The organism is Amycolatopsis sp. lyj-84 (genome assembly GCF_046549075.1).
Lineage (GTDB): Bacteria > Actinomycetota > Actinomycetes > Mycobacteriales > Pseudonocardiaceae > Amycolatopsis.
Genome location: NZ_JAJPWO010000007.1, coordinates 1 through 454,835, shown reverse-complemented (window position 1 = coordinate 454,835; position 454,835 = coordinate 1). Strand labels below are relative to the sequence as shown.

417 protein-coding genes, 2 tRNA genes, 1 pseudogene and 1 riboswitch (1 of these 421 running past the window's edge) are annotated in these 454,835 nt (G+C 69.2%); of the genes and pseudogenes, 159 read left to right on the top strand and 261 right to left on the bottom strand.

Annotated elements, in window-relative coordinates; all coding sequences use genetic code 11:
• Together metH and ACLJRM_RS23650 are read left to right on the top strand one after the other, a co-directional pair.
• Nucleotides 1-221, top strand: the end of a protein-coding gene (gene metH, locus ACLJRM_RS23655) for a methionine synthase (protein WP_410664316.1). Its footprint begins 3,388 nt before the window's first position; 221 of the gene's 3,609 nt are visible here — the last part of the coding sequence; the start codon falls outside the window, past its left edge; it ends in the stop codon at nucleotides 219-221.
• A gap of 12 nt (nucleotides 222-233) precedes the next feature.
• Entirely contained in the window at nucleotides 234-1,715 is a 1,482-nt protein-coding gene (locus ACLJRM_RS23650) for a PLP-dependent aminotransferase family protein (RefSeq protein ID WP_101609611.1), read from the top strand.
• On the opposite strand, the gene ACLJRM_RS23645 is transcribed toward ACLJRM_RS23650, so the two are convergent.
• Nucleotides 1,712-2,440 (bottom strand): alpha/beta fold hydrolase, encoded by a 729-nt coding sequence (locus ACLJRM_RS23645; protein ID WP_410664315.1) that lies wholly within the window; start codon nucleotides 2,438-2,440, stop codon nucleotides 1,712-1,714. The genes ACLJRM_RS23650 and ACLJRM_RS23645 overlap by 4 nt on opposite strands.
• A gap of 211 nt (nucleotides 2,441-2,651) precedes the next feature.
• Between ACLJRM_RS23645 and ACLJRM_RS23640 the strand changes: the two genes are divergently transcribed.
• Nucleotides 2,652-3,902 (top strand): cytochrome P450, encoded by a 1,251-nt coding sequence (locus ACLJRM_RS23640; RefSeq protein ID WP_410664314.1) that lies wholly within the window; start codon nucleotides 2,652-2,654, stop codon nucleotides 3,900-3,902.
• Nucleotides 3,903-3,953: 51 nt separating this feature from the next.
• Here the strand turns inward: ACLJRM_RS23640 and ACLJRM_RS23635 are convergent, their stop codons facing one another.
• On the bottom strand, nucleotides 3,954-5,411 hold the full coding sequence (locus tag ACLJRM_RS23635) for an MFS transporter (protein ID WP_101609613.1): 1,458 nt from the start codon (nucleotides 5,409-5,411) through the stop codon (nucleotides 3,954-3,956).
• An 86-nt stretch (nucleotides 5,412-5,497) separates the two neighbouring features.
• On the opposite strand from ACLJRM_RS23635, the gene ACLJRM_RS23630 reads away from it, so the two are divergent.
• A complete protein-coding gene (locus ACLJRM_RS23630; RefSeq protein ID WP_101609614.1) occupies nucleotides 5,498-5,884 on the top strand; it encodes a MarR family winged helix-turn-helix transcriptional regulator in 387 nt (128 codons plus the stop codon).
• Between the two features lies 1 nt (nucleotide 5,885).
• Here ACLJRM_RS23630 and ACLJRM_RS23625 read toward each other — a convergent pair whose 3' ends face one another.
• Entirely contained in the window at nucleotides 5,886-6,281 is a 396-nt protein-coding gene (locus tag ACLJRM_RS23625) for a PASTA domain-containing protein (protein WP_410664313.1), read from the bottom strand.
• Nucleotides 6,282-6,412: 131 nt separating this feature from the next.
• Between ACLJRM_RS23625 and ACLJRM_RS23620 the strand changes: the two genes are divergently transcribed.
• The 5 genes from ACLJRM_RS23620 to ACLJRM_RS23600 all read left to right on the top strand — a co-directional run bounded on the left by ACLJRM_RS23620 (nucleotide 6,413) and on the right by ACLJRM_RS23600 (nucleotide 10,154).
• Nucleotides 6,413-6,841 carry a hypothetical protein gene (locus tag ACLJRM_RS23620; protein ID WP_101613411.1) on the top strand — a complete coding sequence of 143 codons (429 nt, stop codon included), beginning with the start codon at nucleotides 6,413-6,415 and terminating at the stop codon, nucleotides 6,839-6,841.
• Complete coding sequence (locus tag ACLJRM_RS23615) at nucleotides 6,835-7,050, top strand: helix-turn-helix transcriptional regulator (protein ID WP_101609616.1); 216 nt, start codon at nucleotides 6,835-6,837, stop codon at nucleotides 7,048-7,050. The genes ACLJRM_RS23620 and ACLJRM_RS23615 overlap by 7 nt, the downstream gene beginning before the upstream one ends.
• A 13-nt stretch (nucleotides 7,051-7,063) precedes the next feature.
• Nucleotides 7,064-8,026 (top strand): NAD(P)-dependent alcohol dehydrogenase, encoded by a 963-nt coding sequence (locus ACLJRM_RS23610; protein WP_410664312.1) that lies wholly within the window; start codon nucleotides 7,064-7,066, stop codon nucleotides 8,024-8,026.
• An 83-nt stretch (nucleotides 8,027-8,109) separates the two neighbouring features.
• Complete coding sequence (locus ACLJRM_RS23605; protein WP_101609618.1) at nucleotides 8,110-9,648, top strand: alkaline phosphatase D family protein; 1,539 nt, start codon at nucleotides 8,110-8,112, stop codon at nucleotides 9,646-9,648.
• A gap of 164 nt (nucleotides 9,649-9,812) precedes the next feature.
• A complete protein-coding gene (locus ACLJRM_RS23600) occupies nucleotides 9,813-10,154 on the top strand; it encodes a hypothetical protein (protein WP_101609619.1) in 342 nt (113 codons plus the stop codon).
• Nucleotides 10,155-10,161: 7 nt separating this feature from the next.
• Here ACLJRM_RS23600 and ACLJRM_RS23595 read toward each other — a convergent pair whose 3' ends face one another.
• Entirely contained in the window at nucleotides 10,162-11,031 is an 870-nt protein-coding gene (locus tag ACLJRM_RS23595; protein ID WP_410664311.1) for an alpha/beta fold hydrolase, read from the bottom strand.
• A gap of 28 nt (nucleotides 11,032-11,059) precedes the next feature.
• Nucleotides 11,060-11,884, bottom strand: coding sequence for a GAF and ANTAR domain-containing protein (locus ACLJRM_RS23590; protein ID WP_369862235.1), 825 nt, complete (start codon nucleotides 11,882-11,884; stop codon nucleotides 11,060-11,062).
• Nucleotides 11,885-12,255: 371 nt separating this feature from the next.
• On the opposite strand from ACLJRM_RS23590, the gene ACLJRM_RS23585 reads away from it, so the two are divergent.
• On the top strand, nucleotides 12,256-13,683 hold the full coding sequence (locus tag ACLJRM_RS23585; protein WP_233223016.1) for a PP2C family protein-serine/threonine phosphatase: 1,428 nt from the start codon (nucleotides 12,256-12,258) through the stop codon (nucleotides 13,681-13,683).
• Between the two features lie 6 nt (nucleotides 13,684-13,689).
• On the opposite strand, the gene ACLJRM_RS23580 is transcribed toward ACLJRM_RS23585, so the two are convergent.
• The 5 genes from ACLJRM_RS23580 to ACLJRM_RS23560 form a co-directional block, all read right to left on the bottom strand.
• A complete protein-coding gene (locus ACLJRM_RS23580; RefSeq protein WP_101609623.1) occupies nucleotides 13,690-14,244 on the bottom strand; it encodes an isochorismatase family protein in 555 nt (184 codons plus the stop codon).
• A gap of 69 nt (nucleotides 14,245-14,313) precedes the next feature.
• Nucleotides 14,314-15,141: a chlorophyllase/cutinase-like alpha/beta fold protein gene (locus ACLJRM_RS23575; protein WP_410664310.1), complete on the bottom strand. Its 828-nt coding sequence runs from the start codon at nucleotides 15,139-15,141 to the stop codon at nucleotides 14,314-14,316.
• 342 nt (nucleotides 15,142-15,483) lie between these two features.
• On the bottom strand, nucleotides 15,484-16,665 hold the full coding sequence (locus tag ACLJRM_RS23570) for a cysteine desulfurase-like protein (RefSeq protein ID WP_101609626.1): 1,182 nt from the start codon (nucleotides 16,663-16,665) through the stop codon (nucleotides 15,484-15,486).
• Nucleotides 16,666-16,746: 81 nt separating this feature from the next.
• Entirely contained in the window at nucleotides 16,747-18,732 is a 1,986-nt protein-coding gene (locus tag ACLJRM_RS23565) for a WD40/YVTN/BNR-like repeat-containing protein (protein WP_101609627.1), read from the bottom strand.
• A 144-nt stretch (nucleotides 18,733-18,876) separates the two neighbouring features.
• The gene (locus tag ACLJRM_RS23560; protein WP_410664309.1) at nucleotides 18,877-19,680 is read right to left on the bottom strand and encodes a sulfite exporter TauE/SafE family protein; all 804 of its coding nucleotides are present in this window, start codon (nucleotides 19,678-19,680) and stop codon (nucleotides 18,877-18,879) included.
• A gap of 93 nt (nucleotides 19,681-19,773) precedes the next feature.
• On the opposite strand from ACLJRM_RS23560, the gene ACLJRM_RS23555 reads away from it, so the two are divergent.
• On the top strand, nucleotides 19,774-20,547 hold the full coding sequence (locus tag ACLJRM_RS23555) for an AraC family transcriptional regulator (RefSeq protein ID WP_101609629.1): 774 nt from the start codon (nucleotides 19,774-19,776) through the stop codon (nucleotides 20,545-20,547).
• A gap of 107 nt (nucleotides 20,548-20,654) precedes the next feature.
• Entirely contained in the window at nucleotides 20,655-20,978 is a 324-nt protein-coding gene (locus ACLJRM_RS23550) for a putative quinol monooxygenase (RefSeq protein WP_101609630.1), read from the top strand.
• 43 nt (nucleotides 20,979-21,021) lie between these two features.
• Here the strand turns inward: ACLJRM_RS23550 and ACLJRM_RS23545 are convergent, their stop codons facing one another.
• Both ACLJRM_RS23545 and ACLJRM_RS23540 read right to left on the bottom strand, forming a co-directional pair.
• Nucleotides 21,022-21,837 carry a DUF1206 domain-containing protein gene (locus ACLJRM_RS23545; protein WP_101609631.1) on the bottom strand — a complete coding sequence of 272 codons (816 nt, stop codon included), beginning with the start codon at nucleotides 21,835-21,837 and terminating at the stop codon, nucleotides 21,022-21,024.
• A 442-nt stretch (nucleotides 21,838-22,279) separates the two neighbouring features.
• The gene (locus tag ACLJRM_RS23540; RefSeq protein ID WP_410664308.1) at nucleotides 22,280-22,423 is read right to left on the bottom strand and encodes a hypothetical protein; all 144 of its coding nucleotides are present in this window, start codon (nucleotides 22,421-22,423) and stop codon (nucleotides 22,280-22,282) included.
• A gap of 90 nt (nucleotides 22,424-22,513) precedes the next feature.
• Here ACLJRM_RS23540 and ACLJRM_RS23535 point away from each other — a divergent pair, with 90 nt between their 5' ends.
• The 3 genes from ACLJRM_RS23535 (at nucleotide 22,514) to ACLJRM_RS23525 (ending at nucleotide 24,439) form a co-directional block, all read left to right on the top strand.
• Nucleotides 22,514-22,993, top strand: a complete 480-nt coding sequence (locus ACLJRM_RS23535; protein ID WP_410664307.1) for an SRPBCC domain-containing protein — start codon at nucleotides 22,514-22,516, stop codon at nucleotides 22,991-22,993.
• On the top strand, nucleotides 22,990-23,571 hold the full coding sequence (locus ACLJRM_RS23530) for a dihydrofolate reductase family protein (RefSeq protein ID WP_410664306.1): 582 nt from the start codon (nucleotides 22,990-22,992) through the stop codon (nucleotides 23,569-23,571). The genes ACLJRM_RS23535 and ACLJRM_RS23530 overlap by 4 nt, the downstream gene beginning before the upstream one ends.
• A 94-nt stretch (nucleotides 23,572-23,665) precedes the next feature.
• A complete protein-coding gene (locus tag ACLJRM_RS23525) occupies nucleotides 23,666-24,439 on the top strand; it encodes a BPL-N domain-containing protein (RefSeq protein WP_410664305.1) in 774 nt (257 codons plus the stop codon).
• On the opposite strand, the gene ACLJRM_RS23520 is transcribed toward ACLJRM_RS23525, so the two are convergent.
• Together ACLJRM_RS23520 and rlmN are read right to left on the bottom strand one after the other, a co-directional pair.
• Nucleotides 24,403-24,708: a hypothetical protein gene (locus ACLJRM_RS23520; RefSeq protein WP_410664304.1), complete on the bottom strand. Its 306-nt coding sequence runs from the start codon at nucleotides 24,706-24,708 to the stop codon at nucleotides 24,403-24,405. The two genes, ACLJRM_RS23525 and ACLJRM_RS23520, sit on opposite strands and share 37 nt — an antisense overlap.
• Before the next feature lie 32 nt (nucleotides 24,709-24,740).
• Nucleotides 24,741-25,847 carry a 23S rRNA (adenine(2503)-C(2))-methyltransferase RlmN gene (gene rlmN / locus ACLJRM_RS23515; RefSeq protein WP_101609635.1) on the bottom strand — a complete coding sequence of 369 codons (1,107 nt, stop codon included), beginning with the start codon at nucleotides 25,845-25,847 and terminating at the stop codon, nucleotides 24,741-24,743.
• Between the two features lie 169 nt (nucleotides 25,848-26,016).
• On the opposite strand from rlmN, the gene ACLJRM_RS23510 reads away from it, so the two are divergent.
• Nucleotides 26,017-26,655, top strand: coding sequence for a PadR family transcriptional regulator (locus ACLJRM_RS23510; protein WP_101609636.1), 639 nt, complete (start codon nucleotides 26,017-26,019; stop codon nucleotides 26,653-26,655).
• Here ACLJRM_RS23510 and ACLJRM_RS23505 read toward each other — a convergent pair.
• Complete coding sequence (locus ACLJRM_RS23505; RefSeq protein WP_101609637.1) at nucleotides 26,622-27,440, bottom strand: class I SAM-dependent methyltransferase; 819 nt, start codon at nucleotides 27,438-27,440, stop codon at nucleotides 26,622-26,624. The genes ACLJRM_RS23510 and ACLJRM_RS23505 overlap by 34 nt on opposite strands.
• Before the next feature lie 115 nt (nucleotides 27,441-27,555).
• Here ACLJRM_RS23505 and ACLJRM_RS23500 point away from each other — a divergent pair, with 115 nt between their 5' ends.
• Entirely contained in the window at nucleotides 27,556-28,401 is an 846-nt protein-coding gene (locus tag ACLJRM_RS23500; protein ID WP_101609638.1) for a VOC family protein, read from the top strand.
• A gap of 38 nt (nucleotides 28,402-28,439) precedes the next feature.
• On the opposite strand, the gene ACLJRM_RS23495 is transcribed toward ACLJRM_RS23500, so the two are convergent.
• The 6 genes from ACLJRM_RS23495 to rpsB form a co-directional block, all read right to left on the bottom strand.
• On the bottom strand, nucleotides 28,440-29,972 hold the full coding sequence (locus ACLJRM_RS23495; RefSeq protein WP_410664303.1) for a carboxylesterase/lipase family protein: 1,533 nt from the start codon (nucleotides 29,970-29,972) through the stop codon (nucleotides 28,440-28,442).
• Nucleotides 29,973-30,032: 60 nt separating this feature from the next.
• The gene (locus ACLJRM_RS23490; RefSeq protein WP_410664302.1) at nucleotides 30,033-30,947 is read right to left on the bottom strand and encodes a phosphatidate cytidylyltransferase; all 915 of its coding nucleotides are present in this window, start codon (nucleotides 30,945-30,947) and stop codon (nucleotides 30,033-30,035) included.
• Nucleotides 30,947-31,504 (bottom strand): ribosome recycling factor, encoded by a 558-nt coding sequence (gene frr, locus ACLJRM_RS23485; RefSeq protein ID WP_101609641.1) that lies wholly within the window; start codon nucleotides 31,502-31,504, stop codon nucleotides 30,947-30,949. The genes ACLJRM_RS23490 and frr overlap by 1 nt, the downstream gene beginning before the upstream one ends.
• 51 nt (nucleotides 31,505-31,555) lie before the next feature.
• Entirely contained in the window at nucleotides 31,556-32,299 is a 744-nt protein-coding gene (gene pyrH / locus ACLJRM_RS23480; protein WP_005154669.1) for a UMP kinase, read from the bottom strand.
• 92 nt (nucleotides 32,300-32,391) lie between these two features.
• Entirely contained in the window at nucleotides 32,392-33,216 is an 825-nt protein-coding gene (tsf, locus tag ACLJRM_RS23475) for a translation elongation factor Ts (RefSeq protein ID WP_101609642.1), read from the bottom strand.
• Nucleotides 33,217-33,308: 92 nt separating this feature from the next.
• The gene (gene rpsB, locus ACLJRM_RS23470; protein ID WP_101609643.1) at nucleotides 33,309-34,208 is read right to left on the bottom strand and encodes a 30S ribosomal protein S2; all 900 of its coding nucleotides are present in this window, start codon (nucleotides 34,206-34,208) and stop codon (nucleotides 33,309-33,311) included.
• 382 nt (nucleotides 34,209-34,590) lie between these two features.
• Here rpsB and ACLJRM_RS23465 point away from each other — a divergent pair, with 382 nt between their 5' ends.
• Nucleotides 34,591-35,196: a M23 family metallopeptidase gene (locus ACLJRM_RS23465; RefSeq protein ID WP_101609644.1), complete on the top strand. Its 606-nt coding sequence runs from the start codon at nucleotides 34,591-34,593 to the stop codon at nucleotides 35,194-35,196.
• A gap of 198 nt (nucleotides 35,197-35,394) precedes the next feature.
• On the opposite strand, the gene ACLJRM_RS23460 is transcribed toward ACLJRM_RS23465, so the two are convergent.
• From ACLJRM_RS23460 to ACLJRM_RS23350, 23 genes are all read right to left on the bottom strand, one after another.
• A complete protein-coding gene (locus ACLJRM_RS23460; RefSeq protein WP_101613412.1) occupies nucleotides 35,395-36,243 on the bottom strand; it encodes a FliA/WhiG family RNA polymerase sigma factor in 849 nt (282 codons plus the stop codon).
• 113 nt (nucleotides 36,244-36,356) lie between these two features.
• A complete protein-coding gene (locus ACLJRM_RS23455; protein WP_410664301.1) occupies nucleotides 36,357-37,352 on the bottom strand; it encodes a tyrosine recombinase XerC in 996 nt (331 codons plus the stop codon).
• A gap of 105 nt (nucleotides 37,353-37,457) precedes the next feature.
• Nucleotides 37,458-38,597 carry a DNA-processing protein DprA gene (gene dprA, locus ACLJRM_RS23450; RefSeq protein ID WP_410664300.1) on the bottom strand — a complete coding sequence of 380 codons (1,140 nt, stop codon included), beginning with the start codon at nucleotides 38,595-38,597 and terminating at the stop codon, nucleotides 37,458-37,460.
• A complete protein-coding gene (locus ACLJRM_RS23445) occupies nucleotides 38,594-40,105 on the bottom strand; it encodes a YifB family Mg chelatase-like AAA ATPase (RefSeq protein ID WP_101609646.1) in 1,512 nt (503 codons plus the stop codon). The genes dprA and ACLJRM_RS23445 overlap by 4 nt, the downstream gene beginning before the upstream one ends.
• Entirely contained in the window at nucleotides 40,106-40,492 is a 387-nt protein-coding gene (locus ACLJRM_RS23440) for a YraN family protein (protein ID WP_101609647.1), read from the bottom strand. It lies immediately after the preceding gene.
• 241 nt (nucleotides 40,493-40,733) lie between these two features.
• Entirely contained in the window at nucleotides 40,734-41,057 is a 324-nt protein-coding gene (locus ACLJRM_RS23435) for a DUF2469 domain-containing protein (protein ID WP_003096226.1), read from the bottom strand.
• Complete coding sequence (locus ACLJRM_RS23430) at nucleotides 41,054-41,833, bottom strand: ribonuclease HII (RefSeq protein WP_101609648.1); 780 nt, start codon at nucleotides 41,831-41,833, stop codon at nucleotides 41,054-41,056. Before ACLJRM_RS23430 ends, ACLJRM_RS23435 begins: the two co-directional genes overlap by 4 nt.
• 58 nt (nucleotides 41,834-41,891) lie before the next feature.
• Complete coding sequence (gene lepB / locus ACLJRM_RS23425) at nucleotides 41,892-42,821, bottom strand: signal peptidase I (RefSeq protein WP_101609649.1); 930 nt, start codon at nucleotides 42,819-42,821, stop codon at nucleotides 41,892-41,894.
• A 31-nt stretch (nucleotides 42,822-42,852) separates the two neighbouring features.
• Nucleotides 42,853-43,221, bottom strand: a complete 369-nt coding sequence (gene rplS / locus ACLJRM_RS23420; RefSeq protein ID WP_005154717.1) for a 50S ribosomal protein L19 — start codon at nucleotides 43,219-43,221, stop codon at nucleotides 42,853-42,855.
• 182 nt (nucleotides 43,222-43,403) lie between these two features.
• Entirely contained in the window at nucleotides 43,404-44,168 is a 765-nt protein-coding gene (gene trmD / locus ACLJRM_RS23415) for a tRNA (guanosine(37)-N1)-methyltransferase TrmD (RefSeq protein ID WP_101609650.1), read from the bottom strand.
• A complete protein-coding gene (gene rimM / locus ACLJRM_RS23410; RefSeq protein WP_101609651.1) occupies nucleotides 44,168-44,680 on the bottom strand; it encodes a ribosome maturation factor RimM in 513 nt (170 codons plus the stop codon). Before rimM ends, trmD begins: the two co-directional genes overlap by 1 nt.
• 32 nt (nucleotides 44,681-44,712) lie before the next feature.
• Nucleotides 44,713-44,952, bottom strand: a complete 240-nt coding sequence (locus tag ACLJRM_RS23405; protein WP_003103110.1) for an RNA-binding protein — start codon at nucleotides 44,950-44,952, stop codon at nucleotides 44,713-44,715.
• The gene (gene rpsP, locus ACLJRM_RS23400; RefSeq protein WP_005154724.1) at nucleotides 44,949-45,395 is read right to left on the bottom strand and encodes a 30S ribosomal protein S16; all 447 of its coding nucleotides are present in this window, start codon (nucleotides 45,393-45,395) and stop codon (nucleotides 44,949-44,951) included. The genes ACLJRM_RS23405 and rpsP overlap by 4 nt, the downstream gene beginning before the upstream one ends.
• A gap of 158 nt (nucleotides 45,396-45,553) precedes the next feature.
• A complete protein-coding gene (locus tag ACLJRM_RS23395; RefSeq protein ID WP_101609652.1) occupies nucleotides 45,554-46,360 on the bottom strand; it encodes a CPBP family intramembrane glutamic endopeptidase in 807 nt (268 codons plus the stop codon).
• Nucleotides 46,361-46,417: 57 nt separating this feature from the next.
• Nucleotides 46,418-47,167 (bottom strand): CPBP family intramembrane glutamic endopeptidase, encoded by a 750-nt coding sequence (locus ACLJRM_RS23390; protein ID WP_101609653.1) that lies wholly within the window; start codon nucleotides 47,165-47,167, stop codon nucleotides 46,418-46,420.
• Between the two features lie 45 nt (nucleotides 47,168-47,212).
• Nucleotides 47,213-48,286 carry an amidohydrolase family protein gene (locus ACLJRM_RS23385; RefSeq protein ID WP_410664299.1) on the bottom strand — a complete coding sequence of 358 codons (1,074 nt, stop codon included), beginning with the start codon at nucleotides 48,284-48,286 and terminating at the stop codon, nucleotides 47,213-47,215.
• A gap of 2 nt (nucleotides 48,287-48,288) precedes the next feature.
• Nucleotides 48,289-49,833, bottom strand: coding sequence for a signal recognition particle protein (ffh, locus tag ACLJRM_RS23380; RefSeq protein WP_410664298.1), 1,545 nt, complete (start codon nucleotides 49,831-49,833; stop codon nucleotides 48,289-48,291).
• A gap of 78 nt (nucleotides 49,834-49,911) precedes the next feature.
• Nucleotides 49,912-51,621 carry a pentapeptide repeat-containing protein gene (locus ACLJRM_RS23375; RefSeq protein ID WP_410664297.1) on the bottom strand — a complete coding sequence of 570 codons (1,710 nt, stop codon included), beginning with the start codon at nucleotides 51,619-51,621 and terminating at the stop codon, nucleotides 49,912-49,914.
• A 208-nt stretch (nucleotides 51,622-51,829) separates the two neighbouring features.
• Nucleotides 51,830-52,696, bottom strand: coding sequence for a Ku protein (locus ACLJRM_RS23370; RefSeq protein ID WP_410664296.1), 867 nt, complete (start codon nucleotides 52,694-52,696; stop codon nucleotides 51,830-51,832).
• A gap of 50 nt (nucleotides 52,697-52,746) precedes the next feature.
• On the bottom strand, nucleotides 52,747-53,139 hold the full coding sequence (locus tag ACLJRM_RS23365; RefSeq protein ID WP_410664329.1) for a hypothetical protein: 393 nt from the start codon (nucleotides 53,137-53,139) through the stop codon (nucleotides 52,747-52,749).
• 218 nt (nucleotides 53,140-53,357) lie between these two features.
• On the bottom strand, nucleotides 53,358-55,667 hold the full coding sequence (locus ACLJRM_RS23360) for a [protein-PII] uridylyltransferase (RefSeq protein ID WP_410664295.1): 2,310 nt from the start codon (nucleotides 55,665-55,667) through the stop codon (nucleotides 53,358-53,360).
• A gap of 9 nt (nucleotides 55,668-55,676) precedes the next feature.
• Nucleotides 55,677-56,015 (bottom strand): P-II family nitrogen regulator, encoded by a 339-nt coding sequence (locus ACLJRM_RS23355; protein ID WP_020630602.1) that lies wholly within the window; start codon nucleotides 56,013-56,015, stop codon nucleotides 55,677-55,679.
• Entirely contained in the window at nucleotides 56,012-57,406 is a 1,395-nt protein-coding gene (locus ACLJRM_RS23350; RefSeq protein WP_168214376.1) for an ammonium transporter, read from the bottom strand. The genes ACLJRM_RS23355 and ACLJRM_RS23350 overlap by 4 nt, the downstream gene beginning before the upstream one ends.
• Before the next feature lie 175 nt (nucleotides 57,407-57,581).
• Here ACLJRM_RS23350 and ACLJRM_RS23345 point away from each other — a divergent pair, with 175 nt between their 5' ends.
• Both ACLJRM_RS23345 and ACLJRM_RS23340 read left to right on the top strand, forming a co-directional pair.
• Nucleotides 57,582-58,442 carry a putative RNA methyltransferase gene (locus tag ACLJRM_RS23345; RefSeq protein ID WP_410664294.1) on the top strand — a complete coding sequence of 287 codons (861 nt, stop codon included), beginning with the start codon at nucleotides 57,582-57,584 and terminating at the stop codon, nucleotides 58,440-58,442.
• The gene (locus ACLJRM_RS23340; RefSeq protein WP_410664293.1) at nucleotides 58,442-59,056 is read left to right on the top strand and encodes a (2Fe-2S)-binding protein; all 615 of its coding nucleotides are present in this window, start codon (nucleotides 58,442-58,444) and stop codon (nucleotides 59,054-59,056) included. Before ACLJRM_RS23345 ends, ACLJRM_RS23340 begins: the two co-directional genes overlap by 1 nt.
• Before the next feature lie 587 nt (nucleotides 59,057-59,643).
• Here the strand turns inward: ACLJRM_RS23340 and ACLJRM_RS23335 are convergent.
• Nucleotides 59,644-59,943 (bottom strand): helix-turn-helix domain-containing protein, encoded by a 300-nt coding sequence (locus ACLJRM_RS23335; protein WP_101609661.1) that lies wholly within the window; start codon nucleotides 59,941-59,943, stop codon nucleotides 59,644-59,646.
• Between the two features lie 348 nt (nucleotides 59,944-60,291).
• On the opposite strand from ACLJRM_RS23335, the gene ACLJRM_RS23330 reads away from it, so the two are divergent.
• From ACLJRM_RS23330 to ACLJRM_RS23300, 7 genes are read left to right on the top strand one after another with little or no spacing between them, the layout of a single operon-like run.
• Nucleotides 60,292-61,101: a hypothetical protein gene (locus ACLJRM_RS23330; RefSeq protein WP_101609662.1), complete on the top strand. Its 810-nt coding sequence runs from the start codon at nucleotides 60,292-60,294 to the stop codon at nucleotides 61,099-61,101.
• Nucleotides 61,085-62,425, top strand: coding sequence for a hypothetical protein (locus tag ACLJRM_RS23325; protein WP_410664292.1), 1,341 nt, complete (start codon nucleotides 61,085-61,087; stop codon nucleotides 62,423-62,425). Before ACLJRM_RS23330 ends, ACLJRM_RS23325 begins: the two co-directional genes overlap by 17 nt.
• Entirely contained in the window at nucleotides 62,422-62,886 is a 465-nt protein-coding gene (locus tag ACLJRM_RS23320; RefSeq protein WP_410664291.1) for a hypothetical protein, read from the top strand. Before ACLJRM_RS23325 ends, ACLJRM_RS23320 begins: the two co-directional genes overlap by 4 nt.
• Entirely contained in the window at nucleotides 62,883-64,235 is a 1,353-nt protein-coding gene (locus tag ACLJRM_RS23315; RefSeq protein ID WP_410664290.1) for a hypothetical protein, read from the top strand. Before ACLJRM_RS23320 ends, ACLJRM_RS23315 begins: the two co-directional genes overlap by 4 nt.
• A 24-nt stretch (nucleotides 64,236-64,259) precedes the next feature.
• Nucleotides 64,260-65,444, top strand: a complete 1,185-nt coding sequence (locus ACLJRM_RS23310; protein WP_101609664.1) for a hypothetical protein — start codon at nucleotides 64,260-64,262, stop codon at nucleotides 65,442-65,444.
• A 54-nt stretch (nucleotides 65,445-65,498) separates the two neighbouring features.
• Entirely contained in the window at nucleotides 65,499-66,788 is a 1,290-nt protein-coding gene (locus ACLJRM_RS23305; protein ID WP_410664289.1) for an O-acetylhomoserine aminocarboxypropyltransferase/cysteine synthase family protein, read from the top strand.
• The gene (locus ACLJRM_RS23300) at nucleotides 66,785-67,261 is read left to right on the top strand and encodes a CoA-binding protein (RefSeq protein WP_101609665.1); all 477 of its coding nucleotides are present in this window, start codon (nucleotides 66,785-66,787) and stop codon (nucleotides 67,259-67,261) included. Before ACLJRM_RS23305 ends, ACLJRM_RS23300 begins: the two co-directional genes overlap by 4 nt.
• A gap of 3 nt (nucleotides 67,262-67,264) precedes the next feature.
• On the opposite strand, the gene ACLJRM_RS23295 is transcribed toward ACLJRM_RS23300, so the two are convergent.
• Nucleotides 67,265-69,382: an RICIN domain-containing protein gene (locus tag ACLJRM_RS23295; protein WP_410664288.1), complete on the bottom strand. Its 2,118-nt coding sequence runs from the start codon at nucleotides 69,380-69,382 to the stop codon at nucleotides 67,265-67,267.
• A 107-nt stretch (nucleotides 69,383-69,489) separates the two neighbouring features.
• Here ACLJRM_RS23295 and ACLJRM_RS23290 point away from each other — a divergent pair, with 107 nt between their 5' ends.
• Nucleotides 69,490-69,666 (top strand): hypothetical protein, encoded by a 177-nt coding sequence (locus ACLJRM_RS23290; RefSeq protein WP_168214377.1) that lies wholly within the window; start codon nucleotides 69,490-69,492, stop codon nucleotides 69,664-69,666.
• Here ACLJRM_RS23290 and alc read toward each other — a convergent pair.
• A complete protein-coding gene (alc, locus tag ACLJRM_RS23285) occupies nucleotides 69,657-70,673 on the bottom strand; it encodes an allantoicase (RefSeq protein WP_410664287.1) in 1,017 nt (338 codons plus the stop codon). The genes ACLJRM_RS23290 and alc overlap by 10 nt on opposite strands.
• The gene (allB, locus tag ACLJRM_RS23280) at nucleotides 70,658-72,004 is read right to left on the bottom strand and encodes an allantoinase AllB (protein ID WP_410664286.1); all 1,347 of its coding nucleotides are present in this window, start codon (nucleotides 72,002-72,004) and stop codon (nucleotides 70,658-70,660) included. Before allB ends, alc begins: the two co-directional genes overlap by 16 nt.
• A 103-nt stretch (nucleotides 72,005-72,107) precedes the next feature.
• Here allB and ACLJRM_RS23275 point away from each other — a divergent pair, with 103 nt between their 5' ends.
• From ACLJRM_RS23275 to pucL, 4 genes are read left to right on the top strand one after another with little or no spacing between them, the layout of a single operon-like run.
• On the top strand, nucleotides 72,108-72,584 hold the full coding sequence (locus tag ACLJRM_RS23275; protein ID WP_101609669.1) for a helix-turn-helix domain-containing protein: 477 nt from the start codon (nucleotides 72,108-72,110) through the stop codon (nucleotides 72,582-72,584).
• 58 nt (nucleotides 72,585-72,642) lie between these two features.
• Nucleotides 72,643-73,134 carry a 2-oxo-4-hydroxy-4-carboxy-5-ureidoimidazoline decarboxylase gene (gene uraD / locus ACLJRM_RS23270; protein ID WP_410664285.1) on the top strand — a complete coding sequence of 164 codons (492 nt, stop codon included), beginning with the start codon at nucleotides 72,643-72,645 and terminating at the stop codon, nucleotides 73,132-73,134.
• Nucleotides 73,131-73,448 (top strand): hydroxyisourate hydrolase, encoded by a 318-nt coding sequence (gene uraH, locus ACLJRM_RS23265; protein ID WP_101609671.1) that lies wholly within the window; start codon nucleotides 73,131-73,133, stop codon nucleotides 73,446-73,448. The genes uraD and uraH overlap by 4 nt, the downstream gene beginning before the upstream one ends.
• A gap of 6 nt (nucleotides 73,449-73,454) precedes the next feature.
• A complete protein-coding gene (gene pucL, locus ACLJRM_RS23260; RefSeq protein ID WP_410664284.1) occupies nucleotides 73,455-74,333 on the top strand; it encodes a factor-independent urate hydroxylase in 879 nt (292 codons plus the stop codon).
• Between the two features lie 433 nt (nucleotides 74,334-74,766).
• Here the strand turns inward: pucL and ACLJRM_RS23255 are convergent, their stop codons facing one another.
• A complete protein-coding gene (locus ACLJRM_RS23255) occupies nucleotides 74,767-76,293 on the bottom strand; it encodes an alpha/beta hydrolase (RefSeq protein ID WP_410664283.1) in 1,527 nt (508 codons plus the stop codon).
• Between the two features lie 115 nt (nucleotides 76,294-76,408).
• Nucleotides 76,409-77,407, bottom strand: coding sequence for an SGNH/GDSL hydrolase family protein (locus ACLJRM_RS23250; protein WP_410664282.1), 999 nt, complete (start codon nucleotides 77,405-77,407; stop codon nucleotides 76,409-76,411).
• A 157-nt stretch (nucleotides 77,408-77,564) separates the two neighbouring features.
• Here ACLJRM_RS23250 and ACLJRM_RS23245 point away from each other — a divergent pair, with 157 nt between their 5' ends.
• The gene (locus ACLJRM_RS23245) at nucleotides 77,565-78,116 is read left to right on the top strand and encodes a TetR/AcrR family transcriptional regulator (RefSeq protein WP_101609675.1); all 552 of its coding nucleotides are present in this window, start codon (nucleotides 77,565-77,567) and stop codon (nucleotides 78,114-78,116) included.
• Nucleotides 78,117-78,218: 102 nt separating this feature from the next.
• A complete protein-coding gene (locus ACLJRM_RS23240; RefSeq protein ID WP_101609676.1) occupies nucleotides 78,219-78,908 on the top strand; it encodes a hypothetical protein in 690 nt (229 codons plus the stop codon).
• A 61-nt stretch (nucleotides 78,909-78,969) separates the two neighbouring features.
• On the opposite strand, the gene ACLJRM_RS23235 is transcribed toward ACLJRM_RS23240, so the two are convergent.
• The 7 genes from ACLJRM_RS23235 to ACLJRM_RS23205 are packed head-to-tail and all read right to left on the bottom strand — an operon-like array spanning nucleotide 78,970 to nucleotide 86,314.
• Entirely contained in the window at nucleotides 78,970-79,341 is a 372-nt protein-coding gene (locus tag ACLJRM_RS23235) for a gamma-glutamylcyclotransferase (RefSeq protein ID WP_410664281.1), read from the bottom strand.
• Nucleotides 79,332-80,774 (bottom strand): NCS2 family permease, encoded by a 1,443-nt coding sequence (locus tag ACLJRM_RS23230; protein ID WP_410664280.1) that lies wholly within the window; start codon nucleotides 80,772-80,774, stop codon nucleotides 79,332-79,334. The genes ACLJRM_RS23235 and ACLJRM_RS23230 overlap by 10 nt, the downstream gene beginning before the upstream one ends.
• A gap of 34 nt (nucleotides 80,775-80,808) precedes the next feature.
• Complete coding sequence (locus ACLJRM_RS23225) at nucleotides 80,809-81,303, bottom strand: nucleoside deaminase (protein WP_020630619.1); 495 nt, start codon at nucleotides 81,301-81,303, stop codon at nucleotides 80,809-80,811.
• A gap of 34 nt (nucleotides 81,304-81,337) precedes the next feature.
• A complete protein-coding gene (gene pucD / locus ACLJRM_RS23220; RefSeq protein ID WP_410664279.1) occupies nucleotides 81,338-83,641 on the bottom strand; it encodes a xanthine dehydrogenase subunit D in 2,304 nt (767 codons plus the stop codon).
• The gene (locus ACLJRM_RS23215) at nucleotides 83,638-84,987 is read right to left on the bottom strand and encodes an 8-oxoguanine deaminase (RefSeq protein ID WP_410664278.1); all 1,350 of its coding nucleotides are present in this window, start codon (nucleotides 84,985-84,987) and stop codon (nucleotides 83,638-83,640) included. Before ACLJRM_RS23215 ends, pucD begins: the two co-directional genes overlap by 4 nt.
• Nucleotides 84,984-85,454, bottom strand: coding sequence for a (2Fe-2S)-binding protein (locus ACLJRM_RS23210; RefSeq protein WP_410605670.1), 471 nt, complete (start codon nucleotides 85,452-85,454; stop codon nucleotides 84,984-84,986). Before ACLJRM_RS23210 ends, ACLJRM_RS23215 begins: the two co-directional genes overlap by 4 nt.
• The gene (locus ACLJRM_RS23205; RefSeq protein ID WP_410605671.1) at nucleotides 85,445-86,314 is read right to left on the bottom strand and encodes an FAD binding domain-containing protein; all 870 of its coding nucleotides are present in this window, start codon (nucleotides 86,312-86,314) and stop codon (nucleotides 85,445-85,447) included. Before ACLJRM_RS23205 ends, ACLJRM_RS23210 begins: the two co-directional genes overlap by 10 nt.
• A 136-nt stretch (nucleotides 86,315-86,450) precedes the next feature.
• Between ACLJRM_RS23205 and ACLJRM_RS23200 the strand changes: the two genes are divergently transcribed.
• Genes ACLJRM_RS23200 through ACLJRM_RS23185 form a run of 4 tightly spaced genes read left to right on the top strand, consistent with a single transcriptional unit; the run spans nucleotide 86,451 to nucleotide 89,485 of the window.
• Nucleotides 86,451-87,872 (top strand): PucR family transcriptional regulator, encoded by a 1,422-nt coding sequence (locus ACLJRM_RS23200; protein ID WP_410664277.1) that lies wholly within the window; start codon nucleotides 86,451-86,453, stop codon nucleotides 87,870-87,872.
• Nucleotide 87,873: 1 nt separating this feature from the next.
• The gene (locus ACLJRM_RS23195; protein WP_410664276.1) at nucleotides 87,874-88,356 is read left to right on the top strand and encodes a MarR family winged helix-turn-helix transcriptional regulator; all 483 of its coding nucleotides are present in this window, start codon (nucleotides 87,874-87,876) and stop codon (nucleotides 88,354-88,356) included.
• Nucleotides 88,357-88,392: 36 nt separating this feature from the next.
• Nucleotides 88,393-88,995: a DsbA family protein gene (locus ACLJRM_RS23190; protein ID WP_410605674.1), complete on the top strand. Its 603-nt coding sequence runs from the start codon at nucleotides 88,393-88,395 to the stop codon at nucleotides 88,993-88,995.
• Nucleotides 88,996-89,005: 10 nt separating this feature from the next.
• Nucleotides 89,006-89,485 carry a GNAT family N-acetyltransferase gene (locus ACLJRM_RS23185; RefSeq protein ID WP_410664275.1) on the top strand — a complete coding sequence of 160 codons (480 nt, stop codon included), beginning with the start codon at nucleotides 89,006-89,008 and terminating at the stop codon, nucleotides 89,483-89,485.
• Nucleotides 89,486-89,489: 4 nt separating this feature from the next.
• On the opposite strand, the gene ACLJRM_RS23180 is transcribed toward ACLJRM_RS23185, so the two are convergent.
• Complete coding sequence (locus tag ACLJRM_RS23180; RefSeq protein WP_410664274.1) at nucleotides 89,490-90,656, bottom strand: epoxide hydrolase family protein; 1,167 nt, start codon at nucleotides 90,654-90,656, stop codon at nucleotides 89,490-89,492.
• An 82-nt stretch (nucleotides 90,657-90,738) separates the two neighbouring features.
• Between ACLJRM_RS23180 and ACLJRM_RS23175 the strand changes: the two genes are divergently transcribed.
• The 3 genes from ACLJRM_RS23175 to ACLJRM_RS23165 all read left to right on the top strand — a co-directional run bounded on the left by ACLJRM_RS23175 (nucleotide 90,739) and on the right by ACLJRM_RS23165 (nucleotide 94,260).
• A complete protein-coding gene (locus ACLJRM_RS23175; RefSeq protein WP_410664273.1) occupies nucleotides 90,739-91,305 on the top strand; it encodes a CGNR zinc finger domain-containing protein in 567 nt (188 codons plus the stop codon).
• A gap of 287 nt (nucleotides 91,306-91,592) precedes the next feature.
• Nucleotides 91,593-92,747 carry a DUF222 domain-containing protein gene (locus ACLJRM_RS23170; RefSeq protein WP_410664272.1) on the top strand — a complete coding sequence of 385 codons (1,155 nt, stop codon included), beginning with the start codon at nucleotides 91,593-91,595 and terminating at the stop codon, nucleotides 92,745-92,747.
• A gap of 4 nt (nucleotides 92,748-92,751) precedes the next feature.
• Complete coding sequence (locus ACLJRM_RS23165; RefSeq protein WP_410664271.1) at nucleotides 92,752-94,260, top strand: recombinase family protein; 1,509 nt, start codon at nucleotides 92,752-92,754, stop codon at nucleotides 94,258-94,260.
• A gap of 79 nt (nucleotides 94,261-94,339) precedes the next feature.
• Here the strand turns inward: ACLJRM_RS23165 and ACLJRM_RS23160 are convergent, their stop codons facing one another.
• The 5 genes from ACLJRM_RS23160 to ACLJRM_RS23140 all read right to left on the bottom strand — a co-directional run bounded on the left by ACLJRM_RS23160 (nucleotide 94,340) and on the right by ACLJRM_RS23140 (nucleotide 100,283).
• Nucleotides 94,340-97,030 (bottom strand): hypothetical protein, encoded by a 2,691-nt coding sequence (locus tag ACLJRM_RS23160; protein ID WP_410664270.1) that lies wholly within the window; start codon nucleotides 97,028-97,030, stop codon nucleotides 94,340-94,342.
• On the bottom strand, nucleotides 97,020-97,781 hold the full coding sequence (locus ACLJRM_RS23155) for a hypothetical protein (protein ID WP_410664269.1): 762 nt from the start codon (nucleotides 97,779-97,781) through the stop codon (nucleotides 97,020-97,022). Before ACLJRM_RS23155 ends, ACLJRM_RS23160 begins: the two co-directional genes overlap by 11 nt.
• A complete protein-coding gene (locus ACLJRM_RS23150) occupies nucleotides 97,778-98,116 on the bottom strand; it encodes a hypothetical protein (RefSeq protein ID WP_410664268.1) in 339 nt (112 codons plus the stop codon). The genes ACLJRM_RS23155 and ACLJRM_RS23150 overlap by 4 nt, the downstream gene beginning before the upstream one ends.
• Nucleotides 98,113-98,445 carry a WhiB family transcriptional regulator gene (locus ACLJRM_RS23145; protein WP_410664267.1) on the bottom strand — a complete coding sequence of 111 codons (333 nt, stop codon included), beginning with the start codon at nucleotides 98,443-98,445 and terminating at the stop codon, nucleotides 98,113-98,115. The genes ACLJRM_RS23150 and ACLJRM_RS23145 overlap by 4 nt, the downstream gene beginning before the upstream one ends.
• Before the next feature lie 371 nt (nucleotides 98,446-98,816).
• Entirely contained in the window at nucleotides 98,817-100,283 is a 1,467-nt protein-coding gene (locus ACLJRM_RS23140; RefSeq protein WP_410664266.1) for a hypothetical protein, read from the bottom strand.
• Between the two features lie 261 nt (nucleotides 100,284-100,544).
• Here ACLJRM_RS23140 and ACLJRM_RS23135 point away from each other — a divergent pair, with 261 nt between their 5' ends.
• The 3 genes and pseudogenes from ACLJRM_RS23135 to ACLJRM_RS23125 form a co-directional block, all read left to right on the top strand.
• A complete protein-coding gene (locus tag ACLJRM_RS23135; protein WP_410664265.1) occupies nucleotides 100,545-100,997 on the top strand; it encodes an Imm1 family immunity protein in 453 nt (150 codons plus the stop codon).
• A gap of 581 nt (nucleotides 100,998-101,578) precedes the next feature.
• Nucleotides 101,579-102,172, top strand: coding sequence for a hypothetical protein (locus ACLJRM_RS23130; protein ID WP_410664264.1), 594 nt, complete (start codon nucleotides 101,579-101,581; stop codon nucleotides 102,170-102,172).
• A 694-nt stretch (nucleotides 102,173-102,866) separates the two neighbouring features.
• A pseudogene (locus tag ACLJRM_RS23125) lies at nucleotides 102,867-103,123 on the top strand (ABC transporter ATP-binding protein); the annotation flags it as partial.
• 38 nt (nucleotides 103,124-103,161) lie between these two features.
• On the opposite strand, the gene ACLJRM_RS23120 reads toward ACLJRM_RS23125, so the two are convergent.
• Nucleotides 103,162-103,407, bottom strand: coding sequence for a hypothetical protein (locus tag ACLJRM_RS23120; protein ID WP_101609689.1), 246 nt, complete (start codon nucleotides 103,405-103,407; stop codon nucleotides 103,162-103,164).
• Nucleotides 103,408-103,757: 350 nt separating this feature from the next.
• On the opposite strand from ACLJRM_RS23120, the gene ACLJRM_RS23115 reads away from it, so the two are divergent.
• Nucleotides 103,758-104,102, top strand: coding sequence for a hypothetical protein (locus ACLJRM_RS23115; protein ID WP_101613419.1), 345 nt, complete (start codon nucleotides 103,758-103,760; stop codon nucleotides 104,100-104,102).
• A gap of 64 nt (nucleotides 104,103-104,166) precedes the next feature.
• Here ACLJRM_RS23115 and ACLJRM_RS23110 read toward each other — a convergent pair whose 3' ends face one another.
• Together ACLJRM_RS23110 and aceB are read right to left on the bottom strand one after the other, a co-directional pair.
• The gene (locus tag ACLJRM_RS23110; protein WP_410664263.1) at nucleotides 104,167-105,363 is read right to left on the bottom strand and encodes a DUF6986 family protein; all 1,197 of its coding nucleotides are present in this window, start codon (nucleotides 105,361-105,363) and stop codon (nucleotides 104,167-104,169) included.
• 4 nt (nucleotides 105,364-105,367) lie between these two features.
• A complete protein-coding gene (gene aceB / locus ACLJRM_RS23105; protein WP_101609691.1) occupies nucleotides 105,368-106,945 on the bottom strand; it encodes a malate synthase A in 1,578 nt (525 codons plus the stop codon).
• A gap of 123 nt (nucleotides 106,946-107,068) precedes the next feature.
• Here aceB and ACLJRM_RS23100 point away from each other — a divergent pair, with 123 nt between their 5' ends.
• A complete protein-coding gene (locus tag ACLJRM_RS23100; RefSeq protein WP_410664262.1) occupies nucleotides 107,069-107,845 on the top strand; it encodes an IclR family transcriptional regulator in 777 nt (258 codons plus the stop codon).
• On the opposite strand, the gene ACLJRM_RS23095 is transcribed toward ACLJRM_RS23100, so the two are convergent.
• Nucleotides 107,835-108,566 carry a TetR/AcrR family transcriptional regulator C-terminal domain-containing protein gene (locus ACLJRM_RS23095; protein WP_410664261.1) on the bottom strand — a complete coding sequence of 244 codons (732 nt, stop codon included), beginning with the start codon at nucleotides 108,564-108,566 and terminating at the stop codon, nucleotides 107,835-107,837. The genes ACLJRM_RS23100 and ACLJRM_RS23095 overlap by 11 nt on opposite strands.
• Nucleotides 108,567-108,672: 106 nt before the next feature.
• Between ACLJRM_RS23095 and ACLJRM_RS23090 the strand changes: the two genes are divergently transcribed.
• Nucleotides 108,673-110,172 (top strand): MFS transporter, encoded by a 1,500-nt coding sequence (locus ACLJRM_RS23090; RefSeq protein WP_410664260.1) that lies wholly within the window; start codon nucleotides 108,673-108,675, stop codon nucleotides 110,170-110,172.
• A 64-nt stretch (nucleotides 110,173-110,236) separates the two neighbouring features.
• Here the strand turns inward: ACLJRM_RS23090 and ftsY are convergent, their stop codons facing one another.
• On the bottom strand, nucleotides 110,237-111,550 hold the full coding sequence (gene ftsY / locus ACLJRM_RS23085; RefSeq protein ID WP_410664259.1) for a signal recognition particle-docking protein FtsY: 1,314 nt from the start codon (nucleotides 111,548-111,550) through the stop codon (nucleotides 110,237-110,239).
• A 153-nt stretch (nucleotides 111,551-111,703) separates the two neighbouring features.
• Between ftsY and ACLJRM_RS23080 the strand changes: the two genes are divergently transcribed.
• On the top strand, nucleotides 111,704-112,930 hold the full coding sequence (locus ACLJRM_RS23080) for an anhydro-N-acetylmuramic acid kinase (protein ID WP_410664258.1): 1,227 nt from the start codon (nucleotides 111,704-111,706) through the stop codon (nucleotides 112,928-112,930).
• A gap of 9 nt (nucleotides 112,931-112,939) precedes the next feature.
• Nucleotides 112,940-114,520 (top strand): sodium:solute symporter, encoded by a 1,581-nt coding sequence (locus ACLJRM_RS23075; RefSeq protein WP_410664257.1) that lies wholly within the window; start codon nucleotides 112,940-112,942, stop codon nucleotides 114,518-114,520.
• Nucleotides 114,521-114,588: 68 nt separating this feature from the next.
• Here ACLJRM_RS23075 and smc read toward each other — a convergent pair whose 3' ends face one another.
• A complete protein-coding gene (smc, locus tag ACLJRM_RS23070) occupies nucleotides 114,589-118,188 on the bottom strand; it encodes a chromosome segregation protein SMC (RefSeq protein WP_410664256.1) in 3,600 nt (1,199 codons plus the stop codon).
• A 90-nt stretch (nucleotides 118,189-118,278) separates the two neighbouring features.
• Nucleotides 118,279-118,566, bottom strand: coding sequence for an acylphosphatase (locus ACLJRM_RS23065; protein WP_101609697.1), 288 nt, complete (start codon nucleotides 118,564-118,566; stop codon nucleotides 118,279-118,281).
• Between the two features lie 201 nt (nucleotides 118,567-118,767).
• Between ACLJRM_RS23065 and ACLJRM_RS23060 the strand changes: the two genes are divergently transcribed.
• Nucleotides 118,768-119,412 carry a hypothetical protein gene (locus ACLJRM_RS23060; protein WP_410664255.1) on the top strand — a complete coding sequence of 215 codons (645 nt, stop codon included), beginning with the start codon at nucleotides 118,768-118,770 and terminating at the stop codon, nucleotides 119,410-119,412.
• Between the two features lie 90 nt (nucleotides 119,413-119,502).
• On the opposite strand, the gene ACLJRM_RS23055 is transcribed toward ACLJRM_RS23060, so the two are convergent.
• From ACLJRM_RS23055 to kdpF, 6 genes are read right to left on the bottom strand one after another with little or no spacing between them, the layout of a single operon-like run.
• Nucleotides 119,503-120,204, bottom strand: a complete 702-nt coding sequence (locus ACLJRM_RS23055) for a response regulator (RefSeq protein WP_101609698.1) — start codon at nucleotides 120,202-120,204, stop codon at nucleotides 119,503-119,505.
• Nucleotides 120,201-122,786, bottom strand: coding sequence for a sensor histidine kinase (locus ACLJRM_RS23050; RefSeq protein WP_101609699.1), 2,586 nt, complete (start codon nucleotides 122,784-122,786; stop codon nucleotides 120,201-120,203). The genes ACLJRM_RS23055 and ACLJRM_RS23050 overlap by 4 nt, the downstream gene beginning before the upstream one ends.
• Before the next feature lie 5 nt (nucleotides 122,787-122,791).
• Nucleotides 122,792-123,403 (bottom strand): potassium-transporting ATPase subunit C, encoded by a 612-nt coding sequence (locus ACLJRM_RS23045; protein ID WP_410664254.1) that lies wholly within the window; start codon nucleotides 123,401-123,403, stop codon nucleotides 122,792-122,794.
• 4 nt (nucleotides 123,404-123,407) lie between these two features.
• Nucleotides 123,408-125,501, bottom strand: coding sequence for a potassium-transporting ATPase subunit KdpB (gene kdpB, locus ACLJRM_RS23040; RefSeq protein WP_410664253.1), 2,094 nt, complete (start codon nucleotides 125,499-125,501; stop codon nucleotides 123,408-123,410).
• Entirely contained in the window at nucleotides 125,498-127,168 is a 1,671-nt protein-coding gene (gene kdpA, locus ACLJRM_RS23035; protein WP_410664252.1) for a potassium-transporting ATPase subunit KdpA, read from the bottom strand. Before kdpA ends, kdpB begins: the two co-directional genes overlap by 4 nt.
• Nucleotides 127,168-127,269 carry a K(+)-transporting ATPase subunit F gene (kdpF, locus tag ACLJRM_RS23030; protein ID WP_020630647.1) on the bottom strand — a complete coding sequence of 34 codons (102 nt, stop codon included), beginning with the start codon at nucleotides 127,267-127,269 and terminating at the stop codon, nucleotides 127,168-127,170. The genes kdpA and kdpF overlap by 1 nt, the downstream gene beginning before the upstream one ends.
• Nucleotides 127,270-127,613: 344 nt before the next feature.
• Here kdpF and asnB point away from each other — a divergent pair, with 344 nt between their 5' ends.
• Complete coding sequence (gene asnB, locus ACLJRM_RS23025; RefSeq protein WP_410664251.1) at nucleotides 127,614-129,446, top strand: asparagine synthase (glutamine-hydrolyzing); 1,833 nt, start codon at nucleotides 127,614-127,616, stop codon at nucleotides 129,444-129,446.
• 20 nt (nucleotides 129,447-129,466) lie between these two features.
• Here the strand turns inward: asnB and ACLJRM_RS23020 are convergent, their stop codons facing one another.
• From ACLJRM_RS23020 to ACLJRM_RS23005, 4 genes are read right to left on the bottom strand one after another with little or no spacing between them, the layout of a single operon-like run.
• Complete coding sequence (locus tag ACLJRM_RS23020) at nucleotides 129,467-130,387, bottom strand: ABC transporter permease (RefSeq protein ID WP_410664250.1); 921 nt, start codon at nucleotides 130,385-130,387, stop codon at nucleotides 129,467-129,469.
• A gap of 13 nt (nucleotides 130,388-130,400) precedes the next feature.
• Nucleotides 130,401-131,189 (bottom strand): ABC transporter permease, encoded by a 789-nt coding sequence (locus ACLJRM_RS23015; RefSeq protein ID WP_101609705.1) that lies wholly within the window; start codon nucleotides 131,187-131,189, stop codon nucleotides 130,401-130,403.
• Between the two features lie 9 nt (nucleotides 131,190-131,198).
• Nucleotides 131,199-132,062, bottom strand: a complete 864-nt coding sequence (locus ACLJRM_RS23010; protein WP_410664249.1) for an ABC transporter ATP-binding protein — start codon at nucleotides 132,060-132,062, stop codon at nucleotides 131,199-131,201.
• Nucleotides 132,059-132,454 (bottom strand): GntR family transcriptional regulator, encoded by a 396-nt coding sequence (locus tag ACLJRM_RS23005; protein WP_410664248.1) that lies wholly within the window; start codon nucleotides 132,452-132,454, stop codon nucleotides 132,059-132,061. The genes ACLJRM_RS23010 and ACLJRM_RS23005 overlap by 4 nt, the downstream gene beginning before the upstream one ends.
• Nucleotides 132,455-132,548: 94 nt before the next feature.
• Between ACLJRM_RS23005 and ACLJRM_RS23000 the strand changes: the two genes are divergently transcribed.
• A complete protein-coding gene (locus ACLJRM_RS23000; protein WP_410664247.1) occupies nucleotides 132,549-133,013 on the top strand; it encodes an NUDIX hydrolase in 465 nt (154 codons plus the stop codon).
• Nucleotides 133,014-133,366: 353 nt separating this feature from the next.
• The gene (locus ACLJRM_RS22995) at nucleotides 133,367-136,369 is read left to right on the top strand and encodes an AfsR/SARP family transcriptional regulator (protein ID WP_233223011.1); all 3,003 of its coding nucleotides are present in this window, start codon (nucleotides 133,367-133,369) and stop codon (nucleotides 136,367-136,369) included.
• Here the strand turns inward: ACLJRM_RS22995 and ACLJRM_RS22990 are convergent.
• The 3 genes from ACLJRM_RS22990 to ACLJRM_RS22980 all read right to left on the bottom strand — a co-directional run bounded on the left by ACLJRM_RS22990 (nucleotide 136,366) and on the right by ACLJRM_RS22980 (nucleotide 139,187).
• Nucleotides 136,366-136,833: a hypothetical protein gene (locus tag ACLJRM_RS22990; RefSeq protein ID WP_101609709.1), complete on the bottom strand. Its 468-nt coding sequence runs from the start codon at nucleotides 136,831-136,833 to the stop codon at nucleotides 136,366-136,368. The two genes, ACLJRM_RS22995 and ACLJRM_RS22990, sit on opposite strands and share 4 nt — an antisense overlap.
• Before the next feature lie 340 nt (nucleotides 136,834-137,173).
• Nucleotides 137,174-138,175, bottom strand: coding sequence for a Gfo/Idh/MocA family oxidoreductase (locus tag ACLJRM_RS22985; RefSeq protein ID WP_101609710.1), 1,002 nt, complete (start codon nucleotides 138,173-138,175; stop codon nucleotides 137,174-137,176).
• A gap of 13 nt (nucleotides 138,176-138,188) precedes the next feature.
• Nucleotides 138,189-139,187: a LacI family DNA-binding transcriptional regulator gene (locus tag ACLJRM_RS22980; protein WP_101609711.1), complete on the bottom strand. Its 999-nt coding sequence runs from the start codon at nucleotides 139,185-139,187 to the stop codon at nucleotides 138,189-138,191.
• A gap of 110 nt (nucleotides 139,188-139,297) precedes the next feature.
• Between ACLJRM_RS22980 and ACLJRM_RS22975 the strand changes: the two genes are divergently transcribed.
• From ACLJRM_RS22975 to iolD, 7 genes are read left to right on the top strand one after another with little or no spacing between them, the layout of a single operon-like run.
• Nucleotides 139,298-140,188, top strand: coding sequence for a sugar phosphate isomerase/epimerase family protein (locus ACLJRM_RS22975; RefSeq protein ID WP_101609712.1), 891 nt, complete (start codon nucleotides 139,298-139,300; stop codon nucleotides 140,186-140,188).
• Between the two features lie 24 nt (nucleotides 140,189-140,212).
• On the top strand, nucleotides 140,213-141,262 hold the full coding sequence (locus tag ACLJRM_RS22970; RefSeq protein ID WP_410664246.1) for a substrate-binding domain-containing protein: 1,050 nt from the start codon (nucleotides 140,213-140,215) through the stop codon (nucleotides 141,260-141,262).
• Entirely contained in the window at nucleotides 141,259-142,293 is a 1,035-nt protein-coding gene (locus ACLJRM_RS22965) for an ABC transporter permease (protein ID WP_101609714.1), read from the top strand. The genes ACLJRM_RS22970 and ACLJRM_RS22965 overlap by 4 nt, the downstream gene beginning before the upstream one ends.
• Nucleotides 142,290-143,075, top strand: a complete 786-nt coding sequence (locus ACLJRM_RS22960) for an ATP-binding cassette domain-containing protein (RefSeq protein WP_410664245.1) — start codon at nucleotides 142,290-142,292, stop codon at nucleotides 143,073-143,075. Before ACLJRM_RS22965 ends, ACLJRM_RS22960 begins: the two co-directional genes overlap by 4 nt.
• On the top strand, nucleotides 143,072-144,004 hold the full coding sequence (iolC, locus tag ACLJRM_RS22955) for a 5-dehydro-2-deoxygluconokinase (RefSeq protein ID WP_410664244.1): 933 nt from the start codon (nucleotides 143,072-143,074) through the stop codon (nucleotides 144,002-144,004). The genes ACLJRM_RS22960 and iolC overlap by 4 nt, the downstream gene beginning before the upstream one ends.
• On the top strand, nucleotides 144,001-144,891 hold the full coding sequence (gene iolB, locus ACLJRM_RS22950) for a 5-deoxy-glucuronate isomerase (protein WP_410664243.1): 891 nt from the start codon (nucleotides 144,001-144,003) through the stop codon (nucleotides 144,889-144,891). The genes iolC and iolB overlap by 4 nt, the downstream gene beginning before the upstream one ends.
• Nucleotides 144,888-146,729, top strand: coding sequence for a 3D-(3,5/4)-trihydroxycyclohexane-1,2-dione acylhydrolase (decyclizing) (gene iolD, locus ACLJRM_RS22945; protein ID WP_410664242.1), 1,842 nt, complete (start codon nucleotides 144,888-144,890; stop codon nucleotides 146,727-146,729). Before iolB ends, iolD begins: the two co-directional genes overlap by 4 nt.
• A gap of 298 nt (nucleotides 146,730-147,027) precedes the next feature.
• On the opposite strand, the gene ACLJRM_RS22940 is transcribed toward iolD, so the two are convergent.
• The 4 genes from ACLJRM_RS22940 to ACLJRM_RS22925 form a co-directional block, all read right to left on the bottom strand.
• Nucleotides 147,028-147,888 (bottom strand): NAD(P)-dependent oxidoreductase, encoded by an 861-nt coding sequence (locus tag ACLJRM_RS22940; protein WP_410664241.1) that lies wholly within the window; start codon nucleotides 147,886-147,888, stop codon nucleotides 147,028-147,030.
• Nucleotides 147,889-147,990: 102 nt separating this feature from the next.
• A complete protein-coding gene (locus ACLJRM_RS22935) occupies nucleotides 147,991-148,569 on the bottom strand; it encodes a TetR/AcrR family transcriptional regulator (RefSeq protein ID WP_233223010.1) in 579 nt (192 codons plus the stop codon).
• Between the two features lie 48 nt (nucleotides 148,570-148,617).
• Entirely contained in the window at nucleotides 148,618-149,364 is a 747-nt protein-coding gene (locus ACLJRM_RS22930) for an arylmalonate decarboxylase (protein WP_410664240.1), read from the bottom strand.
• 22 nt (nucleotides 149,365-149,386) lie between these two features.
• On the bottom strand, nucleotides 149,387-153,178 hold the full coding sequence (locus ACLJRM_RS22925; protein ID WP_410664239.1) for an amino acid adenylation domain-containing protein: 3,792 nt from the start codon (nucleotides 153,176-153,178) through the stop codon (nucleotides 149,387-149,389).
• A 176-nt stretch (nucleotides 153,179-153,354) separates the two neighbouring features.
• Between ACLJRM_RS22925 and ACLJRM_RS22920 the strand changes: the two genes are divergently transcribed.
• The gene (locus tag ACLJRM_RS22920; RefSeq protein ID WP_410664238.1) at nucleotides 153,355-154,221 is read left to right on the top strand and encodes an alpha/beta fold hydrolase; all 867 of its coding nucleotides are present in this window, start codon (nucleotides 153,355-153,357) and stop codon (nucleotides 154,219-154,221) included.
• On the opposite strand, the gene ACLJRM_RS22915 is transcribed toward ACLJRM_RS22920, so the two are convergent.
• The 7 genes from ACLJRM_RS22915 to ACLJRM_RS22885 form a co-directional block, all read right to left on the bottom strand.
• Nucleotides 154,190-155,248, bottom strand: coding sequence for an NAD(P)-binding domain-containing protein (locus tag ACLJRM_RS22915; RefSeq protein WP_410664237.1), 1,059 nt, complete (start codon nucleotides 155,246-155,248; stop codon nucleotides 154,190-154,192). The genes ACLJRM_RS22920 and ACLJRM_RS22915 overlap by 32 nt on opposite strands.
• 50 nt (nucleotides 155,249-155,298) lie before the next feature.
• A complete protein-coding gene (locus ACLJRM_RS22910) occupies nucleotides 155,299-155,937 on the bottom strand; it encodes an SRPBCC family protein (protein ID WP_410602643.1) in 639 nt (212 codons plus the stop codon).
• A gap of 19 nt (nucleotides 155,938-155,956) precedes the next feature.
• On the bottom strand, nucleotides 155,957-156,811 hold the full coding sequence (locus tag ACLJRM_RS22905; protein WP_410664236.1) for an FAD binding domain-containing protein: 855 nt from the start codon (nucleotides 156,809-156,811) through the stop codon (nucleotides 155,957-155,959).
• Nucleotides 156,808-159,246, bottom strand: coding sequence for a xanthine dehydrogenase family protein molybdopterin-binding subunit (locus ACLJRM_RS22900; protein ID WP_410664235.1), 2,439 nt, complete (start codon nucleotides 159,244-159,246; stop codon nucleotides 156,808-156,810). The genes ACLJRM_RS22905 and ACLJRM_RS22900 overlap by 4 nt, the downstream gene beginning before the upstream one ends.
• Nucleotides 159,246-159,776, bottom strand: coding sequence for a (2Fe-2S)-binding protein (locus tag ACLJRM_RS22895; RefSeq protein WP_101609727.1), 531 nt, complete (start codon nucleotides 159,774-159,776; stop codon nucleotides 159,246-159,248). Before ACLJRM_RS22895 ends, ACLJRM_RS22900 begins: the two co-directional genes overlap by 1 nt.
• A 226-nt stretch (nucleotides 159,777-160,002) precedes the next feature.
• On the bottom strand, nucleotides 160,003-160,671 hold the full coding sequence (locus ACLJRM_RS22890; protein WP_410664234.1) for a TNT domain-containing protein: 669 nt from the start codon (nucleotides 160,669-160,671) through the stop codon (nucleotides 160,003-160,005).
• A gap of 543 nt (nucleotides 160,672-161,214) precedes the next feature.
• Nucleotides 161,215-162,150: a threonine/serine dehydratase gene (locus tag ACLJRM_RS22885; RefSeq protein WP_410664233.1), complete on the bottom strand. Its 936-nt coding sequence runs from the start codon at nucleotides 162,148-162,150 to the stop codon at nucleotides 161,215-161,217.
• 70 nt (nucleotides 162,151-162,220) lie between these two features.
• Between ACLJRM_RS22885 and ACLJRM_RS22880 the strand changes: the two genes are divergently transcribed.
• Complete coding sequence (locus ACLJRM_RS22880) at nucleotides 162,221-162,700, top strand: Lrp/AsnC family transcriptional regulator (protein ID WP_410602653.1); 480 nt, start codon at nucleotides 162,221-162,223, stop codon at nucleotides 162,698-162,700.
• On the opposite strand, the gene ACLJRM_RS22875 is transcribed toward ACLJRM_RS22880, so the two are convergent.
• The 3 genes from ACLJRM_RS22875 to ACLJRM_RS22865 all read right to left on the bottom strand — a co-directional run bounded on the left by ACLJRM_RS22875 (nucleotide 162,678) and on the right by ACLJRM_RS22865 (nucleotide 166,179).
• Entirely contained in the window at nucleotides 162,678-163,790 is a 1,113-nt protein-coding gene (locus tag ACLJRM_RS22875) for an XdhC family protein (protein WP_101609730.1), read from the bottom strand. The two genes, ACLJRM_RS22880 and ACLJRM_RS22875, sit on opposite strands and share 23 nt — an antisense overlap.
• A complete protein-coding gene (locus ACLJRM_RS22870) occupies nucleotides 163,783-164,886 on the bottom strand; it encodes a vWA domain-containing protein (RefSeq protein WP_101609731.1) in 1,104 nt (367 codons plus the stop codon). Before ACLJRM_RS22870 ends, ACLJRM_RS22875 begins: the two co-directional genes overlap by 8 nt.
• A gap of 81 nt (nucleotides 164,887-164,967) precedes the next feature.
• Nucleotides 164,968-166,179 (bottom strand): FAD-dependent oxidoreductase, encoded by a 1,212-nt coding sequence (locus tag ACLJRM_RS22865; RefSeq protein ID WP_410664232.1) that lies wholly within the window; start codon nucleotides 166,177-166,179, stop codon nucleotides 164,968-164,970.
• Nucleotides 166,180-166,272: 93 nt separating this feature from the next.
• On the opposite strand from ACLJRM_RS22865, the gene ACLJRM_RS22860 reads away from it, so the two are divergent.
• The gene (locus ACLJRM_RS22860) at nucleotides 166,273-167,307 is read left to right on the top strand and encodes a nucleoside hydrolase (protein WP_410664231.1); all 1,035 of its coding nucleotides are present in this window, start codon (nucleotides 166,273-166,275) and stop codon (nucleotides 167,305-167,307) included.
• Here the strand turns inward: ACLJRM_RS22860 and ACLJRM_RS22855 are convergent.
• Nucleotides 167,304-167,870: a TetR/AcrR family transcriptional regulator gene (locus ACLJRM_RS22855; RefSeq protein WP_410664230.1), complete on the bottom strand. Its 567-nt coding sequence runs from the start codon at nucleotides 167,868-167,870 to the stop codon at nucleotides 167,304-167,306. The two genes, ACLJRM_RS22860 and ACLJRM_RS22855, sit on opposite strands and share 4 nt — an antisense overlap.
• A 93-nt stretch (nucleotides 167,871-167,963) precedes the next feature.
• Between ACLJRM_RS22855 and ACLJRM_RS22850 the strand changes: the two genes are divergently transcribed.
• A complete protein-coding gene (locus tag ACLJRM_RS22850; RefSeq protein ID WP_410664328.1) occupies nucleotides 167,964-168,983 on the top strand; it encodes an aldo/keto reductase in 1,020 nt (339 codons plus the stop codon).
• Nucleotides 168,984-168,989: 6 nt separating this feature from the next.
• Here the strand turns inward: ACLJRM_RS22850 and ACLJRM_RS22845 are convergent, their stop codons facing one another.
• The 11 genes from ACLJRM_RS22845 to ACLJRM_RS22795 all read right to left on the bottom strand — a co-directional run bounded on the left by ACLJRM_RS22845 (nucleotide 168,990) and on the right by ACLJRM_RS22795 (nucleotide 176,922).
• Nucleotides 168,990-169,862 carry an AAA family ATPase gene (locus ACLJRM_RS22845; RefSeq protein WP_410664229.1) on the bottom strand — a complete coding sequence of 291 codons (873 nt, stop codon included), beginning with the start codon at nucleotides 169,860-169,862 and terminating at the stop codon, nucleotides 168,990-168,992.
• Nucleotides 169,863-169,893: 31 nt separating this feature from the next.
• Nucleotides 169,894-170,463 carry an NTP transferase domain-containing protein gene (locus ACLJRM_RS22840; protein ID WP_410664228.1) on the bottom strand — a complete coding sequence of 190 codons (570 nt, stop codon included), beginning with the start codon at nucleotides 170,461-170,463 and terminating at the stop codon, nucleotides 169,894-169,896.
• On the bottom strand, nucleotides 170,456-171,277 hold the full coding sequence (locus ACLJRM_RS22835; RefSeq protein ID WP_410664227.1) for an IclR family transcriptional regulator C-terminal domain-containing protein: 822 nt from the start codon (nucleotides 171,275-171,277) through the stop codon (nucleotides 170,456-170,458). Before ACLJRM_RS22835 ends, ACLJRM_RS22840 begins: the two co-directional genes overlap by 8 nt.
• 9 nt (nucleotides 171,278-171,286) lie before the next feature.
• Nucleotides 171,287-171,691, bottom strand: coding sequence for a 4-carboxymuconolactone decarboxylase (gene pcaC, locus ACLJRM_RS22830; RefSeq protein ID WP_101609738.1), 405 nt, complete (start codon nucleotides 171,689-171,691; stop codon nucleotides 171,287-171,289).
• Nucleotides 171,688-172,500 (bottom strand): 3-oxoadipate enol-lactonase, encoded by an 813-nt coding sequence (pcaD, locus tag ACLJRM_RS22825; protein ID WP_233223007.1) that lies wholly within the window; start codon nucleotides 172,498-172,500, stop codon nucleotides 171,688-171,690. The genes pcaC and pcaD overlap by 4 nt, the downstream gene beginning before the upstream one ends.
• Nucleotides 172,493-173,041 (bottom strand): protocatechuate 3,4-dioxygenase subunit alpha, encoded by a 549-nt coding sequence (pcaG, locus tag ACLJRM_RS22820; RefSeq protein WP_101609740.1) that lies wholly within the window; start codon nucleotides 173,039-173,041, stop codon nucleotides 172,493-172,495. The genes pcaD and pcaG overlap by 8 nt, the downstream gene beginning before the upstream one ends.
• Nucleotides 173,041-173,775, bottom strand: coding sequence for a protocatechuate 3,4-dioxygenase subunit beta (gene pcaH / locus ACLJRM_RS22815; protein WP_101609741.1), 735 nt, complete (start codon nucleotides 173,773-173,775; stop codon nucleotides 173,041-173,043). Before pcaH ends, pcaG begins: the two co-directional genes overlap by 1 nt.
• Before the next feature lie 29 nt (nucleotides 173,776-173,804).
• A complete protein-coding gene (locus tag ACLJRM_RS22810) occupies nucleotides 173,805-174,983 on the bottom strand; it encodes a thiolase family protein (RefSeq protein WP_410664226.1) in 1,179 nt (392 codons plus the stop codon).
• A complete protein-coding gene (locus tag ACLJRM_RS22805; protein ID WP_101609743.1) occupies nucleotides 174,980-175,735 on the bottom strand; it encodes a CoA-transferase subunit beta in 756 nt (251 codons plus the stop codon). Before ACLJRM_RS22805 ends, ACLJRM_RS22810 begins: the two co-directional genes overlap by 4 nt.
• The gene (locus tag ACLJRM_RS22800) at nucleotides 175,732-176,541 is read right to left on the bottom strand and encodes a CoA transferase subunit A (RefSeq protein WP_410664225.1); all 810 of its coding nucleotides are present in this window, start codon (nucleotides 176,539-176,541) and stop codon (nucleotides 175,732-175,734) included. The genes ACLJRM_RS22805 and ACLJRM_RS22800 overlap by 4 nt, the downstream gene beginning before the upstream one ends.
• A 246-nt stretch (nucleotides 176,542-176,787) precedes the next feature.
• Nucleotides 176,788-176,922 (bottom strand): hypothetical protein, encoded by a 135-nt coding sequence (locus tag ACLJRM_RS22795; RefSeq protein ID WP_410664224.1) that lies wholly within the window; start codon nucleotides 176,920-176,922, stop codon nucleotides 176,788-176,790.
• A gap of 157 nt (nucleotides 176,923-177,079) precedes the next feature.
• Here ACLJRM_RS22795 and ACLJRM_RS22790 point away from each other — a divergent pair, with 157 nt between their 5' ends.
• Both ACLJRM_RS22790 and ACLJRM_RS22785 read left to right on the top strand, forming a co-directional pair.
• Nucleotides 177,080-178,045 (top strand): 2-hydroxyacid dehydrogenase, encoded by a 966-nt coding sequence (locus tag ACLJRM_RS22790; RefSeq protein ID WP_410664223.1) that lies wholly within the window; start codon nucleotides 177,080-177,082, stop codon nucleotides 178,043-178,045.
• On the top strand, nucleotides 178,042-179,166 hold the full coding sequence (locus ACLJRM_RS22785) for a glycerate kinase (RefSeq protein ID WP_410664222.1): 1,125 nt from the start codon (nucleotides 178,042-178,044) through the stop codon (nucleotides 179,164-179,166). The genes ACLJRM_RS22790 and ACLJRM_RS22785 overlap by 4 nt, the downstream gene beginning before the upstream one ends.
• Before the next feature lie 18 nt (nucleotides 179,167-179,184).
• On the opposite strand, the gene ACLJRM_RS22780 is transcribed toward ACLJRM_RS22785, so the two are convergent.
• Nucleotides 179,185-179,496, bottom strand: coding sequence for a hypothetical protein (locus tag ACLJRM_RS22780; RefSeq protein ID WP_005153325.1), 312 nt, complete (start codon nucleotides 179,494-179,496; stop codon nucleotides 179,185-179,187).
• 267 nt (nucleotides 179,497-179,763) lie between these two features.
• Here ACLJRM_RS22780 and ACLJRM_RS22775 point away from each other — a divergent pair, with 267 nt between their 5' ends.
• The 4 genes from ACLJRM_RS22775 to shbA all read left to right on the top strand — a co-directional run bounded on the left by ACLJRM_RS22775 (nucleotide 179,764) and on the right by shbA (nucleotide 181,797).
• Complete coding sequence (locus tag ACLJRM_RS22775) at nucleotides 179,764-180,219, top strand: GtrA family protein (protein ID WP_101609747.1); 456 nt, start codon at nucleotides 179,764-179,766, stop codon at nucleotides 180,217-180,219.
• 10 nt (nucleotides 180,220-180,229) lie between these two features.
• On the top strand, nucleotides 180,230-180,580 hold the full coding sequence (locus ACLJRM_RS22770) for a YidH family protein (RefSeq protein WP_101609748.1): 351 nt from the start codon (nucleotides 180,230-180,232) through the stop codon (nucleotides 180,578-180,580).
• Nucleotides 180,581-180,593: 13 nt separating this feature from the next.
• A complete protein-coding gene (locus tag ACLJRM_RS22765) occupies nucleotides 180,594-180,890 on the top strand; it encodes a DUF202 domain-containing protein (protein WP_410664221.1) in 297 nt (98 codons plus the stop codon).
• Nucleotides 180,891-181,140: 250 nt separating this feature from the next.
• On the top strand, nucleotides 181,141-181,797 hold the full coding sequence (gene shbA, locus ACLJRM_RS22760) for an RNA polymerase sigma factor ShbA (protein ID WP_168214378.1): 657 nt from the start codon (nucleotides 181,141-181,143) through the stop codon (nucleotides 181,795-181,797).
• Nucleotides 181,798-181,926: 129 nt separating this feature from the next.
• Here the strand turns inward: shbA and ACLJRM_RS22755 are convergent, their stop codons facing one another.
• Genes ACLJRM_RS22755 through ACLJRM_RS22745 form a run of 3 tightly spaced genes read right to left on the bottom strand, consistent with a single transcriptional unit; the run spans nucleotide 181,927 to nucleotide 184,018 of the window.
• On the bottom strand, nucleotides 181,927-182,751 hold the full coding sequence (locus ACLJRM_RS22755; protein WP_410664220.1) for an amidohydrolase family protein: 825 nt from the start codon (nucleotides 182,749-182,751) through the stop codon (nucleotides 181,927-181,929).
• Nucleotides 182,748-183,719, bottom strand: a complete 972-nt coding sequence (locus ACLJRM_RS22750) for an aldo/keto reductase (RefSeq protein WP_410664219.1) — start codon at nucleotides 183,717-183,719, stop codon at nucleotides 182,748-182,750. The genes ACLJRM_RS22755 and ACLJRM_RS22750 overlap by 4 nt, the downstream gene beginning before the upstream one ends.
• A complete protein-coding gene (locus tag ACLJRM_RS22745) occupies nucleotides 183,716-184,018 on the bottom strand; it encodes an L-rhamnose mutarotase (protein WP_101609752.1) in 303 nt (100 codons plus the stop codon). The genes ACLJRM_RS22750 and ACLJRM_RS22745 overlap by 4 nt, the downstream gene beginning before the upstream one ends.
• Nucleotides 184,019-184,124: 106 nt before the next feature.
• On the opposite strand from ACLJRM_RS22745, the gene ACLJRM_RS22740 reads away from it, so the two are divergent.
• Complete coding sequence (locus ACLJRM_RS22740) at nucleotides 184,125-184,835, top strand: FadR/GntR family transcriptional regulator (protein WP_101609753.1); 711 nt, start codon at nucleotides 184,125-184,127, stop codon at nucleotides 184,833-184,835.
• A 107-nt stretch (nucleotides 184,836-184,942) separates the two neighbouring features.
• Here the strand turns inward: ACLJRM_RS22740 and ACLJRM_RS22735 are convergent, their stop codons facing one another.
• Genes ACLJRM_RS22735 through ACLJRM_RS22710 form a run of 6 tightly spaced genes read right to left on the bottom strand, consistent with a single transcriptional unit; the run spans nucleotide 184,943 to nucleotide 191,465 of the window.
• On the bottom strand, nucleotides 184,943-185,959 hold the full coding sequence (locus ACLJRM_RS22735; protein WP_101609754.1) for an ABC transporter permease: 1,017 nt from the start codon (nucleotides 185,957-185,959) through the stop codon (nucleotides 184,943-184,945).
• Nucleotides 185,956-187,479, bottom strand: a complete 1,524-nt coding sequence (locus tag ACLJRM_RS22730; protein WP_410664218.1) for a sugar ABC transporter ATP-binding protein — start codon at nucleotides 187,477-187,479, stop codon at nucleotides 185,956-185,958. The genes ACLJRM_RS22735 and ACLJRM_RS22730 overlap by 4 nt, the downstream gene beginning before the upstream one ends.
• Nucleotides 187,476-188,519: a sugar ABC transporter substrate-binding protein gene (locus ACLJRM_RS22725; protein ID WP_410664217.1), complete on the bottom strand. Its 1,044-nt coding sequence runs from the start codon at nucleotides 188,517-188,519 to the stop codon at nucleotides 187,476-187,478. Before ACLJRM_RS22725 ends, ACLJRM_RS22730 begins: the two co-directional genes overlap by 4 nt.
• A 30-nt stretch (nucleotides 188,520-188,549) precedes the next feature.
• Nucleotides 188,550-189,308, bottom strand: coding sequence for an SDR family NAD(P)-dependent oxidoreductase (locus ACLJRM_RS22720; RefSeq protein ID WP_101609757.1), 759 nt, complete (start codon nucleotides 189,306-189,308; stop codon nucleotides 188,550-188,552).
• The gene (locus tag ACLJRM_RS22715) at nucleotides 189,301-190,605 is read right to left on the bottom strand and encodes an enolase C-terminal domain-like protein (protein WP_410664216.1); all 1,305 of its coding nucleotides are present in this window, start codon (nucleotides 190,603-190,605) and stop codon (nucleotides 189,301-189,303) included. Before ACLJRM_RS22715 ends, ACLJRM_RS22720 begins: the two co-directional genes overlap by 8 nt.
• Nucleotides 190,605-191,465 carry a fumarylacetoacetate hydrolase family protein gene (locus tag ACLJRM_RS22710; RefSeq protein WP_410664215.1) on the bottom strand — a complete coding sequence of 287 codons (861 nt, stop codon included), beginning with the start codon at nucleotides 191,463-191,465 and terminating at the stop codon, nucleotides 190,605-190,607. Before ACLJRM_RS22710 ends, ACLJRM_RS22715 begins: the two co-directional genes overlap by 1 nt.
• Before the next feature lie 208 nt (nucleotides 191,466-191,673).
• Between ACLJRM_RS22710 and ACLJRM_RS22705 the strand changes: the two genes are divergently transcribed.
• On the top strand, nucleotides 191,674-192,918 hold the full coding sequence (locus tag ACLJRM_RS22705) for a Bcr/CflA family multidrug efflux MFS transporter (RefSeq protein ID WP_410664214.1): 1,245 nt from the start codon (nucleotides 191,674-191,676) through the stop codon (nucleotides 192,916-192,918).
• 72 nt (nucleotides 192,919-192,990) lie between these two features.
• Here ACLJRM_RS22705 and ACLJRM_RS22700 read toward each other — a convergent pair whose 3' ends face one another.
• The gene (locus ACLJRM_RS22700) at nucleotides 192,991-194,214 is read right to left on the bottom strand and encodes an NAD(P)/FAD-dependent oxidoreductase (RefSeq protein ID WP_410664213.1); all 1,224 of its coding nucleotides are present in this window, start codon (nucleotides 194,212-194,214) and stop codon (nucleotides 192,991-192,993) included.
• Between the two features lie 195 nt (nucleotides 194,215-194,409).
• On the opposite strand from ACLJRM_RS22700, the gene ACLJRM_RS22695 reads away from it, so the two are divergent.
• The 3 genes from ACLJRM_RS22695 to ACLJRM_RS22685 all read left to right on the top strand — a co-directional run bounded on the left by ACLJRM_RS22695 (nucleotide 194,410) and on the right by ACLJRM_RS22685 (nucleotide 198,581).
• The gene (locus ACLJRM_RS22695) at nucleotides 194,410-194,628 is read left to right on the top strand and encodes a hypothetical protein (RefSeq protein ID WP_039922712.1); all 219 of its coding nucleotides are present in this window, start codon (nucleotides 194,410-194,412) and stop codon (nucleotides 194,626-194,628) included.
• Between the two features lie 58 nt (nucleotides 194,629-194,686).
• The gene (locus tag ACLJRM_RS22690; protein WP_410664212.1) at nucleotides 194,687-196,660 is read left to right on the top strand and encodes an SDR family oxidoreductase; all 1,974 of its coding nucleotides are present in this window, start codon (nucleotides 194,687-194,689) and stop codon (nucleotides 196,658-196,660) included.
• A gap of 112 nt (nucleotides 196,661-196,772) precedes the next feature.
• Nucleotides 196,773-198,581 (top strand): hypothetical protein, encoded by a 1,809-nt coding sequence (locus ACLJRM_RS22685; RefSeq protein WP_101609763.1) that lies wholly within the window; start codon nucleotides 196,773-196,775, stop codon nucleotides 198,579-198,581.
• A 76-nt stretch (nucleotides 198,582-198,657) separates the two neighbouring features.
• On the opposite strand, the gene ACLJRM_RS22680 is transcribed toward ACLJRM_RS22685, so the two are convergent.
• Nucleotides 198,658-199,986 carry a PLP-dependent aminotransferase family protein gene (locus tag ACLJRM_RS22680; protein ID WP_410664211.1) on the bottom strand — a complete coding sequence of 443 codons (1,329 nt, stop codon included), beginning with the start codon at nucleotides 199,984-199,986 and terminating at the stop codon, nucleotides 198,658-198,660.
• A 142-nt stretch (nucleotides 199,987-200,128) separates the two neighbouring features.
• Here ACLJRM_RS22680 and ACLJRM_RS22675 point away from each other — a divergent pair, with 142 nt between their 5' ends.
• Both ACLJRM_RS22675 and ACLJRM_RS22670 read left to right on the top strand, forming a co-directional pair.
• Entirely contained in the window at nucleotides 200,129-200,956 is an 828-nt protein-coding gene (locus ACLJRM_RS22675) for an ABC transporter ATP-binding protein (protein WP_101609765.1), read from the top strand.
• A 75-nt stretch (nucleotides 200,957-201,031) separates the two neighbouring features.
• Entirely contained in the window at nucleotides 201,032-201,688 is a 657-nt protein-coding gene (locus ACLJRM_RS22670) for an O-methyltransferase (RefSeq protein WP_101609766.1), read from the top strand.
• Nucleotides 201,689-201,980: 292 nt separating this feature from the next.
• Here the strand turns inward: ACLJRM_RS22670 and ACLJRM_RS22665 are convergent, their stop codons facing one another.
• The 13 genes from ACLJRM_RS22665 to ACLJRM_RS22605 all read right to left on the bottom strand — a co-directional run bounded on the left by ACLJRM_RS22665 (nucleotide 201,981) and on the right by ACLJRM_RS22605 (nucleotide 218,033).
• Nucleotides 201,981-203,918, bottom strand: a complete 1,938-nt coding sequence (locus ACLJRM_RS22665; RefSeq protein WP_410664210.1) for a transglycosylase domain-containing protein — start codon at nucleotides 203,916-203,918, stop codon at nucleotides 201,981-201,983.
• A gap of 78 nt (nucleotides 203,919-203,996) precedes the next feature.
• On the bottom strand, nucleotides 203,997-204,719 hold the full coding sequence (locus tag ACLJRM_RS22660; RefSeq protein ID WP_101609768.1) for a FadR/GntR family transcriptional regulator: 723 nt from the start codon (nucleotides 204,717-204,719) through the stop codon (nucleotides 203,997-203,999).
• Between the two features lie 89 nt (nucleotides 204,720-204,808).
• Nucleotides 204,809-206,182, bottom strand: a complete 1,374-nt coding sequence (locus ACLJRM_RS22655) for an L-serine ammonia-lyase (protein ID WP_101609769.1) — start codon at nucleotides 206,180-206,182, stop codon at nucleotides 204,809-204,811.
• 16 nt (nucleotides 206,183-206,198) lie between these two features.
• Nucleotides 206,199-207,200 (bottom strand): lipoyl synthase, encoded by a 1,002-nt coding sequence (gene lipA / locus ACLJRM_RS22650; RefSeq protein ID WP_101609770.1) that lies wholly within the window; start codon nucleotides 207,198-207,200, stop codon nucleotides 206,199-206,201.
• Nucleotides 207,197-208,480, bottom strand: a complete 1,284-nt coding sequence (gene glyA, locus ACLJRM_RS22645) for a serine hydroxymethyltransferase (RefSeq protein WP_101609771.1) — start codon at nucleotides 208,478-208,480, stop codon at nucleotides 207,197-207,199. The genes lipA and glyA overlap by 4 nt, the downstream gene beginning before the upstream one ends.
• Before the next feature lie 3 nt (nucleotides 208,481-208,483).
• On the bottom strand, nucleotides 208,484-208,861 hold the full coding sequence (gene gcvH, locus ACLJRM_RS22640; protein ID WP_410664209.1) for a glycine cleavage system protein GcvH: 378 nt from the start codon (nucleotides 208,859-208,861) through the stop codon (nucleotides 208,484-208,486).
• 17 nt (nucleotides 208,862-208,878) lie between these two features.
• Nucleotides 208,879-209,970, bottom strand: coding sequence for a glycine cleavage system aminomethyltransferase GcvT (gcvT, locus tag ACLJRM_RS22635; RefSeq protein WP_101609773.1), 1,092 nt, complete (start codon nucleotides 209,968-209,970; stop codon nucleotides 208,879-208,881).
• Nucleotides 209,971-209,978: 8 nt separating this feature from the next.
• Nucleotides 209,979-212,810, bottom strand: coding sequence for an aminomethyl-transferring glycine dehydrogenase (gene gcvP, locus ACLJRM_RS22630; RefSeq protein WP_410664208.1), 2,832 nt, complete (start codon nucleotides 212,808-212,810; stop codon nucleotides 209,979-209,981).
• A 43-nt stretch (nucleotides 212,811-212,853) separates the two neighbouring features.
• Nucleotides 212,854-212,958, bottom strand: a riboswitch (glycine riboswitch).
• A 214-nt stretch (nucleotides 212,959-213,172) separates the two neighbouring features.
• Nucleotides 213,173-213,547, bottom strand: coding sequence for a hypothetical protein (locus ACLJRM_RS22625; protein WP_410602736.1), 375 nt, complete (start codon nucleotides 213,545-213,547; stop codon nucleotides 213,173-213,175).
• 260 nt (nucleotides 213,548-213,807) lie between these two features.
• Nucleotides 213,808-214,575: a 3-oxoacyl-ACP reductase gene (locus ACLJRM_RS22620; RefSeq protein ID WP_410602738.1), complete on the bottom strand. Its 768-nt coding sequence runs from the start codon at nucleotides 214,573-214,575 to the stop codon at nucleotides 213,808-213,810.
• Nucleotides 214,575-215,978: an aldehyde dehydrogenase family protein gene (locus ACLJRM_RS22615; protein WP_101609777.1), complete on the bottom strand. Its 1,404-nt coding sequence runs from the start codon at nucleotides 215,976-215,978 to the stop codon at nucleotides 214,575-214,577. Before ACLJRM_RS22615 ends, ACLJRM_RS22620 begins: the two co-directional genes overlap by 1 nt.
• Nucleotides 215,975-216,688: a gamma-glutamyl-gamma-aminobutyrate hydrolase family protein gene (locus tag ACLJRM_RS22610; protein WP_410664207.1), complete on the bottom strand. Its 714-nt coding sequence runs from the start codon at nucleotides 216,686-216,688 to the stop codon at nucleotides 215,975-215,977. Before ACLJRM_RS22610 ends, ACLJRM_RS22615 begins: the two co-directional genes overlap by 4 nt.
• Complete coding sequence (locus ACLJRM_RS22605; RefSeq protein WP_410664206.1) at nucleotides 216,669-218,033, bottom strand: glutamine synthetase family protein; 1,365 nt, start codon at nucleotides 218,031-218,033, stop codon at nucleotides 216,669-216,671. The genes ACLJRM_RS22610 and ACLJRM_RS22605 overlap by 20 nt, the downstream gene beginning before the upstream one ends.
• A gap of 227 nt (nucleotides 218,034-218,260) precedes the next feature.
• On the opposite strand from ACLJRM_RS22605, the gene ACLJRM_RS22600 reads away from it, so the two are divergent.
• Complete coding sequence (locus tag ACLJRM_RS22600) at nucleotides 218,261-218,785, top strand: general stress protein (protein ID WP_101609779.1); 525 nt, start codon at nucleotides 218,261-218,263, stop codon at nucleotides 218,783-218,785.
• A 67-nt stretch (nucleotides 218,786-218,852) separates the two neighbouring features.
• On the opposite strand, the gene aspS is transcribed toward ACLJRM_RS22600, so the two are convergent.
• From aspS to ACLJRM_RS22565, 7 genes are all read right to left on the bottom strand, one after another.
• The gene (gene aspS, locus ACLJRM_RS22595) at nucleotides 218,853-220,106 is read right to left on the bottom strand and encodes an aspartate--tRNA(Asn) ligase (protein ID WP_410664205.1); all 1,254 of its coding nucleotides are present in this window, start codon (nucleotides 220,104-220,106) and stop codon (nucleotides 218,853-218,855) included.
• A 316-nt stretch (nucleotides 220,107-220,422) separates the two neighbouring features.
• The gene (locus ACLJRM_RS22590; RefSeq protein WP_158255738.1) at nucleotides 220,423-221,343 is read right to left on the bottom strand and encodes a hypothetical protein; all 921 of its coding nucleotides are present in this window, start codon (nucleotides 221,341-221,343) and stop codon (nucleotides 220,423-220,425) included.
• Between the two features lie 112 nt (nucleotides 221,344-221,455).
• Nucleotides 221,456-224,263, bottom strand: a complete 2,808-nt coding sequence (locus ACLJRM_RS22585) for a helix-turn-helix transcriptional regulator (RefSeq protein ID WP_410664204.1) — start codon at nucleotides 224,261-224,263, stop codon at nucleotides 221,456-221,458.
• Complete coding sequence (locus ACLJRM_RS22580) at nucleotides 224,260-224,889, bottom strand: MBL fold metallo-hydrolase (RefSeq protein ID WP_101609784.1); 630 nt, start codon at nucleotides 224,887-224,889, stop codon at nucleotides 224,260-224,262. The genes ACLJRM_RS22585 and ACLJRM_RS22580 overlap by 4 nt, the downstream gene beginning before the upstream one ends.
• Before the next feature lie 47 nt (nucleotides 224,890-224,936).
• The gene (locus ACLJRM_RS22575) at nucleotides 224,937-225,833 is read right to left on the bottom strand and encodes an alpha/beta fold hydrolase (protein ID WP_410664327.1); all 897 of its coding nucleotides are present in this window, start codon (nucleotides 225,831-225,833) and stop codon (nucleotides 224,937-224,939) included.
• 271 nt (nucleotides 225,834-226,104) lie between these two features.
• Nucleotides 226,105-227,349, bottom strand: a complete 1,245-nt coding sequence (locus ACLJRM_RS22570; RefSeq protein ID WP_410664203.1) for a DUF1700 domain-containing protein — start codon at nucleotides 227,347-227,349, stop codon at nucleotides 226,105-226,107.
• The gene (locus ACLJRM_RS22565) at nucleotides 227,346-227,669 is read right to left on the bottom strand and encodes a PadR family transcriptional regulator (protein WP_101609787.1); all 324 of its coding nucleotides are present in this window, start codon (nucleotides 227,667-227,669) and stop codon (nucleotides 227,346-227,348) included. The genes ACLJRM_RS22570 and ACLJRM_RS22565 overlap by 4 nt, the downstream gene beginning before the upstream one ends.
• 140 nt (nucleotides 227,670-227,809) lie before the next feature.
• Here ACLJRM_RS22565 and ACLJRM_RS22560 point away from each other — a divergent pair, with 140 nt between their 5' ends.
• From ACLJRM_RS22560 to ACLJRM_RS22545, 4 genes are read left to right on the top strand one after another with little or no spacing between them, the layout of a single operon-like run.
• Entirely contained in the window at nucleotides 227,810-228,211 is a 402-nt protein-coding gene (locus ACLJRM_RS22560; protein ID WP_199192913.1) for a GntR family transcriptional regulator, read from the top strand.
• Complete coding sequence (locus ACLJRM_RS22555; protein ID WP_410664202.1) at nucleotides 228,208-229,098, top strand: ABC transporter ATP-binding protein; 891 nt, start codon at nucleotides 228,208-228,210, stop codon at nucleotides 229,096-229,098. The genes ACLJRM_RS22560 and ACLJRM_RS22555 overlap by 4 nt, the downstream gene beginning before the upstream one ends.
• Nucleotides 229,095-229,784, top strand: a complete 690-nt coding sequence (locus ACLJRM_RS22550) for an ABC transporter permease (RefSeq protein WP_410602757.1) — start codon at nucleotides 229,095-229,097, stop codon at nucleotides 229,782-229,784. The genes ACLJRM_RS22555 and ACLJRM_RS22550 overlap by 4 nt, the downstream gene beginning before the upstream one ends.
• Nucleotides 229,785-229,818: 34 nt before the next feature.
• Entirely contained in the window at nucleotides 229,819-230,172 is a 354-nt protein-coding gene (locus ACLJRM_RS22545; RefSeq protein ID WP_410664201.1) for a DoxX family protein, read from the top strand.
• On the opposite strand, the gene ACLJRM_RS22540 is transcribed toward ACLJRM_RS22545, so the two are convergent.
• The 13 genes from ACLJRM_RS22540 to rsmD form a co-directional block, all read right to left on the bottom strand.
• Complete coding sequence (locus ACLJRM_RS22540) at nucleotides 230,169-231,353, bottom strand: MAB_1171c family putative transporter (protein ID WP_410664200.1); 1,185 nt, start codon at nucleotides 231,351-231,353, stop codon at nucleotides 230,169-230,171. The two genes, ACLJRM_RS22545 and ACLJRM_RS22540, sit on opposite strands and share 4 nt — an antisense overlap.
• Nucleotides 231,350-231,913, bottom strand: a complete 564-nt coding sequence (locus ACLJRM_RS22535) for a hypothetical protein (protein WP_168214382.1) — start codon at nucleotides 231,911-231,913, stop codon at nucleotides 231,350-231,352. The genes ACLJRM_RS22540 and ACLJRM_RS22535 overlap by 4 nt, the downstream gene beginning before the upstream one ends.
• A gap of 1 nt (nucleotide 231,914) precedes the next feature.
• Nucleotides 231,915-232,355 (bottom strand): helix-turn-helix domain-containing protein, encoded by a 441-nt coding sequence (locus tag ACLJRM_RS22530; RefSeq protein WP_037311474.1) that lies wholly within the window; start codon nucleotides 232,353-232,355, stop codon nucleotides 231,915-231,917.
• 68 nt (nucleotides 232,356-232,423) lie between these two features.
• A complete protein-coding gene (gene mutM, locus ACLJRM_RS22525; protein WP_410664199.1) occupies nucleotides 232,424-233,284 on the bottom strand; it encodes a bifunctional DNA-formamidopyrimidine glycosylase/DNA-(apurinic or apyrimidinic site) lyase in 861 nt (286 codons plus the stop codon).
• Between the two features lie 26 nt (nucleotides 233,285-233,310).
• Nucleotides 233,311-234,057 carry a ribonuclease III gene (gene rnc / locus ACLJRM_RS22520; RefSeq protein WP_020630746.1) on the bottom strand — a complete coding sequence of 249 codons (747 nt, stop codon included), beginning with the start codon at nucleotides 234,055-234,057 and terminating at the stop codon, nucleotides 233,311-233,313.
• A 16-nt stretch (nucleotides 234,058-234,073) separates the two neighbouring features.
• Nucleotides 234,074-234,256, bottom strand: coding sequence for a 50S ribosomal protein L32 (rpmF, locus tag ACLJRM_RS22515; protein ID WP_005160412.1), 183 nt, complete (start codon nucleotides 234,254-234,256; stop codon nucleotides 234,074-234,076).
• Nucleotides 234,257-234,328: 72 nt separating this feature from the next.
• A complete protein-coding gene (locus tag ACLJRM_RS22510) occupies nucleotides 234,329-234,946 on the bottom strand; it encodes a YceD family protein (RefSeq protein ID WP_101609794.1) in 618 nt (205 codons plus the stop codon).
• Nucleotides 234,947-235,406: 460 nt separating this feature from the next.
• Nucleotides 235,407-236,132 (bottom strand): DivIVA domain-containing protein, encoded by a 726-nt coding sequence (locus ACLJRM_RS22505; RefSeq protein WP_101613428.1) that lies wholly within the window; start codon nucleotides 236,130-236,132, stop codon nucleotides 235,407-235,409.
• 120 nt (nucleotides 236,133-236,252) lie between these two features.
• Nucleotides 236,253-237,029 carry a hypothetical protein gene (locus ACLJRM_RS22500; RefSeq protein WP_101609795.1) on the bottom strand — a complete coding sequence of 259 codons (777 nt, stop codon included), beginning with the start codon at nucleotides 237,027-237,029 and terminating at the stop codon, nucleotides 236,253-236,255.
• A complete protein-coding gene (locus ACLJRM_RS22495; protein ID WP_410664198.1) occupies nucleotides 237,029-237,544 on the bottom strand; it encodes an RNA polymerase sigma factor in 516 nt (171 codons plus the stop codon). Before ACLJRM_RS22495 ends, ACLJRM_RS22500 begins: the two co-directional genes overlap by 1 nt.
• A 67-nt stretch (nucleotides 237,545-237,611) precedes the next feature.
• Nucleotides 237,612-238,316 (bottom strand): ribonuclease domain-containing protein, encoded by a 705-nt coding sequence (locus tag ACLJRM_RS22490; RefSeq protein WP_410664197.1) that lies wholly within the window; start codon nucleotides 238,314-238,316, stop codon nucleotides 237,612-237,614.
• A gap of 99 nt (nucleotides 238,317-238,415) precedes the next feature.
• On the bottom strand, nucleotides 238,416-238,898 hold the full coding sequence (gene coaD / locus ACLJRM_RS22485; protein ID WP_101609798.1) for a pantetheine-phosphate adenylyltransferase: 483 nt from the start codon (nucleotides 238,896-238,898) through the stop codon (nucleotides 238,416-238,418).
• Between the two features lie 54 nt (nucleotides 238,899-238,952).
• Nucleotides 238,953-239,507: a 16S rRNA (guanine(966)-N(2))-methyltransferase RsmD gene (gene rsmD / locus ACLJRM_RS22480; protein WP_410602776.1), complete on the bottom strand. Its 555-nt coding sequence runs from the start codon at nucleotides 239,505-239,507 to the stop codon at nucleotides 238,953-238,955.
• A 123-nt stretch (nucleotides 239,508-239,630) separates the two neighbouring features.
• On the opposite strand from rsmD, the gene ACLJRM_RS22475 reads away from it, so the two are divergent.
• The gene (locus ACLJRM_RS22475; RefSeq protein ID WP_101609800.1) at nucleotides 239,631-241,745 is read left to right on the top strand and encodes a HelD family protein; all 2,115 of its coding nucleotides are present in this window, start codon (nucleotides 239,631-239,633) and stop codon (nucleotides 241,743-241,745) included.
• 251 nt (nucleotides 241,746-241,996) lie between these two features.
• Here ACLJRM_RS22475 and ACLJRM_RS22470 read toward each other — a convergent pair whose 3' ends face one another.
• Nucleotides 241,997-245,791 (bottom strand): helix-turn-helix domain-containing protein, encoded by a 3,795-nt coding sequence (locus ACLJRM_RS22470; protein WP_410664196.1) that lies wholly within the window; start codon nucleotides 245,789-245,791, stop codon nucleotides 241,997-241,999.
• A gap of 194 nt (nucleotides 245,792-245,985) precedes the next feature.
• Between ACLJRM_RS22470 and ACLJRM_RS22465 the strand changes: the two genes are divergently transcribed.
• The 12 genes from ACLJRM_RS22465 to ACLJRM_RS22410 all read left to right on the top strand — a co-directional run bounded on the left by ACLJRM_RS22465 (nucleotide 245,986) and on the right by ACLJRM_RS22410 (nucleotide 257,373).
• The gene (locus ACLJRM_RS22465; protein ID WP_410664195.1) at nucleotides 245,986-246,981 is read left to right on the top strand and encodes an LLM class flavin-dependent oxidoreductase; all 996 of its coding nucleotides are present in this window, start codon (nucleotides 245,986-245,988) and stop codon (nucleotides 246,979-246,981) included.
• A gap of 436 nt (nucleotides 246,982-247,417) precedes the next feature.
• Nucleotides 247,418-248,212: an MlaE family ABC transporter permease gene (locus ACLJRM_RS22460; RefSeq protein WP_076155564.1), complete on the top strand. Its 795-nt coding sequence runs from the start codon at nucleotides 247,418-247,420 to the stop codon at nucleotides 248,210-248,212.
• Nucleotides 248,212-249,063, top strand: coding sequence for an MlaE family ABC transporter permease (locus ACLJRM_RS22455; protein WP_101609801.1), 852 nt, complete (start codon nucleotides 248,212-248,214; stop codon nucleotides 249,061-249,063). Before ACLJRM_RS22460 ends, ACLJRM_RS22455 begins: the two co-directional genes overlap by 1 nt.
• Complete coding sequence (locus ACLJRM_RS22450) at nucleotides 249,060-250,334, top strand: MCE family protein (RefSeq protein ID WP_410664194.1); 1,275 nt, start codon at nucleotides 249,060-249,062, stop codon at nucleotides 250,332-250,334. The genes ACLJRM_RS22455 and ACLJRM_RS22450 overlap by 4 nt, the downstream gene beginning before the upstream one ends.
• Nucleotides 250,331-251,332 (top strand): MCE family protein, encoded by a 1,002-nt coding sequence (locus ACLJRM_RS22445; protein ID WP_101609803.1) that lies wholly within the window; start codon nucleotides 250,331-250,333, stop codon nucleotides 251,330-251,332. Before ACLJRM_RS22450 ends, ACLJRM_RS22445 begins: the two co-directional genes overlap by 4 nt.
• A complete protein-coding gene (locus tag ACLJRM_RS22440) occupies nucleotides 251,329-252,318 on the top strand; it encodes an MCE family protein (protein WP_168214383.1) in 990 nt (329 codons plus the stop codon). The genes ACLJRM_RS22445 and ACLJRM_RS22440 overlap by 4 nt, the downstream gene beginning before the upstream one ends.
• Entirely contained in the window at nucleotides 252,315-253,307 is a 993-nt protein-coding gene (locus ACLJRM_RS22435; RefSeq protein ID WP_410664193.1) for an MCE family protein, read from the top strand. Before ACLJRM_RS22440 ends, ACLJRM_RS22435 begins: the two co-directional genes overlap by 4 nt.
• A complete protein-coding gene (locus tag ACLJRM_RS22430) occupies nucleotides 253,307-254,362 on the top strand; it encodes an MCE family protein (RefSeq protein ID WP_101609806.1) in 1,056 nt (351 codons plus the stop codon). The genes ACLJRM_RS22435 and ACLJRM_RS22430 overlap by 1 nt, the downstream gene beginning before the upstream one ends.
• Nucleotides 254,362-255,555, top strand: a complete 1,194-nt coding sequence (locus ACLJRM_RS22425; protein WP_101609807.1) for an MCE family protein — start codon at nucleotides 254,362-254,364, stop codon at nucleotides 255,553-255,555. Before ACLJRM_RS22430 ends, ACLJRM_RS22425 begins: the two co-directional genes overlap by 1 nt.
• On the top strand, nucleotides 255,540-256,043 hold the full coding sequence (locus ACLJRM_RS22420) for a hypothetical protein (protein ID WP_101609808.1): 504 nt from the start codon (nucleotides 255,540-255,542) through the stop codon (nucleotides 256,041-256,043). The genes ACLJRM_RS22425 and ACLJRM_RS22420 overlap by 16 nt, the downstream gene beginning before the upstream one ends.
• Entirely contained in the window at nucleotides 256,040-256,651 is a 612-nt protein-coding gene (locus ACLJRM_RS22415) for a hypothetical protein (protein WP_410664192.1), read from the top strand. The genes ACLJRM_RS22420 and ACLJRM_RS22415 overlap by 4 nt, the downstream gene beginning before the upstream one ends.
• Nucleotides 256,652-256,713: 62 nt before the next feature.
• Nucleotides 256,714-257,373, top strand: a complete 660-nt coding sequence (locus ACLJRM_RS22410) for a hypothetical protein (RefSeq protein ID WP_410664191.1) — start codon at nucleotides 256,714-256,716, stop codon at nucleotides 257,371-257,373.
• A 53-nt stretch (nucleotides 257,374-257,426) separates the two neighbouring features.
• Here the strand turns inward: ACLJRM_RS22410 and ACLJRM_RS22405 are convergent, their stop codons facing one another.
• Nucleotides 257,427-258,341, bottom strand: coding sequence for an RCC1 domain-containing protein (locus ACLJRM_RS22405; protein WP_410664326.1), 915 nt, complete (start codon nucleotides 258,339-258,341; stop codon nucleotides 257,427-257,429).
• Between the two features lie 345 nt (nucleotides 258,342-258,686).
• On the opposite strand from ACLJRM_RS22405, the gene ACLJRM_RS22400 reads away from it, so the two are divergent.
• Entirely contained in the window at nucleotides 258,687-259,313 is a 627-nt protein-coding gene (locus ACLJRM_RS22400) for a DUF6801 domain-containing protein (protein ID WP_101609812.1), read from the top strand.
• A gap of 72 nt (nucleotides 259,314-259,385) precedes the next feature.
• Nucleotides 259,386-260,762, top strand: coding sequence for a DUF6801 domain-containing protein (locus tag ACLJRM_RS22395; RefSeq protein WP_410664190.1), 1,377 nt, complete (start codon nucleotides 259,386-259,388; stop codon nucleotides 260,760-260,762).
• 3 nt (nucleotides 260,763-260,765) lie between these two features.
• On the opposite strand, the gene ACLJRM_RS22390 is transcribed toward ACLJRM_RS22395, so the two are convergent.
• The 4 genes from ACLJRM_RS22390 to ACLJRM_RS22375 are packed head-to-tail and all read right to left on the bottom strand — an operon-like array spanning nucleotide 260,766 to nucleotide 265,736.
• On the bottom strand, nucleotides 260,766-262,745 hold the full coding sequence (locus ACLJRM_RS22390) for an FAD-dependent monooxygenase (RefSeq protein ID WP_410664189.1): 1,980 nt from the start codon (nucleotides 262,743-262,745) through the stop codon (nucleotides 260,766-260,768).
• Nucleotides 262,742-263,659, bottom strand: coding sequence for a polyprenyl synthetase family protein (locus ACLJRM_RS22385; RefSeq protein ID WP_410664188.1), 918 nt, complete (start codon nucleotides 263,657-263,659; stop codon nucleotides 262,742-262,744). Before ACLJRM_RS22385 ends, ACLJRM_RS22390 begins: the two co-directional genes overlap by 4 nt.
• The gene (locus ACLJRM_RS22380; RefSeq protein WP_410664187.1) at nucleotides 263,656-265,155 is read right to left on the bottom strand and encodes a hypothetical protein; all 1,500 of its coding nucleotides are present in this window, start codon (nucleotides 265,153-265,155) and stop codon (nucleotides 263,656-263,658) included. The genes ACLJRM_RS22385 and ACLJRM_RS22380 overlap by 4 nt, the downstream gene beginning before the upstream one ends.
• An 8-nt stretch (nucleotides 265,156-265,163) precedes the next feature.
• The gene (locus ACLJRM_RS22375; protein ID WP_410664186.1) at nucleotides 265,164-265,736 is read right to left on the bottom strand and encodes a hypothetical protein; all 573 of its coding nucleotides are present in this window, start codon (nucleotides 265,734-265,736) and stop codon (nucleotides 265,164-265,166) included.
• Between the two features lie 260 nt (nucleotides 265,737-265,996).
• Between ACLJRM_RS22375 and ACLJRM_RS22370 the strand changes: the two genes are divergently transcribed.
• The 5 genes from ACLJRM_RS22370 to ACLJRM_RS22350 are packed head-to-tail and all read left to right on the top strand — an operon-like array spanning nucleotide 265,997 to nucleotide 275,055.
• Nucleotides 265,997-267,058: a hypothetical protein gene (locus ACLJRM_RS22370; protein ID WP_410664185.1), complete on the top strand. Its 1,062-nt coding sequence runs from the start codon at nucleotides 265,997-265,999 to the stop codon at nucleotides 267,056-267,058.
• Nucleotides 267,059-267,111: 53 nt separating this feature from the next.
• Entirely contained in the window at nucleotides 267,112-270,945 is a 3,834-nt protein-coding gene (locus ACLJRM_RS22365; protein WP_410664184.1) for a hypothetical protein, read from the top strand.
• On the top strand, nucleotides 270,942-271,502 hold the full coding sequence (locus ACLJRM_RS22360; protein ID WP_410664183.1) for a hypothetical protein: 561 nt from the start codon (nucleotides 270,942-270,944) through the stop codon (nucleotides 271,500-271,502). Before ACLJRM_RS22365 ends, ACLJRM_RS22360 begins: the two co-directional genes overlap by 4 nt.
• On the top strand, nucleotides 271,487-273,544 hold the full coding sequence (locus ACLJRM_RS22355) for an AbfB domain-containing protein (RefSeq protein ID WP_410664182.1): 2,058 nt from the start codon (nucleotides 271,487-271,489) through the stop codon (nucleotides 273,542-273,544). Before ACLJRM_RS22360 ends, ACLJRM_RS22355 begins: the two co-directional genes overlap by 16 nt.
• Nucleotides 273,545-273,558: 14 nt before the next feature.
• Nucleotides 273,559-275,055, top strand: coding sequence for an AbfB domain-containing protein (locus tag ACLJRM_RS22350; protein WP_410664181.1), 1,497 nt, complete (start codon nucleotides 273,559-273,561; stop codon nucleotides 275,053-275,055).
• 3 nt (nucleotides 275,056-275,058) lie between these two features.
• Here the strand turns inward: ACLJRM_RS22350 and ACLJRM_RS22345 are convergent, their stop codons facing one another.
• The 5 genes from ACLJRM_RS22345 to ACLJRM_RS22325 all read right to left on the bottom strand — a co-directional run bounded on the left by ACLJRM_RS22345 (nucleotide 275,059) and on the right by ACLJRM_RS22325 (nucleotide 283,084).
• Nucleotides 275,059-276,345, bottom strand: coding sequence for a PucR family transcriptional regulator (locus ACLJRM_RS22345; protein WP_410664180.1), 1,287 nt, complete (start codon nucleotides 276,343-276,345; stop codon nucleotides 275,059-275,061).
• Nucleotides 276,346-276,575: 230 nt separating this feature from the next.
• Nucleotides 276,576-277,370, bottom strand: a complete 795-nt coding sequence (locus ACLJRM_RS22340; RefSeq protein ID WP_101609816.1) for an arginase family protein — start codon at nucleotides 277,368-277,370, stop codon at nucleotides 276,576-276,578.
• A gap of 103 nt (nucleotides 277,371-277,473) precedes the next feature.
• Nucleotides 277,474-280,851, bottom strand: a complete 3,378-nt coding sequence (locus ACLJRM_RS22335; protein WP_101613431.1) for a pyruvate carboxylase — start codon at nucleotides 280,849-280,851, stop codon at nucleotides 277,474-277,476.
• Between the two features lie 87 nt (nucleotides 280,852-280,938).
• Complete coding sequence (locus ACLJRM_RS22330) at nucleotides 280,939-281,838, bottom strand: S8 family peptidase (RefSeq protein ID WP_410664179.1); 900 nt, start codon at nucleotides 281,836-281,838, stop codon at nucleotides 280,939-280,941.
• Between the two features lie 61 nt (nucleotides 281,839-281,899).
• Complete coding sequence (locus tag ACLJRM_RS22325; protein ID WP_410664178.1) at nucleotides 281,900-283,084, bottom strand: erythromycin esterase family protein; 1,185 nt, start codon at nucleotides 283,082-283,084, stop codon at nucleotides 281,900-281,902.
• A 31-nt stretch (nucleotides 283,085-283,115) separates the two neighbouring features.
• Here ACLJRM_RS22325 and ACLJRM_RS22320 point away from each other — a divergent pair, with 31 nt between their 5' ends.
• Together ACLJRM_RS22320 and ACLJRM_RS22315 are read left to right on the top strand one after the other, a co-directional pair.
• A complete protein-coding gene (locus tag ACLJRM_RS22320; protein WP_410664177.1) occupies nucleotides 283,116-283,730 on the top strand; it encodes a TetR/AcrR family transcriptional regulator in 615 nt (204 codons plus the stop codon).
• A gap of 700 nt (nucleotides 283,731-284,430) precedes the next feature.
• Nucleotides 284,431-284,838, top strand: coding sequence for a hypothetical protein (locus ACLJRM_RS22315; RefSeq protein ID WP_410664176.1), 408 nt, complete (start codon nucleotides 284,431-284,433; stop codon nucleotides 284,836-284,838).
• Here the strand turns inward: ACLJRM_RS22315 and ACLJRM_RS22310 are convergent.
• The 5 genes from ACLJRM_RS22310 to ACLJRM_RS22290 form a co-directional block, all read right to left on the bottom strand.
• The gene (locus tag ACLJRM_RS22310) at nucleotides 284,828-285,331 is read right to left on the bottom strand and encodes a GNAT family N-acetyltransferase (protein ID WP_101609821.1); all 504 of its coding nucleotides are present in this window, start codon (nucleotides 285,329-285,331) and stop codon (nucleotides 284,828-284,830) included. The two genes, ACLJRM_RS22315 and ACLJRM_RS22310, sit on opposite strands and share 11 nt — an antisense overlap.
• 2 nt (nucleotides 285,332-285,333) lie before the next feature.
• Nucleotides 285,334-287,412, bottom strand: a complete 2,079-nt coding sequence (locus tag ACLJRM_RS22305) for a caspase domain-containing protein (protein WP_410664175.1) — start codon at nucleotides 287,410-287,412, stop codon at nucleotides 285,334-285,336.
• A complete protein-coding gene (locus ACLJRM_RS22300; protein WP_101609823.1) occupies nucleotides 287,409-287,789 on the bottom strand; it encodes a hypothetical protein in 381 nt (126 codons plus the stop codon). The genes ACLJRM_RS22305 and ACLJRM_RS22300 overlap by 4 nt, the downstream gene beginning before the upstream one ends.
• 98 nt (nucleotides 287,790-287,887) lie before the next feature.
• Nucleotides 287,888-290,041: an ATP-dependent DNA helicase RecG gene (recG, locus tag ACLJRM_RS22295; RefSeq protein WP_410602816.1), complete on the bottom strand. Its 2,154-nt coding sequence runs from the start codon at nucleotides 290,039-290,041 to the stop codon at nucleotides 287,888-287,890.
• A 4-nt stretch (nucleotides 290,042-290,045) separates the two neighbouring features.
• Nucleotides 290,046-291,629 carry a DAK2 domain-containing protein gene (locus ACLJRM_RS22290; protein WP_101609825.1) on the bottom strand — a complete coding sequence of 528 codons (1,584 nt, stop codon included), beginning with the start codon at nucleotides 291,627-291,629 and terminating at the stop codon, nucleotides 290,046-290,048.
• Between the two features lie 133 nt (nucleotides 291,630-291,762).
• Here ACLJRM_RS22290 and rpmB point away from each other — a divergent pair, with 133 nt between their 5' ends.
• A complete protein-coding gene (gene rpmB / locus ACLJRM_RS22285) occupies nucleotides 291,763-291,954 on the top strand; it encodes a 50S ribosomal protein L28 (RefSeq protein ID WP_007031450.1) in 192 nt (63 codons plus the stop codon).
• 211 nt (nucleotides 291,955-292,165) lie between these two features.
• On the opposite strand, the gene ACLJRM_RS22280 is transcribed toward rpmB, so the two are convergent.
• The 4 genes from ACLJRM_RS22280 to ACLJRM_RS22265 all read right to left on the bottom strand — a co-directional run bounded on the left by ACLJRM_RS22280 (nucleotide 292,166) and on the right by ACLJRM_RS22265 (nucleotide 294,936).
• Nucleotides 292,166-292,843 carry a uracil-DNA glycosylase gene (locus ACLJRM_RS22280; protein ID WP_101609826.1) on the bottom strand — a complete coding sequence of 226 codons (678 nt, stop codon included), beginning with the start codon at nucleotides 292,841-292,843 and terminating at the stop codon, nucleotides 292,166-292,168.
• 73 nt (nucleotides 292,844-292,916) lie between these two features.
• Nucleotides 292,917-293,438 (bottom strand): gamma carbonic anhydrase family protein, encoded by a 522-nt coding sequence (locus tag ACLJRM_RS22275; protein WP_101609827.1) that lies wholly within the window; start codon nucleotides 293,436-293,438, stop codon nucleotides 292,917-292,919.
• 8 nt (nucleotides 293,439-293,446) lie between these two features.
• Nucleotides 293,447-293,917 (bottom strand): GNAT family N-acetyltransferase, encoded by a 471-nt coding sequence (locus tag ACLJRM_RS22270; protein ID WP_101609828.1) that lies wholly within the window; start codon nucleotides 293,915-293,917, stop codon nucleotides 293,447-293,449.
• 62 nt (nucleotides 293,918-293,979) lie between these two features.
• Nucleotides 293,980-294,936, bottom strand: coding sequence for a thiamine-phosphate kinase (locus ACLJRM_RS22265; protein WP_101609829.1), 957 nt, complete (start codon nucleotides 294,934-294,936; stop codon nucleotides 293,980-293,982).
• Nucleotides 294,937-295,069: 133 nt separating this feature from the next.
• Here ACLJRM_RS22265 and ACLJRM_RS22260 point away from each other — a divergent pair, with 133 nt between their 5' ends.
• A complete protein-coding gene (locus tag ACLJRM_RS22260; protein ID WP_101609830.1) occupies nucleotides 295,070-295,303 on the top strand; it encodes an Lrp/AsnC family transcriptional regulator in 234 nt (77 codons plus the stop codon).
• A gap of 19 nt (nucleotides 295,304-295,322) precedes the next feature.
• A complete protein-coding gene (locus ACLJRM_RS22255; RefSeq protein WP_101609831.1) occupies nucleotides 295,323-295,868 on the top strand; it encodes a DUF3515 domain-containing protein in 546 nt (181 codons plus the stop codon).
• Nucleotides 295,869-295,900: 32 nt separating this feature from the next.
• Here the strand turns inward: ACLJRM_RS22255 and ACLJRM_RS22250 are convergent, their stop codons facing one another.
• A complete protein-coding gene (locus ACLJRM_RS22250) occupies nucleotides 295,901-296,872 on the bottom strand; it encodes a zinc-binding dehydrogenase (RefSeq protein ID WP_410664174.1) in 972 nt (323 codons plus the stop codon).
• 33 nt (nucleotides 296,873-296,905) lie between these two features.
• Nucleotides 296,906-298,264, bottom strand: a complete 1,359-nt coding sequence (locus ACLJRM_RS22245) for a PLP-dependent aminotransferase family protein (protein WP_410664173.1) — start codon at nucleotides 298,262-298,264, stop codon at nucleotides 296,906-296,908.
• Between the two features lie 90 nt (nucleotides 298,265-298,354).
• Between ACLJRM_RS22245 and ACLJRM_RS22240 the strand changes: the two genes are divergently transcribed.
• Nucleotides 298,355-299,008 (top strand): pyridoxamine 5'-phosphate oxidase family protein, encoded by a 654-nt coding sequence (locus ACLJRM_RS22240; RefSeq protein ID WP_101609834.1) that lies wholly within the window; start codon nucleotides 298,355-298,357, stop codon nucleotides 299,006-299,008.
• 78 nt (nucleotides 299,009-299,086) lie between these two features.
• Here the strand turns inward: ACLJRM_RS22240 and ACLJRM_RS22235 are convergent, their stop codons facing one another.
• Nucleotides 299,087-300,523 (bottom strand): sensor histidine kinase, encoded by a 1,437-nt coding sequence (locus tag ACLJRM_RS22235; RefSeq protein WP_101609835.1) that lies wholly within the window; start codon nucleotides 300,521-300,523, stop codon nucleotides 299,087-299,089.
• Nucleotides 300,520-301,218, bottom strand: a complete 699-nt coding sequence (locus ACLJRM_RS22230; protein WP_101613432.1) for a response regulator transcription factor — start codon at nucleotides 301,216-301,218, stop codon at nucleotides 300,520-300,522. Before ACLJRM_RS22230 ends, ACLJRM_RS22235 begins: the two co-directional genes overlap by 4 nt.
• 146 nt (nucleotides 301,219-301,364) lie before the next feature.
• Between ACLJRM_RS22230 and ACLJRM_RS22225 the strand changes: the two genes are divergently transcribed.
• The 6 genes from ACLJRM_RS22225 to ACLJRM_RS22200 all read left to right on the top strand — a co-directional run bounded on the left by ACLJRM_RS22225 (nucleotide 301,365) and on the right by ACLJRM_RS22200 (nucleotide 306,363).
• Entirely contained in the window at nucleotides 301,365-302,711 is a 1,347-nt protein-coding gene (locus ACLJRM_RS22225; protein ID WP_101609836.1) for a ferric reductase-like transmembrane domain-containing protein, read from the top strand.
• A gap of 18 nt (nucleotides 302,712-302,729) precedes the next feature.
• Nucleotides 302,730-303,155, top strand: coding sequence for an FMN-binding protein (locus tag ACLJRM_RS22220; protein ID WP_410602837.1), 426 nt, complete (start codon nucleotides 302,730-302,732; stop codon nucleotides 303,153-303,155).
• On the top strand, nucleotides 303,152-303,889 hold the full coding sequence (locus tag ACLJRM_RS22215; RefSeq protein ID WP_101609838.1) for an FAD:protein FMN transferase: 738 nt from the start codon (nucleotides 303,152-303,154) through the stop codon (nucleotides 303,887-303,889). The genes ACLJRM_RS22220 and ACLJRM_RS22215 overlap by 4 nt, the downstream gene beginning before the upstream one ends.
• A 158-nt stretch (nucleotides 303,890-304,047) precedes the next feature.
• A complete protein-coding gene (locus ACLJRM_RS22210; protein ID WP_101609839.1) occupies nucleotides 304,048-304,428 on the top strand; it encodes a VOC family protein in 381 nt (126 codons plus the stop codon).
• A complete protein-coding gene (locus tag ACLJRM_RS22205) occupies nucleotides 304,425-305,249 on the top strand; it encodes a class I SAM-dependent methyltransferase (protein WP_410664172.1) in 825 nt (274 codons plus the stop codon). Before ACLJRM_RS22210 ends, ACLJRM_RS22205 begins: the two co-directional genes overlap by 4 nt.
• Before the next feature lie 97 nt (nucleotides 305,250-305,346).
• Complete coding sequence (locus tag ACLJRM_RS22200) at nucleotides 305,347-306,363, top strand: asparaginase (protein WP_101609841.1); 1,017 nt, start codon at nucleotides 305,347-305,349, stop codon at nucleotides 306,361-306,363.
• Here the strand turns inward: ACLJRM_RS22200 and ACLJRM_RS22195 are convergent.
• The 3 genes from ACLJRM_RS22195 to ACLJRM_RS22185 form a co-directional block, all read right to left on the bottom strand.
• On the bottom strand, nucleotides 306,360-306,839 hold the full coding sequence (locus ACLJRM_RS22195; protein ID WP_101609842.1) for a cysteine dioxygenase: 480 nt from the start codon (nucleotides 306,837-306,839) through the stop codon (nucleotides 306,360-306,362). The genes ACLJRM_RS22200 and ACLJRM_RS22195 overlap by 4 nt on opposite strands.
• Before the next feature lie 259 nt (nucleotides 306,840-307,098).
• Nucleotides 307,099-308,124, bottom strand: a complete 1,026-nt coding sequence (locus tag ACLJRM_RS22190; protein WP_101609843.1) for an NAD(P)H-dependent glycerol-3-phosphate dehydrogenase — start codon at nucleotides 308,122-308,124, stop codon at nucleotides 307,099-307,101.
• On the bottom strand, nucleotides 308,124-308,867 hold the full coding sequence (locus ACLJRM_RS22185) for a lysophospholipid acyltransferase family protein (protein WP_168214384.1): 744 nt from the start codon (nucleotides 308,865-308,867) through the stop codon (nucleotides 308,124-308,126). Before ACLJRM_RS22185 ends, ACLJRM_RS22190 begins: the two co-directional genes overlap by 1 nt.
• 66 nt (nucleotides 308,868-308,933) lie before the next feature.
• Between ACLJRM_RS22185 and cofC the strand changes: the two genes are divergently transcribed.
• Genes cofC through ACLJRM_RS22170 form a run of 3 tightly spaced genes read left to right on the top strand, consistent with a single transcriptional unit; the run spans nucleotide 308,934 to nucleotide 312,872 of the window.
• Complete coding sequence (gene cofC, locus ACLJRM_RS22180; RefSeq protein ID WP_101609844.1) at nucleotides 308,934-309,563, top strand: 2-phospho-L-lactate guanylyltransferase; 630 nt, start codon at nucleotides 308,934-308,936, stop codon at nucleotides 309,561-309,563.
• A gap of 58 nt (nucleotides 309,564-309,621) precedes the next feature.
• Complete coding sequence (locus tag ACLJRM_RS22175) at nucleotides 309,622-311,940, top strand: RNA degradosome polyphosphate kinase (RefSeq protein ID WP_174720451.1); 2,319 nt, start codon at nucleotides 309,622-309,624, stop codon at nucleotides 311,938-311,940.
• The gene (locus tag ACLJRM_RS22170) at nucleotides 311,937-312,872 is read left to right on the top strand and encodes an NUDIX hydrolase (RefSeq protein ID WP_101609845.1); all 936 of its coding nucleotides are present in this window, start codon (nucleotides 311,937-311,939) and stop codon (nucleotides 312,870-312,872) included. Before ACLJRM_RS22175 ends, ACLJRM_RS22170 begins: the two co-directional genes overlap by 4 nt.
• A gap of 771 nt (nucleotides 312,873-313,643) precedes the next feature.
• Here the strand turns inward: ACLJRM_RS22170 and ACLJRM_RS22165 are convergent.
• The 3 genes from ACLJRM_RS22165 to leuC all read right to left on the bottom strand — a co-directional run bounded on the left by ACLJRM_RS22165 (nucleotide 313,644) and on the right by leuC (nucleotide 316,616).
• Nucleotides 313,644-314,309 carry an HU family DNA-binding protein gene (locus tag ACLJRM_RS22165; RefSeq protein WP_101609846.1) on the bottom strand — a complete coding sequence of 222 codons (666 nt, stop codon included), beginning with the start codon at nucleotides 314,307-314,309 and terminating at the stop codon, nucleotides 313,644-313,646.
• 253 nt (nucleotides 314,310-314,562) lie between these two features.
• Complete coding sequence (leuD, locus tag ACLJRM_RS22160) at nucleotides 314,563-315,165, bottom strand: 3-isopropylmalate dehydratase small subunit (protein ID WP_101609847.1); 603 nt, start codon at nucleotides 315,163-315,165, stop codon at nucleotides 314,563-314,565.
• Nucleotides 315,166-315,197: 32 nt separating this feature from the next.
• A complete protein-coding gene (gene leuC / locus ACLJRM_RS22155; RefSeq protein WP_101609848.1) occupies nucleotides 315,198-316,616 on the bottom strand; it encodes a 3-isopropylmalate dehydratase large subunit in 1,419 nt (472 codons plus the stop codon).
• Between the two features lie 79 nt (nucleotides 316,617-316,695).
• On the opposite strand from leuC, the gene ACLJRM_RS22150 reads away from it, so the two are divergent.
• On the top strand, nucleotides 316,696-317,397 hold the full coding sequence (locus ACLJRM_RS22150) for an IclR family transcriptional regulator (protein WP_005158149.1): 702 nt from the start codon (nucleotides 316,696-316,698) through the stop codon (nucleotides 317,395-317,397).
• 72 nt (nucleotides 317,398-317,469) lie between these two features.
• On the opposite strand, the gene ACLJRM_RS22145 is transcribed toward ACLJRM_RS22150, so the two are convergent.
• The 6 genes from ACLJRM_RS22145 to eccCa form a co-directional block, all read right to left on the bottom strand.
• A complete protein-coding gene (locus ACLJRM_RS22145; RefSeq protein ID WP_101609849.1) occupies nucleotides 317,470-317,862 on the bottom strand; it encodes a hypothetical protein in 393 nt (130 codons plus the stop codon).
• An 89-nt stretch (nucleotides 317,863-317,951) separates the two neighbouring features.
• Complete coding sequence (locus ACLJRM_RS22140; RefSeq protein ID WP_410664171.1) at nucleotides 317,952-319,079, bottom strand: hypothetical protein; 1,128 nt, start codon at nucleotides 319,077-319,079, stop codon at nucleotides 317,952-317,954.
• A gap of 103 nt (nucleotides 319,080-319,182) precedes the next feature.
• On the bottom strand, nucleotides 319,183-319,599 hold the full coding sequence (locus ACLJRM_RS22135) for a hypothetical protein (protein ID WP_101609851.1): 417 nt from the start codon (nucleotides 319,597-319,599) through the stop codon (nucleotides 319,183-319,185).
• Nucleotides 319,600-319,611: 12 nt separating this feature from the next.
• Nucleotides 319,612-321,066, bottom strand: coding sequence for a hypothetical protein (locus ACLJRM_RS22130; RefSeq protein WP_410664170.1), 1,455 nt, complete (start codon nucleotides 321,064-321,066; stop codon nucleotides 319,612-319,614).
• 34 nt (nucleotides 321,067-321,100) lie between these two features.
• On the bottom strand, nucleotides 321,101-321,469 hold the full coding sequence (locus ACLJRM_RS22125) for a hypothetical protein (RefSeq protein WP_101609853.1): 369 nt from the start codon (nucleotides 321,467-321,469) through the stop codon (nucleotides 321,101-321,103).
• Between the two features lie 86 nt (nucleotides 321,470-321,555).
• Nucleotides 321,556-325,524 (bottom strand): type VII secretion protein EccCa, encoded by a 3,969-nt coding sequence (gene eccCa, locus ACLJRM_RS22120; protein WP_410664169.1) that lies wholly within the window; start codon nucleotides 325,522-325,524, stop codon nucleotides 321,556-321,558.
• Nucleotides 325,525-325,666: 142 nt separating this feature from the next.
• Here eccCa and ACLJRM_RS22115 point away from each other — a divergent pair, with 142 nt between their 5' ends.
• The gene (locus ACLJRM_RS22115) at nucleotides 325,667-325,969 is read left to right on the top strand and encodes a hypothetical protein (protein WP_410664168.1); all 303 of its coding nucleotides are present in this window, start codon (nucleotides 325,667-325,669) and stop codon (nucleotides 325,967-325,969) included.
• Between the two features lie 4 nt (nucleotides 325,970-325,973).
• A complete protein-coding gene (locus tag ACLJRM_RS22110; protein WP_101609856.1) occupies nucleotides 325,974-326,285 on the top strand; it encodes a hypothetical protein in 312 nt (103 codons plus the stop codon).
• 130 nt (nucleotides 326,286-326,415) lie between these two features.
• On the opposite strand, the gene mycP is transcribed toward ACLJRM_RS22110, so the two are convergent.
• Nucleotides 326,416-327,696, bottom strand: a complete 1,281-nt coding sequence (mycP, locus tag ACLJRM_RS22105; protein WP_101609857.1) for a type VII secretion-associated serine protease mycosin — start codon at nucleotides 327,694-327,696, stop codon at nucleotides 326,416-326,418.
• Between the two features lie 116 nt (nucleotides 327,697-327,812).
• Here mycP and ACLJRM_RS22100 point away from each other — a divergent pair, with 116 nt between their 5' ends.
• Genes ACLJRM_RS22100 through ACLJRM_RS22085 form a run of 4 tightly spaced genes read left to right on the top strand, consistent with a single transcriptional unit; the run spans nucleotide 327,813 to nucleotide 340,340 of the window.
• Nucleotides 327,813-328,184 carry a YbaB/EbfC family nucleoid-associated protein gene (locus ACLJRM_RS22100; RefSeq protein ID WP_410664167.1) on the top strand — a complete coding sequence of 124 codons (372 nt, stop codon included), beginning with the start codon at nucleotides 327,813-327,815 and terminating at the stop codon, nucleotides 328,182-328,184.
• Complete coding sequence (locus tag ACLJRM_RS22095; RefSeq protein WP_146044289.1) at nucleotides 328,181-328,525, top strand: hypothetical protein; 345 nt, start codon at nucleotides 328,181-328,183, stop codon at nucleotides 328,523-328,525. Before ACLJRM_RS22100 ends, ACLJRM_RS22095 begins: the two co-directional genes overlap by 4 nt.
• Nucleotides 328,526-328,542: 17 nt before the next feature.
• Nucleotides 328,543-338,256 (top strand): toxin glutamine deamidase domain-containing protein, encoded by a 9,714-nt coding sequence (locus ACLJRM_RS22090; RefSeq protein ID WP_410664166.1) that lies wholly within the window; start codon nucleotides 328,543-328,545, stop codon nucleotides 338,254-338,256.
• A complete protein-coding gene (locus ACLJRM_RS22085) occupies nucleotides 338,256-340,340 on the top strand; it encodes a YrhB domain-containing protein (protein ID WP_410664165.1) in 2,085 nt (694 codons plus the stop codon). Before ACLJRM_RS22090 ends, ACLJRM_RS22085 begins: the two co-directional genes overlap by 1 nt.
• A gap of 139 nt (nucleotides 340,341-340,479) precedes the next feature.
• On the opposite strand, the gene ACLJRM_RS22080 is transcribed toward ACLJRM_RS22085, so the two are convergent.
• From ACLJRM_RS22080 to ACLJRM_RS22060, 5 genes are all read right to left on the bottom strand, one after another.
• Entirely contained in the window at nucleotides 340,480-341,436 is a 957-nt protein-coding gene (locus ACLJRM_RS22080) for a DUF6177 family protein (RefSeq protein WP_410664164.1), read from the bottom strand.
• Nucleotides 341,421-341,771 (bottom strand): hypothetical protein, encoded by a 351-nt coding sequence (locus ACLJRM_RS22075; protein ID WP_101609862.1) that lies wholly within the window; start codon nucleotides 341,769-341,771, stop codon nucleotides 341,421-341,423. The genes ACLJRM_RS22080 and ACLJRM_RS22075 overlap by 16 nt, the downstream gene beginning before the upstream one ends.
• A gap of 63 nt (nucleotides 341,772-341,834) precedes the next feature.
• The gene (locus ACLJRM_RS22070; protein WP_101609863.1) at nucleotides 341,835-342,497 is read right to left on the bottom strand and encodes a response regulator transcription factor; all 663 of its coding nucleotides are present in this window, start codon (nucleotides 342,495-342,497) and stop codon (nucleotides 341,835-341,837) included.
• A 58-nt stretch (nucleotides 342,498-342,555) separates the two neighbouring features.
• Nucleotides 342,556-344,211 (bottom strand): right-handed parallel beta-helix repeat-containing protein, encoded by a 1,656-nt coding sequence (locus ACLJRM_RS22065; RefSeq protein ID WP_410664163.1) that lies wholly within the window; start codon nucleotides 344,209-344,211, stop codon nucleotides 342,556-342,558.
• Complete coding sequence (locus ACLJRM_RS22060) at nucleotides 344,211-344,864, bottom strand: helix-turn-helix transcriptional regulator (protein WP_101609865.1); 654 nt, start codon at nucleotides 344,862-344,864, stop codon at nucleotides 344,211-344,213. The genes ACLJRM_RS22065 and ACLJRM_RS22060 overlap by 1 nt, the downstream gene beginning before the upstream one ends.
• Before the next feature lie 181 nt (nucleotides 344,865-345,045).
• Here ACLJRM_RS22060 and ACLJRM_RS22055 point away from each other — a divergent pair, with 181 nt between their 5' ends.
• Nucleotides 345,046-345,711: a response regulator transcription factor gene (locus tag ACLJRM_RS22055; RefSeq protein WP_410664162.1), complete on the top strand. Its 666-nt coding sequence runs from the start codon at nucleotides 345,046-345,048 to the stop codon at nucleotides 345,709-345,711.
• A complete protein-coding gene (locus ACLJRM_RS22050; RefSeq protein ID WP_101609867.1) occupies nucleotides 345,708-346,961 on the top strand; it encodes a sensor histidine kinase in 1,254 nt (417 codons plus the stop codon). The genes ACLJRM_RS22055 and ACLJRM_RS22050 overlap by 4 nt, the downstream gene beginning before the upstream one ends.
• 145 nt (nucleotides 346,962-347,106) lie before the next feature.
• Here ACLJRM_RS22050 and eccB read toward each other — a convergent pair whose 3' ends face one another.
• On the bottom strand, nucleotides 347,107-348,540 hold the full coding sequence (eccB, locus tag ACLJRM_RS22045; protein ID WP_410664161.1) for a type VII secretion protein EccB: 1,434 nt from the start codon (nucleotides 348,538-348,540) through the stop codon (nucleotides 347,107-347,109).
• 4 nt (nucleotides 348,541-348,544) lie between these two features.
• Complete coding sequence (gene eccD, locus ACLJRM_RS22040) at nucleotides 348,545-349,927, bottom strand: type VII secretion integral membrane protein EccD (protein ID WP_410664160.1); 1,383 nt, start codon at nucleotides 349,925-349,927, stop codon at nucleotides 348,545-348,547.
• A gap of 102 nt (nucleotides 349,928-350,029) precedes the next feature.
• Here eccD and ACLJRM_RS22035 point away from each other — a divergent pair, with 102 nt between their 5' ends.
• On the top strand, nucleotides 350,030-351,460 hold the full coding sequence (locus tag ACLJRM_RS22035; protein ID WP_410664159.1) for a serine/threonine protein kinase: 1,431 nt from the start codon (nucleotides 350,030-350,032) through the stop codon (nucleotides 351,458-351,460).
• A 108-nt stretch (nucleotides 351,461-351,568) separates the two neighbouring features.
• Here the strand turns inward: ACLJRM_RS22035 and ACLJRM_RS22030 are convergent, their stop codons facing one another.
• The 4 genes from ACLJRM_RS22030 to ACLJRM_RS22015 are packed head-to-tail and all read right to left on the bottom strand — an operon-like array spanning nucleotide 351,569 to nucleotide 357,921.
• Nucleotides 351,569-353,737 (bottom strand): DUF3488 and DUF4129 domain-containing transglutaminase family protein, encoded by a 2,169-nt coding sequence (locus ACLJRM_RS22030; protein WP_410664158.1) that lies wholly within the window; start codon nucleotides 353,735-353,737, stop codon nucleotides 351,569-351,571.
• Complete coding sequence (locus ACLJRM_RS22025; protein WP_410664157.1) at nucleotides 353,734-354,861, bottom strand: DUF58 domain-containing protein; 1,128 nt, start codon at nucleotides 354,859-354,861, stop codon at nucleotides 353,734-353,736. The genes ACLJRM_RS22030 and ACLJRM_RS22025 overlap by 4 nt, the downstream gene beginning before the upstream one ends.
• A 2-nt stretch (nucleotides 354,862-354,863) precedes the next feature.
• On the bottom strand, nucleotides 354,864-355,817 hold the full coding sequence (locus ACLJRM_RS22020; protein ID WP_101609872.1) for an AAA family ATPase: 954 nt from the start codon (nucleotides 355,815-355,817) through the stop codon (nucleotides 354,864-354,866).
• A gap of 28 nt (nucleotides 355,818-355,845) precedes the next feature.
• The gene (locus tag ACLJRM_RS22015; protein ID WP_410664156.1) at nucleotides 355,846-357,921 is read right to left on the bottom strand and encodes a fibronectin type III domain-containing protein; all 2,076 of its coding nucleotides are present in this window, start codon (nucleotides 357,919-357,921) and stop codon (nucleotides 355,846-355,848) included.
• A gap of 129 nt (nucleotides 357,922-358,050) precedes the next feature.
• Here ACLJRM_RS22015 and ACLJRM_RS22010 point away from each other — a divergent pair, with 129 nt between their 5' ends.
• Nucleotides 358,051-359,355, top strand: a complete 1,305-nt coding sequence (locus ACLJRM_RS22010; RefSeq protein WP_410664155.1) for a type VII secretion protein EccE — start codon at nucleotides 358,051-358,053, stop codon at nucleotides 359,353-359,355.
• On the opposite strand, the gene ACLJRM_RS22005 is transcribed toward ACLJRM_RS22010, so the two are convergent.
• Nucleotides 359,348-359,824, bottom strand: coding sequence for a TspO/MBR family protein (locus ACLJRM_RS22005; protein ID WP_101609874.1), 477 nt, complete (start codon nucleotides 359,822-359,824; stop codon nucleotides 359,348-359,350). The genes ACLJRM_RS22010 and ACLJRM_RS22005 overlap by 8 nt on opposite strands.
• 77 nt (nucleotides 359,825-359,901) lie before the next feature.
• Here ACLJRM_RS22005 and ACLJRM_RS22000 point away from each other — a divergent pair, with 77 nt between their 5' ends.
• From ACLJRM_RS22000 to ACLJRM_RS21990, 3 genes are all read left to right on the top strand, one after another.
• A complete protein-coding gene (locus tag ACLJRM_RS22000; RefSeq protein ID WP_410664154.1) occupies nucleotides 359,902-360,657 on the top strand; it encodes a nucleotidyltransferase domain-containing protein in 756 nt (251 codons plus the stop codon).
• Nucleotides 360,658-361,548: 891 nt separating this feature from the next.
• Nucleotides 361,549-361,980 carry a pyridoxamine 5'-phosphate oxidase family protein gene (locus tag ACLJRM_RS21995; RefSeq protein WP_410602910.1) on the top strand — a complete coding sequence of 144 codons (432 nt, stop codon included), beginning with the start codon at nucleotides 361,549-361,551 and terminating at the stop codon, nucleotides 361,978-361,980.
• A gap of 82 nt (nucleotides 361,981-362,062) precedes the next feature.
• Entirely contained in the window at nucleotides 362,063-362,188 is a 126-nt protein-coding gene (locus ACLJRM_RS21990) for a hypothetical protein (RefSeq protein WP_007031507.1), read from the top strand.
• 46 nt (nucleotides 362,189-362,234) lie between these two features.
• On the opposite strand, the gene ACLJRM_RS21985 is transcribed toward ACLJRM_RS21990, so the two are convergent.
• Complete coding sequence (locus tag ACLJRM_RS21985; protein ID WP_101609877.1) at nucleotides 362,235-363,086, bottom strand: SigB/SigF/SigG family RNA polymerase sigma factor; 852 nt, start codon at nucleotides 363,084-363,086, stop codon at nucleotides 362,235-362,237.
• Nucleotides 363,087-363,191: 105 nt separating this feature from the next.
• Nucleotides 363,192-363,533 carry an STAS domain-containing protein gene (locus tag ACLJRM_RS21980; RefSeq protein ID WP_101609878.1) on the bottom strand — a complete coding sequence of 114 codons (342 nt, stop codon included), beginning with the start codon at nucleotides 363,531-363,533 and terminating at the stop codon, nucleotides 363,192-363,194.
• A gap of 66 nt (nucleotides 363,534-363,599) precedes the next feature.
• Here ACLJRM_RS21980 and ACLJRM_RS21975 point away from each other — a divergent pair, with 66 nt between their 5' ends.
• From ACLJRM_RS21975 to ACLJRM_RS21965, 3 genes are all read left to right on the top strand, one after another.
• Nucleotides 363,600-363,977, top strand: coding sequence for a VOC family protein (locus ACLJRM_RS21975; RefSeq protein WP_101609879.1), 378 nt, complete (start codon nucleotides 363,600-363,602; stop codon nucleotides 363,975-363,977).
• A gap of 75 nt (nucleotides 363,978-364,052) precedes the next feature.
• A complete protein-coding gene (locus tag ACLJRM_RS21970; RefSeq protein WP_101609880.1) occupies nucleotides 364,053-364,835 on the top strand; it encodes a GAF and ANTAR domain-containing protein in 783 nt (260 codons plus the stop codon).
• A gap of 453 nt (nucleotides 364,836-365,288) precedes the next feature.
• A complete protein-coding gene (locus ACLJRM_RS21965; protein ID WP_101609881.1) occupies nucleotides 365,289-366,251 on the top strand; it encodes a hypothetical protein in 963 nt (320 codons plus the stop codon).
• Here the strand turns inward: ACLJRM_RS21965 and ACLJRM_RS21960 are convergent.
• The 9 genes from ACLJRM_RS21960 to ACLJRM_RS21920 are packed head-to-tail and all read right to left on the bottom strand — an operon-like array spanning nucleotide 366,227 to nucleotide 375,754.
• Nucleotides 366,227-367,609 carry an MATE family efflux transporter gene (locus ACLJRM_RS21960; RefSeq protein ID WP_410664153.1) on the bottom strand — a complete coding sequence of 461 codons (1,383 nt, stop codon included), beginning with the start codon at nucleotides 367,607-367,609 and terminating at the stop codon, nucleotides 366,227-366,229. The two genes, ACLJRM_RS21965 and ACLJRM_RS21960, sit on opposite strands and share 25 nt — an antisense overlap.
• Nucleotides 367,606-368,664 (bottom strand): PLP-dependent cysteine synthase family protein, encoded by a 1,059-nt coding sequence (locus ACLJRM_RS21955; RefSeq protein WP_410664152.1) that lies wholly within the window; start codon nucleotides 368,662-368,664, stop codon nucleotides 367,606-367,608. The genes ACLJRM_RS21960 and ACLJRM_RS21955 overlap by 4 nt, the downstream gene beginning before the upstream one ends.
• Nucleotides 368,661-370,007: a Y4yA family PLP-dependent enzyme gene (locus ACLJRM_RS21950; protein WP_410664151.1), complete on the bottom strand. Its 1,347-nt coding sequence runs from the start codon at nucleotides 370,005-370,007 to the stop codon at nucleotides 368,661-368,663. Before ACLJRM_RS21950 ends, ACLJRM_RS21955 begins: the two co-directional genes overlap by 4 nt.
• Nucleotides 369,998-370,981, bottom strand: a complete 984-nt coding sequence (locus ACLJRM_RS21945) for an ornithine cyclodeaminase (RefSeq protein ID WP_410664150.1) — start codon at nucleotides 370,979-370,981, stop codon at nucleotides 369,998-370,000. Before ACLJRM_RS21945 ends, ACLJRM_RS21950 begins: the two co-directional genes overlap by 10 nt.
• Complete coding sequence (locus ACLJRM_RS21940; RefSeq protein WP_410664149.1) at nucleotides 370,978-371,607, bottom strand: ABC transporter ATP-binding protein; 630 nt, start codon at nucleotides 371,605-371,607, stop codon at nucleotides 370,978-370,980. The genes ACLJRM_RS21945 and ACLJRM_RS21940 overlap by 4 nt, the downstream gene beginning before the upstream one ends.
• A gap of 2 nt (nucleotides 371,608-371,609) precedes the next feature.
• Nucleotides 371,610-372,353, bottom strand: coding sequence for an ATP-binding cassette domain-containing protein (locus tag ACLJRM_RS21935; RefSeq protein WP_158255737.1), 744 nt, complete (start codon nucleotides 372,351-372,353; stop codon nucleotides 371,610-371,612).
• Nucleotides 372,350-373,156 (bottom strand): ABC transporter permease, encoded by an 807-nt coding sequence (locus tag ACLJRM_RS21930; protein WP_101609892.1) that lies wholly within the window; start codon nucleotides 373,154-373,156, stop codon nucleotides 372,350-372,352. The genes ACLJRM_RS21935 and ACLJRM_RS21930 overlap by 4 nt, the downstream gene beginning before the upstream one ends.
• A complete protein-coding gene (locus ACLJRM_RS21925) occupies nucleotides 373,149-374,165 on the bottom strand; it encodes an ABC transporter permease (RefSeq protein ID WP_233223000.1) in 1,017 nt (338 codons plus the stop codon). Before ACLJRM_RS21925 ends, ACLJRM_RS21930 begins: the two co-directional genes overlap by 8 nt.
• Nucleotides 374,132-375,754: an ABC transporter substrate-binding protein gene (locus ACLJRM_RS21920; RefSeq protein WP_410664148.1), complete on the bottom strand. Its 1,623-nt coding sequence runs from the start codon at nucleotides 375,752-375,754 to the stop codon at nucleotides 374,132-374,134. The genes ACLJRM_RS21925 and ACLJRM_RS21920 overlap by 34 nt, the downstream gene beginning before the upstream one ends.
• Before the next feature lie 190 nt (nucleotides 375,755-375,944).
• Here ACLJRM_RS21920 and ACLJRM_RS21915 point away from each other — a divergent pair, with 190 nt between their 5' ends.
• The gene (locus tag ACLJRM_RS21915; RefSeq protein WP_410664147.1) at nucleotides 375,945-377,246 is read left to right on the top strand and encodes an amidase family protein; all 1,302 of its coding nucleotides are present in this window, start codon (nucleotides 375,945-375,947) and stop codon (nucleotides 377,244-377,246) included.
• On the opposite strand, the gene ACLJRM_RS21910 is transcribed toward ACLJRM_RS21915, so the two are convergent.
• Nucleotides 377,239-378,108 carry a LysR family transcriptional regulator gene (locus ACLJRM_RS21910; RefSeq protein WP_101609895.1) on the bottom strand — a complete coding sequence of 290 codons (870 nt, stop codon included), beginning with the start codon at nucleotides 378,106-378,108 and terminating at the stop codon, nucleotides 377,239-377,241. The two genes, ACLJRM_RS21915 and ACLJRM_RS21910, sit on opposite strands and share 8 nt — an antisense overlap.
• A 94-nt stretch (nucleotides 378,109-378,202) precedes the next feature.
• Between ACLJRM_RS21910 and ACLJRM_RS21905 the strand changes: the two genes are divergently transcribed.
• Complete coding sequence (locus ACLJRM_RS21905) at nucleotides 378,203-378,754, top strand: cysteine dioxygenase (protein ID WP_410664146.1); 552 nt, start codon at nucleotides 378,203-378,205, stop codon at nucleotides 378,752-378,754.
• A gap of 140 nt (nucleotides 378,755-378,894) precedes the next feature.
• On the opposite strand, the gene ACLJRM_RS21900 is transcribed toward ACLJRM_RS21905, so the two are convergent.
• The gene (locus tag ACLJRM_RS21900) at nucleotides 378,895-379,998 is read right to left on the bottom strand and encodes an FAD-dependent monooxygenase (RefSeq protein ID WP_410664145.1); all 1,104 of its coding nucleotides are present in this window, start codon (nucleotides 379,996-379,998) and stop codon (nucleotides 378,895-378,897) included.
• A 62-nt stretch (nucleotides 379,999-380,060) separates the two neighbouring features.
• Between ACLJRM_RS21900 and ACLJRM_RS21895 the strand changes: the two genes are divergently transcribed.
• Nucleotides 380,061-380,801 (top strand): TetR/AcrR family transcriptional regulator, encoded by a 741-nt coding sequence (locus ACLJRM_RS21895; protein WP_410664144.1) that lies wholly within the window; start codon nucleotides 380,061-380,063, stop codon nucleotides 380,799-380,801.
• A 184-nt stretch (nucleotides 380,802-380,985) separates the two neighbouring features.
• Complete coding sequence (locus tag ACLJRM_RS21890; protein ID WP_410664143.1) at nucleotides 380,986-381,576, top strand: hypothetical protein; 591 nt, start codon at nucleotides 380,986-380,988, stop codon at nucleotides 381,574-381,576.
• Nucleotides 381,577-381,588: 12 nt separating this feature from the next.
• Here ACLJRM_RS21890 and ACLJRM_RS21885 read toward each other — a convergent pair whose 3' ends face one another.
• Genes ACLJRM_RS21885 through ACLJRM_RS21865 form a run of 5 tightly spaced genes read right to left on the bottom strand, consistent with a single transcriptional unit; the run spans nucleotide 381,589 to nucleotide 389,116 of the window.
• A complete protein-coding gene (locus ACLJRM_RS21885) occupies nucleotides 381,589-382,842 on the bottom strand; it encodes a serine/threonine protein kinase (RefSeq protein WP_410664142.1) in 1,254 nt (417 codons plus the stop codon).
• On the bottom strand, nucleotides 382,839-384,890 hold the full coding sequence (locus ACLJRM_RS21880) for a transglutaminase-like domain-containing protein (RefSeq protein WP_410664141.1): 2,052 nt from the start codon (nucleotides 384,888-384,890) through the stop codon (nucleotides 382,839-382,841). The genes ACLJRM_RS21885 and ACLJRM_RS21880 overlap by 4 nt, the downstream gene beginning before the upstream one ends.
• Nucleotides 384,891-384,916: 26 nt before the next feature.
• Entirely contained in the window at nucleotides 384,917-386,044 is a 1,128-nt protein-coding gene (locus tag ACLJRM_RS21875; RefSeq protein ID WP_410664140.1) for a DUF58 domain-containing protein, read from the bottom strand.
• Nucleotides 386,044-387,006 (bottom strand): AAA family ATPase, encoded by a 963-nt coding sequence (locus ACLJRM_RS21870; protein WP_410664139.1) that lies wholly within the window; start codon nucleotides 387,004-387,006, stop codon nucleotides 386,044-386,046. Before ACLJRM_RS21870 ends, ACLJRM_RS21875 begins: the two co-directional genes overlap by 1 nt.
• Nucleotides 387,007-387,010: 4 nt before the next feature.
• Nucleotides 387,011-389,116: a fibronectin type III domain-containing protein gene (locus tag ACLJRM_RS21865; RefSeq protein ID WP_410664138.1), complete on the bottom strand. Its 2,106-nt coding sequence runs from the start codon at nucleotides 389,114-389,116 to the stop codon at nucleotides 387,011-387,013.
• Nucleotides 389,117-389,271: 155 nt separating this feature from the next.
• On the opposite strand from ACLJRM_RS21865, the gene ACLJRM_RS21860 reads away from it, so the two are divergent.
• The 3 genes from ACLJRM_RS21860 (at nucleotide 389,272) to ACLJRM_RS21850 (ending at nucleotide 393,361) form a co-directional block, all read left to right on the top strand.
• The gene (locus tag ACLJRM_RS21860; RefSeq protein WP_410664137.1) at nucleotides 389,272-391,032 is read left to right on the top strand and encodes a serine/threonine-protein kinase; all 1,761 of its coding nucleotides are present in this window, start codon (nucleotides 389,272-389,274) and stop codon (nucleotides 391,030-391,032) included.
• Complete coding sequence (locus ACLJRM_RS21855) at nucleotides 391,029-391,805, top strand: FHA domain-containing protein (protein ID WP_410664136.1); 777 nt, start codon at nucleotides 391,029-391,031, stop codon at nucleotides 391,803-391,805. Before ACLJRM_RS21860 ends, ACLJRM_RS21855 begins: the two co-directional genes overlap by 4 nt.
• Before the next feature lie 224 nt (nucleotides 391,806-392,029).
• Nucleotides 392,030-393,361, top strand: coding sequence for an AAA family ATPase (locus ACLJRM_RS21850; protein ID WP_410664135.1), 1,332 nt, complete (start codon nucleotides 392,030-392,032; stop codon nucleotides 393,359-393,361).
• 106 nt (nucleotides 393,362-393,467) lie between these two features.
• Here ACLJRM_RS21850 and ACLJRM_RS21845 read toward each other — a convergent pair whose 3' ends face one another.
• Nucleotides 393,468-393,998, bottom strand: a complete 531-nt coding sequence (locus ACLJRM_RS21845) for a hypothetical protein (protein ID WP_101609905.1) — start codon at nucleotides 393,996-393,998, stop codon at nucleotides 393,468-393,470.
• A 169-nt stretch (nucleotides 393,999-394,167) separates the two neighbouring features.
• Here ACLJRM_RS21845 and ACLJRM_RS21840 point away from each other — a divergent pair, with 169 nt between their 5' ends.
• Nucleotides 394,168-395,265 carry a PucR family transcriptional regulator gene (locus ACLJRM_RS21840; RefSeq protein WP_410664134.1) on the top strand — a complete coding sequence of 366 codons (1,098 nt, stop codon included), beginning with the start codon at nucleotides 394,168-394,170 and terminating at the stop codon, nucleotides 395,263-395,265.
• Here ACLJRM_RS21840 and ACLJRM_RS21835 read toward each other — a convergent pair.
• Entirely contained in the window at nucleotides 395,262-395,852 is a 591-nt protein-coding gene (locus tag ACLJRM_RS21835; protein WP_101609910.1) for a hypothetical protein, read from the bottom strand. The two genes, ACLJRM_RS21840 and ACLJRM_RS21835, sit on opposite strands and share 4 nt — an antisense overlap.
• Before the next feature lie 204 nt (nucleotides 395,853-396,056).
• On the opposite strand from ACLJRM_RS21835, the gene ACLJRM_RS21830 reads away from it, so the two are divergent.
• On the top strand, nucleotides 396,057-397,226 hold the full coding sequence (locus ACLJRM_RS21830) for a sensor histidine kinase (RefSeq protein ID WP_410664133.1): 1,170 nt from the start codon (nucleotides 396,057-396,059) through the stop codon (nucleotides 397,224-397,226).
• Complete coding sequence (locus ACLJRM_RS21825; RefSeq protein ID WP_410664132.1) at nucleotides 397,223-397,876, top strand: response regulator; 654 nt, start codon at nucleotides 397,223-397,225, stop codon at nucleotides 397,874-397,876. The genes ACLJRM_RS21830 and ACLJRM_RS21825 overlap by 4 nt, the downstream gene beginning before the upstream one ends.
• A 5-nt stretch (nucleotides 397,877-397,881) precedes the next feature.
• On the opposite strand, the gene ACLJRM_RS21820 is transcribed toward ACLJRM_RS21825, so the two are convergent.
• Together ACLJRM_RS21820 and ACLJRM_RS21815 are read right to left on the bottom strand one after the other, a co-directional pair.
• Nucleotides 397,882-398,496, bottom strand: coding sequence for an NAD(P)-dependent oxidoreductase (locus tag ACLJRM_RS21820; protein ID WP_410664131.1), 615 nt, complete (start codon nucleotides 398,494-398,496; stop codon nucleotides 397,882-397,884).
• 43 nt (nucleotides 398,497-398,539) lie between these two features.
• A complete protein-coding gene (locus ACLJRM_RS21815; RefSeq protein WP_410664130.1) occupies nucleotides 398,540-399,430 on the bottom strand; it encodes a nuclear transport factor 2 family protein in 891 nt (296 codons plus the stop codon).
• 173 nt (nucleotides 399,431-399,603) lie between these two features.
• On the opposite strand from ACLJRM_RS21815, the gene ACLJRM_RS21810 reads away from it, so the two are divergent.
• The gene (locus tag ACLJRM_RS21810; protein WP_410664129.1) at nucleotides 399,604-400,446 is read left to right on the top strand and encodes a helix-turn-helix domain-containing protein; all 843 of its coding nucleotides are present in this window, start codon (nucleotides 399,604-399,606) and stop codon (nucleotides 400,444-400,446) included.
• A 43-nt stretch (nucleotides 400,447-400,489) separates the two neighbouring features.
• Here the strand turns inward: ACLJRM_RS21810 and ACLJRM_RS21805 are convergent, their stop codons facing one another.
• From ACLJRM_RS21805 to ACLJRM_RS21790, 4 genes are all read right to left on the bottom strand, one after another.
• Nucleotides 400,490-401,623: an epoxide hydrolase family protein gene (locus tag ACLJRM_RS21805; RefSeq protein ID WP_410664128.1), complete on the bottom strand. Its 1,134-nt coding sequence runs from the start codon at nucleotides 401,621-401,623 to the stop codon at nucleotides 400,490-400,492.
• 50 nt (nucleotides 401,624-401,673) lie between these two features.
• Complete coding sequence (locus ACLJRM_RS21800; RefSeq protein WP_410664127.1) at nucleotides 401,674-402,519, bottom strand: SDR family NAD(P)-dependent oxidoreductase; 846 nt, start codon at nucleotides 402,517-402,519, stop codon at nucleotides 401,674-401,676.
• A 26-nt stretch (nucleotides 402,520-402,545) separates the two neighbouring features.
• The gene (locus ACLJRM_RS21795; RefSeq protein ID WP_410664126.1) at nucleotides 402,546-403,328 is read right to left on the bottom strand and encodes an MBL fold metallo-hydrolase; all 783 of its coding nucleotides are present in this window, start codon (nucleotides 403,326-403,328) and stop codon (nucleotides 402,546-402,548) included.
• Nucleotides 403,329-403,462: 134 nt separating this feature from the next.
• Complete coding sequence (locus ACLJRM_RS21790; RefSeq protein ID WP_410664125.1) at nucleotides 403,463-404,560, bottom strand: FAD-dependent monooxygenase; 1,098 nt, start codon at nucleotides 404,558-404,560, stop codon at nucleotides 403,463-403,465.
• 83 nt (nucleotides 404,561-404,643) lie between these two features.
• Here ACLJRM_RS21790 and ACLJRM_RS21785 point away from each other — a divergent pair, with 83 nt between their 5' ends.
• Complete coding sequence (locus ACLJRM_RS21785; protein WP_410664124.1) at nucleotides 404,644-405,243, top strand: TetR/AcrR family transcriptional regulator; 600 nt, start codon at nucleotides 404,644-404,646, stop codon at nucleotides 405,241-405,243.
• A 393-nt stretch (nucleotides 405,244-405,636) separates the two neighbouring features.
• Here ACLJRM_RS21785 and ACLJRM_RS21780 read toward each other — a convergent pair.
• The 3 genes from ACLJRM_RS21780 to ACLJRM_RS21770 all read right to left on the bottom strand — a co-directional run bounded on the left by ACLJRM_RS21780 (nucleotide 405,637) and on the right by ACLJRM_RS21770 (nucleotide 406,699).
• Nucleotides 405,637-405,709, bottom strand: a tRNA-Glu gene (locus ACLJRM_RS21780).
• Between the two features lie 132 nt (nucleotides 405,710-405,841).
• Nucleotides 405,842-405,913: transfer RNA gene (locus tag ACLJRM_RS21775), tRNA-Gln, on the bottom strand.
• Between the two features lie 51 nt (nucleotides 405,914-405,964).
• On the bottom strand, nucleotides 405,965-406,699 hold the full coding sequence (locus tag ACLJRM_RS21770) for an HAD family hydrolase (RefSeq protein ID WP_410664325.1): 735 nt from the start codon (nucleotides 406,697-406,699) through the stop codon (nucleotides 405,965-405,967).
• A gap of 533 nt (nucleotides 406,700-407,232) precedes the next feature.
• On the opposite strand from ACLJRM_RS21770, the gene ACLJRM_RS21765 reads away from it, so the two are divergent.
• Nucleotides 407,233-408,471 carry an FAD-dependent oxidoreductase gene (locus tag ACLJRM_RS21765; protein WP_410664123.1) on the top strand — a complete coding sequence of 413 codons (1,239 nt, stop codon included), beginning with the start codon at nucleotides 407,233-407,235 and terminating at the stop codon, nucleotides 408,469-408,471.
• Nucleotides 408,472-408,538: 67 nt separating this feature from the next.
• On the opposite strand, the gene ACLJRM_RS21760 is transcribed toward ACLJRM_RS21765, so the two are convergent.
• Nucleotides 408,539-409,312, bottom strand: a complete 774-nt coding sequence (locus ACLJRM_RS21760) for a fumarylacetoacetate hydrolase family protein (RefSeq protein ID WP_410664122.1) — start codon at nucleotides 409,310-409,312, stop codon at nucleotides 408,539-408,541.
• Between the two features lie 154 nt (nucleotides 409,313-409,466).
• Between ACLJRM_RS21760 and ACLJRM_RS21755 the strand changes: the two genes are divergently transcribed.
• Nucleotides 409,467-411,497: a tetratricopeptide repeat protein gene (locus ACLJRM_RS21755; RefSeq protein ID WP_410664121.1), complete on the top strand. Its 2,031-nt coding sequence runs from the start codon at nucleotides 409,467-409,469 to the stop codon at nucleotides 411,495-411,497.
• Between the two features lie 9 nt (nucleotides 411,498-411,506).
• On the opposite strand, the gene ACLJRM_RS21750 is transcribed toward ACLJRM_RS21755, so the two are convergent.
• From ACLJRM_RS21750 to ACLJRM_RS21715, 8 genes are all read right to left on the bottom strand, one after another.
• On the bottom strand, nucleotides 411,507-413,138 hold the full coding sequence (locus ACLJRM_RS21750) for a toll/interleukin-1 receptor domain-containing protein (protein WP_410664120.1): 1,632 nt from the start codon (nucleotides 413,136-413,138) through the stop codon (nucleotides 411,507-411,509).
• 275 nt (nucleotides 413,139-413,413) lie between these two features.
• Nucleotides 413,414-414,280 carry a helix-turn-helix domain-containing protein gene (locus ACLJRM_RS21745; RefSeq protein WP_410664119.1) on the bottom strand — a complete coding sequence of 289 codons (867 nt, stop codon included), beginning with the start codon at nucleotides 414,278-414,280 and terminating at the stop codon, nucleotides 413,414-413,416.
• A gap of 223 nt (nucleotides 414,281-414,503) precedes the next feature.
• Nucleotides 414,504-414,728, bottom strand: coding sequence for a DUF397 domain-containing protein (locus ACLJRM_RS21740; protein WP_410664118.1), 225 nt, complete (start codon nucleotides 414,726-414,728; stop codon nucleotides 414,504-414,506).
• A 175-nt stretch (nucleotides 414,729-414,903) separates the two neighbouring features.
• A complete protein-coding gene (gene cimA, locus ACLJRM_RS21735) occupies nucleotides 414,904-416,523 on the bottom strand; it encodes a citramalate synthase (protein ID WP_410664117.1) in 1,620 nt (539 codons plus the stop codon).
• Between the two features lie 278 nt (nucleotides 416,524-416,801).
• Complete coding sequence (locus ACLJRM_RS21730) at nucleotides 416,802-417,845, bottom strand: 3-isopropylmalate dehydrogenase (protein WP_101609931.1); 1,044 nt, start codon at nucleotides 417,843-417,845, stop codon at nucleotides 416,802-416,804.
• Between the two features lie 236 nt (nucleotides 417,846-418,081).
• Nucleotides 418,082-421,486: a S8 family serine peptidase gene (locus ACLJRM_RS21725; protein ID WP_101609933.1), complete on the bottom strand. Its 3,405-nt coding sequence runs from the start codon at nucleotides 421,484-421,486 to the stop codon at nucleotides 418,082-418,084.
• A gap of 296 nt (nucleotides 421,487-421,782) precedes the next feature.
• Nucleotides 421,783-423,381, bottom strand: coding sequence for a phosphoglycerate dehydrogenase (gene serA, locus ACLJRM_RS21720; protein WP_410664116.1), 1,599 nt, complete (start codon nucleotides 423,379-423,381; stop codon nucleotides 421,783-421,785).
• Between the two features lie 102 nt (nucleotides 423,382-423,483).
• Nucleotides 423,484-424,050 carry a TetR/AcrR family transcriptional regulator gene (locus ACLJRM_RS21715; protein ID WP_101609937.1) on the bottom strand — a complete coding sequence of 189 codons (567 nt, stop codon included), beginning with the start codon at nucleotides 424,048-424,050 and terminating at the stop codon, nucleotides 423,484-423,486.
• Between the two features lie 95 nt (nucleotides 424,051-424,145).
• On the opposite strand from ACLJRM_RS21715, the gene ACLJRM_RS21710 reads away from it, so the two are divergent.
• The 4 genes from ACLJRM_RS21710 (at nucleotide 424,146) to ACLJRM_RS21695 (ending at nucleotide 427,905) form a co-directional block, all read left to right on the top strand.
• Entirely contained in the window at nucleotides 424,146-425,054 is a 909-nt protein-coding gene (locus ACLJRM_RS21710; RefSeq protein WP_410664115.1) for a TIGR03620 family F420-dependent LLM class oxidoreductase, read from the top strand.
• On the top strand, nucleotides 425,051-425,887 hold the full coding sequence (locus tag ACLJRM_RS21705) for a TIGR03620 family F420-dependent LLM class oxidoreductase (RefSeq protein ID WP_410664114.1): 837 nt from the start codon (nucleotides 425,051-425,053) through the stop codon (nucleotides 425,885-425,887). Before ACLJRM_RS21710 ends, ACLJRM_RS21705 begins: the two co-directional genes overlap by 4 nt.
• Entirely contained in the window at nucleotides 425,871-426,827 is a 957-nt protein-coding gene (locus tag ACLJRM_RS21700; protein ID WP_410664113.1) for an ankyrin repeat domain-containing protein, read from the top strand. Before ACLJRM_RS21705 ends, ACLJRM_RS21700 begins: the two co-directional genes overlap by 17 nt.
• Before the next feature lie 196 nt (nucleotides 426,828-427,023).
• A complete protein-coding gene (locus tag ACLJRM_RS21695) occupies nucleotides 427,024-427,905 on the top strand; it encodes a nuclear transport factor 2 family protein (RefSeq protein WP_410664112.1) in 882 nt (293 codons plus the stop codon).
• Here ACLJRM_RS21695 and ACLJRM_RS21690 read toward each other — a convergent pair.
• The 4 genes from ACLJRM_RS21690 to ACLJRM_RS21675 form a co-directional block, all read right to left on the bottom strand.
• Nucleotides 427,902-428,165 (bottom strand): DUF397 domain-containing protein, encoded by a 264-nt coding sequence (locus ACLJRM_RS21690; protein WP_101613443.1) that lies wholly within the window; start codon nucleotides 428,163-428,165, stop codon nucleotides 427,902-427,904. The two genes, ACLJRM_RS21695 and ACLJRM_RS21690, sit on opposite strands and share 4 nt — an antisense overlap.
• Before the next feature lie 75 nt (nucleotides 428,166-428,240).
• Entirely contained in the window at nucleotides 428,241-429,254 is a 1,014-nt protein-coding gene (ilvC, locus tag ACLJRM_RS21685) for a ketol-acid reductoisomerase (RefSeq protein ID WP_410664111.1), read from the bottom strand.
• Nucleotides 429,255-429,295: 41 nt separating this feature from the next.
• The gene (gene ilvN, locus ACLJRM_RS21680; protein WP_076162709.1) at nucleotides 429,296-429,802 is read right to left on the bottom strand and encodes an acetolactate synthase small subunit; all 507 of its coding nucleotides are present in this window, start codon (nucleotides 429,800-429,802) and stop codon (nucleotides 429,296-429,298) included.
• Nucleotides 429,799-431,673, bottom strand: coding sequence for an acetolactate synthase large subunit (locus ACLJRM_RS21675; protein ID WP_101609947.1), 1,875 nt, complete (start codon nucleotides 431,671-431,673; stop codon nucleotides 429,799-429,801). The genes ilvN and ACLJRM_RS21675 overlap by 4 nt, the downstream gene beginning before the upstream one ends.
• 321 nt (nucleotides 431,674-431,994) lie before the next feature.
• Between ACLJRM_RS21675 and ACLJRM_RS21670 the strand changes: the two genes are divergently transcribed.
• On the top strand, nucleotides 431,995-432,465 hold the full coding sequence (locus ACLJRM_RS21670) for a PH domain-containing protein (RefSeq protein WP_101609949.1): 471 nt from the start codon (nucleotides 431,995-431,997) through the stop codon (nucleotides 432,463-432,465).
• A gap of 72 nt (nucleotides 432,466-432,537) precedes the next feature.
• Entirely contained in the window at nucleotides 432,538-434,382 is a 1,845-nt protein-coding gene (gene ilvD, locus ACLJRM_RS21665) for a dihydroxy-acid dehydratase (protein WP_410664110.1), read from the top strand.
• A 113-nt stretch (nucleotides 434,383-434,495) separates the two neighbouring features.
• Here ilvD and ACLJRM_RS21660 read toward each other — a convergent pair whose 3' ends face one another.
• The 3 genes from ACLJRM_RS21660 to ACLJRM_RS21650 all read right to left on the bottom strand — a co-directional run bounded on the left by ACLJRM_RS21660 (nucleotide 434,496) and on the right by ACLJRM_RS21650 (nucleotide 436,869).
• Nucleotides 434,496-435,038, bottom strand: coding sequence for a DoxX family protein (locus ACLJRM_RS21660; RefSeq protein ID WP_101609952.1), 543 nt, complete (start codon nucleotides 435,036-435,038; stop codon nucleotides 434,496-434,498).
• Nucleotides 435,039-435,106: 68 nt separating this feature from the next.
• On the bottom strand, nucleotides 435,107-435,931 hold the full coding sequence (locus tag ACLJRM_RS21655) for a DUF72 domain-containing protein (protein ID WP_168214592.1): 825 nt from the start codon (nucleotides 435,929-435,931) through the stop codon (nucleotides 435,107-435,109).
• Nucleotides 435,932-435,963: 32 nt separating this feature from the next.
• Nucleotides 435,964-436,869 carry a 2-hydroxyacid dehydrogenase gene (locus ACLJRM_RS21650; protein WP_101613444.1) on the bottom strand — a complete coding sequence of 302 codons (906 nt, stop codon included), beginning with the start codon at nucleotides 436,867-436,869 and terminating at the stop codon, nucleotides 435,964-435,966.
• Nucleotides 436,870-436,931: 62 nt separating this feature from the next.
• On the opposite strand from ACLJRM_RS21650, the gene ACLJRM_RS21645 reads away from it, so the two are divergent.
• A complete protein-coding gene (locus ACLJRM_RS21645; RefSeq protein ID WP_410664109.1) occupies nucleotides 436,932-438,167 on the top strand; it encodes a PQQ-dependent sugar dehydrogenase in 1,236 nt (411 codons plus the stop codon).
• On the opposite strand, the gene ACLJRM_RS21640 is transcribed toward ACLJRM_RS21645, so the two are convergent.
• The 8 genes from ACLJRM_RS21640 to gatC all read right to left on the bottom strand — a co-directional run bounded on the left by ACLJRM_RS21640 (nucleotide 438,164) and on the right by gatC (nucleotide 446,502).
• Nucleotides 438,164-439,537, bottom strand: coding sequence for an MFS transporter (locus ACLJRM_RS21640; protein WP_410664108.1), 1,374 nt, complete (start codon nucleotides 439,535-439,537; stop codon nucleotides 438,164-438,166). The genes ACLJRM_RS21645 and ACLJRM_RS21640 overlap by 4 nt on opposite strands.
• Complete coding sequence (locus ACLJRM_RS21635) at nucleotides 439,534-440,106, bottom strand: TetR/AcrR family transcriptional regulator (RefSeq protein ID WP_410664107.1); 573 nt, start codon at nucleotides 440,104-440,106, stop codon at nucleotides 439,534-439,536. Before ACLJRM_RS21635 ends, ACLJRM_RS21640 begins: the two co-directional genes overlap by 4 nt.
• 434 nt (nucleotides 440,107-440,540) lie before the next feature.
• On the bottom strand, nucleotides 440,541-441,938 hold the full coding sequence (locus ACLJRM_RS21630; protein WP_410664106.1) for a DUF6351 family protein: 1,398 nt from the start codon (nucleotides 441,936-441,938) through the stop codon (nucleotides 440,541-440,543).
• Nucleotides 441,939-441,964: 26 nt separating this feature from the next.
• Complete coding sequence (locus ACLJRM_RS21625) at nucleotides 441,965-442,660, bottom strand: cupin domain-containing protein (protein ID WP_101609960.1); 696 nt, start codon at nucleotides 442,658-442,660, stop codon at nucleotides 441,965-441,967.
• A 48-nt stretch (nucleotides 442,661-442,708) separates the two neighbouring features.
• Nucleotides 442,709-443,194, bottom strand: coding sequence for a hypothetical protein (locus ACLJRM_RS21620; protein ID WP_410603026.1), 486 nt, complete (start codon nucleotides 443,192-443,194; stop codon nucleotides 442,709-442,711).
• The gene (gene gatB / locus ACLJRM_RS21615; protein WP_101609964.1) at nucleotides 443,187-444,692 is read right to left on the bottom strand and encodes an Asp-tRNA(Asn)/Glu-tRNA(Gln) amidotransferase subunit GatB; all 1,506 of its coding nucleotides are present in this window, start codon (nucleotides 444,690-444,692) and stop codon (nucleotides 443,187-443,189) included. Before gatB ends, ACLJRM_RS21620 begins: the two co-directional genes overlap by 8 nt.
• Nucleotides 444,689-446,206: an Asp-tRNA(Asn)/Glu-tRNA(Gln) amidotransferase subunit GatA gene (gene gatA, locus ACLJRM_RS21610; RefSeq protein ID WP_101609966.1), complete on the bottom strand. Its 1,518-nt coding sequence runs from the start codon at nucleotides 446,204-446,206 to the stop codon at nucleotides 444,689-444,691. The genes gatB and gatA overlap by 4 nt, the downstream gene beginning before the upstream one ends.
• On the bottom strand, nucleotides 446,203-446,502 hold the full coding sequence (gatC, locus tag ACLJRM_RS21605; protein ID WP_101609968.1) for an Asp-tRNA(Asn)/Glu-tRNA(Gln) amidotransferase subunit GatC: 300 nt from the start codon (nucleotides 446,500-446,502) through the stop codon (nucleotides 446,203-446,205). The genes gatA and gatC overlap by 4 nt, the downstream gene beginning before the upstream one ends.
• A 244-nt stretch (nucleotides 446,503-446,746) precedes the next feature.
• Between gatC and ACLJRM_RS21600 the strand changes: the two genes are divergently transcribed.
• Entirely contained in the window at nucleotides 446,747-447,400 is a 654-nt protein-coding gene (locus ACLJRM_RS21600; RefSeq protein WP_101609970.1) for an ACT domain-containing protein, read from the top strand.
• Between the two features lie 81 nt (nucleotides 447,401-447,481).
• On the opposite strand, the gene ACLJRM_RS21595 is transcribed toward ACLJRM_RS21600, so the two are convergent.
• Genes ACLJRM_RS21595 through ACLJRM_RS21580 form a run of 4 tightly spaced genes read right to left on the bottom strand, consistent with a single transcriptional unit; the run spans nucleotide 447,482 to nucleotide 451,893 of the window.
• On the bottom strand, nucleotides 447,482-447,979 hold the full coding sequence (locus ACLJRM_RS21595; RefSeq protein WP_101609972.1) for a GNAT family N-acetyltransferase: 498 nt from the start codon (nucleotides 447,977-447,979) through the stop codon (nucleotides 447,482-447,484).
• Complete coding sequence (ligA, locus tag ACLJRM_RS21590) at nucleotides 447,972-450,119, bottom strand: NAD-dependent DNA ligase LigA (protein ID WP_410664105.1); 2,148 nt, start codon at nucleotides 450,117-450,119, stop codon at nucleotides 447,972-447,974. The genes ACLJRM_RS21595 and ligA overlap by 8 nt, the downstream gene beginning before the upstream one ends.
• 10 nt (nucleotides 450,120-450,129) lie before the next feature.
• On the bottom strand, nucleotides 450,130-450,834 hold the full coding sequence (locus tag ACLJRM_RS21585; protein WP_101609974.1) for a hypothetical protein: 705 nt from the start codon (nucleotides 450,832-450,834) through the stop codon (nucleotides 450,130-450,132).
• A 21-nt stretch (nucleotides 450,835-450,855) separates the two neighbouring features.
• Entirely contained in the window at nucleotides 450,856-451,893 is a 1,038-nt protein-coding gene (locus tag ACLJRM_RS21580; protein WP_101609975.1) for a methionine synthase, read from the bottom strand.
• A 121-nt stretch (nucleotides 451,894-452,014) separates the two neighbouring features.
• On the opposite strand from ACLJRM_RS21580, the gene ACLJRM_RS21575 reads away from it, so the two are divergent.
• The 3 genes from ACLJRM_RS21575 to ACLJRM_RS21565 all read left to right on the top strand — a co-directional run bounded on the left by ACLJRM_RS21575 (nucleotide 452,015) and on the right by ACLJRM_RS21565 (nucleotide 454,412).
• Nucleotides 452,015-452,824, top strand: coding sequence for a phospholipid scramblase-related protein (locus tag ACLJRM_RS21575; protein ID WP_101609976.1), 810 nt, complete (start codon nucleotides 452,015-452,017; stop codon nucleotides 452,822-452,824).
• A gap of 110 nt (nucleotides 452,825-452,934) precedes the next feature.
• Nucleotides 452,935-453,972, top strand: a complete 1,038-nt coding sequence (locus ACLJRM_RS21570) for an MBL fold metallo-hydrolase (RefSeq protein WP_410664104.1) — start codon at nucleotides 452,935-452,937, stop codon at nucleotides 453,970-453,972.
• Complete coding sequence (locus tag ACLJRM_RS21565) at nucleotides 453,969-454,412, top strand: GNAT family N-acetyltransferase (RefSeq protein WP_101609978.1); 444 nt, start codon at nucleotides 453,969-453,971, stop codon at nucleotides 454,410-454,412. Before ACLJRM_RS21570 ends, ACLJRM_RS21565 begins: the two co-directional genes overlap by 4 nt.
• Before the next feature lie 231 nt (nucleotides 454,413-454,643).
• On the opposite strand, the gene ACLJRM_RS21560 is transcribed toward ACLJRM_RS21565, so the two are convergent.
• Nucleotides 454,644-454,835, bottom strand: a 192-nt coding sequence (locus ACLJRM_RS21560) for a transposase (protein WP_410664103.1), incomplete at its 5' end; no start/stop codon positions are given.

Genomic DNA, 454,835 nt, shown 5'->3' with positions numbered 1-454,835 from the left:
TGCTCGACTCCGACAAGCTCGGAATGACGCTGACGGAGTCCTTCGCGATGTCGCCCGCGGCGAGCGTGTCCGGGCTGATCTTCGCCCACCCCGAGTCGAAGTACTTCACCGTCGGACGGCTCGGCAAGGACCAGGTCGAGGACTACGCCGTCCGGCGAGGCCTCGAACTGTCCACTATGGAGCAATGGCTGCGCCCGAACCTCGCCTACGAGCCCGAATGACACAATGATCAGGTGACTGCCGAGGGCTCGGACTTCCTGCAGCTGGACATCGGTGACGCGCCGCCGGGGCGCCGGTCGGACTGGCTGGCGTCGCGGCTGCGGCACGCCATCTCCGACGGCCGCCTGCCGGTCGGCAGCAGGCTGCCCGCGACCAGGGCGCTGGCCGCGGACCTGCGGGTCTCGCGCGGCGTGGTCACCGAGGCCTACCAACGGCTGGTCGAGGACGGCCACGTCGCCGGACGCGGCCGCGCGGGCACCGTGGTCGTCGCGGCGCCCGCGAGGACGAAGGAGCAAACGGCGCCCGGGCCGCCGTCGGCGGGCACGATCTTCCAGCCCGCCCCCGGGATCGGCGTCTTCGATTCACTGCGGTCGACACCGGCGAAGATCGACCTGTCCCCCGGCGTACCGGATCTGACGGCCTTCCCGAGGACGGCTTGGCTGCGCGCCGAACGCACCGTGCTCAACGACCTCTCGGCGGCGGCCTTCGGCTACGGCGACCCGCGTGGCGCGCCCGCGCTGCGGCTGGCCATCGCGCGCTGGATCGCCCGCACCCGCGGCATCACCGCCGACGCCGACGACGTCCTGATCGTCGCCGGCGTCGCGCAGGGTCTCGGGTTGCTGGCCCAGGTGCTGTGCGACAACGGGATCTCCGAGATCGCCGTCGAGGATCCGAGCTCGCTGGGCGCGCGGCAGCATCTGCACGACCGGCGGCTGGCGACGCCGCCGATCCGCGTGGACGAGGACGGGATCGACGTCGACGAACTCGTCCGCAGCGGCGCGCCCGCCGTCCTGCTCACGCCCGCGCACCAGTTCCCGACCGGTGTCGTGCTCGGCGGGGAGCGCCGTCGTGAGCTCATGCGCTGGGCCGCGGACGGCGGGCTGATCATCGAGGACGACTACGACGCCGAGCACCGCTACGACCGTCCGCCGGTCCCCGCGCTGCGCTCGATGCTGGCCGAACAGGTCTGCTACGCGGGCAGCGTGTCGAAGTGGCTCGCGCCCGCGCTCCGGGTGGGCTGGATGCTGGTGCCGCCGCGGTACCGGGACGAGGTGGTCGCGGCCAAACGGTTCGCCGACCTCGGCAACGCCGTCCTCCCGCAGCTGGTGCTCGCGCATCTCATGGAATCCGGCGAGATGGAGCGGCAGCTGCGGTTCGTGCGCAAACGGCACCGCCGCCGGCGGGACGCGATGATCGAAGCGCTCCGGACCCATCTCCCGGACGCCGTGGTGCACGGCGCGGCCGCCGGGCTGCACCTGACGATCACCTTCGACGCCGAGTTCTCCGACCTCGACTTCGCCGCCGCCGCGCTGGAGCAGGGCGTGAAGGTGCAGCCGCTGTCGTGGCACTGCCAGCGGCCGATGAATCCGGGTCTCGTCCTCGGCTACGGGGCCAGCCCGGCGAGTGACATCGCCGAAGGCATCGCCGTCCTGGGCAAGATTTCCCGCGTTTCGTCCTCTGGTTGCGGTAGTTCGCCGGCGAACTACCGCAACTAGAGGACGAATTGCCGGGGGAAGGGCAGGAGCGAGGACGGGTCCTCGACGTGGGCGTTGTGGCCGAGTCCCCGGAGTACGGCGGAGTGCGGGCTGAGCGCGCGAAGCTGCTCAGGACGGCTCATGGGGTCGTGTTCTCCGGCCGCGAGGACGACCGGGCAGCGCGCCGCGCCGAGCAGGCCACGCATGTCGGGAGCGCCGACGCCGAACGCGCGCGGGTCCAGCGCCAGCCGCCAGCCGCCTTCGGTTTCGGCCACGCCGCCGGGGTCCGCCTCGGCGATCCCGACCAGACCGGCGATCTTGAGAAAGCCGCGTTCGGCGTCCTCACGGGTCGGGAACACCCTCGGCGGCTTGGCCGCCATGGCGGTCGCCCTCGAAAGGTCACTCTCGCTCCATTCGACCTTGACGCCGATCGCGAACAGCCCGGCGACCTTCACCCCGAACCAGCCGCTGGCCAGCGCGAGCCCGACCACGCCGCCCAGCGAATGGCCGATCACCAGCAGCGGACCGCGTTCCGGGAGCGCGTCGGCGACCGCCGCGGCCAGACCGCCGAACGAGTAGTGCGGCAACCGGGCCGATCCCCCGTGTCCCGGCAGGTCGGGCGCCAGCCAGCGGTATCCCGGCTCCGCCATGAGGCCGTCCCAGACCGCTCCCGTCGCGCCGAGGCCGTGCAGCAGGAGCACGGCGGGGCCATCGGTTCCGGCGGTGCGCATCTTCAGGGTTTCCACCGGACGGATCTTTCCCCAGTCCCCCGTCCGCGGGCTAGTCCGTGTCGTGTGCGTCTGTTCGATGGGCTTCGTGATCCAGGTGGTTCCTGACGTCACGGGCGATTCGGCCTCGTACCGGGTTGTACTCGGCTGGATCGCTCGTGACGTCAGGGACCATTTGGGCGCGAAGACCGCGAACAGACGCGCACGACACGGGCTAGTGTTCGGAGCCGTGATCACCGATCCGGACACCTATACCCGGGGCGTGCCGTACGAGCACCTCGCGGCGCTGCGCCGGGAGTCGCCGGTCGTGCGGGTGGACGATTTCTGGGCCGTGCTCGGACATTCGGACGTCAAGTACGTGCTGAAGAATCCGAAGCTGTTCTCGTCGCACCTGGGCGGGACGCAGATCCGGGACCCGGCGACCGAACAGGACCTCGGTTACGTCCGCCGGATGATGCTCAACATGGATCCGCCCGAGCACGCCCGGCTGCGGGGCCTGCTCACCAGGGCGTTCACGCCGCGCGCGGTCGGCAGGCTGACCGAGCGGATCCACGGCTGGGCAAGGGATCTGATCACCGCGGTCGCGGCGGAGCGGCGATGTGATTTCGCCGCCGTCGCCGCCGATCTCCCGCTGCTGACGCTCGCCGAGGTCTTCGGGATTCCCGAACAGGACCGGCGGCTGATGTACGACTGGAGCAATCGCGTGATCGGCTACCAGGACGCGGACTACGCGGTGAGCGCGACCGTCGAAGCGGGAGAGGTCACCGAGCTCGCGCGGGCGGCGCTGGCCGTGCGGCCGGTTCCGGGCCCGGACGGTGCGATGCCCGATCCGCGCACCCGCGCCGGGATGCCGGATCTCTACGCGTACGCCACCGCGCTCGGCGAGTACAAGCGACGGCACCCCGGCGACGACGTGATGAGCAACCTGATGGGTCACGTGGAAGACGGAGGACGGGTCTCGATCGACGAGTTCGAGAATCTGTTCTGGCTGTTTTCCGTGGCGGGCAACGAAACGCTGCGCAACGGGATCCCCGGCGGGATGCTGGCGCTGCTGTCGCATCCGGACCAGTACCGGCGGCTGCTGGCCGACCGTTCGCTGCTTCCCGGTGCGGTGGAAGAGATGCTCCGCTGGTGGACGCCGGTCATGCACTTCCGCCGGACCGCGACCGAAGACGTCACTCTGTCCGATGTGGACATCCGCGCGGGCGACAAGGTCGTCGTCTGGTTCTCGTCGGCGAATCGCGACGAGTCCGTTTTCGAAGCCCCGGACCGCTTCGACATCGGCCGGACGCCCAACGACCACCTGACCTTCGGGCACGGCCCGCATTTCTGTCTCGGCGCCCAGCTCGCCAGGGTGCAGCTGCGCGCGATGTTCGAAGCGATCCTCGACCTGCCCGGCGAGGTGGAACTCGACGGCACCCCGGTGCGGTTGCGGTCGAACTTCCAGAACGGGCTGAAGTCCCTGCCGATCCGCTGGTAGCGAAGGGCCCCTTCCCGCCCCCGAGCGCGGGAAGGGGCCATCACCCCCTGGTCATTCGGCCGCGGCGAACTCCGGTTCGGCGACGGCTGAGCGGGCTTCGGCCTTGCGCAGGCCGACGACTCCCGACAGCGCCACCAGGACACTGATCACGGCGATGCCGGTGACGACGGTCAGCGCGGGCGCCAACCCGTTCAGCAGCGCGGCCGGGCCGGTGGCGCCACCCGCGTTGCCGGTCAGGACCGCGGTCACCACGGCGAGGCCGATCGCACCGCCGACCTGGATCGACGTGTTCAGCAGACCGCCGGCGAGCCCCTGCTCGTCGTCGGAGATGCCGTTGGTCGCCTGGATGTTGAGGGAGGAGAACGCCAGCATGAAGCCGACACCCAGCAGGATCATGCTCGGCAGCACCGAACCGGCGTAGCTGGAACTCTCGTCGATCCGCAGGAACAGCGCGTACCCGATGACGTGGGCGACGACTCCGGCGAGGATCGTGCGCGGCGTGCCGAGCCGGTCGATCAGCGGCTCGATCCTGGGCGAACCGAAGGCCACGATCAGCGCGGCGGGCAGGAATCCGAGCGCGGTCTGCAACGCGGACCAGCCGAGGACGGTCTGCAGGTACAGCATGACCACGAACTGGAAACCGATGTAGGCGCCGAAGAACGTCGCGCCGCCGAGGTTGGCGCGGGCCAGCGGGCCCGAGCGCAGGATGCCGAGGCGGAGCAGCGGGTGCTTGCTGCGCTTCTCGATGAGCACGAAGGTGACGAGCAACGCGAGCGCGAGCGCGAACGTGATCAGCGTCCTCGGGGAGGCCCAGCCGATCTCCGGCGCCTCGACCACGGCGAAGACCAGCAGGAGCGAACCGGCGGCACCGGTGATAGCGCCGGGGAAGTCGTAGCCGCCACCCTCCTGCGGGCGGTAGGACGGGATCAGCTTGACCGCGGCGGCCAGCGCGGCGAGCGCGATCGGCACCGGCAGCAGGAACGTCCAGCGCCAGCCCACCTCGGTGAGCAGACCGGAGAACACGAGGCCCGCGGAGTAACCGCTGGCACCGAAGACCGCGAAGATGCTGATCGCCCGGTTGCGGGCGGGGCCTTCGTGGAAGGTCGTGGTGATGATGGACAGCGCGGCCGGCGCGGTGAACGCGGCGGCGAGACCCTTGATGAAGCGGGTGGCGATCAGCAGCGCGCCGTCGTCGACGAGACCGCCGAGCAGGGAAGCGACCGCGAAGACCGCGACGGCGACAAGGAAGACCCGGCGCCTGCCGAGCAGGTCGGCGGTGCGCCCGCCGAGAAGCAGCAGGCCACCGTAGCCGAGCACGTAGGCGCTGATGACCCATTGCAGGGCACCGGTGGAGAGGCCGAGTTCGGCCTGGATGGACGGGAGGGCGACGGCGACCATCGACACGTCGAGCGCGTCGAGGCCCACGACGACGGACACGGTGAGCAGGACACCCCAGAGGCGCGCGTCCCACCTTGTAGAGCTGGTGGACAGCTGCACGGAAGAACTCATGATCCGTAGAGTACATGCACACGCATCTAATGCAAGTGCATTTAATGACTTTGCATAAAATTCATGTGCATGCTATCTTGGGCCGCGTGAGCGACGTCGCCGAACAAGACCTGCTGCAGGAGTGGCACGCCCTGTCCGCACGGCACGCGGCGGTCTTCGGACGGCTCGAGTGCCGGCTCCAGGAGCGCCACGGCCTCGGCGTCACCGAATTCGAAGCCCTCGAACGCCTGGTGAACTGCGTCGTCGGCAAATGCCGCGCGGCCGATCTCACCGAGGTCGTCCACCTGAGCCAGAGCGCCACTTCGCGACTCGTCGCCCGCCTCGAGCGCGAGGGGCTCGTGCAGCGCGCGCTCTGCGAGTCGGACCGGCGCGGGATCTTCGTCGTCGTGACCGACGAAGGCCGCCGTCGCTACGAAGAGGCGAAGCCGACCCACCGGGCGACGCTGAACGAAACCCTCACCATCAAGGCTTGAGTCACTTCTCGCCGATTTTGACCGCGGTCAGGGTGATCACCGCGTCGGCGGCGACTTTCGTCCCCGGCGCCGGGTCCTGACCCGTCTGGACCCAGTTCCGGTCCATCACGAGCATCCGGCCCTTGCCGGTCCCGTCGACCTCGCGCAGGTTGTACAGGCCCGCCGCCTGCATCGCGTCCTGCGCGTCCTGATGGTTCATCCCCGAGACGTCCGGGACGGTGACGAGCTTGGCGGCCGCCGTTGTCGGAGCGCTCGCCCGGCTGGACGGCTGCGCGCTCGCCACCGTCTCCGTGACGGTCGCCGGCGCCCCCGGCCGCGGGTTCGGAGCACCGCACGCGGCGAGGCCGAGCGCGCCGACGGCGAGAAGCAGGGCGATCCGGCTGGCGGTCTTCGTCATCCCGGGACTCCAGTCTGTGGTGATGAGACCGAAGAGAGTCGCGCCAGGGCGGCTGATCGTTAGCACCCGATCAGGGCCACCGAGGTAAAGAATATTTGACATGGTGTCTAGAACTCTTTACCTTGGAACACGTGGCACTGGAAGAGAAGCGCGCGTGGATCATGCTCGTGGTCACGGTTTTCGCCTACGCGGCGTACCTGATCGTCGTCCTCGGCGGGGCGAGATCCGGCCCGCTCGTCGATGTCCCTTACGTGGCACCGCTGCTGTGGACGATCGGGGCGGCCATCGTGGCCTCGATCGTGCTGCACATCGCGGCGTCGATCGCCTCACCGCGTGACGCGGGGCGCAAAGACCAGCGAGACCGCGAAATCGGCCGGTTCGGTGAGCACGTCGGGCAGTCGTTCGTCGTCATCGGCGGCGTCGCGGCGCTCGTCATGGCGATGGCGGAACTGGACCACTTCTGGATCGCCAACACCGTGTACCTCGCCTTCGTCCTGTCCTCCCTGCTCGGTTCGATCGCGAAGATCGCCGCCTACCGCCGGGGATTCCAGACATGGTGAAACCGACCAAGGTCATGAACTCGATCCGCGCCCTGCGCTTCGCCGCCGGTGAGATGACGCAGGCGCAACTCGCGGACCGGATCGGCGTCACGCGCCAGACGGTCATCGCCATCGAACAGGGCCGCTACTCACCGTCCCTCGAGATGGCCTTCCAGATCGCCCGGGTGTTCGGCGTCGGGCTAGACGACGTTTTTCAGTACCCAGACTAGGAAAGAGGCCCCCATGAAGGCGATCGTCCAGCACGAGTACGGCACGACGGAAGTCCTGAAGCTGATCGAGCTGCCGGATCCCGAACCGGGACCGGACGGTGTCGTCGTCCGGATCCGCGCGGCGGCCGTCGATCCCGGGGTCTGGCATCTCATGGAGGGCACGCCCTATCTGGTGCGCTTGATGGGCTTCGGGGTACGGAGACCGAAGGCCCCTGTCCGTGGCCTCGACTTCGCCGGTGTCGTACACGCGGTCGGCGGCGACGTCACGCGATTCCAGCCCGGCGACGAGGTTTTCGGTACCTGCCAAGGTTCTTTCGCCGAATACGCACTGACCACAGTAGACAAACTGGCACGGAAACCCGGGCGGCTCGGGTTCGAGGAAGCCGCGGCCGTCCCCATCTCCGCGTTCACCGCCCTCCAGGCGCTTCGCGACAAAGGGAAGGTCGCGCCCCGGCACAAGGTCCTGATCATCGGCGCGGGCGGTGGCGTCGGCACGTTCGCGGTGCAGATCGCCAAGGCTTTCGGCGCCACGGTCGACGGGGTGTGCGGGACGGGCAAGGTGGACCTCGTCCGCTCGCTCGGCGCGGACAGGGTGTTCGACTACACGCGTGAGGATTTCGGCGGCGGCTACGACCTCATCCTCGACACCGCGGGCAACCGGTCGCTGACCTCGCTGCGGAAAGCCCTCACCCCGCGCGGCACCCTGGTCATCGTCGGCGGCGAGGGCGACGGGCGGTGGATCGGGCCGGTGGGTCGCAACCTGCGGGCACTGTTCCTCGGGCCGTTCGTGAAACAGAAGCTCCTCGGCCTGTTCTCCACGGAGAACCAAGACGATCTCCAGGCACTTCGCGCGCTCATCGAGGCGGAGAAACTGACGCCGGTCATCGACCGCTCCTACTCGCTGGCCGAGGTGCCCGAAGCCATCCGCTACGCGAGCGAGGGACACGCGCGCGGCAAGGTCGTCATCACCGTCTGAATGTTCTCCCTCGCGTTCACCCCCGGCCATCTTGGGCGTGTTCGGTGTGGGACGACCCACCACGAAGCCGAGGGAGACCACCGATGTCCGTCAACCGCCGGGACCTGTTGCGAGGCGCCGCCACCGCCGGTGCGCTGGGGCTGGCCTGGCCGTTGAGTTCGCGGATGACCGTCGCGCAGGCGGAGGAGGCCGCGGCGGCACTGGGCGCGACCTGGGACGAGGCGCCGTTCACGCTCGGCGTCGCGTCCGGCGACCCCGTCCCGTACGGCGTCGCGCTCTGGACCAGGCTCGCGCCGAAGCCGATGGAGTTCGAGCAGCCGCTCGAAGACACCGTCGAGGTCGGCTGGGAGGTCGCCACCGACCGCGGTTTCCGCCGCCGCGTGGCGCGCGGGACGGCGCCGGCCACCGCCGGGCTCGGGCACAGCGTGCACGTCCCGGTGTCCGGGCTGGAGCCGGGCTCGCAGTATTACTACCGCTTCCACGCGCTCGGCAAGGTCAGCCGGGTCGGCCGCACCCGCACCGCGCCCGTCGGGCCGGTCCGGCGGGTGCGGTTCGCCTCGGCGAACTGCCAGGCGTTCCACGACGGGTTCTACGCGGCCCACGCCGGGATCGCGCGGGAGGACCTCGATTTCGTCGTTCACCTCGGCGACTACGTCTACGAACACGGCCAGGTCGGCGGGAACCCGCTGCGCGATCACGAAGGCCCCGAGGTACTGACGCTGCCGTCGTACCGGCGGCGGCACGCGCTCTACAAGTCCGACCCCTCGCTGCGGGACGCTCACGCGGCCCACCCCTGGTTCATCACCTGGGACGACCACGAGGTGGTCAACGACTACAGCGGTACCACTCCGGCACTGCAGGCCCGGCGATCGGCGGCGTACCAGGCCTGGTTCGAACACATGCCGGTGCGCCCGGACCACCCGGCGAGCCCGCGGATCCACCGGCAGCGCCGCTGGGGCGACCTGCTGGACCTGTCCATTTTGGATCTCCGGCAGTACCGGTCGGCGCAGAACCTGCCCGACGGCACGATCCTCGGCGCGGATCAGAAGGCGTGGCTCAAGGATCAGGTGACCGGCGCCGGTGAGGCGTGGCACTGCTGGGTGAACTCGATCATGCTCAGCCAGCTGGCGAAGCCGGGTGGCGGCGGCTACATGTTCACCGACCAGTGGGACGGCTTCCTCGCCGAACGCAAGGAGGTGCTGACCCACGTCGCCCAGAGCGGCCTCGAAGACCTCGTGGTGATCACCGGCGACTGGCATTCGGCGTTCGTCGACGACATCCGCCCCGACTTCGCCGATCCGGCCACCCCGGTGATCGGCACGGAGTTCACCGCGCATTCGGTCTCCTCCGGCGCCTACTCCCCCGAATGGAACGCCACGAACGGGCCGAAGATGGGCGCGGCGAACCCGCACCTCAAGTACTTCGAGGGCAACCGATACGGCTACGACGTCTACGAGGTCACCCCGCGCCGCTGGAGCACGCACATGCGGGTGATCGGCGACCGGCGCGACCCGCGTTCGCCGGTGAGCACCCTGACGACGTTCCACGTCGACCGCGGCAGGCCCGGGTCCTATGAGGACAGGGCCACGATCACGTCCCCCGCGCAATACCGGCGACGCTAGGCCAAAAGGGGACCGGCGGACTCAGAAGGGGGTCGGGGGACGCTCTTTCGGAGCAGCGCGGCTCACCGCACGCGTTCTCTTTTCACCTGCCCGATGAATTCACGACAATTCTTCCGTGCGGCTAATCTGAGCTTTCCATTGGGAACGATCCCCGGGAGAAAGCAATGAAGAAGAAAATCGCCGCTTTAGTCATGGCCGCCTTCTCGGCGGCCGGAATCCTGGCCGGTTCACCGGCCTCCGCGGCGACCGAAAGCCCCTTCCCGCCCTACGGTTGCGACAGCAACCGCTTCGGAATCCTCTTCGGCGAGGGGATTTCCACGACCTGCTTCTCCCTGCCGAGGTACTCGGAAACCTATCGAGTGGTCGCTCACTGCGCGTCGGGGTCATCCTTTTGGTACACCGTCGGCCATTGGGTTCCGCGCGGTTTCGGACCGTCGACGGCGGAATGTCACGGCGGACTGCTCTCGAACGCCTACGTCGCGGGATATCACGTAGACGATCTCTAATATTTCGCTAATGCGATGTTGATCTTGGTCCGGGTCCCCACCGGTCCACTTCCGCGGTGAGCCAGCGATGGAGGGAAAAGGCCAGTTCGACCGGCGCGTCGTACTGGATCAGATGCCCTGCATCCGGAATGACGTCCAAGAGGGCGCCGGGAATCGCGTTCGCGAGCTGTTCCGCCCGGTCCACCGGGATCCAGGTGTCTTCCGCGCCCCAGATCACCTTCACCGGCAAGGCGAGTTCGGGATAGCGATCCTGGATCTCGTCGGTGTACCGGACGTCCGCCTCGGCGATCTGCCGGTAGAAGGCGCGTCGTCCCTGCTCGTCCAGCCAAGGGCCGGTCAGCGTGGCCAGTTGCGCGCCGGTGAGACCACGATGGGAGGCCGTCCCGATATAGGACTCCAGCGCACCTCGGTGCACCGTCGGGGGCTGTGCTTGGAAGACCTCGGCGTTCTCCGCGACGAGCCGGAAGAACTCCGAACCCCACGGCCGTAGCGCGACGACGTCCACCAGGGCGAGAGAGGCGTATTCGGCGCCGTGCAGCAGGTTGGCGCGCAGCGAGACGGCGCCGCCGTAGTCGTGCGCGATCACGTGCGGGGCCGTCAGTCCCCAATACGCGAGCAGGTCGGCGAAAAGCTCGCCCTGCGTGCCGAGATCGACCGCGTGACCGGGCTCCTTCGACGAGCGGCCGTACCCCGGCATGTCCCAGACGTGGACGGTGAACTCCTCGCTGAGCGCTCGCGCGAAAGGCGCCCACAGCTGCGCCGACCACGGTGTCCCGTGGCACAGCACCACCGGGGCGCCTTCGCCGAGTCGCTCCCACGCCACCGAACGGCCACGCCACTCGAACGATCGCGACAACGCCAGTTCACCGAGACCCATGATCGCGATCGTAGTGGCGCCCGCCCGCTCAGTCGGGCAGATGCAGTTCCGAATGCCGCTTGGACAGCATCTCCGCCAGTTCCCGGAGTTTGATGTTCATGTTCTGCGACGTGTTCCGCAGCACCTCGAACGCCTCGGCCGCGTCGATCCCCCGCCGCGCCATCAGGATGCCCTTGGCCTGTCCGATCGCGTCCCTGCTGTCCAGTGCCTGCTGGAGCTGCTCCTCCTGGAGCTGACCGCGCGTGACCGCGTGCGTGGTCGCCAGCGCCAGCGACGCGTGCGTGGCCAGCAGCAACAGCACATCGCGGTCTGCCCTGGCGATGCCGTGCGGACGTCGCGAGTAGACGTTCAGCGCGCCCGAAAGCTGCGAACTCGACGCCTCGGGCAGCAAGGCCGTCGAGACCAGCGAGTGGAAACCGAGCGCCGCGGCTGCCGGCCCGAACCGCGGCCAGCGCGCGTCCTCGGCGAGGTTGTCGCTGAAGGCCGCCGCCGGTCCCGAAACCCGCGCGGCCTCGACGCAGGCACCCTCGCCGTACTGATACTGCAGCTGGTCCAGTTCGCGCGCGATCTCGTCGGTCCGCACCGGCGTGTGGAACGCGCCGTCGGGATCGAGGAGGGTGACACTCACCAGATCCGCGCCCGGCACCAGGTCACGGGTCGCGAAGACCACTCGTTCGAGTACCGCCGCGACCGAGCCGGAATCCAGCAACGCCCTGGTCAGGGACACGAATTGGCTAACCAGTGGCCCGGCGATGAGCCGAGCGCCGTTCTCGGAGGTCACCGGCAGTTCGCCGTCGCCGACATCCTCGACGAATCGGTTCTTGTCCTGCTGCCAGTCGATTTCATCGGCCAAAGCCCGCCTCTCCCACTTCTGCACATCGGCGTGATGCACCACGGGAGTCACCGGCGGGAACCGGCGCCGAGCGCGCACCATCAACCGCCGCAACCAACCCGGTTACCGGCGGATCGGCGCTAACTTCTCAACGCTCAGAACCGCTTTCGGAAGCCGACCTTAGCCGAATGGGATCACCCCGCCTACCGCGACCCACGTTCGGCCCGCCCCGGATCACCCCTACCGGGCACGCCGACCACGCACCGCTCGGCCACCTGGCGTAATTTCACGTTCTCCCGCGGCTCGGGTCCGTTCATGCCCGCTCATGTTTCGGACCGGGCACCGGTTGGTACCCGGGTCTGGTGTTGTCGAGAACTCGGGGGGTGATCACCGTGGCTTCGCTCCAGGCAGAGGAGCAGCGCCGGATCGTCGCGGCTTGTTTCGCGCGGACCGGACTCACCGTCGAGCAGCTGTGGCTGAGATATTTCGCTCTCGGCGGCGACGTCAGCGAAGTCGAACTGGACGGCTTCCTGCAGGAGCTGATACCCCTGCCCAGGATCCAACGGGACATGGTCGCCCACGCGGTCAACGAACGGCTCGACGAGGTCTCCGGCGTTCGCCGGGCGCCCTACAGCCGCGCGACCGGCGAGGACTTCCGGCCTCGCGGGCCGTTGGCCGCGCTGGTAGGGCTCCTCGACGGCGCCCACCGTGCCTCCCCCGAACGGCTGCCCGAGATCATCGCCGCGGCAGGCCGGGCACTGGACCTCGAGATCACCGTCTATCTCGCCGACTACGACCAGCGGCAGCTCATCCCGCTTCCCGGCGAGTCGGCGACCGTCAAGGCACCGCTGACCATCGAGGCGAGCACCGCGGGCGAGGCGTACCGGCACGCCGGCACCCTGCTGGTCGAGGAGCCGGGCGGACCACGGTTGTGGGCCACTCTGCTGGACGGTGACGAGCGCATCGGCGTGCTCGAGGTCGAGGCCGGTCCGGACGCCGACCTCAACGACCCCTCGCTGCGAATCCAGTGCCAGTGGCTCGCGTCGCTGTCCGGCTGCCTCATCGCGGCCGCGATGAGGTACGGCGACGGCCTCGACACGCTGCGGCGACAGCGGCGGCGCGGCCCCATCGCGGAGCTTCTCTGGCAGAACCTTCCCCCGTTGACCGCGGCGACGCGCGACGTCGTGGTGGCGGGCGGTGTCGAGCCCACTTACGACGTTCGCGGAGTCACCTTCGACTACGCGCTCTCCGAAACGACAGCTCGCCTGGCGATCTTCGACGCCGGACGCGACACCCTGTCCGCGGGCCTGGTGGTCTCGGCGGCGCTCGCGGCCTACCGATCCGCCCGCCGCGAAGACCTGGACCTGCGTGGCCAGGAATCCGCTGTCGACAAAGCGCTGTCGGCACAGTTCGGCGACGGCGTCACGGTTCGCGGCACGCTGGCCGAACTGAACCTCGCCGACGGCGGGCTCCGTTACCTCGATGCCGGAGGCGTCCCGCCGCTCGTGTTGGGCGACGACCGTCAACAGACCACAGTGGACATCGTGGAGCGCCCGCCGTTCGGCGCCGGGCAGCCCGGCCGGATCGGGACCGCCCGGCTGCGGCCCGGAGACCTGCTGGTCCTGCACACTGAAGGCCTCTCGGGCGCACGTGCCGCCGACGGCGAACGGTTCGCGTTCGCCGACTGCCTGGACGACAACCTCGGGCAGGTGCCACCCGAAACCGCCCGTTGTGTCCTACAGGCGGCGAAGTCCCACTGCGGCAACGTTTTCACCAGCGACGCGGGGCTGCTGATCGCTCGGCGGCCGGGCCGGTCATGAGACGGTTCAGCCGCTGAATTCGACGTCCGCTGTCGCGACCGTGCCTCCCTTCCGGCCCGGCGCGACCTGGTACCGCCAGTACAGGTTCGTATGCGCGATGACCTGCGCCGGCTCGGGCGCTCCCCATTCCGACTTGTCCACGGTCGTATGCGCGTCGCCGACCAGCGTCGCGTCATATCCCCGGACCAGGGCGCCGTGCAACGTCGAGCGAATGCAGGCGTCGGTCTCCGCCCCGACGACCACGAGACGCCCGACACCGCGTTCGGCCAGCACCTTCTCCAGATCGGTGTCCTCGAAGGAATCTCCATAGGATTTGTCGACGAGCGGCTCGGCGTCTTCCCGGGTCAGCTCGCCGACGAGGCACCACTCCTCGCTCCCTCGCACGAGTTCCTCATCGGAATGCTGCACCCACACGACCGGCACGTCTTCCCGTCGCGCGCGGCCGACGAGAGCGGCGATGTTCGCCACCACCGCGTCCCGCTCGTGGCCCTCGTCGACGACGCCGTTCTGGACGTCGACGACCAAGAGCGCGGTGTTCGGCCGGTTGTCGAGAGTGGTCATGACAGGGTGTCCCTCCTGGTCAGGCTGCTGTGGCAGACCTTAACCCGGAGCACCGACAGGAACCGTCGATCAAGCCGCCGGAACGGCCAGGGCCTTCGCGTTGCGCCGGACGTCGGACCACGCCCCGTCCCGGCACAAGCCGCAGGAAGCACCGAAGAACTCCGCGCGGGCTCGCTCGTCGCCGGACAGCCAGAACCGGAACCACGCCGTGATCGCGCCGCGGAACCCGCCGCCGTCACCGGCGGGTGTGAAGTGGGTCGCGCCGGCGAGTTCGCCGTAGATCGCGGGCACCTGGTCGGCGAGGCGGTACCGCGGGATGACCAGGAGCGCGGGAATGACGATGGCGTCGAACTGCCCTCCGAGGAAGAACGAAGGCCCCTTCAAGGCCGTGGCGGAGCCTTGTGGCCCCGGCTCGATCGGGATCGTGGTGGTGACGCGGGGATCCGCGCCGGCGGCGATCGCCCCGCCGCCGCCCTGGGAATGACCGGTCGCGCCGATGTGCGCGGTGTCGATCTTCCCTTCGTAACGGCTGCCGGGACGGGAATTCTCGGCGATCAGGGTGGTGGCTCCGGCCAGCATTTCCTTGCCGGAGCCCGCGTTCGGTGTGTCGGCGGCCGCGACCACGAAACCGTGGGAGGCCAGATGGCGCAACAGGCCGTCGTAGATCTTCGGGTTCGCGCCGGTTCCGTTGCCCCACAGGATCACCGGGTGCCTCTCCAGCCGCGAGGGCCGGTACACGGTGTGCGTGCTGTCGAGGGCTTCGACGGTCACCGCGAAGGGACCCGGTTCGCTCCACTGGTCCGCGATCCCGGTCGTGGCCGTCGCGGCGGGCGCGATGCCCACGGTCGCCAGCACGACCATTCCGGCGATCAGTGTCCGTTCCCGAAGCCTCGTCATGGTGGTCACCGTCCCGTTCCGCCCAGGCCCCGTTGCCCGCGACGCTCCCTTCCCAGGGTGTCGGTCCGGTCACCGTACGTCCATGGGGCCGGTCACAAGATCAGGCGAACGAGTCTTGTGACCGGCCCCAAAGCAGGGCTTATTTGAGGGGGCAACGTGTCGCGCTTCGCGGGCGGGTCGCGCTGGGGCTGGAGGTGTCCTTTGCCGCGTCCGATGTCGAGCGGTCGTGTCGCGAAAGCCACTTTCGGGACATCGGACGTCGCGAAAGTGGCTTTCGCGACACCCCGGCCCACGACCGACACCGAAAACAGCGCGAGCACGCCCCCTTTGCCCTTCCCCTCACTACGCGAACGTCGAGAGACCGTCCAGCAACCTGTCGACGTCTTCGGCGCTGGTGTACGGCGCGAGCCCGACCCGGAGCGCCGGATTCTCCAGCTTCAAGGCCGCGAAGACTTCGTAGGCGTAGAAGGATCCCGCCGGGGCGACGACCTGCCTCTCGGCGAGATGCCGCTGCGCCTCGCGCTCGCGGCCGCCGAGACCCATCAGGAGGGTCGGGGTCCGGTCAGCCGCCTTGCAGTGGACGGTGACGGTGTCTTCCAGCCCCTTTTCCAGCTTGGTGCGCAGCGTGATTTCGTGGTCGTGCAAGGAGTTCAGCGAATGCGTCAGGCGTTCCCGCCGCGACCCTCCCGCTCCCGGATCGAGGGCGGCGAGGAAGTCCACCGCGGCCGTCGCGCCCGCGAGGATCTCGTACGGCAGTGTGCCGAATTCGAAGCGTTCGGGCACGGTGTCGGGCGACGGCATGAGCTTGTCCGGTTCGACGGTTTCGAGGAGGGCAGGCGACGCGCCGAGCACCCCGCAGTGCGGGCCGAGGAACTTGTACGGCGAGCAGACGAAGAAATCCGCGCCCATCGCCGGGACGTCCACCAGCTCGTGTGCGGCGTAGTGGACGCCGTCCACGAACACCAGCGCCCCGGCGTCGTGGGCGAGGTCGGCGATCCGGCGGATCGGCGGCTTGGTGCCAAGGACGTTCGAGGCCGCCGTCACCGCGACCAGCCTCGTCCGTTCGGTGAGGACGAGGGAATCGAGGTCGAGTTCGGTGGTTTCGGGGTCGATGTCCAGCCAGCGGACGATCAGCCCGGCCCGTTCGGCGGCCTGGACCCAGGGCCGGACGTTGGCGTCGTGGTCGAGGCGGCTGACGACGATCTCGTCGCCCTCGCGCCAGTTCTTGGCCAGGTGCCGGGAAAAGTCGTACGTCAGCTGGGTGGCGCTGCGGCCGTGGACGACGCCTTCGGCCGGCAGGTTCAAGAAATCGGCATAGGCGGCGCGAAAGCCCGAGACGGCTTTCTCCGCGTTGAGCTCGGACGGGCTGACCGTGCCCCGGTTCGACAGCGGGCCGGTCAGCGTCCCGGCGATGGCGTCGGCGACGGACCTTGGTGTCTGCGTACCCGCGGGTCCGTCGAAGAACGCGGTTCCGTTGGTGAGGGACGGGAAGTGAAGCCGGAGGGCTGCGACGTCGATGGCCATGACCTCGACTCTGACACCCGGTCCGGCACCGAGTAAACGCTTCGTGGCCGGAACTTTCGCCGGCCACGAAGCGTCCCGGACTCAGTACAGCGTCAGCCGGTACGCGCCGGACTGCGCGGTGCCCGCGAAGAGATACCGGCCGTCCGCGCTGATCGCCATCGAGAGCACCCGCGGGTCGGGCAGCGCGCCCGGCAGCGGCGACCAGGTGCGCCCGAAGTCCGTGCTGCGCAGCACGCCTCCCCCGGTCGCGCTGCTCGCGAACCACACCCTGAAGTCGAACGGATGCGGCAGGATCCGGCTGATCTCCCGGGGGTCCTCACCGTCGCGGACCCGGCGGAACGTCCGTCCGTTGTCCTCGCTGAGCAGCAGGCCCGCACCGCCGACGAGGACACGCCCGCCGCCCCAGCGGCTCACCGAGATCGAACTGACCGGTTCGTCGGAGACGCGGGTCCAGGTCTTGCCGCCGTCGTCGGACCGGAACAGGCCGCCGGAGTCCCCGCCCCAGACCCGGTTCTTGTTCCAGGGGTCGCCCGCGAACGCGATGAACCCGTTGTCGGTGGTGAGCTTTTCCCAGGTCTTCCCGGCGTTGTCACTGCGGTAGAGCACGTAGCCGCTGGGCGCGAAAGCCGAGACGAGAAGCCGGTCCGGGTCGGCCGGATGCGCGAAGATCGCCCTGGGGAGACCTTCCTTCGCCTTCGCCGCGAACTGCCAGGTGCGGCCGCCGTCGCCACTGCGGAGCACGTCGAGCGAGAACCCGTTCCGGGTGACCTGCCAGACCACGTCCGGGCGGCTCGGCGAGACGGACAGCCGCGCGTCCTCGTGCAGCCGGTCGGTGGGGTGCGACTGCCAGGCCCTGTCCGCCGCGGCGATCTTGCCGCGCGGAAGCGGGGTGTTGTAGATCTCCTGCACACCGGCCGCGACGACGCTCTCCCGGAGAATGTTCCCGCTGGTCACGAGGTCGCGGATGGACTCGCCGGGCACGCCGATCTGCTGGTAGCCGTTCTTGCCACCGTCCGCGTACACGCCTCGGTACACCGAGGAGATCAGCGTGGTGGCGGGTTTGCCCGCGGCGGCGGGGAGTTCGATCATGTCGGTGACGCCCTCGCCGGGCGCGGGTACCGGTTTGCGAGTCCAACTGCGACCGAAATCCGTGCTGACGTCTATGTCGTTATACGTCGAGACATACAGGCGCCCGCCGACGAAACGCGGTTCACGCAAAGGCTGCCCGCCGGGTTCGCGGCGCAGCACCGTCCAGGTCTTCCCGCCGTCGGTGGAGCCGTGCAGTTCGGGGCCGACCGTGACCACGAACCGCTTGCCGTCCGAGGCGACCTGCCCGATCTCGCCGTTCACCCGGTAGACGAGTTCGGCACGCGGTTCCTTGCCGCTGACCCCGCGAACCACCCACAGGGAGTACTCCGGGTAGACCGTCGTGAAGTAGGCGTCGTCGCCGACCAGGGTGAGTTTGAGCGCGCCGACCGGCGCGGCGATCCCCTCGCGCGGCCAGGTCCTCGGCACGTCGTTCCAGTTCACGCCGCCGTCGGTGCTGACGCTCAGCGAATCGAGGTTCTGCACCACGACGACCCGGCCCGCCGGATCCGTGGCCATGCCGAACGCGCCGTCGGGGTACCACTCGCGCAGGGTCTCCCACGTCTGACCGCGGTCGGTGGTGCTCAGCAGCAGGCCGCGCCACTCGCCGATCTGGTACCCGGGCTTGTTGCCCACCGCGAGCATCCGGTCGGGATTCACCGGATCGGCGAAGAATCCCTGGATGGCGGTGTCGTCGGGCAGTCCCCGGCGCGCGGTCCACGAGCCGCCGCGGTCGCCGGAGAGCCACAACGCGGGCGGGCCGGGCTGCATCATCGCGAGCCCGGCAGGCGAAACGGCGAGCAGCCCGCCGATGCTGTTCGGGCCGACGGGGTCCCAGCCGCCACGGGGCAGCCCTGTCGCGTTCACGTCCGTGGGTGAAGACAGGGGTTCGGCGGTGGCCGCTGACGTCGCCCCGGTGGTCCCGAGAACCGTCAGCAGCCCGAGAACGAACATGCGTTTGGTGATCGATCTCAGCTTCATGCGGAAGATCTTGGCGGAAGATCCCGCAAAGGTATAGGGGATTCGTCGGATCTTTACTGCCGCACTCGCTCTGCCATCATCGGGATATCTCTGTCAAGACTTGACTTTCACCTCCACTCATCGGATCACTCAGGGCGACATCCCCTAACTGACGACGATCGCGACCAGCGCGGCACCGAGGAGGGCGAGGTACGCGATCGCGTGCGCGCGGTCCGGGATCCGGCCGACCACCCGGCGCGTCACGGCGATGGCCGGCAGCGATCCGCACAGCAGCGCGCCCGCGGCCACCAGGTCGATGTAGCCGAGGTGCGAGGCGCCCGAAGACACACCCGTCGCGGCGAAGGCGTAGACGGCGGTGCCGATCACCGCCACCGGCAGGCTCAAGGGGTTCGCCAGTGCGGTCGCGTCGGCCATCGGCAGCCCCTTGCGCCGCATGAGGGGGACGGTGAGCACGCTGCCCCCGACACCGAGGAAGCTCGCCACGGCACCGATCCCGGTCCCGCCCGCGGTGGTGGTGATCCCGCCGAGCGCACGGGGCCGCGTGTCGTCCCGCCTGCTCACGAATCCTTTCCGGACCACGCTGTCGACGATGGTCAGCGCGAGATAGGTGACGAAAAGCCAGCGCAGCACGCTTTCGTCGGCCGCGGTGGCGGCGAAGGAACCGAGAACGGCGCCCAGGCCGATGAAGGCGATGATCGGCCACAGATAGTCGCGGCGGAGCCGTCCGGTCCGCAACTGGGCGAAGGTCGCGCTCCCGGCGTTGACCACCATCACCGCGGTCGACGTGGCGACCGCCACGTGCATCGCCCCGAGGGCGGTGTCCGGCCCGGCGAGCGCAAAGGCGTAAACGACGGGCACGGTGATGAATCCGCCGCCGAATCCGAAAAGGACGGTGGTGACGCCGCTCAGGCATCCGAACCCGAGGAGCACCGAGATCTCGATCAGCACTCCTTCGACGGTAGTTGCTCCCGGCGCGGCGGGCATTCGAAAGGGCGCCACTTTCTTTCGCGCATCGGACAGCGCGAGGGTAGCCTCGGCGGGATGCGTGACATCCCCATCGACGAGGTCGACCACCTCGACCGGGCGGTGGTGGCGATCCGCACCGATTACCCGCCGGGCCACCGGATTCCCCCGCACCGGCACCGGCGGGCGCAGTTCCTCTACAGCGCGACGGGGTCGATGCGGGTCGAAACGGCCGACGGCACGTGGACCATCCCGACCCGGCGCGCGGTGCTCGTCCCGCCGGAGACCGGTCATCAGGTCTTCACGACGACCGTGAGCACCCGAAGCCTCTACATCGAGCCGAAGGCGGTGCCGTGGTTCCCGCGGCGGTGCCAGGTGGTCGAGGTCTCCGCACTGCTCCGGGAACTGCTGAACGAGGCCGTCGGCGTGCCGGAGCTGTACTCGCCGCGCGGGCGGGACGCCGCCGTCTTCGGCTTGATCCTGCACGAGATCCGGCGATCCGCCCCGGTCCCGCTCGATCTCCCCTTGCCCAAGCACGAACGGCTGCGCGCACTGTGCGAGTCCTTTTTGGACAATCCGGACATCCACGATCCGTTAGGCGCCTGGGCATCCAGGCTGCACGTGAGCGAGCGGACACTGAACCGGATCTTCACCGCCGAGACCGGGATGGGTTTCGCCCGCTGGCGGCAACGGGCCTGCGTGCTGCATTCCCTGTCACTGCTGTCGGACGGCCGTCCCATCGCCGGGATCGCCGCCTCGCTCGGCTACGAGAGCCCCGCCGCGTTCTCCACCATGTTCACCAGGCTTCTCGGCACCTCGCCGAGGGACTACCGGGCGGCGTCCGCGCTCTGAACGGGTACTGCCCGGGTATCGTCGGGACGGCCAGGTGGGACCTCATCGACGAAAGCCGGCGGAATCGGAAGGGCATCCCATTCTCTTGAGCAGGAAGTAGGACGATCATGATCTTCATCACGGCGAAGTTCCGGGTTCGTCCCGAACACGCGGACCGGTGGCCGGAAATCGCGCGCGACTTCACCGAGGCGACCCGCGCCGAGCCCGGTTGTCTTTGGTACGACTGGTCCCGCAGCCTCGAAGACCCGAACGAGTACGTTCTCGTCGAGGCCTTCCGGGACGACGACGCGGGCGCGGCCCACGTCGGTTCGGAGCATTTCCGCGCGGCTCAGCGCGAGCTGCCGCCGTACCTGGCCGAGACGCCGCGGATCATCAACGCGAAGATCGACCAGGACGGCTGGTCGGAACTGGGCGAACTGGCCGTCGAGTAGTTTTCGCTTCCCGCCTCGGTTCTTCGCCGGGCTGAGGCGGGATTCAGCCGCGCTGCGCCCGCGCCGCGCCGACGCAGTACGCGCCGAACGAGGCGACCCCGAGGGCCACCACGCTGAGCAGCACCGTGCCGAACGGCTGATCGGCCAGCGTGCGCAAGGCCGCGTCGAGCCCGCCGGAGCGGGACGGGTCGTGCGAGACCGCCGCGTAGCCGAGGAGCACCGCGATCACGCCGAAGACGAGTCCCCTCGCGATATAACCGATTCGTCCGAGCCGTTCGACCCAACGCTGTGTTCCCGACGGCAGCGACGAGAGGTCGAGATCCTTCACGAAGTTCCGGCGCACACCGTTCACCACCGAGGCCACCGCGACACCGAGCACGATGACGGCCGCCACGATCACCAGGAACGGACCGGCGGGCAAGCTCAGCAGCCGCGCGGTGAGCTCCTGCTGTTTCTGGTCACCGCTGCCCTGTTCTCCCGCGCCCGCCGCGAGCCGGGCCGCGTACACCCCCAGCGAAATCCCCACCGCGCAACGAACTCCGGACGTCACGCGCTTGACGACGCGGTGTCCTCGTTTGTCGATCCACGTGTACCCGACCGCGGCCAGCAGGGCCTGCCACAGGCCGTACGCCACCAAACCGGCCGCCAGTACCCACAACAGCACGCCGCCCACCGGGGTCGAACCGACCTCGGCGACCGCGCCGCGTCCGTCGGCCTCCTGACCGCCACCGCCGAAGGCGATGCGCGCCGCCAGGTACCCGATGAGCAGGTACACCAGTCCGTAGCACCCCATCCCGATCCGCCCGAGCACTTGGACGGCCTTGTTGTGGCGCACCTGTCTCGCCTTGGTCGCGGGCATTCGGTTCACGCTCCTCATCAGTCTTTCCCTGAGTCTCGTGGCCGACGACCAAGACCGCCGTGCGACTGGGCCATCCGGCCGAACGACATGATCGACAAGACAGCGAAGGCCCGGCCACCTTGAGGATCCCGGCCGCGAGCGTCGAACTCGCCGCGAGCAATAGGGGCGTCAGCGTGTCGACGGCGGGGCAGATGTCTGGTCTAGGCGCTTTGCGAGCGGGGTCGTGAGTGGCAAAGAGGGTCAGACCGGACCGGTATTTGCCTACCTGCGTGTGACCAGGGTGAACGTGAGGTGCGGTAGTCGAGGGGTCGCTCCGGTCTCGGAGCTCGATCAACGGAGGATCGGGGACACTCAACGTCCCCGATCCTCCGTCGATCAAGACCATGCCACCCTCACAACCCCACGGATGGCAGCCGAGCGGGGAAGATTCCGACGCGAACTCCTAGGCAGAAAGCCAGTCAGCCGTGTCGCGGTGCCTGCCGAGCCCGACGGCGGCGAACAGCGGAACCACTCGCGCGCTCCCCGCCGAGGCGATCAGTCCACCGAGTGCCGTCGCCGTGACGATGACGGCTTGCAGGCAATACATGCCCACATCTTTCCGAAATTTTCTCCACCACGATGTCGGATAGCGCCGACGCCGTTCGTAGGCAGGGTGAGAGGAAAGGAACCTGCCACCATGACCGAAGAGAACGTAACCGCCAAGCTGACCGTCGCCGCGCCTGTCACCAGGGTGTTCGAGGTGCTCGCGGATCCGACGACCCATTCCGCGATCGACGGCACCGGCTGGGTCCAGGAGGCCGCCGACCGGGAGCCGCTGACCGAGACCGGGCAGATCTTCCGGATGGACATGTATCACGACAACCATCCGGACGGCGACTACCGCGTGGTCAACAAGGTCGAAGTGCTGGAACCGCCGCGCGCCATCGGCTGGCTGACGGGGACGGAGAAGGACGGCGGCCACCTGGAGTTCGGCGGCTGGATCTGGCGGTACGACCTGGCGCCGCTCGGCCCGTCCGGGACCGAGGTCACGCTCACCTACGACTGGTCGGCCGTGCTGCCGCACGTCCGGGAGTACATCCATTTCCCGCCGTTCGGCCCCGATCACCTCATCAACTCGCTGCGCCACCTGGCCACCCTCACCGAAGGAGCATCATGACCGCGACCTACACCTTCGACGTCTTCTCCAGCCTCGACGGCTTCGGCTCCCACACCGGTGACTGGGGCGGCTACTGGGGCAAACAGGGCCCCGAACTGCTCGATCGACGCCTCGCGTCGTACAGCGAGGAGCAGCGCATGGTCTTCGGTGCCACCACGTTCCGGACGAGCGTGGAGATGCTCTCGGGCATCGTGGAACCCGAGGGCTTGGATCCCTGGGTCGCCAAGATGAAGAACCTGCCCGCGACGGTGGTGTCGACCACGATCCGGGAACCGCTCGGCTGGCCGGACGCGACCGTCGTGAGCGGCGACGCCGTCGACGTCGTCGCCCGGCTCAAGAAGGAGTCCGAGATTCCGTTGCGCTCACACGGCAGCCTGGCGATGAACCGGGCGCTGATGGCCGCCGGTCTGGTCGACCGGGTGCAGGTCACGCTGTTCCCGGTGATCACCGGGAAGACCGGGGCCGACCCGATTTTCCGGGACGGGGCCGACTTCGACCTCGAACTGATCGAGAGCCGGACGCTCGACGGGCACACCCAGGAACTCGTCTACCGGCCCGTTCCGCACCCGCCCGAATGACCGCCATCCCTACCCGTCCACGCATTGAAGTCGTCCGCGTTCTCCTATTGGCTGATCAAGTGGGGCCACTCGACGGCGGAGGAGAAGGAAAGTCATGCCAGGTATCGATCGTCGCCGGCTGCTCTTCGGCATCCTCCCCGCCGCCGCGTTGGCGGCCGCGGGGTGTGCCCGATCGGACGCTTTTCCGGAAACCCGGCGGGAGCCCGCGAAACCGCCCCTCGCGCTGATCTACAACGGTCCGCAGGGGTGCTCCGACTGCGCGCCGGCGGTGGCCACTCTGTTGCGCAAAGCGCCACGGCCGTTCGAAGTCGAGTACGTGGGTCCCGGTGACCTGACCGCCGCCGCGCTGGCCGGAGCGGCGCTGTACGTCCAGCCCGGCGGCGGCGCCGACCTCGAACGAACCTGGCGAGACCTGCGCGGCTCAGCCGAGGTGGTCCGGGCCTGGGTCCGGGAGGGCGGCAGCTACCTGGGCCTGTGCTTCGGTGCCTACCTCGCCGGCCGCGGCCCGGGCTTCGATCTCCTGCCCGGCGACACCGACGCGTACGCGGGCTCCCCCGGTTCCTCGGTCCCCGACGATCGCGACACCGTCGTGCGGGTGGACTGGCGGGGCAAGCCCCGGCACATGTACTTCCAGGACGGGCCCGCCATGCTGCTGGACAGCGGAGCCGACGCCACCGTCCTGGCCACTTACGACAACGGGACGGCGGCGGTCGTCGTCGCCCCGTACGGGAAGGGACGGGTCGGCGTCAGCGGTCCCCACCCGGAGGCCGACGAATCCTGGTACGCGGACAAGGGACTGACCAACCCCGACGGGGTCCGCTTCGACCTGGCCTACGAGTTGATCGACGCGACCGCGGGACGGTCGTGAGACCCGAGCCACGGGGCCAGCAGCGCTTCGAGATCGGCGTCCGACAACGCGTACGGCCCGCCGTGGAACTCGTGCCACCGCGAAGCGTCGCGCGCCGCGGTGTACTCCACCTCGAAGGCCCGCATCAGGACGTACATGAAGGTCACCGAGCTGAACCGTTCGCCGAGCAACGTCCTGGCCTCACGCGCGACCCCGGTCGCACCGTGGCCGATCACGTCCGCGAGCTTCAGCTCATCCGCAGCCGGGTCCAGCAGGCTGGGGGCATACATCACGACAATTTCTCCATCACTGAAAGGAAAACTCAGTTCTCGGCGGCGAGCTGCCCGCAGGCCGCCGCGATTTCCTGGCCACGCGTGTCGCGCACCGTGCACGCGACCCCACCGGCGTTCACCAGCCGGACGAACTCCCGCTCCACCGGCTTCGGCGAGGCGTCCCACTTGCTGCCCGGGGTCGGGTTCAACGGGATCACGTTCACGTGCACCAGCTGTCCCAGGTGCTGACGCAGACGCTTCGCGAGCAACTCGGCCCGCCACGGCTGGTCGTTGATGTCCCGGATCAACGCGTACTCGATCGACACCCGGCGCCCGGACGTGTCCGCGTAGTACCGGGCGGCGGACAGCACCTCGTCCACCGACCAGCGCTCGTTCACCGGCACCAGCGTGTCCCGCAGCTCGTCGTCCGGCGTGTGCAGCGAAACGGCCAGCCGCACCTGCATCTTTTCGTCCGCGAGCTTCCGGATGGCCGGGGCGAGGCCGACGGTCGACACCGTCACCGAACGCTGGCCGATCCCCAGCCCGTCGGGTGAAGGATCGGTGATCCGGCGGACCGCGGCGACCACACGCTTGTAGTTCGCCAGCGGCTCACCCATGCCCATGAAGACGATGTTCGACAGGCGCCCGGGGCCGCCGGTCATCTGGCCGTCTCGCATCACGGCGGCGGCGGAGCGGACCTGGTCGACGATCTCCGCGGTCGAGAGGTTCCGGTCGAGGCCGCCCTGGCCGGTCGCGCAGAACGGACAGGCCATGCCGCAGCCCGCCTGGCTCGAGATGCACAGGGTCGCGCGGTCCGGGTAGCGCATCAGCACGCTCTCCAGCAGCGTCCCGTCGTGCGCGCGCCACAGGGTCTTGCGGGTGGTGCCGTCGTCGCAGGCGAGAGCCTTGATTTCGGTGAGCAGCGTCGGCATCAGATCGCCGACGAGCTTGTCCCGGGACGCCGCCGGGATGTCGGTCATCTCCTCCGGGTTCACCGTGAGCCGCGAGAAGTAGTGGTTCGACAGCTGCTTCGCGCGGAACGGCTTCTCACCCAGCTCGGCGACGGCCTCGGCCCGCTCGGCGGCGGTGAGGTCGGCGAGGTGGCGCGGCGGGAGGCCGCGCTTGGGCGCGTCGAAGACGAGAGGGAGGGCAGTCATAGCCCAACCAGTCTCCCATGTCCACCTCCGACTCGACCGGGCCGCCCCGGATCGCTGTTCCCCAGGTCACGTGCCTTCTTCCCGCCAGCTCACTGGAAGGAGGTTGCCGTGCGACCGTTTCCGATATATCGTGAACGTGTCGGAACATTACGTAGAGAGGATTCACATCATGCGAGGACGACCTTTCCCTCCAGAACACGGCCGACCCGCCTTCGGGCCCTGGGCACGCGGCGGCTTCGGCGAATTCCCCCCGCCTCCGGGATGGGGCCCCGGCGGACCCGGCCACCGGCATCGCCACGGCCGTCGCGGTGGCCCCGGCGGACGGCGCGGCAAGCGCGGTGACGTCCGCGCCGCGATCCTCGCGCTGCTTTCCGAGCAGCCGAGGCACGGCTACGAGATCATCCGCGAGATCGGCGAACGCAGCGGCGGCTTCTGGAAGCCGAGCCCCGGCTCGGTCTACCCGACGCTGCAGATGCTGGCCGACGAAGGCCTGGTGACCAGCAAGGACGAGGGCGGCAAGAAGCTGTTCGAACTCACCGAGTCCGGTCGCGCCGCGGCCGAACAGCAGGACGCCGTCCCGCCGTGGGAGCAGATCGCCCACGACGTCGACCCGGCCGAGGTGAACCTGCGCAAGGCGGGGGCGACCCTGGCCGCCGCGGTCATGCAGGTCATGCACGCCGGCAGCGAGGCACAGCAGTCCCGCGCCGTCGACGTGCTCAACGAGGCACGCCGGACGATCTACGGCATCCTCGGCGAGGCCGACGACGACACCGCTCAGGCCGAGGCGCCCGCCGAGGACGCGGAGTGACCTGGCACGACGAGGCCGGTGGGCTTGGTGCGCGTATGCACGCGATAGCCCACCGGCAGCGTCATCCGCGCTTCGCCGGCGCCTGACGAAACCTCGTTGAGGCGCCGGACCTCCGCGATCGCCTTCGCCGCGACCGGGGCGCTGAACTCGATCTTCAGCACCGCCTCCATCGCGGCGGCGTCTTCGAACTCCCACCGCGTCATCACCTTGCGGCAGTCGAATCCCTGACGGGCGAAGAACTTTTCGACGCCGGGCGGGTCGTAATGCGGCAGATCCAGCCGCATCCAGCGGCCGTAGGGCTCACTCGTCACGTCGAGATCCACGATCATCAAGGTCCCGCCGGGCCGCAGCACCCGCTCCGCCTCACGAAGGCCGGGCTCACAGCCAGGACCGAAGAAGTAGGCCGTCCGCGCGTGGACGACGTCGAAAGCCGCGTCCGGCACCGGAAGCCGCTGCGCCCGGCCCTGCCGTACTTCGACGTTCGGCAGTTCGCCGACGCGAAGCCGGGCGGCGCGCACGAGCGGCTCGTGGGGTTCGATCCCGAGCACCGACCGCGCCGTCTCCGCGAAGCGCGGCAAGTGGAATCCGTCACCGCAGCCGAGGTCGAGCACGTCCGCCCCGGACCAGTCGCGGCGCCCGGCGAGCACCCGCCAAATCTCGTCATCGACGTCCTGCGCGCGGTTCTCGACCTCGTACGCCTTTTGGTAGTACCAAATGTTCGGACTCGGCAGTACTTCGTCGCCGCCGCGGCGAAAAGAGGAGACAGCTCGGGGAAACCAGCGCACGGAAGCTCCAACGATGGGACAGCGGGCCGGGTTCCGGGCCATCCGGGTCGAAATCTTTCACGGAAACAATGCGGATAGCGACTAGACTTTACTCCCACCGGTAAGGGAGAACCGCATGTCGCTTGGCTCGGCCGCTCACACTTCCGTCATCCCGTCAGGAATCCCGTGCTGGATCGAACTCGCGTGCAGAGACGAAGCGGCCACACAAGCCTTCTACAGCGGACTTTTCGACTGGGAGTTCACCGTTCAGCGTGATCCGGCGACGCCGAACGGCCGGTACTCGATCGCGACGCTGAACGGCGTCCCGACCGGTGGTCTGTACCGCTCGGGCACGGACGGGCCGTCCGGCTGGAGCGTGCACATCTCGGTGCCGCAGGCGGCCGCGGCCGCCGAATGGGTGGACAGTCTCGGTGGCCGGGTCACCCTCGGGCCGATGACGATTCCCCACCGCGGCAACATCGTCCACGCCGTCGACGCGTGCGGCGCGCACGTCGTCTTCTGGGAACCGCCCGCCACCTGGGAGTTCGCGACGGGGGTGCCCAACACCTTCAGCGGCGCGGATCTCAACACCCACGACGGCGCGGCGGCGGATCACTTCTACTGCCGCCTCTTCAACTACACCAGCCACCAGATCGGCGACGGCACCTCGCTCGACTACGCCGAATGGCTCATCGAGCACGAACCGGTGCTGTACCGGTACGTGATGGGCTCGGAATACCGGGCGGACACTCCCCCGCACTGGATGGTCTACCTCGAGCTCGATCCGGCCCGGGGCGCGGACGCCGCGGCGGGGCAGGCCTTGATGCTCGGCGGCGCCGTCGTGGTCCAGCCCTACGACACCCCGTACGGCCGGATGGCGATCCTCGCCGATCCGGACGGTTCGGTGTTCGCCGTGATCGACCACTCCCGGGCCATCGAGGGCTGGGGCAGCGCCGAAGTCGACGATCCTTACGACGACTGAGCCGAAGAGCCGGGGTGACGGTCACCCCGGCTCTCGCGTCAGAGACCCGACCAGAATCCGCAGTTGTGCACCATCGCGAGGTCGGCCGGGCCGATCTCGCCCGGCGCGAGCGACTGCGTCTTCGGCGTGGGACGCCACTTCGGCAGGTCTTCCCCGTTCGGATTCCCGGTCCGCGCGAATCCGGTCCAGTACTGAATCATTTGTGCCGCGAGCTTCTGTTGCGCCGGAGTCAATTTCCCCGGAGACGCGGTCATATCAGACAAATATCCCAATTCGGATCCGTGAGAAGCGCCGGGGCGCATTCCGGTCGGCATAGGGGCGAGCGGCGGAGCGTCCCGATCGGCGAACTCGTAGCCGTAAGTCCGGGTGCGCTCGCGCAGCAAGCGCTCGGTCCCGGCCTGAGGGCAGCCCCAGGTCCGGTCGGTCATGGCGTCCGCGAACGCCATCGCCGGGCTGCCGTGCTTCGCCGACGGGTACTCGGCGGCGACGAGCGGCGCCTTGTCCTTGAACGCGGTGCGCAGCAGTTCCTGGTAATGCTCCTCGGTGAACGGCTGCCCGGGATACAGGGCGACGAGCAACCTGGCCTCGTCCCTGGTGACCCCGGTCAGCACCGGCACGCGGGCGAAATGCCCGGTCTTCAGGGCGGTCGCCGGATGCTCGGGCAGCAGGCCGGTATGGAACGCGGGCGTCCCGAGCGGCTGGTTCACCAGGTCCTTGACCGGAAGCCGCCGGAGACAGGCGACGTCGGCGCAGCCCAGCTTCTTCGCGGCGTCGGCTCCCATGGCCTCGACGTCGGCGCGGGGCAGGAACGGCGATCCTGCGGGCACACCGGGTAAGAACCCGCCGTCGGGCCAGGTCAGGGTGCACGGACCGCTCTGGATGATCGCGCGGTGGAACAGTCCCGCGGCGGACGGGGACGCCAGCTGGGCGCAGGTGCTCATCGCGCCGGCCGATTCCCCGAACAGGGTCACGTTCCGGGGATCGCCGCCGAACGCGCGCGCGTTGCGCTGCACCCAGCGAAGTGCGGCTTGCTGGTCTTCGAGCCCGAAGGCGCCCGAGTCGCGGCCGAGCTCGGGGTGGCCGAAGAAGCCGAACACGCCCAGCCGGTAGTTCACGGAGACCACGACGACGTCCCCGCCGAGGGCCATCCGCTTGAAGTCGTAATCACTGCCCGCGCCGGAGGTGAAACCGCCGCCGTGCACCCAGACCATCACCGGCCGCGGTCGATGCGCCGGTTCGGCCGGGCTGATCACGTTGAGATACAGGCAATCTTCGCTGTCGCTCGGTGCCGAGCCGAGGCCCGGCGCCTGCGCGCACCGGGGCCCTGGCTTGCTCGCGTCCCGCACGGCGGTCCACGGTTCGGGTCTCTTCGGTGGCGCCCAGCGCAGGTCGCCGACCGGTGGCGCGGCGAACGGAATGCCTTGGAAACTCCGGTATTCGCCGGTACTCACCCCGCGAACGGAACCGGAATCCGTGCGGACGACCGGGCTTTCGCCCGCCTCCGCCACGGTCGCCGTCAGGGCTCCGAGCGTCACGACGCTCAGTGCCAAGGTCAGAAGTCGCTTACTCATCCGTCGAGTTCGCATACTCCGACCTTGGCCCAGCGCACCGGGCTTGTCACACGGGTTCGCCTAGACGGGGACGAACGCCGAGAGCAGGAGCCAGGAGACGACGGCCGAGGGGAGCAACGAGTCGAGCCGGTCCATCAGCCCGCCGTGCCCCGGCAGCATGTTCCCCATGTCCTTGACCCCGAGGTCGCGCTTGATCAGCGACTCGACGAGATCGCCCAGTGTCGCGGTGCAGACGATCGCCGCGCCGAACAGCACACCCTGCCAGGCGTGCCCCTCGAGCAGCAGGCTCAGGGTCAGCGCGCCGGCGACCACACCGGCCACGAGCGAACCGGCGAAGCCTTCCCAGGTCTTCTTCGGGCTGATGGTGGGCGCCATCGGATGCTTGCCGCCGAGCACACCGGCGATGTAGCCGCCGGTGTCCGAAGCGACGACGCCGATCATGAACGCCAGGACGCGGCCGACGCCGTCCTCGGGCGGGACGAGCATCGCGGCGAAGGCACCGAAAAGCGGGATGTACGCGACGGCGAAGACCGACGCGCTGATGTCACGCAGATAGCCGTCCGCGCCGCCGGGCAACCGCCACATCAGGCAGACGAGCACGGTCAGCACGAACGCCGTCAGCGCGCCCTCGCGACCGTACGGCCACGCCAGCCAGATCATCGCCTGACCGCCCACGAGCACCGGGACTAGCGCGATCTGGATGCCCGCGGCCCGCTTCAGCGCGCCTGCGAGCTCGATCGTGCCGACCGCGATGGCGATCGCGATGATGCCGATGAACAAAAAGCGCACGGTGAGCAGGGACGTGACGATCGCCGCCCCCAGCAGCAGCCCGACCCCGATCGCGGCGGGCAGGTTGCGGCCGGCGCGGGAAACCTTCTGCGCCGGTTCCGGCACGGTTTCAAAATCCGGCGCTGTGGCCGGAACCGGTTCCGGGGTGTCCACCCGGTCCTCGCGTTCCTCGCTCACCTGGCTCATCAGACCTCGAGTAGCTCGGCTTCCTTGTGTTTCACCAGCTCGTCGACCTTGTGCGTGTACGAGTCGGTGAGGTTCTGCAGTTCCTTCTCGGCGTGGACGACCTCGTCCTCGCCCGCCTCGCCGTCCTTCTTGATCCGGTCCAGCTCTTCCTTGGCCTTGCGGCGGACGCTGCGGATCGAGACGCGGGCGTCCTCACCCTTGGCCTTCGCGACCTTCACCATCTCCTTGCGGCGCTCTTCGGTGAGCTGCGGGATGACGATGCGGATCACGTTGCCGTCGTTGCTCGGGTTGACGCCGAGGTCCGACTCGCGGATCGCCTTCTCGATGGCGTTGAGCGAGGTCTGGTCGTAAGGCTTGATCAACGCCATCCGGGCTTCGGGGATGTTGACGCCCGCCAGCTGGTTCAGCGGGGTCGGCGCGCCGTAGTAGTCGACGACAACGCGCGAGAACATCCCGGGGTGGGCCCGGCCGGTGCGCACCGACGACAGGTCCTCCTTGGCGACGGACACCGCTTTTTCCATCTTCTCCTCGGCGTCGAGGAGGGTCTCGTCGATCACGGCAACTCCCGTTGTTGTGTATTCGTACCGGTTGCGAAGAACAGAGCAGGACTACGCGGGTACCCCGTCTGCGGGGGTGTCGACCAGGGTGCCGATCCTCTCACCACTGACCGCGCGAGCGATGTTCCCCTCGGTGAGCAGATTGAACACGATGATCGGCATGTTGTTGTCCATGCACAGGCTGAACGCGGTGGCGTCGGCGACCTTGAGGTCCCGTTCCAGCACCTCGCGGTGGCTGATCTCGTGGAACATCTCGGCCGTCGGGTCGCTCTTCGGGTCCGCGGTGTAGACACCGTCGACGGCCTTCGCCATCAAGACGGCTTCACAGCCGAGTTCCAGCGCGCGCTGCGCGGCGGCGGTGTCGGTCGAGAAGTACGGCATGCCGACCCCGGCGCCGAAGATGACGACGCGGCCCTTCTCCAGGTGACGCTCGGCGCGGCGCGGGATGTACGGCTCGGCGACCTGCCCCATGGTGATGGCGGTCTGCACGCGGGTGGGCAGGCCCTCCTTCTCCAGGAAGTCCTGCAGTGCCAGGCAGTTCATGACGGTGCCGAGCATCGCCATGTAGTCCGCGCGGTCACGGTCCATGCCGCGCTGCGACAGTTCCGCGCCGCGGAAGTAGTTGCCGCCGCCGATCACGACGGCGATCTGCACGCCCGTGCGTGCGACGTCGGCGATCTGCTGAGCGACCGAGTGCACCACATCCGGATCAACCCCGATGGAACCGCCGCCGAACATCTCGCCGCCCAGCTTCAGCAGCACCCGCCGGTATCCGCCTTCGACCCGGACACCCATGTCGCCCTCCCTAATGCTCTGAACCCGACTGTGCCCCGTCCCCGATGGACGGAGACGGGGCACAGTGGTGACTCTTGTGTTCCGCGCCTGGATCAGGCCTGGCCGACCTCGAACCGGGCGAACCGGCTCACGGTCACGCCGGCCTCGTCGAGCAGGGCCTTGACGGTCTTCTTGTTGTCCTTGACCGACGGCTGCTCGAGCAGGACGTTGTCCTTGTAGTAGGCGTTGACCTTGCCCTCGATGATCTTGGGCATGGCCTGCTCCGGCTTGCCCTCTTCGCGGGCGGTCGCCTCGGCGACGCGGCGCTCGTTCTCGACGATCTCGGCCGGGACCTCTTCGCGCGTGAGGTACTTGGCCTTGAGCGCGGCGACCTGCATGGCGGCCCCACGAGCGGCCTCGGCGGCGGCCTCGCCCTCACCGGTGTACTCGATGAGCACGCCGACGGCGGGCGGAAGGTCCGCACCGCGACGGTGCAGGTAGGTGGCGGTGGTGCCTTCGTAGGCGGCGACACGGCGAAGCTCGAGCTTCTCGCCGATGCGCGCGGCCATCTCCTGGACGGTCTCGTCGACGGTCTTGCCGTCGAGCGAGGCGGCCTTCAGCTTCTCGACGTCGTTCGTCTTCTCGGTCTTGGCGACCTCGACGATCTTCGCGGCGAGAGCCTGGAAGTCCTCGTTCTTCGCGACGAAGTCGGTCTCGGAGTCGAGCTCGATCAGCACGCCGTCCTGGCCCGCGACGAGGCCCTCGGCGGTGGCGCGCTCAGCGCGCTTGCCGACGTCCTTGGCGCCCTTGATGCGCAGGAACTCGACGGCCTTGTCGAAGTCGCCGTCGTTCTCCTCCAGCGCCTTCTTGCAGTTCATCATGCCCGCGCCGGTCAGCTCGCGGAGGCGCTTCACGTCTGCGGCGGTGTAGTTCGCCATCGTGCGTTGTCCGTCCTTTTCAGGTACGAGAAAGTCTTTTGGGAAGAGGTGACCCGCGGGGCCGCCCGGAGGCGGCCCCGCGGGCTGGTGGATCAGGAGGAGGCGGTGGCCTGCTCGGCCGGAGCCTCGACGGGCGCCTCGGCGGGAACTTCGGTGGTCGCACCGGTCGCGGCGGCGGCTTCCTTGGCGTCCGCGGCGGCGGTCTCGGAGCCGGCGAGCAGCTCCTTCTCCCACTCGGCCAGCGGCTCGTCCGTGGCGACGACACCCGGCTCGGGCTTGGTGTCGGCGGAGCCACCGTTGCGGCTGGAGCGCGCCATCAGACCGGCGGCGGCGGCCTCGGCCACGACCTTGGTCAGCAGCGCGGCCGAACGGATCGCGTCGTCGTTACCCGGAATCGGGTAGTCGACCTCGTCCGGGTCGCAGTTGGTGTCGAGGATCGCGACGACCGGGATGTTGAGCTTGCGAGCCTCGCCGACGGCGATGTGCTCCTTCTTCGTGTCGACGATCCACACGATGCTCGGCACCTTGGCCATGTCGCGGATACCGCCGAGGGTCTTCTCGAGCTTGTCCTTCTCACGGGTGAGCGTGAGGATCTCGCGCTTGGTCAGGCCGGCGAAGCCGCCGGTCTGCTCCTGCGACTCGAGCTCCTTCAGGCGGAGCAGACGCTTGTGCACCGTCTGGAAGTTGGTCAGCATGCCGCCCAGCCAGCGCTGGTTCACGTAGGGCATGCCCACGCGGGCGGCCTCAGAAGCGATGGCCTCCTGGGCCTGCTTCTTGGTGCCGACGAACATGATGGTGCCGCCGTGCGCGACGGTTTCCTTGATGAACTCGAACGCGCGGTCGATGTAGGTCAGCGTCTGCTGAAGGTCGATGATGTAGATGCCATTGCGCTCGGTGAAGATGTAGCGCTTCATCTTCGGGTTCCACCGACGGGTCTGGTGCCCGAAGTGCACGCCGCTGTCGAGCAGCTGCTTCATGGTGACGACGGCCATTGCCGGAATCAACCTCTTCTGTGTCGTGCGCGCCCGGCTCCGCCGGGACCGCGCTTTTCGGTTCGTCGCTCACGGCCGGGTGGCCGATCGCCCTGGTGCAGATGCTCGGGCCCGGACCCGGGAGTGAAGTGACCCCAGGGACCGCCGGGCCGTGTACCCCCGTCTGTCCTGACCCTCCGTGAGGAGATCGGCCATCGGGAGCGCGCACGTGCACGCGAAGTCAGCCCGCTGACGCGGACCGCGCAAAGAAGTCTACTCCCCGTCGTCACCGCCTACCGCACCGGCAGCCCCTGATGAGAGCGGTTGTCCACAACCGGCTCGGTTATCCACAGATTCCACCGGCGCGCCCCGCCCGCCACGCCGGGCGCCCAAGCTCGAACACATGACGATGACGACCTGTTCCCGCCCTGTCACCAGGCATTCTTTCGCGATCGACCGCACCGGCGGCAGGCACCGCCGCCCGGGGTGCCCACGACGCCTTCCCCGCCTCGCGGTCCTCGCGACCGTGCTCGCGATCCTGACCTCTTCGGCGATGCCGGGAACGGCCAGGGGCGCCCCGATCCCGCTGGGACGCCTCTCTTGGCCGCTCTCCCCGGCACCGAGCGTCACCAGGTACTTCGAGCCGCCGTCGACGCCGTACGGCCCCGGTCACCGAGGCGTCGACCTCGCCGCGGCGCCCGGGACGAACGTGCTCGCGGCCGCCGAAGGAGTGGTGATGTTCGCCGGGCAGGTGGCAGGCCGCGGGGTGGTTTCGATCGATCACGAAGGAGGCCTGCGCACCACCTACCAACCCGTCGCCCCGATGGTCACCGCGGGTGACCAGGTCTACCGGGGCCAGGTGCTCGGGACGCTCGCCGCGGGCCATCCGGGCTGCCCGGAACCGGCTTGCCTGCATTTCGGCGTCCGGCGGGGCGAGGAGTACGTCGATCCACTGGCGTTGATCGGCGAGCAGTCGGAGATCCGCCTCAAACCTTGGGAAGGGGACTAGGGCGCGAGTTCCGCCCTTGATCACGCGAGTGCCGTGCCTGATCACAGTAGCGCTACGCATTAGGTCTGCTCGGTGACCATCTCGGGGAGCTGCCCATTCGCCGGACTCGCGGTCAGGACGAGGGCGGAACTCGCGTGATCAGAGGCGGAACTCACGTGAGCAGGCACGGCATTCACGTGACGGTGGCGCGGGTGGGCGTCAGGCCTGCTCGACCAGTTTCGCGCGCAGCCGCATGACGGCGCGGGTGTGCAGCTGGCTGACCCGGGACTCGGTGACGCCGAGGACCTTGCCGATCTCGGCGAGGGTCAGGCTCTCGAAGTAGTAGAGGCCGACCACGATCCGGTCGCGTTCGGTGAGCTGGGCGATCGCCTGTGCCAGCTGGCGGCGGTTGTCCTGGTCGACCAGGACGGCCACCGGGTCGACGGCGCCGTCGTCGGGCAGGGTGTCGACCAGCGAGCCGCTGTCCTTGCCGGCGGCGACCAGGTCTTCGAGCGCGATGACGCTGGTCAGCTGCATCTGGCCGTAGAACTCGCGCAGGTCGTCGACGCTGATTTCGAGCTCGGCCGCCAGTTCGGCGTCGGTCGGCGTGCGGTTCAGCCGGGCGCCGAGGCGTTCCAGCGCGCGTTCGGCCTCGCGGGCCTTGCTGCGCACCGCCCGGGGGACCCAGTCCTGGGAACGGAGGTCGTCGAGGATCGCGCCCCGGATGCGCTGCATGGCGTAGGTCTCGAACCGCAGGCCCCTGGCGGGTTCGAACTTCTCGATCGCGTCGACCAGGCCGAAGATCCCGGACTGGATCAGGTCGCCGACGTCGACGTGGGTCGGCAGGCCGGTGCCGACGCGGCCCGCAACGTATTTGACGAGCGGTGCGTAGTGCAGCACGAGCCTGTCGCGCACGATCTGGTCCGGCGCCTCGGTGAACTCCCGCCACAGCGCCTGGATCCCGGCGTCCACCTCGTAGCCCGACCGCGATTCGGACGCGACGGCAGGACCGTCCCCGCCGGGACGGTGTTTCCCGGCGGCTTCGGTGACATGTGGGTCGGCGGTCATCGGACCGCCGTTCTCAGCATGCGACTCAGGGTGGTCTCCGTGCTCGTGCTCGTGCGGATGCGCGTGCGCCGCCGGTTCGGGCCGCCGGGTCACCTGCCGAGTCCTCCCCGGCATCATCGGGCCCGGGGGTGTGCGCGGTCGTGGATCGCCTTCAGCCGATCGACGGTCACATGAGTGTAGAGCTGCGTTGTGGCCAGCGTAGCGTGACCAAGCAGTTCCTGAACGCTCCGAAGATCGGCACCGCCTTCGAGCAGATGGGTGGCCGCGGAATGCCTCAGGCCGTGCGGCCCCATGTCGTTCGCGCCCGGCACCGAGCCGACGGCGTCATGGACGACCCGGCGGGCCGCCCGCGGATCGAGCCTGCCTCCCCGTGCGCCCAGGAAGAGCGCGGCTTCGGTCTGCCCTTTGGTTTCGACGGCGAGCTTTCCCCTGCCCTCGTCCAGCCACACCCGCAGGGCCGCTTCGGCGGGGACGCCGAACGGCACGACGCGTTCCTTGCCGCCCTTGCCCAGCACGAGCACGACACGGCGGGAGAAGTCGACGTCGCCCGTATCCAGTCCGCACAGTTCCGAGACCCGCACACCGGTCGCGTAGAGCAGTTCCACAATGGCACTGTCCCTCAAGGCCACCGGGTCCCGCTGTTCGGCACCGGCGGCTGAGAAGCGCATGACCTCACTCGCTTGCTCCGCCCGGAGGACCCCGGGGAGCTTGCGGTGCGCGCGCGGCGCCACCAGCCTGCCGCCCGGATCGGACGCGAGCGCCCCGCCTCGATGAGCCCACGCGGTGAAGGTGCGGGCCGCCGCCGCGCGCCTGGCCAGCGTCGTCCGGCTGGCCCCTTCTTCGCGTTGCCGGGCCAGCCAGCCACGCAGCGTCCCGATGTCGAGATCCTCGAACCGGCCGCCGTTCCCGTCCACGAAGCCCGTCAGCGACACCACATCGCCGAGATAGGCACGCACCGTATGCGCGGACAGCCCGCGTTCGAGGGAGAGGTGCCGCTCGTAGTCGTCGATCAGCTTCCGGACAGGCTCCGGCAGCGCCGCACGGGCGGCGCGCAGATCGGGTCTGCGGGCGCGTTTTCCCGTGCCGTGGGGACCTTCGGTCGACGGCATGCCGATCACGCTGCGCGATGTACGGCGGATGGTCAAGTATCGCCGCACCCTGTTGTGGTGTCCGTGGTCGGATCGTGCCGGGATGGCGTCTCGGGTGTAGGCCAGTCAGGTCTTGGCGATCCGTCTTCGCCACCCTGCGTCACCCCTATCCGCGAAGCCGTCGAGTTCCAGCTCGGGAAGCAGCGCGCGGACGCGTTCGACCGGGACGCCGGATTCGGCGGCGATCCGTTCCTCGGGCCTCGCCGACCGTTCGGACAGGGCGTCGTGGACTCGCAGCGCCTCCGGGCCGAGCCGATCGGTGCGGCGGCGCGGTCTCGACGGATCCGCGACGGGCTGCCCGAGCCGTCCGGCCGTCTCGAGGATCTCGTCGACCGAGGTCACCAGTGTTGCCTCGCCTTCGCGGATCAGCGCGTGGCAGCCGGCGGACATCCCGGACGACACCGGCCCCGGCATCGCCATCACGACCTTGCCCAGTGCCCCGGCCGTACCGGCGGTGTTCCGCGCGCCGCTGCGCCTGCCCGCCTCGACCACGACCGTCCCTTCGGTGAGTGCCGCGATGAGCCTGTTCCGGACGAGGAAGCGATGCCGGGCGGGCGAGGTTCCCGGCGGGTACTCGCTGACCACCGCGCCGGTCTTCCCGATGGTGCGCAACAAGGTCGTGTGCTGGGCCGGGTAACCGGCATCGATTCCGCAGCCGAGCAGGGCGACCGTCGTTCCGCCCGCGCTCAGCGCACCCCGGTGGGCCGCGCCGTCGATGCCGTACGCCGCCCCCGAGAACACCGGAATCCCCCGGCTGGCCAGGTGATAGCCCATCTCGGCCGCGCAGTGCTCGCCGTACTCGGTCGCCGCGCGGGCGCCGACGATCGCGATCGCCTGGTCCACCGCCTCGTCGAGCCTGGCCGGGCCGCGGACCCACAACGCCAGCGGGGGCGCCGTCCCGGAGACGCCCCTGTTCTGGGCGACGGCCAGCGAAAGCAGCGGCCAGGCAGGCCATTCGCCGTCTTCCGGGATCACGAGCCGGGTCTCGCCGGCGGCCGCCCGCTCCAGATCACGCTCGGCGTAGTCGTGCGCTCGCCGCGCGGCCGTCTCGTCGCGCACCTTCGGCGGGCACTCGGCCAGCCGCACCCGTGCCGCGGCAAGGACCGGGCCGTGTTCACCGACGAAATCGACCAAGGCGGGTGCCGGGGGCTCGGCCACGCGCAGCAGGTACGACCGCGCGATCCGTTCGGCCTCGAATTCACTCATCCGGATGACCTCTCCCGAAAGTTCAGGGCGGCCGCGACCTCGTCCGCCTCCGGGCTCTCGGCGCCTTTCAGATCGGCGAGCGTCCAAGCGATGCGAAGGCAACGGTCCGCGCCGCGCGCGGTGATCGCACCCCGCTCGAGCGCCCGGTCCAGCAACGCAGTGACCTGCGGTGGCAGGGCGAACTCGCGGCGCAGTGCCGGGCCGGGCACTTCCGCGTTCGTCGGCCAGCCCTGTTCCGCCCAGCGTTTTCCGGCTCGCTCGCGAGCCTCCAGCACCCGTTCCCGGACGGCCGCCGACGGTTCGGGCGGCTCGCTCAGGTGTGCGCTGAGCGCGGAAAGTGGCCGCAGCCGAACCCGCAAATCCACTCGATCGAGTAACGGGCCGGACAGCCTGCCCAAGTACCGCCGGCGCGCGGCCGCCGAGCACGTGCAATCGGCGTCCTTCGCCGGTGCGCAAGGACAGGGGTTGGTCGCCAGCACCAACTGGAAACGTGCCGGATACCGCACGGCGCCTTTGACCCTCGCGATCCGCACTTCGCCCTCTTCGAGCACCGTGCGCAGCGATTCCAGCCGTTCCGGGCCGAACTCGCAGACCTCGTCGAGGAACAGGATTCCCCGGTGCGCTCTGCTGATCGCCCCGGGCACGGCCAGCCCGCTGCCCCCGCCGATCAGGGCGGGCACGCTGATCGAATGATGCGGCGCGACGAACGGCGGCACGGTGACCAGCGGTGCGGACCGGGAGAGCGAACCGTCGATCGAATGGACCGCGGTGACCTGTAACGACTCTTCCGCGGTCAGCCGCGGAAGGAGGCCCGGAAGGCGTTTCGCGAGCATCGTCTTGCCCACCCCGGGAGGGCCGGTCATCAGCAGGTGATGCCCGCCCGCCGCGGCCACTTCCAGTGCCCACCGCGCTTCCGGCTGTCCCACGACGTCGACGAGATCGGGAACCCGAGGCGGCTCCTGGTCGGCGAAGGGCTCGGGCCGGGCAAGTTCCCCTTCACCCTTGAGCCAGTCCACGAAGTCGCTCAGCCGGGCCACCCCGCCGACCTCCAGACCGTCCACGAGAGCGGCTTCGAACAGCGACTCGGCGGGGACGACCGCCCGCCGGTACCCGGCGTTGCGCGCCGCCAGCAATCCCGGCAGCACCCCGCGGACGGCCCGCACCCTGCCGTCGAGGGCGAGCTCGCCGAGCAACACTGTGTTCAGCAGCTTCGTGGCCGGAACCGCTCCCGTCGCCGCCAGGACCGCCGCCGCGATGCCCAGGTCGTAGCCGGATCCCACCTTCGGCAGGTTCGCCGGGGACAGGCCGAGGATCACTCGTTCGTCGGGCCAGGTCTGCTGCGAGTTGCGGACGGCGGACCGGACGCGGTCCTTCGCCTCCTTCAACCCGGTGTCGGGCAGCCCCACCATCGTCACCTTCGGCGACCCGCCGCCGATGTCGGCCTCGATCTCGATCATCTTGCCGTCGACGCCGAGGAGCGCGACGGACCAGGCCTTCGCCAGCGCCATTCAGAACGCCGCCTTGATATGCCGGACATGCGGCTGGGCTCCGGGCCTGGCGACGATCGCGACGATGTCGTAGCGGACGGAGCACCAGCGGAGCATGAACGTGCGCTGCCACTGGTGCGCGAGACGGCGGATGCGATCCGCCTTGTCCGGGGTCACCGCCTCGGCGGGGCTGCCGAAGCCCACTCCCGTCCTGGTCTTCACCTCGCAGAAGATCAGGCGTTTCCTGTCCGTCGCGACAAGGTCCAGTTCGCCGTCGCGGCAACGCCAGTTGCGGCTCAGGACGACGTATCCCGCCTTCTCCAGATGCCGGACCGCGAGTTCTTCTCCCCAGCGCCCCAGCTCGATGTGCGGCGCCCCTGCGGACGGCTGTTCTGCCGTGCTCGTCATCTCGATCCCCCTCAGCGATCGTCACAGTGCGTGTGCGATCAACGCTGCCAGGGTGATCGGGCGGCGACCAGACTCAATCCGCCCGCCTGTGGACAACCGGGGTGTTGTGGATAACCCGGGCGCGATCCGGCCTCGCGGGACGAAAGCGTCGGCGGTCCGTGCTAGGCGCCCCGCAAGTACGTGAAGGCCCCCTTCAGTGCGCTAGACGCACTGAAGGGGGCCTTCACGTACTTGGGAAAGATCAGCCGGAGAACGGACCGTCCTCGGGCAGCCGGAGATCCGGTTTGTCGAGCTCCTCGACGTTGACGTCCTTGAACGTGATGACCCGGACGTGCTTGACGAACCTGGCCGGCCGGTACATGTCCCAGACCCACGCGTCGGACATGCGGACCTCGAAGTACACCTCACCGCCGCCGTCGCGCACCTGCACGTCGACGGCGTTGGCCAGATAGAACCGCCGCTCGGTCTCCACCACGTACGAGAACTGGCCGACTATGTCGCGATACTCGCGGTAAAGCGAGAGCTCCATCTCGGTCTCGTACTTCTCGAGATCCTCTGCGCTCATGAAATCCGCGCCCCTCCTCGCGATTCTGCTGATATTCCAGCGGCGGAGCGTTCATTGTTACCCACGTAAGGGCCGAGGGCACGTATCGGCACGCTCGGGTTTTCCAGTGCCGCGACGGTCAGCACGACCGGGTGAGGCGGGCGGGCCCGGTGCGCGGCGGCCGCGGTGGCCACATTCGCGTACGACCAGCGGTGTACCGGACTCGGGCCGTGCGTGGTCAGCGCCGCGCTGTGCTCGGTGGTGCTGTAGCCCTTGTGGACGTCGAAGCCGTAGTGCGGGTGGACGTCGTGCAGGTCACCCATGATCCGGTCCCGCGTGACCTTGGCCAGCACGGATGCCGCCGCCACGCACGCGACGGCCTTGTCCCCCTTGATCACCGGCACGCTCGGCGCGGGCAGCCCGGAAACACGGAATCCGTCGGTCAGGACGTACCCCGGAGTCTTCCGCAGCGCCGAAACGGCACGCCGCATGCCTTCGAGGTTCATGACGTGGATGCCGAACAGATCGACCTCGGCCGCCGGGATGACGATGACCGCGTAGTCCAGCGCACGCTGGACCACCCGGTCGTAGACCCGATCGCGGGCCTTGGCCGTGAGGACCTTGGAATCGGTGAGCTCGGGAAGCCGGGCGGCGTCGCCTGAACGCAGGACGCAGGCGGCCACGACGAGCGGGCCGGCGCAAGCACCGCGCCCTGCCTCGTCGACACCGGCGACGGGCCCGAGGCCCCGCCGGTCCAGCGCACTCTGCAACCCCCAGAAGAGGTCGCCACGCACCACTGCCCGCGGCGGCCGAAGCGGCTCGGCCGGTGTGAGCGGTACAGGAACTCTCAAGGCCTTACCGCCTCCGGTCGACCGCCTTGCGCACTCCGGACGTCATCCGCCTGCCGAAGAAGACCACGGGCCACGCCGCGGCGACGCCGACACCCAGGGGAAGCCCCTGCTGCCAGGCGGGCGCGCCCAGTGCCAGCGGCTGCGCGTTCGCCTGCGGGTTGTGGTCCGAAACGCCACCCCAGCGGCCCGGCGGGAGCACGATGATCCGCGCCTTGCCGATGATGTTGTCCACCGGGACGGCACCGTTCACGCCGCCACCGCCCTGGAACCGGGAGTCGCTCGAGTTGTTGCGGTTGTCGCCCATCACCCAGACGTATCCGGCAGGCACCTTGACCGGCTCGAACGTCTTCTCGGTGGGCGCCATGCCCTCTTCCCAGTGGACGTACGGCTCGTCGAGAGCCTTGCCGTCCACGACGACGCGGTTGTTGTCGCAACACTGCACCGTCTGGCCGCCGACCGCGATGATCCGCTTGACGAAGTCACGCTCGTCCGGCGGCGCGAACCCGATCAAGGATCCCAGCGCGCGGAAGCCGGTGACGAAGATGTTGCTGGACTCTTCCGTCTGGATCTCGCCCGCCCACGCCGGCGGTCCCTTGAAGACCACCACGTCGCCCGGGCCGGGATCACTGAAGTCGTACGTGATCCGGTCGACCAGGATCCGGTCACCCGTGCATCCCGCGCAGCCGTGCAGGGTGGTCTCCATCGATCCCGAGGGGATCATGTAGACCTTGGCGAGGAACTGCTGGATCAAGATCGTCAGCACGAGGGCGACGACGATCAGGATCGGCAGTTCCTTCCAGAACGACCGCTTCTTGTTGACCTTGCCGAATTTCTTGGATCCGGATCGGCCCCGTCGGGAGGCCCTGGTAGGGCGCTCCTCGTCGGGACGATCGGGCTCATCTTCGGAGGTGTTCTGGGACACGGGTTCGACCACGACGCCAGGTTACCTGTAACCGTGCGGCTACCTACTTGGCGGAGGTCGTCTCGCGGTTTTCGCGGCGTTCCTTGATCTTGGCGGCCTTGCCGCGCAGCTCGCGGAGGTAGTACAGCTTCGCGCGGCGGACGTCGCCGCGCTTGAAGACCTCGACCTCGGCGATGTTCGGCGAGTGCACCGGGAAGGTGCGCTCCACGCCGATGCCGAACGACACCTTGCGGACCGTGAAGGTCTCGCGGATGCCGCCGCCCTGGCGACGCAGCACGACGCCCTGGAAGATCTGGTTACGCTCGCGGTTGCCCTCGATGACGCGGACGTGAACCTTGAGCGTGTCGCCCGGTCGGAAGTCCGGGATGTCGGAACGCAGTGACTGCGCGTCCAGCGCGTCCAGGGTGTTCATCGGTGGTCCGTCCTCGTCTTCGTATGGCTTACGTGCAGCTTGGGCGCGCAGTGTCGGGCACTGCGACCTACCCGGGGGCTGATGGCGTTCCAGATGAGCTCGGGCCTTTACTCCGGACACTGTCCGTTGTACAAACTCCGGCGTCTATCCACGCCAACCTGTCAAGTATTGCAGACCAGGACTCAGGTGCTTGACCCGGCCTGGCCGGTGCCCTCGTCCAACCGGTCGAGGACCTTGAGATCGTGCTTGTCGAGACTACCTTCGGGCAGCTGGCCGATGAGCTCCGGCCTGCGCCGTACGGTGCGTTCCAGCGCCTGGTCGCGGCGCCAGCGGTCGATCAGCGCGTGGTTGCCCGAGCGCAGGACGTCCGGCACGGCCAGGTCGCGCCAGACCTCGGGCCGTGTGTAGCTGGGTCCTTCGAGCAGGCCGTCGGAGAACGAGTCCTCCTCGGCGGAGCGGGCGTTCCCGAGCACTCCCGGCAGCAGCCGGACGACGGCCTCGACCATCACCAGCACCGCGGCCTCGCCGCCGACCAGCACGTAGTCGCCGATCGAGACCTCGTCGACGGGCATCCGCTTCGCGGCGTCGTCGATCACCCGCTGGTCGATGCCTTCGTAGCGGCCGCACGCGAACACCAGGTGCTCCTCGGCGGCGTACTGGTGGGCCATGGCCTGGGTGAACGGCCGTCCGGCGGGGGTGGGGACCACGAGCCGGGTGTTCTCGCCGCAGACTTCGTCCAGGGCGGGGCCCCAGATCTGCGGTTTCATCACCATGCCGGGCCCGCCGCCGTACGGGGCGTCGTCGACCGCGCGGTGGACGTCGTGCGTCCAGTCCCGCAGGTCGTGCACGCCGACCTCGATGAGGCCGCGGTCGATCGCGCGCCCGAGCAGCGCGGCGCGGAGCGGGTCGAGGTATTCGGGGAAGATCGTGACGACGTCGAGGCGCATCAGGCGTCCAGCAGGCCTTCCGGCGGGTCGAGGACCACGCGGCCGCCCGCGACGTCGACCGACGGGACGATCGCCTTCACGAACGGCACCAGGACCTCGCGTCCGTCGTGCTCGATCGACAGCAGTTCCCCGGCGGGCGAGTGCACGATTTCGAGCACCTTGCCGACGAGCGTGCCGTCGGTGAGTTCGGCCCGCAGGCCTTCGAGTTCGTGGTCGTAGAACTCGTCGGGGTCTTCGGTGGGCGGCAGCGTCGAGGTGTCGGCGATCAGGAGCGCGCCGCGGAGGGTCTCCGCGACGTCCCTGGTCAGCACCTCTTCGAAACGCACCAGCAGCCGCCCGCTGTGTTCGCGGGCGGCTGCGATGGTGAGATTCCGGCTGCTGCCGTCACGCAGCTTCGTCATGACGGCCGAACCGACGGCGAACCGCTGTTCCGGCGAGTCCGTGCGTACGTCCACCGCGAGTTCCCCGCGGATTCCGTGCGCCTTGGCGATACGGCCGACTACGACGTCCATCCGGTGTGTTCCTGCGTTTCCTGTGTCCTTGGTCAGCGATCGGTGTCGACGACGTCCACGCGGACGCCGCGGCCACCGATGCCGCCCATGACGGTGCGCAGGGCGGTCGCGGTACGACCGCCCCGGCCGATCACCTTGCCGAGGTCGTCGGGGTGCACGTGCACCTCGAGCGTCCGGCCACGACGTGTGGTCAGCAGCTCGACCCGGACCTCGTCCGGGTTGTCGACGATCCCGCGCACCAGGTGCTCGAGGGAGTCAGCGAGGAAACTCACGCCTCGGCCTTGTCACCCTCGGCGGCCTCGGCCTTGTCGGCTTCGGCCTTCTTCGGGGCGGACTTCTTCTTCGGCGTGGTGGCCTCGGCGGAGGCCGAGTCACCGGCGGCGGCGAGCGCGGCGTTGAACAGGTCCTGCTTCGACGGCTTCGGCTCGGCGACCTTCAGGGTGCCCTCGGCGCCCGGCAGGCCCTTGAACTTCTGCCAGTCACCGGTGATCTCGAGGATGCGCTGGACCGGCTCGGTCGGCTGGGCACCGACGGACAGCCAGTGCTGGGCCCGCTCGGTGTCGACCTCGATGAAGCTCGGCTCTTCCTTCGGGTGGTACTTGCCGATCGTCTCGATGGCCTTGCCATCACGGCGGGTGCGCGCGTCGGCGACGATGATGCGGTAGTACGGCGCACGGATCTTGCCGAGACGCTGAAGCTTGATCTTGACGGCCACGGGTGTGGGTACTCCTCAGTTCTCTCTGATGCATGTGGAAGGCGTACGAGAGCCGAGTGGGGAACGGCTACGCACACCCGAAGGTCCGGAGCTCGGGCGCGGTGAGAGGGTCCGGCCAAAGCAGGCAAGCGTACATTCTGCCAGACGCCGGACGGCCGTCAGAACGCGGCTATCCCAAGCGAGGCGAGCAGGATCGTCACGGCCGGGAGGAAGTTGTTCACCTGGTGGGCGACCACGCTGCCGAGCAATCGCCCGGTGAACACCCTGGCGAGCCCGATCGGGATCGCGATCACCAGCAGCAACGTGGTGCGCAGCGGCTCGAGGTGGCTCGCCGCGAAAACGGCCGTGGAGACCAGGAACGCCGCGATCCTCCCCCAGCGTTCGGTGCGCCACTGCAACCGCTCGACGGCGCCCCACAGGAGACCGCGGTAGATGATCTCCTCGCAGATCGGCCCGACCAGCCACAGGTAGATGAACATCACGACGGCCGCCGACACCGACATCCGGCGGTCCTCGACGAGCGCGCTGATCGCCGAAGTCGCGTTCTCGTTGCCCACGACCTGCGTCCAGGCCCAGGCGGCGAGCGAGGTGAACCCGAGTCCGAGCACCCCGAGTTTGAGCCCGACCTTGACGTCGGCCCAGCTCCAGCCGATCCGGAGATCGGCGAACGGGCCGTTGCCGCGGAGCCGGGTGATCAGCAGCGCGACCCCGGCCGCGACCATCGTCGGCACCATCGTGCCCAGCAGCACCATGCGCATCGGCAAGGGCTGGCCGGGCTGCACGTCGCCGAGCAGGACGCTGATGAACGCCGCCGACGCGAGGAGAACGGCCTCCACCAAGAGGAAGGCCCCGAATCCCCAACGATGCGGCAGTGGCGTACCGGGGGCGGCCACCTCACCTCCGGCAGCGAGTTCGTCCGGCGGCGCGGCCTCGGGGATCGGCTCCCTGGGCTGAGATACGGTCACGCCGATCCTCCGGTGATCGTTCGGTTACTCACAGACTCTAGCCGCCCGGACCGGCGATCACCTCGCCGCGAAGAGCAATACAGCCGGTGGGAGGTTGTTGGCCGCGTGCGCGATGACGGCCGCGCTCACCCTGCCGGAGAGATAGCGGGCCAGGCCGATCGCGATCCCCTGGCCGAACAGCGCGATCGTGCGCGCGGCCTCCCCGTGCAACTGGGCGAACACCAGCGCGGTGACCAGCAGGATCACCCACGAGGGCAGGCGGTGGAAGCCCATCGCGTTCCAGAGCGTGCCGCGGAAGAGCAGTTCCTCGGTGACCGGGGCGGCGAGGACGACGATGACCGCGGCCAGTACCAGCCAGACGGTGTCGCCGCCGGTGGTTCCGGACAGCTCGGTGATCGGCCCGGGCGAGACGTCGGAGATCGTCCTGTCGGCGCCGTCGGTCCCGTAGACGGCCAGCAGGAGCAGGTTGAGGAGGTACCCGGCGGCGAGCGCGGCCGCTCCGCAGGCGAGGCCGATCCGGACGTCGCGCCAGGTGGGCTTGAGCCCGAAATCCGTGCGGAGTCCCCGTCCCCAGTGCTGCGAGCCGATCACGGGGCCGAGACCGAGCACGAGGGTCGGCAGGAACGCGAGGATCAGCAGCGGGCCGACGTCACGGAGTTCGAGAGGGTCGTAACCGCCGAAGCGACCCGACATCACGAAGCTCATGACGAGCGTGACGAGGTGGTATCCGGCGATGCCCGCGAAGAACGCTACGAACCCCCAGTGCGCTCCGAGCACCAAACGCTCGCGAGCCTGCCCGTCGTCCACCACGCCTCCACGCTAGGTACCGCTCCGGTCACTGGTGGAGTCGGGTCAGGCGTAGATCTTGCCACGCAAGACGATGTGGCTCGGATGCCGGAGCACCGCGAGGTCTTCGCGCGGGTCGGACGGGTAGACGAGCAGATCGGCCGAAGCGCCGTCGACGATCCCGGGTACGCCGAGCCACTCGCGAGCCGCCCACGAAGCCGAAGCGAGCGCCTGCTCGGCGGACATCCCCGCCTTGTGCAGCGCCTCGATCTCGTCGACGAGCCTGCCGTGCTCGACCATGCCGCCCGCGTCGCTGCCGGCGTACACCCGGACGCCCGCCTCGATCGCCGTCGAGACCATCTCGCCGACGCCGGCGTGCAGCGCGCGCATGTGGTCGGCGTACACCGGGTACTTGCCCGCTTTTTCGGCGATACCGGGAAAGTTCTCGATGTTGATCAGCGTCGGCACGAGCGCGATCCCGCGTTCGGCGAGGACGCCCAGCTGGTCCGGCGTGAGTTCCGTGCCGTGTTCGAGGCAGTCGATGCCCGCGTTGATCAGCCCCGGCAGCGCGGCCTGGCCGAAGACGTGCGCCGTCACCTTGGCGCCCTCGGCGTGCGCGACGGCGATGGCCTCGGCGAGGACGTCGTCAGGCCACAGGGGCGCGAGGTCGCCGACGCCGCGGTCGATCCAGTCCCCGACGAGCTTGACCCAGCCGTCGCCGTCACGGGCCTGTTCGGCGACCGCCTTCGGCAGCTCGGACGGGTCTTCGAGTTCGATGCCGAGGCCGGGGATGTAGCGCTTGCGCAGGGCGAGATGCCGTCCGGCGCGGATGATCCGCGGCAGATCGGCTCGGGCCTGCAGCGGCCGGACGTCGATCGGCAGCCCGCAGTCGCGGATCAGCAGCGTCCCGGCGTCGCGGTCGACGATCGCCTGCTCGGCGGCCTCTTCGAGGGTGGTCGCCCCGCCGACCCCGATGCCGGGGTGGCAGTGCGCGTCGACCAGTCCGGGAACGAGAAAACCTTCCCGGACAACGGTTTCCGCACCGGCGACCGGTTCGGTGCTGACGCGGCCGCCGGTGATCCACAGCTCACGGTGCTCGCCGTCCGGCAGGACGACGCCCGCCAGATGCAGAGCCTCCACGGCTACTTGTCCTTCGGGAACTTGAACTTCTTGGGGTCGAAGCCCGGTACGTCGTTCATCCCGCCGAGCTGGGAGAGGTCGGGCATCCCGCCACCGGGGCCGCCGGGCATCCCGCCCGGGGGCAGCATCGGCATGCCACCGGGGAAGCCACCGCGGACCTTGGGCTGCGTGGGGCCGCGCCCCTTCCCCTTCTTCCCCTTCTTGCCCTTGCGGTTCTTGCTTCCGCCGCCCGCGCCGCCGAAGCCGAACCGGCCGGCCATCTGCGCCATCATCTTGCGCGCCTCGAAGAACCGGTTGACCAGGTCGTTGACGTCGCGGATGGCGACGCCCGAGCCCTTGGAGATCCGGATCCGGCGGGAGGCGTTGATGATCTTCGGGTCGTCGCGCTCGGCGGGGGTCATCCCGCGGATGATCGCCTGCAGCTTGTCGAGTTGCTTGTCGTCGACCTGGGCGAGCTGGTCCTTCATCTGCCCGGCGCCGGGCAGCATGCCGAGCAGGTTGCCGATCGGGCCCATCTTGCGGACCGCGAGCATCTGCTCGAGGAAGTCCTCCAGGGTGAGCTGGCCACTGCCGAGCTTGGCCGCGGTCTGCTCGGCCTTCTCCTGGTCGAAATGCTGCTCGGCCTGCTCGATGAGGCTGAGCACGTCACCCATGCCGAGGATCCGGCTGGCCATCCGGTCCGGGTGGAAGAGGTCGAAGTCCTCGAGCTTCTCACCGTTGGACGCGAACAGGATCGGCTGGCCGGTGACCTGGCGGACCGACAGCGCGGCACCACCGCGGGCGTCACCGTCGAGCTTGGTGAGCACGACGCCGGTGAACCCGACGCCGTCACGGAACGCCTCGGCCGTGGTGACCGCGTCCTGACCGATCATCGCGTCGACGACGAACAGCGTCTCGTCCGGCGAAACGGCGTCGCGGATGTCCGCGGCCTGCTTCATCAGCTCTTCGTCGACGCCGAGACGGCCGGCGGTGTCGACGAGGACGATGTCGTGCTGGGCGCGCTTGGCTTCGTCGATGGCGCGGCGGGCGACGTCGACCGGGTCGCCGACGCCGTTGCCGGGCTCGGGCGCGAACGTGGTGACCCCGGCCCGCTCGCCGACGACCTGCAGCTGGGTGACCGCGTTGGGGCGCTGGAGGTCACAGGCGACCAGCAGCGGCGCGTGGCCCTGCTTCTTCAGCCAGAGCGCGAGCTTTCCGGCGAGGGTGGTCTTACCGGCACCCTGCAGACCCGCGAGCATGATCACCGTCGGCGGGTTCTTCGCGAACGTGAGCCGCCTGGTCTCGCCGCCGAGGATGGTGACGAGTTCCTCGTTGACGATCTTGATGACCTGCTGCGCCGGGTTCAGCGCGCCGTGCACCTCGGCGCCCTTGGCGCGTTCCTTGATCCGGGCGATGAAGTCCTTGACCACCGACAGCGCGACATCCGCCTCGAGCAGCGCGATACGGATCTCGCGCGCGGTGGCGTCGATGTCGGCGTCGGAGAGCCTGCCCTTGCGAGACAGGGTCTGCAGGGCGGACGTGAGCCGATCGGAGAGGGTGTCGAACACGGGTGTGCACGCTCCAGCTGGGTCGTTGTGGCGTGCCGGTACGAACCGGCGGCTTCCCAGGGTAGTCGGTGTCCGGGGTCAGCGTTTGACGCGGTTGCGGACGGCCAGCAGGGTCAGGCCGAGCAGCAGGGGCCCGAGGACGCGCATGACCAGCCGCACGACCTCGCCGAACGGCGTCAGCTCCTTGGGCAGCGACGTCAGTTTCGTTTCCAGCGAAACGGTGCTCTGGGCGACATAGATGAGGGTGTCCCCGAAGGCGGGCGTGGTCTTGAAGCCGCCTAGCCGGAAGCCGACGCTTGCCAGCACGACAAGGACCGCCAGGGTCGTGAGGGCTCTGAGGGCGCGAAGGCCGTAACCGGAGATGAGCCAGTAGAGGTGGAGGATGAAGCGCTCGGACCAGGGGGTGGCCGGGCTGTGGCGGCGCATCTCCATCTCGCCGTAGTAGAAGTCGGCGGCGCCGGGTTCGTTCTTGCTGTCCTCCTGCGCCTTGCGGAGCTGGCGGTAGAGGTCGGCGATGCGGCGGGGGCCGACGGGAGCGTTCCGGTCGCGTCGCCACGCCTGTTCCTCGGCGAGGACCTGACGTCTTCGTCTGGTGGCGAACCGGCAGTCGCCTTCCAGGCGCAGTTTGTCCAGGTGGTGCGCGCCCGCGAACTCGCATCGCGCGAGGTCCACGTCCGTGAGCACCAGATCGGCGACATCCGTCCCGCTGATCGACGTCACCGAGGCGCCGGAAGCGGCGATGACGGTCGAGGGCTTGCCGAACACCACGCGGTCCAGATCCAGCGCGCCGCGGGAAACTGCGAGGCTGACCCCGCCCTCGAACGTCGTCTCGGCGCAGTCCATCTCGCGCACGTCGGCCTCGATGGACACTCGCTTGCCGAAGGTGGCGTGCCCGAGGTTCAGCGTTTTCGCCGTGATCGGCCCGAAGTACTCCGTGGCCTGGAAGTCCGCCCCGGCGAAGCTCGCCACCTCGCTCGCCGCAGCCTCCCTGAAGGTGGCTTCTCCGCCGAACTCGGCGTTCTCGAATCCGGCACGCCCGAGGAAACGCGCGCCTTCGAACCTGGCGTCCGCTTCGAACTTCGCGCGGCCGAAATTCGCGGCCCCTTTGAACACCTGCATGTCGAAATTGGCCCGCCCGTGGAAGTGAGCCTCGTCGAATCGGGCGTCGCCAGTGAAGCCGCCGTCGGTGACGAACCAGGCCTCGCCCCCGAAAACCACCGCGCGGAACGATGTCCGGCCGCCGAAGGCCGTTCCCTGGAAGTCGGCGCGCTCATCGAACGCGGCGCCATCGAACCGGGCATGGCGGTGAAAGGTCACGTCCTTGAACGGAACGGTACGGAAGCTCGCGCGGTCGAACCTCACGTCGCCGACGAATTCCGCGCCTTCGAAAGTGGCGTCCGGGAATCTGACGCCTTCGAACCACGCGCTGTCGAGGAAGACCGCTTTGTGAAAGGAAGCGCCGGTGTCGAAGGAGACCGCCTCGAACTGAACGGTGCTTTCGAATCTCACCTCGCCGAAATCGGCCCATCCGAACCGCCTGCCCACCGCTCCGATGAGGCGTCGCAGGAGGTCGCCGGACAACGTGGTGCCGCTCAGATGGACATCGGAACCCGCGGCGAGACCGTCGAAGTAGCGGTCCTGGTGGGTCGGATGAAGATGCGCCAGGCAGCGATCGAAGTCACCGATCCGCACACCACGACAGCCCTCGAGACCACACGCTGCCCAGGCTTCGCCCATGGCGACCTTCCTAACGCAAAACAGGGCTCCGGGACCGGTCGCCCCTCGCAAACCGGTACCGGAGCCCCTACGGAAGGCTCGCCTCCCCGCGAGCCGACCGTAAGCACACTTGGCGAGCTTCGCGGGACTTCGTATCGCCGGACCCCCAGTACCAGGCGATTCGCTGCCCGCGCTCTCGCCGCGCGATGGCATAACAATGCCCGGTCACCGCGGGGTCACGGCAGCGTGAAGACCCCCAACTACCCCTGGGTAGAACTACTCAACTGGTCTTGGCCGACGACGCCGACGAAGCCCTCTTCGCCCGCGTCCGCGCCTGACGTGCCTTGTCCGCCGCCTCCTTGGCCTTCTCCACAGGCGCGCGGTCGGCCTCGACCGCGCTTCGCTGCAGAGCCGCCAGTAGCCGCGTCACGCCCTCCGCCTGTTCGGCGGCGGTCGGCTGGAGGACGTCGTCGCCGTCCAGCTTGGCCTGGATGAGCGCTTCGAGCGCTTCCCGGTAGCGATCGGTGTACCGGCCGGGGTCGAAGTCCTGCGTGAGGTCTTCGATCAGCGAGACCGCGTTCCGCAGCTCCCCGCGCCGCAGGTCGACGTCCTCGTGCAGGAACGGGAAGTCGGGCCGCCGGATCTCGTCGGGCCACAGCATCGTCTCGAGCAGGATCACCTGGTCCCGCACGCGCAGCGCGCCCAGCGTTTCGCGCTGCCTCAGCGTCACCTTCACGATCGCGATCCGCCCGGACTGCTGCAGCGCCTCGCTCAACAGCACGTACGGCTTGGTACCCGAGGGCTCGGGTTCGAGGTAGTAGCTGCGCGCGAAGTACATCGAGTCGACCTGCTCGGCCGGGGTGAAGCCGACGACGTCCATCGACTGGGTGGTCGGCGCGAGCAACGAAGCGAAGTCACCGCCGGTCAGCAGGACGACGTCGCCGTTGGGAACGGGGTGGCCCTTGGCGATCTCGGCCGCGGGCACCTCGGCGCCGTCGACCTCGCAGACCCACTTCACCCGCACCCGGCCGCCGTCCGGCTCGTGCACCTGGTGGAGGGGGACGTTGTGCTCTTCGGTCGCGCTGTACGCCTTCACCGGAATGGCGTAGGTCCCGAATCCGATCGTGCCTTTCCACACCGCCCGCATGGCCCACCTCCGCCTGGTCAGCGTATCCACGGGCCGAAGCGGCGGGACAGCTACAAACGGGTGTCAGGGGCGACTGATTCGCTCACACATTCGAATGACGGCCGCGACTCGGCGAGTGCTTCGGCCGAACAGCCTACAGCGGTGGCGGCCGCTCGGAGTACTTCCGCAACAACCTCGACATCGATCGTCCTGGCGGTGGCCAGCACGCCTTCTCCCCCGACCTCGACCCGGCCCGCCATGCCCTCGAGCGCGATGGCCAAGGCCTGCTGGCCCGCGACGAGGTGCCGCACCACCTTGAGCAGTTCGGGCACGGTCGCGGCGGTACCGGACGCGGTCAGCGAGACGGCGAGGTCGTCCGCGCAGGCCCGGAAGTGGGAGGCGACGACGGTCGGCGGCAGCGTGAGCCGCTGCGGCCCTGGCGGGTTCTGCTCGTGACCCAGCACGCGCTCACCGCCCTCCGGATCCTTCGGGTCTCGACCGCGCACATCCTGCCACCGCCACCCTCCGCCCTTCGCGCGACACCCCGTTCACCGTGCCCGCCATAACCGGAAGGCGCCGTTCCGAAACCCGAAACCCTTGCCGGACAAGGGGTCCGAGGTGGATGGATTCGTGGCACGGGCCGGATCACAGCACGAATAAAGAAGTCGTCACCACTTTCCGATCAGGAAGCCGCGGCCAGCAGCGCGGCTTCGATCTTCGACCGCCACGCCTGGTCGACCCGGCCGGTCCGCGGCGCGACGGCGAACGAGTCGACGACCGCGCCGCCGAGGGTGGCCACCTTCGCCCAGCGCACCTCGGCCTCGCAGCGCCGCAGCGCGCCCGCGACCCGGTACAGGAGCCCGATCCGGTTCGCGGCCCGCAGCTCGACCACGACCGTGTCCTGCCCGCTGGTCTCGTCGTCGAACCAGATCACCTTCGCGTTCGCGGTGGGAGTCTCGCCGTAGTCCCGTTCCTTCGCCGCGAGCCGCTGGGTCAGCGGCATCGTCCCGGCCACCGCCCTGGCGAACTGCTCACGCAGCAACGTGACGTCGGGCAGCGAGCCGAACTTCGGCGACGCGGTGAACACCCCCGCCCGTCCCCCGTCGTGCCCGCGCAGCACCGCCGCGTGGACCTCCAGTGAGTTCAGCGCGAGCACACCCGCGGCGGGAGCCAGCAGTTCGGCACGGGCCGGGACCGCGAGCACCACGGTCACGACCTTGCCCGCGGCGGTGATCCGCACCTCGCCGCGGCCGGACGCGACGGCCTCGGCGACGAGTTCCCGTTGCTCGGCGCCCATCGGCTCCGGCGGGAGGAAACCCTTGCCGTGCAACGCCTCTTCGCAACCGGACACGAGTTCGGCGAGCAGGCGGGCCTTCCAGTCGGTCCACACGCCCGGTCCGGTGGCCAGCGAATCGGCCGTCGTCAGCGCGTGCAGCAACTCCAGCAGGACCAGGTTCTCGTCGAGGGTCTTCGTCACCCGCTGGATCGTGGCCGGATCGCTGATGTCCCGCCGCGTCGCGGTATGCGGGAGCAGCAGGTGATGCCGCACCATCGCCGACACCAGTGCCACGTCAGGCTCCGACAGCCCGAGCCGGGCCGCCACCTGGGCACTGATCTTCGCGCCGAGTTCGGAATGGTCCGCGTCCCGGCCCTTGCCGATGTCGTGCAACAGCGCGCCGATCAGCAACAGATCCGGCCGCGAAACGGTGGTCGTCAGTTTCGACGCCTCCACCGCGGCGCGCACGAGATGCCGGTCGACGGTCCACGAGTGCACCGGCGACCTCGGCGGGAGATCCCGCACCGCCCCCCATTCGGGGAACAACCGTGCCCAGAGACCTGTCCGATCGAGCGCTTCGACGGCGTCGACGAGTCCTTCGCCCGCTCCGAGCAGCTCCACCAGTGCCTTGAGGGCGTCGGCGGGCCACGGCGCGCGCAGTTCCGGCGCCGTTTCGGCGAGCGCCCGCAGGGTCCCGTGCGAAATCGGCTTCCGGATCCGGGCCGACGCGGCGGCGACCCGCAGCAGCAGCGCCGGATCCTTGGCGGGCACCGCGTCCCGCGCCAGCGCGACCTCGTTCCCGTGCAGGACCACACCTTCGTCGAGCGGCGTCCGCACCGGCCGCCGCCCGAATCGTGCCCTGGGTGGTTCCACAGTGGACCGGAGGGCGACGTCGACCGCGTACGCGATCGTCCGCCCGACACCGGAAAGCTTGCGCGCCAAGGTGAACCGATCGCCGAAGCCGAGTTCGCCCGCGACCGTCTCGGCCTCCGGCGCGCTGAGGATGTCGCGCTCCCGGCGCAGTTCCTTGCGCAGTTCGGTCCGGACGTCGAGCAGCAGGCTCTTGGCCTCCAGCAGTTCCTCGCCGGGCCTCGCCGTCAGCTGTGCCGCCGCCAACGCTTCCAAAACGGCGAAGTCACGAAGCCCTCCCCGGCCGTGCTTGAGATCGGGCTCGGCGGACTGCGCGATCTCGCCACTGCGGGCCCAGCGCTGACGCACCGCGTCCGACAGCTCGCCGACCCGCTTCCTGGCCGTCCGCCGCCACTCGTCCCGCGCCGCGGCCGCCAGCCTTGCGGTGATCTCGGCGTCCCCGGCGATATGGCGGATGTCGAGCAGCCCCATCGCGGTCCGCAGGTCCTCGGACGCCACTTTCAGCGCCTCGCCCGGTGTGCGGACCGAGTGGTCGAGGCCGATTTTGGCGTCCCACAACGGGTACCAGATCGCGTCGGCGATCTCACCGACGCGGGAGTTGCCGTTGTGCAGCAACAACAGGTCGAGGTCGGAGAAGGGCACCAGTTCCCGGCGCCCCAGGCCGCCCACGGCGGCCAGCGCGACACCGGGTTCAGCGGTGTCGACGCCGGCCGCCGCGGCGCCCTTGCCCAACCAGAATTCGTAGAGATCGACCAGGGCCGCCCGCAGCGCGGCCGCCCCCAGCCTCCCGTGCCTGCCCTCGAGCAATCGCTCGGTGGCCTTGACCAGCTCACCCCCGTCAGCCATCCCTGACGCCTATAGGGCGTCCGAGCCGCGTTCGCCGGTTCGTACCCGGATCACCGTCTCGACCGGCGTCACCCAGATCTTCCCGTCACCGATCTTTCCGGTGTGGGCGGCCGTGGTGATCGCGTCGAGGACCTTCTCGACGTTGGAGTCGTCGGTGACGACCTCCACCCGCAGCTTCGCCACGAAGTCCACGGAGTACTCCGCTCCCCGGTAGACCTCGGTGTGGCCCTTCTGCCTGCCGTAGCCCTGCACCTCGCTGACCGTCATGCCGAGCACGCCCAGCTGTTCCAGCGCGGAACGGACGTCGTCGAGCGTGAACGGCTTGACGATCGCGGTGATCAGCTTCATGCCTTGCTCTCCTCGAGTTTCGTGGCCGCGTTGCCGGTGGGCGCCTTGACCGGGATGCTGGTCGGCTGGCCGAGGCCGCCGCCCGAACCGGTGAAGTCGTACGCGCTCTCCGCGTGCTGGGCCTCATCGATACCACTGACCTCGTCCTCCGCGCTGACGCGGAACCCGCCGAGCTTCTTGATCACCCAGCCGATGACGAAGGTGAGCACGAACGAGTAGCCGAGGACCACGGCCGCCGCGAGCGCCTGCTTGCCGAGCTGGCCGAGGCCGCCGCCGTAGAACAGGCCGTCGACGCCGAGCGAGTTGACGCTGGTGGTGCCGAAGAAGCCGATGAGCAGCGTACCGACCAGACCACCCACGAGGTGGACGCCGACGACGTCGAGGGAGTCGTCGAAACCGAAGCGGAACTTGAGGCTGATCGCCAGGGCGCACAGGGCACCGGCGATGAGGCCGATGGCGATGGCACCCAGCGGGCTGACGAACCCGGCCGCCGGGGTGATCGCGACGAGACCCGCGACGGCACCGGAAGCGGCACCCAGCGTGGTCGGCTTGCCGATCTTGATCTGCTCGATGATCAGCCAGCCGAGGATGGCGGCCGCGGTCGCGACGGTGGTGTTGGTGAACGCGACGGCGGCGAGGTCGTTGGCGGCCAGCGACGAACCGGCGTTGAAGCCGTACCAGCCGAACCACAGCAACGCGGCACCCAGAAGCACGAACGGCACGTTGTGCGGACGTCCGGTGCCCTTCGGCCAGCCCTTGCGCTTGCCGAGCACGATCGCCAGCGCCAGACCGGCCGCGCCGGCGTTGATGTGGACCGCGGTACCGCCCGCGAAGTCGAGTGCCTTGAGCTGGTTGGCGATCCAGCCGCCGACCGAATCGGCGCCGATGAAGCCGTTGAACGAGAACACCCAGTGCGCCACCGGGAAGTACACGATGGTCACCCACACCGCGACGAACAGCGTCCAGCCCCAGAACTTGGCTCGGTCGGCGATGGCGCCGGAGATCAGTGCGGGCGTGATGATCGCGAACATCAGCTGGAACATCACGAAGGCGAACAGCGGCAGCCCGTCCGCGCCGGGCCAGGCGACCTCGGGCGCGGTGTCGGTCGCGGCGGTCGCGAACCCGGCGAGTTTGCCGGAGATGTTCGAGAGACCGGCGAAGTCGAAGTTACCGAGCAACCCTCCGCCGATATCGTTGCCGAACGCCATCGTGAAGCCGTACAGCGTCCAGAGGACACCGACGACGGCGAGCGCGATGAAGTTCATCATCAACATGTTCAAAACGCTCTTCGCGCGGACCATGCCGCCGTAGAAGAACGCCAATCCCGGTGTCATGAGCATGACCAGCGCGGCGCTGATCAGTACCCATGCCGTGTCTCCTGCGTTCAGCACAATCTTCCTCCCGTGCCTGGGGTGTACTGCGCAGGAATTTTTGGACCGGGGTGTTTCCTCGGGCGGCGATTCAGGTTTCACCCGCGTGAACTGTCGGTGCGGCGTTGTTACGTCCAGGTTTCCGCAGACCTGGTGCGTTCTGTCCGGTTGCGAAACGTCGTGGTCGAATAGCCCCATGAACGCACGTGCATCCGGCAATCACCCGCTGCCACCGGAGATCGTCCGGTCACTGCGGTGTTCGCTCTGCGGTGACCCGGTCGGGGCAATCGAGCACACGGTGCGTTGTGAACGTGGCCACTCGTTCGACGTAGCGAAGCAGGGGTACGTCAATCTTCTGCACGCGCGCATCCCCGCGGGCACGGCGGACACCGCGCCGATGGTCGCGGCTCGCGTCGACCTCCTCGCTTCGGGTGTCTATCTCCCTCTCGCCGACGCACTCGCGAAGGTGGCTTCAGAGCACCTACAGGACGGGCTGATCATCGACGCCGGCGCGGGCACGGGGTACTACCTCGCGCACGTGCTCGAGGCCGTCCCCGCCGCGCACGGGCTGGCGCTCGACGTCTCCGCCGTCGCCCTGCGCCGGGCCGCTCGCGCACACGCGCGCGCGGGCGCGGCCGTGTGGAATCTGTGGGAGCCCTGGCCGGTGGCGGACTCGAGCGCGTCGCTGATCCTCAACGTCTTCGCGCCCCGCAACGCCTCACAGTTCCATCGAGTCCTGACCGCGGACGGGCTGCTGGTCGTCGCGACGCCGAACCCCGGGCATCTCCGGGAGTTGGGCGACCTGGTGATCTCCGTCGACGGCGGCAAGGACGCGCGGCTGGAGGAAACCCTCGGCGAGCGTTTCGGCCGGGTGGACCGGCGCGATGTCACCGAACGGGTGACACTGTCGCCCGCCCAGATCCGCCAGGTCGTCGAGATGGGCCCGAGCGCGCACCACCTCCACCGCGACGGACGCCGCGAGCGGCTCGACGCGATCGCCGAGTCGGTGGACGTCACCACGTCGTTCAGCGTCACGCTGTACCGGCCGGTGCCCTGATGGAGGCGCCCGCGACCCTGCTCGCCGACGCGGCCTGGGTCAGCGCCCGCATCGGCGGCGCCGCCAAGCTCTACGGCTGTTCCCGGCCCGAGGTCCTCGGCACGATCTGGTGGTACTCGCTCTCCTCGGTCCTCGTGGCGCCGTCAGTCGAGTCGCTCGTGCGGGGTGAGCCGTTGGATCCGTCGCTCGACGCCGTCACCATCGACCTCGTCCCGGACGGCCGCTTCACCGGCGCGCGGTCGTCACGGGTCCTTTCCGGCGGTCTGGCCGAACTCGGCGAAGCGTTCGCCGGGGCACTGGGCACGGCGATCGGCACCATCTCGGACGTCACGGGGGCGAATCCGCGCGCACTGGGCGCGATCGCGACGGATTCGATCGGCAACCGCCTCCTGTGGACCGGCGACACCGAACGGGCGATCGCGCTGGCGGCCCCGCTCGTGACCGCGATCGGGCTCGGGATGCCGGAGCCGCGGTTCTCCCGCATCGGGCGGAACACCGTGGTGCGCCGTGCTTCCTGCTGCCTGATCTACGAAGCGGGAAATCCGAAGTGCACCAGTTGCCCCCGGCAGACCCCGGAGGAACGGGACCGGCGCCTTCGGGCCGCTCTCGGTTAGAGGCCGGTCCGTGGCCAAAGTGCCGGAACGCGTCGGTCCGGGTGGTCGTGAGTGGCGATTCGTGTTCTGTTGAGGAGAAGGGCAAACGTGGCGTGCTCGTGCCGTTTTCGGTGTCGGTCGTGGGGTGGGTGTGGTGAAAGCCTCGTTCGCAACGGTGAAGGTTGGGAACGTGGCTTTCACGACCCTGTTGTCCTCGGTGACGCTGTTCCTGGCCGGGGCTGGAAGTGCCGGCCGTGTGATCAGAGACGGATCACGTGTGCTTGGAGCCGGATCACGCGTGATCGGGCGACGATCACGGAGTTCGCCTTCTGATCACGCGAGATCCGGCTCCAATCACGCGAGTCACGCCTTCGTTCACCTTGGGTCCAGCCACAACGCCACCATGAAGGCCACACCAGCCTCCCGGGACGTCGCGAAAGCCACCTTCGCGACATCAGACCTCCCGAAAGTGGCTTTCGCGACACGACCACTCGGCACCGGACGCAGCGAAGGACACCTTCACCCCGTCACCGGCCCCACCCACGACCACGCCACGTTTGACCTTCCCCTCAATAACCCGAATCGCCACTCACGACCACCTGGACCGATCACACCGCGGCGAGATTCTCTCCCGTCAACGCGGCCACCATCGCCGCCCGGGAACCGACCCCCAGTTTGGTGAAGATCCGGCGCATATGCGCGGAAACCGTGTTCAGGCTGATTTCCAGTACGCCGGCGATCTGCTTGTTCGTATAGCCCCGGCCCACCATGCGCGCGACTTCGTGCTCGCGCGGGCTGAGCAGATCGTGCGGTTCCGGCGTCACCGGTACGAGCAGGCATCTGACGCCGTACTCGGTGACGTCCAGCAACGGTTTCCGCTGCACCGTGGCACCGTCGTTCAGTTCCATCACACGCCTGACGAGTGATCTCGCCAGATTTCGTACGGCTTCGTCCTCTGTAACGACCTTCGTCCGTTGCCGCGCGAGATCATGTATCGCTGGCGCAGGAAATCCGACCGCCGGGCCCATGGACATAGACCGGCCTCCCCCCTCTTGGTCTCCCTCCCTCTCTAGCAAACCCCTCCGACAGGAAAAGCGCATCGTCGATTTGTGTGACAGGTACGAACTAGTCGGTTCATGTCACACAAGAACGTGTGACTACCGGTACCCCCCGATGCGCGGGCAGTGTCGGTCCCGTGCTCACCGACGCGCCGCGCCGGCGATCGCGGATTTTCACCGGAGCAGAGGAGAACCGTTATGAGCCGTGGCTATGCGGCAGTGGACGGCGAGCTGGAAGACGAGCTGAGCCGTGAACTCGAGGCCGAGTTCGAAAACGAACTCGAAGACGAGCTGGAAGGCGAATTCGAAGACGAGGACGAGTTCGAAGACGAGGTCGGCGGGCTGGCCCGGGAGCTCGAAGACGAGCTGGAGGACGAGGCCTACGGCGAGTACGAGGACGAAGACGAATTCGAGGCCGAGTTCGAGGCCGTCGTCCGCGAACTCGAGGACGAGTTCGAACTGGAATCCGAGGACGAGGACTTCGCCCATCCGGGACGGCGGGTCTATTCCGACGCCGAGATGATGGCGCAACTGGCCTTCCAGGCCGAAAACGCGGAGACCGAGGACGAGGCGGAGGCCTTCCTCGGCGCGCTCGCGCCGCTGGCGTTCCAGGCGGCGAGATGGGCGGCACCGAAGATCATCAAGCACGGTCCGCAGCTGATCCGCGGCGCGGTCAACCTGGGCCGCAAGCTGTGGCGGAACCCGGCGACCCGCCGCGCCGTCCGGCACATCCCGAAGATCATCGGGCGCACCGCGCGCGATGTCGGGCGCCGATATGCCGACGGCCAACCGATCAACGCCCGCTACATCACGCGCAGGCTGGTCGGCCACACCGTGAACAGCGCGCAGAACGCGCCCGCGAACCGGCGGAGCCGGCAGCGCGGTCGCGGCCGTCCCCAGCAGCGCCGCCGTCGTCCCGCGGCCCGTGGCGGGCGCAAGACGCAGTCCCGTGCGCGTTCGGGCGCCGCCCGCCGCGGCAAGGCGCGCGGCCGTGCGCGCCGCCGCTGAGGCGCGGCCCGCGACATCCGGTGAAGCGGCCTCGTCCACCGGATCCCGGCGGGCGGGGCCATCCGGAGACGAGCTGACGGCTTGGGTCCTGTCCCAGGCCACCAACGTGGAACGGCATCTGGAGGCGCTGCGGCCATTCCGCTGGTCCGAGTTCGGCGATCCGGCCACCGGCCCGAGCCGGGCCCATCTCGCGGCGGTCAACCGGACGATGGCGACCTTGCGGGAGCCGTTGTTCTCCGCCACCCGCTCGGCGCGCCGCGCGGCGGACGAGGCGGTGGCGCGGCCGGGACAGGCGGAACTGGCGCGGCTGCTGCGGGCGAAGTCCCGGGCACAGCACTGGGTCAAGACCACCGAACGGGTCTGGGACTTCTACCTAGACCTGTTCAACCAGCGCCAGGGCGCGTTCGCCCCATGGCTGGTGGCCTGCGACAGGGTGGCACTCGACTGCTACCAGTATGCCTACCTCGGAATCGGGAGCTGGCGGTCGATCCCGACCCCGCCGCCGTTCTGTTATCTGCGCACCGGCTCCGGCCCGGCCACCTCGCGCCGCGGGATCCCCTTGCGGCGCTTGGGAAACCGGCTCAACCCGTTTCCGCTGATCCAGCTCCCGTACCACCGGCTGGTGAATCCGTGGACGCTCGGCGCGGTCCTGCACGAGGTGAGCCACAACCTGCAGAACGACCTGGGACTCGCCAGGGCGATCCCGTTGCAGGTGGCGGCACGGCTCGTCGAAGCGGGGGTGCCGAGGCCGATCACCGGCGTCTGGGTCAGGTGGAACCGCGAGACGTTCGCCGACCTGTCCGCGCTGTTGCTGGGCGGCCCGGCGGTGGTCGGTTCGCTGTTCGACGTCATCGGGCGGACCGAACTCGAAACGATGGGATTCACCCCGCGCGCGGTGCATCCGGTGCCGTATCTCCGCGCGAAGATCTCGGTGGAGTTGTTGCTCCGCATGGGTTTCACTCGCCACGCGGAGAGCTACGCGGCGACGTGGCACAAGTTGTACCCGAGGGCGAAGCTGATCAACGCGCCGTCGGCGCTGCTGAAGACGGCGGACAAGGCGATCCCCGCGGTGGTGGACGCGATGTGCTTCACCTCGTTCCCCTCGCTGGGCCATCGCCCGCTGGCGAAGGTGCTGCGGTTCGAGGCCAAGGAACAGGCGATGATCGAGGAAGCCGCGGAAAGACTGGCGGGCGGCGTTTCCCCGGGTGTGGTCCCGGAACGCTTCCTGATCGGCGCGGTCCGGTTCGCGCTCGAAGAACGGATGTCGACACCGAGACGACTGTTCGGCTTCTTCATGGAAGAACTCGGCAGGAGGGCGAGATGACACTCCACACCGAATTCTCCCGGCTGGGCACGGAAGTGAACCTGGTGGCCGCCTGCTGGCGGGCACTGGAGATCAGCGCCGCCGAGGACAGGCCCGCCGGCGTCGGGCTCGCCGCGGCGGATCATCTCGCCGAAGTCGTCCTCGACGGCACCGGCGAGGTCGAGGCGGCCACTCGCGCGACACAGCGTCCGGTGAGCGCGGAGTCGTTGCACACCACGGCGTCGTCACTGCTGAAGCTGCGGCGGCGGGTGGACGGGCAGTGCCGTTCGCATCACGCGGTTTCCGGGCTGCTGCGCGCGGTGCACGGACGGGAGCAGGAATGGCGTGGCTGGGCGAAGAGCTTTCACGCCGGGGTGGACCAGTGCGCCGCCGCCTTGTCCTCGGCGGAGGACGTGATGGTGCGGTGCTGGCGTGAAGCAGTGGAACTGGCCGAATTCAAGGGATGTGGGGCGACCCGATGACGATCAACGACGACCGCGGAGCGACGTTGCCGCGTGCACAGGACATCGACAGCGCGTACCCGCTGTCGACCGGGCAGTACCCACCGCGGGCGGCGGCCTCCGGCGAACTCGCCGAACAGACGATCAGCGACGCGCTCGGCTGGAAGTGGCGCGCGGGCGACACCAAGGGCTTCGTGGCGGCGCTGACCGGGAGTTTCGAGCTGAAGGAGGTCCAAGGGCGTACTGAAGCCAAGTGGACTCCGCGAGGGTATGCGATTCAAGCCGACCTCGGCGCCGTCACCGGCGGCCAGGCCTCGCTCGCGGCCCGTGCCCGAAGCGCGGTGAAGGACTCGCTGGCGCTGCTCGACTCGCTCCGTCCACTGAGGACGGACACGGATCCCGAGAACGCCGAGAGCTACCGGGCCCTGGTCCGGCACGACCTCGAACAGATCCGGCAGGAGCTGGAGAGCCCGCTGATCCGCGTGGCGCGGGTCGATCAGCTCTTCCTGCTGCTGCTCGGGAACGGCGGCGACCCGGTGCAAGGACACCTCGGCCAGCTGCGGGACGAGCTCGGCCTGGTCTCGGGCAAGGTCAACACGATCGAGGAGGAGCGGATCCAGACCTCCTTCATCACACTGGCGGATTGGGTGGTCTCGTTGTTCCGGGGCTGGCAGGACGCGCGCGACAAGATCGATCCGTTCTCGCAGCCGGCGGGCGGCCAGCCGTTCTTCGGCCCCGCCGTGGTCGCTCTCTCACGACTGCTGTCGGCGACGGCGTCCCAGGTCGACGAGGTCGTCGCGATGCTGCGGTCGGTGTTCATCCAGCAGGAGGACCTCGAAGTGCTCCGTGTCCCCGATCCGGTGGGCGGGACCATGTCGCTCGGCGGACTGCTGCGCTGGATCCGCGAGTTCGCCACCTACGAGGGCGGCAAGCTGATCGAGTCGGCGGGCAAGGAGGGCGTCAGCACATCGTTCATCCAGATCGCGAGGCGGTTGCAGCGGATCGTGGCGAACCTTCCCCGGCAGAACCCCGGTGGCTCCAACGGGGACGTGCCCGGCAACTTCCGCGCGTCGCTTCCCCCGGGCTTCTTCAGCTCCCGCGTGCAGCGGGCCATCGACGAACTCGACGACCACCTCCAGGAGGTCGTCCGGATCGCCGAGCCGATCGGGCGGGGAGGCTCGCCGTCGTCGGCTGGGCCGAATTCGCCCGCGCCGCCCACCCCGCAGCTCACGTCGCCGTCCGGCCGGACACCGGCGGTGCCGTCGGTCGCCGAACTCCGTGAAGGGCACGGCTTCCAGGAGGAGCAGACACCACCCGAGGCGGAGGAACCGCCGAAACCCCGGACCACGCGCAAACGGCCCGGGCAGTAGCCGGACCCGTACGGGAGGAACACGATGGGCACGGAAAAGGAATACCGGGAACTGTTCGACCGGGTCGCGGCACTACGCGGGCAGGTCGCCGGAAAGCTCGCCAACGAACTGGGCAGCGATCCGAAACTCGGCGACGCGGTCCTCAAGCAGCTCGACGACATGCTCACCGCGGTCGAAGCCGAACAGCGGGCCAAACCGGGGCCCGCGGACGGCGGGATCGCGCAGCTCGTCGGCCTCGGCGACAATTCGGCCGCGGACCTCGGGGCGACGGCGATGCCGCCGGGTATCGACGCCTACGACGAGACGGTCGCCTCGGAACGGGTCATCGCGGTCGGCGACCTGTACTACCTGTACCAGCACGAACGGATCGGCGTGTTCCGTGTGGTGCAGAAACTGCAGGAGCTGTTCCAGGGCGGCGCCATCCGGCTTTCGGACGGCCCCGGCGCGTTCGGCCTGTACCGGTTCGACCGGCGGGACGTCCTGCGTTACACCCGGCGGGACCGCGTCAGCGCGTATCGGCGCGTACTCGGCTACGGCAAGGGTCTCGGCTCGGCGAACTCGCGGCCGAACACCGACTTCCACCAGCTGTTCACGCAGTTCTCCAACCAGGTGGCGTTGTTCTGGCGGGACAAGCGGATCTCCGACGTCGTCCGGGAACGCGCGTACGACCCGAGTTTCGGCAGCGTCGCGGTCGTCCGGCGCAGTGGGCTGGACCTGCGGAACAACCTCAAGTTCACCTCCTACGGCCACCTGAACGTGCTGCGGGTCGAGGTCATGCAACTGCTGACCGAGGCGTTCAAGATCCTCGGCTCGGAGGACGTGCTGGACCTGTTCGGCGCCTCCAACGCGTGGGACACCGTGGACGAGGTGCTGATCCGCTACTTCGACCAGCGGCTGGTGTCCTCGCCGCGGCAGCGGATGGCGGTCACCGGGCGGCAGGTGCTGCGCTGGCTCGCGGCGCCGCACATCCTCGAAACCACGAGGTCGGAGTTCGAGGCCCTGCTGCTCGAGATCGCGGAGCCCGCCGAAGAGTGGCTGACCTCGGCGCAGTCCCTCCGGCTGGCCGACCGGACGAACTCGCGGGAGGTGCTGCCCATCGACCGGCACCGGCCCGCCGGGGTGGCGGTGGCCCGTTCCGAACAACGTCCGGTCACCCCGCGCCGGAACGGCCACCGTCCGGGCACCGTGATCACCCTGGACCGCCCCTAGCCACGTGCTGGGAACGATGGTCACGGGGTGGGACGCGAGGTAGCGTCGGTCGCGATGAGTGAACGCACCTGGGGCTTCCGCACCCGCGCCCTGCACGCGGGCGGGACGCCCGACCCGGCGACCGGCGCCCGCGCCGTGCCCATCTACCAGACCACGAGCTTCGTCTTCAAGGACGCGGCCGACGCGGCGAACCTGTTCGCGCTGCAGAAGTACGGCAACGTCTACAGCCGCATCGGCAATCCGACGGTCGCGGCCTTCGAGGAACGCCTGGCCAGCCTCGAAGGCGCGATCGGCGGTGTCGCCACGAGCAGTGGCCAGGCGGCCGAGTTCCTCACCTTCTCCGCGCTGGCCGAGGCCGGGGACCACATCGTCTCGGCGGGCGGTCTCTACGGCGGGACGGTCACCCAGCTCACCGGCACGCTGCGCCGCTTCGGCATCGAGACCACCTTCGTCAGCGGAGACCGCATCGAGGACTACGCGGCCGCCGTCACCGACCGGACGAAGCTGATCTTCACCGAGGTCATCGGCAATCCCGGTGGCGGGATCGCCGACCTCGCCGGGCTGGCCGAACTCGCGCATGCGCACGACATCCCGCTGGTCGTCGACGCCACCCTCGCGACGCCGTACCTGTGCCGTCCGATCGAGCACGGCGCGGACATCGTGCTGCATTCCGCGACGAAGTTCCTCGGCGGGCACGGCACCACACTCGGCGGGGTGATCGTCGAATCCGGGAAGTTCGACTGGGGCAACGGGAAGTTCCCGAGGATGACCGAGGCCGTCGAGAGCTATGGCGGCCTGAAGTACTGGGAGAACTTCGGCGAGTACGCCTTCTGCACCCGGCTGCGTGCCGAGCAGTTGCGCGATATCGGCGCCGTCCTTTCCCCGCACTCGGCCTTCCTTCTGCTGCAAGGGGTCGAGACCCTGCCACAGCGGATGGACGCCCACATCGCCAACGCACGGGCCGTCGCGGAGTACCTCGCCGCGGATCCGCGCGTGGCCTGGGTGAACTACGCGGGCCTGCCGGATCACCCGCATCACGACCGGGCGAAGAAGTACCTGCCCGCCGGGCCCGGCGCCGTGTTCTCCTTCGGCGTCGAAGGCGGCCGCGCGGCCGGGGAAACGTTCGTGAACTCCGTCGAACTGCTGTCGCATCTGGCGAATGTCGGGGACGCGCGGACGCTGGTCATCCACCCGGCGTCCACCACGCACCAGCAGCTTTCCGAGGACCAGCTGCGCGCGGCGGGCGTCGGCGCGGACCTGATCCGCCTGTCGATCGGCCTGGAGGACGTCGACGACATCCTGTGGGATCTCGACCAGGCACTCGGCAAGGCGGTGGCGGGATGAGCTACGACGTCGGCGCGGTCGAACGCCGCCGCCTCCTCTCGCGGACGAAGTCCGTGACCATCGTCGGTGCCTCGAACAATCCGGCGAGGCCGAGCTACTTCGTCGCGACGTACCTGCTCTCCTCCAGCGAGTACCAGGTCAACTTCGTGAACCCGAGGCTGGACGAACTCCTCGGGCGGCCGGTGTATCCGTCGCTGGCCGACGTGCCCGGCGAGGTCGACCTGGTCAGCGTGTTCCGCAAGCACGACGACCTCCCCGGCGTCGCCGAGGAGGTCGTCAGGGCCGGAGCGCGCACGCTCTGGCTGCAACTGGGCCTGTGGCACGAACCCGTCGCCGATCAGGCCAAGGAAGCCGGACTGGACGTGGTGATGAACCGCTGCGTCAAGATCGAGCACGCCCGGTTCGCCGGTGGGCTCCACCTCGCCGGTTTCAACACCGGAGTGATCAGCTCCCGCCGCCAGTCCGCTCCCTGACCGCTATTCCGCCGCCGTGTTCACCGTGAACGGCAGCCACTGCACGGTGACCCCGTTCGCCGGCGACACCGGCATCCGCCAGTTCTGGCAGCCGCGTCCCGGGACGCGGTCCCAGATGAACAGCGGTGCCCCCTGGCCCGCGGTGCAGCCCTGGTCCAGCAGTTTGCCCGCGTTCTGCACGGCGTACCGGTACACCCCGGTGCCGACGCCCTGCGGTTCGATCGTCCACTTCTGGCACGCGCCCGCGACGCGGTCGTAGGTGGTCACCGGGTTCCCGCTGGCCGTACTGCAGCCGGTGTTGTCCAGCACCTGCCCGGAATGCTTGGCGCGGAACTGGTAGTAGCCGTCACCGGTGCCCCACGGGAAGAACTTCTGGCAGTCCGCGCCGTTCGACGGCCACTGCTGGACCTTGGTCCCGTTGTTCCAGCCGCACGCGGCGACGTCGGCGTAGAGGCCGCTCGACACCGCTTGCAGCGAGACCCAGGCGTCGTCCCCGAACTCCCCGCCCGGGTCGAAGGTGGTGGCCCGGAACCGGTAGTCGTGGCCCTCCTGCAACAGCCCCGGCGGCGCCGTCCAGGTCGCGGTGGTGCCGGACGGGACGTCCCACTGCCAGAAGTCCCCGATCATCGTTTCGCCTTCGTAGACATAGAAGACTGCGGTGACGTTGCCGCCGTCGGGGTCCGTCGGCGTGAAGCGCAGCGTCGGGGTCAGGGACTTCGTGTAGGTGACACCGCCGGAGTCGACGCGATCCGAGATGTCGTGCCCGGCGGCGGGATTCGGCCGCTGGTTCCGGTACGTCACCTCGAGGTACGGCGACTTGCCGCCCTCGCTGGACGAGAACTTCTTCCAGCCGGACGAATCCGCCTCGTTCTCCGCCTTCAGCAGCATCGAACCGGTCGTGACCCCGGCGCCCGCCCAGGCACCGATCAGGTTCCCGATCGGCGTACGGACCCAATCGGCCGCACAAGCCGCGCTGTAGCCGCGGGTCGCGTTCGTCGTCGCCCAGCGGGTGCCGGGGGCCGGCTGGTTCGCCCAGCGGGTGCCGGTGCCCACCAGGGCGGTGTCCCAGATCTCCCAGTTGCGCGGCGAGCACGAGTAGGAGTGGTTGCCCCACAAGGCCAAAGTGGCCGATTCGATCTCCGCGCCCCGGAATCGCGACACGTCGAAGTGGAGATACGAGCGGGCCTTCGTGGCCCCGCCGTCGTAGGTGCCGATGCGGAGTTCGGTGGCACCCGACTGGTCGGTGGTGGCGATGTTCGACTGCGTGAAGGTGTCGAAGTTCGTCCACACCGAAACACCGGGATCGACGATGACCGGATAGGCGCGCGCCGGGTCCGCGAAGTACCCCGCGTCCGGCGTCACGTTCAGGCCGAGGGTCCCCCGCTCCTTGGCCGACACGACCTTGCCGACCTTCACCTTCGCGGCCGGGTCGCCGCTGCGCTGGTCGATCCGTGAGTCCCACATCTCGGCGGCGGGCACGCTGCCCACCACGTCGCCGGACGCCGTGACGAGCGCCGTGTTCCCGTCCGCGTCGGTGCGCGGCGTGAGCCCGGTGGCCCGCAGCGGGAGGGCGAACGTCAGCGCGCGCTCGGGACGGCGCTTGACGACGAAGAACTGCTCGAACCCGGTCCGCGTGGCCTTGACCTGCAGGTCGACGCCGGGCTGGACCTCCGGATAGGTGGCGACCTCACCGGTGAGCACCGGTTCGGGCAGCGCGCCCGGGTACTGCAGGGCGACCTTCCCGTCCCGGCTCTGCACGGTGGCGAGATCCCCGCTCTTGCCGTTCGCGCCCGTCAGCACGAGGTCACGCGGATGCGCCTTCGGCCGGACGAGGCCGTCGGCGCCCTTCACCAGCGTCAGATCGACAGGGGTCCAGTCACCGCCGCGGCGGACGTGGACCGGGCCGCCGTGCACCTGGGTGGTGCGGGAACCGTCGGGATTGGCGAAGGTGGCCGAGTTCTCCGTACGCTCGGAGAGGATCTCGACCGGCTTGTTCTGCGATCGCGCTGCCGTTTCGGGTGACGTCGCTTGCGCGGGAGCAGCGAGAACGGCGCTCCCGGCCAGGCACGCGGCGACGAGCGCGAGGCCCCGCCGCGGGATTCTTCGGGTTTCGGCTTGCACTTCGATCTCCCCAATCGTGGATGACACGGTGACACATCGCTTACGCATGTCACATCCACGGGGTTGCCCGCCGCTCGAAAAAATCCGGCCGCGTGAGAGGGTGCGGTATGGCCAAACCGACTCCGCTGCAGCTCAGGAACATCGTCATGGCATTGCTCATGGTCGGTGCCCTGGTATGGAACCTGTCCATCGGCGGCGCTTGGTGGCTCACCGCGATCTTCTCGGTCGGAACCGTCCTCTCGCTGCTCTCCGCGTACCTGAACCGGCCCGGCGCTCAGCCCTGAGCACCCCCGAAGCGCGAAGTGAGGTCCTCACGGCCTCGGTCGGTCAGGGCGCCGAAGAGGCGTAGGCGTGCCATGCCGCCGTCGGGATAGATGTCGAGACGCACTTCGGTCACCTCAGGTCCCGAAGCGAGCGCGAACCGGTGCCGCGTGTCCGGCTGCAGGCGGGTCTTCGGCAGCAGCTCGACCCATTCGCCGTCGCCGTCCCGCCCGCTCAACGCCGCCCAGCCGGGCGCGTTGCCCTTCAGGTTGCTGTTGTCCAGTTCGGCGAACCGGACGACACCCGCGCCGGCGAGCCGCACGGTGACCCAGTCGTTCCCGTCGTCACGGCGGCGGGAAGTCTCCCAGCCCTCGGCCTGGTGCGCGGCGAGCCCGGGCGAGAAGAGGTTGTTGGGCGAGGAATAGAACATGTCGCTGCATCCGGTGACGACCGCGCCGTTCTCCAGGGCCGCGAGGTCCAGCGCGCCGAGGTCGAGCAGCCGCGGGTCCGGGATCGGCGTGCCGTGCACCCGCAGCCGGGCGACACCGCCGTCCGGGTGCATGGTCAGCCGTAGGTGCGTGTAGCGCTTGCTCCCGCCGACCTCGAAGAAGTTCTCCGTATGACCCGAGGCCGCGCCGCGTTTGACCAGCACGTCCCAGTCGGCTTCGGATACTTCGGCCGCACTGGGGTAGCCCTCGACGGCGCACGCCTCGACCGAGACGAACGGCGGGTAGTTCCCCTTGAAGAACGCGGTGTCCACGACGACGCCGGTGATCGCGCCCGCCAGGCCGAGCCGGACGACGGCCTGGTCGTCTCCGGGCTCACGGTGCCGCCGGGTCTCCCAGCCGTCGTAGACCTGGCCCTTGGGGCCGAAGGTCTCCGCCCGGTGCGCGGGCGTCCAGGGATTGACCAGATTCTCCTTCTCGGCGAACAACTCATCCGTCGCCCACATCACGGTCCCGCCGAACTTGCGCGAGGCCAGATCGGGCAGCTTTGTCCACTCAGGACGGTCGTTCACGGTCTCCTCCATCTCAGCTCCTCATCCCGGGTCAGCAGGACGCCTGCCGGGTCTTCACCGGTGATCTCCTTGCCGCGCAACCACGTGCTCCGCACGACACCGGCGAGCGGACGTCCGTGGTAGGCGCTGACCGGGTTGCGGTGCTTCAATTTCGCGACGTCGACGACGAACGCGTCGTCGGGCGCGAACACGCTGAAGTCGGCGTCGTAGCCCGGCGCGAGGTGGCCCTTGCGGCGCATCCCCGCCTGCGCTGCCGGATGTTCGGCCATCCAGCGGACGACGTCGGTGAGCGCGAACCCGCGCTGCCGCGCCTGTGTCCAGACCGCGGGCAGACCGAGTTGCAGGCCGGCGATCCCACCCCAGGCAAGCCCGAAATCGCCGCTGTCGAAGCGTTTCAGCTCCGGCGTGCACGGCGAATGGTCGGTCACGACGCAGTCGATGACGCCGTCCGCGAGGCCCTGCCACAGCAGTTCGCGGTTCCCGGCCTCGCGGATCGGCGGGCAGCACTTGAACTGCGTCGCCCCGTCGCCGATCTCCTCCGCGGTGAAACTCAGGTAGTGCGGGCAGGTCTCGGCGGTCAGCCGGACGCCGTCGCGCCGCGCGCTCTCGACCATCGGCAGCGCGTCCGAAGAGGACAGATGCAGGATGTGCGCGCGCACGCCGGTCTTCCTGGCGAGTTCGATGACCTGCGCGATCGCCACGTTCTCCGCGCCACGCGGCCGCGAGTGCAGGAAGTCTTCGTACTTCTCGCCGTGCGGATCGGGCGCGTGATCGATCGCGTCGGAGTCCTCCGCGTGCACGATGATCATGCCGTCGAAGGTCCGCAGCTCGGTCATCGCCTCTTCGAGCCCGCGCGCGTCCAGCGGCGGGAACTCGTCGACCCCGGAGTGCAGCAGGAACGACTTGAAGCCGAACACGCCGGCCTCGTGCAGCCCCCGCAGATCCGCCAGATTGCCCGGGATGGCACCACCCCAGAATCCGACGTCGACGTGCACGCGCCCCTCGGCGGTCTTGCGCTTCACCTCCAGCGCCGCGACGTCGACCGTCGGCGGCAGGCTGTTCAGCGGCATGTCCACGATCGTGGTGACCCCGCCCGCCGCGGCCGCGCGGGTCGCCGAAGCGAAACCCTCCCATTCACTGCGGCCCGGATCGTTGACGTGCACGTGGGTGTCCACGAGACCCGGCAGCAGGACGACGTCCTCGCCGAGTTCGAGCACCCGATCGCCGTCCAGCGCGGCTCCGGCCGGTTCCACCGCGACGATGCGGCCATCCTCGATGCCGACCGTCGCGGGTACTTCTCCGGCGGCCGTGATCGCCCTGGCAGCCTTGATCACCAAGTCCATTGATACTCCCAATTTCCACTGAGTGGAATCGAGGTTTCGCACTCCGACATTAACTCCGGCCACCCTGCTCGTCAATGAGCCTCGGCGGCGCTACCTTCGCTGGGTGCAGTTAGAAGCCGAGTTCACCAGCGAACCGTTCCACGGCGAGGGCCCGCCACCCGAGCATGCCGTCAAAGCGCGCGACACGGCGGAAGGCGCGGGCCTCTCGGCCGACTTCGGCCCGCTCGGCACCCTCGTCCGCGGCGACGCCGACACCCTGCTCGACGCGCTCCCCGCCATCGCCAGGGCGGCACTGAACGGCGGCGCGACCCGCGTGACCCTCCAACTCCGGCAGGTCGGCGACGACGCGGGCGAGCCGGCCGTCGAACTGCACAGCGCCCTCGCCCGGCTCATCGGCGACGTCGAACGCGAGCTGGGTGGCAAGCTCGACACCCTCGACCGCGCCGCCAAGCAGCGCGCGGTCCGGCTGCTCAAGGAACGCGGCGCGTTCGGCCTCCGCAAATCGGTGTCGACCGTCGCCGAGGCACTGGGGGTCACGAGGTTCACGGTCTACAACTACCTCAACCGCGACCAAGACTGAAGAGTGAATTCAACAAAATGTTGACGGAGGCGGATCCGTCGCCGTACCGTCGGTTCCCGTGCCGCTCACCATTCGAGAGTTCGACCAGGCACCCGCCCAGGACGTCCGGCCGGTGCTGACAGCCTGCCTCGACGTCCCGCGCTGGGTGGAAACCCTGCTGGCCAGGCGCCCTTACACCGACCTGGCCGCCCTGCTCACCGCGTCCGAGTCGCTGACCCCGCTGCGCCCCGGCGAGATCCGGCAGGCGATGGCCGCCCATCCCCGGATCGGGGAGAAATCGGGCGGCGAGAGCACCGAAGCCGGTTGGTCGCGCTCGGAACAGTCCGGTGTGGACGGTTCCGCGGCGCGTGAGTTCGCGGCGGCCAACGCCGAGTACGAAGCGACGTTCGGGCACGTGTTCCTGGTCTGCGCGAGCGGCCGGAGCGGCCCCGAACTGCTGGAAAACCTCCGTTCGAGGCTCTCGAACGATCCGGAGAAGGAACTCGAAGTGGCCGGTCAAGAGCTGGCCAAGATCGCCGCGCTGCGGCTGGAAAAGGCGGTGACGTCATGAGCCTGGTGACCACGCACATCCTCGACACCGCCGCGGGACGCCCGGCGGCCGGGGTCGGGGTCCGGCTCGAAACCGGCGCGGGCGAACCGATCGCCGACGGCCGGACCGACACCGACGGCCGGATCCGCGACCTGGGCCCGGAAACCCTGGACCCCGGGGTGTACCGGCTGGTCTTCGACACCGGCGCCCACCTCGGCCCGGACTCCTTCTTCCCCGAAGTCACCTTGACCTTCCGCATCGCCGACGGGACCGAGCACCACCACGTGCCGTTGCTGCTCAGCCCGTTCGCCTACTCCACCTATCGAGGGAGCTGATCGCCCGTGGCCATCACCCTGGGCCCCAACCAGTACGGCAAGGCCGAAGTCCGGCTCGTCACCGTGCGGCGCGAAGGCACCGTCCATCACCTCAAGGACCTCACCGTTTCGACGTCGCTGCGCGGCGACCTCGCGGCCACGCACCTCACCGGCGACAACGCCGACGTCGTCGCGACCGACACGCAGAAGAACACCGTCTACGCCTTCGCCAAGGAGGCCCCGGTTGGTGAGATCGAGGACTTCGCGCTCCGCCTCGGACGGCATTTCGTCGACTCGTTCGAGCACATCTCCGGCGCCCGGGTCCTGGTCGACGAGCATGGCTGGAACCGCATCTCCGGACATGACCACGCGTTCTCCCAGGCGGGCAGTGAAAAGCGCACGACCGCGGTGACCATTCAGGACGGTCAGGCCTGGGTGGTGTCCGGTTTGGACGATCTCGTCGTGCTCAAGTCGACCGGTTCGGAGTTCCACGGCTTCCCGCGGGACGAGTACACGACGCTGGCCGAGACGAACGACCGGATCCTCGCGACCGCCGTGACCGCTCGCTGGCGTTACCAAGGTGACGGCATCGACTGGACGGCGAGCCACGCCGAGGTCCGGCGGATCCTGCTGGAGACCTTCGCGGACAAGCACAGCCTCTCCCTGCAGCAAACGCTGTACGCGATGGGAGAGGCCGTGCTCGAGGAACGCGAAGAGGTCGCCGAAGTCCGGCTGTCACTGCCGAACAAGCACCACTTCCTGGTGGACCTGTCGCCGTTCGGGTTGAAGAACGACAACGAGGTCTTCTACGCCGCCGACCGGCCGTACGGCCTGATCGAGGGTGTGGTCCTGCGCGATGACGCGGAGGACGCCGGCCTGGCTTGGCACACCCTCGCCGCTTTCTAGGGTGCAGTGAGGCCGCGGTCCAGGCGGTCGTGAGTGGCGATTCGGGTTCTATTTTGCGTGCCAGTGTTCGCAAGTTCGTGCCGCCCAGCGGCCATGTCACGAAAGTCCTAAAACTCGTCCCGCAGTACATGAAGGCCCCCTTCCTTGCGCCTAGGTACAGGAAGGGGGCCTTCATGTACCTAAGACCCCTTTGGCTCTAACCCGAATCGCCACTCACGACCCAGCTCCGATCCGCCGGGCGACGATGTTGCGAAAGCGCCCTTCGCAACACCGTCCTCAGGCGGCGGCGATCGGGCAGGCGAGGCGGGACTGTGTGGATTTCGGGACATCTAACGTCCCGAAATCCACACAGTCACCAACCTGGCCCCGCGTCGAAGGAAGCCACCAGGCCACGCCCCGCGCGACACCTTTGCCCTGCACCTCAAGACTCTCGCTAGGGAACCGGCAGCGGCATCCCGGGCACGCTCTGGTCGCCGGGGACGACCCCGTCGGCCAGGTACGCGTCCACGACCTTGTCCACGGCGGCGTTGCCGGTCGCGTAGAGCCCGTGGTCACCCTCGCCGGTCACCGTCAGCATCCGCGAGTTCGCGAACCCGGCGTGCGCCTTCCGGGCTCCCTCGATCGGCGTCGCCGGGTCGTGCTCGGACTGGACGATCAGCACCGGCGGGACACCCTTGCCGTCCAGCTTCGGCAGCGGACGCGGTTGCTTGTCCCAGAACAGGCAGACCGAGGCGTTCAGCACGCCGCCGCCCGCCATGAGCAGTCCGCGGTCGAGGTTCCGCTGCGAGTCGCGGATCAGCGACTCGCGGGTGCCGGTGAACCGGCCCTCCCCGCAGAGGGTGTTCCAGAACGTGGCGTCCTGCGCGTCGGGGAAGTCCCCCGCGTCTTTGACGGCAGCGAGAGCGTCGGCCTTCGCCTGCTCCCCGTTCTCCAGCCCCGCCCGCACCTTGACCAGCAGATCGGCCAGCGCCGGGAAGGACTCCTTCTTGTAGAGCATGTAGACCATCGCACCTTCGAGCTCCATCGGCCCGTTGCCGTTGAGCGGATGACGCGACAAGGTGTACCGGAGCCGCTCGTAGGCCTGCCGGACCTCTTCGCCGCTGGTGCCGAAGTGGTACTTGGCGTCGTAGCGCGCCATCCACGGCAGGAAGTCCTGCCGCCAGCGTCGTTCGAACCCGACCGCCTGCCGGTTGAACGAGTTCTGCCACGTCGTGGTGAACTCCGTCGAGGAGTCCAGCACGAACCGCCCGGTCCGCTGGGGGAACTGCTGCGCGTAGTGCGCGCCCAGCCAGGTGCCGCCCGAGTAGCCGACCCAGTTGATCTTCTCCCGGCCGAGCAGCACCCGGAGCAGGTCGAAGTCCTTGATCGTCTGGTAGGTGGTGATCAGCGGCCCGAGTTCGCCACTGGCGGCCTGACAGGACTTGGCCACGTGTTCCGCGTTGGCCAGGATCTGGTTCAGGTTGCGCGGATCGCGGTCGCGCGGGTCCAGCTGGCGGACGAGGTCCGCGGTGCCACGGCAGGTGACGTTGGTGCTCTTGCCGGTCCCCCGGACGTCGATGCCGATGACGTCCTGGTGTTGCCGCAGCTTCTCCTGCCCGCGGAACGTGACCGGGAACCAGCGCCCGGCGCCGCCCGGCCCGCCCGGGTTGGTGAGCACCGACGCCGTCGACGGTCCGGTCGACTTCAGCCTGCTGACCGCGATGGTCAGGTCCTGCCGCTCCGCCGCGCGGTCCCAGTCGCGAGGCGTGCGGTAGGTCGCGCATTCGAGTCCGCCGATGTCGGTGCCCGGCGGCAACGTGATCAGCTCCTCCGCCGCGCAAGGATGCCAATCGAGTGTCTGGCCGGTGTAGCGGTCCGGGATGTTCGTCGTGTTCAGCGTGCTCGCCGAAGCCGGCAAGGCCCCGGCGAGCAGCCCGCCCACGACCACCGGGATCACCCCGGCGGTCAGTAGCCGCTTCATCTGCTGCCCCCTTCTTTCCTCGGTTTCCCAACGGATCTCGACGCTAGGGCCGGGCCTGCCGCGCGAACATCGACCGCAGGTAGCGCCGGAAGGTGAACCAAGGATTGAGGGGTGGCTAGGTCCGCGGCACAAGTCCCGCCGCGGCGGCCTTCCGCTGGAGTTCGTCCGAAGTGGTCGCGTTCCGCGCGTCCGGCGCCTTCGTGGACGCGGCGGTGGTGCCGCCCAGCGCCTTGAAGACCAGGTCGGCTTCGGCCTTCATTCCCGCCGCGTACGGGTGGTACGCGACCGCGCGGAAGAGGTTGGTGTCCTTGCCGCTGACCCACGCCGCGTCACCGGAGCAGGCGTCGTGGCCGCGGCTCGGCCCGTAGGTGTCGACGTAGCGGGCGCCCTGCTTGCGGGCGGCGGTGGAGACGGCCTTGTTGAGCGCGCGTTCGACCTCGTCGGCCCAGGCGTAGTCGCCGTCGGCGAACGGGACCACGCTGGGGCAATAGCCCTTCGACGGCACGATCCTCGGGTAGCCGACCAGCACGATGGTGGCGGCCGGTGACCGCTCACGGACCCCCTTGACGACGCGTTCGAGGTTGCGCTGGGTGTTCGCGAGCGCCGCGAGCAGGGTGTCCTTGCCGTTGATCGTGAAGTGGTCCTTGCACGGCGAGCCGGTCGGGTCGTCGTCGCGCAGCTCGGGGCAGGTGCCGATCAGGCTGCCGAAGACGCTGTAGTCGTTGCCGCCGATGCCGATGGTCACCAGGTCCGTGTCCAGGGTCAGCGCGTCGAACTGCGGCGGCACGCTGCCCAGCGCCAGGCTCGGCGAGGGTACCGTCTGAGGGCTGGTCATGTTCGTGGTGTCCGCCGACGAGCAGCTGACGTCGGTGAACGCGCCCGGCTCGTAGTAGAGCCCGAGCTTGGTGGCCAGCCAGGCCGGATAGTTGTTGTTCGACCGGAAGCACCAGCTCGCCTGCTGCCACGGGATCAGCGGGCCCGCGGTGTACGAGTCGCCGAGGGCGACGTACTTGCGGAAGGCGGGGCTCTCCGCGGCACTCGCCGGCGTCCCCAAACTCGCTAGGGAGACGACAGCCAGCAGCGTGGCGAGGACAAGTCGGGCGGTACGGCGCATGGCGACCTCGTGATCCGTCGTTGGACTACCGGCCGATCCTGACAAGTTCCCACCTCCGTCCACAATAGAAGTGAGCATCTTTCACGTTTCAGGGGTGAGAACGCCACTTGATAGAACGCTCTATCATGGGAGCGTGACAGGAACACGGGAACGCATCGTGAACGCCGGCGCCGAGCTGCTGAGGCGCAACGGGTACACCGGCACCGGGGTCAAGCAGATCGTCGAGGCCGCGAAAGCGCCGTTCGGCTCGCTCTACCACTTCTTCCCCGGCGGCAAGGAGCAACTCGGCGAGGAGGTCATCCGCACCTCCGGGATGATGTACCTCGCGCTGTTCGAGATCTTCTTCGCCGAAGAGCCGGACCTGATCCACGGGATCGAAGCGTGCTTCGCGAGCGCGGCCGAGACACTCCAGGTCACCGACTACGCCGACGCGTGCCCCATCGCGACGGTCGCGCTTGAGGTCGCGAGCACCAACGAGAAGCTGCGGATCGCGACGGCCGACGTCTTCACCGCGTGGATCGAGACGGGAACCGAGAAGCTGGGCAAGTACGGCCTCGAACCCGCGGCGGCGCGCCAGCTCACGATCGCGTTGGTGAACAGTCTCGAAGGGGCGTTCGTGTTGAGCCGTTCGCTGCGTAACACCGAAGCGCTCGAGGTCGCGGGGGTTTCGTCGGTCGCGTTGGCGCGCACGCTGCTCCCCGACGCGTGAAGCACCGACGGCGGGCTTCTGAATTCCGGGGTTTCTCCGCAACGCGCAACGGCTTCCGATCGACCTAGCGGTCGTCAACGCCGAATTCCGTTTGGGGAGCACATGATCATCAGGAAGCTCGTGATCGGCACCATCGCGGCCGCCGCCCTGCTGACCGCCGTCGCGGTGCCCGCGACCGCCGCCGAGGTCCAGCCGTCCACCCTCACCACGACCACCAGCAGCACGAAGATCGACGCCGGGAAGACCGTCACGATCTCCGGCAAGCTCAAGAAGGCCGACGCCACCCCGATCGCGGGCGCCGAGGTGGGCATTTCCTTCTGCTTCAACGGCTTCTGCGGTGAGGCTCAGGCCAAGCCGGTCACCGACGCCGCGGGCGCCTACAGCGCGACGCTCACCCCGATCCGCACCGGCAACTACCACGCCGACTTCTTCTCCACCGACGCGGCGGTCGCGAACTCGCAGGCCGACACCCCGAAGATCGTCGTGCTCCACCCGGCGAAGATCACGTCGTTCGCGGCGGGCCGCGGTGCGGCCAAGGCCGTGACCGGCTCCGGCACGATCGACTTCCCCGGCCAGTACACCGCGAACCCGATCCCGGTCGAGCTCCAGTACTTCTCGTTCAGCACCTACCGCTGGACCACGGCGGCGACGGTGGACGCCACCTGGAACGGCACCACCTGGGCCTACGCGGCTTCGGCCGAACACCGCAAGCCCGGCGTCTGGCGGGCCTTCTACGCGGGCACGCCCGAGATGTTCCACGCGGCGGCGAGCGACCTCGTCTTCGTGCTCTGACCTGTTCCGTGAAGGCCTCCTTCCCTACCGTCAGGGTAGGAAAGGAGGCCTTCACGGACCACTAGCGGGACGCCAGGTAGGCCCGCCAGTCCCCCACGCCGGAGATGTCCGTCAGCTCGTCGGAGTCCACAAAGGACGAACGCAGCACGGTCGCGAGGCAGGCCGCGCCGTCCTCCAGTTCGATGACGCCCAGTTCCAGTTCCGGCGGCTCGGCGGGGACGAGGTGGTCCCGCAGGACCGCGAGCGGCAGGTCGTAGACCTCCCCGACCACGGAGCCGGAACCGCCTTCGTACATCGCCGGAAACCGGTCCCCCACCGAGAAGTAGTAATACTTCGGCGCGGATCGGGCCACGCAGCACAACGGCGCGCCCTGCAACTGTTCGTGCAGCGGACCGCCGCGCATCCCGCCGCCGTTGAGGAACATCAGAACCACGACATGATCCCTTCGATCCCGAAGTACACCCCGAACACCGCGGCCAGGATCCCGAGGATCCAGCCGATCTCGCGGATCTTGCCCTTGCAGATCTTGATCAGCACGTAGGCGACCAGCCCGGCGCCGATGCCGTTGGTGATCGAGTAGGTGAACGGGATCAGCGCGATGGTGAGGAACACCGGGATCGCGAAGTCCAGGTCCCGCCAGGGGATCCGCGCGCACTGGGCCATCATCATGCCGCCGATGACCACCAGCGCGGGCGCCGCGGCCTGCGCCGGGACGACCGTCGCGAGCGGGGTCAGGAACAGCGTCGCGGTGAACAACCCGCCGGTGACGATGCTCGCCAGCCCGGTCCGCGCGCCTTCACCGACACCCGCCGCAGACTCCAGGAAGACCGTGTTAGGCGCCGAACCGGTGACCCCGCCCGCCAGCGCGCCCGCGCCGTCGACCAGCAGGATCCGGCCCATCCCTTCGACCTTGCCGTCCTTGACCAGCCCGGCCTCCTCGGAGACCGAGGTGATCGTGCCCATCGCGTCGAAGAACCCGGAAAGCACCAGCGTGAACAGGAAGACCGCCGCGGTCACCGCCCCCGCCGACGCGAAGCCGCCGAACAGGTCGATGTCCCCCAGCAGGCTGAAATCGGGATGCGCCACGACCTGCTCGGGCACCTTGGGTTCGACCAGCCCCCAGCCGTCGACCTCGAACACGCTGTTGACCAGTACCGCGAGCCCGGTCGCGACCGCGATGCTGATCAGCACCGCGCCCGGAACGCCGCGGCTCACGAGCACGATCATCAGCAGCAGACCGAGGCAGAAGATCGCGATCGGCCAGCCTTCGAGATGGCCGGCGATCCCCATCCGCACCGGCACGGTCGACTGCGCGGAGTCGGGTGTCCGCGTGACGAATCCGGCACTGACCAGGCCGACCAGCGCGATGTAGAGCCCGATGCCGACGGTGATCGCGACCTTGAGCGGCATCGGGATCGCGTTGATGATCCGTTCCCGGACACCGGAAACGGCCATGAACACGATGCAGACGCCCTCGAGGACGACGAGCCCGAAGGCCTGTGCCCACGTCATGGTCGGCGCCATCTGGAAGGCGACGACGCCGTTGACGCCGAGACCGGCCGCGAGCGCCAACGGCGCGTTGCCCACGAAACCCATCAGGATCGTGGTGACGCCCGCCGCCAGCGCGGTCGCGGTGGTGATCGCCTCGGTGCTCAGCCTCGCGCCGGTGATGTCCGCCGACGCGCCGAGGATGAGCGGGTTGAGCAGCACGATGTAACACATCGCGACGAACGTGGTGATCCCGCCGCGCACCTCGCGGCCGACCGTGCTGCCGCGGTGGGAGATCTTGAACCAGCGGTCGAGCCCGGACAGCCGCCCCGGCTCGGGCGAGGGCAGGTGGGGACGCTCTGTACCTAATTGGGTCATGCCTACTCCACAACGTTGTGGGGCGGGAAGAAACTCAGTAAGCCTTCTTGTCGGGTTTCGACAGCCAGGCCTGGAAAGGCGCGAAAGAGTCCGGAAGGGACAGTTGGCCGACGGGTAGTGACCAGGTCTCGCGCGGGCGGGAAAAGAGGTCGTAGAACTCGCGGTCGTCGAAACCCGCCTCGGCCGCGTCGTGGCGGTCCGCGGCGTAGACGACCTTGCCGACACGCGCCCAGAGCGCGGCGGAAAGGCAGAGCGGGCAAGGCTCGCAGGAGGTCACGAGGACGCAGCCGTCGAGTTTGTAGTCGCCGATCGCCTGGCAGGCCGCGCGGATCGCGACCACCTCGGCGTGCGCCGTCGGGTCCAGCGTCGGCGTCACCTGGTTGGTCCCGGTGGCCAGCACCGAACCGTCCCGGACGATCATCGCGCCGAACGGGCCGCCGCCGCGTTCGACGTTCGTGGTGGCCAGCTGGACGGCTTCGGCGAGCCATTTCTGCTCGTCGGACTCCGAAATGGACAGACGGGTACCCACGGATGTGCTCCTAGCTCGAAAAAGTACGGGTTTCTCAGGTGCCGGTGAGGTGTTCGGGGCGCACCGGGACGCGGGGCAGCGCCAGCCCGGTGGCCGCGCGGATGGCCGCGACGATCGCCGGGGTGGACGAGATCGTCGGCGGTTCGCCGACCCCGCGCAGACCGTACGGCGCGTTCGGGTCGGGCCGCTCCAGGACGTCGATGTCCATCGGCGGCATGTCCAGCACGGTCGGGATCAGGTAGTCGGTGAACGACGGGTTGCGGATCTTCCCGTCGACGGTCTGGATCTCCTCCATCACCGCGAGCCCGAGGCCCTGCGCGGAGCCGCCCTGGATCTGGCCGAGCACCGCCTGCGGGTTGAGCGCCTTGCCGACGTCCTGCGCGCAGTCGAGCGCGACGACCTTGATCAGCCCGAGTTCGGTGTCGACGTCCACGACCGCTCGGTGCGCCGCGAAGCCGTACTGGACGTGCGCGTTCCCTTGCCCCGTCTCGGGATCGATGGGCGTCGTCGGACGGTGACGCCATTCGACGACCTCGTCGAAGACCTCGTCGCCGAGCACGTCCGCGAGATCGGCGAGCACACTGCCGTCGGCTCCGACGACCTTGCCTCCGACGACGTTCAGCTTCCCGTCCGCGGCGAGCTTGCCCGCCAAATGCTTGTGCAGCCCGGATCGCACCGCGACGCACGCGGCCTGGACCGCGCCGCCGGTGACGTAACTCTGCCGGGACGCCGACGTCGAACCGCCGTTGCCGATGTTGGTGTCCATCGGCAGGATCGTCACCTGCTCGATGCCGAGTTCGGTCCGCACGATCTGCTGCATGATCGTCACGAGGCCCTGGCCGACCTCGCAGGCGGCGGTGTGCACGGTCGCCGCGGGTTCGCCTCCGACGAGTTGCAGCCGCACGCGGGCCGTCGAGTAGTCGTCGAAGCCCTCGGAGAAGCAGATGTTCTTGATGCCGACCGCGTACCCGACTCCCCGGACGACGCCCTCGCCGTGGGTGGTGTTGGAGACGCCGCCGGGCATCCGGCGCAGGTCCAGTTCTTCGTGTGCGACCGGCAAGGGCTTGGCGCGCAGGCGTTCCAGCAGTTCGGCCACCGGGGCGGCCGAGTCGACCACCTGCCCGGTCGGCATGAGACTGCCTTCCTCCATCGCGTTCAGGATCCGGATGTCGACCGGGTCGATGCCGCAGGCTTCGGCGAGCTTGTCCATTTGGGACTCGTAGGCGAACCCCGCCTGCACCGCGCCGAAGCCACGCATCGCGCCGCAGGGCGGATTGTTCGTGTACACGCCCCAGCAGTCGACCGAAGCACTGTCCACATTGTACGGTCCGACGCCGAGGGTGGCCGCGTTCGCGACCACCGCGCCGGTGGACGAGGCGTACGCACCGCCGTCCAGGTACAGCTTCGCCTTCACATAGACGAGCCGGCCGTCGCTATCAGCGCCGTGCTCGTAGTACATCTTCGCGGGGTGGCGGTGCACGTGGCCGTAGAACGATTCCTCGCGGTTGTAGACCATCTTGACCGGCTTGCCGGTGTGCAGCGCCAGCAAGCACGCGTGGACCTGGATCGAAAGGTCCTCGCGGCCGCCGAACGCGCCGCCGACCCCGCCGAGCGTCAGCCGCACCTTGTCCTTGGGCAGGCCCAGCGCGGCCACGATCTGCTGCTGGTCGACGTGAAGCCATTGCGTGGCGACGTAAAGGTCGACACCGCCTTCGGTGTCCGGGATCGCCATACCCGACTCGGGCCCGAGGAAGGCCTGGTCCTGCATGCCGACTTCGTAGACACCGGACACCACGACGTCGGCCTCGACCGACTGGTCGCCGTGCCGGATCTTCGCGTACCGCACGACGTTCCCGCCGGAGTGCAGCTCGGCGCCTTCGCCGGCGGCGGCCTTCTCGGAATCCGTCACCGGCTCCAGGACCTCGTAGGCGACCTTGATCCGCTTCATCGCGCGGCGCGCGGTCTCGGGGTGGTCCGCGGCGACGAGCGCGACGGGCTCGCCCTGGTAGCGCACGACGTCGACGGCGAGCACCGGCTGGTCGGAGTGCTCCAGGCCGTACTTGTTCACGCCCGGTACGTCTTCGTGGGTCAGCACGGCGTAGACCCCTTGCACGGCAAGGGCGTCGGTGATGTCGATGCCGGTGATCCGCGCGTACGGATGCGGGCTGCGCAGCGTCGCGCCCCACAGCATGTCCTCGTGCCACAGGTCCGAGGAGTAGGCGAACTCGCCGCGCACCTTGACCGTGCCGTCCGGGCGGCGCGGGCTCGTGCCCACGCCGTTGTCGGTGGCGGTGGCGGTCTGCTTGGAGACTTCGGTGGTCGTCTGCGTGGAGGTCATAGCGTCTCCCTCAGCCGGGCACTGGCCACGGCCAGCTCGCGGGCGATCTCGTCTTCGGATTCCTCGCGCAGCGTCCCGCCGGTCACCACGGTCGCGCCGCCGACGAACAGCCGCGCGATCGGCGGCGTGGCGCCGAGCACCAGCGCGGCGACCGGGTCGGTGATGCCCGCGTAGTTCAGCCCGTTCAGGTCCCAGACCGCGAGGTCGGCGAGTTTGCCCGCCTCGATCGAGCCGAGGTCCTTCTCCCGGCCCAAGCAGCGCGCACCGCCCATCGTGCCCATCCACAGTGCCTCGCGCGTGGTCAGCGCACGCGGTCCGCCACGCTGGCGCGCCTGCAGAAGCGACTGGTGCAGCTCTTCGCCGAGGCCGCCGGATTCGTTGGACGCGGCGCCGTCGACGCCCAGCCCGACCGCCACCCCGGCGTCGAGCAGCTGCCGGACCGGTGCGATCCCGGCGCCGATCCGCCCGTTCGACGTCGGGCAGTGCGCCGCGCCGGTGCCGGTGGCGCCCATCCGCCGGATCGCTTCCGGGGCGAGGTGGATCGAGTGCGCGAGCCAGACGTCGTCGGCCAGCCAGCCGAGTTTGTCGGCGTACTCGGCCGGGGTGCAGCCGACCTCGGCGAGGCACTGCTTCTCCTCGTCGACCGTCTCGGCGAGGTGCGTGTGGAGACGGACCCCCTTGCGCCGCGCCAATTCCGCCGCGCCGGTCATCAGCCGCTCGCTCACCGAGAACGGCGAGCACGGTCCGGCCGCGATCTGCAGGTGCGCGCCCGCGGAGCCGTCGTGGAACCGGTCGATCGCGGCCTCGGTCCCGAGCAGCGCGGCCTCGGTCTCCTCGACGAGGTTGTCCGGCGGCAGCCCGCCCTGGGACTCGCCGCGGTCCATCGAGCCGCGGACGACGTGCAGCCGCACGCCGACGCGGATCCGCGCGGCGGCGAGCGCCTCGACCTGGTCACCGCCGTCATGCGGGAAGACGTAGTGATGGTCTGCGACCGTGGTGCAGCCGGTGGTCGCGAGCCGGGTGAGCCCGGCGGTGGCCGCCGCGTGCGTGATCCCGGCGTCGAGCCTGCCCCAGATCGGGTACAGCGCGACGAGCCATTCGAAGAGCGTGTGGTCGGCGGCGAGGCCGCGCGTGGCCCACTGGTACAGGTGGTGATGGGTGTTGATCAGCCCGGGCGTGACGAGGTATCCGGAGCCGTCGACGCGTTCGTCGTAGTCGTCCTGGGGAGCCCTGCCTTCGCCGACCGCCGTGATGCGGTCGTTCTCGATGACGACGTGGCCCGAGGCGTGTTCGGTGCCCTCGCCGTCGACGGTCGCGATCGCGGCGTTCTCGATGACGGTCTTCACGCGGTTTCTCCCCTGGTCGCGGCCAACCGGACGGCGTCGAGGATCTTCTCGTACCCGGTGCACCGGCACAGGTTCCCCGCCAGCGCCTCGCGGATCTCCTCGTCGGCCGGGTTCTCGACCCGGTTGAGCAGATCGTGCGCGGCCACCACGAGGCCGGGGGTGCAGAAGCCACATTGGACGGCGCCCGCGTCCACAAAGGACTGCTGGACCCTGTCCAGCTTGTCGCCGTCGGCGAGCCCTTCGACCGTGCGGACCTGGCGGCCCTCGACCTGACCGGCCGCGACCAGGCACGAACACACCGGGACCTCGTCGAGATACACCGTGCAGGACCCGCATTCGCCCTGTTCACAGGCGTTCTTGGAGCCCGGGAGGCCGAGCCGCTCGCGAAGCACGTAGAGCAGGCTCTCGCCCTCCCAGACGTCGTCGGCCTGCCGGGACTCGCCGTTGATCGTCACGTTCACGCGCACTCGCGTTCACCCTTCTGGAAGTCGTTCCACGCCCAGGTCAGCGTCCGCCGCGCCAGGACGGACAACGCGTGTTTGCGGTAGTCGGCGCTGCCGCGGACGTCGTCGATCGGCGACGACGCCTCCGACACCAGCTCGCCGAACCGGCGTTTGACCGAGTCCGTGATCGAAGCCTTGGTGGACCAGGGAAGTTCGGCGGAGAGGAATTCTTCGGCGGCGGTCGCCCGGCGCGGGGTCGGCGCGGCCGAGCCGACGGCGGCGCGGACCTCGCGGGTGCCCAGGTGCAGGGCCACCGCGAACGAGCAGACCGCGATGACCATCGCGTTGCGCGTCCCGACCTTGGCGAACTGCTGCGGACCGGCCTCGGCGGGCAGGTACACCGCGGTGATCAGCTCGTCGGGTTCGAGGGCGTGGCGTTTGACGCCGAGATAGAACTCCTCGGCCGGGATCCTCCGCGTCCCGCGGACCGACGCGGCCTCGATCTCGGCGCCGAGCACGAGCAGCACGGGATGCGTGTCGCCGGCGGGCGAGGCGGCGCCCAGGTTCCCTCCGACGGTGCCGCGGTTGCGGATCTGCGGCGACCCGACGGTGCGCGAAGCCATCGCCAACGCGGGCAGAACTTCACCCAGCTCAGCGATCACCCGGACGTAGGGCACGGACGCGCCGAGCCGGATCTCGCCGTCGGTCTCGGTCCACCCGGCGAGTTCGGTGACGCGGTTGAGATCGAGCAGCGCGCCGGGACGGCGGTGGTCGAAGTTGAGCTCCACCATGACATCCGTGCCACCCGCGATGGGCACCGCGTCGGGTCGCTCGGCCTTGACGGCGAGCGCCTCGGTCAGCGAGCTGGGGCGCAGGAAATCCACTCTCGGGCTCCTCGGTTCGGCGGCGTTCTGTGACGGCTGACTCAGTAGACGCCCTGCGCCCGTATGGCGGCAACGGTGCCGAAGCATGAAATCTCCCCTGCACGCACCTGTCGTTTTGTGCTTTCCTACAAACCTGATGACGACCGTGAAAACTCTGCTCGCGCTTCCCGGGTTGCGCTTGCGCGTCCGCGCCGGGACGGCACTGCTCGACCGTCCGGTCTCCCGGATCTTCGTCACCGAACTGCCCGATCCCGGGCGGTACGTGTCGGCGGGCGAGCTCGTCCTGAGCGGGTTGCTGTGGTGGCGCGGGCCGGGCGATTCCGAGGCCTTCGTCGCCGCGCTGGCGAAGGCCGGGGCCGTGGCGCTGGCGGCTTCCGGAGCGGATTCCGACGGGATCCCCGAAGACCTCGTCGAAGCGTGCACGCGACACCGGATCCCGTTGCTGGAAGTGCCGACGGACCTGTCGTTCTCGGTCGTCACCGAACGCGTCGTGCTGGCGCTGGCCGCGGCCGGGGAAGGCGCTCGCAAACGTTTGCTTTCCGCGGCGGCCGAAGACGCGTCGGTGGAAACGCTGCTGGACCGGGCCCACGCCGAGATCGGCCTCCCCTGCTGGGTCGTGCCCGCCGTCGCGCCGGCCGACCTGGTGCGGCGCTTCGTCGCCGCGGGCGGACGCGCCCTGGAGGCGGACGACGTCTCCGTCCGGCCGGTCGGCGGCAGGCAAGCGCTTCCGTGGCTGCTCGCGATCGGCGGCGCGCTGACCGCCGCGCAGGCGGAGATCGCCGAAGAACTCGCCGGGCTGATCGGGCTCGCGCGGACCAGGGCGGACGAGGTCCGCGCGGTCACCGACAGGGTGCTCGAACCGTTGCTGGCCGCGCTCGACGAGGGAGGCGATCCGCACGCGGCGCTGACCGCGACCGGGCTGCGCGGCGATCTGCGCGTCGTCGTCGCCCGCACCGAGGGATCCGAAGCGGCACGCGGGATCCTGACCGAACTGCTGCCGCCGGGCGCCCTCGTCGGACCCGCCGGGGAGACGACCTGGGCGCTGGCCGAGGACGACGGCGAGTGGCCGGAAGACTGGCCCGCCACCGTGACGGCCGCGCTGACGGGAGTGGAATCGCTGCTGCCGTGCCGCCGGGTGCTGATCGGGATCAGCGACCGTTCCCCGGTTTCGGTGCTGCGGGGCGCGAAAGAGGTCGCGCGCTACGCGCTGGCAGTGGCGGGGATGCGGCCGGGCACGGTCGAGGTCGTCCCCGGCGGCGAGATCGGCATGCACCGGCTGCTGCTCGCGGGCGCGCCCGACGAACTCCGGGCGGCGTTGCGGCGGCGGGTGCTGGGCCCGCTGCTGAGCTACGACGCGGAGCAGGGCACCGATCTGGTGCACACTCTGCGCGTCTTCCTCGAATGCTCCGGCTCGCCGACGCGGGCCGCGCGGGAGCTGCACGTCCACGTCAACACCTTGCGGTACCGGATCGGGCGGGCGAGCGAACTGCTCGGCGCCGATCTGACCGAGTTCACCGAACAGCTCGACGTCTATTTGGCCTTGTCGGCAGGGAGCTGAAATGGGCATCACCACGGCGAAAGAAGCCGCCTACGACCCGCGTGTGGTCGCTTTCGGGCGGATGATGGGCGCGGCGAACCGGCTCGAATACCTGCTCGGCCGCGCGCTGGAGGCCGAATGCGGGATCTCGCACCTGATGTTCGAAGTCCTGCTGATCGTCGGCAGGGCGGGTGAGTCCGGGATGAGCATGCGCGCGATCGCGCAGGAGCAGGTGCTGACCACCGGCGGCGCGACCCGGCTGGTCGACCGGATGACGACCCTCGGCCTGGTAGTGCGCGCCTCCGACGCCGAAGACCGCCGCGTGCAACTCGTGCGGCTGACCGAAACGGGTGAGGAGACGACCGTGCGGGCGGCGCGGGTGCACGTCGAGAACATCCAGCGGCTCTTCCTCGACCCGCTGCCCGCGGACCATCGCGAACAGTTCACGCAGGACCTTCGGACGCTGAGCCATTCCGCACGTGACGCACTCCCCAGGCTCCGGTAGGAATATCTGACTCGTCAGGCATCGTTGGGTCTGGTCATGAGGCTCATTTATGTCTTCGACGCGTACTGCGGCTGGTCCTACGGCTTCGCCAGGACCATGGCCGACGTCGCGCACCGGCATCCGGACCTGCCGGTCGAGGTGGTGTCCGGCGGCCTGTTCATCGGCGGGCGCCGGGTGCCGATCCGGCAGTTCGGCTACGTCCAGGGAGCCAACGCCGAGATCACCCGCCGAACCGGGGCCCCGTTCGGGGAGAGTTACGAACGGCTCATCGCGGACGGCGAGTTCGTCATGGACTCCGAGGCCGCCGCCTGCGGGATGGCGGCCTTGCGCGAAGTCGCGCCGGACCGCGCGGTGCGGCTCGCGGCCTTGCTGCAGGAGGCTTTCTACCTCGACGGGCTGAGCCTGTCCGACGTCTCGACGTATCGCGTCGTCGCGCAGCGGGCGGGTCTGGACGGGGACGCCGTCGAGGCCGCGCTGGACCGGGTTTCCGCGGCGGCCGATTTCCGGCGGGCACGGGACCTGGGGGTCACCGGATACCCGACCTTGCTGGCGGACGACGGGGAACGGGTGGTGACCCTGGTCGCCGGGAACGCGAGCGCGGACGAGGTGGAACGGCGGATCGGCGCGCTGGTTTCCTAGACTCCGTGTCATGCCTTTGACACTTCGGCCGGCGACCGCCGCGGACGCCGACGCCGTCGCGCGCATCTGGTACCACGGCTGGCAGGACGGCCATCTCGGCAACGTGCCCGACGAACTCGTCCGGGTCCGCACCCGCGATTCGTTCTGGGAACGAGCCGCGGACCGCGTCGGCGATACCGCTGTCGCCTTGGTGAACGGCGAAGTGGCGGGATTCGTGATGGTCGTCGGCGACGAGGTCGAGCAGGTCTACGTCTCGTCGGATCATCGCGGGAGCGGGGTGGCCGGAGGACTGCTCGCGGAGGCCGAACGGCTCGTGGGCGATGGCGGGCATTCGCGCGCCTGGCTCGCCGTGGCACCGGGAAACGCGCGGGCGCGGCGGTTCTACGAGCGGTGCGGCTGGGTGGACAAGGGCGAATTCGACAACCAGGCGCCCGGTCCGGACGGGCCGATTTCGGTTCCCTGCCGTCGTTACGTGAAGGCGCTTGTCTGAATGATCACCGACGGGCGGCCATCACCGCCGCGAGGCCCTCTCGCAGGTCGTTGACGAAGTATTCGGGAACCTCCAGCGACGGGAAATGTCCCCCGGTTTCGGGCGCCCTCCATCGGACGATCTGCCGGTACCTCTCCTGCGCCCAGGCGCGCGGATACTTCTCGATGTCACGAGGATAGATGGTGATCGCCGACGGGACGTCGACCGTCAGTTCGGGGTCGAGCGAGTTGTGGCTTTCGTAGTAGATGCGGGCCGAGGACGCTCCGGACCGCGTCAGCCAGTACAGGGTGACGTCGTCGAGAATCCGGTCCCGGGAAATCGTCTCGAACGGGCTGTCCTCGGTGTCCGACCACTCGGCGAACTTGTCCAGGATCCAGGCGAGCAGCCCGACCGGTGAGTCGACGAGCGAGTAACCGATGGTCTGCGGGCGGGTCGCCTGCTGCTTCGCGTACGCCGCGCGGTGATGCCAGAAATCGTGGGTCTCCTCGGTCCACGCGCGCTCGGCCGCCGTCAGCCCGTCCGTGGTCATCCCGGGCGGCGACTCCGCGAACGTCGTGTGGATCCCGAGGACGTGCTCCGGGAACCTGCCGCCGAGAACCGTGGTGATGTTGCCTCCCCAATCGCCGCCATGGGCCAGGAATTCGCCGTAACCGAGCCTCCCCATCAGTTCCACCCATGCGGCCGCGATCTTCTCGGTTCCCCACCCGGTGCGGGTCGGCTTGTCGCTGTAACCGAAGCCGGGCAATGACGGAACCACGACATGGAACGCCGGCGCGTCCGCGTCTTTCGGATCAGCCAGCTCGTCCACCACGTCGACGAACTCGGCGACACTGCCCGGCCAGCCGTGCGTCAAGATCAGCGGAGTGGCGTCCACGCGCGCGGACCGGCGGTGCAGGAAGTGGATTCCCAGCCCGTCGATGACCGTGCGGAACTGGCCGATCCGGTCGAGGCGCGTTTCGAACGACCGCCAGTCGTACCCGGTGCGCCAGTAGTCCACGACCTCGACGAGGTCGGCGAGAGGAACGCCCTGGTCCCAGCGGTCGGGCCCCTCGCGATGGACCGTCTCGGCCTCCGGTAGCCGCGCCGCGGCCAGTCGCGTGCGCAGATCGTCGAGGTCCGCGTCGGTTGCTCGGGCTTCGAATGCTTGGACGTCGCTGGTCGAACGGGACATGTGACCTCCTGAGCTGTGTGGAACCGGCTAAGACGGTTCTAACAGGTCTTCGTGCCGACTCGCAACCGGCTAAGGTGGTTCCATGTCTGCCGGATTCCCCGACTTCCGCCTCGGTAGCGTGCTCGCGACCAGCTTCACGGCGACCTTGACGGAGCGTCAGGGCGACGCCGTGGAGCGCATTCCCGTGCCGCACCGGCTCGTCGACTGGCTGGCGGTGAACGGTCTCGCCGTGGACTCCTGCACCACCGCCCAACTCGACCTCGCCCGGGAACTGAGGGAGTCGATCCACGCCGCCGCGACGGCGGCCGCGACCCAGAACGCCCTCCCCACGTCCGCCGTACAAGTCATCAATGAGCGCAGCTTTCAGGGGCGGGCGGCGGCCGTCCTGACAGCCGAAGGCGCTCGGCGATGGCAGGTTTCCCGCGTGGAAGACGCCCTCGGCGTGATCGCCGCCGACGCGATCAGCGTCATCGCGGGCGAGCGGGACGGGAAACTGGCCTTATGTGCATCGCCGACCTGTCAGGCCGCCTTTTTCGACACGAGCCAAAGTCGTACCCGGAGATGGTGCGACATGAACACTTGCGGGAATCGCCAGAAGAAGGCGCGCTTCAATGCGAATCAGCGCAAGAATTCCGGATCTGCTGGGTGACCTTGCGCGTTTAGTCGACTAAATGCGGGTGGTGGCGTTCGTGCCGGTTTCGTCGGGGGTGACGGTGGGGCGCGAGCGGAGGGGCGTGGCCGTTTTACGGCAACGGTTCGGATGTCGCGCCGGGCGACCCGATGCATCTAGTTGACTAAATGCGGTGGCCGACGTTCGATGTCGCGCCGAGTAGCGGCGGCTTTCCGCTGAAATCACCCCTTAGTGGTGAATGCGCGGGCTGCCTGTTGCCTAAAATTACGAACACATGTTCGATAGGTTTGCGGTATTCTTGTGGGGTGTCCGAGACCTTTGTTCCCGAGTTGCCGCAGGAGTTGTGGCGTGCTGGCAAGCTGGAGCTTGCGCATGGCGTGCAGCAGTTCTTGCAGGTGATGCGGGTCGCCTCCGCCGGGTTGGGGCAATACCTGGCGGAGATCGAGGCTCGTGGCGCGAAGGATTTGTTCGGGTATGGGACGACGGTGGCGTGGTTCGCCGATGTCGCCGGACTGAGCCAGGGCGAAGCGCGGCCGTATGTGAGGCGTGCTGTCGATCTGAACCCCACGCGTGCCCTGGACGGCACCGAGATCCCGGCTTTCGCACCCGCCACCAGCGTGGCGGCGGCGGAGGGCGCGATCGGCGAGGAACGGATCAAGCAGATCGTGGAGATCCTCCGGAAAATCCCCGCCGAGGTATCGGTGGAGGATCGGGAGCACGCGGAGACAACCCTCGCCGATCTCGCCCGGAAGGCCGGACCGCAGCAGATATCGGACCTCGGGGACCAGCTACTGGGCTGGCTGGACCCGGACGGCAAGGAGCCGAAGGATCCCGAACCCACCCAACCCCGCCGCGAACTCACCCTGGAACGCCGCAAAGACGGCTACTGGAAACTCAACGGCCTCCTCGACGACGAGTCAGGGGCCCGGACCGCCGCGGCACTCGAGGCTTACGCCAAGCCTCGCCCGATGGATGAGTTCGGCCAAGTGGATCTGCGCACGAAGGCTGAGCGTCAAGGTGACGCATGGGTCGACCTGGTGGATCTCGCGGTTGCGTGCCCGGATCAGCCTGGGACGAGCGGCTACCGGACGTTGATCCATGTGACGATCGGTCTCGACGAGTTGAAAACGGGCCTGGGTATGGCGTGCGTGGACTTCGTCGGAACCATGACCGCCCGCGAAGCACGGATGGCCGCCTGCGACTGCCTGATGCTCCCGGTCGTGATGAACGCGGCCGGTGAGCCGCTGGACGTGGGACGACTGAGACGATTCGTCACCCCCGGGCAACGACGGGCACTCAACACCCGTGACGGGGGTTGCGCGTTCCCCGGGTGTCATCGCAAGCCGAAGAACTGCCACGCCCACCACATCCATCACTGGGCAGACGGAGGCCCCACCGACCTCCGGAACCTCGTGCTGCTGTGCAGCTTCCACCAGTCGTGCATGTCATTAGTAACATGATGGTATGAGCGTTGAAATGCCTGGTCAGGGTCCCTTGGTGGATGTGTACGCCCGGTTGTCGTACGCCGTCAACGGGGACGAGATCAACGTGAACGAACAGATCGAGTCCTGTTCGGCTGAGGTGGTGCGGCGCGGCGGCCGGGTCGGTCACGTGTTCAAGGACAACTCGCTGTCAGCGTGGAAACCGAAGGTCGTGCGCCCGGACTGGAACAAGCTCATGACCCGCTTGGAGTCCGGCGCGTCGGACGGGGTGATCGTGCTGGACCTGTACCGGTTTTCCCGGAAGGTGATGGAGGGCGAGCGTCTGGTCGACCTGGCCTCTCAGGGAATTCTGGTCTGGTCACTGTCGGGCAGCTATGACCTGACCACGGCGGACGGCCGTCGGCATTTCCGGGAAGCGATCGTGGCGGCGGCTGGGGAATCGGACAAGATCAGTGAGCGGGTCAAGAGCGGACACACGCGGGGTGCGAAGCGGGGTCGCAGGCCGGGCGGACCCCGGGGGTTCGGCACGGTGGGGTGGGCACCGAAACCGGAAGGGTGGGAGCAGGGCGACCCGCGTGAGCTGGTCGCGGCCGAGATCGTGGAGGCGGAACGCGAGGTGATCCGGGAGTGTTACCGCCGGTTGCTGGGCGGGGAAGCCTTGTCGTCGGTGGTGCGTGACTTGCGGGAGCGGGATATCCGCACGGTGGACGGGTTTCACTGGCAGCGGTTCACGTTGTCTCTCGCGTTGCGGCGGCCGAGTATGGCGGGGTTGCGTGCCCATAACGGGGAGATCATCACTGTCCGGAAGGACATGGACCCGATTGTGTCGCGGGAGGAGTGGGAGCGGCTGTGTGCGTTGTTCGACGGCCGGAAACGGGGACGTCCGGCCGGGCGGCGGCATCTGCTTGCCGGGTTGGTGCGCTGCGGGGGATGTGGTGGTCCGATGATCGCTCAAGTGCGTAAGACGTCGCGCCCGTATCCGGACGGGTCGCCGAACCGGGAGTACCGGTGTCGTCGTAACGTGGATCAGCCGTTGGGGTGCGGGAAGAACTACATGGACGGTCTGATCGCGGATCGCGCTGTCGCGCACGCGGTCAAGGAGCGGTTGTCCGACCCGCGTCATGCCGATCAGGTGGCGCGGCGGTTGGCGCGTTCCTCTCAGCGGCGTGAGGAACTGACTCAGGAAATCACTCGGCTTGATGAGACCGCTGATAATCTCGCGGTCAAGGTCGGAACGTGGGGTGAAAAGCGTGTGGACAAGGCTATGGCCCCTATTTTGAAGCGGCTCACCGAGTTGAACAAGGAACTAGCGTCTTTGGACGACACCGATAGCGGGTTGGGTGGCGGGATTCCGGGTGAGGACGTCGCCGCCGTCTGGGATGAAGCTGAAGCAGCCGGGGACACGGAGGTACTGCGGGCAATGGTCCGACGCGCGTTCCCCGCGCTCACGTTGCGACCGCACGCCCGCTCCGGCGACTTCGCGGTGACCCGGTTCGACTGGGACGGACACACCCTCCCTGCCACGCCCTGACCGGGCACCACCCGCAAACCAGTGAGGGCCGATCCGCGCAAAACGGGTCGGCCCTCACTTTTGTGCCACTCAAACTTTCTTACGTGATGTGATTCAGTGCGGCCTTGTGCCGGGTGCGGGCGTGATTGATGACGTCGCACCACCCCGTGATCTCCTCATCGGTAGCAGGGGCCAGGGCGCGCACACTGGCACGTATCCACTCCCGGTCCCGTGCGGACAACACGGAGCCCTCTGCGGCCCTCTCAGCGCCGTGCGCGGCGGTGCCCTGTCCAGCGTCCCGGGGTGAGTCGGCGTCCGGCTGGTCACTGTCATGCGGGCCGTCCGCGCGGTCACCGTCCGGGGTGTCCGGTTGGCCGTTCCCGTTGTCTTGGCTGTCCTCGGTTTGGTCGGTGTGGTGGTCATGGTCGCTGCCTTTCGGGTCCTGGTGAGTGGTGGTTGGCCGTGCGGATGAGGCGCGATCAGGCACCTCGTCCGCGCTGCCGGGCGACCGGGAGGGACTTCGCCGTGTCCCCGGAACACCGGGATTCCGGCCCGGTTCCGGGGTGGTCCGTCGGCTGGTCCCTGGAGTCCCTGAACCGTGTTTGCCCTGGTCAACACCGGGACTTTGGTCCAGGGACTCGGTAGGGAGATCTCCCTGCATCCCTGCCGCGTCCCTGTCCTGCTCCCTGTCTCGGTCGGCGAACGCGGCGGCCACGTCCTCGGCGCGGATGACCTTCACGCCGTCCGACTTGACCGGTGCGATCCCGTGCACGGCGAGCGCGGCTGTCAGGTCTCGGAACGTCCATCCCTCGTACTCGCCGGGGTCGTGCCGCGCCAACCGCGTCAGGATGACCTGAGTCCTGACTCGCCGTTCGCCGTTCATCACCGTGTCCACATCGGCCAGAGGATCGGCGACGGCGGCGGGTGCCGCGTCGAGTTCCGGCCGCGCGCTGGACCCGATCGCGTGGCCCGCGTCCTCGATCAGCGCCATGGCGCGCGCGATGACGGGTGACACGTCGTCGGTCCCATCCTCGAACGGCACATAGAACGTCCGTACCAGCTCGAAAATCTCGTCCGTGATGCCGACGGCGACACAGGTTCCACGGTCGGTGTTGATCCGTAGGTCGGTCGCCCGGATACCGGCCGCGTACTTGCCCGATCCGAGTAGCCCATCGTTGGCGACCTGATCAGCCACCGAGAACGCGACACCACACGCGATGTTGCGGGTGATCTCCCGGGGGATGCTGTCCTTTGTGGGCGATTGGGTCGCCAGCAGAAGAACAATCCCGTACTTGCGGCCGCGTTTGATCAGCCGTACCGCCAGTTCGGCGGCTCGCTTTCCGAACTTGGGGTGCTGGAACAGTTCGTGACACTCATCGATCCCGCAGACCAGCGGGTGCAAGCCCAACGCGCGTTTGTCGGCCAGCTTGCGCGACACCTTCGGCGGACTGCCCGGCTGTTCCCCGAGGACCTTGCCGCGTCGCTCCATTTCGGTCAGCAGGTCCGCCAGTGCTTGCGTCGCAGCCTCGGCGACACTGTCGTCCATTCCCATGCGGTAGCGGGACAACCGGGGTGCGAACGGGCCGAAGTCGGGCGACTCGCCCATGACGAACGCCCAGAGTTCGGCGGTCGGGTCGAGTGCCGCACCGAGCATGAGCGTCCGCAGTGCGGAGGACTTCCCTTGTCCGGGCCTGCCACCGACCAGCCAGTTGACGCCGATCAACGGGGCGTTGATTACCGTGCCACGTTGGGAAAGTCCGAACGGGACACCCTCGAAAACGTCCGTCTGTCCATCGTGGACCAGGGGCCAGTCGCCGGCGCCGCGGGCACCTTTATCAGCGATCCACAGATCAAGGATTCCGTCCTCTTCTCCTTTGGTGGCCCAGGTTTCCAGCGAAGCCCGTCCAAGGTTTGCCGCCAGCTTCGACCGTCGCGCGGCGACCATGTCAGCCGTGACACCCATCGGCAACCGAACCTGGGCGGCCGTGCCGTCACCGTCCTTCCGCGCGGCCACGGTGTAGTCGAGTTCGCCACCGTCCTTAAAGAACCTGTCCAACGGACTGATACCAAGATGCGCCAGCGCCCGGGAAATCATCCGTTCGTCAATCCACGAGTCCGCGTCGTCACGATCCGGCCGCACCAGCCAGCCCGCGCCCGGAGTGCGGTCGCGTCCCTCGAACGCGGCCGCAACCACCAACACCAACGGCACCACCCACAACACCAACGGAACCGCCACCGTGAGCACCGACCATGCCGCGTCCAGTCCCGTGTAGATCTCGGCCAGCCACGTCCACATGTCCGCCCGGTTCATGAACGCGTTCACCGTCCACAACACAGCGGCAACCGGTGCCAGCACCCGCACCGCGATCACGAAACGCCGCAACGCGATACCGACCTTCGCCCACCGCGCCACGGCATCCGCCCTGATCAGCTCCTGTGCAGTCCGCCGCGCGTCGGCGTCCCCGGCCAGCCGTGCCCGCCGCGCGTCCGCCCGCAGATCGGCATACGTGGCCCAGCTCCAGAACTTCAGCAGCCACCGCCAGTTCCCGCGCAGCACGAACCACACCAGCCGCACCACATCGCGCGGCACCTTCCGCGCCCGGTAGGCGGCCACCGACCGAGCCCGCGTCACCGGCCCGGACTGCCACACCCGACGGCACCACCGCCCGAACCGTCGCCGCACCGTCCGGCGCCGTGGCTGCGGCAGCGTGTCGTCCACCAGTTCGCCGTCCAGCACCGGGCCGACGTGTTCGACACCCCGCTCCCCGGACCGCTCCAAATCACTGGTCATGGCGCACCACCTCGGCAGCCAGTGCGGCAGCGAGCCGGGAGGACAGACCACGGGAACAGCCGGTGGCCTGCCGCACCCATGTCGGAGAGATCACCACGTCGGCCGTCCACGCGGCCCGTGCGTCGGCCAGATACTCGGCGAACAGCTTCCGTCGCACCGGACGCCCCTCGGCCACCGTCGCGGCCGGTTCGTCCACGACGGGTTCATGAACCTCGGTCCGGTTCATGGACGTGGTGACCGCGACGTGAACCGCGTCCGTCAACTTGTCCCGCAAGTCGGTGACCGCTTCGGCGGCCACGAACACGACCACGGGCGGCACCGAGTGCAGCACCACCCCGGCAGGGGACCCGGCGGCCCACGATGACCACGTGTTCATGACATACGTGGCGGCCAGCGTGAGCCACTTCGCCGCACGCACCCACCGTCCCGTGTGGACCTGATACCGCGCGGTCACTTGCTCTGCCCGCAGGATGGCCAGCAGGACCAGGCACACCGTCGGATCGAGCAGCCAGGCCGTCAGCCACGGCAGCGAACCCACCTCGGCGCCAGCGGCGGCGAACCACTGCACGTTCGCCGTCGTGAACGCCAGACCCAACACGATGCCCGCCCAGCACAGGCGGTCAACCTGCCGCCGGACACGCTCCACCCGCCACGCGACCACGTCCGGGTGGGACTGCCAGCGCCGGACCTCGGCAGCGTCGGCAGCCTCCCGGGCGAGCCGACCCGCCCGCGTGCTCTCGTTCGTGGTCATCGGCGACCACCACCCCGGCGCCGTGTCGTACCGGTGTCCATCGTGGTCACTGTCAGCGCCCGTGTCAGGACATGGGCGGCGATCAGGTCCGGCACCGCCAGCACCACCACGAGCAGCAGCGGGTTACCCGGGTGCGTGATCACCAGCCACTGGACACCCACGAACGCGGCACCCGTGAAGAGCACTCGTCCGGCCAGCGACACCACCCGGGCGCTAGCCCGTGCCGCGTCGGCAGCCTCACGAGCTTTACGGGCACTTGCCCGCCAGACCGTGAACAGCAGCAGCAGGACGCCAGCCCCGGCCAGAACCTGTGTCGTCGTCAGCGAGACTGTCATCGTGCATCACCGCCCCGGCGACGCAGCCACACCGGATACAGCGCCCGACGTACGGTGTCCGGCAACGCGCCCCACACCCCGACCGTGTTCGCACCGGCCGTGCGCAAGTCGAGTTCGAGACACTCATCAATCACCGGACACCCAGCACACAACCGGGCCGCCAACTCACGATCCGGCGAACCATCCCCGCGCACCATCGGCATGTCGGCACGGTCGAACGCCCAGAAACACAGCCCGTCCCTAGCCACCACATCGGCAAGCACGCCATCCGGAACCACGGCCAACCGATCAAGCCCCGAAACCACCTCCGAGTACTCATCCCCGGTCATCGCGCACCACCGCCCAGCACACGCCGCAGTTCAGCAGCGGGAATTACGAGCCGGGAGCGGCGACGCTTGGCGCGGAGCGTGCCGACACGGATGGCCATGCACACCTCGGACTCGCTGACTCCGAGACTCCAGGCGGCTTGACGGATCGAAAGAAACGCCGGTAAATCGACGCTATGGATTGTGTTACTCATGATTTAGAACCCTTACTCTTGGCTGCGACTCGCGGAATTGCGAGCCGCTGCCATCAAGTAAGGCGCCAGAGCGACACATCAACTATGTTGAGCAGGGAATAAACTATGTCACCCGCGAATAGTCGCAGGTCGATAGCAGGTCAATCTGATCGAACATTCTGAGAAAGAATACTGAACTGACTAAATATTCTTGGGTGGAATATTGCCCTTGGGTGCGCGCTTGATCTCGGCGAGCACGTCGCGGAAGTCTCTGCCCGCACCAGTGCCGTAGGTCGCCAGCTCATCGTCCAGTTCAGCCGACACCATCAACAGTGTTGGGCGGCTCTGACGGCCACCCTGGAGCGCCCGTAGTCCTAGCTCTGCCGCTTCCTCGACGTCTCCGCGCCTTGCGGCAATGACAGCTAGCGTCAACTCAGCTTCGGCTACGCGCATCGGGGACAGCTGGACACCTTCCGGGCTGACACCTCGGCGGATCACTTCTTCTGCGTTGCGCTGCGCGAGTCGATCCTCGCCCACAATTCGGTAGGTGTCCATTGCATAGAAATCCCACTTATCCGGATCGACCACAAAATGGTTGTCCGACCTCTCTGGGTAAGGAAGTTTATCCAAGAGGGCACTGCCGCTATCCAGCGCTTGACGAACGTCGTCAGGTTTACCCATACGCGCATACGCCTTCGCCTGTTGGCCGTACAGCTGAACAGCAACAGAGTGGGAAGGTGCGGCCAAGATTCCCTCTTCGGCAGCCGCAATCACAGCGCGAAAATTGCCAGCTGTCAGATTAAACCATGCACGCATTTCATGTGCCCACCCGACAATTCCCTGATCCCCGGCTTCTTTGCCTAGTTCAAGCGCCATGCGGCGTGTTGCCTCTGCCGCGCGGGAATCGCCGGTGTCATACTCAAGGCATCCAACGAGCAATGCCAGGGTTCCCGCTTTGCTGAGAACCTCGCGATGTTGCGCAAGTGACAGACGATTCTCAAGCAAGTTCGTCATCTGGCCTAGCCAGTTCTTACCTTTAATCATCAGTGTCCGCGCGTCCGTGTGCGGATAGTCGCAGCATAATTGCTCTACGGTAATGCTTACTGCATCGATTGTCGACGAGTTAATGTCGGATGCCCTCAGCCGCCGCAGCAGTTCGAGTGTGTCCATTCCCGTGTTAACGACCAGAAGTTCGTCACGCTCACTGGCGGAAACAATTAGGTTCTTTGATTCTGAAGCTTGCGGAAATGTCAGTCGACTCTGCCCCGGAAAGTCGAACCAAAGAAGCTGCTGCGGCAAGTGCAGCTTCTTGGCGTAACCCCGGAGAGCGTCAAGGTTTTGTTCCGCCTTGCCATTCTCAAGCTTGCTTACTTGAGCCTGAGTAAGCCCCAGCCATCGGCCTAGCAACTCCTGATTGAGAGCCTTGCCAAAAAGTTGACGGTGGCGCGGATGGTTCCGGTAGGCTTTGAAAACCTTTCCAATGTGTTGACTCGCAAACGCAGCTCGAAACTCATCAGTCTGGAAAAACTCGTTTCGCAACTGTGTGGGAGGAGTTCGGAGCTGGTCACGCTGATCCCTAAGGCACTTGCTGCACATTCGGGCGGTGTTATCGGCGGCCAGCAAGGTTCCGCACTCCGGGCAGCTCCGTGTTCCACCAGGCGTACTCATGCGATCCCCCTTGCCGAGGTTCAAGCCGATCAGCCCCTGACCAGCGTAGGTAGCACTCTCTAGCCAGCCTACCTAGCGCTACCTGCCATCACCACCGTGTGAAGGTCACAACGCGGCAAGTAGGCCCTCTACCTGCGGATATGCCGAATCCGGCATGCCGCATGCCCAGTTTGATATAGATCGCCGCGCCATGCCCCCTGACTGTAGGTCGAAGTAAGCCCAGCAGGTCCGAGACCGGCTCCGAACGACTGAAACGGTGACATGCATACATTGGTTGTCACGGCGTCGCTGTCCTCTGGCGTCGGCCGAGTCACACGCGGAATGGCTACATCAGTCGCGCTCATAGAAGAGATCTTGACAATAGAGCACATCTCTTCTGAAACCACGCTCTCAATTGGCGACATCGAGTTCTATGGAAGTAAGGAGTACGGGCCGTTTCCAAATCATCAGTTCCGGGTTAGCGTCCGTCCGTCCATTGGCTTTGCCGCTCTGAACTACATGGACCACGACGACAAGGAAATGCCGGTCGCAAACTCATTCAATCCCCGGCGTCCACTTCCTGAGGCAAACCTCATCTTCAACGGTGTCATAAGTTCGATGTTTCCACGGACGGCAGCGATTCCAGTTTCGGACGCGCGTAGTGCATTGTTGGAATGGCTAGGCACGAGAACTCGGCCGACTTGCATTTCATGGGTCCCATTCGACCAATACTAAAGGAAGTGTCGCATGACACCTGAAACCGTAGCTCTTATCGACTCACTTAACGCTGTCAGCAGTCGCGCCAAAGGAATTAGCGAAGCCCTACGTACCGGACAGATGACAACGGAGAGGCAGCGCCAGTACTCCAAAATGCTCTCCGACTTGGCCAACTTGCTGACAGACCACGCCGACCTTCAGGATTCGCCACTTTATGACACGTCAAATCCACCTGTTCCACAGGTGCCCCCCTCGGATAATGCATCATGACAGCGATGGCGCCCGACCGTTTCGAAGTTGAAGTGAATGGCCAGACGTTGTCTCAATTTGTGTCCCACTATCACGGCGCACTCCCGGGTCTTGTACTTTCGGACGGGGTGACCGAAGTCGTGTTTACAGCAGGGGTGCGAAGGCATGAAACACGGTCGGCCAGGGAGTTTGCAATCAATCTTGCGTTTAATGCGCTCGCGTTCGCGAACGAATGCAGTGGCCGCTTATCCGTCGGTACTCGCGATTGGCCGGAAGATGACAGAAACTTCTAATCAAGCCTTGCGATCCCGCACCCGTGCGCTCCAGGAGAAGCGTTCGAAGTGCCCGCGTTGGCTATCAAGCTGCTGTTCTGGCGGCTGCCAGTGTCATTGGCCTCGACTGTTGCCGAGACCGCCGCTGCCGGAACGACGCGGAAATACGGAGCGGATACCCGGGCCATGAATAGCCGAGACCCTAAGCAAGAACTTGATTCCATGCCGTGGGATGAGTTCGTTGAGGTCAATGACTTTTACATGGGTTACCGGGGCTGGGAGCGGTACGATTCTCCGCACGGCGACGCCGTGAGGTATGTGTTCCAAGACAGTCTGAGCGACGAGTTAGAGCGGATAAGGACGACGACACTTGGAACCGCCTTGTTGCAGGTGGCGGAATGTCACTTCACGCGGACTCGTCGCGGTCTGCGGATCAGGATCATCACGAGCGGCGCACCCGGCGGTTGCCGCAAGCACGACAGCTCCTCGTTCAGAGTCGAGATGTGCAAAGTCCGTTGGGTCGATCGCCTCGTGAAGGCCGTGGAGGAACGAGCGATCATGACGGCATCGACGGAGTTGGCGTACTGCCTGATATTCGGCGCGTGCGCCAAGCGGGTGTCTGCCCTGCTGGAAGCGGCAGCGACCAAGTACGAGCCTATCGCCGAGTGGTGAGCCAGCACGCACAGCCAGTCATGAACGCCGTTAAAGTCACCGCCCCCGGTTTCACGCAGTCCGGGACATGCGGAACCAAGGTGGGGAGCGGTCCTTGACGATCCAGCTGCTTTGATCCACCTGCGGCAAGCATGAGTGCCAGAGTTGAGCCGCCCGCCCTTGGGACGACCGGGGCCGGGCGGCTCCTCGCGAGCTAGCGGACAGCTCGTTTGCGCAGGTCAAAGGACTGTTATTAATGACATGATTGACCACCGCTTGATCCACCACGGCGATTGGGAAGTCCGGATGACAACTGACGGGTTACCGGAGTTCATCCCACCCCAGTACTTGGACCCGCTAAGAAGATCGCGGCGTAACACCCACGCTTGACCCGAGAGCCCGCCAGCCACACCGGCGACGGGCCCCTCGGCATGTCCACAGGCACCGAGCGCATCAGTGGTCGGTCCGGAGCTCATTGAGGGATAGGCGCGCGGGCAGTGGTCCGTGATAGCCGGGCGAGCGAGTACGACCCACGGGATCGACACCCTGGCGCCGAACCGACCACGGCAGACCAGGGTGACGGCACCACAGCCACCCGAACCATGACGCGCTGGGACTCCACCGATCGGCGCCTTACCGCAAACCCGGCACCTACCCGCGCCCCGAGTCCTCCACAGAAGTCAGATAGGCCAGCACCTTCGACGGGCACCCGGACCCCGATTTCGACGCCAAGACCCGGTCACTCAAGAAACAAGATCGGCACCGTTGCGAAAGTCCCGATCATCGAGGCACTGCGGGGCAGTGCGCGGGTCGACGGCAGAATCGCGCCGATGTTCGACCTCGGCGTCGGACTGGACCCCGAAGTGTCGGGCTACGGGAACATCCTGATCCGGGGCCTGTTCCTCGGCATGACCCGAGCTCGGCGACTATCTGCGCCTGCCGTTGCGCACCTACTCCACCGCGCTCCGGATGGACGAGGTTCTCACGCGGTACCACGGCACGAAAAACGCTCAAAGGAAGATCTTGACCAGCTGATCCTGTCCGTCCGGATCCCGCAGCACGACCTGTTTGCCCGCGCGGAGTTCCGCGTCCACGAACTCGTAGATCAGCAACGCGCGGTTGACCAGGTCGACCTTCTTGAGCCCGGTGCGCTCCTGCAGTTTGCCCAGCGCGTCGACCGCCTCGGCGATCAGCGCGACATTGACGCGATCGACCACCGCGGGGCGGCCGGTCGCGGTCTCCTCGACCGATGGCATACGCGCTCCCTTCCCCTGCGGCCCCGAGCCGCACCTCCATGCTGACACAGTAGGTGCGTATTAACCACATTTTCCGCAGTGAAAATGTGTGAGATGGGTTGCGGCGTCGCTCGGGACGGCCCTACAGTGGGCCTCGTCAGACCGACGTTCGTCCCATGCGGCGGATGAGAAGTGCGACCACTCACTTCGTCGATCCGGCAGGTAGGGAAAGCGGCTTGCGTGCGAGGGGCTCGTAAGCCGTCGATTTGAGGGGAGACGGAGGCAGGTATCGGGGTGCCTCCGGATCAAAGTGGTCCCCAGCTTGACGCGCCAATCCCGGCTCGCCTGACTGGGCTGGAAAGGGCATGCGCATGGCTGCCGAAATCGAGGGCCCGGGAGAGACCGCGCCCGTGGAAGCAGTACCGAGCTGGGACGAGACACCGACCCCGCTCGCCAGGGTCAGGATCGAAACGACGGAGCTGAAGGCCGAAGCGGCGGTGCCCGCCACCGAAACCCGACGGCTCCTCGCGACGATCCTGAACACGTTGTTGGTGCTCGGAGCCGTCCTCGGCCCGGCGCTCACGTTGCAGGTGGTTCCGGCCGCCTTTCCGGTGTGGGCGACGGCGGGAACGATCGCAGGCCAGCTCGCCATGCTGGTGCTCGTCGCGAAGTCCGCGCACCCCGAGGAAACACCCGGCCGCGGCTCAGCCGACTGACACCGCCCGGGCGAGGAGCGGCTGAGCGAACGTCTGCCACGAAAGGCGCTCGCTCAGCCGCTCCTCACACGCTCCGCCGCGCGTATCCGTCCAGTTCGGGCCTGGTGAACGAGAGCTCCCCCGCGTCCACGGCCCCGCAGTCCAAGCCGCGCAGCAGGAAACTCGCCAAGGCCTGTGCCGTCGCCGGCTCGTCGAGCACACCGCGCCCGGTCTGGTCCGCGTAATCCCGCAACCGTCCCAAGGCCGCCGGGAAACCCTCGCGGAAGAACGCGTAGGTCGCGGCGAACCGGGTCGGCAACTGATGCGGATGCAGATCCCAGCCCTGGTAGAAGCCGTTCTCCAGGGATCGCCGCACCAGCCGCAGATGTTCGCGCCAGGCCGGGAGGATCGCGTCACCGACGGGCAGCTTGTTCGTCGAGCCGTCCGAAAGCCGGACACCGGTCCCCGCGGCCGAAACCTGCATGAGCTGCTTGGCGAAATCGGCGGCCGGGTGCTCCATGCTCTGGTACTCGGCGCTGATCCCGAGACCGGCGCTGTAGTCGTAGGTCCCGTAGTGCAGCCCCGAACACCGGCCGCGCGCGGCTTCGATGATCCGCGGTACCGCCACCGTCCCGTCGACGTCCACAATGGACTGTGCCGTCTCGATCTGGACTTCGAATCGCAGCGCGGATTCGGGCAGGCCGTACGCGGATTCGAGGCGTTCCATGACGTCCGCCGCCACTTCGACCTGCTCGACGGCGGTCACCTTCGGCAGCGTGACGACGAAACCTTCCGGCAGCGGCCCGCTTTCCAGCAGTCCGGCCAAGAAGAGATCGAGGGTGCGGATGCCGCGGCGCCGGGTCGCCTGCTCGAAACTCTTGAACCGGATACCGACGAACGGCGTCCCGCCCGTGACGGCGAGGGTCCGCCCCGCGGCGAGCGCGGTGGCGTCCTCCTCTTCGTCGCCCGGCCTGCCGAGGCCGTCTTCGAAGTCGATCCGCAGATCCTCGATCGGCTCGGTCAGGAGTTTGGTCCTGACCCGGTCGGCGATGTCCGCGTCCAGGCCCAACTGATCGGCGTGCTCGCCGAAGACCCGCAAGGCCTGCTTGCCCCAGTCCGCCACGAGCCGCGTCTTGTACCGCGACGCGGGCACGTACACGGTGTGCACGGGCTGGCGGCCGGGCGGCTCGCCGGGATACTTCGCCGCGACACGCGCGTCGGCCTCGGCCAGGCGCGCGTCGGCGGCGGTGTAGACGTCCTCGGTGAGCCGCCCGTTCCCCATCTGTCTACTTGATCCGTTCGTAGGCGGGCAGTGTCAGGAAGTCCGGGAACTCGTCGGCGAGCGCGACCTGCTCGAACAGCTCGACGGCGGGCTCCAGCAGCTCCGGCTTGATCTCGGCGGCGAGTTCGCCGCGGACCTCGGCCAGTACACCACGCACCAGTTCTTCGGTCACCTTGTCACCGGTGTCGAGCTGCGTGCCGTTGCGGACCCACTGCCAGACCTGCGAACGCGAGATCTCCGCGGTGGCCGCGTCCTCCATCAGGTTGTGGATCGCCGCCGCACCGTTCCCGCTCAGCCAGGAGGCGATGTAGCGGATGCCGACGTCGACCGCCGCGCGCAGACCGGCCGCGGTGGCGCCGCCCGGTGTCGAAGCCGCGTCGAGCAGCTGGTCCGCGGTGACGGACACCTCGTCGCGGGTCCGGTCGAGCTGGTTCGGCTTGTCGCCGAGGACCTTGTCGAACTCCTCGCGGCAGATCTCGACCATGCCCGGGTGCGCGACCCACGAACCGTCGAAGCCGTCGCCCGCCTCACGGCTCTTGTCCGCGCGGACCTTGTCGAGCGCCGCGGCGGTGACCTCCGGGTCCTTGCGGTTCGGGATGAACGCGGCCATGCCGCCGATCGCGAACGCGCCGCGCTTGTGACAGGTGCGCACCAGCAGTTCGGTGTACGCGCGCATGAACGGCGCGGTCATGGTGACCGAGTTGCGGTCCGGCAGCACGAACTTCTCGCCCGCGTCACGGAAGTACTTGATGACGCTGAACAGGTAGTCCCAGCGGCCGGCGTTCAGGCCGGAGGCGTGCTCGCGCAGTTCGTAGAGGATCTCGTCCATCTCGAACGCGGCCGGGATGGTCTCGATCAGCACGGTCGCGCGGACGGTGCCGTGCTCGATGCCGAGCGTCTTCTCCGAGTGGGTGAAGACGTCGTTCCAGAGCCGGGCTTCGAGGTGGCTCTCCATCTTCGGCAGGTAGAAGTACGGGCCCTTGCCGCGGTTGAGCAGTTCCTGCGCGTTGTGGAAGAAGTGCAGGCCGAAGTCGACCAGCGCGCCGACGGCCTGGCGCCCGCCGAAGGACAGGCCTCGCTCGTCGAGGTGCCAGCCACGGGGGCGGACGACGATGGTCGCGTGCTCGACGTCGTCCTTGAGCGCGTAGCTCTTGCCGCCGCTTTCCAGCGTGATGGTCTCGCGGACGGCGTCGTACAGGTTGACCTGGCCGGAGACGACGTTCGCCCAGTGCGGCGTGTTGGCGTCCTCGAGGTCGGCGAGCCAGACCTTGGCGCCGGAGTTCAGCGCGTTGATGGTCATCTTGCGGTCGGTCGGGCCGGTGATCTCGACCCGGCGGTCGCGCAGCGCGGGCGGGGCCTCGGCCACCTTCCAGTCGCCCTCGCGGACCTCCTTGGTCTCGGGCAGGAAGTCGAGCTTGCCGGTGGCCCTGGCCTCCTCACGGCGCTTGCTCCTGGCCTGCAGCAGCTCGTCGCGACGGCCGGCGAAAGCCTCGTGCAGACCCGCGAGGAAGGCGAGTGCCTCCGGCGTGAGGATTTCGTCCCCGCGCTCGACCGGATCGCCGAGCACCTGAGCTTCAGACATGAGAAACACCCCGAGTTCCGGATAAACAGTGACATCCCTAATACAAGACGTCCCTACGGTTTTACATGACGGACTATAGTTTCTGCATAGCGGAACATCAACGCCGACGTAAGGAGCACCACGGTGGCAGCGGAGAAGAACGGGCGCGACGGCGGCGTCCAGTCACTTCAGCGGGCCTTCGACCTCCTCGAACATCTCGCGGACACCGGAGGCGAAGCCAGTCTTTCGGAGCTGGCGACCCTGTCCGGGCTCCCGATGCCGACCATCCACCGGCTGATCAGGACGCTGGTGGACCTGGGTTACGTCCGGCAGAACACCAACCGCCGGTACGCACTGGGCGCACGGCTCATCCGGCTGGGCGAGAACGCCAGCATGCAGTTCGGCTCCTGGGCGCGGCCGCTGCTCGCGGAACTGGTCGACGAGGTCGGCGAGACGGCGAACCTCGCGGTCCTGGAGCGGGACGAGGTCGTTTACGTCGCCCAGGTGCCCTCGAAGCACTCGATGCGGATGTTCACCGAGGTCGGACGGCGGCTCCTGCCGCACGGCACCGGCGTGGGGAAGGCGATGCTCGCGCACCTGCCGTCCGACGACGTCACAGCCCTGCTCTCGCGGACCGGCATGCCCTCGTACACCGAGCACACCTTCACCGAACAGGGCGCGCTTCTGCGCGAACTGGCGAAGATCGCCCAGCAGGGTTACGCGCTCGACGAAGCCGAGCAGGAACTGGGCGTCCGCTGTGTGGCCGTCGCGGTCCCAGGCGCGCCGGTGCCGGCGGCGGTCTCGGTGTCCGGCCCTTCGGGGCGGCTCACGATGGAGGCCGTCGAGCGGATCGCGCCCGTCGTCCAGCGGATCGCGACCTCGCTCGGTTCGACCCTTTCGCGTGACGGGGTCACCGTTTGAGCCTGGTCTCCAGACCGTCGAGCATCCGGTCCAGCCCGTAGCGGAACTTCTCATCGCGAAGCCGCTCCGGGTCGGCTTCGACGTCGTCCTGGACGAGCCGCTTTCGCTGATGCGGATGTTCCTGCGCGGCCGCCTCGACGGCAGGGCGTAGTTGCTTCGCCCACTCACTCTCGCTTCGCCCGCTCTTCGCGACCGTCGTGAGCCAGGCCGCTTCGGTCGTCCCCATGCCGATGACGTAGGAGATGACCGCGCTGATCGCCTGGTCGGCCTCCTCGCCGGGGAATCCCGCGGTCACGAAGACGGCCAGCAGCCGTTCGTTGAGCCGCATGACGTTCGGCCCGAGATACGACAGGCCGACCGAGCCGAGCAGTGAAGCGACCCACGGGTGCCGCAGGATCATCGCGCGGACACTCTCCGCCCCGACGACGGCCGCTTCGCGCCATCGCGCCGGATCTTCGCTGTCCGGCACGGCGATCTCGCCGTAGACCTCGTCGACGACCAGCTCGATCAGCTCGTCACGGTTCGCCACGTGCCGGTAGAGCGACGTCGCGCCCGCGTTCAGCGCGGTGCCGAGCCTCCGCATGCTCAGCGCGTCGACGCCTTCGACGTCCAGGATCCGGACGGCCTCGGCGACGATCTGCGCCTGACTCAACGCGGGCTGGTCCCGTTTCCGGCGGGGGCGGGTCCATACCGACTGGATCGGCTGTTCTTCGGCTGACATGCGGCCCACTGTAGCGCACGACGTACCCCCTTGCGAACGCTCTCGCGTTCTGCGTACAGTGTGCGCAACAGCAGAACAACGTACGCAACCACCTCTGGGGGTAACGATGAACGAGACGACAGGACGCGATCCGCGCCGCTGGTGGATTCTGATCGTGCTGTGCCTGAGCACGCTCGTGCTGGTCGTGGACAACATGGTGCTGACGGTCGCCGTGCCGCCGCTGGCCGACGACCTCGGGGCGAGCGCGCAGGACACGCAGTGGATCCTCGACTCCTACATCCTGGTGTTCGCCGGGCTGCTGCTCACGTCGGGAAGCCTCGGTGACCGGTTCGGCCGCCGGAAGGTGATGATCATCGGCCTCCTCCTGTTCGGGGTGGCCTCACTCGTCGCCGCGTTCGCCGGGAACCCGTTCGAACTGATCCTGTCCCGCGCGGTGATGGGGGTCGGCGGCGCGCTGATCATGCCGAGCACGCTGTCGATCCTGATCACCGTCTTCGACGACGCCGAACGCCGCAAGGCAATGGCGGCGTGGAGCGCGGTCGCGATGCTCGGCCTGATCGGCGGTCCGGTACTCGGCGGCGTGCTGATCGCGTGGTTCTGGTGGGGCGCGGTGTTCCTGATCAACGTGCCGATCGTCGTCATCGCCGTGATCGCCGCGTTCACCCTGATGCCGGAATCGAAAGGCCCGTGGCAGAAGCCCGACCCGCTCGGCGCCGTCCTGTCCGCGACCGGGATGGTCGCGCTGGTCTGGACGATCATCGAGCTGCCCAAGCACGGCATCACTGAGGCCGGAACCCTGATCCCGCTGGTGATCGCGGTGGCGAGCCTGACCGGTTTCGTGTGCTGGGAACGGCACACGCCGTCGCCGATGGTCCCGCTCAAGTTGTTCCGCAAGCGCAATTTCAGCGGCGGCAGCCTGTCGCTCACGCTGGTGCAGATCGGCAACGGCGGACTGCTGCTGCTCCTGACCCAGTACCTGCAGTACGTCCTCGGCTACACCCCGACCCAGGCGGGCCTCGCGTTCATCCCGATGGCCATCGCGTCGCTGCTCTGCAACACCCTCGGCGCCACGCTGGGCCAGAAGGTCGGCAACCGCGTGCTGGCCGCGGCCGGGATGACCGTGATGGCCGCCGGATTCGGCCTGCTCGCGACGCTGTCGACGACCTCGGGTTTCCTGCTCCCGGCGATCGCGCTGTTCCTGCTCGGCGCCGGCGGCGGGCTGGCGATGCCGTCGGCGATCGCGGCGCTGATGGGCGAGGTCCCCGAGGAGCAGGCCGGTGTCGGCTCCGCGCTCAACGACACGATCCAGCAGCTGGGCGCGGCGCTCGGCATCGCGATCCTGGGCAGCATCGTGTCCAGCCTGTTCACTTCGCAGATGCCCGCTTCCGCCCCGGCGCAGGCGCGGCTCTCGATCGGTGACGCCTTTGCGACCGGTGACGGCGGCCTCATCACCGCGGCACGCGAGTCGTTCACCTCGGCGATGTCGACGACGTTCCTCGTGAGCGCCGTGGGCGTGCTGGCCGCGGCGGTGGTCGCCTTCGTGGTGATGCGGGACAAGAAGACCGCTGCGGTCGGGACCGGCGAGAACGTCCCTGTCACGGTCTGACCCCGTGCTATGAAAGTCCCCTTCATTGCAAAATTTGCAATGAAGGGGACTTTCATAGCACTCACTAGCTACTGAGCAGGGCTTCCACGAAAGCGCCCGGTTCGAACGGGGCCAGGTCGTCCGGCCCCTCGCCGAGGCCGACCAGCTTGACCGGCACCCCGAGTTCGCGCTGCACCTGGAAGACGATGCCGCCCTTCGCGGTGCCGTCCAGTTTGGTCAGGACGATGCCGGTGACGTCGATGACCTCCGAGAACACGCGGGCCTGCATCAGCCCGTTCTGCCCGGTGGTGGCGTCGAGCACCAGCAGCACCTCGTCGACCTTCGCCTGCTTCTCGACGACTCGCTTGACCTTGCCGAGCTCGTCCATCAGGCCGGTCTTGGTGTGCAGACGGCCGGCGGTGTCGATCAGGACCGCGTCCACGCCCGCCTCGGTGCCACGTTTGACGGCGTCGAAGGCGACCGCGGCCGGGTCCGCGCCTTCCTTGCCGCGCACGACCTCCGCGCCCACCCGCTCGCCCCAGGTCTGCAGCTGGTCCGCCGCGGCGGCGCGGAAGGTGTCGGCCGCGCCGAGCACGACGGTGCTCCCCTGCGCGACGAGCACCCGGGCGAGTTTGCCGGTGGTGGTCGTCTTGCCGGTGCCGTTGACCCCGGCGACCAGGACGACGGCGGGCTGCTTCGCCCCGTCGACGATGTGCGGCAACGCGCGGACGGCGCGGACCGCGTCGGTCGAGAGGGCGGCCGTCAGCACTTCCTGCAGGACCGTGCGCGCCTCTTCGGACGTCCGCACGGCGCGGCGCTTCAGTTCGTCACGGAGGCGCTCGACGATCTCGGTGGTCGTCGCGGCGCCCAGGTCCGCCATGAGCAGCGTGTCTTCGACGTCCTGCCACGAGTCCTCGTCCAGGTCGCCTGCCCCCAGGAGGCCGAGCAGGCTCTGCCCGAACACCGAACGGGACTTGCCCAGCCTGCCGCGCAGCCGCTCCAGGCGCCCGGTCGCCGGGGCAATCTCTTCCACCGGCGAGGGAGCGGCTTCCTCGGCCGGTTCGGGCAGTTCGACGTCGCGCACCGTGCGCTGCGCGGAATCCCTCGGCACCGCCGCGTCGTCCCCGACGGCGGGCTGGCCGTCCGTCTCGGGGCGGTCCTCGACCGGGTGCTCGGGTTCTTCGGCCTCTTCGGTCTTCTCACCACCGGGAGCCAGCGCGATCCCGCCGGTCGCGGTATAGCCGCCACCCTTCGGCTTCTGGCGCTCGACGGCCTCGGCAGCCTGGGATTCGTCCAGGCTGATCCGGCGGCGGCGCGCGATGAGCAGCCCGGTCACCAGTACGGCGACCAGTACCACGACGGCAACGACAACGATCCAGAACCAGGGGGTGCTCGACACGGCGCCAATCCTCGCATCCGCACACGGCCCGACGTAGACGCCCCACGGGAAGCAAGCCGATCTTGTCAAGCACCCACTGGATAGGACTCATTTCGGACAAGAAGAAACGGTGTCGCTTGCGCGGTCTCCGGCACGAGGGCTAGACCACTCCAAATGACGGTTTTCTCCGGCACTGGGGTCCGGATGATCGGACTCATCTCCGGCACTTCGATCGACGGGATCGACGTGGCGGCCGCCGAACTGCGCGCCGACGGGGACACGGTGGTGCTTTCCCCGCTCGGCCAGTTCGAGGTCCCTTATCCCGAAGCGCTTCGGGAAGCACTGCTCGGCGCCCTCCCGCCGAATCCCTGCAGCGCCGAACAACTGACGAAACTCGACACCTTGGTGGGACAGGCGTTCGGCGAGGCGGCGGCACGCGGCATCGAGGAACTGGCCGGCGGCGAGGCCGACGTCGTCGCCTCACTCGGCCAGACGGTGTTCCACTGGGTCGAGGACGGCACCGCCCGCGGCACGCTGCAACTGGGGAACGCGGCGTGGATCGCCGAGCGCACCGGACTGCCTGTGGTGGCCGACCTGCGCGTGCGCGACGTCGCCGCGGGCGGGCACGGCGCACCGCTCGCCAGCACCCTGGACGCGTTGTGGCTCCGGGAAATGGCGGCCTCCGGACCGGTCGCGGCGCTCAACATCGGCGGTATCGCGAACATCACCGTCGTCCCCGCAAACAACGCTGACGACGCTGACGGGGACGTCCTCGCCTACGACACCGGCCCCGGCAACGCCCTGATGGACATCGCCGCGCACCGAGCCACCGGCAGGCGTGCCGACGTCGACGGAGCGCTCGCCATGCGGGGCAACGTCCGGCCCGATCTGCTGGCGAAGCTCCTGCTCGACCCGTACTACGCGGCCGCGCCGCCGAAGTCGACCGGCAAGGAACTGTTCCACGGCGAATACCTCGACACCGCACTCGACGGGCTCCCGCCGGTCGGCGCGGAAGACCTCTTGGCGACACTGACCGAACTGACCGCGGTGACGATCGCCGCGGAATGCCGTCGCCACGGCATCGCCACGCTGATCGTCTCCGGCGGCGGCGCCGACAACCCGGCGCTGATGGCCGCGCTCGCCAGGAACCTTCCCGGCACGGCGGTGAAGACCAGCGACGACCACGGGCTGCCGCGCGCGGGCAAAGAGGCATACCTGACCATTCTGCTCGGCTGGCTGACCTGGTCCGGCGTCCCGGGGAACCTCCCGTCGGCGACCGGTGCCCGGGGCGACCGGCTGCTCGGCAGCATCACCCCGGGCGCGGGCCCCCTGCGGCTCCCCGCCCCGCATACCTCAACCGTGACCCGCCTACGGGTGGCGGCGACGACCGGCGAGCGATAGGAGATACGGATGCGCGCACTTGACCTCGCGATCATCGGGCTTTTTCTGGTCGGCATGCCCCTGCTGGGCGTCTGGATCGGCGGTAAACAGAAATCCGGCTCGGACTACTTCGTCGGCGAAGGCAAGATCTCCTGGTGGGTGGCCTGCCTTTCGGTGGTCTCCGCGGAGACTTCCACCCTCACCGTGCTTTCCGTGCCGACGGTGGCCTACATCGCCGCCCCCGGAGACGGCGGGATGACGTACCTCGCACTGGCGATCGGCTACATCGCGGGCCGGATCGTGGTGTCGATGGTGCTGCTGCCGCGCTACGTGGCGGGCAACCTGGTCACCGCGTACGCCTTCCTGGGGAAACGGTTCGGCAGCGGACTGCAGGGCACCGCGTCGGTGACCTTCCTGCTCACCCGCACGCTGGCCGACGGGATCCGGCTGTTCGCCACCGCGATCCCGATCAAGGTGGTGATGGCGGCCTACGGCCTGACCGTCTCGTACTGGACCATCGTGATCGGGCTCGGGATCGCCATGGTGCTCTACAGCTTCTTCGGCGGGGTCCGCGCGGTCGTCTGGGTCGACGCGATCCAGATGCTCTGGTACATCCTCGGCGCGGTCGTGGTGATCTGGGCGATCTCCAGCAGGCTGCCCGACGGCTGGTTCGGCAAGGCCGTCGACGCCAACAAGTTCCAGATCTTCGACTTCTCCTCGAACATGCTCACCGGGCAGTACGCGTTCTTCACCGCGGTGATCGGCGGCGCGGTGCTCTCGATGGCGTCGCACGGCTCGGACCAGCTGATCGTGCAACGCCTGCAGTCCACCAACGACCTGCGCGCCGCGCGGAAGGCCTTGGTCGCCAGCGGTTTCGTGGTGTTCATCCAGTTCGCGCTGTTCCTGTTCATCGGTGTCCTGCTGTGGGCGCTGTACAACGGCCTGAACCCGACCAAGCCGAAGCCGGAGGGCCTCGGGCTGGCCAACAAGGACGAACTGTTCGCGAACTTCATCGTCAACGATCTGCCGAGCGGGCTGTCGGGCTTCGTGATCGCCGGGATCCTCGCCGCCGCACTGAGTTCGTCGCTCGGCGCACTGGCCTCGTCCACGGTGACCGACGTCTACGAACGGGTGATCGGCAGGCAGCTGCCCGAAGCCGACAGGCTGCGGCACGGCCGGATCTGGACGATCGTCTGGGCGGGCGCGCTGATCCTGTGCGCGGGTTTCTTCGCCTCCTCCAACAAGACCTCGGCCGATCCGATCGTGGTGCAGGCGCTCGGCATCACCGGCTACACCTACGGCGCGCTGCTCGGCGCGTTCCTCTTGGGCCTGTTGTTCAAGCGGGCCAGGCAGGTGGACGCGATCGTGGCGTTCGTGTCGACGGTGGTCGTGATGGCGTTCATCATCCTGGGCGTCAAGTTCAACAAACCGGACGGCAGCCTGATCGGGGTCGACTTCAGCAAGGCGTCGGGGAACACGGTGGCGCTGGCCTGGCCCTGGTACACGCTGTGCGGCGTGGTGATCACGCTCGTGGTGGGCGGGTTGCTCTCGCTGCGGCACAGCAGCGCGGACCCGCTCGCCGAAGACGTGAAGGAGTCCTCTTCGGTTTAGGCCCCGGAATGCTATGAAAGGCCCGTTACTTGCAAATTTTGCAAGTAACGGGCCTTTCATCTCACCCGCTAGGCAGGAACCGGATCCTCTTCCGAGGTCCGGAGCCGCTGCGAGATCACCTTGGTGATGCCGTCGCCCTGCATCGAAACGCCGTACAGGGCGTCGGCGATCTCCATGGTCGGCTTCTGGTGGGTGATGATGATCAGCTGCGAAGAGTCCCGCAGCTGCTCCAGCAGCCCGATCAGCCGTCGCATGTTGGTGTCGTCGAGCGCGGCCTCGACCTCGTCCATGACGTAGAAGGGCGAAGGCCGGGCGCGGAAGATCGCCACCAGCATGCCGACGGCGACGAGCGACTTCTCACCACCGGAGAGCAGCGAGAGCCGCTTGACCTTCTTGCCCGGCGGGCGCGCTTCGACGTCGACGCCGGTGGAGAGCAGGTCGTTGGGCTGCGTGAGCACCATGCGCCCCTCACCGCCCGGGAACAGCACGCTGAACACGGTCTCGAACTCGCGAGCGACGTCCTCGTACGCCGACTCGAAGACCTCGAGGATCTTTTCGTCGACCTGCTTGATGACGGCTTCGAGGTCCTTGCGGGTGTCCTTGAGGTCTTCGAGCTGGGTCGAGAGGAACTTGTACCGCTCCTCCAGCGCCGCGAACTCTTCCAGCGCCAGCGGGTTGACCTTGCCCAGCAGGCTGAGGTCCTTCTCCGCGCGCTTCGCCCGGCGGGCCTGGGTGTCACGGTCGAACGGCATCGGCGGCGGCTGGGTGACGTCTTCGCCGCGTTCCTTGGCGGCCTCGTACTCGGCCATCTCCCCCGCGCTCGGCGGCACGGGGATGTCCGGGCCGTACTCGGAGACGAGGTCCTCGAGGCCGATGCCGAAGTCTTCGGCGATCTTGGTTTCGAGCTGCTCCAGGCGCAACCGCTGCTCGGCGCGCAGCACCTCGTCGCGGTGCACGGCGTCGGTGAGCTTCTCCAGCTCGCCGGTCAGCTCGCGGACCTTGCTGCGGACCTGGGTCAGCGCGGTCTCCCGCGACTGCCGCTGCGCCTGCGCCTCGTCCCGTTCGTGGGCGGCGCGCTGCACGGAAACCTCGATGCGCTCCAGCGCGATCTCGCCGCCGTTGACCACCGCGTTGGCGATCTCGGCGCCGCGTTTCCTTGCCGCCCTGGACTTTTCGGCGCGTTCACGGGCCTGCCGCTCGGCGTGCGCGGCACGGCGGAGCGATTCGGCCTTGCCCTGGATGCTCCGTGCGCGCTCTTCGGCGGTGCGCAGCGCGAGCCGGGACTCCATTTCCTCCTGGCGGACCGTGCCGAGGTCTTCGGCGGCCTGATCGCGCTCGGCGGTGTCCGGATCCTCGTCGATCTCCTGATCGGCGACGGCGGCCAGCCGCTCTTCGAGCTCGGCGAGCTGCCGCAGCGCCTCTTCGCGGCTCTGCTCCACCTTGGCACGCTGGTTGCTCAGCCGGTCCATCTCGGCCTGCGCGGCACGCGCGGCCTGCTGCATCCGGTTCAGGCGCTCGGACGAGCGGGCCTTGCGGACCTTCGCGTCACCGAGGGCGTCCTTGGCCCTGCCGACCTCTTCGCGCCGGGCCTGCTGTCCGGCGCGGGCGCCTTCGAGTTCCGCGGCGGCGCGTTCCAGCGCACGTTCGGCGGCGTGCAGCCGGTCGCCCGCCTCGTCGACGGCGGCCTGGATTTCGATGACGCTCTCGCTGCGGGCGGAACCACCGACAGCCCAGCGGGCGCCGAAGACGTCGCCCTCGGGCGTGACCGTGCTGACCTCGGGATACACCTCGACGAGGCGGCGCGCGGACTCCAGACCGTCCACAATGGCCACCCGGTCGAGCGCGTGCTCGACGGCGGAGCGCAGTGCGGGCGGCGCCGAAACCACTTCGCGTGCCCAGCGCGCGCCCTGGGGCAGCGACGGCCAAGCACTGGTGTCCACAACGGACCCGAGTCCGCCGAGCAGGATGCCCGCACGGCCGGAGTCGTTGTCCTTCAAGAACTTCAACGCGGCGAGCGCGTCGGCGCCGCCGTTGACCGCGACCGCGTCGGCGACCGGGCCGAGCGCCGCGGCCAGCGCGACCTCGTGGCCCGCCTCGACGGTGAGCAGCGCGGCCACCGAGCCGAGCAGTCCCGGCAGTTCGTGCTGCGCGCCGAGCAGCGCCCCGGCGCCGTCCTTGCGGCGCAAGCCCATCGACAGCGCCTCGACGCGGGCCTTCTCCGACGCAATCTCGCGCTCGGCGGTCCGCTCGGCCTTGACCAGTTCCTCGACCCGCGCCTTGGCGGCGTTGTTGGCCTCCACCGTGCGGTCGTGGTGGGCCTGGAGGTCGACGTCGTCGGATTCCTCGACGCCGCCCTCGGCCTTGGCTTCTTCGAGTTCCTCGACGGCGATCTCCGCGCGCTCGGCGGCCTCTTCGAGCGACACGGTGAGCCTGTCGATCTCGTCGGAGGTGGCACCGTTCTTGCTGCGCAGCGCCTCGACCTGTCCGGCGAGTTTCGCCAGCCCTTCCCGCCTGTCGGCGATGGCGCGGACGGCGGCCATGTGCGCGCGCTCGGCGGCCTGGACGAGGTGTTCGAGCTGTTCACGCTTCTGGACGGTCTCCGAAAGCACCATGCGTGCCTCGGCGACGGCCTCGTTGAGCTCCTGCTCCTGCTCGGCGACGTGCTCGGCCTCGGCGAGCAGCTCGTCGGGGTCGCGGCCGGTGCTCGCCTGCTGCACGTCGGACGACAGGTGCCGCTGACGCTCCAGCGCGAGCCGCACGGTGCCGCGCAACCGCTCCGTCAACGCGGAAAGCTTGTACCAAGTCTCCTGGGCCGCGGCCAGGCGCGGCGCGTCCTCGGCGAGCGAGGCCTCGAGCTCGGCTTCCTCGGCGGCGACGATCTCCAGTGCCTGCTCGACCTCGGTCCGGCGCTGACGGGCGACCCGCTCGTCGGCCTCTTCCTTGGCGAGGCCCGAGCGCTGGGTGACCAGGTCGTGGGCGAACAGCCGCAGCCGGGCGTCGCGCAGTTCGGACTGCACCCACTGCGCCTTGCGGGCGATCTCGGCCTGTTTGCCCAGCGGTTTGAGCTGGCGGCGGAGCTCGGTGGTGAGGTCGCCGAGCCGGTCGAGGTTGCCCTGCATGTTCGCGAGCTTGCGCAGGGTCTGTTCCTTGCGCTTGCGGTGCTTGAGGACGCCGGCGGCCTCTTCGATGAAGGCGCGGCGCTCCTCGGGCTTGGATTCGAGGATCGCCGAAAGCTGCCCCTGCCCGACGATGACGTGCATCTCGCGGCCGATACCGGAGTCCGACAGCAGCTCTTGGACGTCCATCAGACGGCAGCGGTCGCCGTTGATCTCGTACTCGCTCGCGCCGTCGCGGAACATCCGGCGGGTGATCGAGACCTCGGAGTACTCGATGGGCAGCGCGCCGTCGGCGTTGTCGATGGTGAGCGTGACCTCGGCGCGCCCGAGCGGGGCGCGGCCGGTGGTCCCGGCGAAGATGACGTCCTCCATCTTGCCGCCGCGCAGGTCCTTCGCGCCCTGGGTGCCCATGACCCAGCGGAGCGCGTCGAGGACGTTCGACTTGCCGGAGCCGTTCGGCCCGACCACACAGGTGATGCCCGGCTCGAAACGCAACGTCGTCGCCGAGGCGAAGGACTTGAAGCCCTTGAGCGTCAGGCTCTTCAGGTGCACGTCGTGCTGACCCCTCTAGGCTGCGGGAACCGGTCGTTCAATCGGGCCAGGCTACCTGTGCGCTCAGGGTGATCGTGGGACGCGGGGGCTTCAGCGCTCCACGAACCCGCGGATCCCGCCTTTCGCCGGCGACCAGCGCTCGACGACGCGATCCACACTACCGGGTGATTCTCCCGACCGTAGAGCGGTCAAAAGCCGCTCACAGTGTTCACGGACACCCTCCGCTACCACCTCGACACGGCCGTCGGCCAGATTGCCCGCGCTGCCCACGAGCCCCAGCTCGAGCGCCCGACTGCGGGTCCACCAGCGGAAACCGACACCCTGGACCCGGCCGTGCACCCACGCTGTCAGCCTGATGTGCGTTTCTTCCTCACTCACGACACCTATCGTGCACCATCCGAATGAACGCGGAGGGTGAACACAACGTTCGCCGTCGTTCGCAGACGGTGAAGCGGCGGTGATAATCTCCGCGCCGGGTCCCCACTTTGGGCTACCTCGCCCGGGTAGCCGGAGACGGCGCGCTGTTTCTCTCATCAGCCGTTTCAACTCCCCGAAGTCCCCCATCCGAGGAGCCAGCACATGCCCCGTCCCGACGGGTCTGATTCGAGCGCACGCGTGTCCGTGGCACCCCCGCGCGGCGCCACCGGCAAGCTCAACCGCGCCGGCTACGCCGTACTCGGCGTCAGCGGCCTCGTGGTGGCGACGGCCTTCGCCGCGATCGCCGAACTGGCGGGCCCCGGCGTCTCGGCCACCGCGGGCGGCACCGGCGTCCCCGGCGGGCAGGGCACGCCCGCCGGTGTCCAGCTGGTCCCCGGCAACGCCGTCCCCGGCGGCCCGATGACCGTCAGCGGCTCGCCGGTCCCCGGCGCGGCCTCCAGCTCCACCCCGCCGCCGACCACGGTGACCTCGGTCGGCCCGGACGGCAAGGAGACGACCAGCGTCGTCACCCCGCCCCCGGTGGTGCCGCCGAACCCGAACCCGGGCCCCGGCCCCGGTCCGGGCCCTGGCCCGGATCCCTCGCCGACGAAGCTGCCGCCCTCCTCGACGAAGACGACGCCGCCGACCACGCCTCCGCCCACCACGACACCGAAGCCGTCGACCGAGAACCCGCCGACGACAACCACCACCGGTGGTGGCGGTTCCAGCTCCAGTGGCGCCCCGGACTCGTCACCGGGCCGGTCCAGTGTCTCCGGTACCGACACGTCCACGAGCGCGGCTCGGTAGGCCTCACCACACGCTATGAAAGGCCCGTTACTTGCAAAATTTGCAAGTAACGGGCCTTTCATAGCATCCAGGACCGGACGAAAACCGCGCTCACATCTCGAACCGGTACCCCATCCCCGGTTCCGTCAGCAGGTGCCGCGGCCGCGAGGGTTCCGGTTCCAGCTTCCGCCGCAGCTGCGCCAGGTACACCCGCAGGTAGTGCGACTCGGTCTCGTACGAAGGACCCCACACCTCGTGCAGCAGCTGCTTCTGCGCCACCAGCCGTCCCCGGTTGCGCACCAGCAGTTCCAGCACGCCCCATTCGGTTTTGGTGAGGTGCACTTCCTTGCCGTCGCGGCGCACCTTCTTGGCCGCCAGGTCGATGCGGAACGATCCCGTGTCCACCACCGCGTCCGCACCGTCCACACTGGACGCCGCCGAACGCCGCACCGCCGCGCGCAGGCGTGCCAGGAGCTCGTCCATGCCGAAGGGTTTGGTGACGTAGTCGTCGGCGCCGGCGTCGAGGGCCTGCACCTTGTCGGCCGAGTCGCCGCGCGCGGACAGCACGATGATCGGCACCGTCGTCCAGCCGCGGAGCCCGGCGATCACTTCGGTGCCGTCGAGATCGGGCAGGCCGAGGTCGAGCACGACGACGTCGGGTTTGGTCTCGGCGACGGCCTTCAGCGCGGCCGTCCCGTCGTGCGCGGTGATCACCTTGTAGCCGCGGGCCGACAGGTTGATCCGCAGGGCTCGCACGATCTGTGGTTCGTCGTCGACGACCAGAACGGTCGCCGACGCGGTTTCTGCGTTCATCGCACCCGTTCCCCCTCTTCGTTGTCGAGAGCCTCGTCGTCGAAAGCGAGGAGGTTCTTTTCGGGATCCTGACCAACATATGCGGGCAGCGAGATGACGACGGTGAGCCCGCCGCCGGGCGTGTCCTCCGCCCGGATCCGCCCGCCCATCGCCTCGGTGAACCCCTTGGCGACCGACAGCCCCAGTCCCACGCCGGGCACGTTGTCCCGGTCTCCCCCGAGCCGCTGGAAGGGCGCGAACGCCGAGTCCGCAGTGCCCTTCTTGAGCCCCTTGCCGTGGTCGATGATGCGCAGTTCGACGTGCTCCGAATGCGTGCTGGCGCGCGCAGCCACCGGCTCGCCGGAGACGCCGTGCCGCAGCGCGTTGTCGATCACGTTCGCCACCACCCGTTCCAGCAGTCCGGGATCGGCGCAGACCGACGGCAGCCGCGCGTCGATCGCGACCACCACCGAATCCGAGTTGTCCACATTGGACAGGGCGTGCGAGACGACCTCGTCGAAGCCGACCGGGCGCAGATGCGGGCGGACCGCGCCGGTCGCCAGCCGGGAGGAGTCGAGCAGGTTGTCGATCAGCCCGGCGAGCCGGTCCGCCGACTCCTCGATCGCTTCCAGCAGTTCGTCCGTGTCCTCTTCGGACAGTGAGATGTCGGTCGCGCGCAGGCTGCCGATGGACGCCTTGATCGACGTCAGCGGCGTGCGGAGGTCGTGTCCCACGGCCGACAGCAACGCCGTGCGCAGTTCGGTCGCCTCGGCCTTGCGTTCGGCGCGGACGGCCGCCTTCGCCGTCCGCTGCTGCCGCAGCGCGAGCAACGCCTGCCCGGCGACGGCTTCCAGCACTCCCCGGTCCGAAGCGGGCAGCGCGCGTCCCCGCAGCGTCAGGTGGACGTCGGCGGTGACCGCGATGTCGGCGTCGGCCTGATCCGGGTCGGCGCAGGGATCCGTGCCGGCGCTCGCCACCCGTTTCCACTTCCCGTCCCGCTTTTCCAGCAGGGTCACCGAAGTCATCCCGAAGTTCTCGCGGACCTTCTCCAGCAGCCGCTCGATCGGGTTGGTGTGGGTGAGCACGGTGCGCGCGTACGAGGCGAGCAGCGCCGCCTCGGTCCGCGCCCGCGCGGCCTGGGTGGCCCGCCTCGCGGCGGTGTCGACGACGGCCGCGACGAGGATCGCCACCAGCACCATCGCGACCAGGGTGATCACGTTGCGCGGTTCGTGGACGGTCAGGTTGTACAGCGGCGGCGTGAAGAAGAAGTTCAGCAGCCCGGCCGAGAGCACCGCCGCGAGCAGCGCGGGCCCGAGCCCGCCCACCAGCGCGACCAGCACCGTCGCGAGCACGTAGTCGACCACGTCGGTGGAGAAGTCCAGCTGGTCCCGCAGCAGCACCCCGAGCAGGGTCGCCAGCGCCGGGAGCACCAGCGCGAGCGCCCAGCCCGACAGCCGCCGCGACGGCGTCAGCGGGCTCCGGGCGAACCGGGCGCGCAGCCGTCCGCCCGCCTGGGCGTGCGTGACCATGTGGACGTCGATCGGACCGGACCGCTGGACCACGGCCGCGCCGATGCCCTCGTCGAACAGCCTCGCCACCCGCGAACGCCGTGACGTGCCCACGACCAGCTGGGTCGCGTTCACCCCCTGCGCGAAGTCGAGCAGCGCCGTCGGCACGTCGTCGCCGACGACGGTGTGGAAGGTCGCGCCGACCTCTTCGGTCAGCTTCCGGTACTTGCCGACCGCCGTCGGCCCCATCCCGGCCAGCCCGTCCCCCCGCAGGATGTGCAGCACCTGCAGTTCGGCGCCCGCGCGGTTCGCGATCCGGCTCGCGCGGCGGATCAGCGTCTCGCTCTCCGGGCCGCCGGTGATGGACACGACCACCCGTTCGCGTGCTTCCCACGTGTCGGTGATCTTCTGCTCGGCCCGGTACCGCTGGAGGGCGACGTCGACCTGGTCGGCGACCCACAGCAGCGCGAGCTCCCGCAGCGCGGTGAGGTTGCCGGGGCGGAAGTAGTTGCCCAGCGCCGCGTCGATCCGCTCGGCGGGGTAGACGTTGCCGTGCGCGAGGCGCCGCCGCAGCGCCTCGGGCGTGATGTCGACCAGCTCCAGCTGCTCGGCCCGCCGCACGACCTCGTCGGGCACCGTCTCCTGCTGGGTGACGCCGGTGATCCGCTCGACGACGTCGTTGAGGCTCTGCAGGTGCTGGACGTTCACCGTGGAGAGGACGTCGATCCCGGCGGCGAGCAGTTCGTCGATGTCCTGCCAGCGCTTCTCGTTGCGCGAACCCGGCACGTTGGTGTGCGCGAGTTCGTCCACGACGGCGACCTCGGGCGCGCGGGCGAGCAGCGCGTCGAGGTCCATCTCCTCGAACTCGTGGTCCCGGTGCTCGGACCGGCGGCGAGGCATGGTCTCGAGCCCCTCGACGAGCTCCGCGGTCTTCTTGCGCCCGTGGGTCTCGACCAGGCCGACGACCACGTCGGTGCCCCGGTCGAGGCGGCGTCGCGCCTCGCCGAGCATCGCGAAGGTCTTGCCGACGCCCGGGGCGGCGCCGAGGTAGATCCTCAGCTCGCCCCGGCGCGGCTTGGTCGTGTTCTCGTCCACGTCTGTCAGTGTGCTCCTCCGGCCGCGTCGCGCACGGCCAAGTTGACCTTCAGCACAGTGACCCCCGGCGCACCGATCCCGGCGCCGCCCGTGTTCTCCGCCACGAGCTGCCGGACCTTCTCCTCGGAGAGGCCGGTGTTCCGCGCCACACGGGCGACCTGCAGGTCCGCGTAGGCGACGCTGATCGCCGGATCCATCCCCGATCCCGACGTCGTCACCGCGTCGGCGGGCACCTGCGACTCCTGGACCCCCTCGCGGGCGGCGATGAGCTTCTTGCGTTCCCCGATCGCGGCGACCAGGTCCTCGTTGTACGGGCCCTTGTTCGACGCGCCGGACGACGACGGGTCGCCGGGGCCGAGGGCGTCCTTCGAGCCCGCGGACGGCCGGTTGTGGAACCAGGGGTCCTTGGCCGGGTCGGCCGCGACCGGGTCGACGCCGATCAGGGACGAGCCGACGGCCTGCCCGTTCTGGGTGATGATCGAGCCTTCGGCGTTGTCTTGGAGGCCGGGGATCCGGGAGACCGCCCACACTCCCAACGGGTAGACGACACCCAGCAGGACCGTGAAGACGAGTAGGACACGCAGCCCGGCGAGGGTCTGCTTCAACAGTGCGTTCATGGGATTACCCGATTCCAGGGATGAGACGGACGAGCAGGTCGATCAGCCAGATCCCGAGGAACGGGCTGACGATGCCGCCGAGGCCGTAGACCAGCAGGTTCCGGCGCAGCAGGGCCGAAGCCGAGGACGGCTTGTACCGGACGCCGCGCAGGGCGAGCGGGATCAACCCGACGATGATCAGGGCGTTGAAGATGACCGCCGACAGGATCGCCGACTTCGGCGTCGCCAGGTTCATGATGTTGAGCGCGCCGAGCTGGGCGAAGATGCCGGTGAACATCGCCGGCAGAATGGCGAAGTACTTCGCGAGGTCGTTGGCGACGCTGAACGTGGTCAGCGCGCCGCGGGTGATCAGCAGCTGCTTGCCGATCTCCACGATCTCGATCAGCTTCGTCGGGTCGGAGTCGAGGTCCACCATGTTCCCCGCCTCCTTGGCGGCGGAGGTCCCGGTGTTCATCGCGACGCCGACGTCGGACTGCGCCAGCGCGGGGGCGTCGTTGGTGCCGTCGCCGGTCATCGCGACCAGCCGCCCGCCCTCCTGCTCCTTCTTGATCAGCGCCATCTTGTCTTCGGGCTTGGCCTCGGCGAGGTAGTCGTCGACACCCGCGTCCTGCGCGATGGCCTTGGCGGTCAGCGGGTTGTCCCCGGTGATCATCACGGTCTTGATGCCCATCGCGCGGAGCTGGACGAACCGCTCCTTCATCCCGGGTTTGACCACATCGGACAGCCGGATCACGCCGCGCACGAACGCTTTCGCGCCGTCGTACTCCGCGACCACCAGCGGGGTCCCGCCCTGCTGGCTGATCTCGTCGACGACCCGTTCGGTCTCGTCCGGCATGTCGCCGCCGCGTTCGCGGACCCACGCCCGGACGGAGGCGGTGGCCCCCTTGCGGACCTGACGCTCACCGATGTCGATACCGCTCATCCGCGTCTGCGCGGTGAACTCGACGAAGTCCGCGAGCTTCTCGTCGTCGGACGCCGTCTCCGGGAGCCCGTGCTCCCTCGCGACGAGTTCGACGATGCTGCGGCCCTCCGGCGTGCCGTCGGCGAGACTGGACAGCCTCGCCGCTTTGGCGATGTCGTCCGGAGTGGACGTTCCGACCGGGACCAGCTCGGTGGCCTTGCGGTTGCCGAAGGTGATCGTGCCGGTCTTGTCCAGCAGCAGCGTCGAGACGTCGCCTGCGGCCTCGACCGCGCGGCCGCTCGTCGCGAGCACGTTGCGCTGCACCAGCCTGTCCATCCCGGCGATGCCGATCGCGGACAGCAGTGCGCCGATCGTGGTCGGGATCAGGCAGACCAGCAACGCGGTCAGGACGATCACGGACTGCTGGCTGCCGGAGTAGCCCGCCATCGGCTGCAGCGCCACGACGGCGAGCAGGAAGATGATCGTGAGCGTCGAGAGCAGGATCGTCAGCGCGATCTCGTTCGGCGTCTTCTGCCGGGAAGCGCCTTCCACCAAGGCGATCATGCGGTCCACAAAGGACTCGCCGGGTTTGGTGGTGATCTTCACGACGACGCGGTCCGAGAGCACCGTGGTGCCGCCGGTGACCGCGCACCGGTCGCCGCCCGATTCGCGGATGACCGGGGCCGACTCGCCGGTGATGGCCGATTCGTCGACGGTCGCGATGCCCTCGACGACGTCGCCGTCACCCGGGATGACCTGACCGGCCTCGACGACCACGAGGTCGCCGACGCGCAGGTCGGCACCCGGCACGTTCTCCTCGTCGCCGTCCTCGGTGAGGCGGCGCGCGATGGTCTCCTTCTTGCTGCGCCGCAGGGTTTCCGCCTGCGCCTTGCCCCGGCCCTCCGCGACGGCCTCGGCGAGGTTCGCGAACAGGACGGTGAACCACAGCCAGATCGTGATGAGGATGGTGAACACGCTCGGGTCGGTGACGGCGAAGACCGTCGTCAGCGCCGAGCCGATCCACACCACGAACATGACCGGGTTGGCCAGCTGGTGCTTGGGGTTCAGCTTGCGCAGCGCCTCCGGGAGGGAGGTCAGCAGCTGGCGGGGACTGAAGATCCCGACACCGACCCGGCCGGTGTTCTCCACCTGGTGCTGCGACAGTTCTTCAGGGGTTCGTTCTCGAGTGACGGTCATGCGAGTGCCTCTGCGATGGGCCCGAGCGCGAGCGCCGGGATGAAGGTGAGGGCCGCGACGAGCACGATCGTGCCCGCGAGCATCGTGCCGAAGAGCGGTCCGGTGGTGGGCAGCGTGCCCGCGGTCTCCGGGACCTTCCGTTGCGAGGCAAGGGATCCGGCCAGGCACAGCACGGCGATGATCGGGATGAACCGGCCGAGCAGCATCGCCACCGACAGCGAGGACTGGAACCAGTCGTTCGTCACGGTGAGCCCGCCGAACGCGCTGCCGTTGTTGTTGCCCGCCGAGGCGTAGGCGTAAAGAACTTCGGAGAGGCCGTGCGCGCCCGAGTTCGTCATGGCGGCCGGGGTGTCGGCCAGCGTGAGCGCGATACCGGAGCCGAGCAGGACCACGGTCGGCATCGCCAGCATGGCGACGGCCGCGCAGGTGACCTCGCGCTTGCCGAGCTTCTTGCCCAGGTACTCCGGGGTCCGGCCGACCATCAGCCCGGCGAGGAACATCGCGATCACGGCCATCACCAGGATGCCGTAAAGACCGGTGCCCACCCCACCCGGCGAGATCTCGCCCAGCAGCATGTTGAGCAGGACCCCGCCGCCGCCGAGCCCGCTGTAGCTGTCGTGCGCGCCGTTGACCGCGCCGGTCGACGTGCCGGTGGTCGCGGTGGCGAACAGCGAGCTCAGGCCGATGCCGAACCGCTGTTCCTTGCCTTCCAGGTTCGCCCCGGCGGCCAAGGACGCGGGACCGCTCGCGTGGGCTTCGGACAGCCAGGTCACCGTGAGCATCGCGGTGAACAGCGTGGCCATCACCGAGAGCAGGACGTAGCCCTGTTTGGTGTTGCCGACGAGCTTGCCGAACGTCCGGGTCAGCGAGACCGGGATGACCAGGATCAGGAAGATCTCGATCAGGTTGGTCCAGGCGCTGGGGTTCTCGAAGGGGTGGGCGGAGTTGGCGTTGAAGATGCCGCCGCCGTTGGTGCCGAGTTCCTTGATGGCTTCCTGACTCGCGGCTGGCGCCAAGGCGATCTTGCTGGTGCTACCGTCGGGATTGAGGACGTCGACACCGCTCTTGAGGCTCTGGACGACGCCGAGCGCGATCAGTGCGATCGCGGCCACGAACGCGATCGGCAGCAGGATCCGGATCGTGCCGCGGGTCAGGTCCACCCAGAAGTTGCCGAGACGGTCGGTCTTCGCGCGGACGAACCCGCGGACGACCGCGACGGCGACCGAAAGGCCCACGGCGGCGGACAGGAAGTTCTGCACGGTCAGCCCGGCCATCTGGACGAAGTGGCCCATGGTCGCTTCGGGGCTGTAGGACTGCCAGTTCGTGTTGGTCACGAAGCTGACGGCGGTGTTGAAGGCGACCGCCGGCGAGACCGGTTCCTTGCCGAGGCTCCACGGCAGGATCGACTGCAACCGCTGAAGCAGATACAGGAAGACGACGGAGACGAACGAGAAGCCGATCACGGCGGACGCGTAGGTCTTCCAGTGCTGTTCCGATCCGGGGTTCACCCGGAACAGGCGGTACAGGCCGCGTTCGGCCTTGGTGTGCTTCTCGATCGAAGACACAGTGAAGACGCGCGCCATGTAATCGCCGAGTGGCCGGTAGACCACCGCGAGCGCGACGAGGAGGAGGCCGGCCTGCAAGAGGCCGGCCATGACGTCTGACATCAGAATTTCTCCGGCCTGACCAGTGCGATGAACAAATAGACGATCAGCCCCAGCGCCAGCAGTCCGCCGACGACGTTGGCCACGGTTCCCGTGCCGGTCACAGCTTCTCCAGACCGCGCAGGGTCAGAGCGAGAACCACGAATACGCCGATCAGGAGCACGGCGTAGAGCAAGTCGGCCACTAGGCACCTCTCAGGACAGGTCACCCCATCGGTGACCAGGACCTCGCAACAGTGCGCTGGTTACGGGCCTTCGAGACCTCTGCCTGACGGCCTCTTGATGCCCCGATCGGGTGCCTTTACGACTTCTTGATGCCCGGTGACCTGTCCCACAGACGGTGACGCACTGCGGACGGAGCGTGCAATTCGGGCAGACAAGCCGGTCGATGCGTGTTACACCAGTGTTACGGATAGTTGTATGTGCTAACTAATCACCAGGAGGTAGCGATGTGCGGAATCGCAGGGTGGGTCTCCTTCGACACGGATCTGACTCAGCGCCGGGAGGTCGTCGACGCGATGACCGAGACCATGGCGTGCCGTGGTCCTGACGACTCGGGCACCTGGGTCCGGCCGAACGTGGCGCTGGGCCACCGCCGTCTCGCGATCATCGATCTGCCGGGCGGCAGGCAGCCGATGGCCGAAGCCGGACTGGCCGCCATGGTCTACAGCGGCGAGGCGTACAACTTCACCGAGCTCCGCCAGGAACTTTCCCAGCGGGGCCACAAATTCGAGACCGACAGCGACACCGAGGTCGTGCTCCACGGCTACCTGGAGTGGGGCGACGAGGTCGTCGATCACCTCAACGGCATGTACGCCTTCGCGATCTGGGACGAGCGCGACGAGAAGCTCGTGATGATCCGCGACCGCATGGGCATCAAGCCGTTCTACTACTACCCGACCTCGGACGGCGTCCTGTTCGGCTCCGAGCCGAAGGCGATCCTCGCCAATCCCTTGGCGCGCAAGGTGGTCGACACCGACGGCGTGCGCGAGCTGATGTCCATGACCAAGACGCCGGGCTGGTCGCTGTGGAAGGGCATGTACGAGGTCGGGCCGGGCACGATCGTCACCGTCGACCGTTCCGGGATCCGCACGCGGACGTACTGGAAGCTCGACGCGAAGCAGCACACGGACGACCAGGAGACCACGGTCGAGCGGGTCCGCGAGCTGATGACCGACATCGTCCACCGCCAGCTGATCGCGGACGTGCCCCGCTGCGTCCTGTTGTCCGGCGGGCTCGACTCCAGCGCCGTCACCGGTCTCGCGGCGGCGCGGCTGGCCGAGCAGGGCGAGCGGCTGCGCACGTTCTCGGTCGACTTCCAGGGCCAGGAGGAGAACTTCCAGCCGGACGAGGTGCGGGACACCCCGGACTCGCCGTTCATCCGCGACGTCGCGGACCTGGTCGGCTCCGAGCACCAGGACGTCATCCTGAACCCCGCCGAACTCAGCGACCCCGAGATCCGCCGCAAGGTGCTGACCGCGCGGGACATCCCGGCCGGGCTCGGCGACATGGACACCTCGCTGTACCTGCTGTTCAAGGCGATCCGCGCGGAGTCGACGGTGGCGCTGTCCGGCGAGTCCGCCGACGAGGTCTTCGGCGGCTACCGCTGGTTCCACGACGAAGCCGCGGTGAACTCGGGAACGTTCCCCTGGCTCGCCTTCCGGATGGGGCTCACCAGCGAGCGGGGTGCGTTGCTGCGCGAGGACGTCCGGACCAAGCTGGACCTGCCCGGTTACATCGCCGACCAGTACAGCACCGCCGTCGCCCAGGTCGAACACCTCGACGGGGAGAGCGAGCAGGACCGGAAGATGCGGACGGTCTGCAACCTCCACCTCTCCCGGTTCGTGCGGATGCTGCTGGACCGCAAGGACCGGGCGTCGATGGCCGTCGGGCTCGAGGTGCGGGTGCCGTTCTGCGACCACCGCCTCGTCGAGTACGTCTACAACACGCCGTGGTCGCTGAAGACGTTCGACGGCAGGGAAAAGAGCCTGCTGCGGCACGCCACGAAGCACGTCCTGCCCGCTTCGGTGCGTGACCGGGTCAAGAGCCCGTATCCGTCCACTCAGGACCCGGGCTACGCGGCGGCGTTGCAGCAGCAGGCCAAGGAGGCCCTGACCGAACGGGACAACCCGGTGTTCTCCCTGGTGGACCGGGACTGGCTGCACCGGGTGTCCGAAGTGGACCCGGCGACGATGTCCTCGGCCCAGCGCTCCGGCATCGACCGGGCGCTGGACCTCTACCACTGGTTCGATCTGTATCAGCCTGAACTGCAGCTGGACTGAGGTTTCGGTCCGCCGCCGTCTCAGCGACGGCGGCGGACCGTTCCCCCTACCGCGACACCCCCGAGCACCGCGGTCGCGGCGAGCAGGATGCCCGCCTCGGTCCACTGGAACCGCCAGAACCGGCTGGTGGGCTGGTAGACGGTGAAGTCCTGATAGCCCGCCGCCAGAGCGCACTCGCTCTTCCCCAGCCCCAGCGGGCAGCCGGGCACGTCGTCCAGCGAACTCATCTCGCGGCCGTCCGGCGCGACCCTGCCCACCTCGATGATCAGAGCCCCCGTCGCGGCCGGATCGGGACCGAGCGTGCGCACCGGCTCGGCGTAATTCGGCCTCAGGACGAGCAAGGCGATCGCGGCCGCGAGGAACACCGCGACCGTGATCGCGATGGCGGGCAAGGTCTTGCGCACCAGCACCCCGGCGGCCGTACCGAGGGTGAAGGCGAACAGCCACCAGGCGGCGGGCGCGATCCCGACCGCACCGAAGTAGGACGTCTCGACGAAGGTCTGCGCCTTGCCGGGGAACAGTTCCAGCCACCGGCCGAACATCTGCCCCGACGCGAGCCCGGCCAGCGTCGCGCATCCGGCGAGGACGCCGAACTTGACGGCCAGCCAGTGCCCGCGGCCGATCGACTGCGTCCACGCGAGCTGATGGGTGTTGCGCTCGTACTCCCTGGCGAGCAGCGGAGCGCCCCAGAAGACACCCGCCAGCAACGGAACGAACGGCAGCATCGCGATCAGCGGGTAGATCTTCTGGTAGAGATCCTCCAGCCCCGCGTCGTACTCGCGGCACGGGGTGCCGCCTCCGTGACAGTACAAGGAGATCTCGCCGTTCGAGGCGTCCTTGGCGATCTGCGCGGACATGAGCAGGACGCGACAGAGCACGGCGAGGAACCCCAAGGTGACGAGCAGCTGAGTGCGGTGCTGCCGCCAGGTGAGCCAGAGCAAGGAATATCCCTTTCTAGGAGCGGCGTCGGATGGCGAAGGTCGCGGCGACGACGAGCAGGAGCGAGACGCCCGTCAGGATCGCGGCTTCGGTCCACTGGAAACGCCAGTACCAGTCCTGCGGCAGGACCTTGAGCGCGGTGATCTCACCGGCGGCGTCCCGGACCATCTCCACCACCCGGCCGGTGGGTTCCGAACTCAGGGGGACGAGCTCGGGTTCCGCGTAGGAGTCCCGGAAGTTGCTCACGCCGATCATCAGGCCGACGGTCACCGCGATGGTGACGGCGATGGCGGGCAGGGTCTTGCGGAGGAGCGCGCCCGCGGCGGTGCCGAGCACGAATCCGAAGAGCCACCACGCGCCGGGAGCGACGCCGGTCATCGCGAACAGGACGGGATTGTCGAAGCGACTGGTGAAGGCCGTGTCGCCGCGATCGGTCGGGAAGACCTCCACCCAGCGCTGCATCATCGCGCCGAACGCGAGACCGCCCAGGGTGGCGAGCACGGCGAGGAACCCCAGTTTCACGCCGAGCCAGCGGAACCGCGAGATCGACTGGGTCCAGGCGAGTTTCGTGGTGCCGCGTTCGAACTCGGCCGCGACCAGCGGCGCGCCCCAGAAGACGCCGATCGCCACCGGCACGACCTGCAGCCAGGAAAGGTAGGTGTACAGGTCTTTGAAGAGCTTCGCCGGATCAAGACTGTCCGCCGCGGCGTTCCCGTTGATCAGCAACAGGATCCCGACGACGACCAGCAGGCCCGCCGTGATCAGGAGTTGCATGCGGTGCTGGCGGTAGGTGAGCCAAAGCATCGTCGCCCCTTACGCCGAAGCCAGTGTCGGGCGAGGCAGGCTCGCGGATTCGGGTCGCCGGAGGTAGGCGAGGACGAGCTCCTCCAGGTTCGCGGGCCTTTCGGTCCACTGTGGACCGAGCGGGACCGGTCCGGTGCGGGCGAAGACGGTCGCCTGCCGTCCGGCTCGCGCCTCGTCCACGACCGCGACGCGTTTGGCCAGCGCGTCGGCCTCCTCCGCGGGCACGGAAAGGATCCGGTGCCCGGCGACGAGTTCGTCGATGTCGCCGCTGACCTGGACGCGGCCGCCGTTGAGGACGATCAGCCAGTCGCAGGTGTTCTCCAGATCGGAGACGACGTGCGAGGAGAGCAGGACGGTCATGCCGGTTTCGGCGACCGCCTCCATCAGCCCGCGCATGACCTCGTGGCGGGCCAGCGGGTCGAGGTTCGCGAGCGGCTCGTCGAGTACCAGCAGGTCCGGGCGTTTCGCGAGCGCGAGGGTGAGCGCGACCTGCGCGCGCTGCCCGCCGGACAGCTTGCCGACCTTGTGTTTCAAGGGAAGCCGCAGCGAATCGATGCGTTTGAGCGCGAACTCGTCGTCCCAGCCGGGGTTGAGGCGCCTGCCGAACTCAAGCATCTCGGCGATGCTGAAGCCGGGGTACAACGGCTTGTCCTGGGCGAGGAACGCGGAGGTTCCTTGGATCGAGACCGAACCGACGGTCGGGTCGAGCAACCCGACGGCCAGATGCAGGAAGGTCGTCTTGCCGGCGCCGTTGGGCCCGACGAGGGCGACGACACGTCCTTTCGGGACGGAGAGGGAGCAGTCGCGCAGCGCCCACTTGCGGCGGTAACTCTTGCCGAGGCCGGTGGCCTCGATGACGGGTTTATCGGTCATGCGGATCGCTCTCCTCGAAAGCCATCGACCATCACCGAGGTGAACAACGCCTCGACGTCTTCCTGATCCAGACCGGATTCCCTCGCGTCGCGGACCCAGACCCCCAGGCTCTTCCGCAACCGCGTGTGCTCCGCGAACGAAGCGCCTCCCAGCGTTTTCTGGACGAAGGTGCCGAGGCCCGGCTTTCCCTCGACGAGCCCTTCTCGCTCCAGCTCGCGATAGGCCTTGAGGACGGTGTTGGGGTTGATCGCCAGCTCGGCGACCACCTCCTTCGCCGTCGGCAGCCGGTCCCCCGGCTCCAGCAATCCCAGCCGGAGGGCGTTTTTGACCTGCTGGACGAGCTGGACGTACGTCGCGACGCCCGAGCCCTTGTCCAGGTGGAAGGTGACCACTGGCAACACCCTTTCACTAATTAAGTAGTGAAAGGGTGGAGGACGGCGGGCATGCTTGTCAAGCCGGAACCTGGCGAGAAGACAGGAGAATCCCGTGAGCACCTCCCCGCCGAGGATTCGCGTCGCGGCCTACGTCATCCGACCGCTACCACGGCCCGAGCTCCTGATCTTCGAGCACGTCGACGCTCCCAAAGCCGGGCGACAAGTCCCAGCCGGAGGAGTCAAGGCTGACGAAGGTCTTCCGAAGGCGGTGCTGCGAGAAGTCGCCGAGGAAACCGGACTGACCGGTGTCACGATCGTCCGGGCGTTGACGACCGAGGACAAACCCCACCCCGAGACCGGACGATCACGCCGTACCACCTACTTCCACCTGGTGGCGCCTACCGGCACGGCCGATGACTGGATACATCGTGTCGAGGGGACAGGCGGCGACACCGGTATGACGTTCGCCTGCCGGTTCCACGTGCTTCCGTTGCGGTATCCGCTGGCCGACGACCAGGACGCCTGGCTCGGCCTGATCGATCCCGCGTTGGCCACCGGCCCCGCGCGGCGCGAGTAGTCCTCTACTCGCGGAAAGTCCTGGCATGGGCGGGCCGGTCGCGGCCCGCCCACCCATCCCCCAGGACGTCGCCGGAAGACGGCGACGAGAAACCCCAGCCCCAGTCAAGAAGAAGCGCCAGTCCGACGACACGGGGGAAGACGTCGAGCTGGCACTACCCCCAACCCCCACCGCCGTTAGAAGGCGGTGCCTGTGCAAGTTGAAGGTGTCCACCGTCGTACCGGAACCGAATGGGGGGTCCTGCCCGTCTTGTTGGTTGGGCACGGTTCCGGCGACGGGTCCTCGGTGGACACCCGGCAACTATCGCGGCGGCCGGATGCAGGGCGCTTGCACTACGCTTGCAGGCTCTGACGATGGTGGGCGGAGGTGGCCGGGTGGAGTTCCGCGTCCTCGGCGCCGTCGAGGCGTGGGCCGGTGACGGTCAGGTCGATCTCGGCTCGCCCAAACAACGGCTCGTACTGGCGGTTCTGCTGCTGGAGGCGGGTAAACCGGTACCGCGTGACCGGATCATCGACCTGCTGTGGCCCGAAGAGCCACCGGCGAGCGCCCGGAACACCGTTCAAGCGCTGGTGTCCCGGCTGCGGGCGGTGTTCCGCGGCGCGGGCGGGCCGGAGATCGTCTCCGAGGGGACCCGTTACCTGCTCAGGGTCGAGCCGCGCGAGGTCGACCTGCACCGCTTCACCGAGCTGACGGCGCAAGCCCGCAAGGCCGACGACGAAACCGCCGTCGACCTCTTCGACGAGGCGCTCGGGCTGTGGCGCGGCGAGGCGTTGTCCGACGTCGTGAGCGGCGAGGTCGCCCAGCGGCTCCGCGGTGGCATGAACGAAGCACGCTGGACGGCGCTGGAAGATCGTGCCGAAGCGCAGTTGCGGCTCGGCCGAGGCCGTCAGGTCCTCGCGGAACTGATCGAACTGGTCGCCGCGCAGCCGTTGCGGCAGCGGTTCGTCGGGCAGCTCATGCTCGCGCTGCACCGCGAAGGCCGCACCGACGACGCCCTCGAGGCATTCCGCTCCCTGCGCGACAGGCTGGGCACCGAACTCGGCCTCGATCCCTCGCCGGAGCTGCGGAAACTCGAAACCGCCATCCTCGCCGCCGATCCCGCTCTGGAACCGGCCGCGGCCTCGGTCAAACCCGAGCCGGTCCGCCCGGCGCAGCTGCCGCACGACGTCCGGGGGTTCGCCGGGCGCGCGGCCGAGCTGGAGCGGCTCGACGAGGCGACCCGTCACGCGGGCGAGGGCACCGACATCTGGGTGATCAGCGGGACCGCGGGCGTCGGCAAGACCGCGCTCGCGGTCCGCTGGGCCCATCGCGTCCGCGACGCGTTCCCCGACGGGCAGCTCTACCTCGACCTGCGCGGATTCGACCCCGACCACGAACCGCTCACCCCGGCCGTCGCGCTCACCCAGCTCTTGCAAGCGCTCGGCACCGCGCCCAAGGCCATCCCGCCGGACACCGACACGCGGGCCGCGCTCCTGCGTTCCCTCCTCGCCGACAACAAGGTCCTGCTGGTCCTCGACAACGTGCGCGACACCGGTCAGGTGCTGCCGTTGCTGCCGCCGTCGGGCACGGTCCTGGTCACCAGCCGCCAGCGGCTCGGCGACCTCATCGCCCGCACCGGCGCCCGGGCGCTCCCGCTGTCCGTCCTGCCCGCCGAAGACGCGCGGCATCTGCTGGAAGCCGTGCTCGGCAGCGAAACCGTCGCCGCCGAGGCGGGCGCGGCGGCGGAGCTGGCCCGGCTGTGCGGGCATCTCCCGCTCGCCCTCCGGATCGCGGCGGCCAACCTCGGCGCGAGCGGTGAACCCGAGATCGCCGAATTCGCCCGCGAGCTGGCCGGTGGCGACCCGCTGGCGGAACTGACCGTCGACGGTGCCGAGGAAAGCGCCGTGACCACGGCGTTCGGCGTCTCCTACCGGGCGCTTCCCGAAGAGCACCGCCTGCTGTTCCGACGGCTCGCGCTGGTCCCGGGCCAGACGTTCACCGCCTCCGCCGCCCAGGCGCTGACCGGCGCGACGCGGGGCAACCAGCTGCTCAAGGCACTCGCCGCGGCTCATCTGATCGAGCGCTACACCCCGGGGCGCTACCGGTTCCACGACCTTCTCCGCAGTTTCGCGGCAGGCCGCACGCTGTCGGAGGACACGAAGTCCGATCGCGACGCCGCGGAGAGGCGGCTCTTCGAGAGCTATCTGACCACCGCCGACGCCGCGGGCCGCGTCCTCATCCCGCATTTTCTTCGCCTGCCGCGCGAAGAACCGGAGGACAAACCCTTCGCCGACACCGAAGAGGCGCTGGCCTGGCTCGACGCCGAGTGGCCGAACCTCGCCGCCGCCGTCGAGCACGGCGCCGAACACGGGCCACCCGAGTTCTCCTGGCACCTCGCCGACGCGCTCCGCGCCTTCTTCCACCAGCGTGGCCATCACGCGGAATGGATCGACACGGCCTCGACGGCGCTCAAGGCCGCCCGCCGCAGCGACGCCGGACAAGCCCAAGCGGCGATGCATCTGAGCATCGCGCTCGCCTGCGTCAACAGCGGCCGCTACGACGAGGCACGCGAACACCTCACCAGCGCCTTGCGCGGCGACCTCCTCGAAGGCTGGGACGCCGGTCGCGCGGCCGTGCTCAACAACTTGAGCGCCGTGCACCAGCGCCTCGGCGATCCGCAGGAGGCGATCCGCTGCGGGCTGGAATCCCTGCGGCTGTGCGAAGAGCTGTCCATGCCGGGTATCTCGATGGCGCTGGCGAACCTCGGTTTCCCGTACTGGCAGACAGGTCAGCTCGACGAGGCGCTCGCCAACTTCACCCGCGCGCTCGCGGTCGCCGAACGGGACGGCGCCCGGTTCAGCGTCGCGGTGCTGCTGGTCGACCTCGGCACCGTGCACCGCGATCTCGGCCTGCCCGACGACGCCTACGACTTCTACACCCGCGCGCTCGCGGCCAACCGCGAACTCGGCTACACCTACGGCGAGGCCACTGCCCTGTCCGGCCGGGCCGTCCTCGAAAGCATGCGCGACCCGAGCGAGCAGAACCGCGCGGACGCGCTCGAAGCCGTCGAACTCACCCGCAAGATCGGCGACCGGGGCACCGAGGCGTGGACACTCGTCGGACTCGGCGAAGTCTGCCTGCGGCTCGGCCTGCCCGAGGAGGCCGCCGAGCATCAGCGGCTCGCGTTGTCGATCGCGCGGACGACCAGCTTCTTCTGGTGTGAGGCCGCCGCGCGGACCGGGCTCGCGGAAACGCTGCTGGAACTCGGAAAGCTCGAAGAGGCCAGGACACACGGCGAGCTGGCGCTGGAACTCGCCGCACGCTCCGGCTACCGGCCTGTCGAGGAACGCGCGAAGCTGATCCTGGACAAGCTCTAGCCGCGCGGCTTCTCGTACGACCTGACGCTGCCGGCGATCGCCGCCATGCTCGCCGTCAGGATGCTGAAGATGACCGCCAGCGCGATGGCGACGCCGTTGCTCTTGTCGAAGCCGAAGATCCACTTGAGCTGAGCGTCGAGGGGCGTGCCCCACAGCAGCGGTGCCGCGATGAGCATCGCCACCGCGAAGAGCGCGCACAGTCCGAACAGTGTCCACGCGCCGGAAATCCTGCGGGCGAACGTGAATCCCGCCGTGACCACCAGCGCGCCGGTGCTGATGACGCCGAAGGCCACGTTCTGCATCTCCACGCCGGACCACTGACCGGTCGCCCCGTTGGCGTGGACGACGTTGTAGAGCACGAACCAGACGAGCATCCCGGCGGTGAGCAGCGCCAGGCTCCCGGCGATCATCGCCGCCGCGGCGTTCGCCCTCGGCTTGGACGGCGGCTGACCATACGGCTGCATCGCACTCCTCACGCTTCCGGCGACCCGAACCCGCCGCCCCTCGAGATCCGCGATCACTGTAGCCAAACGGTGTCGATGGTGGCGGTCGTGGCAGCAAGCTGCCTTCCAGGCGACCACGGTGCCGAATCGTGGTGGGTCTCGTGAGTGGCTAGGACGGTTATCGAGGAGAAGGGCAAACGTGGCGTGCTCGTGCCGTTTTCGGTGTCGGTCGTGGGGTGGGTGTGGTGAAAGCCTCGTTCGCAACGGTGAAGGCCACACCAGCCTCCTGGGACGTCGCGAACACGCCATGTTTGCCCTGCCACCCAAGAGAACCGCCCTTACCACTCACGAGGCACGTGAGTCAGACGCGTACCTCGTCCACCCTGACTGGGCGGCGTTCCCGGCGGGAGACCTCGCACGCCTCGGCGATGTAGAACGCCTCCAGCGCGTCCGCCGCTCCGCACGGGCTCGGCGCGCGACCGGCCGCGACGTCGAGGAAAGCCTTCAGCTCACTGATGTACGCGGGCCGGAAGCGTTCCATGAAACCGGGATAGGCCGGACCGGGCAACGGCTGGACGCCGGGTTCCACCGAGGTCAGCGGCGCGCGATCGTCCAGGCCCACCACGGCGTTCCCCGCCGAGCCGAGTACTTCCAGTCGGACGTCGTAGCCAGCGCCGTTGTAGCGCGTCAGCGAGACGACGGCCAGCGTTCCGTCGTCCAGGGTCAGGGTCGCGGCCGCGGTGTCGACGTCACCGGCGTCGGCGAAGAACTGCTCGCCCTTGTTCGTCCCGACGGCGTAGACCTCGACGACCTCACGGCCGCTGACGTACCGGACGACGTCGAAGTCGTGCACTCCGCAGTCCCGGAACAGGCCACCGGAATGCGCGACGTACTCCGCGGGCGGCGGCGCCGGGTCCAGGGTGGTCGCGCGCAAGGTGTGCAGCCAGCCGAGCTCTCCCGACGCCACCGCGGCCCGGGCGGCCGCGTAGCCGGCGTCGAACCGGCGCTGGAAGCCGATCTGCACCGGTACGTCCGAACCGGAGATCTTGTCGATCACCGCGAGCGTGCCCGGGATGTCGGCGGCGACCGGCTTTTCGCAGAACACCGGGATCCCCGCGTCGACCGCCGTGAGGATCAGTTCCGGATGCGCGTCCGTCGCCGCGGCGATCACCAGTCCGTCCAAAGAGGACGCGAAAAGCGCGGGGATGTCCGCCGCCGCTTCGACGCCGAGTTTCGCCGCGGCCGCCTGGGCGCGGCCGGCGTCGACGTCGGCGACGACCACGGAGGAAACCTCGTCGAAGCTCTTCAAGGTCTCGGCGTGCGAAGTGCCGATCCGGCCGGTGCCGGCGAGTCCCAACCTCATTCTCGCAACCTTCCTAGAGTGCGGTGGTGGTCGATCGGACCACCAGCGACGGGTGCAGCAGATGCCGGACCGGTTCGGTACGTTCGCCCCGGACCCGTTCGAGCAGCGCTTCGACGGCCAGCCGCCCCATTTCCGTTCGCGGCTGGTCCACAGTGGTCAGTGAGAGGTGCCGCAGGGCGGCCAGTGAGGTGTTGTCGTAGCCGACCACGGAGACGTCTTCGGGGACCCGCAGGCCCGCCTCTTCCAGCGCGGAGATCGCGCCGACGGCGTTGAAGTCGTTGCCCGCCAGCAAAGCCGTCGGCAGCTTCTCGCGCGGGTGGTCGCCGAGCAGCTCGTGCACGGCCTTCTCCCCGGCGGTGTCGGTGTGTTCGCTGCGCACGATGAGCGGATGCAGCCGATGGCGCCGCATGGCCTGCTGGTAACCCCGCCGCCGGGCGGCCGCGCCGGCGGCGACCCCACCGTCCAGATGGGCGATCCGGCGGTGCCCCAGCGAAACCAGATGCTCGACGGCGAGCGCGGCGCCCGCCTCGCCGTCGTCGTTCACCGTGTCCACCCCCGGAACACGCGAGGTGCGCGACACCAGGACGACCGGGCATTGGGCGGCCGCTTCCTCGATCGCCGACGTCGGCACCACCGGTGACAACAGGATCACCCCGGCGGGCCGGAAGGACAGCAGGCTCTTCAGCGCGGACCGCTCGCGCGCGGGACTACGGCCGCCGGTATTGAGGATCAAGTGGAATCCGGCCGCTTCGGCCGCCGCGTCGAGCCCCTCGACGACGTCGGCGAAGAACGCGTTGCGGAGATCGGAGACCATCACGCCGAGGACGGTCGAAGTCCGGCTGGCCAGCGACCTGGCCATCGCGTGCGGCTCGTAACCCAGTTCGTGTGCCGCGCACAGCACCCGCGTCCGCCGTTCGTCGGAGACGTTCGGCGCGTTCCGCATCACCAGCGACACGAGCGCGCGGGACACCCCCGCTTTCGCGGCGACGTCCTCCATCGTCGGTCGCGCCATTTCCAGCCTCCCCTGCCCTTGACTTTACTGTGACGGACGCTACAAGATTAGAGCGCTCTAATCAATAGAGCGCTCTAATCCGCTCCCCGTCCCCGCTCTGGAGGCCGCCGATGACATCCCGGATCCGAATCGCCGCCGCCCCGATCTCCTGGGGCGTATGCGAAGTCCCCGGCTGGGGTCGCGTTCTCGACGCGGGGACCGTGCTGGGCGAAATGGCGGAGCTGGGGGTCCGCGCGACCGAACTCGGCCCTCCCGGCTACCTGCCGCGAGACCCGGCCGCGCTGCGGGAGCTGCTCGGCGGGTACGGGCTCGACCTGGTCGGCGGCTTCCTCGCCGTCGCCCTGCACGAGAACCCCGGCGCCGCGCTGGCGGCGGCCGAGGAGTCCGCCGCGCTGTTCGCCGCGTGCGGTGGCGACATGCTCGTCCTCGCCGCCGCGACCGGTCTCGACGGCTACGACGACCGGCCCCAGCTGAGCGAAACCGAATGGGCGACGCTGATCGAAACCTCCGGCGAGATCAGGGAAATCGCCGCGCGCCACGGGCTGCGCACCGTGCTGCACCCGCACGTCGGGACCCATGCGGAAACCGAGGAAGAGGTCGAGCGTTTCCTCGCCGATTCCGACCTTCCGCTGTGCCTGGACACCGGGCATCTCCTGATCGGCGGGACCGATCCGGTCTCGCTGGCCAAGCGTTACCCCGAACGGATCGGTCACCTGCATCTCAAGGACGTGCGCGGCGAACTCGCCGAAGACGTCCGCGCCGGAAGGCTTCCCTACACCGAGGCGGTGGGCAAGGGTTTGTACGTCCCGCTCGGTGACGGGGACGTCGACATCGAAGCGATGGTCAGGTTCGTCCACGAGGCGGGCTATGACGGGTGGTACGTGCTCGAACAGGACACCGCGCTGAGCGAGGGGAGCCCGGAAGATCTGCCGAAGCGGGACGTGGCCAGGAGCCTGGCGCATCTCGACGGAATCGTCAGCCGGCTCCCGGCTGCCAGGTAACGGAAGAAGCGAGGAGAGACGACGATGTCCCATCGCTTGAGGAAATGGCGCAGCAACGGAACCTACGAGGAGGACTCCACGCTGGTTCCCGGGAAGACACTGAAGGCGGTCTTGGTGGCCGCGGCGGGACTTTTGCTCCTGTCCGCGTGCACCGGGCCGAAAGCCGAGGAGAAACCCGCGGCGGCCACGGGTCCGGTGACGAGCCTGCCCAGTGGGCCGCTGCGGGTCGCGGTCATCTCGCACGGCACGGCGGGCGACGCGTTCTGGAACGTGGTCAAGAACGGTGCCGAGGAGGCGGGCAGGCAGCTCGGCGTCCAGGTCGAGTACAACTCCGACGGGGATCCCGGCAACCAGGCCAAGCTGGTCGACAACGCGGTCGCGCAGCAGGTCGGCGGGCTGGTGGTGTCCATGGCGAACCCGGAGGCGCTCAAGACCTCGATCGAGAACGCGGTCCGCGCGGGGATCCCGGTCATCACCATCAACTCCGGTGAAGACAAGAGCGCGGGCTACGGCGCACTCACCCACGTCGGGCAGAACGAGACCATCGCGGGCGAGGAAGCCGGGAAGAAGTTCAAGGAACTCGGCAAGAAGAAGCTGCTCTGCGTGGTCCACGAGGCGGGCAACGTCGGGCAGGCGCAGCGCTGTGACGGCGCCAAGGCCGGCTTCACGGGCGACGTGCAGACCCTTCAGGTCGACATCAGCAACCCGGCCGACGCCGAATCCCGGATCCGGGGCGCGGTGCAGACGGACACCGCCCTCGACGCCGTCCTGACGCTGAACTCGCAGGTCGCCGCGCGGGCGGTGAGCGCGATCAAGGCGGTCGGCTCGCAGGCCCAGGTCGGCACCTTCGACCTGAACACCGACGTGGTCGGCGCGATCAAGGCGGGCGACGTGGTCTTCGCGGTCGACCAGCAGCAGTACGAGCAGGGCTACCTCCCCGTCCAGTTCCTCAAGCTCTACCGGGACAACGCGAACGTCGTCGGCGGCGGGAAGCCGGTGCTCACCGGGCCCGACCTGGTCGACAAATCCACTGTGGACACCGTCGGCCAGTACGTGCAAAGGGGCACGCGATGACAACCACCACCCTCGACGAACGGATCGCGAAACCGCGCCTGCTCGACAGGCTGGTCGTCCGGCCCGAGATCGGCGCGCTCCTCGGCGCCGTCGTCGTCTTCCTGTTCTTCACCCTCGTCACCGACCAGTTCTTCAGCGGCAGCGGCGTGGCGACCTGGCTGGACGACGCCTCGACGCTCGGCATCATGGCGGTCGCCGTGTCCCTGCTGATGATCGGCGGCGAGTTCGACCTCTCGGCGGGCGTGATGACGGCGTCCACCGCGCTCGTCACCGCGACACTCGCGACGCAGGCGGGCTGGAACGTCTGGCTCGCGCTGTTCGCGTCCCTGGTCTTCGCCCTCGCGGTCGGCGCGTTCAACGGCTGGCTGGTGATGCGCACCGGGCTGCCCAGCTTCATCGTCACCCTGGGCACGTTCCTGGCGCTGCAAGGGCTCAACCTCGGCGTCACGCGGCTGGTCACCGGCACCGTCCAGGTCTCCGGGATGCGGTCGACCGACGGCTACGAGTCCGCCGGTTTCGTCTTCGCGTCCACAGTGGACGTCGGTGGGACGGCCTTCCAGATCTCCATCGTCTGGTGGATCGGGTTCGCCGTGCTGGCGGCCTGGCTGCTGGTCCGGACCCGGTTCGGCAACTGGATCTTCGCCGTCGGCGGCAACGCGCCCAGTTCCCGCGCGGTCGGGGTTCCGGTGGTGCGCACGAAGATCATGCTGTTCATGACCACCGCGCTCGCCGCGTGGCTGGTCGGCTCGATCAACATCCTGCGGTTCGCCAGTGTCCAGGCGAACCAGGGCATCGGACTGGAGTTCCAGTACATCATCGCGGCCGTGATCGGCGGCTGCCTGCTGACCGGCGGCTTCGGTTCGGCGATCGGCGCCGCGATCGGCGCGCTGATCTTCGGCATGGCGCGGCAGGGCATCGTGTTCGCCCGCTGGGACAGCGACTGGTTCATGCTGTTCCTCGGGGTGATGCTGCTGTCCGCGGTCCTGGTCAACAACGCCTTCCGGCGGCGCGCGGAAAGGGTCCGGCGATGAGTCATCTCCTCGAAGTACAGGACGTCGGCAAGACCTACGGCAGCGTGATCGCGCTGCGCGACGTGTCCACCGTCGTCAACGCGGGCGAGGTGACCTGCGTCCTCGGCGACAACGGCGCCGGCAAGTCCACCCTGATCAAGATCCTCGCCGGGGTCCACCAGCACGACAAGGGCGAGTTCCTGGTCGAAGGCGCGCCGGTCACGTTCGCCTCGCCGCGTGAGGCGCTCGATCGCGGTATCGCGACGGTGTACCAGGATCTGGCGGTCGTGCCGCTGATGAGCGTCTGGCGGAACTTCTTCCTCGGCTCCGAGCCGACGGTCGGCTTCGGCCCGTTCCGGGCGCTGGACCGGAAGAAGGGCCGCGAGACGACCAAGAAGGCGTTGTCCGACATGGGCATCGACCTGCGTGACGTCGAGCAGCCGGTCGGCACCCTGTCCGGTGGCGAGCGGCAGTGCGTCGCCATCGCGCGGGCGGTGCACTTCGGGGCGAAGGTGCTGATCCTCGACGAGCCGACTGCCGCGCTGGGCGTGAAACAGGCCGGTGTCGTGCTCAAGTACGTCGCGCAGGCCCGTGACCGCGGGCTCGGCGTCGTGCTGATCACGCACAACCCGCATCACGCGTACCCGGTGGCCGATCGCTTCCTGCTGCTCAAACGGGGCGCTCCCCTCGGCACCTACGAGAAGTCCGAGATCGACCTGCCCGAACTGACCCGGCAGATGGCGGGCGGCGCGGAACTGGAAGCCCTCGAACACGAATTGCGAGCTGTGGAGTCCCCTTCATGACCGCTCTCGAAGCACTGACCGTCGGCCGGGTCGGGGTGGACCTCTACCCCGAGCAGAGCGGCGTGCCGCTGGCCGGGGTCAGCACCTTCGCCAAATCGCTCGGCGGCACCGCGACCAACGTCGCGGTCGCCGCCGCGCGGCTCGGCCGCTCGACGTCGGTGCTGACGAAGGTCGGCCCGGACGGCTTCGGTGACTACGTACGACAGGCGCTGCGGGAGTTCGGCGTGTCGCCCGATCACGTCGGGACGTCGGCGGGGCTGCAGACGCCGGTGGTGTTCTGCGCGCTGAACCCGCCCGCGGATCCTCCGCTGCTGTTCTACCGGTCCCCCATCGCCCCGGATCTGACCCTCACCGAAACCGACGTGCCCTGGGACGTCGTGGAAACGGTGCCCCTGCTGTGGGTCACCGGGACCGGGGTGTCCGTCGAACCGGCACGCGGCACCCAGCGCAGGATGCTGGAGCGGCGCGGACGCCGGTCGCATACCGTGCTGGACCTCGACTTCCGGCCGATGTTCTGGCCGGACACCGAGACCGCGCGGGAAGAGATCGGCTGGATGCTCGACCACGTCACGGTCGCCGTCGGCAACCGCACCGAGGCGGAGGTCGCGGTGGGGACGGCGGACCCCGACGAGGCCGCGACGCGGATGCTGGCCAGAGGTGTCGAGCTGGCGGTGATCAAGAAGGGCGCCGAAGGTGTGCTGGTGGCCACCGCCGAGGGCAGCTGGACCGTGCCTCCCCAGCGGGTCGAGGTCGTCTGCGGGCTCGGCGCCGGGGACGGGTTCGGCGGTGCGCTGATCCACGGGCTGCTGTCCGGCTGGGATCCGGTGCGCATCGCCGCCTACGCCAACGCGGCGGGCGCGCTCGTCGCGTCCCGGCTGGCCTGCGCCGACGCCATGCCCACCGCCGACGAGATCGAGGAGTTGCTGTGAGCAAGCTGCACCGTCCACTCGGGACGCTTTCCGACGAGCGGGACCCGGTCCGGCTGACCCCGGACTCGGCGGGCTGGACCTACAGCGGGTTGCGGGTGCTTTCGCTGGCCGCCGGGGAGACCAGGGTCGTGCGCACCGGCGAGTACGAGGCCTTCGTACTGCCCCTGGCGGGGGCTTGCACGGTCCGGGTCGACGGACTGGTCTTCGAACTGGCGGGGCGGGACTCGGTGTTCACGCGGGTCACGGACTTCGCGTACGTGCCGCGCGACGCCGAAGTCGAGTTGTCGACAGCCGGTGGGATCGAGGTCGCGCTGCCGATGGCGCGGTGCACCCGTCGTCTCGAACCACGCTACGGACCGGCCGAGCACGTGCCGGTCGAGGTACGCGGAGCGGGGCAGGCGACGAGACAGGTCACCAACTTCGGGGTGCCCGGCGTCTGGGACCACGCCGACAAGCTGAACGCCTGCGAGCTGATCACCCCCGGCGGCAACTGGTCGTCCTACCCACCGCACAAGCACGACGAGGCGTCCGAATGCGAGGTCGTCAACGAGGAGATCTACTACTTCCGCGTCGCCGGGCGCGACGGTGTGACGCCCTCGCGCGAAGGTTTCGGTCTCCACCGGACGTACACCTCGGACGGCGAGCTGGACGAGGACGTCGCGGTCCGGGACGGCGACGTTTTCCTGATCCCGCGCGGTTATCACGGTCCCTGCGTCGCGGCGCCGGGCTACCCGATGTACTACCTGAACGTCCTGGCCGGTCCCGCCGCGGACCGGTCGATGGCCTTTTGCGACGACCCCGCGCACAGCTGGGTCCGCGAGACCTGGGAAAGCCAGGAACTCGATCCACGCTGCCCGGTCACGAGTCACGAAGGGCGAGTGTCATGAAGCTGACCACGGCACAGGCCCTGGTGCACTGGCTGCTCGCGCAGCGCTCGGAAACCCTGGACGGACGGGAAGTCCCGTTGTTCCCCGGCGTGTTCGCGATCTTCGGGCACGGCAACGTCCTCGGTCTCGGTACCGCACTGGAGGAGCACCGCGACGAGCTTCCTTTGTGGCGTGGGCAGACCGAACAGGGCATGGCGCTCGCGGCGGTCGGCTATGCCAAGGCGACCCATCGGCGCCAAGTCGGCGTGGTGACGTCCTCGATCGGGCCCGGCGCGCTGAACATGGTCACCGCGGCCGGGGTCGCGCACGCCAACCGGCTGCCGGTATTGCTGCTCCCCGGCGACACCTTCACCAGCCGCGCGCCGGATCCGGTGCTGCAGCAGGTGGAGCACTTCGGCGATCCGACGGCCACGGTCAACGACGCCTTCCGCCCGGTGAGCCGGTACTTCGACCGGATCACCCGGCCGGAACAACTGCTGTCGACGCTGCCGCAGGTCGCCAGGGTGCTGACCGATCCGGCGGACGCGGGCCCGGTGACACTGGCGCTGCCCCAGGACGTCCAGGTCGAGACTTACGACTTCCCGGACGCGCTGTTCGAGCCGGTGACACATCGCCTGCTGCGCCCGCGGCCCGACCGCCGGGCCCTCACCGAGGCGGCGGGCGTGCTGCGGGCGGCGCGGAAACCGTTGCTGGTGCTCGGAGGCGGCGTCCGGTACTCCGGCGCCGGCGCGCGTGCGCTGGCCTTCGCCGAACGGCACGGCATCCCGGTCACCGAAACCACGGCCGGGCGCACGCTGGTCCCCCACGGCCATCCGCTGCACGCCGGGCCGCTGGGGGTCACCGGCTCGGCCTCCGCGAACGTCCTGGCCGCCGAGGCCGACGTCGTGCTGGCGATCGGCACCCGCTTGCAGGACTTCACCACGGCGTCCTGGACGGTGTTCTCGTCCGATGTCCGGCTGATCACCCTGAACGCCGCCCGCTTCGACGCGGTCAAGCACGGCGCGCTGGCCGTGGTGAGCGACGCCGACGCGGGTCTCTCAGACCTCGCCGCCCAGCTGGAAAGCTGGCAGGTCGATCCTTTGTGGACGGAACGCGCGGTGGCGGAACGCGGCCGGTGGGACGCGCACATCGACTCGCTGCGCGGCGTTTCCGGCGAGGTGCCGACCTACGCCCAGGTCGTCGGCGCGGTCAACGAGCTCTCCGAGCCGGACGACTACGTGATGACAGCGTCCGGCGGGATGCCGGGGGAACTGATCGGCGGCTGGCGCGGATCGGGTTCGGTCAGCATGGACGTCGAGTACGGGTTCTCGTGCATGGGTTACGAACTCGCGGGTGCTTGGGGCGCCGCGATGGCGCACACCGGTGGCCTGGTCACCACGGTGCTCGGCGACGGCTCGTACCTGATGCTGAATTCGGAGCTGTTCTCGGCCGCCTTCGCCGGGCATCCGTTCGTGGCGGTGGTCTGCGACAACGACGGTTACGCGGTCATCGCCCGCCTGCAGGAAGGCCAAGGCGGCAAGCCGTTCAACAACTTCCTCGCCGACTGCCGGAGCGCGCACGCGTCGCCGCCCCGGGTCGACTTCGCGCGACACGCGGAATCGCTGGGCTGCGCGGTCTTCACCGCGTCCTCCTCGGGCGAGGTGCGGGCGGCCTACGCGAAGGCGCGGGAAACGGCGGTGGCGGAGAAGCGGCCGGCGGTGGTCGTGGTCCGGACCCAGCCGAACTCGTGGACCGAGGCCGGCGCCTGGTGGGAGGTCGGCGTCCCTGAACACCTTTCCGGGCGGGAAGGCATCGAAGACGGGAAGTCCGGGCAGGTGCGATACCTGAAAAGTCATTGAGGGGAAGGGCGAATGTGTCGTGTTCGTGAGCCGGGACCGGTGGCGGGGTGAAGGCTCCCTTAGCCGCGTCCGACGCCACGAAGGCGCCCTCAGCCCTAGCCAGGCACGGGCCGCCCGGGGCAACGGTGTTGCGAAAGCACGTTCGCAACCTTCGACGTTGCGAAGGTGGCTTTCGCAACACCCACCCACGACCGACACCGAAGGACGGCACGAGCACGCCACGTTGCCTTACCCCTCAAGCAAGTAAACGGGCGCGACCGCGTTCAGCGGACCGAACGCGGCCGCGCCCGACCCCCGCCTATTTGTCGAAGCTGGCGAAGTATCCGGCCGCCATGTCCTCGTCGCCATGCCCGGCTTCGGAAGCTCGGGCGAAGCGGGCCCGCCCGGCCTCGACGACGTCCATCCGGACCCCCGCGCGACCCGCGGCTTCGAGTACCAGCCGGGCGTCCTTCGCGGCGTTGTCGACGGAAAACGCGGTGGTGTAGTCGTTCTTGAGGATCGCGGCGGACTTGCCCTGGAAGTAACCGTTGTCCATCGGGCCGCCGGTGACGACGTCGACGAAGTGCCGCGGGTCGACGCCGAGCCCCTCGGCCAGCGCCAGCGCCTCGCCGACACCGTGGGTCAGCGCGATCACCCAGGTGTTCAGCACCAGTTTGAGCCTGCTCGCCGCGCCGGAACGGCCGTCTTCGCCGACCCACACCGTGCGCTTGCCGATCGCGTCGAACAGCGGCTGGACGGTCTCGCGCACCTCGTCCGCGCCCGCCGCCAGCACGATCAGCTGGCCCTGTTCGGCGGGCTGACGGGTGCCCTGGACCGGCGAGTCGACGAAGACGAGGCCCTGCTCGTCGGCGTAGGCGATCAAGTCGTCGACGGCGTCGCCGACGGTGCTGAGCTGCACCCAGATCGTGCCGGGCGCGGGGGCGGCGGCGCGGATCGCCTCGAGCACCGCCGGACCGTCGGTGAGGATCGTGAAGACGACAGGCGCGCCTTCGACCGCTTCCGCGGCGCTCGCCGCGACCTGGACACCGTCCCCGGCCAGGGCTTCGGCCTTGGCCGCGGTGCGGTTCCAGGCCCGGACGGTGAATCCGGCCTTGCTCAGGTTGCGGGCCACCGGGGCGCCGATGATTCCGGTGCCGAGCACCGCGACGGTCTCCGTCATGACTTGCCTTCACTCCTAGCGCTCGATAGTGGAACCCTCGTTAAAGAACGAGGGCGAAGGAAATCCGCGCGGGCGCGGGGGCTGGTTACGAAACCTGGAACATCAGAACGCCTGGATGGTGGTTTCGACTACTTGGGTGAGCGCTTGCCGGTCCGCAGTCTTGCCCAGCACCCGCAGGCCGTACATCGCGGCGAGGGTGAACCGCGCCAGCGCTCGCGGATCCTGGTTCGCGCCGATCTCGCCCTCCTGCCGCGCGGCGGCGAACTCGACGTGGAACGCGTTCTCCACCCGCTCGAAGTTGTGGCGGACGCGGGCGGTGATCTCGTCGTCGATCCCGCCGAGTTCCAGGGCGGCGTTGACGGCGAGGCAACCGCGGTGCCCGGCCGAGGAGTCCAGCTCGTCGTCGACGACGTCGGTCAGGACCCGCCTGACCCGCTCGCGGATGGTGCCCGGCGCGGCCAGCATCTCCTCCACCCGCGTGGCGGAGGTTTCCTCGTAGCGGCGCAGCGACTCCTTGAAAAGCTGCTGCTTGCTCGAAAACGTGTGATACAGGCTGCCGCGCCCGAGGCCGGTGCCGTCGACCAGGTCCTGCGCCGACGTGGCCGCGTAGCCCTTGCGCCAGAACGTGCCGACGGCCGCGTCGAGCACTTCGGTGGGATCGAATCCCTTCGGACGGGGCATGGCGTCCAGCATCGCACGTTCTGTAACGAGCAGTCAAATAGCAGTGGGTCAGTGCGCCGACAGCAGGGAGCCGAATCCGCGCACGCTGTCGGCGATGCCGTTCTGGCGCAGGGCGTACCAGTACAGGACGGTGTTGTTCGAGATGACCGGTTTGCCGAGCCAGAACTCGGCGACCGCGGCGAGGCGTGCCATGGCGACGTTGGTGCCGACCTGGACGATGGCTTCGACGTCGGCGCTGTCGATCGTTTTGACCGCGTCCCGGAGTTCGGCCTCGGAGACGTGGGAGATCCTGGCCGGGCTCGACCTGCCGAGGCCATGGAGCCTCAGCAGGTCGTAGCCACTGCCGGAGAAGAACCGGCTCACCGGATCGTCGCCCACCGGCAGGTACGGCGTGATGACCGCGATCCGGCGGGCGTCGTACGCCGACAGCGCGGCGTTGATCGCGTCCGGGCTCATCGTCACCGGCCGCCCGCCCGCGGCCTCCCTCATCGTGTCGAGGACGCGGCCGTGCGACCCCGGCCCCTTCCAGTAACTCTCCGGCGAGACCCCGATGATCACGCAATCGGGGTCGCAGCCGGTGACACTCTCGATCGCCGGGTGGGTCGACGTGCGGATACCGCGCATCACCCGGTCGAAGCCGGGCGCGTCGACCATCGGATCGTCGGCGATGACCATCCGTCCGGTGTGGTTGGTGACGCCGTCGGGTCGCATCGCGTCCAGTTCCGGCTGGGCCGAGGTGTTGGTGGACGGGACGACGACGCCGACCTTGAGGCGGGGACCGAGAGAGTCAGTCACGGGCTGGTTTCTCCTTCGTCGGTCAGCGCCCCTTCCCGGCACGGATCGCCGACACCAGTTCGCCGACCCCGCTTTCCTTGAGGACGCTGTAATGGTCGCCTTCGAGCGTGACCACCTCCGGCGGCGTGGCCGAATATCCGGAACTGTTCTCGACGAACGAGTAGTCGTCGCCGTCGGCCTTGAAGAGGGTCACCGGAGCCATGATCCGCCGCCGCGCGAGTTCGCGGAAGCTGTAGTCGAACTCGTAGGTCTCCTCGACGACGCGGACGATCCGCCGGATCAGCTGTTCGCCGAGGTCGGGCAGCAGCTTTGCCACGAAGGTCACGAATCCGTCCTCGTCACGGACGGTTTCCCGGCAGGCCAGCGGTTCCGGTCCGGAGATCGACCCGATGAAGACCGACAGCAGGATCGTCAGGTACGCCGGGTTCGTGTAGCTGGCCACCTTTTCCCCGCCGCCTTCGACCTCGGGGTTCCCCGGGCAGATCAACAGCAGTTCGGTCACCTGCTGTCCCTGTCGCTCCAGCTGCCACGCCGTTTCGAAGGCGACCCGCGCGCCGAACGAGTAGCCCCACAGCGTGTACGGCCCCTCCGGCTGGACGCGTCGGATCTCGGCGACGTCGGCCTTCGCCATCTCCTCGACGGTGGCGTAAGGCGTCTCGTCCGCGTTGATGCCGTGCGCTTGCACCCCGTAGAACGACCGCCCCAGGCCGATTTCCGTGGCCAGCGACCGGAGATTCATCGGATAGCCGCCGAGTCCCGGCCAGCAGAACACCGGATCGCCACCACCGGTCACCAAGGGGACCAGCCGCGACGACGGCCGGGTGGAGTCCTCGCCGATCCGGGCGGCCAGGTCGGCCAGCTTCGGGCACTCGAAGACGACCTGCAGCGGCAGCCGCGTGCCGTATTCGCGATTGATCCGGTTCACCAGGGAGACGGCGGTCAGCGAGTTGCCGCCGGCGGCGAAGAAGTCGTCCCGGACCGAGACGTCGTCGTACTTGAGCGCCTTGCCCCACGCCTCGGCCAGCCACCGTTCGTGACTCGTCGAGGGGGCGACGTACGGCGTGTCACCACTCGAGGACCGGACGGCGTCGGTCTCCGCCAGCGCCCTGGCATCGACCTTTCCGTTGGCGGTCAACGGCAACTCGTCCAGCACCAGCACCCGGTTGGGGATCATGTAGTCGGGCAGGATGTTCGCGAGCTCGTCCCGGATCATCTCCGCCGGCCCCTTCATGTGCACGGCGTCTTCGCGCATCCCTTCGCTGCTCATCTGCTCCGGGCTCACCTTGCCGCCGACGAAGAAGTACGACGGACCGGGGGCGATCCCCTGCCCGGCGAGGATGTCGTCGATCCGCCGGGCGGCCGGCAGCGGATTGCCGCTCTTCGAGCTGTAGCCCGAGGACATGAGACCGAGTGCCGAACCGTTGCGCTGCAGGTGATGCAGCTTCGCGCCGAGGCCGAGGTACTCGAGCCAGCCGTCGGCGGTGCGGCTGACCGCGGTGATGCCGAAGCCCGCGCGTTCGTACACCTGCTGGTTGATCGCGATCACGTGCTTGGCTTCGATCAGTTTGCCGGAGATCCGCTCGAAGTCCCCGTCCCGCCAGCGGTAGGTACCGGCGGGCAGGCCTTCGACCCGGTCCGGATGGGTTTGCACGAACAGTTCGGTGTCGTCCCGCCGCGGTTCTCCGTCGTTGGCGTGCAAGGAGAACGTGCCGAGGTAGTGGTCGTCGGCGGCGGCACCGAGGCGGAGGGCCACCTCGGGGTCGAACGCCGACGGGCTGATCGTGAGGCCGTACCCGGGCAGGATCTCCTCGAACACCCCGACCATGTGGCCTGCTTCGAATTCGAGGACCTCGCGGATGTTGTTCTTGTAGACCGGTTCGATCGCCCCGGTGCGGCCGAGGAAGTGCACCGAGTGCCCGGTTCCCGCGCCCTCGCCGATCCTGACCAGCGTGTGGTCGATCGGGTGGTAGTAGTAAATGCCGGAGCCGAGCCCGTCGAGACCGCTGGTCTCCAGGTACAACTGCGTCGCGTACAGCGCGCCCGGCGAGGCGTAGGAGTACTTCGGCAGCAACCGTTCGTCGCTTTGGAAGCGGCCGAACCACCGCAGCAGCTCACCCAGTTCGGCGAACGCGAGCTCACCGGGTTCGCGGGAAAGCGTGCTGACCTGGCCCGGCGTCAGGAGCGCGACGAGGTCTTCGCGAGTGACGGCACCACCCTCGTAGTAGCGGTAAGTCTTGCGCGCGAAGACTTCCCGCCGCTGCGAGATGGTCTCCTGCTTGCCCAGCAGCGCGACGGCCGGAAGGCCCGCGACGTCACGGACGCCAGGATTCGACAGCTGCGCCTTGACCTGCAGCTTGCTGGCCTTGGACTGGTGATGCCCGCCGTGGTTGCCCTGGTCCATCACCGCGGCTTCGCGCGGATTCAGTTCCACACACGCGACGAGCGCCTGGGAACCGGTCCGCGCGTCGTCGGCCACCACCGCCGCGGCCCGGCGTACCCACGTGTGCTCCTCGATCGCCACCGCGATCTCGTCCAGCTCGACGCGGTAGCCGCGCAGTTTGACCTGGTTGTCGGCGCGGCCGACGAACTGGATCGTGCCGTCGGGGTTCCAGTAGGCGAGGTCACCGGTGCGGTACAGCCGTTCGGTCGGCACGAACGGGTTCGGCACGAACCGCTCGCGCGTCTGCTCCGGCCGGTTCAGGTAACCGCGGGCCAGCTGGACACCGCCGATGTACAGCTCGCCCGTCTCCCCGATGTCGACCGGGGCGAGGTCGGTGTCGAGCACGTAGCACTGGGTGTTGTCGACGGGCACGCCGATCGAGATCATCCCGGCGCTCTCGTCGATCGTGTCCGGGTCGACGAGATGGGCGGTCGCGTTGATCGTGCATTCGGTCGGCCCGTAGAGGTTGACCAGCCGCGCCGACGGCAGTTCACGGCTGAGTTCCTTGGCCAGCTGCCGCGAAAGCGCCTCACCGCCGGAGAACAGCTTCCGCAGCGTGGTGCAGGTCGCGAAGCGTTCCGTGTCGAGCAACGCCTGCAGCAGCGTCGGAACGCACTGCAGAGTGGTGACGTCGTGCTTCACCACCGTGTCGATCAGCGCTTCGGGATCGCGGAAACCGCCCGGCTCGCTCATCACCACGCGGGCGCCCGCGGCGGGCGCCAGGATCTCCCACTGCGCGGCGTCGAAGCTCATCGGCGTCTTCTGCAGCACCGTGACGTCCGTGCCCAGGTGGCCGCAAGCCTGCAGCCAGCGCATCTGCGACACGACGCTGTGGTGTTCGATCATCACGCCCTTCGGCCTGCCGGTGCTGCCGGAGGTGTAGATGACGTAGGCGAGCGAGTCCGGCCGGGGCCCTGGCGGGAGCTCGCCGGTCTCGCCGCGGACGTCGGCCACGGACACGATCCGCGTCCCGGCCGGCACCAGCCCGGCGAGCCGTCCGGCGAGGTGCGGCTGCGTGACGACGACGCCGGTCCGGCTGTCTTCGAGCATGTACCGCAGCCGGTCTTCCGGATATTCCGGGGACAACGGCAGATAGGCGGCACCCGCCGCGAGGATGCCCCACGCGCCGGTCATCAGGTCCGCGGAAGGCTCGACGTAGAGGCCGACGGGATCGTTCGCGCCGATCCCCAGCCCCGTGAGGTGCCCGGCGAGTTCCCTGCTCGCTTCTTCGAGCCCGCGAAAGGTCAGTTCCCGATCTCCGTCGACGACGGCGATGGCGTCCGGCTGTGTCCTCGACCAGTGCCCGAGCAGATCAGGAAGGCAGGTACCGGAACGGACGCGATGAAGCGGCGTGACGTTGTCGGTCGACGGCATGGTCATCCCCCAGTGCGAATTTCGTGTTTTCTGGTACTCGGGTCAAAGGAGTGATGCGGACATCCCGAGATACCGTCCGATAAACGAGAATCCGAAAAGCGCCCGGCAGACCATTCTTTGCCTCCCTTTCGGGCGACGGTCCTCACCGGCCGCCGGAGTACGCCACAATCGAAGGCATGATTCCGACTTTCGTCTTCGTGCACGGTTCCGGAAGCGCGGCGCACGCCTGGTCGGCGACCCAGCGGGAAATGGCTTCGCACGGCCATCGGACCCTCGCCGTCGATCTCCCCGGCCGGGGAGCGGGGATCACCCGGGCCTACCACGAACAGGACCTCGAAACCTTCGCGGCCGAACCGTCGGTGATGACCGACCTGACCCTGGACGACTTCACCGGGGTGGTCGTCGACGCCGTCCAGCGGGTGCGCCACCACGGCCCGGTCGTCCTGGTGGCGCACAGCTTCGGCGGGCTCCCGGTCACCGCCGCCGCCAACGCGATCCCCGAACTGATCGACCGGATCGTCTACGTCGCCGCCCAGTGCCCGGTCGACCGCGCCCCCGGGGAGTACGCGGCGCTGCCCGAATGGGCGTCCGCCGGGTTCTTCACCGCCATCGCCCCACTGCTCCTCGGAGATCCGGTGGAGCAGGGCTTCGTCCGGGTCAACTGGCGGGGCGCCGACCGCGGGCGCCGCGCCGCACTTCGCGACGCCGTCGCCGCCGAACTCACCGAGGACGAATTCCTCCAGGTGATCGTCACGAGCCAGCCGGACGAGGTGTTCTGGCTGACCGGCCCCGAGTGGGACGTCCGTGCCGACAAGGATTCCTGGGGCCGGATCCCGCGTACGTTCGTCAAGCTGACCAGGGACCATTCGTTACCGCTCGCCGTCCAGGACCTCTACATCGCCGAGGGCGACGCGCTCACCCCGGACAACCCGTTCGACGTCCGCGAACTCGCGAGCAGTCACGCCGGTTTCTTCCGGAAGCCCGCCGGGCTGGCCGGGATCCTCGACGACCTCAGCCTCCGAGCAGGCGCCGGATCTCGGTGACGGCCGTGCGGCCCGCCCGGTTCGCGCCGACGGTGCTGGCGGAGGGGCCGTAGCCGACCAGGTGCAGGCGCGGTTCGGCGACGACCCTGGTGCCGTCCATCCGGATCCCGCCGCCAGGCCCGCGCAGGCGCAGCGGCGCGAGATGGTCGATGGCGGCCCGGAAACCGGTGGCCCACAGGATGACGTCGGCGGGCTCGGCGGTGCCGTCCGCCCACACCACGCCGTCCGGGGTGATCCGCTCGAACATCGGGTGCGGGTCGAGGATCCCCGCTTCCCGTCCCGCCCGTACCTCGGGCGTCACCGCCAGATCGGTCACGCTGACGACGCTTTCCGGCGGCAGCCCTTCCCGGACCCGCCTGTCGACCTTGGCGACGGCCTCGCGGCCCCAGTCCTCGCTGAACGGCTCGTCGCGCCAGACCGGCGGACGCCGGGTCACCCAGCGCGTCGACCGCGCGAACGGCGCGATCTCCAGCAGCAGCTGCACGGCCGACGCTCCACCGCCGACCACGACGACGCGCTTGCCGCGGAAGTCGCCGACGCCGGTGTAGTCGGCGGTGTGCACCTGACGCCCGAGGAAGGTCTCCTGCCCCGGGTAGTACGGCCAGAACGGCCGGTCCCAGGTGCCGGTCGCGCTGATCACCGCGCGGGCGGCCCAGGTTTCCGTCGCGCTCGCGACGACCAGCCGGTCTTCCTCACCGCTCACCGACAGGACGTCGACAGGGCGATGGACCGGAAGGTCGTAGGTGCGCTCGAAGCGGCCGAAGTACTCGGAGACGACGTCGGCGGCGGGGAGTTTCGGGTCCGGGGTGCCGAAGGCCATCCCGGGGAGGTCGTAGATGCCGTGGACCTTTTCCACGAGCAGCGAAGGCCAGCGGTACTGCCACGCGCCGCCAGGCCGTTTGCCGTGGTCGAGCACGACGAAACCCGCCTCGTTGGCGAATCCCGCGCGGCGCAGGTGATACGCCGCCGACAGCCCGGCCTGGCCCGCCCCGATCACCGCCACGTCGACTTCGTGATCAGCCTTCATACCGGGTTCAACGGCTCACGACGGCCGCTATTTCGCGCCCTGGGTCACAGTCAGCGCTTCAAGGCGCGGACGATCGCGACGATCAGGAGCACCCCGGCGAGCGCGACCAGCACCGGCGCCACCCGTTTGACCACGGACTCGCCCGCGTACTCCATCAGGTCGATGGCCTCGCCCTCCGCCACCGGTTTCACCGCCTTCAACGGTGGACGCTCCGGGGTTTCGGGCTTTTCGGGTTCGGGTGCGGCCGTCGTGCCGAGCTTGCCGGACAGGCAGTCCGCGAACGAGTCGAGGATCTTGCCTCCGACCTCGGAGATCATCCCGCGCCCGAACTGCGCCGGCTTGCCGGTGACCGCCAGCTCCGTGGAGACGGCGCCATGAGTGACGCCGTCCTTCTCGGACAGGGTGAGCGTCACCATCGCCGACGCCGTACCCGCCCCCCGGGCGTCCTTGCCGGACGCCTTGATCACCACTTTCCTCGCGTCGGCGTCCTTCTCGACGAAATGGCCGGCTCCCTTGTAGAGCAGGGAGATCGGCCCGAGCTTGACCTTCACCGTGCCTTTGAAGGCGTCCCCGTCGACTTCGGTGACGGTGGCGCCGGGCATGCACGGCGCCACCCGTTCCGGGTCGACGACGGCCTTCCAGACCTCGTCGACCGGGGCGGGAACGGTGAATGCGTGGTCGAGCCGCACGGGCCGACCTCCCTTTCTCTCAAGAACCTGCCGCGGCGAGGACCGCCCGGCCGGTCAGCACCCTGGCGAGATGCTGTCGGTATTCGACGTCGGAGTTGCCGTCCGCCGTCGGGTTCGTGCCTTCGGCCGCGTGTTCGGCCGCGCCGCGGATCGCCTCGGCGGTGGCCGCACAGCCGACCAGCGCCGCTTCGACCCCGGCCGCCCGCACCGGTGTCGAGCCCATGTTGGTGAGCGCGACCCGCGCCTCCTCAATGGTGCCCGCCTCGATGCGGACGCAGGCCGCGACCGCGACCATCGACCACGCCTGCGCGACCCGGTTGAACTTCTCGTAGTGGGCTTGCCAGCCGGTGTGCTTCGGCACGCGGACCTCGACCAGGATCTCGTCCGCGGCGAGCGCGGTGGTGAACATGTCCTGGAAGAAGTCCGCCGCGGCGATCGTCCGCCGCCCGCCCGGCCCGGCGACGACGAGTTCGCAACCGAGCGCGAGGACGGGGGCCAGCAGGTCGCCCGCCGGATCGGCGTGCGCGATGGCTCCGCCGAACGTGCCGCGATGGCGGATCTGCGGATCGGCCACCGTGTCGGTGGCGGCCTTGAGCAACGCGGCGTGCTCGGCGATCAGCGTGTCCCGCTGGACGTCGTAGTGCGTGGTCATCGAACCGATGACCAGCGCGTCGCCGTCCTCGCGGACGCCGCGCAGTTCGCCGATCTTCCCGAGGTCGATCAGCGTGGTCGGCGTGGCCAGCCGCATCCGCAGGACCGGCAGCAGGCTTTGCCCGCCTGCCAGCACTTTGGCGTCCTCGCCCGCTTCGGCGAGGGCGCTGATCGCTTCGTCCACTGTGGACGGAGCGACGTAGTCGAACGGAGCCGGGATCACTGGGCACCTCCGGAAGCGTCGATCGAACCGAGGCCGCCACCGGCTTCGGAACCCAAGCCGCCCTCGGCGGTCGTCTGGTGCTGGATGGCGTGCCAGACCCGCATCGGGGTCAACGGCATTTCGATGTCGTTCACCCCGAAGTGCCGGACGGCGTCGATCACGGCGTTGACCACCGCCGGGGTCGAGGCGATCGTGCCAGCCTCGCCGACTCCCTTGGCGCCCAACGGGTTCGTCGTCGACGGCGTCTCGGTGCGGTCGGTGGTGAAGTTCGGCAGATCCGCCGCCGACGGCAGGAGATAGTCGGCGAACGTGCCCGTCGTCAGCGTCCCGCCTTCGTCGTGGACGGCCTCTTCGAACAACGCCTGCGCGATGCCCTGCGCGAGTCCGCCGTGCACCTGGCCTTCGACGATCAGCGGGTTGACCGCCACGCCGACGTCGTCGACGCAGACGTAGGAGCGCAGGTTCACGCGTCCTGTCTCGGTGTCGACCTCGGCCGCGCACAGATGCGTTCCGTGCGGGAAGGAGAAGTTCTCCGGATCGAACGTGTCCGACGAGTCCAGCGAGGGTTCGACCCCGTCCGGCAGGTCGTGCGCCGAGAACACGGCCCACGCGATGTCCTGGATGGACGTCGAGGAATCCGTGCCCTTGACGGAGAACTTGCCCGCTTCGAACTCGAGGTCGTCCTCGGCGCATTCCATCATGTGCGCCGCGATCGGCTTGGCCTTGGCGAGCACCTTGTCCGCCGCCTTGACCACCGCGACCCCGCCGACCACCAGCGACCGGGAACCGTAGGTGTCCATGCCCTTGTGCGAGGACTGGGTGTCGCCGTGGATGACCTCGATGTCCTCGAACGGGACCCCTAGTTTGTCGGCGACGATCTGGCTCCACGCCGTCTCGTGCCCCTGGCCGTGCGCGGAGGCGCCGGTGATGACCTCGATCTTGCCGGTCGGCAGCACCCGGATGTCCGCGTGTTCCCAGCCGCCCGCCGCGTAGTCGAGCGAGCCGAGCACCCGCGACGGCGCGAGGCCGCACATTTCGGTGAACGTCGAGATGCCGATGCCGAGCTGGACCGAGTCGCCGGATTCCCGCCGCTCCTTCTGTTCCCGGCGGAGACCGTCGTAGTCGAAGAGTTCCTTGGCCTTTTCGGTGGCGGCCTCGTAGTTGCCCGAGTCGTAGGTCAGCCCGGCCACCGTGGTGAACGGGAACTCCTCGTGCTTGATCCAGTTCTTCTCGCGCAGCTCCATCGGGTCCATGCCGAGTTCGACGGCGAGTTCGTCCATGATCCGCTCGATCCCGAACGTGGCCTCCGGCCGCCCGGCGCCGCGGTACGCGTCGGTGAGCGTGGTGTTGGTGAACACGTTGGTGCAGGCGAAGTGGTACGCCGGGAACTTGTAGATGGCGTTGAACATGAACGCGCCGAGGATCGGCACGCCGGGGCCGACGAGGCCGAGGTACGCGCCCATGTCGGCGAGCAGCTCGACCTTGAGGCCGGTCACCGTGCCGTCGCGGTTCGCGGTGATCGTGAGGTCCTGGATCTGGTCGCGGCCGTGGTGCGCGGCGACCATCGTCTCCGAACGGGTCTCGTTCCACTTGACCGGTTTTCCGAGCCGCCGCGCGATCAGCGTCGCCATCATCTCTTCGGGCAGCACGGCGATCTTGCCGCCGAATCCGCCGCCGACGTCCGGCGCGATCACCCGCACCTTGTGCTCGGGGAGGCCGAGCGTGGCCGCGGTCATCGTCTTGAGGATGTGCGGGACCTGGGTGGCCGACCACATGACCAGCTGGCTGCCGGTCGGGTCGACGACGCACGCGCGCGGTTCCATGAACGCCGGCACGAGGCGCTGCTGGCGGAACCGCCGTTTGAGGACGACTTCGGATTTTGCGATCGCGTCCTCGACGTCGGATCCCGTTCCCGCGGCGGCGGAATCGAAGACCCAGACGGCGTTCTGGTTGGTGCCGAGATCTTCGTGCACCAGCGGCGCGCCCTCGGCGAGCGCGTTCTCGAGCCCGAGGACGACCGGCAGTTCGTCGTAGTCGACGTCGATCGCTTCGAGCGCGTCATGCGCTTCGGCCGACGTCCTGGCGACGACCACCGCGACACCTTCACCGGCGAAGTTCACCGTGTCCGAGGCGAGGATGGGCCGCCTCGGCGATTTCATGTCCGGCGTGATCGGCCACGCGCACGGCATGCCGATGGCGCTTTCGGGGTCGAGGTCCATGCCGGTGAACACCGCGACGACCCCCGGCGCCGACTTCGCCTCGGAGACGTCGATCGAGACGATCTTGGCGTGCGCGAACGGGCTGCGGAGCACCGCGAGGTGCAGCATGCCGGGGAGGGTCAGGTTGTCGGTCCAGCGCGTCCGGCCGGTGATGAGGCGCTCGTCCTCCTTGCGGCGGCGCGACTTGCCGACCTCCGGTTCGATCGTGGAGGTCATCACTCACCACCCGCGCCGACGCGGGAGGCGGTGTCCGAGGCGAGCCGCTCGGCTTCGGGACCCGCACCGGGCCGCATCTGGTGGGCGGCGTCGCGCACCGCGCGGACGATGTTCTGGTAGCCCGTGCAGCGGCACAGGTTGCCTTCGAGTCCTTCTCGGACGGCCTTTTCGTCCGGATCGGGATTGTCGGCGAGCAGGTCGATCGACTGCATGATCATGCCGGGAGTGCAGAAACCGCACTGGAGCGCGTGATTCTCGTGGAAGGCCTTCTGCACCGGATGCAGTTCGCCGTCGCGGGCCAGTCCCTCGATCGTGGTGATCTCGCAGCCGTCGGCCTGAACCGCGAGTACCGAACAGGATTTCACGCTGTGCCCGTCGAGGTGGACGGTGCAGGCGCCGCAGTTGCTGGTGTCGCAACCGACCACGGTGCCTACCTTCCCGACCCGTTCGCGCAGATGGTGCACGAGCAGGGTGCGGGGCTCGACGTCGTCTGTGTAGCTGGTGCCGTCGACGGTGACGGTGATGCGCATCAGGCCTCCAAAAGCAAGAGAAACCCCGCGCTGGTCCGGGGTCGTTCGGGAGCGGCCGTACATTCGGTTGTCACGGACCGACCCCGGGATGACCGTGATCGGACTCACAGTCGAGCGTGCTACTTCTGCCCGGCCGGGACAACCCCCACCAGGGGGTGGTTCCCGACCGGGCCCGCAAACGCGTTGCCACTTCGTGCTTTTCTCCGCAGATGCGGTTCTGTTAGGACTACTTCAAACGCTCGAGAAAGCCGTTGGTGATCAACCACCCGACGTTGACCGGACCCGGTGCGCCGGGCAGCAACGCACCGTCCACTTGATACTGGAATCCCCCACCCGGCTGGGCGAACCAGGCCGCGATCGGACCGGAGTGCACGGCGAACGACTTCTTGACCTGATAGGCGTGGTAGTTGCAGCTCGCGCCCGGTGTGGAGTCGAGGCTTTGCGGCGGGATCGCCCGCGAGGCGTACGGGGAGCCCTTCGGTGCGAGGAAGCTGCCGTACTCGCTGCCGTACCGGTCGATCCGCTTGCCCGGCGTCAGCGTGACGACGTACTGGATGGGCGTTCCGTCGGGCCGCAGGACGTAACCGTTCTTGGGCGGGTAGCGCCAGGAAGCGGCCGCCGAGTCGTAATAGGTGTCGAGGAAGCTCTCGTGCGGCAGGGTCCCGGTGCGGCGATAGCCGATGAGCTGGAACCCGACGTCGCCCAGCACCGGCAGTTTCTCCGGGCCGAGCCGTTTGTCCCCGCGATGATCGGCGTCCGAACATTCGGTGAGCCGACCGGCTTGTTGTCCGGCGGTTTGTTCGGTACCGGCTTGTGCGGCGGCGGCCTGCGCGGTGACCGGGGCGAGGAGCAGTCCGATGGCGGCGAACACCGTCAAGGTGCGTCTCAGCAACATGTTCCGAGCACACCAGCCGCCGCCCGGGGCGGGCAGCGGCTGATCGACTGACGTCACTGAGCCGACCGGGTTGGTCGTGAGTGGCGTTCGGGGTTAGAACCTTGATCGGGCTGTGAGTGCTGACTTCGCCTGGTCGCTCAAAGCTGATGCCGCCAGTGCGGCGTTGGGGACACTGAGCGTCTCCAATGTGACATTGGGGGCACCTGCCTTTGCCCTGAAGGCCACCTCGAGGACGTTGACCGTCTCAAAGGTGGCCTTCAGGGCAGCCGACCGGCTGGCGCATCCCTCACGACAGCCCACCACGCCACTGCCGTTCTGGCTCGCCCCCGCAGTACATGAAGGCCCCCTTCCTTGCGCCTAGGTACAGGAAGGGGGCCTTCATGTACTCGGAAAAGGGGTGAAGGGGACCTTCACTACCTTCAGAGTAGGCAAGGAGGCCTTCACGGACCTGCGACCAACTCCAGCCACAACAGCAGGTACCTAAGACCCCCTTCGGCCCTAACCCGAATCCCCACTCACGACCCCCTGGACCGACGCGGGTGCTCAGCCCGCCATGCCCAGCACCGAGAGATCCGCGTTCGCCCCGGTGACCACGGTGGCGGCCGACTCGCCCGGCAGGTCGTGCACGGTCAGCGCCGCCAGACCGGCGGCACCGGCGGGTTCCGGGACGACGCCGAGGGTTTCCGCGCCCAGCCGCATGGCCGCGCGCAGGTCGTCGTCGGTGACCAGGACGAAATCGTCGACCAGCGACCGCAGGCGCCGGACGGATTCCGGTTCCGGGGTCCGGATCGAGATCCCGCCGGCGAACCAGTTCGCCCGGTCGACGGTGACCGGCTCCCCTGCTTTCCAGCTCCTCGCCATGGCCGGCGCCGACGTGGTGCCGACGCCGACGATCCGGACGTCCGGCGAGTGCGCCTTGAGCCAGAGCGCGACCCCGGCGATCAGCGCGCCGTCGCCGACCGGCAGCACGACCGTGTCGATCCCGCTTTCCCGCGCCAGCTCCAGGCCGATCGTGCCCGCCCCTTCGGAGATCCCGGGCTCACGGCCGTCTACCACGAAGACGCGATCCGGCGCTTCGGCGGCGAAGGCGGCAGCGACGGCTTTTGCCTCGCCATCGACACGGCGCACCCGGGCGCCCAAGGCCTTCATCCGCCGGAGTTTGACCGGGGAGATGTCGATGGGGACGAAGACTTCGGCCCGCAAGCCGCGTTTCCGGGCGGCGAACGCGACGGCCTGCCCGAAGTTGCCGCTGGTCCCGCACACCATCGTGGTGCCCGGCTCCAGCCCGGCGGCGAAGTAGTCCGCACCGCGGCCTTTGAAGCTGCGCAACGGATTCAGCGTCTCGATCTTCACCAGCACGCGACGGCCGAGGCGCTCGTTCAGCTGTTCGTCGCTGTACTGCGGGGAGTTCAGGAAAACGGGATCGATCACCTTCGCCGCCTCGGCGACGTGGTCCAGCTGCAGGTCGATGTCGGTCATGACGCCCAAGCTAGGCGGGAAGCCGATCATGCCGATTGTAAATTTTCGCGCCCGCGTGCAAAAATCTTGCGTGACCCTGGACGAGATCGACCACCTGCTGCTCGACCTCGTCCAGGTCGACGCGGCCCGCCCGCTGCACGAGCTGGGTGACGCCGTCGGCCTCTCCCCGAGCGCGGTCCAGCGGCGGCTGACCAGGCTGCGCGCCGCGGGCGTGATCCGCGCGCAGGTCGCCGTGCTCGATCCGGAGGCGCTGAGCGCCGGGATGGCGTCGGTCATCCTGGTCGCGCTGACCGACGACGACGTGGAGCATCACGACGCGTTCCGTGCGCGCATGCTGGCCGAACCACGCGTCCAGCACTGCTACAGCATCGTCGGGCAGTGGGACTACGTCGTCGTCCTGCTCACCCCGGATCTCAAGGCGAGCCGCCACCTGGCCAGGGACCTGTTCACCGAGCACGTCAACCGGTTCGAGACCCTGCCGGCCTTCGACGTGGTCAAGTCGAGTCAGGCGGTCCCGGTGCCCGGCGTCAGCCGTGGATCCGGCCGCTGAGTTCGGCGAGCCGCGAACCCGAACCGCTCCACCGCAGCGCGATGATCTCCGCCGCGATCGACACCGCGGTCTCCTCGGGTGTCCGCGCGCCGAGGTCGAGGCCGATCGGCGAAGACAGCCGTTCGAGTTCCGCTTCGGTGACCCCGGCCTCGCGCAGCCGCGAGAACCGGTCGTCGTGGGTCTTGCGCGAGCCCATCGCACCGACGTAGCCGACGTCGAGGCGCAACGCGACCTCCAGCAGCGGCACGTCGAACTTCGGATCGTGGGTGAGCACGGCGATCGCGGTCCGGCCGTCGACCCGGCCCGCGTCGGCTTCGGCACGGAGATAGCGATGCGGCCAGTCGACGACGACCTCGTCCGCGTCGGGGAAGCGGCTCTTCGTCGCGAACACGGGCCGCGCGTCGCAGACGGTGACCTGGTAGCCGAGGTACGCGCCCATCTTCGCCATCGCGGCGGCGAAGTCGATGGCACCGAAGACCAGCAGGCGCGCGGGCGGCTCGAAGGAGTTGACGAAGACCGTCATCCCCTCGCCGCGTCGTTGCCCGTCCGGCCCGTAGTGCAGCGTGCCGGTGCGGCCCGCCACGAGCATTCCGCGCGCGTCGTCGACGACGGCGTCGTCCATCCGCGAGGAGCCGAGCGAACCGGCGACGCGGTCCGGCCAGACGATCAGATGCTCCCCGACCAGGCCTTCCCGTTCGTGCTCGATCACCGTCACGACGGCGACCGGCTGTCCACTGTGGACCGATTCGACGACGTCGCCGAGTTCCGGCATCGACTCGCGGTCGACCTGCTGGACGTAGATGTCGATGATCCCGCCGCAGGTCAGCCCGACCGCGAACGCGTCGTCGTCGCTGACGCCGTAGCGCTGCAGCACGGGGGCGCGTTCGGCGACCACCTGCTGCGCGAGTTCGTAGACGGCGCCCTCGACGCAGCCGCCGGAGACACTGCCGGTGACCGTGCCGTCCGGCGCGACGAGCATCGCCGCGCCCGGGCTCCGGGGTGCCGACGAGAACGTCGCCACCACCGTGCCGACCCCCACGGTTTCACCGGCCGTCCAGCGGCGGTGCAGTTCGTCCAGTACGTCACGCATCGGCGATCTCCACCAGCAGTCGTTCCAAAGTGGCCAAGCTGTGCCCGGCGAGCAGCCGATCGAGGTAGGGGAGCGCGGCCACGATGCCGGACTGCACGGGAGCGTAACCTGCCCGCCCCGCGTGCGGATTCACCCAGAATACGGCGTGCGCGAGCCGCCGCAGCCTGGCGAGCTGCTCGCCGAGCAGGCCGGGGTCGCCCCGTTCCCAGCCGTCGGAGAACACGGTGACCACGGAACGCCTGGCCACGCCGCGTTGCCCCCAGCGGTCGAGGAAGGCTCGCAGGGTCTCGCCGAGCCTGGTCCCGCCCGCGAAATCGGGGACGGCGGCGGCCGCGGCGAGCATCGCGTACTCGGGATCGCGCAGCCGCAGCTGGCGGGACACCCTGGTGAGCCGGGTGCCCAGGGTGAACACCTCGACCCGGCCGGGGGCACGCCGGGCCACGACGTGCGCGAACCGCAAGAGAGCGTCGGCGTAGGGCCCCATCGAGCCGGAGACGTCGATCAGGAAGACGAGACGACGTGGTTTGGTCCCCCTCCGCCGGTACGCCAGCCGCACGGGCTCGCCACCGCCGGCCAGCATCGCCCGGAGCGTGCGCGACGGATCGAGGGTCCCCCGCCGGGCGGCGCGGCGGCGCGGCGATGACCGCGGTGGGAGGGCCGGGCGCAGTTTCGCGAGGAGTTCCCGCAGGTGGGCGCGTTCGGCAACGGTCAGTTCGGCTAGGTCTCGATGGCGCAGGACCTCGTCCTCACTCGCGGCCACACGGAGCTGGTCGGGCTCCGCGCCGGACTCGCCCTGGCCCGGTGACTGCGCGAGCGTCGCGATCCTGGCGCGCTTCGGGGCCGCCTCCCGGCCTCGCCGCCGTGGTCCGGTTTCCGCTTCGGTGAACCAGCTGTCGAACGCGGCGTCGTAGCGGGGGAGGTCGTCGGGGTCGGCGCACAGCGTCAGCCGTCCGGCCCAGTACAGCTGCTCGGGATCGGCCAGGTCGATCTCGCCCACGGCCGCGAGGTACGCCTGCACTCGGTGCGCGTCGCACGGCAAACCGGCTTCGCGCAAAGCCTCCGCGAAGCCGACGAAACCCGCGAGTGGGTCGCTCACCTCTCCATTGTGCCCGCGTTTCGTCCTCTGGTTGCGGTAGTTGCACGCGCAAGGACCGCGACCAGAGGACGAAACGCGGCGTCAGCGGCGGGCGAAGGCCGGGGTCTTCTCGCGAAAGGGGCCGATACCACCCATGAACGCACTCAGTCCTGTGAGCAGCGGGAACCGGTCCGAGATCCGGAGAGGCAGGGGGATCGTCCGCTCGGTGAGCGTCCCGTCGAGGGCGGGCTCGACGAGCATCTTGTGCTCCCCCAGTTGCATCTTCTGGGTGAGAGTGACGACGAAGTTCCGGCGGCGCTGCACCCGGCCCAGGTCCCGCGCGGTCAGCGTGCCGCGCCGCAGCGGGGCGGCGAGGATCCGCGCGGCCGCCACGGCGTCTTGCACGGCGATGTTGACGCCCATCCCACCGGCAGGCGACATCGCGTGCGCGGCGTCGCCGATGCAGAGCACCCTCTCGGAATACCAGTGCGGGAGCTTGGACATCCGGACCTTCAGCAGTTTGACGTCGTCCCAATCGCGGATCGCGGCGAGTTCGCCCTCACCCCAGCCGAACAGCCCACCGATCCGTTCGCGAAACTTCTCGATGCCCTCGGCACGCAACGCCTCGTCTTGCCCCTTCCGGATCAGGTACGACGTCTGGTAGTACTCGCCGCGGTCCATCGTCATCCCGGCGAGGCCGTTCGCGAAACAGCCGAACACCTGGGCTTCCTTGCCCGTGTCTTCGAGTTTGGGCACGCGGACCCACCACACGTCCATCGGCACGTCGTACTCGTGCGGCACGAGTCCCGCTTCCGCGCGCACCAGGGAATCCCGGCCGTCGCAGCCGACCACGAGCGACGCGGCCAGTTCCCGTTCCACGCCGTCGGAATCGCGGTAACGCACCCCGCCACCCGCGCGCAGCCCGGTGACCTCGGCGCCCATCCGCAGGGTGAACGTCGGCTCCCCGGCCGCCGCTTCGGCGAGCAGGTTCAGGAAGTCCCACTGCGGAACCATCGAGATGTACTTGTACGGCCCGGGAATCCGGCTGAAGTCGGCGGCGACGATCGTCGCGTCGCCGATCACCATCCGCATCTTCTCCAGCCGTTTCGACGGGAGTTCCGCGAACCGTTCGCCGAGCCCGAGTTCGTCGAGCAGCATCAACGTCGGCGGATGGACCGTGTCACCGCGGAAATCGCGGAAGAAGTCCTTGTGCTTCTCGAGAACGGTGACCTCGACCCCGGCTCGTGCCAGCAGGAGCCCGAGCACCATCCCCGCCGGACCGCCCCCCACCACACAGCACTGTGTACGTTCCATAACCGAGTTGTAGCGCGCTCGCTGAGCCGTCGCCATGGATTCGGCGCGGAAGAGGACCTAGGTCCTGCCGGAAATCCTCGCTACGGTGACGCCATGTTCTCGTCCCGTGCCGTGCTCGCCGCCTTCCTCGCCTGCGCCCTCGGCGTGGCCGTCGCCCCGGCCGCCTCGGCGACCCCGCCGTCCTCGCCGGTCCCGGTCGTGTTCGACGGCGACTCCGACTTCGCGGACATCGCGACGCTCGCGTATCTGTGCCAGGCGCACAAACAGCGCCGCATCGACCTGCGCGCGGTCACCGTCACCAACAACGGCGCCGGGACCCCCGGGCGCGCGCTGACCCACGTGCGGACGGCGCTCGGGAAATGCGGTCTCTCCGGCATTCCGGTCGCCGACGGTTCCGACCACGGCGTGAACCCGATGCCCGCCGATGGCCGTGCCTGGACCGAAAGCATCCTCAACGGCGCGCTCGGTGACGCGGGGGTTCCGGACCGTCCGTCCAAGATCCGCGCGTCGGCACTGCTCGCCGCGACGGTGCTCAAGTCGGCCAAACCGATCGTCGTGATCGCGACCGGCCCGCTCACGAACGTCGCGAAAGCCATGGACGTTCCCGGTGTGGCACAGCGCATTTCGCGGCTTTCGGTGATGGGCGGCGCCTTCGACGTCCCCGGCAACGTGTTCGGCCCGGACGCGGAGAAGTTCGACGGCACCCAGGAAGTCAACATGTGGCTCGACCCCGCTTCGGCGGACAAGGTCTTCGCCGGGCTCCGCCGGGTCGACATCGTCCCGCTGGACGCCACGAACGACGTCCCCATCACACCGTCCTATGTGGAGCGTCTGGGCCGGGAAGGCCGGACAGCGGAAGCGAAACTGGTGCACGCGATCGTCACGCAGCCCGATCTCGCGCCGTACGTCCAGGACGGGACGGCGTTCTGGTGGGACACCCTCGCCTCGTCCGAGGTGCTCGACGACGTGAGCCCGGTCAAGGTGCGGACGGCGAAGGTCGACGTGCGACAGGATGGCGCCGCGGCCGGCCGTACTTACGTGACGCCGAAGGGAACTTCGCAGCATGTCGGCTACGACGCCGATCCCGTGCTCTACGAGAACGGCTTCCTGAAGATGCTGAACGGCTAAGTCCTCAACCCTGCGATGAGGACCCCGACCATCCGGCGCGCGTCGTAGCGAGGGTCGCTGTCGGCACCGATGCAGAGGTTCCCGACGCCGCGCATGACCTCGATCGCCTGCAGATCGGAGCGGATCTCACCGGCCTTCGCCGAGGCGTCGAGCAGCTGACCGCACACGGGCAGCAGACGGTCGAGGAAGTAGGCGTGCAACGTCTCGAAACCGGTGTTGTCCGCCTGGAACGCCCCGGCGAGGCCGTGTTTGGTGACCAGGAAGTCGACGAAGAGGTCGATCCAGCGGCGCAACGCCTCATACGGCGAAGTGCTCGACGCCAGCAGTTCCGGCCCGGCTTCGGCGCAGGCGTCGACCTGATGCCGGTAGACGGCGATGATGAGGTCGGCCCTGGTCGGGAAATGCCGGTAGATCGTGCCCATCCCGACCCCCGCCTTGGCCGCGATGTCGCGGACCGGCGCCTCGACGCCCGAAGTGACGAAGACCGCGGCGGCCGCGTCGAGCAGGGTCTTCTCGTTGCGCCGGGCGTCCGCGCGTTTGGTCTTGGTGCCCTCTTCACTCATCACGCCACTCCTTCGGTTGCCAAACGGAACAGTGCTCCGTATTGTTAGCGGAGCAACGTTCCGCTTGCTCATTTTGCCATGGAGGACACCGTCATGCAGTACCGCACCTTGGGCAGGACCGGTGTGCAGGTCAGCACCCTCGCGCTCGGCGCGATGAACTTCGGCGCGATCGGGCGCACGACCCAGGACGAGGCCACCGCCATCGTCGACGCCGCGCTGGCGGGCGGGGTCAACTTCGTCGACACCGCCGACATGTACAGCGCCGGGGAGTCGGAGAAGATGGTCGGCAAGGCCATCGCCGGCCGCCGTGAAGATCTCGTGCTGGCCACGAAGGCGACCATGCCGATGGGCGACGACCGCAACCATCAGGGCGCGTCACGCCGCTGGCTGGTCACCGCGCTGGACAACAGCCTGCGCCGCCTCGGCGTCGATCACGTCGACCTCTACCAGATCCACCGCTGGGACCCGAAGACCAGCGACGAGGAGACCCTTTCGGCGCTGACCGATCTGCAGCGCGCGGGGAAGATCCGCTACTTCGGTTCGTCGACCTTCCCCGCGTACCGCGTCGTGCAGGCGCAGTGGGCCGCCCGCGAAGCCCGCCTGAGCCGGTATGTCACCGAGCAGCCCAGCTATTCGATCCTGCAGCGCGGCATCGAAACGCACGTTCTTCCGGTGACCGAGGAGTACGGGCTCGGCGTGCTGGTGTGGAGCCCGCTCGCTTCGGGCTGGCTTTCGGGCGCCGTCCGCGAGGGCCGGGAGATCACCACCAACCGCGCGAAGAGCCGGCCGCAACGCTTCGACCTCACCATCCCGGCCAACCGGGCCCGGATGGAGGCCGTCGAACGCCTGGCCAAGGTCGCCGACGAGGCCGGCCTGACGCTGATCCAGCTCGCGCTCGGATTCGTGACCGCCCATCCGGCCGTGACCAGCGCGATCATCGGGCCGCGCACGCCGGTGCACCTCGAGTCGCAACTCGCCGCCGCGGACACGGTGCTGCCCGCCGACGTCCTCGACGCGATCGACGAGATCGTCGCTCCCGGCGTCGACCTCGCGCCGGACGAGAAGATGGACACCCCGCCGTCACTGCTCGACGCGTCGCTGCGGCGGCGCTGAAGCGGCTCAGGCGAGGAGTTTGTCCAGTTTGGCGCGGACCCTGTCGAGGTCTTCGCTGTACTTGAGGACCGAACCCAGGGTTCGCGCGCCGGTCGCGGCGTCCAGTTCGGACATCCCGAGGGCGAGCAGCGCCTGGGCCCAGTCCAGGGATTCCGCCACTCCGGGCGGCTTCAGCAACTCCATCGCCCGGAGGCGCTGCACCGCCGTCGCGACCTGCACCGCGAGCCCTTCGCCCAGGCCCGGGATCTTGCGGCGCAGGATCTCGATCTCGCGGGCGAGGTCCGGGTGTTCGAGCCAGTGATAGAGACAGCGGCGTTTCAGCGCGTCGTGCACCTCCCGCGTCCGGTTGGAGGTGAGCACCACCAGCGGCGGATGTTCGGCACGCACCTCGCCGAACTCGGGGATCGTCACCGCGTTCTCGTCGAGGAGTTGCAGCAGGAAGGCTTCGAACTCGTCGTCGGCCCGGTCGATCTCGTCGACCAGCAGGACACACGGCGCGGTCTGCAACGCCTTCAGCAACGGCCGGGAGAGCAGGAAACGTTCGGTGTAAAGGGATTGCTCGGCGGCCTCGACGTCGAGGCCGCCGTCACCCGCGGCTTCGAGCGCCCGCAAGTGCAGCAACTGGCGGGGGAAGTCCCATTCGTACAGTGCCTGCGCCGCGTCGATCCCCTCGTGACACTGGAGCCGGATGAGCGGCAGGCTCAGCGCTTCGGACAGCCCCAAGGCGAGCGAGGTCTTGCCTGTGCCCGGTTCGCCCTCGCAGAACAGGGGGCGGCCGAGCCGCAGCGCGAGGAACCCAGCCGTGGCGATGCCGTCGTCGGCGAGGTAGCCGACCGTTTCGAGGGCTTCGGCCAGTTTCTCCGGCGATTCGACGGTCACTTCCCGATCGTATGCCCCGGGGAGCGCGAGATCAGCCTGGAAGATCCTCGCGGCGGTCCACGTCGTGCCCGGTGCCGAGGTCGCCGCATTCGACGAGCCGCAGGTCCGGGCGTCCCTTCAGCCAGTCTCGCGCGCCTTTGTCCCCGGACGCGCCCGCCACGATCTCCGGCCACCAGCGGCGGCCGAGTACGACGGGATGACCGGGAACGCCGTCGTAGGTGGCGCGCGCGACAGTGTTCCCATCGGCTCCGGCGGCGACTCGGCGCACCACGTCGGCACCGACGCCGGGCAGATCCACGAGATGCACGACGGCGGCTTCGGCGCCGCTCTTTTCCAGTGCGTTCAGGCCCGCGCGGAGTGACGCACCCATGCCGGACTCCCAGTCTTCGGCCAGGACGGCGACCTCAGGACCCGGCAACAGCCTGCGGACTTCCTCGGCCGAGGCACCCAGGACCACCCGGACCGGTGCGCAGCCGGCGTCGGCCAGCACTCGCAAGGCCCGGATGACGAACGGCTCACCGTCGAGAACGGCGAGCGCCTTCGGCCCGCCGAACCGGCGCCCGGCCCCGGCCGCGAGCAGCAGCCCGGCGACCTCAGCCATGCCCTGCCTTCGTGTTTCCTGCCTTGGTCGGCGGCGCCGACGCCAGATCGGCCTCGATGGCCTGTGCCGCCACGAGCAGCGACGGCAGCAGTTCGCGCTCGACCGACTCCGGCGTCGTGCGGCTGGCGTGGGTGGAGAGGTTGACCGCGGCCACGACCCGGCCCCACCGGTCCCGGATCGGCGCGGCGATCGAGCGGAGACCTTCTTCGAGCTCCTGGTCGACCATCGCGTAACCCTGCCGGTAGACCCGCTTCAGCTCGGCGATCAGGTCCTGCTGCCTGGTCAGCGTGTGCGCGGTCAGCTTCTCGAGCTTGGCCGCGTCGAAGTAGCCGTGCAGGTCTTCGCCTTCGAGGCCGGCCAGCAGAACGTGCCCCATCGAGGTCGCGTGGGCCGGGAAGCGGGTGCCGACGTTGATGCTGACGGTCATGATCCGTGAAACGGCCACGCGCGCGACGTAGACGATGTCCAGGCCTTCGAGCACCGAGACCGAACTCGACTCGTGCACCTCGGCGGACAGCCGTTCCAGATGCGGCTGGGCGACCTCGGGCAGCGACAGACTCGACAGGTACGAGTAACCGAGTTCGAGGACCCGTGCGGTGAGCGAGAAGTACTTGCCGTCCGTGCGCACGTATCCCAGGTCGACGAGGGTCAGCAGGAACCGGCGGGCGGCCGCCCTGGTCAGCCCGGTGGAGCGGGCGACGTCGCTCAGCGTGAGTTCCGCCGCGTCCGCGTTGAACGCCTTGATCACCGCCAGCCCGCGTTCCAGCGACTGGACATGGTGCGCTCCGCGCTCGGTCACCTCGCCTTCGTCCATACCGGAACCCTAACCGCCACCCTCTTCCTGGGCCGCAGGCTCACCGAGTTCGGCCAGCACCCGCTGGGCGACGGCGAACGCCGCGTTGGCGGCCGGGGCACCCGCGTAGACGGCGGTGTGCAGCAGGACCTCGGAGATCTCCTGCGCGGTAAGTCCATTGTGGACGGCGGCCCGGACGTGCATGGCGAGTTCGTCGTGGGCGTGCAGCGCGGTGAGCGCGGCCAGGGTGACGCAGCTGCGGGTCTTGCGGTCGAGTCCGTCGCGCGACCAGACCGAACCCCAAGCGCCCCGGGTGATGTAGTCCTGGAACGGGCGGCTGAACTCGGTGGTGCGGGCGACCGCGCGGTCGACGTGCGCGTCACCGAGGACTTCGCGGCGCACGCGCATGCCTGTCTCGTAGGGATCTTCGCTCATCTGGCCACCTCCAGTTGTTCGAGGATCAGCGCGGTGAACCGCTCCGGCTGTTCGAAGCTCCCCAGATGCGCGGCGCCTTCGACGACCTCGAGCCGCGCGTCCGGAATGCCGTCCGCGATCACCTCGGCGTGCTGGACCGGCGTCGCCGGGTCCTCGGCCCCGGCGATGACCAGGGTCCGCGCCAAGATCTTGGGCAGGTCACCGACGAGGTCCATCCGTTCGATGGCCTCGCAGGACGCCGCGTACCCCTCGGCGGGGACGTTCGCGATCATCTCGCGCAGGAACGCGACCTGCTCGGGATAGGCGGCGGCGTAACCGGCTGTCACCCAGCGGCCGGCCCCGGCTTCGGCGACCGAGCCGGTGCCGTTCTCCCGGACCGTCCGCGCCCTGTCGGCCCACATCCGCGGCGGCCCGAGTTTCGCGGACGTGCAGCACAGCGTGAGGCTCTCGATCCGGTCCGGCGCGTTCACGCCCAGCCACATCCCGGTCATCCCGCCGAGCGAGAGCCCGACGAAGTGAGCGCGTCCGACGCCGTGCTCGTCGAGCAGTGCGAGCAGATCACCGCCGAGATCCTCCAGCGTGTACGGCCCGGACGGCACCGGGGACGCGCCGTGCCCGCGGGTGTCGTACCGGATCACCCGGAACCCCTTGGCCACCAAGGGTTCGACCTGCGGCTCCCACATGCGGTGGTCACTGCCGAGCGACCCGCTGAACACCACGACCGGACCGTCCTCGGGCCCTTCCGCGACACTGTGCACTTTGACAACACTGTGCACCTTCACCGGCTCGGACATCGAAAAGCTAGACATCGAAGAACACCGTTTCCCCTTGGCCCTGGAGCCGGATGTCGAACCGGTAGCCGTCGCCGGTCGCGGTGGCGATCAGCGTGCCCCGGCGGGCCTCCGGCACCGAGGCCAGCACCGGGTCCTGGGAGGTGTCGTCGTCCTCGAAGTAGATCCGGGTGACGACGCGGTGCAGCAGCCCGCGGGCGAGCACCGAGACGTCGATGTGCGGCGCCTGGGAGCTACCCGCCGGACCGGGCACCACGCCGGGCTTGATCGTCCGGATCTCGTAGTTGCCACCGGGATCGGTCGGGCAGCGCCCGAAGCCCCGGAACCCGCTCGCGACCGCTCCACGCGGATCGTCGGGGTGGTCGAACCGGCCGTCGGCGTCGGCCTGCCAGGTCTCGATCATCGCGTCCGGGACCGGTTCGCCCGCACCGTCGAGGACCCGGCCGTGGATGCGGATCGCGGCCGGTTCGCCCGCGGGAACGACGTCCGGCCCGTCCGGCCAGGGCAGGCCGATGGACAGGTACGGGCCGACGGTCTGGGAAGGCGTCGTCTCCGGCATCAGTGCTCGTCCTCCTCGTCTTCGAAGACCGACGCCTCGCGGCCGCGCACGACGATGTCGAACTGGAAGGCCAGCGCCCACTCGGCTTCGGTGCGGTCGAGGTCGAACCGCGCGATCATCCGCTGCCGGGCGTTCTCGTCCGGAATGGAGTTGAAGATCGGGTCCTGCGAGAACAGCGGGTCTTCCGGGAAGTACATCTGGGTGACCAGCCGCTGGGTGAACGCGCTGCCGAAGACGGAGAAGTGGATGTGCGCCGGCCGCCAGGCGTTGTCGTGGTTCTTCCACGGGTACGCGCCCGGTTTGATGGTGGTGAAGGTGTAGCGGCCCTCGCCGTCGGTCAGCGTCCGGCCCGCGCCGTCGAAGTTGGGGTCGATCGGCGACGGCCAGCGGTCACCGGTGTGCCGGTACCGGCCACCCGCGTTCGCCTGCCAGATCTCCACGAGCGAATCCCGGATCGGGTGCCCGTCGCCGTCGAGCAGCCGCCCGGTGACGATGATCCGCTGTCCCTGAGGCTCGCCCTCGTGCCCCTGGGTGAGGTCGTTGTCGAACTCGCCGATCCGCCCCGGCCCCAGCGCGGGCCCGGTGACCTCGGTCAGCAGATGCGGGAGCACGATCAGCGGCTCCTGGGGGTGCCGCAGCGCCGTCGACCGGTAACCGGCGTAGTCGAGCGGCGGATGCGTCCCTTCCGGATCGCGCCGGTAGCGCGGGAGCCTCAGTTCTGCGGGTGCGGACATGCTGCCTCCTCCAGGCGCGGGTCAGTGGCTCAGCGGGCTTCGAGGACGACGGCCAGCCCCTGGCCGACGCCGATGCAGATGGCCGCCAGCCCCCATCGGCCGCCGGTGCGGCGCAGGTGATGGGCCAGTGTGCCGAGGATCCGGCCGCCGGAGGCGCCCAGCGGATGCCCGATCGCGATCGCTCCGCCGTTGACGTTGACGATCTCCGGGTCGAGCTTCGACCAGTCCCGCAGACAGGCCAGCGACTGCGCGGCGAACGCCTCGTTCAGTTCCACCGCCGCCAGGTCTTCCCAGCCGATCCCGGCCCGTTCCAAGGCGATCTCGGCCGCGCGGACCGGGCCGATGCCGAAGACGTCGGGGTCGACGCCCGCCGCGCCCCGTCCGGCGATCCTGGCCAGCGGCGCCTTGCCGAGCCGCCGGCCCGCGGCCTCGTCGCCGAGCAGCAGCGCGGAAGCGCCGTCGTTGAGCGGCGACGCGTTCGCGGCCGTGACCGTCCCTTGTGGACGGAAGACGGGCTTGAGCTTCGCGAGTTTCTCCGGGCTGGAGTCCGGCCGGATGCCTTCGTCACGAGTGAGTTCGACACCCTCGACGGGGACGACGTGATCGTCGTAGAACCCCTCGTCCCAGGCGCGGGCGGCGTTGACGTGGCTGCGGACGGCGAACGCGTCCTGCTCGTCGCGGCCGATGCCGTACCGCTCGGCGAGTTGTTCGGTGGACTCGCCGAGCGAGACCGTCCACTGCTCGGGCATCTTCGGGTTGACCATGCGCCAGCCCAGCGCTGTCGAGTACAGCGTCTGGTTTCCGGCGGGGAAGGCCTTCTCCGGCTTCTGCATGACCAGCGGTGAGCGGCTCATCGACTCGACCCCGCCCGCGACGGCGAGCGAAGCGTCGCCGACCTGGACCGACCGGCTCGCCTGCATGACCGCGTCGAGACCGGAGCCGCACAGCCGATTGACGGTCGCACCCGGGACCGTCGTCGGCCAGCCCGCCAGCAGCGCCGCCATCCGCGCGACGTTGCGGTTGTCCTCGCCCGCGCCGTTGGCGTCGCCGAGCACGACCTCGTCCACGGTGGCCGGGTCCAGGTCGTTGCGCTCGGCCAGCGCCCGCAGCACGGTGGCGGCGAGGTCGTCCGGGCGGACGCCGGACAGGGCGCCGCCGTACTTGCCGAACGGGGTACGGATGGCGTCGAACAGGAAGACGTCGGTCATGCGCTCGCCCTTTTGAGGTCTCGGAGGATGCGGAGTTCTGCCTCGGTCGGCGCCGGGGTGGTTCCCAGGTCGCCGGACACCTTCAGTTTCCACCCGGTCGCCTCGACGACCTGATCGACCTCGATCCCGGGATGCAGTTCGGTGAGCGTGAGCTCGGCGGTCTCCGGGTCGGGCCGCATCAGGCCGAGGTCGGTGACCACCAGCGTCGGCCCGGCGCCGGGGAGACCGAGGCGTTCGCGATCGCCCTTGCCGGTGCCGTGACCGAACGACGTCACGAAGTCGACCTTCTCGACCAACGTGCGGGTGCTCTGCCGGAGCACCACGAACACCTCGCGGCAGGAAGCGGCGATCTCCGGCGCCCCGCCCGCCCCGGGCAGGCGCACCTTGGGGTTGGCGTAGTCCGGGCCGATGACGGTGGTGTTGATGTTGCCGAACTTGTCCAGCTGGGCGGCGCCGAGGAAACCGACGTCGATCCGGCCGGGCTGGAGCCAGTAGTTGAAGACCTCGGGCACGCTGACCACGGCGTCGGCGGTGTCGGCGAGTTCGCCGTCGCCGATGGACAACGGGAGCCGGCTCGGTTTGGCGCCGAGGCAGCCGGATTCGTAGATCAGCGTGAGGTTCGGCGCGTGCCCGCGGCGGGCCAGGTTCGCGGCCGTGCTGGGCAGGCCGATGCCCACGAAACAGGACATCCCGTCGCCGAGCGCGCGAGCGGCGGCGACGCTCATCATCTCGTCGGAGGTGTACTCGGTCATGCCTTCACTCCCGTCAGCTCGTCGAGCCAGCGGGTGAAGCTCTCCCTGTCCCGGCCGATCGCGTCCCATGCCTGGTAGGCGTCGTTGTCCCGTTCGTAGTACCCCGCCGCGTACGACGGCTTCGCGCCGCCGGGAACCTCGGCGACGGCCGTGACCGCCCACGACGGCAGCACGATCGCGCCCGGGCGGGGTTCCAGCTCGTCCACGACCTCCTCGACGGTGACCAACGACCGCTTCGCCGCCAGCACCGCTTCCTTCTGCACGCCGGTGATGCCCCAGATCTGGACGTTGCCTGCCCGGTCTGCGCGCTGGGCGTGCACGATCGTCACGTCCGGGTTGAGCGCGGGGACGGCGGCGAGTTGCTCCCCGGTGAACGGGCAGGTGATGGGCTTGATCGTGTCGGTCTGCGCGGGGAGATCGGTGCCCGTGTAGCCGCGCAGCACGGCGAACGGCAGGCCCGACGCACCGGCGACGTAGCGATTCGCCATGCCCGCGTGACTGTGTTCCTCTATCTCCAGGGGTACCGGCCACGAGTGCTGGACCGCGTCGCGGAAGCGGTGCAACGAGCCGACGCCGGGGTTGCCGCCCCACGAGAAGATCAGCTTGCTCGCGCAGCCCGCGCCGATGAGCTGGTCGTAGACGATGTCCGGAGTCATGCGGACCAGCGTCAGGCCGGTGCGGCGCTGACGGATGATCTCGTGACCCGCGGCGACCGGAATGAGGTGCGTGAAGCCCTCGAGCGCGACGATGTCCCCGTCGCGCACCAGCCGCGCCACGGCCTCCTTCAACGACAGCAGCTCCGCCATCCCCACTCCCGGCTTGTTCGTATCGCGCACACTTGTTCTGCATCTGAACATAGCACAGCCGAGCGAGTCGGGGCACTCCTTCTTTGGTGGGCTGAAGGGGCCTTTCACCGCGTGACATGCAGCGAAGGGGCCCTTCACCGCGTGAGACGCGGGGAAGGGCCCCTTCAGCTCATCAGTGGACCTGACGCACTCACGGGAGCGATCCGGCACCGTCCGAAAAGGACTACTCGAGTGCACCGATCCCGCTCAGTCGACCCCACTGCCCGGCGGGAACCATTCGACGGCCTTGACCTTCCGCCCCGACGCCGGACCGGCCGCGACGAGCGTCGTGGCGAGGACCAGCGCGGCACCGACGGCCGCCAGTTCTCGTGATCGTTTCATCTTGCACCCCTCGAATCCCCTGCTCGCGGAGGTTTTCCGCCCTGACGACCATCCGGGGTCCCCGACGGTGACGACTCCCCCGCGCAGGGGAAGCGCCTCCCTCATGACGGGGATCCGAGCGTTTGGGATACCAACCGCCGCACACTAGGCTGAGGGAGTGACCTCGACGATCGCGGTGACCCGGTGGATTCCCGACGAAGCGCTGAAAGTGCTCGCCGAAGCCGGGGAGGTGAAGCTGTCGCGCGCCGATCGGCCGTTGACGCCGGACGAACTGCGTGAGTTCGTCCGGGGCGCGTCCGCCATCGTCGGCATGCTGCACGACCGGATCGACGGCACGGTCGCCGACGCGGCGGGCCCCGATCTGAAGGTTGTGGCGAACGTGGCCGTCGGCTACGACAACGTCGACGTCCCGGCGCTGGCCGAACGCGGCGTCACCGTCACCAACACCCCCGGCGTGCTCACCGACGCGACCGCGGATCTGGCGTTCGGACTGCTCCTCGCGGTCACACGACGGCTCGGTGAGGGCGAACGGCTGATCCGGTCGCGTACCCCGTGGTCGTTCCACCTGGGTTTCCTGCTCGGCTCCGGCCTGCAGGACAAGACGCTCGGCATCGTCGGGCTCGGCCAGATCGGGCAGGCGGTCGCGCGGCGGGCGCTCGGTTTCGGCATGCGGATCGTCTACTCAGGACGATCGCGGGCCGCCGAGGACGTCGAGAAGACCTTGGGCGCGAAGTACGTGTCCGTCGGCGAACTTCTGGAAAGCTCCGACGTCGTTTCCCTGCACTGCCCCCTGACACCGGAGACCCGCCACCTCATCGACGCGGACGCGCTGAAGTCGATGAAACCGGGCGCGTACCTGATCAACACCACCCGCGGCCCCGTCGTCCACGAGGCGGCGCTGGCCGACGCGCTCGAAGCCGGGGAGATCGCCGGAGCGGGCCTCGACGTGTTCGAAGCCGAACCCGAGGTCGAGCCGCGCCTGCTGGATCGCGAAAACGTCGTCTTGACGCCGCACCTCGGATCGGCGACGGTCGAAACCCGTACTGCCATGGCCGTGCTCGCGGCCGAGAACGTCGCGTCGGTGCTCACCGGCGGAAACCCCCTGACGGAGGTTCGTCCATGACTCGTGTCGTCATCGCGCCCGACAAGTTCAAGGGAAGCCTGACCGCGGTCGAGGCCGCGGAGGCGATCGCCCACGGCGTCCGCGACGCGCTGCCCGAGGCCGAAGTCTCCTCTTGCCCGGTCGCCGACGGCGGCGAAGGAACGCTCGACGTCCTCGTCGCGGCGGGCGGCCGTCTCGTGGAACTCCCGGTCCGCGGGCCGCTCGACGACACCGTCGACGCGCGCTACGTGATGCTCGACGGGACGGCCTACATCGAATCGGCCCGCGCGTGCGGGATCGAGTTCGTCGAGCCGAGCCCGGAAGTGGCGCTGGCCGCGCACACCTGGGGCGTCGGCGAGCTCCTCGCGCACGCGCTCGACCACGGCGCGCGGCGGCTGGTGCTGACGGTCGGCGGAACCGCGAGCACCGACGGCGGCGCCGGGATGCTGGCGGCGCTGGGCGCCGGGGTGTTCGACGCGTTCGGCGCACCGGTCGGACTCGGCGGCGGCACGCTGGGCCGCGTCGCGTCGGCCGAACTCGGCCCGGTGCGCCACCGGCTCGGCTCCGTCGAGGTCGCCGTGGCCACCGACGTGACGAACCCGCTGCTCGGACCGCGTGGGGCGGCCGCGATCTTCGGGCCGCAGAAGGGCGCGGGCCCGCGCGAGGTCGAGCAACTGGACGAATCCTTGAGCCGCTGGGCGCAGGCGTTGCGGAACGCCGGGACCACCGACGTCTCCGACCTTCCCGGAGCGGGCGCGGGAGGCGGGGTCGCGGCAGGCGCGATCGCGGGACTCGGCGCGTCGGTCGAGTCCGGTTTCCAGCTCATCGCCGGGCTCACCGGGGTCGCCGGCGCCATCGAAAGCGCCGACCTCGTCATCACCGGCGAGGGCTCACTGGACGAGCAAAGTCTCGACGGCAAGGCCCCGGCGGGCATCGCGGCGCGCGCGCAGGAGCACTCGGTACCGCTGATGGTGCTGGCCGGGCGGATCCAGCTGGACGAGAGCCAGCTCGCCGGCCTCGGTGTCGTGGGCAGCGCCGCCCTGATCGACCACGCGCCTTCGCTCGACCACGCGCGTGCGCACGCGGCGGAACTCCTGCGCGAGCGGGCCGGCGAGCTGGTCCGTGCCTGGGCCCGGACTTAAAGCCTGAACCCGCCGGGCTCAGCTGCCAGGCTGGGGCTGAGCCTGCGGGAGTACGGCGAAGGCGACTTCGCCGGTCTCGTCCTGCTGGACGTCGAGCACCTTGTCATCGAGCAACGCGGCCGCTTCGGGCTCCAAGAACACCTTCGGGCCGCCGTCCGCGCCGAGCACCTTGTCGCCGCTTTCCGGTTCGGGGGCGACGGAAACCGCGAGCTGGGGACTGTCCCCCTGCTGGGAATGCATCGCGAAACGCAGCCCGCCTCCGTCTTGTCCGTTTTCCTGCCCGGTCAGTGCGGTGATCGCCTCGGCGGCGGCTTCGGTGACTGTAAGCATCTCTGCCCTTCCTTCGTCGCGGTCTTGCACTTGACGGACCACGCTAGGGGGTCTCGGCATGGCCTGCCGTCTGAGTGAAGATCATTTTCAGCCGATGTCCGGCTCCTCATCGGACGTCGGCCGGGGCGTGCTGTACTCGACCCGGCCCTTGTGGCCTACCCGATGGCGCCGACGACCAAACGGCGACGGACGCTGTCGCGGGGATCACAGCCCCCAGCGGGTTTACTGGCTTCACAAGTTTGTGAAACAAGGAGTAGCGTCGTCGGTATGACCACCACCAGGTGGGCGCCAGGGCACCGGATCATCCGGCGCGCGCCGGAACGGCACCACGAGCTCGGCCACCATGCCGCGTGGTACGTCGTCGCCGGTGTCGTCGCCACCGGCCTGCAGGCGGTGCTGTTCCTCGTCCTGCAGCCGATCCTCGGCCCCCAGGTGGCCAATCTGGTCGCGCTCGCGGTCACGACCGTCGGGAACACCGAGTTCCACCGCCGGGTCACCTTCGCCACCCGGAAGAGTCATCCGGGCAAACGGCACTTCCAGGACCTGATGACGTTCGCTTTTTACGCCGTCTATGGCTCGATCGTGCTCGCGTCACTCGACGCGGTGATCACCGAGCCGACCGCACTGGAGCAGACAGGCGCCCTGCTCGCGGCCAGCGTTGTGGGCGGCATCGCGCGCTTCGCGGTCCTTCGCTGGTGGGTTTTCGCGCGACGCAGCGCCTAGTGTTCGTCGGGTGACAGAGATCAACGGACCGCACGAAGGTGGTTCGGAACCCGATTACCGCTTCACCCTCGCCAACGAACGGACCTTCCTCGCCTGGCTCCGGACGGCGCTGGGCCTGCTGGCCGGCGGCGTCGCCGTCCATCAGCTGGTTCCCGACCCGAGCGCGCTGAGCACCGTCCTCGCGGGACTGTGCGTCGTGCTGGCAGCCGTCCTCGCGGCGTCCGCGTATCCGCGCTGGCGGCAGGTCCAGAGCGCGATGCGCGAGGGACGGCCGCTGCCGAAGAGCGGGCTGCTGGTCCTGCTGACGGCCGGAATCCTCGTGATCACCCTGACCGCCGCGGCCCTGGTGGTCTTCTCGTGAACGTGAAGAGCACGTGAGCGATCACGGAGCGCAAGCGGAACGGACCGGGCTGGCCTGGCGCCGGACAGCGCTCGCGGCTACTGCCTGCACACTCCTGCTCTTGCACACGGCCGCCCGGCAGGGCTGGGGGACGGCGGTCATCCCGGTCGTGGTCGCGGGCGTCATGGTGGTCGTCCTGGTCGCCATCGGCTCGATCCGTGAACGGGCACTGCGCGGGGCGGACACCCCGAAACCTCTTAACCCAGCCCTCGCTGTCACCGCGTCGGCACTCGTCGTAGCGACGGCGGTCGCTTTGATCGCGGTGCGCTAAGGGCCGCGCACATCCTGCGATCGCGGCCGCCTTCTTCGCGACGCAGAGTCTCGGTTGTATTAAGCCGACTCCGTCGAATGGGCTATCTCTAGTTGAAATCTTTACTGCCGTCCGATCGGCGCCTACGATTACGCTGCGTCGCATCGGCGGCAGGTGAATCTGATCTTACGGAGCATCTGCCGCCTTGAATCGTTACGGAGTGTTGACCCCTCGACAGCGACGGTCGCAGGGTCGGCCGGGGAGGACGACCATGCAAACCATCTCCAGCGCGTCCAGATCCGTCACCCCCGATGCGGTTCCCGGATACACGACTCCGGAGAACCTGCCTCGACCGGGCGGACGGCTGACGAAGGAGGATCTCGACCCCCTCGTCAAAGACGCGGGCGACGGGAATCCCGCCGCGATCCAGGCACTGCTGCGGATGATCGGCCCTGTCGTGGTCCGGTACTGCCGCGCCAGGATGGGCGGCCGCGATCTGTCCTACCTGTCGGCGGACGACGTCGCGCAGGAAGTCTGCATGGCCGTGCTGAAGGCACTGCCGGGCTACCAGGACCGCGGCGGTTCGTTCCTCTATCTCGTGCACGCGATCGCCGCCAACAAGGTCGCCGACGCCTACCGCGCGGTCTCCCGCGACCGGTCGGAGCCGGTACCGGAACTCCCGGAACGGCCCATCGGCGACAACGAGCCCGAAACGCACGCTCTGCACCTGGACCTCGGCGCCCGGCTCAGCCGTCTGCTCTCCACCCTTCCCCGGGTGCAGCAAGAGATTCTCGCCCTCCGCATCGCCGTCGGCCTTTCCGCCGCCGAAACCGCCGAGGCTCTCGGGATCTCCGCCGGCAACGTGCGCGTGACGCAGCACCGCGCGCTGGCCCGCCTGCGGACGATGGTCAAGCAGGACGAGTTCTGATCTTTTCTCCCCCTGCCGCAGGTCGTCGATCGGCGGTTCGCAGGCGCCCGGACCCCGCGCCGCCCACTTTCTTCTTCTCCCCGGACTTACCTCGTGAGTGGTAAGTCCGGTTAGAACCGTCTTTACCACTCACGAGAGGCGGTACGCCCGCCGCGCGGTGCCGTCGAAGAACTCCAACCGCTCCGCGTCGCTCAACGAACCCGTCAGCGAAAAGGCCGTGTCCACAACCACTTCGTACGCGGCCGCGAGTTCGCAGACCGGCCAGTCGGAGCCGAACATCAGCCGCGAAGCCCCGAAGGACTCCAGCACGTGCTCGGCCCAGCGCGCCAGATGTCCGACCTTCCACTGTGCCCAGTCCGCCTCGGTCACCAGCCCCGAGAGCTTGCAGTACACATTGTCCAGCTCCCCCAACGCCGCGACGCCGTCCGCCCACGGCTGCCATTCCCCCGAAGAGATCGGCGGCTTCGCGGCATGGTCGAGCACGAAGACCTGGTCCGGTAGCGCGGAAGCCGCCGCGAGGGCCGCCGGGAGCTGGGGCGGCTTCACCAGCAGGTCGTACGCCAGCCCGGCCTCACCGAGCGCGGCGAGACCACGCGAAACGTCGGGCCGCGTCAGCCAGGAAGGGTCCGGTTCGTCCTCCACCTGATGCCGGATTCCCACCAGGGGGCCGGAAAACGCGGCCACGCGCTCCGCGACGTCGGGGGCGGTGAGGTCGGTCCAGCCGACGACACCCGCGATCAGCGGTTCGGCACGAGCGGTGGCGAGGAACTCGTGCGTCTCCTCCTCCGACGAGACCGTCTGCACCAGCACGGTGCCCTTCACCCCCGCCGCCTTGGTCACCGTCCGGAGATCGTCCACTGTGTACGGACGACGGATCGGTTCCAGCGCCGTACCCGTCATCCACGGGTAGTGCCGCCGCGAGGGATCCCAAAGGTGGTGGTGCGCGTCGATCACGACTGTCCTTCCGGCCGCAGCGGGGTGTCCTCTCGCAACAGTCCCGCACGGATCAGGTCCGTCCACAACTCGCGCGGCACCGGGCGCCGGAACCGTTCCGCGTTGAGCCGGACCTGGCCGGGATCGTGCGCGCCGACGACGACGGACACCACCGCCGGATGCGCGGCGGGCAAACCGAGTGCGGCCTGAGGCAGTTCGACGCCGTGCCGCTCGCAGACCTCGGCGATCCGCTGGGCCCGCTCGACCAGTTCGGCCGGGGCCTCGGCGTAGTCGTACATCGTGCCCGGCGACGCGGTGGCGAGGATCCCGGCGTTGAACGCGCCCCCGACCACCACGTCCACACCGCGTTCCACGCACAGCGGCAGGAGATCGTCCAGTGCGGGCTGGTCGAGCAGCGTGTACCGCCCGGCCAACAGGATCACGTCGAGGTCGAACCGGCGGACGAACTCCGCGAGCATCGGCGCCTGGTTCATCCCGGCCCCGATGGCGTCGATGACGCCCTGCTCCCGCAGTTCGAGCAGCGCGGGGAACGCGCCGTTGACGGTGTCCTCGAAGTGCTCGTCCGGATCGTGCACGTAGACGACGTCCACGCGGTCGAGCCCGAGGCGCGTCAGACTGTCCTCAAGCGACCGGAGGATCCCGTCGCGACTGAAGTCCCAGCGTCGTTTGTAGGCCGCGGGGACGACGAAACCCTGCGAGTCGGTGCGCGAAGCACCGGCGGGATTCGGTTCCAGCACCCGGCCGACCTTGGTCGACACCACGAAGTCCGCGCGGGAGCAGGCCGAAAGCGCCTCGCCCAGCCGCCGTTCCGACAGGCCGAGACCGTAGTGCGGGGCGGTGTCGAAGTACCGGATGCCTTCGTCCCACGCCTGCCGGACGGTCGCTTCGGCCGTCTCGTCGGTGATGGCGTGGTACAGGTTGCCCAGCTGCGCGCAGCCGAGCCCCAGTGGGGACAGGGAGATCTTCACGGAAGCTCCCAAACCAGGCCGAGGCCCGAATCGTCGCCCGAGTAGTCGTCTTCGACGTCGAGCAGCTCCGACATCCTGGCCTGCCAGGGAATGTTGGCCGGATGCTCGCGCAGGGCCGCGCGCATCTTCGCGTAGTCCTCGACCTCCACCACGTGGAACAGGTCGAGACCGTCGCGCCAGATCCGCCACGAACGCACACCCGCACCGCGCAGCGCTTCGTCGAGGTCAGGCGGGATGACGGCGTGGACCGACTCGTATTCGGCCTCCTTGCCCGGCTTCAACCGGGTGTGGAGTGCCACTCTTTGTAGTGCGACACCGTGGGTCACCGCGCCTCCTCAGCTCGAAACATGGCACTCTGTCAACTAACACTCAAACATCCGAGGTCTTCGGGGAGGGCGGTGGAACATGCCGGTCACCGATGTCGCGATCGACAAGATCAAGGACATGATCATCTCCGGCGAGCTTGCTCCGGGCGACAGGCTGCCGAAAGAGGCGGAACTGGCCCAGCGGCTCGGCTTGTCCCGCAGCTCGCTGCGCGAAGCGGTGAAGGCCCTGTGCCTGATCCGCGTGCTCGACGTCCGCCAGGGCGACGGAACGTACGTCACCAGCCTCGAACCGAATCTCCTCCTCGACGCGATGACGTTCGTGGTGGACTTCCACCGCGACGACACCGTGCTGGACTTCCTCGCCGTCCGCCGGATCCTCGAGCCGGCGGCGACGGCGATGGCCGCGTTGCACATGAGCGACGAGGACATCGCGGAGCTAGGCCGCCTGCTCGACGAACTGGCCGATTCGCCGACGGTGGAGGCGCTGGTCGCGAACGACCTGCAGTTTCACCGCAAGATCGCCGACGGCTCCGGGAATCCGGTGCTGTGCTCGCTCCTGGACAGCCTGTCCGGCCCCACCGCGCGCGCCCGCATCTGGCGCGGGCTCACGCAGGAGGGCGCGGTCGCGAAGACCCGCGAGCAGCACTCCGCGATCTACGAGGCCATCGCCGCGCGCGAACCCGAACTGGCGCGTTCGTGGGCCACCGTGCACGTCGCGGGCGTGGAGCAGTGGCTCCGCAACGCCCTCGGCACCGCCGACGACCCGACAGCGGCCGCCGAAGCTTCCTGACACAGCTTCCTCCATTTGGGTCCTCGAACCGGCTTCCGGCGTGCAATGAAGGGGACTTTCATCGCAGAATCCGCAATGAAAGTCCCCTTCATTGCATCCCCTGGCGGCTAGGTCTGGGCCTTCCCGCTCGCGTAGCGGGAGATGATCAACGCGACCAGGATGATCACGCCGTAGATCGCCTTCAGCCACTCGGGCGGCACCTGCGCCACCTGCAGCAGGTTGGTGACCGTCTGCAGGAGCAGGACACCGGTGAGCGCTCCCACCAGAGTGCCCTTCCCACCGTCCAGTGAGACACCGCCGATCACCGCAGCGGCGAACACCTGAAGGATCAATCCGTCCCCCTGATCGGCACCGAGCGCGCCGACGTACCCCGTATAGGCGAGCCCGCCGAGCGCGGCCAGCACCCCGGCCACGACGAACACGCCCCACGAGATCCGGTCGACGCGGATACCCGCGGCCCGCGCGGCTTCGCGGTTCCCGCCGATGGCGTAGAGCGACCGGCCGATCCGGTGATACCGCAGCCCCAGCCCGAACGCGGTGAACAGCGCCGCGGCCAGCCACACCGACATCGGCAGCCCGATGAACGTCGTCGTCGCCAGCGCGGTGAACACGTCCAGCTGGTCGAACAGCGTCTTTCCCTGTGTGGAGCCGATCTGCGTGCCGCGCAGCACCGTCAGCATCGCCAGCGTGACGATGAAGGCGTTCAGCTTCAGCTTGACGATCAGGAAGCCGTTCACGAAACCGATCGCGGCACCGGCCACCAGCACGGCGAGGATGCCCGCGAAACCGGGGATCTCGGTGCCGAAGCCCGAGGACGCCACCGGGATCACCAGCATCGCGCCCAGCGCGGGCGCCATCCCCATGGTGGATTCCAGTGACAGGTCGAACTTCCCGGTGAGCAGGACGAGCGATTCGCCCAGCACCACCATCGACAACGCCGCCGAAGCGGACAGGATCCCGACGATGCTGCCGAAGGTCAAGAACGTGTCACTGATCAGTCCTCCGATGATCAGCACCACGACGAGCGCCGGAACCAGGGCCAGCTCACGCAGCCAGCGGAACTTCCGGCGTTTCGGCGGAGCCGCGAACGAAGAGGTCTTCGGATCGGTCATCAGTTCGGTCACCCGCGCTCGACTCCTTCGATGTCGGCCACCAGATCGCCGTCGGACCACCCGGCCCGGTGTTCGGCGACCACGGCACCGGCGCGCAGCACCAGCACCCGGTCGCTCAGGCGGAGATCGTCCAGCTCGTCGCTGACGATCAGCACCGCCTTGCCCTCGGCACGCACCCGGTCGACGACCGCGAGCAGGGCCTCCTTCGATTTCACGTCCACCCCCGCGGTCGGGTTGATCAGCACGACCAGGCGAGGATCACCGGCCAGCGCGCGGGCGAGGACGACCTTCTGCTGGTTGCCACCGGAAAGGTCGGACACCGGCTGGTCGGCGTCGGCCGCGACGATGTCGTAGTCCTTCAGCGCTCTCGACGCCCGCTCGTACCGGGCGCCCGGCGCGGCGATTCCCGCCTTGCCCATACGATCCAAAATGGACAGTGTGGCGTTGTCCATGATGGAGTGTTCGAGCACCAGGCCTTCGTGGTGCCGGTCCCTCGGCACACAGCCGATTCCGGCGCGGATCGCGGCCGGGATGTCGCCCGGCTTCAACGGCTTTCCCGCGACCCTGATCGTGCCGGACGTCGCCGAACGGAGTCCGTACACGGTCTCGGCGACCTGATGCTTGCCGCTGGCGTTGCTGCCCGCGAGCCCGATCACCTCGCCGCGGTGGATCCGGAAGTTCACGTCTTCGAAGCCGTCACCGGAGAGCCCGTCGACGGTCAGCACCTCACCGGCGTCCGAAGCCAGGGCCTCGCGCGTCGAAGCGTCGCGGACGGCGAGACCGCCCTGTTCGCCGGTCATCGCGTCGATCAGCTCGGCGCGGCCGACTTCCGAGACCGGCGCGGTGAGGATGTGCTTGGCGTCGCGCAGCACAGTGACCGCCTGGCACACCTCGTACACCTCGTGGAGGTGATGCGAGATGAACAGGAACGTCACCCCGTTCGCCTGCATCTGGCGCATCCGCCCGAAAAGCCGTTCGATCGCCTGGCTGTCCAGTTGCGCCGTCGGCTCGTCGAGCACGATGAACCGGGCGCCATAGGAAAGCGCCCTGGCGATCTCGACGAACTGCCGGTCCTCGACCGAAAGCTCGCCCGCCGGGGTGTCGACGTCGACACGCACGTCCCAGGAGTCGAGCAGTTCCCTGGCCTGACGCCGCAATCGCTGCCAGCCGATCGCGAACCCTTTCCCCGACTGGCGATTGAGGAACAGGTTCTCCGCGACGGTCAGCTGCGGGACGACCATCGCGTGCTGGTAGACGCAGGCGACAGCACGCTTCCAGTCGTCCTGTTTGGACAAGGGCGGCGCGGGGACCCCACCGAACTCGACCTTGCCGGTGTCCGTTTTGGACAGTCCGGTGAGGATGGAGACGAGCGTCGACTTTCCCGCACCGTTGCGGCCGACGAGCGCGTGCGACTCGCCCGGATGCACGGTGATGCTGACGTCGGACAGCGCCACGGTCGGGCCGTAGCGTTTGCCGACGCCCTGTGCGCTGACCACCGGCACGGCGGCGGACCCGGCGGGCAGCGCGCTCACAGGTTGTTCCCCCAGAGGGCCTTGTCGTCCACGTTGGCCTTGGTGATCACGGGCGCGGGCAGCTGGTCTTCGAGGATTCCGGGCCGGATCTCGACGACGGTGCTGCCGTGGTCGGTCGGCCCGGCCTCGAAGGTCTCCCCCGCCATCGCCTTCTTCACCCAGTACATGCCGTACTTGGCGTAGTCGTCGGCGGGCTGGGAAACGGTCGCGTCGAGTTCGCCCGCGCGGATCGCGGCCAGTTCCTGCGGAATGCCGTCGTTGCTGACCAGCACGACATGCTTCGGGTCGCCGATCGGGAAGTAGAGGTTCTTGCGCTTGAGCGCCTGCTGCGTCGGCGCCAGGTAGACCCCGCCCGCCTGCATGTACACGGCCTTGATGTCCGGGTTCGCGGTCAGCAGACTGTCCAAACCGGACGAAGCCTTGTCCGCCTTCCACTCGGCGGCGACCTCCAGCACCTGGACGTCCGGGAACTTCGCCTTCATGCACTGCCGGAACGCTTCGGACCGGTCGCGGCCGTTGACCGAGGCGAGGTCGCCCATGACCTGCACTACCTTGCCCGAGGTGACCTTCGCGCCGATCGCCTCGCAAGCCTTGGTGCCGTACGCCTTGTTGTCCGCGCGCACCACCATCGCGACCTTGCCGCTCTCCGGCGCGACGTCGACCGCCACCACCGGGACGCCCTTGTTCTCCGCGGCCTTGAGACCCGCCACGACGGCGGCCGAGTCGAGCGGCGTCACGACCAGGCCCTTGACGCCCTGGTTGAGCAGGGTGTTGATGTCGGTGATCTGCTTCGCCGAGTCGCTGTCCGCGTTGACCGTCGGCAGAACGTCGACGCCCTGTTCCTTCGCCTTCAGCGGTACGTAGTTGTTGTAGGCCTGCCAGAACGGCGACGTCAGCAACGGGATCGTCGCGCCGACCTTGCCACCCTGCGCCCCACCGCCACCCGGTGACGGCGCGTTGTCCTTCGTGGACCCACAGGCCGACAGGGCCAGCCCGAGCGCGGTGGCCGCGGCGGCCACCTTGATCACCCTCGTACGCACCGCATCCTCCTTGATGACAGCGGGGAAAACCTACTGCTGGACCGGGCCGCGCGGACGCAGCCCGTACATACCGCCGTCGACGGCGAGTGCCGTGCCGGTGGTCGAAGCCGACAGCGGACTGGCGAGGTACACGATCGCGTTCGCGACCTCGTCCGCGGTCACCAGCCTGCCCATCGGCTGGCGGGCGGCCAGCGCGGCCCGTTCGGCCTCCGGGTCGCCGGCGGAGTCGAGCAGCCTGCCGACCCACGGGGTGTCCGCGGTGCCGGGACAGACGCAGTTGACCCGGATCCGGTCGGCCAGGTGATCGGTCGCCATCGCCAGGGTCAGCGAGAGCACCGCGCCCTTGCTGGCCGAATACAGCGCGCGGTTGGGCAGGCCCGCCCACGCGGCGATCGAACAGGTGTTGACGATCGCGGCCGACGGCGAATTCTTCAGATGCGGCAACGCCGCCCGGGCCAGCCGCACCATGCCGACGACGTTGACGTCGAGCACGCGGTGCCATTCGTCGTCGTCGTTGGCGGTGACGTCGCCCTGTGCGCCGATCCCGGCGTTGTTGACCAGGACGTCGAGCCTGCCGAAGCGTTCGGCGACCGCGTCGATCGCCGAACGGACCTCGGCGTCGGACCCGACGTCGCAACGGAATCCGGTGAGACCTTCGGGCAGGTCGTCCGGTTTCAGGTCGAGCACCGCGACCGTCGCCCCGCGGGAGGCGAGCTGACCCGCGACGGCCAGGCCGATTCCCGACGCGCCACCGGTCACGGCGGCGACGAGGCCTTCGAACTCACTCACTGGCGATCTCCGTCCATTCCGGACCCTCGGGGAAGGTGAACCGGCGCAGGGTCGCGTCGTGCATCCGGGCGGAGAAGCCCGGCGCGGACGGCGCGAGGTACCGGCCATCGGTCACGACGGCCGGATCGGTGAAATGTTCGTGGAGGTGGTCGACCCACTCGATGGACCGGTCGGCGTCGGAACCGGACACCGCCACGAAGTCGAACATCGACAGGTGCCGCACGAGTTCGCACAGCCCCACCCCGCCGGCGTGCGGGCACACCGGGACGTCGAATTTGGCCGCCAGCAACAGGATCGCCAGGTTCTCGTTGAACCCGCCGACCCTGGCGGCGTCCAGCTGCAACACCGAGATCGCGCCCGCCTGCAGCAACTGCTTGAACACCACGCGGTTCTGGACGTGCTCGCCGGTGGCCACGCGGATCGGGGCGAGCGCCTTGGCGATCGCGGCGTGCCCGAGCACGTCGTCGGGCGACGTGGGCTCCTCGATCCAGTACGGGTCGTACGGCGCCAGCTCGGTCATCCACGTGATCGCGGCCGAGACGTCCCAGCGCTGGTTCGCGTCCACGGCGACATGGATGTCCGGGCCGACGGTCTCGCGGGCGAGCTTCATCCGGCGGACGTCGTCCTCGAGTTTTCCGCCCACCTTCAGCTTGATCATCTCGAAGCCGTCGGCGACCGCTTGTTCGGCGAGCCGGACGAGTTTCGCGTCCGAGTAGCCGAGCCAGCCGGGAGACGTGCTGTAGGCGCGGTATCCGTCGCGCTCGATCCGGGCGATCCGTTCCGCGCGGCCGGGTTCGGCGGCGCGGAGGATGTCGAGCGCTTCCTGTTCGGTCAGCGCGTCGGACAGGTAGCGGAAGTCGACGAGGGAGACCAGGTCTTCGGGCGACATCTCGGCGGCGAAGCGCCAGACCGGGAGCCCGGCGACGCGCGCGGCGAGATCCCAGGCGGCGTTGACCACCGCGCCGATCGCCATGTGCGCGACACCCTTTTCCGGACCGAGCCAGCGCAGCTGCGAGTCGCCGACCAGCGCCCGCGAGAGGTCGCCGAGCGCGGCCGCGCCGGTGGGGACGTCCCGGCCGACGACATGCGGTTCGAGCGCGCGGATCGCCGCGGCCTGGACGTCGTTGCCGCGGCCGATGGTGAAGGCGAGCCCGTAGCCGTCCGGGCCGCCGTCGGTGTGCAGCACGACATACGCGGCCGAGTAGTCCGGGTCCGGGTTCATGGCGTCCGAACCGTCCAGCTCCCGCGAGGTGGGGAAGCGGACGTCGAGCACCTCCATGCCCACGATCTTGGCCATCACGCCTGCCTCGCGGTCTGGCGCTGGCGGCCGAGGCCGTCGATCTCGAGCTCGATGACGTCACCTTCCCGCAGGTACGGCTTGGGATCGGGCTGACCGAGCGCCACGCCCTGCGGGGTTCCGGTGTTGATGAGGTCGCCCGGACGCAGCACCATGAACTGGCTCAAATAATGCACGATCTCGGCGACCGTGAAAATCATGTCCCTGGTGGAGGAGTCTTGTTTCTTCTCGCCGTTGACCCACAGCCGCAGGCCGAGGTCCTGGGGGTCGGGCACCTCGTCGGCGGTGACCAGCCACGGGCCGAGCGGGTTGAAGTTCTCACACGACTTGCCCTTGTCCCACTGGCCGCCGCGTTCGAGCTGGAACTCGCGCTCGGACACGTCGTTCGAGACGGCGTACCCGGCGACGTACTCCAGGGCTTCGTCGACGCTGTCGAGATAGCGAGCGGTCTTGCCGATGACGACGGCGAGCTCGACCTCCCAGTCGGTCTTCGTCGAGTTCCGCGGCACGAGCACGTCGTCCTCCGGGCCGACGACGACGTCGGAGGCCTTCATGAAGACGACCGGCTCGGTCGGCACGGCGGCACCGGACTCCTCGGCGTGCTGCCGGTAGTTGAGCCCGATGCAGACGACCTTGCCGGGCCGGGCGATCGGCGCGCCGACCCTGGCCCCCGCGGCTTCGGCACCGGCTTCGGGCAGCTCACCGGCGGCCAGCGCGGCCGCGACCCTGGCGACACCGTCGCTCGCGAAGAAGCTGCCATCGATGTCGGAGGTCAGCCCCGAGAGGTCGCGCACCGTGCCATCCCCGGCACGTACGAACGGACGCTCACTTCCCGGCTCCCCGAGACGCAACAGCTGCACGGATTTTCCTTCCGACCGAACCATCAGCAACGAACAGACATCCGATGTATACCCGACGAGGTCTGGCAAGATCTAGAGCCATCCGGATTTGTTCGACAATTGATCGGATCAGTTGTCGAAAGTTGGCGTGCGCCGGCTCACAGCGGGAATAGTTACCTACTCTAAGCAAGTTGTTCCTCGCGGAACCGTCACTGGGGAAGGGAAGAGCATGACCATCGCGCCCGAGCGAGTGGAAGAAACCATCGCGCGACCGAGCACGACCGGACGCGTGAGGTTCGTCCTGATCCTCGGCGGCCTGTCCGCCTTCGGGCCCCTGTCCATCGACATGTACCTGCCCGCGCTCCCGCAGATGGCGGGTGAGCTGCGCGCGGCGGACGCGACCGTCCAGCTGACGCTGAGCGCGTTCATCATCGGGCTCGCCATCGGCCAGCTGATCCTCGGACCGCTGTCCGACGCGATCGGCCGCCGCAAACCGCTCGTGGCCGGGCTCGTTCTCTACATGGTCGGCTCGCTCCTGTGCGCCTTCGCCCCGAGCGCCGAGCTGCTCATCGCCGCCCGCGGTGTCCAGGCCTTCGGTGCCGCGGCGGGCATCGTGATCGCCAGGGCGACCGTGCGCGACTTCTACTCCGGCACCGCGATGACGAAGTTCTTCTCGCTGCTCATGCTGGTCAACGGGCTCGCCCCGATCCTGGCGCCGATCATCGGCGGCCAGATCCTGAACTGGACCTCGTGGCGCGGCGTGTTCGTCTGCCTGACCGTGTTCGGCGCGATCCTGCTCGCCGTCGTCTTCTTCCTGCTGCCGGAGCCCCTGCCCGAGGAACGCCGCACGCCGGCGCGCTTCGGCTCGGTGATGCGGAAGTACGCGAGCCTGTTCCGCGACCGCAGCTTCCTGGGTTACGCGCTGGCTTCCGGGCTCATGTTCGGCAGCCTGTTCGCCTACATCTCCGGATCGTCCTTCGCGCTGCAGGGCGTCTACGGGCTCAGCCCGCAGGCGTACAGCCTGGTCTTCGGGCTCAACGGCATCGGCATCGTGGCCGTCGGCCAGCTGAACGGGCGCATCGTCGGGCGCTTCCCCGAGCGGACGCTGCTGACCGTCGGCCTCGTCATCGCGGCGGTGGCCGGGTTCGGCGTGCTGGCCGCGGCGGTGCTGGACCTGGGCCTGATCGGGCTGCTGATCCCGCTGTTCGTCCTGGTGTCGAGCATCGGCATGGTGGCGCCGAACGCGAGTTCGCTGGCGCTCGCGGACCAGGCACGGTCCGCAGGTTCGGCGTCGGCGCTGCTGGGTGTGCTGCAGTTCGTCGTCGGCGGGCTGGCGACGCCGCTGGTCGGGCTGGGCGGCGCCGGTACCGCCGTGCCGATGGGGATCACCATGGCGGCCTTCGGCGTCCTCGCCCTGCTGGCCTTCGGGACCATGACGCGACCTTCGCGGGCGTTGGTCGTTCAGGCTGCTTAGCCCCTCGCGAGAGTGCAATGAAGGGGACTTTCATTGCGAATTTTGCAATGAAAGTCCCCTTCATTGCACGGGTCACGCGAGCGACTTGAGGTCAGCCGTCTGCAGCTGCTCCGCGGTCACGGTCGCACGCCCGTCGACCAGAGCCTTCAACGCGTCCCCGTCGTCCCACTGGTTGACGTTCATCGCGGCGGTCACCTGACCGTCCCGCACCCAGAACGCCGTGAAGTCCCGCGCCGCGAGATCGCCGCGCACCACCAGCTGATCGGTGTCGGGATCGGCGAGGCCGCGGTACTCGCAGCCGAGGTCGTACTGGTCCGAGAAGAAGTACGGGCTCTTCAGGTACGGCTCGTTCTCGCCGAGCAGGTTCCCCGCGACGTGCTCGCCCTGCCACTTCGCGTTCGACCAGTGCTCGACGCGGACGCGTTTCCCGTAGCGAGGGTGGAAGTGCGCGGCGATGTCGCCGATCGCGTAGACGTCGGGCGCGGCGGTCCGCAAACCGGCGTCGGCGCAGACACCGCCGTCGTCGGACAGTTCCAGTCCGGCGGCGTGCGCGAGGTCGACCCGCGGCGCGGCGCCGACGGCCACCAGCACGACGTCCGCGGGGAGCTCGTCACCGTTCTGCAGGCGGACGCCGGACACTCCGGCCGGACCGCCGGTGAACCCGGAGACCCCTTCACCCAGACGCCAGTTCACGCCGTGCTCGGTGTGGAGGTCCTTGAAGACGCCGGACACCTGATCGCCCAGCACCGCGAGCAGCGGCGAGCCGACCTGGTCGACCACGGTCACCTCGGCGCCGTGTTCCCTGGCGGCCGCCGCGGCCTCGGTCCCGATCCAGCCCGCCCCGACGATCACCACCCGTTCGGCGTCCTTGAACGCCGAACGCAACGCCAGCGCGTCGTCGAGGGTGCGCAGGGTCCGCAGGCCGGGGAGATCGCCCCCGGGAACCGGGAGCGGGCGCGGCTGGGACCCGGTGGCGAGGACCAGCCTGTCGAACCGGTGCTCACCGCCGACGTCGTCGAGCACGAGCCGCGCGCCGAGTTCGATTTTGGTCGCGGTCGCCCCGCCCCGGTGGGCGATGTCCTTCTCTTCGTAGAAACCCTCGTCGTGCACCCAATCGGGTTCATCGGTGTTGCCCAGCAAAAGACCCTTGGACAACGGCGGTAGTTCGTACGGGCGATGCGTGTCGCTCCCGAGCAGCAGGATTTCGCCCGCGTAGCCACGTTCTCGCAGCGCCCCGGCGGCCGTCGCTCCGGCCAGGCCGGCCCCGACGATGACGATCTTCCTGGGTTCGGACACAAAGACCTCCCAAGCAGGCTTTCCCTCGGACGCTACTCCGGTCCACCCTCGTCCGGCCTAGCGAAACCGGAAGTCGATCACAGGACGCACGCCCGGTTAACCCATCAGTAGGAATGTCGGGTAACCCGCGTCACGGCCCCGAAATCACCTCGTCCCAGCCACGGACGAGAAAGGGAGATCATGGGATACGGGAGGATGAGGACGTTGGCACCCCGGGACGAATGGTCGGTCGGCTGCCGGGATCTGGCCGGCAGGCGCAGGGACGTGACGGTGTTCGTGAGCAGCGACAAGATCGTGCTCGTGGCCCCGCCCGGAGAAGCCGCCGTACTCGGGCCGCTGGACGTGGGGCGCCTGCGCGCCGCACTCCGCGACGCCGTGGTCGCGGTGGCCGAACATCCGGATCACAGTGAATGACAACTACCGTTCCTACTTCTGAGTAGGTAGAGTCGGCTCCGTTCGGAAGGAGCCGGCCATGACCACCTACTTCGTGACGGGCGCGACGGGTTTTCTGGGCAAACGCCTGGTCGCGCGCCTACTACGGCGACCTGAGACCGTAGCCGTCCATGTTCTCGTGAGGGAGACCTCACGCGGGAAGCTCCCGAGCCACGAGAAGCTCGTTCCCGTCACCGGCGATCTGACCGACCCCTCGCTGGGCATCGATCCCGCCCGCCTGGGTCATCTCGACCACGTCGTGCACCTCGGCGCGATCTACGACCTCACCGCGGACGAAGCGGCCAACCGGGCGGCCAACGTCGACGGCACCCGCAACGTCCTGGAGTTCGCCGCCGCCGCGAAGGCCGGGCTCTTCCACCACGTCTCGTCGATCGCGGTCGCCGGGCAGTACGCCGGGCGCTTCACCGAGGCCGACTTCGATCTCGGCCAGTCCTTCGCGTCGCCGTATCACGCGACGAAGTTCGAGGCCGAGAAACTCGTGCGACGGCACGGGAAAACGCCGTACCGCGTGTACCGGCCGTCCGCCGTGGCCGGCGATTCGCGCACCGGCGAGATGGACAAGATCGACGGCCCGTACTACTTCCTCCCGGCGATCTCGCGGCTCGCCACGCTGCCGCGCCGCCTCCCGCTGGCCGCCCCGGATCTCGGCGCCACGAACATCGTGCCGGTCGACTACGTCGTCGAAGCGATCGAGCACCTCATGCACGTCGACGCGCCCGGCGGCAGCACGTACCACCTCGCGTCGCCGCGACCGCAGCCGCTGCACGAGGTCTACAACGCCTTCGCGCGGGCCGCGGGCGGCCCGAAGATCTCCGCCGTCCTCCCCGCCCGGCCGTCCGGAGCGCTGAAACGCGCCGGAATCCGGCTGGCGAAGTCCGCGGCTGCCGGATTCGATCGCGTTCCTGGCGGACGCTCGGCCCGCGCGGCGGTGCTGGCGGAACTCGGCATCCCGCTCGAGGTCCTGCCGCATCTGAGCCTGGAGGTCGACTTCGACACGAGCGCGACCACGGCGGCGCTCGAAGGCAGCGGGATCTCCTTGCCGCCGTTGAAGGAGTACGCCGGTCCGCTCTACCGGTACTGGCTCGGGCACCTGGACCCCGATCGCGGCCGCCGCCGTCCGGGGCCGGAACCGCTCGACGGCCGCAAGGTGCTGATCACCGGCGCCTCTTCGGGGATCGGGCGCGCGTCCGCGCTGGCAGTCGCCGCGAAGGGCGCCGAAGTGATCCTCGTGGCCAGGCGGGCCGACGAACTCGAAGAGGTCCGCGAGCAGATCGTCGCGGCGGGCGGCAAGGCGTCCGCGTACCCGTGCGACCTCACCGACGGCGGCGCTGTCGACGCTCTGGTCAAGGACGTGCTCGCCGCGCACGGCGCCGTCGACATGCTGGTCAACAACGCGGGCCGCTCGATCCGGCGCTCGCTTTCGCTGTCCACCGAACGGATCCACGACTTCGAGCGCACGATGGCGATCAACTACTTCGGTCCCGTGCGGCTGACGCTCGGCCTGCTGCCGTCGATGACCGCCCGCGGGTTCGGCCACGTCGTCAACGTGACCACCCAAGGACTGCAGACCGACACGCCGCGGTTTTCCGCTTACCTGGCCTCGAAGGCAGCGCTGGAGGAGTTCGGGCTGACCGCCGGCCGGGAGACCCTCTCCGACGGCGTCACCTTCACCTCGGTCCGGATGCCGCTGGTGCGCACCGACATGATCACCCCCACCGGGTCCTACCGCGGCATGCCGTCGAGTTCTCCCGAACGCGCCGCCGCTCTCGTGGTGAAGGCACTGGAGAAACGACCGGAGATCCTGAATCTGCCCGAAGGCACGGCGGCCGAGTTGGTGACGCTCGTCGCACCCAAGACGACGCGGTTCTTCGCCCATCTCGTCTACCGCGCGATGCCGGAGTCCGCGCCGGAATCCCGTGGCCTGCCCCGGAAGGCCCCGCTCGCCTCGGTGGCGGGTGCGGTCACGAGGCTGGTCTGGCGCCGTCGTCCCTGACGTCCTCGCCGCCGGGCTCGATCGGGGGACGCCCCCGGCCGCTACCATCGGTTTCCGATACGCCGGGGTCGGCGGGCACGGGCCGAGGTAGGGACGAGCGGGAAGGGGCAGTGTGGACGTCGCCAGTCCCCCGCTGTCGACCGGACCGGACACCGCGGTGGTACGTCCGTCCAGGACAGTGCTGCGGATTTCCCTGCACGTGACATGGGTCCTCGTGCTCGCCGTCGTCACCGAACTCCGGGTGGGGCGCTTCGGTTTCCACCCGTCGGACCAGGGTTTCATCCTCGCCCAGGCGTGGCGGGTGCTGCACGGCGAGGTCCCGCACTCCGACATCATCTCCGCGCGCCCGCTGGGTTCGGCGTACCTGCACATCGTCGATTTCGTCCTGCCGGGCCCGCTGTTCTTCGTCTCAAGCGTGCTCAGCATGCTGGAGATCATCCTGGCGACCATCGCGTTCGCCGTTCTGGTCACCCGTCGCCGCGTCCGCGACTGGGGGCCGGGGCTCACCGGGCTGACGGCGGCCGCGTCGCTGCTGAACCTCAACGCGTTCCCGCTGATGGCGTGGCACACGATCGACGGGATCTTCCTGACCGCCTGCGGTGCCTGGGCACTGGATTCCGGGTTGCGCAACGGGAAGGCGTGGCCGCGGCGGCTCGGCCTGGTCCTGCTGGGCACCGCGGTGTTCGTCAAGCAGAGTTTCGCGCCGGTGCCGCTGATCGCGCTGCTCTGGTTGCTGCTGCACCCCTCGCTGCGCGAGGGCGCGTTCCGCACCGGCCGCTGGTGGGCGCGCCTGGCCTGGGATCTGCTGGCGCTCGGCGCCTTTTTGGTCTTGTACATCGGAATCGTCACCCTCGACGGCGGGCTCGGGGCGATGGCCGAGCAGCTCACCGGCGGCGTCCCGGCGTACGGCGAACGGCTTCTCGGACTGTGGCTGGGAAATCCCGAGACCCTCCTGCGGCCACCGGTACGGGGCTTGACCTTCTTCGTGATCGCGGGTGCGCTCCTCGCCCTGCTCGGGATCTTCCGCGACCGCGCCGGATTCACCGGCGCGATCGTCGCGCGGCTGCTGGTACTGGCCGGGGTGGCGGTGGTGGTCGGCACCGTCGTCGATGGACACTTCACCGGCGCCTCGCGCTGGGCGGACGTCCTCTGGTGGATCCTCGGCGTCGCGCTGCTGGTGAACTGGGCGGCGACGCGCCGGTTCCCGCGCATGGGCGCGCTGGTCTTCGCGACCGGCTTCATGACCAGCCTGTCCTGGGGGAACGACACCCCCACGCTGTTCACCGGAACACTGGCGCTGACGGCGATCCTGCTGCTGTCGGACGCGCTGCCGCCGCTGCCCGCGCCGTCCCGGCGGCTCGGGCTGGCGGGTGCCACGGCGATGGGCCTGGTCGCGGTGCTGGCGTCGGGCTGGGCCGTGATCGCGCATCACGACGAGGCCGCGTACCTCGACATGGCGCACGAGAAGCTGACCGGCGACCTCGGCACGGTGACGCCGTCGATGCGCGGGATCCGGACGAACCCGGGCACTTTCACCTACGTGTCCCAGATCCAGGACTGCGTCACGCGGTTCCCGGCGGGGCGCACGGCGGTGCTGCCCGACAACCCGTTCGCCTACCCCGCCTTCGGCCTGCGCAACCCGTTCCCGCTGGAATGGCCGCTGCCGCTGGAGATCGTCGCCGACGCTCCACAACGGATGCTCGCGACCGCCGACGAACTCAACCGCGACGGCGACTACCTGGTGCTGTTCCAGACCGTGGACATGCCGACGCTGACCCGGGGCGGGCCGGTGCCCGCCGAGGTCGCGGCGGACGCGCCGATCTTCGACTACCTGGGGATGGAGAACGCGCTGCGCTCGCGGCTCACCGGGCAGACCGTCACCTGTGGCAGCTTCATCGGCAAGTGGGCGCCCCACCCCTGACCTCCCGCGTTTCGTCCTCCAGTTGCGGTAGTTGCACGCGCAAGGACCGCAACTGGAGGACTGAACGCGGCGGGAGTCAGTCGACGCCGGCGTCTTCGGGGCGGCCGGCGGCGAGTCCGGCGAGGACGTCCAAAGCGGCCGCGAGTGTCTCCAGCGGAGGCGAGGACACCGCGAGCCGGACCGCGTTCGGGGCGTGTCCGGGGACGATGGCGAACGCGGCCGCCGGGGTGACCGCGATCCCGCGTCGCGCCGCCGCGGCGACGAAGGTCTCGGCACGCCAGTGCTCGGGGAGCTCCCACCAGCAGTGATACGCCCGCGGATCCGCGCGCAGGGCGAACCCGGCCAGCCGGTCCGCCGTCACCCGCTGGCGTTCCGCGGCGTCCAGGCGTTTGGCCCGTTCGACGGTTTCCAGCGTGCCGCCGGTGATCCACCGGGTGGCGGCTTCGAGCGCGAACCGGGGCGCGACCCAGCCGCCCGAGCGCACCGCCGCGGCGAGCCGCTCCGTCCATCCCGGTGGCACGGCGAGGAAACCGGTGGTCAGCCCGGGGGCGAGCCGCTTGGACATGCTGTCGGCGAACACCGTGCGTTCCGGCGCGTAGGTCGCGAACGGACGGACCTCGGGCCGGAGGAAGGTGTAGATCCCGTCCTCGATCACCGGGATGTCCAGCCGGCGCACGGTTTCCGCCAGCTCGGCACGCCGCTGTTCGTCCATTGTGGACCCGAGCGGGTTGTGCAGCGTCGGCTGGACGTAGAGCGCGCGGACGGGCGCGGCGGCGTGCGCGGCCGTGAGCGCTTCGGGTACGAGACCCTGGTCGTCGGCCTCGACGGGCACCAGCTGGACGCCGAGCCGTCCGGCGAGCGCCTTGACCACGGGATAGGTGATGGCCTCGACGGCGAGCCGTTCCCCCATCGGCACGAAGGAGGCGATGGCGGCCGCGATGGCCTCGCGGCCGCTTCCGGCGAAGAGGACTTCCGGCGTCCAGCCGTCTCTCGCGAGCAGCCCGGTGACGGCGTCACGCGCCTGCTTCGAGCCGGTGACGCTGCCCGGCCTCAGCGCCGCTGTCAGGACGTCGTCCCGCAGGAGCGGTTCCAGCGCCTTCCCGACCAGCGCGGATTGCTCCGGGAGGACGGCGAAGTTGAGTTCGAGGTCGACCGTCGCGCCGCCCGGTTCGGCGAGCGCGGTCTCCAGCGGCGGCCTCCCGGCGCGGACGAACGTGCCGCGGCCGACCTCGCCGACCACGACGCCCCTCCGCACGAGTTCGCCGTAGACCCTGGCGGCGGTCGAGTTGGCGATTCCCCGCTCACGGGCGAACCTTCGCTGCGGCGGAAGCCTGTCGCCAGGGCGGAGCCTGCCCGCTTCGACGTCGGCGGAGATCTCGTCCGCGACTATCCGGTAGTCCTCCACGCCTTCACCCTCGATCGCACCGAGTCCGCTCGCGGAATTGCACTGCGGAATGCACTGCGGATGATGCCATCGAAGAGGGATGTGAGCCGACTGCGACCTACGGAACACCACAACGGCGGACTCCTAGGTTAGCCTAACCTGCGTGGAGACCGTGGAAACCCTCACCGCGCAGAGCACGACGTCCCGCCTGCACGCGGACGCGCTGACGCTCGCCTATGACGGCAGGACCGTGGCCGAAGACCTCGGGGTGGTCATCCCCGACCGGTCGTTCACCGTCATCGTCGGCCCGAACGCCTGTGGCAAGACGACCCTGCTGCGCGCGCTCGCGCGCATGCTCAAACCCCGCCAGGGGTCGGTGTTCCTCGACGGCCAGGTGATCAGCTCCTTCCCCGCCAAGGAAGTCGCGCGGCGGCTCGGCCTGCTGCCGCAGAGTTCGATCGCGCCCGACGGCATCACCGTCGCCGACCTCGTCGCGCGCGGCCGGTACCCGCACCAGCGTCTGCTGCGCCAGTGGTCCCGTGAGGACGCCACCGTGGTCGCGGAGTCCATGCGCGCCACCGGGGTCGACGACCTCGCCGAGCGGCTGGTCGACGAACTGTCCGGCGGACAGCGCCAGCGCGTGTGGATGGCGATGGCGCTCGCGCAGGAGACCGATCTCCTACTGCTCGACGAGCCGACGACTTATCTCGACATCGCGCACCAGATGGACATTCTCGACCTGTGCGCGCAGCTGCACCAGGAACAGGGCCGGACGCTGGTCGCCGTGCTGCACGACCTCAACCACGCGGCCCGCTACGCGACGCACATGATCGCGATGCGGGACGGCGAGGTCCTGGCGACCGGAGCGCCCGAGGACGTCGTGACCGCCGAGAACGTCGAGAAGATCTTCGAGTTGCCGTGCCGGGTCATGCCCTGCCCCGAAACCGGGACCCCGCTGGTGATCCCGAAGGCGGGCCGCCGCGCCGCCTGAGATGCGTCCCGATGGCTGCCCCGATGGACGCATCGCGGTCCGGATCACGACACTAGGTTGGCCTGGGGAGGTTCAATGACTCAGGAAATCTGGTCCAAAGTAGACGAGTACCTCATCGAGGCGCTCGTCCCGTCCGATCCGGCTCTCGAAGCGGCCCTAGCCGCCTCTGACGAGGCCGGGATGCCGGCCATCGCGGTGGCCCCGAACCAGGGCAAGCTGCTCCACCTGCTGGCCAGGATGATCGGTGCCCGCTCGATCCTCGAAATCGGCACACTCGGCGGCTACAGCACCATCTGGCTCGCCCGCGCCCTGCCGGCGGACGGACGTCTCGTGACGCTCGAGTTCTACCCGAAATTCGCCGACGTCGCGCGCAAGAACCTCGACGCCGCCGGCGTGGGCGAGCTCGTCGACATCCGGCTCGGGGAGGCACTGGATCTGCTGCCCGGTGTCGAGGGGCCGATCGACCTGACCTTCATCGACGCGGACCGGGTCAACAACCCGGCCTACTTCGAGGCGGCGCTGCGGCTGACCAGGCCGGGCGGGGTGATCGTGGTCGACAACGTCGTCCGCGCCGGGGCGGTGGCCGACGCGTCGAGCACCGCCGACGAGATCGTGGGACTCCGGCGGATGCACGAACTGATCGCCGCCGAACCGCGGGTCGACGCGACAGCGCTGCAGACCGTCGGCAAGAAGGGATACGACGGGCTGACCGTCATCCTGGTGACCTCCTGAGCCTGCGGTCCGGATGGTCGTGAGTGGCGATTCGTGTTCTAACCCGAAACGCCACTCACGACCAACCCGACCCACTCGGTACCGGCGCCCTGGTCGCTTGAAGGAGTGAAGGTCGAGTTTCCTCGGCTGAGCCCAGAAAGGGAGCCTTCACGCGCGGCCACTGTGGCTGCTGGTGCGTGTGGAGCGAAAGCGGCGATCACGAAAGTAGTGAAGGCCCCCACCACTACCTTGAAGGTAGGCAAGGGGCCCTTCACGGCCCCCAACCCGAAACGCCGCTCACGACCACCCCTCACTAGCGCGGGCGGGCCGTTGCGGTGGTCCCGGCGGGTACGGGCCACCGCACCGGCACCCCCTGGTGGACGCCGGTCATGAAGCGCTGCCAGATGTCGCCGGGGATCGTCTTGCCGGTCAGTTTCTCCCCGGCCGCGTCGCGCATCCGGCGCGGCTCGTCGGAGCCGACCCAGACCGCCGTCGCGAGCTGCGGTGTGTACCCGACCGCCCAGCCGGCGGCGTTGTCGTCGGTCTCGTTGTACTGGAGGTCGCCGGTCTTCAACGCCGCCGGACGGTCCTTCAGCCCGGTGGTGAGCACCTGGCTGACCGTGCCGGCGATCCGGCGGCTCAAGGCCTCGTCGTCCTTGAACGCGGGCGCCTTGTCGGAAGGCCGTTCCCAGACGATCTCGCCGTTCTCGTCCCGGATCTTCGACACCAGATGCGGGGTGGCGCGCATGCCGTCGGCGGCGAAGGTCGCGTAGGCCCCGGCCATGTCGCTCGGCCGCAACGGGTACCGGCCGACCGCGATCCCCGGTCCGATCAGGAACCCGTCCTTCTCGCGCAGGGTCACCTCGCCGTCGACGGCTTCGGGGATCCCCGCCGCACGCGCGCCGTCGCGGACCGCTTCCGCGCCGAGTTTCTTCGCCAGCTCGACGAACGGTCCCCGAGCGCCCCGCACGATCGCCTCGCGCAGCGTGCACTTCCCGCCCTCACCGCATGGGTCTTGGAACTTGAAGGTCTCGCCGAGGAAGTCGACCTGCCCTGGCGACTTCGTCGGGGCGTCGACGTCGACGCCCCGCTCGATGCCGGCGGCGAGCGTGAACGGCTGGAAGGCCGAGCCGGTGCCGTACGGGGTTCCGGCGTAGTCGTGCACGCTCCAGCCGCCGCCGTTGTAGGCGCGGATGGCGCCGGTCCCGGGTTCGACGGCGACCAGCGAGGCCCGGAAGTGCTCCGGCTGGCCCTGTAGCCGCTCCTTGAGCACCTTCTCGGCTTCGGCCTGGGCGCGCGGGTCGATGGTCGTCTCGACCTTCATCGCGCCGCCGCGGAGACGGTCCAGTGGGTAGCCGATCTGCTCCAGCTCGGCGAGAACCCGCTGCTTGAGGTGGTACTTCTCGAAGGTGACGCGACCGGCGCGGGTCTCCGACGGCGCCTGGATCGCATCCTCCGGATAGGTCATCGCGACCGCTTCGGCCTGACCGAGATAACCCCGCGTGACCAGCTTGTTCACCACGTAGGACCAGCGCTTCATGGCGTGCTCGTGGGTGGAGGCGTACGGGTCGTGCACCGACGGCGACTGGATCATCCCGGCGAGGAAGGCCGCCTCGCTCCAGGTGATCGAGTCGTCGAGCTTGCGGCCGAAGTAGGCGTTCATCGCCGAGGCCGGGCCGTAGGTGCCTCGGCCGAAGGAGATGATGTTGACGTAGCTCTCGAAGATCTCTTTCTTGGTCTGCTGCTGGGTGATCTTCGTGGCGAGCACCAGTTCGGAGAACTTGCGGGTGAGGGTGGCGTCCTCGTTGCCGGTGGACTTCTTGATGTACTGCTGGGTGATCCCCGAGCCGCCGCCGACACCGGTCACCAGCGCGCGGCCCAGGCCGGTGAGGTCGAAGCCCTCGTTGTCCCAGAAGGTCGGGTCCTCGGTCGCGACGATCGCGTCGCGCAGCTTCGCGGGGATGGCGTTGTAGGGCACGAACAGGCGGTCGCCGCCGGGCGGGATCACCTTGAGCAGCTCGGATCCGTCCGTGTTCTGCAGGACGACGGTCTTGTCGAGGTCGGCTAGCACCTCCTCCGGGCTGCGGACGTCGAGCAGGACGTACGCGATCCCGAACGCGGCCACCGGGATGCCGATCAGGAGGCCGAGCGACCAGGCGGCGATCCGGCGCCACCTGCGTTTCTTCCCTTTCGGCTCCGGGGTGGCCGTGGTTTCCGACTCGGGTGCGGTTTCGTCATCCGGGTTTTCCACGCCAGGTAAGACGCCCGAACGAGTGAAAAGGTTGTGGGAAAATCACCTATTCGTGTCCTGAGCCCGCTCCGCGTTTCGTCAGGCGAGGAAGGCGCGAAGCAGCGAAGCGGTGCCTTCGACGTGCTCGGTCATCGCCCGGCGGGCGGCCTCGGAGTCACCCGCGAGGATCGCGTCGACGATGGCCTCGTGCTGGGCGTTGGAGTGCTCCAGGTTCGGTTCGAGCAGCGGGATCATGTCGAGCAGCTGGTTGACCCGCATCCGCGCGTCGGCCATCGCCGTGGTCAGCGAGCCGGACGCGGTGACCTCGGCGATCGCCAGGTGCAGCCGCGAATCCTTGCGCCGGTAGTCGCCGACGTCGGCCGCTGCGGCCTCGGCGAGCGTGCTGGTCAGATGCTGCCGGTCGGCCGGGCTGAGCGAGCGCGACGCCGCCATCTCGGCCGCGCCGGTCTCCAGGACGTGCCGGAGGCCGAGCGCGTCCTCCAGGGTGGCGTTGTCGACCTTCCGCCCGTCGGCGGCGGGCGGATCGGGCAGGACGTCGTTGACGAACGTGCCGCCGTAGCGACCACGCCGCGATTCGACGTAGCCGGCGTCGGCCAGCGCGCGGATCGCTTCCCGCAGGGTCACCCGGCTGACGCCGAGCCGTTCGGCGAGCTCCCGTTCCGAAGGCAGCCGTTCTCCCGCGCCGACCACGCCCAGCCGGATCGCCTGGAGCAGCCTTTCGACGGTCTCCTCGAAGGCGTTGCCCGCGCGCACCGGGCGGAACAGCGCGTCACCCGCGTTCGCGACCGTGCTCGACTCCACCCTTCGAGTTTAGGCCGCCCGCAAGTCGTCCTCTTGGTGCGGTACTTGCGTGTGCAAGTACCGCACCAAGAGGACGGAACGCGGGGGTGTCAGCACTCGATGACGTTGACGGCGAGACCGCCGCGCGAGGTCTCCTTGTACTTCACGCTCATGTCGGCGCCGGTCTCGCGCATGGTCTTGATCGCCTTGTCCAGCGTCACGATGTGCGAGCCGTCGCCGCGCATCGCCATCCGCGCGGCGTGGATCGCCTTCGACGCGCCGACGGCGTTGCGCTCGATGCACGGGATCTGCACCAGCCCGCCGACCGGGTCGCAGGTCAGCCCCAGGTGGTGTTCGACGCCGATCTCGGCGGCGTTCTCCACCTGCGCGGGCGACCCGCCGAGGACCTCGGTGAGCCCGGCCGCGGCCATCGCGCTGGCCGAACCGACCTCGCCCTGGCAGCCGACCTCGGCGCCCGAGATCGAGCCCGTCTGCTTGAGGATCGAGCCGATCGCGCCCGCGGTGAGCATGAACGTCACGATGCCGTCGTCCGACGAACCCCGGATGAACCGCTGGTAGTAGTGCAGCACCGCCGGGATGATCCCCGCCGCGCCGTTGGTCGGCGCGGTGACGACGCGGCCACCCGCGGCGTTCTCCTCGTTGACCGCCAGCGCGTAGAGGCTCACCCAGTCCATGGCGTACAGCGGATCGCCGACACCGTCTTCGGCGAGCAGCTTCTCGTGCAACGCCCTCGCGCGGCGCGGGACCTTGAGCCCGCCGGGCAGGACGCCCTCGTGCTCACAGCCGTTGTGCACGCACTCCACCATGACCTGCCAGATCTCCAGCAGGCCTTCGCGGACCTCCTCGCGCGTACGCCAGGAGAGTTCGTTGCGCAGCATGATCTCGCTGACCGGCAGCCCGGTGTCTTCGCAGTGCTTCAGCAGATCCGCGCCGGTGCGGAAAGGGAACTCCAGCCGCGTCGAGTCCTCGACGACGACAGTGTCGGTCTCGTAGGACTCGTCGCGGACGAACCCGCCGCCGACGGAGTAGTAGGTGCGCTCGCGCAGCACCTTCCCGTCGGCGTCGAACGCGCGGAAGATCATGCCGTTCGGGTGCGCCGGCAGCGACTTCCGCCGGTGCATGGTCAGGTCGGTGTCCTCGGTGAACACGATCTCGTGTTCACCGCGCAACTTCAGCAGGCACGCTTCCCGGATCTCGGCGACCTTGCCGGGCACCGAGTCGGTGTCGATTTCCTCCGGACGCTCCCCGGACAGCCCGAGCAGCACGGCCTTGTCGCTGCCGTGCCCGAACCCGGTCGCGCCCAGCGAACCGAACAGTTCGGATTGGACCCGGGTCGTGGCGGGCAGGTCGCCGTCTTCGGCGAGACCGTCCACAAAGGTCAGTGCGGCACGCATCGGACCCACCGTATGGGAGCTGGAGGGGCCGATCCCGATCGAAAACAGGTCGAAGACGCTGATCGCCATTGATCTGCCCTCCTTCCTATCTGGCCAGCAGTGAGCTGGCTTCTTGGGCCGCGGGCCCTTCGGCGGCGAGGTGGGCCAAGTTCTCCGACAGCGCTTCGCCGCGGTGGGCCTTCGTCTGCGCGAAAAGACGTCCGGCCCGATAAGACGAGCGTACGAGCGGCCCGGCCATCACGCCGGCGAAGCCCATCGCTTCGGCTGCCTTCGAATGCTCGACGAACTCTTCGGGCTTGACCCAGCGGTCCACCGGATGATGCCGCGGCGAAGGACGCAGGTACTGGGTGATCGTCAGGATTTCGCAGCCCGCGTCGACCAGGTCCTTCATCGCCGGAGCCACCTCCTCCGGAGTCTCGCCCATGCCCAGGATCAGGTTCGACTTCGTCACCAGACCGGCCTCACGGGCCCGCGTGATGACCTCCAGCGACCGCGCGTACCGGAAGCCGGGGCGGATCCGCTTGAAGATCCGCGGCACCGTCTCGACGTTGTGCGCCAGCACCTCCGGCCGCGAACCGAACACCTCGGCCAGCTGATCCGGATCCGCGTTGAAGTCCGGGATCAGCAGCTCGACGCCGGTGCCGGGGTTCAGCGCATGGATCTGGCGCACGGTCTCGGCGTACAGCCACGCGCCGCCGTCCTCCAGATCGTCCCGCGCCACACCGGTCACCGTCGAGTAGCGCAACCCCATGGCCTGCACCGACTCCGCCACCTTGCGCGGCTCGGTCGTGTCCAGCGCCTCGGGCTTCCCTGTGTCGATCTGGCAGAAGTCACAACGCCGCGTGCACTGGTCGCCACCGATCAGGAAGGTGGCCTCACGGTCTTCCCAGCATTCGTAGATGTTGGGACAACCGGCCTCCTCGCACACGGTGTGGAGGCCTTCACGCTTGACCAGGCCCTTGAGCTCGGTGAACTCGGGGCCCATCCGCGCGCGGGTCTTGATCCACGGCGGCTTCTTCTCGATCGGCGTCTGCGCGTTGCGGACTTCGAGCCGGAGGAGCTTGCGACCTTCGGGTACAGCGCTCATCGGTTGAGGTCCGCGTACAGCGGGTGCTTCTTCGCCAGCAGTTCGACCCGGGCGGACAGCGACTGGCGCAGGGCCTCGTCGAAGTCCGGGCGCAGCGCCTCGGCGATGATGTCGCCGACCTCGGCGAAGTCCTCGGCGCCGAAGCCGCGGGTCGCCAGTGCGGGCGTGCCGATCCGCAGGCCCGAGGTGATCATCGGCGGGCGCGGGTCGAACGGGACGGCGTTGCGGTTGACCGTGATACCGACCGAGTGCAGCCGGTCTTCGGCCTGCTGACCGTCCAAAGTGGAGTTGACGAGATCGACGAGCACCAGGTGCACGTCGGTGCCGCCGGTCAGCACGCGGACGCCCGCTTCGGCACAGTCCGTGCGCGAAAGGCGGTCGGCCAGGATCTTCGCGCCTTCGAGGACGCGCTGCTGACGCTCCCGGAACTCCTCGCTCGCGGCGACCTTCAGCGCGACGGCCTTGGCGGCGATGACGTGCTCCAGCGGACCGCCCTGCTGGCCGGGGAACACCGCGGAGTTGATCTTCTTGGCGAGATCCTGGCGGCACAGGATGATGCCGCCGCGCGGACCGCCGAGGGTCTTGTGCGTGGTCGTGGTGACGATGTCGGCGTAGGGCACCGGGCTCGGGTGCAGCCCGGCCGCGACGAGACCGGCGAAGTGCGCCATGTCGACCATGACCTTCGCGCCGACCTCGTCGGCGATGCGGCGGAACTCGGCGAAGTCGAGCTGACGCGGGTACGCCGACCAGCCGGCGATGATCAGCTTCGGCTTGTGCTCCTTGGCGAGACGCTCGATCTCCTCGACGTCGACGATCCCGGTCTCTTTGTCGACGTGGTAGGCGACGACGTTGTAGAGCTTGCCGGAAAAGTTGATCTTCATCCCGTGGGTCAGGTGACCGCCGTGGGCGAGGTCGAGACCGAGGATGGTGTCGCCGGGGTTGAGCACGGCGACCATGGCGGCGGCGTTGGCCTGCGCGCCCGAGTGCGGCTGGACGTTGGCGTGCTCGGCGCCGAAGAGCGCCTTCGCGCGGTCGATCGCCAGCTGCTCGATGACGTCGACGTGCTCACAACCGCCGTAGTAGCGGCGGCCGGGGTAGCCCTCGGCGTACTTGTTGGTCAGCACCGAACCCTGCGCCTCGAGCACGCCCACCGGGGCGAAGTTCTCCGACGCGATCATTTCCAGGGTCGACTGCTGCCGGTCGAGTTCGGCGGCGACGGCCACGGCGACCTCGGGGTCCACCTCGGACAGGCTCGCGTTGAACACGGAAGCGTTGGTCATGGATCAGCTCTCCTGGGTGAGCACGGCGTAGGCCTGGGCGTCGAGCAGGGCGGGCACGTCGCCGGACAGACGCACCTTCAGGAGCCATCCTTCGGCGTACGGGTCCGAGTTGATCAGCTCGGGGGTCTCCGTTGTGGCCTCGTTCACCTCGACGACCTCGCCGTCCACGGGCGCGTACAGCTCGCTGACCGACTTGGTCGACTCGACCTCGCCGAACACCTCGCCCGCGGTGACGGTGTCGCCGACCGAGGGAAGCTGGACGAACACGATGTCACCGAGCGACTCGGCGGCGAAGGCGGTGATGCCCACGGTGGCGACGCCGTCGACGACGTTCAGCCACTCGTGTTCCTTCGTGTACTTCAGGTCCTGGGGGATGCTCATGGTCGTTCAAGGGCCTTTCAGGCGCGGGAGTAGAAGGGCAGGGCGACGACCTCGACGGGCTCGATACGGCCCCGGATGTCGACGGAAAGCTCGGTGCCGGGCTCGGAGTGCTCCCGGTCCACGTAGGCCATGGCGATCGGGTAGCCCAGGGTCGGCGACAGGGCGCCGCTGGTGACCTCGCCGATCTCGGTCTCGCCCGCCAGGACGGAGTAGCCGTGACGCGGCGCGCGGCGGCCGGAACCCTTGAGACCGACGCGAACCCGGGGAACGTCCTTCTTGGACAGCTCCTCCAGCGCGGCCTTGCCGACGAAGTCGCCCGGCTTCTCGAACTTGACGACGCGGCCGAGGCCGGCCTCGAACGGGCTCAGCTGGAGGCTGAGTTCGTTGCCGTACAACGGCATTCCGGCTTCGAGACGCAGCGTGTCGCGGCAGGCGAGACCGGCCGGGAGCAGACCGTGCGGCTCGCCCGCCTCGGTGAGGATGCGCCAGACGGCGGGAGCCTCACCGGCCGGGACGTACAGCTCGAAGCCGTCTTCGCCGGTGTACCCGGTGCGGGCGAGCAGGACGTCGTGACCCTTCACGACGGCCGGGACGCTCGCGTAGTACTTGAGCGCGCCGAGGTCGGCGTCGGTGACCGCGCCGAGGATCTCGACGGCCTTCGGGCCCTGGACGGCGATCAGCGCGACGTCTTCGGACTTGTTGTCGACGACGGCGTCGAAGCCGGAGACCCGGGCGGCCAGCGCCTCCGCGACCACGGCGGCGTTGCCCGCGTTGGCCACGACCAGGAACTTCTCGTCTTCGAGGCGGTAGACGACCAGGTCGTCGAGCACGCCGCCGGTCTCGTCGCAGATCATCGTGTAGCGCGCCCGGCCCGGCTTGACGCCGGACAGGTTGCCGACCAGCGCGAAGTCGAGGACGTCGGCGGCCTGCGGGCCGGTCACCTCGATCTCGGCCATGTGGGACAGGTCGAACAGGCCCGCGGTCTCGCGGACCGCCTTGTGCTCCGCCAGCTCGCTGCTGTAGCGGATCGGCATCGACCAGCCCGCGAAGTCGGTGAACAGCGCACCCAGTCCTTTGTGGACTCCGTGCAGGGACGTCTCTTTCGACATCAAGTGCCTCAGTTCTCGTAGGCGTTGAGCGGCGGGCAGGAGCAGACGAGGTTACGGTCCCCGCGCGCACCGTCGATGCGGCGCACCGGGGGCCAGTACTTGGCCTTGCGGTTCACTCCGGCGGGGTACACCGCCAGTTCGCGGTCGTAGGGCAGGTCCCAGTCGCCGACCAGGGTCTCGGCGGTGTGCGGGGCGTTGCGCAGCGGGCTGTTGTCCGCGGCCCACCGGCCCTGGGCGACGGCGTCGATCTCACCGCGGATGGCGATCATCGCCTCGATGAAGCGATCGATCTCGCCGAGGTCCTCGGATTCGGTCGGCTCGACCATCAGCGTGCCCGCGACCGGGAACGACATGGTCGGGGCGTGGAAGCCGTAGTCGATCAGGCGCTTCGCGACGTCGTCGACGCTGACGCCGGTCTCCTTGGTGAGGCCGCGCAGGTCGAGGATGCACTCGTGGGCGACCAGGTCGTCCTGGCCGGTGTAGAGCACCGGGTAGTGCTGGTTGAGTCGCTTGGCCACGTAGTTCGCGGCGAGGACGGCGACCTGCGTCGCGGCGGTGAGCCCGCCCGCGCCCATCATGCGGACGTACGCCCACGAGATCGGCAGGATCGAGGCCGAACCGTACGGGGCAGCGCTGATCGGGCCGACGCCGGTCGAGGGACCGGCCTTCTCCAGCAGCGGGTGGTTCGGCAGGTACGGCGCGAGGTGCGCGCGCACCGCGACCGGGCCGACGCCGGGGCCGCCGCCACCGTGCGGGATGCAGAAGGTCTTGTGCAGGTTCAGGTGCGAGACGTCGCCGCCGAACTCGCCCGGCTTCGCCAGGCCCAGCAGGGCGTTGAGGTTCGCGCCGTCGACGTAGACCTGGCCGCCCGCGTCGTGGACGATCTTGGCCAGCTCGTCGATGCCGTTCTCGTACACGCCGTGCGTGGACGGGTACGTGACCATGATCGCGGACAGCGTGTCGCGGTTGGCCTCGACCTTGGCACGCAGGTCTTCGAGGTCGACGTTGCCCTCGTCGGTGCACTTGACCACGACGACGCGCATGCCTGCCATGACGGCGGAAGCGGCGTTCGTGCCGTGCGCGGACGACGGGATCAGGCAGACCTCGCGCTCGGCCTGGCCGTTCGCGTGGTGGTACGCGCGGATCGCGAGCAGACCGGCGAGCTCGCCCTGGCTGCCCGCGTTCGGCTGCAGCGACACCTTGTCGTAGCCGGTGACCTCGGCGAGCCAGGTCGACAGCTGCTCGACGAGAACGTGATAGCCCTCGGCCTGGTCGGCGGGGGCGAACGGGTGGATGCCCGCGAACTCGCGCCAGCTGATCGGCTCCATCTCGGTGGTGGCGTTGAGCTTCATCGTGCAGGAGCCGAGCGGGATCATGCCGCGGTCGAGCGCGTAGTCCAGGTCGGACAGGCTGCGCAGGTAGCGCAGCATCGCGGTCTCGGAGCGGTGCGAGTGGAAGACCTCGTGGGTGAGGTACTCGCTCTCGCGGCCGAGTCCGGTGGGCAGCGCGCGGGCGTCGTCTGCGGCGGTGTCGACACCGAAGGCGTTGAGCACCTTGGCGATGATCGCGGGCGTGGTGACCTCGTCGACGGCGATGCGGACGTGGTCGGCGTCGACCGGGCCGAGGTTGATCCCGTTCTCGCGCGCGACGGCGACGACGGCTTCGGCCTGGCCGGGCATGCGGGCGAGGACGGTGTCGAAGAAGCCCTCGTGGACGACCTCGACACCACCGGCGCGCAGTGCTCCGGCCAGCCCTGCGGCGAGCTCGTGGACGCGGGTCGCGATGCGCTTGAGGCCGTCGGGGCCGTGGTAGACCGCGTACATCGCGGCGAGCACGGCGGGCAGGACCTGCGCGGTACAGATGTTGGAGGTGGCCTTCTCGCGGCGGATGTGCTGCTCACGGGTCTGCAGCGCGAGGCGGTACGCGGGGTTGCCGTCGGCGTCGACCGAGACTCCGACCAGGCGGCCCGGCAGCGAGCGCTCGAGCCCGGTGCGGACGGCCATGAACCCGGCGTGCGGGCCGCCGTAGCCGAGCGGGACACCGAAACGCTGGGTGGATCCGGCGGCGATGTCGGCGCCGAACTCACCCGGCGCGGTGACCAGCGTGAGGGCGAGCAGATCGGCGGCGACGGTGTACAGCGCGCCGGCGGCCTTCGCGGTCTCGGAGATGGCGGAGTAGAAGCCCGCGCCGCGCAGCACGCCGGAGGCACCCGGGTACTGGACGACGACGCCGAAGAACTCCTCCGGCAGGCCGGTGAGCAGGTCGCGGACCTCGACCTCGACGCCCATGGCCTCGGCGCGGGTGCGGACGACGGCGATGGTCTGCGGCAGGCACTCGGCGTCGAGGACGACCTTGTTCGACTTCGCCTTCGACGCGCGGCGCATCAGCATGACGGCCTCGGCGACGGCGGTGGACTCGTCGAGCAGGGAGGCGTTCGCGGTGGCGAGACCGGCCAGCTCGGAGACCATGGTCTGGAAGTTGAGGAGGGCTTCGAGACGGCCCTGCGAGATCTCCGGCTGGTAGGGCGTGTACGCCGTGTACCAGGCCGGGTTCTCCAGCACGTTGCGGCGGATGACCGCCGGGGTGACCGTGTCGTGGAAGCCGAGGCCGATCATCTGCGTCATCGGCTTGTTGAGCGCGGCGAGCGCGCGAAGTTCGGCGACGGCGTCCTCTTCGGACGCGGCGGGGGGAAGCTCGAGGTCACGGGTGACCCGGATCGCGGACGGCACCGCGGCCTGTACCAGGGCATCGAGGCTGCCGTAGCCGACCTCGGCGAGCATCTTGGCCTGCTCGGACTCCGAGGGGCCGATGTGCCGGTCGTCGAAGGACGTACTGGTCAAGGGAGCTCCTTCAATCAGGCGCCGGATAGACCGGTGCGCTGGGAACTCCCCCTCTGTCATGGCACCTGAGAGTTTCACCGTCCGTGAAGAGGACGGCTTTCACCTTGGGTGAGGCGCACTTGCGCGCCTGCTTTCCAGAGTGGCCTCGCGGAAGCGGTAGTGGGTACCTGAGAGATTCCGGGGAGTTTGCTCCTTCGGTGCCCCACCACGTTCGTGAGGGCTCTCCCGCTCCAGCTCAACGGCCCGATCTGCAGTTGTGCGCACACCGTACCTGGCGTGTTCGGCGCGCGTCTACTTCTGGCCGGGCACGTCACTTCTCCCGTTCGCCCGGACACCCGACGTGCCCGGGCCGTCGGGCCTGGCTAGGCGTTCTCCATCATCATCTCGGCGGTGATGGTGCCGCAGAGCTCGGCGCAGCGCGTCATCATGTCCGCGGCCTCGGCGAGTTCGGCGTCGCCGGTCTTGGCGCACTCCTCGGCGCACATGCGCATCATCTGGGAGGCGAGGCCGCACATCTTCGCGCACATGCGCATCATCTCGAGGTCGGCGATCATGGCCGAGCAGCGCATCATCATGTCCGCACTCATCCGCGACATGTCCGCGCAGGTCACCATCATCATCCCGAGCTTGGCGCCGCCGATCTCCATGCAGCGCGTCATCATCTCCTCGCACCGGACGTGACACTCGTTGCACAGGTCGATGCAGTCGCGCATGGCGGTGCTCATCTGCCGGGTCATCCTGGGGGCCTCCGCGCTTCTCGGATCGCGGAACCGTGCGGTTCCGCGATCCCAGAACTACCGCGCAGGCCAGAAGGTCGCCATCCCAACCACCGGGACGAGTGAGAGCGGGTGGAGTGAAGGGGCCCTTCACCGCATGGCACGTGGGCAAAGCGCCCTTCACCGCGTGCGATGCGGGGAAAGCGTCCTTCAGCTCCCGGGACCAGGGCCGGGCGGACCGCAAGTAGCCGACTAAAGGGCGACGGGGCGACGGGGCGGCCTCACAGCGGGGTGACGTAGGCCCCCGAGATGCCCCCGTCCACCAGGAACTGCGACGCCGTGATGAACGAGGCGTCATCGCTCGCCAGGAAGGCGACCGCGCCCGCGATCTCCTCCGGCTCCGCGAACCGCCCGACCGGCACGTGCACCAGCCGCCGCGCGGCCCGCTCGGGGTCCTTCGCGAACAGTTCCTTCAGCAGCGGCGTGTTCACCGGACCCGGGCACAGCGCGTTGACCCGGATGTTCTCCCGCGCGAACTGCACGCCCAGTTCCCGGCTCATCGCCAGCACCCCGCCCTTGGACGCGGTGTAGGAGATCTGCGACGTCGCCGCGCCCATCACCGCGACGAACGACGCCGTGTTGATGATCGAGCCCTTCCCCTGCCGCCGCATGTGGGGCAGCACCGCCTTGCAGCACAGGTACACCGAGGTCAGGTTGACCTTCTGCACCTTCTCCCACGCGTCGATGCCCGTGGTGAGGATCGAGTCGTCCTCGGGCGGGGAGATACCGGCGTTGTTGAACGCGACGTCGACCGAGCCGAAGGTGTCCACAGTGGTCTGGAACAGGGCCTCGACCTGTTCGGCGTCGGTGACGTCGGCCTGCACGAACAGGCCGCCGACCTCGTCCGCCGCGGCCTTGCCCGCCTCGGCGGAGATGTCGCCGATGACGACCTTCGCGCCCTCGCTCGCCAGCCGCCGCGCGGTGGCGAGGCCGATGCCGCTGCTGCCGCCGGTGATGACCGCGACGCGGCCTTCGAAACGCTGAACCATCATTCCTCCGTGCTGACGAAAACGTTTTTGGTCTCGGTGAAGGCATCGACAGCGTCCGGGCCGAGCTCGCGGCCGAGCCCGGACTGCTTGAACCCGCCGAACGGCGTCCAGTACCGGACGGACGAATGCGAGTTCACCGAAAGGTTCCCGGCTTCGACGCCGCGCGCGACGCGGAAGGCGCGGCCGACGTCGCGGGTCCAGATCGAGCCGGACAGGCCGTACTCCGTGTCGTTGGCCATGGTCACCGCGTCCGCCTCCCCGGCGAACGGGACCACCGCGACGACCGGGCCGAAGATCTCGTCCGAGGCCAGCGGATGCCGCAGGTCCGGCGGGGTGACGACGGTCGGCGGGAACCAGTTGCCCGGCCCCAGCGGCGCGCTTCCCCGGAACGCCACCGGCGCGGCGTCGTCCACATAGGACGACACCTTCGCGTGGTGCCCCGCCGAGATCAGCGGGCCCATCTCGGTCACCTCCAGGCGGGGATCGCCGACGACGACACCCTTCACCGCGGGTTCCAGCAGCTCCATGAACCGGTCGTACACGCTCGCCTGCACCAGGATCAGCGACCGCGCGCAGCAGTCCTGCCCGGCGTTGTCGAACACCCCGTACGGCGCGGTGGCCGCGGCCTTCTCCAGATCCGAGTCGGCGAAGACGATGTTCGCGTTCTTGCCGCCGAGTTCCAGCGTCACCCGCTTCACCCGCGCGGCGCAGCCCGCCATGATCTGCTTGCCGACCTCGGTCGAACCGGTGAAGACGATCTTGCGCACCGCCGGATGGTCCACGAACCGCTGGCCCACCACGGATCCCTTGCCGGGAAGCACCTGGAAGACGTCCGCGGGGATCCCGGCCTCCCTGGCCAGCTCACCGAGGCGGATCGCGGTCAGCGGGGTGAGTTCGGCCGGCTTGAGCACGACGGTGTTCCCGGCGGCGAGCGCGGGCGCGAAACCCCAGCCCGCGATGGGCATCGGGAAGTTCCACGGCACGATCACCCCGACCACGCCGAGCGGCTCGTGGAACGTCATGTTCACCCCGCCGGGCACCGGGATCTGTTTGCCGATCAACCGTTCGGGCGACGCCGAGTAGTACGTCAGCACGTCGCGGACGTTGCCCGCCTCCCAGCGCGCGTTGCCGATGGTGTGGCCCGCGTTGGCGACTTCCAGCTGGGCGAGGTTCTCGATGTCGGCGTCGACGGCGTCGGCGAACCGGCGCAGCAGCCGCGCCCGGTCTCCGGGCGCCACCGCGCGCCAGGCGGGGAACGCCGCCTGCGCGCGGGCGATCGCCGCGTCGGTCTCTTCGGCCGAGGTCGATTCGACCGACCTCACCACCTCTTCGGTGGCGGGGTTGATCACCTCGAACACCGCCGACGTGTTCCCTCCCTCGGAGGCGGCGTCGTAACCCGTCATGAGCGCTCCTTCGCAGCTGTCACGAGTGCCTCGAAAAGCCTTATGTCGTCGAGATTCTGTTCTGGATGCCATTGGACACCGAGTACGAAACCGTCGCCGGGCAGTTCCGCCGCCTCGGTGGTCCCGTCGGCGGCCCAGCCGACCGGGACCAGCCCGTCGCCGAGCTTGTCGACGGCCTGGTGGTGATAACACGGCACCTTGGTCTCGGTGCCGAGGATCGACGCGGCCCGGCTGCCCTCGGCAAGGGTCACGGTAGTGGTGCCGAAGGTCGCGGGCGCGGGCTGGTGATCCTTGGTGTCCAAAGTGTCCGGAAGGTGCTGGGCGAGTGTCCCGCCCAGCGCGACGCTGAGCACCTGCAACCCGCGGCACACGCCCAGCACCGGTTTTCCACTGTCCAAAGCGGACCTCAGCAGCCCGAACTCGAACGCGTCCCGGTTCGGCCTCGTGTACGTCGTCGCGTGCTGATCCTGGCCGTAGCGCGCCGGTTCGATGTCGGCGCCGCCGACCAGCACGAGACCGTCCACGGCGGACACCAGTCTCTCGTGCGCCTCGCTCACCGGCGGCAGGAGGACCGGGATCCCGCCCGCCGCGACGATGCCGTCCACGTACACACGGTGCAGCAAAGCCGCTTCGGTCTCCCACACCAGGAACTTCGCGGGCTCCAGGTAGCAGGTGAGCCCGATCAAGGGTTCAGAGACGTTCGAAGCCACGGATCCTCTCCCAGTCGGTGACAGCGGCGTCGTACGCGGTGAGTTCGACCTTTGCCGCGTTCAGGTAGTGGTCGACGACCTCGTCCCCGAACGCGGTCCTGGCGAGCTCGCTCTGGTCGAGCAGCGCGGCGGCCTCCCGCAACGTCGTCGGCACGGTCGGCTTGTCGGAGCCGTAGGCGTTGCCCTGGAATTCGGGCTCCAGCTCGAGTTCGTTCTCGATGCCGTGCAACCCGGCCGCGATCAGCGCGGACACCGCGAGGTACGGGTTCACGTCGCCGCCGGGCACCCGGTTCTCGGTGCGGAGCGACTCCCCGTGCCCGACGACGCGGAGTGCGCACGTGCGGTTGTCGGTGCCCCACGCGACCGCGGTCGGCGCGAAGCTGCCGGGGACGAAACGCTTGTAGGAGTTGATGTTCGGCGCGAAAAAATAGGTCAGCTCACGCAATCCGGCGAGCTGCCCCGCGAGGAAGTGCTCCATCAGCGGCGAGAACCCGCTCGGCCCGTCGCCCGCCAGGACGGCCTCGCCCGCGGTGGAGCGCAGGCTGATGTGGATGTGGCAGGAGTTGCCCTCGCGTTCGTTGTACTTCGCCATGAACGTGAGGCTCTTGCCCTCCTGCGCGGCGATCTCCTTGGACCCGGTCTTGTAGATGCTGTGGTTGTCGCAGGTGGCCAGCGCCTCGGCGTAGCGGAACGCGATCTCGTGCTGGCCGGGGTTGCACTCGCCCTTGGCCGATTCGACGTACAGCCCCGCGCCGCCCATGTCGTTGCGGATCCGGCGCAGCAGCGGTTCGATCCGCGAGGTGCCGAGCATCGAGTAGTCGACGTTGTACTGGTTGGCCGGGCGGAGGTCCTGGTACCGCTTGTCCCAGGCCGACTCGAAGGTGTCGTCGAAGACGATGAACTCCAGCTCGGTGCCGACGTGGGCACTGAGACCGAGGGCGGCCAGCCGGTCGAGTTGCCCGCGCAGGACCTGCCGCGGCGACGGGGCGACGGCGCCGCCCTGCACCCGTTCGAGGTCGGCGAGGACGAGCGCGGTGCCCTCCTGCCATGGGAGAAGGCGGAGCGTGTCGAAGTCCGGTCGCATGACGAAGTCGCCGTAGCCGGTCTCCCAGGAAGACATCGCGTAGCCGTCGACGGTGTTCATGTCGACGTCGACGGCGAGCAGGTAGTTGCACGCCTCGGTGGCGTGCTCGACGACCTCGTTGAGGAAGTATTCGGCGGCGCAGCGTTTGCCCTGCAGCCTGCCCTGCATGTCGGTGATGGCCACCAGCACCGTGTCGACGGTGCCGTCCTCGACGAGTTCCCGGAGACGATCCAGTGTGAGCATGCCGCGCCTGTTCGCCATCAGCCTCACCTAAAGGTTCGAAGCGGTACCTTTGCGGCTTCTTCCTACCGGGTCAGCCGGACCCGGTCAACTCGGCCAATGGTCTGATCGGTTACCCATTGCGGACTGTAGTTGATCCCTGGGCGGATTGTCTGTGATGCCCGGCTGAGAAGATGCTGTGAATCCCGCCGGACGGGAGGAGATCCGTACCTCCGGAACGTTGTACGGATCAAGAGAGGTGAGAAGGAATGACACAGGCATTCACGCAGCAGACCACGTTCACCGAGCCCCAGGGGCGGGCTCAGCTTCCGACGCTGCCCAGCGGGTGGCCGATCGGCTCCTACGAGTCGTATTCCGATGCGCAGCGTGCGGTCGACCACCTCGCGGGAACGGACTTCCCGATCACGGACGTCACCATCGTCGGTGTCGAACCGATCCTGGTCGAGCGGATCGCCGGGCGGATGGGCTGGAGCAAGGTGCTGACCAGCTCGGCCCTGTCCGGCGCGATGTTCGGTGTGTTCCTCGGCCTCGTGCTGAGCCTGCTGAACCCGGGCGCCGGACTGGTGCCGATCCTCGTCGGCCTCGTCGGCGGAATCGGGTTCAACCTGCTGTTCGGCGCGCTGGGGTACGCGGCTTCGAAGAACAAGCGCGGTTTCATCTCGCAGAGCCAGCTGGTCGCCCGGCGCTATGACGTCCTGGCCCAGCCGCGCAACGCCGAGAAGGGCCGCGCCCTGCTGGCCGACCTGGCCGCCAGGAGCGCGTTCATCCACTGAGCCCGATGTGTCATGAAAGGGGCTTTCAGGACGGATTTCGTCCTGAAAGCCCCTTTCATGACCTCCACTACGGGGTCAGGCGGTGCAAGTCCCGCGGGAACAGCGTCGCCTGACGCACGTTGGGCAGCCCGAGCACCCGGGCGGTCCAGCGTTCGAGACCGAGCGCGAACCCGCCGTGCGGCGGCATCCCGTGCGCGAAGACGGACAGGTAGTCGCGATACGGCTCGGCGGACTCACCCCGCGCCGCCAGCGCGGCGAGGTAGTCGGCGTGCCGGTGCAGCCGCTGGCCACCGGTCACCAGTTCCAGCCCGCGGAAGAGCAGGTCGAAACTGTTCGAGTACTCCGGCCGTTCCGGGTCCGGATGGGTGTAGAACGGCCGCTTCGCCATCGGATATCCCGTGACGAACAGGAATTCCGACCCGTGTTGGCGCAGCGCCCAGTCCGAAAGCAGCCGTTCGTGCGCGGGCGCGAGGTCCGGCTCGCCGCGTGGGTCTTCACCGGACAGCCGCGCGATCAGCGCTTGAGCGTCCGCGAAGTGGATCTCCGGGATCTCCCCGGGCACCACGACACCGGTCTCCGGGACGGCGGCGGCCATCCCCGCGACCACCTCCCGCAGCACGGCCATCACGTCGTGGTGGCCGTCGATGAAACCGAGTTCGGCGTCCAGGCTGGTGTACTGCGCGAGATGCCGCGCGGTGTCGTGCGGTTCGGCGCGGAAGACCGGCCCGACCTCGTAGACCCGCTCGAACACCCCGACCAGTGCTTGTTTGTAGAACTGCGGCGATTGCGCGAGGAACGCCCGCTGACCGAAGTAGTCGATGCCGAAGACGCATCCGCCGGATTCGGTCGCCGACGAGACGATCTTGGGCGTCCGGGTTTCGGTGAACCCGAGACCGTCGAGCGCGGACCGGAAGCCGGCGACGCTCGCCGCCGCGACCGTGAACGCCTCCTTCAGCCGCGGATGCCGCAACGCGACGGCGGCGTTGTCCAGCATCGTGGGCAACGTGGCCCGCGGCGACGGCCGGTAGAGGTCGAACGGGGGCGGCTCGGCCGGTTCGGACAGCAGCCCGATCGCCGGCTCGGTCAGTTCCAGGCCGCCGGGAGCCTGCGGATTGGCGGTGACGAGGCCTTCGACCTCGACCACGGTCTCCTCCGGCGGGCCGCCGGGTTCGGCGAGGACCACCTGGGCGAGTCCGGAGCGGTCCCGGATCACCAGGAAGGTGACGGATTTCAGGCGGCGCCGGCGGTGCACCCAGCCGGCGATGCGGACACGGCCGCCGACGTGCCGGGGCAGGTCGGCGACGAGGACACGCGAGATCATCACAACTCCTGTACGGATTGCGCGACCCCTTGGGAGTGCGGGCGAGAAGGGAACTCGCGGTACCACCGCACTTTCGCCGCCGCCCTGGACGAGCGGCGGCCTCGAAGGCCCGATGACGGGGGCCGGACGGCGGGGCATGGGGCGCGGACGCCGTTCCTCCCCGCACTCGGGAGGGTCTTCACCGAAGGGCGCGAGGCCGCCTTCCCAGCTACCGGCGGCTCTCTGTGTCTCGCGTGCTCCCCTGGCTACTCGTCTCCGTCAGCGTGTTGCCCCGGAGGTTACGACCTCCGGGGCACCGCTCGCATCCGTGTTTCGGTCAGGGGGCGACCATGTCGAACCAGTTGAAGTTCTCGATCATCTGCCGCGTGCTGCCGATGTACTGCGGCCCGGTGAGCTCCCACCGCTCGACGAACCGGAAGGTGCCCGGCTCCAGGCTCTCGTCGACGCCGGTGTCGGGGTCGTCGGTGACCGGCCGGTACTCCCAGATCGTCTTCTTCTCCAGCGTGACGTCCAGCAACTGGTACTCCGACTGCGTGCCCAGGTAGCCCGGCGCCTTGTGGTCACCGGCGCGCCCCGGGTCGGACAGTTTCAGCTGGACGGTGTCGCCGTTGAACGAACCCTTCGCCGCGACCACGGTGACGATGTGCCCGCCGGAGCGCTGCAAGCTCCCCCACGGTCCGGCCTTGTAGCGGCCGTACGCGATCTGGAGCGGGCCTTCGTTGAGCTTCTTCGCCAGTTCGCCGGAGAAGTCGGCCGTGCCCGCGGTGCTCACGTTCCCGGTCGAGGACGTCCAGCCCGCGTCCCGCGCCGGTTTCGTGGCGATGGTCCACGCCTTCTGCAGGTTGCCGAGCGTCGTCTTCCCGTCGTATTTGGCATCGACGCCGATTCGCCCGATCGAGTTGGTGATGACGTTGTAGTCGGCCGGGTCCTTCGGATCGAGCTGGCCGACCCGGGTGGTCACCCAGCCGACCGGCGCGTTCTTCACATGACCCCAGTAGTGCAGGACGTTATACAGCGAAGCCGGTCCGCAGTACGCGTTGCCGTCGTTCTCCAGTCCGGCGCGGAACTGGTCGACGTCGCTGACCCCGCACTGTTTGACGTCGAAGTCGGCACCGGTGACGTCGGTGGCCTTGACGCAGGGGGCGGGGGTGCCGATCTTGTCCGCCGCGGCGGTACCGGGGAGGGTGGCGACGGCGGTGAGGGTCGCTGCGGCGGTGAGGATCAGGCTGCGGATCATGGCTCCTACCTTCGGGTTCGTCCGGCTCGGTAGGTAAAGACTGATCTTCGCGACCCCCCAGACGCATGAGGGGAGATCCCTCAACTCTTTCGGGCTCCGGTCTGGGGGTCCCTCACGAAAGGACTCGCGCCAGCTCTCGCCGTCCGGCGATGCCGAGCTTCGTGTAGATCCGCCCGAGGTGGTTCTCGACCGTCTTCGGGGTGACGAAGAGTTCCTGCGCGATCTCACGGTTCGCGCGTCCGGACGCCGCCAGATCCGCGACCCGGCGTTCGCTGGCGGTCAGTGAGGACGGGCCCGCGGAGACCATCCGCCGCGGCCGGTCCCCCAGGGCCTCCAGTGCTTCGACGGCGCGGGTGCGCAGCACGACCGAGCCGCATTCGGTGGCCAGTTCGATCCCGCGGTTGAGCGGGGTCCGCGCGTCCGTGCGGCGCCGGGCGACCCGCATCGCCTCGCCGAGGTCGATCAGCGAACGGGCGAGGTGCAGCCGGGCCGGGGACCGCTCCAGCACCCCGACCGATTCGGCCAGCAGGTCCAGCCGCCGGTCGCCGTCGGCGTGCGCGAGCAACCGCAACGCGGCGCCGATCTCCGTCGTGGTCCCCCACTTGCGCGCGATGCTCACCTGTTCCTCGGCCAGTTCCAGGGCGTGGTCCGACTCGCCGAGCAGCATCGCGGCGCGCACCGCGGGGACCCGCCACGGGATGGTCGGCGGGTCGACCCCCGCCGCGAGCATCTCGTCGCGCTGCAGGAACGCCTGCGTCCTGGCGAGGACGGGATTGCCGATGGCGAGCGCGATCAGCGCGCGGGGCTCGTGCAGCCACATCGTCGGCATCATGCTCGGACCGTCGCCGTGGTCGCTGTCGAACCGCGCGAGCACCTCGGCCGCGGCTTCGAGGTCACCGCGTTCCATCGCGGCGTAGGCCAGGAAATGGGTCGACGTCGCCCGGAGCGCGACCACCTGGGGCAGCGGCTCCTCGGCGCCGATGGCGGCGAGCGCGCCCTCGGCTTCGGCCTCCATGACACTCACGTTGCCCAGCCGCCAGTCGAGGAACAGCGCGGCGTTGGCGACCATCGCGAACTCGACGGGCGAACCGTGCGCCCGCACCCGGCGGCGCGCGCTCTCGATCTCCCGCCGGGCCTCGTCGACGCCGTCGGCCGAGATCAGCGCGAGCATCGCGACCACCCAGCCGACCATCACGTCGATGCTCCCGGTGGCGTCCTCGAAGTAGGCGCCGTGGGACAGGGCCCGGCAGGCTGTCGCGGCGACCTCGTCCGCGGGCCGGACCTCGTACCGGCCCATCTGCGCGAGCAGGCCGAGCAGGGTGCGCTCGTCGGGGGTGCCGCCGCTCAAACTCGCGTACGCGCGCAGATGATCCGACGCCACGCCGCGGTGGTGCGGCAGGAACGAGCGGATCACCGCGAGCCGCGCTTCGAGATGCATCCGGCCGGGGTCACGCGGACCCCCGGGGCGGGCGGCGATCGCCTCGACAAGTTCGGCGACGGCGGCTTCGGGTCCGTCGACGACCGCCGTGGCCGACGCGGCGGCCGCGACGAGTTCGGCGTCGGGAACGCCGTCCGCGGCCACGAGGAGTTGTTGCCGCGCTTCGGCCGCCTCGCCCGTGCGGAGCAGCGCGCGGCCGAGTTCGGCCCGCAGCGCCGCGTCGTCCGGGGTCTCGTCGACGGCCCGGCGCAGATGGGCGGCGGCCGTCCTCGGGTCACCCGCCGCGAGCAGCGCGGCCGCGGCCTTGCGCAGGATTTCGGCCGCGTCCGGAAGGGTGCCTCGCGGTGCCTGCGCGAGATGAGCGGCGACACGGTCCGCCGGGGCCTTCGCCGCACGCAACGCCTTCGCGGCGGCGCCGTGCAGTCCCGCGCGAGCGATCGGGCCCAGATCGGCGAGGACCGCCTCACGGACGACGGGATGGACGAAGACGAGATGGTCGCCGTCGCCGGTGAGCACGTTGGCCGAGGTCAGCGCCTCGACGGCGACCGAGAGCCCCGCGGCGTCGAGCTTCGCCAGCGCTCCGGCCTGCCACGGATCGCCGCCGGTGCCCAGGATCGCGACGGCACCGGCCAGCCCGACCGCCTCGGCGGGCATCCTGCCCAGCGCCGCGCGGAAAACGGTGCTGGGGCCCAGTTTCCCGACCTGGCCCGCGGACGTGTCGGTGTCGAGGGGCAGCCCGAGGGCGTCGAGTTCGTCGACGAGAACCCTGGCCAGGAAAGGGTTTCCTCCGCTGGCCGCGTGCAACGAGGTGACCACGGCCCAGGCGGGGACCACCCCTCGGGCGGCCACGAGCTCGGCGAGCGCTTCGAGCGAAAGCGGCTTCGGCAGGACGCGTTCCGCCTGCCGCGAGACGCTCAGATGCGCCAGCGGTCCGGCGTTCTCCGCGGGCGGGCGGGTCGCCACCACGAGCACGATCGGCAGGTCGGCGATCCGGCGGGAAAGGTAGACGAGGAACTGCAGCGACGAATGGTCCGCCCACTGCGCGTCGTCGACCGTGATCAGCAGCGGCCGGGTCGACGAGAGATCGACCGCGACCCACCACAGCGCGTGCAGTGTCCTGCCCAGTTCGGCCTCGCTCGGATCGGCGGCCGCGGCGTCGAGCGCCCGGAGCGCGTCGCCGGACGGACCGGCGAGGATCTTCTCGCGGATCTCCCCGCTGTAGCGCGACACCGAACGCTCGACCATCTGACGGACGACGCCCCAGGCCATCGCCCCTTCGAGCGCGTCGCCGACCGCCTGCAGCCGTCCGAAGCCACGGTCTTTCGCCAGCGCGCGGGTCTCCTGGACCAGCCGGGTCTTGCCGATCCCCGCCCGGCCTTCGATGACCACCACCCGGCCCTCGCCCGCCAGGGCGGAGTCGAGTGCCGCTTCGATCCTCCCGAGTTCGCGGCCGCGTTCGAGGGTCGGCTCGTCGCGGTTCATCCGGTCAGGCGCTCGAGCCGGTCGGGATCACGCAGCGGTTTCCCGTGCCCGAACAGGACCAGCCGCGGCCGGAGCCCTGCGAGGCGCCGCATCGACTCGCGGTTCAGGTCCGCGTCCCAGGTGAGGAAGTCCGGCGGGGCGGTCAGCCGCCCGATGTGGAAGAAGACGTCGCCGCACAGCAGGACGCCGTCGCTCTCCCGCCAGAGCGCGATATGCCCCGGCGAGTGTCCGGGGACGTCGAGCACCGTGAACCCGGCGACGTCGTCCCCCTCTTTCAGGGCACGGGCGACGGGGTGGGGCTCGGGCATCTTCATCCGGGAAAGCAGTTTCGGGATCCGGCCGGGCGCCGTCGCCGGCGTCGCCGTCTCGATCGCCTGGACGTCCTTTTCCCCTGCCCACAAGGGGATTCCGAACTCCTCGCACAGAGCGTGGCTCGACCCGAAATGATCCGGATGGGCGTGGGTGACGACGTGCGCGGTCAGTGTTTCCCCGGCGAGCTGCCGGGAGACCCGCCGCCGCGCCCCGGGCGTGCCGGAGTCCACCAGGACGTCCTCCACCAGATAAACGTTCATCAGGTGCGGCGGACGGCCGAGGAGTTGCCGTACTCCAGGGGCCAGTTGGCGCATCCGAGAATCGTAGCGGTCACGGGGCGGGACGAAAGGGCTCCATTGGGTCACGTTCCGCTCGGAATCGCGGCTTGGCGCGGCTCCGGGTCGTCCGGGCGTGCGCTTCCGGTGCGCAAGAGCGTTCGCCATTGGTCCGTGTCATGGCTCGCGACGTCGGTTCCGGTGAGGAATTCACGCAATACGGCGAGAAAGCGTGCGGGATCGCTCAAATACGGGAAATGTCCCGCGCCTTCGAAAACGACCAGCCTGCTGCCCGGCATGGCCGCGTGCGCGACGGCGGCGTGCGCGCTGGGCACGACGTGGTCTTCGGTGCCCCAGACGAGCATCGTCGGGATGCCCGCGGTGAGATAGCACCGGTCGAGCAGGTTGACCACCTGGCCGCGCCAGTCGACGACCGAGCGGAGGGTGCGCAGGAACGCCTGTCGCGTGGGCGCTTCCACCAGCCGGACGTACTTGCCGAGCACGTAGTCCAGATCCTCGCCGAGCCCGAACCCGCCCGCCTGGCGCAGCAGCCCGCGAAAGGCGCGGAGGCCGAGCCGGACCGGCGCCGAACCGACGACCGGGAGCAGGAATCCCGCGCCCGGCGCGGCGGCCAGCCGCAGCAAGGGATGCACACCGGGCCCGATTCCGCCGGAACCGACCAGCACCAGCCGTTCGCACCGGTCCGGGAATTGGTAGGCGAATTGCATCGCGACCCCGCCGCCGAGCGAATGCCCGACGACGCTGACCTTGTCGACGCCGAGCACGGAAAGCAGGTCGCGCATTCCGCACGCGTACGCGGCGACCGAATAGTCGGCGCGGGGTTTCGCGGATTCCCCGTGTCCCAAGAGATCCGGGGCGATGACGGTGAATTGCCCGGACAACGCGGCGAGGACGTCGAGCCAGGTCGACGAATCGTCGCCGATCCCGTGGACGAACAGCACGGCCGGACCGCGCCCGGCCATCCGGTAGGCACGTTCGTAGCCGTGGACGACCTTTTTGCGCGGGGCGAGATCTTCCACACCGGTCAGCACCCGATCAGTGCAGCAGCGGGATATTCGGGGCACGTTTCGGCCCGGTTCGCTTCTCGTTACGCGCGGAGCTGAAGGGAGCCTTCCCCGCATCCCACGCGGCGAAAGCTCCCTTCACCTCATCCCACGCGGGGAAAGTCCCCTTCAGCCCCCGCGCGGGAAACGGGTGGAGGCGGCCCCCGACGTCCGCCTCCACCCGGGCCACCTAGCGCGTCGGCTGGGTGGAGTTCGACGGCGGAGCCGCGGAGGACGACGGCGCCGGCGGAGCGGACGAAGAAGGCGGCACCGGCGCGCCCTTCGGGATCGCCGCGCTGAACGGGACGTCGGTCCGCTCCTGGCAATAGGAGCGGTTTCCGTTGTAGCCGTTGAGATTCCCGTCGTTGTCCTGGACGCCTCGCTCGAGCCGCGGCCGCGGGTAGCGGTTGTCGTCGCCGACCTTCCGCTTCTCGCCCGAGCTCCGCTCGCAGGCATACCGGGTCGTGCTGAGCGGGCGGCCTTCCTCGTCGTAGAGGAAGATCTCGGTCAGCGGCTTGCCCTCGGCGTCGAACGCGTAGATGTTGTCCACGCTTTGGCTTCCGTACATCAGCTGCGAATTGCCGTAGGTGTCGCTGTAGCTCGTCGGGTAGCCGTTGTACGAGTCGCCACCGTAGGACCGTTTCGCGATCAGATCGACCGCCGCGCCCGCCCCGCCGACCATGCTGCCGATGACGAACGCCGAAACCGGCACGGCCAGCCACAGCAGCCGCCTGTCCCCCTTCAGCTTCGGCCCCGCCCAGACCACCGCGACGGCCGCCAGCAGCATCAGCGGCAGCAACAGCACCGCCTCGGTGTCGCGAAGCACGAGCAGCAGCCCGAACACGACCAGCACCGCCGCGCACAGGATCCACCACGCAGGCTTGAGCGAGCGGAAGTAGGTCATTCCGTTGCCGTTCCGGTTGGCCTGGAACGAAGTCACGGTCTCGCGGAGCTTGACCACCTCGGGCAGTTCCGCGATCGGGCCGACTCCCCTCCGCACCACGTAGACGACGCTGATCGCGAGCACGGGTGCGACGAAAAGCAGGCCCAGCAACGGTTCCACCCGGACCCACACCGCGGCCGCGAAGCCGAACAACGCGAACCCGCCCATGGAGAACACCAGGCCCCAGAACGCGAACCGCGCTCCGCCGATCCCGGTTTTCGCCTTCAGCAAGGTGGTCTTGTCGCCCGCGTCGGCCGGACGCGGCGGATAGCCACCGGACGCCCGCAGCTCGGCGGCGTAACTCTCCGGGCTGCCCAGGCGCTCGATCAAGGCGTCGACCTTGGGGTTGTCCCCCAGTTCCGCCTCCATTTCGGCGAGATGGGGCCGGACGTCTTCGAGGATTTCCTCGACTTCGCTCTCGGGCAGGTCGGCGAGCGCGCTCCTGACCCTCGCCAAGTACACCCGCACGGCGGTCGGATTCTGCGTGCTCATGCTGCCTCTCCCAACAGGCTGTTCATCGTCGTGGCGAAACTCCGCCAGGTCTGCGCCGATTCGTCCAGGCGCTGACGACCCGGCTCGTTGAGGCTGTAGTACTTCCGGTGCGGGCCTTCTTCGCTCGGCACCACGTACGACGTCAGCAGGCCTGCCTTGTACAGCCGCCGGAGCGTCCCGTACACCGAGGCGTCGCCCACTTCCTGCAACCCCGCGACCCGGAGTCTTCGGAGTACGTCGTAGCCGTAGCCGTCCTCCCCGCGAAGCACCGCGAGAACGGCGAGGTCCAGCACGCCCTTGAGTAGCTGACTGATCTCCACAGTCGCGTCCCTCCCAGCTCTTACGCAACAGAAGGTACCACGCATTGCACAGTAGTGCGCAAGGCGGAGGCGACTTGCGTCCGAGCGAGGTTCATGGGTTACTTAGTCCAGTAATGAACCACCGCACCCGGGGAGGGTGCATGACGACTGGGAACGGAGGTGTCGTGCTCGACGACGGAACACCACTGTTCGCGCAGATCGCCGAACAGATCGCCGACGACATCGCCGAGGGAAGCCTGGCCGAGGGGGAACGCGTGCCGTCAACCAACGAACTCGCCGCCTTCTACCGGATCAATCCGGCGACGGCGGCCAAGGGGATCAACGTGCTGGCCGACGACGGCCTGCTCGAGAAGCGACGCGGGATCGGCATGTTCGTGGCCGGCGGAGCGCGGCAGAAGCTGCTCACCGACCGGCGTCGGCGCTTCGCCGAGCAGTACCTCGACCCCATGCTGATCGAAGCAAGGCGCCTCGGCATCGACGACGAAAGCCTGATCTCGCTCATCCGCGGGAACGGACACCAGAACGGAGGACCGGCCGCATGACGCCGACCATTTCGACCACCGGCCTGACCCGGCGCTACGGCGACCACCTCGCCCTCAGCGACGTCTCGGTCGGCATCGAAGAAGGCAAGATCACCGGCCTGCTGGGCCGCAACGGCGCGGGAAAGAGCACCTTCCTGCGCATCATCACCGCACAGGAGTTCGCCAGCGCGGGCACGGTCCGCGTGTTCGGGGAGAACCCGGTGGAGAACGAGCGGGTGCTCCGGCGCCTGGTGCTCGTCCGCGAGGACCAGCAGTTCCCGGACTTCAAGGTGCGGCACGCCCTGTCGGCGGCGTCGTGGTTCTACCCGAACTGGGACGCCGAGCTGGCCGACACGCTGCTCCGCGACTTCGACCTGCCGCTGAAGCGCCCGATCAAGAAGCTCTCACGAGGGATGCGCTCGGCGCTGTCGATCACGATCGGGCTGGCGGCACGCGCGGAACTCACGCTGCTCGACGAGCCGTACGCGGGTCTCGACGCCGTCGCCAGGCACCTGTTCTACGACCGGTTGCTCGACGACTATTCGGCTCATCCCCGCACGGTCCTGCTTTCCACGCACCTGATCGACGAGGTCGCCGATCTGCTGGAGCACGTCGTGATGATCGACAAGGGCCGCGTCGTCCTCGACGCGCCCGCCGACGAACTGCGCGGCTCGGCCGCCACCGTCAGCGGACCCGCCACGGCGGTGGAGTCCTTCGTCGCCGGCCGCCGGGTGCTGCACCGCCGCAAGATCGGTTCGCGCACTTCGGTCACCGTCGCCGACGCGCTCGACACGGCCGCGAAGGCACGGGCACAGGCCCTGCACCTGAAACTCGAGCCGCTGTCCTTGCAGCAGTTGATGGTGCACACCTCCAACGGACAGACGACGGCAGAGGAGGCGTCCGCATGAACATCCTGGTCAAAGTCGCGCGTTACCACCTGGTGGACCGGCTCCAGTTCCTGGTGCTCCCGGTCGGCGTCACGCTCTTCGCCTTCGGGGTGAACCTCGCGATCTTCGCGCTGATCCCCGAAAAACCCGAGGACAACTTCTCCGGCGGCCTGTTCACGCTGTTCGTGTTCATGCTCGTCTGCGGCGCCTTGAGCATGACGAAGTCACTGCCGTTCGGGCTCGCGCTCGGCGTGTCGAGGCGGTCGTACTACCTGGGCACGGTTTTGCTGGTCGCCGGATTGTCCGCGCTGTACGCGGTGGGGATCGCCGTGTTGCAGGTGATCGAGGACGCGACCCGCGGCTGGGGGCTCGGCCTCCACTACTTCCGGGTGCCCTGGGTGCTCGACGGCCCCTGGTACCTGACCCTGCTCACGGCGTTCGTGTTGCTGACGCTGATGTTCGTCTACGGCATGTGGTACGGCCTGATCTACCGGCGCGCTTCGGTGGTGGGTGTCGTCCTGTTCGCCGCCGCTCAGGTCCTGGTGCTGCTGGGCGGGGTCCTGCTGCTCAGCTGGACCGACAGCTGGTCGAAGCTCGGCACGTTCTTCGGCACGCTGACCGTCGGCGGGCTGACCGGAGTGCTCGCGGTCCTGGTCGGCGTCGCCGCCGCCGGCGGGTTCGCCACGATGCGCCGGGTCACGGTCTGACCTCGGGAACACTTCCACATCAAGGAGTTCTGTCATGGCCGCGGTTTCCGTAGTGCTGTCCGTGATGCTGGCCGCGATTTTCGCCGTAGTGGGGGTGGCGAAGGTCCTGCGTCAGCCGTCGTTGATCTCCCGGACCGAGAGGCTCGGCTTCTCGGTCCGGGAGATCCAGGGGATCGGCGCGCTCGAGGTCGCCGGCGCGGCCGGGCTGGTGGGCGGGTTCTTCTGGCCGCCCCTCGGGATCGCCGCGGCGATCGGCCTGACGGCGTTGCTGATCGGGGCGGCGGTCTCCCACGCGCGGGCGGGCGACGGGGTCAAGGACGTCGCCCCGCCGGTCTGGCTCGCGCTGATCTCGGCGGCGGCCGCGGTCACCGCGATCGTTTCGGCTTAGGCCACCAGGGTTTCGCGCGCCCGGTCTCGGATGCGTCCGACCACAGTGGACCTTCGCCAGGCGTGCGTGACCTCGACCAGCCAGGCCGCTTCGGTGGCGATGTCGGGTTCATCGAGATAGGTCGCCGGAACGTCGTCGGGGGCGTACCGGCGGCCTGCCTCGGAGGCCACGAGCGCGGCGGCCAGGGCCGCGGCCTCGATCGTCGCGGGGACACGGGCTTCGGGGATCTTCGCCTTGCGTGCCTCGGCTTCCGCGACCGGCGGGACGTCCGGGTCGAAGTAAGGGCGCAGCGCGAGATGGCCGTCCCGGATCTCGATGACCCTGCGGTACAAGGCGAATTCGACGCCTCCCGGCATACCGGGGCCCGGGTCCAGCGCGATTCCCGGGACGGCTTCGCGCATCGCGGTCCACAACGGCTCGATCCGGCGGTAGGTCCGGTACGTGCCGATCAGGCGGAACGGGGTGGCCAGCGCCGGGCCCCACACGCTGAGCGTCGCGCCCGCCCCGGCGAGGCCGACGCTCAGCGCCGCCAGGATCGACGAGAGCGTGTCCTCCCCGGCGTCGACCTCGCCGGTGGTGGCGAGGATGTAGATGTCGTCGACGTCCCAGAAGGTCCAGCCCAGCGCGGCGACCCCGCCGCCGACGAGCAGCCAGAGCCCGGTACGAAGCGGGCCGGGATCGGCATGCCGCGCGAAGCGGGCGAAGACGATCGAGAAGGTCAGCAGGCTGATCAGCCCGTACGCGAGGAAGACGACGTTGTACGCGACGAACCAGCCGAGCCTGCCGGGACCGGCGGCGGTGTGTTCGCCGACGCGATAGCTGCCGGAGAGCAGGAAGAGCGCGATCTCGGCGGCCACCACGGTCCAGGAAAGCACCACGTGCCAGCCGATCCGCTTGCCCTCCCCCAGTTTCAGCGAATGCGAGAACGCGACCGCGAAGGCCATCGCGCCGATCTTGAGCAGGTCGGCCGCGAGGTTCAAGAGGCTGCCGATGGGCTCTTCGACACCGACGGCGTTCTCCATCGCCGGGGTGAGCAGCATGATGCCGCCCGCGATGCACATCCCGAAGGCGCTCAGGAGCCACATCCGCCGCAATGGCTGGGTGTGGCGAGCTTGGATCAGCTTGTAACCGAAGCCCGCGAAGGCCACCACGCAGCAGAAGTACGCGATGGTCTCGGTCACGGCAGGCGCCGCTTCCGGTTGCCGAAGAGGTTGTCGACCCTGGCCATTCCGCCGGCGAGGTCGCTCCCGCTCTCGTCGGTGGGCGCCGCGCCGCGTATCCCAGTTCTGGCGACGCGTTGCGCGAGGATGCTGGCGAGCAGTTCGGCCTCCTGCTCCTCGACGGCGCTGTAGCTCGTGCGGCCGAGGACGCGGCGGACGAGTTCGGGCGACAGGTTCGGCATCAGGGCCTTGCTGGCGGCGGCGTCGAGGGCGATGCCGTCGGCGCCCGCGTCCGAACCGACATGGCCGCACAGCAGATGCCCGACCTCGTGCAGGAGGATGTGCCGCCGGTGCAGGGCGGTGGTGTTGGTCGGGTAGAGGATGTAGTCCGCGCGCTCGGTGCTCATCAGAAGTCCGCACGGGCCGCTGGAGGGGACGTTGACCTGCATCAACTCGATCGGGCGGCCGCGTTCGCCCGCCAGTTCCGCGATGAAGGCCTCGGCGTCGAAGGGTTCGGGAAGACTCACGCCGTCGGCGAGACTCCGGCAGCGGCGCCACAACTCCTTACGGCGGCGGTCCACTTCACGCCTCCCTCTTCGTGCCGCCCCGTCCGGATTCCCTGCGGGCGATCGCGTCGATCATGTCGCTGATGGTGTCGAGTCCATCGGGTGAAAGCGTTACGGCCCGCAACGCGACGTCCCGGACACCGGCATCGCGGAGGGCTCCCAGAAGGGCGAGCTCCTCGGCGATCTTGGCGCTCTGCTCGTCGTCGAAGAAGTACGCCGGCGAGACACCGAAGAACTGGGCCAGCGCCTCGAGGTGCCGTTTCGTGGGGTTGTCGCGACGACCGGTGCGCAACTGCCACAGGTACGTCGTCGAGAAACTCTCGCCGGTGGCCTCTCGACAGGCCTTGGCGACCTCCTCATGGCTGTACGGCTCACGATCGGGTCTCAGCACGATCTGGAACAGCTTGTCGATCTTTTCGGCGAGCGTCGTCTTGCCGGGCTCGGTCGCGGCCACCATCCCACTCCCTACATGTCGTGCCCGTTCATGCTAGTTGACGCGGTGCCCGCATTCATACACGACAGTTTTCACCTCACGCGAGGGCGTGGCTGACATCGCGGGCACGAGAAGGACGAACGGTTCATGAAGGGGTCCCGGCGGATCGGCGTCCCACATCGGCCGCACGGCAGACCTTCCTGACCGTAGGCGTCGAGAGAACGGTCGAAATACCCGGATTCGCCGTTGATGTTGACGTAGAGCGCGTCGAACGACGTCCCGCCCGCGACGAGCGCGGCGGCCATCACTTCGGTGGCGGCGGTGAGCACGGTGCGGCCGTGGGCCGCGGTGAGTTTGTCGGTCGGGCGGGCCCAGTGGAGTTTGGACCGCCAGAGTGCCTCGTCGGCGTAGATGTTGCCGATGCCGGAGACGAGGGTCTGGTCGAGCAGGGCGCGTTTGATCTCGGTCCGCCTCGACCGCAGCGCGCGGATGGCCTGGTCGAGGTCGAAACGCGGGTCCATCGGGTCGCGGGCGATATGCGCGATGGTGCTCGGCAACGCCGTCCCGTCGACGTCGGTGAGTTCGGCGAGCGCGAGACCGCCGAAGGTCCGCTGGTCGACGAAGCGCAACTCCGGCCCGTTGTCGGCGAAGCGGAATCGCACCCGAAGGTGCTTCTCGTCCGGGGCCTCTTCAGGCTGGACGAGCATCTGGCCGCTCATGCCGAGGTGGGCGAGCATGGCCTGCCCGTCGGACAGATCCAGCCACAGATATTTGCCGCGACGGCGCGCGGCGGTGATCTTGATACCGGAGAGCCGTCCGCTGAAGTCCTCCGCGCCGAGTTCGTGGCGACGGATCGCGCGGGCGTGGAGGACTTCGACCTCGGTGATCGTCCGGCCGGAGGCATGCGCCTCCAGCCCGGCACGGACCACCTCGACCTCGGGGAGTTCGGGCATGAGGCCGATTCTCCCACTGTCGTCGGTCAGGTCGTTTTCGGCGGCTGTTCGATGTCGAGTTCGGCCGAAAGCTGGCGCCAGGCCGTCTCAGCGGCCTTCTGCTCGGCTTCCTTCTTGGTCGTCCCCGAGCCGTAACCGAGTTCACGCCCGCCGACGAGCACGGTGGCGCTGAACTCCTTGCGGTGGTCGGGACCGGTGTCCTCGACCTTGTACTCGGGTACGCCGAGGCCTGCCGACGCCGTCAGCTCCTGGAGACTGGTCTTCCAGTCCAGGCCGGCACCGCGCAGCGGCGCCTCGGCGAGCAGGCCGTCGAACAGGTGGTGCACGAGCTGGCGCGCGATCTCGATGCCGTGCTGCTGGTACGCGGCGCCGATGACGGCTTCGAGACCGTCGGCGAGGATGCTCGCCTTGTCCCGGCCGCCGGTGAGCTCTTCGCCCTTGCCCAGCAACAGGTGCGTACCCAGCCCGCCTTCGCCGAGGCCGCGCGCGACCCGGGCCAGTGCGTGCATGTTGACCACGCTGGCACGGAGTTTCGCGAGCTGACCTTCGGCCAGATCGGGATGCGTGTTGTAGAGGTGATCGGTGACGACCAGACCCAGCACCGCGTCCCCGAGGAACTCCAGACGCTCGTTCGGCGGCAACCCACCGTTCTCATAAGCATAAGAACGGTGGGTCAGCGACAGCGTCAGCAGCTCGGGCTCGATGGTGATCCCGAGTGCTTCGAGCAGTGGTGCGGGGTCAGCGGGTGGTCCACCGGCCGATTTGCCCCCCATGTCGGTCAGCTGCCGATCAGGCGGGCTCGACGACCTGGCGACCGTTGTGCTGGCCGCAGGCCGGGCACGCGATGTGCTGGAGCTTCGGCTGCTTGCAGGCGCGGTTGGAGCAGGGCACCAGCTGCACCGGAGCCGCCTTCCACTGGCTGCGGCGCGCGCGGGTGTTGGATCGCGACATCTTCCGCTTCGGGACGGCCACGAGTAGATCTCCTTCAGACGGTCTGCCCGCGGTCGCGAGCGAACTTGCTTCTCCGGAACGAGCTGGTGCTCGTCAGGCTTGCTTTCCGGGGCCATCAGCCTGGTCATCGGCCGTTTCGTCACCGAAACGATCGACCAGCGAGGCCCACCGAGGGTCTATCTTCTCATGCCCGTGCCCAGGCTCGAGATCGGCCCACTTGACACCGCATTCGATGCACAGGCCCTGGCAGTCCTCGGTGCACAGCGGGGCCAGCGGGAGCGCGAGCACCACCGCGTCGCGGACCGTCGGCTCGAGATCGATCCGGTCGTCCACCAGGCGAGGGATCTCGTCCTCGTCGGTGGTCTCCTCGGTCGCGGAGCCGGGGTACGCGAAGAGCTCGGTCAGGTCGACCTCGACGTCCTCGGTGATCGGGTCGAGGCACCGCGAGCAGTGCCCCGTCGCGACGGCGGACGCCGTACCGCTGACGAGCACGCCCTCGACGACGGACTCGAGGATCAGGTCGAGATCGAGGCTGGAGCCGGCGTCGATGGTGATGACGTCGGGCACACCGAGCGCGGTCTCGACGGGAATGGCGCGTTGGACGGCCTTGCTCAGGCCGGCGTGACGGCCGAGCTCGCGGGTGTCGAGCACCCACGGGTTCCGGTCGTCCAGTTGCGCAGGCCTGGCCTGCGGCGACTTGTTCTCAGACATCGGTGACCAGGGTACGCACGTCCCGCCACCGGTTTACCGGCACGCCCCGCGAAGCCTTCACGAACGCCAGGAAGGCGTCCTTCGGCGCGTCCGGTGCCGAGCGGCTCAGGTCTCGGAGCCCGATGACACCGGAATCTCACCGCGGCAGGTTTCGAGTGTGGAGCATTCAGGACGTTCAACGTCCCCGATCCTCCACGCTCGGTTCACGCGGCCACCTGACTACTACGGGGTCGCGGCTCAGCGAGTGCAGGGTGCTGACGGTGAAGGAATCGGGACGTTGAGTGTCCCGATTCCTTCACCGTCGAGGGGAGTGTTCCGTTCTCGGGTCTTGATCAACCCGATCCACGCGGTCCGAACCCTCAGCCCAGGCCACAACGGCGTCACCCAGGACGACGGTGTCGCGCGACCGACACCGAACGGCACGAGCACGCCACGGCGCCCTCCGTCAGCGCGCGAGCAACTAGCTCTGGTAGTCGTACAGCGAGGTCCGGCTGTTGCCCGGCAGGTTGACCGGGGACCGCAGGTGGTTGCGCCCGGAGTCGACCGTCCGCAGCGTGGTCGCCAGCAGTTCGGAGAACTCGGCCAGCTTGCCGTCGACGTACGCGTCGCAGTCGCCACGCTGCTTGTCGGCATCGGCGTGCGCCTCGTCGACGATGCGTGCCGCCTCGCCGTGCGCGGCCTGGACGACCTCGGTCTGCGCGACGAGCCGGGCCTGTTCGGCGCGGCCGTCCTCGATGGCGCGCTCGTAGGCGTCGCGGCCCGCCTGGATCATGCGCTCCGACTCGGCCCGCGAACGGTCGGTGAGGTTCTGGAATTCGGCCTGCCCGGCGGCGACCATGCGTTCGGCCTCGCCGTGCGCGTCGCTCATCATCTGCTCGGCGCGGGCACGGGCGTCGGCGAGGATGCGCTCGGCCTCGGCCTGCGCGTCGGCGACCGTGCGGTCCGCTTCGGTGTTGGCCGTCGTGACGGTCTCCGCCGCCTCGGTGCGGGCGGTCTGGATCAGTTGATCACGCTTGTCGAGGACGTCCTGCGCGTCGTCCACTTCGCCCGGCAAGGCATCGCGGATGTCGTCGAGCAGCTCGAGAGCCTCCCCGCGCGGTACGACGCAACTGGAGGTCATCGGCACGCCGCGGGCTTCCTCCACGATGGTGACGAGCTCGTCGAGAGCCTCGAAAACCCGGTACACGGCCACTCCCTACCTACAGCGATCCCCACTATTCCCTGTGTTCAGTTTGCCCTGATGACCGCCGTTAGGGGTGAAAGCGCGCGGTACCGGGCGTGTCCCCGCCGGTACCGCGCGCCATGATCACCGGAACGTGAAGGCCGGGTCCGTGACGAGCTTGATCAATTGTTCGTCGGTCAGCGACGGCCCGGAGTCCGGCGCGCCGAAGTCACCGACCTCACCGAGGTCACCGACGTTGACCGAACCGCCGTCCGGCTGCCAGGCGATCGCGTGACGGCCGAGCACCTTGCCGGTCGAAAAGCCCTGGCCGGTCACGATCGGCTGACCGACCTGGTCCGGGTTCTTCGGTGTGGTCTCGGAGATCACCACCGGGATCCCCGCCGGGGTGACCAGCTCGATGCATCGCATCGGCTTCCGGTCGGGCCCGATGGCGTCGCCTCTGCGCCCCAGGTCGCAGCGGCCTTCGCGGGGATAGTCGGTCTTCGTGCTCACCGGACCGCTGATGGTGAGGTTGACCTGCCGTTTCATCCCGGCCGCGTCGGTGTACTCGACCTCCGAAGTCATCAGGTCCCGGTCGTTCACCTGCACGAAGTCATGGACGTTGATCTCCCTGGCGCCGACCAGGATGCCCGGCAGCACGTCCTTCAGGTGCCGGAGATCACCCGCCTTCTGCTCGGCCCGGCTCGGGGGCGCGGCCGGCGCCACCTCCGCCGCCCTCTCCTTCGGCGCCACGAAGACCACCGCCGCCGCGATCACCGCCAGCGTCGCGACCCCCGTCAGCGCCACGGCCCGCCCGTTCCGCACCTTCTTCGCCGCCTTCCCGGCGACCTCGTCCGGATCGAAGCCGAGCGGGGGCTCGGCCAGTTTGATCCCGCGCAACCTGTCTTCGAGTTCGTCCATCACGCGCTCCTCCCGGAGACAGCCTCGTCGTGCTGTCTCTGCAGGGCCGCGCGGAGGACGTCGAGTCCCCGCGCGGCCTGGCTCCTGACCGTCCCTTCCGAACAGCGCAGCGCGACGGCGACCTCCGCGACCGGGAGATCGGCGCAGTAGCGCAGCACGACGGCGGCGCGCTGTTTCGGTGGAACCTCGGAGAGGGCGCGAAGCAACGAATCCGAGATGCCGGCGTCAGCCGGGGCTGAAGGCTCTTCGGGGACGACGCCGTCGCGGTTCTCTCTGCTCCGCCAAGGTCGTCGCCGCTCGTCGAGCCAGCAGCGCAACAGGATCTGCCTCGTGTAGTTGTCTACGGGCCCTTTCCGGCTGACCTTCGGCCAGACCCGGTACAGGCGGATGAGCGCGGTTTGGACCAGATCCTCCGCGAGATGCCAGTCGCCGCAGAGCAGGTACGCCGTCCGCCTGAGCGGCAGCGCCTTGCCTCTGGCGAACTCCCTGAAGCTCGCATCGTCCCCAGACCGCATCGTGCCTCCTCTTCCGTGTTCCGGTGTATCTCACGGACGAGGAGGCACGTGGCGTTGCATGGCGGGATCAAGCGCCGGGGTTCACCAGCTTGAAGGTCGCGTAGCGGTCCGGCGTGTAGACGATCTCGCCGCCCTTGCCGGAGATCACGCGGTCGCTCGTGCCCACCGGGAACAGCTGGTAGTAGCCGGCGGCGCACGAGGGCAGCACGCCTTCGCGGTTCTCGTAGACCGTGCCGGTCGCGCCGCCGCGGGCCTTGTCGACCACGGACTTCGCCGCCGAGGACAGCGTCGAGTAGCCGACCTTCGTCAGCTTCGAGGTGTCACCGCACTTCGGAGCGGGCGCGCCGTTGACGTCGATCACGGAGAAGGTCTTGTAGTGGTCGCCGGTGTAGAAGTACTCCCCGCCGGTCCCGGTGACGATGCGGCGCGTGCCGCGGTTCGACGAGCCGGGGGTCGGGACGGTGTACTCGTGGTAGTAGCCCGAAGCACACTTCGGGAGGATGTTCTCCCGGTTCGAGAAGACCGTCCCGTCGTTGTCCGGGTACGGGTACGGCCCACCCTTCTGGATGAGGTTGTACGTCGTCGTCGCCTCGGCGGGCAGCGACGAGAGCGACGAGTGCTTGAACCCGGTGAGATCCCCGCAGGGGTTCTGCTGGATCGAGACGGGGGCGGCCGTGGCCTGGGAAGCACTGATCCCGCCACTGAGTCCGCCGAAAAAAGTGACTACCAGAACGAGCAGCGCGACGGCTATCCGCGATCGTTTGTTGGTCATTTTCGGACCGTAACCCGATCGTGTATTCACCAGAAGGCGCCGAGATGAACTCTTCATCGCCGGTCACCACTGCCCGACCAACGGCTTCGGCCGTTCGGGTCAACCTCGTTCGGCGTACTTCTCCCCGAGGCGTTTGAACACTATCGGCGGCACCAGATGCTCGATGTCGCCACCGAGCGCGGTGATCTCCTTGACCAGCGAGCTGGACACGAACCCGTACTCCGGGTTGTTCGCCATCAGCAGCGTTTCGAGCCCGGTCAGCTCGCGGTTCATCTGGGCCATCTGGAGTTCGTAGTCGAAGTCGCTGACCGAACGCAGCCCCTTCGCGACCGCGATGATGTCGTTCTCACGGCAGTAGTCGACCAGGAGTCCTTGCCAGGAGTCGACGCGCACGTTCGGCAGTTTCGCGGTGATCTCGCGGAGCATGTCCAGCCGTTCCTCGGTGGTGAACAGGCCCTTCTTGCTCTTGTTCACCCCCACCGCGACGACGACCTCGTCGAACAGCCTCGCCGCCCGCTCGATGATGTCGAGATGTCCATTGGTGGCCGGGTCGTAGGACCCGGGACAGACCGCACGCCGCATGGCGCGGACGCTACCAAGGAGCAGGGTCCCCTGCGCGTTCATCCGTGCGCCGTCTCACACCTGATATTCGGCCCAGTACAGCGCCGTGTCGCCGTAGCGCTTCGTGCGCATCGGCTCGAAGCCCGGCGGCCAGTCGGGCTCGCCGTCCCGAGCCGCCCGTTCGATCACCAGCAGCGCTCCGTCCGCGATCCACCGGCCCGCGGCGAGCGCGGCCATGACCTCCCCCAGGCGGGTGGAATCCACCGCGTACGGCGGATCGGCGAGGACGATGTCGAAGGTTTCCGGCGCCGGAACGGCGACGACGGACTCGACGGTCCCCGCCCGGACCGTGCCGCCGAGCCCGAGCGCGGCGACGTTCCCCTTGAGGATTTCCACCGCGCGCCGGTCGTGTTCGACGAACAGCGCGCCCGCCGCGCCCCGGGACAGCGCCTCCAGCCCGAGGGCGCCCGAACCGGCGTAGAGGTCGAGGACCTGGGTCCCCTGCAGCTCGCCTGCGACCTCCAGCGCGTTGAACAGCGCTTCGCGCACGCGTTCCGACGTGGGTCTCGTGCCCTTCGGAGGGACCTTCAACCGCCTGCCGCCCGCGGTCCCCGCCACGATCCTGGTCATTGGAGCATCGTGCCTCAACGGCATCCGCCGTGACGTTCGGCAGGACTTGGTGAAGCCGCCGCCCAGCTCGCGTAGAGTCGTCCTTCGCCCTCGGAGGGCGATAGAAGCGTTTAGGAGCGTTGCGTGTCCGAACCTCGGGTCAGACGGGCCGAGATCGCCATCGAGCAAGCCCATGTGGACATGGTCTACACCAGGCTCGCCGAACTGCGAGCCCAGGCTGAGGCCATGCGTACCAAGGGCTATGAGATCGGCCATGGCGCCGGGCGTGAAGCGATCTTCGAACAGGCGTCGATGCTGTTCGAGCGGGACATGATGGTCTATCACGCCAATCAGACCCTCCAGACCCTCGACGCGGAGTACGAGGGGCTGGTCTTCGGCAGGCTCGACCACCTCGACAACGACCACATCTACGTCGGCCGTCTCGGCATCCGCGACGCCGAGTTCGACAACCTCGTCACCGACTGGCGCGCGCCCGCGGCGGCGGCGTTCTACCAGGCGACCGCCGAGGAACCGATGGACGTCGTCCGGCGCCGGGTGATCCGGTGTTCCGGCCAGAACGTGCTCGATGTCGACGACGACGTCCTGATCGCCGACGCGGTCCCCGAGACCATGCAGATCGTGGGCGAAGGCGCGCTGATGGCCGCGCTGGGACGGTCGCGCGGCGAGAAGATGCGGGACATCGTCGCCACCATCCAGAAGGAACAGGACGAGGTCATCCGCGCGCCGTGGCGCGGGGTCACGGAGATCACCGGCGGCCCCGGCACCGGCAAGACCGCGGTCGCGCTGCACCGCGCGGCGTACCTGCTCTACCGCCACCGCCGTCAGCTCGGCGGCGCGGGTGTGCTGGTGATCGGCCCGTCCGGCGTGTTCACCAGCTACATCTCGCGGGTGCTGCCGTCGATGGGTGAGACGAACGTCGAACTGCGCGCGCTCGGCGAGGTCCTCGACGGCCTCGAAGCGACCCGTCAGGACCCGGCACCGCTGGCGGCGATCAAGGGATCGCTGCGGATGCGCAAGATCCTGCTGCGCGCGCTGCGGGACACGCCGGAAGAGGCGCCCGAGGACATGAAGATCGTCTACCGCGGCGAGGTGCTGCGGCTGGACGCGCGCGAACTCGACAAGGTGCGCCGCAAGGTGCACACCGCGGGCGGGCCGCCGAACCGGTCGCGGATCCGCGCCGCGGAACTGCTGCTCGACGCGCTCGCCTCGAAGGCCGAGCAGCACGCGAAGGACGACGGCCGTCAGATCGACAAGGCCGAGCTGGTCAGCGAACTCGGCGAGCGCATCGAGTTCCACCGGTTCCTGGTGGTCTGGTGGCCGATCCTGTACCCGGCGCAGATCCTGCGCTGGCTCGGCGTCGAGAAGCGGCTGGCCGGCGCGGCGAAGGGCCTGCTCAACCGCACCGAGATCAGCATGCTCGCCGCCGACTTCGCCGACCGCTCGCGCGGCTGGACCATCGCGGACATCGCGCTCCTCGACGAACTGCGCGTCCTGATCGGCCAGCCGCCGAAGAGCCGCCGCGGCCGCCAGAGCATCGAGGTCAACCCGGAGCGCGGCGGCGCCCCGACCAGGCCCGAGCACTACGACGAGTACTCGCACGTGGTCATCGACGAATCGCAGGACCTCTCGCCGATGCAGTGGCGGATGGTCGGGCGGCGCGGCAAGTACGCGAGCTGGACCGTGGTCGGCGACCCGGTGCAGAGCTCGTGGCCGGATCCGGCCGAAGCCGCGATGGCGCGGGACCAGGCCTTCGGGATCAAGACGACGCGGCGCCGGTTCACCCTGCGCACCAACTACCGGAACTCGGCGGAGATCTTCGATCTGGCCGCGAAGGTCGTCGCCGGGCACGCCGAGGCCGACGAACTCCCGCGCGCGGTGCGGCAGACCGGCATCACGCCGGAGGTCCGGCCGGTCGAGGCCGCCGGGCTGGAGGCCGCGACGCAGGCCGCGGTGAAGGAACTGATGGGGGCCGTCGAAGGCACCGTCGGCGTGATCACCGCGATGGACCGGGTGCCGGAGGTCGAGGGCTGGCTCGACGGGCTTTCGGACGAGCGGCTCAAGGTCGTCGGCAGTCTCGACTCCAAGGGCCTCGAGTACGACGCCGTCGTCCTGGTGGAGCCGAACGACCTCATCACGGAGTCGACCACCGGGCGCCGGGTGCTGTACGTCGCCCTCACGCGAGCGACCCAGCAGCTCACGGTGCTGGCCTCGAACCCGGACTGGATCCCGGCCGCCTGATCCCGCGTTTCGTCCTCTGGTCGCGGTAGTGGGGATCGCGTACTACCGCGACCAGAGGACGACTTGCGGTAGATAAGCTGAAGGGCTCCTTCAGGGCACTGGTGAATGTCCTGAAGGAGCCCTTCAGACCCCCGGTGAGTGAACGTCGTGGGGACGTGTCGCACGTCCAGGGGTATTTCTAGCGCCTATTCGTTGTTCGGTGTCACGCCGCCGTCACCGAACAACAACGCCGAACAACGAATCGGCGGTGGTCACGGGCACGGAGGCTTGTAGTCGAGCCCCGGCAGGTGTTGCTCCCACTCGGCCGCCGTGATCCGGGGGTGGACGGTCGCGCAGATGCGTTCGGCGGCCCGCTCGGGGCTCGTTTCCCACAACCGCACGCTGCCGTCCGCGACGGAGCCCGCGAGCGTGTGCCCGTCGGGTGCGAACGCCACGGCGTTGACCCGGTCGACATCGTCGGTCAGGTTGGCCGACGAGCGGACCGTCCCTGGATCGGAGACATCCCATAGTCGCACGGACCGGTCGTAGCTGCCGGTCGCGAAGGTCTTCCCGTCACCGCTGAACGCCACCGAGATGACGTTGTCGGTGTGCCCGGCGAGCAGTGCCGCCTCCCGGGGCGCCGCCGGATCGGCCACGTCCCAGAGCCGCGCGGTGCGGTCGGCGCTGCCGGTGGCGGCGAGTTTGCCGTCCGGGCTGTAGGCCACCGAGAACACCGTGTCGGAGTGGCCCTTCAGCACCGAAAGCTGCTTCGGCGCCTTCACCATGGAGATGTCCCACAGCCGCGCGGTGTGATCCCACCCGCCGCTCAGCAGGGTGCGGCCGTCCGGGCTGAACGCGATCGAATGGACATCGTCCTCGTGCCCGGTGAGGGTCGCGAGTTCGACCGGCCGCCGGATGTCGGCCACGTCCCACAGCTTCACCGTGTGCCCGCTGCCCGCCGTCGCGAGCGTCCGGCCGTCCGCGCTGAACGCGACCGGGTCGATCTCCTCCTCCGGCCGGTAGAAGACCCCGGTGTCGACAGGCTCGCGCGGATCGGTGACGTCGATAAGCCGCATCGTGTGGTCCCACGAACCGGCGGCGAGGGTCCGGCCGTCCGGGCTGAACGCGAGACCGCAGACGCCCTGGCCGAAGCCCGCGACCTTGCCCACCTCGCGCGGGTTCCGGGTGTCGGCGACGTCGACCAGGCGGACCACGCCGTCCTGGCTGCCGGTGGCCAGCAGTTTCCCGTCGGCGCTGTACACCGCCCGGCAGGCCGATCTCGCCGGACCGCTGATCGCGGGCCCCGGCAGATCCCACAGCCGCACCGTCTGGTCGTCGCTCGCGGTCACCAGCGTGCGGCCGTCCTGGGAGAACACCGCCCAGACCACCGCCGCGGTGTGCCCGGTGAGCGGCGGTTTCTCGCGCGGCTTCGCAGGATCGGTGATGTCCCACAGCCGCGCGTTGCGGTCGAAACCGGTCGTCGCCAGCGTCGTCCCGTCGGGGCTGAACGCCACGGACCGCACGATGGTCTTGTGCGCGGTCATCGTCCCCAGCGGAACCGGCGCCATCGGGTCGGCGATGTTCCACAGGCGCGCGCTCAGGTCGATGCTCGCGGTGGCGAGGGTGCGGCCGTCCGGGCTGAACGCCGCGGAGTGGACGCCGGCGGTGTGCCCGGTCACCACCCCGAGCGGCTTCGCCTTGAGCGGGTCGGCGACATCCCACAGCCGCGCTGTCTTGTCCGCGCCCGTCGAGACGAGTGTCCGCCCGTCCGGGGCGTAGGCGAGCCCGTTGACGTTGCCGGTGTGCCCGGGGAGGGTCGCCACGAGCACCGGTTTCGCGAGGTCGCGGACGTCGAACAGGCGCACCGTGCCGTCGCCGTCCGAGGTGGCGAGCACCGCCGCCTTCGGGCTGAACGCCACCGCGTTGACCCGGCTCGGATGCTCCCCGACCACCACGCCCTGCCCGGGTTTCGCCGGATCGGCGACATTCCACAGCCGCGCGGTCTTGTCCCAGCCCGCCGTCGCGACCGCGCCGCCGTCGGCGCTGAACGACACCGAGTTGACGTTGGCGGTGTGCCCGGACAACGTGGCCAGTTCGACCGGGTGATGAGGGTTCTTGACGTCCCACAGCTTGGCCGTCTGGTCCCAGCTCCCGGTCACCATCACCTGGCCGTCACCGCGCAGGGCGGCCGAATTGACCCGATGGCCGTGTCCGGAGACCCGGGTCGAGTACGGCGACTCGAACATCCCGAGCACGCTGCCGCGGGTGTCCACGCTCGGATCGACGCGGTACGCCGCGAGCGCGAGCTGCGCGGCCAATGCCGGGTTCGTCGCCCGCATCTCGATGGCCTGCCCGGCGACCTTCTGCGCGAGCGCGCTGTTGCGCTGGCTGGTCGCGGTCTGCTCGGCGCGGACGGCGTACACCATCGCGGCCGTCGCCAGCACCAGCAGCACGGCCAGGAGCGCGACCAGCTGGCGCAGCCGCCGGGTGCGACGGCGCGCGACGGCCTGCTCATGGTTCTCGATGGCCACACTCGCGTCGAGGAACCGGCGCTCACGCTGGGAGAGCGCGCTGTCGTGCTCACTCGCCCACTCCGTGGCGATGGCCAGCCGCGCGCCGCGGTGGAGCCAGCCGTCGTCGCGGCCGACCGATTCCCACGCGTCGGTCGCCTCGGTGAGCTGGCGGTGCACGCGCAGGCCCTCACGGTCCTGGGCGAGCCATTCGCGCAGGCGCGGCCAGCCGCGGATCAGCGCTTCGTGCGCGATCTCGATGCCGTTGTCGTCGAGGGTGACCAGCCGCGACGACGCCAGCCTGTCCAGCACGACGGCGACGTCGGGATCGTCGGCGTCCAGCTCGTCGCGGGTGATGCGGCGTTTGGTGTCCTCGGTGCCCTCGCCGAGCGCGGTCATCCGCAGGAAGATCTGGTTCGCCAGCCGCTGCTGGTGTTCGCTCAGCGCGGTGAACGTGTGCTCGGACGTCTGCGCGACCGACCGTTCGATCCCACCTGTGGACTCGTAACCGGTGAGGGTGAGCGTGTTGCCGTGACGGCGGCGCCAGGTCTCCAGCAGCGCGTGCGAGAGCAGCGGCAGCACGCCGGGCTGCCCGGTCGCGTCGGCGACCAGCCGCGAGACCAGCGCGTTCTCGACGCGGTACCCGGCGTCGATCGCGGGACGCGAGATGGCCTGCCGGAGCTCCTCGGTGCTCATCGGGCCGACGAGGATCTGCGCGTCCTGCATGGCCTCGACCAGCCCGGGATGCCGCGCGCAGTGGGTGTAGAAGTCGGTGCGGATGCCGAGGACGACCCTGGTCCGGCTCTCCGGCTCGGTCGTCGCGGTGACCAGCGCGGACAGGAAGGCGGCTCGCTCGTCGGCGTCCTGGCAGAGCGTGAAGACCTCTTCGAACTGGTCGACGACCAGGACGACGTCACCCTCGCGGTCGGCGACCAGCTGACGGGCGGCGAGGCCGAGGTTGCGCGGATGCTCGGTGAACTCGGCGAGCAGCCCGCCGGGAGCGAGCCCGAGCGCCGCCCCGAACTGGACCGCGCACTCCTGAAGCGGCCGCGAACCGGGGGTCATCAGCACCGTGACGGAGGTCTCGCCGACGGCGGGCAGAAGACCCGCCCGGAGCAAGGAGGACTTACCGGAACCCGATGCTCCCAGAACGGCCAGGAATCGCTGCCCCGAAAGCCTTGTCACCAGTTTTTCGACAAGTCGTTCGCGTCCGAAGAATCGGCCCGCGTCATCCGGCCCGAATGCGGTCAGGCCGATATAAGGGGCGGATTCCCCATTCAGCGGCACAAGCTGTGAATCGCTGACTCCGGTACGCGTGCGCTCGGTCACGTCGTGCCATCGGGCTTCCCACTCCGCCTCGGGACCGTCACAGGCCCGGACGTAGGCCAAGGCCACCGCCAAGCTGGGCATCTTCTTCCCGCCGGCGGCTTCGGAGAGGGTGCCCGCGGAGTAGTGGGCACGCCTGCCCAGCTCTCGGTACGTCGGGTTCCCGGCTTTCTCCCGCAGGCGCCGGAGATCGGCGGCGAACTCCAGCAACGGATCGTCCCCAGGGCCCAAAGGTCGCTCCGGACGCGGCACCTCAATCCTTTCTTTTCAGTGGTTTTCCCACGGTCGCATTCGGGGGCAACCGTACCGTGAAAACCGATGAAGCCCGCCGAGTATCGGACACATCGCGTCGGTTAATTTCGATCGAGTGACAGGTGCCCGATGTCACGGGAAGGGATCGGGGCCCGGGCGCGTTGTACCGAAGCGTGACCTCTTTGCCTGACATCCCGCTGTCCGTGCTCGATCTCTCGCCCGTCGTGGCCGGGGGCGGCGTTGGCGACTCGCTGCGCAACACCCTCGACCTCGCCCGCCGGACCGAAGCACTCGGCTATCACCGGTACTGGCTCGCCGAGCACCACAACATGCCCGGTATCGCGAGCTCCGCGACCGCCGTGATGATCGGCCAGGTCGCGGCCGCCACCGAACGCATCAGGGTCGGCTCCGGCGGGGTCATGCTGCCGAACCACGCGCCACTGGTGGTCGCCGAGCAGTTCGGCACCCTGGAGGCGTTCCACCCCGGCCGGATCGACCTCGGCATCGGCCGCGCCCCGGGTACCGACCAGCGGACCGCGCTGGCGCTGCGCGGCCCCGGCGGGCTCACCGCGGAGAACTTCCCGCAGCAGTTCGCGGAACTGCTGGCCTACTTCGAGCACTCCGACCAGCGCGCCGTCAACGCCGTGACCGCCGAGGGCAACAAGCCGCCGGTCTGGCTGCTCGGTTCGAGCGGCTTCTCCGCACGCATGGCGGGCGAGCTCGGCCTGCCGTTCTCCTTCGCCCATCACTTCAGCGCCGAGAACACGCTGCCCGCCGTCGCGCTCTACCGCGACTCGTTCAAACCGTCGGACGTCCTGGACGAGCCGTACGTCATGCTCGGCGTCTCCGTCGTGGCCGCCGAGACCGACGAGCGGGCCCGGTACCTGGCCGCGCCCAGCGGCCTGACCTTCCTCAGCCTGCGCAAGGGCCGTCCCATCCCGCTGCCGACACCGGAGGACGCCGCGGCCTACCCGTACACCGACATCGAGCGCGTGTTCATCGAGGACCGGGCCGCGAGCAGCATCATCGGTTCGCCCGAGACGGTCCACAAGGGACTCGAGACGCTGCTGACCGACACGGGCGCGAACGAGCTGATGATCACGACCATGGTGCACGACCAGGCGGACCGGGTGCGGTCCTACGAACTGGTGGCGGACCTGGCTCGCTGACCGGGCCCCCAAGAGCGCTATGAAAGGCCCGTTACTTGCAAATTTTGCAAGTAACGGGCCTTTCATGTCACTTGAGGAGGGCGCGGACGAGACCCGGGCTCGAGACTCGAGGACCGCTCGAGACTCCAAGCGGGTGACCCACCCGCCGTCACTCACCCTCGCCGGGCCTCCCCGCCACCGAACACGAACGAACGGACAAGACCCACCCCCACCTTTGTCACAAAGGAACAAGAATTCACCGGTTACCAGGACGTGATGTCTTGATCACACCGAAGTTCTTGTCACCAAGCAGGCGCGTGATTAGCGTACCGACCAGTAGCAAACAGCACGGTAACACCCCGTTGACCCTATTCAACGATTCCGTTCCTCCATTCGGAGCAAAGGAATAGCGCAAGCTGGGGTGTATTCGCCGTGCCCGGAAAACTGGAGGGTCGGCGTGGGCGTCCGGACTAACGCACCCTCATTTCCCGGCGCGGGTGCGCTCCGGGAGACCGGCAGGCTCTACTCACTCGGCCTCGACGTCGTCCGCCTGACCTTCCGGCGGCCGTTCCAGGCCCGCGAGCTGATCCAGCAGTTCTGGTTCATCGCGAGTGTGTCGATCCTGCCGACGGCGCTGGTCGCGATCCCGTTCGGCGCGGTGATCGCGCTGCACATCGGCTCGCTGACCGCGCAGATCGGCGCGCAGTCCTTCACCGGCGCGGCCAGTGTGCTGGCGATCATCCAGCAGGCCAGCCCGATCGTGACCGCGCTGCTGATCGCGGGCGCCGGCGGTTCGGCGATGTGCGCGGACCTCGGGTCCCGCACGATCCGCGAGGAGATCGACGCGATGGAGGTGCTCGGGGTCTCCCCGATCCAGCGCCTGATCGTGCCGAGGGTGCTCGCCGCGATGGGCGTCTCCGCATTCCTCAACGGAATGGTCAGTGTGGTCGGCGTCCTCGGCGGCTATTTTTTCAACGTCATCATGCAGAACGGGACACCGGGTGCGTATCTGGCCAGTTTCTCCGCTCTCGCGCAACTGCCGGACCTCTGGATCAGCGAGATCAAGGCGGTCATCTTCGGTTTCGTCGCGGCGATCGTCGCGTCTTATCGCGGGCTCAATCCCAAGGGTGGCCCGAAAGGCGTCGGTGACGCGGTGAACCAATCCGTGGTGATCACGTTCCTTCTCCTGTTCCTGTTGAACCTGGTGCTGACGACGCTTTACCTGCAGCTCGTCCCGGCGAAGGGCAGCTGATGACCACGACGACACCCACCCGCGCCACGCGGGTCCGCGAGGCCGTGGACCGCCGGTTCGGGTTCCTGGACACGCTCGGCGACCAGATCCTCTTCTTCCTCAAGGCACTCGCCTGGGTGCCGCGCGCGCTGCACCGCTATCTCCGCGAGATCACCCGCCTGCTGGCCGAAGTCAGCTTCGGCAGCGGCGCGCTCGCGGTCATCGGCGGCACGATCGGCGTGATGATCGGGATGACCGTGTTCACCGGCACGGTCGTCGGGCTCCAGGGGTACTCGGCGCTCAACCAGGTCGGCACGTCGGCGTTCGCCGGGTTCGTCTCCGCGTACTTCAACACCCGCGAGATCGCGCCGCTCGTCGCGGGCCTGGCGTTGTCGGCCACCGTCGGCTGCGGCTTCACCGCGCAGCTGGGCGCGATGCGGATCTCCGAGGAGATCGACGCGCTCGAGGTGATGGGCATCCCCAGCGTCCCGTACCTGGTGACCACCCGGATCATCGCGGGCTTCCTCGCGGTCATCCCGTTGTACGCGATCGGCCTGCTGACCTCGTATCTCGCGTCGCGCCAGATCACCGTCTGGTTCTACGGCCAGTCCGCGGGCACCTACGACCACTACTTCCTGCTGTTCCTGCCACCGGGCGACGTGCTCTGGTCGTTCGGCAAGGTGCTGGTGTTCAGCGTCGTGATCGTGCTCGCCCACTGTTACTACGGTTTCCGGGCGAGCGGCGGACCGGCGGGTGTCGGGGTGGCCGTCGGGCGGGGGGTGCGGACGGCGATCGTGGCCGTCAGCGTGCTGGACTTCTTCCTCAGCCTCGCGATCTGGGGCGCGACCACGACGGTGCAGGTGGCCGGATGAGCCGGCGCGGGCTGCGCAAAGCCGGGGTCAGGACGGCCGGGGTGTTGTTCCTCGTGGTGATGTCCGCCCTCGTGCTGCTGTCGATCAAGATCTATCAGAAGGACTTCGTCACCTCGGTCCCGGTGACACTGCAGGCGGACCGCGTCGGCAACCAGTTGCGCGAGGGCGGGCAGGTCAAGGCGCGCGGTGTGGTGGTCGGCGAGATCCGCGGTGTCCGCGCGACCCCGGCGGGCGCGGAGATCGACCTGGCCATGGAGCCCGGCAAGGTCTCCCAGCTGCCGAAGTCCGTGTCCGCGCTGCTCGTCCCCAAGACCCTGTTCGGGGAGCGGTACGTGCAACTGTCCATTCCGGACGGATCGGCCGGTCCCTCGCTGGCCTCCGGTGACGTGATCACCCAGGACCGCTCGGCCAACGCGATCGAACTGGAGCGGGTCTTCGACAATCTGCTGCCGCTGCTCAAGGCGGTGCAGCCGCAGAAGCTCGCGACCACGCTGACCACCGTCGCCACGGCGCTGGAAGGACGCGGCGACCAGATCGGCGACACGCTGGCGACCGCGGCCGAGTACCTCAAGGAGTTCAACCCGAACCTCCCGGCGCTGAACGACAACATCCGCGACCTCGCCACGGTTTCGAGGCTGTACGGGGACATCGCGCCGGATCTGCTCGATTCGCTGAGCGCTTCGGCAGTCACCCTCGACACCGTCCAGGAGAAACGAGCCGAACTGGCCACCGTGTACCAGCAGGTGACGGCGTCTTCCCAGCATGTCACGACGTTCCTCACCAACAACCGCGCCAACATCATCGCGCTCGCCGTCGACAGCCGGGCACCGCTCGAAGTCGGCGCGAAGTACTCGCCGAGTTTCGCCTGCACGCTGGACGCGCTGGCGAAACTGAAGCCGCAGATGGACAAGGTCCTGGGCAAGGGCACCGACGAACCCGGCCTGCACGCGGAGGTCGTCGTCACCGAGTCTCGCGGCAAATACCTGCCGGGCAAGGACGACCCGGTCTACAACGCCACCGGCGAACCGCGCTGCTATCCGACGAACGGCCTGATGAGCCCGGGAATCGCGGCGACCGGCAGGGACACCGGCGCGCTGCCGTTGCTCCCCGGCGCGGAAGGCGACCTCGGCCTGGCGAACTCGCCGCAGGAACGCGAACTGATCTCGACGCTGGTCGCGCCGTCGGCCGGTATCCCCGCCGCCCAGGTCCCCGCCTGGGGCAGCGTGCTCGTCGGCCCGCTCTACCGCGGCACGGAGGTGACCCTGCGATGAGGAACTTCGTGAGCCCGCTGATCAAGGGGCTGATCTTCGTCGTCATCACGACACTGGCCACGGTGCTGCTGGCGGTGTCCATCACGAACACCGGCCTCGGCGACACCAAGACCTACAGCGCGAAATTCCTCGACGCGACGTCGCTGAACGTCGGCGACGACGTCCGGATCTCCGGGGTGCGGGTCGGCCAGATCGAGGAACTCGAGATCGCCGACCACAGCGTGGCCCGCATCAGGTTCTCGCTCGACTCGCAGCGCAGGCTCCCCGCCGACGTGAACGCGGTGATCAAGTACCGCAACATGGTCGGCCAGCGCTACATCGCCCTCGAACGCGGCAAGGGCTCCACGGAATTCCTCGAACCCGGAGCGGAGATCCCGCTGGAACGCACGACTCCCGCGCTGGACCTCACGGAACTGTTCAACGGCTTCAAACCGCTGTTCCAGGCGCTGTCGCCCAAGGACGTCAACCAGCTCTCCGGCGAGATCGTCCAGGTACTGCAGGGCGAAGGCGGCACGGTGGAAAGCCTGCTGGCGCACACGGGTTCGCTGACCACCACGCTCGCCGGCCGGGACAAGGTGATCGGCGACGTGATCACGAACCTGGACACCGTGCTGAAGACCATCAACGGCAAGGGTGACGCCCTGTCCACTTTGGTCTCGACGCTGCGCGAGCTGGTCTCCGGCCTCGCCGGCGACCGCACCGAGATCGGGGAAGCCGTCTCCGGGCTCGCGGACCTCACCACCGCCACGGCCGGTCTGCTCGAACAGGGCAGGAAACCGCTCAAGGACAGCATCAACGGCGTCGGCCTGCTCTCGGAACAACTCGTGAAGGGCAAGGCGGACATCGAACAGTCCCTCACCGTGCTTCCGGGAAAGCTGAACGAACTGGGGCGGATCAGCTCCTACGGGTCCTGGATGAACTTCTACCTGTGCTCGGCCGTCCTCCAGACCAAACCTCCCCGCGGGGTCCCGGCGACGGCGGAGAGGTGCACGTCGTGAAACCCTTCAAGGAGCGGAACCCGATCGTCATCGGTCTCGTCGGCAGCGCCGTCGCGGCCGGGCTGCTGACCGCGACGCTCAACTACGAAGACCTCCCGATCATCGGCTCCGGAACCACCTACCAGGCCGAATTCTCCGAGGCGGCCGGGTTGCAGGAGGACGACGAAGTCCGCATCGCCGGGATCAAGGTCGGCGCGGTGAGCGACGTCCGGCTCGCCGAAGACCACGTCGTCGTCAGCTTCCGGGTCAAGGACGCGTGGGTCGGCGACAAGACCGCCGCCGAGATCAAGATCAAGACCCTGCTGGGCCGGAAGTTCCTCTCGCTGCGCCCGACCGGCGAGGCGGTGCAGAACCCGAAGCAGGTCATCCCGCGCACCCGGACCGTGACGCCCTACGACGTCACCGAGGCGTTCAACGGGCTGGCCGACACCGCGGGAGCGATCGACACCGATCAGCTCGCGGAGAGCTTCACCACGCTCAGCGACACGTTCAAGAACTCGCCGGAGCACATCCGGAAGGCACTCGACGGGCTGACGTCGCTGTCGAAGACGGTCTCCTCACGGGACACCGAACTCAACAGCCTGCTGTCGAACGCGCACGGTCTCACCACGACGCTCGCGAACTCGAACGACGACTTCGCCAAGCTCCTCTCGGACGGCAATCTGCTGCTCACCGAACTGGACAACCGGCGGCAGGCGATCCACGATCTGCTCACCGGTTCGCAGGAGCTCGCCACGCAGCTCTCCGGTCTGGTGCGGGACAACAAGGACCAGCTCGGCGGCGCGCTCAGCCAGCTCGGAGAGGTGACCGACATCCTGCAGCGGCAGAACGACAATCTCGCCAAGAGCCTCGACCTCGCCGCGCCGTACTTCCGCGTGGTGAACAACTCGCTCGGCAACGGGCGCTGGGTGGACGGCTACCTGTGCGGGCTGATCCCGGAGAACCGGGACCCCTGTACGCCGAAGATTCCCGGAGGTGGCCGATGACCAGCAGGTTCGTCACCCTCGCCCTCGTACTCGCGCTGGCCGTCGTCGGCGGCCTCTGGTGGATCTTCTCCGGCAGCGGGCTCGACCGCGTCACGGTGTACTTCTCGCGCGCCGTCGGTGTCTACAGTGGATCCGACGTCCGGGTGCTCGGCGTCCGGGTCGGCCAGGTCGAATCGGTGGCCCCGGAAGGCGAACAGGTCAAGGTCGTGCTGACCGTCGAAGGCTCGACGCCGATCGCCGTCGACACCAACGTCCTGGTCGTGGCGCCGAGCGTGGTGGCCGACCGGTACGTCCAGTTCACCAAGCTCACCCGCTCCGGGAACCGGCTGGACGACGGCGCGGTCATCCCGGTCGAGCGCACCGGCACGCCGGTGGAACTCGACCAGCTCTACTCCAGCCTCGACACCCTCGCCAAGGCGCTCGGCCCCAAGGGCGCCAACGCCGACGGCGCGCTGTCGGACCTGCTGCGCACCGGCGCGAAGAACCTGCAGGGCAACGGCAAGCCGTTCAACGAGTCGGTGCGCAACTTCGCCGACCTCGCCAGGACCCTGTCCGGGAACTCGGAGAACCTGTTCGCCACCGTCGACGAACTGCAGCGGTTCACCTCGATGCTGGCGACCAACGACCGGAACGTCAGCGAGATCAACAAGCAGCTCGCCTCGGTGACCGGCACGCTGGCGCAGAACAAGAACGAACTCGCCCGCGCGCTCAACGGCCTCGGCGGCGCGTTGGCCGAGATCCAGCAGTTCATCCGCGACAACCGCGCGCTGATCAAATCCAATGTGGACAAGCTCGCGGTGACCACCGGGACGCTGGTCGACAAACGCGCCGCGCTGGCCGAAACCCTCGACACGATCCCGCTGGCGGTGACGAACGTGCTCGAGGCCATCGATCCGAAGACCGGGAAGCTGCAAAGCCGCGGCAACATGCTCGAGTACGCCCCGCTCCCGCTGCCGGTCGCCGGCGCCACCTACACCGGGGGGCGCTGATGACCGCGAAACGGAAGACCGCCGTACTCGCCGCCTGTTGCCTCGCACTCACGGCCTGCTCCTCCGATTTCAAGGGCGTCTACGACCTGCCGCTGCCCGGCGGAGCGGACATCGGCGACCATCCGTACCGGGTGACCGTGCAGTTCGCCGACGTGCTGGACCTGGTCCCCCAGGCCGCGGTGAAGGTGGGCGACGTCCCGGTCGGCCGGGTCGAGACGATCAAGCTCGGCGAAGACGGCTGGACGGCCGAAACCGTCTTGGCGGTCAACGGCGACGTCCTCCTGCCCGCCAACGCCATCGCACGGCTACGGCAGTCCAGCCTGCTCGGCGAGAAGTTCATCGAGCTCGCCCCGAGTGCGGCGAAAGCCGAAGGCAGGCTGGGCGAGGGCGGGGTGATCCCCGTCGCGAGCACGAACCGCAACCCGGAGTTCGAGGAGATCTTCGGCGCGCTGTCCCTGCTGCTCAACGGCGGCGGGATCGGCCAGCTGCAGACCATCAACCGCGAGCTGTCGAAGGTGATGGACGGCAACGAGGAGGAGATCCGCTCGTTCCTGTCCACTGTGGAACAGCTGGTGTCCAACCTGGACTCGCACCGCTCCGACATCACCTCGGCGCTCGACGGGCTCAACCAGCTCTCGACGACGCTGGCCAACCGGAAGCAGCAGGTCGAAGGCGCGCTCACCGACCTCACCCCCGGGCTCAAGAGCCTCTCCGACCAGCGCACCCAGCTCGTCTCGATGCTGCAATCGCTGGACCGGCTTTCCGGGGTCGGCGTCGACGTGATCAAGAAGAGCCGGGACGACCTCGTCGCCGATCTGACCGCGCTCGCGCCGATCCTCAAGCGGCTGGCGGACGCGGGCCAGAGCCTGCCCCAATCGCTGGAGATCCTGCCGACGTTCCCGTTCACCGACGCCGTGCGGGACGGGATCAAGGGCGACTACCTGAACGTCTACGCCTCGATGATCCCCGCGCCGGGCGTCGAACTCCCGCCCCCGGGCGAAGGTGTCCCACCGGGACTCCCGACACTGCCGCTGCCGTCCTCCGGAGGTAGCTGATGCTCACCACCCGTATCCGGATCCAGGTGATCGCGTTCGTCATCATCGCCTTGGCGACGACGGCGTTCGTCGGTGCCAGCTACGCCGGGCTCGGCCGGCTTTTCGGGGCGAGCGGATACACCGTGAAACTCGCGCTGACCGACGGCGGGGGCCTGTTCACCAACGGCGAGGTGACCTACCGCGGTGTCGCGGTCGGCCGGGTCGGCGAACTGCGGCTCACCGCCGGGGGCATGGAAGCGGATCTGCTGATCGACGACGACGCGCCGCGGATCCCGGCGAACTCGCGGGCGGTCGTGGCGAACCGGTCCGCGGTCGGCGAGCAGTTCGTCGACCTCCAGCCGCGCACCGGCGACGGGCCGTTCCTCGCCGAAGGTTCGGTCATCCCGCGTGAGGCGACGAGTGTCCCGCTGCCGGTTCAGCATCTGCTGACCGACCTGGACTCGCTGACCGCGTCCGTACCGACCGAAGATCTGCGCATCGTCGTCGACGAACTCGACAACGCCCTGCGCGGTTCCGGCGCGAACCTCCAGGTGCTGCTGGATTCCACCACCGACTTCACCAAGCGGGCCGCGCTCCACCTGCCGCAGACGGAGAAACTGCTCACCGACGGCTCGACCGTGCTCAAGACACAGGTCGACTCGTCGCTCGAATGGCGGCAGTTCAGCGACAACGCCAGGCAGTTCGCCGAACAGCTGTCCCGTTCGGACGGTGACCTGCGCAAGCTGATCGCGACCGCGCCCGACGCGGCGACCCAGCTCTCCGGTCTGCTGCGGGACAACGAGCCGGGACTGCCGATCCTGCTGGCGAACCTGCTCACCACGTCGCAGGTGTTCTCCGCGCGTACCGACGGCCTGCGGCAACTGCTGATCAACACCCCGAAGGCGGTCTCCGCGGTCGACGCGGCTGTCGACGAACAGTCCGGCAAGATCGCCCTGGTCCTGACCTTCTTCGACCCGATGCCGTGCACGAAGGGCTACGGGGGCACGCAGATCCGCGACAGCAGGGACCTTTCGGCGCTGCCGTTCAACACCGGTGCCGCGTGCACGCTCGAAAAGGGCAACCCGAGTTCGGTCCGCGGTTCGCAGAACGCGCCGAAGGGCGGCGTCCCGCCCGCCGCCGTCCCCGGCGGGTTCGGCGCCGACGGCCAGCCGACGTCCACCAGCCTCGAGGAGATGTTGTGGCTGCGCAACTGAAGATCGCGATCGCCGTGTTCACCGCGGCCTGCGCGTTCGCGGGATGGGCCGGGTACACCTGGTTCACCGCGACCGGTTCCGAGGCCGCGTCGTACGGGACCTCGCGCGACGACGCGCTGAAGAACGGACGTGAGCTCGTCGCCCGGCTGACCACCCTCGACCACCATCGGATCGACCAGGGCATCGCCGACTGGCTCGCCGCGTCGACCGGGCCGCTGCGCGACCAGCTGAGCAAGACCGACGACGCGACCAAGCAAACGCTGGCCAAGGACGCGACCGTCTCGACGGGCAAGGTGCTCGACGCGGCGATCAGCGAGCTGGACGACCACGCGGGAACGGCCAAGATGCTGGCTTCGGTGGAGATCACGATGGCGCGGGAAGGCACGGCGCCGACGACGAAGCGCAACCGGTTCGCCGCCGGGCTGACCAGGACCGGCGACGGCTGGAAGCTCAGCGCGCTCGACCAGCTCCCGGTGGGTGCGCGATGACCGCCACGGCCGACACCGCCGACCCCGAAGCCGGAGCCGATGCGGAGACCGAGCCCGAGACCACGGCCGAATCCGTCACCGAAGAGACCTCCGACGGGCCGTCCCGGCGGCCGAAGCTGCCGCTGATCCTGCTGGTCGCGGCGGCCGTGCTGGTGGCGGCGGGGGTGTGGGGCACGCTGGAGGCGAGGTCGATCACGGCGGCGCCGTCGGCGGCCAACACCGCGCTCACCGACGTCGGGGCCACGGCGGAGGTGAACTCCGCGGTGACGGTGGCGCTCAACAAGGTCTTCTCCTATTCCTACGACCGGACCGACGTCACCGAAAAGGCGGCCGCTTCGGCGCTGAGAGGTAAGGCGCTGGAGTCGTACAACCAGTTGTTCGCGCAAGTCAGGGAAAAGGCTCCGGCGCAGAAACTCGTTCTCACTACCCGCGTCTCCTCGTCTGCCGTCCAAGAACTCGGCAACGGTAAAGCACGACTGCTGGTATTCCTCGATCAAGCGGCGACCCGGGCCGACAACAATTCTTCGACAGCGGCCGCCGCGCAGCTTTCGGTCACGGCCGAACGCGAAGGCGACACCTGGGTCATCACCGACCTTGTTCCCCGGTGACAAACCGGGCATTCCCCCTTTCGTCCGCGTTATAAAACAGGAGAGAAAACGAGGAGAAACCCATGTTCGGTCGAACGCGCCCGAAAACCGCCCGTCGCCGTCTCGGCACGGTCGTCGCGCTCACCTCCGCGATCGCCGTGGCGGGCAGCCTCGCCGCCACCCCCGCCCTCGCGGACGACCCGGTGGAGATCCCGGTGTCCTACACCGTCACCGGGAAGACCGTGGTCAAGAAGACCGGCGGCTCCCTCGACCTCGGCCCCGGTCAGCTCAACGGCGCCCTGGTCATCGACGGTGACAACGTCAGGATCCGAGGCGACCTCGCGTTACCCCCGTCGACGGCGAACATCTCGCTGGTCTCGGGTGTCTTCAAGATCAAGGCCCGCGTGCGGATCGAGCCGACCGGCCCGGTCACCGGCACGCTGGCCAACGGCGACCTGACCACCCGTTCGCAGGCGAACATGCTGATCGACAACATCGTCGTCGGCCTGTTCTGGCCGGTCATCCCGCTCCCGACGGTGCCGAACGCCTGCAAGACCGTCAAGCCGCTCGACCTGACCCTGGTGTCGAAGAACGTCGACCTGTTCGCGGAGACCATCCCGTCGTCGGGCGTGTTCACGATCCCCGAGTTCAAGGACTGCTTCATCAACGACCTCGCGCTGGGCGCGTTGATCTCCGGTCCGGGCAACACGATCAACCTGAACATGAAGTCGAACCTGTCCTGAAACCTCGTGAGTGGTAAGGACGGTTAGAACCGTCCTTACCACTCACGACAGGTTCAGCAGAAGTACGGCGCGGTCGGGTCCACGAGCGCCACCCCGGTGCTGTCACCTGCGGAAATGGCGTAGACCGGAGTGCAGACGCCGGAGAACTTCCAGAAGTCCGTCGGCGGTTCGGTGCTGGCGTCCCGGCTTTCCGACTTCACGTTGCTGCCCCAGGCGAAGACGCTGCCGTCGGACTTCAACGCCACGTTGTGGTTGAAACCGGCGTCGATGGCGACGACACCGGACTGCGCCTCCGGCGGGACCGTGGCCTGGCCGTAGCCGTTGTCACCCCAGGCGATGACGCCACCGTTCTTCAGCGCGATGCTGTGCCGGAAGCCCGCCGACACCGCCGACACCCCGGACGTCGCCGCCGCGGGCACGGTGATCTGCCCTTTGCCGTTGCTGCCCCAGGCGACGACGCCGCCGTTCTTGAGCGCGAGCCCGTGGTCGCCGCCGGCGGAGATCGCCGAGACGCCGGACGAAACCGTCGCGGGAACGGCGGTCCGCGAACCCCAGCTCAGCACGCTGCCGTTCGTTTTGAGCGCCAGGTTGAAGTACGCGCTGGTGGAGATCGCCTTGACCCCCGAGGTCGCCGCGGCCGGGACGACGTTCTGGCCGTAGAACCCGTTGCCCCAGGCGATGACGCCGCCGTTCTTGAGCGCGAGTTCGTGCGCCCAGCCCGCGGCGATCGCCGAAACCCCGGACGTGGCCGCGGCCGGAACGGTGGCCTGGCCGTAACTGTCGTTGCCCCAGGCGATCACGCCTCCGTCCTTGAGGGCCAGGTGCGTGATCGCACCCGCGGAGACGGCGCTCGCCCCGAGCGCCGCGGGCGGGATGGTCCCCTGCCCGTAGTCGTTGCTCCCCCACGGCCGCGCTTCGCCGGTGGGCGCGGCGTGGGCGGTACCGGAAAGGGAAACCGTGGCGATCATTACGGCTATCGCGCCACTCGTCACGCGCCGTGTCGTGGATCGTCGATTCTCGGAAGCCATGGGCGGAATGTTAACCCGGCTCCGCCGATCGGCCGCGTCTTTGTCACCGCCGGACAAACTTCATAATCGCATTCAGCGCGCACTGACAAGAAAGAACGGGCTACTCACCCACCCTGAAACATGTAGACATGAATCCTTGTTACGTACATAACTCGCGGGTAACCTCGGTTTACCCCACCACCGAGAAAGCCGCTCAAGTCGAGCATATTTGATCAGAAGAATCCGCCGAAAGGCGCATGGGGAAAGCCGCCCGAGACGTAAACTGGATCAAAGGAGATGACAGGTATGTCCCGCAGACTTGGCAAGTTGTCAGCAGGCGTCGCCACCACCGGCATCGTGATGGGCGCGGTCGCCGTGCTCACCGCCGGCACGGCCCTCGCCGCGACCACCTATGCCACCGGCACGGTCGCGTACATGTGCAACTTCCCCGGCATCGGCCAGCAGCAGCTGGACGTGAAGGCCCAGTTCGACGGCCCGACGTCGATCGCCTCGGGCGCCACCGCCACCCCGACGAACATCTCGGGCAGCGCGACGATCAACGCCACCATCAACGCGCTGCTCAATGCCGCCAACTACGACGGCGTCCGCGGCAAGGCCAACATGCCGATCACCATCACCAACGCCACCCCGGCGTCGGCGACGGTGACGAACCTGGACGTCCCGACGCAGATCAACCCGTACGTGCCCGGTCCCCGGACGTTCAACATCGTCCAGGCCACGGGCACCGGCGTCCCGACGTTCACCGCCGGCGCCCCCGGCTCGGCGACCGCTTCGCTCGGCACCACGATCAACGCGCCGCTGGACTTCCACAAGAAGGACGGCACCTGGACCGCGTGGAACTTCAACTGCACCGTGAAGAACACCAACCCGGCCCAGAACCGCGCGTTCAGCCCGTCGATCACCATCACCTGATGAACCATCCGTGCGGGGCGGGGACGCCCGCCCCGCACGGTCTCCACCGGACACCGTATGAGAGGAACCCCTATGACGCAGCAGGTTCGCCGGGCACTCGGGAGGTTTCCCGTTCTGGCGGGCGTCATCCTGCTCGCGGGGGTCAACGGCGCGCTGGCCTCTTCGGCCGCGACCGACCCGGCGGCACCGTCCACGCCGCCGCTGCAAGGTTCCGCCTCCGCACACCAAAGCCTCGCGAACACCTGTGCATTCCCGGATCCCGCCGGGGAACGACCGGTCACAGTGGACGTCCAGGCCACGCTGCCGAAGGTCGTCCAAACCGGAAAGCCGGTGCAGGTCAAGGACTTCTCGCTGACTTTCACGATCAGTGAAGGATCGCTGGGCACCGTCGCCGAGGTCGTGGGCGGCGCGACCGTCGAGCTCACCGCCGCGAACGGGGACAAGAAGACCCCGATCCCGGTGTCCCTGACGATCCCCGCGACGAAAGTGCCGGCCACCGGCGAGCTGAAACTGGTCGCGACGGGCAAGGTCTCCGACATCCTGCTGAACGTGCCGTCGGAACTGCGGCTGAGCACAGGCGCGCCGTCACTCGCGCTGACCGCCGCCGAAACACCGCTCAAGCCGATCACCTGCACCCAGGGCCCTGACCAGAACACGCTGCTCGGCAGTGTCGCGCTGCTGCCACTGGGGAAGCCGAAGCCACCGTCCGGCAAGCCCGGCGAGCAGAAGGACCCCGGGGCCGACACCCGGGCCGCGGGCGACGTCCACGCCAGCGGCCTCTACCCCATCGCGTTGCAGCCGTTCGAACTGCAAGGCACGTCGTCGATCACGAAACTCGGCGCCTTCGCCCGGCTGAAGCCCGCGATCATGGTCAACGCGGTCTGGGAAGTCGACCTGGAGAACACCGAGGGACCCGGCAAGGTCACCGGCTCCCTCATCATGCCGCCGAGCCAGATGACGTTCCTCGGGTTCGGCTTCGTCCCGATCACGGCGACCATGGAACTGCTGCCCGAGGACCACGCGACCGGCAACCACATCATCGACGTCGACGGGGTGGCGATCCCGGAACCGTCGGGAAGTTCGACGGTGCTGACCCCGCTCAAGGTCTACGGAAAACTGAGCGCGGTCACCGTCAACGGGGTCACCCTCGACGTCGGCGACAACTGCCTCACCGCCGAACCGATCAAGATCAATCTCCGCGGGGAGAAGTACGGGATGTTCACCGGCGGCGTCGTGCGCACCGACCCGAAGTGGGAGGACCCCGCCTACCGGGACTTCACCTTGCCCGCGTTCTCCGGTTGCGGGGTGAAGGAAGACCTCGACTCACTGCTGACCGGGATGGCTTCGGGCCCGGGCAACCAGGCGTGTGTCGGGATCAACCAGGTCGGCCTGCCTTGGGACGCGGAACGCAAGTGCCCCAACGTGGATCCGCCGGTGGCGCGCCGCTGAGTCTCAGCCGAGGAGTGGCGCGGCCACCGATCCGGCGAACGCTTCGAGGACGAGCCGTGCCGTCTGTCCGTTCACTTCGGACAGTGCGGCGCGTGTCTCGGCCAAGAGACGCCTCCCCGCCCGGACCGCGACGTCCAGGGAGACCGCCGCGAAACCGGGGTTGTCGAAGTCGTGAATGGTCAGCCCCGGCCGCCGCAACAACGCGGGCAGTGTCGAGGTCTTCGCGGCGAGCATCGCTTCGAGGGTGAGGTCCATCCGGGTCCGTTCACCGCGCAGGGCGAGCACGTCTTCCACTCCGGCGACCAGTCTTCCCACCGCCGACCCGTAGGCCCGCAAGACCCGGACCTCTTCGTCCGCCACTCCCGCGAGGGCGGCTCCGATCCGCAACGGGAACTCGAACAGCGACTCCGCCACGCCCGACGGCTCCGCCGATGTCAGGTCAGCGGCGCGGAGCGCGGCCAGTTCCCCGAGCCAGTCGGCCAGTGCCCACGACAACGCAGGCGCGGCTTCGGCGACCAGTCGCGAAGCCTGGCCCAGAAGGTAGTCCCCGGCCAGCACGGTGGTGGCCGATTCCCAATCGACGCCGCGCCGGTCTCGAGGAGCCGGAGTCGGTCCCAATAAGGCCAGCGCTCCCAGCATGGCCAGATCGACCGCGGCGGCGACGACCGGCTCCCTGGTCCTCGGGCCACGACCGCCCGCGAGGATTCCCGCGTACACCAGCATCGCGGGGCGGAGCCGGAACTCGCTCCCGCCACCGTCCACAGTGAACATAGCGGCGAGGAAAGGCCACTCCCGGCGTACGGTGTGCACCGCGACCTCGTCGGCCGCCAGCAGGAACGGTGCCAGGACGGCCGCCTCCTTCGAGGGCAAGATCACCGATCCGGTGGCGGCCGGCTGTGACTGTTCCGCCGAGAGCAGGATCGCGCGACGTCCCTTGCTGTAGAAGACATTGCCGCTGGAAGCGCCTGCCTCCAGCACACGCCATGCGAGATGGTAGCGCCGGGCCGCGTGCCTGGCGGTCTCGAAGTAGCCGACGAAGGACGAGCCGAGCAAGCGGACGTACTCGCGAGCGGCCGCCGCGGGGTCTTGGACGCAGGCGGCGATCGCCCGCGAAGCGAACATTCCCGACCTCATCGCGTGCCCGAGACCTTCACCCGTGAAAGGGTTCACGAGGCCCGCCGCGTCCCCGACGCGCAGCACACCGTCCTCGACGGCGCTCGCCGGACTGAACCCGCAGTACGCCGGACCGCTGACGACCGGTCCGACCGCCTTACCGGCAGCCGCCCCGGGTTCGACCTCGACGATCGCTTCGAACGCTTCAGCCGAGAGCCGCGCGGGGTCGGCTGTGGCGTCGAGGGTCATCCCACCGATCGTGAACCCACCCTCGCCGGGCGAAAGCCAGGCATAGCGCGGCTTCCCCCGGGGGTCGTCGGACGGCGGGGCCAGCGGCCGCAGAACGACCTTCCCCCGCACCGTCCCTCCGCTGAACCATCGAGTGCAAGTGGTACCGAGTCCGTGTGCCACCCCGCCCGGCAGGGACTTCGCACCGGTGGCGGCCACGACGTGCGCGGCGTCGACGACGTCTTCGCCGACGCGGACTTCGAATCGCCCGTTCACCGCGACCGGGACGGCGGCGGCTCCTCGCAGGAAAGCCACACCGGCTGAAGCGGCGTGCCTGCGCAACGCCTTACGCAGCCGAAGATCCTCGACGACGGAATATCGGACGTCCGGGAGGTCGTGCCGGGTTCCCGGGCCGAAGCACAGTTCGACCGGCAGGTCCTCGATCTTCGAAGACGTCGCCAGCCCCAGCTCACCGAGCAGGTGCCGCGCGGGAGCACCGAGCAGGACGCCGTGCCCGGCGGTGTCTTCGTCCGGATCGACCACGAGAGTGTCGATCCCCCGGGCGGCCAGGACGGCCGCGGTCACCGATCCCGCGGGCCCGGCGCCGAGGACGACCACGGTGACCGAGTACCGAGTGGTCACGACCGTCCTGACCAGACTGCTTCGGCCACGTCCGTGACCGAGTCCCGAGCCGGACCTTCCACCGTCCGCGAGAGCGCCGCTTTCGCACGCCCATAGTGGACCGAAGCGAGTTCGCGCGCCGTCTCCAGTCCTCCGTGGTGTGCGACGAGACGCCGCACTTCGGCCAGGTCCGGCGCGCCGAACGAGACCGACAACAGCAACTCGCTCAACTCCCCGGTCGTGTCGGCCCGCAACGCCGCGAGCGTCGGGGCACCGAACAGACCCAGCAGGTGATCGGTCCCGACCGGTTTGTCCGCCCCATCCGACTCCAAGTCCAGGCAGTCGTCGAGGATCTGGAACGCGACACCGAGTTCCTGTCCGAACTCGCCCAGCGCGTTTCGGCAGTCCGCGTCCACGCCGGATTCCATCGCGCCCAGCAGGCAGCAAAGCCGGAAAAGCGCACCGGTCTTGCGACCGACCAGTTCGGTGTAGTCCGCCAACGGAAGCAAGGTGTCGAAGCCGCGTTCGACGTCGAGCAGTTCGCCGTGGGAGAGCTCGGCGACGGTCCGGCTCACCACCAGCGCCACGTCCTCTCCCAGCTCCGCCGCTTCGGTCCCCGCGGCACTGAAGCAGGAAAGACCTGCCAGTACGGCCAGATCCGAGCCGGCGGCGACGTGCACCGCTGTCGTACCGCGGCGTACCGCGGCTCGGTCGATGAGGTCGTCGTGCACCAACGAAGCCAGGTGCAGCAGCTCGACCACCGCTCCCGCCGCGGTGACCCGGTCCGCGTCGGCCGGACCGTACCCCGCGCAAGCGCTCAGCAGCGTCGACCGCAACTGCTTCCCCGGCCGGCTCGCCAGCGTTCCGATCGCGTCGCGGATCGGCGAGGTCATCCCGCCGACGAGCAGGGTGAGCCGGTCACGCACCGCCGTCATCGACGATCCGAGAACTCGTACGGCGAATCCAGGTCCAGGCCCGGGATCGCCGCCAGCAGTTCCCGCACCCGCCGATACACCGCGAGGTCGTTCATCAAGTCCAGCACCTGGGCCCGGTTCATCCCCACGCTCCTGGTCACGACCTCGTCGAAGATCACCCAGGCGGCTTTCTTCTCCGGCAGGCTCACGAGCTCGGGGGACAACCCGGCCATCATCGCGCGGACGTCGTCGACGTGCTCCTGCGTCACGGTCACGGCCGATTCCGGGTCGCCAAGCACGGAGATCGCGAGCGCGCGGTAGGCGTCGTAGTACTGCCGGGCCCGAGCGCGCTCTTCCGTCGTACCCACCGCTGCTTCGACCCTGGCCGCCACGCTGTCCAGGTTCTGGTAGGCGACCTGGATCAACAGGTTCCCGACCGCGCTCTCGGCGAAGAACTCGTCCCGCACGCGATCGAAGTGCCCGTTGTCCTCGCCGAGTGGCAGATCGTAGAAGGTGCCGACGGCGCCGAGCATCCGGCAAGCGACCGAAGGCAGCGGGGTGAGTGTCCTGCCGTTGCCGCCCTCACACGCCACCGCGCCCGAATCGCCCTTGACCGAAAACCGCTGCGCGTAGATCAGGTCGGTGAAGAAGTAGCCGTTCACCCACAGCCTCGCGGTGGTGTCGAGGATGACACTGGAGGTGTACCCCGACGTGCGCCCGACCTTCTCGATGCGACGGCCTTCGACCGCCACCGCGGTGGAGTCCGGGGTCAGCAGTTCGACGTTCAGCTCGGTCAGGACGGTGTCGATCTTGGCCATGAAGGTGCTTCCGTGCACGCTGGAGACGAACGCGAGGCCGACCGCCCGGTGGGTGGGTGAGATCGGCGCCATCAGGTTGCGCGCCACCGTGCCGCTCACCCCGATTCCCGGCTCCAGCTGGGCGATCGCGGCGTCCACGACGTTCGCCACCCCTTTGACCAACGGGATGGACCGTTTGAGCTTCGCGATCACGTTGCCGCTGACGGCGCCGCCGTCGAGGGTGGCGGGCTGCACGATCTCCGCTCCTTCCGGCGCGGCACCGAAATTCGCCAGGACGTGGTTCGCCGACAGCACACAGATCGTGCCGTCGGTCTTATCCCGGACGAGACAGCCCAGGGTGCCGAGTGTGCCGTCGGCGAGGGTGCCGAGACCGGCTCCCTGCAGCGGCGGCCGGAACCGCTCGGTGACCGGTGGGGCGGCGGCGGTCACACCGGAGAAGTGGAACTCACCGGTCTCCAGCACGTCGACGCCGTGCGCCCGCCCGTCCACTTCGACCGTCCGCGGCAGAAGCCGCCTGCTCGATACCAACGCGGGGCGCCGTTTCTTGCGCACCAGCACGACGACGACCGGTTCCCCGGTCAGCTCGCCGTCACGCGTGCGGAACCCCTTGGCGACCCCGACCACGTTGGGATCGTCCTCGCGGGACTCCGCGAGACGGGCCTTGGCCAGGTCCAGTGAAGCCGCCGTCCGTTCGTCCATGAACACGGTCAGCGCACCTCCACCGTCGCGAGCACCGGGTCCTGCCCGTGGACGAGCGTCATCGAACTGACGTAGTCCGTGGTGGCGCCCGTGGCCTTGTAGATGGTGATCGCGCCCTTCGCCGGAGTTTCCGCGGCGATGGTCATCGGGCCGGGGTTCCGCGGTGCCGGAAGTGGCGTTCCTTCCGCGAGTGTCGCCGTGCCGGTCAGGACGTAGTCGATGTTGGTCGGCGGGATCGAGGTCCGAGGGAAGGTCACGGTGATCGGGAACCGCCCGGACAGCCCGCGCGCGTCCGTCACGGCCACCGTCGTGGTGATGACGCCGGCGAACGAGACGTAGTTGGCGGCGCGGGCCATGGCCGTCACCTTCGGCCCTCCGATCGCCTGCACGATCACCGGGCCGAACACGACGGGCTTTCCGTACTCCACGAACACCGGCACACCCGAGATGACGCGGGTCAGGAAGGGCACCGGTGTGGTCGCCGGAACGGACACCATCCAGTTGAGCTCTTTGAAGTCGCTCGCCACCGCGGTACCCGGAATGGCCACCGTGGCAGCGGCGGCCGCGACGGTGCCTTTCATGGCGGCACGCCGGGAAAATGCCGGATTCATCGTGATTCCCCCAAGAATCGCCTCACTGGCCTTCGGCAGACATTAACGACGGAACCATTGCCCCACAAGGTGATCGCGTATTACCGGCGGACTTCATCCGATCATGACAACTTTCGATGTCCGCACCCGACCACGGCCGAACGGACGATTGATCACCACAAGACGCGGTGTTACGTTGCTGTTCAGCGGACCTTCACGCCACGATCGTCCGTCGACTGGGGGGCGGTCGAATGATTCAGCGCAGGACAATTCTGTTCGGTGTTCTCCTCGCCGGTACCTCACTGGCCGGGCTTTCGCGTGCCGCACCGGCACTCGCGCGGTCCATTGTGGACGTTTCGAGCTCTTCCGAAGCGGCGAGGAAACTCGTCCGCCGGCTGGCGGGCAGGGATCCGAGGGACGCGGTGCGCGCGGACGCCTGGGTGGCCTGGGCGGTGGGCGAAGACTGGGCGATCGAAGAATTCCTGGAGAACGGCCTCGCCGCCGCGGAACGACGCGCGGCGGAGACGAATTCGGTTAATTCAGACTTCTGTCGCCGCATTCTGTCGACCTACACCGCCGAGTTCGCCCCCGAAGTCCACGCCGCCGCACAGTGGGCACTCCTGGGCGCGGACTCCGATCGCGCCGCGTTCGTCGCGCAAGGATTCGCCGCGGCCGAAGCGCGTGACAGGCGGGTACGCGAAGAAGACGGCAGCCAGGAACGAGCCATCGTCGAAGAAGATCGCCGCTACATCAGGGAACTCGGCGCCACGGACCCGGGCCCGCAGGTCCGCGCCGCTGCGGCATGGGCACTGCGGCCCGGCTCGACCGATGCCGACCTGGTCGAATTCTTCGCCTATGGCTGGGCCACCGCCGCCCGGCTGGACCTGGAAACCCATCGCCTCCGCGACGCCGAACAGGAAGCCCGCCGCCAGGTGGCCATCCGCCGTTTGATCACCGACGCGCGTGAAGCCGAACAGGCGGCGTTGGAGGCAGCGGAGGACATCGTGGAACAGGCGAGGGCGACGGCCGCGAGCGCGTGGCGCAAGGCGGCGGGGCAGGCGGGGCCCGCCAGGACCGCGTGGACGGACGCCGAGCAGGTCGCGCGGGCGCAGGCCGCGAACTGGCGCGCGGTGGCCGAAGCGGCGGCGAACGCGACCGGCCCCAACTGGAAGGCCATCGCCGCGACAGCGGGTGACACCGCCACCGAATGGTCCGCGGAGCAGGGCTGGGCCGACGGTCAGACCCGCTTCTGGGCGGACCTGCTCCAGCAGGCCCTCGACGGCGAGACGCGGATGACGTCCCCCCGCACCTGAACCACCGCACCGATCCGATCCTCTCCCGCACTCCGACTTTCCGGAGGTTCCGCATGCTGCGGACGTTCGCGTACCGGGCACTCCTGCTCCTGCTCGTCCTCACCGTCACCGTGGCGGGGACGTCGACACCCGCTCTCGCCGCGGTGGCCGCAGATCCGCCACCCGCCGACCGTCCGATCCCGGCGAAGGACTATCCGGGCTGGGACGGCGAAAGCGGGCTCGGTGAGCCCGTCGATCCCCGATATTGGAAGCTCGTCTCCGATATCGCCCAGTACTCCGAAGAGCCCGAAGTCCGCGAAGCAGCAGAGGCCGCGCTGGCGCTCGGGACGGACGACGCGCTCTTCGAGTTCTTCCACGTCGGTGAACCGGACGCGCAGGCACGCGCGCAGGCACGCCGGGACGAGACCGCGAGGGTGAACCGTGAGAAGGTCCTCGACCTGCGAGGTACCGGCGGGCCGATCTTCAACGCCGAAGTGGAACGGGTCCTCGCCGGTTCGGACTCCGACCGCGCGGCCTTCCTCGACTACGGCAAGACGATCGCCGCCGACCAGGACGAGCGTGCCCGGCAAGCCACCCAGGCCAGGGCCGACGAGCTCCGCACCCGGGTGACGGTTCTGGTCCGGGTCGCCGGACCGGAGGTACAGCGCGCCGCCCAATCCGCGCTCGACGCCGGGGACGCGGCGATCGCGGCCTTCCTCAACGGCGGCTACCTCGAAGCGGCGAAACGGGACGCCGCCGCGAACGAGCAGCACCTGAAGGAGCTCGAAGAGCGGACCAAAGCCGCCGAACAGGCCAGTGATCTGGCGAAGCGCGCGGCCAGGGCATCACAGGCGAGACGGAATCTCGTCGTCGCGCACGGCCGGGGCGTCCGGTCACTCCAGCGGGCGGCCAACGCGATGACTTCGGCGGCGACGGCGGGCCGTCAGGCCGCGCAGATCCTCGCGGCCAACAACGCGAGCGGGAACCACTCCCCCGGATCGTTCAGCCTGGTGAAGCAGGAAGCGGCCCGGCAGTTCGACTTCGCGCAACAGGCCACCGGCGAAGCACGGGCCGCGGCCGTCGCGGCGACCGCGGAAGCGGACATCCTTGTCGAGACTGGCCTCCCCTATGGCGCCGACTGGGCGAAAATGGCTCAGGGCATGGCTTCCGCGGCCCAAGCCGCGGTGTCGGCGATCGAGACCGTGCGGCACACCATCGACGCGACCATGGCCACCGACGCCGCGATCGGCGATCAGGCGAAGGCCACGGCCCGCGCGGAAGAGGCCCGCCGCTGGCGTCTGCTAGCCGAAGAGAACGCTCGCGCCGCCGCGTCACTGTCGGCCGCGGCGAAGGATCAGGTGAAGGCGGCCGAAGACGCGGCCGTCCGGGCGAGAGCGGCCCTCGACGATTCCATTCGCGCGGTCGAGGCCGCGTGGGCGGGCGAATGGGAGACCCAGGCCACCCTCGAAACCGCCAAACGCGAACGGGACAAGGCCAAGGCGTCCAGGCAGACCGCCGAACTGGAGCGTGACAAGGCCGCGAGCTATCGCCGGGACGCGGACGAAGCGGCGGCCGACGCGCGGGAACAGCGAGGACGTGCGGAAGCCTTCCAGCGAGCCGCCACCGACGCGCGGCACCGAGCCGAGACCCAAGAAGGCATCGCCCGCGGCTGCGAGAGGACCGCCGAAGGAGAAGAGCGGAAGGCCGTGATCGCCCGGGATCGAGCCTGGGCCGCCAAACGCGATGCCAATACGGCCGAGGCGCGGGCACAGGCGCTGGAAGCGTCCGCCGCGGCCGCACGCGGCACTGCGCAGGAGGCACCGGCCTGGGCCGCGGCTCAGGAAGCCAGACGAGACGCCGACGACGCGGCGAGTGCGGCCGACGCGGCCCAAGGCGCGGCGAACTTGGCCACGGCGGCCGCGGCACGCGCCAGGGAAGCGGCGACCAAGGCGACCGCCGCCGCGGCCGCGTCCCGTGCGGCGGCGGAAGAAGCGGCCGAACACGCCGCCAACGCCGATCTCGCGGCGTCGCAGACCGAGGCGACCGCCGCGGGCGTGCACAACTCGGCGATGCAGGCGAACGCCGCGGCCGCCACCGCGACCTCGGCCGAGGTCCAGGCGGCGGCGAACGCGCGGACCGCGGGCGCGCAGGCCGCAGAGGCGGTGGAACGGGCCCGGGTCGCGGCCATCAGCGCGGTGAACGCCCAAAGGAACGCCGACGAAGCCCAAGGCGAAGCCGATTCAGCGGCGACGCAGGCGGGATTGGCGAGCCGGGCCTCGGTGGCCGCACGGGCTTCGGCGGCGGCGATCACCGATCCGGCGAACACCGCGATCATCGTGGTCGCCCCGTTCACCGGCACCGATCTGGACGCCGACTTCGTGACCGAGGTGGCCCGGCAGTCCCAAGCCGTCGGGGAGGAGCAATCGCGGGCCGCGGAAGCCAGGGCGGCCGAGGCGCAGACCGCCGCCACCCAGGCACAGCAAGCGGCGGATCAGGCGGCCGCCGACGCGAAGGCGGCGTTCCAGGCATCGGCGGACGCCGCGAAGTCGGCCCACGAGACCGCGGTCTCGGCGGCGAAGGCACAACGCGCGGCCCAAGCCGCGCACGGTTGGGCGAGCAGTGCCCGGTCGAACGCGAGCCAGGCGAATTCCGCCGATGCCCGCGCGCACGCCAACGCCGTCGAAGCGAGGAACGCCGCGAACGAAGCCTCGCAGGACGCGGCTATCGCCGGGCTGGCCGCCGACACCGCGGAAGGGCACGCCGAGGCGGCCCGGGGTGCCGCCTCCCAAGCCGAGGCGGACGCGACCAAGGCCAGGGCGGCAGCGGAAAAAGCCCGCATCGACGCTCGAGCCGCCGCGGACGCGGCGGAACGCGCCAGGATCCACGCGCAGAACACCTCGGCCGCCGCGACCAGGGCCCGGGAGGCGGCAGCGGACGCGCAACACGCGGTGGAACAGTCCGAAGCGGCCGATCGCCAGCGCGAGGCGGAACGCCGCCAGACCGAAGCCATGGTACTCGCGGGCTGTCTGCCGGGGCTCACGGTCGAGGACATCGACGACCTGATGGGTGACGACCAGAGCGCCGCCGCTCTCGGCGAGTACCGCGCCGCCCAGCAGGGCTGCATGAACGGTGACGACGTCACCAGCTTCCTGTTCGAGGTCGGTGGCGAAGTCCTGCTCGAGTTCATCGGGATCCCCGACCTCAAGCGCTGTTTCGGTTCGGGCAACATCGAAGCCTGCCTCTGGACCGTCGTGAACGTCGTCGGCCTGGTGCTGCCCTTCATCAAGGGCAAGGCGATCATCAAGGCCGTCGGCGCGGTGGTCGTGAACATCGGCAAGTACCTCGCCAAGTCCGAACTGATCCGCAAGATCGGCGCCAAGGTGCTGAGCGTGCTCGACAAGATCCGCCGGGTCTGCCGGGCGACCAGCCGGGTCGCACAACGGAACGGCGCGGGCGCCGCCGGGTTCGTCTCCACCTCGGACGTATCCGCCGCCGCGTCGAGCGTGTTCTGCTTCCCACTCAAGAACCTGCGTCCCGAAGACCTGGCGGACGAACTCCTGATCGCCAGGCTGCTCAACGTCGCCCCGGTCGCGGTCGGCACTGCCGACTTCCTGGCGCTGGTCAGGGACCACAGTCAGCTGAAGTGGGCGGTCCTGACCGACGGCAGACTCGTCGTGATCCCGAAGTACGTCCAGGACACCGAAATCAAGCACCCTGTGCTCAGCGGCGGCGCCGATGTCCGATCCGTCGGTGAGATGACGGTCCACTACAACGGTACGACCCTGATCATCTCCGACTTCAACCTCCACAGCGGTCACTACGATCCGCCGCGGAGCGGTTCCCGGTACCGGGGCTACTACCAAATCGGCAAGGAAGCCTTCGAAGCGTTGGGGTACTTCATCCCATGAGCGAAAACCAGACGGTACTACCGACGTTCTCGGAGGCCAGGTGGATGACCTTCGAGGAGCTGACCGACAGGCTGTCGGCCGTCGATCCCGCGCGGCTGGCGAGGGCGAATCCGATCGATCTGCTGGAGGCGCCCTGGGCGTTGATCGACGAGGACTTCCGGGGCGGGTTCATCAAGCATTGCCGGGAACTCACCGACGATCGGTTGCGGCACTGCGCCGGGATCGCCGAGACGTTCTTTTCCTGGCTAGTGCCCTACGGCGGCTACAGCAGGCAATCCGCGACGGCGAACAGGTTCCATCTGTCCGCCACGCTGATCCTCGCCGTCGGCCCCAGGACGGACATCGCTCTCCTCGACCCGATTCGACTCCTCCATGAGCTCCTGCACGACTCGCCGTCCGTCGAAACGGCACGCGAACTCCTGGGGGGTCCGTCTCCAGGACCTGAAGCCCGCGCGATCGTCGGACGGCTGAGCCTGCTCGAGCAGGTCCGGCGGATCGACCACCTCTTGCCCCCGTCCGCGGAGAAGGAGCGCTACGAACAATGGAAAACGCTGTGAGAGTCCGGAGGCCCGTCAGCGCGCGGACGGCTCTCGTCGTCGCGGCCATCGGCGTGGCCGCCGTCCTGACGGCCCCGGCTGGGATCGCCGAGGCCGCACCGGTGACGACGACGGCGGGACAGGCGGTCACTCCGCCGGTCTCCTCCGAATCGGAGAAGCTGCGCGCGGCCCGCACGCTCGGGATCGTGCCGACCGACGCGATGATGGCCCTCGGTGAACGCGAGTTCGTGATCGCGCTCTGGCGTGCCTCCACCGGCACCGAAGTGCGCGCGTCAGCGGAACTCGCCTTCGCCGGAACCGTTCTGGCCTGTACCGAGTGGATCAAGAACGGTGTGCTCGCGGCGAACACCAGGGACCAGGAGCAGCGGTTGCGGGACACCGACGCGGCACGGGTCGCCAGGGAGGCCAAGGAGGCCGCCGCCCTCATCCTCGGCATCCCGCCCGACGAAGAGCTCTTCGTGCGCAACGATCGCGATTTCATCCACGTGATCACCCAGCGGGCGACCGGCCCGAAGGTGAAGGCCGCCGCCCTGGTGGCTTTCGGCGCGCCCGCGCCCGCGCAGAAGGAGTTCATCGCCAACGGGATCCGGCTGGCGCACGCACAGGACCAGCAAGACGCCATCGACGCCGACGCTCAGGCGGATGAGGCGAAACGGATCCGGCTGGCCGCCGAAGCCGCGCGAGGCCGGGCGGTCTCCGTGGTGAAGGTGCCGCCGACGCCTGCCATCGTGACCCTGCCGGACGACGACGTCCTCCGCGTGATCGCCGACAACGCGCGTCCGGACAGCCAGATCGAGACCGCGGCCGTCAAGGCGTTGCGCAGCCGGGACCGGGCGGACTGGAAACGGTTCATCGATGCCGGCGTCTACGACGCGAACCGGCGCGACATCGACGCGGTCCTCGCGCAGAAGGCCCAGGCCGACCGCGCGCTCGTGGAACAGATCAGGACAGAGGCCGTCCGGTCGGGCATCCAGCCGAGACTCGCCCATGCCGCGGCGACGGCCTTGGCCGGCGGAGTCGACGACGTCCTCGCCTTCCTCGACCAGGGCCGGTTCGACGCATCGACGCAGTCGTTCAGCCGGTCCGCGCTCAACGGGAACATCGCGGGGCAGTACCTGCGGGACACCACGTCCGGTGTGGTGGTCAGCCCCGGTGCGGCGGAACCCGCCGCGGGTGACGGGATCGACGCCACCTGGCGGATCATCCCCGGCCTGGCCGACCCGGAATGCCGGTCGCTCGAATCGGTGACCAAGCCCAACCACTACCTGGCGCGCTACTACGACGGGACGAAGATCCAGATCGGTGTGCGACCGGCGAGCGGGACCGTCGAATACGACTGGAACGCCACCTGGTGCGTCGACAACATCCTTCCCGGCGCCGGGGTGACCCTGCGCGGTGGCGCGGACTTCCTGACCAGGCAGGCCGACGGCAGGGCCGGGGTGGGATCCGAGTTCTACTGGTGGGTCACCGATCCGGAGCCGGACTCCACCGAGATCACGGTGAACTGGCTCAACAAGTATCTACCGGACTACGACCCGTACACCGAACTCATGGTCTCGCCCGTCCGGGAGGAGCAGATCGACGCGGGGGTGCGGTACCGCGACTTCCAGCGCCGCGGAGCACCTTCGTACTGGGCGTTCCGGTCCTACTGGACCAGGGCGACCGGTGTGCACACCCTGACCGTCGGACGTGGGACCGCTTGTCCCGCAACGGAAATCCTCGCGACCTACCTCTTGCTCGGTGGGCACGCCGAACTGGGCGCCCCGTCCACCGACGACGCCTGCACCGCGGACAAACTGGGGCGGTTCGCACATTTCGCGGGCGGGGCTTCGATCTATTCGATCGACCGGGCGGGCACCCACGTCGTCCGCGGCGCGATCCGGGCGAAGTGGCAGTCGATCGGCTCGGAGAAATCCGCGCTGGGCTACCCGACCGGTGACGAAACCGCCATCCCCGGCGGGCGCCGGAGCACGTTCGAGCATGGCCGAATCGACTACGACACCGCCACGCAGATCGCCACCGTCCACCTCGCGACGAGCTGACAGGAAACTCCACAATGGACGCAAGAAGAACGCTCGCCTTGTGCGGCCTCGTGCCCGCCGCCGTACTGGCCCTGCTCGCCGGGGTCACCCCGGCGGTGGCCGAACCGGTCGTGACGGCCGCTGTCACGACCGATCCACCCCGGCCCGCCACTCAGGACGACAAGGTCCGCGCCGCACAGGAGATCGGTGTCGTCGCTTCTCCGGAGCTGCTCATCCTGACCGACCGGAACTTCGTCTTCGCGCTGTGGCAACGCGCGTCCGGTACCGAAGTCCGGGCGTCGGCCGAACTCGCCTACGCCGGCGTGGAATCGGAATGGACACAGTGGATCAAAACCGGCGTCCGCGAGGCGAACGCCCGGGACCAGGCGCACAAGCTGCAAAGCGACGCGGCGGCGAGGGCCGCACGTGAGAACAAGGACCGCGCCGCACGTGTCAACGGGATCGTCGCCCCGGTCGAACTGCTCATCCAGAGCGACAAGGACTTCGTCTTCGCCATGTGGCAGCAAGCCTCGGGCCCACTGCTCAAGGAAGCGGCGCTGGCGGCGTACAACGGTTCACCCGCCGACCTGAAGGCCTTCATCCTCACCGGCATCTTCGCCGCCCGTGAAGCGGACCAGAAGGCGATTGTCGACGCCGACCAGCAGGCCGACGCCGAGGAGAAGGCCAGGCGCAACGCCCGGGACGCCCGGATCCGGGCGGCGGCGGTCGTGGCGCTCGTCGCCACCGAAGGCCACCTGGTCGAACCCGACGTCAACTTCGTCATGGACCTGTGGGACCGGGCCAAGCCGAGCAGCGAGGTCCGCGCCGCGGCCGAACGGGCGCTGCGCAGCCCGAATCCCGCCGACCTGGTCGCCTACATCGGCACCGGGATCCACCAGGCGAATTTCAAGGACTGGCAGGCATGGCTCAAGAAGAAGGGCGAGGCCGACCGGCGTCTCGCCTTCGAGCTCAAGACCAGGGCCGACCAGAGCCGGGTGCATCCGGCTCTGGTGACAGCGGCGAACGCGGCACTCGCGGGGACCTACGACGACGTCGAACTGTTCCTTCGCGTCGGGCAATACGAGGACGCCGTGCTGACGCAGTCCCTGCGGTTCTCGGGCGACCGGTATCTGCGCGGTTCCGGTGACGCCGTGGTGGCCGCGGGGGCCTCCGGCGGCGACGGCGCCGACGCGACGTGGCGGGTCGTACCCGGCAAAGCCGATGTGAACTGCCATTCGTTCGAATCAGTCCGGTTCCCGGAACACTATCTGCGCCAGTCCGGGCAGCGGGTGGTCATCGCGCCGTCCGACGGGACCGACCAGTTTCGTTCCGACGCGACATGGTGCACGAAGGCGGGAACCACCGGGACCACCGCCACGCTGGAGTCGTTCACGCTGCGCGGCAGGTACCTGCGACAGTTCCAGAACCAGGTCTGGGCGGCGAACGGGAGCGGGCAGCAGCCGCACGACACGGCCACCGGGTACGCCACCGACATCGTCTGGCAGGCGAGCGCTCCTTACCCGGGGTCGTGAACGCTAAGACCCGCTCGGCGTCCACTGGGGACTGCGACGCGGCACCGGGAGCACCTCCGGGATCGCGTGGTCGGTAGCCGGATGGGAGGCCTGGCCGACCCCCGCCCGCAGCGCGAGTTCCATTTCGAACCGCGCCCCCGGGTCCCGCAGATGCGCGCCGAAGGTCGCCTGCAGCTGCCGCATGCGGTACCGGACGGTCTGCGGGTGGACCTGGAGGCGTTCGGCGATGTCGACGACGTTGCCCTGGCTGTCGAGCCAGGCGCGAAGGGTTTCGAGCAGTCGTTCCTGCTGCTTTCCGGTCATCTCGGCGAGCGGGGCGAACAGCCGGTCGCGCAGCTGGCAGGTCAGCGCGGCGTCGGCGTTCACGAGCAGGGTGGCGAGGTGTTCTTCGGCGCGGATCACGCGGCGGGCCTGGATGATCCCGCGTTCGGAGAGGTGCAGCGCGTCGCGGGCCCAGCGCAGGGAATCGGCCACGGAGTCCAGCGGACGGCACGGGCCGATCGACAGCCGGTAGTCCGGCAGCGCGGCCTGCAGGGTGGCCAGCCGGGCGCCGGAGATCTCACCGGGGACCAGCAGGCGCGGCTCGGCGCAGTCGAGTTCGGCCAGGACGTCCGAATCCACCGCGTTGTGCCGCCGCGGTCTGACGGTGTCGTCGATCGGGAGCAGCACCACCGGCGTCGCGCGTTCGGGCACCGTCCAGCCGGTCAGCTGCGCGAGTTCCGCGATCGCCTTCGACGGCGCGGGCGGGGTTTCCAGCACCAGGTGCAGCAGTTTCCGGCGCCAGGTGTCCAAGGCGCCCGCGGTGCGCGCCTTCGCTTCGAGGTAGCCGTCCAGCGCGACGGACGCGAGTTCGTCCATGAACGCGAGCATGGCGTCGGCCAGTTGCGACATCACCGCAGACGAGAGCCCGCTGCGGCGGCCGACGCGCATGATGCGCCGCCAGGAGACGCGCGCGCCGACCCGGTAGGCCGACTGGAGGGTGTCGAGGCTACGGCCTTCCCGCATCTCGTTCTGCCCGAGCCGGTGGTGGACCTCGTGCGACTGTTCTTTGGAGACGGTGGGATCGGCGATCTGGGCGACGAACAGCGTGATCGCGTACTCGACGCCCGCGCGGATCGACTTGCCGTAGGGCCCGTCGAGCGGGCGCGCGTACGCGGGGATGGTCGCCCGGATCTCGTCGACGATCTCGTTGGCGAGACTGCCCAGCTCCGGCCGCAAAATGTCGGCGAGCTTGCGCGGCAAGGCTGCGGGATGCGGCGCAGCGTGTTCGATTCCGCGCTCCAACGTCATCGCAGCTCCTTTGCTCCGCCCAGCGTCCGGCACCCCACAATCGTCGTGGGGTGACAACGAACACATCGCAAACTCGCTCGTGAATGTGTCACCTTCCGCAGAAGAAACCGATTTCTTGTCACCGTTGTGACAAAATCACGGGTCGCCCCTGAATTTTGATGACAAGTGCCCGGCAAACGCCTCGCGTGGTACGTACGAACGGCCGAAGGTGAGGTTGCCGTGACGGAGCGTCACCGCGCGGGAGTGAGCAATTCCCCGAGTGCTTCGAGCACGGGTTCGAGCACGCGCACCTCGGTGCCCACGCATTCGGTGATTCCCGCGCCGACGACCTCGAAGTCGCTCAGCCCGCGAAGCATCGCCACCAGACGCTCGATCGTCAAGCCACCCGGCTCCGGGTAGTTCAGGCCGTCGAACTCCCCCGGGTCGAGCACGTCGAGGTCGAGATGGACGTACACCTTGTCCGCGCCGGCCAGCCCGGCGGCGAGGTCGGCGGATTCGACGACGAGCCCGCGATCGACCACGGCCCGCTCGGCGTCGTCGAAGACCCGGGTTCCGGCGAGCACGACGCGGCCGGGTTCGACCGGCGGGTTCGCGGCGAAGTCCGGGTCGCCCTCGCCGAGCAGCGAGCGCAGCACCATGCCGTGGAACGCGCCCGACGGCGACGTCTCCGCGGTGTTGAGATCCGCGTGCGCGTCGAACCAGGCGACGCCGAGGCCGGGGCCGAAGCGGTAGCGCGCGACCCCGATCGGGACGAGTTCGACACCGCAGTCACCGCCGATGGTGAGCACCGGCCCGCCCGGTGCCTCCAGCGCGGCGAGTTGCGCGGCACGGTTCTCCCCGATGAGGACCTCGCGGTTGGCGACGCCGTCGACGACCGGCGAGGTCTCGCGGGTCTGCCGGATGTGGTGCACCGGCACGCCCAGCACGTGACCGGCCAGCTCGGCGAGCGCGACGCAGCCTTCGGGCAACTCCGGCGCACGCTTGGTCAGCGCGCCTTGAAACTGGGGTACGGCGTTGATCAGCACCGGACCACGTTAGTGGCTGAAGGGGCCTTTCACCGCATAAGACGCGACGAAGGGGCCCTTCACCGCGTCGCATGCGGTGAAGGGCCCCTTCAGCTCACGTCAGTCACTCCAGGACGAGCAGCAGGTCTCCGCCTTCGACCTGCTGGACGGCGTTGATCGCGCGCCGCGACACCTTGCCGCCGGCCGACGCGGTGATCGACGCCTCCATCTTCATCGCCTCGATGGTCGCGACCGTCGCACCGGCTTCGACCTCGTCGCCCTCGGACACCTGCAGCGTGACGACGCCCGCGAACGGCGCGGCGATCTGCTTCGGGTCGCCCTTGTCGGCCTTCTCCGTCGCCGGGATGTCCGACGCGATCGAGGTGTCGCGGACCTGGATCGGGCGCAGCTGGCCGTTGAGCGTCGACATCACCGTGCGCAGACCGCGCTCGTCGGCCTCGCCGATGGCCTCCAGCTCGATCAGCAGCCGGACACCCTGCTCCAGGTCGACCGAGTACTCCTCGCCCGGGCGCAGCCCGTAGAAGAAGTCCTTGGACGGCAGGACCGAAGTGTCGCCGTACTGCTCGCGGTGCGCCTCGAAGTCCTTCGTGGGCCCGGGGAACAGCAGCCGGTTCAGCGTCTGGCGCCGGTTCTCGGCCAGCCCCTTGCGGTCCTCTTCGGACAGTTCCTGCACCGGCTTCGGCTTCGCGCGGCCTTCGAGGGCCTTGGTGCGGAACGGCTCCGGCCAGCCGCCGGGCGGGTCGCCCAGCTCGCCGCGCAGGAAGCCGATCACCGAGTCGGGGATGTCGAACTTGTTCGGCTCCGCCTCGAAGTCCTCCGGCGAGACACCGGCGCCGACGAGGTGCAGCGCGAGGTCACCGACCACTTTGGACGAAGGCGTGACCTTCACCAGGTGCCCGAGGATCCGGTCCGCGGCCGCGTACATCGCCTCGATGTCCTCGAACCGCTCGCCGAGGCCGAGCGCGATCGCCTGCGTGCGCAGGTTCGACAGCTGCCCGCCGGGGATCTCGTGGTGGTACACGCGCCCGGTCGGCGAAGCGAGACCGGCCTCGAACGGCGCGTAGATCTTGCGCACGCTCTCCCAGTACGGCTCCAGATCGCCGATGGCCTGCAGGTCCAGCCCGGTCGGCCGGTCCGAGTGGTCGGTGGCGGCGACCAGCGCGGAAAGCGACGGCTGCGAGGTCGTGCCCGCCATGGACGCGACGGCACCGTCGACCGCGTCCGCGCCCGCCTGGATCGCGGCCAGGTACGTGGCCAGCTGCCCACCCGCGGTGTCGTGCGTGTGGATGTGCACCGGGAGGTCGAACTCCTTGCGCAGCGCGGTCACCAGCCGCACCGCCGCCGGCGCCCGCAGCAGGCCCGCCATGTCCTTGATGGCCAGGACGTGCGCCCCCGCGCCGACGATCTGCTCCGCCAGCTTGAGGTAGTAGTCCAGTGTGTACAGCTTCTCGGCCGGGTTCGACAGATCCGAGGTGTAGCAGAGCGCCACCTCGGCGACCGCGGATCCGGTCTCGCGCACGGCTTCGATCGCCGGGCGCATCTGCTCGACGTCGTTGAGCGCGTCGAAGATCCGGAAGATGTCGATCCCGGTCGCCGTCGCCTCCTCGACGAAGGCGTTGGTCACCTCGGTGGGATACGGCGTGTAGCCGACGGTGTTGCGGCCGCGCAGCAACATCTGCAGGCAGATGTTCGGCACCGCCGCCCGCAGCTTCGCCAGCCGCTCCCAGGGATCCTCGGCGAGGAACCGCAACGCGACGTCGTAGGTCGCGCCGCCCCAGCACTCCAGCGAGAGCAGCTGCGGCGTGGTCCGCGCGACGACCGGCGCGACGGCGAGCAGGTCCTTCGTCCGCACGCGGGTGGCGAGCAGCGATTGGTGCGCGTCGCGGAAGGTGGTATCGGTGACGCCGATGGTCGGCGACTCCCGCAGCCAGCGCGCGAAACCGTCCGGGCCGAGTTCGTCGAGCTTCTGCTTCGAGCCGGGCGCGGGTTCGAGGTCCTTGGCCAGCTTGGGCAGCTTGACCTGCGGTTCGAGGGTGCGCGGACGCTCGCCGTGCGGCTTGTTGACCGTCTTGTCGGCGAGGTAGGTCAGCAGCCTGGTCCCGCGGTCGGCCGAGTGGCGCGCGGTGAGCAGATGCGGGCGCTCCTCGATGAACGACGTCGTGACGCGGCCTTCGCGGAAGTCAGGATCGTCGAGGACGGCCTGCAGGAACGGGATGTTCGTGGCCACGCCGCGGATCCGGAACTCGGCGACGGCGCGCCGCGCGCGGCCGACGGCGGTCGTGAAGTCGCGGCCGCGGCAGGTGAGCTTCACCAGCAGCGAGTCGAAGTGCGCGCTGATCTCGGTGCCGGAGAACGCGGTCCCGCCGTCGAGGCGGATGCCGGAACCGCCGGGCGAGCGGTACGCGCTGATCATCCCGGTGTCCGGACGGAAGCCGTTGGCGGGATCCTCGGTGGTGATGCGGCACTGCAGGGCCGCGCCGCGCAGGTACACCTTGTCCTGCGAGAGACCGAGGTCGTCGAGGGTCTCGCCGGAGGCGATGCGCAGCTGCGACTGGACGAGGTCGACGTCGGTGACCTCCTCGGTCACCGTGTGCTCGACCTGGATCCGCGGGTTCATCTCGATGAAGACGTGGTTGCCGTCCTTGTCGAGCAGGAACTCGACGGTACCGGCGTTGCGGTAGCCGATCTGGCGAGCGAACTTGACCGCGTCGGCGCAGATCCGGTCCCGCAGTTCGGACGGCAGGTTCGGCGCGGGGGCCAGCTCGATGACCTTCTGGTGCCGCCGCTGGACCGAACAGTCGCGCTCGTAGAGGTGGATCACGTTGCCCTCGCCGTCGGCGAGGATCTGGACCTCGATGTGGCGCGGCTCGACGACGGCCTTCTCGATGAACACCGTCGGGTCGCCGAAGGCCGACTCGGCCTCGCGCGCGGCGGCCTCGATGGACTCGCGCAGCTGTGCGGGTTCCAGGACGCGGCGCATCCCGCGCCCGCCACCGCCGGCGACGGCCTTCACGAAGACCGGGAAGCCGATCTCCTCGGCCGCGGCGATCAGCGCGTCGATGTCGGAGGACGGTTCGGAGGAGCCCAGCACCGGCACCCCGGCCTCGCGCGCGGCCTTGACCGCGCGGGCCTTGTTCCCGGTCAGCTCGAGGATGTCCGCGCTCGGCCCGACGAAGGTGATGCCTTCGTCCTCGCACGCGCGCGCGAGGTCCGGGTTCTCGGAGAGGAAGCCGTAGCCGGGGTAAACGGCGTCTGCGCCCGCCTTCTTGGCGGCCGCCACGATTTCCTCGACCGACAGATAGGCCCGCACCGGATGACCGGGTTCGCCGATCTCATAGGCCTCGTCGGCCTTCAGCCGGTGGAGCGAATTGCGGTCTTCGTGCGGGAACACAGCCACCGTGCCCGCGCCGAGCTCGAATCCGGCGCGGAACGCGCGGATGGCGATCTCACCCCGGTTGGCGACCAGTACCTTGCGGAACATGCCGGTCCTTCCCATCATCGGATCGGTAGGTGAGGCACGTTACCTGCCGTTCCCGCAGGGCGGGAGTTGTCGCCCAGGTGATGGACGTCATCCCTGCTTGAGTTGCGCCCCCGGACTCTGCAGCAACCGGTTCGCGGTGCCCGCGTGGACACCGGTCAGGACGTCCACCGAAGCGAGGTCCACGAGTGCCTTCGCGACGTCCGCCGCGGAGACGGCGGGATGCAGGGACCGGTACAGCGCGGCCACCCCGGCGACATGGGCGGCGGCCGACGATGTGCCGCTGAGCACCCGGCCGCCGCTTCCCCCTGCGTTGGGTCCCGGCACGTCGACGCCGGGAGCGAACAGGTCGACGACCTCGCCGTAGTTGGAGGTGGATCCGACCTGGTCACTGGCGTCGGTCGAGCCGACGGTGAGCGCCTCGGTCACCCTGCCGGGTGAGAACTGCCCCGCGTCGGTGGCCTCGCCGCCCGCCGGAAGGGCGACCGGGACGACCGCCGCGAGCGCGCGGACGGCGGTGTCGAGCTGGTCGTTGGGCGTGCCGCCGATGCCGAGGACGGCGACCGCGGGCTGTTTCGCGTTCTGCGTCACCCAGTCGATACCCGCGATGATCTTGTCGGTCGACCCGCCGCCCTGCGCGTCGATCACCCGGACCGGGACGATCTGCGCGGCCTTCGCGACGCCGAAGGTCCTCGACGCGGCGACCCCGGCCAGGTACGTCCCGTGACCGTTGGTGTCGGAGGTGTCCGTGCCGCCGTTGAGGAAGTCCTTACCGGGCTTCACCCGGCCGCCGAAATCCGGATGGGCGGCGTCGACCCCGCTGTCGATCACGTAGACCGTGACGTCCTTGGCGTCGGTCTCGTAGTGATAGAGCTGGTCGAGGCCCGTTCGCTGGTCGATCCGGTCCAGCCCCCAGTTCGGCGGGTTCTGCTGGACTTCCGTCGCGGAGGCGGGCTGCGCCACGAGCACCACGAGGGCGAGCGCGGCCATGACCCTTACCAGTCGAATGATCATTCCTCGGGCCTACGCCTGTCACCCGCGGGTGGCAACCTCAACCTCCGGTCGTCACCCGATCGGTTGGGGCTGGTCGGAGGTGGCCGCTGACCGTCGATTCCGGGAGGCAGACCAGCGCGTCGAAGGCGCTGACGACGTCGACGGCGTTGAACATGTGCGCGTGACGGATGCTCTGGGGTCCCTCGGTTCCGCGCCGGGCGCGAAGGTCCACCAGCCCGGGCCCCTCGGCTTCGACGCTGCCGTCCGCGGGCACGTCGAGTTCTTGGCGGTACACGGTGAAACCGAGCCGTGCGGCCGGATCCGGCTTGAGGCCGGTGGTCTCGCCCCCGACCGCGGTGAGCGCCAGCGCGAAGTAGTCGTCGCCGAACTCGGCGGCCAGATGTGTTCCGGCCGAGGGTGACGTGAGCCCGGGGAACGGTGCGAAAGGCACGCGCTGAAGGTGTCCGTTGTGGAGCATCACGACGATCTTCGTGTCGTCACCGTGCAGCCGCCGGATCAGGCGGACGGTCTCGGCCAGATACGCGTCCCGCGAACCGCTCTGCAGGGCGGGCGCGTCACCGGACATCATCGCGGCCACCTCGGCGAGGTAGGTGTCGAGGCGCAGCGCGCCTTCGGCATGGTGTTCCGCGACGGCTTGCGCCTCGGTGTTCCCGTACACCGGGCGCAACGAGGTGAGATGTGCTTTGAGCCTGGTGAGCGCCGCCGTGGCCTTGTCCCGCGCGGCGGCGTCGAAGGCGGCGTACTTGGCGGGCGATTCCGCGCTGCTGACCGACGCGTACCCCTTGGTCGCCTCGATCGCCACGTCGACAAGGCTCACGGCCGCTTCGTCCACAGTGGACAGGTAGGCGCGGACCGCGTCGAGCGACGGTACGGGCGAGCCCGCGGAACTCGGCACGTCGAGGCCGAAGTAGCGAACGTCACCGCGCTCGCGGAGCCAGGTCAGCATTTCGTGCGCCTCGGGCGACTCGCCGAGCGAGAAGGTGAAGCCGTCGCGGCCGATGTCGGCGACGTCTCCGGGGGCGCCTTTCAGCCAGTCGTCGACGAGCTTCCCCTCGGCGAAGCCGGACTCGAAACCGACCACGCGGAAGCCGTGGTGCTCGACGAGGTGCTGGAGCAAACGCTTGCGCAAGTCCCCGAACTCGTGAAGATGGTGGTTGTTCTCGCCGATGGCGACGATCTTCGCGTCCCCGATGAGTTCGGCGATCTTCGCTGGGTCTGACATACTGACCAGACTAACGCAACAGGAGTAGCAATTGGCAACCTCCGGTACCCAGCGGCCGGGCGGCCGGACCGAGCGCACCCGCCAGGCCGTGCTGCACGCCACCCTCGACCTGCTGGCCGAACGCGGGTTCAGCGAGCTGACCGTGGACGCGGTCGCGGAACGGTCCGGAGTGCACAAGACGACGGTGTACCGGCGCTGGTCCTCATCGGACGGCCTCGTCGCGGCCGCGCTGCAGATGGGCGCAGAGGACGACTGGAAGGCGCCCGACACCGGGTCCCTCGAGGACGATCTGCACGCAGTGGCGGCGGAGGTCGTGCGGTACTTCACCGAACCGGCGCTGAAGGAGTTGCCGACGGCGTCGGTACTGGCGGCGTTCCAGTCGCCGCAGGCCGCCGAGGCGCTGCACGACTTCTATCGGGACCGGCATGTCCGGATGGCGCCGATCGCGGAGCGGGCCGTCGCGCGGGGCGAGGTTCCGCCCGGCACGGACGGCGACGAACTGGTGCGGGCGGTGTGCGGGCCGATGTTCTACCGGCTGTTCCTGTCTCGGGAAGGCGTCACGGTGGCGGACGCGCGGGTGACGGCGCGAGCGGTCGCCCTTGCCGCACGGGAAGGCGCCTTCGTCCCGAGCTCGCATGGGTCGTAAGAACTTTTGGCCACTCGCCCGCCCGGCAGCGGTGGTCGCCTGAAGTACGTGAAGGCCCCCTTCACTGCGTCTAGCGCCAGGGTTCCGGCAAAGTCGGCTATCCGCTGGTCGCAGGGGGTGACGGAGTGGGCTCGTCAACCGTGACCAGACACGCTCCTCGAATGTCCACAGAGGACACTTCCGGCGCATCTTTGCCTGATTTGGGCGGCTTGCGAGGGGGTCGTGAGCGGTAAAGGTCGTTCTAACGCTTTGTGTTGTTTCAGGACCTCACGGACAGATGTGTTTCAGGACTTGTCGGACAGTCGCACCCGGCCAGGCGACAACCAGCCCACTGGAAGCCTTCGAAACCTGACACGTGCGGATAGCCGACTTTGCCGAGACCCGGGCGCCTAGCGCAATGAAGGGGGCCTTCACTCGCTCGCGAGCTTCGGATGTTGCGAACGTGGCTTTCACAACCTTCAGCGTTGCGAACGTGACTTTCGCAACGCCACTCCCCGTCAAGCCCCACCGAGCTGCGGTGGTCGGGAGGTGCGTTCGCGACACCCGGAACGGCTGGCGTGGCCCTCACCACGGCCAGACAGGGCGTCAAAGCTCGTGAGCGGCAAGGACGTTTGTCACGGGCTGCGGACACTTTTACCCTCAACCGCCGGTGACTTCCGGGCCCACACTGGCGTCTTCGTGCCGAGAGAGGGAGCCCGTCATGATCGAAGAAGTCCGGAACCGGCCGCTGGAAATGCCGCGCCAGCTCAGGTTCGTCCGTGGCTTCCTCTGGTTGCAGGCGGTCCTCAACATCCTCGTCAGCACGCTCTTGACCTTCCTGTCGATCAACGAGCTCGACCACGGCAACGAAGAAGCGGGACTCTTGCTGGCGCTGGCGATCCTCGGCTTCGTGGTCTCCGCCGTGCTGATCGCGTGCGCGGTGCGGATCTCCCACGGTTCGGCGTGGGTACGGCCGACGGTCATGGGCGTGGAGGGGCTGTCCGTCGTGCTGGGCGCGATCAGCCTGTTCAGCGGCGGGGCGATCACCCAGCTGATCGGGATCGGCATCGCCATCGGTGTCATCGTCGTCCTCAACAAGCCCGAGGAACGCGCCTGGTTCACCCGCTGACGAGGTCGATCCGGTAACGCACTTCGGAAAGCGGGACGTCCTCGCCGGGCATGGTGTCGGTTTTCGCCGCCCCGTCCGGCATCCATCCCGCGGCCGAGTAGAAACGCCGGGCGCGCACGTTCGTGTCGAGCACCCAGAGCGTCGCCTCATGGTGCCCGGAATCCCGCAACGCGGCGACGGCGGTGTCGAGCAGCAGCCGTCCCAGCCCCGTGCCCCAGCGCTCAGGTTCGAGGTAGATCGCGCGCAGTTCCCCGCGGACCCTGTCGACGGCGGTGAAGCCGAGGAGCGAGCCGTCCTCGACGAGCACCAGGATGTCGCCCCGGTTGGCGGGGTCTGCCAGGACGCGCTGCCATCGGGCGGCTCGGCCCTCGACCGAAAGATCGCGCAGGTAGAGCTCGGGCAACAGGCCCTGGTACGCCGACTGCCACGACCGGACGTTCACCTCGGCGATGGGCCAGGCGTCCTCGACGGTCGCGAGGCGGATCGTGGCCATCGTCAGGCCTTTCCCTGCTTCCTGAAAGCGGCGAAACCGGTGACGGCGGCGAGCGCCAGCACCGCTCCCAGCGCGATCCCCCAGCCGGCACCGGTCACGCGCGAACTGCTCGGAAGCGCGTAGGACAGCACGCACACCATGACGGTGCCGCCTCCGGCCACGCCGCCGAGGAAGGCGATCCCGAACACGGCAGGCCGCAGAAGCGCGCCGAGCACCGTCGCGAGCAGGAGAACCACCGAGACCATGAGATAGATCGCACCCTCGTCCGCGCGACTCGACGAATAGTCGATCAGCTCGCCCGCCTGGATCGCCAGGCCGGTCGTGGCGACGAGGGCGAGAACGACGGCCGCCACGGCGAACCGGTCACGGGGTTTGCCCAGCCCGAGCCGGAAACTCCGGTCACGCCGCACCGCCACCAAAGCGCAGACGGCCGCGAGGATCAGGCAGCCATCGGAGATCAGGAGGACGGCCGGACCGAACGGGATCGTCGAAAGCAGCGCCAGCCCGCACAGCGATCCTGGACCGACCATCCGGCGCGTCTTCGAGGCGAACATCGCGGCCGCCCCACCGAGCGCGAGCGCGATGAGCGGGATCACGGTCCAGCCACCGTCCTCGAAGAAATCTTCCACGTTGCTGCTGAGCGTGAAAGCGATGACCACCAGGTAGATCGCGGCCGTGATCGCGAACCCGCCCGCCACGCGGGTGAACGGGTCGACCTTGGTCCGCGGAGCCGCGGGTTCGGCCTGCCGCACGGGTTCGGGCACCGGTGGGAGCACGAGAACCCGGACGGGTTCCGGCGGCGGACCCGGCTCGGGCGCCGGAATCGGCTTCGGCTTCGGCTCCTCGACGATCTGGCCCTCGACCCGCACCACCGCCTCACCGGTCGGCCCGGTCACCGTGATCCGCCCCTCGAACGCCCCGAGTTCCACCAGGTCCAGCGAAATCTCGGCCCCGTCGGCGACTTCCGTGACCCGCAGCCAGGAATGCGACGCCGCGAAACGGCAGGCCCGCGCGATCGGCGGCCCGTCCAGCCGGATCCGCGCGGTCGGCCGCGATCCCCGGACGACCTCGCCGAAACGCACCCCGCCGGGCTCGGCCCGCACCCGTCCTTCCCGCCGCGCCAGCTCGGCCGCCTCGGCGATGTGCTGGATGTCGTTCTGCGCCATCGTGGTGAGGACTTCGTGGGCCCCGATGGCGACGGGAAGGTTCTCACTCGTCAGGCGCCGCTGGAGTTCCGTGACCGCGCCGAGGCGGGTGAACATGTTCGGATCCTCGCTCGCCGCGCGCAGATCGGCCGGGACCGGCGACGGTTTGATCCGGCGGCGCCTGCTCCTGGCCAGGTACAGCTCGCCCTGCATCTCGATGTCGCGGCTGGGCGTCTGGTTCGGGTTCCGCTCGCGGACGCTGTCGAACAGGTAGTCGTAAAGCTCGCTGAGCGCGATCCAGCCGTCCTCGTCGCGGTCCGCGTCCCCCGTCCGGAGACCGTCGACCAGAGCCGAGGTGAACACCGACGGCCGGGCGTGCTCGTCGGCGAGGTGATCGCCCTCGAAGGCGTACTCGATGGAGTTCGACGCGGTGATCACCGCACGCCCGCGGCCGCCGAAACCACCGCCGGGGAACGCGTCGAGCACGTTGACCTCACCGGAGGAGCGCACCGCGACCCCCTGGCTGAAAGCGCCGCCGTAGCAGCAATCCAGCAGCAGGACGATGCTCCGCGACCGGCTCATCCGCATACAGCGCTGGACGAAATCGGCGGGGACCGCACTCGACGCCAGCCGTTCCGGCCGGGTGTTGCGGGCGGCGAAGAACAGCTCGCCCGACTCACTTTTCAGGCCGTGGCAAGAGAAATGCACCAACAGGACGTCGTCGGCCGCACTGTCGGCGAACAGGTCCTCGACCCGGCTCGCGATCACGTGCGCGGTCTCGTCGCGGACCACCTGGACGTCGAACTCGCTGATGTTGCGGTCGGCCAGGACTTCGGCGAGCGCCTCGGCGTCGGCCGCCGGGGAACGCAGTGAGCTCAACCCTGGGTTGTCGTACTCCCCGTTGGCGATGATCAGGGCACGCCGCTCGCCGGTCATGGCGTCGAATGCCTGCTCACGAAAAGGTCGACGAGCTTGTCCTGATCGGTGAGGCTCGCTTCGGACAGCTCCAGCACGTCACCGTCGATCTCCAGCCGCACCGTGCGCTTCACCCGCCCACCGCGCGAAAGCCATTCCCGCACGGCCACGACGACCGAGCGCAGGCCTTCGGCGGACTTTCCCAGGGTGACCAGCAGCCCGCCTGCCGTCGCGACATCGAATCCGCGGGAGCCGGGCGGAGCCGGGCCGGCGGGCAACGCCTTGACGTCGGCGACCCCGCGGTCGAGCAGTTCGCCCCGCAGGTACCCGGCAAGCCTTTCGACACGCTCCGCGTCGGCCCCGTCCTCACCGAGTTGGATCCGCACCGCTGACGTCATCCCCGGCCTCCCTCGCCCGCACAGAACGAGGCTGTGCGGAACAAGCACACCCTTCGGCCCGCCCGGCGGCAAGGTCCGATCGGGCAGAGATGTTCACGTCAGCTTTTTTCCAGGTACTCCACACGATCTTCGTCGACGACGTCGGCGATCATGTGTGCCAGCCCCAGGTAATTCCCGAGAGCCGGGTCCTTTTCGACTATTTCCAACGCACGGGCGCGTGCCTCGGCGATGACTTCCTCGTCCTGCAGCAGCGACAGCAGTTTCAGGGTCGACTTCTTCCCCGACTGCGCGGCACCGAGGATGTCGCCCTCGCGGCGCAGCTCCAAGTCCATTCTGGACAGTTCGAACCCGTCCGTCGTGGATTCGACGGCGGCGAGCCGCTCCCGGGTCGTCGTGCCGTCCAGGGTTTCGGTGACCAGCAGGCAGAGCCCCGGCACGCTGCCCCGGCCGACGCGGCCGCGCAGCTGGTGCAGCTGGCTGATGCCGAACCGGTCGGCGTCCATGATCACCATCGCCGTCGCGTTCGGCACGTTCACGCCGACCTCGATCACGGTGGTCGCGACGAGCACGTCCAGGTCGCCCTTGGCGAACGCCTGCATCACGGCGTCCTTGTCGTCGGCGGGCATCCGGCCGTGCAGGACGCCGATCTTCAACCCCTTCAAGGGACCTTCGGCCAGCTCGGGCGCCACTTCGAGCACCGCGAGCGCCGGCCGTTTGTCGCCTTTGTCCGACGCCGGTTCGTCGCCGATCCGCGGGCAGACGATGTAGGCCTGGTGCCCCTTGCCGCATTCCTCGCGGACCCGCTGCCACGCCCTGTCCAGCCACGCGGGGCGCTCCGCGACCGGCACGACCGACGTCTTGATCGGCGACCGGCCCGCGGGCATGACCCGCAGCGCGGAAATCTCCAGATCGCCGTAGACGGTCATCGCGACCGTCCGCGGGATGGGCGTCGCCGTCATGACGAGCACGTGCGGGCTGGTCTCGTCCGCGCCGCGGGAGCGCAGCGCGTCCCGCTGCTCCACCCCGAAGCGGTGCTGTTCGTCGACCACGGCCAGGCCGAGGTCCGCGAAGGACACCGTGTCCTGGATCAGCGCGTGCGTGCCGACGACGATCCCCGCCTCACCGCTGACCGTCTCCAGCAGCGCCTTCTTGCGTTCCTTGGCGCCCATCGAACCGGTCAGCAGGGTCACCCGCGTCGCGTTCTCCGCGCCGCCGAGTTCGCCCGCCTGCCCGAGGTCGCCGAGCATCTCGCGCAGCGACCGGGCGTGCTGCGCGGCGAGGACCTCCGTCGGCGCGAGCATCGCCGCCTGCCGCCCGGAATCGACGACCTGCAGCATGGCGCGCAGCGCGACCACGGTCTTGCCGGAACCGACCTCGCCCTGCAGCAACCGGTTCATCGGATGCTCGGTGGACAGATCCCGGGAGATCTCCTCGCCGATCTCCTCCTGGCCCGAGGTCAGCGCGAACGGGAGCCGCTTGTCGAAGGCGTCGAGGATGCCGCCGTCGGTGTGCGGACAGGCTTTCGCGGGCCGGGAGACCAGGGAATGCCTTCGCTGCGCGAAAATCAGCTGCACCGCCATGGCTTCGTCCCATTTGAGCCTGCGGCGCGCGGAGTTCAGCGCGTCCCAGCCCGACGGACGGTGGATGCCGCGCAGCGCGCTTTCCAGGCTGGGCAAGCCGTACTGGGCGAGCAGCTCCAGCGGCATCGGGTCCTCGTCGACCTCCAGCACGTCCAGCACCTGGCGCACGCTCTTGGCGATCACCCAGGTCGGGATCCCCTGCGCCGCCGGGTACACCGGGATGATCTCGGCGAGGAAGTCGTCCATCGCCTCGGCCTGGCGTTCCGCGTCGAACAGTTCGTACTCGGGATTCGCCAGCTGCAGGACGTCGCGGAAGGCGGTGACCTTGCCCGCGAAGAGCCCGTTCTTGCCGGGCACCAGGTCCTTTTCGCGCCAGGCCTGGTTGAAGAAGGTGCACTGCAGGCGGCGTTTGCCGTCGGTGATCACCATTTCGAGCAAGGTGCCGTTGCGCGCCTTCATCCGGCGTTTGTTGACCCGCTCGATCCTCGCCATCACGGTCGCGTGCTCACCGAGTTCGAGACCGGCGATGTCGGTGAGCTGGCCGCGTTCGGCGTAGCGGCGCGGATAATGGCGCAGCAGGTCGCTGACCGTCTCGATCTTGAGGCCCTTGGCGAGTGCCTTCGCCGTCGCCGCGCCCACGACCAGCTTGAGGTCCGCGCGCAGGTTCGTCATCCGGTCACTCCACCCCCATCAGCAGCACGGCGTCGGTCTGGCCGCCGGCGTAACTCGTCAACTCGACCTCGGGATGTTCCAGGCGGAGCTGATCGGCCAGCTCGCCGGGCAACCGGACCGGGACACCGACGCCGGTCAGCACGGTGACCAGCTCGCCGCCGAGGGCCAGCATCCGGTTCAGCACACCGACCGCCGCCGCGACCAGGCTCGTCTCCGAGGCGGGCGCGGGCTCGATCAGCACGACCTCGCCGTCGACGAGACCGACGACGTCACCGGCCTGCGCCCGGCCCACCCAGGTTAGCGACTCCTCCTGCGCGATCCGCAGCTCGCCACGCCTGGTGGCGGCGGCCGCTTCGGCCATCGCGACGACGTCGTCGTTGGTGCGGCGGTCCTTGTCGTGCACGGCCAGCGCGGCGAGCACCTGAACGGGTGACACGCACGGGATGACGACGACGTCGCGGTCCGCGGCCATCGCGTGCCCCGCCGCCGCGTCGGCCGCCGCGGTCAGCCCCTGACCGCCGGGGAGGACGGTGACGTGGTGCCCGGCGGCCTCGTTGATCAGGCCCAGCATCTCTTCGACCGTCGGCGCGACTCCCGGCGGCACGGACAGCACCGCGACCCCCTCGGCCCGCAGCAGTTCGGCCAGCGGCCCGCCGTGGACCACGGCGACCACCGAACGGTCGATACCGCCGCCGACCTCGACCGGCGTGGGCGTGATCAGCGGCTCGACCCGGACCTTGCGCGGGCGGCCCAGCTCGATCCCGGCCTCCAGCGCCGCGCCGATGTCCGCGCAGTGCACGTGGACGGCGAAACTTCCCGCGCCGTCGCCGGCCACGGTGACGCTGTCGCCCAGGCCGCTGAGGGTCTTGCGCAGCCCGGGGAGGCTTTTCTCGTCGACGCCGTCGAGGAGGTACATGACCTCCCAGGCCGTCGGCGGGTCGATCGTGTGATGGTGGTGCGCTTCGAGCGGATGTTCCGGCTCGGTGATGCCGCCGGAGATCACGCCGGCAAGGGCGTCGAGGACCGCGACCAGCCCGCGGGCGCCCGCGTCGACCACCCCGGCCACCGCCAGGACGGGCAGCTGCTTGGGGGTCTCTTCCAGGGCCTCGGCGGCGACGCTCGCCGCGGTCGCGGCCACCTCTTCGAGTGAGCCGGTCGCGTCGCGGACGGTCGCGGCGACGGTGTGGAGGACGGTCAGGATGGTCCCGGCGACCGGGCGGCTCACCGCCCCCGTGGCGGCCCTGTCCGCGCACCCGAGCGCGTCCGCGAGCCCCGGCCCGTCGAGGTCCCTGGCCGCCGCCGACTCGGCGATCCCGCGCACGACCTGCGACATGATCACGCCGGAGTTGCCCTTGGCCGCCGCGACCGCGCCCTTGGCGAAGGCCGCCAGCGCCTCGGCGGTGGTCCCGGGCTCCGCCTCCGCCAGTGCGTCGCGGGCCGCGGTCATGGTGAACAGCAGGTTGGAGCCGGTGTCGGAGTCGGCGACCGGGTAGACGTTGATGCCGTCGATCGCCGGCCGCAGCACCGACAAACTGTGCACACAGGCCGCCGACCAAGCCGACACCGCCGCCACGTCCAGCACCCGCACGCCGTAACCTCCTAGCTGTTCCAGCGAGGGTATCGACCCGGTGCCGGAGGGCTCTGAGCCACTGGTTACTATGGTCGAGTTGCCCAGCATGCTGGGCGCATCATTCTTTGTCCCAGATCCAGAGGAGTTCGACGTGGCTGCCGTGTGCGACGTCTGTGGCAAGGGACCGGGCTTTGGCAAGTCGGTCTCGCACTCCCACCGGCGTACCAACCGCCGGTGGAACCCGAACATCCAGACCGTTCACGCCAAGATCGGTCTGTCCCAGCGCAAGCGCCTGAACGCCTGCACCTCGTGCATCAAGGCGGGCAAGGTCGTTCGCGGCTGAGCCGGATTTTTGGGGAATGGCGGGTGCTCTTCGGAGCACCCGCCATTTTTTATGCGCGTTCGAGCTGCCTCCGCAGTCCGTGAAGGCCTCCTTGCCTACTTTGAGGGTAGGCAAGGAGGCCTTCACGGACTTGAGCGTCACCTCAGGAGTCACACCGGCCACAGCGACGTGCGTCGCGGGGTCTTTCGCAACTAGAGGACCAATCGCGCGGTCAGGGGAGCTTCCAGTCCACAGGGCCGGCGCCCTGGTCGGCGAGCAGCTGGTTCGCCCGGCTGAACGGACGCGAGCCGAAGAACCCGGCGTGCGCCGAAAGCGGGCTCGGGTGGGCCGACTCGATGCACGGCACCTTCCCCAGCATCGGCTTCAGGTTCCGCGCGTTGCGGCCCCACAGGATCGCCACCATCGGCTCGTCTCGCGCGGCGAGCGCCTTGATGGCCTGCTCGGTGACGTCTTCCCAGCCCTTGCCCTGATGCGAGTTGGACTTGCCGGGCTGCACCGTCAGCGCCCTGTTGAGCAGCAGGACACCCTGGTCTGCCCACGGGGTCAGATCGCCGTTCGACGGCAACGGGTGCCCGAGGTCCTCGCCGTACTCCTTGTAGATGTTGATCAGGCTCTTCGGGATCGGCCGGACGTCCGGCGCCACCGAGAAGCTCAGCCCGACGGCGTGCCCGGGCGTCGGGTACGGGTCCTGGCCGACGATCAGCACCCGGACGTCGTGGAACGGCTGCTGGAAGGCCCGCAGCACATGTTCCCCGGCCGGGAGATAGGTCCGGCCCGCGCCGATCTCCGCGCGGAGGAACTCCCCCATCGCGGCGACCTGCGGCGCCACCGGTTCGAGGGCTTGCGCCCAGCCTGCTTCGACGATGTCCTGCAGCGGTCGTGCGGTCACGGCGAGCGAGCTTACCCAGGCCGGTCGGCGCCCCTTTTTCCGGTGCACTGAGACACCGGTCACCAGCGCCGTCCTAGCCCAGCCGCCGGAGTTCGACCCGGAACCGGGCCGCGCGCTCGACGTACCCGTCGACGACCCGTTTGATCAGGTCCGGCCCGAACGACGTGTTCGGCCGGGTCTTCGCCGGGACGCCGAGCGCGATGTGCCCACCGTCCACATGGGACCCATAGGAGAGAACCGCACCAGCGCCGACCATCCCGCCGTCCTCGACGACGGTTCCGTTCAGCACCACCGATCCCGACGCGATCAGGCAGCCCTCGCCGATCCGCGCGCCCTCGATGTGCACGGAATGCCCGACGGCGGAGGACTTCCCGATCACCGTCGGCTCCTCGCGGGTGCAGTGCAGGACGCAGCCGTCCTGGACGTTGGACCGCTCGCCGATCTCGATGTACCCGTGGTCGCCGCGCAGCACCGTCTGCGGCCACACCGACGCGAACGCCGCGATCCGGACGTCGCCGATCACCGTGGCGTCGGGATGGACGTAGGCGTCGGGGTGGATCGAGGGTTCGAGGTCGCCCAGTGCGTAGATCGGCATGCGTTCTCCTAGACCAGCGACTTGCCGAAGCAGACGCTTTCCGGTTCGTCCTTGTAGTACCCGAAACCCGGCATCTCCCGGTAACCCGCCGACAGGTACAGCGCGATGGCCTCCGGCTGTTTGTCGCCGGTTTCCAGCACCATGCGCTTCCGCCCGGCTTCGGCCGCCGTCCGTTCGAGGTCGGCGAGGATCGCCCGCGCGAGCCCCCGCCCGCGTGCCGAGGCCATCACGAACATGCGCTTGATCTCGGCGTCACCGGGCAGCAGCGGAACGGGTCCGTCGTGCGCGCGCCAGGCACCGCACGCGACCGGGGCGTCATCGAGGTACGCGGCCAGGAACAGCCCTTTCGGTGCGGCGAACTGAGCGCCGTCCATCGGCGTCTCGTCTTCGCTGCCGTACCGGGCGGCCAGTTCGAGTTGGGCTTCGGCCAGCAGCTTCACCGCGTCGGGGTGGTCGTAGGGCAGCACACGAAGGTCCATGAGCGCGAGATTAGCCATCGGCCGTCTCGCGGGGGAAGCAGGTAATCGGCCCAACCGGGACGCTAGCGCCAGTGCTCCCAGCCGCTCTTGTGCCCGTACTGCTTCCCGTCCACCGTCACCCCCGAATCCGGCATCGTCACGACGCCGATTTCGGTCCAGCCCTCCGGCAGGTCGGCGAACGCGGGGAAAGTGGCCGCGAACGCGTGGTCCTCGCCGCCGGTGAGCACCCACTTCAGCGGGTCCGCGCCGAGGGCGGTGCCGACTTCGGTCAGCCTGCTCGACACGTCGAGATCCGCCGTCCGCACGTCGATCCCCACGCCGGAGGCGGTGGCGATGTGGCCGAGGTCGGACAGCAACCCGTCGGACACGTCGATCATCGACGTCGCGCCGCCGTCGGCCGCGCGGACGCCCGCTTCGTAGTCCGGTTCGGGGCAGCGCTGCGCGTTGACCACGCTGACCGGTGAGCGGAAACCCCGCCCGAGCACGGCGAGCCCGGCGGCCGCCCAGCCGAGGCGTCCGCACACCGCGACGACGTCGCCGGGGCGGGCGCCGGACCGCGTCACCGGTTCCCGGCCACCGAGGTCGCCCAGCGCGGTGACACTGATCACGATCTGGCCCGCGCTCACCATGTCGCCGCCGACGATCCCGACGCCGGCGCGGTCGGCTTCGGCCCACATGCCCTTGGTGAGCTCGACGACGAGTGACGTCTCGGTGTCCGGCGGGCAGGCGAATCCCATGAGGACGGACGTCGGGCGGGCGCCCATGGCGGCGATGTCGGTGAGGTTCACCGCGACCGCCTTGCGCCCCACCTGTTCAGCGCTGGACCAGTCGAGGCGGAAGTGCACGCCCTGCACCAGAACGTCGGTGGAGACCACCGTCCGGCCGTCCGGGGTGGCCACGACGGCCGCGTCGTCCCCCGGTCCGAGCAGCGTCGACTCCGGCTGTTTCCGGCCGGACGTCACCGCCTCGATCAACCGGAATTCACCGGTACCGGCGACCGTGCCGTCATTCGGTGACACCCGTCACCTCCACTTTCCCTTGTCCGGACAAATGTCGATCACCGATAGTCGGAAGCCCTAGGTTTTTCCCGGGGCTGGCGATACGTTGCTACAACGTTCCTACCTTGAGCCGACTTTTACGAAGGGGCGCGCCGTGGTCCACGCATACATCCTCATCCAGACCGAGGTCGGCAAAGCCGCCGCGGTCGCCGCGGAGATCTCCACCATCTCCGGTGTCACCAGTTCGGAGGATGTCACCGGCCCTTACGACGTCATCGTCAAGGCCGCTGCCGAAACCGTCGACCAGCTCGGCCAGCTCGTGGTCGCCAAGGTGCAGAACGTGGAGGGCATCACCCGTACGCTGACCTGCCCGGTCGTGAATCTGTAAGAGGTGGTGTAGTTGTCCGGTGGCTGACACGGACACCGGCGCTCCCCCGAAACCACTGCTGATCGCGGCCGCCTGCCTGGCGGTCCTGCTCGTCGCGGGCGTGGCCGTCTTCGGGCTGACGCGCGGCGCGGATCCCGTCACGGATCAGGCCGAAGCCGGGCCGCTCCCGCTCGTCCCGATCCCGGCGTTCCAGTCGGGTTCACCCGACTGTGCGAAGCTCGTCGGCGCCCTCCCGCACGAACTCACGTCGGCCGGGAACACGCTGGTCCGGCGGAAGCTGGCCGAGCCCGCCCCGGAGGCGGCGGTCGGCTGGGGCACCGGCGACCCGGTGGTCCTGCGGTGCGGACTCGGCAAGCCGCCGGAGCTCAACCAGACCTCGCAGCTGCGGACCATCAACAAGGTCCAGTGGCTGCAGGTCCAGGGCGAGGGCACGGCGACCTGGTTCGTGGTCGACCGTCCCGTCTACACGGCACTCACCGTGCCGGACACCGCGGGGACCGGGCCGCTCCAGACCATTTCGGACGTCATCGCCGCCAACCTCCCCGCGGTGCCGCTGCGCTTCTGACCGCCTGCGTTTTTGACCGCCTGTGTTCCTGATCAGGGAACGACCAGCAGGGTCTTGCCTGTGTACCGCCGTCCTTCGATGTCGGAATGCGCGGCGGACGCCTCCGCCAGCGGGTACGTGCGGCCGATGACCGGTGCCAGGCTCCCGTCCGCGGCCAGCCGCAGCACCTCCCGCACCCGGCGCGGCGCGTCGGGCCAGAACCCGGCCAGCTGCGCCATGTCCACAATGGTCAGCCGGGCCCGGTCGGCGTCGCCGATCACGGTCTCCGCGCCACTGGACATGCCGTAGCCGGAGAACCGGCCGCCGTTCCCGAGCAGGGCGAGCGAAGCCGCGCCCAGTTCGCCGCCGACGCCGTCGAACACCACGTCGAGCCGCTCGCCGCCGGTGAGTTCGAGGACCTCACCGGTCCAGTCCGCCCCCGAGTAGTCGACCGGCTCGGCACCCAGTTTCCGGGCGATCGCCGCCTTTTCCCCGCCGCGGACCGCCGCGATGACCGTCGCCCCCGCCGCGCGGGCGAGCTGCACCAGCAGGCTGCCGAGACCGCCGACGCCCGGTGCCACCAGGATCCGTTCCCCGGCCAGGACCGGGGTCTTCTCCAGCAACGCCAGCGCGGTACTGCCGTCGTCGAGCAGGGCCAGCGCGTGCTGGGAGTCGAGGCCCGCCGGGATCGGGAAGGTGCTGTCCGGCAGTGCGATGACCTTGTCCGCGTATCCCCCGCCGTACCCGCCCTTCGCGCTGGAGATGACCGGCTTGCCCAGCCAGGTCTCGTCGACTCCGGCGCCGACCGCCTCGACGGTGCCCGCCACCGCGCCACCCGGCACGTACGGCGGCTCGACCTCGAACACGTCGGGACCGTCACCGCGCCGGATGAGGGCGTCGAGCCAGCCGACTCCGGCCGCCGTCACCGCGATGCGGAGTTCACCCTCCGTGGGTTCTGGAGTGGGCAGTTGGATCGGCTCGAGAACTTCAGGACCGCCGAATCGGGACACTCTGATCACCTGCATGAACGAAAGTTACGACCTCAAGCAAGGTAGAGGTCAAGCCAGGACGACGAGAAGTGGTTTGAGCGCCGAGTGGAGCGCTTCGCGCGAACAGCCCGCGTACCCGATGAGGTTCCCGAACACCGTCGGCGTCCCGGCGAAGTGCCGGGCCAGACCGTCGAGCCGGATCCCGGCGCGTTCCGCCGCCGCGATCCGCGCCGCTTCCTCGGCCGCCGATCCGCACGGGACGACCAGATGCGCCCCCGCGTCGTCGCCGAGCACCGGGATCCCTGCCGACGTCAGCGTCGCCGACACCAGGGACCGGCGCTCCGACAGTTCCCGCCGGAGCTTCCGCAGGTGCCGCCCCAGATCGCCGTGCCGCGCCAGTTCGGCGAGCACCCGTTGTCCCGCCGGCGACGGGCGCGTCCCGGTTCCCTCTCGGTACTCCAGCACCGCGGCCGCGACCTGGGTCGGCGCGACCATCCAGCCCGCGCCCAGCGCCGGGGTGAGGATCTTGCTCGTGGTCCCGAGATGCGCGACGACGTCCGGGGCGAGCGCGGCCAGCAGCGGCAGCGGCGCGACGTCGAACCGCAGCTCCCCGTCGTAGTCGTCCTCGATCACCAGCATGCCTTCGGCGCGGGCGAGTTCGACCAGGTCGACCCGGCGGGACGCGCTCATCCGGCTGCCGAGCGGGTACTGGTGCGCGGGCGAGCAGTACACCGCGCGCACGTCGGCCGGGACGGCGTCCGGGCGCAGGCCCTCCTCGTCGACCGGGACGGACACGACCTCGAGACCCGCCCGCCGGAACGCCTGCACCGCGCGCTGGTAGCCCGGTTCCTCGATCGCGACCCGGTCGCCGCGCGAGAGCACCGCGCCCGCGAGTTCGATCACCGCCGCCGTCGTCCCGCCGGTGGCCAGCACCGTTCCGGCGGCGAGGCCGCGGTGACGCAGCAGATGTTCGGACACCGCGTCCCGGTACGCGGGCAGCCCGGCCCTGTCCTCGCGATAGGTCGGCCGCGGGTCGGCGGCGGCCCGCCACGCACGGCGCCAGGCTGCCTTCTCGATGCCGTCGGCCCACGGCACGCCCGGGGTGAGGTCGACCAGCGTGAGCGGTGCGGCGGCCACGCCCGGCGCGGGGCCTTTCGACGGCCTGTCCGCGGGCGGTGTCGTGGTGACGTAGGTGCCGGAGCCGTGGCGACCGGCGATCCAGCCCTCCGCGTGGAGCTGCTCGTACGCCGCCGACGTCACCGTGCGGCTGACGCCGAGCCGGTGCGCGAGCGCCCTGGTCGAGGGCAGCCTGTCGCCGCCGCGCAGATGCCCGTCGCCCGCGGCGGCGCGCAACGCGTCGGCCAGCTGGACCGCGAGCGGGACGAGCGAAGCGCGGTCGAGGCTGACCGGCAGGGCGGTGTCGGACATGCTGTACCCCGCGCTCTCCGGAAGTGGCCTTCTCAAGTATAGGAGAATTGGACGTTATTACAGTCCACTCTCGTGGGTGAGACTACTCGCATGTCCACCCCGCTCTCTCCCACCGACCGGACCACACTCGGCCGCAAGAAGAACCGCGCGCTCACCGACCGCTCGGCGCTGTACGCGGTGCTCGACGAAGCCCTGATCTGCCATCTCGGCGTCGTGCGCGACGGCGCCCCGCTGGTCATCCCGACCGGCTACGGCCGCGACGGGAACACGCTCTACCTGCACGGATCCACCGGGGCGAAGAGTATGCGCGACTCCGACGGCGTCGAGGTCTGCGTCACGGTGACGCTGCTCGACGGCATCGTCTACGCGCGCTCGGTCAACAACCACTCGATGAACTACCGCAGCGCGGTGATCCTGGGCAAGGCGGCCGCGGTCACCGACGCCGACCGGAAGATGCACGGCCTCCGGGTGCTGACCGACCACCTCGCGCCCGGCTCGTGGGAGCACGCGCGGGACGTCAACGCGAAGGAGTTCGCGTCGGTTTCGGTGCTGGAGCTGGACCTCACCGAGGCTTCGGTGAAGATGCGCGGCGAAGGGCCCGACGACCCCGAGGACGAGGTCTCGGCCGATCTGTCGTGGGCGGGGGTGCTGCCGGTGCGGACCGTTTTCGGGGAACCGGAACCGTCGGCGGACCTGGTTTCGGAGTGGACGGTGCCGGACCACGTGAAGACTCGCGTCGGGTAGGGGGTAGCCGACGCTAGGAAAGGCCCGTTACTGGCAAAATTTGCCAGTAACGGGCCTTTCCTAGCACTCCGCGAAGCGCTACGAGAGCCGTCTAGGCAGCCGCACGGTGAACGTCGTCGCCCCCGGCACGCTCTCGACCTCGATCGTCCCGCCGTGCGCGGAAACGAGCGAGCGCACCACCGAAAGCCCGAGCCCGGTCCCGCCGTTGCCGCGCGTGCGGGCGGTGTCGACCCGGAAGAACCGGTCGAAGATGCGTTCCCGCGCTTCCGGTGGGATCCCCGGCCCGGCGTCGCTCACCCGCAGGACGACCTCCGCGCCCGAGGCGGCGCCCGACAGCGTGACCGCCGTCCCGGGTGGCGTGTGCACCGCCGCGTTGGCCAGAAGATTGTCCAGCACCTGCCGCAGCCGGACCGGATCCGCTTGCAGGACAACACCTTCCGGAAGCGGGCCGAGGGTCAGCGGATGCTCCGGGCGCCCGGCGGTGAAGGCCTCGCCCGCGTCGGTGAGCAGTTCGGCGAGGTCGACATCGACCAGCCGTAGCGGCGCTTCGCTCTCCGGCGCGTCGAGGCGCGCGAGGAGCAGGAGGTCGTCGACGAGCACGCTCATCCGCTGGGTCTCTTCCCGGATCTTCGACAGATGCGCCTCGCGTTCGGCGGGTTCGTTGGCCGCCTCGTAGCGGAAAAGCTCGGCGTAGCCCCGGATCGACGTCAGCGGCGTGCGCAGTTCGTGGGAGGCGTCGGCGATGAACCGCCGCAGCCGTTCGTTCGCCTCCCGGCGCGCGACCAGTGAGGAATCGAGGTGCGCCAGCATCAGGTTGAACGCCGTCCGCAGTTCCTCGACCTCGGCTCCGCCGCCGTTCGGCCGCGCGCGCACCGGGAGATCGGCGTTCGTGGTCAGATCGTGCGACGCGATGTCGTGCGCCGTCCCGGCCATGTCGCTCAGCGGCCGCAGCCCGCGCCGCAGCACCAGCCGTCCCGCGATCACCAGCACCGCCAGCGCCAGCAGGAACGCGACGACCTCGACCATCACCAGCTGGCTCACCGTCCGGTCCAGATCCGCCTGCGGCGCGGCGCTGACCAGCACGATGTTCTGGTCGCGCTCGATCGGGCAGGCCCGGACCCGGTAGGTGCCCTTGTCCTCGATGTAGACCGTGCGCAGCACTTCGGTCTGCGTCGCGTCCTCCGCGACCTTCGCGAGAGCCTTCGTGTCCGGCGGGAGAGAACCACCCGCCTGCGGCAGCGCGTCGCCGTTCTGTACCGAGAAGACCGCCGAGAACCAGCCGTAGGCCTGCTGCGGTTTCCCGCCGTGCGTGGTGCGCAACGAGGGCACCTGGCTGATCTGGGTCTTGGCGAGCTGTTCGTCGAGCCGGTCGTTCAGGTAGCCCTTCATGATGCCGACCATCACGGTGCCGACGACGGCGAACACGATCAGCGCCAGGACACCGAGCCCGAGTGCCAGCCGGGTCCCGAGCCTCGATCGGCGCCAGGCGTCGTACCACCGGCGCAGCATTTTCATCTCGCCGCCTGCCGGACGACGTAGCCGACGCCGCGCACGGTGTGGATCAGCGGTTCGCCGCCGTCGTCGAGTTTGCGGCGCAGATGCGAGATGACGAGTTCGACCACATTGGACCGGCCGCCGAAGTCGTACTCCCAGACGTGGTCGAGGATCTGCGCCTTGGTCAGCACCGAAGGCGAACGCCGCATGAGATAGCGCAGCAGTTCGTATTCGGTCGGCGTCAGCTCCGCGGGTTTCCCGTCGCGGGCGACCTCGCGCGTGTCCTCGTTCAGGGTCAGGTCGCCGACCCGCAGCACCGCGGCCGCCCTGGACTGGCTGGTGCTGCGGCGCAGGACCGCACGCAGCCGCGCCATCAGTTCCTCGACGGAGAACGGCTTGACGAGGTAGTCGTCGCCGCCCCGGGTGAGCCCGGCGACACGGTCTGCCGTCGCGTCCTTCGCGGTGAGGAAGACCACGGGCACCGCCGTCCCGGCCTCGCGGAGCTTGTCCAGCACGGTGAACCCGTCGATCCCCGGCAGCATGAGGTCGAGCACGACGATGTCGGGCACGAATTCGGCGGCCTTGGCGAGCGCGGCCTCGCCCGATCCGGCGGTGACGGCCTGCCAGCCCTCGTACCGGGCGACGGTGGCCACCAGGTCGGCGATATGCGGCTCGTCGTCCACCACGAGCAGGCGGACGGGGTTTTCGGTGTTCACGAACCCCATCCTCCGTGAACACGCGCGCGAGAGCGAGGCGGGAGGGCACACGACAGGAAGCCGACAGCTTCCGCCAAGAAAGGTCACAGGTTGGCACAGCAGGCTCAGCACTTGAACCGGACCGGAAGGGACCACGTGTGACAACCATGACGCAGACCGCCGTGAAACCGCGCCCGGCGATCCGTCCCAGGATCGCCGCACGCGCCGGGCTCTTGACCTTCATCGGGGCCAATGTGGCCGCCGTGACCCTGCTCTTCTTCGCCGCCGGGCCGTCGGACAACGTCCTCATCAGCATCGGCAGGCTGGCCGGGCTCTACGGGGCGCTGGCGATGGCGTTCCAGCTGCTGCTGGTCGCCCGGCTGCCGTGGCTCGACCGCCGCCTCGGCATGGACCGGCTCACCGTCTGGCACCGCTGGACCGGGTTCAGCCTCCTGTGGACGCTGCTCGCGCACTTCGTCTTCATCCTCTTCGGTTACGCGCAGGTCGAGGACAACGGCGTGGTGGACGAGTTCGTCACGATGGTGACCAAACTGGAGGGGATCCTGCGCGCGGTCGTCGCGTTCGCGCTGATCCTGCTCGTCGGCGCCGTTTCCGCGCGCTTCGCCCGCCGCCGTCTGGCGTACGAGACCTGGCACTTCATCCACCTCTACACCTACGCCGCGGTCGTACTGGCGTTCAGCCATCAGATCGCGCTGGGCGGATCGTTCGCGTCCTCGCCGGGCGCGCAGGCCTATTGGTGGGCGATGTGGGGCGTCGCGCTGGGCTCCGTGGTCGCCGGCCGCGTGATCCTGCCGCTGGCGCGGAACCTGCGTCACCAGTTGAAGGTCGTCGCCGTGGTCCCCGAATCCCACGACACCGTGTCGGTGTACATGACCGGCAAGCACCTCGACAAGATGCCCGCGAAGGCGGGCCAGTTCTTCCTGTGGCGATTCATGACCAGGGATCGCTGGTGGCAGGCCAATCCGTTCTCGCTGTCGGCCGCGCCGGACGGCCGCACCCTGCGGCTGACCGCGAAGGCGGCCGGTGACGGCAGCGCGTCCTTGCGGTCGCTGAAGGTCGGCACCCGGGTGTTCGCCGAAGGACCGTACGGCGCGTTCACCACGATGCACCAACAAAAGCCCGACGCGCTGCTGGTCGCCGGCGGTGTCGGGATCACGCCGATCCGCGCGCTGCTGGAGGAGATCTCCGGGCACGTCGTGGTGCTCTACCGCGTCCGCACCCAGCACGACGCCGTCCTGCTGCCGGAGCTGATGGGGCTGGCGCGGGCGCGCGGCGCCGTCGTCCGGGTCCTCAGTGGACCGTCCGATCTGGCCGGTCCGCACGGTCCGATTCTCGGCGCGCACAGCCTGCGGCGGATGGTTCCGGACGTCCGGAACCGGGACGTGTTCGTCTGCGGCCCGCCCGGGATGACCTCGGCGACGTTGCGCAGCCTGCGGGAGTTGCAGGTACCCGCCGGTCAGGTCCACGCCGAACGTTTCAGTCTCGCCGCCTGAGTCAGGGAGTCCCCGATCATGAAGAAGACCATCGTCGCCGCCACGGTCGCCCTGTCGGCCTTCGGCTTCCTCGGTGTCTGGCTGTACGAACCGGGTCCGCTCGGTTCGGAGACCGTGGCCGTCGCCGCACCGGCGCCCGCGCCGTCCACCGTGTCCTCTTCGGACGGTGGTGCCTCCGAAGGCGCCGAACGCACCGTCGACGGTTCGGTGGAGAGCAACCGGTACGGCACCGTCCAGGTGCAGCTGGTGATCTCGGCCGAAGACAAGATCGCCGACGTCCGGCTGCTGCGGCGGCCGACCAGCGGGCGCGGGGTCGACGCGATCCCGGTGCTCCAGCAGGAAACGCTGACCGCGCAGAGCGCCGACATCGACACCGTCTCCGGGGCGACTTCGACGAGCGAGTCGTACGTCAAATCGCTGCAGGCGGCGCTGGACGCCAGATGAACCGCGTCGAGCAGGTGATGGGACTGCCGGTCTCGGTCGACGTCCGGGCGGGCGGTGCCCTCGTCGACCACGCGATCGACGGCGTCTTCGGCTGGCTGCGGGAGGTCGACGCCCGGTTCAGCCCGTTCAGGGCCGACAGCGAGGTCTGCCGCTACGACCGCGGCGAACTCGCCCCTTCCCAGCTGAGCGACGACCTGCTCGAGGTGCTTTCGCTGTGCGATCACTACGAACGGCTGTCCGGCGGGGCGTTCACCGCGCGGCTCCCCGGGCGACGGCTCGACCCGAACGCGGTGGTCAAGGGCTGGGCGGTGCAGCGGGCGGCGTCACTGCTGCTGGCCGAGGGCCTGGACGTCTTCTGCGTCAACGCCGGCGGGGACGTGGTCACCGCGGGCGAACCCGAACCCGGCCGCGCCTGGCGGGTCGGCATCCGGCATCCCGAACGGCCGAACGCGATCTGCGCCGTGGTGGAGTCGTCCGATGGTGCCGTCGCGACGTCGGCGGAGTACGAGCGCGGGGCGCACATCCTGGACGGGCGGACCGGGCGCCCGGCGACCGGGCTGCTGAGCGTCACGGTCACCGCCGACGACCTCGTCACGGCGGATTCCCTGGCCACGGCCGCTTTCGCGATGGGAACCGAGGGAATCGCCTGGGTCGCTTCGCAGCCGGGGTGCCAGGTGCTGGTCATCGACGCGGAACGGCAGGTGCACCGGTCGCCGGGGCTGCGGCTGGCTTGAGTCGTGACGTGATGGTTTCGCCTGGTCGTGAAGGCCTCCTTCCCTACCCTGAAAGTAGGGAAGGAGGCCTTCACGGACCTACTACCCGGCAGGACGTCTTGTCCCGCTGGCCTTAAACCGTTGGCCGGGGTTCGCGGGCTCGGGCAGACTGCGGCTCCATGACCTCTGTCGTACAGAATTTCTTCTTCGACTGCGCCGACGCCTACGAACTGGGCCGGTTCTGGAGTGGCGTCGTCGGCAAGCCGATGGCCGAGGACGACGTGCCCGGCGATCCCGAGGCGATCATCGTGCTGGACAACGGCGTGACCCTGTTCTTCGGGCAGGTCCCCGAGCCCAAGACGGTGAAGAACCGGATCCATCTCTGCCTGGAGCCCGACATCCCGCGCGACGAAGAGGTGGAACGCGTGCTGGCGCTGGGCGCGACCCTGCTGCACGACCGGCGTAATCCGGACGGCACCGGCTGGGCCGTGCTGGGCGATCCCGAGGGCAACGAATTCTGCGTGCTGCGCAGCGCCGCCGAGAAGGCCGCGACCTCGTGACGGACTACGTCACCGTCAACCGCGCGAACTGGGACGAACGCGCTCCGGCGCACGCCGCGTCGGCGGATTACGGCTACGAACGGTTCGTGAAGGACCCCGCGCATCTCAGCGGGGTGGTCACCTTCGACCGGCCGCTGCTCGGCGACGTCTCCGGTGCGCGCGGCGTCCACCTGCAGTGCCACATCGGCACCGACACGCTTTCCCTGTCCCGCCTCGGCGCGCGGATGACCGGGCTCGACTTCTCCGCACCCGCGCTGGAGATCGCGCGGCGGCTGGCGGCCGAGACGGGCGCGGAGATCGAGTACCACGAGTCCGATGTGTACAGTGCCGCCGACGTGCTGGGCGCCGGGGAGTTCGACCTCGTCTACACCGGAATCGGCGCGATCTGCTGGCTGCCCGACATCGCCCGCTGGGGACAGGTCGTCGGCTCGCTGCTGAAGCCGGGCGGGCGGCTGTTCATCCGGGACATGCATCCGATGCTGGGCACCCTCGACGAGACCCAGCCGCTGATCACGCCGCACTACCCGTATTTCGAGCAGGCCGAGCCGCTGGTGTTCGACGAGCCGGGGACCTATGTGGACACCGACGTGTCGTTCGAGCACAACCGGACGCACGAATGGAACCACGGGCTGGGTGAGATCGTCACTTCGCTGCTCGACGCGGGACTGACGCTGACGAAGCTGGTAGAGCACGACAGCGTGCCGTGGAACGCGCTGCCCGGGTTCATGACCCTCGACGAGGCGACCGAGGAATGGCGGCTGGCCAAGGATCCCCAACGGCTGGCAGCCAGTTTCACCATCGAAGCGTTCAAACGCGCCTGAAACCCTCCGCGTTTTCGTCCTCTGGTTGCGGTGGTTCGGACCGCCGGCTACCGCAACCAGAGGACTAATTGCGGTGATTGAGTGAAGAATGGGGCACATGTCGAGTCAGTTCAGGCGGCCGCTGGTCGCCGTCGCCGCCTTGGGCGGCACCATCTCCATGGTCCCCGGCGACGGTGAAGACCACGCGGTCCCCAGGCTCACCGCGGCGGATCTGCTCGGCGAGCTGGGCGAGAACCTGGCGATGGACGTCCGGGCGGAGACCCTCGCGGGGATTTCCAGCGCTTCGATGGACTTCGCGACCCTCGTCAGGACCCGGGACTGGGCCGCGCGGGCCGTCGCCGACGGCGCCGAGGGCGTCGTCGTGGTCCAGGGCACGGACACCCTCGAAGAGACCGCGTATTTCTTCGAGCTGACTTGGGCTTCCGAGGCCCCGATCGTCGTCACCGGCGCCATGCGCAACCCGAGCCTGCCCAGCGCCGACGGTCCGGCGAACCTGCTCGCCGCGCTCACCGTCGCCGCCGATCCCCGCAGCCGGGGCCGCGGTTCGCTGGTCGCGTTCAACGACGACGTCCACGCCGCGCGCTGGGTCCGCAAGGCGCATTCGAGCCACGTCGAGGCGTTCTCGTCGAATCCCGCCGGCCCGCTCGGGCTGCTCGCGGAGGGCGCGGTGCACTACTTCCATCCGGTCGCCGCCCGGCCGACGGCGTTGTCCCTGGAGAACGCGGACTTCGCCGGGCTGGTGCCGATCCTCGAGAGCGGCGTCGAGGACACCGGCGAACTCCTGGAGACGCTGGTCAAGGCCGGGCTCAAGGGAGTGGTGCTCGCCGCGAACGGCGCCGGTCACGTCTCGGCCGGGACGGCCGACGTGATCGAGCGCGCGCTCCCCGACCTGCCGATCGTGGTCGCCGGCCGCACCGGCGCCGGGCCGACGTTCCGCGGTACCTACGGCTTCCGCGGTTCGGAGTCCGACCTGATCGCGATGGGCGCGACCATGGCGGGCTGGCTCGACCCGCGCAAATCCCGGCTTTTGCTGCACACCCTGCTCGCCACCGGTGCCTCCCGGGAGCGCGTCGAGGCCGAATTCCGGCTGCGCGGCGACCTGACCCAGGGCTAGTCCCGGATAGGGCCCGAGATGGGGTCCAGGTGGTACGGGCGCATGGTGCGGGTCTGGTGCCGGTAGACGTGCACGCTGACGGCGGGATCCGGGCCGTCGTTGCGCACTTCGTGGATGTAGCCGGGACCGAAGACGCGCGACTGGCCCTCCGCCAGCGAATGCAGCTCCGTCACCGCCCGCCCGTCGGACGCGTGCCGGGCGACGGTCTCGCTCAGCTGCCCGCTGACCACGGTGAACGCGCCCGCGGCGAATTCGTGGTCGTGCAGGTCGGTGTGCTGGCCGGGCAGCCAGCTCATCAACCAGATCTCCTGCAGTTCGTCGGCGTCGACGAGAGCGGAAAAGCGCGCCTCGGGGTCGTAGCGCAGGAGGTGCCGCCAGCGGTCACGGTCCGCGGCGTACTCGATCGCGACCCGCACCGGGTGACGCAGGGCGGGGTTTTCGGGAATGACGAGCGTGTTGTCCGGGACGGCGAACATGAAGGAGTCCTCGCAAAGGAAAGAAGGTGTCGAACTGGGCCGGGGCGGGGTTCACCGACAACAGAGACACGCGCACGCGACCGCACCAAGACCCGAGAGGCCCCGCGACACAGTCATCCCACGTGCGAACATGCCCTCAGCGAACCAGTGCGGATCCCGGCGGTCAACCGATCTCACACCGTGGACCGTGAGTTCTGCACCTGCCGACCATGCTCGCAGCACGAATCGGACCCGGTCTGTCGCGATCCTGCGGTCTTGTTCAGGACCACTCGTGCTTCTGCGACCGCCCGAGCAGCTCCGCGCCCGCCCGCCGGGGGTCGACACCTTCGTGACAGACGCGGTGCATCGCGTCGGTGATCGGCATGTCGACGCCGAGGCTCTTCGAGAGCTCCCGGATCGACGTGCACGACTTGACGCCTTCGGCGACCTGGCCGCCGGTGGCCGCGAGCGCCTGCTCCAGCGTCTCGCCCTGGCCGAGCCGCTCGCCGAAGGTCCGGTTGCGGGACAGCGGCGACGAGCACGTCGCCACCAGGTCTCCGACGCCCGCGAGCCCGGCGAAGGTCAGCGGGTCGGCGCCGAGTTTCGCGCCGAGCCGCGCCATCTCGGCGAGCCCCCGGGTGATCAGCGTGGCCACGGTGTTCGCGCCCAGCCCCAGCCCCGCCGCCATCCCGCAGCTGAGCGCGATGACGTTCTTGCACGCCCCGCCCAGCTCGCAGCCGACGACGTCGGTGTTGGTGTACGGCCGGAAGTACTGGTTGAAGCTCGCCTGCTGGATCGCCTTGGCGTTGTCGTGGTCGGTGCACGCGAGCACCGCCGCCGCCGGCTGCCCGAGCGCGATCTCCTTAGCCAGGTTCGGCCCGGACACGACCACGATCTGCCCGTCGTCGACGCGGGCGATCTCGGCGATGACCTCGCTCATCCGCTTGAGCGTGCCCAGTTCGACGCCCTTCGCGAGGCTCACCAGGATCGCGTCGGAGGGCAGCAGGCCGGACCACTCCGACAGATTGGTCCGCAACGTCTGGCTCGGCACCGCGAGGACCACGGCCTGCGCGCCGTCGAGCGCCTCGGCCGGATCCGCCGTCGCGGTGATCCGCGCGGGCAGGTCGATATCCGGCAAATAGGATGAATTGCGATGCCGGTCCCGGATTTCGGCCGCGACCTCGGGCCGCCGGGCCCAGATGGTCACGTCCCGGCCGGCGTCGCCGAGCACCTTGGCGAACGCCGTCCCCCACGATCCCGCGCCGAGCACGGTCAGGCGCTGGACCTCGGTGGCGGTTCCGGCCATCAGGCGTCGTCCCCCGGCTTCTTCGCGGGCGGTTCCTCCTGGCGGATTTCCGCCAGGAGCGCGGTGATCTCGGTCATCATCAGCTCGGTGACCTCGCGCAGCTTGGACGCGCTGCGCGTGGAACCGTTCCGGTAGGCGGACAGGTCCATCGGCTCGCCGACCAGGTGCGTGATCTTCTTGCGGGGGAACGGCGTGAACTTCTTCGTGTAGCCGTTGAAGATGTGGTTCGTGCCCCAGCGGGCGATCGGGATCACCGGCACGTCGGTCTCGAGCGCGAGGCGCGCGGCACCGGTGAACGGCTTCTTGGGCCAGCCGTCCGGGTCCTTGCTGATCGTCCCCTCGGGATAGATCACCACGACCTTGCCGTCACGCAACGCCTGGTGGGCGGCCTTGAGGCTGTCACCGGCGGCGGCCGAACCGCGCGAGACCGGGATCTGGCCCGCGCCGACGAAGATCTTGCCGAAGACCGGCGTCCTGGTCAGGCTCTCCTTGCCGAGGAACCGCGGCACCCGCTTCTGACGGTGCACGAACACCGCGTCCACCGCCGGGTCCATGTGGGACACGTGGTTGAGCAGCAGCAGCGCGCCGCCTTCGCGGGGGATCCGCTCGGCGTTGCGGTAGACCCGCTTGCCGATGGCCGTCGCCGGGTAGAACAGTGCGGCGGCGATGCCAACCCAGATGCCGCCCTTCTCACGCCGGGCCAATTCGTCCTCCTCCAAGTCGCGCGTGCCGTCCCAGAGCACTGATCCTGCCGCGCGCACGCGAGCGGGGTCCAGGGAGGGTCGGGTAAGAAGAGAGATGTGGACAGTATGGGCATCGACCTGATCGTGCCGATGAAACGACCGGCGGAGGGCAAGTCGCGGCTTCGCGGCGCGGTCGTTCCCGAGCGGCACCCCGAACTGGTGCTGGCGCTGGCCTACGACACCCTGTCCGCGGCGACCTCGGCGGACGGGGTCCGCCGGGTGCTGGTGATCGCGGCCGACCCGGCGTCCGTGGCGGATCTCACCGAGCTGGGCGTCGAGATCGTCACCGAGCCGTCGCGGGGCGGGTTGAACGCGGCCCTGCGGTACGGCGAAGAGCTGCTGCGCCGGGACACACCGTCCGGTCTCGTCGGGGCCCTGCAGGCCGACCTGCCCGCGCTGCGGACCGAGGACCTCACCGCCGCGCTCGCCGAAGCCGCCGGGCATCGGGCATTCGTCGCGGACCGGCAGGGAACGGGCACGACGCTGTTGCTCGCGGGGGCGGGCCGCGCGCTGGCACCCCGGTTCGGCGAGGGATCCGCGCGGGCGCACACCGCCTCCGGTGCGACCCCGCTCACCCTTCCCGCGGACTCACTCCGCGCGGACGTGGACACCGCGGATGATCTCGCTCACGTCCGCACCCTCGGTGCCGGAAAGCGCACTTCAACACTGTTGGGAACACCCTGCGTGGTGATGTGACGAGAGTTCACCCCGAGGACCCGCGCGCGGCGCACATAATCGCGCCGAGTGGTGAACAATGAAGCCCGTGAGCACAAACGACGGCGGCACCCCGAACTCGGCAAGGAAGCGGAAGACCTCCGCCGCGAAACCGGAACCGGACACCAGCGCGGCGGCCAAACCCGCCAGGGCGCGGAAGACCGGTCCCGTGGTGAAGAGCACCGGCAATCACCGCACTCCCCGCGCGACCCGCGGCGGGGCGGCGAGCCGTCCCGCACAGGAGTTCCGCGCGCTGCCCGCCGCGCCTCCCGCGGTGACGTCGGCGCCCACCGCCGTCGAGACGCTGCCCGATGACCGGTACTTCAACCGTGAGCTCTCGTGGCAGGACTTCAACGCGCGCGTGCTCGCGCTGGCCGAGGACGAATCTCAGCCGCTCATCGAACGCGGCAAGTTCCTGGCGATCTTCGCGTCCAATTTGGACGAGTTCTACATGGTGCGGGTCGCCGGGCTGAAGCGCCGTGACGAGACGGGGCTCCCGGTCCGCAGCGCGGACGGGCTCACCCCGCGCGAGCAACTGGCCTACATCGCCAAGCGGAACCAGGATCTCGTCGAGCGGCACACGAACGCCTTCGAACTGCACCTGCGGCCGCAGCTGGCCGACGAAGACATCCACATCGTCGGCTGGAACGACCTGACCGGCGCCGACCAGCTCCGGCTGTCCAACTACTTCAGCGAGCAGATCTTCCCGGTGCTCACACCGCTGGCCGTGGATCCCGCGCACCCGTTCCCCTACATCTCCGGCCTCTCGCTCAACCTCGCGGTGACCGTCCGCGACCCGGAGGGCGGCACCGAACGGTTCGCGCGCGTCAAGGTGCCGAGCAACGTGCCGCGCCTGATGCGGATCGAGCAGCAGCCGAGGGAAAGCCGCACCGCGACCTTCCTTCCCCTGGAGGAACTGATCGCCGCCCACCTCGGCGAGTTGTTCACCGGGATGGAGGTCACCGAGCACCACGCGTTCCGGGTCACCCGCAACGCGGACTTCGAGGTCGAAGAGGACCGGGACGAGGATCTGCTCCAGGCGCTGGAACGCGAACTGGCCCAGCGCCGGTTCGGCCCGCCGGTGCGGCTCGAAGTGGCGCAGGACATGAGCGAGCACATGCTCGAACTGCTGCTGCGCGAACTGGAGGTCGACCCGCGCGACGTCGTCGAGGTGCCCGGTCTGCTGGACCTGACCTGCCTGCACCAGCTTTCCGGCGTCGACCGGAAAGAACTCAAGGACCGCCCTTTCGTTCCCGCGACGCATCCGGCGTTCGGTGAGCGCGAGACGCCGAAGTCGGTGTTCGCGACGCTGCGCGAGGGCGACGTCCTCGTGCACCACCCGTACGACTCGTTCTCCACCAGCGTCCAGCGGTTCATCGAACAGGCCGCCGCGGACTCGAAGGTGCTGGCGATCAAGCAGACGCTGTACCGCACCTCCGGCGACTCCCCGATCGTCGACGCGCTGATCGACGCCGCCGAGGCGGGCAAGCAGGTCGTCGCGCTGGTCGAGATCAAGGCGCGGTTCGACGAGCAGGCCAACATCACCTGGGCCCGCACCCTGGAACGCGCGGGCGTCCACGTGGTCTACGGCCTCGTCGGGCTGAAGACGCACTGCAAGGTGTCGATGGTGGTGCGCCAGGAGGGTTCGACCATCCGCCGCTACTGCCACATCGGCACCGGCAACTACAACCCGAAGACCGCGCGTCTCTACGAGGACCTCGGCATCCTGACCGCCGACCCGACGATCGGCGCGGACCTGACGGATCTGTTCAACGTGCTCACCGGGTACTCCCGCCAGGACACCTACCGCAACATCCTCACGTCGCCGCACGGGATCCGCCGCGGCATCGTGCGCGCGATCGGCGAGGAGATCGAACTCGCGCGCGCCGGGCAGACCGCCGGGATCCGGCTCAAGTGCAACTCGCTCGTCGACGAACAGATCATCGACGCGCTGTACCACGCTTCGCAGGCCGGGGTGCCGGTCGACATCGTCGTGCGCGGCATCTGCGCGCTGAAGCCGGGTGTGGAGGGGCTGAGCGAGAACATCCACGTCCGGTCGATCCTCGGCCGTTTCCTGGAACACTCGCGGATCTTCAACTTCCGCGCGGGCGGCACGCACTGGATCGGCAGCGCGGACATGATGCACCGCAACCTGGACCGTCGTATCGAGGCGCTGGTGCGGGTCAAGGAACCGAAGCTGACGGCGCAACTGGACTACATCTTCGAATCGGCGCTGCATCCGGCGACCCGGTGCTGGGTGCTGAACTCGACCGGTGAGTGGACCCCGTTCCCCGCGTCCGGCGACGACGTCCGCGATCATCAGGTCGAACTGGCGAAGCGGCACGGAGCCGCCGGATGAGCGGGATCGTGCGGGCGGCGGGGGCCGTCCTCTGGCGTCGCGACGGGGACCGGACCGAGGTCGCGCTGGTCCATCGGCCCCGCTACGACGATTGGTCGCTGCCGAAGGGAAAGCTGGATCCGGGCGAGACCATCGCGGAAGCGGCGGTCCGGGAGATCCAGGAGGAGACCGGATTCGAGGCGGTGCTCGGCCGCTATCTGTTCCGGACCGAGTACACCGTGGCTGGCTCTCCCAAGACCGTCGACTACTTCGCCGCCCACGCGGCTTCCGGCTCGTTCGCTCCGAACGACGAGGTCGACGAACTGCGCTGGCTCGACGCGGAGACCGCGGAGAAACTGCTGACGCGGCCGGGGGACGTCCGGGTGCTGCGCGAGTTCTCCGCACTGCCGCCCGAACTCGCCACGGTGATCCTGGTACGGCACGCCAAGGCCGGTAAGCGGGACGAGTGGAACGGTGACGACGACCTGCGCCCGCTTTCGGAAGCGGGTCAGCGTCAGGCGGAAGCACTGCGTTCGCTGTTGAAGCACTACGCGCCCGGCAGGGTCCTCTCGGCGCCGCGGCTCCGGTGCGTCCAGACGGTGAACGGGCTCGCCGAGGATCTCGAAACCGAGATCCGGCACGAGCCGCTGCTGTCGGAAGAGGGCTACTGGCCGGATCCCGTGCTCGGTGTCGCACGGTTGCTGGCCATCGCCGGGGACGGCGGGACACCGGTGATCTCCAGCCAGGGCGGCGTGATCCCGGACGTCGTCAGCGCGCTGGCCGACCGCGACGGCGTCGACCTGCCCGCCGCGCGAGGCGGTGTGGTGCCGTCGAAGAAGGGCTCGTTCTGGGTTCTGTCTTTCCGGGCGCCGACCGAGGAGGACGGGCCGGTACTGGTGGCCGCGGACTACTTCGCGTCGCCTTTGCCCACTCCTGCTCCGGCGCATCCCTGACGCTTTCTTGCGCGTGAAGGCCCCCTTCCCTCGGCTCAGCAGAGAAGGGGGCTTTCACGCGAGTTTGGGGCGTGAGTGGCGTGTTCGGGCGGGATGGGTGCTCGCGTGTGATCGGGCGGCGGTCACGCGTGATCAGAGACGGATCACCTGTGCTTGGAGACGGATCTCGCGTGATCCGGCTCCAAGCACACGAGTCACGCCCTCGCTCACCTTGAGTTCAGCCACAGCGACACCTTTGCCCTACCCCTCTAGAACCCGAATCGCCGCTCACGACCCACCTGGCCACCACTCATCCGCACCGCGTTTTCGAAAGCGACTCCCCCACGTGGGTGACGCGCCTCTGCTCCGGCCGTGTCCCGGTGAGGCAAAGCTCGCCGGATTCCGAAGTACTTGCGAGCAGGTGGATCCGCCGCGAAATGAGTTCCGCCGCCGCGCCGGGATCCGGTCTCGCGAGGCGTTGTCCAGCGGCAACAGCCCGGTGCGGACGGTCGTCGCTCCACTGTGGAGGGCTGCTCGGGGAGCGAGATGATGCGGCATCGGGGTGACCGGGGCGACCGCGCGGTTCTACGAAGAGTGGACAGCTCCGCCGTATGCCCGGCGCATTCGTCCACAGACCGCCGCGGATCCGTTCCGGGTCCCGTTTCCCCGGACGCCCTCTCCCAAGGGCGTTGAGGGGAATAGAGACGGCCTCGGCGCACCTGCCCCGAAAATGCGGCAGGGCCCCGCGCCGTGCGCGGGGCCCTGCCGTTGGCTCACTCTGGAAGAGAGAGCTTACTTCTTCTTCGCGGCCGCCGAAGTCCGCTTGGCCGGAGCCTTCTTGGCGGGAGCCTTGGCGGCAGTCGCCTTGGCGGCCGGCTTCGCGGCGGCCTTGGTGGCGGTCGCCTTCTTGGCCGTGGTGGCGCGAGTCGTGGCCTTGGCCGCGGTCTTCGGCGCCGCCTTGGCCGCTGCCGGCTTGGCGGCGGCCTTGGTCGCGGTCGCCTTGGCGGCCGGCTTCGCGGCGGTGCGCGTCGTGGCGGCGGCGGCGCGAGTCCGCGTGGTGGTGGTGCGCGTCGCGGCCGGGCGGCTGGCGGCCGTCCGGGTCGTCGTCGCGCGGGTGGCGGCGGCCCGAGTGGTGGTGCCGGCGGTCGCGCGCTTCACAGCGGTGGCCTTCGGCAGCTTCTTCGAACCGCTGATGACGTCCTTGAAGGTCGTGCCGGCGCGGAAAGCGGGCACGTTGGTCTTCTTGACGCGGACGGTCTCACCGGTGCGCGGGTTACGCGCGGTACGGGCGGCGCGGGCGCGCTTCTCGAACACACCGAAGCCGGTGATGTTCACCTTCTCGCCCTTGTTGACCGTCCGGATGATGATGTCGACAAGGCCATCGACGGCCTCCGACGCGACCTTCTTGTCGCCCAGGCGCTCCGACAGCGCCTCGATCAGCTGGGCCTTGTTGGCCATTCCAGTCCTCCAAGAAGAACTTGTTGTGCACGGCCCCGTCGGCCGACTTAGCGCACACGGTATTACCAATGCAGCACAAATTCCAAACGACGCGCGGAAATTTCCCTTGCCTCGGGGGCTGTTCCGCCTCTCGAGGGACCCCTCCGGGGCCTCTAGAGGTGCCGTTCGGTGTGGTTTCGGGGCTCTGCGAAGGACCCTCGGCCGGGGTGCGGATTCCCTGCTCAGCAAGGGAATCCGCCCCCTTCGACCGGGCCTAGGAGGTGGCCGCCGGGAGGGTCACCGGCTTCCAGGAGGGGCGCTGGATCTCGAAAGTGTCGATCTCCTCCGCGTGGCGGAGTGTCAGGGCGATGTCGTCGAGCCCTTCGAGGAGCCGCCAGCGGGTGTAGTCGTCGATCTGGAAGGGCGCGGTGAAGTCCTTGGCTCGTACCGTCTTCGACTCGAGGTCCACCGTGACCTCCGTCCCAGGCTCGTTTTCGAGCAGCTTCCACAGCAGTTCGACGTCGGCCTGCTCGACCTGAGCGGCGACGAGGCCCTGCTTGCCCGAGTTACCGCGGAAGATGTCCGCGAACCGGGCCGAGATCACGGCACGGAAGCCGTAGTCCATCAGGGCCCAGACCGCGTGCTCGCGGGAGGAACCGGTGCCGAAGTCCGGGCCCGCGACCAGGACCGACCCGCTCGTGAAGGGCTCTTGGTTGAGGATGAACGACTCGTCGGAGCGCCAAGCGGCGAAGAGACCGTCCTCGAAGCCGGTGCGGCTCACGCGCTTGAGGTAGACCGCCGGGATGATCTGGTCAGTGTCCACGTTGGACCTGCGCAGCGGGACCCCGACGCCGGTGTGGTGGGTGAACGCATCCATGGTTGGGAACTCCTTCGCGGATGTCAGCGATGTCAGCGGGCGGTGGCGGGCTGCAGGTCTTCGGGGCTGGACAGGGTTCCCCGCACGGCCGTCGCGGCCGCCACGAGGGGCGAGACCAGGTGCGTCCGGCCGCCCTTGCCCTGCCTGCCTTCGAAGTTGCGGTTCGAGGTCGACGCGCTGCGCTCGCCCGGCTTGAGCTGGTCCGGGTTCATGCCGAGGCACATCGAACAGCCCGCCTGACGCCATTCCGCGCCCGCTTCGGTGAAGACCCGGTCCAGCCCTTCGGCTTCCGCCGCCTGGCGGACACGCATCGAGCCCGGGACGACGAGCATCCGGACGGACTCGGCGACCCGGTGCCCCCGCAGGACGTCCGCGGCGGCCCTCAGGTCCTCGATACGGCCATTCGTGCACGAGCCGAGGAAGACGGTGTCCACCGAGATCTCGCGCAGCGGCGTGCCGGGCTTCAGGTCCATATAGGACAGGGCCTTCTCAGCGGCGATGCGCTCGTTCTCGTCACCGATCCGCTCGGGATCGGGCACCTCGGCGCCCAGCGGGAGGCCCTGGCCCGGGTTCGTGCCCCAGGTCACGAAAGGCGTGAGCTCGTCGGCGTTCAGGCGAACCTCGGCGTCGAAGACCGCGTCGTCGTCCGTGCGGAGTTCACGCCAGTTTTCGACGGCGGCGTCCCAGTCGGCGCCCTGCGGCGCGTGCGGACGGCCCTTCAGGTACGCGAACGTCGTCTCGTCCGGAGCGATGAGCCCGGCGCGCGCCCCGGCTTCGATGGACATGTTGCACACCGTCATCCGGGCTTCCATCGACAGGTTTTCGATGGCTTCGCCGCGGTACTCGAGGACGTAGCCCTGTCCGCCGCCGGTGCCGATCTTCGCGATCACCGCGAGGATGACGTCCTTCGCCGTGACACCGGGGCGCAGGGTGCCGTCGACGGTGATCGCCATCGTCTTGAATGGACGGAGCGGCAGGGTCTGGGTCGCCATCACGTGTTCGACCTCGGAGGTGCCGATCCCGAAGGCCATCGCGCCGAAGGCACCGTGCGTCGAGGTGTGACTGTCGCCGCACACCACGGTCATCCCGGGCTGGGTCAGGCCCAGCTGCGGGCCGATGACGTGCACGATGCCCTGCTCGGCGTCGCCCATCGGATGCAGCCGGACGCCGAACTCCTTGCAGTTGTTGCGAAGGGTGTCGACCTGCGTCCGGGACACGGGATCCGCGATCGGCAGCTCGATGTCGATCGTCGGGACGTTGTGGTCCTCGGTCGCGATGGTGAGGTCGGGGCGGCGCAGTTTCCGGCCCGCCAGGCGGAGTCCGTCGAAGGCCTGCGGGCTGGTGACCTCGTGCAGCAGGTGCAGATCGATGTAGAGCAGGTCGGGCTCGGCCCCCTCGCCGCGCCGCACCAGGTGCGACTCCCACACTTTCTCGGCCAGTGTCCGGGGCATTTCCGGCTCCTCACATGCGGTGAAATAGGTACTTCCCACCATCTGGACATCTCAAACTTCGGGAAGATAGTATCGGCTTGTGGGACAGCATAGCGGTATCGGAGTACTCGACAAGGCCGTGGCCGTGCTTCAGGCCGTGGCCGAAGATCCTTGTGGCCTGGCGGAACTGTGCACGCGGACGGGATTGCCGCGCGCGACGGCGCACCGGCTCGCGGTCGGTCTCGAGGTGCATCGCCTGTTGCGCCGGGGCCCCGACGGGCGCTGGCGGCCGGGTACCGCGCTCGCGGAACTGGCGGGCGGTTCGACCGACCCGCTGCTCGACGCGGCGAGTTCGGTGCTGCCGAAATTGCGCGACATCACCGGGGAAAGCGTTCAGCTCTACCGTCGCGACGGCGTCCAGCGCGTCTGCGTTTCGACCGCGGAGCCGCCCAGCGGGCTCCGCGACACCGTGCCGATCGGTTCACGGCTGCCGATGACGGCGGGTTCCGGCGCGAAGGTGCTCGCCGCCTGGTCGGATCCGCACACGCAGCGGACGATCCTTTCCGAAGCGGTGTACGGGGAGCGCACACTGCTCGAAGTCCGCCGTCGTGGCTGGGCCCAGAGCGTGGCCGAGCGGGAACCGGGTGTGGCGAGTGTCTCGGCGCCGGTGCGGGATTCGACGGGCACCGTCGTCGCCGCGGTGTCGGTTTCCGGGCCCATCGAACGCATAGGGCGTAAGCCGGGGGCCCGTTGGGCCGCGGACCTGCTCGCCGCCGCGGACGCGCTGCAGGAGCGCCTCTGAGCTCTCTCGAAATACGTGAAGGGCCCCCTGCTCATGCTGTGAGCAGGGGGCCCTTCACGTTCTACCGTCCTATCAGAACTCGTCGGCCCGGGTGAGCTCGTGCTCGAAGGCGTCCGCGCGGGCGACAAGGGACGTCAGCGGATGCCCGAACTCGTTCTGCAGGTTCAGGTCGGCCAGCGGGACCGTGTGCTTGAGCAGGGCGACGCCGTCCACGATCGCCGCGCCGCCGACCGAGTCGCCACCCGCCAGTTCGAGCAGGCGCCGCAGGTCGATCTTGTCCGCCCAGCCGACCGGGGACGAGAGCTCGACCCATTCCAGCCCGTCGTGGTCCGGCAGATGGTGCAAGGTGACCTGCTGGCCACGGCCGTCTTCGGTGTCGACCCGGAACCGGAGCCAGTCGCCCCGTTCTTCGAGCACTTCGTATCGCGCCCGGACGAAATTGATCACGCCTGCCCAGATGGACACCCTCGTCACCTCTCGGTTTCGCCGCCTCGTGCGCTGTCGAGCATGGCACATCCGGGCCGGAGGAGTGTCGATGGTCTCGTTCGGGGGGCTCACCGCCAGGTGTCGTCCTCCAGCAGTTGCAGCGATCCCGTGTCCGACTCGGCCGCCCGCCGGTGGCCCGGGATCGTGAAGCCGTTCCCGTCACCGTCGGCGGCTCTGCCCCGCAGTGCCGCCACCACGCCGTCGGCCCCCGAAGCGGGCCTCGGCGCGTCTTCGGAACGCTCGTGCGGGTGCTCGGCCGCTCCCGGTCGCACCGTTCCGGCCGTCCCCGCGGCGTGCTGCGGCATCCCCGGCGGCATCATCCCGCCTCCGGCGCCCTTCGCGGAACCGATCGTGCCGCCCGGCGGGATCTCCGCCATCGAACCGAGGGCGCGCTTTCCCGAGCCTGCTCGCGATGCCGCCGGAACCCCGCCGAGTCCACCGGCGGCGCCGAGTGTTCCCAGCGGCATGGGCGGCAGCGACGCGAGGCCGCCCGACGGCAGGCCGCCACCGGACAAGCCGCTCAGCGGGGCGCCCGGGAGGGTGCCGGACGCCAAGGCGTTGGGTGCCAGCCCGGCCAGCGTCGGCCCGTTCCCCGCGGACGAGGCGAGACCGGACGCGGACGGTGCTTCCGACCCGTTCCAGCCGCCGAGAAGGCCGGACGAGTCCGGGAGCTTCCCGCCCGCCCCGCTTCCGCCGAGGGATTCGCTCAGGCTCTGCACCTCGGTGAGCAGGTTCACCGCCGCGTCGGCCGTTTTCACCGCGTCCGCGGCGGAACCGGTGACCTGGGGGAAACCGGGCAGCAGATCGGCCGGATTCGCGATCCCGGCGGCGGCGCACATCGACAGCATCGTCGTGTCGAAGCGGGTACCCAATCCGCTCAGGAAGACGCCCGCCTTCTGCTGCACCGCGAACGCTCCCGGGAAGTTGAGACTGAGCAGCATGGCCTCGTACTCGCCTGCCATCCCGAGCACGATCCCCTGCGCCTCCGGCAGGGCGGCCGCCAGCGAGGCCAGGTTCTCCGACACCCGGGAGTCGTCGATCCGCTGACCCCACATCGTCAGGTCGGCCAGCGACAGCTTGGTCTTCTCCTCGAACGCCCTGCCCGCGTCGTCGGTCCAGTCCGGGGCCAGGTTGTTGGCGCGGGTCTGCAACTCCACCTTGGCCTCTTCGACCCAGACGCGCGCCTCCTTCCACATCGCCGATTTCTGCATGAGGACCGGGACACAGAGCTGTGTCTGTGTGATGCACCCGACCATGACTTCCATCGGAAGTACGCCATACGGGAACAAGAGAGGCTCCTTAAGTGGTCTGCGGCGAGCCGTCGCCCGCGCCCGTGTCGGTGGGATCCGTCGTGCCGGACTGCGAGCCCGCGGCCCCGGACACCTGCTTGGCGACGCCGACCACCTTCTGGCCGAGCTTGACCCCGGACGTGGCCAGGTCGAGCGCGCTGGTGATGTCGGCGAGGGAATAGGTCGCGGCGGCTTGCTTGACCTTCGCGCCGTAAGTGACCATGTCCGCGGTGACAACGCCCAGATAGGCGTTGATCTCGGCGGTGACGGCCTGATCCAGCACCGACAAGAGCGCGCTCTCGACCATCCCGGACAGATTCGCCGGTGTCGCGAGACCCGCGGTCACCGAGCCCGGTATCGGTGGTGCCTTGAGTTGCTGGGAATAAGCGAACATCGAGCTGGGGTCGCCGTCTACGACGTCGGACATGAGCCCCTCCTCCTAGTATCCGGTGCGGTATTTCGGTTGATCGGTGGCCGGGTCGAGTTGCCACAGGTCTTCGTCGAGCACGTGCACGACGTCGTTTTCGACGACCGGGCGCTGCCGGGTGACCGGCGGGCGCGGCGCCTCCCCCGCCCTGCCTCGCAGCGCCACGCCCGGTTCGCCCTCGGGTTTGCGCGAACGGACCGCGTTGACGTGTTCGGCGGCTCCCGGCCTGATATCGCCGCCGCCCGCTCTCCCGCCCGCGCCGTTCTGCGGATACATCGGCATCATCCCCGGGCTTCCGCCCAGGCCCGTCGTTCCGCCCGCCGACCCCGCCGCGGCGGAGGTTCCCGGTAGCGCGGCCCCGAAACCCGCCACGCCGGCCGCCGGGGACGCAGTTCCGGGCATCGGCGAAATGCCGCTGCCCGAGCCGATTCCGCCCGCCCCCAGGCCACCGCCGATTCCGCCGCCACCGTCGCCGAGACCGGCGAGGGTCGGCAGGCCCAGCGGATTGTCCGGGGACGAAAGGCCGCTCAGCGACGGAGACTCACCGGGCTTCCAGCCTTCCAACGGATTCGGCACGGTCGCCGGATCCGGTACGTCCACCGATCCGGCCCCGCCCGCGCCGAGCAACTGTTCGGCGACCTTGCCCCCGAGGTCGACGGCCTTGCTGGCGACGTCGAGCCCCGACGAGGCCAGATCCAGCTGTTCCTGGAGCGTGAGCGGCTTCTGTTCTTCGGGGGTCTCCGGTGTGTCACCGGGATTCGGTTCCTGGGGCTCACCGGGGTTCGCCGATCCCGGCTGGCTCGGATCCCCGCCACCGGTCGAAGCCCCGTCGCCGGCGGGCGTGCCGTCGTCCGCCGGGCGGTCGGATCGCAGCTCCGGGACCACCACGCTCTGCGCGCCGTTCCAGTGCCTGCCCGAGGCGCCGGGCAGCGCATTGGCCACCTGGGTGTAGGCGGTGCCCAGCGGAGCGATCAGCTTGACCGATTCCTTCCGATAGAACTCTTCGGCGTCCTTACGGCTTTCAGCGGATTCCGCCGGTCTGGCCGTGTATTCGCGATAGAAACCGTCCACGGCCGTGAACACGAACTGGAGCTGATCCGCCAATCTCCGGAGCTGCCCCGCGATGTCGGACGCCACGATGCCCTTTTCGGTGTACTTCCACCCTTCGCCGGGGCTCGTCGAGATCTGCTGGGGTGGCAAGGCGACCTGTTCGCCGTCCGCCCTGATCCAGGACCGCATGTTGTTCATGTCGCTTTGCGCCTGGACGGCGAACGCGTAGCCCGCCTTGTCCGGCCAGTGCGAGGTCAGGTTTTCGACCTGCCCTTTGAACCGGCCGAGCGTGTCGCCGATCCACTGGGTGCCTTCATCCCACATCACGGCGGCGTCGCGGAGCCTGCCGATGTGCTGGTATTCGATCCTGATCTTGGTGTGCAGCTGGGAAAAGGAGAGGCTTTCGTAGTTACCCATCGTCGCGCACCTTCTTCGAGGCCATGAGGTGCCGCTACTTCGCCGGCGCTTGCTGGTAGGTCTCCAGTCCGGGCAGACCGGACCCGGTGTTCTGCAGACGCCACCCGAGGACGAGATTGGCGGCCGCCGCGGCGTCCGCGTCGCGGTAGGCGACCCCGGAAGTCCTGGCGAACTTGCCGTAGGCGGCGATGCCGTATCGCACGCCCATGACGAACATCTGCAGGGAACGAGTGGCCGCCGCGTCGGCCTGGACGAGCGCCGCGCATTCGTCCAGGCCGCCACCGCACGCGCCTTCGACACGGCGTGACATCAGCTTCGGGACGTCCTGCACGATGTTGTTGAAACTCTGGGCGGCCTCGATCATCACCACGGTGTCGCCGTCGACGGTTTCGCCGGATCCCATGTCGTGCTCCTCGTTTCCAATACGTCTGGTGAAGGCAACCACGCCGGCGGCGTGGCGGGCGGGCCGCGACAGGAAGCGGCCACCGGTCATTCCTTGGGTGGCAACCAGGCGACCTGGGTCAGGCTCTTGGTCCCGCGCCGGTCGACGAGCCAGCCGCGGCCGGGTGGGAGCACCTGAGGACGCATTCCGCCGAGCAGTGGCCCTTCGTCCCGGTCGCCGGACATCATCAGGCCGGACGCGCCGACATCGCGCAGCCTGGAGAGGAACGGCTCGCCGAGGCCGAGACCCGCACCACCGCTGCGGCGGGCCAGCACGACGTGCAGGCCGATGTCCGAAGCCTGTGCGATCAACGGGAAGAGCGCGAACAGCGGATGGTCCTTGTGCGTCGCCACCAGGTCGTAGTCGTCGACGAGGACGAAGATCTCCGGGCCGGTCCACCAGCTGCGGTTCCGCAGCTGGTCGGTGGTGATGTCCGGGCCCGGCAGCCGGGCGGTGAGCCGCTCGGCCACCTGTGCCAGCAGCTCGGAGCTGTGAGAATCGTTGACCCCCATGCCGATCAGGTATTCACCGTCGACCTCACCGAGCAGTCCCCGGCGATGGTCGACGAGGACGATCTGTGCCTCTTCCGGCGTGTACGCCTGGCAAATCCGCCTGGCGAGCACCCGGAGGAAGTTGGTCTTGCCGCTGCGGATGTCCGCCAGCACCAGGAAATGCGGGTCGTCGGCGAAGTCGAGGCGCAACGGGCTGAGGTCGCGCTCGTGGATGCCGACGGCGAAGCCCGCGTCCGGTCCGGACGGTTCGTCGGTCGCGGGGAGCTCCAGGTAGGGCAGGACGGGCGGCAACAGCCGGACCGAGGGGGCGGGCGGCCCCTGCCATGCCTTCTTGACCGCGTCCACCAGCGTCGCCACCCCGGTCGCCAGATCCTCGGTGCCGGACACTCCGTCCACCCTCGGCAGCGAAACCAGCATCTGGTGCCCGCTCATCGCGACGCCTCGTCCCGGCGAATCGGGCGGCACACTCATTGCCGCCCGCCGGTCGATCACCGAATCGATCGGATCGCCGATCTTCAGCTCCAGCGTGCTGACGAAGAGATCCCGCACGTTCATCCGCAGATCGAAGGCACGCGTGGCGCCGGCGACGACATGGACACCGAAGGCGAGGCCACGCGCGATGATGTCGTTGACCGTCTCCTCGAGATCCATGAAGTCGTTGCGCAGGGTCAGCCAGCCGTCGATGACGAGGAACACGTCACCGTGGAGGTCTTCGGCGAATCCTCCCTCGGCCCGGAGCTTGCGATAGGTGGCCATCCCGTCGATCTGGTGCTGGGCGAACAGCCGTTCCCGTTGGGCGAGCAGGGTCGCCACTTCGGCGATGGTGCGCCGGACCGCGCCCGTGTCGAGGCGGCCGGAGACACCCCCGACATGCGGCAGGCCGGTGACTGAAGCGAGTGCGCCACCACCGAAATCGAGGCAGTAGAAAGTCGTTTCCCGCGGCGTGTGGGTGAGCGCGACACTGGTGATGATCGTGCGCAGCGTGGTGCTCTTGCCCGACCGGGGTCCCCCGAGCACCAGCACATGCCCGGCGCCACCGGACAGGTCCAGCATCAGCGGGTCGCGGCGTTGCTCGTACGGCCGGTCGACGATGCCGAGAACCGGGCGCAGCGCACCCGCCGCCTCGGCCGAATTCGGGGTCACCCCGCGCTGCGGATGGATGACCAGCGAGGGCAGCAACTGGTCCAGCGTCGGCGAGTCCCCCAACGGCGGCAGCCACACCTGATGCGCGGCTCCCCGTCCTTCCAACCGGTCGACCAGGATGTCCAGCAGCGTCTCGCCGGTGGCCAGGTCCGGATCGTCGTCGCCCGTGCGCTCCTCCGGCGGATCGTCGAGGTCCGGGGCGAGGTACGCGGTCGTGTACTCGTGCAGCGCGAATGCCTCGGCGGACGCCGACGCAGAGCCCGCCCCGGTGGCGCGCTGGTACACACCGGACACGTAGGCGGACCGGAAGCGGTCCATCGGTTCGGTGCCGACCTTCAGGAAGCCGTGCCCGGGAGCCCTCGGCAGGGTGAACGCGTCCGGTACCCCGAGCACCGCGCGACTGTCCATATCGGAGAAGGTGCGCAGCCCGATCCGGTACGACAGGTGGGCTTCGAGACCGCGCAGCCTGCCTTCGTCCAGCCGCTGCGAGGCGAGCAGGAGATGCACGCCGAGCGACCGGCCGACCCGTCCGATTTGGACGAACATGTCGATGAAGTCGGGCTTGGCCGAGAGCAGTTCGGAGAACTCGTCGCAGATCACCAGGAGCGTGGGCACCTCCGGGAGCGGCGCACCCGCGGCCCTCGCCTTCTCGTAGTCGCGCAAGGAGGAGAAGTTCCCCGCCGCGCGAAGAAGTTCCTGACGGCGGATCAGCTCACCGTTGATCGCGTCGGACATCCGGTCGACCAGATGCAGCTCGTCGGCCAGGTTCGTGATCACGGCGCTGGTGTGCGGGAGCTTGTCCAGCCTGCTGAAGGTAGCGCCACCCTTGAAGTCGACCAAGGCGAAGTTCAACGAGTTCGGCGGATGGGTGACCGCCAGTGCCAGCACGAGCGTGCGCAGCAGTTCCGACTTGCCCGAGCCGGTCGCACCGATCAGCAGGCCGTGCGGGCCCATCCCGTCCTGTGCGGATTCCTTCAGGTCGATCTCGATCGGGGTCCCGTCCTCCTTGATCCCCAGCTTGATCCGGAGCCGGTCGCGATTGGGCCGGGGCACCCAGGTGTCATCGGGATGGAAGTCGTAGGGGTCACCGAGTTCGAGCAGTTCGGCGAGGCCGAGTTCACCGCTCATCGGCGCCTCCCCGGGCAGGCCCGAGGTCAGCCGCAACGGCGCGAGTTGCCTGGCGAGGCCTTCGGCGGCCACCGCACCGAGCCGGTCGGCCCGGCCGAGGGAGACCGCGCCGTCGACGGTCTCGCTGAGCAGATCGCCGTCCGCGGCGACGTCGAGCAGCACGCTGGTCCGGTCGAAAGCCCTTGGCGGCGCGGTGCTCAGGTCCACCACGGTCACCCCTTCGACACCGCCGCCGGTCATCAGGTGGTCGGAACCGGCGACCGCGCCGCCGTCCAGGACCACCACCAGATGCGGGCCCGGCAGGCGAGTGGCCGCCTCAGGGTCGAACCGCGGCCGTTTGGTGAGCTCCTCTTCGAGCATCGACTCCAGCGCGGGGATGGTCGTGGCGACCAGTCGCAGCGGGCCGAGTGCGTCGGTGCGCTCCGGATGCAGCACGTGCGGGAGCCACTTGACCCATTCCCAGTCGGCGCGGCGATCTTCGCCGACGCAGACCGCGACGCGCAGATCGTCCGGCGACTGCATGACGGCCAGCTGGGCCAGCATCGCGCGCACCATGCCCAGGACGGCGTCGCGATCGCCGCGCGCGTGGATCCGGCTGAACCCGTTGACCGCGATGGCGATCGGCAGCCGGTCGATCGTGGCGTAGGTCGTGACGAACCGGCGCAACGCCAAGGCCGACAGCGGTTCGAGCTCTTCGAGCGGCTTCGTGTCCGGGGCGACCACGGTGAGCGCGGGACGCTGCCGTCCACGGGCGATGCGGGCGACGGCGAAGTCGGGGTCTTCCTTGCGCCGTTCCCAGAGCCGATAGCTGACCGCCAGCGACCACAGCGAAGCGGGATCCGGGTGCAGGTACTCCATCGCCGCACGCTGTTTGCGGGCCGATCGGCGCAGCCGCAACCGGTGCTGTGAAAGGTGGCGCAGGTACTTTCGCCTGGCGTGGCCCATCTCCCGCTTGCTCGGGCCGCCGCCCTGCAGGAAACCCATGGCGACCATGCCGAGCATGCCGACGCCCATCAGTCCGTAGACGACGAAGCGCATGGATCCGCCGATGGAGCCCGAGTACATCAGCAGCATCGCCGCCATCATGGCCACCATCGGCAGCACCATGAAGATCTGCGCCCACTGCCTCGACGGCGGTGGCGGGATCTCCGGCGGCGGCTGCAGAAGCAGCTCTCCGGCGGGCATGTCCGGAGCCGGCCGGCGGGCCGGCCTCTTCACGACGACTGTCGACATACCCGGAATCCTCCGCGCCCACACGATCGTCTCGACGGCGATGGCAGGAAGATGCCGGGCGGCCGAGCGAGCGCGCCACGCCGCCTACCTTCGCTGAAGAAGGACAGTGATCGTCGGTCCGGAGAAAGGAAAGGAGAACCCCTTGACGTATCAAGACGTCGATCTCGATCTCGGGATGGGTCAGCGCCAGGTTTCGTTCATCACCGACTCGGTCGGCCAGATCAACGACGGCCAACACCGGCTGAACGGCAACACCCAGGCGATGGTCGCGCAGAACAGCGGCCGGATGAACATCGCGGCCAACGACGCCTACGACCAGCTCGGGACGCAGGTCACCAAGGTGGGCACCCAGTACGGCGATACCGCCGACGGAATCCACTACGGCCTGCAGGCTCACGCGTCCTCCGACTCGGAGGCCGCGGCCGGATTCAACTACGGGAGGTAGAACGATGGCGCACAACCAGGAAAGGGTCACCCTCAACCTGGGGCAGACTCTCGATACGGCTCAGAGCACCAAGAAGACCGGCGCCGAAGCGCGCGACAACACCGATCTCCTGCACCAGCGCGCCCAGAACTTCAGTTATGAAGGTGCCCAGGGCGAATACGGCCAGGCCGTCGTGGAGAAGGATCGCTTCAACCAGCGGCTCGCCAACGAGCAGTGGGACGGTCACGACCGGACGAGCAACGCCCTGACCAACGGGGCCCACTCGCTGGTGAACGCCCGTGACATGTCGATCAACCGTCTGGGCGGCATGGGCTGAGTCCCGCGGTTTCCTTTCAAGTACGTGAAGGCCCCCTTCATTGCGCTAGACGCGGTGAAGGGGGCCTTCACGTACTTGGGACTCTTGGGTGAGCGCGGCAGGTGCGCCGGCGCTCACCCCTGAGCCTCGGTCACCGTTCGCGGATCAGGAAAACCTGCTCGGGCGGTTCGGCCACACGCGGCTCGGCGGGCGCCGAGGTCACCCGGCCCGGCCGCCAACGGCGCCTGTTCCCCCGCGGGACGAGCGCCGCCACCAACCCGGCCAGCACCAGCGCACCGAGCGCGGCGACGGTCAGCCATTTCGCCGTGGTCCCGGTTTTCTCGATCCGCGCGGCCTTCTCCAGTCCGGCGAGATCCGGAGGTGGCGGCACGAAAACGGGCATCGCCGCGGGTTTCTCCGGATCGAGGCCGTCGGTCACCGCGCGGTAGGGATCGACCAGTCCGGCGCCGTAGGCGGCGCTGCCGAGTCCGCCTCGCGCGGGATCGGCCGTGGCCTTCAACCGCTGGATCACTTGCGCGGCGGACAAGTGCGGCCACGCCGAGCGCACCAAGGCGGCGGTCGCGGCGACGAAGGGCGCGGCGAAACTCGTTCCGTCGACCTGGGTGTGGCCGTCTTCCCTGGTCGCGGTCAGCACCTCGGCGCCGGGCGCGACGATGCCGACGTACGAACCGACCTGGGAGGTTCCCAACCTCGCCCCCGCGCGGTCGACCGCGCCGACGCCGAGCACACCGTCGTAAGAGGCCGGAAAGGACGGTAGCCCGGCCGCCGCGTTCTGCTGTGAATTGCCCGCCGCCGCCACCACGACCACGTCCCTGGCCACCGCGTGGGCCACCGCCGCCCGGATGGCGGGGAAATCGCTGAACCCCGCCAGCGAAAGATTGATCACACGAGCGCCTTGATCGGCCGCGTAACGGATTCCGGCGGCCACCGCGTCCGGGTTGATCCGCAGCGACTCTCCCCGATCGCTGATGTCCCGGTCGGTGATCCGCACCGGGAGGATCTCCGCGTCCGGGGCGAAGCCGTGGAATCCGATGCCGGGCAACGGATCGGCGGCGATGATGCCCGCGACCCCGGTGCCGTGCGACACGCAGTCGAACGAGCCGGGCAGCCCGCCGGGCAGGTAGAAATCCCGGCCCGTCCGTACTTTGCCCGGTCTGCGCAACTGCGGGTGGTCGGCGTCGACGCCCGAATCGACCACCGCGACCAGCACGCCCGCCCCCTTGCTGTGCGGCCAGACCCGTTGCGGATCGAGCGTCTGCTGTGGCCACGGGAGCGCTTGGATCCGCTCGTGGGCGGGATCGGGATCGTGACACACCCCTGCCGGTGGAGCCGCGGACGCCGGAACGGCCCCGCCGACCAGATGAACCGCGGCCAGCGCACCGGCCGCCGCGAGTGCCGGAAGTCGTCTCATTTCGGCAATCGTCGGGCAGGACGGGCCCGGTCTCGCCGGAGTGGCCGCAACCTGTCACGCCACCTCGCGGCACCCTCGTTCCGGCGACACTCGTACCGACCGAACGAGGAGGCACGGTGGAAACCTTCGCCGACAGGAAAGCCGGATACCTGAGGACAGAGCAGGGTCTGCGCGAGCAGCAACGGCGGATGGCCGAGATCCGGGCCACCACCGAATCCGACGACGAGCTCATCAGCGTGACCGTCGGCGGCTACGGCGAACTGGTGGAGCTGCGCCTCGACCCGCGGGTCTTCCGGACCCCGGACTCCACGGGCCTGGCACAGGCCATCACCAAGACCGTCCATCGTGCGGCCGAACTCGCGCACGAAGAGGGGTTCGCCATCATCGCGGACCTTTTCCCGGCCGGTGTCACACCCGAGACGGCCGACCTGCGACTCGGGCCCGTAGTGCACGAACTGGACCGGCGGATCGCGGGAGGCGAGCGATGAGCATGGAGGACCGTGTCAGCATCGACGGTGACGACGTCGTCGACATGTACACCATCGACACCGCCGAGCAGATGATCGTGCTGGACGCGGAAGGAACCCAGCTCGCGACGGCGTGGGCGAACATCCAGGCCACGCTGCCCGGCCCCGGGACCTTCGGTCACGGGCTGATCGGGCTCGTGTTCAACAACCGGACGTCCGGAGCGGACGCTTCGATCCGTGAGGCGGCGCCCTCGGTCCCGCGTTTCTACCGCGACATCGCCGCGGCCGGGCAGCATTTGGTGAAGGCCTACGAGGCGCGCGACGCCGAGGCCGCCAACGCCATCCTCATCCAGCTTTCCTGAACGGGATCACCACGAGTATGGCCGACGGCGACGTCCAGGAACCCGACTGCGACCTGTGGGACGCGGTCCGGAAGCTGCTGCCCGCGAACGCCGGATGGCCACCGGACAGTGAGACCACCACCGAACAGCAGTCCGCGAAGTGGACCAGGGCCAAGACCGAGTTCCAGGACTCGATCGACATCGCCGACTCCGCCGCGGCCAAGATCCACCAGCCGGGCGGAGGGGGTACCTGGCCGGACGCGGCGGGCGGTTTCCTGCGGCGCGTCATCACGAAGGCGAACGGCGAGGAAGGCTTCCGTCAGATCGCCGAAGCGATGCGAGGCATGGCCGCCGAGTACCACTTCTACTCGGAAATCCTCAAGAGCGCCAAAACCTCGATCAAGGACTACGTCGAAGATCTGAGCTGGCAGTACACCGCGATGGGCTTCAACCTGCCGCGGCTGGCGAAGCGCAACCAAGAGGGTTTCGCCCGCGGTGTCGCGGCCGAAGTCCTCAAGATCCTCGAACAGCACGCCGGGTGGGTCAAGGACCCGAGCACGATCCCCCGGCCGGAGGAACCCAGCAACAACGTCCTCAGTGGACTGTGGGATTCGGCGGTCGATCAGGTGAAGGCACTCGCCGGACTGTTCGGCCGCGGCGAGGACGGCAGCTGGTCGCCGTTCAACGCCCAGGTGGCGTGGGGCCATATGGACAAACTTCTCGCCGGGCTGGCGTTGTACTCCATCCCGGGCGGGCTCGGCGGGCAGATCGACAAGCGCCTGCTCGACGGAGTGCTGGGCGAGTACTTGGCCGATGCGGGCAAAGCCTTCGTCGACTACGAGAATTGGGACAACGCTCCCCTGCATTCCCTCGGCTACACCACCGGCATGGTCGCCGGCCTGTTCGGCCCGACTCGCGGCGTGGGCGCGGGCGTCAAGCTCGCCGGCCGAATCGCCAAACGCCCGGGGATCGTCAAACTCGGAGAGGGCATCAAGGGGTTCACCCTGACCAACGGGGTGGTCAAGGTCATCGGCAAACTCGATGATTCCCTCAAGGCGAGAAGGGTCGCCAAGGGCGAAGAATTCAACCTGTCTCCCGGGGCCATCGCCGAAGTCGGGCGCTTGATCGACGAGCATCTCTCCCCCGCTCCCGCCACCGGCCCGCGAGGCCCCGGCATCTCGGAACCACACGTGCCGGGCTCCTCCAAACAGCCATCACCGCAGACCCCGCATCCCGAAACCCGGCCTGAGCCGACTCCGCCGCACGACAATCCTCCGCCGACGCGGGACCAGCCTTCGCAACCGTCCGGTGGTCACGGCGAACGGCTTCGCGACGAAACCCCGGTGGCACCGCACACCGAACCGAGGCAGGTGACCAAAGCAGACGGTCCTGAAAGCCTCAGGCGGGATCCGGTCCCTCCCGCCGCCGAGCCGCCCGCGGCCCGTCATGACCCCTCCCCTGGTTCGCCCGAGCCACGGCAACCGCAACCACACCACGACGCCCCCGGGGACACGCCGCCGTCGACGGCCGCGGACCACACGCCCGCCACCAGGGCCGAAGATCAGCACGGCAACAGCGGTCAGCCGTCGGGGCACGGCGCCGAGGCCGCACAGACCCGGAGTGCCGACGCACCGGCGAGCGCGCCGGGCCGGGAAGTACCCGCGGCCACGACGCCGGTGCACACGACCGCGGGGGACGCGGCGAAACGGGCCGACGCCCCAGGGCCGGAACGCGGGACGCCGGCCAAGCCGTCCGCCGAGGAGCTCAGGCGGCTGTACGAAAACCGCGAGCTGGCCAGGATGGAACGGAAGTTCTACGAGGAAGCACAGCGAGCCGCCGGTGGCGTCGTCTACCCGGACCACGTCGTCAAGGCGTGGTCACGGCATATGGCGTTCTCCGAATCCGTCCGGGGCGGACACGGGGCACCCGGCGAAGCGGCCGCGCGGCCGGGCGGCCTCCGGTCGAACGAAATACTCCACGACCGCGGGGCACATCCCGAAAGCGGCCCACCGACCGGCGGCGACAAAACCCCGGACGGAACCCCGAACCGAAACAAGGAACCAGGCAGGCACGACACTCCGGAACCGGACCGGCCCGAACCCGCGCCGAAGCCGGCTCGGCGGACGTCACTCGACGAGTTCGCCAGGGAACGGTTTCCGGACGAGTACCGCAAAGCACACGAGGACGGCGGTGGCGGCCCACGGGACGACGGTTCGCCGGGCACGGGAGCCGGAAATCCCGATCGCCCTTCGCCGGGGCCTCGACCGTCCGGCTCCGGGGGTGCCGCACAGGCCGCCGCCCCGCGCGGCGGCGTCGCGCTCGGAACACGTCCGCGGGTCGCCGAGCCGGTCGTCGAAACGGCCCCGCGGCCGGACAGTGCTCCGGCCGCTGCCAAGGCCCGAGTCGAAGCACCGGTGCGCGAAGCCGGGCGGCCCGAGCCGCGGACCGCCGAACCCATCCCGAACAAACCGGTCGTCCTGCACCCGGACGGCACCCCGGAGCCCCTGCGCCCGATGACGGTGACTCCGGTGCCACGAGAGGAGATCCTGCCGGGCCACGGCACCGGACCGGGGAAACCGGTGGAGCCCTCACGGATGAATCCCGGCTGGACCGAGCCGCCGGGGATCGGCCGGGCGGAACCATCCCACGTCGCCTGGGGGGAACCGCCCCGGGTCGGCGACCCCGCGTCGCCGCGTGTCGGCTGGGAAGAGCCGCCGAAGGTCGGCCGCCCTGCCGACCCGAGTCCGGGATCCCCCGCGCCGACGCCGCCGAAACCCGACCCCGCGCCACCTGCTCTCCCTCGGACACCCGGCCCCGGCGTCGGGCCGTCCCCGGAAGTCCCGCCCGCTCCCGCAAAAGATCCGGTGGCGCCCGCTCTCCCCGAGATTCCGGGGCTGCCGAAGGAACCGGAGATCCGGGAACTGCCAACGGACCCCGAAGTCCGGTCGGCGATCGAGGGAACCGAAATCCGCGAGCTGCCGAAGGATCCCGAGATCCGGGCACTGCCCAGCGATCCGGAGATCACGGAGCTGCCCAAGGAGCCGTCGATTCCGGCGGATCCACTCCGGGCCGCGAGGGAGAGGCCCGCACCGGAGTTCCGGCCTTGGGAGCGCTGGTCCGATCCGAAGTGGCAGGTGCCGTGGCCGGAGCCGCAGGGTCTCCAGGAGTACCTCGACGGTCTCACCGAACGAAACGCCCTGCGAGCGGAGGCCGCTGCCGCCTGGGAGGAGTGGAACGCCGCCGCCGAATCCGCCGCGCGGGAGCACCCGCGGGAAGCGCACCTCGACAATGTGGCGTTCGGGATCGCGTCCGACCGGGATCTCACTCCCGAGGACTGGTCGAAAGTCGCGGCGATGGACGACTACGCCCCTGAACTTCCCGCGCTTCGTGCCAAACTGGATCAACTCAAGGAAAGTGACCCGAAGCACCACCGCGATCTGGTCACCCTGCTGTCCGATCCCGAATACTCGCTCGACAAGAAACTCTGGCTCGCGACGACGTTCCTCATGCCCGGTGGCGTCGCCTCGCCGTCGAACCTTCCGGCACGGGTCGAAGCCGCGGCACCCGCGGTCCGGGATCAGCTGGCGCGGGCCTTGGCGCAAGGCCGGATCTCACCCGCCGAGTTCCAGCGGCGGATGGCGGCGTGGGCGGACTTCGTGGTGCGGGCCGGCGGCCTCCGCGAATCGATCGCCGAGGCGAACCGGACCGACGACGTGCGACCGGTGCTCGAAGAACTGCGCGCGTTCAGCGAATCCCTGCGCGAGTACGCCAGGGCGCACGCCGATTCGCCCCTCCCCGGGTGGCGCGAAGTCATCCGGTTCGACCTGCTGGATCCCCATCGCCTGCGGACTCTCCAGCCCTCGGTCACCGAGGCGGGCCACTTCGATGTCGTGACCCAGGCGATCGTGGCGCACTGGTTCGAATCGATCTTCGGCGCGCCGGGACTGGATTACGCCACCAGGGCCGCCGCTCTCGCGGTGCCGTTGGACAGAGCGGCGCTGAACCGGCGCTACCCGGGTCTGGACGTCGACGGGATCTTCGGGGATCTGCTCAGGATCGACAGCAGGCGCGACGGCGTGTTCATGCCGGATTCCGGGACCGGGTTGATCCGCCCCTTGCTCGGGATGGCCGAGTTCCTCACCACCATGATGCACGAGTTCGCGGTGCACGGACTGCAGGATCCGGCTTCCCTCGTCGTCGGGGAAGGCGCCGCGCGGCTGTGGGCCGAAACCCTTTTCCGGGTGGCTCACGAATTCCAGGGCAGGAGCGGGGAAATTCTCGTGGCCGAGGCGATGCGCGCCGAGGCGGAAAAGTCGATCGTGCCTCGAGACCTGCGCCGCGACGTCTCGGATCTGCCGCGCTTGTCGCCCATGGCAAGGGATTGGGATCAGCTGGACCGCGTCATCCAGGTCGAGTTCGGCGGTCTCGCCCCGGAGTACAAAGCGGCGCTGTTCCAGCAGCTGCTGGCGATCGGGGTGAGCCACGGACGTGACCTGGCCCGGATCCGCGAGGTTGTGGCGGGCGGCCCGAAGATCGGCAACCCCGTCGTCGAAGCCTCCGAAGCCGATCCGCACGGGTTCACGACCAGGTATCCCCGGCCCGAACCGCCGGACCCACCCGAACCACCCCCGCCGCCGTCCCCGGATCCGTCCGGGCCGGTGACGCTGGGCGGGTCAGGGCGTCCGGACCCGGATCTTCCGGCCCGGCTGCCCGAATCGGGCGCCCGGGCCGTCCCGCCGACGTCCTCACCCCTGCCGCCGCCGGGAATTCCCTTCGCCGTGTGGCGGGAGCTGAGCGCCGCCGAACGCCTGGCGCTCGCGAGTATCCATTCCCGCGGACTGAACGCCGCCGGCACCTTGACGGCGGCCGTCGCCCAGGTGCGGGACAAGAAGAAACCGCCCGCCGTGCGGAAACTCCCCAAGGTGCTCGGCAAGATGACCGGGCAACAGCGAGCGGACCTCGAAACGAGGCTGACCGGCTTCGCGATCGAGGGCACGACCCCGGCGTTTCCCCCGCGCTACCTCGACCGGCACGGGGATCTCAGTGGCCCGGCCACTTTGACCGCCACCGACCACGAGAACCTGAAGCATGTCGCCGCGCTCGACCGGGCGATCAGCCGTTCCTGGGCGAACCCTTGGCGACAACGACGATTGCGGGACGAGCTCGGCGGCCTCCTGGACGAGCTCGGACTGAATCCGAACCATCCCGATTTCGCGCACCGGGCGGCCACGCTGGAGAACCATCCGGCCGCATCGGTGGTGTGGCGGCGGCTCGCCCCACTCGACGACGAACTCGGGCTCGCGACCACCGTCGACAACCTCGTCACCCAGTTCAGCGGCACGGTCGCCCCCGGCCTGCTCTCGAGCGGGGTGCTCGCCGCCATGGGCAGCGTGCCCGCGGCCATCGCCGCCACGCTGACCACCTTCCTCGCCGCCGTGACCGCCGGCGTCCTCACCCGCGGTCACGAGAGCAGGGACGACGCGGCCATCGCCGCCCTGCGGAAACACCTGGACGCGCAACGACAGTTCGAGGGCGTGTTCCGGCCCACCGACCGGCAACGCCTGCTGCTGCGGCGCATGGGGCTGCCCGAGGGGCACGGTCCGGATCTGGCCGCGGTCAAGGCACCGGAAGGGTCCAGCTCGTCCGGCACCCAGAAACTGCGGAACTTCTATCTGCGGTACGGCGTCCCACCGTCCACGGCGGTCGCCGTGAGCATGCTCCCGGTGCTGGAGCTGGCGACGTCGACCCGGCTGGGGCTCGCCATCGGCGGTGGGGTGATGGCCATCGTGTCGCCGCTCCTGCACTGGAAACGGGCGCGTACCAAGGTGAACACCGAGCTGCGGGCGGGCGAACGCAACGCCCGGCGGCTCCTGCCCGAGGCCTACCACGCCGAAGACAAGGCCGATCGCGACCTGGTACGCGCGGTGAGCGGACGGCCGGTCCCCGACGCGCCCGGCCCTGTCCCCGGGCAGGCGCACGCGGACCCCGATCTGCCGATGAGCGCCACCGTGACCGAAGGCCTCGACGGTCCGGTCCAGACCGTGAAGCAGGCGGTGCCGCCGTCGCAACCGAGGCCGCTCGACGCGGACGCGGTGTTCACGGTCAGCTTCTACGAAGCCATGCTCGACTACGGCATCGGCAAGGCGTTGTTCGCGCTCCCGGCGATCCCGTTGATCAGCCGGGTGGACAAGATCGAGATGATCAACAAGGTCGCCAGGACGGCCGTCGACAAGAGGGCCAAGTTCGAAGCGGAGCAAGCGAAGCAGCAGGCTCTGCTGGCCGCACAGCTGGCCGCGGTGGACGCCGCCCGTACTGCGGCGGACAACGCCGTGGCACAGCGCCCGGGCCTGCTCCGCCGCTTGTTCGGCAAGCCCGCTCCGGTGGCTCCGGTTCCGGCGCGACCGGTGGAAACCACTCCGCTGCCCTCACCGATTCCCGCCGAAAGGCCGGGCTCGGTGACGAAGACCGACTACAAGCACATCTGGCGCGCCCTCGGCGTTCTCGGCGGCTTGGGCTCCGCCGCCACCGCGCTGGCGCTCGGTCTCGACCTCTCCTACGCGGTCGCCGCGCTCACCGCGCTGACCACCGGCGGCTGGGTGGGCCGGGACAAGTGGCGGCATCGGCAGGTCGAACTGGCCGCGAGGAACAAGAAGGCCGACGCCGACGCGCTGAAAGGGTTCGCCGAGTTCGAACGTGACGCCACCGCCCTCGCCGAGTTCCTCACCGAACGGCTGACCGAGCCCCTCGTGTCCATCGCGGACGACGCGGCGCGGGCAGGCCGTACCGACGTGCTCGCCCTGCTGTCCGACGTCTGGGGGATGCTGACACGACACGTCGAGACCGAGTCCCCGGCGACACCGTTCGACGAACTCGGACCGCTGCGGATCGAAGGCGACCGCTGGCACGACCAGGCGGTACGGAACCAGGCGAAGGCCGCGCTCGACGAGATCATCCAGTCGGTCAAAGCCGAACGGACCGAGCTGGCCGTCCGCTCGGGCGATTGGTCGACGCTGGCCAAGCGGCTGGGCCTGCTGGCGAGCGTCCTCGACCTCGCCGGCCGGGCCGTGACGCATCTCGACGCCATCGGCGAGTACGGCGCCGGGCCGGCCCAGACGACGATCGCCGCGCTGAACGACGCCGTGCACGAATACCAGCTGAACGGACCGAGGTATCTCGAGCCGCCCGCGGCCGTCCAGGCCACTCGCGACGCGTTGTCCAAAGTGGACGGCGCTGCCGGGCGCTACCTGGACCGGAGCGCCCCGACCTGGCGTCGTCCCCGCACCTCGGACGTGCGGGCGGCGCTCGGCGCCGTGGACGAGGCCGTGCGCCGGTATCGGGAGTCAGCCGCCCCCGGCGCACGCTCGACGGGTGACGAAGCCGGGGTGCGCAAGGCCATCGACCGCTATCAGGCTCTTCGAGATCCGAAGCGGCATGAACCGTCCGCCCCCGCGATGCGGGCCGCGGTCACCGACCTGCGGAACGCGATCGCGCGTCACCAGAAGGCGACCGCGGCGGGCTGGCGGTGGCCGGATCCGGCCACCGACGAGGTCAGAGACGCGCTCACCGGGCTGAAGCACGCGATCACCCGCTATCACCAGCTCAACGCCACGCGGCGGACGGGTGCCCGGGCCGGGAACATCACCTCGGCGCTCAACGAGATCGAGCGGGTCATCGACCGCTACCGGCGCGAAAGCGCGCCGAAATGGCGTGAGGCCGCCGGTCAGGACGCGAAGCTGGGGCAGGTGCTCGGCGAACTGCATTGGGCTCTCCACCACTATTGGCAGGTCAGCGCTCCCCGCGGACGAGGGTCCACCGGCTACGACAAGGCGTTGAAAGCGGCGGAAAAGGACCTGAAGAAGGCCATCTTCGCCGTCAAGAAGCTGAAAGTCCCCGGGCTGAAGGGGAATCCGGTCGAGGCGGCCCCTCTCTCTCCGGGTCATGCGCTGGGCAACGGTCAAGAAGTCCGGTACGCGCCGTCGGGAATGTCGGTCGGCTCCGCCGCGGAGACGCAGAAGGCGCACCTCCGGACGATGATGGCGAACCGGCCGGATCCCGGCCGGCCGTATGTGGTGACCGTGCACGACGACGGCGCGCTCCCCAGCCCCGAAGAACTCGCGGCGGCGACGCTGCGCAGCGAGTACTACACGCCGGGCCGCCCGGTGCGACTGCATTCCTGCGGTTCGGCGACGTGGGCGCGGCGGTTCGCCGTCGCGCTGGGCGCCCCGGTGACGGCCCCGGTGTCCGACCTGCATGTGCTGGGCCGCCGTACCGAACTGCCGGACGGCACCGTGCTGCGGTTCGGGCAGGAGGTCGTCGAAGGTTACGGCGCCGGCGACGGCTGGGCGGAATTCCCGCCGAACGGGAAACGTCCGGTCATGCTCCACTCCGCCGGGGGCTCCCGCCCGATCACCCTCGACGAACTGAACAGCGCGAACCCCGTGGCGCTGGGGCATCCCGACGACTTCGCGAAACTGTTCAGGAGCACCCCGCTCAACGAACTGAGCGCCCTGCACGCCGGGACCGCGCGGCTGCGTCCCGCCGAGGTCAAGGCATACCTGGAGACGTTCCATCCTGAGCTCGGCAAGGTCAACCCCGGTTTCCACGACGAAGACGCCGTGGCCGCCGGCTACACGACGAACTGCACCCGGACGGTGGTCTACCACGAGCGCCGCCGGCTCGGTGAAGACGTCACCGCACCGCCGCTCCGGCCGGAGGACGCCGCGCTCGGGAGCCTGGGGTACGTCTCCGACCGGCTCGGCGGCGAGTGGGACCACGGTCACGGCACCGCTTACGACAGCGTCATCTCCGCAATGCTCGACCGGCCGGTCGGCGCGCTGGCCGTCATCGCCGTGGATTCGAAGACCCCCATGGGAGCGGAGAACAAGCACGTCGCGCTGGTGGGCCGGGACAAGCACGGGGTCGTGTTCCTCGATCCGCTGGACGGCGCGCTGATGGAACTGCCGCCGAGGCCCACCAGGATCGCTTTGCTGCCCTACACCGATCCTGACGCGCCGACCGGGAATCTCCACCTGCCGGAACCCGCGAGAAGTCGTGAACTGGGCGAGAAGATCGTCACGACCTCTCCGCACGGCGACGCCGTGTTCCGTTCGCTACCGGAATTCTCCGCCGACTTCGGCTACAACGGACATCCCGCCTACGACCGGTACCCGCCTTCGCCGGGATCCGGGCCGCAAGACGGTTCGCCGATGTTCCGCGACACGCCGCTCCATTCGCTGCCCGCGATGGACGCGGACACCGTGGACGGCCGCTGGAAGGAGGCCGTCGCCTTCATCATGGAACACTTCCCCCAGCTGCCGGAAACCAATCCCGGCTATTACGCGGACTGGGCCGACCGGCTCGGCTTCCACACGAATTGCACCCGCTCCGTGGTCTATTACGTGCGAAGGCTGCTCGGTGAGGATCTGACCGCACCGCCGGTTCCGGTGGAACTCAAAGACCAGATCGCCACGCTGAGCTACGTGTCGGACAACCTCGGCGGGAAGTGGACGGAAGTCGACGACGCCAGTTACGACGGTGTCATCTCGGCCATGCTGGCTCGCCCCGTCGGCTCGCTGGCGGCGGTGAACTTCTTCTACCAGAAGGACAAAAAGACCGGATCGCATGTGGCACTGGTCGCCCACCATCCGAGCGGCGTCGTCTTCCTCGACCCGCTCACCGGCTGGCTGACGCTGCTGGAGGAATTCCCCTTGCAGATTCTGCTGCTCCATTTCCCCCGAGAACGAGGTGCGTAGTGCAGGCGCAGGAAGCGACCGCGAAGGTCGAAGAATGGCTGCGGACCGGTTCGTCCGCCGATCTGACGAGCGGCGAGTACGCGGTCCGGGTCGATCTCGCGAACGTCCTGCGTGTTCCCGAAGGCTGGTTCGTGCCTTACGACACGGTCCGCGCGCTGGACGGCGACAGACTGGCTTCGCTGGTGCCGAAACCGGCGCTGATCGTGCGTGAAGACGGGGAACTGCGCCGTCCGGACACCAGCCGGGACGGGACCGGGCCGAGCAGTCCGGTGCCGGTGGCGGGCGAGGACGACTGGCGGGAGATCCTGGAACCGGAGTTCCGGCGAAGCGGCGTGGCGTACCTCGGCGTCGCGTCCAGTGCCGTGATGGCATGGCACAAATACGCTCCGGACGGTTCCGCGACCGGCGAGATCCGGGTCAATCCGGACTACCGGCCCGGTCCGGAACGGCTGGGGTACTCGCCCATGGACACCGCGACGGACCGGCTCCTCGGTCTGCTGGCGGCGGACCGGTACGACCGCCCGCGCTATCTCGCCGGGCTGCTGAGTTCGGAAGTCCTTCTCCCGCTCGACTTCCGGACCGAAACGCCGCTTCCCGGGTTCCGGCAGGAGAGGCCGAACGCGCTGCGCGTGTTCGGCTCGCGGCGCCGTTTGCCGCCCGGTACGGAGAAATGGCTGCGCACGGACGTCCTCTCGTTCGTCCGCGAGTTCCCTGGAGCCGGTTTGTCGATCAATCCCGGTTCGTTCCCGTCGGACACGGTCGGCGCGGCCGAACTGGCGGACACGGTGGCGCGCTGGCCGGAACTTCTCCCTCGTACCCGGGAAGTGGAGGTCTCACCGGAGTACTCGGAGTCCGTACTGGTCGCGGCCGAGCGGATCAGAGCGGAGTCGGGGGCGGCCGAACCGGCGGCCGGGCTCGCGGAAGCGGCGGCCAAGGCCAGGTCCGCCGGGTATGAACTGTCGGCGCGGGAATGCGAACGATTCGTCCTCGGCCGGGCCTGGGAACAGCGCAATGGCGTGTCCCCGTCCGGGGTCGGCTCCCCGCTGGACGACCTCACCGGACAGCACTGGCCCGACGACCTCCACGCCAACGGGCTCGCCGCCGGATACGACGCGGCGGGCCGGATCCGCCCGCACGTGGCGACCGGCGGCAAGTTCTTCCGCCAGGAAGCCGCCGACGGCGAGTCCGCCTGGCATCGCGTCGCCGGCGCGTTCGCCGGGTTCGCCCTCGGCGAGTCGCTCGGATCGGCGGTGGAGACCGGGGAGCTCGGGATCGGCCCGCTCACGCGGCGGTTGCTGTTCTGCACGGAGGGCCTGCTGCGAGCGCTGCCCGGTCCGTATCGCGGGGCGGTGCCGAGCGGGCTGATGACCGTCGGAGTACGGGCGAGGCGGCGCCTGGAGGACGCGCGGGACGGCAGCTGGCTCGGCCGAGTCCGGGAACTGCGCACGATCCCCCCGGAGCTGCCGGGTCGCGCCGACGACGCCGGATTCCTCGTACCGGGCATCGTGGCCGCGCTGTGCGGCAGTACGGCCCCACGCGTCGCCCGCCTGCTGGTCTCCGGCGACGGAGCCGACGAAGTGACCGCCGAGGCCGCCGCGGCGATGGCGACTCTGTTCGCCGGGCTGTTCCGGCCCGAACCGGCGCCCCCGCATGTCCTCGCGAGGCGGCTGATCGACTCGGGCGCGACAGCGGGATCGGTGGCCGAGGCGCTGTCCATCGCGCTGCGCGCACGGGACGACGTCCGCGCCGATCAGCACGAGCCGTTCGCGGGCGTTTCCGCCGTGGACGCACTGGGCGGCTCGATGACCGCGGCGTTCCGGCGCTTCTTCGATCCACAGTGGACGATCATGGCCGCGGTCGACCGCTCCGGCGGCAGCGCGATCACCGCCGCGATCGCCGGGGCCGTCGCCGGATCGAGGGCAGGAATCCCAGGACTGCCGGAAAAGTGGCTCGACCGGCTCGCCGCCCGTGACCTGGTCGAGACCGTGGCCGGAGACGCGTTCTGGCACTTCTCCGCGCAGCCGCCGTCGGCGGACGAGCGCTACGCCGCGGAGTGGGCGATGCGTTACCCACGAGAGCTGTGACAGATCACCGCGGGCGAGTTCGCAGGGTGGGCGTTGTGAAAGCCACTTTCGCAACGGTGAAGGTTGGGAAAGTGGCTTTCGCGACACGTTGTCAGGGTGACCCCGTTCCTGGCCGAGGTGTCGCGAAAAGACGTCGCGATCAGGGAGTGTCCGATACTCCGAAGTGACGGAGCAGGTCCGCGAGCTGTTCGTACGGCGGACGGCGGCCGCCGTCCAGCGTGCACCAGGCGGCGGACCCGAGCATCGTGACTCGCGCGGCCGGGGCCCGCTCGGCGTGGACCACGCCGCGAGCCGCGACTATCTCTTGTCCGACAAGGAGTCCGTAGGGCAGGGCCGGCCGGGTCGGGCGGGCCGAGCGAGGCCCGCCCTGCCTGCCGGGATGCACCGCGGCCAGCATCAGCCGCGCGCTGCCGGAGACCTGCTCGGCCAACGCCGTGAGGTCTTCCGGCCGCAGCGTCCCGGGACCGCTGAGCCTGGTCTCCTCGATCGTCCCTTCGTCCGTGGGCGACACCCGTAGCTGCCCCGTCACTTCACCGCCGACCACGACCAGCTGGGTGCGGCCGGGGGCGCGGTTCCGGCAGTACGCGGTGATCTCGTCGGCCGACCACGGCGAGGTGGCGGGTTCGGCGTCCCCCCAGCCCGCGGGCGCGCCACCGGTGAACGCCCGCAGCACGGCTTCGGCGGCGGAGCCGAGCCGGAGCGGCCCGGAGACCGGGTGCACCGTGGTGATCCGCACCTCGACGTCGCCGGAGCCGATCTTCGGCTCCACCGGGGTGGCGGCCCGCCCGCCCGGATCGCGGACGAAGCGCGTTCCGGACCAGGTCATCGGAACGCCGCGGATCCCGTCGCGGTAGCGGTCGGCGTCCTCCTGCACGATCCACTCGGCCGCGGCGTCCCGCAGCAGCAGTTCCATCGGGTAGGTGAGCCTGCTGTCCTCGGGTGTGAGCAGCTGGAGAACCCGCTCGCTCCGCAGGGCGGAACGCGCCGCGTCGATCATCCACGAGGAAGCGGGCACGATACGGCGGGACTGTTCGACGACCAGTGCCTCCGAGGTCGCCCAGTCCGCGGCGGGATGCCCGGTCACCTGCTCGACCACGACAACCCCCCGGTCCCGCCCACCAGCGCCTCGGTGAACGCCCTGGCGACGGCTTCCGCCTCCGGGTCCTCGTCGGGAGCACGGCTCTCCACCCACCACACCGGATGCGGGACCTCGATCTCGACGCCGAGCAACCGCCGCGCCTCGCCGGGGACGCGCACGAGGCGGGGGTCCTCGATGCTCACCAGCAGCCGTCCGTCGGGATGGCGGAGCTGGACCACCGGCCCACCCTCCACTGTGGACGCGGTCAGCCCGCCGTTCAGTGGCAGGACCGACTCGAGGGCGGTCGCCGGATCAGGCCGGTCCGCGCACAGGCCGATGATGTCGAAGGTCACCTGCCGATCAGACACCCGACGCGTGCGCCGTGCGCGCCGCTGGCCGGAAGCTGCCGAATCGGATCAGTGCGGCGCCATCCGGTACCCCGACCCTCGTACGGTGTGGATCAACGGCGGATCCTTGAGCTTCCGCCGCAGCCGGGCGATCACCACGTCCAGCACGTTCGACGCCGGGTCCGCCATCTCGTCCCACGCGTACCGGATGAGTTCCCGTCGCGAGACCGGCCGCCCGGACGCGGCCATCAGCCGCTCCATGACGAGATACTCCTTGCGGGTCACGGTGAGCAGCACGCCCGCCCGGGAGATCTGGTGCCTGCCGGTGTCGAGTTCGACGTCGGCGCACCGCAGGATCACCGCCTGCCCGGACATGTCGCGGCGGCACAGGCTGCGCACCCGCGCGATCAGTTCCGGCATGGCGAACGGCTTCACGAGGTAGTCGCCCCCGCCGACGCGCAGGCCGTCGATGCGGTCGGCCACGCTGTCGCGCGCGGTGAGGAACAACACGGGCAACTGCCACCCGGCACCTCGCCTGCCGCGCACGTAGGCCAGCGCGTCCCCCGACGGCAGCATCCGGTCGAACACCGCGCAGTCGTAGGCGTTCACCGTCAGCGCCTCGTCAGCGCCGGGCAGGTCGGCGGCGGTGTCCACCGCGAACCCGTCGCCGCGCAGGGCGAATTCCAGCGCCACCCGCAAGTTCTCGTCGTCCTCGGTCACCAGCACCCGCACACTGGCACCCTAGTGCCTGTCGGTGAACCCGTGTCCGCGATCGACCTTCGACAGGGCATCATCGTGTGGTCGCGACCTCCACGTCGGCCACGTGCAACGCGCGCAGTTCCTCGACGGTCGGCATCCGGCCCAACAGCCGTAACCGCTGCGCCTGCGCCTTGCGCGCCCCTTCGAACAGCCTGCGCGCGTCCCGCGCGTTGCCGAAGTTGACGTCGCCGGAGACGAGCCGGAAGTGCTCGGTCAGCACCGGTGCGGCGTCGGGATCGAGTTCGTAGTCACCCGCCGACACCATGCGCCCGAAGATGGAGAGCAGTTCGCCGGGACTGTAGTCCTCGAACTCGATGGTCTTGCCGAAGCGGGACGCGAGACCGGGATTGGCGGCGAGGAAGTCGACCATCTCGCCGGTGTACCCGGCCACGATCACCGCCACCTCGTCGCGATGTTCCTCCATCAGCGGGACCAGGGTGTCGATCGCCTCCTGGCCGAAGTCGCCACCGGAACCGGCGAGCCGCGACAGCGTGTACGCCTCGTCGATGAAAAGGACGCCACCCTTGGCCTTCTCGAACACGGTGGCGGTCTTCTCCGCGGTGTGCCCGATGTACTGCCCGACCAGATCCCGGCGCGAGACCTCGCAGAACTGGCCGCGCGGCAGGATTCCCAGCGCCTTCAGCAGTTTGCCGTAGATCCGGGCGACCGTGGTCTTCCCGGTACCCGGCGCGCCCGCGAAGACCAGGTGATGGGCGGCCGCGCCGATCGGCAGCCCGGCCCGGCGGCGCCATTCGTTGACCTGCAATTCGTCGACGAGCGCGCGGACCTCCTCCTTCACCTCCGGCAGGCCGATCATCGCGTCGAGTTCGCCGAGCATGTCGTCGAGTTCGAGGTCGCCGGAAGTACCGCGCCCCGCCGGATCCGCCGCCGTGACGGTCGCCGTCGCGCTCTCCGCGATCGCGATCCCCGGTTCGGCGGTGTTCTCGACCCGGCAGGCGGTGACGGAACCCCCGCAACCGGGGCCGAACGCGATCCCGGACCCGCCCACCTCGTCGACCGTGCACCGCTTCAGCACGGGAGCGCTGTGATGCGCCACGGCGATGCCTTCGTGACCGGCGTTCGAAATCGCGCAGCCTTCGATGACGGGCCGGGCGTACTGGTAGACGTAGAACCCCCGCAACCCGCAGCCGGTCACGGTGCAGTTGCGGACGACCGGATCGGCGCCGGACCCGATGGTGATCCCGTCACCGGTCACGCCTTCGACGGTCGTGTCCTCGATCCTGCCCGGCGCGCCGTCGACGGTGATTCCTTGCTCCGCCGACGAAATCACGCAGCCGGTCACGGTGAAGGCCACCGTCCCGCGGAGCATGACCGCGGGCCCGCGCCCGCCGGAGACGGTGCAGCGGTCCATGACCAGCTCGGTGTCGTCGGCCACGACCGCGGACGACGTGTCGGCCAGCACTTCGATCCCTCGCAGGACGAGCGCTCCGCCGGTGGAGCGGAGGACCGGACGGTCCGCGCCCCTGCCGTCGATGACCACGCTGGTCCCTTTCGCGGCGGCCAGGGTCACCCGGCGACCGGTCACTTCGACGGTCTCCGCGTATTCACCGCCGTCGATGGTGATGACAGCGCCGTCGGACGCCTCGAGCAGTGCTTCGCCGATGGTCGGGAAGGCACCGGGCCGCCGCGCGACGAGCATGGCGCGTCCTGGGGTCGAGATGGTCATCAACCCGCCTTCGCCATCAGCCAGCCGCGGTCGACCGCCTTGGCCCCCGCCTGGAAGCGGCTGCGGGCGCCGAGCCGGTTCATGATGTCGGCGACCATCCGCCGCACCGTGCGCACCGAGATGCCGAGCCGCGCGGCGGCGGATTCGTCGGTCGTGCCGGAGAACAGCAGCGTCAGCAGTTCCTGCTCGCGGCCGGTCAGAATCGAAGCGTTTTCCGACTCCGGGTCCTCCAGCGGGACGAGCGGCGCGGCGGCCTGCCAGATCCGCTCGAACAGCCCGACCGTCGCGGTGACCACGCCGGGCAGCCGGAACACCGCGGAACCGGCCTGCCTGCCCTCCGCGGGAAGGACGACCAGCGTCCGGTCGATCACCAGCGCGTCCATCGGGACCTCGGCGTCGGTCCGTACCTCGGCCCCGGCCCGCGACAGCCGGTTGAGCGCGCCGGACATCCGCGCGGAGTCGGGGAAGAGCACCTTGTGGCGTACGCCGGGGCGCACGTTCGCGAGCGCGATCCGCTGGAACGCGGTGTCCGTTCCCGTGCTCATCACGAGCACCTCGCCGGTCGCGTCCGCGAGCAGCTCGCCGAGCCCCGCCCGGTCGCCGCCCTGGCCCGTTCCCGTGACCAGGCTGAGCTGGCCGGTCTGCACGGTCATCGCAGGTACCTCCCTCTTCCCCCCGGCGCGGTGCCGCCGACGACGTCCTGTTCATGCCAGTTGCTCCCCGTCCGGGCCGCCGGGGACACCCGACGCGTTAGCGTTCAGGGGCATCACGGCCGGCACGGTGGGCCGGGGCAACTGCACGCGTCTACTTTCGCTGTCCGAACATGAGGTTTTGATGACACGGGTGATGGTCGTCGAAGACGACGAAAATCTGCGGCTCGCGCTGGTGACGCAGCTCCGCTCGGCCGGTTTCGTCGTCGACGAAGCCGGCGACATCGCGACCACGGACCGGCTGCTGCGCGGTACGCACCACGACTGCGTGGTGTTCGACCGGATGCTGCCGGACGGCGACGCCATCGAATACGTCCACATGCGACGGCAGCTGGGCTGGCGGGCGCCGGTGCTGTTCCTCACCGCCCGCGACGCGCTCGCCGACCGGATCGCCGGTTTCGAACACGGCGGTGACGACTACCTCGTGAAGCCGTTCGTGATGGCCGAGCTGACCGAGCGGGTGGCCAATCTGTGTCACCGCTCCGCGTTCGACCGGCCCTCGGTGCTGCAGCACGAAGACCTGGTGATGGACTGCGCGCGGCGTGAGGTGCGCCGGGCCGGCGTGCTGCTCACCTTGACCAACAAGGAGTACGCGGTGCTCGAATACCTGCTGACCAGGGCGGAACTGCCGGTCAAGCGGGCGGATCTGATCGAGCACTGCTGGGACGAGCAGGCCGATCCGATGTCCAATGTGGTCGATGTGGTGGTGAAGCGGTTGCGCCGCAAGCTGAAGGAACCCGAACTGATCCACGCCGTCCGCGGCCTCGGCTACCGGCTGGGCGCCCGGTGAACACCCACTCCTCGGCCGATCGCCTGCGACGGCTCCGCTGGACGCTGACGGCGTTGTTCACCGCGATGAACACCCTCGGGCTGGTCGTCTTCGCGTGGCTGCTCATCAACGAGGACGGTGACCAGGGCGAGGAACGGATCGACGCCGCGCTGAACCAGGTCACGTCGTCGGTCAGCAGACTGGTCGAATTCGACGGCACCGTCGGCTTCGGCCTGGTCAACACCGACGTGCTGAACGACCGCTGCCCGCAGTTCGCGGTCCTGCCCGGCGGTGCGCCCGCGTTCCAGCCACATCTTTCGCGGGCGAGCTGCGTCCCGATGAGCATGCAGCTGTTGACCGGGCTCGCCACCGAAGCGGTGAAGACCGGCAAGCTGGTGCAGGGCCACCAAAAGGCGACCAACGGCGACGTGGTCAAGGTCCGCGTCGAACCACTGCGCGACGGCGACGGCAAGACGTTCGCGGCCGTCGTCGCGGTGCAGTCCACCGAGGCCGAAGACTCCGCGCACACCCGGTTCACGCTGTTGGTGATCGGTGGCACCGTGCTGCTGGTCGCGATACTGGGGTTCGCGGGCCACCTGCTGTCCGGCCGTTCGATCCGGCCCGCGGCCGCGGCCTTGCAGCAGCAGGAGGTCCTGCTCGCCGAAACCGCGCACGACCTCCGCACCCCGGTCGCCGCCCTGCGCGCGCTCGCCGAAACCGCGATGGCCAACCCCGCGCAGTCGGCGGAACTCCTGCCGCGGACGGTCCGCCTCGCCGCGAGGATGGGCGGCATCATCGACGACCTCCTCGTCCGCGCCCGGCTCGCCGCGGGAGTGGAACAGCTGAGCATCCAGCCGATCTGGCTCGACCAGCTGGTGGTGGGCATCGTCGAAGACAGCGCGACCGACGGCGCCGAGGTCACCGTCACCGCCGCGCCCACGAAGGTCGACGCCGATCCCGCGCTGCTGCAACGGGCCATCGGCAACCTCCTCGACAACGCCGTGCGCTACGGCCGCCAACCCGGTGCGAAGGCTTTCGTGCACCTGACCGTCGCCGGCGGCACCGTGACGGTCGCGGACCACGGCCCGGGTATCGACACCACGATGGCCGGTGACGCCTTCGACCGGTTCGCCAGCACCGGCGGATCTTCCGGTCTCGGGCTCTCCATCGTGCGATGGGTCGCGCAGGCGCACGGCGGCACACTCGCGGTGTACAACGCCGACGAGGGCGGCGCGATCTTCGAACTCCGGTTCCCGGTCAGCACTTCCTGACCGAGCCCTTGTCGGTGGGCTGAAGGGAGCTTTCCCCGCATCTGATGCGGGGAAAGCTCCCTTTGTCATTCCATCCATGCCCCCGCCGCCACCCTCAAATGAGGCGCTGCGCGCCCAGCCTGGATTCACGCGGGCAAAGGCCCCTTCAGCCGCCCAGCGTTTGGCGTCGCGCGGCCGAAGGGTCGAGGCTCGGGCCTTCGGGAAGCCGCGCGACCAGGCCGGCGGGAAGCCGCACCGGACGCGCCGACGGGTAGCCGAGCATCTTCAGTACGTCGGGTGAAGCCAGCGGGTAGCGGCGCCCCATGTCGGTCACGACGGTCAGCGTCCCGGCCGGGGCCTGCGCCGAAGGCATCGCCTCGACGACGATCGCGCTGCCCGGCGGCACGTGGACGCGGTCCGCGAGCGGGGTCCCGGACGAGGTCCGGCGGGCGGTGGTGGACATCGGATCGGCGGGCGGCAGCGTGGGATCGACGGCCAGCGAAGGGGCCGCCGCGTTGTCGCCGAAGGTGGCGCACACGGTGGCGTTCTGGTCGCGCAGGCGCGCGATGGCGGGCCGGGTGGCGGGTGCCGCGCCCGCTTCGGCCTGGATCGGGTCCAGTTGCCGGGACATCGTCGCCAGCGAAGGCGGCAGCGGCACGGTTTTCGGTTCGGTGCCGGGATAAGCGGCCATCATCTGGGCACTCGCGCGCTGGACGTCGTACTGCAGCTCGGTGATCGGCCGCAGGGCGTCCCGTTCGGTGAGGTAGTGCTGCTGCCCGCCACCGGAGGTCTGCACCATCAGCAGCATCCCGTTGCGGATGTCGGTCCGGCCCGGGACCGCGGTGGACACCTCGCCCGCCGCCGCCACCGGGAGCGGGCCGATCGGCGCGCCTTCCGGGAGCACGTCGAGCCACGCCCTGCCGACCCGCGCCCACGGTTCGGCGGTGAGCGCGAGGCCGGTGCCGACGGCGTTGTAGTCGTCGATCTTGTGCCGGTGTCCGCGCCACACCAGGAACCGGTCGCCGGTCGACGTCGATTCCACCAGCAGGGCCCCCTCGCCCAGTTCCGCGCCGCCGGACGGCGACGCGCCCGCCAGCAGGACCGACTCCTCGATCCGGCTGCCCGCGAGATCGCTGGCGGGGGCCGAGCACAGCGACCACGAACCGGTCAGGAGCTTTTCCGTGCCGGGCAAGGCGTCCGGCGCGTCGGCGATGCCGATCCGCGGCCCGCGCGGGACTCCGGCGAGCGAATCGCGCGAAACCCGTTCCGTGGCGCGGTGATCGCCGAGCAGCAGCAACGCCGACGTGTAGTTCGCGACGGGGTGTAGCCTGCCGTCCAGGAAGACGTACCGGGTTCCGGTCTCCTTCTCCAGGATGACCGCCGGTTCCTTGCGCCAGGCGTTGTTCCCGCCGGGCACGATCATCCCGTAGACCCCGACGCACGCCAGCGCCACGATCGCCAGCGCGACACTGGCGAAAGCGGCACCGGACGGACGCCGGAACGGCGGCTGCTCCGGATCGGTCTCCCTGGTCACGAGCGCGGAAATCGCGCGCTGCACCAGGAATTGGTACGCCTGCAGCTGATCTCGTTTGGACGCCATGGTTTCAGCCCCCCAGTCCGCGCACGTAGCCGTACAGGCCGAGTACCGAGCACGCCACCGGGACGACGGCGATCATCACCAGGATCTCGAAGTACTCGGCGAGCCGTCCGAGATAAGGGTTGGCGGCGCGGGTGCTCAGCACGACGCCGGAGGCGATCACACCCGCTGCCACCGCCAGGGACAACGGCCCGGCCAGGACGAGCAGCAGCGAGCGGTCGGTCATCAGCGGACCCGCCAGCAGGCATCCGGCGCCGAAGATCCCGGTCACCAGCACCGGCAGCCGTTGCCGCAGGATCGGATACAACCTCGCCCGCACCAGGAAACCGGCCGCGAGCAGGGCCACGAGGATGACCGCGGCCTCGCTGTCACTGCGGATCAGCGACAGCTGGCAGTACATGACGACGATCGCGGCGCCGCCCAGCATCCCGGTGAGCAGCGCGTCCGCTCTGGCCACGGCGGCGTGCACGAGGGCGAGCGGCGGCTGGGGATCGTCGCGGACGAGGTCCGCGGTCGAGCGCGGCAGCACCGGCATCGGCACCCGGCCGAGCCGCAGCGCCAACGGCGCGAACGTGGTCGACAGCGCGAGTACCCCGCCGCCGATGACGGCGGCCGCCCGGTAGCCCGCCAGGTCGTCGAAGGTGGCCAGCCAGCCGCCGAGCACGCCGAGCACCCCGATGGTGGCCGCCCCGGTGAACAGCTCCGGCGCGGCGGTCACCCCGAGATGCCCGACGACGGCCGCGAGCAGCAGCGCCGCGCTCGCCAGCAGCAGGTGACCGGCGGACAGCGCGCCGATCGGATCGTCGCCCGCCAGCAACAGCCCGCCGCCTGTGAAGGCGAACGGAAGCGCGACAGCGGCCAGGACCGCTCCGGCACCAGCGTCGCGCAGGGCCCGCGCGAGCAGGACGCCCGCGGCGAGCAGCAGCGCGGAAACCGCCAGCGCCCAGAACGCCGGGGACGTCCACGGCGGACCGGCGCGCAGCACCGCGACCAGGCCGAACATCATCGCCACCGCACCGGCCGCCAGCCCGGCCCGCCGCGTGTGCCGCGGTCCCCAGGCCTTGCCGGTGCGGCCGGAACCGGTGGCGATCGCGTCCACGAGGTCGTCGTACTCGGGCTCCGGCCATTCGGCGCGGCGCGGCGTCAGATGGAGGATCTCCCCGTCCCGGACCCGGTGCGCGCCCAGCGTCCGGTCCGGATCGAAGGCCGTCCCGTCGGCGCGGCGCAACTGCCAGCCGCCGCCGGCGACCCCGTCGTCGGCCATCCCCTCACCCGCCCGCGCGAGCAGGCCGGGGAGGATTTCGGCGACGGACGCGTGTTCCGGCAGCGCCATGTCGATGCGCCGGTGCGGAGTGGTGATGGTGACCCTGACCAGGCCGGCAGTCTGCATGGGAAAAGGGTGGGCCGGTGACCGGGCCGCCGGGCCGCCGCGGCAGGAACCTGCCGCCGGGAAAGGGCGACGGATCCGGCCTTCTTGCGCGACAATGGGGTCATGAGCATCGAGACAGGCGTCGGCGGACCGAGGCTACTCGCCCAGGGCCCCATCGCCACCGTCTACGCGGGCCGGGATCCCGTGACGGGCAACGATTTCGCGGTCAAGATGTTCCCCGGTTCCTTCGACCGCGAGACCTCTGCGTGGCTCGAGCGCGAACGGAAGGCTCTCGCCGCCGTACGGTCGACGCGGTCGGTCCTGCAGATCGACGACGTCCAGTCCTACCCCGACGGCCGGTCCGGTATCCGCCGTGAGGTGTGCCCGGGTTCACTCGCCGGACTGCTGGAATCCGGTGCCCGCCTGGGGGTTTCCGACGTCCTCGCACTCGGCGCCTCGATCGCTTCGGCGCTCGCCGCGGCGCACGGGGCGGACGTCCTGCACGGCGGAGTGACCCCGCACAACGTGCTGTACCGCGCGTCCGGCGAATTCGTGCTCGCCGATTTCGGCGTGGCCCTGCGGCGGCGGTTCCCGCGCGATCCGATGTACGCGGTCGAGTACACCGCGCCGGAAACCCTGCGCGACGACACGCTTTCCCCCGCGTCCGACCTTTATGGACTCGGCGCGGTGCTCTACGCCGCGTTGACCGGCGCGCCGCCTTTCCCCCGGCACACCGGGCAGCAGCCCGGCGAGCGGATCCTCCAGGTGTTGAGGGAACCGGTGGCGCCGATCCAGGACGCCGGTGTCCCGAGGGAACTCTCCGGCACGATCCTCCGGTTGCTGGCCAAGGAACCGGCCGACCGGCCGCAGGACGTCGCTTCACTGGCCCGGCTGTTCACGAAACTGCGCCTGCCGGGCGGCGAGGTCGTCACCGGCGATTCCCTTGACGCGCAAAGCGAAGAAGAGGACGTCGACGTCGAGTTCGACGACTTCGCCGAAGTCCACCGGTCCGCTGCCCCGGTCCGCGCGGCACCCCCCGCGGTCCCGGCGCCGGTCCAGGTGGTGCAGGCGCCGCCCGCGGGCGGCCGCACGCTGATCCGCGAATTCAGCGGACCGCTCAAGACCGAACGCGGGATTCCGCGGCGTCCCGTCGCGCTGGCGGGCGTCGGCGTGCTCGTCGCCGGGATCGCCGTGCTGCCACTGGTCCTCGGCCCGGCGGAGGTCGGCGGGCAGGCGGTCCCGGTGGCCGCCGCGATCCCGCCGCCGTCACCCGCTTCCGCTCCTGCTCCGGACGTCAAGCTGGCCCTCGCACCGCCTCAGGATCAGAGCGATCACGTGCGGCTGACCTGGACCGCGGAAGGCGAACTGGACTTCGTCGTGATCATGGCGGGCGAGCGGCTCGAGACGAAACAGCTCGTCGCCCACCGCCAGCGCGGCCTGGACGTCCCGGTCGACCCGGCGCGGCGGTACTGCTTCCAGCTCAGGGCGACCGACGGCCGTCACGTCTACACCACGGAACCGATCCCGATCCGCGGCGCCCGCTGCAACTCCTGAGACAGGGCCGCGCCTTCCCCAAATACGTGAAGGCCCCCTTCCTGTACCTAGGCGCAAGGAAGGGGGCCTTCACGTACTTCCGGCGACCACCTGGACCCACCACGCCGCTCAAGACCGGCGCGAAGCCTTGATCGGTACCAGGGTCCGCGGCTCGAGTGCCGCCAGCACCCGAGCCGCGAACGGTCTGGTGGCCAGGCCCCGGCGGACCTCGCCGACCTCCTGCCACGCCCGCCGGACGGCGCCGTCGCCCACCGGGACACCGGACCACAGCGTCACGTCCAGCACCTTGGCCAGCCTGGCGACAGGCTCGCGGATCCCCTCCCCGGCGAGCGCGCCCGCCGACTCGGCGAGGTCGCGCGGGGTCATCCCGATCCGGAACGGCACGCCGTGCGCGCGCAACCGGTCGCGGATCTCGTCCCAGGCGCCGAGCACCCCTTCCGCACCCGAACGGCGACGCCGCCGCCGCGCACGGACGACCTTCGCCATCGGCACCCCGAAGAGCCACAAGAGTCCGAAAAGGACGATCAGGGCGGCGGCCGCCAGCCACCACCAGCCCGCTCTTACGTCGGTGCTCTGGTCCTCGGCGGCGTCCGGCGGGGTACCCGGCGGAAGCTGAGGCGGCCGAAGTTCCTGTTCGGCGGGCAGCTGGGCCCTCGCCCGGGCGACGGCCTTGCCGGGACCGCCTTGATCCCGTCCCGCCTTGCCGGCGGTGGCGGTCGGGTCGAGTGCCACCCAGCCCACCCCGGCGACCGCGACTTCGGGCCACGCCAGGACATCGCGGTTGCGGACGACGTTCATCCCGCCGTCGGTCTCGGCCGAACCGCGGAACCCGACGACCAGCCGCGCCGGGATGCCGCTCATCCGCGCCAGTACCACGTACGCGGTGGCGAACTGCTCGCTCGTGCCCCGTTTGCTCTCCAGCAGGAAGTGCCGCAACTGCGGCCAGCCGTGCCCGGTCGGCAGATCCTCCTTGCCCACCGCGACCTGATAGTTCGTGCTGAGGAAGCGTTCCAGCTGCAACGCGGTCTGGAACGTCGGGCGCAGACCGCGCACGGCGTCCCTGGCCACCTGCTCGAGTTCGGGGGGCACCGCGCCGAGTCCGCCGAGCCCGCCCGGCGCCCGCGCGTCGACCTCCCCGGCGCCCAGGTCGACGTCGGGTGAGGACCAGCTGAGCCGGTAGTTCCGTTCTGGGCCGGTGGACGCCGAATCCATCATCAAGGTGCCCGCGGACTCGTCCACCAGCGGCGTCAGACCGTCCACACCGGTGAGATCCGGATGGCTCGGCAGCCACGGTCCCGCGAGCCCGCGCACCCGCAGTTCGGCGGAACCACCCGCACCGTCGGGAGCGCCGTCGAGTCCCGCGCCGAGCCGCCGGAGCCGGGAATCGGCCAGCCAGTTCGACCCGTCGAAACCGTTCAGCACGATCAAGCGCCATTGATCGACGGGGGTGTCGCCGCGGTAGCGGAACACCTCCTCGTCCGGCCGGGTGAGCCGCTGGGCGATGTCGTCCAGCGGGTTGCCGAGCCTGCTCTTCGGCGGCGGCGCGGCCTGGGTGTCCTTGAGCGTCAGCGGATCACGTCCGACCGGATCGAGCCCGGCGAGCACGACGGCGCCCGCGACGAGAGCGACCACAGTGGACAGTGCGGGCCAGACCGCCGATCCCGTCACGCGCCACGAGAACCGCGGTCCGCCGGGTGCCCGGACCACCTGCCGGCGGCCCGACCACAGCAGGAGCCCGGCGGGCAGCGCGTACCCCAGCGCCGCCGCCACCGCGCCGATGCCCGTCAACGCCTGGTACGCCTGCGCGAGTCCGGCGACGGCCAGGCTCGGCACGAGCGCCACGAGCGGTTTCTTCAGGCGCAGCACCAATTCCAGCCCGAGCACGACGGCGATCAGCACCGACAGCGGGACGAACAGCAGTTGTTCGGGAACCGGCCGCGCGGGCCAGGTGGACTGCAGGGTGAGCTGCCAGCCTTCGGTGAGGCCGCGCGCCACCCCCTGCACCGACGCCGTGGTGGGAAGGTAGGCGAGCGTGGTCGAAGTCAGCACCGTCTCGATCAGACCCAGCAGGCCGAGCAGCGCCACGAGCAACGGCCGGTAGGGAACCAGCTTGGGGAACTTCGCCGTCAGCTCCGCGCAGCCGTAGCCGACGAGGACGACCACGAGCACCGGAACGAGCAACGCCTCCCAGCCGAACACCGGCGCGAAGAGCAGCCCGGCGACCCCCGTCGCGCCGAGCAGCCCGGCGACCGCGATCCGGTCGAATCCTGCGCTCATGCCTTGCCCGCCAAGGAATTCCACTGGGCCGCGGCACCGGCGGCGTCGACGGCGATGATCAGGCCGCCTGCGCCCGCCGACGGCCTGAGGTCACCGAGCCGGACCACGGTGTCGGGCAGCCAGCGAGCGGCGTGGCCGAGGTCGGCGTCCGGTCCGGTGATCACGACCAGCACCCCTCCCGGGCGCTGACCGGCGGCCAGGACGGACGGCAGCAGGGGCGCGTCGTCCGCCGCGTCCTGCGTGACGAGCGCGAGTTCGTCCAGCAAGGTCCTCGCCGCGCGCACGCCGCTGTCGGTCAGGGTGTCCGCGCCCGTGGCGGTGATCAGGCGGCAGTGCTGTCCCGCCGACGCCGACGCGTAACACAGCGAGGCCGCCACCTCGACGGCCTCCTCGAAGACGGCGGGGCTCATCGACGAGCGCCGCGTGTCGAGCACGGCGGTGAACCGCGGCTGGGCCGGATCGGCGTACTCACGCACCATGAGCCGCCCGGTCCGGGCGGTCGCCTTCCAGTGCAGATGCCGGACCTCGTCGCCGATCACGTACTCCCGCACCGCGCGCAGATCCGCCGAACCGCGCAGCGGCGGATCGGTGATCGGGCCTTCGTGGTGATGCCGAGGATGGCCCGCCTGCGCGGCGCGCACCGCGTGCCGCCGCGGATGCACCCACAGCCAGGCGGTCCCGCCGACGGTCTGTTCGCCGCGGGCGAGGTCGAACAGATCCGGCCGGTGCACCACGAGTGGCCCGACCCGCAGTTTCCCGCGTGTCGTCGTCGGGAGTTCGTAGTGGTACGTGGCTTCCGCGCCGGGGGCGAGCGGGCGGACGCGCAGGCGGTGCGTTTCGGTCCCGATCCCGTCCCCCGCGGCGAAACCACCGTGCTTGCGCGAAGCGGTGTTGCGCACGACGAGCGAGGCCAGCGCGGGCTTCCCGCGTTCGACCCGGTCCGGCCGGACCGTCCGGCCGATCTCCACCTTCGGCCGGAACCTGGTGGTGGCCAAGGCGATCAGCACCGCGGCCGCCGCGATACCGGCGAACGCGCGGAAGAACGTGTACCCGCCGAATTCGCCGAGCGCGTAGAACCCGGCGGCGAAGACGAGCACGATGACGCCGCGGCGAGTGAGCCGCACGCCTACCTCCCCATCGCGGCCATGGGCGCGGCCGTCGCGCCCAGGAGTTCGTCGACGATGTCGGCGGTCCGCCGCTGGTTGAGTTCCGCGTCGGGCGTCAGCACCAGACGGTGGTCCAGCACCGGATGCGCGACGTCCTTGACGTCGTCCGGCGTGACGAAGTCGCGGCCGAAGGTGGCGGCGAGCCCTTGTGCCGCGCGGATCAGCGCGATGCTGCCCCGGGGGCTCGCGCCGTAGCGGACGTCCGGATGCGACCGGCTCGCCGCGGCCAGCCGGACGGCGTAGTTGACGATCTCCGGTGCCAGATGGGACTTCCGCACCTCGTCGATCACCTGCTGGACGTCGGCGATGCTCAGCACCGGCTTCAGTTCGTCCGGGGTCACCCCCGCGCAGTCCCCCATCACCACCCGCATCTCGGATTCCAGATCCGGGTAGCCGACGGAAATACGCATGAGGAACCGGTCCAGCTGCGCTTCGGGCAGCCGGTAGGTGCCTTCCAGTTCAATCGGGTTCTGCGTGGCCACCACGAGGAACGGCCGCGGCACCGCCTGGCCGACCGAATCGACGGTCACCCGGCGCTCGGCCATCACCTCCAGCAGCGCGGCCTGGGTCTTCGGCGTCCCCCGGTTGATCTCGTCCGCCAGCACCACGTTGGCGAAGATCCCGCCGGGGTGGAACTGGAAGCGCTCGGTGTTCTGGTGGTAGACCATCACGCCGGTGATGTCGCCGGGCAGCAGGTCAGGGGTGAACTGGATCCGGCTCCACCGGCCGCCGATGCTGGCGGCGAGGCAGCGCGCGATCGTCGTCTTCCCGACGCCGGGCACGTCCTCCATCAGCAGGTGCCCCTCGGCGAACAGCGCCGCCACGGTGAGCCGGACGACCTCCGGTTTTCCGCGCACCACCGATTGCACGTTCTCGGCGATCTGCTCGTAGGCGACCCTGGGTGTGAGCGTCACAGAACTTCCTCGTCCTTTCGTCGGCCGGTCACGACGGCACACCTCGCCAGGTGTCCGTGGCGGTGCCCGCCGAGGTCTTGATGGATGCGGTGATCGTGATGGCGCCGAGCCAGGAGACCTCCGAGATGACCAGGGTCGTCGCCCCGGAACAGGCCACCGGCTTGGTCTTGCCGAAGAACTCCGCCTGGCAGGTCGCGGGAGCGCCCTTCCCGTCGGCGATCACGGAAACGAACAGCTTGTTGCCCTCGCCCCGCACCTGGGTGATGGTGATCGTCGGCGGCCCCGAAGCCACCGGCACGGTGACCTTCCGGCTGCCCGCGGCCCCGGTGAGCGCGGCGCCCGAACCGAATTTCGTCACCGCGCGGACCGTGATGGTAATGGCGCCCTTGACCCCGGTGAATTCCGTGGACCTGGCCGAAAGCTTGCGCTCGCCCTGGCCCGTCGCGCTCACCAGGTAGTGCACCAGCGTGCCGCCGCGGAGGTCGGGCTGGGTCCAGCTCACCGAGACCTTCCCGTCGGCACCGGCGTTCGCGGTGACGACCGGGGCGGTGGCGGGCCGCGACGCCGGACCCGGGACGACGGCCTTGGCACTGGCGCCCGCCCCGACGCCCGCCGAATTCTCCGCGACCACGGTGATCACGTACGGGGTTCCGTTCTTCAGCCCGGAAACGGTGGCCCCCCGTGCCGACCCGCCGACCCGGGTGGAACCGCCGGACCAGGTCAGCCGGTAGCCGGTGACCCGCGCGCCGTTGTCGGCGGCCGGGCTCCACGAGACCTTGATCGAGCCGTCCCCCGAGGTCGCGCCCACGTTCCTCGGCGCGCCGGGCGGGGTCGCCTTCGCCACCGGCGGAACCGGTTTCTGCGTGTTCGGCGGCGCCTGCTGTTGTTGCTGCGGCTGCTGCGGTTGTTGCTGCTGCGGCGGGGGTTCGTTACCGGACGGCGGTTCCGGGGTGGCCGACGGCGCTCCCGCGGTCTGGCTGCTGGCCGCCTTGTCGACATCGACGTCGAGCACCGTGCCGTCCTCGCCGTTGACGACCAGGACGTGCGAGCCGTCGGAGCTGTCGACGTAGATCCGGTTGTCCTCGCCCTTAGCCAGCCTCGCCGCCGCGGCCTGGCCCGGCACCTTCACCGTGGACTTGAGCTTGCCCGCCATGTCGTAGGTCAGGACTTCCCCGCGGGTTTCGTCGACCATGGCGAAGACGTTCGACGAGGAGACCGGGCCGTTGAACCGGCTGCCCTTGGTCAGCTCGACCGAAATCGGCTTCGCGGAAGGGCGGTCCTGGTCGAGGCCGCTGATGTCGATGAGGTGGAGCTGGTTGCGCTCCGGGTCGGCGATGGCCAGCCGGTCACCGACGGCGCTGGTGGCCACCTGGGCCGACGGCGAGAGCTTGATGCCGAGGGGAAGGGCTTCGCCGAGCCCGTCGAGGCCGACCCGGTGGAGGCTGTCGCCGGTGGTGTCGAGCACGACCGGCCGGTCACCCACCAGCGTGAGCCCGCCGCCGTGCGACGGCGGGAGATGCGCGGTGCAGGTCAGGACGGCCGCGCCCTTGGGCAGCTCGCAGATCGAGCCGTTGTCGACCCGGTGCACCCACACCGTGCCCTCGACGGTCGCGACCGGCCGGGACAGTGGCCCCCCTGCGGGCACTGTCGCGGTCGGATCGCCGAGGCGCACGACCTGACCGGCGTTGCGGTAGACCAGGTACGGACCCCCCATGACCTCCATCACGAACGGGGTCTCCGGCGCGGGCGGCGGCTTGGACTCGTCCACGCTCAAGGTCGCCTTGTCGAACTCCGTGATGCGGTTCCGCTCGACGACGTAGCCCGAGTCGTCCCCCTGCACGACCTGGCTGCCGCTTTCGGCGCCGGGCACGTTCGCGCGCGCGTCCACGCGGTTCGTCGAGCCGTCGACGTGGAACGCCGACTGGGCGGCGTCGTTGTACACCCAGTGGCCGACCTGGACGAATTCCAGCGCCGCCGGGGTGGACGCCTGTCCGCTCACGGCCAGGCCGACCAGCGCCAGGCAGCCCGCGACCACCAGCGCCACGGCCATCCGGGTCCTGGCCACCACGCTGAACCGCTTCGTGCTCCGCTCGTCGGTGTTCACGCGATCAAGCTAGAGAGCGACCATGAAATTTCGATGAAACAGCCTGTCGGCGGACCTGCCGGGCCGTGTCATCGAAACCTCATGTTCGCCGGGGACGCTGAGGCGCACACGGCTTGAGGAGGCAGGACGATGACCGATCTCGGCGCGGCCAGGACGGGCGAGCGGTACCAGGCTCCGCCCCCGCCGCTTCCCCGGGCGGCGCCGGCCGTACCGCGGGCGGAGGCCCTGCCCGGCCCGCTCGCCTACGCGGCGCCGGACGCCAGGGCCGCCGCACGTGAGGCCGCGCTGGCCGCGTTGAGCGCCGCACGCCAGGCGGAACAACGACCGCGGTGGTCCGCGACGGCGCCCGTTCCCGCTCCGGTTCCCGGGCCGCCGCGGCCGAGTCCGGTGGCACCCGCTTCGGGACGGCGTCCCCGCCGGATCGGTGTCCTGCAGATCGTCTGCTGGCAGCTCGTCGCCGTCGCGCTCGTCCTGGTGGCGGGACGGCCGTGGCCGCTGGCGGCCGCCGTGGTCACCGCGGCCGTGGTGACCGTCGCGCTGACCGCCGTCCGGGTTCGCGGGCGCTGGCTCTACGAATGGCTCGTTTCGGCGTCGGGATACCTGACCCGCGACCGCGACCGGGATCTCCGGAACGCGGGCGAGGCGGGCCGGGCGCTGCTGAGCCTGCTGTCCCCGGAAGCGGCGGGGACCACCGGCGAGATCGGCGGCGAGACGGTGTTCATGGTCAGCCGCGCCGACGGGATCACCGCTGTGCTGCAACCGAAATCGGCCGCGCGAGAGCGGCCGATGCCGTCACCGCTGACGTTGCTGCCACCGTCGCGGGAACAGGCTCTGGACGTCGCCGCGCAGGTCATCCAGCATGTCGGCGCGGACCGCTCGCGGCCGCCGCGCGGCTGGGTCGCGTTGCAGGCGTTGCGCACCGTCGACGTCCACCACGACGCCGACGTGCGGCAGGCCCTCGGGAACACTGTCCGGCGGGTGCGGCGGCAACTCCGCCGCGACGGCCTGCCCGTGCGGTCGCTCGCCGAAAACGAGGTCCTCGGCGCGCTCGCGTCGCTGGCGCATGTCACCGCGGGCCGGGCACGCATCCGGGAGGAATGGCGGTTCTGGCACAGCGGCCCGATCTGCCAGGCGACCTTCCGCCTCGAAGGCTGGGACGCGTTGTCACCGGCGCTCGCGGCGGACCTCTCGCGCCGCCTGCTCGCCGCCGCGCCCCGCGCCGCGGTGACGCTCGCCGTGACCGCGCGCCGCGGAGCCGAGACCGAACCCCGGGTCAGCGCGGCGATCCGGGTCGCCGCCGCGGGGGCTCAAGCGGTCGAGCACGCGGTGCGGGACCTCGAACTCGCCGTCCGCCGGGGCGGACTCACCCTGGACCGGCTCGACGGCAGGCACGCCAAGGGAGTGGCCGCCACGCTGCCGATCGGGGTCAGTTGAGCACGACGATCGCGACGTTGAGCGCCGTCGCGTACGACGTCCAGGCGAGGTACGGCAGCAGCAACACGGCCGAAACCCGGGAAGACCGGCGGAAGTACAGCGCGGTGACGACGATGGCGACGTCGAGCAGCACGATGTCGGCCAGGGCGAGGCCGTACGCGCCCGCCGCGAAGAACAGCGGGGTCCAAGCGGCGTTCAGGACCAGTTGCACCGCGTACCAGACCAGCGCGCGGCGCTCGCCGCCGGATTTCCAGTACAGCCAGCCCGCCACCGCGATCCCGATGTACAGGACCGTCCACACCGGACCGAACAGCCAGGCGGGCGGCGCGAACGGCGGCAGTTCGAGTCCACTGTAGACAGATCGGGCGTTGCTCGCGGCCAGCCCGCCCACGAGCGCCGCCACCGCGACGGCGGCCAGAAACGGAAGTAACGCCAGCGGCGCGCGGAGCCGTCCCGGGATCGTGGTCATGTGTCGAGCGTAAGGCCGCGAGCAGGCTCTCGCGCGCTCAAAAACCGGTCGCGTTCGCCCGTAAGATCGATTACGCCATGAACGACGAAACCTTCCTTGCCACCGTGGCCGGCGGCCTGGCCGCGCTGCCGTCCGTGCACGCCGTCACCCTCGGCGGGTCACGCGCCCAGAACACGCACGATCCCGGCAGCGACTGGGATTTCGCCGTCTACTACCGCGGCGGCTTCGATCCGGCGGACCTGCGCGCCGTCGGCTGGGACGGCGAAGTGTCCGAGATCGGCGCCTGGGGCGGCGGCGTGTTCAACGGCGGTGCCTGGCTCACGATCGACGGCAGGCAGGCTGACGTCCACTACCGCGACCTCGACGTCGTCGAACACCATCTCGCCGAAGCACGGGAGGGCCGGTTCCACTGGGAGCCGTTGATGTTCCACCTCGCGGGCGTCCCGAGCTACCTGGTCGTCGCCGAACTCGCCGTCAACCGGGTGCTGCGCGGCGACCTGCCGCGGCCGGAGTACCCGGAAGCGTTGCGGGAAACCGCTCCGCCGATGTGGCGGGGCCGCGCGGAACTGACCCTGCGCTACGCCCGGGGCGCCTACGTCGCGCGCGGCGCGGCCACGGAGGTCGCGGGCGCGCTGGCCACCGCCGCCATGGAGACGGCGCACGCGGTGCTGGCGGCGCGTGGCGAGTGGGTCACCAACGAGAAACGGCTGCTGCGGCGGGCGGGATTGCGCGAGATCGACGCGATCGTCGCCGGTCTGCGGCCGGATCCCGGCGTTCTCGCCAAGGCGCTGGACGAGGCGGACGCGCTGCTTCTCGCCGCTGTGGACGGGTAGGGCGAAGGTGGCGGGTGGGTCGGGTCGGTCGTGAGTGGCGTTTCGGGTTATTGAGAGGTAAGTCAAAGGTGGCGTGACCGAGCCTCTGCGATGAAGGCTCCCTTCGCTGGCTTCAAGGCTGAGAGGTGGCCTTCGCGGCGTGGTTCTGGACCGGTCGGCGAGCGCCACTCGTTCCTCGAGCGTCTACGGGGGGGACTCCCAGACGGCTGAATGTCCGTTTGATGACTAGATGTTCGGTTTTCGAGGAGGTCGTGAGTGGCAAAGAGGGTTAGAGCGGACCGGTATTTGCCTGCCTACGCGTGACCAGGGCGAAGGTGTGGTGCGGTAGTCGAGGGGGTCGGTCCTGTCTCGGAGCTCGATGACACCGGACTCTCACCGCGGCAGGTTCGGGTGTGGAGGATTCGGGACGTTCAACGTCCCAAATCCTCCACACTCGGCTGGGGTGGCGCTCACGCGTGTGCCGGGCGTTGACGATGAAGGAATGGGGACGTTGAGTGTCCCGATTCCTTCATCGTCGAGGGGTCGCTCCGGTCTTGGTACTTGATCGACGGAGGATCGGGGACACTCAACGTCCCCGATCCTCCGTCGATCAAGACCGTGCCACCCCGCAACCTCGCGGACGGCAGCCGAGTGGGGAGGATTTGGGACGTTGAACGTCTCAAATCCTCCCCACTCGCCCACAACGGCATCCAGAACAAGCGCTACAAGCCACCGAGATGACATCAGGATCCAGTGGGCAGGCAAATACGGGTCCACCAGAACCCGCTTTGCCACTCACGACCCCCGTGACCAGGCACACCACCGTTGCCCTTTTCGCCACTAAGTAGCCAAAATCGCCCGATAGGATGGTCGAATTTGGCGGCCCGGCGCCGCCGGGTTCTAGTTGTCGCCATGTCCACGACCGATGTCTCCGCCCTCGCGCGGACCACACTGGCGGCGCACCAGTCGCTGTACCTCGCCACCGCCGGCGAGTCCGGCCCCTGGGTGAACGGCGTGTTCTTCGCCGAGTCCGACCTGTTCACCCTCGTCCTCGTCCTCGAACGACGGGGGCGCACCCTGGCCGCGATCCGGAGCAACCCGGTGGCTTCGGTCATCGTCTCCACCGGCTCGCCCGCCGACCCGTTCCTCCAGGCGATGGTCCGCGCCGAGATCCTGGACGGCGACCGGGCCCAGACCGCCCGCGACCTGCTCGTGGCGAAGGTCCCCTACGTCGCGCCGTTCCTGGACACGCCCATCGAGACCGTCCAGCTGACCGTGGACTCCTGGCGCGTCACCGACATCCCCAATGGAATGCTGCCGGGCAAGGACCTCGCGGCCGTCTGACCGCTGTGGCACGCGTCACGGAATGAGCGGCGATCTCGAGCGCTACAGAGAGAGAAGACCCGTTCTTATCCAAGGGAGTGACATGTCCGCTACCGCCACGCCGGAAGAAACCGCTCTGGCCGTCCCCGCGCTCGACGACTTCGACTTCCCGCTCACTGACGGCGCCGCCTGCCGCATCGACGACCCGGACTGCGAAGCCTGCCAGTAAGCCGTTCGTGTGAGGGGGACGGGGACGTACAGCGTCCCTGTTCCCCTCAGGTTTCGATCCTGCCGCGCAGGTCCTGAAGGATCTTCGTGAGCAGGCGGGAAACGTGCATCTGGGAGATGCCGAGACGTTCGGCGATCTGCGACTGGGTCAGGCCGTCGAAGAACCGCATCGTGACGATCGCGCGATCCCGGTCCGGCAGCCGCTTCAGCAACGGGACCACGGTGTGGCGGTCTTCGATGAGCTCGAAGCGGGAATCCAGCTCGCCCACCACGTCGGCGAGCGGCGCCGAGCCATCACCGTCGTTGACGGGCTTGTCCAGCGACGACGTCTGATAGCTGTTCGCGGCGAGCAGGCCTTCCCGGACGTTTTCGACGTCCACGTCCAGGTGACCGGCGAGTTCGGTGGGCGTCGGCGCGCGGCCGAGGAGCTGGGTCAGCTCCGTGGTCCCCCGGGCGAGCCGGGTGCGCAGTTCCTGCATCCCTCGCGGGACGTGTACCGCCCAGCCGGTGTCGCGGAAGAAGCGGCGCACCTCGCCCATGACCGTCGGCACCGCGTAGGCCAGGAATTCCCCGCCCAGGCCGGGGTCGAACCGGTCCACGGCCTTCATCAGCCCGATCCGGGCCACCTGGACCAGGTCTTCCCTCGGCTGACCGCGGCCGCTGAACCGGACGGCGATGTGTTCGGCGACCGGCAGGAACTCGAGGATCAGGCGTTCGCGCAGCCGACGGCGCTCAGGGTGATCCGCGGGTAATGCGGCCATTTCGTCGAACAGAGGGCGGCAATGCGAGTAGTCGTCACCCCGCCGCGTCTTAGTGCCGCTGCGGTCGCGCGGAGCCGGTAGCACCTCGTCGCGCGAGGTGGACCGGTCGAGATCTTCCACGAGGGACGGCGCGTTCATCGAAGGCTCATCTGTCCCTTCCGGACCGGCGTGACGTTTTCCGTCAAAGCACTGGTACCCGTCGGGCCGGAGCGGCAAACATCGACGCGCGACGAAAAGCCCGCCCTACTCGACGATCTTCAACGTCGGCAGCAGGCCGGTGAGTTCGATGGCCCGGCGCACCACCTTGGAGGGCGCCAGCCCCAGGTCGGTCCCCGATTCGGCGCACTGGCGATTCAGCTGCACCAGCACGGACAGGCCCGAGGAATCGCAGAAGCCGACACCGGTCAGGTCGATCACCGCCACGCGGGGAGCGCCCGCCAGCAACGCGCGGATCTCCGACAGGAGCCGGGGACTGGTCGAGATGTCGATATCGCCCGTCACCGCGATCGTGATGGCGCCGTCCGAGCGCGCCGCCTCGACCACGGTGAGAGGAGCGGACTGCCCGGTATCAGTGTTGAACGCCATTCAACGAACGGTAGAAGGACACAGATCGACCTGCAACCGCCAAGGCCGCTCGCTACCCTCGGCGGCATGGCCTGCCGCATCACCGAACTCGTCCTCGACTGCGCCGATCCCGTCCGGATGGCGGCGTTCTGGTGCGAAGTCCTCGGATACGTGGAGCTCGGCGTCGAAGGTGAAGACATCGAGATCGGCCCGCCCGGAACCGGATTCGGCGGCCCGCAACCCACCTTGATCCTGAGCCGCGGTGACGACCCGAAGCCCGGCAAGCTCCCTCTGCATCTCGACGTGAACCCCACCGACCGCGACCAGGACGCGGAACTGGAGCGGTTGCTCGCCGCCGGCGCGCGGCCCGCCGATGTCGGCCAGACCGGGGAGGAGTCGTGGCACGTGCTCGCCGACCCCGAAGGCAACGTGTTCTGCCTGCTTCGCAAGCGACTCGACCCCTGAGACACGCGCCTCGATTGGAGGCTGCCACCACGGGGTATTCGGTGAAGGACAAAGAAACCTAGTGAACGGGCTTCGATGGCGGACGAACGACTGTGGCAACGCGACAAGGCGGAATTCGGCTCCGGCACGAACGCGCCGGAGGGTCCTCTGTCGGAGCAGTTCGTCGAATTGACCCGTCTGTTGCTGGTCGCGTCGACACCCGCACAGGTCCTCCAGCAGGTCATCGACGCCGCGTACCGGGTGGTACCGGGCGCCGATCTGGTGTCGATCACCCTCCGTGCCCCGGACGGGACCTTCCACACCCCTGTTTCGACCCGTGAAGTGGCGTTGGAGCTCGACGAGGTGCAGTACCGCGCCGGAACCGGCCCCTGCGTCGATGCCGCAGCCGACGGGAGCCCCGGCCACATCCGCAGTGACGACTTGGCGAACGAGACGAGGTGGCCGGACTTCTCCCGGGCCACCGTCCAGCACGGCTTCACCTCGATCCTGTCGACCGTGCTGGTGCCCGACGCGAAGCCGCCGAAGCTGCCCGGGGCGCTGAACATCTACGGCCGCCGCCCCGCCGCCTTCGACGCCGCCGCCCAGGACATGGCCCTGCTGCTGGCCACCCACGGCTCACTCGCCCTCGCCGCCACCACCGCCGTGAGCCGCGCGGACCTGGAGGCGAGGCACCTCCGGCGGGCCGTCGAGTCCCGCGACGTCATCGGGCAGGCGAAGGGGATCCTCATGCAAAGACGCGGGCTGACCGCCGACGAGGCCTTCGACCTGCTTCGCCGCACCTCCCAGGACCTCAACGTCAAACTCGCCGAGCTCGCCGCCACCCTGGCCACCCGGCACACGGAGCTCGACACCCCCTGAGGACGCGGACGGACCCGTTCACCTCGTGCCTGGTTGCAGGTCCGTGAAGGCCTCCTTGCCTACCCTGAAGGTAGGGAAGGAGGCCTTCACGGACTACGTGATCGCCCTCCGAAGCCTTAGCGACACCCGCCAGCCCCAGCAGTCACGGGCGGCAGCGCGTGAAGGACCCCTTCCCCCGAGTACATGAAGGACCCCTTCCTGTACCTAGGCGCAAGGAAGGGGGCCTTCATGTACCGCAGAGGAGAGCCAGAGCGGCAGTGGCGTGGCGGGCCGTTGCGAGGGCCGCGCCAGCCAGTCCGGGTGTCGCGAACTTGCGAACACTCGCACGCAAAATCCTGTAGGTACCTAGGGCGCCCTTGGCTATAACCCGAATCGCCACTCACGACCGCCGTTTCAAAAGGATCTACTCCGGGTAGCCGGTAGCACGAGCCATGACTTGCGTGAGGTGAGTTCATGACAGGGACCGGAAAAGGCAAGCGACCGGACCGCATCGGGACCACCGACGTGGAGCGCCTGGAAACCGCGGTCGACGTCCTGCGCGCGCTGGACTACCGGCAGGGCGGCGCCTTTTGCCGGGACGCGGTGCACGTGGTGAAAACGGTCAGCCTCCTGCTCCATTGGGGCGCCGTCCCGGCGGCGCTCCGTTCGCGGCTGCTGACCGTCCTCGCCGATCTGCACAATCTGCTGGGCTGGACGGAATTCGACATCGGCCACCGGATACCGGCGCGGATCCGGTTCGGCCGCGCGCTCGACCTCGCCGCCGAGGCGCGGAACGACAATCTCGTCGCGAACATCTGCTACCGCCTCGGCAGGCTGGCCCTCCACCATGACGACGTCGAGGGCGGGCTCGGTCACCTGCGGCGGGGGCAGGCCGCCGCCCACCGGTCCGGATCCCGGCGGGCACAGGCGATCCTCACCGTCAACGAGGCCTGGGCACTGGCCAAAGCGGGTGACGAGCGTGCCGCCCTCACGAGTTTGGGACACGCGGAGAGCCAGTTCGAGGGAGCGGACGACTGGGCCACCGCACGCCCCTGGGAAGCCTTCTTCGGCACGACGGACATGGCCGCGATGCGCGGTACCGTCCTGACCGAACTGGCCCACGTCGTCACCCCGCGGCACAGCGACGAGGCGATCGACAGGCTTCGTGACGCCACCGCCGGTTACGGCGCGGACATGTCCCGCAGCCTGGCGCTCACCTTGATCATGCTCGCGCAGAACCACGCGCTCCAGGGCGACTTCGACGAAGCGGTCCGCACCGGGACCGAGGCGGTGGACCTCGCGCGCGGCCTCGGTTCCGCCCGGACCAAGGACCGCCTCGGCCCGCTGGCGGAACTGCTGCGGAACCACGCGACCGATTCCGGCTCCCGCGACCTGCTCGACCGGATCGACCGCTACCGCGCGGAACCGGCCCCGTAGCCGGCGAAGCGCCGTCCGAGCAGGATCGCGGTCACCGCGAAACCGAGGCACAGACCGGCCCACACGCCCCAGCCGCCCCAAGCGAACCCGTAGGCGCACAGGAACATCGCGGGCACGCCGACCACCCAGTACCCCACAAGAGTGCAACGGAGCCCGGAGACGGTATCGCCGAGCCCGCGCAGCAGGCCGACGAGGATGTTCTGGGTCCCCTTGCTGTACTGCTGCGCGATGGCGAACACCAGCAGGGTCGACGCGGTGCCGAGCACCACCGCGTCCGCCTCGCCGTGCAGGAACGGCCACAGCAGGAACTCGGGCACCACCAGGTATCCCAGGCTCACCACCGCCATGAAGCTCCACGAAAGGGTGAGTGCCTGACGCGCGATCACCGGAGCCCGCCGCGGTTCGCCGTGGGCGACCGCGCGGCTGACCAAAATGGACGATCCCTGCGAAAGCCCGATGTTGGCCTGGTAGACGATGTAGGCGAGCTGGTTCGCGACGTTCGACGCGGCGAGCATCGCCGGGCCGAAAGCTCCCATCAGCACCGTCGCGATCGAGGTGATCGCGGCCTCCGATCCGTAGGTGAAACAGATCGGGGTCCCGTGCCGCACGATCCGCCGGACCACCGCCGGATCCGCACGCCAGAGCGCGAGCGACACCATCGGGCGCAGCCGCGGGTCCTTGCGCACGGCCGAGGCGAACACGGCGAGAGTGAAGAACTGGACCAGCGTCGTCGCCAGCCCGATCCCGGTGACGCCCAGTGCGGGCAGCCCCGCCCAGCCGTAGATGAAGGCGGCGTTCAGGGCGGCGTTGACCGCGATCGACACGCACGTCACCGCGAGGAGCGAACCGGGACGGCGCAGCCCGACGGCGAACTGGCGCAACACGTTCAGCCACACCATCGGGAACAGCCCGCCCGCCAGCGCGAACATCATCGCCCTGGCGAGCGAGACGATCTCCGGCTTCTGTCCCAGCAGGGGCAGGGCGGCCGCCAGTCCACAAAGGACGGCCGCCCCGACCGCCGCGGTCAGGGTCGCGACGAGCAGCGCCGACCGCAGGAGTGACCGGATCTCGTCCCGCGCGCGCTCGTCGGGTTCGTCCGTGCCGGTGCGGAGTTCACCGGCCCCGGCGGCCGTGGCCACCAGGTTCCCGACGCCGGTGACCATGCCGACGCACATGGTGCGGATCTGGTTGTAGAGCAGGATCGCCAGGCCGCCCGCCGCCACCGCGGTCACGCCGAGCAGGCCGAGCATGGCCAGGTCGACGCTGGTGAGCGCGACCTGTGCCAGCTGGATCCCCGCGATCGGCGCGGCGAGCGCGACGAGCGCCCGGTAGCCGCGCGCTGCCACCGCCGTGGTCACGCGCCCACCGCCACCGGTGCCGAACGAGCCCGCCGGTCGCGCGTGGCCACCCGCACGGACTCGGCGTAGGTGGTGAACCAGCGGTCCATCCGGCGATGGGCCAGTTCGTCGAGCACTCCCCTGGCGCGCAACCACTCGTCGTCGTAGACCGAGTCGAGGTACTTCTCCCCGGCGTCGTTGCAGAGCACCACGACGACGCTTCCGGCCGGATACGAGTAGAGCCGCCGCAGCGCGACGTGGATCGCGCCGCCGGTCGTCCCGCCGACCAGGACACCGGTGCGCCGGGCGATGACGCGGGCACCGGCGAAGGCGTCGCTGTCGGACACGCGGTGGGCTTCGCCGATCACGGACCGGTCCACGTTGTCCCCCACCGGGAATCCGGCCGGGCTGCCCGCCCCGGTCTGGTGGTAGATCCCCGGCGTGCCACCGAAGATGATCGAGCCGACGGGTTCGACGGCCACCGCGTGGGTGCCCGCTCCCGCCGCGCGCAGGGCCCGGGCGGTCCCGCACAGGGACCCGCCGGTGCCGATCGCCGCGACGAGCACGTCGACGTCGCCGAGCTGCTGCACCAGTTCCCGCGCCAGCCCGGCGTAACCGTTGCCGTTGCCGGGATGGTTGTGCTGGTCGGGGTGATAGGCGCCGGTTTCGGCGGCGATCCGGGCCGCGACCTGCCGCCGCTGGACCGAGCTCACCCCGCCGTCCGGCGGGCAGTCGACGAACACCAGTTCCGCGCCGAGCGCGCGCAGCATCCGGAGCTTTTCGCGGGCGGCGTGGTGATCGACGATGGCGGTGAACCGGTAGCCGCGCTCCAGCGCGACCAGCGCGAGCCCGTTCCCGGTGTTGCCGGACGTGGGTTCGACGATGTGCCCGCCCGGCAGCAGACGGCCGTCGATCTCCGCCTCGTCGATCATCTGCCGTGCCATGCGCACCTTGCACGAGCCCGTCGGGTTGAGGTGGTCGAGTTTGAGCAGGAGCCGCGTGCCGGTACCGGTGCGCGCGAGCTCCAGCAGCGGCGTGCCACCGATCAGGTCGGACGCGCGCTGGACGATCGTCATCGGATCTCCTGGATCGGGTAGTCGGTGTCGACGTGCCAGCGGTCGCCGTCGAGCACCACCTTCGGCGGCAGGGGGAGCTGGTGGAAACCGCTCTCGTTCTTGTCCATCTGGTAGCCGGCCGTGTTGGGGTACACGAGCAGGTCGCCGCTCTTCGGCCGCGCGGGCAGTTCCACCGCGCGCCAGGTCAGCACGTCGTACTCCATGCAGCTCGACCCGGCGACGATCGTGCGCACCGGCTCGCCGCCCGGCCCGTCCTGGCGCACCAGGAGCGGATCCGGCAGGAACTCGCTGCCCTTCCACTGTTCGGACAGGCTCATGGACAAGCCCGCGACCGTGGTGATCAGGTGGTCTTCGGCCGGTTTGCAGCCCAGCACCGGGAACACCGAGAACCCGGCGCCGTCGACGAGGGCCCGGCCCGGTTCGAGCAGCAGCTCGATCCCGGCCGCGCGCAGGCGATCCGCGAGCGGTTTCCCGGCGATGTCGTGCCGGAGGATGGCGGTGACCATGGCCGCGCCCGTCGGCGTCTGGTGATACGGGTAGGTCCGGGCCGGATTGCGGCCACCGTGGAACCAGCCGTCGTTCCTGCCGGACTCGAACCGCTCCCAATCGCCGGAGTCCACATAGGACACGGCGATCCCGCCGCCGATGCTGATCTTCGACGCGGGGTGCCCGAGCGCGCGGGCGTCGCGGCAAAGATCGATCAGGTACGCCGCGAGTTCCGCCCGCGGCACGGGATCGTAGCCGTCCAGATGGAACGAGAAACCGCGCACGACAACGGAATCCGCACACTGGCGCACGGCCATCGTCAGCGCTTCGGGGGCGAACCCGAACCGGCTCTCCGGCGCGGACGGCGGCCGCACCCGCAGCAGCACCTCCGCCGTCTCACCGAGCTCGGCGGCCAGGCGCGCGACGCGTTCCAGTTCGTCGGCCGCGTCCACCGCGATGAGGCAGTGATGCCGCAACGCGAGCCAGAGGAGGCCGTCCGGTTTGGCCGCGCCGGTCACCCCGATCGCTTCCCCGCGCAGGCCGTTTCCGAGCGCGTGCACCAGTTCGGGCACGCTCGCGACGTCGACCCCGGCACCGGGCCGGGCACATTCCCGCAGCCACGTCGCCGCCTTGTTCGCCTTCTTCCCGTAGTAGACGGTGCCCGGCACGCGCTCGGCGGCGAGCGCCGCGATCATCCCGTCGAGGTTTTCGGCGAACGAAGCCGGATGGACCACGTGGAACGGGCCGCCGCCGATCGCGCGGGCGATCTCCCACAGGGTCTCGGAATCGCGTAACCGTGGGGCCCACGGGCGTTCGAGCGCGGGCAAGGGCGGGGACAGGGTGTCGATCAGGTCCACAGCGCCACCTCGCGGCCGCGGCCCGCGGCGATGGCGCGGGCGGCCAGCGCGTGCGCCACCGGGATGTCGGTGATGATCATGCCGCTGCTGAAGGCGAACACGCGGTCGTCGTCACCGCGGCGGCCCGGCGCCCGGCCCGCGAGGATGTCCGGCAGCTCGGCGTCGATGCGGAACACGCCGTCCGGGCCCGCCATCCGCTGCCCGGTCACCTCGACCTGCGCGCCGTTGGTGGCCACGGTGTAGTCGGCCTCGGCGAGCGTGCCCTCCTGGACTCCCTTGCTGGCGACGGAGATCAGCAGCCCGCCCGGCGGCAGCCAGCCGAGACGGATCTTCGGGTGCGCGGCCCGGCCCGAAGCGGCGACCACGATGTCGGACTCGCGCGCCGCGGCTTCCACGTCGTCGACGAGTTCGACCTCGCGGTCCGGGAACCGGTCCTTCACCGCGGCGACGCTGTCGCGCAGTCCGTCGGGATGCGTGCCGAACAGGCGCAGCCGTTCGAGCCCCGGCAACGCGGTGAGCAGGTACGGCAGGGTCCGGATCCCCTGCGCGCCGGTGCCGACCATGAGCGCGGTGCGCGCCCCCGGCCGGGCACAGGTCCGCGCGATCAGCGCGGTGCTGGCGGGCGTGCGGGTGGCGCCGACCCGATGGCAGTCCATGAGCGCGAACGGGAGGCCGGTGGTGTCGTCGTAGAGGGTGATCGTCGTGTAGTACTTCTCGGCCGACGTGCTTCCCTGCCGGTAGCTCGTCTTGAACGCGGCCTGTTCGAGGGAACCGTCGTAGCCGAGCATCGAGTACGCGACGGCGTCCCGCGCGGGATCCGGCATCGGCACCATCAGCTTCGCCGGGTTGCGCGACGCTCCGGACGCGTAGGCGAGGTAGCCGTCTTCGACCATCGTGATCGCCTCGTGCGGCGCGAGTTCGAGGTTGTGCAGATCCGTCCGGGTGAGGATGTGCAGCGAGGGGCCGGAGTTCATGAACGGTCGACCTTTCTGGTGGACAGGATGGTGGACGGTGCGACACGCGCGTCCCGGATCTCGAGAGCGCGATCGGAGCACGCACCGACCAAGGGCAGGTCATGGCTGATGAAGAGCACGCCGAGGCCGTCTTCGTCCGCGGCACGGCGCACGGTCGTGACGACGGCGGCGGTCGTCGCCGGATCGAGTGCGGCGGTCATCTCGTCGCACAGGAGGTAGCGGGGTTCGCCGACGAGCGCGCGGGCGATCGCGGCCCGCTGCAACTGCCCGTCCGACACCTGGCGCGGGTACCGGTCCAGCAGTCCGGGTGGGAGATCCGCCTTGGCGCACAAGCGTTCCCAGTCCACGCCGGACTCGGTCGCGCAGATCTCGATCGACCGGCGCAGGGTCAGGCGGGGATCGACGGACCGGCGCGGGGACTGGAAGAGCATCGCCACCCGGCCGTCGATGCGCACCTCGCCTTCCAGCGGCTTGTCGAGTCCGGCGAGGACGCGGGCCAGCGACGTCTTGCCGCTGCCGGACGGCCCGACGAGACCGACGATCTCCCCCGGCCCGACGTCCAGGTCGACGCCGGAGAGCAGCGGCGTGCGGCCGTGGCCGACCGCGACGGAGCGAGCCGAAAGCATGATCAACTCCCGTGGTGACGGTCGGCGGGCAACGGATTCAGCCCGTTTTCGGGAAGCGCGGCCAGCAGGTCGCGGGTGTAGTCGTGCTTCGGCGTCGTGAGGACGTCGGCCGCGCGCCCGGTCTCGACGACACGCGAAGCGAGCATCACGGTCAGGTCCGCGTCGTCCGGCAGCGCACCGAGGTCGTGGGTGGTCACCAGGACGACGCGGTCCCGGCCCAGCCCGGTGAGCAACGCGACGATGTCGCTTGACCGCTCCCGGTCGAGCGCGGACGTCGGTTCGTCCGCGACGACCACCGGCGGATCGCCCGCCAGCGCGGCCGCGATCGCCGCCCGCTGCACCATCCCGCCCGAAAGCTCGTGCGGGTACTTCCTCAGCGCGCCGGCTTCGAGGCCCACGAGCGCGAGCAGTTCCTCCGGCCCGCGTTCGCCGCGAAGGTGGCGAACCGTTTCCGCGAGTTGCCCGCCGAGCCGCCGGACGGGCGTGAAGCAGGTCATCGCGGACTGTGGCACCACACCGATCACGCTTCCCCTGCGCGGTTCCGGATGGCCGTCGACCGACACCTTCCCGGTCAGCTTCGCGGAAGCGGGGAGAAGCCCGGTCACGGCCGCGCACAGGGTGGACTTCCCCGAACCCGAGCCGCCGATCACGAAATGCGGCCTGCCGGGCAGGGCGACGAGATCGACGTCCGTGAGCGCGTGACCGGCGGGGTACCGCACGTTGACGCCTTCGAGCGACAGCGTCACGCCATCACCTCCGGACGACGGGTCAACGACCGGCCCAGCGCCGAAAGCGCCAGGGTGACCGCGACGATCGCGCCCGCCGGGAACACCAGCCGCCACCAGTGCCCGAGCAGCAGCGCTTCCCCGGACTCGGCGAGCAGCGTGCCCAGCGAGGCCTGGTGCGGCGGCAACCCGACACCGAGGAAGGACAGTGTCGACTCGTGCCATACGGCGTGGGCGACCAGGAGTACCGCGGCCACCCCGGCCTGACCCGCCGCGACGGGCAGGAAGTGGATCCGCGCGATCCGTGCCCCCGGCAGTCCCCTGAGGCGCGCCACCTGGACGTACTCGGCGTCACGCAAGGAAAGCAGCTCGGCGCGCACGACACGGGCGGTCGCCGTCCAGTGCGTGAGCACGAGCGAAACGACGATGGCGACGAGCGAACCCCGGAACAACGTGACGATGAGCAGGGACAGCAGGAGACTGGGGATGGCCGTCATCGCGTCGGCGACCCGCATCCCGATGCGATCCCACCAGCCACCGAACGCCCCGGCCGTGACACCGACGAAAAGCCCGACGATCGTGGACAGGACGGCGGTGGCCAGCGAGATCCCCAGCGACACCCGCATGCCCATCGCGACCAGGGTGAACAGATCGCGTCCCGAGGCGTCGGTACCGAACCAGTTCCCGGCTCCGGGACCCCGGTCTCCGGCCGCGAAGTCCGTGACGGCTTCGTCGATCGGGTGCGCGAGCGGGGTGACGATCGCGTAGGCGGCCAAGACCGTCACGGCCGCGCCCGCGATCCAGGCGGCGCGTTTGTCAGCCATCGGCCTCGATCCTCGGGTCGACGGCGATCGCGGCGGCGTCCGCGGCGAGGTTGCCCGCCACCACCAGCCCCACCGTGAGCACGGTGACGATCGCCAGCAGCGGGAAGTCCAGCGCCCGCGCGGAATCCACCGTCGCGTCGCCGAGACCCGGCCACGCGAACACGGTTTCCACCACGGTCGCGCCGACGAGCAGCTCCGGCAGCCTTCCGCCGATGAGGGCGAAGAAGGGCGCCGAAGCCATCGGCAGCACGTGTCCACTGTGGACGACGCGCGGCGGGAGGCCCCGGGCGTACGCGCCCCGGACGGCGTCGCTGCCCATGGCCCCGGTGATGGCTTCGCGCAGGCCCAGTGCCAGCCACGGCACCTGCGAAACCCCGAGTACCAGCGCGGGCAGGACGAGATGGCGCGCGGCCGAAGCCGCCGTGATCGGCTCCCCCGGATCCGTGAGTCCCGACGTCGGGAACAGGCGGAGCGTGACGGCGAACAGCAGGACCGCGCCGAGTGCGACGATGAACGGCGGTACGGCCTGCAGCACCACGGCGATCGCGCTGATCACCTTGTCGGCGAAACCGCCGGCCCGCAGCCCGGCCGTGATCCCGAGCGCGCACGCCAGCACCACCGCCACCACCGAACCGGCGAAGCCCAGCAACGCCGTCCACCCCAGCCGTTCGGCGAGCACCTGCGCGACGGGTTCGTGATACGCCCGCGAGTACCCGAAATCGCCGGTCACCGCGCCGGAGATCCAGTGCCACCAAGCCGAGATCCAGCTCTGGTCGAGCCCGAGGGTGTGGCGGAGCACCTCGCGTTCGGCCTCCGTGTAGCCGTCGCCCGACCCGCCGAGATAGGCCTCGAGCGGGTCGAACGGACTGGCCGCGGCCAGCGCGAAGGCCGCCAGCGAGACGACGAGGACCAACGGGACGCCGAACAGCAGGCGGCGTACGGCGAGACGACCGATCCGGGCGCGGCGCGACCGCGTCACTTCCGCGTCCAGCGCGCCAGGGAGTACCACGGTCCCCAGGCCACGCCGTGGCTGTGCGGTTCCAGCGCGGTGGCCCCGGGCTGCCAGCCGTTGTCACGCAGCACGTACACGTGATTCTCCGCGACGAGCGCGAGCATGCCCGGCGCGGCGTGGTAGGCGGCCTGGAAGTCCCGGTACAGCTTGGCGCGCTTGGCCGGATCACGTTCGACGCGCGCCGCCTCCAGCGCTTTGTCGACTTCCGGGTTCACGTAGTCCGAGGCGTTGTCCCACTTCGATCCCACGCCCTTGGCCGCGTACCGGGAGTGGAACTTCGGGTACAGCTGAGTGTCCACTGTGTACGGTTGCCCGCCGCCGCCGAGCAGGAACGCGGTGCTCGCCAGGTACTGCGGGGTCATGGTCGACTTCTCCACCGCGACCGGCTTCATCTCGATGCCGATCTTCTTGGCGTCGGAGACGGTGGCCATCGTGAGATCGCGGCGCAGGGTCTCCGTCGGGTAGTAGGCCACGTCGAACTGCGCGCGGCGGCCGTCACGTTCGCGGACGCCGTCGGCGCCGACACGCCACCCCGCGTCGTCGAGGACCTTCCGCGCGCGGTCCGCGTCGAAGGTGAAGTCCTGCGCGGGATCGTAGGCGTCACCGAACAGCGGGGTGACCAGGGTCGAGACGGGGGTTCCCTCACCCTGCAGGATGTCGCGGACCATCGCGCCGCGGTCGACCCCGAGGTTCAGCGCGAGCCGGACGGCCGCGTCACCGGCCACCGGGTTGCCGCTGGGAAGCGTGACGCCGAGCCAATCGTTGGCCTTGCTGACCACCGTGCGGTAGCCGTCCTTCGCGACGGCGCGCGCGAGCGCCGGGGACAGCCGGGTGCCGTCCGCGCTGCCCGCGAGTTGCGCCGCGCGAGCCTTCTCGTCGTCGGTTCGCCGCACCACGAAGGTCTTCACCTGCGGTTTGGTGCCCCAGTACCCGTCGCGCGCGGTGAGGACGACCTGATCCGGACGCAGCTCCGTCAGCGCGTATGGCCCCGTTCCGACCGGGTGGTCGCCGAGCGGCAGCTTGTCCGCGGGCCCGGGCGCCGCCAGCGACTCCGACGGCGCGATCGCGAGGAACAGCCGGTGCGGCACATCGCCGTAGGCGCCGTTCAGCAGGAAATCGACGGTGTCCGGCCCCGAAACCTGAGCGGTGCGAAGGAAATCGAAGTTCGCCGCGATCGGCGACGCGAACTTCGGATCGACGACGGCGTTGTACGTCGCGACGACGTCCTCGGGCCCGAACGGCGTCCCGTCCGAGAAAGTGACGCCCTTGCGTGTCTTCACCCGCCAATGGCCGAGGTCGCCGTCGACGGGCTCGGGCGCTGCCTCCGCGAGAACCGGGACCGCGTCCGGGATGCGGTCGTCCTGACCTTCCGCGACGCGGTACAGGCTCTCGTAGATCTTCGATTCGCCGTTGCCGCCGTGTCCGGTCAGGGGATTGAACCTGCCGAGTTCCTCGGCGTCAATCACGACGAACCGGTCGGGCGCACCCCCGGACGCTCCCGGCGCACCGCAGCCGACGAGTGCGGCGGCGGAGAAAGTGACGAGTGATGTGACGAGCAGGCGCGAAGGCCGACGATGGAAAAGCACGGCCGCAGCTTAATGAAAATGATAGTCTTTATCATTAACTGTGAGCCTTGTCACCCTCCAGGTCGTGAGCTGAAGGGGCCTTTCCCCGCGTCTCACGCGGTGAAGGACGCTTTCGTCGCATGACATGAGGGGAAAGCGTCCTTCAGCCCCCTAAGCTGGCTCACCTCGCCGAACGACCGCAGGAGCCGTCATGAGTGGATCTTGGAATGCCGCGGAAAGCCGCGCGCGGGCGGAAGAAGTCCGGGATCTCCACGCGATCAGCCATCTCGCGCGCTCCGGCGACGACGGAGACGGCTTGGCGCCGGCCGGCCCGCTGGCGGGCCTTCCGTTGGTGATCAAGGACAACATCCACGTCGCGGGCATGCCGAACACCGCGGGAACCCCGGCGCTCGCGGACCACGTCCCACGCGAGCACGCGAGCGTGGTCCGGCGGCTCGTCGACGCGGGCGCCGTCGTCATCGGCAAGGCGACCATGCACGAGCTCGCGTTCGGCATCACCTGCGACACGACTCCCCTGGGACCGGTCCGCAACGCCTGTGACCCGTTCCGGTTCGCCGGGGGCAGCAGCGGCGGGACCGCGGTCGCCGTCGCGGCGGGCGTCGTCCCGGCCGGTCTGGGCACCGACACCGGAGGCTCGGTGCGCGTTCCCGCCGCGCTCAACGGGGTTTGCGGGTTCCGGCCCACCACGGGCCGCTACCCGTCCGACGGCATGACACCGCTGAGCAGCACCCGCGACACGGCCGGGCCGATCGCCCGCACGGTCGGCGATCTCGCGCTCCTCGACGCGGTGCTCGCGGCGGAGGAACCGGAGACCCTGACCGAAATCCCGCCGTCGGCGCTTCGGCTGGGCGTGCCACACGGTTTCCTGACCGGCGATTTGGACGACGAAGTCGAAGAACTGTGGGCGTCCGCGGTGACCCGGCTGAGCGCGGCCGGGTTCACCCTGGTGCCGATCGACGACACCACGCTCGCCGAACTCAGCGCCGATCAGGGAATGCCGCTGGTGATCCACGAAGCAGGCGTCGGACTCCGGTCCTACCTGAGCGAGTACGTACCCGGAGTTTCGTTCGAGCAACTCGTCAAGGCGGTCGCCGCGGCCGACGTCCAGGCGATCTTCGCCGACTCGGTCCTACCAGGTGTCGATCCGGCCGTCTACGAAGCGGCCCTCGTCGCCCGCTCGGCCCTGCGTCGCACCTACGCGACGATCTTCGGCGAGAGCGGCATCGACGCACTGGTATTTCCCACCACACCGGCGATCGCCCAGGACTTCTCGGCCGTCGCGAACTTCGTGCACCGCGGGCGCGTGGTCCCCACCTTCCCGACCTTCATCCGCAACTGCCAGCCCGGCAGCATCGCGGGCGTCCCCGGCCTGACCGTCCCGATGGGCCGCGGCCCCAGCGGCCTCCCCGCCGGGCTGGCGCTCGACGGCGCCATCGGCGAAGACCGGAAACTGCTGGCAGTAGGCGCTTCCGTCGAACGAGCTCTCAGCTGACCTGGACGCTGGCCTGAAGCGCGCGGATGAGCGCGGTCGCGGCGGGCGGGTCCGGCGGATCGCCGTAGGTGACGGCGTAGATCTGGCGAGGATCTTCCGCCAGTTCGGTGGTGTGGATGCCCGGCAGCCGATGAGCGCGAAGCGCCAGGCGGGGCAGCGTGGTGACGCCCATGCGCGCGGCGACCAGTGACTGCATGACGACGATGTCGTCGCTGACCAGGGAAATGCGCGGAGTGAACCCGGCCCGGCCGCAGATCGTGACGAGCTCGTCCTGACATCGGGTGCAGCCGCCGATCCAGATCGAGTCACGGTGATCGGCGATGGTCTGCCCCGGTTCGCTGGTGATCAAATAGATCGGATCCTCGAGAAGATGGACCAGCCGGAGCCCCTGGTCCTCCCGCGGGGTGTCGGCGTACCGGAAGATCAAGGCGACATCGATCTGCCCTTCCCGCAGCATGCGAAGCGCCTCGACCGGATGTTCGTCGACCAGTCCCAGCTCGATCCCGGGATGAGCGCGGGCCAGCGAAGCGGCCGCCTCGGGAACGATGGTGCTCAAGACCGACTGGAACCCCGCCATCCGGACCCGCCCGGCCCTCAGCCCCACCTGCGCGGCCAGCTCCGCCTCGGCGCCTTCGACCCGGCCGACGATCTCGGCCGCGCGGGCGGCCAGCAGGTTTCCTTCGGGGGTGAGCCGAATTCCGCGGCCGATCCGCTGGATCAGCTTCGCGCCGGTCTCGGCTTCCAACCGCGCGAGATGGTGGCTCACCGCCGGCTGGGTGTAATGCAGTTCCTTCGCCGCGGCGGTCATCGAACCATGCCGCGCGACAGCGTCCAGCACCATCAGTTGGACCAGATTCAGCATACATGAAGAGTACCTATATATAGGAAAGAACGTCGTCATTAGACGCCGGGCGGAGAGCGGACCACGATGATAAGCGACCAGAAGGAGAGTGAGAATGACCGCCGCGTCCACCACCCCGTCCACCTATGTCAGACCCGGTCTCGCGGAGCTCATAAAACGCCTTCGCGAGTGCACCGGGCGAACATCCGAACCCCACGCCACCGCACAGGCCGTGGCGGCCGTCCTCACCGGGCTCCGCCCGACGCCGTACCTCCTCACCCCGGTGGAACGGGAAGGGGCCGCCGGCGGCTACACCCGCAACACCCTGCACGCCGAGTCCACCTTCTCGATCACCGCACTGGTCTGGCGGCCCGGCCAGCTGACCGAGATCCACGACCACCTGGTGTGGTGCACATTCCTTGTCCTCCAAGGAACCGAGACGGAGAACATCTTCGACATCGACGGCGACCGGCTGGTCCGGACAGCCCAGCGGCAACGCGCGGCGGGCTCGGTCAGCGGTGTCGCGCCGCCCGACGACATCCACCAGGTGCACAACACCGGCGACACCGTCGCCATCACCTTGCACGTCTACGGCGCCGACCTCAGCAAGGGAACCAGCGTCCGCCGCAAATACGAGCAGCGCGCCACTCCGAAGTACATGGAGTAAGCGGCAGAGCCATTTCGGCTAACCGGCATTTCCGATGCCGGGAAATTCGTCACGACCACTTTTTCACCGGCTCACGCGCGCATCCCGGAATCCGGCGGCGGACGCAATGTCGACGACGATCGCCGTTCGTGGCAGAGCCATCAAAGGGTCCAGGTGTAGGCGGGGGTGATCGATCGCTCGAAGAAGGACTTGGGCAACCGGGGAAGCATCGCGTCGCGCAAGGCGATCAGCGGCGGGGAAGTCCAGTGCGCGGGAGCCCCGACCTGCCGGGAGCGCCGGGCGATCAGCTGGGTTCGAGGCCTGCGGGAACGGTCGTATTCTTCAAGTCCCGCAGGCACTCCCAGCTTGTCGACGACGGCGGCGAGCGTGACGGCGTCCTCGAGTGCCTGGCACGCACCCTGTCCCAGGTTGGGAGTCATGGCGTGCGCGGCGTCGCCGAGCAGGGCGACCGTGCCGGACACGTAGGTGGGCAACTCCGGCAACTGGTGGACGTCGTGCTGCGACACCGTCTCCTCCCGCGCCGCCGACAACAACGCGGGAATCGGGTCGTGCCAGCGCGCGAACCGTTCGCGCAGCCGGTCCAGACCGGTACGCGAACGAGCGGGAGCGTTGGCCATCACGTAGCAATAGACGCGGCCGTCAGGCAACGGCAGCTGCCCGAACCGTTCGCCACGGCCCCAGGTTTCGACGCTTTCGCCGACAGGGTGCGGCGGGACGATGAAGCGCCAAGTGGTGTACCCGACGTAGCGCGGCCCGGGAATCTCGGGCCAGAGAGACCGCCGGGTCACACTGTGCACGCCGTCGGCGCCCACGACGAGGTCCGCGACGGTCTCGCCACCGCCGTGCACGACAGTGCCGTCGGGCCGCACCTCACGCACGTCGGTGCCGGGCCGAAGCGCCCGCGCGGGCAGCGCCTCGACGAGCAGGTCGATCAGGTCGGCGCGATGCACGGTCACCCACTGGCCGAACCGCCGCCGCAGATCGTCGACGTCGTTGCGGACCAGCCACCGCCCGTTCGCGAGACGCACACCCGCGACCGGGTCCGCCAGTCCACCGTCGCGAAGACGGTCGCCCAGGCCGATCGCGTCCAGCGCGCGCAAGGCGTTGGGCTGGATCGACACCCCCGCGCCGATCTCGGTGAACTCGGGCGCGCGCTCGAGCACCTCGACCTCCCAGCCGCGCCGGTGGAACGCGACGGCGGCGGCAAGCCCGCCGATCCCGCCTCCCACGATGGTCACTTTCATCGAGTTCTCCTTAATGACTCTAGGCTAGCTTAGAGCCATTAAGGAAACATAGGTGCTCTAGGATGTCAACGGCACGACGAGACGAGGTGACCATGGCCGACGGCCCGGGCGGCAGGCGGGAAAAGCGGCGTCAGGACTCGCTGCGGGAGATCCACGCGGCCGTGCGCACGCTGCTGGTCGAGCAGGGATCGGCGGCGGTGACCATCAACGCGGTCGCGCGGAAGGTGGGCATGAGCGGCCCCGCGCTCTACCACTACTACGCGGGTCATGACGAACTGATCGGCGCCGTGACCGCCGGCTTCTTCCGCGAGCTGACCACTGTTCTGGAGCAGGCCCGCGACACCCACGCCGCCGCCCCGGCCGGCCATCGCATCCTCGAGGTATGCCGGGCCCTGCGAACCTGGGCGATCACCCACCCGGCCGAGTTCGGCTGGGTCTTCGCCAGCCCGATCGCCCCGCCCAACCGGCGACAGGACTCGCCCCGGCACGAGGCGGGCCAACGGTTCGAGAACGTCCTGCTCGAACTGACCGCCGAACTCTGGCGGACCGACCCTTTCCCGGTACCCGACCCGGCCGACCTGCCCCCGGCGCTGCGCGAGCAGCTGGTCGCCTACTCCGCCACCATCGACGGACGCCTCCCGCCCGAGGCCTCGCACGTCTTCCTGACCTGCTGGACGCGGCTGTACGGCCTGCTGTGCATGGAAGTCCTGCACCAGCTCGACTTCGCCTACACCGACCTGGAACCCGTCTTCGAAGACTGCCTGCGCGGCCTCGCCGACGCCCTCGGAGTGGACGGGGACTGACCGCCGAGGGCGAAGCGGCTCGGGACCAGTCCCGCCACCGGAGTGCTAACAACGGCACATGCCGCGGTCGAAGAAACGGACACCCAAGAAGACACGACACCGTCCGTCCCCGCGAGATTCGCGACGAACCGCACGAACGCCGATAGCCGAGGGCGGGCTGATACCGGCGGACGAAGTCGCGCACATGACGACCCCACCGCGATTCCCGGCCGAACCTCGGCCGTCCCCCGGTCCTCCGGACACGGTGAACTTCACGAAAGTGCTCCCCGATCCGCGAGATCCCCGCGACGCCGCCGCGGTCGAAGAGCTGTACAAAGGGCTGCTGCGCGCGGTGGATCTGCTCAGGAACGGGCACGATCCCCAGCTGATGCGGGTTTTCGAGGAAGGGCGCCGTGTGGTGCTCGGACTGCTCAAGCCTTGGTGGCGAAGGATGTTCCAGCCGTCACGCGCCCAGTATCTGCGGGCGGTGCATCCGGCGCTCGACGCGCTGAACAAGGAATTGGAGCGCCGTCATTCCCCTGAGCGCGCTCTGCTCGAACGGCAGGCCAAGGCGGCTCCGATCAGCAGCCCCTGCCTGACCGGTGACGCTTGCGAGAAGTGCGGCACCCGGACCGGACGCCTGCTTCCCATCGTCGAGGACTGCGCGAGCGGCCCTCCGCTGGGATTGCGCCTGGCCTGCGCCACGCTGTGCCGGAAGTGCAGCGGCACCCCGTTCAGGGAGCTGTTCGGACCGGCGGAGATCGCCAGGCGGGTCAGGGCGCATTCGGGCCATTGACCGCGATCCGCGTCAGGGACGGCAAACGGCTCCCCGGATCGACCTGGGCGGGCTCGTGTAGACGGCCATGATCCGGCTGTCGGCCGCCTGCAGTTCGAAGCAGTACCGGCGCATCGGGTCGACCGGGATGGTGATCGAACGCGCCCTCCCGGCCAGCACGGTCCGGTTGGGTTCGTTTTCGGGGGCGACGATCACCGCGTAGTCGACGACGTCCGAACTGCTGGTCCAAGTGAGCATGACCTGGTTTCCCCGATCGGCGGGCTCGGCGAGATCCAGCTTGAGATCCTCCGCCTGCTCCGGTTCCGGAGTGGCCACGGCGGGTGACGCCGGGACGAGGTCCGGCTGCCGGTCGCCGAGCAGGACCGCGGCCACCGCACCGAAGGCGGCCACCGTCGCCGCCGCGCCGAACACGACGCCGCGGCGCACTCGGGCCGGCCGGCCGGCCTCCGCCGTCGCGGGCGGGACTTCCCGGCGCTCGTTCGACGGCGGGGAGCCACCGTTCCTTTCCTCGGGGCGAGAGAACATTTCGGCGAGCCGGTCGGCGACCCAGGCGGCGTCCGGTGGGCGGTGCGCCGGATCCGGGGCCAGCAGCCTGCTCACCATCGCCGACAGGATGACCGGCACCCCCGGCAGGTCGATCGGCGGCACCGGGGTGCGCAGCAGCCTCAGCAGCCGCTCGCCCATCGGTTCCCCGAGCCTGCCGGGCTGCGGGTGCTCGCCGGTCAGGGCCAGGTGCAGCACCACTCCCAGGCCGTACAGATCGGCCCGCTCGTCGAACGTCTCGGTGCGCAGGGTCTCCGGCGCCAGGTATTCGAGCGACCGCGCAGGGTCTCGCGGGAACGCCTGCCGCAGGGCGACCCCGAAGTCGGCGAGGACCGCTTGGTTGTTCGTGCGGAACAGCACGTTCGAGGGGTGGACCCCGCCGTGCACGACGCCGGCGGCGTGCGCGGCGGCGAGACAGGTCGCGACGGCATGGCCGAGTTCGACGGCGTCGGCCGTGGGAAGTCTTCCCACCTGGGCCAGCAACGCGGCGAGGGAGTGCGAGCACCGTTCCATCCGGAGCGCGTGCCGCCCGTCGGGCAACTGTTCGACGCCGTCGACCGGCAGCGCGGAAGCCACCGCCCGCAACCGATCACGATCGCGTTCCACCGCCGACAACGTCGCGCGATCGAGCCGCCCAGGGTAGACCTTGAGCACGGCCGGGAAACCCGCGTGGATCGTGGGATAGACGGTGGCCACCGGCCCGGTGCCGAGGGGAACGGTCATTCGGCCACGATCCCCGGTCCGCGCAGGCTGCCCAGATCGAACACGGCCCGGATCCGGGCACGGAACGAGACCACCGTGAGTCCTTTCCGGATCGCCCGGACCGCCGACCACGCCTGCGCCGCCGTCCGGTCGTCGGCACCGCCCGGGGACCACAGCGCGATGTCCACCTGGCGGGCGAGCCATTCCAGCCCTTCCGCGACGGATTTGTCCACTGTGGAGGGAAGACGGCGGGCGAGTTCGCGTGCCGTGGCACCGCGGGACACGATGACGTCGTGCGCGCGCAGGACGTCCCTCGCCTCCAGCCAGGCCGCGACGACCGCCGCCGAACCGGTGCGGCGGCGCCGTCGAGCGGTCCGGACGGCTCGCCAGCACGGTATCGCCACGACGGCGAAGACGAGCACCGAGACGACTCCGAGACCGAGCCAGGCGAGCAAAGGCCCGATCCATGCCTCATCGGATCCGGACGAGCCGGTGGTGACCCCCTCGTCCGGGGGGACTTCTGGATCGCGTAACCGTTGTGGCGGCGGGAGGTCGTCGCGAGCCTGGTCCGTGGCCTGTGCCAGCGCCCCGGCCACCGCGGCGGCACCGTGGGAGGCGCCACCGGTCGGATCGAGCGGAACCCAGCCGACGCCCGCGACGGCCACCTCCGGCCAGGCGAAGGAGTCTCCATTGTGGACGGTCACCGGGCCGGGTCCTCCCGGCGGGGCGCGGAATCCCACCGCGACGCGGGCGGGGATGCCGATCAGCCTCGCCAGTGCCGCGTAGGCGGTCGCGAACTGTTCGCTGGTACCCGCGCGAGCGGTGAAAAGAAACCTGTTCAACTGTGCCCAGCCGCTCCCGGTCGGCAGGACCGGACCGGTCGCCTGCCGGTAGTGCTCGGCGAGATAGCGCTCCAGGACCAGCGCGGCCCGGAACGACGGCCGCAGCCCGCCGGTCGCGGTCCGTGCCAGCTCGGAGACTCCCGGCGGCACCTGCCCGACTCCACCGGACACCGCCGAAGCGTCGATTCCCGCGTCCAGCAGGTCCCCCGGCGCCACCGCCGGTTCACGCCAGCCGAGCTCGTACTCCACCGGTCCGCGCCGCCCCGGCAGCAGGAGTGCCCCGGTTCCCGGGTCGACCAGCGGATCGGCCCCGGCGACGGTGGCCAGGAGAGGCTGGCTGGGCAGCCAAGGGCCACTGCCGTCCGGGACGGTGATCCGCGCGTGCTGGGTGGCCGTCCCCAGCGTCGCGCCGAGCCGGAGATAGGCGCCGTTCGCCCGCCAGCTGACCCCGTCGAACTCGGTGAGGACCGCGATCCGCCAGCGGTCGGCCCCCGCCGTCCCCGTATAGCCGAAGACGGGTTCGGCCGGTCGGGTCAACCGGTCCGCGACCTCGTCGAGCGGATTGTCCACCCGCAGGGGCGGCACCGGGGCGGTTTCGTGTTCGAGTGCCAGCGACGGCCGGGATCCCTGATCCACCGCGGTGATCCCGGCCGAGACCGCCACCGCGAGCACCACGGCGGGCAGCACGAGGATCAGCCTGCTGCCCCGCCGCCGGGTCACGGCGAGCAGCGCGCCGGCGACGACGACGTAGGCCAGTCCGGCGGCGGTGGCCACCGGACCGGACAGCGCCACGTAGGCCTGGCTCAGCCCGGCGACCGCCAGTCCCGGCAGCAGTGCCACCGCGGGCAGGCGCAGCAGTTCGACGCCGAGCACCGCGGCGAACAGCACCGCGAGCGGGACGAACAGGAACAGTTCCGCCTCCGCCCGCGCGGGCCAGGTCGACTGGAGCGTCAGCTGCCAGGACCGGGTGACCCCGTCGAGCAGGCCCCGCAGCATCGCCGCGTCCGGCAGGCCCGGCCCGAACTCCAGTTCCCCCAAGGCGAGCAGGCCGAGAACGAGCATCAGCACCGGCCGCCACGGACGCAACGCGGACACCCGCGCGCAGACCTCGGCGACCGCGAAGCAGACGAGAACGACCGCGACGAGCGGAAGCACGAGCGAGCCCAAGCCGAAGACCGGTGCGAAGAGCAGACCGGGGAGTCCGGTGGCGAGCAGCAGAAGGGCCACCGTGAGTCGTTGTGTCCACTGTGGATTCATCGGCCGAGGGCATTCCAGCGCCGGGCCGCGTCCGCGGCGCCGGAGACGGAGAGCACCACCGCGCCGGGGATGCCGCCGAACGTCCCGGCTTCTCCGAGGACGAAGACGAGCAACGGCGAGTACCGGTCGCGCAGCGCGGCCACCGCGGCCCGGTCGGCCGGTCCACCGCCCGCGGTCACCACGGCCAGCCCGCCGACACCGGATCGGGTCAGCACCTCCGGGACCAGTGCCGGCCCGGAGGACGGTTCGAGCACGCACAAGGCGTCCAGCAGCGGACGCACCGCGCGCGGTCCTCCCCCGGTGTCCACGTCGAGGCCACCCGAGGAGACCAGCCGCGTCGGCCGGTCCGCGCGTGCCGCCGCGCTGACCAGTGACGCGGCCGTGTCGACGGCCTCTTCCAGCAGAGGGCCCCGAAGCCGGGAATCCAGCAGCACGGTGAACCTGGGCTGGTGGGGATCGACGTAGTCGCGCACCATCAGGCTGCCGGTCCTCGCCGTCGCCTTCCAGTGCAGATGCCGGATTTCGTCGCCCCGCACGTATTCGCGGACTTCGCGCAGGTCGTTGGAACCCCGCAGCCGGTCGTCCACCGCGGCCCCCTCGTGGTGGTGCCGCGGCCGTCCGCCCCCGGGCGGGGACATCACGTGCACCCGGGGATGGACCCACAGGGTCGCGGTCTCGCCCGTGGTCAGCCGCCGGTGCCCCAATCCGAAGGGATCGGCGCGTTCCAGGACGAGCGGACCGACCTGGTGCCGTCCGCGCCGCTCGGTGGGCAGTTCGTAGTTGTGCGCGGTTTCCGCGTGGGGTCCCAGCGCGCGGATCCCGACCGTCCGCGTCGCGGCACCGACCCGGTCCCCCGCGGTGAAGGCGCCGTGCCGCCGCCTGGCCGGGTTCCGTACCCGGAGCGTGGCGACCGCGGGCCTGCCCCGCTCCACCCGATCCGGATAGACCTCGCGGGACACCGCGACGCGGGGCCGCCGTCCGGTCACCACGATCGCCGCGATCAGCGTGCCCGCACCGGCACCCGCGATCGCGAGGAAGAACGGATAACCGGCCCAGTGGCCGAGGACGAACAGCCCGGCGGTCGCGGCGAGAACCCCGGCCCCCCGTGTGGTCAGCCGGATCATCAGGCCCGCGACCCCGCGTGCACCGGGGCGGGCGTCGCGTCGAGGACCTCGTCCACCACGCCGCCGGGGTCGCGGCCGTCCAGTTCGGCGTCGGAGGTCAGGATCAACCGGTGCGCGAGAACGGCTTGCGCGATCTCCTTGACGTCGTCCACGGTGACGAACGTCCGGCCTTCGGTCGCGGCGTAGGCCTGCCCGGCGCGGATCAGCGCGATGCTGCCCCGCGGGCTGGCCCCGTACCTCAGGTCGGCGTGCTCACGCGTCGCGGCGGCGATCCGGGCGGCGTACTCGCAGAGAGCGGGTTGGACGTGGACGGCGCGGACCTGCCCGATCGCCTGCCGCACCGTCTCGATGTCGACCACCGGGGCCAGTTCGTCCGGACCGACACCCGTGCAGTCGCCCATGATCACCTTGACCTCCGAGGCGAGGTCCGGGTAGCCGACGTCCAGCCGCATCAGGAACCTGTCCAGCTGGGCTTCGGGCAGGCGGTAGGTCCCGGCCATCTCGATCGGGTTCTGGGTCGCGACGACGAGGAACGGCCGCGGTACCTCGTGCCGGACGGCGTCGACCGTGACGGTCCGCTCGGCCATCACCTCGAGCAGGGCCGACTGCGTTTTCGGCGTGCCCCGGTTGATCTCGTCCGCGACGACGACGTTCGCGAACACCCCGCCGGGGTGGAACTCGAAGCGTTCTTCCTTCTGGTGGTAGACGGGGACACCGGTGATGTCGCCGGGCAACAGGTCGGGGGTGAACTGGATGCGGTTCCAGGACCCGCCGACGCTCCTGGCCAGACAGCGGGCCAGAGTCGTCTTGCCGACGCCGGGAACGTCCTCCATGAGCAGGTGGCCCTCGGCGAACAACGCCGTCACCGCGAGCCGGACGACCCGCGGTTTGCCGCGCAGCACACTGTGGACGTTCGCCGCGATGCGTTCGTAAACCACACCCGGCGGGGGAAAAGCGGTCATCGAGTCAGGTCCACCTGATCCTGTTGGAGGTGATCCGGCCGTCCGGGGTTTGGACACTGACCCAGATGGTCTGGCCGGGTACGTCGTAGTTGAGTTCGTTGTAGGTCGCCGAACCGTTGGCGCCGGTCGTCGTGGACTCGGTCCGCACGTTGGTGTTGCTCGACGAACTGAGCCGGATCGAGTACCGCGTGTTCGGCGCGAAACCCTTCATCGTCACGTTGACCGCGGCGCAGTCCGGCGGATCGCAGTTCTCGCTGGAGGTGTCCCGTCCGCGGCTGATGGTGATCGCGGGCGAGGGCACGGTGATCGTCCTGCCGGCCGCGGCACCGTTCCGTGTCTGCCCGTCGGGCGTCCTGGTCACCGCGCGCACGGTGAAGGTGTAGGACTTCCCGGCGGTCAGCCCGGAGTAGGTCGCGGACGTGCCGGTGACCGTCTGCTGCGCGAGACCGGTTCCGGTGACGAGGTAATGCACCAGTGTCCCGCCGCCCAGGTCCGGTCGCGTCCAGGTGAGCGACGCGGCGCCGTCGCGGTAGCTCGCGGTCAGCGCCGGTGCGGCCGCCGCCGCGGCCGGGGTCGCCGACGCCGAAGCGCCCGGCCCGGTGCCCGCCTTGTTCACCGCGACGACGGTGAACGTGTAGCGGGTTCCGTTGGCCAGCCCGGTGATCGTGATCCGGCGGGTGCCGCCGTCCACCGTCCTGGACCCGCCCGCCCAGCTGATCCGGTACGACGTCACGTCGGCCCGGTTGGCGGGGGCGGCCGTCCACGCGACCGTGACCGCGCCCGCCTCACCCGTCGCCGACACGCCGGGCGGCGCGCCCGGCGGGCTGGCCGGGACGGCGGGCGGGGTGACCGGTTGAGAGGGAGGACGCACGGGCTGGCTGGGCTTCGCCGGGCCGGGCCGGTCGGCGCCGGAACCGGTGTCCGGGCCGGGCCGCCCCTCCTGACCACGCCGCTCGGCGGGCGGGGCCACCGGCTGCTGCCCCGGAGCGGGCTCGGCCGGGGCCGGTTGTTCCGTCTTCCCCGCGGGCGGGACCACGGGAACGTCGGTGACCCTGCCGTCCTTGGCGACGACGAGGACATGGGTGCCTTGGCCGCCGTCGACGTAGACGTGCGCGTCCTCGCCGCGGACGATCCGTGCCGTGCCGCCGTCCGCCGGGAGCGGCTTCTCGTCCGTCTGCCTGCCGGTGGCGTCGTAGGTGAGAAGCCTGCCCGACGAGCGGTTGACCAGGACGACCACCGAACCGGCCGCGACCGGGGCGTCGTACTGACCGGCCGGGAGGGGCACGGTGACCGGCCGCCGCGAACCGGGAGCGGGATCCACCAGATGCAGCCTGCTCCCCGTCTGGTCGAGCACCGCCACGCGACCGGCCACGTCGTTGGCCGCCGGCCGCAGGTCGGTCCCCGCGCCGAGGCCCATCGGCACCGGCTCGCCGAGGCCGCCGGATCGGACGGCCCGCACGACACCGTCGGAGGTGTCGACGAAATGCAACTGGTCCCCCACCAGGGTCAGCGCCCCGGAGTGCCCGGCGGGCAGCGGCACCGGGCACGACGACAGGTTCTCGTCCCCGCGATCCAGCCGGCAGAGCAGGCTCGACGCGATGCGCGGCAGCCACAGCGTCCCCTCCGCGGTGGCGACCGGATCCCCGACCGGCCCCCCGGCGGAGATCGGCGCGGGCGGATCACCGAGCCGGATGATCTGACCGGCCTGCCGGTACACCAGGTACGGCCCGCCCGCGGTCTCCACCCCGACCGGGACCTCGCCCGACGGCGGCACCTGCGCCGGCCCGGCGGTCAGGTCCGACTTCCCGAACGGGGTGATCCGGGTGTCGCCCACGACGTAGCCGCTGGTGTCCCCCTGCACGACCTGGCTCCCCCGGTCACCGGGCACCGCGGCCTGCGCGTCGATCCCCGCCGTGCCACCGTCGAGGTGGAAGGCCGACTGGAGAAGGGAGTTGTAGACCCAGTGGCCGCCGGGGATCTCCTGGAGTCCCGGCGGCGGTTTCGCCGCGCCGGTGATCGCGGTCGTCAGCACCGCCACCGAGACCACGACGATCGTCACGACCGGCAGCCGTGCCCGCCACGCCGCCCACCCCCGGGTGTCCTCGCTCACGGCACGGACGGTAACCGAGTGATTCGGGAGGGATCCCGAATCGAAGCACCGTCGCTCCGGGGACGGGGACCGGCCACGCTACGCTCAGTGCCCGTGCGGGTACTTCTCATCGAAGACGATGGTGATTTCCGGCTCACGACCACGGATGGTCCGAAATGACGTTCTCACGCCGAGACCGCGAACCGGCGGCCCGGCGGATCGCGGACCGCTACCGGCTGATCGAGCGCGTCGGCGCCGGCGGGGAGGGCGTCGTCTGGCGAGCGCTCGACGAGCGGACGGGGCGGACGGTCGCGGTCAAACAGGCGAAGGTGAGCGTCACGGGAGCCGGACGCAAACTGCGCCGCGAAGCACGACTGGCCGCTTCGGTCGACCACCCGCACGTCGTCGCCTGTCACGAAGTCGCCAGCGATCACGACGAGCTGTGGCTGATCCAGGAGTACGTCCCTTCGCGGACCCTCGCCGCCGTCTTGAGCGATCGCGCGCTGTCCGAAGCGAGGGTCGCGGAAATCGGTGTCCAGCTGGCGTCGGCGCTCGCCGCCGTCCACGAGCGGAAGATCCTCCATCGCGACCTCAAACCGGGCAACGTCCTCATCGGCGAGGACGGGCGGGCGAAACTGACCGATTTCGGCATCTCCCGTTCCGTCGTGGCGGACGAGACCTTGACCGACGCCGCGCTGTACGCGGGGACCCCCGGTTATCTCGCTCCCGAGGTCGCGCGCGGCGACCCGCCCACCGAGGCGTCGGACGTGTTCTCCCTCGGCGCGACGCTCTACGCCGCCATCGAGGGTTCCCCCATGTTCGCCGGAGAGACTCCGCTCGCGCGGGTCCGGCGTGCCGCGGACGGCGACATCCCGGTGTCCCGTGCCGCGGACCGGCTGGCCGCTCCGCTCGCGCGGATGCTGGACCCGGACCCGGCACAGCGCCCGTCCGCGTCCGAAGCGGGCACGGCCCTTGCGGCGTGCTCGGGCGGCATCGCCGAGGCGGCACCCCCGCGGCGAGGTGCGGTTCACCGGTTCCGGCGTCCGATCGGCGCCGCGGCGGGAATCGCGGCCGTCGCGGCCGGAGTGCTCTCGGCGAGCACGCCGCCTGCTCCGGCGGCGCCCGCGCCCGCGTCCTTCGACGCCCGGGCGCTCGATCCCTGCCGTTTGACCGACACGGCCGCGCTCCGCTCGTACGGCCGCACCGAACTCGAACCCGACTATGGCAACTTCGACCGTTGTGACGTGCTCCTCCACCGCGGCGACGGGTCCTACACCGACGTCAAAGTGGAGTTGGAGAACCATCCCGGGAATCCGCCGGAAGGCGAGCTGAAACGCGTCGGGACCTTCGACGTCGTCGGCGGCCCGCTCCAGGACGACAGCTGCACCCGGCTGATCCTCGTTCCCGCGGGATACATCGTCTCGGTCACCGCGGGCGACGACCCCGGCGCCCCGGTGGACCTGTGCGCGGTCGCCGACATCGCGACCGTTTCGGCGACGAAAACGTTGTCCGGCAACGAAACCCCGCTCAGGAAAGCCCCGTTCCCCACCCGTTCGCTGGCCGAGGTGGACGCGTGCTCCCTGCTCGATCCCGCCGCACCCGAGGTGCCCGGCCCGCTGAAACCGTCCTTCGGCCGATGGGGCTGCGCCTACGAGGGCCCCACCGGCCGGGTGCGAGTGATCTTCGACCGGGGACATCCCCTCGACGACCGGAACGGCGTGCGCACCACCCAGTCCGGCCGGGAAATCCGGACCCTCGCCGACGACTACGGCCCGGGAACGTGCCGCTCGACGATCGCCTACCGCCCGTACACCGACATCGACAACACCCCGATGCTGGAAGCCGTCCTGATCGTCGTGGACGGTGACCAGCCATCGGAACGACTCTGCGTCCCGGCCACGACCTTGGCGGGCGAAGTGGCGAGGAGATTGCCATGACGATGATCGACGGCTTCCGTCCCAGTCTCGCCCACGGTGTCCCGCCCGCGGAGGCGGGGACGATCTTCGCCTCGACCGTGTCCGGCAAGTCGTCGATGCCCCCGAAAGAAGGCCGCCGGCTTCTGTTCGGCCGCAATCGGGACGACATGCACGTCTGCCTCGGCGAGGACGACGTCCAGATCAGCCGCCACCAGGGAACGCTCGTCCACGAGGACGGCGTCTGGTGCGTACGCAACGAAGGCAAGCTCCCGCTGCGCCTGCCCCGCTCCCGGCGTCTCTTCAAAAGAGACGAACCAGCCGCGCTCCCCGACGGCTACACCGCGCTTTTCATCCACGGCTCCGGCGGGCGAGAGCATCTCCTGGAGATCTTCGTCGTCGGAGACGATTCGCCGCCCCCTCCGCCCCTTCCCGACGAAGTCACGAAATCGCCGAGCGTCTGGCGGCTGACCACGACCGAGCGCACCGTCCTGGTGGCGCTGGCGCAACGATTCCTCCACCAGGAGGCCTACCCTCAGCCGCTGAGCTGGCGCCAGATCGCCGAGCAACTGGCCGAGCTGGAACCGGACCGGAACTGGAGTTCCAAGAAGGTCGAGCACATGGTCGTCAAGGTCCGCGGCCGGCTCGCCGGCGCCGGAGTGCCCGGCCTCACCAAGGACGAGGTCGGCGAACCGGTGGGCAATGCGCTGAACATCCACCTGATCGACGAGCTCCTGCAGACCGCGACCCTGGTGCCGCCGGACCTCGCCCTGCTCGAACCGCGGTCGTCACGCTGAAGCCGCAGACGGCGCCGCTGACGATCATCGTCGAGGCAGGCGGCGTCCCGAGTTCACTCCGACCTCGTTCTTCAGCTCGACATCAAACCGAGTGCGCCACCCTTGAAATCAAAGTTCGTCGCGCCTAAACTTTGGCTTAGGTGTTCCACCACCCTGCGAAAGGCAGGCCGTATGGCGACGGCGGACTGGGGACCCCGATGAACTGGAGCCAGCTCCTCGTACCCGTGACCAGCGGCGTTGCCGTCGCTCTCATCGTGGCGACCGTCAGGTTCCTGTGGCGGCGCACCCGTCTGCCGACCGGGCTCTCCCAGCGGATGACCCGGCGGAACTACCTGGCCGAGATGCTCGTCATCTCCAAGAACGACAACGTCGAGCGACTCGACGCGCTGGTCCCGAATCTGCTGCCGGCGGCAGGCTCTCCGGTGCTCGCCGAGATCCAGGAATCGTGGTCGCAGATCAACGGCCGCCGGGGAGTACGGGTGATCACCCGTACCGAACCGGCCTCCCTGACCGCCGGAGCCGAGCTGCTCGGGGCGGGGATCGAGGTTCGCGTGTCCCGCGCACTGACCGCGGACCACCTGTCGTACCACGTGTTCTCCGGCCTGGAGCACCACACGGTGCTCAACCGGCGCAACGGCGGGAAGGACCGGCCAGAACGGCTGGACGAGATCTCCGCCTCCAAGGTGTTCCGCAGCCACTTCGACGAGATGTGGAGCGAGTCCGAACCCCTCGAATCGTTCCTGGCCGGGGAACTCCTGACCGAGAGCAAACCGGGCGACGGACTGTCCCGCCTCGCGGACCGGATCCGGGAGCAGCGCGCGGCGTACCAGCTGTCGGCCAAGGCGGAAGACGCGGTCCTGCGACACCTGGCGTTCCGCCACCGCGCGCCGGTCATCTTCGTCACCGGCCTGCCGGGCGCCGGAAAATCACTGGTCCGCCGGGCACTCGCCGAAGAGCTCCGGCGGTGGCGGATGCAGGTCGACGAGCTGAACGACTACGTCTACGCGTTCGAAGAATTCCTCCACGCCTTGATGCTCCTCGGCGACGGTCGCGGCGCGGGCTTCAGCGCCCAGCAGGGCGGCGCGTTCCAGGTGGAGCGCGAGGATGATCTCCGGCCGGCCCTTCACACGCTCGGCCATCGCGTCTGGGAAAACCGCCGGAGCAACCCGATCACGATCGTCGAGTTCGCCAGGGCCGACACGATCGGAGCGCTCAAGGTGTTCGGCGACGAGGTCCTGGCGGCGTCGCAGATCGTCCACGTCCGCGCCTCCGACGCCCAGCGCGCCGCCCGGCTGGCCAGGCGGGGCGAGCCACCGAAGATCTCGGTGGCGGGTCAGTTGATCAGTCTCGAGGTGTCCGACGACCACCGGCTGCCCAGCAACGCCGCGGACACCCTCTACAGCAGGGACGACTTCGCGCTGCTGAAGGCCCAGAAGAGCGTCGCCGGCCGGCTGTTCCTCGTCGAGAACGACTCCGAGGGGAAGGTGCACATCGACGAACAGGTCGCGGCGTTCGTCGAAGCCGTCGTGCGCCCCTACCGCAGACTCGCGTCTTAGCCGGGAACGCGCTCGTGTTCGCCGCCTCCTCAGGCACCCGATCCGTTGCCCGGCCTGAAATACCGGGACCTCCACCTTCTTGCCGGATCCGAGCATCGCCGACGGCTCACTTGCCGGCGCGCCAAGGCGGGGTCCAGCCGAGGCGTTTGCAGACCGTGTCGATGTCGGAGTCGGTCAGGCTCCGGCGATCGGAGAGATTCGCCGACCGCGGGCCGAGGATCTGCATCCGGTCGACCGTGCTGCCCGGATCGCCGATGTCCTTGCGGACCTCGATCAGGAAGTCCGCGTAGAGCCGGAATTGGATGTCGGCGGGTGGACCGAGGGGAAGGGCCTGCATGAGGCGGGAGTACGCCCGGACGATGCCGTCGGAGCCGTACACGTTCACCCAGGTGTCGAAACGGCGCTTGTGTTTCAGTTCTTCCTCGGTGGGCACGTCGTCGCTGGTGAACATGCGGTCCAGCATGTCGACGACGGGTTCGTACATGGTGCGTTTCGGCTCCGAAATCCGTTCCCGGACCTGATCGACCCGTTGCGCGCGGGCTTCGTAACGACGCGATGCCAACGCGAACATCCCGGCGACCACCGCGGCGGCGACGGAGGCGACGGCTGCGATCACGGCGACGACGATGGCGGACATGCGGCCGATCCAACCATGGATCGGCCGACGGCAAAGAGCTTATGTGTCAAAGTGCCGTCTCCGGTGGTCATCGCCGGGGTGCCGGTGCACGAGACGCTGCGAAACCAGCTGGACGACGTCGACGAAGATGCTGGCCAGGCATCGGCGCGATCTCGACAGCTTCCGGCGCATGCCGGTCGAGGAAATGCGCGAAGACATCACGAACATCAGCCGCGACGTGGTCTCCTACTACATCTCCTGGCTCCGCGAAGGCACCCTGGCGACGCCCGACCAAGCAGGCCGCATCGGCGGCTCCGCCGCTCGGCGCGCGGAGGAAGGCGTGCCGCTGGAAGCTCTGCTGGCGGCCTATGTCAATGGGCTGCAAGGAATCTTCGCGACGCTGACCGCCGACGCGGGCCCTGATGACCTCGACGCGGTGCTCGCGCTGGGCAACAAGATCTTCGAGTTCATCAAGGCGACCACGGGCGCCGTGGCGAGCGGCTACCTCGAAGAGGTACGCACCACGGTGGGCCAGGAGCACAACACCCGCCGCGCGTTGCTCGCCGCGTTGCTGCGGGACGAATCCGCTTCGGCGACCGCCGGAATCGCCGGAATCGGTCTCGCCAGCGAGTACCTGCTGCTCAACCTCGCCATCGGCGCACACCCCGACGAACAGGAGGCCGGGGTCAACCCGACCACGGTCACCCGCCGGATGTTGCGCAGGCTGCTCGCGGTGTTCGAGGCGGCGACCGACGATCAGGCGTTGAACGCGCTGGAGGCGACCGGCGGAATCGTCCTGGTCCCGATATCGTCGGACATGGACTGGTCGAAGTGGTCGGAAACGATCGCCGAAGCGGGCAGCGCGGCGGGGGTGACCGTCAGTGCGGCCGGGGCCCTGACCACGTCCTCGGGTGTCGCGGCCGCGGCGGTCCAGACCGGCGAAATACTGGACGTCCTGCGCTGGTTCGAGCGCGCCCCCGGGCTCTACCGCCTCGAAGACGTCCTCATCGAGTACCAGCTGACACGCCCGGGCGAAGCCCGCGACAGGCTCGCCGACCTGCTGGCCCCCCTGGAAGCACATCCCGATCTGTTCGAGACGCTGCTCCACTATCTCGGCGGCAACGTCAACCGCCGCCGGATCGCGAACCTGCTGCACGTCCACCCGAACACGGTCGACTACCGGTTACGCCGCATCCACGAACTCACCGGTATCGACGTGACCGAGCCACCGGGAATCCACCGGGCCACTTCCGCGCTGGCCGCACGCCGTGCCGGCGAATCCGGCTAGCCCACCCTGGTGGAGCCGACCGGACTGATGCCCGCGCTTTGCCACATCGCCGTCGACAGCCAGCCGAGCGTGAAGCCGAACAGGATGTGCAACCCGCTGGTGAACAGGGTGTCCGGCAAGGGAGCGGCGAGTGCGAACGCGGCCGGTACCACCACATAGAGGCCCGACGGGAGCCGCGGGTGGACCTTGGCGCGCAGCAAGGACAGGCCGAACAGCACCGACCCGAGGGCGAACACGCCCGCGCTCGCGATGAGGGCCACTTTCGTCGGACCGCGCAGAAGTTCGGCGACGACCGGGCCGTCGAGGTAGAACAGCGCCATGTTCAGTGCGAACGCGGCGCCGCCGAACAGTCCGAGACCGATCAGGTTGACCAGGTACGCGAGGGCGCCGAACCGGCCGGCGGCCTCGCTGTGACGCGCGTAGAGCGCCACGAGCGCGGGCGTCGCCAAGGCCGGGGCGAGGCCGAGGACGAAGCTGGTGGCCGCGGTCTCCCCCAGCACCGTTTCGAAGGCCGCGGGAACCGCGATGAACAGTCCGGCGGCGATTCCGCACGGCGCGCCGAGGCGGATCAACGTGGGCGACAGCATATGAGAACTCCCTTGTGGCACAAGCATTAGCGTGCGATGACAGGGCCGAACGCTACGAAGGGCCGTCGCGGTCCGGAAGTGCCGACCGGGCCGGAGTTCCCACCGGGCACCGCCGAACGGCACGTGCCGTTCGGCCAAGGTTTCCCGAACCCGGGAGAATGCCGCCGGATCGGCCGTACTCTTTCCGTGTCGGGAGGTGCCTGCATGCCGATCGTGCGGAAAGAATCACCGATGTCCTGGGTGTCGGCCGTCGTCTACGGGATCGTGCTGATCGCGGGCCTCTACTACGTCGTCGCCGGGCTCGGCGCGGACGTCCGTCCACTGAGGACAGCAGGGTTCGTCGCGTGCGTCGCGGCGCTGTTCGCACTGGAACCCGCCGAACGGCGTTGCGGCGCGGGGCGCGGCACCGCGTCGGCGTTCCTGCTCGTCCGGCTCGCGCTGTTCGTCGCGGTCGCCGCGCTGGACGACTCGGGGCTGTCCCGGGCGCTGTTCGTGCTGGTGCCGTTCGCGGCCTACCTCGCGTTCGGCCGGACGGTCAGTATCGCGCTCGCCGCGCTGTGCCTGGTGCTGCTCGTCTGCTCCTACGCCTTGTGGGTTCCCGGCTGGTACACCAGCGCCAACTACGTCGCCGACGTGCTGATGTTCGTCATCGGCCTGGTTCTCGCCATCGCCATGGCCGGAATCGCGGTCCGCGAGCAGCAGGCCAGAGCCCGGCTCGAGGAGTCGCTGGACGAGGTGACCTCCTACGCCGCCCAGGTCGCGGACCTCTCGGCGGCGGCGGAACGCAACCGTCTCGCCAGGGACATCCACGACAGCCTCGGCCACCACCTCACCGCGATCGCGGTGCAGGTGGAGAAGGCGTCCGCCTTCCGCGAGCGCGATCCACACGCGGCGGACCAGGCCCTGGCCGACGCGCGGTCTTCGGCACGCCACGCGCTCGACGACGTCCGCCGGTCGGTCGGAGCACTCCGTGACGAGCGGGAGGGACGCACCTTGTCCGCGTCGCTGGCCGAACTCGTCGACCGAGCCGGGGACGACCGGCTCCAGGTCAGCCTCGTCGTGGACGGCGAGGAGCGCGCCGGGGACAACGCGACGGTGAGCGCGCTTTTCCGCGCAGCGCAAGAAGCCTTGACCAACGCGCGAAGGCACGCACAAGCCGATCGGGTCTCGGTGTCACTGACGTTCGGCGACACCGAGACCCGGCTCGTCGTCGCCGACGACGGCCGCGGGTTCAGCACCGGAGCGTCCGAGCCCGCAGAAGGGTTCGGGTTGCTCGGCCTGCGCGAGCGCGCGGCACTGGTCGGCGGGCTCGCCCGGGTCGAGAGCCAACCCGGAGCGGGCACCCGGATCACCGTGACGGTGCCGGCCCGATGAGCGTGCGCGTACTGGTCGTCGACGACCAACGGCTGATCAGGGACGGCATCGCCTCGCTGCTGGGCATCCAGCCGGGTATCGAGGTGGTCGGCGTCGCCGCGGACGGGAAAGAAACCGTCGCCCGAGTCCTCGCGCTCGAACCCGACGTGGTGCTGATGGACGTCCGGATGCCCGGGATGGACGGCGTCGAAGCCGCCGCGATCCTGCGGCACAAAGCGCCCGGCTGCCGGATCGTCATGCTGAGCACCTTCGACGACGACGAATACGTCGTGCAGGCGCTGCGCGCCGGTGCCGCCGGGTATCTGCTCAAGGACCTCCCCGCCGACGAACTGGCCGACGCCATCCGGCTGACCCACGCCGGGATCACCCAGCTCGACACCTCGGTGGCGCGGCGTCTGGCAGCGGCGGCTCCGACAGCCGAACCCGCGAAACCGGCCCCCACCGAAGTACTGACCAGCCGGGAGACCGCAGTGCTAAGGCTCGTCGCGACCGGCTCGACGAACCGCGAAATCGCCGCACGGCTTTACCTCAGCGAGGGAACGGTGAAGAACCACATTTCCCGCATCCTCGGCCGCCTCGGACTACGGGATCGCACTCAAGCCGCGATCTACGCCCGCGACCACGGACTGCTGGCGAACTCCGAAGACTGAGCGGGTCAGCGCGTGAGCGGGACAGCGATCCGGCCGGGGAACCGCGGGTTCTCCGCTTCGTCGAGCATCGCGGCGGCAACGGTGTCCCGGCTCACCATGATGCGGAAGATGCTCTTGGGGGAGGCATCGAGCCCGACGGTGCGCCGGTCCGGGCTGATCGGTTTGTTCGACAGGGGTCCGGCGTGGAAAACCGTCCCGCCGGCTTCGGTGACCACGGCGTCCGACTCGACCTTGTCGGCGACCTCCGCTCCGAGTCCCTTGAGGACCAGCCGGTTGAGCGCGCTTGCCACCGCGGCCGAGGGCCCCGTGCCGTAAGCACCCAGCCAAATGACGCGGGCGCCCGAGGCCACCGCCGACCGGGCGCCCGCGGTCAGCACACCCGGCTTCGTCCCCTTGGGCACACCCAGCCCGGACAGCACCAGTTCACTGCCTTCGAGCGCCGAGTCGATCTCGCTGGTGCGGAACACGTCCGCGACGATCTTGGTCAGCCCCGGGGCGTCCGGAACGGTGATCCGGTCCGGATTGCGGGCGATGGCCCTGACGATGTGGCCACGTTCGAGTGCCTGCCGGGTAAGGGAAAGTCCGGTCGGGCCGGACGCGGCGAGAACGGTGAGGTGCATGAAAATCCACTCCTGAGGGTCGATGCGTCTGCCGAGCCGGATTTCAGCCGAGGATGTTCAGCTGTGCCGACGCATCCGGGGCATCGACCGGATCGAGGTAAAAGCGGACAGCTGCGGCGCGGCCGTCCTCGACCCGGATGATGACGGTGCCGCGGATGGTCTCGACGACCCCGTCGGCCCGCGTGCCGATCATCTCCCACTCCGTCCACACCCGGTCACCGTCCACCACGGAGTCGATGACCCTGGCGTCCAGGCCCTTCGAATACCGGGCGAAAATCTTCGTGTAGTTCGCGCGAACCTGGTCGGCACCGCGGAAGGAGCGATCAGGGTGCACCGGCATCACGCAGTCGAAGTCGTCGGCGTAGTTGGCCACCAGCTTTTCGACGTCACGATCGGACATCGCCGCGGCCATGCGAAACGGAACGGCGCGCACGTCGTCGGTCGACGCGCTCACTTCTCGCCCGCCTCGTCCGCGGGACCCCTTGGCGATCGCGTAAAGCTCGGGGTTGCCCGCGAAAGGGGCTTTCCGCACGACGCGGATGCGCCTCAGCCGCCATTCATTGCCGACCCGCTGCAGGTCGACGTGCCAGAAAGCACGCATGACGAGCCAGTCGACCTCGTCGGCGGGAACGTGGTGGTAGGCCACCACGAAACTCCGGTAGGTGGCATGGTCGCCCTCAACCTCGACGATGACGTTGGAGGTCGAATGGTGAGTACTCTGGAATCCTTCCAGCACCGCCCGGCTGGCGACCACGAAATCATCGGCACTCAATTCTTGCGACGGCCCGCCCAAGTGCTCGGAGACGTCCATCGTGACGGTGTCGGCGAGGATCGCACGCAGACCGGCCCAGTCCTTGAGATCCTGTGACCAAGCGAAACGGGCCACGGTCTCGGCGACAGCGACCCGGTCAGCGAGGTGGTTGACATCAGTCATGAGTATTCCTTCATCGAGAACACGATCGGTAAAACATCGAGAGGGGAGCGCGTGTCAACACGGATTCGCGTGCGCTGTCTCCGCCTTTCTGGTGGTCATTCTTCCGGGTTCCGGCCGCCGTAGCAGGGGCCAGAATGTCCCCTCCTGGCGGATGCCGCTGATATTCTTCGGTCATGTCCGACGCGAGCACTTTGGGAATGGCGTTGCGGGAGCACCGTGAACGCACCCGGCCCGAACAGGTGGGTGTCGTCGGTCACGGCCGCAGGCGCACGGGCGGCCTGCGACGCGAAGAGCTCGCCGAATTGGCAGGCGTGTCGACGGATCACCTGAAACGCATGGAGCAGGGTCGTCGGCACCCCTCGCCCGGCGTGTTGAACGCCTTGGCCCGAGCGCTCCGGGTGAGCAGGACGGAGTACGAGCACCTGTGCACGCTGGCCGGTTACGCGCCGGTGGAAGGGCGGGTGCCACGGCGGCTCAGTGATGGCGCCCGCCGGCTCGTGGACCGGATAGAGAGCACGCCGGTGTGCGTGCTCGACGCCACGTGGACGGTCGTCGGCTGGAACCGGGCTTGGGAAGCGCTGGCCTGCGGGGTGCCCTCGCTCCACCCGCGCGAGGGCAACATCCCCTGGCGGGTGTTCGTCGGCCAGGCCGGCCGGGTGATGCGGTTGCCAGGTGACGAGGCGCGCTTTCGGCGCCTGCTGGTGGCCGAACTGCGTGCGGCCTCGACCCGCTACCCCGAGGACGAAGACCTGGCGTCTTTGACCGCCGACCTCCAGCGCGCCAGCGCCGTGTTCGCCGAGCTCTGGGCGAGCACACCCACCACCGGGCAGCACGACGGCCGGATGCGGCTGCAGCATGAGGATCTGGGGCAGATCGCACTGGACTGCGACACCGTCCACATTCCCGACGGCGACCTGAGGGCGGTGATGTTCACGGCGGACCCGGGCTCGGCCGACGCCACTTCACTGACCGAATTTCTGCTGGACGCCCGCAGCGCGCACCCCGGCCGGCAGTGATCGGCGACCGTGCACTCGACCACCCGGTTCGACAGTCCGGTTCTCACCGCAGCGGCCGGAAGAAGTCGGTGAGGTCGTGAGCGAGCAGCTCGGGTTGTTCGTGTGCGGGGAAGTGACCGCCGCGCGGCATCTCCGTGTACCTCGTGATGTTGTAGGTGCGCTCGGCCCAGCTGCGCGGCGGCCGGGTGAGGTCGGCCGGGAACAGCGCCAGGGCGGTGGGGACCTCGATCCGCTCGACTCTGCGCGTCATGTTCTCGCCGTACTCGTAGTACGGCCGGAACGAGGTCGAGATGGTGTTGGTGAACCAGTAGAGCGACGCCTGTGTCAGCAGGAAGTCGTCGCTGAACCGCGAGGACAGATCACCTTCGCAGTCGCTCCACGCGCGGTACTTCTCAATCATCCATGCGAGCAGCCCGGCCGGTGAGTCAGCCAGCCCGTAGCTCAAGGTGACGGGCCGGGTGCTCTGCTGGTGCTGGTACGCGCCTTCCTTCGCCGACCAGGTCGTCACCGAGTCGAGGTAGGCGCGCTCCTGCGCGGTGATGCTCTCGTCGTCGTAGTCGACCGGACTGGCGACGGCCGCCAAGTGGATTCCCACCAGAGCGTCGGGATGGGCTTCGGCCAGCCGGGAGGTGATGCCCGCACCCAGGTCTGTGCCGTGTGCCCCGTACCGGGCAAGACCCAGTTCCTCGTGCATGAGCAAGTGCCACAGTTCGTGGGTCTGCAAGGGATCCGTGAGCGAGGGCCGTTGCGGGGAGAAGGCGAATCCCGGCAGCGACGGGACGATGACGGTGAACGAGTCCGCCGCGCTGCCCCCGTGCTTGGACGGGGTGGCCAGTCGCCGGGCGAGGCCGGTCAACTCCAGGAACGAGCTGGGCCACCCGTTGGTCAGCACGATCGGCAGGGCCTCCGGATCCTCCCCGTCGAAACGCAGGTAGTGCACCGGTGTCCCGGCGATGTCCGCGACGTGGTGGGGCAGCACGTTGATGGCGGCTTCGTGAGCACGCCAGTCATAGCCGGCCGCCCAGTAGGCGACCAGTCGCCGCAACTCACCGGGATCGGTTCCCGCCGACCAGCCGGTCACCGGCCACGGAGCCGGCCATCGCGTGGCGGCCAGCCGAGCTCGCAGCTCACCGAGTTCGGCATCGGTGACCTCGAGTACGGGCCTATCGGGCACCATGGTTTTCTCCTTGCACTCGACGTCGCGAGTTTACGTTGGGGAGACCGGCGTCAGGTGTCCGTGCCGACGCGTTCGAAGGCCAGTGTGGGCAGGTCGACCGCGTGCGCGCCGCCGTCTGCGACCAGTACCGCGCCGGTGATGTACGACGATTCCGGCGAGCCGAGGAACCGAACGATGGAGGCGATCTCGTCCGGTTCGGCCGGGCGTCGGAGCGGGACCTCGGCGGTCGCCCGACGGTAGCCCTCGTCCCGCCCTCCGGCGAACCCTGCCGATTCGGCGAACCGTTCCATTGCGCCGTCGGCCATCGGGGTGCGGACCCAACCGGGGCAAACCGCGTTCGCGCGGACACCGCGGGGCCCGTAGTCCCGGGCGATCGACCGGGTGAGGCCGATCAGCGCGTGTTTCGCGACGGTGTACCCCGCGACGTCGGGACCCGCGAACAGACCGGCCAACGAGGACACGATCACCACCTGTCCCCCGGCTTCCACCAGCGTGGGTAGCGCGGCCCGGCAGAACACGAACGCGCTCGAGAGGTTCGAGCGCAACGCCAACTCCCACTCTTCGTCGTCGGTGTCGGTCACCGACGACAGCCCGTGCCCGCCGGCGTTCGCGACCACGACGTCCAGCCGCCCGAACCGGCCGACGATCTCCGCGACCGCGTTCTCCGCGTCCGAGGTCACGCTGGCATCACACGCGATGACGTGCGCGCCGGTTTCCTCCGCCACCTTCTCCAGCGGTTCGCGCCGCCGTCCGAGGACCACCACGTTCGCGCCCTCGGCCGTGTAGCGGCGGGCCACCGCCGCGCCGATGCCCGTACCGCCGCCGGTGACCGCGACGACCCTGTTCTCTGTACTCACCCGGAGTCCTTTCCCTTGCCCCGAACCGACTGCGTCCATGCCGGGGCCTCGTCGCGGAGTCGCGGTCATGCGGACAGGTCCAGCCACTCCCCGACGGCCAGCACGTGCGCGCGCTGGCCGGCGTGCGCGCGGAACTCCTTCTCCGGGTCGGCGACCTCGACGTAGCCCGCGATCTTGTCCGGCTGTTCCGCCTCGTAGTGCATCGGAACCGCGTACCGGGCATCGAGGATTTCCGCGGCGGCGGCGGACTGCCTCGGGTCCATCGCGGCGGGCAGCGGACTCGGCGGCTGGAGATGCGGCGCGTCGACCACCGCGCCGTTGGCAGGCAGGAACACCGCGTCGAACGGGCTGAACCGGCGCGCGATGAGCCACCAGTAGCCGTGGAACATCGTGTCGCCGCCGTGAAAGATCCGGTGCCCGTCTGCCTGGACCACCCAGTTCAGCTGCGGGTCGCCCAGTCCGTCGACGGCGGGGATCGCGGTGACGAGGAACGGCCCGATTTCGCGAGTGGACCAGGGATCCACGACTTCGGCGGCCAGTCGGTGCAAGGCCAGCTCGCGCTCGGCCTGCAGGGTCGTCACGTTGTCCACGTCGTCGCCGTGGCCCGGCGCCGGTCGGAGCACCGGCGCTCCCGGCGCCAGCACGCCCGCGAGTGCGGCCGCGTCGGTGTGGTCCCGGTGCAGGTGGGTGACCAGCGCGGCGCCGGCCGTCCCGCTCGGTGCCGTCAGCCTGTCGCCGGACCGCCATCCGGTGAACAGTGGCGAGAGGTCCCGTACGTAGTCGATCACCAGCCGCTCACCGTCCGCCTCGATCTCCAGTCCGGCCCAGCCCAGTCGTCGTGTTCGCATCCCGTACTCCTTCTCGGCGGTGGTCGCCGAAAGTTAGCGTACGGGCGTTCGCTAAATCAATAGCGAACGCCCGTACGCTAACTTCGTCACATGTAGCCGGAAGCAGGCCGAGCAGGAACGACGCGAAGCTCAGGTCACTCAAGCAGCCATGATCGCGGTGACCTGACGCGCGCCGCGAGGTTCCGCGTCGCGAGGCCGAGCCTGGTTTTCGGCACGAGCAGCGCCGCGGCCAGCTTGACGGTGCGCCGCTTCGGCATCACCCTGGCGCGGTGCTCGGCCTCGTACCGGGCAAGGCCTCCATCCGCAGCGAGCGCGGTGGCCAGGGTGTGTGCGCCGGCGATGGCGAGGCTGGAACCGTCACCGAGCAGGGACACGCACGACGCGGCGTCGCCGACCAGCGCGACGCGGCCCTTCGACCACGACGGAAGGTCGACCAGGCTGACCGCGTCGAAGAAGACGTCTTCCGAGTGCCGCAACCGGTCGAGCAGCTCCGGCACCCGCCACCCGACGCCCGCGTACGCCGACGTGACGATCCGCTTGTGCTGCGCCATGTCGCGGTAGTCGAAGTGGTCGACCTCGGCGCGGAAGATGAACGCGACGCCGCCCTTGCCGCGTGACGGGTGGAGGGCGACCAGCCGGCCCGGCGTGTTGTGGATGAGCACGTCCTCGGGGTGGTCGACCGGCTCGTTGAACGGTGTCGTGGCGACGTAGATGCCCGTGAGCCGCACGAAATCACGCTCGGGGCCGAAGGCGAGGCGGCGCACGGTGGAGTGCAGCCCGTCCGCGCCGATCACGAGGTCGAACCGGCGGGGCGGGGCACGGTCGAACGTGACATCCACACCGTGCTCGTCCTGGCGCAGCGCGGTGATCGTGTCGTCGAAGAGGAACTCGGCGTCGTCCCGGGCCGCCTCGTACAGGATGGTGGCGAGGTCGTTCCGGGGGATCTCGACCTCGTTGCCCTTGGCGGGCATGGCCACCGTGGCGACCAGGCGACCGTCGACACCCAGTAACCGGATCCGGTTCGACGTCGTGGCGGCGTCCCGCAGCCGGGGCACGACGCCCATGGCCCCGACGACCGGCAGGGCGGGCCCGCGGATGTCGACGGGGTTGCCGCTGGAGCGCAGGCCCTGCGACCGCTCCACGACCGTGGGCTTGAAACCGTTGCGGGCCAGCCAGTAGGCGAGGGTCGAGCCTGCCACGCCTGCCCCGGAGATCAGCACGTTCTTCGTCATGCCCACGACGTTAGCCGCAGTGAGTGCAAGTTTGCAACGAGTGCGGATTTGCACTGACTGCCGACCTGCGTATGCTGCCGTCCATGTCCCTTCGCGACCGCAAGCGAGCCCGCACGCGCCAGGCCCTGATCGACGCGGCGACGGAGTTGTTCGAGCGCCAGGGCTACGACGAGACGACGATCGCCGACATCGCGGCGGCGGCGGAGATCGGCGCGCGGACGTTCTTCAGCTACTTCGCCAGCAAGGAGGAACTGCTGTTCCCCGACGCCGACGAGCGCGTGCGGGCGGCCATCGACGCCATCGCGACGCGCGACCCGGACGAGGGACCGGCGGACGTGCTGCTGCGTACCCTCGGTGAGATCAACGACACCAGCGAGGAGATGGTCAGCCCGCTGGCAGCGCTCCGGCTACGACTGATCCAGACCGTGCCCGCCGTGCGCGGCCGCGCGTTGCAGCTGCAGCTCGACGCCCAACGCGAGATCGCGAAGCACCTGGCCGAGGCCTTCCCGGACCAGCTGGACCTGGTACGCGCGGCGGCACTGACGGGCGCGTTCGTCGGCGCCGTCAGCGGCGCGCTCCAAGCCCTCCTCGACAGTGCCGACAAGGCCGACCCTGCCACGCTGCAAGCCGCCATGCGGACCGCCACCGAGGTGGCACTCACCCCGTGGCGGCGATCAACCTGACCCGTTCAGTGTCACCTTCATCCCGAATATCGCCATTATTCTGCTTACGTCACAACGGTTTCTGACACCGAGGGCGATCGGCCCACTACTTGTGCTGCCCCCGGAAGAACAACCGCGGCGGCACCGATCCACACGCCGACCTGGCCACTGTGGACGACAGCGCCTCCAACGCCCAAGACCGTGCCCCGACGACCCGTTCGCGAAAGCCCTGAGAACACTGTTCAAGCCGAAGTGGCTCAGCTCGAAGAGTGTCTGAAGCAGAGCCTCGGCGACGTCGTGACGATCGGGGTTGAACCGCCATCAGAAGCGGGAAAGGTCACCGACGCTATGCTGATTCCCGGAATAGCAAAAAGCGCCGATCATTTCGATCGACGCTCTTGGGTGAAACTTTTGTACCCCCGATGGGATTCGAACCCACGCTACCGGCGTGAGAGGCCGGCGTCCTAGGCCGCTAGACGACGGGGGCTAGGATCTTTCCTCCTTCAGAAGGAGGTTTTCAGTTGTTCACCTGCTGTGTTGCTGTGGAGAAACTTACCAGACCGGGTTTCCCGCCTTCGCAGGGGGGTCACTCTGTGTTTCACTCCGGAGAGTTCTCCAGCTGGGGTACCAGGACTCGAACCTAGACTAACTGGACCAGAACCAGTCGTGCTGCCAATTACACCATACCCCAGTGAGGTACCGTTCCGATCTTGACCGGCTCGGTGCCGCACGAGAAGAAATACTAGAGCACGCTGTTCCGCACCGTGAAAGCGGGGGTCTCCGTAGCGCGCTGAGCCGGGACGCCGAGCTTCGCGAACTCGGAAACGAGCAGCTCAGGGAGCTCGTCGAGGCCGGTGATGGTGTGCACGCCCGCCGGGGCGCGCTCGGCGATGCCGTCCCGGTCGAGCCAGACGGCGCCCAGGCCGGCGTCGCGTGCGCCGATGGCGTCGGTGTCGAGTTTGTCGCCGACGTGGACGGCCTGCGCCGGGTCGCAGCCGAGACCGAGGCAGACCGAGTGGAACATCGCCGGGTCCGGTTTGGCTACTCCGAGTTCACCGGCGATGGCCACGTGGTCGAAGAACCGGGCGAGTCCGAGATCGGCGATCTTCTTGCGCTGATGCGCACCGGAGGCGTTCGTGACCGCCGCGATGAGCACGCCGGCGGCACGCAGCCATTCCAGGCACGGAAGGACATCTTCAAACAATTGCCACGAACGGGTGAGGATTTCACGACGGCGCTTTTCGAAGCCGATGACCTGGTCTTCGTCGGCCAGAATGCCGATCTCCGCGAGGAAGCATTCAGTACGCTTGTGATGCATCGTCTCGTAATCGATTTCACCCGCCACCACCAGCGCGACGTGCTCCTCGGTGATGAGATCCCACAGCGGCCAAAGGTCGTTCTGGCCGGTGAGCGCGCGCAGGCCGAGCCGGATCGCCGCCGTGCAGTCGATCAACGTGTCGTCGATGTCGAGGCACACCAACCGCAACTCCGGAGGCTCCCAAGGGGCTCCGTCCGGAACGGCCGGAGTGGTTCGTGACGGGGTCCGGGGCACGAGAGCGAAATCCACCAAGTGAGGCTAGGGCACCCAGGGCGATCGCGACTCTGCCGATGAGGTGATTAAGGCTGCTCTGTTCCGGCGCGTGCGCTCTACTCCCAGTTGGTGAGATGTCGTGTTTTAGTTACCCGACAACGGCTAACGCGGGCGGGCGAGTGAAATGTCGATACCCGGCGCCACGTCCGATTCGACGCACGCACTCCCTGTGATGACAATGAAATCCTTACGCGGTCCGAATCGCGGACAGTCCACAAGGGCGCGTCCGCGACCGCTGTCCTTCCAGGACGGTCCGAGCACACTAAGTCCTATGTAGGCAGATGGCCGAGGACCGGTGAGATCCGCGCCATAGCCCGAACGGCGCATCCGCCCGGATGGCGCTTGACGCACCGGCCGGGCAGGTGCATGCTGAGTTTATTCAACAGGTGATGAATAAGAGTTTCGAAGGGGTGGGACGGATGAACGAACGCACGAACTGCGTGATCGTCGGCGGTGGCCCCGCGGGCATGGTCGCCGGATTGCTGCTGGCCAGGGCCGGGGTCGAGGTCACGGTGCTGGAGAAGCACAAGGACTTCCTGCGGGACTTCCGCGGCGACACGGTGCACCCGTCGACTTTGACCCTGCTCGACGAACTGGGTCTCAGCGAGAAGTTCCTCAGCCTGCCGCACAGCGAGATCGCCTACGCCGGATTCCCCGCCGAGGACGGCACGATGATGCGGCTGGCCGACCTGAGCAGGCTGAAGGTGGCGCACCCCTTCATCGCGATGGTCCCGCAGTGGGACTTCCTGGACCTGCTCGCCGACGCAGGCGCGAAGGAACCCACGTTCACGCTGCGGCAGAGCACCGAGATGACCGGCCTGATCCTGGAGCAGGACCGCGTGAGCGGGGTTCGCTACCGCGACGCCGAGGGGCGGACCGGCGAACTGCGCGCAGACCTGGTGATCGCCGCCGACGGCCGCTGGTCGCTGGCCCGGCGGGAGGCCGGGCTGATCCCGAAGGAGTACGACACCCCGTTCGACGCGTGGTGGTTCCGGATTTCGCGGCGGGACGGCGAACTCGAGGGCAGGCTGACCCCGAAGATGCGGAATCGCCGGTTTGCCGTGCCGCTGCCGAGGAAGGGCTACTTCCAGGTCGCCTACCTCGGCCCGAAGGGCGAGGACCTGCGGACCAAGGGCATCGAATGGTTCCGGGAGAACGTGGCCGAGGTCTGCCCCGAATTCGCCGACCGCGTCGGCGAGCTGAAGACGACCGACGACGTCAAGTTCCTCGACGTCAAGCTCAACCTGCTGCGGAAATGGCATCTCGACGGGCTGCTGTGCATCGGTGACGCGGCACACGCGATGTCACCGGTCGGCGGGGTCGGCGTCAACCTCGCCGTGCAGGACGCGGTCGCGGCCGCCACCCTGCTCGCCGAGCCGCTGCGCCGCGGCAGGCCGACGGAAGCGGACCTGGCGAAGGTCCGCAAGCGCCGTCTCGCGCCGACGATGCTGGTGCAAGGGCTGCAACGGCTGTTGCACAAGAACATCATGCGGCCGGTGATGGAGGGCAAGCGCAACGGCCCGCCGGCGGTGATGGTGAAGCTGTTCAGCCGCTTCCCGGTGCTTTCCTACTTCCCCGCACGGCTGCTGGGCCTCGGCCTCCGGCCGGAGCACGCCCCGGCCTTCGCGCGGCGGGCGATGGAGCCTGCGGAGAGCTAGCCTCCGGATGCTATGAAAGTCCCCTTCATTGCAAATTTTGCAATGAAGGGGACTTTCATAGCGCGCTTCAGACGTCCTGCACCGGGTTCGTCAGGGTGCCGATGCCTTCGATGGTGATCGAAACGGACTGGCCGTCCTCGATCGGGCCGACGCCCTCGGGCGTGCCGGTCAGGATGACGTCGCCGGGCAGCAGGGTCATCACGCCGGACACGAACTCGATCAGGTCGGGGATCTTGTGCACCAGGTCCGACGTCCGGCCGTCCTGCTTGAGCTCACCGTCCACCTCGGACCTGAGCGCGAGGTCGGCCGCGTCGAGCGAGGTCTCGATCCAGGGACCCAGCGGGCAGAAGGTGTCGAAACCCTTCGCCCGGCCCCACTGGCCGTCGGACTTCTGCAGGTCTCGGGCGCTGACGTCGTTCGCCACGGTGTAGCCGAGGATCGCGCTCGCCGCACGGGCGGCGGGCACGTTCTTGACCGGCTGGCCGATGACGATCGCCAGCTCACCCTCGAAATCCACCCGGCCGACGCCGCGCGGACGGCGGATGGGCGCGTGGGGGCCGATCACCGAGGTCGACGGCTTGATGAACAGCATCGGGTCCGCCGGGATCTCGTTGCCGAACTCGGCCGCGTGCTTGGCGTAGTTCCGGCCGACCGCGATCACCTTCGACGGCAGGATCGGCGCGAGCAGCCGGACGTCGGCGAGCGGCCAGCGCTTGCCGGTGAAGTTGGGGTTGTTGCCGAAGGGGTGCTCGGCGATTTCCAGTACCTGGGCGTCGTCGCCGTCCCCTTCGATCGAAGCGAACGCGACACCACCGGGATGAGCAATTCGGGCTAGACGCACGCCATCCACCTTACGTGTGCCGATCATCGACGGCTTCGAGTGGCTGCACCGAAAGCCACCGAAGTGCACCCGTCCAGGCGCTGTGTGCCCGCGGGGCAAGCGCGACCATCGGAAGTCAGGCCGACGCAACGCCGGGCGAAGGGAAGGCCGCGAGATGAACGACGACGCGTATCCGCCGAACCCGATGACCGTCCCGCGTCAGCTTCCTCTCCCGCCGCCCTGGCTGGTCGGCCGCGAAACCGAGGCCGCCGTCCTGACCAGGACGCTGAGTCCCCGCGCCGCCCCGGCGTCCGTCGTGGTCGTCGAAGGGCCTGGAGGCGTGGGGAAATCGACTCTCGCTCTGCACTGGGCGCACGAGCACCTCGACCGGTTCCCGGACGGCCAGCTCTACACGGACCTGGGCGGCTTCGACCGGACGGGCGAACCGGTGTCCGCGTTGTCGGTGCTCCATTCCTTCCTCGGCGCCTTCGGAGTGGCGCCGGCCGCGTTTCCCTCGGACGAACGATCGGCCGCCGCGCTCTATCGCAGCGTGCTGGCCGGAAAACGGACGCTCGTCGTACTCGACAACGCCGCGGATCTCGGCCAGGTGGCACCGCTGCTGCCCGGCACCCGCTCCTGCGCGGTCCTGGTGACGAGCAGGACGAATCTGGCAGGCCTCCGGCTCCGCGGTGCCAGTTCGCTCAGGCTCGACGCGCTTTCCTCATCGGAAGCCCGCGACCTGCTGGCGCACCAGGTCGGCGAGGACCGGGTCCTGGCCGAGCCGGAAGCGGCGGATCTCCTGCTCTCCTACGCGGCGGGTCTGCCACTGGCCGTGTCGTTGCTGGCCGCGCGCTCGGCGAGCAGACCCGACCTGCCCTTGTCCGTGACCGCCGACGAACTGAGCGGCGCCGACAACCGTCTGGACGCCTTCGACACCGGCGACGGATCGGCCGATCTCAGGTCCGTGTTCTCCTGGTCGTACCGGGGATTGGGGCTGGACGAAGCCGGTGGGTTCCGGCTGCTGGGAGTGCTTCCGTTGCCGGAATTCGACGAAGCGGCCATCGCCAGCCTGCTGGCGTTGAGTACCGCGAGGACAACGGCCCTGATGCGTTCCCTCGACCTCAAAGGCCTTGTGCGCCAACACCGTCCCAAGTCGTATCGGATGCACGACCTCGTGCACCGGTACGCGGGCGAGCTCGCGGAGGAACTGGACCCGATGACCGAACTCGTCTCGGCGAAGCGACGCATGGCGGACTTCTACCTGCACACCGCGTTGCACGCCGATCGCCTGCTCTACCCACATCGCGCCAGACTCGAACCCCCCGTCCCCGCGAACAGTGTCCGGCCACTCGAATTCACCGGTGAAGCGGCGGCGCTGGAGTGGTTCGCCGCCGAACATCGCACCCTGGTCGCCGTCCAACGGCTCGTCGACGGCGAAGACCTGCCCGTGCAGGTGTGGTGGTTCGCCCGTGCGCTCGACACCTATCAGCATCGGCAGGGCTTGATCCACGACAACATCGAGACCTCGCGGCTCGGGGTGGCCGCCGCGGAAGGCCTGGGCTCTCCTGTGATGCTTGTGCTCGCACAACGGCAACTGGGCCGCGCGTACACCCGGGCCGGCCGTCTCGACGAGGCGCTCACCTGGCTCTCCCGTGCCCTCGCTTCGGCGACCGGGCCCGAGGAACAAGCGCATACGCACCATGATCTCGCCCGTGCCCATGCACGTCTCGGGAATCGCGGAAACACGCTGTGGCACGGCGAACAGGCGCTCGAACTGTATCGCCGGGCGGGAAACCAGGTGGGCGAGGCGCACGCGTTGAACGCAGTCGCGCGGCAGTACGCGGAACTGGGCGACCACGAACGGGCCCGCGAGTACGCGACCATCGCGCTTTCCCTGCACGAAAGGCAGGACAACGGCAGCGGAGTGGCGGTCACCCTGGACAACCTCGGTTCCATCGCCAGCGGGGCCGGACTGCCCCACGAGGCGGAGCGTTCCTACCTGCGCGCGCTGGAACTCAGTTCGGGGCAGGACAACAGGTTCTTCGCCGCGGAGGTGACCGAACACCTCGCGGAAACACAATTCTCCAGCGGACGGCTCACCGAAGCGGCGGAGCATTTCAAGCGGACCTACGAGCTCTACGTTGCCCAGCACCGCCTCCCCGACGCCGAACGGGTCCGGGGACGGTTGGCCGCCTTTCGTCACTGACCAGAACGATCAGACCTGACTGCGCAGCTTGCGCGCGATCTCCCTCCATTCGGCACGCCGGGTCCAGCGACCACCGACGCATTCCCCGATCCGTCGGCTCCGCTCCTCCAGCCCGCGCAGACGGATCCGGGGATCGGTGAACAGACGTTCGCAGATCCGGACGTCGCCGCGCTCGACCCCGGCCGTCTCCGGCACGAGTTTGGCCAGCAACCACCGGCAGGTCGCCGAGGCGTAGGGCAGCGAGATCTCGTCGAAGAACTTCAACGCCAGGCTGATGTCCCTCGCCGCGTTCGCCGGGGCGTCACGCCCGCTTTCCTTCAACCTCAGTTCGGCCCTGGCCAGATGCGCGGAGCCGAGGAGTTCGGTGTAGGAGGCACCGTCGTCGGCATGCGTCGCCAGCGACGCGAGCGCCTTGTCCACCAATTCCCTCGCCCTGGGGAGTTCGCCGCGGGCGATGGAGATCCGTACCCGGAGGATCAGCAGTTCGTGGTACTCCCGGGTCCGGTCCTTCGGCAGGTAGCCGACCGCCTGGCCCGCGAGCTTGTTCGCCCGCTTCAACGCCGAACGTCGCCGGTCCAATCGGTACTGGGTGAACCAGATACCGGCGAGGACATTGCGGCAGGCGCCGTACTCGTCGCCCGCCGGGTCGAGCGCATGGAACATCGCGCTCGCGGCCTTGGCGCATTCCACCGCCTGGGCGAGGTGATGTTTGCGGGTGTCCGGCCGCGAGACCTCGGCGAGCTCGCAGTGCAGGACCGCGAGCAGCCGTTTGCCGAAGGCGACCATCCAACCGTCCCCGCACTCCTTGGCCAGCCGGATCCCTTCGTCCACAGTGGACACAGCGGCGGACAGCTCGTGCATCCGGTGCAGGTGCCATGCCTGGCAGCGGAGCAGCAGCCACGCCCGGGTTCTCCGGTCGTCCGCCGCCAAGGCTCCGTCCGGCAGGGAGCGGAGACAGCAATCGGTCACCCGCCGCATGGCCTCGGCGTCCCCGGCGGCCTTGAGGATCCGCTCCACCGCCGGCAACGCCCGGACGAGGTCGGCCCGGCTCAAGCCGGGTACGACGGTGAGCCAGTCGTGCACCAGGGCAGGCCCCGCGGCCGAGGAGGGCGAAGCCGCCTCCAGGTCATGGACGAGCGCCAGCTCCTCGGCGACCTCCGGCGGCACGGCCACGGTCCGGGCGGGAGACGTCACCGGGCTCAAGGCGAGCAACCGGCGGACGATCTGTTCGAGGCCGTCCTCGGTCTCGACGTCGAACCTCGAGATCACCAGGTTCTTCAGCACGACCGGGGCGAGGTCGGCGGAGAACCCCAGATCGGCGACCGGTATGACCGGACAGCCACCCGAAGAGGTGTGGTCGTAGATCCGGCGCTGAAGGACACGGCTTTCGAACAGGACGCCCTTGCGTGCGGCCGTGCCGTCACCGGCGCCGAACCGCAACACGTAGTCGGGAGACAGGACGCAGAGCACCGGGTGCTTCGTCACCGAAGTGACGATCCATTCCGGCAGGGACACCGGATTCCCCTCGGGGAGATCGCGGTCCCAGAGAACGTCGACCCCACGCTTCCGCAGGGCTTCGGCCAGCGCTTGAGCGACCTTCCTGCCCTCGGTGTCGTGGGCATAGCTGATAAAGACCCTCATGTGGATCCTCCAGGCACGAGGCGGCCTCCTGCCGCTTCGTCGGACAAGGCCATTCGGCGGCCCCGCGGTCCCTGGTGGCCGAGATGTTCCCGGTCCGCTCGGACAGGTGAACACCAACGGCCACCGGGACGGGGGCAGCCTCCGGAGGCGATGAGGTCGTATGCTGGCGATCCGGCAGTACGTCCACGCCTCGCGACGCAGTGAGTCCTGTGGTGGGTATTGCCACTCGGGCGGCTTCTGTGCCAGCAGAAGTCGCCCTTTTACGTCGGGCTATCTCATTCTTCCTCCAGCCTTGCCAGCGCCTTGTCGATCATCCGAGGGGTCTCCTCGGGCGGCAACGCGGCCTCTTCGAGCTGGTAGAAGATCTTCAAGTGTTCGGCGCCCTTGTCCGCACCGGCGGCCTCGTCGAAGTAGACGTCACCCGCGGGCTGCTCGACGACGAGGAAGTAGTCGTTCACCTGGTCGGACAGCTCCATGAGCTGGAACGAACTCCGCATGCCTCGAAGGAAGCCCGCCGTGAACGGGAACACCTGCAGAGTGACATTGGGCTGCTCGGCCACCTTCCGCAGGTGGGCGAGCTGTTTCCGCCAGCCGTCCTCGTCGGTGACCCGCCGGTACAGCACCGACTCGTCGATGATGAAGTGGTGCTGGAACTCCAGGTCCTTCAGCCGCCCCTGCCGGGTTAGACGCACCTCGATGGCGCGCTCGATCGTATCCGGCGCGTTCGGCCCCTTCGCCATCAAAGACCGGACGTACTCGGGTGCCTGAAGCAACCCCGGCACCAAGAGGAGCTGGAACTGCCGGATGGCGAAGGCCGACGCCTCGAGACCCAGGAACCGGACGAACTCCGGTTTGAACGCCCTGCGGTACTCGTCCCACCAGCCGGGTTGCTTACTCTCCTTCGCCAACCGGACGTAGGTCTCCACCCGATCCCGGTCGGTGATGCCGTAGTGCAGGAGCAGGGCCTTCAAGTCGGTGGTGGACAGGCCCACCGAACCGTTCTCGATCCGGATGACCTTCGAAACCGACCAGTCGAGTGCCTCCGCGACCTCCTTCTGCGTGAGCCTCAGCGCGTCGCGGGCCTCCCGCACAGCCGCCAGCAGGCGCCTCTGGCTGTTCACCGGAGTTTGGGCCCTCGTCATGATCTGCGATCCTCCTGAGTCCTGGCTGTCTGCTATCTGGCAGAACGGTACCATTCTCTATGACGAGAGTCACATTGCCCCTGGCGGACGGGAACATGTCGTTAGGCAAGGCTTCACTGTGCCTCATGGCATGCGGCTATCTGCATGAATGCCCATACGTCGCCCGGACGCGACGAAGCGACTCCGCCGCTCGCGGCGAAGCCGTCAGGAAGGTGAATCCGATTCAGTCGCCGAGAGGTCCTTCGATGAACGCCTTCCACGCGGCGGGCGTGAAACCGAGAATCGGACCGGGGGCTTTCGAATCACGGACGAAGACCAGATCGCGCCCCGCGGATACCTCGACACAGGCATCGTCAGCGTCGGCGTCGCCCGTACTGGCCGAGCTCTTGACCCACTTCAGCCGCGCGAAATCGGTTTCCTCCGAAAGCCTGTCGTCCCGCAACGCCACATGTGCCCCCGATCCTCGGCAGGCACGCTCGACCGGTCGCAGGCGAGACGGTACCTGTCCCCTTGCAGGCCACCGTTCAGGTTAGCGGCGGAGCGTGATCGCCAAACACCGCCGACAGGCGGATTTTCACCTACCATCACCGCCCGATCGCGCTGCGCCAACGATTCCCGCGCTGTCATGCCTCGGTCAGGGACTTGTGCACGAGCGCGTCGCACAACGCGAGCCAGCTCGCTTCGACGATGTTGCCGTGCACGCCGACGGTCGTCCATTCCCGCTCGCCGTCGCTGGTCTCGACGAGCACGCGCGTGACGGCGTCGGTGCCCGGGTGGCCGGGCAGGATGCGCACCTTGTAGTCGGCCAGCTCCACACTGTCCAACCAGGACAGGTGCGGGCTGAGTGCCTCGCGCAGGGCGGCGTCGAGCGCGTGCACGGGGCCGTTGCCCTCGGCGGTGGCGATCACGCGCTGCCCGGCGACGTGCACCTTCACCGTCGCCTCGGAGACGACCTGGCCGTCGGAGCGGTGGTCCAGGACGACCCGGTACGACTCGAGTTCGAACGGCGGTTCGTCGAGGACGTCGCTTTGCGGGCCGTCGACCTCCCGCCGCAGCAGCAGTTCCAGTGAAGCGTCCGCGGCCTCGAAGGACCAGCCTTCGGATTCGAGTTGCTTCACCTTGCGTACGGCGCTCGTCAGCGCCTCGGGCTGGCCGGCAAGGTCGACCCCGAGCTCACGTCCCTTGAGCTCCAGGCTGGCCCTGCCGGCCATCTCGGTGACCAGTACCCGCATGTCATTGCCGACAGAAGCTGGATCGATGTGGTTGTACAGCAACGGATCCACCTTGATCGCGCTCGCGTGCAGTCCCGCCTTGTGAGCGAAAGCCGACGCCCCTACGTAAGCCTGGTGGGTGTAGGGGGCGAGGTTGGCGATTTCGGCAAGAGCATGGGAGACCCGGGTGAGCTCGGCGGCGCCTCCGGTCGGGAGCACCTCCATACCGAGCTTGGTCACCAGATTTCCCGTGACGGCGAACAGATCGGCGTTACCCGCCCGTTCGCCGTACCCATTGGCGGTGCACTGGACGTGCGTCACGCCGGCCTGCACGGCGGCGACGGAATTCGCCACCGCGCAGGAAGTGTCGTCCTGACAATGGATTCCGAGCCGGAATCCGGTCCTTTCCTTGACCTCGCGGACGGTTTCCGCGAGACCGAGTGGCAGCTGGCCGCCGTTGGTGTCGCACAGCACCGCGACGTCGGCGCCCGCGTTCACTCCCGCGTCGAGCACCTTCAGCGCGGTGTCCGGGGAGAACGCGTAGCCGTCGAAAAAGTGTTCCGCGTCAAGGAAGACGCGGCGTCCTTCGCCGACGAGGAAGGCGACGGAGTCCCGCACCATCGCGCAGGCCTCGCCGACGTCGACCCGCAGCGCGCGCTCGATGTGACGCAGGTCCGATTTGGCCACCAGCGTGATCACCGGCGCCTGTGAATCGAGCAGGGCCCGCACCTGCTTGTCCTGGTCCGCCTTGGTGCCCGCCTTCCGCGTCGCACCGAACGCGACGAGCGCGGCGTGCCGCAGTTTCAGTTCGCCGGAAGCGGCGCGGGCGAAGAATTCCGTGTCCTTGGGCAGCGCGCCCGGCCATCCGCCTTCGATGAAGCCGACCCCGAGATCGTCGAGCAGCCTCGCCACCGCCAGCTTGTCCGTGACGGAGTAGGAGATCCCCTCGCGCTGCGCGCCGTCGCGCAACGTCGTGTCGTAGAGGTGGAATGCGTCGCCGAGCGGTGTATCGGCGGGCTCCGTGCGGTTCACGGGAAACTCCTTGTGGCGGGAGGCAAAGCTGGTTCGGGCAACAAAAAAACCTCCCGCATGGGTGCGAGAGGTTGCGCGCCGGGGGCTCTTGTGGAGCTGTTATCCGGCGCGCTCGGCGATAATGATGGTGCAGGAGGTCACGAACGCATCATGGCACACGCTCCGGCGGGCGTCCACAGGCCGGGCGACACTTCCCACCTTCTGGGAGCCCCCGAATGCAATGAAGGGGACTTTCATTGCAAATTCTGCAATGAAAGTCCCCTTCATCTCAGGGCCGACTACTGAGTGACCGGGCGCACGTTCGACGACACGAGCGCCGCCAGCCGGTCACCGATCGCGTGCGTCGCGCCGGGCGACGCCTGATCGCGGGTCGCGAGGTCGAAGGCCACCGAGGCCTCGATCCGCCGCGCCGCTTCCTTCTGTCCCAAGTGGTCCAGCAGCAGCGAGACCGACAGCACCGCGGCGGTCGGGTCGGCGAGACCCTGGCCCGCGATGTCCGGCGCGCTGCCGTGCACCGGCTCGAACATGCTCGGGTTCCGCCGCGTGATGTCGAGGTTCCCGCTCGCCGCCAGCCCGATGCCGCCGGTCACCGCCGCCGAAAGATCGGTGACGATGTCGCCGAACAGGTTGTCGGTCACGATGACGTCGAATCGGGACGGGTCGGTCACCAGGTGGATCATCGCCGCGTCCACATGGGAGTAGGCGACGGTCACCTCCGGGTGCTCCAGCGAGACCTCTTCGACGATCCGCGACCACAGCGAGCCCGCGTACTCCAGCACGTTCGTCTTGTGCAGGAGCGTCAGGTGCTTGCGGGGCCGCGCCTCGGCACGGTTGAACGCGTCGGTCACCACGCGCCGGACGCCGAACGCCGTGTTTACGCTGACCTCCGTCGCGATCTCGTGCTCCGTGTCCTTGCGCAGCAAGCCACCGTTGCCGGCATAGGGGCCTTCCGTGCCCTCACGCACGACGACCATGTCGATCTCGCCCGACTCCGCGAGCGGGCCGCGCACTCCCGGGTACAACCGGGCGGGCCTCAAGTTCACGTGGTGGTCGAGCTCGAAACGGAGCCGCAGCAGCAGACCACGCTCCAGAATGCCGCTCGGCACCGTCGGGTCGCCCACCGCGCCCAGCAGGATCGCATCGTGCTGACGGAGTTCGCCGAGCACGGACTCCGGAAGCAGCTCACCGGTGGAGTGCCACCGGGCGGCGCCGAGGTCGTAGTTCGTGATCTCCGCCGTAGGTACGACCTCACCGAGCACCTTGAGCGCCTCGGCGACCACTTCGGGCCCGATCCCGTCTCCTGGGATCACCGCGAGCCGCATCCACACACCTCCGTAGACCAGGCCACCGGCAGTCCGGATGGCCCATCCGCAAGAAAACGCCAGCAGCGGAAGGTTACCGGCCGTAGCCCGGTAGCCGTAGCCGCACCACCCTTATGCCGGAATCTCCCACAGAGCGAGACAGCCGAAAGAGTGAATACAAGAAGGGACGCCCTGGCGGAAAGCATGCCGCCAGGGCGTCCCTCACCTCATCGAACGCGGGTTACCGCACTACCGCGTCAGCCGACACCGATCGGCTGACGTCCGGTGTGCCGTCCGCCGTTGCCCGGCCGGTCGGCGCCCGCGTTGCCGTTTCCGGCGTTCGCCTGGATCTTCACCACGCTCGCCCGGTTGCCCGAGGCGTTGTGGTGATCGATCGCCAGCAGGCCGAGGACGGTGTCCTGCGCGGCCGTGTTGCGGTTGACCACCAGCGCCGTGCCCGGCTTCGCGACGTAGCCCAGCGCGGAGTCGCCGCCGCCCTGGACCGTGTACGCGGGAGCCAAGGCGTCGAACGAGAGCGGCGTGCCGACGTAGTCGATCGTCGACGAGTCCGCACCCGGCGCCGCGTAGAACCCGGAGGTCCCGACCGTGTAGCTGATCTTGTGCGACGCGGCGTTCGGGTCGATGCCCAGCGCGGCGATGCTCACCGGCAGCACGACGACGTTGGTGTCGTACACGTTCGTGTCGACGTCGCCGAGCTGGCCGTTGACCGGCTGGATGTCCACCTGCGGGAAGCCCGGCTTCAGCGCCACCGTGACGGCGACCAGGACGTCGGTCGCGGTCACCTTGGTGACATAGGTCTCGAAGTCCGGCTGCCCGTCGCCCGTGGTGTCGATGTCCACGAACGGCGAGGTGTTGCTTCCCAGGTTGGCCAGGTCGCTCCAGGTGGTGAGACCGAAGGCCAGCAACGCGTTCTCCGGCTCACCCTGCGCCTTGGCCAGCGGGGCCGTGGACGCCGCGCCGACGTAGCGCAGGTCACCACCCTTGGCGGTCTGGTTCAGCGTGCAGTCGGTGGTGACGTCGCCGTCGCACTCGGGCAGCTGCGGGGATTCCGCCTGCAGTTCGAGCACGCTGATCAGCGAGCGGTACCGCTGCGAACCGTTGCCCTGGTCCACGCCCTTGCCGGTCAGGTTCAGCACGGCCTGGTTCTGGCCGTTGCCGAAGGTCACCGCGCCCGGGGTGTTGATGGACGAGACGGGCTTCGGCGCGGAGTACACGGAGAGCCGCAGCGGAACAGTCGTGCCGCTCTTCGGGGTGAACGCGATCCGGCCGGAGGCGTCCGCCACGAACTGCCGGGCGAGGCCGACCTGCGTGGTCGCCATGGTCGGGTCGATGACCTTGCGGAGCGCCTTGGGGTCGGCGATCTTCAGGGTGACCTTGACCAGCGCGACGCCGCGCGGGCTCAGCTTCACGGTCGGCTTGTCCACTGTGTACTCGACACCGGGGAGCGCGTTCACGGCTTCGTAGCCCACCGAGTACTCGACCGGCTTGATGCCCTTGTTGACCACCTTGACCGTCTTGGTCAGGGTGACCGGGCCGCCCGCTTCGACGACGCCGAAGTTGACCGAGACGAAGCCGGGGTTGTCGACGACGTAGGCCAGGACCTGGTTGTCCAGCGCGGCCTTCGCGTCGATCCGGCCGCTGCCGACGCGCTGCGGACCGTAGGTGCGGCCCGAAGCATCGTGGATGTCGTGACCGGCGGTGTTGATGACCGAGGCCTTGACCTCCTCGACCGACCAGTCCGGGTGCGCCTGACGGATCAGGGCGGTGATACCCGAAGTGTGCGGAGCGGCCATCGACGTCCCGGAGATGACCAGGCGGCCCGCCCCGCTTCCGCTGAGCGCGGACGAGATCGAGTCACCGGGCGCGGAGACGTCCGGCTTGCTGGCCGGGCCGCGACCGCCACGCGAGGTGAACGAGCTCGGGGTGTCCACAATGGACTGGTCACTGGTCGGCACGGACACGCGGCCCTTGCCCGTCATGCGGACCTGCAGCGTGCCCGCGTTCAGCGCCGGGCGGAGCGACGCGGTCGCGCTGCCGGTGAGCTGGAACGTCGGGGTGGCGGCGTTGCCCGCGATCCCGGCCGAGAAGTGCTCCAGGGTGGAGGAGAACAGCGCGCCCTTGGCACCGGCGGCCTGCGCGTTGTTCGAGCGGGCGCCCGAACCGCACGCGCGGGTCGCGTCGTTGTCGTCCCATTCGAGCCAGACGATCTTGCCCGCGGCGGCCGCCTTGTCGGCGGCGGAGTACGGGTTGCACCCGGCCGCGTTGGCGGCGGACAGCTTGACCACCGGCGCGGTGACGTCGAGCGTGTCGTAGGTCGCGTAGTTCTGGCTGAACTGGCCGGTCTTCGCGCCCTTGACCCCGGCGGGGGCCACGGCCTCGACGGCGTCACGGAGGACGGAGGCGTCGCGGCTGCTGGCGACGGTCAGCGCCTCGGGCGTGTTGCCCGGCGCGCCGCCGACGTCGTTGAGGTCGCCGCCGTTGCCCGCGGAGAACACCGGGACGACGTTGTTCGCGGCGATCTTGCGCACGAACAGCGAGTCCGGGTCGTCCGGGGTGGCGAAGTCGCCGCCCAGCGAAAGGTTGACGACGTCGAGGTGGTCGGTGAAGTCGCCGTCACCGTCCGGGTCGAGCGACCAGTCGAGCGCCTGCGAGGTGACGTTGGTCGAGCCGTCGCAGCCGAAGACCTTGATCGCGTACAGCAGGGCCTTGGGCGCGGTGCCCGGGCCGATCTGCATCGCTTCGATCTTCTTCTTGTTCAGCTTCTTGTAGTCGCCGGTGAAGGTCTTGCCCGCTTCGTCCACACCGAAACCGGCGACCGTGCCCGCGACGTGCGTGCCGTGGTGGCCGCAGGAGAGCGGGTTGGGGTCCGGCTTCGGGGTCTTGAGGGCCGGGTCGCTGCTGCCCGAGTCGTAGGCGTCGCCGACCAGGTCGATACCGCCGACGACCTTGTCGGTCGGGAAGGCCGGGGTGGCCTGGTCACGGTTGATCGCGTTGTAGGCCGCGGCCGTACCCGGACCACCGAAGTCGGCGTGGGTGTAGTCGATGCCGTCGTCGATCACGCCGACGCGGATGCCGTCGCCGTAGCGGCCGGTCTGCTGCCACGAGGCGAGCGTGTTGGTGAGCTGGACCGCGCTGGAGTTGGTGCGGGTCTTCGGCACGACCTTCTTGACCGAGACGACGTCCGGCCGCTTCGCCAGCTCGCGGATCTTCGCCGCGTCGGCCGTGACGACCGCCCCGGCGACCGCGTTGGAGGTCTGGGTGACCAGCTGGGTCCCGGCGTCGGCGGCCTTGAGCTGGCCGACGACGGAGTTCACCGTCGCGGCGGTGTTGGCCTTGGCGTCCTTCGCCGCTTTCTTGGCCTTCTCCTTGCCGGCACCCTTGTTCTGCTCGGCGTTGAAGGCGTCGACGGCGGGCTGCTTGGCCAGCTCGACGAAAGCGGTGATCTGCCCTTGGGCGGCCTTGAGCTTCGGCTCGACCTTCCCCTGGAATCCATTACGGTCGATCTTCGCCGGCGTGACGCCGTCCGCGAGGGGGACATCCTGTGCGGCTGCGGTCGCCCCGGTCACGGACGTCGCGAGCAACGCGGCGAAGACCGCGGCCGATGAGCGGATGGCCCACCGGGGTACGCGGGATCTGTTCATGAGTAAGTGCCCTCACTCGAGGCCTAGACTCGGAACCTGCCTGCCGCTCGAACACACCCCCGACGGTGAGCCCCGGCGCCGCGCCGTGCCCTTGACGGCGCGATGGTTCGGCCTCGCCGGAGAAACCTATCCGGGGACCAGCACGACTTCAGTAGGCATTTTTCACCGTTATTGAATCTTGCTCTTCGCAACGCTGTGACTACTGGCGAAAAGTATTCTTGTAACGCCGGTAACATGTTGCCATATAACGAAAGCCGCGTCCGGAGACGCGGCTTTCGTTTGTCGGGCTTTCCAGGTCAGCCGAAGTTGACCGCACGGATCGTGTGGGCACCGACGGTGGCGCCGATCGGCTCCAGCAGGTGCGAGTCCACCGAGCGGTCCACCCGCAGCAGCATCACCGCGTCCGCGCCGTCGGTGGTCTGGCTGATCTGCGCGGCCTCGATGTTGATGCCAGCCTCGCCGAGCAGCGTGCCGACGCGGCCCATGATGCCCGGGCGGTCGGGGTACTCGAGCAGCAGCACGTTGCCCTCGGCACGCAGGTCGAAGTGGCGGCCGTTGACCTCGACCAGCTTCTCGACGTCGTCCTTGCCGGTGACCGAACCGGACACCGAAAGGGTCGCGCCGTCGTCGTAGACCGCGCGGACGGTGACCAGGCTGCGGAACTTGGGGCTCTCGGTCTCGGTGACCAGGTCGACCTGGACCCCCAGCTCCTCCGCCACGCGCGGCGCGTTCACGAAGGTGACCTGATCCTCGACGACGCCGGCGAACACGCCGCGCTCGGCCGCGAGCGGCAGCACGCTGACGTCCTCGGTGGACAGTTCGCCCTTGACCACGACGGTGACCGAGGTCGGCGCCTTCGGGTTGAGCGCGGTCAGCACGGTGCCGAGCTTCTGGGTGAGCGAGAGGTACGGCCGCACGTGCTCGCCGACCGTGCCGCCGCCCGCGACGTTCACCGCGTCCGGCACGAAGTCGCCGCGCAGCGCGAGCAGCACGGACTTCGCGACGTCGGTGCCCGCGCGGTCCTGCGCCTCGGCGGTCGACGCGCCGAGGTGCGGCGTGACGACGACGTTCGGCAGGCCGAACAGCGGGCTCTCGGTGGTGGGCTCGGTGACGAACACGTCGATCCCGGCGCCGCCGACGTGACCGGAGCTCACCGCGTCCGCCAGCGCCTGCTCGTCGATCAGGCCACCGCGAGCGGCGTTGACGATGATGACGCCCTGCTTGACCTTCTTGAGCGCCTCGGCACCGATCAGGCCCTTGGTCTCCGGGGTCTTCGGCAGGTGGATGGAGATCGCGTCGGCGCGCTCCAGCAGCTCGTCCAGCGTGACCAGCTCGATGCCGAGCTGCGCGGCGCGGGCGGCCGAGACGTAGGGGTCGTAGGCGATGAGCTTGGTGTCGAACGCGGCGAGACGCTGAGCGAACAGCTGGCCGATCTTGCCGAGGCCGACCACGCCGACGGTCTTGCCCTGGATCTCGATGCCCGAGTAGCTGCTGCGCTTCCACGCGCCGCCCTGGAGGCTCTGGTCCGCGGCCGGGACCCGGCGGGCGACCGCGAGCAGCAGCGCGACGGCGTGCTCGGCGGCGGAGACGATGTTCGACGTCGGCGCGTTGACCACCAGCACACCGCGTTCGGTGGCGGCGGGGACCTCGACGTTGTCCAGCCCGACGCCGGCGCGGGCGACCACCTTGAGCGAGGTGGTGGCGGCGAGGACCTCGGCGTCGACCTTGGTCGCGGACCGCACGAGCAGCGCGTCCGCCGTCTTCACGGCTTCGAGCAGCGCGGGACGGTCCGTGCCGTCCACATGCTGGACCTCGACCTCGTCGGAGAACACGCTCAACACGGAAGGCGCGAGCTTCTCGGCGATGAGGACGACGGGCTTGTTCGGCTTGGTCACGATACGGCTCCCACTATCTGGTCTGTGCCTGCGACTCACGGTTGTTCGGTCACGCCGTTGTGCCCGGTTGCGCCGCAGTTTAGACCTGGTGACAGGGGATTGTTAACTCGCCCGTAATCCGGCGAAAACGAGTTCGAGGAGCCGTTCGAGGCCCTTGTCACCCGAAAGATGTTCACTGGCCCAGGAAAGCGCGTGCAGCAGCACCAGCAATTCGTGCGCTGTGACGTCCGCCCTCAGCTCCCCCGAGGCCTTCGCCCGTTCCACCAGCTGGGACACAGCGTCCCGCATGGCGTGACACGAGGCATACAGCGGCGAGGCCTCGTCGTCGAGGACGTCGACCATCAGTTCGGGTAGCCCGCGGTAGCTCGCCGACTGCCTGCCCATCCCGGCGAGCCAGGTCTTGAGCGCGCTCAACGGCTCCGGCGAGCCCAGGAGTTCGCGGGCCGCCACGGCCTGGCCGTCGAACCGTTCGCGAAGCACCGTCTCGACCAGTGCCTCGCGGGTCGGGAAGTGCCGGTAGAGCGTCCCGATGCCGACACCGGCATTGCGGGCGATGTCCTCCAGCGAGGCCTCGACCCCGCGCGCGGCGAAGGCACGCTTCGCCTCCTCGACGAGGCGCTCGTAGTTGCGCCGGGCGTCCGCGCGCAGCGGTTTCTTCTCGGTGTCCATCGCACTCCCGAGCTTAGTCTCGACAAATCGGAGGCAGCCTCCGTATAGTCGGCCAGGTAACCGGAGGCTGCCTCATGTTAGCTGGAGAGACCGAAGTGAACCTGATCGAAGAGACCCGCGACCTGCTGGGACCGGTGGGCGTCTGGCTGCCGCTCGGCATGCTCAAGCCGTCACCCGAAGAAGAACTGAAGGCGCTACGACGGCTGGAGGAGCTGGGCTATCGCACCGTCTGGGCGGGTGAGGGACCGGCGGCCCGGGAGCTGTTCGCGCACAGCGGCATCGCGCTCGCCTCCACCGAACGGGTGGTGATCGGCACCGGGATCGCCAACATCTGGTCACGCCCCGGGTACACCGCCCAGGCCGGCGGGCGAGCGCTCGCGCATGCCTTCCCCGGCCGGTTCGTGCTCGGTGTCGGCATCGGCCACGCCTTCCAGGCGACGAAGTCCGGTGCGGACTACCGGCCGCTCGGACAGACCCGTGAGTACCTCGAAGCCATGGCCGCCGCGGAGGCCGAATTCCCTTCACCGGTCCCGTTTCCGCGCGTTCTCGCCGCCGTCGGCCCGAAGATGCTCGAACTCGCGAGGGAGCTGACGGACGGCGCGCACCCGTTCGCGCAGCCCTTCGAACACACGCCGTACGCCCGCGAGATCGTCGGGCCGGACAAGCTGCTCATCCCGGAGCATCCGGTCCTGCTCGGCGGCCGGGAGGAGGCACGGGCGAACATCGCGAAGACCATCGAACTGTTGAAGCAGTACGGCATCCCGCACTACATCAAGGGCTGGAAACGCCTGGGCTACACCGATGCGGACATCGACGGCGTCAGCGACCGGCTCGTCGACGGGCTGACCGCGTGGGGCGACGAGGAGAAGATCGCGCGGCGGATCAAGGAACTCGTCGACGCCGGCGCGGACACCGTGCTCGTCAACCCGGTCGGCGACAGCCTGGACGTCATCGTGGATCAGCTCGAACGACTGGCCCCGGCGCTGGCGGAGGTGACCCGATGAGCGTCGGGATCTGGACGTTCTCCTTCGACGGCAAGGAAATCGGCGCGGTCCGCGACGCGGCCTCGGAGATCGAAGAGCTCGGCTTCGACGCGGTGTGGTTCGGGGAGTACCTGGGACGGGAGGCCTTCACGCAGGCGGGGCTGCTGCTGGCGGCGACGTCCCGGCTGACGGTCGCCACCGGGATCGCGCGTTTCGACCAGCGGGAACCGGCGACCGCCGCGGCCGCCGGGCGGACCCTCGCCGAGGCCTATCCCGGCCGGTTCGTCCTCGGCCTGGGCGGGCACCGACGGGGCACGAAACCGCTGGAAGCGATGCGCGGATACCTCGACGGAATGAACGGGACCGAACTGTCCACACCGGACTCCCCGCACCGGCGGCTGCTGGCCGCGCTGGGGCCGAAGATGCTTTCGTTGGCCGCGGAACGGGCCGACGGGGCGCACCCGTACTTCGTCCCGGTCGAGCACACCGCTCGCGCCCGGGAAATCATGGGCCCTTCGGCTTACCTGGCCGTCGAACAGGCCGTGGTTCTGGGCGCGGATCGGGAGATCGCCCGGCGGCACGTGTCGATGTACCTGGAGCTGGCGGCCCACCATCAGGCGAATCTGCGGCGGTTCGGCTTCACAGACAAGGACTACGGCTCGAATCGCCTCGTCGACGCGCTGGTCGCCGTCGGGGAGGACGAGATTTCCGCCCGGATCCAAGCACATCTGGACGCGGGCGCGGATCATGTCTGCCTTCAGGTCCTGACCGAGGACGAACGGATCCCGCTGCCGGAATGGCGGCTTTTGTCGGGGGTCGCGGGTAGCGTGCGGAAGCGTGACGTCACCGGCTGAACTCGCCTTCGAAAACGCGCGTGAACTGATCGATGCGCAGGACCTCGCCGGGCTCGCGCGCCTGATCGGTGACCTGCCCACGCTCGTCCACGCACACGGGAAGAACGGGAACGACCTGCTCGGCATGGCCGTCGCGACCCGCGACGAGCGGCTGTGCCGGATCCTGCTCGACCACGGGGCGGATCCGGCGTCGGCCAACGTGCACGGCTGGACCGCGTTGCACCAGGCCGGGTATGTCGGGCTGCCGCTGCTGGTCACGATGCTGCTCGACGCGGGCGCCCCGGTCGACGTTCCCGCCCGCGGCGACGGCGGGACACCGCTGGTGGCCGCGCTGTTCTGGGGCCACCGCGAGGCCGCCGAGGCGCTGGCCGCGCACAGCCTGGCCCCCGGGAACCTGCGCGTCGCCGCCGGTCTGGGACACACGGACCTGCTCGACGCGCTGATCGCGCCGGACGGCACGCTTTCCCCCGAGGCGGGCACGCACCGCGAGTTCCACCGGCCGCACAGCGGTTTCCCGGAATGGCGGCCGAGCGAGGACCCGGCCGAGATCGTCAACGAGGCGCTTTCGTGGGCCGCGCGGAACGACCGTTCTTCGGCTGTCCGCACGCTGGTGGAGCGGGGAGCCGACGTGGACGCCGACGTCTATCGCGGGACCGCGATGACGTGGGCCGCCGCCCAGGGGAAGGCTTCGGTGATCGGGACTTTGGCCGAGCTCGGGGCTTCGGTGAACCGGCAGGGCACCTTCGGCGGGCTCTCCCACGGGGAAGGTGTCACGGCGCTGCACCTGGCCGTGCAGGGCGGGCACGTGGACGCGGTCCGCGCCTTGCTGGCGGTGGGGGCGGACGTGTCCCTTGAGGACTCTTTGTACTCGTCGTCGGCCTTGGGGTGGGCTGAGCACTTCGAGCAGCGGGAGATCCTGGCGGTACTGCGGGGAGCCTGAGGTCGGCGGGCGTGGGGTGCCCCAAGTGCTATGAAAGGCCCGTTACTTGCAAATTTTGCAAGTAACGGGCCTTTCATAGCACCCCCCAGCCGCCCCTGCCGCCCGTGCCGCAGCGCAAGGTGGACAAGTGGAGTCTGTAGTCCGTATCGTCGAAGACGGACTACAGACTCCGTTTTTGTCTGACTGGGAGACCTCAATGACCACACCCCGCGAAGTCTTCGACGAGCTGTCCGAAGGCATCACCGCCGGACGCTGGGAAGACCTTTTCGCGCTCTACGCGGAAGACGCCGTCGTCGAGAACCCGCAGCGCCCACCCGTGCCAGCCCGCTTCGAGGGCCGCGAAACCCTTCGCAAGAACTTCGGCGGAGGAATCAACGTGCGCATGAGCAGGGCAGATGTCCTGATTCATGGGACAACCGACCCGGAGGTGATCATCGCCGAGTACCGCAACGTCGGCGAGGCGCTCGACACCGGGAAGTCCTTCGACATCGCCAATATCCAGCTCCTCCGGGTCCGCGACGGGCTCATCGCCCACTCCCGCGATTACCACGACTACCTGCGCCTGACCGCGGCACGCGACGGTCTGGAGGACCTCGAAAAGAGCTACGAAACCGCGGAGCAGGAAATCACGCCGGTTCCGCCGCGTCCGGTGTCGACGGCGGATCCGAAGAGTCCGCGCGGGGTGTTCGAGCGGCTCGTCCACGGCGTCGCGGACGGCAAGTGGGGTGAGTTGTCAGCGCTCTACGCCGGGAAAACCCACGTGACGCACCCGTTCCTGCCGGGGGCGAAGACCCTGGAGACCAGGGAAGACCTGCACGAGCACTTCAAGTTCGGCGAGCAGCACGAGGTCCGGTTCCAGGTCCGCGATCTGGTGATCCACGAAACCCTCGACCCCGAGGTCGTGATCGGCGAGTTCGATTATCAGGGCACGGCGGGAGGCAGCCCGGAATTCCGGGTCTCCAACATCTTCGTGCTGCGCGTGCGCGACGGGCTGATCGTCGAATCCCGTGACTACGCCGACCATCTCGCCGTCGCGGCCGCCACCGGACGACTGAAGGAACTGTTCGCGCTCGTCTAAGCGGGAAGGTCGAATTCGCCGTCCGCGACGCCTTTCAAGAAGGCGTCCCATTCCCTCGGGGTGAACACGAGGACGTGACCGTCCGGATCCGAGGACTGGCGCATCGCGGTGTAGGTGACACCGTCTTCGTGCGGCACCAACGCGTACTCGACGCAGTCTTCGAGGTTCGCGCCTTCCGGTTCCGCCCGGATCCACGTCACTTCGGTCAAGTCCAGCTCGGGCCGGATGTGGGCTTTGTCGTCCACCGGCTGCTCACTCATGGTGCCCACGGTATCCCTTTCAGGCGCGCAAAACGAAGGGGCCCTTCACCAGGAAGGGCCCCTTCGCGGCGAAACCTAGGCGGTTTCGGTGATCGGCCGGTCCACCCACGACATCAGGTCGCGCAGCTTCTTGCCGGTCTCCTCGATCGGGTGCTGGTTGCCCTGCTCCTCGAGCTTGGTGAAGTTCGGCCGTCCGGCCTCGTCCTCGGCGACCCATTCGCGAGCGAAGGTGCCGTCCTGGATCTCACCGAGGATCTTCTTCATCTCTTCCTTGACCGCCGGCGAGATGACGCGCGGGCCGCGGGTCAGGTCGCCGTACTCGGCGGTGTCGGAGATCGAGTAGCGCTGACGCGCGATGCCGCCCTCGTACATGAGGTCGACGATCAGCTTCAGCTCGTGCAGCACCTCGAAGTAGGCGATCTCCGGGGCGTAGCCGGCCTCGGTGAGCACCTCGAAACCGGTCTGCACCAGCGCGGAGGCGCCACCGCAGAGGACGGCCTGCTCGCCGAAGAGGTCGGTCTCGGTCTCCTCGGTGAAGGTCGTCTTGATGACCCCGGCGCGGGCGCCACCGATGGCGGCGGCGTAGGACAGCGCGAGCGCCTGCGCGTTGCCGGAGGCGTCCTGCTCGACCGCGATGAGCGCCGGGACACCCTTGCCGTCGACGAACTGGCGGCGGACCAGGTGGCCCGGGCCCTTCGGCGCGACCATGGCGACGTCGACGTTCGACGGCGGCTTGATCAGGTCGTAGCGGATGTTGAAGCCGTGACCGAAGAAGAGCGCGTCGCCGTCCTTGAGGTTCGGCTCGATGTCCTTCTCGTAGATCGCGCGCTGCTTGGTGTCCGGCGCGAGGATCATGATCAGGTCGGCTTCGGCGCTGGCCTCGGCCGGGGTGAGCACGCGGAGACCCTGCTCCTCGGCCTTGGCCCGCGACTTCGAGCCCTCGGGCAGGCCGACGCGGACGTCGACGCCGGAGTCGCGCAGGCTGAGCGAGTGCGCGTGGCCCTGGCTGCCGTAGCCGATCACGGCGACCTTGCGACCCTGGATGATCGAAAGGTCCGCGTCGTCGTCGTAAAAGATTTCCACTGCCATGAGGGGTACTACTTCCTTTCCTGACCTACAACAAAAGTTCTTTATCGAGCTGAGGTGGCGGTAATGGATCGGGCGCCACGGCCGACCGCGACCATTCCGGACTGGACCAGTTCACGGATGCCATAGGGCTCCAGCATCCGCAGCAGGGCACCGATCTTGTCCGAGGTACCGGTGGCTTCGACGGTGAGCGCCTCGGGGGACACATCCACCACTTTCGCGCGGAAGAGCTGCACCGTCTCGAGGACCTGGCTGCGCACGGTGGCGTCGGCCCGGACCTTGACGAGCAGCAGTTCGCGCTGCACGGCTGTGGATTTTTCCAATTCCACGATCTTGATGACGTTGACCAGCTTGTTGAGCTGTTTGGTCACCTGTTCGAGCGGTAGCTCTTCGACGGCGACCACGATCGTCATCCGGGACACCTCGGGATTTTCCGTGGGCCCGACGGCGAGGGATTCGATGTTGAAACCACGCCGGGAGAACAGTCCGGAAACCCGCGCGAGGACACCGGGTTTGTTCTCCACCAGAACGCTCAGGGTGTGCACGCTCATCGCGCGTCTCCTTCTGCCGCGGCGTTGATCTCCGCCTCTGCGGCGACTTCGTCGTCGTCGAAGAGCGGGCGGATCCCGCGCACGGACATGATTTCGTCGTTACCGGTGCCCGCGGCCACCATGGGCCACACCTGCGCATCCTTCCCCACCACGAAATCGATCACGACGGGGCGGTCGTTGATCTCCATGGCGCGCCGGATGGTGGCGTCGACGTCTTCCTTGGTCTCGCAGCGGAGCCCGGCGCAGCCGAGTGCCTCCGCGAGCAGGGTGAAGTCGGGGATGCGGTGCTTGTGGGTACCGAGATCGGTGTTGGAGTACCGCTCCGAGTAGAAGAGGTTCTGCCACTGGCGGACCATGCCCAGGTTGCCGTTGTTGATGACGGCGACCTTGATGGGCGCGCCTTCGATGGCGCAGGTGGCCAGTTCCTGGTTCGTCATCTGGAAACAGCCGTCGCCGTCGATGGCCCAGACCTGCTTGTCCGGGACGCCGAACTTGGCGCCCATCGCGGCCGGGACGGCGAAGCCCATCGTGCCGAGGCCGCCGGAATTGATCCAGGTGCGCGGGTTCTCGTACTTCACGAACTGCGCGGCCCACATCTGGTGCTGACCGACGCCCGCGGTGTAGACCGCGTCCGGGCCGACGAGCGAGCCGATGCGCTCGATGACGTACTGCGGGGAAAGCGTCCCGTCCTCGGGCCACTCGTAGCCGGCCGGGTAGTCGTCGCGCCAGGAGCGGACCTGCGTCCACCAGTCCTGCAGATCCGGCTTCGCGGACTTGTCGGTCTCGGCGCGGACGGCCTCGATCAGCTCGGTGATGATCTCCGCGCAGTCGCCGACGATGGGCACGTCCGCCTTGCGGTTCTTGGAGATCTCGGCCGGGTCGATGTCGGCGTGGACGATGGCGGCGCCCGGCGCGAAGGAGGACAGCTGCCCGGTGACGCGGTCGTCGAAACGGGCGCCGAGCGCGATCAGCAGGTCCGCCCGCTGCATCGCGGCGACCGCGGAGACCGTGCCGTGCATGCCCGGCATACCGAGGTGCTGCGGGTGCGAGTCGGGGAACGCGCCGCGGGCCATCAGCGTGGTGACGACCGGGATCCCGGTCAGCTCGGCCAGTTCCATCAGCTGGCGCGAGGCGTCGGCCTTGATCACGCCACCGCCGACGTAGAGGACCGGGCGCCGCGACTTGCTGATCAGCCGGGCGGCCTCGCGGACCTGCTTGCCGTGCGGGCGCAGCGTGGGCCGGTAGCCCGGCAGCCGCAGCTCCGTCGGCCAGGAGAAGGAGGTCATCTCCTGCAGGACGTCCTTGGGGATGTCCACCAGGACCGGGCCGGGGCGGCCGGTCGAGGCGAGGTGGAAGGCCTCCGCGATGGTGCGGGGGATGTCCGCCGGGTCGGTGACCAGGAAGTTGTGCTTGGTGATCGGCATCGTGATGCCGCAGATGTCGGCTTCCTGGAAGGCGTCCGTGCCGATCAGCGCGCGGGACTGCTGGCCGGTGATGGCGACCACCGGGACCGAGTCCATGTTCGCGTCGGCGAGCGGGGTGACCAGGTTGGTCGCGCCGGGACCCGACGTGGCCATGCACACCCCGACCTTGCCGGTCGCCTGCGCGTATCCGGTGGCGGCGTGGCCCGCGCCCTGTTCGTGGCGGACCAGGACGTGGCGGACCTTCGTCGAGTCGAGCAACGGGTCGTACGCCGGGAGAATGGTGCCGCCGGGAATACCGAACACGACTTCCGCGCCCACCGCCTCGAGCGAGCGGACGAGCGACTGCGCGCCCGTGACCCGCACGGGGGTCCCGGCCGGCGGCGCCGGCTTGGGTCGGGACCCGGATGTTCCGGTGTTCGCTTCAGCTCGCGAGGTGGCACTAGTCATCGCTTGTCTGCCTCGTCTTGTCTAGTCACTCGTTCGGGTATTCATTGGCTGGTTCGGCGTTGAAATTGTTCCAGGCAACAAAAAACCCCCGCCGACCGGAGTGGTCGCACGAGGGTCGCGCGTCGACGCAGCGGAGACTTCCCTAAGCGTCGACGCGCTTGGGAAGTACGAGGCCGGTCTGCGTTGTCACGAGAGTGAAGCTAGCCGGTCGCCGTCAAGAGTGTCAACTCTGCGGGACGGCGATTCCGCATGCTGGACACTGTCGGGGTACTACACGACCCGCGTTCGGGGTCCGAAAGGCCGCGGTGCACCATCTTTGACGTGGTAGAAGAAAAGCAGCAGGAACAGGCGAACGAGGCTCCCAAAGCCGTCTTCAAGATTCCGAACACGGCACTGTTGGCGATCGCTTTCCTCGTCGTTTGTGTGACGCCTGTCGCGTTCGGCGACGTGCCGTACCTCCAGTGGCTCTACGTCTTCCCGATCGCGCTGGCGGTGTTCGTCATCCGGACCCGCACGACCGCGACGGCCGAGGGACTGGAAGTCCGCACGCTGTTCGGGCACCGGGACCTGCCGTGGTCCTCCCTCAAGGGGCTCGCCATCACCGACAAGGCGAAGGTGCAGGCGGTGCTGAAGGACGACACCAAGGTCGCCCTCCCGGCCGTGCGCACTCGCCACCTTCCGGTGATCTCGCTGGTCAGCGCGGGGCACATGGCCGATCCTTCCGGGCTCACGGACGACGTCGCCAAGGCCGAAGAGGCGACGCCGGAAAAGACCGCGGACTCCGGGGAGTAGGATTGGTAGGACCAGTTTGGCGCCGGTTCGCCCGGCAGTGCCCTGGTCCCACCCCGAACCTTGGAGTAAGCCGTGCCCCCACTCCGTTCCCGGACCACCACCCACGGCCGCAACGCGGCGGGCGCCCGCTCGCTCTGGCGCGCCACAGGGATGACCGACAGCGACTTCGGCAAGCCGATCGTCGCCATCGCGAACTCCTACACCCAGTTCGTGCCGGGGCACGTGCACCTCAAGGACCTCGGCGAGATCGTGGCGGGCGCGGTGAAGGAGGCGGGCGGTGTCGCCCGCGAGTTCCACACGATCGCCGTCGACGACGGGATCGCCATGGGGCACAGCGGAATGCTCTACTCGCTGCCCTCGCGCGAGATCATCGCGGACTCCGTCGAGTACATGGTGAACGCACACCAGGCCGACGCGCTGGTCTGCATCTCCAACTGCGACAAGATCACCCCGGGCATGCTGAACGCCGCGATGCGGCTGAACATCCCGGTGGTCTTCGTCTCCGGCGGGCCGATGGAGGCCGGGAAGGCCGTGGTCGTCGGCGGGGTCGCGCAGGCGCCGACCGACCTGATCACCGCGATCGCCGCTTCGGCCAGCAGCGAGGTCGACGAGGACGGGCTGTCCATTGTGGAGCGCTCGGCCTGCCCGACCTGCGGTTCGTGTTCGGGCATGTTCACCGCGAACTCGATGAACTGTCTCACCGAGGCGCTCGGGCTGTCCCTGCCGGGCAACGGCTCCACCCTCGCGACGCATGCCGCCCGCAGGGCGCTGTTCGAGGACGCCGGGCGCACGGTCGTCGAACTGTGCAAGCGCTGGTACGAGCAGGACGACGAGTCCGCGCTCCCGCGCTCGATCGCGTCGAAGAAGGCGTTCGAGAACGCGATGGCCCTCGACATGGCGATGGGCGGTTCGACCAACACGGTGCTGCACGTCCTCGCCGCCGCGCAGGAGGGCGAGGTCGACTTCACCATCGACGACATCGACGCCATCGGCCGCCGCGTGCCGTGCCTGTCGAAGGTCGCGCCGAACTCGGACTACCACATGGAAGACGTCCACCGCGCCGGCGGCATCCCGGCCATCCTCGGTGAGCTGTACCGCGGCGGGCTGCTGAACACCGACGTCCACTCCGTGCACTCGCCGGACATCGAGTCTTGGCTGTCCACTTGGGACATCCGCGCGGAGGAGCCTTCGGCGCGCGCGATCGAACTGTTCCACGCGGCGCCCGGTGGCGTCCGGACCACGGAGGCGTTCTCCACCGAGAACCGCTGGTCCTCTTTGGACACCGACGCCGCGGACGGCTGCATCCACGACGTCGAGCACGCCTACACCAAGGACGGCGGGCTCGCGATCCTGCGCGGCAACCTCGCGGAGAACGGCGCGGTCATCAAGTCCGCGGGCATCGACGAGGAACTCTGGCGTTTCGAGGGCCCGGCCCGGGTGCTGGAAAGCCAGGAGGAGGCGGTTTCGGCCATCCTCAAGAAGGAGATCCAGCCCGGCGAGGTGCTGGTGATCCGCTACGAAGGCCCGGCGGGCGGCCCGGGAATGCAGGAGATGCTGCACCCGACGGCGTTCCTCAAGGGCTCCGGCCTCGGCAAGAAGTGCGCGCTGATCACCGACGGCCGGTTCTCCGGTGGCTCGTCGGGCATCTCGGTCGGGCACATCTCCCCCGAGGCCGCCGCGGGCGGGGCGATCGGCCTCGTCCAGAACGGCGACCGCATCCTGCTCGACGTCCACGAGCGCCGCCTCGAACTGCTCGTCGACGCGGACGTGCTGGCCGAGCGGCGCGCGAAGATGGACGCGAGCGAGCGGCCGTGGCAGCCGGTCTCGCGGGAGCGGCCGGTCACCGCCGCGCTGCGGGCCTACGCGCGGATGGCCACCTCCGCCGACACCGGCGCGGTGCGGGACCCGAGCAAGTAGTCCTCTTGTTGCGTGGTCCCCAAACGCTATGAAGGGGACTTTCATTGCAGATTTTGCAATGAAAGTCCCCTTCATAGCACGCGCCCGAACGCATCCAGAGGACTAAACGCGGGTCAGCGGCACAGCACGATCACCACGACCGAGGCCGCCGCGGCCAGCAGGAGCCCGATCAACCCGAACGAGAGCGGCCGCTTGCGCCAAGGCGTGTTGGCGTCCAGCGCGATCCGTCCCGAGCCCGCGAGCAGGACGGTCAGCGAAGCGGCGCCCAGCAGGAGCTCGAACTCGAAGCCCTGCCCTTCCTTCTGGAAGAACCCGCCGCTGAACTTCACGAACACGATGTTCGCGCAGACCCCGAGCAGCGCGGCCGCGCCGACCGGGGTGAACAGGCCCACCAGCACGAGCGCGCCGCCGAGTACCTCGCTGATCCCGGTGATCCACGAGAGCAGCGTGGTCTGGCTGGTGTAGCCGAGGTTGCCGAGCACCCTGGCGAAGCCGCCGACCCCGGGCCCGCCGAAGGCGCCGAAGAGGTGCTGGAGCCCGTGCGCGCCCATGGTCACGCCGAGCACCACTCGCAGGACGAGCAGACCGAGATCGATCCCGCCCCTGGTCTCCGCCGGGCCAGGGCCGCTGTCGGAGTCGGCCACGTCCGAGATCATGCTGGTCTGGTAGTCATCGCTCACGCGCGAAGGGTAGGCGAAAGAAGCCCGTCAGGCGACACAGCGGTTCAGAACAGGGTCGCGGGTTCGACCGGTTCGGGCTCGGGCAGCGGGTCGAGGCCGGGCACCAGGGCGCGCACCTCGTCGTGGAACCGGCGGGCGAGCGCGGGGGCGTCGTCGTTGTCGGGGGTGTGCACGAAGACCGTCGGCGACCGGCCCGCGCGCAGCCATTCGGCGACCACCTCGGTCCACGGCCGCCATCCCTCGACGGTCTCCTCGGTCGCGTCCCGGCCCAGATAACGGACGATCGGCCGGTCGGTCAGCGCCCGTGTCCGCCGCGGCAGCCGGGGTTTCTTGGCCCAGGCGTCCTGTTCGGCCTCACTGACCGGCGGGCTCCGGAAGAAGACCATGGTGTCGAACGGCACCCACTCGGCGTCCGCGTCGGTGAGCGTCCGCTCCAGCAGCGACGTCGAGCGGGCGTCTGAGTAAAACTCGGGGTGGCGCACCTCGACGGCACGCCGGAGGCCGGCGGGCAGCCTGCGCAGGAAACGGCCGAGGGCGTCGACGTCCGAGGGGCCGAACGAGGCGGGCAACTGGGTCCACAGGACCGCCCGTTCGCCGAGGGGTTCGATCGCGTCCAGGAACGCCCGCATCTCGGTCTCGACCCCGGCGAGCCGTCGCTCGTGCGTGACGACCTTGGGCAGCTTGACCACGAACCGGAAGCCGGGGCCGGTCTGCCGCGCCCACGTTTCGACGGTGTCCCGCGCGGGGGTCGCGTAGAAGGTGGTGTTGCCCTCGACGGCGTTGCACCAGCCGGCGTAGGCCCGCAGGCGCTCCCCGGCGGGCAGCGACTTCGCCAGGAACCGCCCGGCCCACGCCTTGTGCGTCCACATCGCACAGCCGACATGCAGTGTCGCCATGATGCTCAGTATTCGCCGTGGACCAGATTGTTCGGCAGCTCTCCGCTCAGATAGTGGCTCAGTTCCCTGGCCACCACCGCGTAGGCACGCTGCCGCCTCCCGCTCACCGCGCCCGCGACGTGCGGCGTCAGCAGCAGCCCCGGCACGTCCCACAGCGGATGTCCCTCCGGCAACGGCTCGGGATCGGTGACGTCGAGGGCGGCACGTAACCGTCCCGACGCGAGTTCCGCGACGAGCGCGTCGGTGACGACGACCGGCCCCCGCGAAACGTTGACGAGGATCGCCCCGTCCGGCATCGCGGCCAGGAACTCCGCGTCGACCAGACCCTGGGTGTGCTGGGTGAGCGGCACCATCAGGACCGTGATGTCGTGGTCGGGCAGCAGATCTGGGAGTTCGCCGACGCCGTGCACGCCCTCGCGAGCGGTGGCGCCGACCATCGTGCAGCGCACGTCGAACGTGTCCAGCCGCCGTCGCAGATGCCTGCCGAGGTCACCGGCGCCGATGACGAGGGCCCGCTTGCCCTGCAGGGTGTCGGTGGTCCGGCGGGCCCAGTGTTTCCGCCGCAGGCCGTCGGCGAAACCGTCGAGACCGCGGTAGATCGCCAGGAGGACCGCGACGACCCATTCGGCCGAGCTTCCGCCGTGCGCGCCTCGGCAGGTCGAGAGCAGGACACCGTCCGGCACCTTGCCGATCCAGTCCTCGGCGCCGGCCACCAGCAACTGCACGAGTTTGACGTTCGGCAGTTCGCGCCACAGTTCCTCGCTGGGCTGGTCACCGGTCACGAGGACCTCGGCCCCGGCGGCTTCGGCGGGCACCGGCTCTCCCCGGCGGTACACCACCGGGCGCACGCCTTCGATCTCCGAAAGCGCGGTCACTCCCTCTTCGTCGGGCACGAGCACGGTTACCGTCATGATCGCCACGGTATCGAGTGCCGCTTACCCGTGGCTCACGCACGCCCACCTAGGCTGGCCCCGTGCGTACCCGGTACCGGCGGAAATGGACCGCGCCGCTGGCTCTGCTGGCCTGCGGCTCGCTGCTGCTCTCCGGCTGCGCCGACTTCGACAACACGGCGGCCGGGCAGAAGTTCACCCCGGTCAACCCGCCGTCCCCCGAATCCCCGCCGCAGGTCGGGCCCGGCGGTGACGCGGGCGATTCCGGCCCCGGCGGTCCCGGCGGCCGGGGGAACGGGCAGAACCAGACGCCGACGCCGGTTCCGCCGCCGCAGGGCTGCAAGGACTTCGACAAGGCCGTCATCGCGACCTGCCTGGACACCGTCGCGGCCGTGGCCGCGATCCCCGGCGACGGCACCGCGCCCAGCGCGCTCGCGGGCGAACGCAAGAGCGGACGCATTCTGCTCGCCGCCGCGGGGAAGGACCCGGCCGCCTGGGCCACCATCTCCGTGGACGGCTCCGGCGACGGCGGCCTCACCTCGCTCGCCCTCTCCCCCGGGTTCGCCGAAGACCAGCTCGTCTTCGCCTACATCACCACCCCGACGGACAACCGGCTCGTCCGGCTGGCGAAGGGCCAGGCGCCGAAACCGGTGCTGACCGGCATCCCCAAGGGCGCCTCCGGCAACCGCGGCGCGATCGGCACCGACGGCAAGGGCGCGCTCCTGGTCGCCACCGGCGACGCGGGCAACCCCGGACTCGCCGCCGATCCGGCGTCGCTGGCCGGGAAGGTGCTGCGGGTCGACACCTCCGGCAAACCCGCGCCGGGCAATCCCACCGCGGGCTCGGCGGTCTTCTCCACCGGCGTGCACTCCCCCGGCGCGATCTGCCGCGACCAGGCCGGTTCGCGCATTTGGCTGACGGACAGGCTGGCGGACAAGGACGTCCTCCACCGGCTTCGCGCGGGCCAGCCCCTGACCACCCCGGCCTGGAGCTGGCCGGACAAGCCCGGCGTCGCGGGATGCGCGGACTTCGTCGCCGCCTCCGGCTATCTGGCCGTGGCGACGTCGATCGCGGGCAACCTGCAGCATCTGCCGGTCACCCCGGACGGCGCCGTGACCGGCAAGCCCAGCGTCACCCTGGACGGCAAGACCGGCAAACCCCCGAAGACCTTCGGCCGCCTCTCCTCGATGAGCATGATCAACCCGCAGATAGCACTGGTCGGCACGATCAACAAGGACGGCGGCGCACCGGTTTCGAGCGACGACCGCCTCGTCATCATCACCCCGGCGGCCAGCGCCGGCGGGAGCGGCAAGGACTAGGACGCCGCCCGGCGCGGGGTTCCGGCGACGATGAGCGCGCTGACCGCGAGCAGGGGCAGCGCCCAGAGCGCCGTGGTGAGGTAGCCGTTCCGGGTGGGGAGCAGCGCGCCGTCCGGAGTGGTCGCGGCGAGCAGGAACCCCGCGAGCGCGCTGCCGACGCTCATTCCCATGCTGCGGGCGATCTGGTTGATCGAGAGCACGCTGGCGGTTTCTTCCCGGGGCACGCCGACGAGGACGAGCTTGGGCATCACCGCGAAGACACCTCCGACGGCGAAGCCGAGGACGGCGATCGCGGCGAGGACGAGGAAGAGCGACTCGTTGCCGACGGCGAACAACAGGGCACCGGCCATGGCGACCACGACCGAGAGCGTGTACGTCCACCGTTCGGTGATGCGCGCGCTGAGCCGCGGCACCGCTTTGCCCGCGGCGAATCCGAGCAGTGAGAACGGGATCAGGGCCGCACCCGCGGCGACACCGGGAAGCGCGAATCCGTAGCGGGCGTCGCCGGGCGTCTGCACGTAGCGGGTGAACAGGCTGAACAGCAGGTACAAACCGGCCCCGGCCACGAGTATCGCCAGGTTCGCGCGGAGGATCGGCCCCTGGCCGAGCAGCCGAAGATCCACCAGCGGCGCCTTGGTGCGCAGTTCGAGGAACGCCCACACCGCCAGCACCGCGGCGGAACCGGCGAGAAGGCCACCGGCCAGCCACGCGTTCGCCCAGATCGACGGGGCGGCGATGACCAGAAGGACCCCGAGTGTGCCGAGAGCGAGGAGCAGCGCACCCGGGACGTCGATCCGGGGCAGCTCGCCGGGCTCCTCGACGGGCAGGATCCGCCAGGCGATGGCCAGCGCGACGGCGGACAGGAGGAATCCGAGTCCGTACGCGGCACGCAGGCCCGCGAGCTGGTCGAGCAGGCTGATCAGCGGGTAACCGACGCCGATGCCCACGGTCGACGCGACCGAGATCGCGGCGATCGTCGACACCGAACGTTCGGCAGGCAGGTGAGCGCGGGCGACGCTCATCAACAGCGCCCCGGCCGCGACCGCGAGCCCTTGCAGAGCTCGCCCGATCAACAACGCCGCGAACGGCAGCGGGAGCACCGTCAGCAGCCCGCCCACCATGACCAGGGCCAGGGTGGCCAGGATCGTGACCCGGCGGTACGGGCCGCCCCCGAGCCTGCCCAGCACCGGGCCCGCGATCGCGCCGCTGAACAACGTCACCGTCAACGTCCACTGCGCGGCGTCGAGGGACACGTGCATCCCCGTCGCGACCGGCGTGATGAGAGGCGCCCCGACGCTGCCGATCACCGCTCCCGACAACGCCGTGCAGACCAGCGCCACGCTCAGCCCGCCGTCCACGCGGGTGGTCACCGGTTCGCCTCGGTGGTGATGTGCGCGAACAGCTCCGGCCGGATCCGGGTGCGAACCCCCTCGGCCCAGTCCGCTTCGACCTGTTCGACGTCCATCGCGGCGCCGGTGTTCAGCAGCATCCCGAAGGCGAGGAACGTCTTCACGGTCACCGGTTCGAGTCCGGTGCCGTCCTCGGCCGTGTCCCACATCCGGGCGAAACACGACCGCACCACGTCCCGCACCTCCGGGTCGCCACAAGCGGCGAAGCCCTGGAGCTGCAACAACAACCCGGTCCGATCGGCCAGCAAATCGAAGTACTGGGCGCCCATCGCCGAGAGCGCGTCCAGGCCGGTCTTCCCCTCGCCCGCGTCTCGCATCCCGTCGCTGACGCGCGCGAAAGCGGCCTGGACCAGCTCCAGGAACAGGGCCTTCTTCGTCCCGAAGATCCGGAAGACATACGCCTGGGTGATCCCTGCCGCCCTCGCGATCGCCTCCGTCGACGCCCCGTGCAACCCGTGTTCCGCGAACTCCTTCGCCGCGATGGCCAGCACCTGGGCACGCCGGTCGGTTCCGCTCATCCGTTCAGCCATGCCGCGAGGTTACTGGTTACTAACCACTAACTAGGCGGGGTGGGTGGGGTGCCGGTCCAGGGGGTCGTGAGTGGCGATTCGGGTTAGGGCCGAGGGTGCCTTGGCCACCTACTGGCCTCTGGCTGCGGTCGTTCACGGGTCCGGGTCGTGAAGGGCCCCTTGCCTACCTTGACCGTAGTGATGGAGGCCTTCACTACTCTCGTGATCGCCACGACCGCCACCTTCGCCCCACACGCACCAATGATCACAGCGGCCGCGCAAAAGGGGCCCCTTCCCTCGGCTCAGCCGAGGAAACTCGGCCCTCACGCCTCGCCGAAGTACGTGATGGCCCCCTTCCTTGCGCTAGACGCAAGGAAGGGGGCCATCACGTACTTCAAGCGACCAGGGTGCCGGTACCGAGCCACTCGCGCCCTACCCCTTGCCCATCCCTCGGCTCAGCGGGACGGCCTCGGGGAGGACGGCGGCGTGAAGCGCACGAACGACGGCGCCATGGCCTTCTCTTCGCCGTTTTCGCTGAACAGCTCCGGGACCAGCCGGTAGCCGGGGCCCAGCGCGGTCGCGGCGGCGGTGAGCCGTCGCGGTCCGGTGTCCGGCCAGCGCCCACTGTCCACCCGGGACAGGAGGGTGCGCAGCAGGACGATCTCCTCGGCGGCATTGAACGAGCAGTGGCCGCCCCGGCTCACGTAGGCCTGCCGCAACCGGGCGGGATCGCCGTTGCGCCGGACCTGGTCGCCGTACCACCGGGCCTGGCCGGCGACCGCGCCGCCGTCGCCGGTGGTGTGCACGGTCAGCACCGGCGACGGCGTGGTGCCGCGTGCCACGGTGTAGTGACGCAGGTAGGCCTCCGCCTTCGGGTCCGCCGAGATCCGCGGAGCGGCGGCGAGCCGGTCCAGATCGGCTTCCAGGTCCGCGCCGCCCACCCGGTAGGCGTGCCGGACGAGGTCGAGTCCGGCGGACCGGGCGAGCATGCGCCGGTAGTCGATGCCGGTGTTCGACGACGGGTTGCCGCCCGCACGGCGCTCGATCTCGGGGCGCGCGGCCGGTCCGTAACCGAACAAGTAGGCCCCGGTGACCCACATCGCCTGCTGCGCGAGCCGGTCCGACGGCGCGGTGGGCTCCGGCTGATGCGCGAAGGCCCAGCCCGGGATTTCGCCGAGCGCACCGGCGAGCGCGATCCGGGCGCGGCCCCGCTCCGTCTTCTGGGCTTCGGCCACGACGGCTCCGAGCGCGTCCTGAGCCGCCTGCGGATCGCGAGGCCGGACCAGGTCGATGTCCGCGTCCGGCGCCAGCAGGGTCTTGAGCGCGAACAGCATGTCCAGCGCGCTGTTCCAGGTGCCGTTCGCGTCGTACTCGCCGCATTGCGTCAGAACGCCGTCGAAACGACCGGGATTGTTCTCGGCCAGCTTCAAGGAGATCACGGCGCCCATGGACATCCCGCTGGTGATCGTCCGCCGCGGTGCGCCCACGGTGGCCTTGAACCAGTCCAGCAGCGCGACCTGGTCGGTCAGCGCCTCCTCGATCGCGTGCCCGAACACGCCCTTGTAGTTCGACGCGGCGAGCGCGTAGCCCTGGTCAAGCAGCCAGGTCTCGGTTTCGGGTCTGGTGGCCAGCATGATCCGCGCCGGCTTCCATTCCTCCACGTAGAGCCCGTGGCTGTAGAGCACCAGCGTGCCGTTCCACCGTTTCGGCACTTTGACCAGGAAGTCCGCGCCGTCGATCGTTCCTTCGTACACGTGACGGCGCCCCTCGGCCGACGCCGGGACGGCGGTGACCAGCGCACCGAGAAGCAGCGTGACGAGCACGGTGACGAGTGTCCTGCGTGAGTGGGTCATGCCGACCAAAATAGGTGACCAAATGGTCACATGTCAATGCGGTACTCCTCGCGCCGCCCGCACATGCCGTAACCGTCCTTTGTGGACGGATTCGCGACCCGGACGCCGGACTCCTCGAGATGGCTCGCGTCACCGTTCGCGAGTGCCTCCAGGTGCTCTCCGGTCCGCTCGGCGGCGGCCAGCGCACCGGCCCGCCAGCGCGGGATCCAAGCGGCGGCCTTCGGCGCGATCAACGCGGCGGCCGCGCGATGGAAGTCCCTCAACGGACCGGGATCTCCCGCGGCGAGGGCGTCGCGGATCGGCAGGTAACCCTCGATCGCTAGGTCGCGGCGCCGTCGTGCCGAGTCTTCGTCCGCGGGCATCGCGGCGGCCGCGGCGTACGCGTCCGGATCGGCGAGGATCGGCGGCGGGAAGGTGAGGACGGCGTCACCCGCTTCGGGCAGCCCGCTGTTCTGCATGAGCACGGTGATCCGCAGTCCGCCGCGCTGCACCATCCGATGGACCGTGCCGGGCGCGAACCACGCGACGACCCCGGCTTCAAGTTCGGTTTCGCGGTAGCCGTCGACGCTGAGCGTCTGCACCGCGCCGCGTCCGCCGGTGACGACGTAGGCCTCGGTGCAGGCGAGGTGCAGATGCGGGCCGCCACCGCACACCCCGTCCGAGGCCTCCCATTCGTAGGCCCGCAGATGGGAAAGACCGATACCGCCGGGAAGCGGGAACACGGGACCTCCTCGGAGATCGTGGGTTTCCGGCCGGTATCCGCTGAGTGACTACTTACGGGCGCGGACGTCGAAGAAGGCGACGACGGCGGAGACGACAGCGGCCACCATGCCGAGGTAACGGCCGAGGCCCGCCCCGATCTCGATACCCGCCGCGGAGAGGATCCCCCGCTGGTCGGCGTCGAACTGCCAGTCGAGGGTGACCCAGCCGAGCACCATCAGCAGCAGGGCGCCGAGGGCCACCATCAGCCACAGATGCGGCAGGCCCGCGCGGCGGACGGCTTCGACGCGGCCGAACAGCACGACGGCAAGACCGGGCAGGAACAGGAGGAAGACCGGCGCCCAGGCGAGGAAGCCGGAGCGCCACGCGTCACGCGTGACGTCGTTGGCGGGCAACGACGTCAGCACGTCCTCGATCTCCGGGCGCGACGCGGTCAGCGTCGTCCACGGGAGGAACAAGGTCACCAGCGCGAGCAGCCCGGCCGCGAGGCCGAGCCACTCACGCCAGGTGACCTTCTTGGAAACGAGTTCAGGCACCGACTCGCTCGACGATCAGTTCGCGCACGCGCTTGGCGTCGGCCTGGCCCTTGGTGGCCTTCATGACCGCGCCGACGATCGCCCCGGCCGCGGCCACCTTGCCGCCGCGGATCTTCTCGGCGATGTCCGGCTGCGCGGCCAGTGCCTCGTCGACGGCCGCGATCAGCGCCGAGTCGTCGGAGACGACCTTCAGGCCGCGCTTCTCGACGACCTCGGACGGCGAACCCTCGCCTGCCAGGACGCCCTGCACGACCTCCTTGGCCAGCTTGTTGGTCAGCTCACCGGCCTTGACCAGCCCGATGACCTCGGCCAGCTGCGACGGCGTGATCGCCAGCTCCGCCAGTTCGATCTCGCGGGAGTTGGCCTCCTGCGCCAGCGTGTTGACCCACCAGCTGCGGGCCTCGTCCGGCGTCGCGCCCGCCTCGACCGTCGCGGCGACCAGGTCGACCGCGCCGACGTTGAGCAGGTCGCGCAACGCCTCGTCGGTCAGGCTCCACTCGCGCTGGATGCGCTTGCGGCGCTCCGACGGCATCTCCGGCAGCGTCTTGCGGAGCTCCTCGACCCACTCGCGCGACGGCGCGATCGGGACCAGGTCGGGCTCCGGGAAGTACCGGTAGTCCTCGGCGGTCTCCTTGGTGCGGCCGGGCGACGTGGTGCCGTCGGCCTCCTGGAAGTGCCGCGTCTCCTGCTTGATCGAGCCGCCCTCGGCGAGGATCGCCGCCTGACGGGTCATCTCGTAGCGCACGGCGCGCTCGACGCTGCGCAGCGAGTTGACGTTCTTGGTCTCGGTGCGCGTGCCGAACTCGGTCGCGTCCTTGGCCATCAGCGAGACGTTCGCGTCGCAGCGCAGAGAACCCTGGTCCATGCGGACGTCGGAGACGTCCAGCGCGCTCAGCAGATCCCGCAGCGCGCTCACGTACGCCCGCGCGACCTCGGGGGCGCGCTCACCGGTGTGCTCGATCGTCTTGGTGACGATCTCGATCAGCGGCACGCCGGCGCGGTTGTAGTCGAGCAGCGAGTGCTCGGCGCCGTGGATGCGACCGGTGGCGCCGCCGACGTGCAGCGACTTGCCGGTGTCCTCTTCCATGTGCGCGCGCTCGATCTCCACGCGGACGACCTCGCCGTCGTCCAGCGTCACGTCGAGGTAGCCGTTGAAGGCGATCGGCTCGTCGTACTGCGACGTCTGGAAGTTCTTCGGCATGTCCGGGTAGAAGTAGTTCTTCCGGGCGAACCGGCACCATTCGGCGATCTCGCAGTTGAGCGCGAGGCCGATGCGGATCGCGCCTTCGATCGCCTTGGCGTTCACGACCGGCAGCGCGCCGGGCATGCCGAGACAGGTCGGGCAGACCTTGGTGTTCGGCTCGCCGCCGAACTCGTTGGCGCAGCCGCAGAACATCTTGGTGTTCGTGTTCAGCTCGACGTGCACCTCGAGGCCCAGCACCGGGTCGAACCGCTCGATGACGTCGGCGTAGTCCATCAGTTCCACTACGGCGGTCACTTCTTTCCTCCCAGTTCCGGAACCTGGTGCACCAGCGAACCGCCGTTGGCGGCGTCCCGCGCGACCTCGTAGGCGGCACCGACGCGGTACAGCCTGTCGTCGGCCATCGCGGGGGCCATGATCTGCAGGCCGACCGGCAGGCCGTCCTCGTGCGACAGTCCACTCGGGACGCTCATCGCCGCGTTGCCCGCGAGGTTCGACGGGATGGTGCAGAGGTCCGCGAGGTACATCGCCATCGGGTCGTCGACGCGCTCGCCGATCTTGAACGCGGTGGTCGGCGTGGTCGGCGAGACCAGCACGTCCACCTTTTCGTACGCGGCTTCGAAGTCGCGCGTGATGAGCGTGCGGACCTTCTGCGCCGAGCCGTAGTAGGCGTCGTAGTAGCCCGAAGACAGCGCGTACGTGCCGAGCATGATGCGGCGCTTGACCTCGGGGCCGAAGCCCTTCTCGCGGGTGAGCGACATGACCTCTTCGGCGCTGTGCGCGCCGTCGTCGGACACGCGCAGGCCGTAGCGCATGGCGTCGAACCGGGCGAGGTTCGACGAGCACTCGCTCGGCGCGATCAGGTAGTACGCGGGCAGCGCGTAGGTGAAGTTGGGGCACGAGACCTCGACGACCTCGGCACCGAGCGCGCGCAGCTGCTCGACGGCGGCCTCGAAGGACCGCAGGACGCCAGGCTGGTAGCCGTCGCCCGCGAATTCCTTGACCACGCCGACGCGGACGCCCTTGAGGTCACCGGTCAGGCCCTGGCGGGCCGCGGCGACCACCGGCGGGACCGGCGCGTCGATCGAGGTCGAGTCCATCGGGTCGTACCCGGCGATGACCTCGTGCAGCAGGGCGGCGTCGAGCACCGTCCGCGCGCAGGGACCGGCCTGGTCCAGCGACGACGAGAAGGCGACGAGACCGTAGCGGGAGACGCCGCCGTACGTCGGCTTCACGCCGACGGTGCCGGTGACCGCGCCGGGCTGGCGGATAGAGCCACCGGTGTCGGTGCCGATCGCGATCGCGGCCTCGAACGCCGCGATGGAGGCCGAGGAGCCACCGCCGGAGCCGCCCGGGATGCGGGCGTGGTCCCACGGGTTGTGCGTCGGGCCGAACGCGGAGTTCTCCGTGGAGGAGCCCATCGCGAACTCGTCCATGTTGGTCTTGCCGAGCACCACGACACCGGCCTCGCGCAGCTTGCGCGTCACGGTGGCGTCGTACGGCGGGATCCAGTTCTCCAGGGTCTTCGAACCGACCGTGGTGGGGATGCCCTTGGTGGTCAGCACGTCCTTGAGCGCCAGCGGCACCCCGGCGAGCGGCGACTTCGGCGCGTTGCCCGCGGCGACGTCGGCGTCGACCGCGCGGGCCGCGTCGAGCGCGCCCTCGGTGTCCACGTGCAGGAACGCGTGGATGTGGTCGTCGACCTCGGCGATCCGGTCCAGGTGGGCCTGGGCGACCTCGACCGCCGAGACCTCACGGGCCTGGATCTTGTCCGCCAGTTCGGCGGCGGTCAGCTTGATGAGTTCGGTCACTGCTCTTCTCCCAGAATCCGCGGCACCCGGAAACGACCCTCTTCGGCGGCCGGCGCGCCGGCCAGTGCCTGCTGCTGGGTCAGCCCCGGTCGGACCGTGTCCTCACGGAAAACGTTGGTCAGCGGCACGGCGTGCGACGTGGGCGGGACATCCTCGCCTGCGACCTCGCTCACCTTGGCCACCGAGTCCAGGATCTGGTCGAGCTGGCCTGCGAAGACGTCCAGCTCCTCTTCGGTGACGGCAAGCCTGGCCAGCTTGGCGAGGTGTGCGACCTCGTCGCGGGAAATGTTGGGCACGCGGGTGACTCCCGGGGTGTGCTGTGCGGGTTCAGTCGGAAGCTGCAAGTCTATGGTGGCGGCGTCGGCGAACTCGACTGGGTTATGCCGCGGCCGGGACTCCCACGTCGGGTAAGGAGTGCCTGGTTCGTTATCCCGCGCCCCGGACGTCGGGTCCCATTACCTCGTCCGGTCTGTCACAATCGGCGCCCGGCGTAGCGCGTTCCACGGCGAGGCTGGAACGCCTGAGGCGAGAGGGGCGCGTGTGTCGTTCCTGATCCGGGTCCAATTACCGGACACCCCGGGTACCCTCGGCGCGGTCGCCACCGCGCTCGGCACCGTCGGCGCCGACATCCTGAGCGTGGACGTGGTCGAACGCGGCGGCGGGATCGCCGTCGACGACCTCGTCGTCGAGATCCCCTCCGGCAGGCTTCCGGACGCGCTGATCACCGCCGCCGAAAGCGTCGACGGCGTCGAGGTCGACGCCGTCCGCCCGTACGCCGGGGTGCTGGACACCCATCGCGAACTCGAACTGGTCGAGGAGATCGCCGCGAAGCCCGCTTCGGGGCTGGAAATCCTCGCCGAAGGTGTGCCGCGGATCATCCGGGCGGGCTGGGCGGTCGTCGTCGAGCACTCGGAGTCCGGGGCCCTGCGGCTGGCGTCGTCCAGCGCCGCGCCCGAGACGCCGATCACCGACCTGCCGTGGCTGCCACTGGAACGCGCCACCATCCTCGACGCCGAGGAGGCGTGGGTCCCGGAGACGTGGAAGGAACTGGGCACCGAACTCGCGGCGACACCGCTGGGAAAGCCGGGGAAGGCGCTGCTGGTCGCGCGGCCCGGCGGGCCGAACTTCCGTGCCGCGGAGGTGGCGCGGCTGGCTCACTTCGCGGGGATCGTGGCCGTCGTCCTGGACAGCTGAGCGCCCCACCTGGCGTGCCATGAAAGTCACCTTCATTGCAAATTTTGCAATGAAGGTGACTTTCATGGCACAGGTGGACGGCTAGGTGAGCTCCAAGCGGTAGGCGACCAAGGTCACCCCGGGATGCGGCTCCCAGTCCCGCTCCGGCAGCCGCACGAAGCCGAGCCGCTCGTAGAGCCGGTGGGCCCGCGCCATCGTGACCAGGCTGCACAGCACCACGCGCTCCGCGTCCAGTTCCCGCGCCCGCGCGATGACGGCCTTGGTCAGCGCCTCGCCGACGCCGCGCCCGGTGGCCGTGGGCCGCACACCGAGCATCCGGAACTCCAGTTCGCCTTCGCGCGACAACTCGGCGAACGGTGTCCCCGGCCGCGCGATGGTGACCGTGCCGACCAGCGTTCCGTCGCCGTCCACGGCGACCAGGAGTTCGGCCTGCTCGGCCCGCTTGGCGGCATCGACGAGCTCGGCCGCGTAGCCCACGCCGTCGACGAGGCTCCGCTCGGCGGAGTACGCGGCCAGGGTGAGTTCCCCGACCGCGGTCAGTTCATCGGCGCGGGCAGGCCGGATCTCCAGATCACTCACCGCTGTCCTCCTCATCGGCGGACTCCTCGGCCGGCAACGCGAGTTCCGCGGCCGCCTCGGGGCCGCTCTCCAGCAGCACCGTGAAGCCGTTCTCGTCGAGCACCGGCACCTTCAGCTGCACGGCCTTGTCGTACTTCGTCCCCGGCGCGTCCCCGACGACGACGAACGCCGTCTTCTTCGACACCGAACCGGCGGCCTTCCCGCCGCGGGCCATGATGAATTCCTTGGCCTCGTCACGGGAGTAGTCGTTCAGCGAACCGGTGACGACGATCGACAGGCCTTCGAGGTTGCGCGGGATGGACTCGTCGCGCTCCTCCTCCATCCGCACGCCCGCCGCACGCCACTTTTCGACGATTTCGCGGTGCCAGTCGACCTCGAACCACTCTTTCGCGGCCTTCACGATGGTCGGGCCGACCCCGTCGACGCCGGCGAGCTCCTCTTCGGAGGCGTTCTCGATCCTTTCCAGCGAACCGAATTCCCGCGCGAGCGCCTGCGCCGCCGTCGGGCCGACGTGCCGGATCGAGAGCCCGACGATGACCTTCCACAGTGGACGGTCCTTGACGATCTCGAGGTTGTCCAGCAGTTTGCGCCCGTTGGCCGAAAGCTCCCCCGCCTTGGTACGGAACAGATCGACCTCGAGCAGCTTCTCCTCGTCCAGGTCGAAGATGTCGCCTTCGTCGTGCACGACACCGGCGTCCAGCAGCGCCACCGCGGCCTCGTACCCGACCACCTCGATGTCGAAGACGTTGCGGCTCGCCAGGTGGAACAGCCGCTCCCGCCGCTGCGCCGGGCAGAACCGCGCGTTCGGGCAACGGATGTCGATGTCGCCCTCCTTCTGGTACGCCAGTTCGGTGTCGCAGTTGGGGCAGCGCAACGGCATGACGAACTCGCGCTCCTCGCCGGTGCGCGCGTCCGCGACCGGGCCGAGCACCTCGGGGATGACGTCGCCCGCCTTGCGGATGACCACCTTGTCCCCGATCAGCACGCCCTTGCGTTTGACCTCTTCCTGGTTGTGCAGCGTCGCCATCGCCACCGTGGACCCGGCGATTTTCACCGGCTCCATCACCGCGAACGGGGTGACCCGCCCAGTGCGGCCGACGTTGACCTGGATGTCCAGCAGGGTGGTGATCGCCTCTTCCGGCGGGTACTTGTAGGCGATCGCCCAGCGCGGCGCGCGTGACGTCGTCCCGAGACGGCGCTGGAGCCCGACCTCGTCGACCTTGATGACGACGCCGTCGATCTCGTGCTCGGCGTCGTGGCGGTGCTCGCCCCAGAACCTGATGTGCTCCAGCAGTTCCTCGCCGGTGGCGAGCACCTTGCTGTGCGGCGAGACCGGCAGGCCCCACGCGGCCAGCGCGTCGTACGCCTCGGACTGGCGCTTCGGCTCGAAGCCTTCGCGTTTCCCGAGCCCGTGGCAGATCAGCCGCAGGTTGCGGGACTTCGTGATCTTCGGATCCTTCTGCCGCAAAGATCCGGCGGCGGTGTTGCGCGGGTTCGCGTACGGATCCTTGCCCGCCTCGACCATCTTCGCGTTGAGCGCCAGGAAGTCCTCGACGCGGAAGTACACCTCGCCGCGGATCTCGACCAGCGCGGGCACGGGGAACTCGTCGGTGCCCGTCAGGCGGTCCGGCACCTGCTCCAGCGTGCGGACGTTGAGCGTGACGTCCTCGCCGGTGCGGCCGTCGCCCCTGGTCAGCGCGCGGGTCAGGCGGCCGTTCTCGTACAGCAGGTTGATGGCGAGCCCGTCGATCTTGAGCTCGGCGAGATACTTCGTCGCGCCGATCTCCTTCTGGACCCGCTCGACCCAGGTCTCGAACTCTTCGCCGTCGAAGACGTTGTCCAGGCTGAGCATGCGCTCGAGGTGGTCGTGCGCGACGAACTCGGTCGAGAACGTGCCGCCGACGTTCTGCGTCGGCGACTCCGGCGTCACCAGCCCCGGATGCTCGTCCTCGATGGCCTGGAGTTCGTTGAGCAGCGTGTCGAACTGGCCGTCGGACACGATCGGTGAATCCAGCACGTAGTACCGGAACTGGTGCCCGCGGATCTCCTCCGCCAGTTCGGCGTGCCTTTCTCGGACCTCGGCGGGGACCTCGGTGATGTCCTGCACTGGCTCGGGGTTTTCCGGAAGTTCGCTGCTCACGGGGGTAAGCCTAGTCGGGGGTACCGACAATTCCGGACGCCCTCGGGTCGAGTCGGGCGACCACTTCACGGAGCTCCAGAAGGGTCAGCTGTCCCTCCTGCGCCTCGGTCACCAGCTCGACCTTGCCCAGCCTTTCGGCCGCGACGCGCTCACCCAGCGTGGCGTCCAGCGGCAGGAAGGTCATGGTCGTCCGGGTCTCCGGCCGGAGTTCTTCGATCAGCGGGTGGAACACGGTGACGTCCACCCGTCCGGCTGAATCGTCCACCTTCGCGGTCACCCGGACATCGGCGAGCGCGATGCGGGTCTCGCCGAGGTTGACGGTGACCTCGGTCGGATCGGGGACCGGCGGCACGGAGTCGTGGTACTCCCAGATCGCGTCCTCCGGCGGCGCGGCGGCCTTCCACGCGTCGGTGTACGGGCGTAGTTCCGGATCCTCCTGGCCGGTGAGCACCAGCGAGTAGATCGCCCGGTGCCCACGATCGAGGGAGAAGTGCAGCCGCGGGTGCAGCGCCTCGACGATGGTGCAGAGGTCGTGTTCCACGCGATGCGGCTCGCGATCGCCGAGCGCGGCGCTGACCTCCGGCAGGAGCGCGAACCACGCCTCCCAGAACGTCACCGCCGCGGCGGCCGCGTCCTCGGGGACCGGCTGCTCCGGCCACGCGGTGCGGGGGTCGGGAACGTCCTCGGGCTTACGGGAGCGGCGGAACAAACGCATGCGGGCACGCTACCGCGCCGGTCACCAGCCTTCAGGCGGTTCGGTGAAAGCCTTGCCCGCCTCCCGGCCGAGGGTGAGCGCGCGGCGCATCCACTCGGGAGTCGCGCCCGCGAGACCGCACGCCGGGGTCGGCACGACGCGTTCGGCGATGATCTCCCTGCGGAATCCGAGCCTGTCGACGAGTTTGAACACGGGCGTGACCACGTCACGCAGCACCAACGGTGCGCCGGGGTCGGTCGTGGGGACGAGCCCGAGCATCAGCGTCGTGCCGGAATCCAGCGTCTCGCCGATTTCATCGAGTTGCATGGGCGAAGCGCCCTTCAACAGGGTGAAATCGAAGGCGATCGCTTGCGCGCCCGCGGCGCGCAGCAACGAGATCGGCGGCTTCTCGGCGCAGCAGTGCACCACGACCGGCTGCCCGGTGATGCGCTCCGCCCCGGAGATCACCGTCGACAGCAGGTCGCGGGCTTCCGGCGCGGGCACGGCGGAAACGGTGCCGTAGCCGGACGCGGTCGGAAGATCGCCGGCGAGGACCGCGGGCAGCGACGGTTCGTCGAACTGGAGCACCACGGGCGCGCCGACGCGCGACTTCAGCTCCGCCACGTGTTCGGCGAGGCCGTCCAGCAAGGACGCGGTGAAATCGCGCAGCGCGCCCCGATCGGTGAGGATCCGGTGCCCGCGCTGGAGTTCGATGTTCGCGGCGAGCGTCCACGGCCCCGCGACCTGTGCCTTGAACACCGGCGGCGCGGCACCCGCCTTCTCCTTCGCCTCCTGGACGGCGTCGAGGTCCCAGTTCATCAGGTCGACCGCGCGGCGGTGGTCGTGCCCGGGGCGGGCGGCGACGCGATAACCGCTCGGCACCACCTCGACGGCGAGATCGACCAGCAGCGCGGCCGTCCGGCCGATCAGGTCGGCACCCACGCCGCGCGCGGGAAGTTCGGGCAGATAGGGGAATTCGGGCAGTTCGCCGAACACGATCGACGCGGCCTCGACCGGATCGGTGCCGGGCTGGGAACCGATCGCGGTCGCGGCGCCCGGAGGCCAAGGTCGTTCGTTCACACCCGGATTCTCCCCTTGGTCCCGCTCGGCGGGGAGGCGGGGCACACCGACGACACGGACATTCGCCGCAATTGCCGTCGGCGAGCCCGCAGAGGCGTCTCGCGCATTACGCTGACCTGCCATGACGAGCTCTCCACAGCCCGCCGGCTGGTATCCCGACCAGCAGAACCCCCGGGTGTACCGGTGGTGGGACGGACAGGCCTGGACGCCCAACACGCGGCCGTCCCACGACGCCGAGATGATCGAGCTGGACATCGAAGGCGCGCACGACCCGGACAAGATCCGGGCGCAGGTGGCGAAGGGGACCCAAGGCCGGGGCGGCGGGGCCGCCGGTGGCGGGACCCTGTTCTCCGAACCCGTGCTGGTGGTCAACCAGCGCGCGAAACTCATCGAGATGTCCAACGAGTTCGGGGTTTTCGACCAGAACGGCAACCGCCTCGGCGGCGTCGTGCAGGTCGGGCAGAGCACGTTGAAGAAGGCCATCCGGCTGCTGACGAATTACGACCAGTTCCTGACCCACCGCTTCGAAATCCGGGACGCGAACCACAGCACCGTGCTGAAGGTGACGCGACCGGCCAAGGTGTTCAAATCCCGCTTCCTGGTGACGAAGGCCGACGACTCCCCGATCGGGGAGATCGTGCAGGAGAACGTCTTCGGCAAGATCCGGCTGGGTTTCGTCATCGACGGCCAGCGGGTCGGCGGGATCTTCGCCGAGAACTGGCGGGCGTGGAACTTCGTGATCAAGGACCACGCCGACGTCGAGATCGCGCGGATCACCAAGACCTGGGGCGGTTTCGTGAAGGCCGCGTTCACCACCGCCGACAACTACGTCGTCGAGATCCACCGGCCGCTGCGGGATCCGCTGGCGTCGATGGTGGTCGCGTCGGCGCTGACCATCGACACCGCGCTGAAGCAGGACGACGGCCGCTGAGCGGGGCGTGACCGGGGTCTCACCCCACTCAAGTGGACACTCGCCTTCCGGCGGCTCAAGGTGGAAGGACTGGGGCGGCACGCTGGAGTGCGTCCGGGACGGAGGTCACCATGGAGCCGTTGCCCGAAGACGGCGAACGGGACTGGGCCGAACCAGGCGTCTACACGGTTTCGCCGGGGGTCCACCGGATCCCGTTGCCCCTGCCGTACGACGCGCTGCGCGCGGTCAACGTCTACGCCGTCACCGACGGCACGCGCCTGGTCCTCGTCGACTCGGGCTGGGCGCTGGAGTCGGCGCGTGAGCTGCTGTCGCGCGGATTGAAAGCGCTCGGTGCCGACCTCGGCGACATCGACGAATTCCTGATCACCCACGTGCATCGCGATCACTACACCCTCGCGGTGGAACTGCGCCGCGAGTTCGGCGGCAAGGTCGGGCTCGGGAAGCTGGAAGAGCCTTCGCTGGTGCGCTCCGGCGATCCGGACCGCTTCCCGATGGAGGCGCAGGTCGGCCTCCTTCAGCGCTGCGGCGCGGTCCCGGTGGTCGAGGAACTCGCCAAGGCCTTCGGCGGTGTCCGGCACACCGAAGCGCACTTGTGGGAACAGCCCGACGAGTGGCTCAGTCCCGGAAAACGCACGATCATGCCCGGCCGCGAGTTCGACATCGTGCACACGCCGGGCCACACTGCCGGGCACGTCGTCTTCGTCGACGACGAAGCGGGGCTGGTGTTCTCCGGCGATCACGTGCTGCCGCACATCACGCCGTCGATCGGGTTCCAGCCGGTGCCCGCCGAACTGCCGCTGAGGGACTACCTCGACTCCCTGCGCCTGGTGCGCGAGATGCCGGACCGGCGCATGCTGCCCGCGCACGGCCGCGTCACCGACAGCGTCCACGCCCGCGTGGACGAACTGCTGGAGCACCACCGCGACCGGCTCGAGGTCATGGGCGCCGAGATCACCCCGGACGTCACCACGGCGTACGAGGTCGCGTTGCGGCTGGGCTGGACACGCAAGCTGCGCAAGCTCCCGGAGATGGACCCGTTCAACCAGATGCTCGCCGTCCTCGAGACCGGTTCGCATCTGGATCTGCTGGTGGCACAAGGGAAACTCACCGCGGCCGAGACCGACGGAGTGCGACACTACGCCTCATGATCATCCGTCAAGCACGCCGCGAGGACGTCGCGGCGATCGTCGGGATGCTCGCCGACGACCAGATCGGCAGCACCCGGGATTCCACTGACGACCTGACGCCGTATCTCAAGGCCTTCGAGGAGATCGACGCCGATCCCACGCAACTGCTGATCGTCGCCGACGACGCCGGTGAGGCCGTCGGCACGCTCCAGCTGTCGATCATTCCGGGCCTGGCCAGGAAAGGCGCGCTGCGCGGGCAGATCGAGGCCGTCCGGGTGCGGGCGAGCCATCGCGGCTCCGGTCTCGGCGGCGAGCTGATGACGTGGGCCATCGACGAATCCCGGCGACGGGGCTGCGCCCTCGTCCAGCTGACGTCGGACGTGAAACGCGAGGACGCGCACCGGTTCTACGAACGCCTCGGGTTCGAGGCGAGCCACACCGGCTTCAAACTGAAGTTCTGACCGCCCGCGTTGCGGCACCTGGTTGCGGGGGCTCCGGCAGCGGCCCGAAGATGTTGCGAAAGCCACTTTCGCAACATTGAAGGTTGCGAAAGTGGCTTTCGCAACAGCCGCCCCGCGACCGGCACCGAAGAATGGCACGCGCACGCCACCTTTGCCTAACCCCGCGATTCGGCACCATCGTCGGTGTCGCGAAAGCCAGGCGGATTCATGTGGTGGTCGCAACGTGCTCTGTTAGGACAGTAGCGTGGTGAGTTTCTCGAGTGGGGTGTGCCAGTCGAGTGTTTTGCGGGGGCGGTTGTTGAGTCGTGCGGCGACCGCGGCGAGGTCTTCGGCGGTGTGCTGGTGCAGGTTGGTCCCTTTGGGGAAGTACTGGCGGAGCAGGCCGTTGGTGTTCTCGTTCGATCCGCGTTGCCATGGGGAATG

Coding starts and splice junctions, on each gene's coding strand:
- ACLJRM_RS22915 (WP_410664237.1), bottom strand. CDS start 155,248: ATGAAGGCTGATCACGAAGTCGACGTGGCGGTGATCGGGGCGGGCCAG.
- ACLJRM_RS21915 (WP_410664147.1), top strand. CDS start 375,945: ATGAGTGGATCTTGGAATGCCGCGGAAAGCCGCGCGCGGGCGGAAGAA.
- ACLJRM_RS22580 (WP_101609784.1), bottom strand. CDS start 224,889: ATGCGCCAACTGGCCCCTGGAGTACGGCAACTCCTCGGCCGTCCGCCG.
- ACLJRM_RS22740 (WP_101609753.1), top strand. CDS start 184,125: ATGCCGGTCACCGATGTCGCGATCGACAAGATCAAGGACATGATCATC.
- ACLJRM_RS22095 (WP_146044289.1), top strand. CDS start 328,181: ATGAGCATGGAGGACCGTGTCAGCATCGACGGTGACGACGTCGTCGAC.
- ACLJRM_RS22325 (WP_410664178.1), bottom strand. CDS start 283,084: ATGTCAGACCCAGCGAAGATCGCCGAACTCATCGGGGACGCGAAGATC.
- ACLJRM_RS23575 (WP_410664310.1), bottom strand. CDS start 15,141: ATGACGAGGCTTCGGGAACGGACACTGATCGCCGGAATGGTCGTGCTG.
- ACLJRM_RS21895 (WP_410664144.1), top strand. CDS start 380,061: ATGTCAACGGCACGACGAGACGAGGTGACCATGGCCGACGGCCCGGGC.
- ACLJRM_RS21990 (WP_007031507.1), top strand. CDS start 362,063: ATGTCCGCTACCGCCACGCCGGAAGAAACCGCTCTGGCCGTCCCCGCG.
- ACLJRM_RS21970 (WP_101609880.1), top strand. CDS start 364,053: ATGGCGGACGAACGACTGTGGCAACGCGACAAGGCGGAATTCGGCTCC.
- ACLJRM_RS22445 (WP_101609803.1), top strand. CDS start 250,331: ATGAGGAACTTCGTGAGCCCGCTGATCAAGGGGCTGATCTTCGTCGTC.
- ACLJRM_RS22670 (WP_101609766.1), top strand. CDS start 201,032: ATGACTCAGGAAATCTGGTCCAAAGTAGACGAGTACCTCATCGAGGCG.
- ACLJRM_RS22510 (WP_101609794.1), bottom strand. CDS start 234,946: ATGTCTGAGAACAAGTCGCCGCAGGCCAGGCCTGCGCAACTGGACGAC.
- ACLJRM_RS23120 (WP_101609689.1), bottom strand. CDS start 103,407: ATGCCATCGGTCGAGGAGACCGCGACCGGCCGCCCCGCGGTGGTCGAT.
- ACLJRM_RS21980 (WP_101609878.1), bottom strand. CDS start 363,533: ATGGCGTTCAACACTGATACCGGGCAGTCCGCTCCTCTCACCGTGGTC.
- ACLJRM_RS21955 (WP_410664152.1), bottom strand. CDS start 368,664: ATGACGATCGTCCAGCGCGCGTCCGACCTGATCGGTGGCACGCCGCTG.
- ACLJRM_RS23340 (WP_410664293.1), top strand. CDS start 58,442: ATGGAGGCGCCCGCGACCCTGCTCGCCGACGCGGCCTGGGTCAGCGCC.
- ACLJRM_RS23570 (WP_101609626.1), bottom strand. CDS start 16,665: ATGGCCATCGACGTCGCAGCCCTCCGGCTTCACTTCCCGTCCCTCACC.
- eccD (WP_410664160.1), bottom strand. CDS start 349,927: ATGCAGACTGCCGGCCTGGTCAGGGTCACCATCACCACTCCGCACCGG.
- ACLJRM_RS22695 (WP_039922712.1), top strand. CDS start 194,410: ATGAGGACGTTGGCACCCCGGGACGAATGGTCGGTCGGCTGCCGGGAT.
- ACLJRM_RS23095 (WP_410664261.1), bottom strand. CDS start 108,566: ATGTCAGCCGAAGAACAGCCGATCCAGTCGGTATGGACCCGCCCCCGC.
- ACLJRM_RS23015 (WP_101609705.1), bottom strand. CDS start 131,189: ATGCTTTGGCTCACCTACCGCCAGCACCGCATGCAACTCCTGATCACG.
- kdpA (WP_410664252.1), bottom strand. CDS start 127,168: ATGTCAGACGTCATGGCCGGCCTCTTGCAGGCCGGCCTCCTCCTCGTC.
- ACLJRM_RS22335 (WP_101613431.1), bottom strand. CDS start 280,851: ATGTTCCGCAAGGTACTGGTCGCCAACCGGGGTGAGATCGCCATCCGC.
- ACLJRM_RS22135 (WP_101609851.1), bottom strand. CDS start 319,599: ATGTCCGACGTCGTAGACGGCGACCCCAGCTCGATGTTCGCTTATTCC.
- ACLJRM_RS22895 (WP_101609727.1), bottom strand. CDS start 159,776: ATGCGCATCACCGTCACCGTCGACGGCACCAGCTACACAGACGACGTC.
- glyA (WP_101609771.1), bottom strand. CDS start 208,480: ATGACCAACGCTTCCGTGTTCAACGCGAGCCTGTCCGAGGTGGACCCC.
- ACLJRM_RS22345 (WP_410664180.1), bottom strand. CDS start 276,345: ATGACGTTGGAGCGCGGAATCGAACACGCTGCGCCGCATCCCGCAGCC.
- ACLJRM_RS22455 (WP_101609801.1), top strand. CDS start 248,212: ATGACCACGACGACACCCACCCGCGCCACGCGGGTCCGCGAGGCCGTG.
- ACLJRM_RS21815 (WP_410664130.1), bottom strand. CDS start 399,430: ATGACTGATGTCAACCACCTCGCTGACCGGGTCGCTGTCGCCGAGACC.
- ACLJRM_RS22300 (WP_101609823.1), bottom strand. CDS start 287,789: ATGACGTCAGCGGTGCGGATCCAACTCGGTGAGGACGGGGCCGACGCG.
- ACLJRM_RS22855 (WP_410664230.1), bottom strand. CDS start 167,870: ATGAGTGAAGAGGGCACCAAGACCAAACGCGCGGACGCCCGGCGCAAC.
- ACLJRM_RS22225 (WP_101609836.1), top strand. CDS start 301,365: ATGACGCAGACCGCCGTGAAACCGCGCCCGGCGATCCGTCCCAGGATC.
- ACLJRM_RS22705 (WP_410664214.1), top strand. CDS start 191,674: ATGACCATCGCGCCCGAGCGAGTGGAAGAAACCATCGCGCGACCGAGC.
- ACLJRM_RS22000 (WP_410664154.1), top strand. CDS start 359,902: ATGAACGACGAAACCTTCCTTGCCACCGTGGCCGGCGGCCTGGCCGCG.
- ACLJRM_RS22140 (WP_410664171.1), bottom strand. CDS start 319,079: ATGTGGAAGGAGGCGCGCGTCTGGGTCGAAGAGGCCAAGGTGGAGTTG.
- ACLJRM_RS21790 (WP_410664125.1), bottom strand. CDS start 404,560: ATGACGAAGAACGTGCTGATCTCCGGGGCAGGCGTGGCAGGCTCGACC.
- ACLJRM_RS23060 (WP_410664255.1), top strand. CDS start 118,768: ATGCCCCGTCCCGACGGGTCTGATTCGAGCGCACGCGTGTCCGTGGCA.
- ACLJRM_RS23610 (WP_410664312.1), top strand. CDS start 7,064: ATGAAGGCGATCGTCCAGCACGAGTACGGCACGACGGAAGTCCTGAAG.
- ACLJRM_RS23160 (WP_410664270.1), bottom strand. CDS start 97,030: ATGACCAGTGATTTGGAGCGGTCCGGGGAGCGGGGTGTCGAACACGTC.
- ACLJRM_RS21900 (WP_410664145.1), bottom strand. CDS start 379,998: ATGAAAGTGACCATCGTGGGAGGCGGGATCGGCGGGCTTGCCGCCGCC.
- ACLJRM_RS23455 (WP_410664301.1), bottom strand. CDS start 37,352: ATGCCGTCGACCGAAGGTCCCCACGGCACGGGAAAACGCGCCCGCAGA.
- ACLJRM_RS22800 (WP_410664225.1), bottom strand. CDS start 176,541: ATGGCGGAGCTGCTGTCGTTGAAGGAGGCCGTGGCGCGGCTGGTGCGC.
- ACLJRM_RS22350 (WP_410664181.1), top strand. CDS start 273,559: ATGGACGCAAGAAGAACGCTCGCCTTGTGCGGCCTCGTGCCCGCCGCC.
- ACLJRM_RS21905 (WP_410664146.1), top strand. CDS start 378,203: ATGACCGCCGCGTCCACCACCCCGTCCACCTATGTCAGACCCGGTCTC.
- ACLJRM_RS21810 (WP_410664129.1), top strand. CDS start 399,604: ATGTCCGACGCGAGCACTTTGGGAATGGCGTTGCGGGAGCACCGTGAA.
- ACLJRM_RS22200 (WP_101609841.1), top strand. CDS start 305,347: ATGTCGAGTCAGTTCAGGCGGCCGCTGGTCGCCGTCGCCGCCTTGGGC.
- ACLJRM_RS22110 (WP_101609856.1), top strand. CDS start 325,974: ATGGCGCACAACCAGGAAAGGGTCACCCTCAACCTGGGGCAGACTCTC.
- ACLJRM_RS22585 (WP_410664204.1), bottom strand. CDS start 224,263: ATGAACCGCGACGAGCCGACCCTCGAACGCGGCCGCGAACTCGGGAGG.
- ACLJRM_RS22900 (WP_410664235.1), bottom strand. CDS start 159,246: ATGACCTCCACGATCGAACCGGAGGTCGGCAAGTCGCGCCGCCGCAAG.
- ACLJRM_RS22245 (WP_410664173.1), bottom strand. CDS start 298,264: ATGTCCGACACCGCCCTGCCGGTCAGCCTCGACCGCGCTTCGCTCGTC.
- ACLJRM_RS22030 (WP_410664158.1), bottom strand. CDS start 353,737: ATGAGCGCAGGATTCGACCGGATCGCGGTCGCCGGGCTGCTCGGCGCG.
- ACLJRM_RS22005 (WP_101609874.1), bottom strand. CDS start 359,824: ATGACCACGATCCCGGGACGGCTCCGCGCGCCGCTGGCGTTACTTCCG.
- ACLJRM_RS23320 (WP_410664291.1), top strand. CDS start 62,422: ATGACACTCCACACCGAATTCTCCCGGCTGGGCACGGAAGTGAACCTG.
- leuC (WP_101609848.1), bottom strand. CDS start 316,616: ATGCCCCGGACACTGGCCGAGAAAGTGTGGGAGTCGCACCTGGTGCGG.
- ACLJRM_RS22270 (WP_101609828.1), bottom strand. CDS start 293,917: ATGGACCTTCGTGTGCTGCCCTACGACCACCCCGACGCGGTGAAGCTG.
- ACLJRM_RS23315 (WP_410664290.1), top strand. CDS start 62,883: ATGACGATCAACGACGACCGCGGAGCGACGTTGCCGCGTGCACAGGAC.
- ACLJRM_RS23335 (WP_101609661.1), bottom strand. CDS start 59,943: ATGGAACTGAACGACGGTGCCACGGTGCAGCGGAAACCGTTGCTGGAC.
- ACLJRM_RS22055 (WP_410664162.1), top strand. CDS start 345,046: ATGACACGGGTGATGGTCGTCGAAGACGACGAAAATCTGCGGCTCGCG.
- iolD (WP_410664242.1), top strand. CDS start 144,888: ATGAAGCTGACCACGGCACAGGCCCTGGTGCACTGGCTGCTCGCGCAG.
- ACLJRM_RS21840 (WP_410664134.1), top strand. CDS start 394,168: ATGCCGGTCGAGGAAATGCGCGAAGACATCACGAACATCAGCCGCGAC.
- ACLJRM_RS21705 (WP_410664114.1), top strand. CDS start 425,051: ATGAGCGTCGGGATCTGGACGTTCTCCTTCGACGGCAAGGAAATCGGC.
- ACLJRM_RS21805 (WP_410664128.1), bottom strand. CDS start 401,623: ATGGTGCCCGATAGGCCCGTACTCGAGGTCACCGATGCCGAACTCGGT.
- ACLJRM_RS23080 (WP_410664258.1), top strand. CDS start 111,704: ATGACGGTTTTCTCCGGCACTGGGGTCCGGATGATCGGACTCATCTCC.
- ACLJRM_RS22490 (WP_410664197.1), bottom strand. CDS start 238,316: ATGACCAACAAACGATCGCGGATAGCCGTCGCGCTGCTCGTTCTGGTA.
- ACLJRM_RS22355 (WP_410664182.1), top strand. CDS start 271,487: ATGGAAAACGCTGTGAGAGTCCGGAGGCCCGTCAGCGCGCGGACGGCT.
- asnB (WP_410664251.1), top strand. CDS start 127,614: ATGTGCGGAATCGCAGGGTGGGTCTCCTTCGACACGGATCTGACTCAG.
- ACLJRM_RS22970 (WP_410664246.1), top strand. CDS start 140,213: ATGTCCCATCGCTTGAGGAAATGGCGCAGCAACGGAACCTACGAGGAG.
- ACLJRM_RS21930 (WP_101609892.1), bottom strand. CDS start 373,156: ATGGCTGACAAACGCGCCGCCTGGATCGCGGGCGCGGCCGTGACGGTC.
- ACLJRM_RS22315 (WP_410664176.1), top strand. CDS start 284,431: ATGATCGAAGAAGTCCGGAACCGGCCGCTGGAAATGCCGCGCCAGCTC.
- ACLJRM_RS23625 (WP_410664313.1), bottom strand. CDS start 6,281: ATGACGAAGACCGCCAGCCGGATCGCCCTGCTTCTCGCCGTCGGCGCG.
- ACLJRM_RS23370 (WP_410664296.1), bottom strand. CDS start 52,696: ATGCGGGCGGTGTGGAAAGGCACGATCGGATTCGGGACCTACGCCATT.
- ACLJRM_RS22530 (WP_037311474.1), bottom strand. CDS start 232,355: ATGGTGGCCGCGACCGAGCCCGGCAAGACGACGCTCGCCGAAAAGATC.
- ACLJRM_RS22690 (WP_410664212.1), top strand. CDS start 194,687: ATGACCACCTACTTCGTGACGGGCGCGACGGGTTTTCTGGGCAAACGC.
- ACLJRM_RS22425 (WP_101609807.1), top strand. CDS start 254,362: ATGCTCACCACCCGTATCCGGATCCAGGTGATCGCGTTCGTCATCATC.
- ACLJRM_RS22920 (WP_410664238.1), top strand. CDS start 153,355: ATGATTCCGACTTTCGTCTTCGTGCACGGTTCCGGAAGCGCGGCGCAC.
- ACLJRM_RS21575 (WP_101609976.1), top strand. CDS start 452,015: ATGACGAGCTCTCCACAGCCCGCCGGCTGGTATCCCGACCAGCAGAAC.
- ACLJRM_RS23355 (WP_020630602.1), bottom strand. CDS start 56,015: ATGAAGCTGATCACCGCGATCGTCAAGCCGTTCACGCTCGACGACGTC.
- ACLJRM_RS22430 (WP_101609806.1), top strand. CDS start 253,307: ATGACCGCGAAACGGAAGACCGCCGTACTCGCCGCCTGTTGCCTCGCA.
- ACLJRM_RS22495 (WP_410664198.1), bottom strand. CDS start 237,544: ATGCGGTCTGGGGACGATGCGAGCTTCAGGGAGTTCGCCAGAGGCAAG.
- ACLJRM_RS21945 (WP_410664150.1), bottom strand. CDS start 370,981: ATGAACTCCGGCCCCTCGCTGCACATCCTCACCCGGACGGATCTGCAC.
- ACLJRM_RS21630 (WP_410664106.1), bottom strand. CDS start 441,938: ATGACCCACTCACGCAGGACACTCGTCACCGTGCTCGTCACGCTGCTT.
- ACLJRM_RS22850 (WP_410664328.1), top strand. CDS start 167,964: ATGCAGTACCGCACCTTGGGCAGGACCGGTGTGCAGGTCAGCACCCTC.
- lipA (WP_101609770.1), bottom strand. CDS start 207,200: ATGAGCGCTGTACCCGAAGGTCGCAAGCTCCTCCGGCTCGAAGTCCGC.
- ACLJRM_RS23555 (WP_101609629.1), top strand. CDS start 19,774: ATGCGTGACATCCCCATCGACGAGGTCGACCACCTCGACCGGGCGGTG.
- ACLJRM_RS23595 (WP_410664311.1), bottom strand. CDS start 11,031: ATGGGTCTCGGTGAACTGGCGTTGTCGCGATCGTTCGAGTGGCGTGGC.
- mycP (WP_101609857.1), bottom strand. CDS start 327,696: ATGAGACGACTTCCGGCACTCGCGGCGGCCGGTGCGCTGGCCGCGGTT.
- ACLJRM_RS22780 (WP_005153325.1), bottom strand. CDS start 179,496: ATGCTTACAGTCACCGAAGCCGCCGCCGAGGCGATCACCGCACTGACC.
- ACLJRM_RS23460 (WP_101613412.1), bottom strand. CDS start 36,243: ATGACCGCCGACCCACATGTCACCGAAGCCGCCGGGAAACACCGTCCC.
- pucD (WP_410664279.1), bottom strand. CDS start 83,641: ATGACCTCCACGCAGACGACCACCGAAGTCTCCAAGCAGACCGCCACC.
- ACLJRM_RS22575 (WP_410664327.1), bottom strand. CDS start 225,833: ATGGCCGGGCGCGGTCCGGCCGTGCTGTTCGTCCACGGGATCGGCGAC.
- ACLJRM_RS22715 (WP_410664216.1), bottom strand. CDS start 190,605: ATGGCCAAGATCGTGGGCATGGAGGTGCTCGACGTCCGCTTCCCCACC.
- ACLJRM_RS22545 (WP_410664201.1), top strand. CDS start 229,819: ATGGCCGCGGTTTCCGTAGTGCTGTCCGTGATGCTGGCCGCGATTTTC.
- pcaD (WP_233223007.1), bottom strand. CDS start 172,500: ATGTCTAGCTTTTCGATGTCCGAGCCGGTGAAGGTGCACAGTGTTGTC.
- ACLJRM_RS21825 (WP_410664132.1), top strand. CDS start 397,223: ATGAGCGTGCGCGTACTGGTCGTCGACGACCAACGGCTGATCAGGGAC.
- ACLJRM_RS21835 (WP_101609910.1), bottom strand. CDS start 395,852: ATGCTGTCGCCCACGTTGATCCGCCTCGGCGCGCCGTGCGGAATCGCC.
- iolC (WP_410664244.1), top strand. CDS start 143,072: ATGACCGCTCTCGAAGCACTGACCGTCGGCCGGGTCGGGGTGGACCTC.
- ACLJRM_RS22985 (WP_101609710.1), bottom strand. CDS start 138,175: ATGAGGTTGGGACTCGCCGGCACCGGCCGGATCGGCACTTCGCACGCC.
- ACLJRM_RS22555 (WP_410664202.1), top strand. CDS start 228,208: ATGACGCCGACCATTTCGACCACCGGCCTGACCCGGCGCTACGGCGAC.
- ACLJRM_RS21975 (WP_101609879.1), top strand. CDS start 363,600: ATGGCCTGCCGCATCACCGAACTCGTCCTCGACTGCGCCGATCCCGTC.
- ilvC (WP_410664111.1), bottom strand. CDS start 429,254: ATGGCAGTGGAAATCTTTTACGACGACGACGCGGACCTTTCGATCATC.
- ACLJRM_RS22805 (WP_101609743.1), bottom strand. CDS start 175,735: ATGACCGAGTACACCTCCGACGAGATGATGAGCGTCGCCGCCGCTCGC.
- ACLJRM_RS22410 (WP_410664191.1), top strand. CDS start 256,714: ATGTTCGGTCGAACGCGCCCGAAAACCGCCCGTCGCCGTCTCGGCACG.
- ACLJRM_RS23250 (WP_410664282.1), bottom strand. CDS start 77,407: ATGCGCCGTACCGCCCGACTTGTCCTCGCCACGCTGCTGGCTGTCGTC.
- ACLJRM_RS21820 (WP_410664131.1), bottom strand. CDS start 398,496: ATGCACCTCACCGTTCTCGCCGCGTCCGGCCCGACCGGACTTTCCCTT.
- ACLJRM_RS22615 (WP_101609777.1), bottom strand. CDS start 215,978: ATGACGGGTTACGACGCCGCCTCCGAGGGAGGGAACACGTCGGCGGTG.
- ACLJRM_RS22655 (WP_101609769.1), bottom strand. CDS start 206,182: ATGGCGATCAGCGTCTTCGACCTGTTTTCGATCGGGATCGGCCCCTCC.
- ACLJRM_RS22365 (WP_410664184.1), top strand. CDS start 267,112: ATGCTGCGGACGTTCGCGTACCGGGCACTCCTGCTCCTGCTCGTCCTC.
- ACLJRM_RS23345 (WP_410664294.1), top strand. CDS start 57,582: ATGAACGCACGTGCATCCGGCAATCACCCGCTGCCACCGGAGATCGTC.
- ACLJRM_RS22795 (WP_410664224.1), bottom strand. CDS start 176,922: ATGAAACGATCACGAGAACTGGCGGCCGTCGGTGCCGCGCTGGTCCTC.
- ACLJRM_RS22370 (WP_410664185.1), top strand. CDS start 265,997: ATGATTCAGCGCAGGACAATTCTGTTCGGTGTTCTCCTCGCCGGTACC.
- ACLJRM_RS21585 (WP_101609974.1), bottom strand. CDS start 450,834: ATGCGTTTGTTCCGCCGCTCCCGTAAGCCCGAGGACGTTCCCGACCCC.
- ACLJRM_RS23525 (WP_410664305.1), top strand. CDS start 23,666: ATGCCAGGTATCGATCGTCGCCGGCTGCTCTTCGGCATCCTCCCCGCC.
- eccCa (WP_410664169.1), bottom strand. CDS start 325,524: ATGTCGACAGTCGTCGTGAAGAGGCCGGCCCGCCGGCCGGCTCCGGAC.
- mutM (WP_410664199.1), bottom strand. CDS start 233,284: ATGCCCGAACTCCCCGAGGTCGAGGTGGTCCGTGCCGGGCTGGAGGCG.
- ACLJRM_RS22415 (WP_410664192.1), top strand. CDS start 256,040: ATGACCGCCACGGCCGACACCGCCGACCCCGAAGCCGGAGCCGATGCG.
- ACLJRM_RS23530 (WP_410664306.1), top strand. CDS start 22,990: ATGACCGCGACCTACACCTTCGACGTCTTCTCCAGCCTCGACGGCTTC.
- ACLJRM_RS21715 (WP_101609937.1), bottom strand. CDS start 424,050: ATGGACACCGAGAAGAAACCGCTGCGCGCGGACGCCCGGCGCAACTAC.
- ACLJRM_RS22835 (WP_410664227.1), bottom strand. CDS start 171,277: ATGGACGAAGGCGAGGTGACCGAGCGCGGAGCGCACCATGTCCAGTCG.
- ACLJRM_RS23055 (WP_101609698.1), bottom strand. CDS start 120,204: ATGAACGCAGAAACCGCGTCGGCGACCGTTCTGGTCGTCGACGACGAA.
- ACLJRM_RS23445 (WP_101609646.1), bottom strand. CDS start 40,105: ATGGCGCTGGCGAAGGCCTGGTCCGTCGCGCTCCTCGGCGTCGACGGC.
- ACLJRM_RS23150 (WP_410664268.1), bottom strand. CDS start 98,116: ATGACAGTCTCGCTGACGACGACACAGGTTCTGGCCGGGGCTGGCGTC.
- ACLJRM_RS23535 (WP_410664307.1), top strand. CDS start 22,514: ATGACCGAAGAGAACGTAACCGCCAAGCTGACCGTCGCCGCGCCTGTC.
- ACLJRM_RS21965 (WP_101609881.1), top strand. CDS start 365,289: ATGACAGGGACCGGAAAAGGCAAGCGACCGGACCGCATCGGGACCACC.
- rlmN (WP_101609635.1), bottom strand. CDS start 25,847: ATGACTGCCCTCCCTCTCGTCTTCGACGCGCCCAAGCGCGGCCTCCCG.
- ACLJRM_RS23305 (WP_410664289.1), top strand. CDS start 65,499: ATGAGTGAACGCACCTGGGGCTTCCGCACCCGCGCCCTGCACGCGGGC.
- ACLJRM_RS23500 (WP_101609638.1), top strand. CDS start 27,556: ATGTCGCTTGGCTCGGCCGCTCACACTTCCGTCATCCCGTCAGGAATC.
- ACLJRM_RS23330 (WP_101609662.1), top strand. CDS start 60,292: ATGAGCCGTGGCTATGCGGCAGTGGACGGCGAGCTGGAAGACGAGCTG.
- ACLJRM_RS22175 (WP_174720451.1), top strand. CDS start 309,622: ATGAAGCCCGTGAGCACAAACGACGGCGGCACCCCGAACTCGGCAAGG.
- ACLJRM_RS21655 (WP_168214592.1), bottom strand. CDS start 435,931: ATGTGGACGCACAAGGCGTGGGCCGGGCGGTTCCTGGCGAAGTCGCTG.
- aspS (WP_410664205.1), bottom strand. CDS start 220,106: ATGATCTCGCGTGTCCTCGTCGCCGACCTGCCCCGGCACGTCGGCGGC.
- ACLJRM_RS21910 (WP_101609895.1), bottom strand. CDS start 378,108: ATGCTGAATCTGGTCCAACTGATGGTGCTGGACGCTGTCGCGCGGCAT.
- ACLJRM_RS21660 (WP_101609952.1), bottom strand. CDS start 435,038: ATGATCTCGGACGTGGCCGACTCCGACAGCGGCCCTGGCCCGGCGGAG.
- ACLJRM_RS22190 (WP_101609843.1), bottom strand. CDS start 308,124: ATGGCCGGAACCGCCACCGAGGTCCAGCGCCTGACCGTGCTCGGCGCG.
- ACLJRM_RS22130 (WP_410664170.1), bottom strand. CDS start 321,066: ATGGGTAACTACGAAAGCCTCTCCTTTTCCCAGCTGCACACCAAGATC.
- ACLJRM_RS22860 (WP_410664231.1), top strand. CDS start 166,273: ATGTTCTCGTCCCGTGCCGTGCTCGCCGCCTTCCTCGCCTGCGCCCTC.
- rnc (WP_020630746.1), bottom strand. CDS start 234,057: ATGGGGGGCAAATCGGCCGGTGGACCACCCGCTGACCCCGCACCACTG.
- ACLJRM_RS21875 (WP_410664140.1), bottom strand. CDS start 386,044: ATGATCCGGCTGACCACACGGGGGGCCGGGGTTCTCGCCGCGACCGCC.
- ACLJRM_RS23180 (WP_410664274.1), bottom strand. CDS start 90,656: ATGTCCCGTTCGACCAGCGACGTCCAAGCATTCGAAGCCCGAGCAACC.
- tsf (WP_101609642.1), bottom strand. CDS start 33,216: ATGGCGAACTACACCGCCGCAGACGTGAAGCGCCTCCGCGAGCTGACC.
- ACLJRM_RS22305 (WP_410664175.1), bottom strand. CDS start 287,412: ATGACCGGCGAGCGGCGTGCCCTGATCATCGCCAACGGGGAGTACGAC.
- ACLJRM_RS23290 (WP_168214377.1), top strand. CDS start 69,490: ATGGCCAAACCGACTCCGCTGCAGCTCAGGAACATCGTCATGGCATTG.
- ACLJRM_RS22990 (WP_101609709.1), bottom strand. CDS start 136,833: ATGCAGCCGTATGGTCAGCCGCCGTCCAAGCCGAGGGCGAACGCCGCG.
- ACLJRM_RS23185 (WP_410664275.1), top strand. CDS start 89,006: ATGCCTTTGACACTTCGGCCGGCGACCGCCGCGGACGCCGACGCCGTC.
- ACLJRM_RS23010 (WP_410664249.1), bottom strand. CDS start 132,062: ATGACCGATAAACCCGTCATCGAGGCCACCGGCCTCGGCAAGAGTTAC.
- alc (WP_410664287.1), bottom strand. CDS start 70,673: ATGGAGGAGACCGTGAACGACCGTCCTGAGTGGACAAAGCTGCCCGAT.
- ACLJRM_RS23615 (WP_101609616.1), top strand. CDS start 6,835: ATGGTGAAACCGACCAAGGTCATGAACTCGATCCGCGCCCTGCGCTTC.
- ACLJRM_RS22310 (WP_101609821.1), bottom strand. CDS start 285,331: ATGGCCACGATCCGCCTCGCGACCGTCGAGGACGCCTGGCCCATCGCC.
- ACLJRM_RS21995 (WP_410602910.1), top strand. CDS start 361,549: ATGTCCACGACCGATGTCTCCGCCCTCGCGCGGACCACACTGGCGGCG.
- coaD (WP_101609798.1), bottom strand. CDS start 238,898: ATGCGGCGTGCGGTCTGTCCCGGGTCCTACGACCCGGCCACCAATGGA.
- ACLJRM_RS22330 (WP_410664179.1), bottom strand. CDS start 281,838: ATGGCCGCGCTCGCCCTCGTGGTGCTCGTGGCGCAGCCCGCCTCCGCG.
- rpsB (WP_101609643.1), bottom strand. CDS start 34,208: ATGGCCGTCGTCACCATGAAGCAGCTGCTCGACAGCGGCGTGCACTTC.
- ACLJRM_RS21725 (WP_101609933.1), bottom strand. CDS start 421,486: ATGAACAGATCCCGCGTACCCCGGTGGGCCATCCGCTCATCGGCCGCG.
- recG (WP_410602816.1), bottom strand. CDS start 290,041: ATGACGAACCTGCGCGCGGACCTCAAGCTGGTCGTGGGCGCGGCGACG.
- ACLJRM_RS21570 (WP_410664104.1), top strand. CDS start 452,935: ATGGAGCCGTTGCCCGAAGACGGCGAACGGGACTGGGCCGAACCAGGC.
- ACLJRM_RS22935 (WP_233223010.1), bottom strand. CDS start 148,569: ATGCCCCGTCCGAAGGGATTCGATCCCACCGAAGTGCTCGACGCGGCC.
- gcvT (WP_101609773.1), bottom strand. CDS start 209,970: ATGTCGAAAGAGACGTCCCTGCACGGAGTCCACAAAGGACTGGGTGCG.
- ACLJRM_RS21860 (WP_410664137.1), top strand. CDS start 389,272: ATGACGTTCTCACGCCGAGACCGCGAACCGGCGGCCCGGCGGATCGCG.
- ACLJRM_RS23490 (WP_410664302.1), bottom strand. CDS start 30,947: ATGAGCCAGGTGAGCGAGGAACGCGAGGACCGGGTGGACACCCCGGAA.
- ACLJRM_RS21830 (WP_410664133.1), top strand. CDS start 396,057: ATGCCGATCGTGCGGAAAGAATCACCGATGTCCTGGGTGTCGGCCGTC.
- ACLJRM_RS21690 (WP_101613443.1), bottom strand. CDS start 428,165: ATGAGTGAGCAGCCGGTGGACGACAAAGCCCACATCCGGCCCGAGCTG.
- ACLJRM_RS23540 (WP_410664308.1), bottom strand. CDS start 22,423: ATGTATTGCCTGCAAGCCGTCATCGTCACGGCGACGGCACTCGGTGGA.
- pcaH (WP_101609741.1), bottom strand. CDS start 173,775: ATGTCCGCACCCGCAGAACTGAGGCTCCCGCGCTACCGGCGCGATCCG.
- ACLJRM_RS21750 (WP_410664120.1), bottom strand. CDS start 413,138: ATGAGGGTCTTTATCAGCTATGCCCACGACACCGAGGGCAGGAAGGTC.
- ACLJRM_RS22360 (WP_410664183.1), top strand. CDS start 270,942: ATGAGCGAAAACCAGACGGTACTACCGACGTTCTCGGAGGCCAGGTGG.
- ACLJRM_RS21650 (WP_101613444.1), bottom strand. CDS start 436,869: ATGACGGTAACCGTGCTCGTGCCCGACGAAGAGGGAGTGACCGCGCTT.
- ACLJRM_RS23140 (WP_410664266.1), bottom strand. CDS start 100,283: ATGAGTACGCCTGGTGGAACACGGAGCTGCCCGGAGTGCGGAACCTTG.
- ACLJRM_RS23550 (WP_101609630.1), top strand. CDS start 20,655: ATGATCTTCATCACGGCGAAGTTCCGGGTTCGTCCCGAACACGCGGAC.
- ACLJRM_RS22385 (WP_410664188.1), bottom strand. CDS start 263,659: ATGACGGCGGTGCGTGACCGGCTCACCCTGCTCGTCGGCGGGATGACC.
- ACLJRM_RS22625 (WP_410602736.1), bottom strand. CDS start 213,547: ATGACCCGGCAGATGAGCACCGCCATGCGCGACTGCATCGACCTGTGC.
- aceB (WP_101609691.1), bottom strand. CDS start 106,945: ATGTCTGAAGCTCAGGTGCTCGGCGATCCGGTCGAGCGCGGGGACGAA.
- rimM (WP_101609651.1), bottom strand. CDS start 44,680: ATGGACGTCGTAGTCGGCCGTATCGCCAAGGCGCACGGAATCCGCGGG.
- ACLJRM_RS23300 (WP_101609665.1), top strand. CDS start 66,785: ATGAGCTACGACGTCGGCGCGGTCGAACGCCGCCGCCTCCTCTCGCGG.
- ACLJRM_RS23255 (WP_410664283.1), bottom strand. CDS start 76,293: ATGAAGCGGCTACTGACCGCCGGGGTGATCCCGGTGGTCGTGGGCGGG.
- ACLJRM_RS23155 (WP_410664269.1), bottom strand. CDS start 97,781: ATGACCACGAACGAGAGCACGCGGGCGGGTCGGCTCGCCCGGGAGGCT.
- ACLJRM_RS22165 (WP_101609846.1), bottom strand. CDS start 314,309: ATGGCCAACAAGGCCCAGCTGATCGAGGCGCTGTCGGAGCGCCTGGGC.
- ACLJRM_RS23045 (WP_410664254.1), bottom strand. CDS start 123,403: ATGAACGCACTGTTGAAGCAGACCCTCGCCGGGCTGCGTGTCCTACTC.
- ACLJRM_RS23520 (WP_410664304.1), bottom strand. CDS start 24,708: ATGTATGCCCCCAGCCTGCTGGACCCGGCTGCGGATGAGCTGAAGCTC.
- ACLJRM_RS22810 (WP_410664226.1), bottom strand. CDS start 174,983: ATGACCGACGTCTTCCTGTTCGACGCCATCCGTACCCCGTTCGGCAAG.
- pcaG (WP_101609740.1), bottom strand. CDS start 173,041: ATGCCGGAGACGACGCCTTCCCAGACCGTCGGCCCGTACCTGTCCATC.
- ACLJRM_RS22035 (WP_410664159.1), top strand. CDS start 350,030: ATGAGCATCGAGACAGGCGTCGGCGGACCGAGGCTACTCGCCCAGGGC.
- ACLJRM_RS21785 (WP_410664124.1), top strand. CDS start 404,644: ATGTCCCTTCGCGACCGCAAGCGAGCCCGCACGCGCCAGGCCCTGATC.
- ACLJRM_RS23115 (WP_101613419.1), top strand. CDS start 103,758: ATGGCTGCCGAAATCGAGGGCCCGGGAGAGACCGCGCCCGTGGAAGCA.
- ACLJRM_RS22405 (WP_410664326.1), bottom strand. CDS start 258,341: ATGATCGCCACGGTTTCCCTTTCCGGTACCGCCCACGCCGCGCCCACC.
- trmD (WP_101609650.1), bottom strand. CDS start 44,168: ATGCGCCTCGACGTCGTCACGATCTTCCCCGAATACCTCGACCCGCTC.
- ACLJRM_RS21765 (WP_410664123.1), top strand. CDS start 407,233: ATGAACGAACGCACGAACTGCGTGATCGTCGGCGGTGGCCCCGCGGGC.
- ACLJRM_RS21745 (WP_410664119.1), bottom strand. CDS start 414,280: ATGACGAGGGCCCAAACTCCGGTGAACAGCCAGAGGCGCCTGCTGGCG.
- ACLJRM_RS22960 (WP_410664245.1), top strand. CDS start 142,290: ATGAGTCATCTCCTCGAAGTACAGGACGTCGGCAAGACCTACGGCAGC.
- ilvN (WP_076162709.1), bottom strand. CDS start 429,802: ATGAGCGTGCACACCCTGAGCGTTCTGGTGGAGAACAAACCCGGTGTC.
- ACLJRM_RS23580 (WP_101609623.1), bottom strand. CDS start 14,244: ATGACCACTCTCGACAACCGGCCGAACACCGCGCTCTTGGTCGTCGAC.
- ACLJRM_RS22395 (WP_410664190.1), top strand. CDS start 259,386: ATGACGCAGCAGGTTCGCCGGGCACTCGGGAGGTTTCCCGTTCTGGCG.
- ACLJRM_RS21565 (WP_101609978.1), top strand. CDS start 453,969: ATGATCATCCGTCAAGCACGCCGCGAGGACGTCGCGGCGATCGTCGGG.
- ACLJRM_RS23145 (WP_410664267.1), bottom strand. CDS start 98,445: ATGACCGGGGATGAGTACTCGGAGGTGGTTTCGGGGCTTGATCGGTTG.
- ACLJRM_RS22620 (WP_410602738.1), bottom strand. CDS start 214,575: ATGGTTCAGCGTTTCGAAGGCCGCGTCGCGGTCATCACCGGCGGCAGC.
- ACLJRM_RS23600 (WP_101609619.1), top strand. CDS start 9,813: ATGAAGAAGAAAATCGCCGCTTTAGTCATGGCCGCCTTCTCGGCGGCC.
- ACLJRM_RS22010 (WP_410664155.1), top strand. CDS start 358,051: ATGACCGATCTCGGCGCGGCCAGGACGGGCGAGCGGTACCAGGCTCCG.
- ACLJRM_RS21845 (WP_101609905.1), bottom strand. CDS start 393,998: ATGTCCGCCATCGTCGTCGCCGTGATCGCAGCCGTCGCCTCCGTCGCC.
- ACLJRM_RS22250 (WP_410664174.1), bottom strand. CDS start 296,872: ATGCAGGTGATCAGAGTGTCCCGATTCGGCGGTCCTGAAGTTCTCGAG.
- ACLJRM_RS22590 (WP_158255738.1), bottom strand. CDS start 221,343: ATGATCCGCAGCCTGATCCTCACCGCCGCAGCGACCCTCACCGCCGTC.
- ACLJRM_RS22090 (WP_410664166.1), top strand. CDS start 328,543: ATGGCCGACGGCGACGTCCAGGAACCCGACTGCGACCTGTGGGACGCG.
- ACLJRM_RS22450 (WP_410664194.1), top strand. CDS start 249,060: ATGAGCCGGCGCGGGCTGCGCAAAGCCGGGGTCAGGACGGCCGGGGTG.
- ACLJRM_RS21885 (WP_410664142.1), bottom strand. CDS start 382,842: ATGACCGTTCCCCTCGGCACCGGGCCGGTGGCCACCGTCTATCCCACG.
- ACLJRM_RS21695 (WP_410664112.1), top strand. CDS start 427,024: ATGACCACACCCCGCGAAGTCTTCGACGAGCTGTCCGAAGGCATCACC.
- shbA (WP_168214378.1), top strand. CDS start 181,141: ATGCAAACCATCTCCAGCGCGTCCAGATCCGTCACCCCCGATGCGGTT.
- ACLJRM_RS23465 (WP_101609644.1), top strand. CDS start 34,591: ATGACGATGACGACCTGTTCCCGCCCTGTCACCAGGCATTCTTTCGCG.
- ACLJRM_RS22065 (WP_410664163.1), bottom strand. CDS start 344,211: ATGACCATCTCGACCCCAGGACGCGCCATGCTCGTCGCGCGGCGGCCC.
- ACLJRM_RS21755 (WP_410664121.1), top strand. CDS start 409,467: ATGAACGACGACGCGTATCCGCCGAACCCGATGACCGTCCCGCGTCAG.
- ACLJRM_RS23495 (WP_410664303.1), bottom strand. CDS start 29,972: ATGAGTAAGCGACTTCTGACCTTGGCACTGAGCGTCGTGACGCTCGGA.
- pcaC (WP_101609738.1), bottom strand. CDS start 171,691: ATGAGCGAAGATCCCTACGAGACAGGCATGCGCGTGCGCCGCGAAGTC.
- ACLJRM_RS22220 (WP_410602837.1), top strand. CDS start 302,730: ATGAAGAAGACCATCGTCGCCGCCACGGTCGCCCTGTCGGCCTTCGGC.
- ACLJRM_RS22885 (WP_410664233.1), bottom strand. CDS start 162,150: ATGACCGACATCGACCTGCAGCTGGACCACGTCGCCGAGGCGGCGAAG.
- ACLJRM_RS22550 (WP_410602757.1), top strand. CDS start 229,095: ATGAACATCCTGGTCAAAGTCGCGCGTTACCACCTGGTGGACCGGCTC.
- ACLJRM_RS21730 (WP_101609931.1), bottom strand. CDS start 417,845: ATGCGGCTCGCGGTGATCCCAGGAGACGGGATCGGGCCCGAAGTGGTC.
- ACLJRM_RS21635 (WP_410664107.1), bottom strand. CDS start 440,106: ATGGCTGAACGGATGAGCGGAACCGACCGGCGTGCCCAGGTGCTGGCC.
- ACLJRM_RS23190 (WP_410605674.1), top strand. CDS start 88,393: ATGAGGCTCATTTATGTCTTCGACGCGTACTGCGGCTGGTCCTACGGC.
- ACLJRM_RS22605 (WP_410664206.1), bottom strand. CDS start 218,033: ATGGCGAACAGGCGCGGCATGCTCACACTGGATCGTCTCCGGGAACTC.
- ACLJRM_RS22215 (WP_101609838.1), top strand. CDS start 303,152: ATGAACCGCGTCGAGCAGGTGATGGGACTGCCGGTCTCGGTCGACGTC.
- ACLJRM_RS21985 (WP_101609877.1), bottom strand. CDS start 363,086: ATGAACGCGCCGTCCCTCGTGGAAGATCTCGACCGGTCCACCTCGCGC.
- ACLJRM_RS23635 (WP_101609613.1), bottom strand. CDS start 5,411: ATGAGTTCTTCCGTGCAGCTGTCCACCAGCTCTACAAGGTGGGACGCG.
- ACLJRM_RS23240 (WP_101609676.1), top strand. CDS start 78,219: ATGATCATCAGGAAGCTCGTGATCGGCACCATCGCGGCCGCCGCCCTG.
- rplS (WP_005154717.1), bottom strand. CDS start 43,221: ATGAACACCCTGGACGCGCTGGACGCGCAGTCACTGCGTTCCGACATC.
- ACLJRM_RS22380 (WP_410664187.1), bottom strand. CDS start 265,155: ATGGACGAACGGACGGCGGCTTCACTGGACCTGGCCAAGGCCCGTCTC.
- ACLJRM_RS22995 (WP_233223011.1), top strand. CDS start 133,367: ATGGTGGGCGGAGGTGGCCGGGTGGAGTTCCGCGTCCTCGGCGCCGTC.
- ACLJRM_RS23565 (WP_101609627.1), bottom strand. CDS start 18,732: ATGAAGCTGAGATCGATCACCAAACGCATGTTCGTTCTCGGGCTGCTG.
- ACLJRM_RS23435 (WP_003096226.1), bottom strand. CDS start 41,057: ATGAGCGCAGAGGATCTCGAGAAGTACGAGACCGAGATGGAGCTCTCG.
- ACLJRM_RS22240 (WP_101609834.1), top strand. CDS start 298,355: ATGTCCACCCCGCTCTCTCCCACCGACCGGACCACACTCGGCCGCAAG.
- ACLJRM_RS22600 (WP_101609779.1), top strand. CDS start 218,261: ATGACACAGGCATTCACGCAGCAGACCACGTTCACCGAGCCCCAGGGG.
- ACLJRM_RS23110 (WP_410664263.1), bottom strand. CDS start 105,363: ATGGGGAACGGGCGGCTCACCGAGGACGTCTACACCGCCGCCGACGCG.
- ACLJRM_RS23135 (WP_410664265.1), top strand. CDS start 100,545: ATGCATACATTGGTTGTCACGGCGTCGCTGTCCTCTGGCGTCGGCCGA.
- ACLJRM_RS23360 (WP_410664295.1), bottom strand. CDS start 55,667: ATGGCTGACGGGGGTGAGCTGGTCAAGGCCACCGAGCGATTGCTCGAG.
- ACLJRM_RS22925 (WP_410664239.1), bottom strand. CDS start 153,178: ATGCCGTCGACCGACAACGTCACGCCGCTTCATCGCGTCCGTTCCGGT.
- ACLJRM_RS23175 (WP_410664273.1), top strand. CDS start 90,739: ATGTCTGCCGGATTCCCCGACTTCCGCCTCGGTAGCGTGCTCGCGACC.
- ACLJRM_RS23310 (WP_101609664.1), top strand. CDS start 64,260: ATGGGCACGGAAAAGGAATACCGGGAACTGTTCGACCGGGTCGCGGCA.
- ACLJRM_RS22170 (WP_101609845.1), top strand. CDS start 311,937: ATGAGCGGGATCGTGCGGGCGGCGGGGGCCGTCCTCTGGCGTCGCGAC.
- ACLJRM_RS21795 (WP_410664126.1), bottom strand. CDS start 403,328: ATGCGAACACGACGACTGGGCTGGGCCGGACTGGAGATCGAGGCGGAC.
- ACLJRM_RS22375 (WP_410664186.1), bottom strand. CDS start 265,736: ATGAAAGGCACCGTCGCGGCCGCCGCTGCCACGGTGGCCATTCCGGGT.
- ACLJRM_RS21940 (WP_410664149.1), bottom strand. CDS start 371,607: ATGCTTTCGGCTCGCTCCGTCGCGGTCGGCCACGGCCGCACGCCGCTG.
- rsmD (WP_410602776.1), bottom strand. CDS start 239,507: ATGACCAGGATCGTGGCGGGGACCGCGGGCGGCAGGCGGTTGAAGGTC.
- ACLJRM_RS21675 (WP_101609947.1), bottom strand. CDS start 431,673: ATGACTAGTGCCACCTCGCGAGCTGAAGCGAACACCGGAACATCCGGG.
- ACLJRM_RS22890 (WP_410664234.1), bottom strand. CDS start 160,671: ATGTTGCTGAGACGCACCTTGACGGTGTTCGCCGCCATCGGACTGCTC.
- allB (WP_410664286.1), bottom strand. CDS start 72,004: ATGGACTTGGTGATCAAGGCTGCCAGGGCGATCACGGCCGCCGGAGAA.
- ACLJRM_RS23510 (WP_101609636.1), top strand. CDS start 26,017: ATGCGAGGACGACCTTTCCCTCCAGAACACGGCCGACCCGCCTTCGGG.
- ACLJRM_RS22980 (WP_101609711.1), bottom strand. CDS start 139,187: ATGGCGCGACCGACGATGGAGGACGTCGCCGCGAAAGCGGGGGTGTCC.
- ACLJRM_RS22940 (WP_410664241.1), bottom strand. CDS start 147,888: ATGACGGAGACCGTCGCGGTGCTCGGCACCGGAATCATCGGCGCCCCG.
- ACLJRM_RS22965 (WP_101609714.1), top strand. CDS start 141,259: ATGACAACCACCACCCTCGACGAACGGATCGCGAAACCGCGCCTGCTC.
- ACLJRM_RS22875 (WP_101609730.1), bottom strand. CDS start 163,790: ATGCGTGACGTACTGGACGAACTGCACCGCCGCTGGACGGCCGGTGAA.
- dprA (WP_410664300.1), bottom strand. CDS start 38,597: ATGAGTGAATTCGAGGCCGAACGGATCGCGCGGTCGTACCTGCTGCGC.
- cofC (WP_101609844.1), top strand. CDS start 308,934: ATGGGCATCGACCTGATCGTGCCGATGAAACGACCGGCGGAGGGCAAG.
- ACLJRM_RS22500 (WP_101609795.1), bottom strand. CDS start 237,029: ATGGACGAACTCGAAGACAGGTTGCGCGGGATCAAACTGGCCGAGCCC.
- ACLJRM_RS23230 (WP_410664280.1), bottom strand. CDS start 80,774: ATGACCCAATTAGGTACAGAGCGTCCCCACCTGCCCTCGCCCGAGCCG.
- eccB (WP_410664161.1), bottom strand. CDS start 348,540: ATGGCGTCCAAACGAGATCAGCTGCAGGCGTACCAATTCCTGGTGCAG.
- kdpB (WP_410664253.1), bottom strand. CDS start 125,501: ATGACCGTCACTCGAGAACGAACCCCTGAAGAACTGTCGCAGCACCAG.
- ACLJRM_RS22775 (WP_101609747.1), top strand. CDS start 179,764: ATGACCACCACCAGGTGGGCGCCAGGGCACCGGATCATCCGGCGCGCG.
- ACLJRM_RS22435 (WP_410664193.1), top strand. CDS start 252,315: ATGACCAGCAGGTTCGTCACCCTCGCCCTCGTACTCGCGCTGGCCGTC.
- gcvH (WP_410664209.1), bottom strand. CDS start 208,861: ATGAGCATCCCCCAGGACCTGAAGTACACGAAGGAACACGAGTGGCTG.
- ACLJRM_RS22275 (WP_101609827.1), bottom strand. CDS start 293,438: ATGCCGATCTACGCACTGGGCGACCTCGAACCCTCGATCCACCCCGAC.
- pyrH (WP_005154669.1), bottom strand. CDS start 32,299: ATGGGTGTCCGGGTCGAAGGCGGATACCGGCGGGTGCTGCTGAAGCTG.
- ACLJRM_RS21800 (WP_410664127.1), bottom strand. CDS start 402,519: ATGGACGCAGTCGGTTCGGGGCAAGGGAAAGGACTCCGGGTGAGTACA.
- ACLJRM_RS23605 (WP_101609618.1), top strand. CDS start 8,110: ATGTCCGTCAACCGCCGGGACCTGTTGCGAGGCGCCGCCACCGCCGGT.
- ACLJRM_RS21890 (WP_410664143.1), top strand. CDS start 380,986: ATGACGACCCCACCGCGATTCCCGGCCGAACCTCGGCCGTCCCCCGGT.
- ACLJRM_RS22125 (WP_101609853.1), bottom strand. CDS start 321,469: ATGGGATCCGGCGAAACCGTCGACGGCGACACCGTGGTGATGATCGAG.
- ACLJRM_RS22560 (WP_199192913.1), top strand. CDS start 227,810: ATGACGACTGGGAACGGAGGTGTCGTGCTCGACGACGGAACACCACTG.
- ACLJRM_RS22195 (WP_101609842.1), bottom strand. CDS start 306,839: ATGTTCGCCGTCCCGGACAACACGCTCGTCATTCCCGAAAACCCCGCC.
- leuD (WP_101609847.1), bottom strand. CDS start 315,165: ATGGATGCGTTCACCCACCACACCGGCGTCGGGGTCCCGCTGCGCAGG.
- ACLJRM_RS23090 (WP_410664260.1), top strand. CDS start 108,673: ATGAACGAGACGACAGGACGCGATCCGCGCCGCTGGTGGATTCTGATC.
- ACLJRM_RS21870 (WP_410664139.1), bottom strand. CDS start 387,006: ATGACCGCTTTTCCCCCGCCGGGTGTGGTTTACGAACGCATCGCGGCG.
- ACLJRM_RS22060 (WP_101609865.1), bottom strand. CDS start 344,864: ATGACCGTGCAGACCGGCCAGCTCAGCCTGGTCACGGGAACGGGCCAG.
- ACLJRM_RS23440 (WP_101609647.1), bottom strand. CDS start 40,492: ATGACGAGCACGGCAGAACAGCCGTCCGCAGGGGCGCCGCACATCGAG.
- uraH (WP_101609671.1), top strand. CDS start 73,131: ATGAGCCTGGTGACCACGCACATCCTCGACACCGCCGCGGGACGCCCG.
- ACLJRM_RS22840 (WP_410664228.1), bottom strand. CDS start 170,463: ATGGCTGAGGTCGCCGGGCTGCTGCTCGCGGCCGGGGCCGGGCGCCGG.
- ACLJRM_RS22785 (WP_410664222.1), top strand. CDS start 178,042: ATGACTCGTGTCGTCATCGCGCCCGACAAGTTCAAGGGAAGCCTGACC.
- ACLJRM_RS23075 (WP_410664257.1), top strand. CDS start 112,940: ATGCGCGCACTTGACCTCGCGATCATCGGGCTTTTTCTGGTCGGCATG.
- ACLJRM_RS21855 (WP_410664136.1), top strand. CDS start 391,029: ATGACGATGATCGACGGCTTCCGTCCCAGTCTCGCCCACGGTGTCCCG.
- ACLJRM_RS22975 (WP_101609712.1), top strand. CDS start 139,298: ATGACATCCCGGATCCGAATCGCCGCCGCCCCGATCTCCTGGGGCGTA.
- ACLJRM_RS22210 (WP_101609839.1), top strand. CDS start 304,048: ATGACCTCTGTCGTACAGAATTTCTTCTTCGACTGCGCCGACGCCTAC.
- ACLJRM_RS23200 (WP_410664277.1), top strand. CDS start 86,451: ATGACGACCGTGAAAACTCTGCTCGCGCTTCCCGGGTTGCGCTTGCGC.
- ACLJRM_RS22235 (WP_101609835.1), bottom strand. CDS start 300,523: ATGAAAATGCTGCGCCGGTGGTACGACGCCTGGCGCCGATCGAGGCTC.
- ACLJRM_RS22400 (WP_101609812.1), top strand. CDS start 258,687: ATGTCCCGCAGACTTGGCAAGTTGTCAGCAGGCGTCGCCACCACCGGC.
- ACLJRM_RS22570 (WP_410664203.1), bottom strand. CDS start 227,349: ATGAGCACGCAGAATCCGACCGCCGTGCGGGTGTACTTGGCGAGGGTC.
- ACLJRM_RS22865 (WP_410664232.1), bottom strand. CDS start 166,179: ATGGAACGTACACAGTGCTGTGTGGTGGGGGGCGGTCCGGCGGGGATG.
- ACLJRM_RS23545 (WP_101609631.1), bottom strand. CDS start 21,837: ATGCCCGCGACCAAGGCGAGACAGGTGCGCCACAACAAGGCCGTCCAA.
- ACLJRM_RS23195 (WP_410664276.1), top strand. CDS start 87,874: ATGGGCATCACCACGGCGAAAGAAGCCGCCTACGACCCGCGTGTGGTC.
- ACLJRM_RS23165 (WP_410664271.1), top strand. CDS start 92,752: ATGAGCGTTGAAATGCCTGGTCAGGGTCCCTTGGTGGATGTGTACGCC.